450 protein-coding genes, 3 pseudogenes, 5 riboswitches and 3 other annotated features (2 of these 461 running past the window's edge) are annotated in these 461,373 nt (G+C 27.1%); of the genes and pseudogenes, 85 read left to right on the forward strand and 368 right to left on the reverse strand.

All coding sequences use genetic code 11. The features are described from left to right. On the reverse strand, nucleotides 1–430 hold the 5' portion of the coding sequence (zupT, locus tag H8923_RS00265) for a zinc transporter ZupT (protein ID WP_153972880.1). Its footprint begins 407 nt before the window's first position; 430 of the gene's 837 nt are visible here — the first part of the coding sequence; the start codon lies at nucleotides 428–430; its stop codon lies beyond the left edge, outside the window. A gap of 43 nt (nucleotides 431–473) precedes the next feature. Further along, a complete protein-coding gene (locus H8923_RS00270) occupies nucleotides 474–1,241 on the reverse strand; it encodes an alpha/beta hydrolase (RefSeq protein WP_153972881.1) in 768 nt (255 codons plus the stop codon). A 398-nt stretch (nucleotides 1,242–1,639) separates the two neighbouring features. On the opposite strand from H8923_RS00270, the gene H8923_RS00275 reads away from it, so the two are divergent. Together H8923_RS00275 and H8923_RS00280 are read left to right on the forward strand one after the other, a co-directional pair. Next, nucleotides 1,640–2,281: an undecaprenyl diphosphate synthase family protein gene (locus tag H8923_RS00275; protein WP_153972882.1), complete on the forward strand. Its 642-nt coding sequence runs from the start codon at nucleotides 1,640–1,642 to the stop codon at nucleotides 2,279–2,281. A 181-nt stretch (nucleotides 2,282–2,462) separates the two neighbouring features. Continuing rightward, on the forward strand, nucleotides 2,463–3,758 hold the full coding sequence (locus H8923_RS00280) for a DUF1002 domain-containing protein (RefSeq protein WP_153972883.1): 1,296 nt from the start codon (nucleotides 2,463–2,465) through the stop codon (nucleotides 3,756–3,758). Between the two features lie 57 nt (nucleotides 3,759–3,815). On the opposite strand, the gene H8923_RS00285 is transcribed toward H8923_RS00280, so the two are convergent. From H8923_RS00285 to H8923_RS00325, 9 genes are all read right to left on the reverse strand, one after another. Beyond that, the gene (locus H8923_RS00285; protein ID WP_153972884.1) at nucleotides 3,816–4,646 is read right to left on the reverse strand and encodes a DUF3298 and DUF4163 domain-containing protein; all 831 of its coding nucleotides are present in this window, start codon (nucleotides 4,644–4,646) and stop codon (nucleotides 3,816–3,818) included. Nucleotides 4,647–4,776: 130 nt separating this feature from the next. Beyond that, nucleotides 4,777–6,786, reverse strand: a complete 2,010-nt coding sequence (locus H8923_RS00290; protein WP_153972885.1) for a penicillin-binding transpeptidase domain-containing protein — start codon at nucleotides 6,784–6,786, stop codon at nucleotides 4,777–4,779. 27 nt (nucleotides 6,787–6,813) lie between these two features. Beyond that, on the reverse strand, nucleotides 6,814–7,641 hold the full coding sequence (locus tag H8923_RS00295) for a DUF6241 domain-containing protein (RefSeq protein ID WP_153972886.1): 828 nt from the start codon (nucleotides 7,639–7,641) through the stop codon (nucleotides 6,814–6,816). Further along, nucleotides 7,634–8,161, reverse strand: a complete 528-nt coding sequence (locus H8923_RS00300) for a sigma-70 family RNA polymerase sigma factor (protein ID WP_243139993.1) — start codon at nucleotides 8,159–8,161, stop codon at nucleotides 7,634–7,636. Before H8923_RS00300 ends, H8923_RS00295 begins: the two co-directional genes overlap by 8 nt. Before the next feature lie 173 nt (nucleotides 8,162–8,334). Further along, complete coding sequence (locus tag H8923_RS00305; protein WP_153972888.1) at nucleotides 8,335–9,978, reverse strand: hypothetical protein; 1,644 nt, start codon at nucleotides 9,976–9,978, stop codon at nucleotides 8,335–8,337. 3 nt (nucleotides 9,979–9,981) lie between these two features. Beyond that, complete coding sequence (locus H8923_RS00310; RefSeq protein WP_153972889.1) at nucleotides 9,982–10,767, reverse strand: ABC transporter ATP-binding protein; 786 nt, start codon at nucleotides 10,765–10,767, stop codon at nucleotides 9,982–9,984. Between the two features lie 12 nt (nucleotides 10,768–10,779). Next, nucleotides 10,780–11,586, reverse strand: a complete 807-nt coding sequence (gene proC / locus H8923_RS00315) for a pyrroline-5-carboxylate reductase (RefSeq protein ID WP_153972890.1) — start codon at nucleotides 11,584–11,586, stop codon at nucleotides 10,780–10,782. A gap of 231 nt (nucleotides 11,587–11,817) precedes the next feature. Then, the gene (locus H8923_RS00320; protein ID WP_153972891.1) at nucleotides 11,818–12,486 is read right to left on the reverse strand and encodes a GntR family transcriptional regulator; all 669 of its coding nucleotides are present in this window, start codon (nucleotides 12,484–12,486) and stop codon (nucleotides 11,818–11,820) included. Between the two features lie 177 nt (nucleotides 12,487–12,663). Next, complete coding sequence (locus H8923_RS00325) at nucleotides 12,664–14,082, reverse strand: CitMHS family transporter (RefSeq protein WP_317982790.1); 1,419 nt, start codon at nucleotides 14,080–14,082, stop codon at nucleotides 12,664–12,666. A gap of 306 nt (nucleotides 14,083–14,388) precedes the next feature. Between H8923_RS00325 and H8923_RS00330 the strand changes: the two genes are divergently transcribed. Continuing rightward, the gene (locus H8923_RS00330; protein WP_153972892.1) at nucleotides 14,389–14,916 is read left to right on the forward strand and encodes an AbrB family transcriptional regulator; all 528 of its coding nucleotides are present in this window, start codon (nucleotides 14,389–14,391) and stop codon (nucleotides 14,914–14,916) included. Between the two features lie 24 nt (nucleotides 14,917–14,940). On the opposite strand, the gene H8923_RS00335 is transcribed toward H8923_RS00330, so the two are convergent. The 6 genes from H8923_RS00335 to H8923_RS00360 all read right to left on the reverse strand — a co-directional run bounded on the left by H8923_RS00335 (nucleotide 14,941) and on the right by H8923_RS00360 (nucleotide 21,663). Continuing rightward, a complete protein-coding gene (locus H8923_RS00335; RefSeq protein WP_153972893.1) occupies nucleotides 14,941–15,585 on the reverse strand; it encodes a DNA-3-methyladenine glycosylase in 645 nt (214 codons plus the stop codon). Nucleotides 15,586–15,735: 150 nt separating this feature from the next. Continuing rightward, nucleotides 15,736–17,079: a sodium-dependent transporter gene (locus tag H8923_RS00340; RefSeq protein ID WP_153972894.1), complete on the reverse strand. Its 1,344-nt coding sequence runs from the start codon at nucleotides 17,077–17,079 to the stop codon at nucleotides 15,736–15,738. A gap of 175 nt (nucleotides 17,080–17,254) precedes the next feature. Continuing rightward, complete coding sequence (locus H8923_RS00345; RefSeq protein WP_153972895.1) at nucleotides 17,255–18,658, reverse strand: tryptophanase; 1,404 nt, start codon at nucleotides 18,656–18,658, stop codon at nucleotides 17,255–17,257. A gap of 259 nt (nucleotides 18,659–18,917) precedes the next feature. Beyond that, the gene (locus tag H8923_RS00350) at nucleotides 18,918–19,748 is read right to left on the reverse strand and encodes a MetQ/NlpA family ABC transporter substrate-binding protein (protein ID WP_153972896.1); all 831 of its coding nucleotides are present in this window, start codon (nucleotides 19,746–19,748) and stop codon (nucleotides 18,918–18,920) included. 371 nt (nucleotides 19,749–20,119) lie between these two features. Continuing rightward, nucleotides 20,120–20,227, reverse strand: a riboswitch (SAM riboswitch). Nucleotides 20,228–20,341: 114 nt separating this feature from the next. Continuing rightward, nucleotides 20,342–20,995 (reverse strand): hypothetical protein, encoded by a 654-nt coding sequence (locus H8923_RS00355; RefSeq protein WP_153972897.1) that lies wholly within the window; start codon nucleotides 20,993–20,995, stop codon nucleotides 20,342–20,344. Nucleotides 20,996–21,045: 50 nt separating this feature from the next. Further along, nucleotides 21,046–21,663: a hypothetical protein gene (locus H8923_RS00360; RefSeq protein WP_153972898.1), complete on the reverse strand. Its 618-nt coding sequence runs from the start codon at nucleotides 21,661–21,663 to the stop codon at nucleotides 21,046–21,048. Nucleotides 21,664–21,800: 137 nt separating this feature from the next. Between H8923_RS00360 and H8923_RS00365 the strand changes: the two genes are divergently transcribed. Then, complete coding sequence (locus H8923_RS00365; protein ID WP_187127795.1) at nucleotides 21,801–22,013, forward strand: hypothetical protein; 213 nt, start codon at nucleotides 21,801–21,803, stop codon at nucleotides 22,011–22,013. A 44-nt stretch (nucleotides 22,014–22,057) separates the two neighbouring features. On the opposite strand, the gene H8923_RS00370 is transcribed toward H8923_RS00365, so the two are convergent. Beyond that, nucleotides 22,058–22,843 (reverse strand): alpha/beta hydrolase, encoded by a 786-nt coding sequence (locus tag H8923_RS00370; protein WP_153972900.1) that lies wholly within the window; start codon nucleotides 22,841–22,843, stop codon nucleotides 22,058–22,060. A 403-nt stretch (nucleotides 22,844–23,246) separates the two neighbouring features. Between H8923_RS00370 and H8923_RS17570 the strand changes: the two genes are divergently transcribed. After that, the gene (locus H8923_RS17570) at nucleotides 23,247–24,728 is read left to right on the forward strand and encodes a BclA C-terminal domain-containing protein (RefSeq protein ID WP_207724079.1); all 1,482 of its coding nucleotides are present in this window, start codon (nucleotides 23,247–23,249) and stop codon (nucleotides 24,726–24,728) included. A 113-nt stretch (nucleotides 24,729–24,841) separates the two neighbouring features. On the opposite strand, the gene H8923_RS00380 is transcribed toward H8923_RS17570, so the two are convergent. The 3 genes from H8923_RS00380 to asnA all read right to left on the reverse strand — a co-directional run bounded on the left by H8923_RS00380 (nucleotide 24,842) and on the right by asnA (nucleotide 29,918). Then, nucleotides 24,842–28,009, reverse strand: coding sequence for a DEAD/DEAH box helicase (locus tag H8923_RS00380; RefSeq protein ID WP_153971577.1), 3,168 nt, complete (start codon nucleotides 28,007–28,009; stop codon nucleotides 24,842–24,844). A gap of 216 nt (nucleotides 28,010–28,225) precedes the next feature. After that, entirely contained in the window at nucleotides 28,226–28,723 is a 498-nt protein-coding gene (locus H8923_RS00385) for a lecithin retinol acyltransferase family protein (RefSeq protein ID WP_153971576.1), read from the reverse strand. Nucleotides 28,724–28,913: 190 nt separating this feature from the next. Further along, nucleotides 28,914–29,918, reverse strand: a complete 1,005-nt coding sequence (gene asnA / locus H8923_RS00390) for an aspartate--ammonia ligase (protein ID WP_153971575.1) — start codon at nucleotides 29,916–29,918, stop codon at nucleotides 28,914–28,916. A gap of 56 nt (nucleotides 29,919–29,974) precedes the next feature. Then, nucleotides 29,975–30,225: a binding site (T-box leader), on the reverse strand. A gap of 244 nt (nucleotides 30,226–30,469) precedes the next feature. Between asnA and hydE the strand changes: the two genes are divergently transcribed. Next, nucleotides 30,470–31,525 carry a [FeFe] hydrogenase H-cluster radical SAM maturase HydE gene (gene hydE / locus H8923_RS00395; protein ID WP_153971574.1) on the forward strand — a complete coding sequence of 352 codons (1,056 nt, stop codon included), beginning with the start codon at nucleotides 30,470–30,472 and terminating at the stop codon, nucleotides 31,523–31,525. A 101-nt stretch (nucleotides 31,526–31,626) separates the two neighbouring features. On the opposite strand, the gene H8923_RS00400 is transcribed toward hydE, so the two are convergent. The 36 genes from H8923_RS00400 to H8923_RS00575 all read right to left on the reverse strand — a co-directional run bounded on the left by H8923_RS00400 (nucleotide 31,627) and on the right by H8923_RS00575 (nucleotide 71,587). Continuing rightward, nucleotides 31,627–32,184, reverse strand: a complete 558-nt coding sequence (locus H8923_RS00400; RefSeq protein ID WP_172976717.1) for a DUF2812 domain-containing protein — start codon at nucleotides 32,182–32,184, stop codon at nucleotides 31,627–31,629. Continuing rightward, the gene (locus H8923_RS17210) at nucleotides 32,177–32,530 is read right to left on the reverse strand and encodes a PadR family transcriptional regulator (protein WP_153971572.1); all 354 of its coding nucleotides are present in this window, start codon (nucleotides 32,528–32,530) and stop codon (nucleotides 32,177–32,179) included. Before H8923_RS17210 ends, H8923_RS00400 begins: the two co-directional genes overlap by 8 nt. Nucleotides 32,531–32,752: 222 nt before the next feature. Continuing rightward, nucleotides 32,753–34,885 (reverse strand): adenosylcobalamin-dependent ribonucleoside-diphosphate reductase, encoded by a 2,133-nt coding sequence (locus tag H8923_RS00410; RefSeq protein ID WP_153971571.1) that lies wholly within the window; start codon nucleotides 34,883–34,885, stop codon nucleotides 32,753–32,755. A gap of 223 nt (nucleotides 34,886–35,108) precedes the next feature. Continuing rightward, nucleotides 35,109–37,019, reverse strand: coding sequence for an FUSC family protein (locus H8923_RS00415; protein WP_153971570.1), 1,911 nt, complete (start codon nucleotides 37,017–37,019; stop codon nucleotides 35,109–35,111). A gap of 178 nt (nucleotides 37,020–37,197) precedes the next feature. Beyond that, the gene (locus tag H8923_RS00420) at nucleotides 37,198–38,172 is read right to left on the reverse strand and encodes an N-acetylglucosamine kinase (RefSeq protein ID WP_153971569.1); all 975 of its coding nucleotides are present in this window, start codon (nucleotides 38,170–38,172) and stop codon (nucleotides 37,198–37,200) included. A gap of 83 nt (nucleotides 38,173–38,255) precedes the next feature. Continuing rightward, a complete protein-coding gene (locus H8923_RS00425; RefSeq protein WP_153971568.1) occupies nucleotides 38,256–39,146 on the reverse strand; it encodes a tagatose bisphosphate family class II aldolase in 891 nt (296 codons plus the stop codon). After that, nucleotides 39,134–40,492: a sulfatase-like hydrolase/transferase gene (locus tag H8923_RS00430; RefSeq protein WP_153971567.1), complete on the reverse strand. Its 1,359-nt coding sequence runs from the start codon at nucleotides 40,490–40,492 to the stop codon at nucleotides 39,134–39,136. The genes H8923_RS00425 and H8923_RS00430 overlap by 13 nt, the downstream gene beginning before the upstream one ends. A gap of 5 nt (nucleotides 40,493–40,497) precedes the next feature. Beyond that, complete coding sequence (locus tag H8923_RS17215; RefSeq protein ID WP_207707760.1) at nucleotides 40,498–41,352, reverse strand: carbohydrate ABC transporter permease; 855 nt, start codon at nucleotides 41,350–41,352, stop codon at nucleotides 40,498–40,500. An 11-nt stretch (nucleotides 41,353–41,363) separates the two neighbouring features. After that, the gene (locus H8923_RS00440) at nucleotides 41,364–42,332 is read right to left on the reverse strand and encodes a carbohydrate ABC transporter permease (protein ID WP_317982791.1); all 969 of its coding nucleotides are present in this window, start codon (nucleotides 42,330–42,332) and stop codon (nucleotides 41,364–41,366) included. Nucleotides 42,333–42,563: 231 nt separating this feature from the next. Next, nucleotides 42,564–43,274, reverse strand: a complete 711-nt coding sequence (locus H8923_RS00445; protein WP_153971566.1) for an N-acetylmuramoyl-L-alanine amidase family protein — start codon at nucleotides 43,272–43,274, stop codon at nucleotides 42,564–42,566. A 138-nt stretch (nucleotides 43,275–43,412) separates the two neighbouring features. After that, entirely contained in the window at nucleotides 43,413–43,976 is a 564-nt protein-coding gene (locus H8923_RS00450) for a chromate transporter (RefSeq protein ID WP_153971565.1), read from the reverse strand. Further along, a complete protein-coding gene (locus H8923_RS00455) occupies nucleotides 43,976–44,551 on the reverse strand; it encodes a chromate transporter (protein ID WP_153971564.1) in 576 nt (191 codons plus the stop codon). The genes H8923_RS00450 and H8923_RS00455 overlap by 1 nt, the downstream gene beginning before the upstream one ends. A gap of 279 nt (nucleotides 44,552–44,830) precedes the next feature. After that, nucleotides 44,831–46,990, reverse strand: coding sequence for a 1,3-beta-galactosyl-N-acetylhexosamine phosphorylase (gene gnpA / locus H8923_RS00460; protein ID WP_153971563.1), 2,160 nt, complete (start codon nucleotides 46,988–46,990; stop codon nucleotides 44,831–44,833). A gap of 357 nt (nucleotides 46,991–47,347) precedes the next feature. Then, nucleotides 47,348–48,718 carry a carbohydrate ABC transporter substrate-binding protein gene (locus H8923_RS00465; RefSeq protein ID WP_153971562.1) on the reverse strand — a complete coding sequence of 457 codons (1,371 nt, stop codon included), beginning with the start codon at nucleotides 48,716–48,718 and terminating at the stop codon, nucleotides 47,348–47,350. A gap of 117 nt (nucleotides 48,719–48,835) precedes the next feature. After that, complete coding sequence (locus H8923_RS00470; protein ID WP_153971561.1) at nucleotides 48,836–50,035, reverse strand: response regulator transcription factor; 1,200 nt, start codon at nucleotides 50,033–50,035, stop codon at nucleotides 48,836–48,838. A 4-nt stretch (nucleotides 50,036–50,039) separates the two neighbouring features. After that, complete coding sequence (locus tag H8923_RS00475) at nucleotides 50,040–51,818, reverse strand: sensor histidine kinase (protein WP_153971560.1); 1,779 nt, start codon at nucleotides 51,816–51,818, stop codon at nucleotides 50,040–50,042. A gap of 135 nt (nucleotides 51,819–51,953) precedes the next feature. Continuing rightward, the gene (gene ispG / locus H8923_RS00480) at nucleotides 51,954–53,009 is read right to left on the reverse strand and encodes a flavodoxin-dependent (E)-4-hydroxy-3-methylbut-2-enyl-diphosphate synthase (RefSeq protein ID WP_153971559.1); all 1,056 of its coding nucleotides are present in this window, start codon (nucleotides 53,007–53,009) and stop codon (nucleotides 51,954–51,956) included. A gap of 33 nt (nucleotides 53,010–53,042) precedes the next feature. Continuing rightward, nucleotides 53,043–54,047, reverse strand: a complete 1,005-nt coding sequence (rseP, locus tag H8923_RS00485) for an RIP metalloprotease RseP (protein ID WP_153971558.1) — start codon at nucleotides 54,045–54,047, stop codon at nucleotides 53,043–53,045. A 12-nt stretch (nucleotides 54,048–54,059) separates the two neighbouring features. Then, entirely contained in the window at nucleotides 54,060–55,211 is a 1,152-nt protein-coding gene (locus tag H8923_RS00490; RefSeq protein WP_153971557.1) for a 1-deoxy-D-xylulose-5-phosphate reductoisomerase, read from the reverse strand. A gap of 148 nt (nucleotides 55,212–55,359) precedes the next feature. Then, the gene (locus tag H8923_RS00495; RefSeq protein WP_153971556.1) at nucleotides 55,360–56,139 is read right to left on the reverse strand and encodes a phosphatidate cytidylyltransferase; all 780 of its coding nucleotides are present in this window, start codon (nucleotides 56,137–56,139) and stop codon (nucleotides 55,360–55,362) included. Nucleotides 56,140–56,152: 13 nt separating this feature from the next. Beyond that, nucleotides 56,153–56,887, reverse strand: coding sequence for an isoprenyl transferase (locus tag H8923_RS00500; RefSeq protein WP_147541071.1), 735 nt, complete (start codon nucleotides 56,885–56,887; stop codon nucleotides 56,153–56,155). 27 nt (nucleotides 56,888–56,914) lie between these two features. Beyond that, nucleotides 56,915–57,118, reverse strand: a complete 204-nt coding sequence (locus H8923_RS00505; RefSeq protein WP_187127796.1) for a hypothetical protein — start codon at nucleotides 57,116–57,118, stop codon at nucleotides 56,915–56,917. Nucleotides 57,119–57,121: 3 nt separating this feature from the next. After that, on the reverse strand, nucleotides 57,122–57,676 hold the full coding sequence (gene frr / locus H8923_RS00510; RefSeq protein WP_153971555.1) for a ribosome recycling factor: 555 nt from the start codon (nucleotides 57,674–57,676) through the stop codon (nucleotides 57,122–57,124). Nucleotides 57,677–57,703: 27 nt separating this feature from the next. Further along, the gene (gene pyrH / locus H8923_RS00515; protein ID WP_147541074.1) at nucleotides 57,704–58,408 is read right to left on the reverse strand and encodes a UMP kinase; all 705 of its coding nucleotides are present in this window, start codon (nucleotides 58,406–58,408) and stop codon (nucleotides 57,704–57,706) included. Between the two features lie 96 nt (nucleotides 58,409–58,504). After that, a complete protein-coding gene (gene tsf, locus H8923_RS00520) occupies nucleotides 58,505–59,413 on the reverse strand; it encodes a translation elongation factor Ts (RefSeq protein WP_153971554.1) in 909 nt (302 codons plus the stop codon). A 60-nt stretch (nucleotides 59,414–59,473) separates the two neighbouring features. Further along, entirely contained in the window at nucleotides 59,474–60,196 is a 723-nt protein-coding gene (gene rpsB, locus H8923_RS00525; protein WP_147541076.1) for a 30S ribosomal protein S2, read from the reverse strand. Between the two features lie 215 nt (nucleotides 60,197–60,411). Next, the gene (locus H8923_RS00530; protein ID WP_153971553.1) at nucleotides 60,412–61,593 is read right to left on the reverse strand and encodes a D-alanyl-D-alanine carboxypeptidase family protein; all 1,182 of its coding nucleotides are present in this window, start codon (nucleotides 61,591–61,593) and stop codon (nucleotides 60,412–60,414) included. Nucleotides 61,594–61,675: 82 nt separating this feature from the next. Continuing rightward, nucleotides 61,676–62,734, reverse strand: coding sequence for a potassium channel family protein (locus H8923_RS00535; protein ID WP_153971552.1), 1,059 nt, complete (start codon nucleotides 62,732–62,734; stop codon nucleotides 61,676–61,678). Nucleotides 62,735–62,938: 204 nt separating this feature from the next. Further along, entirely contained in the window at nucleotides 62,939–64,000 is a 1,062-nt protein-coding gene (locus H8923_RS00540; protein ID WP_153971551.1) for a polymer-forming cytoskeletal protein, read from the reverse strand. A gap of 228 nt (nucleotides 64,001–64,228) precedes the next feature. Continuing rightward, nucleotides 64,229–65,341, reverse strand: coding sequence for an AI-2E family transporter (locus H8923_RS00545; protein ID WP_153971550.1), 1,113 nt, complete (start codon nucleotides 65,339–65,341; stop codon nucleotides 64,229–64,231). Nucleotides 65,342–65,380: 39 nt separating this feature from the next. After that, nucleotides 65,381–66,691, reverse strand: coding sequence for a hemolysin family protein (locus tag H8923_RS00550; RefSeq protein WP_153971549.1), 1,311 nt, complete (start codon nucleotides 66,689–66,691; stop codon nucleotides 65,381–65,383). A 250-nt stretch (nucleotides 66,692–66,941) separates the two neighbouring features. Continuing rightward, nucleotides 66,942–68,105, reverse strand: coding sequence for an AI-2E family transporter (locus H8923_RS00555; RefSeq protein WP_153971548.1), 1,164 nt, complete (start codon nucleotides 68,103–68,105; stop codon nucleotides 66,942–66,944). Nucleotides 68,106–68,131: 26 nt separating this feature from the next. Then, nucleotides 68,132–69,073: a protein kinase domain-containing protein gene (locus tag H8923_RS00560; protein ID WP_153971547.1), complete on the reverse strand. Its 942-nt coding sequence runs from the start codon at nucleotides 69,071–69,073 to the stop codon at nucleotides 68,132–68,134. A 241-nt stretch (nucleotides 69,074–69,314) separates the two neighbouring features. Continuing rightward, nucleotides 69,315–70,571, reverse strand: coding sequence for a VanW family protein (locus H8923_RS00565; RefSeq protein ID WP_153971546.1), 1,257 nt, complete (start codon nucleotides 70,569–70,571; stop codon nucleotides 69,315–69,317). Nucleotides 70,572–70,691: 120 nt separating this feature from the next. Then, nucleotides 70,692–71,324 carry an endonuclease/exonuclease/phosphatase family protein gene (locus tag H8923_RS00570; RefSeq protein WP_153971545.1) on the reverse strand — a complete coding sequence of 211 codons (633 nt, stop codon included), beginning with the start codon at nucleotides 71,322–71,324 and terminating at the stop codon, nucleotides 70,692–70,694. Between the two features lie 101 nt (nucleotides 71,325–71,425). After that, nucleotides 71,426–71,587, reverse strand: a complete 162-nt coding sequence (locus tag H8923_RS00575; protein ID WP_172976716.1) for a hypothetical protein — start codon at nucleotides 71,585–71,587, stop codon at nucleotides 71,426–71,428. Nucleotides 71,588–71,845: 258 nt separating this feature from the next. Between H8923_RS00575 and hydF the strand changes: the two genes are divergently transcribed. Together hydF and H8923_RS00585 are read left to right on the forward strand one after the other, a co-directional pair. Then, on the forward strand, nucleotides 71,846–73,075 hold the full coding sequence (gene hydF / locus H8923_RS00580; RefSeq protein WP_153971544.1) for a [FeFe] hydrogenase H-cluster maturation GTPase HydF: 1,230 nt from the start codon (nucleotides 71,846–71,848) through the stop codon (nucleotides 73,073–73,075). Nucleotides 73,076–73,305: 230 nt separating this feature from the next. Further along, entirely contained in the window at nucleotides 73,306–73,896 is a 591-nt protein-coding gene (locus H8923_RS00585; RefSeq protein WP_153971543.1) for a hypothetical protein, read from the forward strand. Between the two features lie 23 nt (nucleotides 73,897–73,919). Here H8923_RS00585 and H8923_RS00590 read toward each other — a convergent pair whose 3' ends face one another. The 8 genes from H8923_RS00590 to H8923_RS00625 all read right to left on the reverse strand — a co-directional run bounded on the left by H8923_RS00590 (nucleotide 73,920) and on the right by H8923_RS00625 (nucleotide 79,803). Beyond that, the gene (locus H8923_RS00590) at nucleotides 73,920–74,828 is read right to left on the reverse strand and encodes a hypothetical protein (RefSeq protein ID WP_153971542.1); all 909 of its coding nucleotides are present in this window, start codon (nucleotides 74,826–74,828) and stop codon (nucleotides 73,920–73,922) included. 56 nt (nucleotides 74,829–74,884) lie between these two features. Next, nucleotides 74,885–75,250 (reverse strand): hypothetical protein, encoded by a 366-nt coding sequence (locus H8923_RS00595; protein ID WP_153971541.1) that lies wholly within the window; start codon nucleotides 75,248–75,250, stop codon nucleotides 74,885–74,887. 96 nt (nucleotides 75,251–75,346) lie between these two features. Next, nucleotides 75,347–76,147, reverse strand: coding sequence for a putative ABC transporter permease (locus H8923_RS00600; protein WP_153971540.1), 801 nt, complete (start codon nucleotides 76,145–76,147; stop codon nucleotides 75,347–75,349). Nucleotides 76,148–76,364: 217 nt separating this feature from the next. Next, nucleotides 76,365–76,589, reverse strand: a complete 225-nt coding sequence (locus H8923_RS00605; protein ID WP_153971539.1) for a hypothetical protein — start codon at nucleotides 76,587–76,589, stop codon at nucleotides 76,365–76,367. A 355-nt stretch (nucleotides 76,590–76,944) separates the two neighbouring features. Continuing rightward, complete coding sequence (locus tag H8923_RS00610; RefSeq protein ID WP_153971538.1) at nucleotides 76,945–77,475, reverse strand: hypothetical protein; 531 nt, start codon at nucleotides 77,473–77,475, stop codon at nucleotides 76,945–76,947. Nucleotides 77,476–77,631: 156 nt separating this feature from the next. After that, nucleotides 77,632–78,477 (reverse strand): DegV family protein, encoded by an 846-nt coding sequence (locus H8923_RS00615; protein WP_153971537.1) that lies wholly within the window; start codon nucleotides 78,475–78,477, stop codon nucleotides 77,632–77,634. A 36-nt stretch (nucleotides 78,478–78,513) separates the two neighbouring features. Beyond that, the gene (locus H8923_RS00620) at nucleotides 78,514–79,359 is read right to left on the reverse strand and encodes a DegV family protein (RefSeq protein WP_172976715.1); all 846 of its coding nucleotides are present in this window, start codon (nucleotides 79,357–79,359) and stop codon (nucleotides 78,514–78,516) included. A gap of 246 nt (nucleotides 79,360–79,605) precedes the next feature. Next, a complete protein-coding gene (locus H8923_RS00625; protein ID WP_153971535.1) occupies nucleotides 79,606–79,803 on the reverse strand; it encodes a hypothetical protein in 198 nt (65 codons plus the stop codon). 235 nt (nucleotides 79,804–80,038) lie between these two features. Here H8923_RS00625 and H8923_RS00630 point away from each other — a divergent pair, with 235 nt between their 5' ends. Continuing rightward, complete coding sequence (locus H8923_RS00630) at nucleotides 80,039–80,248, forward strand: zinc ribbon domain-containing protein (RefSeq protein WP_153971534.1); 210 nt, start codon at nucleotides 80,039–80,041, stop codon at nucleotides 80,246–80,248. A 164-nt stretch (nucleotides 80,249–80,412) separates the two neighbouring features. Here the strand turns inward: H8923_RS00630 and H8923_RS00635 are convergent, their stop codons facing one another. Next, a complete protein-coding gene (locus H8923_RS00635; protein WP_153971533.1) occupies nucleotides 80,413–81,321 on the reverse strand; it encodes a cation diffusion facilitator family transporter in 909 nt (302 codons plus the stop codon). Nucleotides 81,322–81,495: 174 nt separating this feature from the next. Continuing rightward, a riboswitch (NiCo riboswitch) is annotated at nucleotides 81,496–81,586 on the reverse strand. A 490-nt stretch (nucleotides 81,587–82,076) separates the two neighbouring features. Next, nucleotides 82,077–82,559: an LURP-one-related/scramblase family protein gene (locus H8923_RS00640; RefSeq protein ID WP_153971532.1), complete on the reverse strand. Its 483-nt coding sequence runs from the start codon at nucleotides 82,557–82,559 to the stop codon at nucleotides 82,077–82,079. Between the two features lie 128 nt (nucleotides 82,560–82,687). Between H8923_RS00640 and H8923_RS17795 the strand changes: the two are divergent. Next, nucleotides 82,688–82,846 (forward strand): annotated as a pseudogene (locus H8923_RS17795) (DUF5412 family protein); the annotation flags it as partial. A 201-nt stretch (nucleotides 82,847–83,047) separates the two neighbouring features. After that, entirely contained in the window at nucleotides 83,048–84,442 is a 1,395-nt protein-coding gene (locus tag H8923_RS00650; protein WP_207707759.1) for an MATE family efflux transporter, read from the forward strand. An 84-nt stretch (nucleotides 84,443–84,526) separates the two neighbouring features. Here H8923_RS00650 and H8923_RS00655 read toward each other — a convergent pair whose 3' ends face one another. From H8923_RS00655 to H8923_RS00670, 4 genes are all read right to left on the reverse strand, one after another. Next, nucleotides 84,527–86,401: a sensor histidine kinase gene (locus H8923_RS00655; RefSeq protein WP_153971531.1), complete on the reverse strand. Its 1,875-nt coding sequence runs from the start codon at nucleotides 86,399–86,401 to the stop codon at nucleotides 84,527–84,529. 264 nt (nucleotides 86,402–86,665) lie between these two features. Next, the gene (locus H8923_RS00660) at nucleotides 86,666–88,306 is read right to left on the reverse strand and encodes a M20/M25/M40 family metallo-hydrolase (RefSeq protein ID WP_153971530.1); all 1,641 of its coding nucleotides are present in this window, start codon (nucleotides 88,304–88,306) and stop codon (nucleotides 86,666–86,668) included. 306 nt (nucleotides 88,307–88,612) lie between these two features. Next, on the reverse strand, nucleotides 88,613–88,804 hold the full coding sequence (locus H8923_RS00665) for a (2Fe-2S)-binding protein (protein WP_153971529.1): 192 nt from the start codon (nucleotides 88,802–88,804) through the stop codon (nucleotides 88,613–88,615). 71 nt (nucleotides 88,805–88,875) lie between these two features. After that, nucleotides 88,876–89,913, reverse strand: a complete 1,038-nt coding sequence (locus tag H8923_RS00670; RefSeq protein WP_153971528.1) for a branched-chain amino acid aminotransferase — start codon at nucleotides 89,911–89,913, stop codon at nucleotides 88,876–88,878. 221 nt (nucleotides 89,914–90,134) lie between these two features. Here H8923_RS00670 and H8923_RS00675 point away from each other — a divergent pair, with 221 nt between their 5' ends. From H8923_RS00675 to H8923_RS17430, 3 genes and pseudogenes are all read left to right on the forward strand, one after another. Continuing rightward, nucleotides 90,135–90,296 carry a hypothetical protein gene (locus H8923_RS00675; protein ID WP_153971527.1) on the forward strand — a complete coding sequence of 54 codons (162 nt, stop codon included), beginning with the start codon at nucleotides 90,135–90,137 and terminating at the stop codon, nucleotides 90,294–90,296. A gap of 160 nt (nucleotides 90,297–90,456) precedes the next feature. Continuing rightward, nucleotides 90,457–90,714 carry an ASKHA domain-containing protein gene (locus H8923_RS17800; RefSeq protein WP_187127825.1) on the forward strand — a complete coding sequence of 86 codons (258 nt, stop codon included), beginning with the start codon at nucleotides 90,457–90,459 and terminating at the stop codon, nucleotides 90,712–90,714. 49 nt (nucleotides 90,715–90,763) lie between these two features. Next, nucleotides 90,764–91,230 (forward strand): annotated as a pseudogene (locus tag H8923_RS17430) (ASKHA domain-containing protein). A gap of 63 nt (nucleotides 91,231–91,293) precedes the next feature. On the opposite strand, the gene H8923_RS00695 reads toward H8923_RS17430, so the two are convergent. The 10 genes from H8923_RS00695 to H8923_RS00735 all read right to left on the reverse strand — a co-directional run bounded on the left by H8923_RS00695 (nucleotide 91,294) and on the right by H8923_RS00735 (nucleotide 101,677). After that, nucleotides 91,294–91,893 (reverse strand): hypothetical protein, encoded by a 600-nt coding sequence (locus H8923_RS00695; protein WP_153971525.1) that lies wholly within the window; start codon nucleotides 91,891–91,893, stop codon nucleotides 91,294–91,296. A gap of 222 nt (nucleotides 91,894–92,115) precedes the next feature. After that, entirely contained in the window at nucleotides 92,116–92,451 is a 336-nt protein-coding gene (locus H8923_RS00700) for a hypothetical protein (RefSeq protein WP_172976713.1), read from the reverse strand. A 160-nt stretch (nucleotides 92,452–92,611) separates the two neighbouring features. Beyond that, nucleotides 92,612–92,863, reverse strand: a complete 252-nt coding sequence (locus H8923_RS17225; RefSeq protein WP_243139933.1) for a hypothetical protein — start codon at nucleotides 92,861–92,863, stop codon at nucleotides 92,612–92,614. Nucleotides 92,864–93,082: 219 nt separating this feature from the next. Then, entirely contained in the window at nucleotides 93,083–93,391 is a 309-nt protein-coding gene (locus tag H8923_RS17230; RefSeq protein ID WP_243139932.1) for a hypothetical protein, read from the reverse strand. A gap of 126 nt (nucleotides 93,392–93,517) precedes the next feature. After that, nucleotides 93,518–94,330, reverse strand: a complete 813-nt coding sequence (locus H8923_RS00710) for a nitroreductase family protein (protein ID WP_153971523.1) — start codon at nucleotides 94,328–94,330, stop codon at nucleotides 93,518–93,520. Between the two features lie 80 nt (nucleotides 94,331–94,410). Then, entirely contained in the window at nucleotides 94,411–94,776 is a 366-nt protein-coding gene (locus tag H8923_RS00715) for an HIT family protein (protein ID WP_153971522.1), read from the reverse strand. A 384-nt stretch (nucleotides 94,777–95,160) separates the two neighbouring features. Further along, entirely contained in the window at nucleotides 95,161–95,715 is a 555-nt protein-coding gene (locus tag H8923_RS00720; protein ID WP_153971521.1) for a helix-turn-helix domain-containing protein, read from the reverse strand. 491 nt (nucleotides 95,716–96,206) lie between these two features. Then, nucleotides 96,207–96,593, reverse strand: coding sequence for a desulfoferrodoxin family protein (locus tag H8923_RS00725; protein WP_153971520.1), 387 nt, complete (start codon nucleotides 96,591–96,593; stop codon nucleotides 96,207–96,209). A gap of 127 nt (nucleotides 96,594–96,720) precedes the next feature. Further along, the gene (locus tag H8923_RS00730; protein ID WP_172976712.1) at nucleotides 96,721–99,054 is read right to left on the reverse strand and encodes a DUF2357 domain-containing protein; all 2,334 of its coding nucleotides are present in this window, start codon (nucleotides 99,052–99,054) and stop codon (nucleotides 96,721–96,723) included. Continuing rightward, nucleotides 99,029–101,677 carry an McrB family protein gene (locus H8923_RS00735; RefSeq protein WP_153971518.1) on the reverse strand — a complete coding sequence of 883 codons (2,649 nt, stop codon included), beginning with the start codon at nucleotides 101,675–101,677 and terminating at the stop codon, nucleotides 99,029–99,031. Before H8923_RS00735 ends, H8923_RS00730 begins: the two co-directional genes overlap by 26 nt. Nucleotides 101,678–101,842: 165 nt before the next feature. Here H8923_RS00735 and H8923_RS00740 point away from each other — a divergent pair, with 165 nt between their 5' ends. Next, complete coding sequence (locus tag H8923_RS00740) at nucleotides 101,843–102,424, forward strand: DUF4352 domain-containing protein (protein WP_153971517.1); 582 nt, start codon at nucleotides 101,843–101,845, stop codon at nucleotides 102,422–102,424. Between the two features lie 170 nt (nucleotides 102,425–102,594). On the opposite strand, the gene H8923_RS00745 is transcribed toward H8923_RS00740, so the two are convergent. Continuing rightward, nucleotides 102,595–103,596: a PDDEXK family nuclease gene (locus H8923_RS00745; RefSeq protein WP_153971516.1), complete on the reverse strand. Its 1,002-nt coding sequence runs from the start codon at nucleotides 103,594–103,596 to the stop codon at nucleotides 102,595–102,597. A 111-nt stretch (nucleotides 103,597–103,707) separates the two neighbouring features. Here H8923_RS00745 and H8923_RS00750 point away from each other — a divergent pair, with 111 nt between their 5' ends. Next, nucleotides 103,708–103,881, forward strand: coding sequence for a ribbon-helix-helix protein, CopG family (locus H8923_RS00750; protein WP_317982792.1), 174 nt, complete (start codon nucleotides 103,708–103,710; stop codon nucleotides 103,879–103,881). Between the two features lie 40 nt (nucleotides 103,882–103,921). Here H8923_RS00750 and H8923_RS00755 read toward each other — a convergent pair whose 3' ends face one another. From H8923_RS00755 to H8923_RS17160, 4 genes are all read right to left on the reverse strand, one after another. Further along, complete coding sequence (locus H8923_RS00755) at nucleotides 103,922–104,350, reverse strand: hypothetical protein (protein ID WP_153971514.1); 429 nt, start codon at nucleotides 104,348–104,350, stop codon at nucleotides 103,922–103,924. Between the two features lie 23 nt (nucleotides 104,351–104,373). Beyond that, entirely contained in the window at nucleotides 104,374–105,411 is a 1,038-nt protein-coding gene (gene mcrC, locus H8923_RS00760; RefSeq protein WP_153971513.1) for a 5-methylcytosine-specific restriction endonuclease system specificity protein McrC, read from the reverse strand. Continuing rightward, the gene (locus H8923_RS00765; protein WP_207707757.1) at nucleotides 105,401–107,650 is read right to left on the reverse strand and encodes an AAA family ATPase; all 2,250 of its coding nucleotides are present in this window, start codon (nucleotides 107,648–107,650) and stop codon (nucleotides 105,401–105,403) included. The genes mcrC and H8923_RS00765 overlap by 11 nt, the downstream gene beginning before the upstream one ends. 88 nt (nucleotides 107,651–107,738) lie before the next feature. Then, complete coding sequence (locus H8923_RS17160; protein ID WP_207707756.1) at nucleotides 107,739–110,048, reverse strand: DNA cytosine methyltransferase; 2,310 nt, start codon at nucleotides 110,046–110,048, stop codon at nucleotides 107,739–107,741. A gap of 208 nt (nucleotides 110,049–110,256) precedes the next feature. On the opposite strand from H8923_RS17160, the gene H8923_RS00780 reads away from it, so the two are divergent. Both H8923_RS00780 and H8923_RS00785 read left to right on the forward strand, forming a co-directional pair. After that, on the forward strand, nucleotides 110,257–111,834 hold the full coding sequence (locus H8923_RS00780; protein ID WP_153971511.1) for an AAA family ATPase: 1,578 nt from the start codon (nucleotides 110,257–110,259) through the stop codon (nucleotides 111,832–111,834). An 18-nt stretch (nucleotides 111,835–111,852) separates the two neighbouring features. Continuing rightward, nucleotides 111,853–113,079: an LlaJI family restriction endonuclease gene (locus H8923_RS00785; protein WP_153971510.1), complete on the forward strand. Its 1,227-nt coding sequence runs from the start codon at nucleotides 111,853–111,855 to the stop codon at nucleotides 113,077–113,079. A gap of 176 nt (nucleotides 113,080–113,255) precedes the next feature. Here H8923_RS00785 and H8923_RS00790 read toward each other — a convergent pair whose 3' ends face one another. Continuing rightward, nucleotides 113,256–113,669, reverse strand: coding sequence for a hypothetical protein (locus H8923_RS00790; RefSeq protein WP_153971509.1), 414 nt, complete (start codon nucleotides 113,667–113,669; stop codon nucleotides 113,256–113,258). 692 nt (nucleotides 113,670–114,361) lie between these two features. Between H8923_RS00790 and H8923_RS00795 the strand changes: the two genes are divergently transcribed. After that, nucleotides 114,362–114,631, forward strand: a complete 270-nt coding sequence (locus tag H8923_RS00795) for a hypothetical protein (RefSeq protein WP_153971508.1) — start codon at nucleotides 114,362–114,364, stop codon at nucleotides 114,629–114,631. Nucleotides 114,632–114,697: 66 nt separating this feature from the next. Further along, entirely contained in the window at nucleotides 114,698–114,868 is a 171-nt protein-coding gene (locus H8923_RS00800) for a hypothetical protein (protein WP_153971507.1), read from the forward strand. Between the two features lie 47 nt (nucleotides 114,869–114,915). Here H8923_RS00800 and H8923_RS00805 read toward each other — a convergent pair whose 3' ends face one another. The 16 genes from H8923_RS00805 to H8923_RS00875 form a co-directional block, all read right to left on the reverse strand. Then, nucleotides 114,916–115,803: a phage antirepressor KilAC domain-containing protein gene (locus tag H8923_RS00805; RefSeq protein ID WP_153971506.1), complete on the reverse strand. Its 888-nt coding sequence runs from the start codon at nucleotides 115,801–115,803 to the stop codon at nucleotides 114,916–114,918. A gap of 16 nt (nucleotides 115,804–115,819) precedes the next feature. Further along, nucleotides 115,820–116,092, reverse strand: a complete 273-nt coding sequence (locus tag H8923_RS00810) for a Mor transcription activator family protein (protein WP_153971505.1) — start codon at nucleotides 116,090–116,092, stop codon at nucleotides 115,820–115,822. A gap of 18 nt (nucleotides 116,093–116,110) precedes the next feature. After that, nucleotides 116,111–116,500 carry a hypothetical protein gene (locus H8923_RS00815; protein WP_153971504.1) on the reverse strand — a complete coding sequence of 130 codons (390 nt, stop codon included), beginning with the start codon at nucleotides 116,498–116,500 and terminating at the stop codon, nucleotides 116,111–116,113. A 14-nt stretch (nucleotides 116,501–116,514) separates the two neighbouring features. Continuing rightward, nucleotides 116,515–117,216 (reverse strand): ATP-binding protein, encoded by a 702-nt coding sequence (locus H8923_RS00820; protein ID WP_243139931.1) that lies wholly within the window; start codon nucleotides 117,214–117,216, stop codon nucleotides 116,515–116,517. Nucleotides 117,217–117,229: 13 nt separating this feature from the next. Continuing rightward, entirely contained in the window at nucleotides 117,230–118,096 is an 867-nt protein-coding gene (locus H8923_RS00825) for a DnaD domain protein (protein WP_153971502.1), read from the reverse strand. A gap of 26 nt (nucleotides 118,097–118,122) precedes the next feature. Then, nucleotides 118,123–118,338, reverse strand: coding sequence for a helix-turn-helix domain-containing protein (locus H8923_RS00830; protein WP_153971501.1), 216 nt, complete (start codon nucleotides 118,336–118,338; stop codon nucleotides 118,123–118,125). Nucleotides 118,339–118,456: 118 nt separating this feature from the next. Beyond that, nucleotides 118,457–118,837 carry a hypothetical protein gene (locus H8923_RS00835; RefSeq protein ID WP_153971500.1) on the reverse strand — a complete coding sequence of 127 codons (381 nt, stop codon included), beginning with the start codon at nucleotides 118,835–118,837 and terminating at the stop codon, nucleotides 118,457–118,459. Continuing rightward, on the reverse strand, nucleotides 118,837–119,718 hold the full coding sequence (locus tag H8923_RS00840; protein ID WP_172976711.1) for a ParA family protein: 882 nt from the start codon (nucleotides 119,716–119,718) through the stop codon (nucleotides 118,837–118,839). The genes H8923_RS00835 and H8923_RS00840 overlap by 1 nt, the downstream gene beginning before the upstream one ends. A 152-nt stretch (nucleotides 119,719–119,870) precedes the next feature. Continuing rightward, nucleotides 119,871–120,698 carry a phosphoenolpyruvate hydrolase family protein gene (locus H8923_RS00845; RefSeq protein ID WP_153971498.1) on the reverse strand — a complete coding sequence of 276 codons (828 nt, stop codon included), beginning with the start codon at nucleotides 120,696–120,698 and terminating at the stop codon, nucleotides 119,871–119,873. Nucleotides 120,699–120,719: 21 nt separating this feature from the next. Continuing rightward, nucleotides 120,720–121,943: a Tm-1-like ATP-binding domain-containing protein gene (locus tag H8923_RS00850; protein ID WP_153971497.1), complete on the reverse strand. Its 1,224-nt coding sequence runs from the start codon at nucleotides 121,941–121,943 to the stop codon at nucleotides 120,720–120,722. 100 nt (nucleotides 121,944–122,043) lie between these two features. Continuing rightward, nucleotides 122,044–123,249 (reverse strand): phosphoenolpyruvate hydrolase family protein, encoded by a 1,206-nt coding sequence (locus H8923_RS00855; protein ID WP_153971496.1) that lies wholly within the window; start codon nucleotides 123,247–123,249, stop codon nucleotides 122,044–122,046. A 396-nt stretch (nucleotides 123,250–123,645) separates the two neighbouring features. Then, nucleotides 123,646–124,044 (reverse strand): large conductance mechanosensitive channel protein MscL, encoded by a 399-nt coding sequence (gene mscL, locus H8923_RS00860; protein WP_153971495.1) that lies wholly within the window; start codon nucleotides 124,042–124,044, stop codon nucleotides 123,646–123,648. 29 nt (nucleotides 124,045–124,073) lie between these two features. Further along, nucleotides 124,074–124,907 carry an MBL fold metallo-hydrolase gene (locus H8923_RS00865; RefSeq protein WP_153971494.1) on the reverse strand — a complete coding sequence of 278 codons (834 nt, stop codon included), beginning with the start codon at nucleotides 124,905–124,907 and terminating at the stop codon, nucleotides 124,074–124,076. A 268-nt stretch (nucleotides 124,908–125,175) separates the two neighbouring features. Further along, nucleotides 125,176–125,310: a hypothetical protein gene (locus tag H8923_RS17435; protein WP_263457691.1), complete on the reverse strand. Its 135-nt coding sequence runs from the start codon at nucleotides 125,308–125,310 to the stop codon at nucleotides 125,176–125,178. Between the two features lie 83 nt (nucleotides 125,311–125,393). Further along, complete coding sequence (locus tag H8923_RS00870; RefSeq protein WP_153971493.1) at nucleotides 125,394–126,536, reverse strand: DUF362 domain-containing protein; 1,143 nt, start codon at nucleotides 126,534–126,536, stop codon at nucleotides 125,394–125,396. Between the two features lie 480 nt (nucleotides 126,537–127,016). Next, nucleotides 127,017–128,153, reverse strand: coding sequence for an SLC13 family permease (locus H8923_RS00875; RefSeq protein WP_153971492.1), 1,137 nt, complete (start codon nucleotides 128,151–128,153; stop codon nucleotides 127,017–127,019). Nucleotides 128,154–128,302: 149 nt separating this feature from the next. Here H8923_RS00875 and H8923_RS00880 point away from each other — a divergent pair, with 149 nt between their 5' ends. Together H8923_RS00880 and H8923_RS00885 are read left to right on the forward strand one after the other, a co-directional pair. Further along, entirely contained in the window at nucleotides 128,303–128,743 is a 441-nt protein-coding gene (locus H8923_RS00880) for an iron-containing alcohol dehydrogenase (RefSeq protein ID WP_187127797.1), read from the forward strand. A gap of 106 nt (nucleotides 128,744–128,849) precedes the next feature. Next, nucleotides 128,850–129,371, forward strand: coding sequence for a cob(I)yrinic acid a,c-diamide adenosyltransferase (locus H8923_RS00885; RefSeq protein WP_153971490.1), 522 nt, complete (start codon nucleotides 128,850–128,852; stop codon nucleotides 129,369–129,371). Between the two features lie 115 nt (nucleotides 129,372–129,486). Here the strand turns inward: H8923_RS00885 and H8923_RS00890 are convergent, their stop codons facing one another. From H8923_RS00890 to H8923_RS00945, 12 genes are all read right to left on the reverse strand, one after another. Further along, nucleotides 129,487–130,758 carry a DUF5643 domain-containing protein gene (locus H8923_RS00890; RefSeq protein ID WP_153971489.1) on the reverse strand — a complete coding sequence of 424 codons (1,272 nt, stop codon included), beginning with the start codon at nucleotides 130,756–130,758 and terminating at the stop codon, nucleotides 129,487–129,489. Further along, on the reverse strand, nucleotides 130,745–131,266 hold the full coding sequence (locus H8923_RS00895) for a sigma-70 family RNA polymerase sigma factor (protein ID WP_153971488.1): 522 nt from the start codon (nucleotides 131,264–131,266) through the stop codon (nucleotides 130,745–130,747). The genes H8923_RS00890 and H8923_RS00895 overlap by 14 nt, the downstream gene beginning before the upstream one ends. 142 nt (nucleotides 131,267–131,408) lie before the next feature. Further along, a complete protein-coding gene (locus tag H8923_RS00900) occupies nucleotides 131,409–133,520 on the reverse strand; it encodes an FtsX-like permease family protein (RefSeq protein WP_153971487.1) in 2,112 nt (703 codons plus the stop codon). Then, on the reverse strand, nucleotides 133,510–134,277 hold the full coding sequence (locus H8923_RS00905; protein ID WP_153971486.1) for an ABC transporter ATP-binding protein: 768 nt from the start codon (nucleotides 134,275–134,277) through the stop codon (nucleotides 133,510–133,512). Before H8923_RS00905 ends, H8923_RS00900 begins: the two co-directional genes overlap by 11 nt. Nucleotides 134,278–134,419: 142 nt before the next feature. Beyond that, nucleotides 134,420–135,418, reverse strand: coding sequence for a sensor histidine kinase (locus H8923_RS00910; RefSeq protein ID WP_153971485.1), 999 nt, complete (start codon nucleotides 135,416–135,418; stop codon nucleotides 134,420–134,422). Further along, nucleotides 135,415–136,080 (reverse strand): response regulator transcription factor, encoded by a 666-nt coding sequence (locus tag H8923_RS00915; protein ID WP_153971484.1) that lies wholly within the window; start codon nucleotides 136,078–136,080, stop codon nucleotides 135,415–135,417. Before H8923_RS00915 ends, H8923_RS00910 begins: the two co-directional genes overlap by 4 nt. A 204-nt stretch (nucleotides 136,081–136,284) precedes the next feature. Next, nucleotides 136,285–138,867: a X2-like carbohydrate binding domain-containing protein gene (locus H8923_RS00920; RefSeq protein ID WP_153971483.1), complete on the reverse strand. Its 2,583-nt coding sequence runs from the start codon at nucleotides 138,865–138,867 to the stop codon at nucleotides 136,285–136,287. A 333-nt stretch (nucleotides 138,868–139,200) separates the two neighbouring features. Further along, nucleotides 139,201–139,587 (reverse strand): desulfoferrodoxin family protein, encoded by a 387-nt coding sequence (locus H8923_RS00925; protein WP_153971482.1) that lies wholly within the window; start codon nucleotides 139,585–139,587, stop codon nucleotides 139,201–139,203. A 57-nt stretch (nucleotides 139,588–139,644) separates the two neighbouring features. Continuing rightward, nucleotides 139,645–140,796: an aminotransferase class I/II-fold pyridoxal phosphate-dependent enzyme gene (locus H8923_RS00930; protein WP_153971481.1), complete on the reverse strand. Its 1,152-nt coding sequence runs from the start codon at nucleotides 140,794–140,796 to the stop codon at nucleotides 139,645–139,647. A 44-nt stretch (nucleotides 140,797–140,840) separates the two neighbouring features. After that, nucleotides 140,841–142,205, reverse strand: coding sequence for a YjiH family protein (locus tag H8923_RS00935; protein WP_243139930.1), 1,365 nt, complete (start codon nucleotides 142,203–142,205; stop codon nucleotides 140,841–140,843). 143 nt (nucleotides 142,206–142,348) lie between these two features. Further along, nucleotides 142,349–142,563: a binding site (T-box leader), on the reverse strand. 137 nt (nucleotides 142,564–142,700) lie between these two features. Continuing rightward, the gene (locus H8923_RS00940; RefSeq protein ID WP_153971480.1) at nucleotides 142,701–143,324 is read right to left on the reverse strand and encodes a GyrI-like domain-containing protein; all 624 of its coding nucleotides are present in this window, start codon (nucleotides 143,322–143,324) and stop codon (nucleotides 142,701–142,703) included. 42 nt (nucleotides 143,325–143,366) lie between these two features. Continuing rightward, complete coding sequence (locus H8923_RS00945; RefSeq protein WP_153971479.1) at nucleotides 143,367–143,798, reverse strand: MarR family winged helix-turn-helix transcriptional regulator; 432 nt, start codon at nucleotides 143,796–143,798, stop codon at nucleotides 143,367–143,369. A gap of 161 nt (nucleotides 143,799–143,959) precedes the next feature. Between H8923_RS00945 and H8923_RS00950 the strand changes: the two genes are divergently transcribed. Continuing rightward, nucleotides 143,960–144,445 (forward strand): DUF2798 domain-containing protein, encoded by a 486-nt coding sequence (locus tag H8923_RS00950; protein WP_153971478.1) that lies wholly within the window; start codon nucleotides 143,960–143,962, stop codon nucleotides 144,443–144,445. Between the two features lie 84 nt (nucleotides 144,446–144,529). Here the strand turns inward: H8923_RS00950 and H8923_RS00955 are convergent, their stop codons facing one another. The 6 genes from H8923_RS00955 to H8923_RS00980 all read right to left on the reverse strand — a co-directional run bounded on the left by H8923_RS00955 (nucleotide 144,530) and on the right by H8923_RS00980 (nucleotide 150,003). Continuing rightward, a complete protein-coding gene (locus H8923_RS00955; protein ID WP_153971477.1) occupies nucleotides 144,530–145,771 on the reverse strand; it encodes an MFS transporter in 1,242 nt (413 codons plus the stop codon). Between the two features lie 140 nt (nucleotides 145,772–145,911). Beyond that, nucleotides 145,912–146,730, reverse strand: coding sequence for a MerR family transcriptional regulator (locus H8923_RS00960; RefSeq protein ID WP_172976710.1), 819 nt, complete (start codon nucleotides 146,728–146,730; stop codon nucleotides 145,912–145,914). A gap of 104 nt (nucleotides 146,731–146,834) precedes the next feature. Next, the gene (locus H8923_RS00965) at nucleotides 146,835–147,350 is read right to left on the reverse strand and encodes an AEC family transporter (RefSeq protein WP_153971475.1); all 516 of its coding nucleotides are present in this window, start codon (nucleotides 147,348–147,350) and stop codon (nucleotides 146,835–146,837) included. A gap of 27 nt (nucleotides 147,351–147,377) precedes the next feature. Beyond that, on the reverse strand, nucleotides 147,378–147,746 hold the full coding sequence (locus H8923_RS00970; RefSeq protein WP_153971474.1) for an AEC family transporter: 369 nt from the start codon (nucleotides 147,744–147,746) through the stop codon (nucleotides 147,378–147,380). Between the two features lie 127 nt (nucleotides 147,747–147,873). Then, nucleotides 147,874–148,497, reverse strand: a complete 624-nt coding sequence (locus tag H8923_RS00975) for a PH domain-containing protein (RefSeq protein WP_153971473.1) — start codon at nucleotides 148,495–148,497, stop codon at nucleotides 147,874–147,876. A gap of 156 nt (nucleotides 148,498–148,653) precedes the next feature. After that, nucleotides 148,654–150,003: an MATE family efflux transporter gene (locus tag H8923_RS00980; protein WP_153971472.1), complete on the reverse strand. Its 1,350-nt coding sequence runs from the start codon at nucleotides 150,001–150,003 to the stop codon at nucleotides 148,654–148,656. 253 nt (nucleotides 150,004–150,256) lie between these two features. On the opposite strand from H8923_RS00980, the gene guaD reads away from it, so the two are divergent. Next, a complete protein-coding gene (gene guaD, locus H8923_RS00985; RefSeq protein ID WP_153971471.1) occupies nucleotides 150,257–151,522 on the forward strand; it encodes a guanine deaminase in 1,266 nt (421 codons plus the stop codon). Nucleotides 151,523–151,783: 261 nt separating this feature from the next. After that, a complete protein-coding gene (locus H8923_RS00990; RefSeq protein ID WP_153971470.1) occupies nucleotides 151,784–152,614 on the forward strand; it encodes an FUSC family protein in 831 nt (276 codons plus the stop codon). 82 nt (nucleotides 152,615–152,696) lie between these two features. On the opposite strand, the gene H8923_RS00995 is transcribed toward H8923_RS00990, so the two are convergent. From H8923_RS00995 to H8923_RS01005, 3 genes are all read right to left on the reverse strand, one after another. Next, entirely contained in the window at nucleotides 152,697–154,373 is a 1,677-nt protein-coding gene (locus H8923_RS00995) for a sensor histidine kinase (protein ID WP_153971469.1), read from the reverse strand. 337 nt (nucleotides 154,374–154,710) lie between these two features. Next, entirely contained in the window at nucleotides 154,711–155,505 is a 795-nt protein-coding gene (locus H8923_RS01000; protein ID WP_153971468.1) for an HAD family hydrolase, read from the reverse strand. A gap of 105 nt (nucleotides 155,506–155,610) precedes the next feature. Further along, entirely contained in the window at nucleotides 155,611–156,759 is a 1,149-nt protein-coding gene (locus tag H8923_RS01005) for a M50 family metallopeptidase (protein WP_153971467.1), read from the reverse strand. A gap of 157 nt (nucleotides 156,760–156,916) precedes the next feature. On the opposite strand from H8923_RS01005, the gene H8923_RS01010 reads away from it, so the two are divergent. Together H8923_RS01010 and H8923_RS01015 are read left to right on the forward strand one after the other, a co-directional pair. After that, the gene (locus H8923_RS01010) at nucleotides 156,917–157,474 is read left to right on the forward strand and encodes a hypothetical protein (RefSeq protein ID WP_153971466.1); all 558 of its coding nucleotides are present in this window, start codon (nucleotides 156,917–156,919) and stop codon (nucleotides 157,472–157,474) included. 109 nt (nucleotides 157,475–157,583) lie between these two features. Continuing rightward, on the forward strand, nucleotides 157,584–159,311 hold the full coding sequence (locus H8923_RS01015; RefSeq protein ID WP_153971465.1) for a carbon starvation CstA family protein: 1,728 nt from the start codon (nucleotides 157,584–157,586) through the stop codon (nucleotides 159,309–159,311). Nucleotides 159,312–159,407: 96 nt separating this feature from the next. Here H8923_RS01015 and hflX read toward each other — a convergent pair whose 3' ends face one another. Further along, nucleotides 159,408–160,655 (reverse strand): GTPase HflX, encoded by a 1,248-nt coding sequence (hflX, locus tag H8923_RS01020; protein WP_172976709.1) that lies wholly within the window; start codon nucleotides 160,653–160,655, stop codon nucleotides 159,408–159,410. Nucleotides 160,656–161,101: 446 nt separating this feature from the next. After that, nucleotides 161,102–161,260: pseudogene (locus H8923_RS17725) on the reverse strand (ATP-binding protein); the annotation flags it as partial. A gap of 60 nt (nucleotides 161,261–161,320) precedes the next feature. Here H8923_RS17725 and H8923_RS01030 point away from each other — a divergent pair. After that, nucleotides 161,321–161,989: an MATE family efflux transporter gene (locus tag H8923_RS01030; protein WP_153971463.1), complete on the forward strand. Its 669-nt coding sequence runs from the start codon at nucleotides 161,321–161,323 to the stop codon at nucleotides 161,987–161,989. A 55-nt stretch (nucleotides 161,990–162,044) separates the two neighbouring features. Here H8923_RS01030 and leuB read toward each other — a convergent pair whose 3' ends face one another. Beyond that, entirely contained in the window at nucleotides 162,045–163,166 is a 1,122-nt protein-coding gene (gene leuB, locus H8923_RS01035) for a 3-isopropylmalate dehydrogenase (RefSeq protein ID WP_153971462.1), read from the reverse strand. 185 nt (nucleotides 163,167–163,351) lie between these two features. Between leuB and H8923_RS01040 the strand changes: the two genes are divergently transcribed. Beyond that, a complete protein-coding gene (locus H8923_RS01040) occupies nucleotides 163,352–164,260 on the forward strand; it encodes a LysR family transcriptional regulator (RefSeq protein WP_153971461.1) in 909 nt (302 codons plus the stop codon). Nucleotides 164,261–164,357: 97 nt separating this feature from the next. Here the strand turns inward: H8923_RS01040 and H8923_RS01045 are convergent, their stop codons facing one another. The 3 genes from H8923_RS01045 to H8923_RS01055 form a co-directional block, all read right to left on the reverse strand. Continuing rightward, nucleotides 164,358–164,645 (reverse strand): hypothetical protein, encoded by a 288-nt coding sequence (locus tag H8923_RS01045; RefSeq protein WP_153971460.1) that lies wholly within the window; start codon nucleotides 164,643–164,645, stop codon nucleotides 164,358–164,360. A 224-nt stretch (nucleotides 164,646–164,869) separates the two neighbouring features. After that, nucleotides 164,870–165,577, reverse strand: a complete 708-nt coding sequence (locus tag H8923_RS01050) for a flavodoxin family protein (RefSeq protein WP_153971459.1) — start codon at nucleotides 165,575–165,577, stop codon at nucleotides 164,870–164,872. 29 nt (nucleotides 165,578–165,606) lie between these two features. After that, on the reverse strand, nucleotides 165,607–165,825 hold the full coding sequence (locus tag H8923_RS01055) for a hypothetical protein (protein ID WP_153971458.1): 219 nt from the start codon (nucleotides 165,823–165,825) through the stop codon (nucleotides 165,607–165,609). Nucleotides 165,826–166,041: 216 nt separating this feature from the next. Here H8923_RS01055 and H8923_RS01060 point away from each other — a divergent pair, with 216 nt between their 5' ends. Continuing rightward, the gene (locus H8923_RS01060; protein WP_153971457.1) at nucleotides 166,042–166,479 is read left to right on the forward strand and encodes a hypothetical protein; all 438 of its coding nucleotides are present in this window, start codon (nucleotides 166,042–166,044) and stop codon (nucleotides 166,477–166,479) included. A gap of 239 nt (nucleotides 166,480–166,718) precedes the next feature. On the opposite strand, the gene H8923_RS01065 is transcribed toward H8923_RS01060, so the two are convergent. The 8 genes from H8923_RS01065 to H8923_RS01100 form a co-directional block, all read right to left on the reverse strand. Further along, complete coding sequence (locus H8923_RS01065; RefSeq protein ID WP_153971456.1) at nucleotides 166,719–168,074, reverse strand: MATE family efflux transporter; 1,356 nt, start codon at nucleotides 168,072–168,074, stop codon at nucleotides 166,719–166,721. 251 nt (nucleotides 168,075–168,325) lie between these two features. Further along, on the reverse strand, nucleotides 168,326–168,592 hold the full coding sequence (locus H8923_RS01070) for a hypothetical protein (RefSeq protein WP_153971455.1): 267 nt from the start codon (nucleotides 168,590–168,592) through the stop codon (nucleotides 168,326–168,328). A gap of 19 nt (nucleotides 168,593–168,611) precedes the next feature. Then, nucleotides 168,612–170,045 (reverse strand): Na+/H+ antiporter NhaC, encoded by a 1,434-nt coding sequence (gene nhaC, locus H8923_RS01075; RefSeq protein WP_153971454.1) that lies wholly within the window; start codon nucleotides 170,043–170,045, stop codon nucleotides 168,612–168,614. Between the two features lie 117 nt (nucleotides 170,046–170,162). Next, the gene (locus H8923_RS01080; protein ID WP_153971453.1) at nucleotides 170,163–171,332 is read right to left on the reverse strand and encodes a MalY/PatB family protein; all 1,170 of its coding nucleotides are present in this window, start codon (nucleotides 171,330–171,332) and stop codon (nucleotides 170,163–170,165) included. A gap of 244 nt (nucleotides 171,333–171,576) precedes the next feature. Beyond that, nucleotides 171,577–173,631 (reverse strand): sigma-54 interaction domain-containing protein, encoded by a 2,055-nt coding sequence (locus H8923_RS01085; RefSeq protein ID WP_153971452.1) that lies wholly within the window; start codon nucleotides 173,629–173,631, stop codon nucleotides 171,577–171,579. Nucleotides 173,632–173,765: 134 nt separating this feature from the next. Further along, on the reverse strand, nucleotides 173,766–174,020 hold the full coding sequence (locus H8923_RS01090) for a glutaredoxin (protein WP_153971451.1): 255 nt from the start codon (nucleotides 174,018–174,020) through the stop codon (nucleotides 173,766–173,768). A 39-nt stretch (nucleotides 174,021–174,059) separates the two neighbouring features. Continuing rightward, nucleotides 174,060–174,434 (reverse strand): RidA family protein, encoded by a 375-nt coding sequence (locus H8923_RS01095; protein WP_153971450.1) that lies wholly within the window; start codon nucleotides 174,432–174,434, stop codon nucleotides 174,060–174,062. Between the two features lie 328 nt (nucleotides 174,435–174,762). Beyond that, nucleotides 174,763–175,749: an asparaginase gene (locus H8923_RS01100; RefSeq protein ID WP_153971449.1), complete on the reverse strand. Its 987-nt coding sequence runs from the start codon at nucleotides 175,747–175,749 to the stop codon at nucleotides 174,763–174,765. Between the two features lie 576 nt (nucleotides 175,750–176,325). Here H8923_RS01100 and H8923_RS01105 point away from each other — a divergent pair. Beyond that, nucleotides 176,326–176,502, forward strand: coding sequence for a hypothetical protein (locus tag H8923_RS01105; protein WP_187127798.1), 177 nt, complete (start codon nucleotides 176,326–176,328; stop codon nucleotides 176,500–176,502). Nucleotides 176,503–176,798: 296 nt separating this feature from the next. Here the strand turns inward: H8923_RS01105 and H8923_RS01110 are convergent, their stop codons facing one another. Continuing rightward, a complete protein-coding gene (locus H8923_RS01110; protein WP_153971448.1) occupies nucleotides 176,799–177,974 on the reverse strand; it encodes an amidohydrolase in 1,176 nt (391 codons plus the stop codon). 426 nt (nucleotides 177,975–178,400) lie between these two features. Between H8923_RS01110 and H8923_RS01115 the strand changes: the two genes are divergently transcribed. Further along, on the forward strand, nucleotides 178,401–178,949 hold the full coding sequence (locus H8923_RS01115) for a spore coat protein (protein ID WP_153971447.1): 549 nt from the start codon (nucleotides 178,401–178,403) through the stop codon (nucleotides 178,947–178,949). Nucleotides 178,950–179,186: 237 nt separating this feature from the next. Here the strand turns inward: H8923_RS01115 and kduD are convergent, their stop codons facing one another. From kduD to H8923_RS01165, 10 genes are all read right to left on the reverse strand, one after another. Then, nucleotides 179,187–179,966, reverse strand: a complete 780-nt coding sequence (gene kduD, locus H8923_RS01120) for a 2-dehydro-3-deoxy-D-gluconate 5-dehydrogenase KduD (protein WP_153971446.1) — start codon at nucleotides 179,964–179,966, stop codon at nucleotides 179,187–179,189. A 21-nt stretch (nucleotides 179,967–179,987) separates the two neighbouring features. Then, complete coding sequence (kduI, locus tag H8923_RS01125) at nucleotides 179,988–180,818, reverse strand: 5-dehydro-4-deoxy-D-glucuronate isomerase (RefSeq protein WP_153971445.1); 831 nt, start codon at nucleotides 180,816–180,818, stop codon at nucleotides 179,988–179,990. A 167-nt stretch (nucleotides 180,819–180,985) separates the two neighbouring features. Beyond that, nucleotides 180,986–183,076 carry an alginate lyase family protein gene (locus tag H8923_RS01130; protein WP_153971444.1) on the reverse strand — a complete coding sequence of 697 codons (2,091 nt, stop codon included), beginning with the start codon at nucleotides 183,074–183,076 and terminating at the stop codon, nucleotides 180,986–180,988. A gap of 49 nt (nucleotides 183,077–183,125) precedes the next feature. Continuing rightward, complete coding sequence (locus H8923_RS01135; RefSeq protein WP_153971443.1) at nucleotides 183,126–184,310, reverse strand: glycoside hydrolase family 88 protein; 1,185 nt, start codon at nucleotides 184,308–184,310, stop codon at nucleotides 183,126–183,128. A 62-nt stretch (nucleotides 184,311–184,372) separates the two neighbouring features. After that, entirely contained in the window at nucleotides 184,373–184,864 is a 492-nt protein-coding gene (locus tag H8923_RS01140) for a PTS system mannose/fructose/N-acetylgalactosamine-transporter subunit IIB (protein WP_153971442.1), read from the reverse strand. Nucleotides 184,865–184,896: 32 nt separating this feature from the next. Then, nucleotides 184,897–185,691 carry a PTS system mannose/fructose/sorbose family transporter subunit IID gene (locus tag H8923_RS01145; RefSeq protein ID WP_243139928.1) on the reverse strand — a complete coding sequence of 265 codons (795 nt, stop codon included), beginning with the start codon at nucleotides 185,689–185,691 and terminating at the stop codon, nucleotides 184,897–184,899. Beyond that, entirely contained in the window at nucleotides 185,684–186,457 is a 774-nt protein-coding gene (locus H8923_RS01150) for a PTS mannose/fructose/sorbose/N-acetylgalactosamine transporter subunit IIC (RefSeq protein WP_153971440.1), read from the reverse strand. The genes H8923_RS01145 and H8923_RS01150 overlap by 8 nt, the downstream gene beginning before the upstream one ends. Nucleotides 186,458–186,468: 11 nt before the next feature. Continuing rightward, nucleotides 186,469–186,885, reverse strand: coding sequence for a PTS sugar transporter subunit IIA (locus H8923_RS01155; RefSeq protein WP_153971439.1), 417 nt, complete (start codon nucleotides 186,883–186,885; stop codon nucleotides 186,469–186,471). Between the two features lie 60 nt (nucleotides 186,886–186,945). Then, nucleotides 186,946–189,651 (reverse strand): sigma 54-interacting transcriptional regulator, encoded by a 2,706-nt coding sequence (locus tag H8923_RS01160; RefSeq protein ID WP_153971438.1) that lies wholly within the window; start codon nucleotides 189,649–189,651, stop codon nucleotides 186,946–186,948. Nucleotides 189,652–189,759: 108 nt separating this feature from the next. Next, nucleotides 189,760–193,521, reverse strand: coding sequence for a polysaccharide lyase family 8 super-sandwich domain-containing protein (locus H8923_RS01165; RefSeq protein ID WP_153971437.1), 3,762 nt, complete (start codon nucleotides 193,519–193,521; stop codon nucleotides 189,760–189,762). A gap of 260 nt (nucleotides 193,522–193,781) precedes the next feature. Here H8923_RS01165 and H8923_RS01170 point away from each other — a divergent pair, with 260 nt between their 5' ends. Continuing rightward, nucleotides 193,782–195,554, forward strand: a complete 1,773-nt coding sequence (locus tag H8923_RS01170) for a glycoside hydrolase family 35 protein (RefSeq protein ID WP_153971436.1) — start codon at nucleotides 193,782–193,784, stop codon at nucleotides 195,552–195,554. A gap of 158 nt (nucleotides 195,555–195,712) precedes the next feature. Here H8923_RS01170 and H8923_RS01175 read toward each other — a convergent pair whose 3' ends face one another. The 9 genes from H8923_RS01175 to H8923_RS01215 form a co-directional block, all read right to left on the reverse strand. After that, the gene (locus H8923_RS01175; RefSeq protein ID WP_153971435.1) at nucleotides 195,713–197,104 is read right to left on the reverse strand and encodes a DUF6179 domain-containing protein; all 1,392 of its coding nucleotides are present in this window, start codon (nucleotides 197,102–197,104) and stop codon (nucleotides 195,713–195,715) included. A 6-nt stretch (nucleotides 197,105–197,110) separates the two neighbouring features. Beyond that, nucleotides 197,111–197,548, reverse strand: coding sequence for a DUF6323 family protein (locus H8923_RS01180; RefSeq protein WP_153971434.1), 438 nt, complete (start codon nucleotides 197,546–197,548; stop codon nucleotides 197,111–197,113). A 259-nt stretch (nucleotides 197,549–197,807) separates the two neighbouring features. Further along, entirely contained in the window at nucleotides 197,808–199,259 is a 1,452-nt protein-coding gene (locus H8923_RS01185) for a PH domain-containing protein (protein WP_153971433.1), read from the reverse strand. A gap of 15 nt (nucleotides 199,260–199,274) precedes the next feature. Then, complete coding sequence (locus H8923_RS01190) at nucleotides 199,275–199,763, reverse strand: PH domain-containing protein (RefSeq protein WP_153971432.1); 489 nt, start codon at nucleotides 199,761–199,763, stop codon at nucleotides 199,275–199,277. A 241-nt stretch (nucleotides 199,764–200,004) separates the two neighbouring features. Continuing rightward, a complete protein-coding gene (locus H8923_RS01195; RefSeq protein WP_153971431.1) occupies nucleotides 200,005–201,339 on the reverse strand; it encodes an NCS2 family permease in 1,335 nt (444 codons plus the stop codon). Nucleotides 201,340–201,422: 83 nt separating this feature from the next. Further along, nucleotides 201,423–201,524, reverse strand: a riboswitch (purine riboswitch). 420 nt (nucleotides 201,525–201,944) lie between these two features. Next, entirely contained in the window at nucleotides 201,945–203,003 is a 1,059-nt protein-coding gene (locus H8923_RS01200; RefSeq protein WP_153971430.1) for a hypothetical protein, read from the reverse strand. Between the two features lie 172 nt (nucleotides 203,004–203,175). After that, a complete protein-coding gene (locus H8923_RS01205; protein WP_153971429.1) occupies nucleotides 203,176–203,556 on the reverse strand; it encodes a DUF4430 domain-containing protein in 381 nt (126 codons plus the stop codon). 3 nt (nucleotides 203,557–203,559) lie between these two features. Continuing rightward, nucleotides 203,560–204,093: a hypothetical protein gene (locus H8923_RS01210; protein ID WP_153971428.1), complete on the reverse strand. Its 534-nt coding sequence runs from the start codon at nucleotides 204,091–204,093 to the stop codon at nucleotides 203,560–203,562. A 116-nt stretch (nucleotides 204,094–204,209) separates the two neighbouring features. Continuing rightward, nucleotides 204,210–204,548, reverse strand: a complete 339-nt coding sequence (locus H8923_RS01215) for a TIGR04076 family protein (RefSeq protein WP_153971427.1) — start codon at nucleotides 204,546–204,548, stop codon at nucleotides 204,210–204,212. Nucleotides 204,549–204,681: 133 nt separating this feature from the next. Here H8923_RS01215 and H8923_RS01220 point away from each other — a divergent pair, with 133 nt between their 5' ends. The 5 genes from H8923_RS01220 to H8923_RS01240 all read left to right on the forward strand — a co-directional run bounded on the left by H8923_RS01220 (nucleotide 204,682) and on the right by H8923_RS01240 (nucleotide 208,494). Beyond that, on the forward strand, nucleotides 204,682–205,029 hold the full coding sequence (locus H8923_RS01220; protein ID WP_153971426.1) for a winged helix-turn-helix transcriptional regulator: 348 nt from the start codon (nucleotides 204,682–204,684) through the stop codon (nucleotides 205,027–205,029). Nucleotides 205,030–205,186: 157 nt separating this feature from the next. Then, the gene (locus tag H8923_RS01225) at nucleotides 205,187–205,384 is read left to right on the forward strand and encodes a helix-turn-helix transcriptional regulator (protein WP_153971425.1); all 198 of its coding nucleotides are present in this window, start codon (nucleotides 205,187–205,189) and stop codon (nucleotides 205,382–205,384) included. Between the two features lie 3 nt (nucleotides 205,385–205,387). Continuing rightward, entirely contained in the window at nucleotides 205,388–205,816 is a 429-nt protein-coding gene (locus H8923_RS01230; protein ID WP_153971424.1) for a hypothetical protein, read from the forward strand. A 691-nt stretch (nucleotides 205,817–206,507) separates the two neighbouring features. Further along, nucleotides 206,508–206,675 carry a hypothetical protein gene (locus tag H8923_RS01235; RefSeq protein ID WP_187127799.1) on the forward strand — a complete coding sequence of 56 codons (168 nt, stop codon included), beginning with the start codon at nucleotides 206,508–206,510 and terminating at the stop codon, nucleotides 206,673–206,675. A gap of 247 nt (nucleotides 206,676–206,922) precedes the next feature. Then, nucleotides 206,923–208,494: an AbgT family transporter gene (locus H8923_RS01240; protein ID WP_153971422.1), complete on the forward strand. Its 1,572-nt coding sequence runs from the start codon at nucleotides 206,923–206,925 to the stop codon at nucleotides 208,492–208,494. 709 nt (nucleotides 208,495–209,203) lie between these two features. Here H8923_RS01240 and H8923_RS01245 read toward each other — a convergent pair. The 8 genes from H8923_RS01245 to H8923_RS17805 all read right to left on the reverse strand — a co-directional run bounded on the left by H8923_RS01245 (nucleotide 209,204) and on the right by H8923_RS17805 (nucleotide 213,315). Continuing rightward, the gene (locus tag H8923_RS01245) at nucleotides 209,204–209,410 is read right to left on the reverse strand and encodes a DUF378 domain-containing protein (RefSeq protein WP_153971421.1); all 207 of its coding nucleotides are present in this window, start codon (nucleotides 209,408–209,410) and stop codon (nucleotides 209,204–209,206) included. Nucleotides 209,411–209,743: 333 nt separating this feature from the next. Beyond that, a complete protein-coding gene (locus H8923_RS01250; protein WP_153971420.1) occupies nucleotides 209,744–209,995 on the reverse strand; it encodes a hypothetical protein in 252 nt (83 codons plus the stop codon). Nucleotides 209,996–210,287: 292 nt separating this feature from the next. Further along, complete coding sequence (locus H8923_RS01255; protein WP_153971419.1) at nucleotides 210,288–210,584, reverse strand: YciI family protein; 297 nt, start codon at nucleotides 210,582–210,584, stop codon at nucleotides 210,288–210,290. A 148-nt stretch (nucleotides 210,585–210,732) separates the two neighbouring features. Then, nucleotides 210,733–211,983, reverse strand: a complete 1,251-nt coding sequence (locus H8923_RS01260) for a VanZ family protein (RefSeq protein WP_153971418.1) — start codon at nucleotides 211,981–211,983, stop codon at nucleotides 210,733–210,735. A 17-nt stretch (nucleotides 211,984–212,000) separates the two neighbouring features. After that, a complete protein-coding gene (locus H8923_RS01265) occupies nucleotides 212,001–212,138 on the reverse strand; it encodes a hypothetical protein (RefSeq protein ID WP_153971417.1) in 138 nt (45 codons plus the stop codon). A 39-nt stretch (nucleotides 212,139–212,177) separates the two neighbouring features. Next, nucleotides 212,178–212,399 (reverse strand): hypothetical protein, encoded by a 222-nt coding sequence (locus H8923_RS01270; protein ID WP_153971416.1) that lies wholly within the window; start codon nucleotides 212,397–212,399, stop codon nucleotides 212,178–212,180. A gap of 120 nt (nucleotides 212,400–212,519) precedes the next feature. Then, nucleotides 212,520–212,807, reverse strand: coding sequence for a hypothetical protein (locus tag H8923_RS01275; protein ID WP_153971415.1), 288 nt, complete (start codon nucleotides 212,805–212,807; stop codon nucleotides 212,520–212,522). Nucleotides 212,808–213,171: 364 nt separating this feature from the next. Next, a complete protein-coding gene (locus H8923_RS17805; protein WP_408639056.1) occupies nucleotides 213,172–213,315 on the reverse strand; it encodes a 4Fe-4S dicluster domain-containing protein in 144 nt (47 codons plus the stop codon). Between the two features lie 93 nt (nucleotides 213,316–213,408). Here H8923_RS17805 and H8923_RS01280 point away from each other — a divergent pair, with 93 nt between their 5' ends. Both H8923_RS01280 and H8923_RS01285 read left to right on the forward strand, forming a co-directional pair. Then, entirely contained in the window at nucleotides 213,409–213,933 is a 525-nt protein-coding gene (locus tag H8923_RS01280) for a hypothetical protein (RefSeq protein WP_153971414.1), read from the forward strand. Nucleotides 213,934–214,242: 309 nt separating this feature from the next. After that, on the forward strand, nucleotides 214,243–215,433 hold the full coding sequence (locus H8923_RS01285) for a S41 family peptidase (protein WP_187127800.1): 1,191 nt from the start codon (nucleotides 214,243–214,245) through the stop codon (nucleotides 215,431–215,433). 416 nt (nucleotides 215,434–215,849) lie between these two features. On the opposite strand, the gene H8923_RS01290 is transcribed toward H8923_RS01285, so the two are convergent. From H8923_RS01290 to H8923_RS01350, 13 genes are all read right to left on the reverse strand, one after another. Next, nucleotides 215,850–216,671 carry a hypothetical protein gene (locus H8923_RS01290; protein ID WP_153971413.1) on the reverse strand — a complete coding sequence of 274 codons (822 nt, stop codon included), beginning with the start codon at nucleotides 216,669–216,671 and terminating at the stop codon, nucleotides 215,850–215,852. Nucleotides 216,672–217,224: 553 nt separating this feature from the next. Beyond that, nucleotides 217,225–218,322: an anaerobic sulfatase maturase gene (locus tag H8923_RS01295; RefSeq protein ID WP_153971412.1), complete on the reverse strand. Its 1,098-nt coding sequence runs from the start codon at nucleotides 218,320–218,322 to the stop codon at nucleotides 217,225–217,227. 188 nt (nucleotides 218,323–218,510) lie between these two features. Continuing rightward, nucleotides 218,511–218,684, reverse strand: coding sequence for a hypothetical protein (locus H8923_RS01300; protein ID WP_153971411.1), 174 nt, complete (start codon nucleotides 218,682–218,684; stop codon nucleotides 218,511–218,513). A 244-nt stretch (nucleotides 218,685–218,928) separates the two neighbouring features. Further along, nucleotides 218,929–219,834 (reverse strand): hypothetical protein, encoded by a 906-nt coding sequence (locus H8923_RS01305; RefSeq protein ID WP_153971410.1) that lies wholly within the window; start codon nucleotides 219,832–219,834, stop codon nucleotides 218,929–218,931. Nucleotides 219,835–220,079: 245 nt separating this feature from the next. After that, entirely contained in the window at nucleotides 220,080–220,814 is a 735-nt protein-coding gene (gpmA, locus tag H8923_RS01310) for a 2,3-diphosphoglycerate-dependent phosphoglycerate mutase (RefSeq protein ID WP_153971409.1), read from the reverse strand. A 178-nt stretch (nucleotides 220,815–220,992) separates the two neighbouring features. Then, entirely contained in the window at nucleotides 220,993–221,643 is a 651-nt protein-coding gene (locus H8923_RS01315) for a YidC/Oxa1 family membrane protein insertase (RefSeq protein ID WP_153971408.1), read from the reverse strand. Between the two features lie 945 nt (nucleotides 221,644–222,588). After that, nucleotides 222,589–222,927, reverse strand: a complete 339-nt coding sequence (locus tag H8923_RS01320) for a hypothetical protein (protein WP_153971407.1) — start codon at nucleotides 222,925–222,927, stop codon at nucleotides 222,589–222,591. 140 nt (nucleotides 222,928–223,067) lie between these two features. Further along, the gene (locus H8923_RS01325; protein WP_187127828.1) at nucleotides 223,068–224,114 is read right to left on the reverse strand and encodes an IS1595-like element ISCpe8 family transposase; all 1,047 of its coding nucleotides are present in this window, start codon (nucleotides 224,112–224,114) and stop codon (nucleotides 223,068–223,070) included. A 68-nt stretch (nucleotides 224,115–224,182) separates the two neighbouring features. Then, nucleotides 224,183–224,644 carry an MgtC/SapB family protein gene (locus H8923_RS01330; protein WP_153971405.1) on the reverse strand — a complete coding sequence of 154 codons (462 nt, stop codon included), beginning with the start codon at nucleotides 224,642–224,644 and terminating at the stop codon, nucleotides 224,183–224,185. Nucleotides 224,645–224,933: 289 nt separating this feature from the next. Next, nucleotides 224,934–225,833 carry a polysaccharide deacetylase family protein gene (locus H8923_RS01335; RefSeq protein ID WP_330596602.1) on the reverse strand — a complete coding sequence of 300 codons (900 nt, stop codon included), beginning with the start codon at nucleotides 225,831–225,833 and terminating at the stop codon, nucleotides 224,934–224,936. A 202-nt stretch (nucleotides 225,834–226,035) separates the two neighbouring features. Continuing rightward, nucleotides 226,036–226,368, reverse strand: coding sequence for a hypothetical protein (locus H8923_RS01340; RefSeq protein WP_153971404.1), 333 nt, complete (start codon nucleotides 226,366–226,368; stop codon nucleotides 226,036–226,038). A gap of 361 nt (nucleotides 226,369–226,729) precedes the next feature. After that, entirely contained in the window at nucleotides 226,730–227,992 is a 1,263-nt protein-coding gene (locus tag H8923_RS01345; RefSeq protein WP_153971403.1) for a cation:proton antiporter, read from the reverse strand. A 352-nt stretch (nucleotides 227,993–228,344) separates the two neighbouring features. After that, a complete protein-coding gene (locus H8923_RS01350) occupies nucleotides 228,345–229,016 on the reverse strand; it encodes a hypothetical protein (protein WP_153971402.1) in 672 nt (223 codons plus the stop codon). A 225-nt stretch (nucleotides 229,017–229,241) separates the two neighbouring features. Here H8923_RS01350 and H8923_RS01355 point away from each other — a divergent pair, with 225 nt between their 5' ends. Next, nucleotides 229,242–229,721: an NADH-quinone oxidoreductase subunit NuoE family protein gene (locus tag H8923_RS01355; RefSeq protein WP_153971401.1), complete on the forward strand. Its 480-nt coding sequence runs from the start codon at nucleotides 229,242–229,244 to the stop codon at nucleotides 229,719–229,721. 106 nt (nucleotides 229,722–229,827) lie between these two features. Here H8923_RS01355 and H8923_RS01360 read toward each other — a convergent pair whose 3' ends face one another. Further along, nucleotides 229,828–230,253: a ferritin-like domain-containing protein gene (locus H8923_RS01360; protein WP_153971400.1), complete on the reverse strand. Its 426-nt coding sequence runs from the start codon at nucleotides 230,251–230,253 to the stop codon at nucleotides 229,828–229,830. A gap of 290 nt (nucleotides 230,254–230,543) precedes the next feature. Here H8923_RS01360 and H8923_RS01365 point away from each other — a divergent pair, with 290 nt between their 5' ends. Then, nucleotides 230,544–230,732: an asparagine synthase gene (locus H8923_RS01365; protein WP_153971399.1), complete on the forward strand. Its 189-nt coding sequence runs from the start codon at nucleotides 230,544–230,546 to the stop codon at nucleotides 230,730–230,732. 158 nt (nucleotides 230,733–230,890) lie between these two features. On the opposite strand, the gene H8923_RS01370 is transcribed toward H8923_RS01365, so the two are convergent. From H8923_RS01370 to H8923_RS01380, 3 genes are read right to left on the reverse strand one after another with little or no spacing between them, the layout of a single operon-like run. Beyond that, a complete protein-coding gene (locus H8923_RS01370) occupies nucleotides 230,891–231,214 on the reverse strand; it encodes an HNH endonuclease (RefSeq protein ID WP_153971398.1) in 324 nt (107 codons plus the stop codon). Nucleotides 231,215–231,224: 10 nt separating this feature from the next. Beyond that, nucleotides 231,225–231,959: an OmpA family protein gene (locus tag H8923_RS01375; RefSeq protein ID WP_153971397.1), complete on the reverse strand. Its 735-nt coding sequence runs from the start codon at nucleotides 231,957–231,959 to the stop codon at nucleotides 231,225–231,227. Nucleotides 231,960–231,962: 3 nt separating this feature from the next. Next, nucleotides 231,963–233,444 carry a hypothetical protein gene (locus H8923_RS01380; protein ID WP_153971396.1) on the reverse strand — a complete coding sequence of 494 codons (1,482 nt, stop codon included), beginning with the start codon at nucleotides 233,442–233,444 and terminating at the stop codon, nucleotides 231,963–231,965. A 186-nt stretch (nucleotides 233,445–233,630) separates the two neighbouring features. On the opposite strand from H8923_RS01380, the gene H8923_RS01385 reads away from it, so the two are divergent. Both H8923_RS01385 and H8923_RS01390 read left to right on the forward strand, forming a co-directional pair. Next, a complete protein-coding gene (locus H8923_RS01385; RefSeq protein WP_153971395.1) occupies nucleotides 233,631–234,818 on the forward strand; it encodes an alpha/beta hydrolase in 1,188 nt (395 codons plus the stop codon). A gap of 470 nt (nucleotides 234,819–235,288) precedes the next feature. Further along, nucleotides 235,289–236,638 carry a dicarboxylate/amino acid:cation symporter gene (locus tag H8923_RS01390; RefSeq protein ID WP_243139927.1) on the forward strand — a complete coding sequence of 450 codons (1,350 nt, stop codon included), beginning with the start codon at nucleotides 235,289–235,291 and terminating at the stop codon, nucleotides 236,636–236,638. 96 nt (nucleotides 236,639–236,734) lie between these two features. Here H8923_RS01390 and H8923_RS01395 read toward each other — a convergent pair whose 3' ends face one another. The 3 genes from H8923_RS01395 to H8923_RS01405 all read right to left on the reverse strand — a co-directional run bounded on the left by H8923_RS01395 (nucleotide 236,735) and on the right by H8923_RS01405 (nucleotide 238,851). Further along, nucleotides 236,735–236,869 carry an AgrD family cyclic lactone autoinducer peptide gene (locus tag H8923_RS01395; RefSeq protein ID WP_153971394.1) on the reverse strand — a complete coding sequence of 45 codons (135 nt, stop codon included), beginning with the start codon at nucleotides 236,867–236,869 and terminating at the stop codon, nucleotides 236,735–236,737. Then, on the reverse strand, nucleotides 236,850–237,455 hold the full coding sequence (locus tag H8923_RS01400) for an accessory gene regulator ArgB-like protein (protein ID WP_153971393.1): 606 nt from the start codon (nucleotides 237,453–237,455) through the stop codon (nucleotides 236,850–236,852). The genes H8923_RS01395 and H8923_RS01400 overlap by 20 nt, the downstream gene beginning before the upstream one ends. Nucleotides 237,456–237,549: 94 nt before the next feature. Next, nucleotides 237,550–238,851, reverse strand: coding sequence for a sensor histidine kinase (locus tag H8923_RS01405; protein ID WP_153971392.1), 1,302 nt, complete (start codon nucleotides 238,849–238,851; stop codon nucleotides 237,550–237,552). A gap of 290 nt (nucleotides 238,852–239,141) precedes the next feature. Here H8923_RS01405 and H8923_RS01410 point away from each other — a divergent pair, with 290 nt between their 5' ends. The 3 genes from H8923_RS01410 to H8923_RS01420 all read left to right on the forward strand — a co-directional run bounded on the left by H8923_RS01410 (nucleotide 239,142) and on the right by H8923_RS01420 (nucleotide 242,156). Continuing rightward, nucleotides 239,142–239,603, forward strand: coding sequence for a hypothetical protein (locus H8923_RS01410; RefSeq protein ID WP_153971391.1), 462 nt, complete (start codon nucleotides 239,142–239,144; stop codon nucleotides 239,601–239,603). Between the two features lie 108 nt (nucleotides 239,604–239,711). Continuing rightward, nucleotides 239,712–239,972, forward strand: coding sequence for a hypothetical protein (locus H8923_RS01415; protein ID WP_153971390.1), 261 nt, complete (start codon nucleotides 239,712–239,714; stop codon nucleotides 239,970–239,972). Nucleotides 239,973–240,476: 504 nt separating this feature from the next. Further along, complete coding sequence (locus H8923_RS01420; protein ID WP_153971389.1) at nucleotides 240,477–242,156, forward strand: MFS transporter; 1,680 nt, start codon at nucleotides 240,477–240,479, stop codon at nucleotides 242,154–242,156. A 70-nt stretch (nucleotides 242,157–242,226) separates the two neighbouring features. Here the strand turns inward: H8923_RS01420 and H8923_RS01425 are convergent, their stop codons facing one another. Then, a complete protein-coding gene (locus H8923_RS01425; RefSeq protein WP_153971388.1) occupies nucleotides 242,227–243,429 on the reverse strand; it encodes a helix-turn-helix domain-containing protein in 1,203 nt (400 codons plus the stop codon). Between the two features lie 153 nt (nucleotides 243,430–243,582). Between H8923_RS01425 and H8923_RS01430 the strand changes: the two genes are divergently transcribed. Then, a complete protein-coding gene (locus H8923_RS01430; RefSeq protein ID WP_153971387.1) occupies nucleotides 243,583–245,319 on the forward strand; it encodes a glycoside hydrolase family 3 protein in 1,737 nt (578 codons plus the stop codon). Between the two features lie 163 nt (nucleotides 245,320–245,482). On the opposite strand, the gene H8923_RS01435 is transcribed toward H8923_RS01430, so the two are convergent. From H8923_RS01435 to H8923_RS01450, 4 genes are all read right to left on the reverse strand, one after another. Beyond that, nucleotides 245,483–246,076, reverse strand: a complete 594-nt coding sequence (locus H8923_RS01435; protein WP_153971386.1) for a GNAT family N-acetyltransferase — start codon at nucleotides 246,074–246,076, stop codon at nucleotides 245,483–245,485. A 26-nt stretch (nucleotides 246,077–246,102) separates the two neighbouring features. Then, nucleotides 246,103–246,795, reverse strand: a complete 693-nt coding sequence (locus H8923_RS01440) for a DMT family transporter (RefSeq protein ID WP_153971385.1) — start codon at nucleotides 246,793–246,795, stop codon at nucleotides 246,103–246,105. Continuing rightward, entirely contained in the window at nucleotides 246,783–247,007 is a 225-nt protein-coding gene (locus H8923_RS01445) for an EamA family transporter (RefSeq protein WP_153971384.1), read from the reverse strand. The genes H8923_RS01440 and H8923_RS01445 overlap by 13 nt, the downstream gene beginning before the upstream one ends. Before the next feature lie 277 nt (nucleotides 247,008–247,284). Further along, complete coding sequence (locus H8923_RS01450) at nucleotides 247,285–249,531, reverse strand: EAL domain-containing protein (protein WP_172976707.1); 2,247 nt, start codon at nucleotides 249,529–249,531, stop codon at nucleotides 247,285–247,287. Nucleotides 249,532–249,855: 324 nt separating this feature from the next. Here H8923_RS01450 and H8923_RS01455 point away from each other — a divergent pair, with 324 nt between their 5' ends. After that, nucleotides 249,856–250,320 carry a staygreen family protein gene (locus H8923_RS01455; protein WP_153971382.1) on the forward strand — a complete coding sequence of 155 codons (465 nt, stop codon included), beginning with the start codon at nucleotides 249,856–249,858 and terminating at the stop codon, nucleotides 250,318–250,320. 59 nt (nucleotides 250,321–250,379) lie between these two features. On the opposite strand, the gene H8923_RS17440 is transcribed toward H8923_RS01455, so the two are convergent. The 5 genes from H8923_RS17440 to H8923_RS01475 form a co-directional block, all read right to left on the reverse strand. Continuing rightward, nucleotides 250,380–250,508 carry a hypothetical protein gene (locus H8923_RS17440; RefSeq protein WP_263457692.1) on the reverse strand — a complete coding sequence of 43 codons (129 nt, stop codon included), beginning with the start codon at nucleotides 250,506–250,508 and terminating at the stop codon, nucleotides 250,380–250,382. A 100-nt stretch (nucleotides 250,509–250,608) separates the two neighbouring features. Next, a complete protein-coding gene (locus H8923_RS01460; RefSeq protein ID WP_153971381.1) occupies nucleotides 250,609–250,869 on the reverse strand; it encodes a hypothetical protein in 261 nt (86 codons plus the stop codon). A 79-nt stretch (nucleotides 250,870–250,948) separates the two neighbouring features. After that, nucleotides 250,949–251,896 (reverse strand): flavodoxin domain-containing protein, encoded by a 948-nt coding sequence (locus tag H8923_RS01465; protein ID WP_153971380.1) that lies wholly within the window; start codon nucleotides 251,894–251,896, stop codon nucleotides 250,949–250,951. A 114-nt stretch (nucleotides 251,897–252,010) separates the two neighbouring features. Further along, entirely contained in the window at nucleotides 252,011–252,769 is a 759-nt protein-coding gene (gene surE / locus H8923_RS01470) for a 5'/3'-nucleotidase SurE (RefSeq protein ID WP_153971379.1), read from the reverse strand. Between the two features lie 19 nt (nucleotides 252,770–252,788). Continuing rightward, a complete protein-coding gene (locus tag H8923_RS01475; RefSeq protein ID WP_153971378.1) occupies nucleotides 252,789–254,480 on the reverse strand; it encodes an amidohydrolase in 1,692 nt (563 codons plus the stop codon). A 244-nt stretch (nucleotides 254,481–254,724) separates the two neighbouring features. Here H8923_RS01475 and H8923_RS17445 point away from each other — a divergent pair, with 244 nt between their 5' ends. Then, entirely contained in the window at nucleotides 254,725–254,853 is a 129-nt protein-coding gene (locus tag H8923_RS17445; RefSeq protein WP_263457693.1) for a hypothetical protein, read from the forward strand. A gap of 91 nt (nucleotides 254,854–254,944) precedes the next feature. Here the strand turns inward: H8923_RS17445 and H8923_RS01480 are convergent, their stop codons facing one another. The 15 genes from H8923_RS01480 to msrA all read right to left on the reverse strand — a co-directional run bounded on the left by H8923_RS01480 (nucleotide 254,945) and on the right by msrA (nucleotide 272,445). After that, nucleotides 254,945–255,460 carry a hypothetical protein gene (locus H8923_RS01480; RefSeq protein ID WP_153971377.1) on the reverse strand — a complete coding sequence of 172 codons (516 nt, stop codon included), beginning with the start codon at nucleotides 255,458–255,460 and terminating at the stop codon, nucleotides 254,945–254,947. Between the two features lie 173 nt (nucleotides 255,461–255,633). Next, nucleotides 255,634–256,872, reverse strand: a complete 1,239-nt coding sequence (locus H8923_RS01485; protein ID WP_187127801.1) for a sensor histidine kinase — start codon at nucleotides 256,870–256,872, stop codon at nucleotides 255,634–255,636. A 321-nt stretch (nucleotides 256,873–257,193) separates the two neighbouring features. After that, complete coding sequence (locus tag H8923_RS01490) at nucleotides 257,194–259,206, reverse strand: elongation factor G (RefSeq protein ID WP_153971374.1); 2,013 nt, start codon at nucleotides 259,204–259,206, stop codon at nucleotides 257,194–257,196. A gap of 121 nt (nucleotides 259,207–259,327) precedes the next feature. Further along, a complete protein-coding gene (locus H8923_RS01495; RefSeq protein ID WP_153971373.1) occupies nucleotides 259,328–260,716 on the reverse strand; it encodes a GntP family permease in 1,389 nt (462 codons plus the stop codon). A 37-nt stretch (nucleotides 260,717–260,753) separates the two neighbouring features. Beyond that, nucleotides 260,754–261,752, reverse strand: a complete 999-nt coding sequence (gene pdxA, locus H8923_RS01500; RefSeq protein WP_153971372.1) for a 4-hydroxythreonine-4-phosphate dehydrogenase PdxA — start codon at nucleotides 261,750–261,752, stop codon at nucleotides 260,754–260,756. Between the two features lie 46 nt (nucleotides 261,753–261,798). Further along, nucleotides 261,799–263,112 carry a four-carbon acid sugar kinase family protein gene (locus tag H8923_RS01505; RefSeq protein ID WP_153971371.1) on the reverse strand — a complete coding sequence of 438 codons (1,314 nt, stop codon included), beginning with the start codon at nucleotides 263,110–263,112 and terminating at the stop codon, nucleotides 261,799–261,801. 14 nt (nucleotides 263,113–263,126) lie between these two features. Then, on the reverse strand, nucleotides 263,127–263,888 hold the full coding sequence (locus tag H8923_RS01510; protein WP_153971370.1) for a DeoR/GlpR family DNA-binding transcription regulator: 762 nt from the start codon (nucleotides 263,886–263,888) through the stop codon (nucleotides 263,127–263,129). A 333-nt stretch (nucleotides 263,889–264,221) separates the two neighbouring features. Then, nucleotides 264,222–266,180, reverse strand: coding sequence for a sensor histidine kinase (locus tag H8923_RS01515; RefSeq protein WP_153971369.1), 1,959 nt, complete (start codon nucleotides 266,178–266,180; stop codon nucleotides 264,222–264,224). A 304-nt stretch (nucleotides 266,181–266,484) separates the two neighbouring features. Beyond that, complete coding sequence (locus H8923_RS01520) at nucleotides 266,485–267,333, reverse strand: thermonuclease family protein (protein WP_153971368.1); 849 nt, start codon at nucleotides 267,331–267,333, stop codon at nucleotides 266,485–266,487. A 69-nt stretch (nucleotides 267,334–267,402) separates the two neighbouring features. Next, nucleotides 267,403–268,107 carry a S1 RNA-binding domain-containing protein gene (locus H8923_RS01525; RefSeq protein ID WP_187127802.1) on the reverse strand — a complete coding sequence of 235 codons (705 nt, stop codon included), beginning with the start codon at nucleotides 268,105–268,107 and terminating at the stop codon, nucleotides 267,403–267,405. 20 nt (nucleotides 268,108–268,127) lie between these two features. After that, nucleotides 268,128–269,036 (reverse strand): hypothetical protein, encoded by a 909-nt coding sequence (locus H8923_RS01530; protein ID WP_153971366.1) that lies wholly within the window; start codon nucleotides 269,034–269,036, stop codon nucleotides 268,128–268,130. After that, nucleotides 269,029–269,994, reverse strand: a complete 966-nt coding sequence (locus H8923_RS01535) for a hypothetical protein (RefSeq protein WP_153971365.1) — start codon at nucleotides 269,992–269,994, stop codon at nucleotides 269,029–269,031. Before H8923_RS01535 ends, H8923_RS01530 begins: the two co-directional genes overlap by 8 nt. An 11-nt stretch (nucleotides 269,995–270,005) precedes the next feature. Next, nucleotides 270,006–270,749: a hypothetical protein gene (locus H8923_RS01540; RefSeq protein WP_153971364.1), complete on the reverse strand. Its 744-nt coding sequence runs from the start codon at nucleotides 270,747–270,749 to the stop codon at nucleotides 270,006–270,008. Nucleotides 270,750–270,947: 198 nt separating this feature from the next. Then, complete coding sequence (locus H8923_RS01545; protein ID WP_153971363.1) at nucleotides 270,948–271,427, reverse strand: fascin domain-containing protein; 480 nt, start codon at nucleotides 271,425–271,427, stop codon at nucleotides 270,948–270,950. 91 nt (nucleotides 271,428–271,518) lie between these two features. After that, nucleotides 271,519–272,445, reverse strand: a complete 927-nt coding sequence (gene msrA, locus H8923_RS01550; RefSeq protein WP_153971362.1) for a peptide-methionine (S)-S-oxide reductase MsrA — start codon at nucleotides 272,443–272,445, stop codon at nucleotides 271,519–271,521. A 204-nt stretch (nucleotides 272,446–272,649) separates the two neighbouring features. On the opposite strand from msrA, the gene H8923_RS01555 reads away from it, so the two are divergent. Together H8923_RS01555 and H8923_RS01560 are read left to right on the forward strand one after the other, a co-directional pair. Then, nucleotides 272,650–273,462 (forward strand): carbon-nitrogen hydrolase family protein, encoded by an 813-nt coding sequence (locus H8923_RS01555; RefSeq protein ID WP_153971361.1) that lies wholly within the window; start codon nucleotides 272,650–272,652, stop codon nucleotides 273,460–273,462. An 80-nt stretch (nucleotides 273,463–273,542) separates the two neighbouring features. Continuing rightward, nucleotides 273,543–274,223 (forward strand): HAD family hydrolase, encoded by a 681-nt coding sequence (locus tag H8923_RS01560; RefSeq protein WP_153971360.1) that lies wholly within the window; start codon nucleotides 273,543–273,545, stop codon nucleotides 274,221–274,223. 63 nt (nucleotides 274,224–274,286) lie between these two features. Here H8923_RS01560 and H8923_RS01565 read toward each other — a convergent pair whose 3' ends face one another. After that, nucleotides 274,287–276,254, reverse strand: a complete 1,968-nt coding sequence (locus tag H8923_RS01565) for a [FeFe] hydrogenase, group A (protein ID WP_153971359.1) — start codon at nucleotides 276,252–276,254, stop codon at nucleotides 274,287–274,289. 195 nt (nucleotides 276,255–276,449) lie between these two features. Here H8923_RS01565 and H8923_RS01570 point away from each other — a divergent pair, with 195 nt between their 5' ends. Both H8923_RS01570 and H8923_RS01575 read left to right on the forward strand, forming a co-directional pair. Beyond that, entirely contained in the window at nucleotides 276,450–277,259 is an 810-nt protein-coding gene (locus H8923_RS01570; protein WP_153971358.1) for an acyltransferase family protein, read from the forward strand. Beyond that, nucleotides 277,238–277,543 (forward strand): hypothetical protein, encoded by a 306-nt coding sequence (locus tag H8923_RS01575; protein ID WP_153971357.1) that lies wholly within the window; start codon nucleotides 277,238–277,240, stop codon nucleotides 277,541–277,543. Before H8923_RS01570 ends, H8923_RS01575 begins: the two co-directional genes overlap by 22 nt. A gap of 2 nt (nucleotides 277,544–277,545) precedes the next feature. Here the strand turns inward: H8923_RS01575 and H8923_RS01580 are convergent, their stop codons facing one another. The 11 genes from H8923_RS01580 to H8923_RS01630 all read right to left on the reverse strand — a co-directional run bounded on the left by H8923_RS01580 (nucleotide 277,546) and on the right by H8923_RS01630 (nucleotide 287,926). Next, nucleotides 277,546–278,280, reverse strand: coding sequence for a uracil-DNA glycosylase family protein (locus tag H8923_RS01580; RefSeq protein ID WP_153971356.1), 735 nt, complete (start codon nucleotides 278,278–278,280; stop codon nucleotides 277,546–277,548). Between the two features lie 29 nt (nucleotides 278,281–278,309). Beyond that, complete coding sequence (locus H8923_RS01585) at nucleotides 278,310–279,026, reverse strand: DUF434 domain-containing protein (protein WP_153971355.1); 717 nt, start codon at nucleotides 279,024–279,026, stop codon at nucleotides 278,310–278,312. Nucleotides 279,027–279,180: 154 nt separating this feature from the next. Beyond that, nucleotides 279,181–280,347 (reverse strand): XRE family transcriptional regulator, encoded by a 1,167-nt coding sequence (locus tag H8923_RS01590; RefSeq protein WP_330596603.1) that lies wholly within the window; start codon nucleotides 280,345–280,347, stop codon nucleotides 279,181–279,183. 162 nt (nucleotides 280,348–280,509) lie between these two features. After that, complete coding sequence (locus H8923_RS01595) at nucleotides 280,510–280,824, reverse strand: hypothetical protein (RefSeq protein ID WP_153971354.1); 315 nt, start codon at nucleotides 280,822–280,824, stop codon at nucleotides 280,510–280,512. 19 nt (nucleotides 280,825–280,843) lie between these two features. Beyond that, complete coding sequence (locus H8923_RS01600; RefSeq protein WP_153971353.1) at nucleotides 280,844–282,040, reverse strand: alanyl-tRNA editing protein; 1,197 nt, start codon at nucleotides 282,038–282,040, stop codon at nucleotides 280,844–280,846. A gap of 201 nt (nucleotides 282,041–282,241) precedes the next feature. Next, complete coding sequence (locus tag H8923_RS01605; RefSeq protein WP_153971352.1) at nucleotides 282,242–282,904, reverse strand: hypothetical protein; 663 nt, start codon at nucleotides 282,902–282,904, stop codon at nucleotides 282,242–282,244. Between the two features lie 115 nt (nucleotides 282,905–283,019). After that, the gene (locus tag H8923_RS01610; protein ID WP_153971351.1) at nucleotides 283,020–283,943 is read right to left on the reverse strand and encodes a PfkB family carbohydrate kinase; all 924 of its coding nucleotides are present in this window, start codon (nucleotides 283,941–283,943) and stop codon (nucleotides 283,020–283,022) included. A 296-nt stretch (nucleotides 283,944–284,239) separates the two neighbouring features. After that, nucleotides 284,240–285,025, reverse strand: coding sequence for a DUF6241 domain-containing protein (locus H8923_RS01615; RefSeq protein ID WP_153971350.1), 786 nt, complete (start codon nucleotides 285,023–285,025; stop codon nucleotides 284,240–284,242). Beyond that, nucleotides 285,019–285,510 carry a sigma-70 family RNA polymerase sigma factor gene (locus H8923_RS01620; RefSeq protein ID WP_153971349.1) on the reverse strand — a complete coding sequence of 164 codons (492 nt, stop codon included), beginning with the start codon at nucleotides 285,508–285,510 and terminating at the stop codon, nucleotides 285,019–285,021. Before H8923_RS01620 ends, H8923_RS01615 begins: the two co-directional genes overlap by 7 nt. A gap of 76 nt (nucleotides 285,511–285,586) precedes the next feature. Next, nucleotides 285,587–286,450: a RelA/SpoT domain-containing protein gene (locus H8923_RS01625; RefSeq protein WP_153971348.1), complete on the reverse strand. Its 864-nt coding sequence runs from the start codon at nucleotides 286,448–286,450 to the stop codon at nucleotides 285,587–285,589. A gap of 18 nt (nucleotides 286,451–286,468) precedes the next feature. Then, nucleotides 286,469–287,926, reverse strand: coding sequence for a DEAD/DEAH box helicase (locus H8923_RS01630; protein WP_153971347.1), 1,458 nt, complete (start codon nucleotides 287,924–287,926; stop codon nucleotides 286,469–286,471). A 592-nt stretch (nucleotides 287,927–288,518) separates the two neighbouring features. Between H8923_RS01630 and H8923_RS01635 the strand changes: the two genes are divergently transcribed. Next, complete coding sequence (locus H8923_RS01635) at nucleotides 288,519–289,589, forward strand: hypothetical protein (RefSeq protein WP_187127803.1); 1,071 nt, start codon at nucleotides 288,519–288,521, stop codon at nucleotides 289,587–289,589. A 154-nt stretch (nucleotides 289,590–289,743) separates the two neighbouring features. Then, nucleotides 289,744–290,403 (forward strand): hypothetical protein, encoded by a 660-nt coding sequence (locus tag H8923_RS01640; RefSeq protein ID WP_153973121.1) that lies wholly within the window; start codon nucleotides 289,744–289,746, stop codon nucleotides 290,401–290,403. 427 nt (nucleotides 290,404–290,830) lie between these two features. Here the strand turns inward: H8923_RS01640 and H8923_RS01645 are convergent, their stop codons facing one another. From H8923_RS01645 to H8923_RS01675, 7 genes are all read right to left on the reverse strand, one after another. After that, on the reverse strand, nucleotides 290,831–292,177 hold the full coding sequence (locus H8923_RS01645) for a protein kinase domain-containing protein (protein WP_153973122.1): 1,347 nt from the start codon (nucleotides 292,175–292,177) through the stop codon (nucleotides 290,831–290,833). Between the two features lie 414 nt (nucleotides 292,178–292,591). Then, entirely contained in the window at nucleotides 292,592–293,206 is a 615-nt protein-coding gene (locus H8923_RS01650; RefSeq protein ID WP_153973123.1) for a hypothetical protein, read from the reverse strand. Nucleotides 293,207–293,278: 72 nt separating this feature from the next. Then, nucleotides 293,279–295,573 (reverse strand): type IV secretory system conjugative DNA transfer family protein, encoded by a 2,295-nt coding sequence (locus H8923_RS01655; RefSeq protein ID WP_153973124.1) that lies wholly within the window; start codon nucleotides 295,571–295,573, stop codon nucleotides 293,279–293,281. Beyond that, nucleotides 295,566–295,817, reverse strand: coding sequence for a hypothetical protein (locus tag H8923_RS01660; RefSeq protein ID WP_153973125.1), 252 nt, complete (start codon nucleotides 295,815–295,817; stop codon nucleotides 295,566–295,568). Before H8923_RS01660 ends, H8923_RS01655 begins: the two co-directional genes overlap by 8 nt. An 11-nt stretch (nucleotides 295,818–295,828) precedes the next feature. Continuing rightward, entirely contained in the window at nucleotides 295,829–296,239 is a 411-nt protein-coding gene (locus H8923_RS01665; protein ID WP_153973126.1) for a hypothetical protein, read from the reverse strand. 344 nt (nucleotides 296,240–296,583) lie between these two features. Further along, a complete protein-coding gene (locus H8923_RS01670) occupies nucleotides 296,584–296,757 on the reverse strand; it encodes a hypothetical protein (RefSeq protein WP_153973127.1) in 174 nt (57 codons plus the stop codon). 174 nt (nucleotides 296,758–296,931) lie between these two features. After that, nucleotides 296,932–297,858: a hypothetical protein gene (locus H8923_RS01675; RefSeq protein WP_153973128.1), complete on the reverse strand. Its 927-nt coding sequence runs from the start codon at nucleotides 297,856–297,858 to the stop codon at nucleotides 296,932–296,934. A 185-nt stretch (nucleotides 297,859–298,043) separates the two neighbouring features. Here H8923_RS01675 and H8923_RS01680 point away from each other — a divergent pair, with 185 nt between their 5' ends. The 3 genes from H8923_RS01680 (at nucleotide 298,044) to H8923_RS01690 (ending at nucleotide 298,840) form a co-directional block, all read left to right on the forward strand. Further along, nucleotides 298,044–298,214, forward strand: a complete 171-nt coding sequence (locus tag H8923_RS01680; protein ID WP_153973129.1) for an AbrB/MazE/SpoVT family DNA-binding domain-containing protein — start codon at nucleotides 298,044–298,046, stop codon at nucleotides 298,212–298,214. 65 nt (nucleotides 298,215–298,279) lie between these two features. Continuing rightward, entirely contained in the window at nucleotides 298,280–298,489 is a 210-nt protein-coding gene (locus tag H8923_RS01685) for a hypothetical protein (RefSeq protein WP_147541186.1), read from the forward strand. A gap of 99 nt (nucleotides 298,490–298,588) precedes the next feature. Further along, nucleotides 298,589–298,840: a hypothetical protein gene (locus H8923_RS01690; protein WP_153973130.1), complete on the forward strand. Its 252-nt coding sequence runs from the start codon at nucleotides 298,589–298,591 to the stop codon at nucleotides 298,838–298,840. 132 nt (nucleotides 298,841–298,972) lie between these two features. On the opposite strand, the gene H8923_RS17575 is transcribed toward H8923_RS01690, so the two are convergent. The 28 genes from H8923_RS17575 to H8923_RS01830 all read right to left on the reverse strand — a co-directional run bounded on the left by H8923_RS17575 (nucleotide 298,973) and on the right by H8923_RS01830 (nucleotide 322,358). Beyond that, nucleotides 298,973–299,725, reverse strand: coding sequence for a toxin regulator (locus tag H8923_RS17575; protein WP_279235026.1), 753 nt, complete (start codon nucleotides 299,723–299,725; stop codon nucleotides 298,973–298,975). 166 nt (nucleotides 299,726–299,891) lie between these two features. Next, complete coding sequence (locus H8923_RS01700) at nucleotides 299,892–302,735, reverse strand: phage tail tape measure protein (RefSeq protein ID WP_153973131.1); 2,844 nt, start codon at nucleotides 302,733–302,735, stop codon at nucleotides 299,892–299,894. A gap of 14 nt (nucleotides 302,736–302,749) precedes the next feature. Next, entirely contained in the window at nucleotides 302,750–303,286 is a 537-nt protein-coding gene (locus H8923_RS01705) for a hypothetical protein (RefSeq protein ID WP_153973132.1), read from the reverse strand. Then, nucleotides 303,287–303,832 carry a major tail protein gene (locus H8923_RS01710; RefSeq protein WP_153973133.1) on the reverse strand — a complete coding sequence of 182 codons (546 nt, stop codon included), beginning with the start codon at nucleotides 303,830–303,832 and terminating at the stop codon, nucleotides 303,287–303,289. A 70-nt stretch (nucleotides 303,833–303,902) separates the two neighbouring features. Next, the gene (locus H8923_RS01715) at nucleotides 303,903–304,484 is read right to left on the reverse strand and encodes a major tail protein (protein WP_172976769.1); all 582 of its coding nucleotides are present in this window, start codon (nucleotides 304,482–304,484) and stop codon (nucleotides 303,903–303,905) included. A gap of 46 nt (nucleotides 304,485–304,530) precedes the next feature. Continuing rightward, nucleotides 304,531–304,857: a hypothetical protein gene (locus H8923_RS01720; RefSeq protein WP_187127804.1), complete on the reverse strand. Its 327-nt coding sequence runs from the start codon at nucleotides 304,855–304,857 to the stop codon at nucleotides 304,531–304,533. A 9-nt stretch (nucleotides 304,858–304,866) separates the two neighbouring features. Then, entirely contained in the window at nucleotides 304,867–305,247 is a 381-nt protein-coding gene (locus H8923_RS01725) for an HK97-gp10 family putative phage morphogenesis protein (protein WP_187127805.1), read from the reverse strand. A 1-nt stretch (nucleotide 305,248) separates the two neighbouring features. Next, entirely contained in the window at nucleotides 305,249–305,578 is a 330-nt protein-coding gene (locus H8923_RS01730; RefSeq protein WP_153925210.1) for a phage head closure protein, read from the reverse strand. A gap of 10 nt (nucleotides 305,579–305,588) precedes the next feature. Continuing rightward, nucleotides 305,589–305,984, reverse strand: a complete 396-nt coding sequence (locus H8923_RS01735; protein WP_172976690.1) for a head-tail connector protein — start codon at nucleotides 305,982–305,984, stop codon at nucleotides 305,589–305,591. A 22-nt stretch (nucleotides 305,985–306,006) separates the two neighbouring features. Next, entirely contained in the window at nucleotides 306,007–306,273 is a 267-nt protein-coding gene (locus H8923_RS01740) for a hypothetical protein (RefSeq protein ID WP_147541196.1), read from the reverse strand. Between the two features lie 40 nt (nucleotides 306,274–306,313). After that, nucleotides 306,314–306,481, reverse strand: a complete 168-nt coding sequence (locus tag H8923_RS01745) for a hypothetical protein (RefSeq protein WP_153925213.1) — start codon at nucleotides 306,479–306,481, stop codon at nucleotides 306,314–306,316. An 11-nt stretch (nucleotides 306,482–306,492) separates the two neighbouring features. Then, a complete protein-coding gene (locus H8923_RS01750) occupies nucleotides 306,493–307,584 on the reverse strand; it encodes a phage major capsid protein (RefSeq protein WP_153925216.1) in 1,092 nt (363 codons plus the stop codon). 55 nt (nucleotides 307,585–307,639) lie between these two features. Further along, entirely contained in the window at nucleotides 307,640–308,353 is a 714-nt protein-coding gene (locus tag H8923_RS01755) for a head maturation protease, ClpP-related (protein WP_153925219.1), read from the reverse strand. A gap of 11 nt (nucleotides 308,354–308,364) precedes the next feature. Then, the gene (locus H8923_RS01760) at nucleotides 308,365–309,618 is read right to left on the reverse strand and encodes a phage portal protein (RefSeq protein ID WP_153925222.1); all 1,254 of its coding nucleotides are present in this window, start codon (nucleotides 309,616–309,618) and stop codon (nucleotides 308,365–308,367) included. Continuing rightward, the gene (locus H8923_RS01765; RefSeq protein WP_153925225.1) at nucleotides 309,609–311,303 is read right to left on the reverse strand and encodes a terminase large subunit; all 1,695 of its coding nucleotides are present in this window, start codon (nucleotides 311,301–311,303) and stop codon (nucleotides 309,609–309,611) included. Before H8923_RS01765 ends, H8923_RS01760 begins: the two co-directional genes overlap by 10 nt. Continuing rightward, complete coding sequence (locus H8923_RS01770) at nucleotides 311,303–311,746, reverse strand: hypothetical protein (protein ID WP_153925229.1); 444 nt, start codon at nucleotides 311,744–311,746, stop codon at nucleotides 311,303–311,305. Before H8923_RS01770 ends, H8923_RS01765 begins: the two co-directional genes overlap by 1 nt. Nucleotides 311,747–311,846: 100 nt before the next feature. Beyond that, nucleotides 311,847–312,212, reverse strand: a complete 366-nt coding sequence (locus tag H8923_RS01775; protein WP_153925231.1) for an HNH endonuclease — start codon at nucleotides 312,210–312,212, stop codon at nucleotides 311,847–311,849. Nucleotides 312,213–312,282: 70 nt separating this feature from the next. Further along, nucleotides 312,283–312,672: a hypothetical protein gene (locus H8923_RS01780; RefSeq protein ID WP_153925234.1), complete on the reverse strand. Its 390-nt coding sequence runs from the start codon at nucleotides 312,670–312,672 to the stop codon at nucleotides 312,283–312,285. A gap of 3 nt (nucleotides 312,673–312,675) precedes the next feature. Further along, complete coding sequence (locus tag H8923_RS01785; RefSeq protein ID WP_153925237.1) at nucleotides 312,676–312,948, reverse strand: hypothetical protein; 273 nt, start codon at nucleotides 312,946–312,948, stop codon at nucleotides 312,676–312,678. A gap of 267 nt (nucleotides 312,949–313,215) precedes the next feature. Beyond that, the gene (locus H8923_RS01790) at nucleotides 313,216–313,812 is read right to left on the reverse strand and encodes an HNH endonuclease (RefSeq protein ID WP_153925241.1); all 597 of its coding nucleotides are present in this window, start codon (nucleotides 313,810–313,812) and stop codon (nucleotides 313,216–313,218) included. A gap of 221 nt (nucleotides 313,813–314,033) precedes the next feature. Then, on the reverse strand, nucleotides 314,034–315,635 hold the full coding sequence (locus H8923_RS01795; protein ID WP_153925244.1) for a DEAD/DEAH box helicase: 1,602 nt from the start codon (nucleotides 315,633–315,635) through the stop codon (nucleotides 314,034–314,036). 213 nt (nucleotides 315,636–315,848) lie between these two features. Beyond that, complete coding sequence (locus tag H8923_RS01800) at nucleotides 315,849–316,544, reverse strand: hypothetical protein (RefSeq protein ID WP_153925248.1); 696 nt, start codon at nucleotides 316,542–316,544, stop codon at nucleotides 315,849–315,851. A gap of 24 nt (nucleotides 316,545–316,568) precedes the next feature. Beyond that, nucleotides 316,569–316,733 (reverse strand): hypothetical protein, encoded by a 165-nt coding sequence (locus H8923_RS01805; protein ID WP_153925251.1) that lies wholly within the window; start codon nucleotides 316,731–316,733, stop codon nucleotides 316,569–316,571. A gap of 78 nt (nucleotides 316,734–316,811) precedes the next feature. Further along, the gene (locus tag H8923_RS01810) at nucleotides 316,812–317,042 is read right to left on the reverse strand and encodes a hypothetical protein (RefSeq protein WP_153925254.1); all 231 of its coding nucleotides are present in this window, start codon (nucleotides 317,040–317,042) and stop codon (nucleotides 316,812–316,814) included. Nucleotides 317,043–317,132: 90 nt separating this feature from the next. After that, entirely contained in the window at nucleotides 317,133–320,132 is a 3,000-nt protein-coding gene (locus tag H8923_RS01815) for a hypothetical protein (protein WP_153925257.1), read from the reverse strand. 149 nt (nucleotides 320,133–320,281) lie between these two features. Continuing rightward, on the reverse strand, nucleotides 320,282–321,160 hold the full coding sequence (locus tag H8923_RS01820; protein WP_153925259.1) for a hypothetical protein: 879 nt from the start codon (nucleotides 321,158–321,160) through the stop codon (nucleotides 320,282–320,284). A gap of 234 nt (nucleotides 321,161–321,394) precedes the next feature. Next, nucleotides 321,395–321,718, reverse strand: a complete 324-nt coding sequence (locus H8923_RS01825) for a hypothetical protein (RefSeq protein ID WP_153925263.1) — start codon at nucleotides 321,716–321,718, stop codon at nucleotides 321,395–321,397. A gap of 64 nt (nucleotides 321,719–321,782) precedes the next feature. After that, nucleotides 321,783–322,358: a hypothetical protein gene (locus tag H8923_RS01830; RefSeq protein ID WP_153925266.1), complete on the reverse strand. Its 576-nt coding sequence runs from the start codon at nucleotides 322,356–322,358 to the stop codon at nucleotides 321,783–321,785. A 641-nt stretch (nucleotides 322,359–322,999) separates the two neighbouring features. Between H8923_RS01830 and H8923_RS01835 the strand changes: the two genes are divergently transcribed. Then, on the forward strand, nucleotides 323,000–323,098 hold the full coding sequence (locus H8923_RS01835; RefSeq protein ID WP_153925269.1) for an Arm DNA-binding domain-containing protein: 99 nt from the start codon (nucleotides 323,000–323,002) through the stop codon (nucleotides 323,096–323,098). Between the two features lie 80 nt (nucleotides 323,099–323,178). After that, complete coding sequence (locus tag H8923_RS01840) at nucleotides 323,179–324,096, forward strand: tyrosine-type recombinase/integrase (RefSeq protein ID WP_317982805.1); 918 nt, start codon at nucleotides 323,179–323,181, stop codon at nucleotides 324,094–324,096. Nucleotides 324,097–324,210: 114 nt separating this feature from the next. Here the strand turns inward: H8923_RS01840 and H8923_RS01845 are convergent, their stop codons facing one another. The 8 genes from H8923_RS01845 to H8923_RS01880 form a co-directional block, all read right to left on the reverse strand. Continuing rightward, nucleotides 324,211–324,396 (reverse strand): DUF1858 domain-containing protein, encoded by a 186-nt coding sequence (locus H8923_RS01845; RefSeq protein WP_153925271.1) that lies wholly within the window; start codon nucleotides 324,394–324,396, stop codon nucleotides 324,211–324,213. A 12-nt stretch (nucleotides 324,397–324,408) separates the two neighbouring features. Then, the gene (locus H8923_RS01850) at nucleotides 324,409–324,957 is read right to left on the reverse strand and encodes a hemerythrin domain-containing protein (protein ID WP_153925274.1); all 549 of its coding nucleotides are present in this window, start codon (nucleotides 324,955–324,957) and stop codon (nucleotides 324,409–324,411) included. Between the two features lie 23 nt (nucleotides 324,958–324,980). Next, entirely contained in the window at nucleotides 324,981–326,708 is a 1,728-nt protein-coding gene (gene hcp, locus H8923_RS01855; protein ID WP_153925276.1) for a hydroxylamine reductase, read from the reverse strand. Between the two features lie 105 nt (nucleotides 326,709–326,813). Next, nucleotides 326,814–327,785 (reverse strand): HD domain-containing protein, encoded by a 972-nt coding sequence (locus tag H8923_RS01860; protein WP_153925279.1) that lies wholly within the window; start codon nucleotides 327,783–327,785, stop codon nucleotides 326,814–326,816. Nucleotides 327,786–327,900: 115 nt separating this feature from the next. Then, a complete protein-coding gene (locus H8923_RS01865; RefSeq protein WP_153925282.1) occupies nucleotides 327,901–329,235 on the reverse strand; it encodes a LysM peptidoglycan-binding domain-containing protein in 1,335 nt (444 codons plus the stop codon). Nucleotides 329,236–329,316: 81 nt separating this feature from the next. After that, nucleotides 329,317–329,820 carry a GNAT family N-acetyltransferase gene (locus H8923_RS01870; protein WP_153925285.1) on the reverse strand — a complete coding sequence of 168 codons (504 nt, stop codon included), beginning with the start codon at nucleotides 329,818–329,820 and terminating at the stop codon, nucleotides 329,317–329,319. A 14-nt stretch (nucleotides 329,821–329,834) separates the two neighbouring features. Further along, nucleotides 329,835–330,335 (reverse strand): hypothetical protein, encoded by a 501-nt coding sequence (locus tag H8923_RS01875; protein ID WP_147541464.1) that lies wholly within the window; start codon nucleotides 330,333–330,335, stop codon nucleotides 329,835–329,837. A gap of 81 nt (nucleotides 330,336–330,416) precedes the next feature. Further along, a complete protein-coding gene (locus H8923_RS01880; RefSeq protein WP_187127806.1) occupies nucleotides 330,417–330,557 on the reverse strand; it encodes a hypothetical protein in 141 nt (46 codons plus the stop codon). Nucleotides 330,558–330,623: 66 nt separating this feature from the next. Between H8923_RS01880 and H8923_RS01885 the strand changes: the two genes are divergently transcribed. After that, nucleotides 330,624–330,899, forward strand: a complete 276-nt coding sequence (locus H8923_RS01885; protein ID WP_147541463.1) for a hypothetical protein — start codon at nucleotides 330,624–330,626, stop codon at nucleotides 330,897–330,899. 90 nt (nucleotides 330,900–330,989) lie between these two features. On the opposite strand, the gene H8923_RS01890 is transcribed toward H8923_RS01885, so the two are convergent. The 18 genes from H8923_RS01890 to uvsE all read right to left on the reverse strand — a co-directional run bounded on the left by H8923_RS01890 (nucleotide 330,990) and on the right by uvsE (nucleotide 348,374). Beyond that, entirely contained in the window at nucleotides 330,990–331,817 is an 828-nt protein-coding gene (locus tag H8923_RS01890; protein WP_147541462.1) for an aldo/keto reductase, read from the reverse strand. 183 nt (nucleotides 331,818–332,000) lie between these two features. Further along, nucleotides 332,001–332,507 (reverse strand): hypothetical protein, encoded by a 507-nt coding sequence (locus H8923_RS01895; RefSeq protein WP_147541461.1) that lies wholly within the window; start codon nucleotides 332,505–332,507, stop codon nucleotides 332,001–332,003. 27 nt (nucleotides 332,508–332,534) lie between these two features. Further along, entirely contained in the window at nucleotides 332,535–333,152 is a 618-nt protein-coding gene (locus tag H8923_RS01900; protein WP_153925288.1) for a DUF4397 domain-containing protein, read from the reverse strand. A 95-nt stretch (nucleotides 333,153–333,247) separates the two neighbouring features. Then, the gene (gene amrS / locus H8923_RS01905) at nucleotides 333,248–334,234 is read right to left on the reverse strand and encodes an AmmeMemoRadiSam system radical SAM enzyme (RefSeq protein WP_153925291.1); all 987 of its coding nucleotides are present in this window, start codon (nucleotides 334,232–334,234) and stop codon (nucleotides 333,248–333,250) included. Nucleotide 334,235: 1 nt separating this feature from the next. After that, on the reverse strand, nucleotides 334,236–335,645 hold the full coding sequence (gene amrA, locus H8923_RS01910; RefSeq protein ID WP_153925294.1) for an AmmeMemoRadiSam system protein A: 1,410 nt from the start codon (nucleotides 335,643–335,645) through the stop codon (nucleotides 334,236–334,238). Nucleotides 335,646–335,791: 146 nt separating this feature from the next. Further along, the gene (locus H8923_RS01915; RefSeq protein WP_172976691.1) at nucleotides 335,792–336,139 is read right to left on the reverse strand and encodes an arsenic metallochaperone ArsD family protein; all 348 of its coding nucleotides are present in this window, start codon (nucleotides 336,137–336,139) and stop codon (nucleotides 335,792–335,794) included. Nucleotides 336,140–336,213: 74 nt separating this feature from the next. After that, entirely contained in the window at nucleotides 336,214–336,990 is a 777-nt protein-coding gene (gene hisJ, locus H8923_RS01920; protein WP_153925298.1) for a histidinol-phosphatase HisJ, read from the reverse strand. A gap of 10 nt (nucleotides 336,991–337,000) precedes the next feature. Then, nucleotides 337,001–338,053: an ABC transporter ATP-binding protein gene (locus H8923_RS01925; RefSeq protein ID WP_153925302.1), complete on the reverse strand. Its 1,053-nt coding sequence runs from the start codon at nucleotides 338,051–338,053 to the stop codon at nucleotides 337,001–337,003. Nucleotide 338,054: 1 nt separating this feature from the next. Beyond that, nucleotides 338,055–338,918 carry an ABC transporter permease gene (locus tag H8923_RS01930; RefSeq protein ID WP_153925305.1) on the reverse strand — a complete coding sequence of 288 codons (864 nt, stop codon included), beginning with the start codon at nucleotides 338,916–338,918 and terminating at the stop codon, nucleotides 338,055–338,057. Next, on the reverse strand, nucleotides 338,918–339,766 hold the full coding sequence (locus H8923_RS01935; protein WP_153925307.1) for an ABC transporter permease: 849 nt from the start codon (nucleotides 339,764–339,766) through the stop codon (nucleotides 338,918–338,920). Before H8923_RS01935 ends, H8923_RS01930 begins: the two co-directional genes overlap by 1 nt. A gap of 11 nt (nucleotides 339,767–339,777) precedes the next feature. After that, nucleotides 339,778–340,584, reverse strand: coding sequence for an alkaline phosphatase family protein (locus tag H8923_RS01940; protein WP_153925310.1), 807 nt, complete (start codon nucleotides 340,582–340,584; stop codon nucleotides 339,778–339,780). Further along, nucleotides 340,574–341,683: an ABC transporter substrate-binding protein gene (locus H8923_RS01945; RefSeq protein ID WP_243139896.1), complete on the reverse strand. Its 1,110-nt coding sequence runs from the start codon at nucleotides 341,681–341,683 to the stop codon at nucleotides 340,574–340,576. Before H8923_RS01945 ends, H8923_RS01940 begins: the two co-directional genes overlap by 11 nt. A 256-nt stretch (nucleotides 341,684–341,939) precedes the next feature. Beyond that, nucleotides 341,940–343,142 (reverse strand): methionine adenosyltransferase, encoded by a 1,203-nt coding sequence (gene metK / locus H8923_RS01950; protein WP_153925313.1) that lies wholly within the window; start codon nucleotides 343,140–343,142, stop codon nucleotides 341,940–341,942. Nucleotides 343,143–343,161: 19 nt separating this feature from the next. Continuing rightward, complete coding sequence (gene speB, locus H8923_RS01955; protein WP_153925316.1) at nucleotides 343,162–344,043, reverse strand: agmatinase; 882 nt, start codon at nucleotides 344,041–344,043, stop codon at nucleotides 343,162–343,164. Continuing rightward, a complete protein-coding gene (speE, locus tag H8923_RS01960) occupies nucleotides 344,036–344,884 on the reverse strand; it encodes a polyamine aminopropyltransferase (protein WP_153925317.1) in 849 nt (282 codons plus the stop codon). Before speE ends, speB begins: the two co-directional genes overlap by 8 nt. A gap of 180 nt (nucleotides 344,885–345,064) precedes the next feature. Then, the gene (gene speD, locus H8923_RS01965) at nucleotides 345,065–345,478 is read right to left on the reverse strand and encodes an adenosylmethionine decarboxylase (protein ID WP_153925320.1); all 414 of its coding nucleotides are present in this window, start codon (nucleotides 345,476–345,478) and stop codon (nucleotides 345,065–345,067) included. Nucleotides 345,479–345,514: 36 nt separating this feature from the next. Next, nucleotides 345,515–347,002, reverse strand: coding sequence for an aminotransferase class I/II-fold pyridoxal phosphate-dependent enzyme (locus H8923_RS01970; RefSeq protein ID WP_153925323.1), 1,488 nt, complete (start codon nucleotides 347,000–347,002; stop codon nucleotides 345,515–345,517). 412 nt (nucleotides 347,003–347,414) lie between these two features. Beyond that, the gene (uvsE, locus tag H8923_RS01975; protein ID WP_153925326.1) at nucleotides 347,415–348,374 is read right to left on the reverse strand and encodes a UV DNA damage repair endonuclease UvsE; all 960 of its coding nucleotides are present in this window, start codon (nucleotides 348,372–348,374) and stop codon (nucleotides 347,415–347,417) included. Nucleotides 348,375–348,523: 149 nt separating this feature from the next. Between uvsE and H8923_RS01980 the strand changes: the two genes are divergently transcribed. Further along, the gene (locus H8923_RS01980; RefSeq protein ID WP_153925330.1) at nucleotides 348,524–348,832 is read left to right on the forward strand and encodes a nucleoside triphosphate pyrophosphohydrolase family protein; all 309 of its coding nucleotides are present in this window, start codon (nucleotides 348,524–348,526) and stop codon (nucleotides 348,830–348,832) included. 104 nt (nucleotides 348,833–348,936) lie between these two features. On the opposite strand, the gene H8923_RS01985 is transcribed toward H8923_RS01980, so the two are convergent. Continuing rightward, nucleotides 348,937–349,122 carry a hypothetical protein gene (locus tag H8923_RS01985; RefSeq protein ID WP_153925332.1) on the reverse strand — a complete coding sequence of 62 codons (186 nt, stop codon included), beginning with the start codon at nucleotides 349,120–349,122 and terminating at the stop codon, nucleotides 348,937–348,939. A 183-nt stretch (nucleotides 349,123–349,305) separates the two neighbouring features. Here H8923_RS01985 and H8923_RS01990 point away from each other — a divergent pair, with 183 nt between their 5' ends. Then, nucleotides 349,306–350,880, forward strand: a complete 1,575-nt coding sequence (locus tag H8923_RS01990; protein ID WP_153925335.1) for an oligosaccharide flippase family protein — start codon at nucleotides 349,306–349,308, stop codon at nucleotides 350,878–350,880. A 51-nt stretch (nucleotides 350,881–350,931) separates the two neighbouring features. Here H8923_RS01990 and H8923_RS01995 read toward each other — a convergent pair whose 3' ends face one another. The 5 genes from H8923_RS01995 to asnS form a co-directional block, all read right to left on the reverse strand. After that, nucleotides 350,932–351,786 carry an alpha/beta hydrolase gene (locus H8923_RS01995; protein ID WP_243139897.1) on the reverse strand — a complete coding sequence of 285 codons (855 nt, stop codon included), beginning with the start codon at nucleotides 351,784–351,786 and terminating at the stop codon, nucleotides 350,932–350,934. Nucleotides 351,787–351,980: 194 nt separating this feature from the next. After that, the gene (locus H8923_RS02000; RefSeq protein ID WP_153925338.1) at nucleotides 351,981–352,490 is read right to left on the reverse strand and encodes a zinc ribbon domain-containing protein; all 510 of its coding nucleotides are present in this window, start codon (nucleotides 352,488–352,490) and stop codon (nucleotides 351,981–351,983) included. 20 nt (nucleotides 352,491–352,510) lie between these two features. Next, a complete protein-coding gene (locus H8923_RS02005) occupies nucleotides 352,511–353,881 on the reverse strand; it encodes a zinc ribbon domain-containing protein (RefSeq protein ID WP_153925341.1) in 1,371 nt (456 codons plus the stop codon). 125 nt (nucleotides 353,882–354,006) lie between these two features. Further along, entirely contained in the window at nucleotides 354,007–354,309 is a 303-nt protein-coding gene (locus H8923_RS02010; protein ID WP_153925343.1) for a rhodanese-like domain-containing protein, read from the reverse strand. Nucleotides 354,310–354,429: 120 nt separating this feature from the next. Next, nucleotides 354,430–355,830, reverse strand: a complete 1,401-nt coding sequence (asnS, locus tag H8923_RS02015) for an asparagine--tRNA ligase (RefSeq protein WP_153925346.1) — start codon at nucleotides 355,828–355,830, stop codon at nucleotides 354,430–354,432. Between the two features lie 65 nt (nucleotides 355,831–355,895). After that, nucleotides 355,896–356,125: a binding site (T-box leader), on the reverse strand. Between the two features lie 229 nt (nucleotides 356,126–356,354). Here asnS and H8923_RS02020 point away from each other — a divergent pair. Beyond that, nucleotides 356,355–359,561 (forward strand): ligand-binding sensor domain-containing protein, encoded by a 3,207-nt coding sequence (locus H8923_RS02020; protein ID WP_153925350.1) that lies wholly within the window; start codon nucleotides 356,355–356,357, stop codon nucleotides 359,559–359,561. A gap of 107 nt (nucleotides 359,562–359,668) precedes the next feature. After that, entirely contained in the window at nucleotides 359,669–360,070 is a 402-nt protein-coding gene (locus H8923_RS02025; protein ID WP_153925354.1) for a hypothetical protein, read from the forward strand. Between the two features lie 54 nt (nucleotides 360,071–360,124). On the opposite strand, the gene H8923_RS02030 is transcribed toward H8923_RS02025, so the two are convergent. Further along, entirely contained in the window at nucleotides 360,125–360,319 is a 195-nt protein-coding gene (locus H8923_RS02030; protein ID WP_172976692.1) for a CDIF630_02480 family spore surface protein, read from the reverse strand. 223 nt (nucleotides 360,320–360,542) lie between these two features. Between H8923_RS02030 and H8923_RS02035 the strand changes: the two genes are divergently transcribed. Continuing rightward, complete coding sequence (locus H8923_RS02035) at nucleotides 360,543–361,637, forward strand: AI-2E family transporter (RefSeq protein ID WP_153925360.1); 1,095 nt, start codon at nucleotides 360,543–360,545, stop codon at nucleotides 361,635–361,637. Between the two features lie 173 nt (nucleotides 361,638–361,810). Here the strand turns inward: H8923_RS02035 and H8923_RS02040 are convergent, their stop codons facing one another. Together H8923_RS02040 and H8923_RS02045 are read right to left on the reverse strand one after the other, a co-directional pair. Continuing rightward, nucleotides 361,811–363,445, reverse strand: coding sequence for an amidohydrolase (locus H8923_RS02040; protein WP_153925362.1), 1,635 nt, complete (start codon nucleotides 363,443–363,445; stop codon nucleotides 361,811–361,813). Nucleotides 363,446–363,644: 199 nt separating this feature from the next. Next, nucleotides 363,645–365,138, reverse strand: coding sequence for a helix-turn-helix domain-containing protein (locus H8923_RS02045; RefSeq protein WP_153925365.1), 1,494 nt, complete (start codon nucleotides 365,136–365,138; stop codon nucleotides 363,645–363,647). A gap of 301 nt (nucleotides 365,139–365,439) precedes the next feature. Between H8923_RS02045 and H8923_RS02050 the strand changes: the two genes are divergently transcribed. Next, nucleotides 365,440–366,741 (forward strand): conjugated bile salt MFS transporter, encoded by a 1,302-nt coding sequence (locus H8923_RS02050; protein WP_153925379.1) that lies wholly within the window; start codon nucleotides 365,440–365,442, stop codon nucleotides 366,739–366,741. A gap of 64 nt (nucleotides 366,742–366,805) precedes the next feature. Here the strand turns inward: H8923_RS02050 and eam are convergent, their stop codons facing one another. The 3 genes from eam to H8923_RS02065 form a co-directional block, all read right to left on the reverse strand. Beyond that, entirely contained in the window at nucleotides 366,806–368,110 is a 1,305-nt protein-coding gene (gene eam / locus H8923_RS02055; RefSeq protein WP_153925382.1) for a glutamate 2,3-aminomutase, read from the reverse strand. A gap of 149 nt (nucleotides 368,111–368,259) precedes the next feature. Further along, nucleotides 368,260–368,466, reverse strand: a complete 207-nt coding sequence (locus tag H8923_RS02060) for a hypothetical protein (protein ID WP_153925385.1) — start codon at nucleotides 368,464–368,466, stop codon at nucleotides 368,260–368,262. Nucleotides 368,467–368,651: 185 nt separating this feature from the next. After that, nucleotides 368,652–370,202: a hypothetical protein gene (locus tag H8923_RS02065; RefSeq protein WP_153925388.1), complete on the reverse strand. Its 1,551-nt coding sequence runs from the start codon at nucleotides 370,200–370,202 to the stop codon at nucleotides 368,652–368,654. Between the two features lie 411 nt (nucleotides 370,203–370,613). Between H8923_RS02065 and H8923_RS02070 the strand changes: the two genes are divergently transcribed. Continuing rightward, on the forward strand, nucleotides 370,614–372,170 hold the full coding sequence (locus tag H8923_RS02070) for a nitrite/sulfite reductase (protein WP_153925391.1): 1,557 nt from the start codon (nucleotides 370,614–370,616) through the stop codon (nucleotides 372,168–372,170). A gap of 282 nt (nucleotides 372,171–372,452) precedes the next feature. Here the strand turns inward: H8923_RS02070 and H8923_RS02075 are convergent, their stop codons facing one another. The 3 genes from H8923_RS02075 to H8923_RS02085 form a co-directional block, all read right to left on the reverse strand. After that, nucleotides 372,453–372,797 carry a cupin domain-containing protein gene (locus H8923_RS02075; RefSeq protein WP_153925394.1) on the reverse strand — a complete coding sequence of 115 codons (345 nt, stop codon included), beginning with the start codon at nucleotides 372,795–372,797 and terminating at the stop codon, nucleotides 372,453–372,455. A 134-nt stretch (nucleotides 372,798–372,931) separates the two neighbouring features. Next, nucleotides 372,932–374,056 (reverse strand): peptidylprolyl isomerase, encoded by a 1,125-nt coding sequence (locus H8923_RS02080; RefSeq protein ID WP_153925396.1) that lies wholly within the window; start codon nucleotides 374,054–374,056, stop codon nucleotides 372,932–372,934. A 98-nt stretch (nucleotides 374,057–374,154) separates the two neighbouring features. After that, nucleotides 374,155–374,994: a hypothetical protein gene (locus H8923_RS02085; protein ID WP_153925399.1), complete on the reverse strand. Its 840-nt coding sequence runs from the start codon at nucleotides 374,992–374,994 to the stop codon at nucleotides 374,155–374,157. A 189-nt stretch (nucleotides 374,995–375,183) separates the two neighbouring features. Here H8923_RS02085 and H8923_RS02090 point away from each other — a divergent pair, with 189 nt between their 5' ends. Further along, the gene (locus H8923_RS02090; RefSeq protein ID WP_153925402.1) at nucleotides 375,184–376,443 is read left to right on the forward strand and encodes an NAD(P)-dependent oxidoreductase; all 1,260 of its coding nucleotides are present in this window, start codon (nucleotides 375,184–375,186) and stop codon (nucleotides 376,441–376,443) included. Nucleotides 376,444–376,526: 83 nt separating this feature from the next. Here the strand turns inward: H8923_RS02090 and H8923_RS02095 are convergent, their stop codons facing one another. Next, complete coding sequence (locus tag H8923_RS02095) at nucleotides 376,527–377,105, reverse strand: hypothetical protein (protein WP_153925405.1); 579 nt, start codon at nucleotides 377,103–377,105, stop codon at nucleotides 376,527–376,529. A 50-nt stretch (nucleotides 377,106–377,155) separates the two neighbouring features. Continuing rightward, on the reverse strand, nucleotides 377,156–378,682 hold the full coding sequence (locus H8923_RS02100; RefSeq protein ID WP_153925408.1) for an FAD-dependent oxidoreductase: 1,527 nt from the start codon (nucleotides 378,680–378,682) through the stop codon (nucleotides 377,156–377,158). A 115-nt stretch (nucleotides 378,683–378,797) separates the two neighbouring features. Here H8923_RS02100 and H8923_RS02105 point away from each other — a divergent pair, with 115 nt between their 5' ends. After that, nucleotides 378,798–379,781, forward strand: coding sequence for a tocopherol cyclase family protein (locus H8923_RS02105; protein ID WP_153925411.1), 984 nt, complete (start codon nucleotides 378,798–378,800; stop codon nucleotides 379,779–379,781). Nucleotides 379,782–379,851: 70 nt separating this feature from the next. Here the strand turns inward: H8923_RS02105 and H8923_RS02110 are convergent, their stop codons facing one another. Next, a complete protein-coding gene (locus H8923_RS02110) occupies nucleotides 379,852–381,972 on the reverse strand; it encodes a DNA topoisomerase III (RefSeq protein WP_153925414.1) in 2,121 nt (706 codons plus the stop codon). A gap of 268 nt (nucleotides 381,973–382,240) precedes the next feature. On the opposite strand from H8923_RS02110, the gene H8923_RS02115 reads away from it, so the two are divergent. Beyond that, complete coding sequence (locus H8923_RS02115; protein ID WP_243139900.1) at nucleotides 382,241–382,819, forward strand: CD3073 family putative ECF transporter S component; 579 nt, start codon at nucleotides 382,241–382,243, stop codon at nucleotides 382,817–382,819. 102 nt (nucleotides 382,820–382,921) lie between these two features. On the opposite strand, the gene H8923_RS02120 is transcribed toward H8923_RS02115, so the two are convergent. After that, nucleotides 382,922–384,166 (reverse strand): glutamate-5-semialdehyde dehydrogenase, encoded by a 1,245-nt coding sequence (locus H8923_RS02120; protein ID WP_153925417.1) that lies wholly within the window; start codon nucleotides 384,164–384,166, stop codon nucleotides 382,922–382,924. A gap of 21 nt (nucleotides 384,167–384,187) precedes the next feature. Continuing rightward, entirely contained in the window at nucleotides 384,188–384,997 is an 810-nt protein-coding gene (proB, locus tag H8923_RS02125) for a glutamate 5-kinase (RefSeq protein WP_153925420.1), read from the reverse strand. A 324-nt stretch (nucleotides 384,998–385,321) separates the two neighbouring features. After that, nucleotides 385,322–385,408, forward strand: a riboswitch (glycine riboswitch). Between the two features lie 261 nt (nucleotides 385,409–385,669). On the opposite strand from proB, the gene H8923_RS02130 reads away from it, so the two are divergent. Then, nucleotides 385,670–387,040 carry an alanine/glycine:cation symporter family protein gene (locus tag H8923_RS02130; protein WP_153925423.1) on the forward strand — a complete coding sequence of 457 codons (1,371 nt, stop codon included), beginning with the start codon at nucleotides 385,670–385,672 and terminating at the stop codon, nucleotides 387,038–387,040. A 93-nt stretch (nucleotides 387,041–387,133) separates the two neighbouring features. Here the strand turns inward: H8923_RS02130 and H8923_RS02135 are convergent, their stop codons facing one another. From H8923_RS02135 to H8923_RS02165, 7 genes are all read right to left on the reverse strand, one after another. After that, a complete protein-coding gene (locus tag H8923_RS02135) occupies nucleotides 387,134–387,880 on the reverse strand; it encodes a DUF4405 domain-containing protein (protein WP_153925426.1) in 747 nt (248 codons plus the stop codon). A gap of 153 nt (nucleotides 387,881–388,033) precedes the next feature. Continuing rightward, entirely contained in the window at nucleotides 388,034–388,816 is a 783-nt protein-coding gene (locus tag H8923_RS02140) for an ABC transporter ATP-binding protein (protein WP_243139901.1), read from the reverse strand. Next, the gene (locus tag H8923_RS02145) at nucleotides 388,813–389,802 is read right to left on the reverse strand and encodes a FecCD family ABC transporter permease (protein WP_153925429.1); all 990 of its coding nucleotides are present in this window, start codon (nucleotides 389,800–389,802) and stop codon (nucleotides 388,813–388,815) included. The genes H8923_RS02140 and H8923_RS02145 overlap by 4 nt, the downstream gene beginning before the upstream one ends. Nucleotides 389,803–389,822: 20 nt before the next feature. Beyond that, nucleotides 389,823–390,722, reverse strand: a complete 900-nt coding sequence (isdE, locus tag H8923_RS02150) for a heme ABC transporter substrate-binding protein IsdE (RefSeq protein ID WP_153925432.1) — start codon at nucleotides 390,720–390,722, stop codon at nucleotides 389,823–389,825. Nucleotides 390,723–390,735: 13 nt separating this feature from the next. Continuing rightward, complete coding sequence (locus tag H8923_RS02155) at nucleotides 390,736–391,278, reverse strand: class D sortase (protein ID WP_153925435.1); 543 nt, start codon at nucleotides 391,276–391,278, stop codon at nucleotides 390,736–390,738. Continuing rightward, the gene (locus tag H8923_RS02160; protein WP_153925438.1) at nucleotides 391,279–391,923 is read right to left on the reverse strand and encodes an NEAT domain-containing protein; all 645 of its coding nucleotides are present in this window, start codon (nucleotides 391,921–391,923) and stop codon (nucleotides 391,279–391,281) included. Nucleotides 391,924–391,931: 8 nt separating this feature from the next. Beyond that, nucleotides 391,932–393,587 carry an NEAT domain-containing protein gene (locus H8923_RS02165; RefSeq protein ID WP_187127807.1) on the reverse strand — a complete coding sequence of 552 codons (1,656 nt, stop codon included), beginning with the start codon at nucleotides 393,585–393,587 and terminating at the stop codon, nucleotides 391,932–391,934. 181 nt (nucleotides 393,588–393,768) lie between these two features. Between H8923_RS02165 and H8923_RS02170 the strand changes: the two genes are divergently transcribed. Then, on the forward strand, nucleotides 393,769–394,506 hold the full coding sequence (locus tag H8923_RS02170) for a helix-turn-helix domain-containing protein (RefSeq protein WP_153925451.1): 738 nt from the start codon (nucleotides 393,769–393,771) through the stop codon (nucleotides 394,504–394,506). Nucleotides 394,507–394,561: 55 nt separating this feature from the next. Here H8923_RS02170 and H8923_RS02175 read toward each other — a convergent pair whose 3' ends face one another. The 3 genes from H8923_RS02175 to H8923_RS02185 form a co-directional block, all read right to left on the reverse strand. Further along, nucleotides 394,562–396,529, reverse strand: coding sequence for a HAMP domain-containing sensor histidine kinase (locus tag H8923_RS02175; protein ID WP_153925454.1), 1,968 nt, complete (start codon nucleotides 396,527–396,529; stop codon nucleotides 394,562–394,564). 203 nt (nucleotides 396,530–396,732) lie between these two features. After that, the gene (locus H8923_RS02180; protein ID WP_153925457.1) at nucleotides 396,733–397,431 is read right to left on the reverse strand and encodes a response regulator transcription factor; all 699 of its coding nucleotides are present in this window, start codon (nucleotides 397,429–397,431) and stop codon (nucleotides 396,733–396,735) included. Nucleotides 397,432–397,651: 220 nt separating this feature from the next. Further along, nucleotides 397,652–398,242, reverse strand: coding sequence for a hypothetical protein (locus tag H8923_RS02185; protein WP_153925460.1), 591 nt, complete (start codon nucleotides 398,240–398,242; stop codon nucleotides 397,652–397,654). Between the two features lie 477 nt (nucleotides 398,243–398,719). Here H8923_RS02185 and H8923_RS02190 point away from each other — a divergent pair, with 477 nt between their 5' ends. Continuing rightward, complete coding sequence (locus H8923_RS02190; protein WP_153925463.1) at nucleotides 398,720–400,018, forward strand: dicarboxylate/amino acid:cation symporter; 1,299 nt, start codon at nucleotides 398,720–398,722, stop codon at nucleotides 400,016–400,018. Between the two features lie 47 nt (nucleotides 400,019–400,065). Here the strand turns inward: H8923_RS02190 and fsa are convergent, their stop codons facing one another. The 5 genes from fsa to H8923_RS02215 all read right to left on the reverse strand — a co-directional run bounded on the left by fsa (nucleotide 400,066) and on the right by H8923_RS02215 (nucleotide 404,921). Further along, entirely contained in the window at nucleotides 400,066–400,716 is a 651-nt protein-coding gene (gene fsa / locus H8923_RS02195) for a fructose-6-phosphate aldolase (protein ID WP_153925466.1), read from the reverse strand. Nucleotides 400,717–400,969: 253 nt separating this feature from the next. After that, nucleotides 400,970–401,542 carry a xanthine phosphoribosyltransferase gene (locus H8923_RS02200; protein WP_153925469.1) on the reverse strand — a complete coding sequence of 191 codons (573 nt, stop codon included), beginning with the start codon at nucleotides 401,540–401,542 and terminating at the stop codon, nucleotides 400,970–400,972. A 182-nt stretch (nucleotides 401,543–401,724) separates the two neighbouring features. Further along, nucleotides 401,725–401,826, reverse strand: a riboswitch (purine riboswitch). Between the two features lie 78 nt (nucleotides 401,827–401,904). Then, the gene (trxA, locus tag H8923_RS02205; RefSeq protein ID WP_153925472.1) at nucleotides 401,905–402,222 is read right to left on the reverse strand and encodes a thioredoxin TrxA; all 318 of its coding nucleotides are present in this window, start codon (nucleotides 402,220–402,222) and stop codon (nucleotides 401,905–401,907) included. After that, nucleotides 402,209–403,189, reverse strand: a complete 981-nt coding sequence (gene trxB, locus H8923_RS02210) for a thioredoxin-disulfide reductase (protein ID WP_153925474.1) — start codon at nucleotides 403,187–403,189, stop codon at nucleotides 402,209–402,211. The genes trxA and trxB overlap by 14 nt, the downstream gene beginning before the upstream one ends. 37 nt (nucleotides 403,190–403,226) lie before the next feature. Further along, nucleotides 403,227–404,921, reverse strand: coding sequence for a M3 family oligoendopeptidase (locus H8923_RS02215; protein ID WP_153925477.1), 1,695 nt, complete (start codon nucleotides 404,919–404,921; stop codon nucleotides 403,227–403,229). Nucleotides 404,922–405,057: 136 nt separating this feature from the next. Here H8923_RS02215 and yidA point away from each other — a divergent pair, with 136 nt between their 5' ends. After that, entirely contained in the window at nucleotides 405,058–405,873 is an 816-nt protein-coding gene (gene yidA / locus H8923_RS02220; protein ID WP_153925480.1) for a sugar-phosphatase, read from the forward strand. Between the two features lie 124 nt (nucleotides 405,874–405,997). Here the strand turns inward: yidA and H8923_RS02225 are convergent, their stop codons facing one another. The 5 genes from H8923_RS02225 to H8923_RS02245 form a co-directional block, all read right to left on the reverse strand. After that, nucleotides 405,998–406,297, reverse strand: coding sequence for a nitrous oxide-stimulated promoter family protein (locus tag H8923_RS02225; RefSeq protein WP_153925483.1), 300 nt, complete (start codon nucleotides 406,295–406,297; stop codon nucleotides 405,998–406,000). Nucleotides 406,298–406,307: 10 nt separating this feature from the next. After that, complete coding sequence (locus H8923_RS02230) at nucleotides 406,308–407,990, reverse strand: ABC transporter ATP-binding protein (protein WP_330596604.1); 1,683 nt, start codon at nucleotides 407,988–407,990, stop codon at nucleotides 406,308–406,310. After that, on the reverse strand, nucleotides 407,983–409,746 hold the full coding sequence (locus H8923_RS02235) for an ABC transporter ATP-binding protein/permease (RefSeq protein WP_153925487.1): 1,764 nt from the start codon (nucleotides 409,744–409,746) through the stop codon (nucleotides 407,983–407,985). Before H8923_RS02235 ends, H8923_RS02230 begins: the two co-directional genes overlap by 8 nt. 17 nt (nucleotides 409,747–409,763) lie before the next feature. Continuing rightward, complete coding sequence (locus tag H8923_RS02240) at nucleotides 409,764–410,153, reverse strand: YbaN family protein (RefSeq protein ID WP_153925490.1); 390 nt, start codon at nucleotides 410,151–410,153, stop codon at nucleotides 409,764–409,766. A gap of 167 nt (nucleotides 410,154–410,320) precedes the next feature. Next, nucleotides 410,321–411,517 (reverse strand): ion channel, encoded by a 1,197-nt coding sequence (locus H8923_RS02245; RefSeq protein WP_153925493.1) that lies wholly within the window; start codon nucleotides 411,515–411,517, stop codon nucleotides 410,321–410,323. Nucleotides 411,518–411,711: 194 nt separating this feature from the next. Here H8923_RS02245 and H8923_RS02250 point away from each other — a divergent pair, with 194 nt between their 5' ends. Both H8923_RS02250 and H8923_RS02255 read left to right on the forward strand, forming a co-directional pair. Next, nucleotides 411,712–412,140, forward strand: a complete 429-nt coding sequence (locus H8923_RS02250; RefSeq protein WP_153925496.1) for a hypothetical protein — start codon at nucleotides 411,712–411,714, stop codon at nucleotides 412,138–412,140. A 62-nt stretch (nucleotides 412,141–412,202) separates the two neighbouring features. Beyond that, nucleotides 412,203–412,505: a DUF1540 domain-containing protein gene (locus H8923_RS02255; RefSeq protein ID WP_153925499.1), complete on the forward strand. Its 303-nt coding sequence runs from the start codon at nucleotides 412,203–412,205 to the stop codon at nucleotides 412,503–412,505. A 62-nt stretch (nucleotides 412,506–412,567) separates the two neighbouring features. Here H8923_RS02255 and buk read toward each other — a convergent pair whose 3' ends face one another. From buk to H8923_RS02280, 5 genes are all read right to left on the reverse strand, one after another. After that, a complete protein-coding gene (buk, locus tag H8923_RS02260) occupies nucleotides 412,568–413,650 on the reverse strand; it encodes a butyrate kinase (RefSeq protein WP_153925502.1) in 1,083 nt (360 codons plus the stop codon). Next, on the reverse strand, nucleotides 413,640–414,239 hold the full coding sequence (locus H8923_RS02265; protein ID WP_153925505.1) for an indolepyruvate oxidoreductase subunit beta: 600 nt from the start codon (nucleotides 414,237–414,239) through the stop codon (nucleotides 413,640–413,642). Before H8923_RS02265 ends, buk begins: the two co-directional genes overlap by 11 nt. Next, a complete protein-coding gene (gene iorA, locus H8923_RS02270) occupies nucleotides 414,240–416,027 on the reverse strand; it encodes an indolepyruvate ferredoxin oxidoreductase subunit alpha (RefSeq protein ID WP_153925508.1) in 1,788 nt (595 codons plus the stop codon). It lies immediately after the preceding gene. A 371-nt stretch (nucleotides 416,028–416,398) separates the two neighbouring features. Then, on the reverse strand, nucleotides 416,399–416,818 hold the full coding sequence (locus tag H8923_RS02275; RefSeq protein WP_153925511.1) for a DUF3785 domain-containing protein: 420 nt from the start codon (nucleotides 416,816–416,818) through the stop codon (nucleotides 416,399–416,401). 11 nt (nucleotides 416,819–416,829) lie between these two features. Next, complete coding sequence (locus H8923_RS02280) at nucleotides 416,830–417,714, reverse strand: transglycosylase domain-containing protein (RefSeq protein ID WP_153925514.1); 885 nt, start codon at nucleotides 417,712–417,714, stop codon at nucleotides 416,830–416,832. Nucleotides 417,715–417,915: 201 nt separating this feature from the next. Here H8923_RS02280 and H8923_RS02285 point away from each other — a divergent pair, with 201 nt between their 5' ends. Then, the gene (locus H8923_RS02285; RefSeq protein ID WP_122641275.1) at nucleotides 417,916–418,086 is read left to right on the forward strand and encodes a DUF362 domain-containing protein; all 171 of its coding nucleotides are present in this window, start codon (nucleotides 417,916–417,918) and stop codon (nucleotides 418,084–418,086) included. A gap of 48 nt (nucleotides 418,087–418,134) precedes the next feature. Here H8923_RS02285 and H8923_RS02290 read toward each other — a convergent pair whose 3' ends face one another. The 13 genes from H8923_RS02290 to H8923_RS02350 form a co-directional block, all read right to left on the reverse strand. Further along, nucleotides 418,135–418,596, reverse strand: coding sequence for a hypothetical protein (locus H8923_RS02290; protein WP_153925517.1), 462 nt, complete (start codon nucleotides 418,594–418,596; stop codon nucleotides 418,135–418,137). A gap of 266 nt (nucleotides 418,597–418,862) precedes the next feature. Further along, nucleotides 418,863–419,915 carry a serine/threonine-protein kinase gene (locus H8923_RS02295; RefSeq protein ID WP_153925520.1) on the reverse strand — a complete coding sequence of 351 codons (1,053 nt, stop codon included), beginning with the start codon at nucleotides 419,913–419,915 and terminating at the stop codon, nucleotides 418,863–418,865. Continuing rightward, on the reverse strand, nucleotides 419,906–420,205 hold the full coding sequence (locus H8923_RS02300) for a hypothetical protein (RefSeq protein WP_153925523.1): 300 nt from the start codon (nucleotides 420,203–420,205) through the stop codon (nucleotides 419,906–419,908). Before H8923_RS02300 ends, H8923_RS02295 begins: the two co-directional genes overlap by 10 nt. 199 nt (nucleotides 420,206–420,404) lie before the next feature. Further along, nucleotides 420,405–422,078, reverse strand: coding sequence for a bile acid germinant receptor pseudoprotease CspC (gene cspC, locus H8923_RS02305; protein WP_153925526.1), 1,674 nt, complete (start codon nucleotides 422,076–422,078; stop codon nucleotides 420,405–420,407). Between the two features lie 10 nt (nucleotides 422,079–422,088). Continuing rightward, nucleotides 422,089–425,427 (reverse strand): bifunctional germination protease/germinant receptor pseudoprotease CspBA, encoded by a 3,339-nt coding sequence (gene cspBA, locus H8923_RS02310; protein ID WP_317982799.1) that lies wholly within the window; start codon nucleotides 425,425–425,427, stop codon nucleotides 422,089–422,091. A 155-nt stretch (nucleotides 425,428–425,582) separates the two neighbouring features. Further along, nucleotides 425,583–426,089 (reverse strand): 3'-5' exonuclease, encoded by a 507-nt coding sequence (locus H8923_RS02315; RefSeq protein WP_153925532.1) that lies wholly within the window; start codon nucleotides 426,087–426,089, stop codon nucleotides 425,583–425,585. A gap of 75 nt (nucleotides 426,090–426,164) precedes the next feature. Next, the gene (locus tag H8923_RS02320) at nucleotides 426,165–427,286 is read right to left on the reverse strand and encodes a murein hydrolase activator EnvC family protein (protein ID WP_153925535.1); all 1,122 of its coding nucleotides are present in this window, start codon (nucleotides 427,284–427,286) and stop codon (nucleotides 426,165–426,167) included. A gap of 25 nt (nucleotides 427,287–427,311) precedes the next feature. Continuing rightward, a complete protein-coding gene (ftsX, locus tag H8923_RS02325) occupies nucleotides 427,312–428,208 on the reverse strand; it encodes a permease-like cell division protein FtsX (RefSeq protein WP_153925538.1) in 897 nt (298 codons plus the stop codon). Beyond that, the gene (gene ftsE, locus H8923_RS02330) at nucleotides 428,192–428,878 is read right to left on the reverse strand and encodes a cell division ATP-binding protein FtsE (protein WP_153925541.1); all 687 of its coding nucleotides are present in this window, start codon (nucleotides 428,876–428,878) and stop codon (nucleotides 428,192–428,194) included. The genes ftsX and ftsE overlap by 17 nt, the downstream gene beginning before the upstream one ends. Before the next feature lie 211 nt (nucleotides 428,879–429,089). Beyond that, a complete protein-coding gene (locus H8923_RS02335) occupies nucleotides 429,090–430,046 on the reverse strand; it encodes a S8 family peptidase (protein WP_153925544.1) in 957 nt (318 codons plus the stop codon). A 28-nt stretch (nucleotides 430,047–430,074) separates the two neighbouring features. Then, entirely contained in the window at nucleotides 430,075–431,295 is a 1,221-nt protein-coding gene (locus tag H8923_RS02340) for an MORN repeat-containing protein (RefSeq protein ID WP_153925547.1), read from the reverse strand. Nucleotides 431,296–431,429: 134 nt separating this feature from the next. Further along, complete coding sequence (locus H8923_RS02345; protein ID WP_153925549.1) at nucleotides 431,430–432,437, reverse strand: 3'-5' exonuclease; 1,008 nt, start codon at nucleotides 432,435–432,437, stop codon at nucleotides 431,430–431,432. Nucleotides 432,438–432,541: 104 nt separating this feature from the next. Beyond that, nucleotides 432,542–433,402 (reverse strand): tRNA 2-thiocytidine biosynthesis TtcA family protein, encoded by an 861-nt coding sequence (locus H8923_RS02350; RefSeq protein ID WP_153925551.1) that lies wholly within the window; start codon nucleotides 433,400–433,402, stop codon nucleotides 432,542–432,544. 225 nt (nucleotides 433,403–433,627) lie between these two features. Here H8923_RS02350 and H8923_RS02355 point away from each other — a divergent pair, with 225 nt between their 5' ends. From H8923_RS02355 to H8923_RS02365, 3 genes are read left to right on the forward strand one after another with little or no spacing between them, the layout of a single operon-like run. Then, nucleotides 433,628–433,837 (forward strand): spore coat associated protein CotJA, encoded by a 210-nt coding sequence (locus H8923_RS02355; RefSeq protein ID WP_153925553.1) that lies wholly within the window; start codon nucleotides 433,628–433,630, stop codon nucleotides 433,835–433,837. Next, entirely contained in the window at nucleotides 433,837–434,106 is a 270-nt protein-coding gene (locus H8923_RS02360; RefSeq protein ID WP_153925555.1) for a spore coat protein CotJB, read from the forward strand. Before H8923_RS02355 ends, H8923_RS02360 begins: the two co-directional genes overlap by 1 nt. A gap of 22 nt (nucleotides 434,107–434,128) precedes the next feature. Then, on the forward strand, nucleotides 434,129–434,701 hold the full coding sequence (locus tag H8923_RS02365; protein ID WP_153925557.1) for a manganese catalase family protein: 573 nt from the start codon (nucleotides 434,129–434,131) through the stop codon (nucleotides 434,699–434,701). 64 nt (nucleotides 434,702–434,765) lie between these two features. Here H8923_RS02365 and H8923_RS02370 read toward each other — a convergent pair whose 3' ends face one another. Both H8923_RS02370 and H8923_RS02375 read right to left on the reverse strand, forming a co-directional pair. Further along, a complete protein-coding gene (locus tag H8923_RS02370) occupies nucleotides 434,766–435,173 on the reverse strand; it encodes a hypothetical protein (RefSeq protein ID WP_153925559.1) in 408 nt (135 codons plus the stop codon). A 200-nt stretch (nucleotides 435,174–435,373) separates the two neighbouring features. Next, nucleotides 435,374–436,489, reverse strand: coding sequence for a C40 family peptidase (locus H8923_RS02375; protein ID WP_153925561.1), 1,116 nt, complete (start codon nucleotides 436,487–436,489; stop codon nucleotides 435,374–435,376). Nucleotides 436,490–436,785: 296 nt separating this feature from the next. On the opposite strand from H8923_RS02375, the gene H8923_RS02380 reads away from it, so the two are divergent. Further along, nucleotides 436,786–437,424: a hypothetical protein gene (locus tag H8923_RS02380; RefSeq protein ID WP_153925563.1), complete on the forward strand. Its 639-nt coding sequence runs from the start codon at nucleotides 436,786–436,788 to the stop codon at nucleotides 437,422–437,424. A 61-nt stretch (nucleotides 437,425–437,485) separates the two neighbouring features. Further along, on the forward strand, nucleotides 437,486–439,690 hold the full coding sequence (locus H8923_RS02385) for a type IA DNA topoisomerase (RefSeq protein WP_153925565.1): 2,205 nt from the start codon (nucleotides 437,486–437,488) through the stop codon (nucleotides 439,688–439,690). Nucleotides 439,691–439,768: 78 nt separating this feature from the next. On the opposite strand, the gene H8923_RS02390 is transcribed toward H8923_RS02385, so the two are convergent. From H8923_RS02390 to H8923_RS02470, 17 genes are all read right to left on the reverse strand, one after another. After that, nucleotides 439,769–440,020, reverse strand: coding sequence for a zinc ribbon domain-containing protein (locus H8923_RS02390; RefSeq protein WP_153925567.1), 252 nt, complete (start codon nucleotides 440,018–440,020; stop codon nucleotides 439,769–439,771). A 169-nt stretch (nucleotides 440,021–440,189) separates the two neighbouring features. Further along, nucleotides 440,190–442,817, reverse strand: coding sequence for a pyruvate, phosphate dikinase (gene ppdK / locus H8923_RS02395; RefSeq protein ID WP_153925569.1), 2,628 nt, complete (start codon nucleotides 442,815–442,817; stop codon nucleotides 440,190–440,192). 45 nt (nucleotides 442,818–442,862) lie between these two features. Further along, nucleotides 442,863–443,699 (reverse strand): pyruvate, water dikinase regulatory protein, encoded by an 837-nt coding sequence (locus tag H8923_RS02400; RefSeq protein WP_153925571.1) that lies wholly within the window; start codon nucleotides 443,697–443,699, stop codon nucleotides 442,863–442,865. A gap of 12 nt (nucleotides 443,700–443,711) precedes the next feature. Next, entirely contained in the window at nucleotides 443,712–444,347 is a 636-nt protein-coding gene (locus H8923_RS02405) for a helix-turn-helix transcriptional regulator (RefSeq protein WP_187127808.1), read from the reverse strand. A gap of 349 nt (nucleotides 444,348–444,696) precedes the next feature. Then, complete coding sequence (glyS, locus tag H8923_RS02410; protein ID WP_153925573.1) at nucleotides 444,697–446,763, reverse strand: glycine--tRNA ligase subunit beta; 2,067 nt, start codon at nucleotides 446,761–446,763, stop codon at nucleotides 444,697–444,699. After that, nucleotides 446,763–447,641 carry a glycine--tRNA ligase subunit alpha gene (gene glyQ / locus H8923_RS02415; protein WP_153925575.1) on the reverse strand — a complete coding sequence of 293 codons (879 nt, stop codon included), beginning with the start codon at nucleotides 447,639–447,641 and terminating at the stop codon, nucleotides 446,763–446,765. The genes glyS and glyQ overlap by 1 nt, the downstream gene beginning before the upstream one ends. A gap of 158 nt (nucleotides 447,642–447,799) precedes the next feature. Continuing rightward, nucleotides 447,800–448,390 (reverse strand): DUF4342 domain-containing protein, encoded by a 591-nt coding sequence (locus H8923_RS02420; RefSeq protein ID WP_187127809.1) that lies wholly within the window; start codon nucleotides 448,388–448,390, stop codon nucleotides 447,800–447,802. Next, nucleotides 448,383–449,156: a DNA repair protein RecO gene (gene recO / locus H8923_RS02425; RefSeq protein WP_153925578.1), complete on the reverse strand. Its 774-nt coding sequence runs from the start codon at nucleotides 449,154–449,156 to the stop codon at nucleotides 448,383–448,385. Before recO ends, H8923_RS02420 begins: the two co-directional genes overlap by 8 nt. Beyond that, nucleotides 449,122–449,277 (reverse strand): YqzL family protein, encoded by a 156-nt coding sequence (locus H8923_RS02430; RefSeq protein WP_153925580.1) that lies wholly within the window; start codon nucleotides 449,275–449,277, stop codon nucleotides 449,122–449,124. The genes recO and H8923_RS02430 overlap by 35 nt, the downstream gene beginning before the upstream one ends. 81 nt (nucleotides 449,278–449,358) lie before the next feature. After that, entirely contained in the window at nucleotides 449,359–450,738 is a 1,380-nt protein-coding gene (gene mgtE / locus H8923_RS02435) for a magnesium transporter (protein WP_153925582.1), read from the reverse strand. 11 nt (nucleotides 450,739–450,749) lie between these two features. Then, nucleotides 450,750–451,640 (reverse strand): GTPase Era, encoded by an 891-nt coding sequence (gene era, locus H8923_RS02440; protein WP_153925584.1) that lies wholly within the window; start codon nucleotides 451,638–451,640, stop codon nucleotides 450,750–450,752. A gap of 31 nt (nucleotides 451,641–451,671) precedes the next feature. Next, nucleotides 451,672–452,079 (reverse strand): cytidine deaminase, encoded by a 408-nt coding sequence (locus tag H8923_RS02445; protein ID WP_153925586.1) that lies wholly within the window; start codon nucleotides 452,077–452,079, stop codon nucleotides 451,672–451,674. Between the two features lie 234 nt (nucleotides 452,080–452,313). Continuing rightward, nucleotides 452,314–453,036 carry a diacylglycerol kinase gene (locus tag H8923_RS02450; RefSeq protein WP_153925587.1) on the reverse strand — a complete coding sequence of 241 codons (723 nt, stop codon included), beginning with the start codon at nucleotides 453,034–453,036 and terminating at the stop codon, nucleotides 452,314–452,316. 4 nt (nucleotides 453,037–453,040) lie between these two features. Further along, nucleotides 453,041–453,508, reverse strand: coding sequence for an rRNA maturation RNase YbeY (ybeY, locus tag H8923_RS02455; protein WP_153925589.1), 468 nt, complete (start codon nucleotides 453,506–453,508; stop codon nucleotides 453,041–453,043). A 23-nt stretch (nucleotides 453,509–453,531) separates the two neighbouring features. Beyond that, on the reverse strand, nucleotides 453,532–454,536 hold the full coding sequence (locus H8923_RS02460) for a PhoH family protein (RefSeq protein WP_153925591.1): 1,005 nt from the start codon (nucleotides 454,534–454,536) through the stop codon (nucleotides 453,532–453,534). A 24-nt stretch (nucleotides 454,537–454,560) separates the two neighbouring features. After that, a complete protein-coding gene (gene yqfD / locus H8923_RS02465; protein ID WP_153925593.1) occupies nucleotides 454,561–455,865 on the reverse strand; it encodes a sporulation protein YqfD in 1,305 nt (434 codons plus the stop codon). A gap of 12 nt (nucleotides 455,866–455,877) precedes the next feature. Then, nucleotides 455,878–456,114, reverse strand: coding sequence for a YabP/YqfC family sporulation protein (locus tag H8923_RS02470; RefSeq protein ID WP_172976694.1), 237 nt, complete (start codon nucleotides 456,112–456,114; stop codon nucleotides 455,878–455,880). 173 nt (nucleotides 456,115–456,287) lie between these two features. Here H8923_RS02470 and H8923_RS02475 point away from each other — a divergent pair, with 173 nt between their 5' ends. After that, complete coding sequence (locus tag H8923_RS02475; RefSeq protein ID WP_153925595.1) at nucleotides 456,288–457,244, forward strand: hypothetical protein; 957 nt, start codon at nucleotides 456,288–456,290, stop codon at nucleotides 457,242–457,244. Nucleotides 457,245–457,316: 72 nt separating this feature from the next. On the opposite strand, the gene H8923_RS02480 is transcribed toward H8923_RS02475, so the two are convergent. From H8923_RS02480 to prmA, 7 genes are all read right to left on the reverse strand, one after another. Beyond that, a complete protein-coding gene (locus H8923_RS02480; RefSeq protein WP_153925597.1) occupies nucleotides 457,317–457,814 on the reverse strand; it encodes a TspO/MBR family protein in 498 nt (165 codons plus the stop codon). A 195-nt stretch (nucleotides 457,815–458,009) separates the two neighbouring features. Further along, nucleotides 458,010–458,453, reverse strand: coding sequence for a GatB/YqeY domain-containing protein (locus H8923_RS02485; RefSeq protein ID WP_153925599.1), 444 nt, complete (start codon nucleotides 458,451–458,453; stop codon nucleotides 458,010–458,012). Between the two features lie 26 nt (nucleotides 458,454–458,479). Next, nucleotides 458,480–458,659 (reverse strand): 30S ribosomal protein S21, encoded by a 180-nt coding sequence (rpsU, locus tag H8923_RS02490; RefSeq protein ID WP_071121214.1) that lies wholly within the window; start codon nucleotides 458,657–458,659, stop codon nucleotides 458,480–458,482. Between the two features lie 160 nt (nucleotides 458,660–458,819). Next, nucleotides 458,820–459,170, reverse strand: coding sequence for a histidine triad nucleotide-binding protein (locus tag H8923_RS02495; RefSeq protein WP_187127810.1), 351 nt, complete (start codon nucleotides 459,168–459,170; stop codon nucleotides 458,820–458,822). 46 nt (nucleotides 459,171–459,216) lie between these two features. Further along, entirely contained in the window at nucleotides 459,217–460,527 is a 1,311-nt protein-coding gene (mtaB, locus tag H8923_RS02500) for a tRNA (N(6)-L-threonylcarbamoyladenosine(37)-C(2))-methylthiotransferase MtaB (protein ID WP_187127835.1), read from the reverse strand. 1 nt (nucleotide 460,528) lies between these two features. Beyond that, complete coding sequence (locus tag H8923_RS02505) at nucleotides 460,529–461,281, reverse strand: RsmE family RNA methyltransferase (protein ID WP_153925603.1); 753 nt, start codon at nucleotides 461,279–461,281, stop codon at nucleotides 460,529–460,531. Between the two features lie 8 nt (nucleotides 461,282–461,289). Further along, on the reverse strand, nucleotides 461,290–461,373 hold the end of the coding sequence (gene prmA / locus H8923_RS02510; RefSeq protein WP_153925605.1) for a 50S ribosomal protein L11 methyltransferase. The gene runs 858 nt beyond the window's last position; 84 of the gene's 942 nt are visible here — the last part of the coding sequence; its start codon lies off the right edge, out of view; the stop codon is at nucleotides 461,290–461,292.

Below are 461,373 nucleotides of genomic sequence, written 5' to 3' on the forward strand. Positions count from 1 at the left end.
TTCCTATAGCAAGTGCAGTAAATACACCAGTTCTTAGTAATTTATTACTTTCTAGTGAAGAATCATTAATCTCTGATTTATTACTTTCTAGTGAAGAATCATTAATCTCTGATGTATCATGTACCTCATGAGGATTACTTTCTGATGGAATAAATTTATCTATTAATAATATTAAGAGTATCCCTATAAAAAATGCTATTATTGTTATTCCGGTTCCTATTTTATCTCCAAACGATATAGATAATTTATGTTTTGCATCTGAGAATATCTCTATCATAGATACATAAATCATAACACCCGCTGAAAATCCTAGTGTGACAGATAAAAACTTTTTATTTTCTGTTTTAGAAAAAAATGCAATACAACTTCCAATGCCTGTAGATAATCCTGCAATAGCTGTTAACATAAAAGCAAAAGCTATACTTCCCATTCATCCCCTCCTTTTACTCTATATTATTTATATTCAACTTTGATTAATTATATTGTCTCTTAGTGTAAAAAATATTTAATGCTCTATGCAATGACTCATTAAAAAAATACCAATCGTGATTTCCAGGCCATTCCTCATAAGTAAAATCGATATTAAAGTCTTTAATTATTTTACTGAATTCTAGATTATCATTATGCAAAAAGTCATCATATCCACAAGATGTATAAATTATAGGCTTATCTGATTTATTATATAAATTTTTAACTAACTCCATTATTTCAAACTCTGGTTTCCAAGTTAAACCTTCACCAAAAATAGCTTTTAGATCTTCAAATTCAACAATTCCAGTATCTCTTTGATAATCAAGATAATCTTTTAAAAATAAGAATGCTGGAGAAAATGCACCACAAAATCCATATTGATCTGGTTTTGAAAGAGCGCATTTTAATGCTCCATATCCACCCATAGATGCACCCATTATAGCTGTATCTTCCCTTTTTGATGATATATTAAATATATTTTTACAAATTTCAGGAAGCTCCTCAGTGATATATGAAAAATATTTTAAACCATATTTCATATCCATATAAAAACTTCTCTGAACTTCAGGCATTATAAATATTGCATCATAATCATTAGCATATGTAGGAAGTAGTGTATAGTCTGCCCAGTTCCTATGATTACCACATAGTCCGTGTAAGAGATAAACTACCTTATAGGAACCATCTAATTTCAAATCATTTGGAGTAACTATTGTTATTCCAGTATCCATATCTAATACTTTCGAAAATACATTTCCATTAAGTTTCATTTAATTAAACCCTCCATAATTTATATCCTAAATTCATCTTATACAGAGCATATACTTAAATAATATCACTTATACAAAATTATAAACAAGTTTGAGAATAACTCTGTAATAATCTTCCGTATTAAAGTTTGCAATAAAAATAAATACGACTATAATCCCTCTTTATATCTATTTTTAGATTAAATCATTACCTATTACTTTCTCTCCAAGACTTTTTTATTTCCTAATTTTTCATATTACTGTCATAAAAAATTTAATTATAAATTCAAAAATATTATACTAGCCAGTCAAAAATATAATAAATTTTATACTCAAAGTAATTATTTTCTATTTATAGGTTTATTTTCTATTACCTTGGAAACAATAATACAATAATTTCTAATTTTTATGGAGGGCCTATGAGAGTACCAGAACATATTGGAATAATACCCGACGGCAATAGGCGTTGGGCTTTATCAAATAACATGACTAAGGATAAGGGTTATGAATATGGAATAAACCCTGGTCTTGAAGTCTTTAAACTTTGTCAAAATGAAAATATAAAAGAAGTAACATTTTATGGATTTACTGTAGATAATACAAAGCGTCCGACAGAGCAAAAACTTGCATTTACACAAGCTTGTATTGATTCTGTTATGCTTTTAACCAAAGAAGACTGTGAAATATTAGTAATAGGAAATACAGAGTCAAATGCCTTCCCAAAGGAACTCCTTCCATTTACGACTAGAAAGAAATTTGGTAATGGGGGTACTAAAGTAAATTTCTTAATACACTATGGATGGGAATGGGATTTAAATTTACTAAAAGATGCTGATTTCTCTAAAAAACATATTTTACCTTACATACATTCTAAAGACATTTCTAGAATAGACCTTATAATAAGGTGGGGCGGTAGAAGAAGACTTAGTGGTTTTTTACCTGTACAATCTGTATATGCTGACTTCTATGTAGTTGATAGCTATTGGCCATCTTTTACTCCTAAAGATTTCTACGATGCCTTAGATTGGTATAATAAACAGGACGTTACTCTTGGTGGATAAATTTTATTCATTTACACTTTAATAGTCCTTAATACTTTCTTAATATTTTCTTAATTACAGTTACAAAATTGTAAACCAATTGAACTTTAAAATAGTTTATAGTATATTAGACAGGAGAATACATAAATTCTGTAAACAAATCGTACATATTATATGTACGACAAATTAAAGGAGATTGAGTATGAAAATAAAAAAGAAAATTACTTCGTTGATCTTATGTGGTGCTCTGTTTATGAGTAGCATTAACTTTGCCTTTGCAGATAGTTCAAGAGTTGTTACTTTAGGTGCTAACTTAAGCAAAGAACAACGTGCTACTATGCTGAAGTACTTTGGTGTTAATGAAAATGAAGTCGTAATAATAGAAGTAAATAACCAAGAGGAAAGAAAGTACTTACAAGGTGTCGCAACGGAAGAGCAATTAGGAAGAAAAACCTTCTCTTGTGCTTATGTTGAGCCAACAAAAACTGGTAGTGGTATAAATGTAAAAACTGCCAATATAACTTGGGCGACTAGCTCAATGATAGCAAGTATAATGTCAACTTGTGGAATTGAAAATGCTAATGTAGTTGCAGCTGCACCATTCCCAGTTTCTGGTACAGGTATGATGACTGGTATAATGAAAGCATTTGAGGATGCTACTGGAGAACCTTTAGATGAAACAAAAAAAGAAATTGCATCTGAAGAGTTAATAATAACTGGAGATTTAGCTGATGAAATAGGTGGGGAATCTGGTCAAGATAAAGCTACAGGTATTATAAATGATATAAAAACAGAGATAATAAAAAATAATACAAGTGATACTATACAAATCGCTGACACTATAAATAATATAACAAATAACTACAATGTAACTTTAACACCAGAACAAGAACAACAAATAAAGGATTTAATGAAAAAAATAGCAAATCAGGATTATGATTATAACAGCATAAAGAATGCTTTAAATAGTGTGAAAGATAACGTAAATGAAAATTTATCAGCTATGGGAGAAAATCCAAATTCAGGATTATTTGATAGTATAAAAGGTTGGTTCAATGGAATAGGTAATTGGGTTGCAGGCATATTTGAAGCTAATAAAGATTTAGGTATACTTGAGAATACCAATGATAATTTACTTGGTGATGGAGCTCAAATAGATGCTACTGATAAGGATGCAATAAACCTTCCATCAAGTGAGCAAGTTGAAGGTTTATTCTCTAAGATATGGAATTGGTTCACTGGACTATTTAGTAGTAATAATAACTCTTCAGAATCTAATACTACTAATGAATCTACAGACCAAAATAATGAAGCTCCAGTTGAGAATAATCATTCTAATGATGTTCCTACTTCTAATACTGACAATAACACTAATCAAGATTCGTCAAATGAATCTAGCGAACCTGTTGAAAACTCATCAAATAATGATTTGAATTCGTCTGATAATAATCAAGAAAATAATACATCAAGTGAAGAACCAACAAATTTAAATAATTAAAATATTAAAAGGATACAGTTTTTATAATAAGCGCTGTATCCTTTTAATATTTTAAATTTATCCAATATATATATTAGTTTCTCCAAATTTATTCCATGGTATCTTAAATTTAGGAATACCTACATAGTATGGAGCTATGTCATATAGTTGAAAATATACTACTATTCCATCTTCTTCTATATAAAATTCTTGATTACTCTTTATACCTTTAAATTCATTTTCACCTGTGAAATATAGATCCTTATTCTTTTCTATTTCTTTATAAATAAAATCATTTATTATATTCTTATAATCAGTTCCACTTTTAAAAATATCTTTTATTTTAATCTGTTTTTCTGTTAGTAAGTTATAATTATACGATTTTAAATAAGTCATTCCATGTGCTCCACCAGTAAATTCATAAGTTGTTATCGGTATACTTAGTATATTATTTTTATTATAAGTAATTTCATATTCTGAATATGCTTCATACTGATATTTTACATACTGATCTTTCTGTTTTGAGTATATCTTTTTATAATCTTTTTCATATTGCTTAGATTCCTCTTTAATTCTATTTTTAAATTCTAATATATACCTATATATATCTTTATTAATATTTTCGACAGTTTCAACCCTTGAATTTTTTTTATTTATATTTTTATCTTTGATCTTTAAATATGGATATTTTATCCTTGCTTTGAAGAATTCACTCTCCTCGATTATGCTCTTTGTTTCTATATCAAATATTTCATTCACTACAGAGTCTTTTTTATTTTCTTCTTTATATAATGCTATATTTTCTTTTAGTATAATATCTTCTTCATTCTTAATATTTCCATATGAAAAAGAGGGATTTACAAGTATAGTTATTATAATAATTGATAATATCTTTTTCAAATTTTTCATATTTAATACTCCTTAATTTATTTCTTATTAAGCTTATTTTATTCTATTTTACTACTTATATACTAAAGTTTAAATTTATAAAAAATAAAGAAAAAGCCCTAATTTTATTTTTTTAATTAGGGCTTTTTCTTTATTTTCTATTTAAATAATTTTCTATTACATTTTTAACTTTAGGAACTAAATATTGAGATGTAGATTTCTCTTTCATATCTTCCATTACCATGGATATAGCTATTTTTGAATTATCTAAATCTACAGCCGCAAACCAACTATTTTCACTTCCTGATTTATCATCTTTGCTACCTTTGATCTCTGCCGTTCCAGTTTTCCCTGCAAGATTTACACCTTTTATCTTAGCTAAATTTCCGCTTCCATCTGAATCATTAATTACCGCAGAAAAACATTTCTTTAACTCAGGAAGATAGTCCTTAGATATAGCTTTACTATATATCTTTGCTTCATTATTTTCACTTATGACTAACCTTGGAGTCATGATATTACCATCATTTCCCAAAGAACTATATGCCATTGTAATCTCTAGTGGAGTTGTAAGTACCTCTCCTTGTCCATAACCTGTATCTGCTAATAAAAGTTCATCCTCTAACTTTCCATTATTAGATATTTGAGATTTAGCCATAGGGTATTCAAATGTAGATTTTACTCCTATTCCAAACTTCTTAGCTTCTTCTATATACTTTTCAGCACCGATTTTTATTGATTTATCTGCAAAATATATATTGTCAGAGTACTTTACCGCCTCATATAAGTTAACTGAACCTGCATCTTTTACTCTAGTTACTTTATAATCCCCCCAAGATGAACTATTTTGCCAATATAAACCTTTTATTTCCATTTTTTCATTAGGGTTTATTACTTTATTTTCAAGTCCTATTGATGCTGTAATAAGCTTCATTGTTGAACCTGGTGAATAAGCATTGTTAGCTCTATTATCAAATTCTGCATTATTACTTTTTTCCCAATTTTGGGCTATAGTTTTAGTCTTGTATGTTACTAATGTATTTGAATCATAAGAAGGTGAGCTTACCATAGCTAATACTTCTCCTGTCTTTGGATCCATGGCTATTGACGCTCCCTTCTCTTTATTCATCTGATTATATATATCTTCTTGAAGCTCAGAGTCGATAGATAATTTAATATCTTCACCATCACTAGCCTCAGTTTTAGCTATAGTTATTTGTTCATCTCCTCTTTCTATATATATATGAACTCCTTCTTTTGCTCTTAACTCATCCTCATAAACTTGTTCTAATCCATTTTTACCAATTTGACTATAAGAAGTATAACCTTTATTTGAATTTTTTGACAGCTCTTCCTCCGTAATACTACCAATATATCCAAGTAAACTACCAAATGCTTCCCCTTGTGCATAAACTCTAGATATACCCTTTTGTACACTTACCCCATTTATATCAGATAATTTTTTGACTTTTTCTTGTTCATAATTTGATACTTTTACAATAAATAAAGCTTCATCGGAGTTTGTACTTTTATTTAACTTATCTTCTATGTATTCTTCACTTATATCTAAAATATCAGCCATCTTAATGATATTTTCATTCTTATTTTCCTCAAAAATACCTGGGACTATATTAATAAAATTAACTTCTCCATTATATGCTAATAGATTATCATTTCTATCGAGTATACGACCTCTACTACCGTTTGTAGTTTTTACTCTTATTTTATCACCTTGTATCATTTGAGGTAATATCAAACTTTCATTCCATAATACCTTGTATTTATTATCTTCTTTTACTAATTTAATGTTAGCATCGTCAAACTTCAACTCTCCTGCAATTGTGTTCATGGTAATCGTTATTGGTATTTCTAACTTGTTTTCTGAATCTTTCATATCTATTCTTATATTATTTACTCCCATTGCTGAATATATATTAAAATATTTTTGTACAAATCCCTCTTTTGATTCATACTCTTCATCTATATACTTCTTAGATTCATTTGATAATTCTTCATATAATTCTTCATATTTACCATCATTTAATAATTTTGCATAATTATTTACTGCTTCTTCAATATTTTCTTCTTTATTACATCCTACAAAAGCAAACATACTCATGATTAACACAATTAAAACTATAAATATCTTTTTTAAATTCATAATAATTCCCCTTCTCTACTTTATAAGTTAATTAAAATAAGTATTTACTATATTGTCTACTACTTCATCTTTTATAGATATAGCCTTACCGATTTCTCCATCTAACATATACCATACATAATTATGTACATCTACTGCATTTTCAAATTTTCCATTTTTCCATTTATTTAATTCATTATATAAATGTTTCCTATCTTCATAGCTTTCAATTAATTCTAATCCATTTATTGCAAGTTCTATAGTTTTTGGCGTTATCTTTATACTACCATATTTTCTACCATCTATGGGGTTTATTATACTATTTGACATTTTGTGTATAAACTGAACTGCTAAATACTCAGTATTAGGTGCTTGTGCTTTCTTATCTTCTAACACATCCTCTTCAAGTTCTTCTTTTTCATCATATAATTTATTTACCTTATATTCTGAAGGCTTTATAAATTTTACCTTATTACTTTCATCTAAGGTAGCTTTTGGTGCTATTTTATCTAACCCAATAAAATAACTTATTTCATCTATTTTTAAAGTATCATTTATAGTTTTTAGTATTTTTTCTAAAAAAGGAACTTTATGAGCCAGTACAGGATTATATACTCCTATTGAAAATACAATTGCTATACTTGCAGCACTTGCAATTATTTGTGTCTTTCTTTTATGTTTATTTATATCTACTTCTGCTTTATCTATAGCATCTCTTACCCAAGACTTCATATCATTAGGTGCTTTTATCGAGTCTATCTTTTCATAATCTATATAAAACTCATTCATTTCTAAATCAAGTTCTTCTATACTTATTTCTTCTAATTCACTTACCGAAGTATTATTTATATTTGTATTTTTAATTTTCTTACTCATTTTCATATCCCTCCTTTAATAGATTTTTCATATCCCGAATTGCCTTTCTTAAGTGGGTCTTTATCGTATTAATAGGGCGATCTAATATTTTTGATACTTCTTCTATTTTTAAATCCTCTATATATCTTAAAATAATTGCATCTTTATATTTGTCTTCTAACTCATCAATTGCATTAAATAAGTCAATTTTAATCTCAATCTTATCATCAATAATAGCCTCTTTTATAAAAGCTTCTTCAGCATGTTGTAAATCAACCATACCAACTTTACTTATATAATCATTAGATACATTTATTAATATTCTACTTATCCATGTCTTAAAATATTTAGGTTCTCTTAAAGTCCCTATACTTCTATATGCCTTATAAATAGTTTCATGTATTATTTCCTTTGCATCATCCTCATGTTTACATTTTAGGTAAGCTTCTCTGTATAACCTATCTGAATACATATCTATCAGATTTTCAAAAGCTTCACGATCGCCTTTGATGGCTCTCTTAACTAAGACTATCTCCTCCATTATATCCCCTTCCATAGTATTAAAAATTTCTTATCTTATCTGTTAGACTCTAAATATATAAAAAAAGTTTTAAAAAAATAGACTTTAACTAACATATTTTATCAATACATCAATTATAGTCTATTTTTCAACATTTTTAGAATTAAATTATTTAAACTTTTTTTATATCTATTTTAACTACTTTTCCTAACAGTAAAAATGCTATTCCAACTTATTTTAATTATACCTATTAATATTAATGCGTAAATGTATATAAGTACATTTATATTCATTAATATTATCCAAAAATGTATACCCACTAATATTACTGTGGTAATCATTGATTTTAGTACTACAATAATATTTTTAGATGAGGTTCCTACATTGTAAGGTTTTGAAAATGGTAGATGTTTTTCATTAAGCTTAAAAGAAACCATGGAAACAAATACACCAGATAGAAATAATACTGTTAAATGTTTTATAACCTCTATTTTAAATATTAATATAAATACTATAGACAAAAGTATAAAAGAGGGAAAGTATAACTTGTAAATACTACCCTTAAACATTCCTGTATATATATTTCTTATATTCTTTATAGGAAGTATTTCATATATCCAAGCACCTTCAAATTCATTTGAATATTGAACCATCGTTATTATATTTTGAATAATTACGATTCCCAAATATCCACTAAGGTATAAATAGCTTTCTCTTATTTCCTTTAGATAGTTTATTATACCGCTATTATCATAAGAAGTAAAAATTATTATAATTGGCATAAAAACGCCTAATGCCAATGATGGATATACTTTTGTTTTAAAATCTCTATCTTTATCAAGTATATTATAAACAAAATTAAATATAGCCCTTTCTTCTTTATCTCTACAAATTAATTTACTCACTTTAATAGAAAACTTTTCTTTTTTTTCTTTACTTTTGTAAGTATTATCATTAAGTTTTTGTAAGTTTTTCTCGAATACTGGGACAAGTTTTTTATATACTACTAACGATATTATAGGCACAACTATAGATAAAATACTTAATACAATTCCAATAGAATCTAACGATTTTCCATCTATAATACTAAAGTTAGAAGAAAACCACATAGGAATAAATAATACATTCCACCAAGATTGATCATAAACTATATCTGTATGCATAAAATCAAAACTTCTCGCTATAAATTGGTAGCCTATTGTAAATAACAATAAAAAACATATTTGGAATATATTCAACATATCCTTAAGTTTTTCACCTTTAAAAAGTTTAAGTATTATAAGATACATAATAGCAGTAATTATTATCATCAAGATATCCACAAGCACTATACTTAAAAATAATAATAAAAAATACTTCATACCAAATCTTAAGGATGCTAATAAACTAAATCCTGATATTGCCAAACTAAGCATAAATATGTATATAAAAATATGTGTAGTTTTTGCTGCATTTAATGTTCTAGGCTGAACTCCTCTTATTCCGATTATATCTTTATCATTTACATCTAATATTACGCTAGAAAAATCAGATATAAGTACCGTTAAAAGTAAAATCATAAAGCAAGAAAAATAAATGCTCATCTTTATCCTCGGATCTATACTCATTAAAATTATAGGTAGAAATGTAACACCTAAAATAGAATAAACAAAAAGAGAACTGTAAAAATAATTTTTTTCATTCCCTTCAACTGAAGCCTCCGAAATAGTTGGTACTCTTCTACAATCTAAAGTAAGCTTTGCTTGTATAATTAGTCGCATTATATTATAGTCAACACCAAGTTTCGTGTATATACCTTTAAATAAATCTAAAATTCTAAGTATTAAAAAGTTTTTCATACTCTATACCTCATTTAAAATATTAATAAACTCATTTGACAATTCACTGTGCTCAGCAAAGCCAGTAAGCTCATTAAATATCTCTTCTAAAGAACCATCAAAGCTTGATTTTCTAATTTCTTCAAAGTTGCCATCAGCGACTATATTTCCATCATTTAAAACAATTATTCGATCACTTATTTTTTCTACAACCTCCATAATATGAGAAGAGTAGAAAATAGTCTTTCCATTTTCTTTTAGTTTATTTATTATCTCCTTTATTAGAAGTACACTATTTGCATCTAAACCACTAAGTGGTTCATCTAAAAATAATATATCTGGATTATGTATGACTGCTGAGATTATAGCTATTTTTTGTTTCATGCCTTTTGAGAAAGAAGATATTCTACTTTCATATGAATCTTCTATACCTAATACTTTCATAAGCCTTTTTGCTTTTTCATCACAAATTTTATATTCTAAGCCGTATAATTGACCTATAAAAGTTAAGTATTCTTGTGCAGTTAAACTTTCATAAACTTTAACAATTTCTGGTACATACCCTATTTTGTTTTTATACTCAAAATCATCTTCCCTAATATCTCTTCCGAAGATTTTCACTTCTCCACCATATCCACCTATAAGCCCTAAAAGTATTTTTATTGTAGTACTTTTTCCCGCACCATTAGGTCCTATATATCCTATAATATTACCTCTATTTATATCTAGATTTATATTTTTTAATACTTGTTTTGATCCATAACTCATATTTAGGTTCTTTATTTCTATTATTTTTTCATTATTAATCATTAGATTCCCCTCTTATTTGTTACTCATTTCTTTTGACTTATCTACTGCTGCAGTTACAGCCTTTATTATAGAAGCTCTCATATTATTTTCTTCTAACACTGCTACTGCTTCTATTGTTGTTCCTCCTGGTGAGCATACCATATCTTTAAGTTCTCCAGGATGCTTTTCACTCTCAAGTACCATTTTAGCAGAACCCATTACTGACTGAGATGCAAATTTATAAGCTTGAGTTCTTGGCATTCCAGCCTTTACAGCACCATCTGCTAGGGCTTCTATAAACATAAATACATATGCAGGTGAAGATCCGCTAACTCCTATTACTGCATCTATTAAGCCTTCTTTTACAATCTCATATTTACCGAAAGAATTAAATATTGATATAACTTCATTCAATTCTTCATCATTTATATTTTTATTAGGACAAATCGCCGTCATTCCCTCATTTACTAAAGCCGGTGTATTAGGCATTGTTCTAACTATTTTTTTATCACATCCAATTACATTTTCTACAGATTTTATAGTTTTTCCAGCTGCTATAGTAACTATGATCTTATCATCAGTAATAAGTTCTTTAACTTCTTCTAACACTGAATCATATACATTTGGTTTTACCGAAATAAAAACTATATCTGAGTTTTTAACTACGTCTTTAGAATTTTTTGTAGTATTAATTCCAAAATTCTTACTTACTCTTTCTAATGTAGAATCACTTAAAGCAGAAGCAATTATTTTTTTTGAACTTATTAAATTTGATTTTACTATTCCTCCAATAATTGCTGATGCCATATTTCCCGCTCCTATAAAACCTATACTTTTCATTAAAATCTCCTTTTCTATTAATTATATTTATATAAAGTTTATGCTTGAATTTTATATAGTCTTGAATATATACTATATTCTTTTTTATTATAACAGAATTGCCTTAATATTTTTAATACTTTTTAGATATTATGTTAATAGGGCTTATAATTAACATATCTTTGCATTAACTTACTAAAAAATAAAAATAGAGCTAAAAAATACATTGTATCGTTTAACTCTATCCTTATATTATTTGAAAGATTCTATAAACCTCTGTTTTGCATTTATAACATGAATTCTAGCTTCTTGTTCAGCTAAGAATTCATCTCCTTTTTCTATAGCATTAACTATTCTAACATGCTCCATTAAGACATCTTGCCTTTTGTCCAAATGATGTAAACTAACCTTTCTTAAGCTTTTTAGATATTCATATACATGCTCAATTTGCCTTAGTAACATTTTATTTTTACTTGCCTTCATTATTATATCATTATATTCACCATGAGCTTTCATATATTCCTCATAGTTATTCTCACTCATAGTTATTCTCATTTTTTCTATAACTTCTTTTAAATAATTAATTTCCCTTCTCGATATATTTAAACAAGCAAGTCTTACAGCTAATCCTTCTAAAACTTCTCTTAAATCATAAATTTCCATTGCATCTTCTTTTGAAATTCCCTTAACTAAAGTACCTTTTCTCGGTATATTTACAGCCAGTCCTTCTATTTCTAATTGTCTTAATGCTTCTCTAACTGGAGTTCTACTTACTCCCATACTAGAAGCTATTATATTTTCAACTAATCTATCTCCAGGACTTAATTTATTTTCAAATATTGCATTTCTAATTTCATATAATACAATCTCCCTCATAGGCCTTAAATCTGAACTATCTATTTTATTAAATATCGATTCCATTTTTATCTCCTTATTGTTTATTCATCTATAAATTATGTGAAGTTTTCATTATTAATTTTAACCAATTTATTATAACACATTTAAAATTCTCTAAAAAGTAAAAAAAGTAGTATCTTAATCTTTAAATAAACTAAGATACTACTTTTATATTTCATATTATATTAACATTAATTAATTTTATAATGCTATTATTCCGAATAATATTCCACCAACTAACATTAATAAACTTATTGCATATAGCCATCCAAAACTGAATTTTATATGATCTTTTATATCAACATCTGCAAGCCCTATTGCTAGGAATGTTGGCGGTACTAATGGACTTATTAATAAAGCAACATTTTTGCCTATTATCATAGTTAATGCAACTTGTAATGCTGGTATTCCATAAGTAGCTGCAACCTCTATAACTAATGGTAATAATCCATAGAAGTATGCATCTGTACCAAGTATCATTCCTAATGGTAATGCAAGTACACCCATTATTAAGTGTAGTAATGGTCCCATAGAAGAAGGTACTAAGCCTAAAACTGTTTCAGACATAGCTGTTAACATTCCACTTTGATCTAATACTCCAACGAATACTCCTGAAGCTAACATCGTAGCAGATACTAATAAAGCAGAAGAAGCATGAGCTTTTATACGACCTTCTTGCTCTTTTACTTTAGGGAAGTTAACTATAAGAGCTATTGCAAGTCCTAACATAAATGTAGCTGTAGCTGGTATAGCATCTAATACAAGTATAACTATAACAACAGCAGTTAATAATATGTTAAACCAAGCAAGTTTAGGTCTCTTAAGTGCTAAAACCTTTTCATCAACAGTAGTAACAGCTATTTCATCCTCTATAGATATAGATGAATTTTTAGATACTCCAGCACCACGCTTAGACTCTATAATACCTAATATTGCAGCTAATCCTATAGTAGTAACAACTCCCATTAACTGAATTGGTATTAACGTTTTCCATAAAACGTTTGCATCCATACCTAAAACTACCGCAGTTCTTACTGTTGGTCCACCCCATGGTAATAAATTCATTACACCCATAGCTGAAGCAACTATTAATAATAAAACTTGTGGTCTTATGTTAAGTTTTTTGTATAATGGTAACATTGCTGGCACAGTTACTAATACAGTTGTAGCTGCAGTACCATCTAAGTGACCTAATATACCAACTATTGCAGTAACAACAGTTATTGCAACAACACTGTTTCCAGCTTTCTTAACTAAGTTATCTATAACAACATCAAACATACCTACATCATTCATTACACCAAAGTATGTAATTGAGAATATGAATAATATTGCATTGGTAGAGGTCTTGTCTAAACCAGCCATCGCAAACTCTCCTATTTCAGCTGGTGAAAATCCTCCAAGTAGTGCACCTATTATTGGTAACACTATAAATAAAACTAATGGACTTGCCTTACCTTTTAGTAAGACATACATCATGATTGCTATCATAGCAAATCCGATAAGTGATAACATTTTAAAATCCTCCAATATGTATACTTGGATTTTCAAGTTTATATTTAGTAGATGGTTATAAACCATCAAATCCGATAAATTATTATTTTTGTTTAGATGGAACATAAATTAATAATTCATTTTACACATATTGCATTAAACTAGAAAAACAGACTTTGTTATATTTTTATCTGTTCTCAATTATATTAACATATCATAAATTAATATTCAATATTTTTCCTATTTTTTTATGTTTATTTTAAAATGTATTTTATTTTCTTATAAATCGATTTATTTTGTAGTAATTTACAACAAAATCCCCAAATTTTCTAAATATTTTTACTCTATGTTTTTAAAGTGTTTTTTTATAGTAAATATATTTTATATATTGTATAATTTTATATGGAATTTCAATAGGAAGGAATTATATATATGGATAAAGTTATTTACACATCATCAATTGGATTAGATAAAATAATCTGTACTCTAATTATAGGATCTATTGGAGGGATGCTGGGCGTTAAATTTAAAATTCCCGCTGGAGCTATGATTGGTTCTATGGTCTTTGTTGGAATTTACAATGTTTTTATTGGAAAAGGATATGTTCCGTCTAACTTTAAAACTGTAGCTCAGATAGTTATTGGTTGCATAATTGGTTTAAACTTCACTATGGATTCTATCTTGGGCCTTAAAAAGTTAATAATACCATCTATAATATTAGTTATCGGTTTAACTTCTTTAAGCATAATTTTAGGATTAATATTACATAAGACAACAGGATTAGACTTACCAACTGCATTATTTAGTGCTGCACCTGGTGGATTAACTGATATGGTTATTATGTCAGAATCTTTTGGTGCTCTAACTCATATTGTCGCACTGTTACATTTGATTAGATTAACTACTGTTTTAACAGTACTCCCAATAGTTATAAAATTTGTTACTGAAAAACTTTTATAAAATAAAACTGTGAGCTCTACTTGCTCACAGTTTTATTTTATTAATTATAGATACATATTTATTCCCTTTTATATAAAATCTCCATAAATAATCCTTTGCTTCTTCTGCATAATCAATATTTATACGTTTGTCTGTTTCTATTTCAAATTTATCTTCTGCATATATTTTTTTATCTTCTTTATAATAAAAATCACTTATATACAATTCATTATCTAAAATACTTTTAGAATTTAAGCTTTTATCTATATTTAACGCCATACAAAGTTTACCTGGACCATTAGTAATATTTTTCTTTTGATAACTACTTAAATTACTATAATTTTTTTTATATCTATTCTCACAAATTTCTTCTATTCCTTTTATCGGCTCAATTGCTCTAATTAATACACACTCTGGTATACTCTCCTTATTTGCTGAGATATTTAAACAATAATACATTCCATAAATTAAATAGACATATATATGACCTCCATCTAGATATAATGGCATTGTTCTGTCTGTCTTCTTATCCCCATATACATGAGCTGCTTTATCATTTACTCCCATATATGCTTCAGTTTCAACGATTTTACTTACTATTTGTTTTCCATCGTACTCCCTGATTAAATACTTTCCTAATATATCTTTTGCTAAACTTATAGCATCTTTCTGAAAAAAATCTCTATTCAAGTTAACACCTCATTTATGTATATTTATTATTCTTATTTTACCATAATATAAAATATAAATAACTTAATATAAAATAAAAAAAGTCATCGAGTTTATATAAATCTATACTCGATGACTTTTTATTTGTAAACGTTTTCCTGATAAGTATTTTTAACCAATACCTCCATATATTATACCACCAATTATAACTACTATTGTAAGTATAACAAATACATACTTAGCCATAAATTCAAACGATTTTCCAAGTGGCTTTGAAGAACCCATTTCGATTTCTTTTCTTGCTATATTCACTCCAATAACCCAGAAGAACATTATTCCAGCAAGTAAAGCCCCTACAGGTATTGCATAAATAGAAACGAAGTCCATCCAAGTTCCCAATATATCTCCATTTTCCAGGAATATTCCAATACCAAATGCTACAATACAAACTACTATTACAGATGTTTTTCTACTTAGTTTCAATTTATTTTGTATTGCTTCTATAGGTACTTCTAATAAATTCATAAGAGATGTTATAGATGCAAATAAAACAGATATAAAGAATAATACCGCAAATAACTGACCTGCTGGCATTTGCTTAAACACCATTGGCAATGTAATAAATAATAGCGGAGGACCTGCTGTTGGATCAAGCCCAAATGCAAATACTGCTGGTATTATAACTAGTCCTGCAGTTATTGCAGCTATAGTATCAAATACAGTTGTATTTTTTGCACAGTTTGGTATATCAATATCTTTTTTTAAGTAACTTCCATAAACAAGCATACCAGAACCTGCTAGGGATAATGAGAAAAATGCTTGCCCTAAAGCGTAAATCCAGGTTTTTGGATTTCCTAAGAACTCCCATTTAGGAACTAAAAGATACTTAACACCATCAATAGACCCCTCTAAACTTAATACTCTTACAAGTATCACTAAGAATAATGCAAAGAAGATTGGCATCATAACTTTATTAACTTTTTCTATACCATTAGAAACACCTAATATTAGTATTGATGCTGTTATTATTAGTGCTAATAAGTGCCATCCTATGCTTCCAAAAGAACCTGCTATTTCACCAAAATAAGCTCCTGAATCTGGTGCATTAAACATTTCACCTGTAACAGATCCTACTAAAAATCTTATAAACCACCCAGCAACCACTGCATATCCAGTCGCAATTCCAAATGCACCAAGCACTGGTATAACGCCTAATATAGTGCCAATTTTTTTGTTCTTCTTACCCATTTTCATTGCTTTCTCAAAAGCACCAATTGGTCCGGTTTGAGTCATACGCCCAAATGCAAATTCGCCCATAAGACCTGTGTAACCTAATATAACTAAAAATAAAATGTAAGGAATTAAAAATGCAGCCCCACCAAATTGTCCTGCTCTATACGGGAACATCCAAATATTCCCCATACCAACTGCCGAACCTATACATGCAAGTATAAATCCTATCTTCGAGTTAAAAGTATCACGGTTTTCTTCTTTAGCAATATTTTTATTGCTCATAAATTCACCTCTTTTAAATTTTATATTATCGTGATATTACAAATCTATAGATTATTATTGAGATAATATTCTATAATACAAAAAGGATATGACATAAAACAAAATGATATTTATTTAAATTATCTAATGTTTTAAGTCATATCCTTATATTTACTAATTAGTTTATTCTATATAATTATTTAGCTAGTTCTTCAACTCTCTCTACAGGTCTAAGCTTTGAAGTAAAGTGGCGAAGAACCTTAGGTTGCCAAGTTATTTCATATCCTCTTATTTCATCAGCTCTTTCTTTTATAGCTATTATAGCATCGCAAACTACATCTAGATGAGCTTGAGTGTAAACTCTTCTTGGTATAGCTAGTCTTGTAAGTTCTAATTCTGCTTCTCTTTGTTCTCCGGTTACAGGATCATTATCTAACATGTATGATCCTATATCACAAGATCTAATACCAGCTTCTATGTATAATTCTACAGCTAAAGCTTGCGCAGGGTATTGATAGTATGGTATATGAGGAAGAACTTTCTTAGCATCTACGAATACCGCGTGCCCACCAACTGGAGATTGGAACGATATTCCTGCCTCTTCAAGTCTTGAACCTATGTATTCCATTTGACCTATTCTGTAATTTAGATAATCGTAATCTATACCTTCTTGTAGACCTATAGCTAAAGCTTCTAAATCTCTTCCTGCAAGACCTCCGTAAGATACAAATCCTTCAAATGGTATTGTACGAGCTTTTACATCATTGTACATTTCTTCATCATTTTTTATAGCTATTAATCCACCCATATTAACTATTGCATCTTTTTTTGAACTCATAGTTAATAAATCTCCATAACTAAACATTTCTCTAACTATTTCTTTTATACTTTTATCTTGGTATCCTTCTTCTCTAGTTTTTATAAAGTAAGCATTCTCTGCATATCTAGCAGCATCTATTACTACTTTTATATTATTTTTTTGAGCTATAGCATAAACGTCTCTCATATTTGACATAGAAACAGGTTGCCCACCTGCAGTATTATTTGTAACTGTCATTATTATAGCCCCAACATTTTCACTTCCATATTCAGATATAAGCTTTTCCATTTTTTCTATATCCATATTTCCTTTAAATGGAGCGAAAGTAGTTGTGTCTAAAGCTTCCGCTACTACATTATCTATAGCTTTAGCTCCAGTTAATTCAACATGAGCTCGTGTTGTATCAAAATGCATGTTTGATATTGCAACCTTTCCTTCACCTAATAGTAAAGGCATGACAACTTTTTCAGCAGCTCGACCTTGATGAACTGGTTGTATATATTCATATCCAAATACATCTTTAGCTGATTCTACTAATTTGAAAAAACTACTAGCCCCTGAGTATGATTCATCACCTAACATAAGTCCTGCCCATTGATTAGAACTCATTGCACCTGTACCACTATCTGTTAGTAAATCTATATATACATCTTCCGCTCTTAAAGCAAATAAATTATAGTTTGCTTCTTTTATTTTTTCTATTCTCTCCTCTTTAGTCGTCATTCTTAATGGTTCTACCATTTTTATTTTAAATGGCTCTGCTACATACTTTTTACTCATAGTATTTTCCCCCTTTTGAATTTTAACAACATCGTAGTTGCCTTACATGATAGATAGTAGTATGTTTTGAAAACGTTTTCAAGATATTTTTTAATATTTTTATATTTTCATCATAAAACTTGACTAATTTGTTGATATTACTTTACTACAAGAAAAAAATAAATAAAAGTCAAATTTTTTAATACATAGTATACTTGTATAAAAAAGCTGAAATATAAAATAATTTTATATTTCAGCCTTTTATCATTTTTGTATTTATTCAAAATGATGGTATTATACTACCTTGATATTTTTCTTCTATAAATGCCTTCGCTTCATTACTAGTTAAAGCTTCAGTTAATACTTTTATTTTTTTACTATCTTTGTTATCTTCTCTACAAGCTAGAATATTTGAATATGGTGAATCTATAGATTCTATTGAAATTGCATCTTTAGTCGGATTTAAATTTGCACTTAGAGCATAGTTAGTATTAATTACTGCCGCGTCTACATCTACTAATACTGATGGTAATTGAGGAGCTTCAATCTCTAGTAATTCTATATTTTTAGGATTTTCAGTTATATCTTTAACCGTTAAAAGATCTTTATTTTCAACTTTTAATAATCCATTATTAGCTAGTAACTGTATTGCTCTTGAACCATTTGTAGGGTCATTTGGTATTGCTATTTTTGCTCCATTAGCTAATTCATCTAACTTTTTTATTTTTTCTGAATAAATTCCCATTGGCTCTAAATGTACCTTTGCAGTATATGTTAACTTATATCCTTTTTGAGATACAGTTTCTTCTAAATACGGTACATGTTGAAAATAGTTGGCATCTAACGCCCCTTCTTCTAAACCTGTATTTGGGAGTACATAATCATCAAATACTTTTACTTCTAATTCATACCCCTTTGCTTCTACTAAAGGTTTTATTTCTTCTAAAATCTCTGCATGTGGAATTGCTGATGCTCCTACTACAATTTTTTTATTTTCAGATGAATCTGCTGCATCTACTGCATCTTTTTCCCCTTTACTTGAAGAACACCCTACTGATGATACTAATATAACTGTTGCCAACCCTAATCCTAATAATTTTTTCAATTTCATTTTATTTTCCCCCATTAAAATTTAATTTTTTTATTTTAACTTTTTGTAAGATAAATTGACTAAACCTTGTATTATTTGAACAATTATCAAAAAAGGTCTTTTGAAAATAGGATTTTTATATTAGTTTCATTTAGCAAAACTATTTTTTCTTCTCCTATTAATTTTCTAACCCTTTTCCATTATGCAATAAAACTTCTTCTGTTTCATCAATCTCCATCTTCCATTATTGTAACTCTTGCCATATTTGTTTTATCACCTCCATTTGATATTACAAATTCAAAATATCTGTCTTACTAGTTATACTTAATACTTTTGAAATGTATACAATAATAAAAGCCTGAGCATAAACTCAGGCTTTTAAAGCAAATTTATACTCATCTTTCAATTCTTGCGAATTGCAGGATTTAGCACCATGTATATAAAAATATACTGGTTGCCGGGTTTCATAGGGCCAGTCCCTCCACCTCTCTTGATAAGGAATTATTCTTTTTTATTATTTTAATTTTTTGTATATCTATGTTATTTATGTTATATGAACTTTAAATATATGTCAATATATTTTCATTATTTTTCGAATTTTTCAAATACATATACTATTTAGTAGTTTTTGTACTTGGTTCAGTAGTTGTTGTATTAGTATTTATTCCTAACATTTTATTCATATCTCTTATCATTTTATCAAATTCATTTGTTGTTTCATTTTCTAATTTAGTAGTATCATTTACAACATTTATAAATTCATCTTGGGTTTTATTATAAGCATCTTTAGGTATTTCATCTAGCTTTTTGATTCTAGCATCTATATCCTTTATTAATTTTTCACCTTCAGCTATAAGATCCTCATTTGCCGCTTTTAAATCTGCATCTTCAGTTTTAGCATCATTCTTTAATCCATCAACAAATTTCTGTAACTTTTCTCTACTGTCTTTATATGCTGCCTTTACATCTGCCAAATATTTCTCATTGCCTGGATACTCTTTATTTTTATAATTGTTGTTTACATCCTCTACTGTTCTATACATAGTATAATCATTTAGTGGTAATAAGTTATTACTATAAAGATCTGAATACTGTCTAGCATATTCAGTTGATTCATATTTATTTCCTTCTCCAGTGTTATTAGTAGTGTTATTAGTAGTGTTATTAGTAGTATTATTAGGTGTATCATCTGTTTTTCTATTACATCCAAAAGCACCTAATGCTACACTTAATGATAATCCTACAGCTAATATTTTTCTTAACTTCATTTTTACTTCCTCCTAGTTTATGTATTATTTTACTTACTTATTATTTTTAATTATTTGCTAAAATCTATACCTAATAAATTTTCAATTTCATCTAAAGTCTTCTCTAAGCTTTCTTCATTTTTAGTATCTTTTTCTAACTCATCAGCCAAATAACTAACTAAAACCTTTCTATCTCCTTTTATTAAATCATCGCTAATAGAATTAAGGCTATCTTCTTTTATAGTTATATCTTCTACAACTTTATTTAAATTTGAAACTAATGTATTATTTAAGCTTTGTAAAGTTGAATCTTCTACTTCTACCTTATTTATAGAATCTTCAAATGATTTTATATTATTTTTACTATCTGATAATAAGTTTTTATAATTTGAAATTAGTTCTTCATTATTAATGTTATGGTTTTTATCAAGTATGTCATCTAGATTTTCATCTCTTATATCTATAGGATCCAAGTATTTCTCATAATTTTTTACTAATAACGCCTTGTATTCCTCTTTAGATAATATTTTATTTTCATTGCTAATTTGATTTTCATTAGTATTTTGACTTATATTATTATTTTGATTTGTGTCTTTACTTATATCTTCAGTGTTTCTCTTAGTACAAGCAGACAAGTTCAAACTTAATATAAATATAAATAATATCACTATACTGTTTATTTTTTTCACAGTATCCCTCCTTTTTATTTTTATTAGTTAAAATTATTATTTCTAAAATTTACTTTTTTATTAAAATATATTTTTTCTTACTTATATTTAAAAATTTATATTATCCGGGTATAATTACTTATAGGAGTGTGATTTTTTTGAAAAATAATAACCAAATAAAAATAACTTATAAAAATGATTTTGTTAGGATAATTGAAAAAAATGGAATAAGAAATTTTTCTTCTTTGATTGAATGGATGGAAAGTTTTAATAATAACGAAAACGTCGGTCTATTAACTCTATCTGGAAGAGATCTTGGAAGTGCTATTTCTATAAGTAAAAACAATGTAAAATCTATTGAATTTATCTAAAAAGCGTATCACAAATATTAGTGATACGCTTTTTTCTTACTCATTTATGATATTTTTCTAGTAACAAAGTCTCTAAATTCTTTCTCTAATATGTATAAGTCCTTTTCTTCATAGTAAAAATGCCCTGAATTTGTTAGTCTTATAATTTTTTTATTATTCTCTTTATTGTTATATTCAAAGCTCTTTTCATAAGTTTTTATACTTTTATTACTTACTAATTCATCATTCATACAATGTACTATTAACATAGGTAAATTAACTTCATTTATTTTATTTCTAATCCTTCTTATAATCCTAAATAAGTCTATATAACGTGGAATCCAATTTATATATGTTAGCATATTACAATTACTTATACTAAATGCATTATATGCATAATTCGTTAAAGTATCATAATCTTTAATTATACCTAGGGCTATCTTAAAACTACTTATAATTATATTAAATTTCACTCTAATATTCAAAGGAGTTGATATTGCTACTATAGCTTTTATTTTTTTATTAAACTTAAAATAATAGTCTATTGATAATAATGCTCCCATAGAATGCCCTACAAGGATAATATTATCATATTTATCTACATACTTTTTTATTTCTGTTTCAACAGAGCTTTCCCATTTTCTTAAACTGCTATTTGCAAAATCTTCTCCTGTTCTCCCATGACCATCTAATAGTATTGCACATACCGATACATTATTATCAATAGCAATTCTTGATAAATTATTAAATTGATTTGGGCTTTCTAGTATACCATGAATAAATATTACCATAGTATTTGAATTTTCTAATTCTTCTACAAATGGACTATGTATATTTTTTTCCTTTACCATCTTCTTTGCTCCTTATAACAATAAATATACTACTAAAGTTCTTTATATTATAACAATATCCTACCATTTCATGGTGTATATTCTTTAAGTCATTGAATCCTTTTACGTTATATAAATACTAACTTGGTGTAAGATTAATTCTTCTAATTAGAGCTTTATTGTTTTCTACTATAAAATATCAATTATCTAGATTAATTTGTTTAATATTATAATATAAGTTAAATTAAAAATCTTAATTTTATTCAAAAACTTATTTTTGACCTATTTCAAAATAATTTTGTAATTTTATTAGACAAATTCTCTTAATATGTAACACTTTTTGCATCTACGAATATATTAAAGTATAGTTAATAACATTACTGTTAGCTATGAATTAAATAGAAAATTTGAGGAGGAGTAAACTTTGATATATTATAGAAATAATGACAACTATAGAAATAAGGGTGAAAGTCGTGGTTATGAGGATGATTATAATAACTATGACAGATATGATGATGATTACTATAAATATATAGATGAATGCAAACACGATGATTATTATGAAGAAAAAGATTGGAATGACAAAGATTATTGCAAGAAAGATTGCTGTAAAAAAGATTGGGATGACAAAGATCATTGCAAGAAAGATTGCTGTAAAAAAGATTGGGATGACAAAGATTATTGCAAGAAAGATTGCTGTAAAAAAGATTGGGATGACAAAGATCATTGCAAGAAAGATTGCTGCAAAAAAGATTGGGATGACAAAGATCATTGCAAGAAAGATTGCTGCAAAAAAGATTGGGATGACAAAGATCATTGCAAGAAAGATTGCTGCAAAGATGATTGTTGTAAATGTTGTGTAGGTCCAAGAGGTCCTAAAGGAGAAAAAGGTGAAAAAGGTGATAGAGGTCGCACAGGTGCTACTGGCGCTACTGGTGCTACTGGCGCTCAAGGTCCTATTGGTCCTCAAGGTGTTACTGGTGCTACTGGTGCTACTGGCGCTCAAGGTCCTATAGGTGCTACCGGTGCTCAAGGTCCTATTGGTCCTACTGGTGCTACTGGTGCTCAAGGTCCTCAAGGTCCTGCTGGTGCTCAAGGTCCTCAAGGTACACAAGGTCCTGCTGGTGCTCAAGGTCCTCAAGGTCCTACTGGTCCTCAAGGTCCTATTGGTCCTCAAGGTGCTACTGGGCTTCAAGGTCCTGCTGGTCCTCAAGGTGCTCAAGGGTTAGCTGGTGCTACTGGTGCTACTGGTGCTACTGGTGCTACTGGCGCTCAAGGTCCTCAAGGCCTTCAAGGTCCTGCTGGTCCTCAAGGTGTTCAAGGTCCTGCTGGGGCTACTGGTGCTCAAGGTCCTGCTGGGGCTCAAGGTCCTGCTGGTGCTACTGGCGCTCAAGGTCCTGCTGGGGCTACGGGTGCTACTGGGGCTACTGGGGCTACTGGGGTCCAAGGTCCTACTGGTCCTACTGGTCCTACTGGTCCTACTGGGGCTACTGGGGCTACTGGAACATCTGCTGTTGTTGCTAATGCAGATATCTATAGAACATCTGATATAACAGTTAATGTTGGTACTGCTATACCTTTCAATGCTAGTGATATTAGTGGTAGTGGTATAACATTTACAAATGGAAATAGTACTATACAACTAGGTGCTAATATGAGATTCTATGTAAGATATACAGTTACTTCAACAACAGGTATACCATTTGCAGTTGGACTAAGACTTAATGGTGCTGCAATCCACAGCTCATTATCTTCAACTCAAGCAGCAGATACATCTATAAGTAATGCAGCTATATTCTCTACTGGTAACGCTGGCGGTATTTTAGATTTATTTGTATTCTTTAATGTAGATCCAATAACTGTAGTTGGAATAGAAACTAGCCTACAAATAATAAGATTAGCATAAAATAACTTTTAATAAAAAACGATGAACTATTACTAGTTCATCGTTTTTCTTTTAATAATATTATCTATAAATAAAATCTATAATTATATCAACCTCTATCTATTAAAACTAATTTATTTAAATAAGTTTAATAATTCTTCATCAGATAAGCTTTTTAATACACTTCCATTAGATAAATTTCCATCCATCATATCATCTATTAATTGCTTTTTACTTTCCTGTAAATGAACTATTTTTTCCTCAATAGTTCCCTTTGCTATAAGTTTTATTACTTCAACAACATGTTTTTGACCAATTCTATGTGCTCTATCACTTGCTTGGTTTTCAACAGAAGGATTCCACCAAGGGTCAAAATGAATTACCGTATTTGCCGAAGTTAAATTTAGACCTGTTCCTCCTGCTTTTAAAGAAATTAAAAATACTTTCTTCTGATCACTTTCATTAAATTCCTCTACAAGCTTTATTCTATCTACAGCTTTTGTCTGTCCATCTAAATAACTATACTCTATTTTATTTTTAGATAATTTCTTGCCTATATTCTTAAGAACACTTGTAAATTGTGAGAATATTAAAATTTTATTATTTTGTTCTACGTATTCTTCTATAATCTCTAAACAAGCTTCAGTTTTTGCACTTTTACCTTTGTAATCATCTATAATTACACTTGGATCTAAACAAAGTTGTCTTAGCTTTGTTAGATAAGAAAGCACAGTTATTTTATCCTTTATATCCTTCTTATCTTTAAGCTTTTTCTGTACTTCTTCTACATATACACCATAAATTTTTCTTTGATCTTTATTTAGTTCTACTAAAAATTGTTTTTCAATCTTATCAGGTAATTCTTTTATAACTTGCTTTTTAGTTCTCCTTAATATAAAAGGCCTTATCATCATTTTTAAGTTTTCTATATGACTTTCATCCTTAATAAATATTGCATTAAATTTAGATACATTGTATAAGTATCCAGGCATAATAAAATCGAATATAGACCATAACTCTAATAAATTATTTTCTATAGGTGTTCCTGTAAGCGCAAACCTATTTTTAGCTTTGATAGATTTAACTGCATCTGTGCTCATAGCTGTTGGATTTTTTATATTTTGAGCTTCATCTATAATACAATAATCAAAGTTTATTTCTTCATATTTTTCTAAGTCATTTCTTAAAGATCCATAAGTAGTTAAGATAATATCATATTCTTCTATGTTGCTTATTACTTTTTCTCTCTCTTTTTTTACTGAATGGGCTATTCCTACTCTTAAACTTGGTGCAAATTTTTCAAATTCATTTTTCCAGTTATGTATTAATGAGGTTGGAGTTATGACCAAACTTTTCTTACCTTTTTTTGATAATAAAAATGCTATGGTTTGAATAGTTTTACCTAATCCCATTTCATCAGCGAGTATCCCTCCAAAACCACAGTAGTCTAACGTTTCAAACCAGTTTAATGCATCTATTTGATAATCTCTTAAATTTGCATTTAAATCTTTCGGTATTTCACTTTTTATTTTATTTATATTTTTAAATTTCTCTACAATATCTTTAGTCTTCTCTATTCCATTTATATAAGGTAATTTCTTTTCTGTAAGTAAGTCATTTAGATATAAGGCTTTACTTGTATGTATTTTCATGTCTTTTACGCTATTAGTAAATCCTAAACTTTCCATGAGCTTAAACATTTCTTTAGTTTCTTCATCTTCTAGACTTATAAAATTTCCATTCCCTAATTTATAAAACCTTTTGTTAACTTTAAAAGCGTCTATTATTTTTTTATATTCTTTTTCATCTACACCTTCAATTTCGAAATTAAAATCTAAATAATGATTAACTTCTTCACCTAGCCCTACTTTTATAGATGCTGAATTATAAATTTTTTTCTCCTTTAATTTATCTGAATAGTAAACTTCACCAATATTTTTTAACCTGTTTATTTCTGTACTTAAGAAGTCATATAATTGATAATCATTTCCTTTAAATACATACTTTCCTTTTTCCTCTTCAAAGTAGTAAGTATAAAGTCTGTATATTGCATCTTTTTCTTTGTCTATATCTTTTATTACAAACTTTCCTTCATTTTCACCTTCATACTCAAATTTAACATTACAAGTTATTTTACTTCCTTCTAAATCAAAATAATATTTTACTTGTAACTCACCTGATATATTATCTTCTATTTTTTCATCTATGAATACATTACTACAAATATTTTTTATCTTTGGTACAATATTTGTAAGTACTTCACTTACTTCATCCTTTGTAAAAGATATTTCTTTAAATTCATCTAGAACTTTATATAATTTATTGTAGTATATTCCGCTTTCAGAACTTAGTAAATATATATCCCCCTTATAAAAAATAACATCTCCTTTTTGAGATATAGGAACTGGTAACATTCCTTTACAATTAAGAAGTACTTGATCATTATCTATTTCTAAATTTATATTTATTGGTAATTCACCTTTTATTATTCTTGGATTGTAGTACATATTTCTAAATTTAAATTCAAAGTCTCTATATTGTAATGCTTCCATTATTCTTCTTACTTGCGGACCTCCTACAGTCATGTATCTTAACTCTCTTTTGGGAGCTATATATGAAAGTCCCATTCCGTATTCTTCAATCATATCAACTATTTTTTCATCTTCTTCTGAGAAGTAATTATTAACTGGATTATATACAAAATCTATTCCATACATTAAATCATTTGAATTTGCTCTCGCATAAGCAAAATCTCTAAGATTTTTTAGTACATACATCTTATCTATTCCTATTTTAAAATCAGCACTTATAGTGTTTGGTCCAACCATATCTAACTTTATATCTAGACTTACTTTTTCCTTAGGCTTACTTTTAAAATAATTTAATAAATCTTTATTAATAAAGTTTTTATTTCTTTTTACACTATTTTTATTTTTAACAACAAAAGTAGTTTGCTTTAAACTACTTATCACATCTGATTTTAACAAATTTATCACATATAAAGTTATTGCAACTATATGTTTACATATGGCTAAATGGCTTGATGTACTTCTAGACATACAATCCTGACAATCACATTTTCCCGATATTACCTTTTTATTTTTTAAGTCTATAACTATAGAACTATTGTAAACTCTATTTTGATATTCCGAACCAACATGTCCATCTATACTTAATGTCTTTTCTTCATTAGTATATTTCACTTCTTCTACATAACCATCTTTATAATAATCTGTTCCTCTATTTAATCTTGATTTATCTGTATTTTCTACGAGTACATCGTTTACTATTTTAAAGTCCATTCTCTCACCTATTTTCTTTATTCTAAATCTTATTATATACATCTTAATTATATCTATCAATATAACATAGCTATAATTATTTGATAATAAAATATTCTTATATATAATTAAACCGTATCACACTTAATTCTGATACGGTTTAATTATTTTTTATAAATTTATTTATAGCTTACAGTAGAAACAAATTACGCTACCTTAACTTTATCTTCAACAAATTTATTTTATCTCTACTTTCCCTTTAATAAATATCGCATCTAGAACTAAATTTACCTGATAAGATTGGCTAACTCCAGTTTTACACCACACTGCAAAATATTCGCAATTATTAAATCCTAAATTAAATCTTCTTTCACCAATTCTACTTCTTGCTCTTTTTACGGTATCTTCTGGTGAATATATTTTATAATTAACTATATTCTTTAACTTAAGTAACATATACATTGCATACGCATTTTCTTTATGACCTCTATTTAATCCTTTTCCTCTAACTCTCTTTATTGGCTTTGATACTTTTTGTGGAAATTTATATACATAATATCTATTAGAATTTCCTAAGAATTTTTCCATATTAGTCTCATCTATATACATATTTCTTAGAAAAAAATCCTCATCTTTACCAGCATAATGGATTACATGATTCTCATCTACATATATACCAAAATGATTATATATACCATGATTAACACATATTACATCTCCATACTCTGGCTTCATCTATATCCCTCCTTATCCAGTAGTTATATAGATATTTTATGATTTTTATTTGTATCTTGTTAATAATCTATGCCATTATATAAATCTAAAATAAAATTGGCTGGTATCTGGAGAATTAACTCCATATCCCAACCAATTCTTATCTATACTATATAAATATTTCAAATTTATATTTAATAAATAACTGTTTTTATAATAAATGTACTCCAGCTAATCTACACTCTTCAATCATTTCTTTAGGCCATATACCTACTTGCACTTCACCTATATGAGCTTTGTTTAAGAAATACATACAAATTCTAGATTGACCTATTCCTCCACCTATTGTATATGGTAATTCTCCATTTAATAGCGCCTTGTGATATTCTAATTCTTTTCTATCTTCACAGTTTGATATTTTTAGTTGTCTTTCTAGACTCTCTTCATCAACTCTTATTCCCATTGAAGATAACTCTATAGCATTATCTAATATAGGGTTATAGAATAATATATCACCGTTTAACTCCCAGTCATCATAATCAGGGCTTCTTCCATCATGTTTTTCACCAGTACTTAATGTCTTACCTATCTGCATTAAAAATACTGCTTTCTTTTCCCTAACTATAGCATCTTCTCTTTCTTTTGGTGTTAAATCTGGGTACATATCCAACAACTCTTGAGAAGTTATAAATGCTATTTCCTTTGGTAAAGGACATCTTACTTCTGGGTATATACTGTGTACATGCTCTTCTGTTTCTTTGAAAACTTTATATAAAGATTTTACAACTTCTTTTAATGTATTTACTGTTCGGTCTTCTTTATTTATTATTAGTTCCCAGTCCCATTGATCTACATATAAAGAATGAAGGTTATCTAATTCTTCATCTTTTCTTATAGCGTTCATATCTGTGTATAGACCTCTACCTACTTGGAAACCATATTTTTTAAGAGCCATTCTCTTCCATTTAGCTAAAGAATGTACTATCTCTGCATCCTTTTTTAAATGAGGTACTTCAAAGCTAACAGGTTTTTCTACTCCGTTTAAGTTATCATTTGTTCCTGTTTCCGGTAATACAAATAATGGTGATGATACCCTTGTAAGTTTTAATGCTTCCCCTAATCTATTTTCAAAAAAATCTTTTAAATCTTTTATTGCTTGCTGAGTTTCTATTACTCCTAGTCTAGTTTCATATTTTTCTGGTACTATTAAACACATTTTAAACCACTCCCTCTTTATTGTATTTTTGTATAAAAAAAGCCTTTCATCCCTACAATAGGGACGAAAGGCTAATCTTCCGCGGTACCACCCAAATTAACTTTAACAAAAGTTCAACTTTATTAGTGTACTATATTTATACACTACCAATTTGATAACGGTTTGGTTCCGACTAAGTCTACTCTCTTTTAAGATTTCGGTTAGTAGCTCAGGGAGGTTCTTCATTATAAATCTTGTACTGGACTCACACCATAACCAGCTCGCTTAGACTCAATATTATAATTACTCTTCCCTTCATAGCTTTTCGTATTTTCTGTAAATTCTTAATAGTAATAATATACTATTAATTAATATAAGTCAATAATATTTTTATTATTTTTCATATAATTAATTTCTATATATATAATTACTTAAGGTATCAAAAAATTATTTTATAATTATTTTTTTTATATAGCATTTTAATAATTTAAACACTACAATTTATCTAAAAGAGTAAAACCTCGACAAATAACCTACCAGAAAAGAAAACTCTAATCTGAAAGGAGAGATTTATGAAAAAATTAATAAATAAGTTGATAAAAAACAATCATTTATCTGAAGAAGAATTAATTCATCTAATTGATAATATTAGCTCTGAAGATAAAAACTATTTATTTAAAAAGGCAAGTGAGACAAGATATAAATACTATGGAAATAAAGTGTTTTTAAGAGGGCTTATTGAATTTACTAACTACTGTAAAAATGATTGTTATTACTGTGGAATTCGTTGTTCAAATAAAAGTATAGATAGGTATAGACTCTCTTTAAACGATATACTTGAATGTTGTAAAGTTGGATATGAACTTGGATATAAAACCTTTGTGCTGCAAGGTGGTGAAGATCCATATTTTACTGATGATAAAATGGTATCTATTTTGAAATCTATAAAAGAACAATATAAAGATTGTGCAATTACTCTCTCATTAGGAGAAAAAAGTTATGCTTCATATAAAAAGTTTTTTGATGCAGGAGCAGATAGATACTTACTTAGACATGAAACTGCTAGTTCTGAACATTATTCATTACTTCACCCTAAAAACTTAAGCCTAGAGAATAGGAAAAATTGTCTTTTAAATTTAAAAAAGATTGGTTTTCAAGTAGGTGCTGGATTTATGGTTGAATCCCCTTTCCAAACATCTAGTAACCTAGCAAAAGATTTATTATTTTTAAAAGAGCTAGAACCTCATATGGTTGGTATAGGTCCTTTTATTCCTCATCATGATACAAAATTTAAAGATAGTAATACTGGTAGTTTAGATAAAACCCTTGTAATGCTGGCACTTACAAGATTGTTATTACCAAAAGTATTGCTCCCTGCAACTACAGCTCTTGGAACTATAAATCCTCTAGGAAGAGAGCTTGGTCTAAAAGCCGGAGCAAATGTAATAATGCCAAACTTATCTCCAAAAGAACTTCGAAAAAAATATTCACTTTATGATAATAAAGTAGGTACTGGTGACGAAGCAGCTGAGTCTAAAAGACTTATTGAAGAAAAAATAAATAAAGCAGGTTTTATATTAGATACGAGTAGAGGGGATAGTATCACTTGGAGTAGAAATATAATATAAATATAAATCTAAAATAAAAAACTTTTAATTTATATAATAAATTTATATCTATTATAAAAGGCTATATTTTTATATTTCATAATATAGCCTTTTTATTTGTATTACTTACTATCTTTAATTTTACTTTTCTTATTAATCAACAAAATACATATCCCTAAAACAATTGACATACCAACTCCAGAACCAGTTATCATATACGAAATAAGTTTTATGGTTTCATAAATATTTGAGTTTATATCTATTCTCTCCATAACAAAAGTCAGTATAAAAGCCACTATAGTTGCTATCAAAATGTATATAGTTCCTTTTTTTACATCAATGTTCATTCTTTGATACTTTAATGTCTGTGTATCTGCATCTGTATATATTGGCGCAGTTCCAGTTCTAGCCTTAAAGAAATGAAATCCATCATAAGAACAGACATGTTTCCAATCGCTATCACTAAATATTTCAAAATAAGAGTCTAAGTCATTCTTATCATCATTGTAATCTACACAGTAAACAACATCTTCTGGTTGAGATTTTTTAAGTTTATATGATAAGTATTTAAAATTCTCTAATATCCACCCTTCTTTAGCTAAATCACGTAATTTTTTCATATCTTTATCTTCTGTAAAAGCTAATCCACCACAAATTACATACTTAGTATCTTTACTCATCTTTTTCCCCTCCATTTATTCTTTCAAATGCTTTTATACCTTGCATTGCCATTTTATATCTTCTCTCTTTTTCTTTACTTATAACACTCATGCCTTTTTCTGTAAGCTTATATATTTTCCTTCTTCCATCTTCTCCAGCTAAAGTTATATAATCTTGAGCTTGCATTTTTTTTAGCATAGTATATAAAGTTGCTGGCCCTATAACCATCTCACCATCAGTTAACTCTTCAATATACTTAGTTACACCATATCCATGCATTGGTACTAAAAGAGCTAATAAAATATAATATCCTGGCTCAGTAAGCTGTTGTTCTTCTAGAGAATTATTTCTGCTAATGTTAATCACCTCTCATTTATATCCATAATCAATATATCCATTAATGATATATATCTATTTATAATATATCACTAATGGATATATATGTACATCATTTTTAATTTATTTTTATTCATGTGTATTTACATTAGAATCTAGTACTGATATAAAAATATTATCTTTGCTCAAATTTATATTATAGGAAATTATAATTTTCTTATAATAAAAATGGTTACCTAAAAAGTAACCATCTTAATTACACTTACTATACCCACATTGAAGACAAATTGCACATCCACCTGTTGGAATGACAGTTTTATTTCCACATTCGGGACATACAAATTCTTCAACTCCATCTTCAATAGTAATTGTAGTTTCATCTTTATTCTTATCTATATCTCTCTTATCTTTTCTATCAGCCTTATCATTCAAAAGAATTCCACTTCTTTTGCATCCATCTCTATATATTGTTATACCTTTTAATTTATGTTTCCAAGCAGATACATATATATTGTATACATCATCTACAGTTGCTTCATAAGGTAGGTTTATTGTAGATGAAATAGATGCATCAATGTATTTTTGCCATGATTCTTGCATTCTTATCCTTTCTTTAGGCTTTAATGTCATAGCAGTTTCAAATATATCCGGTAAATTCTTATCATCTAATATATCATTAACATCCATATATTCTTTTACTATAGGAGTATACACCTTATAAAATACATCTTCATCATGCAAACTTTCTGTCTTTCTTATATAAGATGTATTAAACATTGGTTCTATGCCCCCACTAATTCCCAGCATAGTCGAAATTGAACCAGTTGGAGGTATGGTTAATATCTGTGAATTTCTTAACCCATACTCTTTAACTAATTTTTTTACATCTTCGTCTATATTATTAATAAAAAAATCTGACTTAAATATAGCTTCTTTGTTGTATTTTTCATATCTACCTAGCTCTTTAGCTAAAAGAGCAGATTGTTTTACTGCACTATTTAACATTATTCTAGCTATTTTTTCACATAAATCTATGGACTTTTCTGATCCATATCTTATATTTAATTTTATAAGCATATCTGCTATCCCCATAACTCCTAACCCTATTTGTCTATATTGTCTAACACTTTCTTTTTGCTCATTTAGGGGATGAAGCTCTAATCCCTCATCTAATACTTCATTTAGACCTATAATACAATCTGAAACAGTATTTTTAAATTTTTGTATATCAAATATTGCATTATTAGTAAATGGTTCTACCACAAATTCTGATAAATTTATAGAACCAAGAAGGCAGCTACCTCCTGCTGGCAAAGGCTCTTCAGCACATGGATTTACTCCTGCATAGTTAAATTCTTTGTCTTCACTCAATAAGTGATATCTTTCTATATTATCCCAAAACAATATGCCTGGCTCTGCATAATCCCAATTATTCGTTATAAGTTTCATAAATAGCTTATACGCATCTACTTCCTTTTCAATAACCTCCTTAGTTTGATCTACTTCAAATCTACAAAAATATTTATCTTTATTCTCTACAGCTTCCATAAACTTATCATTTATTCTAACTGATATATTAGCTTTAGTTACTTTATTTAAATCTGTTTTTACATCTATAAACTCTTCTATATCTGGATGACTTACATCCATAGAAATCATCAATGCCCCTCTTCTTCCTTTTTGACCAATTAAACCAGTAGTCATTGAATATAAATCCATAAAGCTTACTGCTCCAGTAGTGGTTTTTGCTGAATTATGAACTAATGCACCACTTGGTCTTAATTTTGATATATCAAATCCTACTCCACCACCGTAACTAAATGTTCTTGCTAATTTTTTAGCTGTGTCAAATATAGATTCTAAATTATCCTCTGGAGGATGGAGCACATAACAATTAGAATAAGTAACTTTAAATCCCATATTAGATAATCCTCTATTAGCTAATATTCTGCCTGCAAATAGAAACTTACGCTCTCTTATTAATTTTGCTATTTTAGGATTATTACCAGAAACCCTTTCTATCCATTCATCAAACGACTCATTATTATATTGATATTTATTGGACCAAATTGATTTTTGTAATTCATCCATTTGCCACTTTGATTTTCTTATATCGGATCTTCTTTCTCTATACAATATATACTTTTTAGCTACATCTTTTCTATTTGATTCCATTAGCAAAAACTCTACATTATCTTGAATTTCTTCTACATTTATATCATTTTCTTTATAGTTTACTATTTTTTCAATTTTATCTGCTATTATTTTGGGTAAATCTCTATCTTCTCCCTCTTTACTGTTAATAGTTGATTTAAATACCGCATTAATTATTTTTATCTTATCAAAAGGTTCTTTTGTACCGTCTCTCTTAATGATATACTTCATCTTATTAGCAACTCCAATTCACTTTTTATTATTTTTATGAATCGTATACTTTATATTACTGTTAATAATTATGTCAAAAACTTTGACAAAAGCATACTATAAATAGTATTTCTTCTTTTGTATTTTATATAAATATATCTATATTATAAAAAGCACTTATCTGGTTACTTTTTTAACATAATTATTTTAAAAAGAGGCTAGTTAATTAACTAGCCTCTTTTCATTAAACAAATTTCTTTAATTCTGATATTTTCTCCAACTCTTTTAAGATAATTGCTATACTACTTAAAGTTATTTTTGTTTTTAAATCATTAACTGCTTTAATATCTGCTTTTATATCTTTTATCATATTCTCTATAGGTTCGTTTTCATATGAAATCAACATATTAATTTCTGAAAGAACATATTTCATATACTCTGGATTAACTTTTTCCCTTATAATCCAAATATATAATTCATAAATATTTGTCACTAAAAATCTTCGCTCTTTTATAAGCTCTTCATAATAACTATTATGAAGTATTTGATTATTTAACTTTAACTTATCTTCAACTAATGAAGTTACTATTAGTAAATTTTTTATACTATGAGGTTTCTTTATTCCTTCAGCAACATTATATATTTCTCTTAACATTTCTATAACTGACAATGTATGGATTTTCTCTAATTCCTGGTTAGAATCTTCTAGCTTATATGGGAAAATATATTTGTTAGCTACTATAGCCATAAGTGCACCTAATACTACAAAAAATATTCTACTTAGAGTTAATCCAGCTACATTACCTACAATAGCTGCTGAACCGATTGCTGATACTGTTACTAATATCATATTGTATTTATATTGACCTATATAACTATTTATATATCCTGCTAACATTAAAATTATAGTTCTAGATGTCATATCTTTAAATATAGAAAATAATACTGTAACTAATATACCACCTAGTATAGTAGCTATCACCCTATAACCAACCTTACTTTTTGAAACTTCATATAATGGATTTACTAAGGATAAAATAGTAAACATAATCCATCTACCTTCTGACAATTTAAAAAAATCTGTTATAAATGCTCCTAATGTTATTGTAATTGCTATTCTAATAGCATAGCAAAATCTAAGAGACTTCTTATCGCTGTACATGTATTTAAATAAACTATCATCTCTATCTTTAGGTATATTTTCAACTTGTTTTACTAAGTTATAGTTTTCTTTCTTTAAATTTTTTAATTCATCTATAGTATCTACTAAAAATATTGTGCTGTCTAAAATTTGTAGCGTCATCAAATCATCAATGTTTCTTTCATTACATTCTGATAAGAATACATTCATATCACTATATAAGTCTTTTTTACTTTCATTACCTTCTAGGATAGCTTTTGTTTCAAGTATTAAGCTTTCTAAATCCTTTAGTATAAATGAAGTTTTTGATGGCTCTTTTATAATACTAAGCATTGTGTAGATATTTTCTAATGCTGCTGATAAATTAAGCTTTATTCTACCTTCTTCAGTTAAGTAATAATCAACTTCTCTTTTATCATATACCATCTTTCTAAAAGCATTTATATTAGCCTCAATACCATCTTCTTCAACATCTTTTAAAGAGTTATCTTTTAATAGCTCTATCCTTGATAGTAAACTATCGCATACATTTACTAAAATCATGCTACCATTTTTAGAAATTCTATTTCTATTTACAATTAACTGTACAATAATTATAAATATACCTCCGAATGCTAAGGCTAGTAGTCTCTTAGGTATTTGTTCGATACTTACTGGACACGATAACAAGAATAAATACTGAAGAGTAAATGGAAAATACATAGGATTTTCCAAGTTGTAACATAAAATATAACTTATTATAAACAATGTTATAAAATTTATACAAATTCCTATCCACATATTTGAAGCTGAAAGAGTAGCTGCAATCCCAATAAATAAATTAAGTAAAACAAGTCTTGATGCATTTCTTATTGGAGATAAAGTTAAATCTTTTCCTAAAAACATAAGTGTTGCTGTTATAGTTGTTATACCTATTAGGCTATTTTCCTCTCCAAATATTAACTTAAATAACACTACAAAAGCAACAACTAATATAAACGTTATACTTTTTGACATTATTAATTTTTTATTCATTTTGCCCTCCTCTTTTATAACTTTTACTATGTATAATAATTTTATTCCTTAACCTATAATCTTCATTTTAATTACTTTATATATCATTTATTGTATAAAAAAAGAGTATATCAAAATAATCTATATCCTTAATAAATTATTTTCACATACTCTTAATGTTTTATCAATATATAATTTTTTAAGCTGTCACTTCTTCTATAGACTTACTTAAATTCTCTATAAAGCTTTCAGTTATCATATTCCCGTCTAATTTATATGCAAGTAAGCATGCTCCTTCATCTGGACCTAAAATTGGCTCTATTAACTTAACATTAAAATCTGATAATTCTTTTCTTAGAGGTTTTAGTATCATTTCCTTACTATTAAATACACCACCAGAATAAGAAACTAAAATTTCTTTCTCAAAATTTAATTCATTTACTATCATCTTTACTAATAAACTAAGTTCATATGCTGCTTCTTCAAATATTTTTATCGCATTTTTATCTCCTTGTAATGCACTTTCGTGACATATACTAGAAAATTCAGCAATCTTCCCTCTATCCTTTTGAATTTTATTTAATACATAATCAATTATATCAAAATCATCTTCTAAATTTAACTTTTCTCTTATATTGTAATACAGGTCACCTTTTTCAAGTCTATTATCAGCTTCTTTAGAGAATATTTCTAATGTCTTTTTCCCTATCCAGTGAGCAGAACCTTCATCACCTATATAATCTCCCCATCCACCGCATCTAGCAAAACTTCCTGTTGAGTCTTTTCCTAATGCAATAGATCCAGTTCCACTTACTATATTAATTCCATCTTCACCCGCTAGGGAACCTGCAAGACCTACTTCAACATCATTTCCTATTTCATACTTTATATCTCCAAGTATACTTTTTACTACTTCTTCAATTTCATGTTTCACACTTTTTACTTCCCCATATCCTGGTAAACCTAAAAATACACCTTTTATTAAATTTCTACTAATATCACTATTTTCAAGTATTTCCTCTATCCCCTCTTTAATAACAGATTTTAATCCATCAAAGCCTATTTGTGCATAATGTGTTGTTCCTGTTTTATATTGTCCTATTTTTAATCCTTGTTCATTAATCAAAGTAAAAGTAGTTTTAGTTCCTCCACCATCTATACCTATATAATACATAAATTTTCCTCCTTAAGTTATATGCCATAATAATGCTATGAATCTAAATACATATATCTTTCATAGCTTTTTAAATTTATTTCTTATATATTTGTACTATAGCTTAATGCTTTATTTTCACTGTTACACATCTTAATTTTTTCAACTACAACATCATACATTGCCCTTTTAGCTGGTACTAGATACTCTCTTGGATCAGAGGCATCTGGATGCTCCTTAAAATATTCTTTTATTGCATTAGAGAAAGGTATTTTTAACTCTGTAGCTATATTTACTTTACAAATTCCAAGATTAATTGCCTTTTGAACAGCTTCTGTTGGCACTCCTGATGCTCCATGAAGTACCAATGGAACATCTAGCAAACCTCTTATTTCTTCTAATCTTTCAAAATCCAATTTAGGCTCACTTTTATATAGTCCATGAGCAGTTCCTATTGCTACTGCTAAGGAGTCTACTCCTGTCATTTTTACAAATTCTACTGCTTCCTTTGGATCAGTTAAGAATGAATTTTTTTCATCTACTATGATATCATCTTCTCTTCCGCCTAATTTACCAAGTTCTGCTTCTACAGTTGCTCCGTATCTATGAGCAAAATCAACTACATCTTTAACTATAGCTACATTCTCTTTAAACTCATACTTTGATGCATCAATCATTACTGACCTACATCCTATAGTTATTATTCTTTTAATATCTTCTACATTTTCATGATGATCTAAATGGAATGTCACTGGAACATTATTTATTTCATTTGCTTTTTCTATTATTGTAAGTAAATATGATTCACCTGCGTATTTTACAGTTGATGGTGTTGCAGCTAAAATTACTGGTGATTTTAAATCATTCGCAGCTTCTAGTACCACTTGTATAGTTTCTAGATTATGTATATTAAATGCTGGAACTGCATACCCATATTTTTGTGCATTTAATAACATCTCTTTACTTGATGGCAAATATTCTCTTATTTTGCACATAGATTTTCCTCCTGACAAATGCTTATCTTTATATCTATGTTCTCTACGTTCTTTACAAATTCCTTCATCTTTGCTCTAAGTTCTAATCTTACATCTTCATAAGCTTTTGATTTAATTAAATTTACTCTTTCCAATGGGTCATTTTCTAAATCATATAAATAATGTTCTTCATATTCTAAGCTCTGATTTTCCTCATAAGGTAATTTAGTTGGATCTATTATACAATACTTATATTTTTTAGTTCTAATAGCTCTTCCTACATAACTCTCACTAATTTGTATAAATACTTCTTCTCTATTTAAATTATTATTTGATAAGTCAAGCAATGACACGCCTTGCATAAAATTTGGCGTATTTTTCTGTGCAAGCTCTACTATAGTTTTTGGAATATCTATTAAGCTAGCAAGTTCTGTTATAACCTTTCCACCCTTAAATCCTGGTCCATAAACTATCATTGGAACTCTTATAGTATTTTCGTAAAAACTTCTCTTATAATCATCTGCTCCACCATATGGCAAATCTTTATTTTTTGTTTTAAAGTGACATCCGTGATCACTTGTATAAATTACCACAGTGTTATCATCAATTTCTAATTCTTTTAGTTTCTCTCTTATTCTTCCTAGGTTATTATCCAAAGACTTACAACATCCTAAATAATCTGGATAATTTATTTCATAATCCCCATCTATTCCTTTTAGATCATCTGGTAAAACATAATTTTTAAACTCTTCTTTTGATCCTATTGGACCCTCATAAGTTTTTCTATCATTTTGATGATGAGGTTCTATATGAGATAGAAATAATAAAAATGGTTTGTTATTATCCCTATTATCTAAAAACTCTAACGCAAAATCAGTAATTTTATCTGCTCTGTATCCTTTAAAGTCAACTCTTTGCATATCTTTATTAAATACATATCCGTCATATCCATGAGAAGTGAATTCTAAAATATCAGATGCCATCCAATAATCTTTATATCCACCTCTTTTATTTTCTGGAACTGGAGAAGTTGAAAAATCACATTCATCTTTTGTTGATGCAAGATGCCATTTACCAACATAAGCTGTCTCATATCCTTCTTCATTTAAAAGCTTTGCAATTGTGATTTCATCTTCTTTAAGACCTATATCATTTATAAAACACTCTGTCTGAGTAGCATATTTCCCTGTTTGCATGCAACTTCTAGCTGGACCACACACTGGTTGGCAAGTAAATGCATTTTCAAATTTAACACCTTCACTTGCCATAAAGTCAAGATTAGGAGTAACGTCCAACACTTGACCGTATGCTCCAACTGTATCATATCTTTGCTGATCTGAAAAAAATACTATTATATTTGGTTTCATAAAAATTACCCCTTAAGACCACCAACGTTAACAGCTTCTGTAAGTTTCTTATTAAGAAAAGCATAAACTATTACTGTTGGAATTATTACTATTACCATACCTGCAAATAATGCTCCCCAGTCAGTTGAGAATCTCTGTACTTCCATTAGATTTTGTAGGCCAACTGGCAAAGTCTTCTTATTATCCATTGTTAATAATGTAAATGCCATTGCATATTCATTCCAAAATCCCATAAAATTGAATATTAATACAGTTAGCATACCTGGTTTTATCATAGGAAGAACAACATGTCTTATTGTTTGAAGTCTAGTACATCCGTCTATTTCTGCTGCTTCTTCATATTCTTTTGAAACACCTTTTATAAACCCTGTCAATATAAAAATCGAGAATGGAAGCTGGATTATAGCGTATATTAAACTCAATGCTGTTAAGTTATTTAATAAATTTAGTTTTGCAACTAGTAAAAATAATGGTACTAATATGTATGCTGGTTGAATGAATAATCCTAGCGTCATTGCTAACATTATAAGCTCTCCACCAAAAAACTTAAATCTAGCTAAACAATATGATGTTGGAACAGCTAATATCATTAAGAATGCTGTAGACACTAAAGTTACATATACTGAGTTCATAAAATATGCGGACATATTTGCTTTTTCCCATGCACTTGCATAATTATTGAAATTAAATGCTCCTGGAAGAGCCCATGGATCTGCGAAAAACTCTTGGGATGTTTTAAAAGATTGCATTACTGTCCATAAAAGCGGTACTACAACCATAAATAAAAATGATATTAAAATTATCCTTAATACAGCACCTGTAAATATACTTTTAGGCGTTATTTTTTTATCTTTTACCACTTTGGCACCTCCTATAATTCTATTACATCACGTTCAGTGATTTTCTTAACTAATAAAGCTAGTACTATTGCTATTGCAAATACAACTACTGAAATTGCCATTGCATAACCATAGTTAGCATTCATGAATGCTTGTATATCCATTGTATTTAATAATGTTTCAGATGCATGATCTGGACCACCTTTTGTCATAACCTTTACAAATATAAAACTTAGATTAAACGCACCTGTAATAAAGAAGGTAATTGTAACTCTGACAACCTCCCATATTAAAGGCAGTGTTATTATAAAGAACTGTTTTATTGGACTTGCACCATCTAATGTAGCTGCTTCATATAAATCTTCTGGTATTCTATTAATTCCAGATATATACATTACCATATAATAACCAGCTGCTTGCCACACCATAGTAAATGCTAATGCCCACATAACAGTTCCACTTTCTCCAAGCCAAGTTCTCTTAAATGCTTCCATTCCTATAAAATCTAAAAATGAATTTAAAATTCCTAGATTAAAGTCATATACATACATAAACATCATACCTATAACAACCATTGAAAGAACATTTGGTAAAAAGTATACTAATCGGTATAACGTTTTCTCCCATTCGAAAATTTTTCCTTGTGTAAGTATTACAGCAAAGAATAGTGCTAAAATCATTGTTACTAATGGGAATACCCCTAATAAGAAGAACGTATTTTTAAGTGACTTCCAAAATATTGGATCATTAAATAAAGTTACAAAGTTATCAAAGCCTATAAATGTTGGTGAGCTACTAAGTCCTGTAGATCTATAAAGTGACATTTTTGCTGCACTTAACATAGGATAAATTTTGAATAGTAAAAATAATAAAAATGTCGGTACTACACTCCAAAAAATAAATATATTTCTACTTCTTTCTCTAGGTGTTTTTCCTAAAATACTTTTAAATTTAGATTCTTTTTTCTGTGGTTTCTTCGGTACTAATGTATTAACATCCACAGTTACTCCCCCTTTGTATTTTTAATTAAAATTCTATACTTAAATAATAGTAATCTTTAGTACTTATTAAAATAGATTAATCTTACCCTTATATAGATTTTCTTTACTTTTACACATTACACCGCTTAAAATAAACATTTTCCTTTAATATCAGTGTACAATTATATATAAAGTAAAAGCTATATATAAACAACATTTATATATAGCTCTTACTTTCATATTCTTATAAAATTATTCAGATACACTACCTTCTTCACTTATATATTCTTGAATTCCTTTGACAATTGAATTAGCAAGTTTATTTTGATATGAGTTCTTAGATAAATTAACTGACTCCTTATAATTAGTTAAAAAGCCAGTTTCTATTAATACTGAGGGACAACTAGAATCCCTTAATACCTGATAGTTTCCACGCTTAATTCCTCTATCTAATGCTCCTACACTTGATATTATATTATTATGAATTGATTGAGCTAGCTTATATGACTTATCATCATTCTTCCAATAGAAAGTTTCTACCCCTTCAGTGCTAGATGAGCCGTCTCCAGTTGCATTAGCATGTATTGATACAAATAAATCTGCATTATTTTCGGCTTCTATTTTATTTCTTTCTTTTAAAGATATATATTTATCAGTAGTTCTTGTAGCTATAACCTTTATACTCTTATCTTTTTCTAATTTTTCAATTACCTTACTTCCAATTTGCAAAGTTATATCTTTTTCTATTTTTTGTTTATCTAGACTTTGTGTTCCTTGATCTTTACCACCATGCCCTATGTCTATCACAACTATTTTTTTGTTATCGCTAAATATATCAATATTCCCATTTATAATATTATTTAACTTATTAAATACAATAACTATAAATAATATACCTATAAAGCCTAATAAAGCCTTAACTCCTGGCTTTAGCTTTCTTTTTACCCTTCTTTTACTTTTCATATTACGAAACTCCTTTACCTATGAATCATATAACTTCATGACCTTAATTATATCCTATAATTATCGTATTTTTCAACTTATCTAGTAAATAATTAAACTCTTAAACGTCGCATTATGAATCATAAATAAGGATTTAATCTATGGTATTATGTATAATATACCGCCAACTATACCAGAACCTAACATTACATAAATAGGATTTGATTTATATTTCTGTAAAATAAATAAAGCAATTGAAAATAAACCTACAGAAACAAAATCAATATCTGACAAATTTAAAGAAATACTATTTTCTCCCCAGAATGAGAGAACCATAATAGATGCCCCCGCAGATGCTATAAGAGCTACAACAGCTGGACGCAACCCTCCAAGAATACCTTGCATAAGAGGTAGGTTTTTGTATTTAAAATAAAGCCACCCTAATAATGATACAATAATACATGAAGGTAATATACATCCTAAAGTTGAAATAATTGCACCTAGGACGCCTGCGATTCTTATCCCAACAAATGTTGCTGCATTTATAGCAATTGGACCTGGCGTCATTTGAGAAATAGTTATTAAATCTGTAAATTCTGCAAGCGTAAGCCACTTATTTACATCTACTACCTGATCTTGAATAAGTGGTAAAGCTGCAAATCCTCCTCCAAAACTAAATAATCCGACTTGGAAAAAACTTAGAAATAATTTTATGTATACCATTATTTATTGACCTCCAATTTATCTTTATCCATTAGAAATACTCTAATACCACCTATAATTCCACAAATTAAAATTATATATATTACATTAATATTTAAAAAGTAAGTAGTAATAAAGGCTCCTATCATAATAAATAAAGATGTAGTAGATTTTTCATTTACTACATTTTTTCCTAAATTAATAACAACATCACAAATAACAGCCGAAACACCCGATTGCATTCCCTTTAAAACTGCACTTACAACTTCATTATCACGAAATGCTGTATAGAAAATAGAAATTATAGATAGTATGATTAATGGAGGTAATATAGTTCCTAATATTGTTACAAGTGCTCCAAATATACCAGCAACTTTATATCCCAATAAAATAGATGCATTTACAGCCACTGGTCCTGGTGAAGACTGAGCTATTGCAACCAAATTTAACATTTCTTCCTCTTCAATATAATTCAATTCATCTACAAATTTCTTTTTCATAAGAGGTACTATTACATATCCTCCACCAAATGTAAATGCACTCAGATAAAATGTAGATAGAAATAATTTTCTATAAATAGTTTTTTTGATATCCATATTTAATCCCCCCTATTGATATAACTTAATAACTTAATATGTAATTTAATATTTATTATAATCAATATTTCATAATATTGGTGAATTATATTATAGTAACTACATTTATATATTAGTAATAACAAATTTAATAATCATTAATAAAATATTTTCTATATAATCTTATATAAAATCTAAAGGGACTGCATTTAAAATATAATTAGATAATGATTAGGCTTAGATATAAATATTGATATATCTAAGCCATTTTACACTATCAAACTAATTTTAATACAATCCCTATTTTATATCCATCCAAATTAATTCTCCTGATTTAAGTGTTAAAGTATCTACTTTTTCTCCTTTAACATATACATCTGTAACTTGCTCTTCAAAAGAATTATTTATAACCGCCATTTTACCAACTTCAGTAAATGCTGCACACTCTGTATTTACATTGCTTACATAAAATTCCTTCATCTTATCTTCCATATTTTTAGCCCAGTATATGGATCTTAATAAAAGTCTACAATTTTCTGGAGTATATGGAAGTCCTGACATATACACTGCTCTACCTTTTCCGTAAGTATTTGTAGAAAGTGCTATATCTCCCTTATGTATAGAAAGTATTTCTACACTATCTCTCTTTTTGAAGATTCCTTCTTTACCTTCTCCAAAATCGAATTCATTTTTGATTTCTTCAGTTATAAAGTGTTTTTCACTTAACTCATGATATTTTCTATATGATAATCCATAAGTTAAATCTCTATCTACTCCAAGTACATCAAATAATTGGAATAGCTTTCCTTGTTTTTGATAAGCAGTTGGTTCTCCAACTCCTATGAAACCGCCACCTTCGTATACCCATTTTCTAATATTAGTGATTATCTCTTCATCTATCCAATTTTCTCCACCACTCCATGAGGTCATAGCATCTCCAGCATTTATTATAACACCTATATCACTTGATATTCCATTTCTTATGTCTTCAAAATTTATAAATTCTACATCTACAGGCATACCGCTTAAACATTCTATAACTCCAACATATGAATAAATTTCTTTATACCATAATGCATGAGCTACTTGATTTGTTTGCCAACTTCTTAATTTCCCCCAACAGTTAAGTACAGCTACCTTAAATGGAGCAGTGTGAGCCTTCGTTTTCTTAATATTCTTATGTATAGTTCTAAATTCTTCACATATTTTTTCTACTTCATCAACAAACTCAGGGAACTTAAGAGCTAGACCTAAATATCCACCATAGCCTATTCTATCAAGAGGCTTTCTAAGTATTGCTCTTCTTGCTTGAGTCCAATTTTCTCTAGCTTCACCTACTGGGTCTCCACCTTCTCTGAATACATCTGGGAAGAAATATGGTAAGAACCTTCCCTCTGTGTATTTTACACCTGATATATCAGATATCATTCTCATAGTAGTTCCATTTCCTACAGAACCTACAACTGCATCTAATCCTATTGATTCAAAGTACTTTCCATATGGCTCAGTTCCTATCCAGTTATCACCTAAGAACATCATAGCTTCCTTTTTAGCATTGTGAGCAATATCTACAAACTCCTTTGCATGAGTAGCTACGAACTTTGATTGAAAATCTACAAAATCTAAATATTCCTTAGTAGGTATTCTAAACGGAGAATTATAGTATCCCTCATCTATAATATCCTCTGCTCTTAATCGATATCCTTTTTCTTTTTCAAATTCATCTAAACATTGTTTACTTAAAGATGAGCTGTATCCAAACCAGTCAACAAACTTTTCTTTAGCTTGTTCATTATATATCAATGTAAAGTGATAGAAGAATGTTGTAAACCTTACAACATCTATCTCTGGATTTTCATCTATCCATTTTTGAAGGTAATTTTTCATATGTTCAAAAGTTTCTGGATGTCTACCATCATAGGGCATTTCATGAGGCTTATCTCCCCAATCATTAGTTAAGTGATTATACATTTGAGTTGGATCCCATATTTGATAAACTAAAAAGCTTACTGTATATTCATGAAAACTCTTTGCATTTCTAACAATAACAGTTTCATCTTTATAATCAAAATCCCAATCGCTAGGATCTACTGTTTCCCCAGTTGTTCTATCTATAACTTCCCAAAGTTTCTTTATATCATCCTTAGTATTTGGTCTAAATTGTTCCTTATAGAAACCTTTCATTATATCTATTGAAATAGTAGAATCTAATGCAATATGACTTTCACTTACAACATATAATTGTTGAAGCTGATCCATATGGCTTTTAGCCCACTCTTGGTCATTTCTTGTAGGTAAATATGTTGAATACATTTTTAAATTCAAATTTTGAAGGTCACTAGATAGTTTAGTTCCATCACAGTCTCTAATTGCATCAGCGCCCCATCTTCTTATAATTTCTTGCATTTCTTTATCAATACCTACGTCAGTTGGTATTGTTACACATCCTGTTGTAGCCATAATATTATCCCCCTTAAGCTATATAATTTTCATATTAAAACTTATATATTTTATATAAAGCTATTCCATAATCTTTTAAAATAAAGCCTATATCATACATAAACTTTAATATAAAAATCAGTTTTCTAAAATATGCTTAAACTCATAAACATTAAATTAAATACTTTTTTATCTTTTTGCATAAATTTTTCTTTAAAAAGGGCGTATTCTAAAACTCTACTATATAATCCTTGGATTAGATTTTAAATATAAATTTGCAAACGCAGTATGCATTGGAATAAATTTATATCAACACCTAATCGCGATCACTAAATAGCCAACAGTTTAAAAATAGCCCTTTTACTTTTCAAATAAAGATTATTTATTTATAGCTTCTATTACTTTGCTATTTGATGCCTTTAATGCGTCTAACCAATTTTGAACACTTTGTTCACCACTTAATACTGCACCAGCCTTACCTAATACTTCATCTCTCATGTTTATTTCAGTATTTTCTACAGTTTTCCAAGCTTCTATTATTGGCTTAGTACCATCATTAAATACTGTTAAACAATCGTAACTTGATGCTGGTATATATTGTTTAGCAACTTCTAATGCACCTTTAGTTGGAACTACTGCTTGGTTAAGCTTAGCATTAGCTTCTATCATTTCATCACTATATAAGAATCTCATAAACTCTTTTGCAGTTTCTATATTATCAGAGTTTCCTGGTATATACATTTCTTCTATCATTGTAGATACATATCTATCTGCACCTTCTTTAGTAGCTGTTGGTGCCATGAATCCCCATTCCCATCCTTCTTGAACAGCGTCTTTCATTTCACCTTCATACCAGTTACCATTTGGGCAGAATAAAGCTTCTCCCTTTAAATGTGCAGTTTGAGCTTGTATATGACACATTGCAGGTGTACCATCTAACATGTATCCATCAGTTCCTAATTTTTGTATTTTTTCAAGCGCAGCTTTAACTTCTGGCTTATCCCATGCACCTTCTTCATAGTTAAATATAGCCTCTATAGCCTCTTCTCCTGCTTCAGATGCTATTGTTGGCCATACTAAAGCTTCTAAGTATCCTGGATGCTGCCCTTGATATGTAAATAAAGCTACTCCTTCAGCTTTAGCTTTTTTACCTAATTCAGTAAATTCATCCCAAGTTTTTGGAACTTCCCATCCCTTTTCTTCGAATAAAGCTTTGTTATACCATAAACCAGTTACATTGTAATATAATGGTGCTAAGTATGGTTTGCCATCTCCATATGGAGCAACTGATGTTTTGTCTAAAAGACCGTCCATCATTTTATCTTTTATTGGAGTATCTTCTCCTGGAGCTGGCTTTTCAAATACATCAGTTAAATCAGCTAGGTTTTTATCTTTTATTAATGCTTTCGCAACACTCTCTGCATTTTGAGCACTATGATAAATAAAATCTGGTGAATTTCCACTTGCTATTTGTGGTCTTATTACATCACCTATTTTAGCACTAGCTGTTATTTTAACATCTACATCAGGATATAATTCTTCAAATTTCTTTTCAGCTTCTTCCCAAAACGCTGTCCCATATCCCCCTTCGAATACCGCTACATCAAGAGTCCCCTCAATTTTTCCTCCTGATTGTGCTGTATCATCTTTACCTTCGTCTTTCCCTGTTGATGAACATCCTACTAATGATCCCATAATCATAACTGTTACTGCTAATAATGAACCTACTTTTTTAAATGGATGCTTCATAATACCCCTCCTATAACTATTAGTTAAAAATTATTTTGAAATCGTTTTCTCAAGATAATTGTATATCAGATATGTGCATATAAAAATGAAAAATTTTTACATCAATATGGATAATTCTTACTCTTTATAATATTTTTCTCTATATTCACTTGGAGTCATATTAAAGAACTTTGTAAATAATCTACTAAAATAAAGTTGATCTTGTATTCCTACACTTATAGAAACATCCTTAATTCTCATATCCTTATCTTTTAATAGTTCTTTTGCTTTTTCTAGCCTTGTGTTTTTTATATAGTCTGATATTGTCATACTTAGTTCATCTTTAAATATTCTGCTTAGATAAGATTCATTCATATTTACAACTTTTGCTAAAATTTCTAAATTTAATTTTTTTTCTAAGTTATTATTTATATACTCAATTATTTTTTTTATTTCTCTTCTGCATCCAATTACCTTTGAATTAATCTGATAGTTTGATTTTTGCCTTTCATTTTCTATTAATTCCAGGCACTCTTTTATTTCTTTACATTGTTTATGTATTACTTTTTCAAATTTAATATTTAAATACTGTTTAACATTTCTTGTTATATTTCTAGCCAATAAATTAATATCATCAATTTTATTATCAGTTTTAATAATTATACCAAACTCATTTCTCCTTATATGAATAAGTGACATAAGCTTTGAGTTAACATCTAATGCACAACTATTAATTACATTTGATATAAATGAACTTAATTTCTTTTCTTTTTCAGAGTTTTCTACATCCGTAGTTACAGCTCTAAGATATAAAAAATTAAAGTTTCTTAAATATTTTTCTTCTAAATTACTATCAATGATTATATTTACTTCTCCTTTTAGATACATTTCTAAATATTCATTTACTTTTAGTTTTTCACTAGATATCTCAACTATATTATTATCTTTTATTAACTTATTACTATTAATCAAATCAGCTCTAGCTTTTTCTAAAATTTCTAAAAGCTCATTTTTACTTATAGTCACTTTTAAAAGATACTCATACGCACCATTCTTCATTGCTTCTTTGACAGAACTAAAATCATCGTAATTACTAAGAACTATTATTTTTCCTTTAAACTTTATTTCTTTTAAATTTTTTATTAATGTATTTCCATCCATTTTAGGCATTTTTAAATCTGTTATCACTATATCTATATTTTCTTTTTTTATTATGTTTAGAGCTTCTAATCCATCCTTAGCTAAACTTACCAATATCATATCATGCTCTTCCCAGTTTATGATGGAACTTAAAAAGTTCCTAGTTATATACTCATCTTCAACGATTAATATTCTCATATATCTATCCCCCTATAATCTTAGGAATTACTATTTTAGTCACTGTTCCTTTATTCTGCTTAGATGTTATTTCAAAAGTAAATATTCCTTCATAATACAAACTAAGTCTTTCCCTTACATTTTTTACACCTATACCCGCAAATTTATCAATATTAAAAAATCCTTCTTCTAACTTATTTTCATTTATTCCTACACCATTATCTATTATTTCAAAATATAAGAACTCTTCTCCATCAGATATTTTAATTTTTATACTATTCAACTCATCATGTTCTTCAAATCCATGAAGTATACAATTTTCAATTAATGGTTGTAGTATAAATTTTAAAATTTTTTCTTCTAATAAACATTCTTCTATTTCATAATCTATATTATAGGTATCTCCATACCTTATTTTGTTTATTGTAATATAGTTTTTAACATTTTCTATTTCATCTCTAACACTAATAAATTCATCTTTATTTACTATTGTACTTCTTAATAACTTTGCCAATGCTTCTAATCCATTTGCTACTACATTATCGTTGTTCATCATAGCAACATATCTTAGACTTCCTAGTGTATTAAATAAGAAATGTGGATTTATTTGAGCTTGTAACATTCTTAAAGTAATTTCCCTTTTTTCTTTTTCTCTAACCTTTACAGTATGTACTAATGATTTTATATTTTGGGACATTACATTATATCTTTTCATTATAGTCGAAATCTCATCATTTCCGCTTATAGGAATTGTGTCACCTATATTTTTCTCACTTACACTATTCATAGCATTTACTACTTCATTCATAGGATTTGCTATTGATTTATAAATCAACATTGCAATAAAAATAGACATACCTATAACAGCTATGCATACAAATACATATGTTTTATAAATATTTATACAACTTAAATATATATATTCATAGGGTATTACTCCTATAAGTCTCCATGAAGCATAACTTATAGGCTTAGTGGTTGCAATATATCTTTTCCCATTATACTTTATTATTTTTGTAAATTTATCAATATCTTTTACAATATTAATATTTTTATATTGATTTATATTATTTTTCTTAAATTTTTCTGGTGAATTATTACTTTCATAATCGCTAATTATTTTATTATTGCTAGCAACTACGTTATTATTTTCGTCTAAAACTACACCATATCCGTTAAAGTTTTCATTATAGTTTTTAAACATTTCTACTATAACCTTTTCTTTAATTGCTAAGAATAGATATCCATATGTTGTTTTTCCTATTTTAATTGGCTTTGTAATAGCTATATAATTATAACTACCTTGATTTATAGCAGTCCAATTTATTGTTTTACTCTTTTCTAAACCTTTATTAATTTCGTATAGCTTAATATCATGTTTTATATAGCTTACCCCTTCATTATATACTACATTTAAGTCTTGATTTAGTATTGTAAAATCTGCTACATCTGAAATATAAGTAGTTCTTGATCTAAGTATTTTAGCCATCTCATCATTGAATTTAGTTTTCTCTTCAATACTTAAATCATTGTAAAATTTAATATTATTTAATAATTTAGTATTCCATATTATCTCATTAGTAATTGAATCAAATCTACTTATATAATTACTAATAGAGTCACTTATTAATTTAGATGCAACTTTATCATTAGATATAATATTATTCTTAATTAAGTTAATCGTAGTAGTATTAACTACTAAAAACATAAGTATTATTGGTACTATAGAAAGTATAAAAAAAGACTTTAAGAGCCTTTCACTAATTTTAGTTTCTCTTAATTTAGATATGATTTTATTTTCCATAAACTCCCCCTATTTCATTATACTATAGAGGCATATTTTTTTCAAAATTCAGCTATAATCTTTTATTTTATAATAAAAAAAGCCTAGAATAAATTACTTTATTCTAGACTTTTTTTATTTAAACTCTTAAATTAATTAATATTTTTCAATTTCTTCTAATAATTCTTCAACTAGTTTATCGCCCTTTATCTTTCTTACTATCTCACCCTTTTTAAATAAAAGACCTTCTCCTTTTCCACCAGCTATACCAATATCAGCTTCTCTAGCTTCTCCTGGACCATTAACAGCACAACCCATTATTGCTACTGTTATGTTTTTATTTATATCACTTATCTTACCTTCTACTTCATTTACTGTATTTATTAAATCTATATTACATCTTCCACAAGTAGGACAAGATATTACTTTTATTTTATCATTTAATAAATCTAAACTTCTTAATATCTCTTTTCCCACGACTATTTCTTCTGTTGGGTCTCCAGTAAGAGATATTCTCATCGTATCTCCTATACCTTTTAATAGTAATGTCCCAACACCTATAGAAGATTTTATAGTTCCTTTTTTAACACTTCCTGACTCTGTTATTCCTATGTGAAGTGGATAGTCTACTTTTTTAGAAATAAGTTCATAAGCTTCTAGTGTCTTGTAAATATCTGATGACTTTAGTGATATTACTATATTATAGAAATCTAAATCTTCTAGTATTTTAATATGTCCCAAAGCACTTTCAACTAGCGCTTCAGCTGTTGCTGAACCGTATTTAGCTAAAAGCTCTTTTTCTAAAGAACCTCCATTAACACCTATTCTTATTTTTAGGTTTCTTTCTTTACATTTTTCAACCACAGCCTTAACTTTTTCTATACTACCGATATTTCCAGGATTTATTCTAACTCCATCAACACCTTGTTCTATAGCTTCTAATGCTAATCTATGGTCAAAATGTATATCTGCTATTACAGGTATATTTACACCTGCTTTTATTTTCCCTATATTTTTTGCAGCTTCCATATCAGGAACAGCTACTCTGACTATGTCACATCCTACAGCTTCTAATCTTTTTATCTGAGCTATAGTACTTTCAGCATTTCTTGTATCTGTTGTAGTCATTGATTGAACGCTTATAGGATTATTACCTCCTATTTTAACATTTCCTACACTGACTTCTCTACTTACTCTTCTATTGTAACTCATAATATCACCTTTAATTTTCCAATCTTACGAATTTTAGAATAGTCTTAAAATGTCCTTATAAGTTATAAACACCATAAATAACATTAGAGCACCAAGTCCCACCATATTAATCATAGCTTCTTTATTAGGATCAATTTTCTTACCACCTCTTATTGCTTCTATAGCTAGCATAAGTAATCTTCCTCCATCTAGAGCAGGAAGTGGAACTAAGTTTATTATTCCTAAGTTTAAACTTATAACTGCTGCTATGTACATCACATTAATAATACCCACTTTAGCAGCTTGTGAAACTATATTTATAACCCCAAGAGGTCCTGTAACAGAATTACCTACGCCACCAGGTACAGTTCCAGTAACTAATTGTCCTAAGAAAGTTACCATCTGAACTATCATGTCCCAAGTTGTAGCAAATGCATTTTTTATAGACGCAAATAGATTTCTTTCTACCTTAGTCTCTATACCTATTACATATCTTCCTTCAGCATTCTTTTCAGGTGTAACAGTAAGTTCTTCATTTTTTCCATTTCTATCTATAGAAAGTTTAAGTTCACTTCCATCAGATTCATTTAAACTCTGAATTACATCTTGCCAAGTTTTTACTTGTTCACCATTTACAGCTTCAATAGTATCTCCTACTCGTATTCCAGCTTGATATGCAGGTCCATTTTCTGCTACTCCAGCTAGAGTTGTTGTTTGATTACCCATAAATAAAAATATAGGTATAAATAATATTATAGTAAATATTATATTAAAAAATGGTCCAGCAAATATTACACTTGCTCTTTGAAGTATGCTCTTTTCACCAAAAGATCTAGGGTCTTTAGAATCCTCATCTTCACCCTCCATACTTACAAATCCACCTATTGGTAGTAATCTTATTGAATAATCCGTATCTTTTTTTATACTATATATCTTTGGTCCCATACCGATTGAAAATTCATGAACCTTTATCCCATTCATTTTTGCAAAAAGGAAATGACCTAGCTCATGTATAAATACAATTGCACTAAATAATAATAAGGCAACTATTATTGTCATAATTTCACCATCCTACTTAATTGATTTTTTTACATACTCCCTAGCCCATCTATCTACTTCTAGTATTTCTTCTAATGTTGGGTCTTCTATACTATTATGAGCTTGTAAAGTTTTCTCTATGTAATATGGTATGTCATAGAAACCAATTTTATCCTCTAAAAATTCATTTACTAGAACTTCATTAGCTGCATTTAAAACTGTACAATATGTCCCTCCCATTTTTAAACAATCAAATGCTAATTTTAAGCATGGGAATGTCTCTAAGTCTGGCTTTTCAAAAGTAAATTTAGAAAACTTAGCAAAATCTAGCCTTTCAAAGTCATTTAACATTCTATCTGGATATGTCAGTGCATATTGAATCGGAAGTCTCATATCTGGACATCCCATTTGAGCAATTATAGAACTATCATTAAATTGTACCATTGAATGAATTATACTTTGCGGATGTACAACTACATCTATATCTTTATAATCTACATCAAATAACCATTTAGCTTCTATAACTTCTAACCCTTTATTCATTAATGTAGAAGAATCTATACTTATTTTTCTCCCCATACTCCAGTTAGGATGTTTTAACGCTTCATTTTTAGTAACATTTAAAAGTTCCTCTTTACTCTTACCTCTAAATGGCCCTCCTGAAGCTGTTAATATTATTTTATCTATATTTTTATTCTTTTCTCCATTTAAACATTGAAAAATTGCACTATGTTCACTATCTACAGGAAGTATATCTACATTGTATTTTTTAGCTTCACCCATAACCAATTTTCCTGCTGTAACTAATGTTTCTTTGTTTGCAAGTGCTATAGCTTTTCCATTTCTTATAGCACATAATGTAGGTACTAATCCTATCATTCCTACTATTGCAGTTAAAAGAACATCTATTTCATCTAGCGATGATATTGTTTTCAGACCTTCCATACCACTTAACACTTCTATATTTATATGACTTGGTATTCTTTCCTTTAAATTTTTCGTACTAGCTTCATCATAAACCGCTACATACTTTGGTTTAAACTCTATTATTTGTTCTAGCAATAAATCCACACTACTATTTGCTGATATAGCAACTACTTTAAACTTATCTGGATTTTTTCTTACAACATCTAGCGTTTGCGTCCCTATTGAACCAGTTGACCCCAATATTGATATTTTTTTCATATTAAATTGTTCCTTTCTAACATGATATTAAAACTATATTGTATTTTACTCTCTTTGTATTATACCATTATTAAATCTATTATTAACAATATTCATATAAATTTCACATACCATTATACAAATAATTAAAGCTTCAGATAAACTGAAGCTACTTAACAAAAAGATTTATTGCATTATATACAAATGGTGCAACCAATATAACACTATCAAATCTATCTAATATACCACCATGACCTGGTATTAATTTTCCATAATCTTTTATTCCTACATATCTTTTTATAGAAGATGCAAATAAATCCCCTAATTGTGCAACTATACTTCCTATACTGCCTATAACAGTCATATGAACTAAGTCTAATTTAAATAAATATCCAAATAAAACACAGCATACTACGCTTCCTATTATACCTCCAATAGATCCTTCTACTGTTTTTTTAGGACTTATCTTTGGTATTAGCTTATGTTTCCCAAATAAATATCCACTAAAATATGCAAATGTATCTGTTGCAAAAGATATTATAAATATTAGCCATACATAAATTTTACCTAATTCAAAATTATTCATAGTTAAGACTATAAAATCCATAAATATTCCTATATACATAATTCCTAAAACCGTAATAGAAATATCTATTATATCATTTCTACAACTTAATAGATAAATAATCCCAATTAAGAATAATATAAAACCTAAAGAAAGTGTATAAGATATTGGTAGATTAAAATAATTCTTTGCTCCCATATAAACAGCAAAAACATATCCTAACCAATATATTGGCTTTATACCTTTTTCATTAAAAGCTTTAAAAAATTCATGTAAAGCAATAGAAATTAATACTATTTCAGTTATATATAGAGGCAAGCCTCCATATAACATAATTCCAAGTAGTGGGACTAAAGCTAATGAAGCAATAATTCTTGTAAGCATATAATTAATCTCCTTACTTAAGTCCTCCAAACCTTCTATCCCTATTTTGATAAACATATATTGCCTTTTGTAGTTCTTGCCTATTAAAATCAGGCCAGTGTATGTCCGTGAAGTAAAACTCTGAATAAGCTAGTTCCCAAAGTAAGAAATTACTTAATCTTTGCTCTCCACTAGTTCTGATAAGTAAATCTGGGTCTGGAGTAGACTTTGTACTTAAATAGTTTTTTATAGTATCTTCATTTATACTATCTATATTTATTTTATCAGATTTACAATCTTTTACTATATCTAAAACTGCATTTGTTATATCAAATCTACTTCCATAATTTAGAGCTAAATTTAATGTAACTCCAGTATTATATTTTGTTAACTCTCTAGCTCTATCCAACTCGTTTATACACATCTCAGGTAATTTACTAATATCACCTATTGTTGTTATCTTAACATTATTTTTGTGTAACTCTCTTATTTCATTTTTTAGGTATGTTACTAATAAATTCATAAGAGTATCTATCTCTATCTTAGGCCTTTTCCAATTTTCAGTTGAAAAAGCATACAATGTCAAGTATTTTATATTAAGTCTAGAACATTCTTTGACAACTTCTCTTATAGTTTCCACTCCAGCCTTATGTCCAGCGGTTCTTGGAAGGAACCTTTTTTTAGCCCATCTCCCATTTCCATCCATTATTATAGCTATATGAGTAGGTACATTTTCTAAATCTATATTATAAATTAATTCACTATTCATATCTGACTCCAATATTGTTCTGACTCCTTAAAATAAGGAGTCAGAAAAGTATGTGATTATTAACTCTACACTATCTTCTAATTCAGTTACTTTAATAACTTTAGGAATTATAAGTTTATCTTTATCTTTATTTCCTTGAATCGTCTTAATTGTATAGTTAATATTTTTGTCTTCAAAAAACTTTTTTACATCATCTACATGAAGGCCTAAAAGTTCATAGTATTTATTCACTTCTTATACCGCCATTATATCTGCTTCTTTAGCATCTACTAATGTATCTATTTCTTTAACATACTTATCAGTAGTTTTTTGAACATCTTCTTGAGCTTTCTTTAATTCATCAGCAGTTATTTCGCCATCTTTTTCCATCTTCTTAAATTTATCGTTAGCGTCTCTTCTTTCATTTCTTAATCTAACTTTAAATTCTTCTCCTACTTTATGAGCTTTCTTAGCTAATTCTTTTCTTCTTTCTTCTGTCAATGCTGGTACGTTTATTCTTATAACATCACCATCACTAGTTGGATTTAACCCTAAATCAGAGTTTCTTATAGCTTTTTCTATTTCAGACATCGCTGATTTATCCCAAGGACTTATCATTAAAGTTCTTGGTTCTGGAACAGATATAGCTCCTATTTGGTTTATTGGAGTTGGAGTTCCATAGTAATCAACTCTTATTTTATCTAACATTTGAGGATTAGCTTTACCAGCTCTTATAGTTGTAAATTCAAATTTAAGTGCTTCTATAGTCTTATCCATTTTTGCTTTTAATTCATTGTGTACTGTTTTCATTTTAGGTTTCCTCCTTTAATTTATATATTATTTTACTATTGTACCTATATTTTCGCCCATTACTGCTCTTATTATATTCTCTGTTGAAAGTTCAAATACCTTTATTGGTATATTATTATCCATACATAAAGATGTAGCTGTTGAATCCATTACTTTTAATTCTTTTTGTAAAACTTCTATATAGCTTAATTCTTCAAATTTCTTAGCATCAGCATGTACTTTTGGATCTTTGTCATATACAGCATCAACATTTTTTGCTAATAATATAACTTCTGCTTCCATTTCAGCTGCACGAAGAGCCGCTGTTGTATCAGTTGAGAAATATGGATTTCCTGTACCTGCACCAAATATTACAACTCTATCTTTTTCTAAATGTCTAACTGCTCTTCTTCTTATATAAGGTTCTGCTACTTGTCTCATTTCTATAGCTGTTTGTACCCTTGTTTCCACACCTATATTTTCAAGTGCATCTTGAAGAGCCATAGAGTTCATTACTGTTGCAAGCATCCCGATGTAATCTGCAGTTGTTCTATCCATACCTTCAGATGTTCTTCCTCTCCAGAAGTTACCTCCGCCTACAACTACCGCTACTTCTACATCTATTTCTCTTAATTTTTTTATTCCAGCAGCTATGTCATTTACAACTTCGTTATTTATGCCAAAGCCTTTTTCCCCTGATAAAGCTTCTCCGCTAAGCTTTAACAATACTCTTTTGTACATTGGTTTATCCATCAGAAATCCTCCTATTAAACTAATCCTAATCTATGTATTTTTATAATTTCTTACATTCCTAAAAAAGAGAACACGCAAGTGCTCTCTTTTGGTTAATTACTTAAGTTGCTTAGCAACTTCTTCAGCAAAGTTTTCTTCTTTCTTTTCTATACCTTCACCAACTTCGAATCTTACAACTCTTCCTACTTCTATTTCAGTTCCAACTTTTTTAGCAGTTTCAGCAACTAATTGCTTAACTGTTAAGTCTCCGTTTTTAACGAAAGGTTGTTCTAAAAGACAAACTTCTTTTAATTGCTTTTCTAGTCTACCTTTTATCATCTTTTCAACTATGTTAGCTGGTTTTCCTTCATTTAAAGCTTGTTGAGTTAATATCTCAGTTTCATGAGCTATGTACTCAGGATCTACATCGTTTCTAGAAACGTATTTTGGATTCATTGCAGCAACTTGCATTGCTATATCTCTTCCCATAGATATAACTTCATCATTTTTAGCAGAAGTTAAAAGTTCAACAAGAACTCCTATCTTTCCTCCACCATGTATGTAACCTGCTATTTGACCTTCAGTAGTAACTTTTTCAAATCTTCTTAAGTCTAATTTTTCACCTATCTTAGCAACTCTATCATTTAAAACATCTTGTAATGCTTTACCTTCTTTGTGAGTTTCTGCTAATAAAGCAGCAACATCTTTAGCTTCTGACGCTAAAGCCATTTCAGCAGCATCCTTAACGAATACCTTGAAATCTTCGTTCTTAGCAACGAAATCTGTTTCTGAGTTTACTTCTACTACTACAGCTGAAGTATTGTCAGCGTTCATTTCTATAGCAACTAAACCTTCAGCAGCAACTCTGTCAGCTTTCTTAGCAGCTTTAGATAAACCTTTTTCTCTTAATATATCAACAGCTCTTTCCATGTTTCCTTCAGCTTCTTGTAAAGCTTTTTTACAGTCCATCATTCCAGCGCCAGTATTTTCTCTTAACTCTTTAACCATTTGTGCAGTTATAGCCATTTTGAATTCCTCCTATATATTAGTAATGGTAAGGGAATGACCCTTACCATTCATTTTTAATTATTCTTGATCTTCAGATACTTCTTCAGCTTCGTCAGCTATTGCTTGTCTACCTTCTATTATAGCAGTTGCCATAGCACCAGTTATTAATTTAACAGCTCTTATAGCATCATCATTTCCTGGTATTGCGAAGTCTAATTCATCTGGATCACAGTTAGTATCTACTATACCTATTACTGGGATTCCTAATCTATGAGCTTCTTGTATAGCTATATTTTCTTTTCTTGGGTCTACTACAAATATAGCACCTGGTAATTCAGGCATATCTTTTATACCATTTAAGTATTTTTCTAATTTTTCTTTTTCAGCTCTTAATTTTATAACTTCTTTCTTAGGAAGAACGTTGAATACACCTTCATTTTCCATTCTTTCTAAGTCTCTTAATTTATTTATTCTAGTTTGGATAGTTTTGTGGTTTGTTAACATTCCACCTAACCATCTTTCGTTAACATAGTACATTCCACATCTTTCAGCTTCTTCTTTTATAGCTTCTTGAGCTTGTTTCTTAGTTCCTACGAATAAGATTGGCTTTCCAGTTTCAGCTATTTCTTTAGTGAATCTGTATGCTTCTTCTACTTTCTTAACAGTTTTTTGTAAATCTATTATATAGATTCCATTTCTTTCTGTGAAGATGAACTTAGCCATTTTAGGATTCCATCTTCTAGTTTGATGTCCAAAGTGAACACCAGCTTCTAATAATTGTTTCATTGATATTACTGACATTGCTTTACCTCCTTGGTTTTATACCTCCGGTGTGATCAACTCCCTAAAAAACCTCCTGTAGGCACCTTTTAAGGATCCCAACACCGTGTGTGATTATTTAGTATTTTATTTTTTCACCTCTAGTAGTATATCATAGGCATTTATAAAATACAATATTTTTATTTATATATATTTTTTTAACATTTTATTAGAATTATGTCCATTTTTGTATTAATTTACTCAAAGAATAATATTTTAATTTTATTTATAATAGATGCGTTATCTACATCATTCGCACTTACTATATTTATGCTACCTAAAATCTCACCATTATCAGTGTAATATTTTATTACTCCTAATACATCTCCTTTTTTAACAGGATAAGTAATTTCTTTAAAAGTAACTTGAGACTTTAAGTTTTCTTCTTTATTTAATACTACATATAATTCATCTTCAGCTACTAAAACTACTTCTAAGTCATTTATTTTTTTTATATATTTTTTCCCTATTAACTCATCTTTTTCTATTACAGTTTTACTTTTAAAGTCTTTTTTAGCATGATTGAGTATAGATACAGCTGCAGAAATTCTTTTGTCCTTATGATTTGCACCTAATACCACACCAATTACTCTTCTATCTTTCTCATTATCTTCATTTTTATTTATTTTCATAGAAAATGATAAGCAATATCCAGCGTTACCAGTATATCCTGTTTTTATTCCATCTACCTCTGGTATTATTCTAAGTAATGCATTTGTGTTATTTTTTACAAATCCCCTTTGTGGATTTGAGTAAGTAGACATATCAGTAATTGATATAACCTGTTTTTCATAATTATCAAACATATATTTTGCTAAAGTTGATATATCCCTTGCTGTTGATATATTTTCCTTTGGCGGTGCTTTAGGGTCACTTAAGTTGTATATAGGTAATCCATTTGGATTTACAAAGCTGGTATTTGTCATACCAATTTCTTTTGCTTTTTTATTCATTCTTTCTACAAATGCTTTTTCATCTTTACAAATATGTTTTGCTATACCAATTGATGCGTCATTACCTGATACTATCATCAGACCCTTCATAAGTTCAATTAAAGGAACTTCTTCTCCTACCTTCAGATGATAGCTTGACCCTTTCACTTTGGCTATATCTTTATCAACTTTTATTATATCATTAGGGTTTACTTCTTTATTCTCTATTGCTTCTATAGCAATTAAGAATGTCATCATCTTACTTAAACTAGCTAAAGGTCTTTTTACATCAGGCTCCTTGTCATATAATACACGGCCAGTTTCTTGGTCTATTAGTATTGATGACTTTGAATACTTATCTACTTTATCTAAAGCATATATTGGTCTAGGAGTTACAAATGCTAAGATGATTGTAAGTATTAGTAGTTTTTGTGCTCCTTTTTTCAAAATTCTCACCTTCTTGGATTATTAAGTATATCTTATTTTTTTCCTTCTCGGTGAATTTTATATCTAGTAATTATTTACTAACTCATCTAATCATTCTTTTTATTACAAGAGATGCCCAAGTTGAGCCTATTGTTACACCAGAAAAAGCTTCTAGACAAACTAAAAACTTCCCAAATACTGTACTTACAGTCAAGTCACCATATCCTAATGTTGTAAATGTAACTGTACTAAAATACCATAAATCTATATAATTATTAATGGCTTCCTTTATAGAATAACCTTCTATTTTATTTAAATTTATTCCTATAAAGTCTCCATTTGCATTTTTTACTCCACAGAACATGTATAAAAATGCAAATAAGCTAATAATAATTAATGTTATTCTAAGTAGTCTCCAAGGCCTTTCTCCATAGCCTATTGTATATTTAGATAATAAATCAAAAAACTTATCGTTCAAATAACTACTATATCTAGGATAATCACTACTCTTCATCATCTTACTAGCATAATTTCTTTCATTATAATAATAGTATCCTATTCTTTCACTATCTCCTATTATGTTCGCTTGAGTTCTAGCTATTCTATAATTTATCTTTCCATATAAAGAATTATCTTTTGAGTACTTTACAAATCTAAGCACTAACTTTGTACAGGGACTAAAAATTATACCTTCTAACCTAGGTAAATTCTTAGCACTTGTTATTACAAATGCTTGTCCATTAAAGTGAACTTTTTCAAATGCTTTATTCGCAATATACTTTTTATTAAACTTAGTTTTAGTAAGCTCACAGTTTTCAAAAAAAATAGAACTCTCAAAGGTAATGTATCCTCTAAAATCAGTATAATTTAAACTCAATGTTTTTTTAAACTCATATTTATTGAAAAATACCTTTCTTTTAAATATAGCTTCATCAAAGTTTAATTTTAAGTAATTGTAGTTAACTACATCTCTAATAATAAAATCTTCTTCAAAAATAAATCCCCTAAAATCACTTATTTTTTCTTTCATTATTAAATAAATAAATAATGAATTTTCCTCTCTGCTTTTATTTTCCTTATGAAATATACAATACCCCGATGAGTCCGCTCTTCTACAACACTTAGTTTCCGCATTATGAACAGATCTCCATCTACACTCCATTACTATAAAAAACCTCCAAACTATTCGTATAATATAATTAGTTTGGAGATTTTTATAGTAATTATTCAAAGAAGTATACTTACTTATATATTACACATACTAACAAAGTAGCCTATTGTAGTTTTTTAATACCTAGCATGTGTTCTAAGCAGTTGATTTTGGTTCAAAAACCTCCTTTTATAAAATAGCAACTATGTTGCTATTTTATTTTGCCTTAAGTAATAAATATATTTTTATACTTACAAATCCCATTACAAACGATAAGCTAAGTAGCCAGGCTACAAAACTTATATAAGGGATTAACATAATTAATCTTATAATTATTATTCCTCCGAGAATCTGAATATAGAATCTGCTTTTCGTAAATAAGATTTTTCCTAACATTATTCCTACTATTACTGGGCATAAATACATAATTATACTGTACAAAATTAATATAATTATACCTATTGGCATTCCTATAATAGTAATAATCATTAGTATTGATATAATTGGAATCAATATTAAAGTAGATAATCCGATTAATAAATATTTAATAATTCCTTTTAAATTCCTATCTACTTCTATAAAAGATTTTTTAAATATAATATATATTATGAAACCCATTAAAATCGCTGTACATATACTCATAATTTCCCATGATATATCTGATTTATTTAACCATACTTCATTACCTTTAGTTACTTTTTCATAATCAATATCATTTAATGTTATTTTTGAATTTATAACAGGTTGATTGGGTGATTTGACTTTAATATTCCCCATAACTTCTGCATTTTCCATAAGTACTAAAGTCTCACAATCTACATTAAGATCGCCCTTTATTATACCATCTATGAATATGGTTTCTCCACTAGCATATAGGTCATTAGTATACCCCTTAAAATTTATACTTCTTGCTGCAGCATATATTGCATTTGAATTTGTATCTTTACTTATACTTATATTTTCTGCTGCTGCTGTAATATTTTTAGTATTTTTAACATTTATATCTAGCTTTTGACCAACAATTCTAATGTTACCTTTTACTTCTTCAGACTCAATACTTATATCTTTAGCTGCTGATATTATATCCCCTAATACCAAATTATCTATACTTATAGTTTGACCAAATGCATAAACGTCTCCATCTACATCTTTATCTATACTTATATTATTATTGAATGAAAATAAATTTGAAGATGTAGTTGTATTTTCAGCAAAAACATTGCTAGTTAATATAAAAATTATTAATAATGTAAAAATATATAATATCTTTTTTTTCATATTAGCCTCCTAAATAAAGATTTACTGCTCTATTAAGAAGTCTATTATTTAAATTTTAAACTTATGATAAATATAAAATCTTAATTTAAAATCTGTATTTTCATGATATTATTTTTCATACAAACTTTGTATTAAGATTACTAATGAAAACATTAAGATTGTATTAAGATTAAATTAGCATATCTAAATAAAATTAACCTTTAGCTCATAGCTAAAGGTTAATTTTATTTAAGACAATGTATATTTTTTAATAAATCTTTTTGTATATATTATAATAACTGCAGCAATAGGTACTGACATCATCATTCCAATAAACCCTATATATTGTCCTGCTAATGTTACTGCAAGTATAGTAACAATCGGTGGAACTCCTACTTGTTTTCCAACAAAATATGGTTCTAGTACAGCACTTTCTATCTGCTGAGCAATTATCATTGCTATTAATATAATAATTGCTTTATCAAATGAAAATAGTAAATTTACAAAAGTTGCTATTATTGCACCTATTATTGGTCCAAAGAAAGGAATCATATTAGTAATAGCTATTACTAGCCCTAAGAATAATGCATACTTAGATTTTAATATATATAGAAGTATTGTACATCCTACGCCATATATAGCAGAATCAATAGCTTTTGCAACTATATATGTTCCTATATTTTTATCTAATATATTTACAAACTCGCAAATCTTTGGATAAAACTTTCCAAATAATATACTACTTAAGCTCTTTATCATGTTTATAACACTTTCCTTTGATAATAATATATATACAGAAATAACAATCCCTAAAAATATATTAATAGTGTAAGAAACTACTTTACCCATTAAGCTTAATATTGTTTCACTAAGGGAATTAGCAATCCATGTAGATAAAGGTATTAAAGTAGTACTTAAAAACTCATTAATCTGTTCTTTTGCATTTAAGCTATTTATATTTAAATTAATTCCATCTGATACATAGTTTATAATATTTTCCATTTGTTTTATACCATCTGGTATATACTGTGATATTTCAACTATACTCGATTTAATCACAGGAACTACATACAACCATATAAAAATTATAACAGCTAATAAAGTTCCATAAATTATAGCTACAGAAATACCTCTTTTAAGGTTAAATTTACCTTCTAAGTATCTCATAGGATAATTTAGAACATATGCAATTACAAATCCTGTCATAAATGGCGTTAATACTCCTGCAATTATATCTATATTATGTTTTATAAACCTTAAAATTTCACTATAATTTTGTATAACTATTATACCTAAAAAAATTAAAACTATAGGAATTATATACCTAATAGATTTATAAACTTCATCCTTTATTTTATTCATTATTTACTCCTTATCTCATTTTAATTCCTTAATAATTTATTATCTAAGAATAGTTATTTTAATTTCTTCTATCCTTCTATTTCCAAGCTTTAAAATCTCGTACTTAATATTATCTATTGTTATTTCCTTCTTTTCTTTAGGGACTTCACCCATGTGAGTTATTAAGTACCCATTTAATGTATCATAATCTCCATTAACGATATTTTCATTAAAATTTCTTTTAACTTCACTAATAGGTAATATTCCTTTTGCAATGTAAGTATTTTTATCAATTTTAGATATTTCAGATTCTTCTATATCGTATTCATCATCAATATCTCCAACTATCTCTTCAATTAAATCTTCCATAGTAACTATTCCAGAAAATCCACCATATTCATCAACTAATAAGGCTAAATGTATTTTCTTCTCCTTAAGTATTTTGAATAGTTCATTTGTTTTCTTATTTTCAGGTACAAAGTAGGGCTCTTGTATAATATTTTTCATATTAATATTTTCAAATCCTACCTTCTTAGATTCTATAAGTAAGTCTTTCATATAAAGTACACCTACAATATTGTCGATATTACCCTCGTATACAGGTATCCTAGAGTATCCTAAAGAAAGTATTTTATCTAAGGTATTATTTACATCATCATTTATATCAATTAAAAATGTATCCTTACTAGAGGTCATTATTTCTTTACAAACTTTATCATTGAACTCAAACACTCCATATAACATCTTTTTTTCATCATCTTCAATACAACCATCTTGCTGTGATTTAGCAATTAATGTTCTTATTTCTTCTTCAGATACTTTTTCCTCTATATCCTCAGAATCATTCTTCGTAATTTTTAAAATTAACGATGTAGAAAAAGATAATATTTTAATAAAAGGCTTTGCCAATATAGAAATGTAGTAAATTATTTTTACTGAAGATAATGCTATTTTTTCAGCTTTTTTAAGAGCAATCCTCTTTGGCACCAATTCTCCAAAAACTAATGTAAAATAGGATAGTAAAAGTGTTACTCCTATCATTGAAATTTCATTAGTATAAGGAATATTAAGTGTACTTAGCATATCATTAATATAAATTGATATACCTGTAGCTGCAGATGCACTTGAGAAAAAACCAGCTAGTGTTATTCCTATTTGAATTGTAGATAGAAAATTACTAGGTTCCTCAATAAGACGTTCAAGTAATTTGGCTTTAATATCACCTTGTTTGCTCAAATTATTGATTTTTGATTTGTTTACAGAAACTATTGCCATTTCTGCTGATGCAAAAAATGCATTTATAGCTGTTAGTGCTACTATTAAAAATATTTGCGGTATTAAGCCCGCGGGGTCTGAATCTAAATTACTCATTTTTTCCTCCTAAAATTTTTTATATAAAAAAGACCTTCTAAATAAACATCTGTATTTTTAACAGTGCTTATTTAGAAGGTCTTGCAAACAAGTTTATTTCCTTGCTAGTCAACCGGGATATACTCCGAAGTGACGATTGACTATCACACAAGTGAATGCTACTCCCCTTCTGGGAACTATATTAATTTATATGATATATAATTATAATTTGTTATTATATATTTTGCAATAATTTATGTGAAATTTAACATTACATATATTCTTCAGTATCTTCTGGTAGACCTTTACGTCTTAATTTTCCTTCTACAATTTCTTTTATTATAGAATATATTATAGCAAATATAGGAACTCCAATTACCATTCCTACTATTCCAAAGAATTTTCCTGCTACTAATAACGCAAATAATATCCAGAATGCAGAAATACCAATTGAGTCGCCTAAGATCTTAGGCCCTATAATATTTCCATCTATTTGTTGAATTATTAATATTATTACTAAGAACCAAACAGCCTTTATTGGTGAAACAAATAGTATTATTATAGCTGAAGGTATAGCTCCAAAGAACGGTCCAAAAAATGGAATAATATTTGTTATCCCTATAATTACTGATATTAATAATGTATACGGCATTTTAAATATACTTAACACTACAAATGTTAATATCCCTATTATTACTGAATCTATTATTTTTCCACTTAAAAATCTACCGAATGTATAGTTACTTCTGTAAACTAACTCAAAAACTCTATTCGCAACCCTTTTAGAAGATATTGCATATACCATTTTCTTCCCAATAGCATAGAATCTTTCTTTATCTATCAATAGATAAGATGATACTATTAATCCTAATACTATATTCCATACGCTTGATGCAATTGTAACTACCCAGTTACCTAATATAGGTAATAAGTCTGTTGCAAATTGTATTGTGAAGTTTACAACTTCATTTAATTTTTCATTTGCTAAAGTAAGATACTTTGGATCCAAGTCTAAGTTTTTCATTACTTCATCTAGTAATACTGTTAAATTATTTAGATACGTAGGTATATTGTTAGCTAATCCTACAACACTATCTATTAACTGTGGAACAACAAAATTCATAAATAAATAAATAATTAAAAACGCTGTTATATAAGTAAAAATTAAACATAGATTTCTCTTTGTTTTCTTACTCATACTTTCAAAGTTTTCTATATTTGATAACTTCTCCTCGTAAAACATCAATATAAAATTCAATATGTACGCAATTACAAATCCTATAATAAATGGTTGTAATATTCCTATTATCTCACTTATTTTACCAGTAAAAACATTAAGTTGAGATGCTATAAGATAAAATATAATACTACAGCATACTACTATAAATGAATATACAGATACTGTAGTGTACTTATCATTCCAATTAATCTTCATTTCCGTCTCCTTAATTAAATCAAATTTTAGATAAAACTCAGTACAATCATAATTGCTAAGAATAAAACAAGCATACTCGTTAGCAATTTTCGTTTTAAATTAACGTTCTTAATGTTAATTTCTTGTTCTTCATAGTATTCACTATTCTCTTCTTCTACTTGAACATCTTCATATATAATACGACTTAAATCAATTACAATTTCTTGAGTTGTCTTGTATTTATTATCTCTACTTAATAACTTCCTTATAATTGTCACAATATCCTCTAAGCTTTTGTCATATTCTAAAAGGCTCCATCTAACCCCTTTGTCAACTTGCTTTAACATTTCTTTGTCATTATAAGCATATCCAAAAGGAAGTTCTCTAAATACCATTTCAAATAAAATTATACCCATAGAGAAAAAATCACTTTCTTTGTCCGTATAATCTATATTCAATTGATGAGGACATAAGTAGCTTCGCTCTTTATTAAATCTTAAATTTACACCTTTATTTGCTTTTGTAATACCAAAATCAAATATTTTTATATTTTTATTTTCATCTATAAATATATTGTTTGGATCAAGACTTCCGTGATATAAATGGTTTACATTAGCAATTTCTAGTGATTTTACAATATTCATTGCTAAACTTGCTATTGTGTTTCTATCTAATATATTATTATAGATAAAACTTTTCAGTGATTCTCCCTTAAAATATTCACTTACTATATAATAATATACATCATATTCAGTACAATGTACATCTATATGCAATAACTTTCCAATATGTTCAGAATTTATTTGACTCAAAACAGTTGATTCATCTATTAAATCTGGCATGAAACCTATTCTCAAATTTTCAACATTTTTTATAAGTTTTAAATAAACAGTCCTATTGTAATAGGTATCCCTCGCTGTATATAATTTACCAACTTGTATTTCATTACCGTAATTCAAAATTTCATATCTATTTCCTATAAACTGCATTATTTCTTTCCTCCACAAATCGTATAACTCAACACTAAAACAATTATACCAATTTATTTACATTTTTTAACATAAATTATAATATTTACTTAAATATTGTGCTTTTAGTGTTAAAATAAACTATTAATACTTATTTATACGACATGTTATAATTAAAACTTTATTACTATACAGAAAAACATCTTCATCAATAAAAAAATGTATTAGTTGTTAATAATCACTTAACAACTAATACATTTTTCTATTTCTTATAAACGCTTGTAGCTATATATTCTGTTTTTATTTTATTTCCTGAAGCATCTTTAAATATTCTATAAGTTTTAGCTCCCATTGGGAAAGGGTCTATTTTTATATCTACATTTGGCTTATCTGCAGAATTTCCATAAATTTGACAAGTAAGTGTTCCTCCACTTACTATACTTTTTACATATATTGGATGATCATATGGATTTGAGAATTTCAAATCTGAACCACTATCATTTACCATAGCATCTTTACCTCTTGGAGCATAACTTGATGTTATAGAGTGATTTTTAACTTGTTCTATTTTTAATCCAGAATATAAGACTGCATTATATAAAGTTGTAGATGTTTGACAAACTCCACCACCTGGAGCGTCTTCTAAATCTCCATTTACAATCACAGGCGCATTATAGTATCCATTAGCTATTGTTCTTATACCTGTTAGGTTATTATAAGAATAAACTTCTCCTGGCATAAGTAATACATCACTTATTCTATTTGAAGAAACTCTAATATTTTCAGCTCTTCCAGCCAGGTTTGTGCTAAATGTTGTACTATGCTGAGCTAATAATGTATCTACACTTTTAACCATTTCTGTGCTTATCTTTGGATTAATATCGTTTACCTTAAGACTAATTTCACCATATTTTCTGCTATTAATAGCTTCATATATAGCTTCTTTATTCGTAGCTACATCAAATTCTTTACCTGTTGTTGAAGGCCTTACATTAAAACTGCCTCCAGATATATATAGTTTTGCATTTTTAACAGGCACATTTATTTTTTCTGCTACATTTTCTAAATGCTTACTTAACTTAGCTTCGTCAAATGAGTTTTCTAATGTGAAGTTTTGGTTAGTTTTTTCTAACTGAAATAGTCTTTTTACATTTTCAAAGTATGAGTCCGTTTTTGTATAGTTATATGCACTATTTATAACCTCTTCTACATTATATTTAAGGTCTATATCCTCTGGAAGTATATCAAAAGTTTTACCATTATAATTTAATAATAATGCTTCTGTTTTATAGTTTTGACTAACTAAAGCTATTGCCTCTTCCTTTGTCATTAACGATATATTTACGTCTTCAACGAAAATATTATTAGCTATTTTCCCATTGTACATGTAGTTGTTATTAAAAGAATAAACCATATACCCGCAAATTAAAATTACCAATATACTAATTACCATAGATATTTTAAGTTTATAATTTTTAGGATTGATTATATCTTTTTCTACTACTGCCTCATTATTCATAACACCACCCCAATCTTACTAAAAAGACTATTTGCTACATATAGTCAAATATATTTTAATATATTTTTAGTAATCTTAACAATATTTAGATAGAATATGTAACTATATTGTTACATTTATCTAAAACTTACATATTATAGGATAGTGATCTGAAAAAAGTACCTTATCAACAATATATTCTTTAGGAATGTGATTTTTGTCTACAAATATATAGTCAATTCTAGCATTATATTTAGGTAATGTAGGAATATTATAATGCTTTAAATAGACTGCACTATCGTAATAACTTCCTAAATCTATATTTTTATCATTGAAATCTCCACAAATTATAACGGATCCTGTCAATCTATCTTTAAAATTTAGTACTTCTATAATCTGTTTGTTTCGCTCTTCTTTATCAAGTCCTAAATGAGTATTTATTATATTAAAATGATGTTTATTTTCTATTAATAGTTTTATCGATAAAAGACCTCTTTGTTCTTTTTTACTACTTAGTAATATATGATTACTAGATTCTATTTTACTTTTTGATAAAGTACATACCCCGTACTTCATAATTTTATTATCTACATTAGCTGCAAATGCCCCCTCCATTCCTAGAGTAGATTTAATTTTTATAAATTGATAATATAAAACTTCTTGTAAACATATAATATCGCTATCTAAATCTTTTAAGTATTTTATCATTTCTTTTAGGGTTGATTTATTTGATATATCTGTACCTCTATGAATATTATAAGATACTACTTTCAAATTTCTTCACTCCTTATAATCAAAATAAAACCTAGCCTTATTCCTTTCATATAAAGCTAGGTTTTATTATATATATTATATATATTATATTTAATCATTATTTAATGACGTATCTCTCTTTTTATTTTAGTAAATCTTCCTTCACTTGCTTCAAATATGAATCCAAATTTATTATATATCTCTTCTAATTGAATTAAAGTAACTTCTCCATTTTTTAAGTTAGCAACTGTTATTTCTTGAATATTTTTATTTGGTATCATCATAAATTCCACTCCTTAAATTTAATTCTTTATAGTCTATATATATTTATGTATAAATTACTTTATTACTATTTTGTCCCAAAAATTTGTATTCTTTTCATCGAACATTTGTTCTATAACCATTATATACGAACAACTGTTCGTTTTCAATAGGGAAAATTAATTTTTTGATTTAATTTTTTCTATATTGTAGATTTTTAGATTACTTAGTATTACCATTTAAGATATTATTAAAATAATATTTATATAGGAGGATTAAATATGAGCTTAAATTCTACACCCCAATCTGTTAGAGTACATATAGGATTATTCGGAAAAAGAAATGCAGGAAAATCGAGTGTTGTAAATGCCATTACTAATCAAGAAGCTTCAATTGTTTCAAATATAGCTGGAACTACTACAGATCCTGTTCTTAGACCAATAGAAATCTTACCAATTGGACCTTGTGTTCTTATAGATACTGCAGGACTTGATGATATTGGAGAATTAGGTAAACTTCGAATAAATAAATCATTAGATGTTCTAGATAAAACAGATATAGCATTATTAATAGTAGATTCAACCATTGGAATAGAAAAAGAAGATTTGTCTTTAATTAAGAAATTTAATGATAAAAAAATACCTCATATATTGATTTTAAATAAAATAGACAAAGTCTCTGATAAAGATATTCTTTTATCTAAAAGTAAAAAACTTGTTAAATGTCCTATTATCTGTATATCTGCTCTTAATAGAATTGGTATAGCTGAATTAAAGCAATGTATAATAGATAATATAAAAGAAGAAAACACTGATTTTAGATTGGTTTCTGATTTTATAGATGAAAATGATTTTATAGTTTTAGTAATACCTATTGATAAGGCTGCACCTAAAGGAAGACTTATACTTCCTCAACAGCAAGTCATAAGAGATATTCTAGATACTGGTGCTATGGCTATTATAACAAAAGAAACTACCTTAAAGGAAACTCTAGCTAATCTTAACAGCAAACCTACATTAATAATAACAGATTCTCAAGCTTTTGAACAAGTTTCAAAAGATACCCCAATAGACATACCTCTTACATCTTTTTCTATTCTGTTTGCCAGACAGAAAGGTGATTTGAGTGAGTTAGTAAAAGGAGCTTACTCCATAAATAACCTAAAAGATGGAGATAAAATACTTATTGCAGAAGGATGTACTCATCATAGACAAAAAGATGATATAGGAACTTATAAAATACCAAAATGGTTAAAGGAAAGAACAAAAAAAGATCTTATCTTCGAATTTACTTCAGGTATTACATTCACTGAAGATGTTGCTAAATATTCTCTTATAATTCACTGTGGTGCATGTATGATGAACAGAGCTGCTATGGTAAGCAGAATAGAAAAAGCAAAAGAATTAAATGTTCCTATAGTTAATTATGGTATATTAATTGCTTATTTAAAAGGAGTTTTAGATAGATCTTTGGAACCAATTAAAGCTAAAGAGCTATTATCGGTAGATTAATCTTATTAATTAAAGTATAAATTTAACTTTAATTATTATTAAAATACCGGTTTTATTATTTTAAAATAAGCTTTATTGTATTTTTATGAATTATTAAGGATTTTAATAGTCTAATTTGCGTTATTATAGATTTCAGATAATATTGGTATTTCAAACGGTTTATAGTATTATTAAAATATATAGATTACATCTATTGTACTTAAGGGGAGTATAAAAAAGGGGGGAATAGTTTGAAATCTTCTAATACCACAAATGATCCAATTCCTTTTAAAAGTAAAAAGCAGGAGTTAGAAAATTTACATAAAAGAGAAGATTATCTAAAAGAAAAAGTGCATTTTAACAAGGCATCTGATAATTCCCATAAAGTTTTAGAGTATCCAAATAAGAGAAAAAAGACAGTAAAGAAATTCATTATTTTTAGGGAACACTTAAAAAGTAAACTAGGTAAATGGGGAAAGTTTGCAAAAATAATTATTTATTGCCTAATTTTTATAATTTTATTCTTAACTATAGATAAGTTTCTACTTTCTAAAAATCAAAAAGATTTGTCTTCTGAGGTTTCAACAAATTTTATTTCTGAAAGTACATCTATATCAGCTTCTAAAGAATTAAGTTACTCTAAAATAATAGAGAAATCAGTAAAAAAATATACTGGAGTAACTTATGAAGTAAAAAGTAAAAACATGCACAAAAATGGTGATAGAGTTTATGCTACAGGGTACTTTAATGATCCATCTCATGGTAAAATTTACTTTGATATAGTCTTACACAACAATAATCCAGAATCTCTAGTTATAAATGGAACTGAATTCGTTAAATAGGGTTATCTTTTGATAACCCTATTTTATGCTTTAACAGTTAATACTTCTAGTGATTTACTTTTCTTCTTTATAAATTTTAAAGAAAAAGTTATTTGACAGCATTCTTCTGTATTTTCTTGTATTACTAGTGCTATTTTTTGCAATAATTTAATAGCTTCTTCATAAGTCATATAATCTTTATTTGCTGTAGCATTTATCATGATTTTTTCTGGATATTCATAAGCACCTTTGCAAATTCTATGCTTTACTAACTTTATCTTCATATCCTCTTCTGAACTTTTTTCATTGACTTTTATAATACTCATCTCTACATCTTGTTCACCTGAAAAAATCCACTTCATATCTTCATAATCAACATTTAAACTACAAGTAAACATTAAATTGTCTATAAATAAATCTATTATTGAACGTATAATAAAGTAGTCGTCAATTTTATCATCTAGGTATTTTATATTTCCAAAAACTCTATTATTAGAAATATTTATTGACGCTCCAATAACCTTGTTTATCTTTTTCATAAAAAATCTATAATTTATATTGCTGTTATTTTGTGTGTTTATAATAATTGGTATTACTAAAATATTGCTCTTTTTAGCCATTTTTCCTAATTCAATAAGAATATGTACAGACGATAAATCACAAATATCACATGTTATAAAAACAACTTTTTCATCTTGTATTATTTTGTATATGCTGTCTTTATTTCTATTTACAAGATCTGTTATATGAAAGAAATCTATTTTAGATGAGTCGTAGCTTTTATCTTCTATAATTAATTTTTCCTTTATATTTTCGTTAATATCAGTGTCTTTTATATCAATTGCACATAATTTTATATATTCTTTATTATTATTAGCTAACTTATTTACTATATCTATACCTTTTATACCTATTCCAATAAATTTAATATTATCCAAATTATTAATATCCATAATTAACGACACCTCTATATTATTTATATCCTAAAATCCATTTGATTTGAATTTATTCAGTTCATTCCGTCGTCTTCACCTAACATTTCTAATAAAAAATTATAAATCTTCTCTCCACTGCCTTGCATAGTAAATCCTGTAAATGTATAACCATCTGAACTTTCAACTATTATTCTGATTAATTTTCCCCTGCTAATATCCTCTAAAATTTTTCCTTCTAATCTCTCATCTTCGGTTGAGTATTTAATTATAACTTCATTTAATTTTAGAAAGTAAATAGTTTCTAATATTTCTTTTCGTTCATAGTGACTTAAGTTATTTTCAATAATTTTTTCATTATCTATTAAGTAAAGTCTCACTGATTGATCTGGATTATCAGAAATCTCCTCATTAAGGCTCTTAAATTTATCTATAGAAAACAACTTTGCATTATACTTTTTTTCAAAGCCTTATCTACTTCTTCTAATGTATAAGCTTTTTCCCCTTCCATAATCTACCCTCCCTTATCATAGAGTATATTATCTTGTCTTATCTTTGAGTATTTGTTTTAGATATTTAAGTCCTTCATTTTTGTTTTTGTGATTCATATTTGGAAATGCTTTTAGAAGTCTTTTTTGAACTTTAGATTTTTCTTTTACATTTAATATTTTATGATGTATTTCATTTGTTTTAAATTTAATTTTTTCATCTTTATTTCTTATGTTATTTAAAGCCTTTGATATGTTTTCTTCTGTAAATCTTTCAAATTTAACTTGTATATCTATCTTTCTTAAGTCTTCTATTGCCTCTTCTAGTCTATCTAACTTATAACGTAATTTACTTAAAGCATTTAGTGTTATCAAAATGTCTATAAATAAATATATTATCAATATAATTGCAATTAAATACATAAATGTTGGATTTATCGAATCTACAATAATTATAACTATTGGATGGATGATTTTCATCAATAAAATACTCATTATTCCAAATAGAATAGAATTTTTTAAGCATATCCTTCCATTTATATTAAACCTCCGATTTGAGTAATCCCACCAGGTACTGTGAAATAAAAACTCTAATATAGCCCCGGTTGCATATTCTAATGATGATGTCATTATTAGCCCCATAGTAAAAATAATTGCTAAATCCCCCGTATAATCTTTTAAAAATAAAATTATAGCTAGTGCTCCTAATCCATATATAGGGCAAATCGGACCATTAAGAAATCCTCTATTGGTTACCTTTTTATTGCCTATTGAACAGTAAATAGTTTCACAACACCATCCAAAAAAGGCATATATGAAAAAGTATAGCGTGTATTTATATAATAAATCCATGCATTATCTCTCCTATTTCATATGATACTTTAATTATACAACACTCTTAAGGAAAACGCTTTATTAATTCTAAAAGGGCTTTATTAAAATAAGAAATTTTTCCTAAAGCCCTTTTAGAAGCATAGTTTTTATAACACTAATTAAATAGTTCAATTAGTATTATAACTTTATTTACTTTAATTTATATAAGCTAGCTATATTAAATAAAATTTGTTAATTATTTTTTAGGAATATTATCTTTTACTGCTTTACCTACATTCTTACCAGTCTTATATGTTTCTTTTACAATTCCGCCTACACCTTTAACTACATCTTTTCCTACATTTCCTACACTATCTACTACTTCTTTTCCTACGTTTCCTACACCACTTACTATCTCTTTTCCTACGTCTGTTACAGGTTTAGTAACCTTTTTTACGCTGTCCTTAGCTTTATCTTTCATATTATAATACATCTCCTATATTAAATATTGTATAAACCTAGGTATATGCTTACCTATATTATAATATGATTAATTCTTCATTTAGTTACTAAATTCTACATCCTAATTTCTTTATTGACTCTTCTAGCATATATAATAAGACAGGATAGCATAGCCATCCTGCCTTTCGTACAATTGAATATCTTAAATATTATTATCTAAGATTTAACTTGTAATAATTAAATTGTTAAGTGTTATTTTTTATTAATTGTAAATTGTTATATGTATTCTCTAATAAATTTATAACAAACTAACTCTGTAGTAATATTTTTAATACTTTAAGATCATCCAATTGTACAATTTATATTACAATAGCTTAAGCTATAGTAATAACAGTTTCATTATTCGCCTTATTAATAGCAAATTCTAATTCTAATAAATCATCATTCATTCTATCAACTAAATCTTGTAACTCTTTTCTATCAAAATTGAGTTCTGTTACTTTATAATAAGCAGAAGTCGCAGCAGCATCAACTTTTCTAGATTTAGAAGCCTTCGCATTGCTTAGTATAGTTTCAAAAATATCCTTTTGATTCCTCATAGTTCTTACTCTATTTAATGCACCTTGAATTGTTATAGACTGACCTAGTACATCTATGTAAATAGTATTATTTGATTCAGCTATCTTAGTTTTTAACCTATCTATTTCATTTGATAAGCTCATAACTAATTCAAACTCATTTTTAAAATCAAAAGGCTCGTTGCAAACATATTTTTGGTTGTCTGCTTCTAATATATATGTAGTACTACAATTATCTATGTCTGATAAAGTATACAACTTATTTCTATAAATTTTCTCAAGCTCAGCAACTTTAATCATAGCTTGGCTAACAGTAAAATTTTCCATGTAAATATCACTCCTTAGATATTTTATTCTCGTAAATAAATAATACCACACTATCAATATTAATAATATATGTTAATACTTTTTAAGTGTATAAGTTATGTCTAACAAAAGTTAAGGGCATGAATTAAATTCATGCCCAAGCTTTTGAGTACAGTATTATCTACTTAAACAAGCTAATCCTAGCACTTCTGGTCCAGAGTGACATGCCACGCAAGCACCTATTTGTACTATATATACATTTCTTGGATTTAACTTTTCTTTTACTTTTTCAACGAATTGTTCTCTTAATTCTAAATCATCACCAAAAGCAACATAAACATCTATATCTGAAAAGTCGCCGTTAACTTCTTCCGCTAATTTATCCATAAGAGCTGGTACTATTTTTTTACTTCCTCTTACTTGAGACCTTTGCTTAACTAAACCATCTTCTATTTTAAGAATAGGTTTTATATTAAGTAAAGTACCTACTGCGGCCTTAGCCCCTGATATTCTTCCACCTTTGTGTAAGTAGTCAAGTGAATCAACTGAGAAATAAACTTGTACCTTATCTTTTAATTCTTCTAATTTTGATAATATAGTTTCAATATCTTTACCATCTTCGGCCATTATAGCAGCTTCCTTAATCAGCATACCACCACCAATACTCAAACTATAAGTATCAAATATATATAATGGACCTTCTATATCATTTTTTGCTAGCATTGCTGATTGATATGTTCCTGAACCAGCAGATGAACCTGCTAAATATAAAACTTTTTTACCTTCGCTTAAATACTTATTGAATACTTCAGTAAATGTAGCATAAGTTATTTGAGATGTCTTAGGCATATCTTTAGACTCTCTTAGCATCTTATAGAATTCATCTCCACTAAGATCAACTCCTGCTTTATATTCCTTTTCTTCAAATATTATAGTCGCAGGTAACACGTCTATATCATATTTATCAACTATATCTTGTGGCACATCATTCATAGTGTCACATATTATTTTAATATTATTCATGTTCTTGACTCCCTTTAGTCGAATTAATTTTTATTTTTATTTAAAGCATGTAAGTCCTATAAACCCCGGTCCTGAATGCGAACACATTGGAGGGTTAATCGTTATTAGAATTAATTCTTTTGGGTTTAATTCTCTTAAAACTGCTTCTTTTAATTGTTCTCTATCTTCTAAGTTATCTCCACAACCTATAGCTATCGTTCTATCGCTAAAGTCTTCTCCGCATACTTCTTTAGTACGTTTTATTATAGTTGGTATTATTTTCTTATTGCCTCTAACTTGACCTTCTTGGAATATTAAACCATCCTTTACAGTAAGCATAGGTCTTAAGCTTAACATATTTCCAACTAAAGCTTTTCCATTAGATATTCTTCCACCTTTTTTAAGGTATTCTAATGAATTCATAGACATAGATACGAATACTCTATCTCTTAAAGATTCTAGTTCTTTTAAAACCTCTTCTATACTTGCACCTTCATTTAACATTCTAGCAGCTGTTAATACTAACATACCGCATCCAAAACATATACTCATACTATCAAATATATGAATATCACCTTCAACATCTTTACTTGCAAGAACTGCTGATTGATATGTTCCAGATGATTTTGATGAACCGGATATATATAAAACTGTTTTACCATCTGCTACATGTCTATCAAATATATCCTTAAAATCTATATAAGTGGCTTGAGAAGTTTTTGGCATTTCCTTAGCTTCTCTCATCATTACATAAAATTGTTCATCAGTTATATCAATATCTCTATATTCTTTTCCATCAACTCTAACAGTCAGTGGCACTACTTCAATCTCATACTGCTTAGCTAACTCTCTCGGCATATTTGCTATTCCATCACATATTACCTTTACGCTGTTGTTTTTCATCATTTTGCCCTCATATTATCTAAATTTATTATTAACCTACTTTATACTACTTGATTATATCATAAATAATTTTAGATAAATATATAAAAATCTGTAAATTCCGATACAATTATGTCACTTTATGTATAATAATACTTTTATAATTTCAAATCAAAACAAACTATACAATTTAAATTAAAACAAAAGTAAATCTAAAAAGAGTATAGTATTAAAAGCTTAAGCTTTTAATACCACACTCTTAATAACCTACTCTTCTTCATCTTCCATATAGTCTTCTACTTCAAATCCACATGATGGACACTTGTATGTATCAAGGACATAGTGATAATCTTCTCTTACTTCATTTTCACTACCTTCATTTATAATTTCAAAATCGTCGCCTTCTTCGTGTTCTATTAAGTCCATAACTTCTATTATGCACTTTGGACAGTACATTGTTGCCATAGTATTACCTCCATAAAAATATTCTTTATATATATTAACATATTTTTTCAATAAATTCTTCCTCATATTTTAATATGATAATATGAGGGACTTTCTATTCTCTTTAATTCTTAAGCAATTTATAAGTATAAAAAACTAAGTTTGTAAATCTAATGTTACTATAATGTAAATTTAAACCTATTCATAATATGTTATAATATTTACAAATTTAAACAACAGTAGAGAGGTGTTTGTAATGGAAAAGAAACAATATGTTTGTCCAAAATGTAACAATACATCCTATGAAAATGATCAGTTTCAAGCAACTGGCGGTAACTTAGCTAAAATATTTGACGTACAAAATAAAAAATTTATTACCATAAGCTGTAAAAAATGCGGTTATACAGAATTATATAAAGCAACGTCTTCAGATGGTTGGAATATATTAGACTTCCTTATAGGATAAATACACTAATAATCATTTATTCGGTTTTTAAATCTAAAGACTATTGTAAATAAAAATTTCCAGTAATACATATAAATAATTTTTAAGATCACTGGAAATTTTTATTTATAGCTTTAACCTGACTTATTAAAATATATGATTAGTATTTAATAGGCACTTTATCATTAATCTAATCTTTCTATATTTACAGGATTAACATGAACCATACAGTGTTTTACTAAAGGAAATTCTGATTCTACTTTATTGTGAACATTTTCTGCTATATCATGAGCTTTATCTAATCGTAACTTTCCATCCACTGATATTTCAATGTCTAAGTAAATTTTAGACCCGAATATCCTAGTTTTTATTTCATCTATATTATGAACCCCATCTTGAGACATGATTACTTCTTTCATTTTTTCTATTGTTTCTACATCACAAGATTTATCTATTAATTTATTAATACCATCTTTAAATATATCGCATGAAGCTTTTATTATAAATAAACAGATTATTAAGCTTGCAAGTGGATCAAATATTGGAAATCCCATCCTTGCACCGAATATACCTATAAAACTACCTACAGAAGACAAAGAGTCTGATCTATGGTGCCACGCATCTGCCATAAGTGCACCCGAATTAATTTTTTTAGCAGCATGACGTGTATACCAGTACATTCCTTCTTTAACTAATATAGATACTATAGCCGCTACTAAAGCTATCTTACCAGGTACTTGTAAACTACCTTCACTACCTACAAATATTTTTTCTATACCTGAAAAACCTATCCCTACTCCTGTTGCAAATAATATACACGCAAGTATTATACCCGCCACACATTCAAGGCGTTCATGACCGTATTGATGCTCTTCATCAGCTTCCTTACTAGAAATATTAACTCCTATCATAACAATTATTGTACTAAAAACATCAGAAGCAGAATGAACTGCATCAGAAATCATAGCACTCGAATTTGCTACAAATCCAGCAAAGAATTTAAAGCCTGATAATAATATATTCACTATAATACTATTAGTCGAGACCTTCATTGCTATTTGCTTGTCTCTGTTATTATTTGTTGTATTTCTCATATCATACCCTCCCCTATTTTTAACTCTAATAAAACAGTAAAATCAATATTAAATATCTGCGAGATAATAAAATTCTCATATATCTATCCATTATATAAAAAATAACTAAAACTAAATTAATTTTAGATTATAACTTCTATTAAAGTAAAACATAGTAAAAAGCACCTATGAGACTACTGTCCCACAGATGCTTATAATATATATGTTTCCATTGTGGCCCGGCTCATGAAGATTCTTACTTCAATACCTGTTCAATTTGTACTGTGTTTATATACGCAGTTCAAAGAGTTTTTTGACTTCTTAATTGTTTATGATATATTTTATTCACTATTAAAATTTTTGTGATTAATATCTAAAACTTGTATATTTAAATTAATATTTTATTACTTTTACACCCAATTTATCTGATCATCTTTTCTAGAAACTATTCTTTTGTATTTTACATTAGTATATCCTACAACCATACATGTAATTAGTAGTTTCTTAAATATATATTTAGAAATTAAGCTTCTATTCAGTAACGGTCCTATTAATTAATAAAGATTGGCAGAATAGATTTTGTTTTTTGATAGTTATGATGATATAAAAAATAATCCAGAGTTAGAATGTATTTTAATCAGTAAACAAAAATATGTATTGGTTACAAAAAACACCAACTTTATTGAAAGTCTTATAGATATCTATTAATTTAGCTAAATCATTGTCTACAAGCGCTTCTATTCCAATTGTATTTATACTTATTTAGCACTAGTTATTTAATTTGCAGCTGACCTTCTTTTATCTCTTATATTATCTATTATTACAACTAAAGCTAATATAAATGCTTCATCTTCAAAATCTATATCTACAGTATAATTGTCACTAAAAGCAAACATTTCTTTTTCTATTTTGGCAACAACTTTTGGACCTTTGTAAATTTTATAGTTATATTCAAAAATGCTACCTTCTATTCTAAACTCCCCATATTTACTATTTACCTCTACCTTAGTTTTTAAAAATGTAAGCTTCTGATTTACCTTAGCTACTACATTGTTATTTTCAAATATTTCGTAATTTGATAAAAATTTAAGTATAGTTTCTTTTACAAAATAAAGCACTTGATTATTTCGTTGTATATCGAATTGTAAACCAAAAGTTAAAAATTTATTATCTACAAAAAAGGCATCTTCTTCATATTGATTCTTTATCCAAAAGTCCTCTTTTAATTTAAATACTTTAGATTTCATATAATATTTCATATTTACTCCTCTATAACATATATTTTAGTTTAAACTTAATTTTTATATTTTGATAAAAAATACAGTTTTATATCATAATATTAATATTTAAATGATGCTGGTGCAACTACAAATTTCGCTGTACTTGGTGTACTAAAAATAACAAAACTAACATTACCAAAAATATTTATTTGCAATATCCTTGTAATAAAGCTCATATTGAATCGATAAGTGATGAAATATTTAAAATAAATAACGATACATTAAATTTATTAAGGGATACTTATGATTATCGTAATTCTAATTAAAAAGAATTATTGACTTATTTATAAATTAATAATAATATAATATTGAGTTTATAAAAATAATATATTACATAAGTTATATTTTAAAATTTAACATATAAATGTATAGTAAATTAATTATTATACAAGTGTTTAGCACCCCACTTAAAAAACCTACAAGTGGGGTGCTTTTTATTGTAATAAAATTTTATAAAGGAGGAATTTATGTTAAGTAGCACAATATCAATGTACAAAAAAGATAAAGAATTTTATAAACGTTTATTTATAATTGCAATGCCAATAGCCCTACAAAATTTAATAACATCATCACTTAATATGCTCGATACAATGATGATAGGAAAAGTTGGTGAATTAGAACTTGCCTCTGTTGGCATAGCTAATCAGTACTATTTCTTATTTTCTTTACTTACAAATGCTATAGCAATCGGTTCTGGTGTGTTAATAGCACAATTATGGGGTAAGAAAGATAATTCTAGTATAAAAGCAGTATTATCAAGGTCATTATTCTATAACTTATGTTTAACAGCAATATTTATGGTAATAGGCTTATCTATTCCAGGAAAGATTATGTCACTATTTAATAATGACCCAGCTGTAGTTCAAATTGGTGTAGATTATTTAAAAATAGTTGTAATTAGCTATCTATTTACTGCAATTACTTTTACCTTTGCCTCAGGTCTTAGAAGTATTGAAAATACTCAACTTCCTATGTGGGCAAGTTTAGTAGGACTTATTGTAAATGGTGTTTTGAATGCAATTTTGATATTTGGACTTCTAGGGATCCCTAAGATGGGAATTAGAGGTGCAGCTCTTGCTACTCTTATTGCAAGAATAGTTGAATTTTTAATAGTAGTTTGTTATGTATATACTAAGATAGGTATTCTCAAATTAAAAATAAAAAATATATTTGAACTACCAAAATCACTTTCTTCAACTCTTAGCAAAGTTACTTTGCCTATATTTGCAAATGAGGCTTGTTGGGCTCTAGGTACAATAACATATGCTGCTATCTATGCAAGAATTGGTACTAGTGCTGCTGCATCTATACAAATTTGCACCACTGTAATGAACTTATTTATGATACTTACCTTTGGCCTTGCTAATGCTGCTGTAGTTATAATAGGTAATGAAATTGGTGCTAACAGAGAAGATAACGCTATTAAAGCTTCAAAAAAGATTTCATCTCTTTCTATAAAAATTTCTATACTATTAGGTATATTACTTGCATTATTAGCTAAACCAATAGTAGGATTTTTTAACGTATCTTTAGAAGTTAAAATGTCTTCTCAATATATATTATATATTTATGCATTTATGATGATATTTAAAGTTTATACAGCAATTATGATAGTTGGTATATTAAGAGGTGGTGGAGATGCCATTTATGGCTCTGTACTTCAAGCAGTTACACTTTGGATGGTTGGTATACCTTTAGCAGCATTTGCTGCATTTATTCTTAAACTACCTGTTTATTTTGTAGTTGCTTTTGCCGCAGTAGAAGAAATTATTAAAGTTGTCCTTATTGTTAAAAGATTTAAATCATTCAAATGGATTAAGAATATGGTAAGAGATGTAGATACTTGTCCAAATACATTATAAATGAAAATGAACTCAATCTTAGTTTAGATAGAGTTCATTTTTTATTTATTATAAATACTAATCCAATAATTTATATAAAATTTACTATGTATATATATCTGAAAGTTCAATATTTAAGTTGCTTATATTTCTAGATGTTTCTTTCATTGCTATTGTATCTTCTGTATTTTCTTTATTTAATACATCAGGTAAAGTAATTATAAACTCAGAACCTTCTCCAGGTTTACTTTTTACACTTATCTCACCATTGTGCATTTCTACTAAAGATTTAACTATAGAAAGACCAATACCACTTCCTTCTTTATCATCTTTTGTTTTGTTATTTAATTGCTCAAATCTATTAAATATACTATCTATCTTATCTTTTGGAATTCCAAATCCACTATCTTTCACTTTTATCTTTACATTATCTTTACACTCTATAATGACATCTATTCTCCCACCTTGATTAGTAAACTTTATGGCATTAGATAGTAAATTTAATATTATCCTTTCAATATTATCTTGGTCAAAGGATATTATCTTTTCCTCAACATTTGTATCAAATACTAAACTTAAATTGTTACTGTCTACAAATTCAGAAACAGACATGCAAATATCTTCAACATAATTTATGATATCTTTGTTTTGAGGATTATGACTGAATTTACCTGAGTCAATTTTAGTTGTATCTATTAAATTATTTACTAATCTTAATAATCTATATCCATTTTGTCTAATTATACTTAAATATTTATTAAAATAATCAAATTGTTCTAAATCTAGCTTATCCATTTTTAAATCTAATACCTGTAATGAGCTAAATATCAAGTTAATTGGTGTTCTAAGTTCATGAGATAAATTAGCAAAATAATCCATTCTCATTTCTTCAAGTTTTTCTTCCATTTTTTTTAAATTAGTTATATCACGAGTTATTCCTATTTTTAAATTAGAATTATCTTCTCTTGTTAATGGAAAGATTTTAGATAATAGCCATCTTTCTCTTTCATTTGACTTTATCTTTATTAATTTTGTACTTATTCCCTTCAAACTATCTTCTTCAATCGTTTTATAGTACTCTAAATTATCATAATGCCTCTTTAACCCTAAAATATCTTCATATAAGTTTAGATCTTCTGGTTTGAATCCATGTATTTTTTCAAAGGCAGGGCTTATATAATAATATTTTTCTTCATCTCTTATAGTAATTATATCTTCTATATTTTCAACTATTTGTGAAAAGGTTTCTTGACTTTTTTCCAACTCTTCTGTTAATCTGACTTCATTCGTTTTTTCTACAGCTATTCCTATTATACCTAATACCCTGTTTGTTTTTTCATCTATATAAGGCCATTTAGTTATTTGATAATATCTAGTTTTGTCTATATTCTCTTCTACATAATATGTATGTATTTTATTATCTTTAAGGACTTCTGTATCTTGCACTTGATATTTATCTGCCCTTTCTTTTTTCATATAACTATAGTCTTTTTTTCCTATTATATACTGATAATCTACATTTTCAACATCTAAAAAAATTTCATTAACATCTAAATATCTTCCATCTATATCTTTAATCCACGCTATAAATGGCGCTCTTCTAAGTGGCTCTGCTAATTTTAATGATGAATTGTTTACTTCTATGAATCTAGCATAAATATGATTATTATCAACTGTATAAATATCCACTTTACAATTTAAATTTAATTCTCTTATATATGTCTCTTTACTAAATCTACTTTTTAAAAATACCTCGTCTAGATAGGTTAAATATCTATTTACTTGATTAATTGGTAAAATATCAGCTATATCCTTACCAATAATATCTTCGGACTTTATGTTAAAAAGATTATAAAAGGATTTATTACATGTTTCTATTTGTAATCCTTTAGATTTTCCATTTTCATCTTTAGTAACTATGCCACTAAAATAAGCTATCGGACTCTCTTCAATCATCTGCTTATATATAAGATTTTCCATTGTTCCCCCTAAGTAATACCTTTATAATAATAATAATAATTTTTCTTGATTTTTTTTTGTATTTATGTCTATTATAACATACTTATACATAAAATTTCCATTATATGTTATAACATATACCAAAACATAACAAAAACACGCAATATTATTATTAAAACTATAAATCAATGCACTTATAATTTTTCTAATCTAAATACGGCGTGTTTTTATACTTATATGTTCTGTTTTCTAATTTGATCTTCTAATTTTAAGTAAATCTTAAAGCTAATCAATTTGTACTAAACATGTTATAACTGATATTATCCCAAACATAGCAAATATCATAGTTGCACATAATGCTCCAAAAGTTAATGCACAATTAAATAAGTACACTGTTGGAACATATAATATAGTTATTAATGCTACTGGTATTAGTAATACATATGATACTTTTCTTGATTTATATTTTAAAAGTTCTACTACCATTGTACCTATAGCTATTATAATCGCTGGGAATACTAATAGGTAACTACCTCCTGGTAATACAAATGTAAGTATTAGTCCTATTATAAATAGGAAAACAATATTACCAAGTACAAGCTCATTTCTTTCTTTAAATTTGTCACTTACCTTTCTCATAAGTAATATATACCCTATTATTGCTAAGCATATTACTCCTAGTGTTATAGCATCTTCAAACTTTATAAGAGGTAAATATGTAAGCTTAAAGGGACGTCCATTCATAACTGCTACCAATCTTGAAATTCCATATGATAAACCTGCAATTAATATTGTAAATAATAAGTTTAGTAAAGAATATTTTACAGTTGTTAATATATTCTTTATTTTAAATGTCTTAAATAAGAATATTATAGAAAATAAAATAGCTGCTAATAATCCGTAATTTATCATCTTAGAATATTTTACAAATACACTTCCTATTATAAAGAATATTGAATCATCATCACTAGTTAAAGCATCTTTACTCGCGTATTTTTCATTACTAACAAATTCAGATACTATAGGCAACACTTGATCTCCATAGTGTTGTAATGACTTTTCATTTAACGATTCAAATTTATCATTAGGTGTATGGTAATTTTCAAGTCCATCTAATACACTTATATTTATACCTGGTATATTATTTTCTAAAAATACTGTGAAATCTGTTCCATTAGGAAGTAAACGATATATTTCAGGTGTTATTGAGTAAGAAAATGGCTTTTCACTGTAATTATATAAATCTACTATACTTGAGTTATTTGGACTTGTTTCAAACATTACTGCAGGACCTTTTGTCCCTCTAGCTTCTAAGTTTATTAGATAGTTTACATTTTTAAAAATTTCTTTTTCTTTTACAGCTTCCTTAGCTCCAAGAAGTCCGTATTCTTCACCATCTGTTATTAATATTTTTATACCATTATTTAAAGTTACGTTATTTTCTTTTATTGCTCTTATTGTTTCAAGGATAGTAGATAATCCGTATCCTGCATCTGCTGCACCTAAAGAACCATCTTTTTCTGCATAACGTTCTGTCTTTGCACGAGAACTATCATAATGTGTTACTAACATTATGTACGATTCATTTTTCCCTTTTATCTCTGCATATATGTTTTCAAGATTTTCTTTTGTATTTGTTCTTTCTACATATACGTCTTTATATGTATAAAGCATTGGATCAAGGTCTAAGGCTTTAAGTTCTTTTATAAGATAATTTCTTACATCTTCGTGAGCTTCTTTATCAAATATTGAATGCGGCTCTTTTGCTATTTCTTTTATATGGTTCATTTGATTAGATACATTTACTTTAGTGTTGTCATCGTAGTTTTCTTTTGATGGATAAAGTGAATTGTATCCTATTATTGATGATATTATTAGTACTACTAAAATAATTGCATATGATATATATTTTTTTGATTTCATCATTATCAATCTCCCTCATTGAATTTTCTTAATATTAAAAATGTTATCTCGCCTTTTGTTATAATTTAGCATAATTTTATTGGTAGTACAAGAATTTATTTTGATGTTCAAATATATACATATTCAAAATATAGCATTTTCAATATTTTTACACTTTATTTTTTTTTAATTATTTGTTTTATAATTTATTTATATATCACGAAACTTATAAAACCTAGAAATAAAAAACAGAGATTGATAATAAATTACTATAAACAATTTATTATCAATCTCTCCTATATCTATTTATTATATTTTAAGTGTATAATTTTATTTTATATAAAGTCTATTTAACAATACTTTTAAAATTGTTATCTCTGCTTTAACTTTGCACCTTCCACATGCTTTTGTAGCTTTAGTTTTGTTTATTATTTCTTTTACACTTTTACATCCTTTTGATTTTGCTTCAATTATGTCGTCTACTGCTACATTGAAACAACCACATACTTTGTTGTTATTCATTAGAGACCTCCATACAATATTATCTATTGTATTTATACCCACTAAATTTTAAAATACACATGTAGCTAAATTTACTTAGCGCACTCTTTTTGAAGTTTTACTATCCATCCTTCTGGAGCTTCTATATCTCCAAATTGTATTCCGTGTAAAGTTTCATATAACTTAGTAATTTTTGTTCCTGCCACTTCTTCACTATGGAATATGTGCTTTTTGCCATTGTAAGTTATACTTCCTATTGGAGTTATAACAGCTGCTGTGCCACAAGCTCCAACTTCTTCAAATTGATCTACTTCATCTATTTTAATTTCACCTTCTATAGCTTCCATTCCTAAATAATCTCTAGCAACTGTAAGTAATGAGTTTCTAGTTATACTTGGTAATATTGATGGTGAATCTGGTGTTATAAACTTATTATCTTTTGTTATCCCAAAGAAGTTGGATGTCCCTGCTTCTTCGATAGTTGTGTGAGTTTCTGGATCTAGATATATACAATCTGCAAATCCTTCTTCTACAGCTACTTGATGAGGAAGCATACCACAAGCATAGTTTCCTCCTACTTTAACACCTCCAGTTCCATATGGAGCTGCTCTATCATACTTAGCAGTAGTCATTTTTACAGGTTTAAACCCACCTTTAAAATATGGACCTACTGGTATTCCAAATACACAGAATATGTATTCAGGAGCTGGACCTGCACCTATGTTATCCCCATTACCTATAACAAAAGGTCTTAAATATAAAGTTGCTCCAGTTCCATAAGGTGGAACAAATCGTTCATTTGCTTCTACAACCTTAAGACATGCATCTATAAATTTATCTACAGGTACCTCTGGCATTAATATTCTTTTGCAACTATTTTGAAGCCTTTTTGCATTCATATCCGGTCTAAATAATTGAATATCTCCATTTTTTGTTGTATATGCTTTTAAACCTTCAAAGCATTGTTGTCCGTAATGAAGAGCAGTTGCACTTATACTTATAGATATTTTGTCGTCATCTTGAAGTACTCCATCATCCCACCTTCCATCTTTCCAACGAGATACGTATACTTTATCAACTTTTTGATATTTAAATCCTAGTTCCCCCCAATTTATGTTTGCCTTTTGCATTCCAATTCCCTCTTTCTTTATTTAATTGTACTTTTAATATATAATAGCACAATCTATAAAAAGGTAAATATATTTTTTAGAATTTTCCATTAATTCAATCAATTAATTTTATTTATATGAAAAAATAAACTTATAATAGATTTTATGATTATTTATTACTGTATTACCACTTTTATACTAAAATTATAATATATTAATAAAACTCAAACGGAGGTATAAAATTGAATTCACTTAGTAAAAAGATATACCTAGAATTGCAAATGCCTGGAGAAAATAATACTACCTCAGACAAAGATAGAATAATAAATTTTTTAGAACAAGAATATGAAAATGTTGTAATGCCATATAAAATAATAAAAACTTTATATCCTCCTATGTCGTAATAATAATTTTAAAATTACAGTAACTATGATAAAAAGAAAATAAACGAGGGCTAGAAGAAATTCATAAAAGTACTATACAGAGTTTTGAAGAATTATTAGATTTATTAAAGAACAAAACTAATATAAATACAAGGGACTGTTCTATAATGACAGTGAGTTTATTGAAGGAAAAAATCTAAATTTATCTATAGATGGATATGTTTATTGCTTTCCATCTGTTGCTAATTATTTTGGAGGGGATATAGTAAGTGGGCTTTTATATACTGGCATTTATAAAAAAGAAGAATTATCAGCTTTTATAGATATAGGTACAAATGGAGAATTAGTTATAGGAAATAAAGACTTCCTTGTTGCTGCATCAGGAGCTGCTGGTCCTGCTTTAGAAGGTGGTATTAGTAAATTTGGAATGAGAGCTTAGTGCTATTGATAGTATAAAGATTGTAAACGGTGAAGTTATATATACAACTATTGATAATAAAAAGCCTAAAGGAATCTGTGGCTCAGGAATAGTAGATTTAATCTCAGAATTATTTTTAAATAACTATATTGATTTTGCTGGTATACTACTTCCCGATAGTTCTTCATCAATAATTAAATTTGAAGATGATATGCATTTGAGTATGCATATAAAGAAGAAAGCTTTAATAATGAGAGTTTAATTTTCACTCAAAATGATATAAAACAGTTCTTAAAGACTAAAGCTGCCACAAATACAATGATAGCTTATTTATTAGAAGAGATAGGCTTAAGTTTAAAAGATTTAGATTATTTTTATGTAGCAGGAGCTTTTGGTACTCATTTAAATCTAACATCTGCTATAACTGTCGGTATGTATCCAGACTTAGATCATGATAAAATTATTTGTCATGAAAATACTTCCTTAAAAGTTGCTTATAAAAAGAAATATTATAAAATTATAATTATTTCTACGTGATCTATTAAACTTTTGTCTCTTATACAAATAATATTCACTTTAACTAATATGTAAAAGTGAATATTATTTGTACTTTTTGTTTTTGCTTCTAATACTATAAAAATCGTTATTTGTGCTTTCTTTATATGCCTCGTCTAAAATATCTTCTTTATTAATATTATTTAATAATTTTTTGTTGCTACCTAGATTTTTAGTTTTATACTCATATATTATATGTTCTCTTACTTGTTTCATATCCTCATCTGTAATGTTATAAAAATTTGCAATTTCCTTATCTGTTAAGTTAAGCTTGCTTAATTCTTTTACTACTTTGAAATCAATTACACGATTATTGTACTTATGAAAGTATTTATTATAAATATTAAATGCTTTGTATTTATCTATATTCAATTTACTTGATATAAAATTAAATCCTTTAGATTGCTCTAATAATTTATATATTTTTAATGCAATATCTATCTCTTTAACTTTATTTTTATAATCATTATCATTTATTTCATTAAGAGTTCGTAAAACTTTAATTTCATAACAATTATATAATTCTGCTATTTCACTTACTGTGACCCCTTTATCCATTAGATGTTTAGCCATTGTTTTACTTATGTTTGTGCCAAATTGTAAGGTTTCTTCTTGAATTAGTTTTAGTACGTCAATAGTATGCATCTCTAATTCTTTAGCTATATGATTGTAGTTACTTTTTGAATTTAGTATAGATTTAATTTCTTTTAATTTCTTAGTTTTATTTCTTTTTATTTCTTTTTATTTCTTTTATAGTTTTTGTATTATCTGTTTTTCTTAGAAACTCATCCTTGCATGGAGTTCCTACTTTTCCTTTCATAAGTTATATGTCCTTCCCCTGTTTATATTATTTACTATTTATTTGACTCATTCAATCTCTTTTTTAACTTCTTTATTTTCTTCTTTAGTGAATGTAATTAAGCCTCCACATTTTTCACATTGAGTCAATTTAGATGATTTGAGTAATTTCGAATTAAAAAGTAATCCAGATATAGATAATAATAATTTACAACATAATGCCGATGATAATAATAATATAGGTACTGTTATCCATCCTATTATTGGTATAAGTGTAATACATCCTACTATCATTAGTACTGCTATGATTGTATTTACCATATTTGATTTAAATAATCTTATCTTTGTGTATTCTCCACATTTAGGACATTTAACTCTATTTATTATCCTTCTAATATGAATCACCACCCTACCTATATTGATTGAAATAATATTTAAATATTATTAATTATTATATTTAAATATTATTTTAAAATGCCTGTCTAAAAATATAAATTTACGTACAATAGTATAGTTAAAATATTATTATCAACCTATAAACCCTTTATTTAGAAAATATCCTAAATTAGATTATATCTTCTTTGATATCATCATAAGCAAATAACGGTATGTCATATAAGTCTCCGAAGTTATCATATATAATCTTTGATGCTTTTAGCAAACTATTTAAGGATGTTACATTTGGAATAGTAATCCCTACTTCTTTTGATGATATTTTTACTCTCTCATCTGGTACACAGCATAAATATCCTGGTATATTGTTATATACCCCTTGGCATCTTAGTTCTCTTAGTATTAAAGGGATTTTTATCCTCATCTTATTTTTCCCTGAACCTAATCCTTCTAGCTGGCTTATATAGTCAATGAATATATTAAAATCATTATTTTCATTTGATTTTAATAAGCTATTTTTTATATTCTCCCAATTATTTGCTATTATAGAAACACTTGAATAATAATCTTTTCTAAAACTTACTTTCTTTCTAGGTATAATTCCTCTACATTGTTCTACTGTTACTTTGCAGTTGTTTTCACGTTATTCTATTTCTTTATTTATAAAGTTTTTATCTAGCCATAAATCAAACTTATCTTTATTATTCATCTTTAAATAAGTTGTAAAAAATGCTGCATTTTCCCATGGACCTGTTTTTGACCATGAAGATGCTAATACAAATAGTAGAAATAAATCATTTTCTTTAGATAAATCTAGTCTCATATTTTCATTGTTTGGTAGGATTATGTTAAAGTTGTAAACCCACCCTTCATATTTGTTATCTTTATTTATATTTATATAAGATAGTTTTTCTTTATTTTTTATTAATGCATTTATAAGTTTATCCTTCATATTTTCTCCTTATCTTAAATCTAATTGCCTATTTTATTTATACTCAAAAAGGCTATAGATAAAACTTATCTATAGCCTTTTCTAAAATAAAACTTAAAATTATTTTTATCAAAATTAATTTTTAACTTACTCGCAAACCCAAGTTATAACATATTTAAATTTGCTATCTATATTATTAGGTTCTACAAGTTCAAATCTTCCATTTAAATTCTTTTCTTCTAATGTTAAGTAAAAATGGCAAAGAGCTATTCCTATATCAATTTTATTCATTTCATTTTTATAATCTAGATAAAAATGAAATCTATTTTTATCTTTTAAAACTCTCCACGGTTGTTTATTTAAAGCAGATGGAGCTAATCTAACCATTTCTAATACTTCTAAATACTCTCCTGCATCTTCTTTTGAAAGTTCTTTATCAAAGTTTTCATTAAAAAAGATTTCTGAAAAATCTTTTCTTTTGTTATTATTATTGCCTATTAGTCTTGATATAATTGATTTTTTACCACCTTCATATCCTACTGGCGATACTATTGGAAGTGTTTCATTTTCACTTAAGTTCATGGCTTTAGAAAACTCTCCTCTATTGAAGGTTCCTCCTAGCCATACTGTACCAAGCCCTATTGAAGTGCAGTATAATACCAATTTTTCAAATGTAAATCCAAGAGCTTCTAGAGCAAATTCTTCTTTATTGCATGAAGTAGCTAAAAAGTATCTAGCTCCTTTTATTACCCCATAAGTTCCTAATTTAAATTCTTCGTTGTGATTGTTATTTTCTATTAGTTTAATTCTTATTTTTTTGTTAAAAGGGTTGTCTATATTATTTATGTAGTTTTCTATTTTTTCTATTGTTTCTTTTGATAAGGGTTTATCTTCGTAGTTTCTTACTGATTTTCTTAGCTTTATAGATTCTACTACTGATTTTTCAAGCTTATTATTCATAGTATTATCTCTCCTTAATTGCTCTTATTTAATACACATATTATTGTATATTTTAATTCAATTTATTTTATTGTCTAATTTTAATATTTCATTCTTTCTGGTATAACCCCTCTTACTCCTCCCTGAGGTGAATTTGTATCTCCCTTATATCTTGGGATAAGGTGTACGTGAACATGCATTACTGTTTGTCCAGAGTATTCCCCACAGTTAACTCCTATGTTGTATGCATCTGGTGAATATTTTTCATCTAGTAACTTCTTTCCTTCTTCTACTAAATTAAATACTGCTTCTCTTTCTTCTTTTGTTATGTCAAAAAAGTCTTTTACATGTCTTTTAGGTATGAATAACATATGTCCTTTATTTACTGGGAATTTGTCAAATATTGCATATGCTAGTTTATTTTCTAGTATATAGTTATCTTTCATATTACAAAATATACAATTCATGATTTCCTCCTATTTTACTTTATATCTAATCCTATATTTATATTAATATTTCTAAATTAAATATTTTCTATTACGTAATTTACAATCTTTGCTTTAATTTCTTCATTTTCAAATATGTACTCTATTATCATCTATTCCGCATACTTCTTTTTTTATTCTGAGTATGTATAATTCATATTTAATATCAACTATTTTGTCAATATCTATATTCTTTGCTATTCAAAGACAGTTATCTTTCAAGTATTGAAAATATTCTAATTTGATGCCTTTCTTTATTAAATGATATCTTTAGTGATTCTAATATCAACTTATCTAATTTATCATATCATAAATTGTATAGCATTTCTTATCCGATTATTAATATCATATCTTACTCTACCTTTTTTAATATTCTTTAATCTTTTCTATTGCTTCCATTAATTTCAATTCTATTGTAAACTCTATGGCTTTTTTAATTTCTTTACTTATATCTTTTCTAAACTTTTCAGTATTTATATAAGATTTATCAGAGTCTTGACCATGCATATTTAGCCTTCTTATATATTCATTAAATTCTACTTTTTCAAGTTTTCGCCCTATTTCATATCCATCTATATTTCTAAATAAATTATTTAAATCTCTAGAATAGTAATTTTTCCCCGCCCATTCAGATAGTATTTTTTTTATTTCAACCTTTTTCTGTACTAATTCTCCAAACTTTAAATCTTCTTCGTTTCTGTCTACTGGTTCTAGTTCAACGTTCAAGTTTGGCATAACCTCCCAAAAGTCTATTTCTAAAATATCTACTATTTTTGTTATGGTTTCTAAGTTTGGTATCCTTTGACTTTGTTCATATTTTGCTATTGTATGTTTACTTACTCCTATTTTATCTGCTAGTTCTGTTTGAGTTATTTTTTTATTTTTTCTAGCTTCTTTTATCTTTAATCCTATTTTTTCCATAATGCACCTCCCTAGTCAGTATAACCCATTATGGGTTATACTTCAATATACGAATAGTACATTTAGTCTTACTTTTCTATTATATAATAAAAGCACCCAATGTATTATTAGGTGCTAACGTTTTACTTTCTAAAATTCTTATTTATGTTTTCTTATGCTTATTTTTGTAAAAACTTTCCAATCTATAATTTATACAATCTTTAAACTTTTTTAGGATTATTGAGGAGTGTAGTAAAAGCTTGAAGTTGAAGTCTTAATAGTTAAAAATAATAAAAAAATCTGCTATCGGTAGATTTGAAATCTAAATTAGAGATATTAGCTAAATAGGATCACAGAAGTGTAAATAATTTGATAATTACTATTTTAGATAATTATATAAAAGAAAAAATATGTGATTATAAATATAATAAATAATATTATTATAGGGATACATTAATTATGTACCCCTTTATTTTTTATCTTTATAATATATTTAAACTTTTATATTCTATTTATAATTCTAATTTCCATAATCCATGAAGATTACAATATGCATATACCTCTAATAATTTATCATTTTCAGTTAATGCAAATTCTACAATTGGATCATTATCTATTTCTAAAGATTTACGTTGTCCACCTTGTGTTGTTAAAAGATATATCCAACTTATATGATGTTCTTGTGTCATTGGATGTAGTGTACTTCCAACTTGTATTTTTACTTTATTGTTATCTATGTTTACTACTGGTATGTGCTTTTCTACTGAAGCTTCTGTTGTGTTTGCTACTAGCTCATTAATCTTTTTTCCACAACATACTAGCTTTGGGCCTTTATCCTCTATCATTCCGACCATATTTCCGCAGACACTACATATAAGAAATTTTTTTGAATTATTCATTTTGTAAACCTCCATAATATAAAAAATCTTACCTATAATATCTATGTTGTTAAAACTTAAACTATGTTTATTTTTTATGTAAAGTTTTTTATCATATTAATTATATTTATAAAAATTTGTATGTGTTTTATCTTAAATTTAATAAAGCTCTCTCTAAATCATCAATAATTTCATCATTAAGTTTTATAATTCTATTATTTACAACTCTGACATAATTATCTCCTATAGTAAATCCACCTTTTTCTTTCTTTAAAATAAGATTATTTTTCTTACTAAAACTTTTCAAAATCTTATAAACTTCAATTTCTTTTCTATCATTCAAATATAACTCATGCATAGTTTCTGCATTTTTAAGTAAATACATAGTAGTATAATTAAACGTAACTATGCCATATTCTACTATATCAATAGGACCTACTTTTTCAAACTTCTCAAGATTAAATCTTATATATATATCATCTATTTTAGATTTATTACTACATTTAATCTCTAAGCAATTACCTCTTTTGTATTCATATATATCCTTTATCTTAGCAAAATAATAAATTCCACTATCATCCTTAAAACTTCTCTTAGATTGATAAAATGCTAAATACTGTACATTAATATCAACTTTAGATAAAGTACTTTTCGGTATATGGTAAAAATTATCTTCTTTATATGCATCAAAATGTTCTTTATCTTTTACATTTACTATCATTACATTTTTATTCTTAAATTTATAATAATCATTTTCTTCATCAAATACAGGATTATTATTTATAGCTTCTATATATGATTCATCTATTAATTTACATATATGTTTCTTCATAAGTGATGTTGAACCTGGAAGCATAGGTATTGCACCTATATTAACCTTATCTATACTTTTATAAAATTTATGTTCTTTATAAGATTCTTCATCACTACAAGGGAACATTACATATGCTCCATATGTTTCATATTTATAATAGTTGTCATCTTTATTTTCACTAACTATAGAATCTCTATATCTATGCATAACATTTATATCTTCTTCCATAGGTCCTATAACACCATTGTTATCTATATATAATCTATATTTAGCATCAAATAAATAAACTCTATCAGAATTTTTTTCACTCTTTAAACAAAGTACTGTATCTGGTCTTTGATTAGTAGTTGGTAATCCATAATAAGGCTTATTGTACCAAAGTTCTAACTTATTACCTTTATCATTTTCATATATACATTTTGATTTTTTATTCTGTAATAATGATAAAGTTAATCCATTTGAAGTAACTTGTATCATTGATGAATTCTTAGTTTTATAGCCTAATTCGTTTATAATATTATGTATCTTTATATAGCACCAAATCTCATATAAATTCCAAAGCTTTTTATAATTAATATCATATACACCGCTACATATATCAAGGCCTTTGGATAATAAATTATAGTAGTAATATACTTCCTTATATCCACTTGCCATTTTAAATGCTAAAGTCATAGACTTATTACTCTTTATATCACTTATATCTTTAAAAAATGTATTCAAATGATTATTTAACTTAGATTCATAAAGTGATAACTTATTATAAAAAATATTATCTTTATTCTTTGATTTCTCTATTTCTTTTTTTACATATTTTATCTTTTTTATAGTTTTGCTTATTATGTGCTTTACAAGCTGATTTTCATATATGTCAAAAGTTATTTTCTTTTTTACTTCTACTACATTATTTGAATTTTGATTTTTTCTTTTATATTTTATAGTATCTTTAACACATATTCTTTTAGCTTTATTTTCATTTTTTAAATTAAACTCTTTTATAACACCATGCTTAGGACGAGTTTCTATCCTCTTGATAGCTTTTTCTAAGTTTTCATAAATGCTGTTAAGTATAGTTATAAATTCTAAGTTAGTTTGATTCTTTACATCCTTTATTTCTACTCTTGAGAAAGTTTTAGATATAAATTCAAATACTAATGAGTTTATTTCTTCATTTATATCTCTTAGAATTTCATTGTAATCGTCCAAGTAGTCTAACTTTGATGGAAATACCTGTATTGTAAAAGTTAGTACTATCTCTTTATCCTTTAGTATCTTAAATGTAGAATATCCTATATCTCCGTTAAACTTAAAAGATCCATACACATCTCTACGTCTTGATACTATGTTATCTCTTATCTCTTTATCTGTATGATATATTTCAAAATGAGAGTTACTATTATTCTCTAAATATATATTATAACTTCCATCTTCAAAAAAACTAGGATACATGAAGTTTGTATCATTAAATTCTAATTCTTTAAAACTGTTTAATGAGTAAGTTTCTACATCATAATATTGTGATTCTACACTTATATATGAAGTTATATCTTTATGATTATTAGTAGCTCTAAATTTTTTATTTTCACTATTTCCAGATAAATATATTGTAAAGTCATTTGTTGATATTTTTAATATATCTTTATTAGTACCAGTAACTACAGTATCCATCATTTTGATATCCTTTTAGCATATATAGTATTTTCTTAGCACTATTTTCATATTTTACATTTTCATTTTGTATATAGTTTTCTGCTTCTTCTATATCTATCTCTTCTATTACTTTTTTATCACATACAAAGTTAAATAAGTTTATTAAAACTTCACATACACTATATTCGCTACCAACTATAGCTGGAAGTATTTTTTGCATTATTTGATAGTCAAATGCTACATCTTCATTTAGTAATTGTGATTTTTTATTTTCTATCATATAGAATATGATTTCATCTCTTACTCTATATGCAAATTGTTTTTGTGATATTTTTAGTATTTCATTTATTTCTATTATTTTTTTATTTATAGTTTTTGCATATTCTCTGTATTCTTGCTCTATGTCTATAGTTTTTAGATAGCTTGTTTTTAAGAAGTTATTATCAACTTGTAGTGCTTCTTGCTTTTCTTGTATTTCTTCTGGGAATAGATTATCTAAGTCTACATCGGAAAATTCTATTGTATTTGCTCTATCTAGTACTTTTCTACTAAATTGGAATGTTGTATCATCCATGTTTACTGTTCCTATTATATATAGGTTATCTGGTATATGTAGCTTTATTTTATCTTCATCTAATATATTGTTTGTTATTATTTTTCCATCTACTTTTTTACGACTTTCTATTATACTTAGATAATCACTTAGATAGTATTCTACCCTTGCTAGGTTCATTTCATCTAAACATACAAAGTATGGTTTGCTTTTATTTTCTTCTTTTGATGCTTCTACTATTAGCTTTGTTAATGTCCCTTGTATAAACTCATCATTTAAATTTTTATATCCTATTAATTCTGTACTATCATTGTAATCTGGTCTTATACTTATTTGATTAAATTCTGCTCCTATTGCTTGTGACATTAGTCGCACTATTTTTGATTTCCCTGTACCACTTATTCCTGCTAATATTACAAATGGCTTTGTTTTCAAAGATAAATATAAATTTGATAATTGCTCATGAGTATAGTTATATCCCTCATTTTGTATGTAGTTTTGAACTTTATTTATTACTTCTAAAGAATTCTCATAATTATATTTAGTTAAATTATCTTCAGATTCTTGGCTTTCTTCACTAAATAGAGGAAATATTTCTGAGTATATGAATCTCATAAATTTTAAACCATCCCAGTTCTTAATTTCATCAATATTAGATTGAATTTTTTTAAGTTCCATATTAGCCTTTACTATATTTAAATCTCTTATTGCATCATCTTTATATCCAAAGTATTTTAATAATTTTTTGATATGATCTAGGCTATATACTGGAAGTAATTTTTTTGGGAAATACATATATAATAATTTTGTTTTAAACATATTCATTGATGAAATCATACTATTATCGTCTAGTAATTCATATTTTCCTATTCTATAATTATTTACAAAGTTAAAAATACTTTTTCTTAGCTCTATCCATGCTTCTTCTACATTTGAAAAGTAATTTGGATATATCCATTTACCATCTTTACTAGAATAGTATATTTTAAACTTTTTAGAGCTTCCACCTTTTATACTTCCTAATGGTACAGTATGAAATTCTAACCACCAACACATATTATTTGGTTGTTTTCCTAGTGCATATCTTTCAAGTTCTAAATTCTCTAAGCTTTCTATTGGAAATTGTTTTATAAATTCTAATCTAAGTTCTTCATCATCAATTTTATATGTAGATTCATATGTCTTATCAAACTTTTCTATTAAATGTTTTAATTCCATAAACTGTGTATCACCTTTAACTTTATTTTTAATTTCTCTTTTATAGTACTTATATTCCAATTGTTCTATAGCATCTTTAAAAGCTTCTTTGAATTCATTATTATTGATGTATTTATTTAAATTTTCTGATATACAAAATAAATCATTTTCTTTGTAGAAATATTGTGATGTTCCTTCTGATAAATATTTTATTGGAGCATTTTTTGCTAACTTAACGTATTCTTTTTTACCCCAACTTTTATAATCTTTCGTGCTTTGTGATTTTTCTAAATCTATTCCATTTTCTTCTTTGCTGTAGAATCCTTTGAATGATTTGTACACATCGTCTTCATTTATTTTTAGTTTTATATTACCATTATTATAAAATGCCCATAATAATGGTATCTTGTAACTTTTGCTCATACTAGTATTTTTTATTGTATTTATAAATTCTTTAGCAATTTCATCTAAACTAATACTATTATGTACATTTGATTTTATATAAAATGTATTTAGCTCTTCTCCTTTATAGAATTCTAAATACTCATCTGTATCTATATTTGGTTCTTCATTTTTAATTAAATCATATGTGTATATGAACTTATTTTTAAGATAATCTATAAGTTCTTTATTTGAGTCATATCTTATTTGAATTGTTTCTCCTCTACTTTTAGAGTTTATATTTCTTATTTCTACTTTTGCTTTATAATCTTCAAAAAACAGATCTATCTGTTGAGATTTACCTAATTCTACTTTGTTATTTTCTATATTACTTAAAAATCCAGACCTATATTCTATTGGTATATGTATACCATACTTAAATAGCGATTTATCTATATATTTTCTTCCTATACAATTTTCATCTTTAATTGTTAGCCAACTTTCTCCCATTCGCTTACTCCTATTTATATATTTTTACTAAATAACAAATTTTATCTATTTTTATATTTATAGTATAACATTGAATAATTGCATTTTCTATTTTTACAAATATTACCTTTAATTTTATAATTTAAAATTAGATATTGTAAATTTTTATTATTTAAAGGGGGATTTATGTATAAAAAATATAAACTAGATGGACCTGGAAATCCAAAATATGATCCGGATGAATATAGAATTGCTCATGAACGTAGATTTAGTGAAAATACTGAAGAATGGAATAGAATATTACAAGGTGATACACGATTTCGTAGAAGACATCCTCAAAATAAAAGTAATTCAATAAAAGTTAAAGATATTCTTATTATTATAACTACACTTTTTATAATCTTAAGTATAGGATTGTCTAAATTTAATAAGGATTATAGTATACCAAATACAAATATTAATCCCATTAATATAACTATAAATAATATTACTACAGGTATTGAAGATCAATATGCTAAAGCTAGCAGTGGTAATAAATTGGTTTATATAGATGTATCTTTAGAGAATAGTTCAAATAATCCTTATAATATTGATTTATCTAAGTTTAAGTTAATCGATAAAAATAGTAACACTTACAATCTTCTTCATTATACAGTCTATAATGAAAATAGCCTTACTAATATTAATCCTAATAGTTCTACTAATATTAAACTTGTATTTGAATTACCTCTAGAGTATTCAGATGAAGTAAGATTATCTATTAATTAATATATCTTTATATAATTATTTAAAATTAAAATTTAAGGGTATGGTTCTTTATGTAAACTCTAAATAACAGTACCCTTGGATAAATAAAAGAAGTATAGTCTCTTTATTGATAATTATTTGTTACTACTATTTAAAATTGTTAACAAATAATTAATCAATTTATTATGATTCTAATATACTAAATATAGAAATTTTCCCAAATAATCTTCTACACTAATACTCATAGACTTAGCTTTATATGCATAAGTACCATATGATTTATATGGTAAATGACATATCTCATATATATCATCCCAATATAAAAGTTGCAACTTATGATTTTTTCTAAAAAGCTCAACCCTATACTTTTGATTTCCTCTATCTAAAACTTCATAAGGAACACCTTTTATCTCAATATATCTATCTTCTTTTAGTAAATAAAAATCTGGAGTATATCTTCTTCCATTTTCTAATTTGAAATGTTCTGGTTCATATTCAAATTCTATATTATTAGCAATCAAGTAATTTGCATATATCACTTCATAACCTGACCTACAAAAAACTATATTTTCATGTTTTTTGAAATACCAATTTTTATTATGATTGTTTTTAATTATACTTAAAATACTTTCACTTAATCTTTTACTACTCATTTCTCTTGCATAACAACCACAAGATACAATTTCACCTTTTATAATCTGAGAATATGTCTTTCTACTAATAGTACCACATTCACATTTGCAGACCATATCATATGCTCTTCTTTTATTATTCATATTAACATCTATAATTGTTAGCATACCATGCTTTTCACCAATTTTCTTCAATGCTTCTTTATAATTTTTTTCTTTATATTCCTTAAAATCTTTTTTATGACATACACAACTTCTTGTATCTCCATTGTATAAATACTTTCCTTTTATATCTGTAATATTTCCACAATCACATTGACATCTATATACTTTTCTTGAATCTTTAGAGTTATCTACTCTTTCTAAGACTACTAATTTACCAAATCTTTTTCCAATATTATTATCTATTTTAGGCTTTATTTTTAAGTTATTTTCTCTTAATAATTTTGATAAGGTTTCTTTTGATATTTTTAGTTCTTTACTCATTTCCCTTTGATTATATCTTTTATCTATTAAATCTTGTAATATTTCCTTGGGAATTATTAATCGTGGTGCTGGCATAACACTACCTCCGTATCATAGTGATGTATTTGTGATGCTACTATTATGTTTTACTTAAATCACTGTGTTATGAACGGAATTTTTTGGATATAATACGGTTGAGGTGGTAGTGTGATTAATAAAGATGTTAATATGAGAACTTCTCTTACAATTCCAAAGGATCTTAAGTCTAAGTTAGAGGATTTAGCTAAAAAAGAACATAGAAGCGTTAACAATCTTATTGTTAATGCTTTGTATTCATATGTGGATGATAATTTGAATTCTAGAAATAAAAATAAGGAGTGACAATCCGTTACTCCTTATTTTTATACTTAATTTATTAATATTATATTTTACTTAGTATGTAATTTACGATTTCTTCTTTAATATGATCAGTTACAGTCATATACTCTATTAACATGTCATTCATACCACATAGTTCTTTTTTCATTCTATATATACCTAACTCATTATCACTTTCAACCATTTTACTAATATCTATATTATTTGATATTATTTTTCTTACATCATACTCTGCAAATGTGTCAATTGTAGCTACCTTATTTTCTGGTAAGTATACAAACTTTATGAATGGATTTTCATTGTATTCACTTAGATTTAATTTGTTTAGTGATAGCTGCCCTTCAAGTATTGAAAATGCTCTAAATTTATATTTTAGTTTGTTAAATGATATTTCTATTGATTCTTTTATTAATTTATCTATGTTATCGTAACCTAAATCACATAGTATTTTTTGTGCATTTAATTCTGTCAATTTTTCATTATATCCTTTTCCTGTTATATACAATTACAAATATCTATTAATCTTTTATGAATTTCTTTCCAATCAGTATTTAAATTAATACTACAAACCTTAATTTTATGACCTTGAATATCATAAATATTATCAAGTATCCGATCAACTTGAGGATATAAAAGAATACCTATAGAATTTAAATAAGCTCCCCCTTTAGCTTCAGCATTTTTTAAATAAGAAAAAATCTGATATAAGTTACTACTATAAATCTTCTCTCTATTCATGTTAGTTGCCAATGTATTTCTATAAAATTTAGTATCCATAATAACTATAGTATTTTTATTCTTTATAGTAATATCAGTCTGCATAATAGGAAGTAAATCTATCTCATCACCTGCAGCATCCCAACGAATATTCTCCCTTGTAACACTACATCCTTTTAAATGCGTCTTATAAAAATTACGCACAAAACGCTCAAAAACATATACCATTTTTTTTTCATCTTTACAAAAATCTTTAAAAGTTACCTTACCACTAGATTCATCAATCATCATATTTTCATATATAAGTCTACAAATATCCAAACTAAGTTTATAATGAACATTATTCTTATGAGTATCTATAAAATAAAAATCTTTTTTAGTAAGTTTACTAGTGGTAACATTACTAAAATATTTATATACCTTCATAGCATCATATTTGATAATATTTGAAATGTTTGTAGATTTTAAAATATTATATAAAGTAGCCTTTAGAATTTTATTATATATAATATCCTCAGTAAATTCATCAAAATAGCAACAAGCTCTTCCTTTGATAAAGCTACTTCTTTTTAAACTATCGTCAAAGTTAATCTTCCCTTTTAAAGATGGCGTTTCTTCATAATTAAATTTGTATTCTTTATAAATACCTTTCTTTACAAGCTTAGATATATCTTTAATTAAAACTGATGCTAGTAACTCATATAAGTTATTTCCTTCTACTTTATTTATCTTTTCAGTACCTATATACTGTACACTATCCCAAGTGTATAATAACATATAGTAAATATTTTGTATTGGTATGTCTTTAATCTTCAAGTAAATCAGCTACTTTCTTTTTTAGTTCCTCTTCACTCTCATCAAACCAATATTCTCTTATAAGTGGTTCTATTTCCATTTTTATAATTCTCTCATACCACGAATTAACATCTTCTATATTTTTAGTTGGTGTAAAGTAACTATGTCCTATTCTATATCCTTTACCTAAGTCTAAACTTTCTAATTCTATTATTTTATTTAATGTTGTTATCTTATCTATTATTTTTTTTGTCATTTCTTTTCCTAGATAATTTTCAAAATAATTTTTTAAAGTTTCATTGTCAAAAGCTGGTTCTATATCTATAAATGCAAATCTTCTTCTTAATGCATAATCAACCATAGCTAAAGATCTATCAGCTGTATTCATTGTTCCTATTATATATAAATTTTCTGGTATATAAAATTTTTCATCTTCTTCAGTATAAGTTAGTGACACTGAATACTCTGTTCCACGCTTATCTTTTTCTATCAACATCATCAATTCACCAAATATTTTGCTTAAATTTCCTCTATTTATTTCATCTATTATGAAGTAGTAATTATTTTGGGGATATTTTATTGCTTTCTGTACAAATTTATGAAACACTCCATCTTTTAATGAAAATCCACCTTCTTTATTTGGTCTGTATCCTCTTATAAAGTCTTCATATGAATATGATTGGTGAAATTGTATCATTTCTATGTTTTCGTCTGTTTTTTTATTTTGATGTAGATAGCATAATCTTCTAGCAATAAATGTTTTACCTACTCCTGGAGGTCCTTGAAGGATTATATTTTTCTTATAATCCAAATTAGAGAGTATTGAATCTATTTTTGATTCTTGTATAAATACTTCTTTTAATATATCTTCCATTTCATATGTATCTATCTCAAAATTATAATTAGATGATGTATCATTTACATTACTATTATCTTCTGAAGTATTGATATCATCTTTATATAAATCTAGTAATTGTATTTCTCTATTACAATCTACAAAAACAGGTTTAACAAATAATTCAAACAAAAATAAATGTTCATCTAATCCTATTTTTTTATATTTACTTATTCTTATTGCTGTTATTTTAGGTAATAAGATTTCACCCTTTATCTTAAATATTCCATCATCAGAATTCATTGTTGTTCTTCCTTGAGTTGCTTCTTTTAGCTTACACACAAATGTCAAATCATTATTATCTAAATTAACTATTTTTTTATATTTTTCATTCCAGTAATCTTTAGATATGTTTGTATAATGATTAAAAATTTGACTTTCATATTCAAATTTTATCATTTCCATATATAGCAATAAATTATTTTTATTAAATTTACATTGAATATTCTCTTTATCCTCATAAAATTTATCTATTCCACCAAAATCCTCATAATTTTTTTTTGAAATATATATTGCTTTATCATAGTTTCCACCATCTCCATGTAGTTTTACTTCTTTTTCTAAAAAACCATTAACAGCATTTTCTACAACAGAACCTATATATTCAAATCCACTTATTGTCGTTATAAAATTATTTGGGTTATATTGATCCTTTGTATTATTATTTTTTATCTTAAATTCTTGTATTGATTTTTGATGATATTTCTCTAAAGATGAAATTTTATCACTTATCCAATTAATTATATTTGCACCATTCTTTTCACTATCAATCTTGTCGATATCATCCCATGATAAAAAATATCCTACTAAAAATGTATCTATATTATTTCTTTGACTTTCACATTCACCAATCAATTCTATAATTGGTTTATAATTATATCCATAAGGTGCTTCCTCATTATCACTTTTTTTCCGTTCCCAAAAAACACATTCTTTGATTTTTTCATCTTTTATATCATTTTTTATCATATCTAGATAACTATTATGTATTTCGTATGCATGACTATATCTTTTAGCTTGTTTTTCATCAAATTCAAGAATAACTTTCATTCCATAATTATCTACAGAAAAAGAAATACTTGATCCACATAGCTTTAAATTTTCCTTTTTAATTTCTAACCAAAAGTATTTGTATAAATTTCCACTATGTTGCCAATTTTTAACATCTACATATCCAAATCTTTCATTTAAATTCAGCATATTAGATAATTTTTTAAACTCTTTATGCGCTGTTTTTGATAATTCTCCAATTTCTTCACTTCTTTGTTTTATACTATCATCCTCTGAATTTATATAATATTTTTCTTTATTAAGCATATAATCACTCAAAAAATGTTTTTTTATTTTATCTATTAATAACTCCATTGTACTTCTCCCCTTCATTTAATACTTTAATTAAATATTAACATATATAAAGACTGAGATTATTATATTTATCTCAGCCTTTTATATTTTATTCTATATCTACAGCTATATAATCAAATGTAACTTGTTCATATGTTTCTTCATCTTCTTTTATACATTCTTTAGTTTTTATATCTCTAACTACATAACTCTCACCAATAATTTTAGGATAGCTGTTTATTATACTTTCCATTAAATTAATCAAAACATCCACTACAATAGAATTTCCTGCTTGCTTATACATCTGAGTATCTGAAACAACTTGCTTAAAGTCATCATCATATCCCATTAATCTTAAGCATTCTCTTGGAGTTAATCTTCTAACTCTTCCATCTAAAGTTACATAATTGTCTACACCAGCTCTATGCATTTTATGCATTGTTGAAAGTAATGGTCTAGCTATTTTTAAATCTATTTCTGGCTTTGTGTAATATCCCTTAGTTCCAGGAGACATAACATGACTTAAAACTTTTTCAGATAAGAAATGCTTTGAATCTATCTCTCCATGTTCTTCATGTAAAACTATGTTACCATTTATAGAATTATATCCTCCAAACTTCACATTAGTTTCTAAAAAATCTTGCATTGTAAATTCTAATTCCTGCTCTTTAGGGAAATCAAACCCATCTATTTTATCTTTAAATCCAACTACAAAAACTCTTCTTCTTGTTTGAGGTATTCCATAATCTTTTGCATCTAATAGTTTATAATATATCTTATATCCTAAAGATAAAAATGTATCATGTATTACATTCCAGGTATTACCTCCATCATGTTTAAGCATACCTTGTACATTTTCATATATAAATACCTTAGGTTCTATTTCTTTTACTAGTCTTGCAAAGTCATAAAATAATGTTCCTCTAGTATCTTCTAATCCTCTTTGATGACCCATTATAGAGAAACTCTGACATGGACTTCCTCCTACAAATAAATCTACTTGGCCTTTATATTTTGTACCATCTATAAATCTAACATCATATAAAAAATCTTTATCTTCTAGTTCATAATTTTCTAAATATGTTTGTTTTACGAAATTAGTTTTTCTTCTTGATTCATAAATTTTTCTTATATACTCATTTTGCTCATCTGCTGTCTCAAACTTTTTAATTTCTTCTCTTAAACCTTCTTCATCTTCTATTTCAACTTCTATATCTCCATTATCACATGCAAATACTATGTTATGATCTATATTCATCCTTTTTAAAGCCCATTCTATAGCCCCAATACCACTAAATACAGTTGCTATACTCATACTCTTTTTAGACTTTTTTTCAAATACACCAGTTTTTTCCACTTCTTTATATATCTCTTCAAGTACATTAACAACTATAGAGTTTCCGCTCTGTCTATACATCTGTTGGTCTGGTACCACGATTTTAAACTCATCGCCGTATCCCATTAACCTTAAGCACTCTCTAGGTGTTAGTTTTCTAGCTACACCTTCTACACCATTAAAGTCACCTACATATACTCTATCATCTTCTTTAGCCCACTGCTCTAACTCTATAGGTCTAAATACCATATCTCCACACCAATTAAACTGTTGATTTGCAGCTTGTGTTCTTGATATATCTGCATTTATACTAACTCTTTTTTTCAAGCTTTTCTCCATAGTGATCCACTTAAATCCTTTTTCACCATGGAAGTACTTTTTATCAATGTTACTTTCTAAATAGTCTTTAACAGTTTTTTCTAATGGAATTTTATTTGGAAATTTGAAATTATTTATATCTAAGTCACTTCTAAATCCAACTATAAATAATCTTCTTCTATTTTGAGGTATTCCATAATCTTTTGAATTAAGCATATCCATTTTCCACGTATACCCCAAGCTATCAAAAATCTCACATATAGTTTTAAATGTATTTCCATTATCATGACTTACCATTCCTGGAACATTTTCATATATAAACACTTTTGGTTGTATTTCCTTTACTAGCCTTGCATATTCATAGAAAAGTGTTCCTCTAGCATCGTCTAGTCCTGCTCTATGTCCGCTTATAGAGAAACTTTGACATGGACTTCCTCCTACAAATAAGTCAACTTCTCCTTTATATAAATTTCCATCCAAAAATCTTACATCTTGGTAAAAGTCTTCGGGACTAATTTCATAATTATTCATATAACTTTCTTGTACAAAATTCTTTTTGCCGGTTCTATTATACATATCATCTATATATGTTTTTGTTTGTACATGATCTAATCCTTCTACTTCTTTTTGAATGTCTTCATATTCTTCTTTTAAGTATCTTTCTCCGTTATCACATGCAAATACTACCTTATGAGGTACATTCAATCGTTTTAGTGCCCACTCAATTGAACCTATACCACTAAACACAGTTGCTAATTTAATCATCTTTTGCATCTCCTATTGTTAATCTAATGTAGTAATTATAGCATACTTATCTACATCCGGTAAATATCCGGCTTTTTTATTTTATTCTAATCTTTTGTTCCTATTCTAATCATTCGCCTATACTCTAGATATTTTATTTTATAGTAATAGTATATTTTATTTTTTATATAAAATAGTTTATAATTATATTTAATGAGGAGGTTGAATTATGAAATTAAATAAAAATACAACTATTGATAATTTTAATTTTATTGTTAATTATATACATGAAAAATATAGTTTCTTACAAAAGCCGAATATACACGGTATATTCATCAAAGAGCTGCCAAACGCTGACTTACTATTACAAAATAAAGATGGTTCTAGTGGAAAAACTACTCATATTGCATGTACTGGTGATAGTAGGCATTTCTTTTCAGATTTTATTTCTGATGCATTAATAAATGAAAGCTCTGAAACATTTTATGATGATGATAAACATGACTATAAATTTAAAATTTATATTGAGTCAAAATATATTAATAAAGAAAATGATTTTATAAAATCACACTGTGCATTATGGATAAATCAAAAAAAAGATGATGATAATCAACTTGGTTTATCTAAGGATAAATATGATGATAATACATTTAAGCAATTAAGAAAGTGTATGTTTAAAGATGATATTTTAATATTTTTTAAATACTTAGATCATAGTACAGGTGTTTTAGATTATTATTTAATATTAATTGAAGATGAAGAAGAATGTAAAACTTTATCTAGTAGCCTTGGGGGGTTAAAAAACAGACCTAAATATGCAGAATTAACTTTTGATGATATTAACTTAAGTGATGAATATGTATGTGAAACATCTTTTGATTATACAGTTGAAAATATTACTCCTTGTAATAACTTAGGAGTAAATAAAATATTCTATGGTTGTCCTGGAGTTGGCAAAAGTTTCAATATAGATAAGATTTATAATAGTAATATTTTTAGAACAACTTTCCATCCAGAGTACACTTATTATGACTTTATAGGATCAGTTAGACCACAAATAGATTATACACTTAATCCACCGGCTACTAGCTACATGTTTCTTCCTGGCGATTTTACAAAAGCATTGAAATATGCTATTGATAACCCAAGTGAAGTAGTTAACTTTGTAATTGAAGAATTAAATAGAGCTAATACAAGTGCAGTTTTCGGTGATATATTCCAATTACTAGATAGAGATGATAATGGGTTTTCTAAATACTATATAACTAATGAAAGTATTGCAAGATCAATTTATAAAGATATAAATAATGTACATATAGAAAATTGGCTAAATATTGATATACAAAAACATCAAGTTAAGCTACCTAATAATTTAAATATAATAGCTTCAATGAATACCTCTGATCAAAATATAAATGCTCTAGATTCTGCATTTACTAGAAGATGGGATATGGAATATGTTCCTATAGATTTTACTAAATTAGATGAATCTATAATAATCGATGGATTAAATGTTGATTGGTCTATATTTGCTTCTAAGGTAAATGAAAAAATACTAGATAGTGGTATGATGAACGCAGAGGATAAACAAATAGGACCATTCTTTGCTAGAAAATCTACTTTAATAGATTCTAATCTATTTTCAAATAAAGTATTAGTTTATCTATGGAAAGATGTTTTTAGGGTTAACAAGTCTATAATATTTAACACTGATAATATAAAAGGTATTAATTCACTTATTACTACTTACTTATATAATCCTAAAAATGTATTTAATAGTGATTTTCTAGATGACTTAAATTTATAATTTCAATTGGAGTAGACCATGAATAACAATATTAATATTAAAGTGTCCAATGATAATGGACTTGGACAAGTTGGTATATGGTTTAAAGATAATAATTTAGAAATTGTATTTCCTAAAAATTATACTTACAATGAATCTAATTTATATAATGATATAAATTTATTATCATCTTGTTTTGATAAATACTTTAAAAAGTTAAACCAAAAGAGTGTATTAAAAAATAATTTAAATGATATGTCTATAAATGGGCGAGAAAAGTTTTCATTCATGTCTTTATTTAATATAATAAATGACTATATTGAAAATGGATATTATTTTGAAATAATTAATTGTACCCAAACTAACGGAAAAAGCAATATAGATTTTACAAGGACTATGAATAAATTTTCACCATACTTAATAAATAATGATTTATTATTTATTGACCATACAACTCAAAGTAGGAAAATTAATTATGACAATAATATAACTGAAATACATAGATATATAGTAGAAAAATGCTTTGACATAGTTGGGCTATTTTTTCCTAAGATTGAATATGATATTAATTGTAATCTTCCGTTTCCAGTTGAGTATTGTATAAATATACTAGAAAAAGCTATTTCAGAAACATTCAATGATGATAGAAGATTGTTTCTTGAAAGACTATTGTCATTTTTTAAAATATCTAAAGTAAATGAATCTAACATTACATTTTACTCTACAAATAAGTTTGAAAATATTTGGGAGGAAATGCTTCACGAACTCCTTGGCAATGAACCTGTTAGAGATTACTATTTTAACTCTTCTTGGACATTAGTTAATTCAAAAGCTAAAAAAACTAATTTTCCAAGTAGACCAGATGTTATACATGTAGATTATAATGATAAATTAGTTCGATGTTTTATTATTGATGCTAAGTATTATACTTATTCATTATTAAATGAGGCTGGTACTCTACCTAGTACAAGTGATATAAATAAACAAATCTTATATAAGTTGCATGCTGAAAATGTAGTTAGAAATAAATTTAATAGTTCTTCTTACGAGTACATAAATTTATTTCTACTTCCTAAAGAATTTTATGCTGATGATGAAATATCTTATTTAGGTTATGCTATGAGCGATTTTAATTCAACTGAGACTGTACATGCTTTTTCTTTAGATATTAAATATGTTATGAATACTTATGTTAATATTCATAGAAAATATAACTTCCAAAATTACGTATTAAATTCTATTTGTAAAAGTATTATAAAAAAATAAAGTAGTGGTAATTTTTTATACCACTACTTTATTAAATATTTATGCACTTTTATTATTTTTGATTTGCTTGCTATCAATATTCCAATTTACAGTTATTATTTTTTGAATTGTTTTCTTAGGAGAAAATAACTCAACTGGATTTGTATATATATCTATTTTGTTATCTTTAAATCTGACTATTTATTATCCATAAGATCTAAATTGACTTGTTCAACAAATTTATATATTGCTCCATATTTAATAATATTATTAACTCCACTACTATCCTTTTTAATAATAGTTTGAACTGTATTTCCAAAACCTATAGTAATCCAATATCTAACACTATCAATTTCTTTCTCCCATGTTGAATTTACAAACTTCCTTTTATCATTTCTCACTTCTACAGTGACTAATTCCCAATCTTGTGTATTAAAACTTTTAATTTCATCGATCACTATATTATGAATTTTTCTTTCTTTTAATCTGTTATTAAAATGATTCCCATTTAGTTTTAAGCTATTTTCTTGGTTCATTTTAAATATAACTCTATCAAATAAAGATTTTGGTCCAAAATCTCTATGAAATCTACTTTTTTTGAACTTCACCATTATAAAAAATTTTCCCGTTTCTATTAAATTATAAAATTTATACTTATTCAAGTTTGTGATAAACATCTATTACATTAAAACCTAATGTTATTAATTTATCCCATATAACATCTACTTGATTATTGTTATGAACTATCATTAGGTATAAAATATGATTCTATTTTTATTTATATAGCTCATCTCTAGATGTTACCAATTTTATCTTATCATCAATGAATCTTTTTTTCATCCAATATTCTTTTTCTAGTTTAATCTTTATTTCGCTAATAGTTTTATTTATTAATATTCTTACTTAACTTTTTTTCTTGTCTTCTAATACCTTCATTTTCATTAAAACTGCTCTTATTTCTATATCTCTAACTATATCATATAAATATTTCATAATAACCAAAAACAATTTTTCTTAAAGATATAGTTACTTCAACATATATTTTATTAGCATATTATATGTATAAGATAACATCTGTATCATATCCATTAGTTTTGTTGTCTTTTCTTAATACTTTTTTAATCAATAGAATAATTCCTTAAAAGCGCATACACCTTAACATAACTCCTTATAACTAAGTTTCTTATCATTAAACTCTAAAATATTCATCAAACATATGTTTCCAAATCACTTTTTATGGTATAATTTACTAGCAACAAAAAAGGGGATAAAATACAATTTACTTAACTAAAGGGGGATCAACTTGATTTTACAACAAATAAGAGAAACAGTTCGAATTCTAAAAAAGTACTACCCAGGACAAAACGCACTAGAAATCCTAAAAGCAACAAAAGTAGTAACAAACTACCTAGATAATAGCCACCTAGAAAGTAATGCCCTAGACATGCTACCACAAGGATGCTACTTCAAATCAAACAATATAAAATTTGTACTCATAAACCCATCACTTCCTGAACACGAAAAAAACAGAGTATACACCCACGAACTTGCCCACTCCATATTTCACACATAGATAAACACCCTAAGAATAGAAGATTATGATAAAGTATTAATAGATAAATTAGAACTACAAGCCAATATGTTTTGTGCTGAATTTATACTAGATGACAACATCTTTGAAGAATATGAAAACTGCACAAAATACACAATAGCAAAGTGCATGGGAGTTACACCAGAATTGGTTGATATTAAATTCCAAAATCTACAAAAACTAAATTCAATAAGTAAGAAAAACTTTTCAAGTGTGTAATTAACAATAATTTAAAGGAGCTGTGATATCACAGCTCCTTTACTTACTTATTCAACAAAACTTATCTTCATATTTCTCTCAAGTACAGGAACTATACCAATACTCTTAAGCTTCTCATATAAAAACAAGACACCCTTATGAGTCCATCTCATAAATGGAATAATATCATAATCATTACTCTCAAAATATATAACGCTAACATATCCCTTATCTTTGTACTTATAGTATAAATGCCAAATACCACTTTGCTTATACTGAATTCCTATCTCATAAAGTAGCTTATTAAAAGCTCTAGCACTCATACCATAATCATCGGCAACAGTAGTAGCTGTAATAGTTCCATCATATTTCATAATCTTATCCAAATAACTAGCCTTTGGTTCTAATGTTCTAATTCTTGATTCTAGATGTAAATTTCTCTCATTAGAAACAATGTTAGCATACTCATAAATTCCTCTTAACTTATCATCTTCACTAACACCTTCAATAGCTTCAAGTAATGCAATTCCTTTTCTAAACTTCAAATCTTCACCCATAGCCATTCTTATAACTTCTTCTCTTAACTTTTCTGATACCTCTGATTTAGTTAAAAGTAAGCCTATAACAAATAAGGCTTTAGGATTTATCATTTTCATCCCTCTATTAGCAAAACTTTCTAAACCGACAGCTTGTGGGTTTAGAAAATCTTCAAGTTCAGCTTTTTTAAATACCCTCATTCCATATTTTTTAAGCTCGACTTCATTTCTTTCACATACTCTCTCTAATGTTGAGTATTCAACTTTATAAAACTTACTTGCCATATCTATAGTCATATAATCTAAAACTTCACCTAATTTAGTAAGTATATCTATAATAACCCCTTCACTCTTACCTTCAATAACCATACTTCTAATATAATCACTACTTATTAAGCTTTCTTTATTAATCAAATTCATAATATCCCCCTAACCTTTACTTACTCTTATTACTAATAATTCTTCTAACTTGATTTTCAGTAATTCTATAGGTGAAAGAGGCTTTTTGGTAATTTCCATCAAAATTCTTTTTTAACATTTTATTTCTAACAGCTATACTTATAGTTTTTGAAGTTGGTACATAAATCTTAGTTCCTCCGTAATTAAGTAAAAGATTTTTAAAGGCATCCATACCTAGTATTTGAGCTAGTTCTTTAAAGTTTTCTGGAACATCTTCTAGCATTGCTTTATCTAACATAGTATCACTCATATTAAATCTCCCCTAATTTTAATATATTTTAAATATTCTACTTTTACTTGTTCTTAAATATCTACTAGCAAGTTCAGGGTTGTCTTTTTTTAAAGATTTAGTATATATGGTAGTTTTCTCCGTACTTTTCCAAGTCATTTTTCTTTCTTTACAAAATGCAGTTTCATATTCTTTCATTTCATTTTGTAGAAAATGTTCTATGCTTTTTTTCTCAAATTCAAGATTTTTAATTTTTTCATTTATATCATCATATTTTGATATTTTTTCATATATATCTTCAGTAAGTATGATAGTATCATCTATACTTTCTTTATAAACTTCTTTTAAAAAATTTCCACATTCTTTGCTACCAAAAGGATACTTACTTTCTTTTACAGCTTTATTAAAAAAATTATTTAACATTCCCATATAATAATTCTCCTTTATTTTCCCTTATATATTCTATAGTTTAATTTTTTCCCTTTTATTTGAACTATGTTTTCTTCACTCATTTCTATAAGTCTACTTCCTATAGCTTCATCAATTTGTAGCAAAGAATTAACATCATATTCACTACTAATTATCATAGGTAGATTATTTAAGTATCTGTAATTTACTATTTCAAAGATAATATTAATATCACTTTTAGAAATATTACCTTTAAATAAGTCATCTATTAAAAGTACCTTCGCTCTTTGGTATCTTGAAATGTATTTTTTATAATATTCTTCATCTAAGATGTTTTGCTTAATTTTCGTTATAATATCCCTAAAAGGCATATAAATAACGCTTATACCATTGCTTAATAATGTGTTAGCTATTGCCATTGACAAGTGAGTTTTCCCAGAACCTACTTGACCAACTAATATAATTGAGCTTATCTTATTGATAGCTCTTTTATTTTTATTATCATTAAAATATTTTATAAAATCATTACTGTAATTTACTGCTTTTGTGTAAGCTCTTAAAATATCACTATCTATTTCATATTTAAAACTTTCAAATGTCTTTTCTCTAAACTTTTCACTTATCCCACTTTTTTGTAATATAGTTTCTGCTATTCTTATATCTCTACATTCACATGGAATTGCTTCATCTTTATTTAATATAAATAACATATCTCTGCATTTATTACATTTATACATCTGTATCCCCCATTTAATTGATTGCATTTAAAGACCTTGCATAAGCTAAATCTTCTTCACTTGGTTTAGAGTAATTTACTTTTTCTTCTTCAAATTTTAAGCTTCTTATATTAGAACTTTTATTTATTTTTTCTTGAAGTTTATAAGCATCTAAATCCTCTATACTTATTATGTTTTTATCCCTCCATTGATTGATAATTCCTTCTACATAACCTTTGCTACATTTTCCTTTGTTAGTTGCTATTTCTATTGCTTTTTTAAATAAAAGAAAATCTACACTATCAGATATTTCTATTAACCACTGAGAAACTATTCCATTAATCACTCCTATATTTTCTGTATATAACTTTGCATACTTACTTAAGTCATTGCTATTTTTAAGTATTTCTTTTTTATTTTCTTTTTCATTTTCTTTTTCTTTTTTATTTTCTTTTTGTCCACCTGACGTTAACGCCACGTTGTTATAAGCATTATCAAATAGTTCTTTTATATCTTCTTTTCTTATATGCTCACTTATAACATTTAAAAGCTCTATATCTTTTACTTCTAAAAGTTCTTTTTTAATACAATCTTTAATTGGACGTCCTGAGTTAGTAAGATTAAAACGACCCCATTTAGTAATTGCAATTTCATAAGTGCTTTTATTGTAAACTATTATTTTTAATTCATTTTTAAATTTTTCTAATGTTTCTTTTACTATATTCATTGCTAAATCTAAATCGTATGCTATTTGCTTTTTAGTTATTTTATAAATTCCGATTTGTGTTGTGTGTTGATTAGTTAATAGATATACAAAAATTAATTTTTCATTGCTGTTCATACATTCGCTAACTTTAGGGTTTACCCATATTTCACTTCTTACATGTCTATACAAAGCCATGATTTTCCCCCATCTTTTAATAAGTTTTATGGTAAATTACTTACTTCTAAAAATATCTCATCCACTTCTTCTAAAGTTAATTTTAATATTTTAATAGTTTTTGATACTTTATCTAATGTAAACTTAACTCTACCATTTTCCTTATGGTTATAAGGTTTTGTATTTAAGTTCATCTTTTTTTCTATTTGAACTCGAGTCAATCCTTTCAATACCCTCTTTGATTTTAATATTCTTATCCCCATTCTATCCTCCTGTATGTTTTTTAAATTTAAAACAAAAAGAATTAGTTAAAAAAGCTAATATAAAGGTGATGTTTCATATGATTTTTATAAATCATTTGATACACCACCTTTTTTAAATCTATTTTAATTTAACTTTTCCAATGCTTTCTCTCTCTAAATTCCATCCGATTACAATATCAACTATTCTTTCAATAATCTTATCCTTAGTATAACTCTTAGGAATTTTCACCTCTAAAAACTCACTCAACTGAAGTAACTTCGCCTTAGTAAATTTAGATTTAACTAATATATCTTTAGCTTCTTCTCTACTATTACTTTTCTTTATTTCTTTGTAAAGAGTTTCAATTTCTCCATTGTCTTTTAAAATTTCTTTTTTCTTAACCTCAACATTAGTAAATGCAAGTTTATACTCACCACTAATTAATTTATTTAAATCATCATTTTTTGCTTTAGAAATAAACTTATAAATAATCTCTATTAATCTCTTACTATCTTCCATTACATACCTATCCTTTCTAAAAATTCATTAACTAAATTATCTAACTCCTTATTTATGTCATTATATTGGCTACTTAATTTTCTCATGGTTACTGGGATACCTTCTTTAGGAGCATCTCCGTATACTGATTTATTTTCTCTTAGCATACTATTAAATACCGATATATCTCCTTGTTTTAATTGAGATAAGTAATGTTCCTCAGTTGAAATTAAACCTTCTTTTCTTCTAGTTACCATATTACAAACTACACCTAAAAACTTTGGATATATTTCTTTATTAGTATTTTTCAAATTATCATTATAATTTTTTTCTAAATCTTTTATATGTTCTTTAAGTTCATTAAGCCCTAATGTAGATAAGTAGTCTAGCTTAATAGGTACTAGATAGTAATCACTAGCTACAATTGCATTTCTTGTTATCATATTAAAACTTGGTGGGCAATCTATAAGAACAATGTCATACCCTCTTAATTCTTTAATTCCATTCTTTAAAATATCATGCGCTTTTATGTAGCTTTCTTTTTGATTTTTATTACTAAATATACTAGATGTTTTGCAAGCTATTTCTATATCTGAGTATATAAGTCCTATATGAGAACTTATTATGTTCAAATGTTTATCTTTTACATTATTAGGATTTAAGATTAGATTTTCAAATTTCAAATTTCCTATTCTTTCAAACCAATTTTTTATAGTTTTATTTTGAGCATATTTATCTTTCCACTCACTTAAATTTAAAAATGAAAAAGTTAGATTTGATTGAGGATCTAGGTCTATTGCTAATACTTTATATTTTCTCTTTGCAAGTCCTGCTGCTAAATTTGATGTTACTGTTGTTTTTCCTACTCCTCCTTTGTAATTTACTACTGAAATTACTTTCATATATTCACTCCCTAAATGTATTTTATACATTTTATGAATATAATTATTAATATTTCCTTATTTCTAATCAAAAGCTTGTCCTTTTATAAAATACTCAAATTAAAAAAGGTGACTAAATAATAATCTATTTAATCACTCTTTTTCATCAATAATTATTTATTTATATTTTTAAATGCCTCAGCTTGATTTTTAATTCCAACCTCTGTAGCAAATCTCTCTATACTAGATGCACCAAAGAAACCATCAACACCAGTAGTTCTCTTAATTACATACTCTGCATCACAAGGTTCAGCTATTGGACCTCCATGACAAATTACCATTATCTCTGGATTTACAGATTTACCAGCATCAGCTATTGCTTGAACTCTTTTTACACTTTCATCTAATGTAAGTGCAGTTTTTGCTCCTATAGTACCTTTTGTAGTAAGCCCCATATGAGCAACTAATATATCAGCTCCAGCTTCTGCCATCTGTTTTGCTTGTTCTTCATTAAATACATATGGAGTAGTTAACATATCCAACTCATGTGCTTTTCTTATCATATCAACTTCTAAATCATATCCCATACCAGTTTCTTCTAAATTATCTCTAAATACACCATCTATTAAACCAACAGTTGGGAAGTTTTGAACTCCTACAAATCCTTGTTCTTTAAGTTGTTTTAAATAAACTTCCATTATTCTAAATGGATCTGTTCCACAAACTCCAGCTAATACTGGTGTATGCTTAACAACAGGTAATACTTCAGCTCCCATTTCTACAACTATTTGATTAGCATCTCCATATGGTAAAAGTCCCGCTAAAGATCCTCTACCTGCCATTCTATATCTACCAGAGTTATATATAATTATTAAATCTACTCCACCTGCTTCTCCACTTTTAGCAGATATTCCAGTTCCTGCGCCTGCCCCTAATATTATATTCCCTTTTTCTATTTCATTTCTTAAGTTATTTAATACTTCTTGACGAGTTAATCTCATATTTCATTTCCCCCTTAAAATTTATATATTAACTTTAACTTCATTCATTAATTCTACTAATTTCTTAGCTGCTGTAAGTGCAAATTCTTCATCATTTATATGGTTATTCATTTCTATAATCTCTACATTATCATTATCTATATTTTCTCTTAATGTATTAAATAGCATCTCATCTTCCTTTTCTCCATAAAAAGCTTCACCTTTAGCATCTATCATAGACACACCTTTTAAAGGTAACATTAATATAGTTGGAGATTGAGATTTATTTAACTTATCAGATATTATCTTACCTAACTCTTTATTTTCTTCAACCGTTGTTCTCATTAAAGTAGTACTTGGATTATGTTTATAAAAATTTCTATCTTTAAATTTACTTGGTACAGAATCTATTGGTCCAAAATTAACCATATCCAAAGCTCCTACTGAAACAACTTGAGGTACATTACATTTTCCAGCAGCTTCTAGTCTATGTTCTCCTGCACTTAATATTCCTCCTACAAGCTCATCACACCATTCTGTTGTTGTTAAATCTAAAACGCCTTTAAAAAATCCTGATTCAACTAAGCTTTCCATTGTTTTCCCACCAGTTCCAGTTGCATGAAACACTAATACTTCATATCCCTTATTTTCTAGATACTCTCTTGCTTTATCAACACATGGTGTAGTTACACCAAACATAGTTGCTGCTATTAATGGTTTATTTATTTTTTCTTCCACACTTTCAAATTTAACCATTCCACAAATTGCAAATGCTGCATTTGTAAATATTTTTTTCGATATTAAATTTAATCCTGCAACGTCTACTATTGATGGGTACATTATTATATCACTAGTCCCTACATATTTAGAATTATCTCCTGATGCAACTGTTGATACTATTATCTTAGGTACACCTATTGGTAATTCTCTCATCGCTGGTGCAATTAATGATGTTCCACCACTTCCACCACAGGATATTATTCCATCAAACTTATCTTTAGAATATAATTTCGGTATTATTTTTTTCATACCTTTACATAATACCTCTGTTGCCAATGCACGATCTTTCTTAGCTGCAATTTCCTTGATATCATATCCAACTTCTTTTGCTACCTCTTCATTAGACACATCTACTTCAAACTCTGGTTCAAATACTCCACTATGTATTGTTAATGTTTTAAGTCCTAAATCTTCTATTATATTCTTTATAAATAAATACTCTTTTCCCTTTGAATCAAAAGTTCCTGCTATAGCTATTGTCTTCAATGTATAACCTCCTTATAGATTATCAAAGCATTAAGAAAACGATATCTTTCTTTAAGATTATAGTAGTAGTTTTGATTATAAAAGTATATGTAAATTTGTATTATATAGTTGTATTTTTGTCTTCTTCTATATATTGTTTTGGTGAGATTCCAACTTGATTTTTAAATGCTTTACTAAAGTGTGAGTAGTCTTTATATCCTACAAGATTTGCAACTTCTTTTAGTTGAATATTTTCTTTCTTAAGTATTTCTAATGCTTTATTTATTCTATATCTTGATAAGTACTTTGGAAAACTGCAACCAACTTCTTTATTAAATAATTTACTTAGATGCGATCTTGAAATATGTGCTACTTTACATAAATCTGAAAAAGTTATATCTTCCATATAGCTTGATGATATATATTCCTTTATAAATTCCACATAGTCAAAATGGTTACTTACGCCTTCCATCATTTTATTTAAAAGATCATCATTTTCTAATCTTGAAGTTATTTTAAACTCCCTTGTTTTATTTGCTATAAATTCTTCTGCCGGTATCCTTTCAAAAGATGATCCTCCAAAATAACCCATTGCATTAGTATTATCATATATATACTTTACATCTACTGATGAATTTACTGGTCCTCCATATATGACCTTAATTGTATCTTTTTTTATTAAATCACATGAATCAAAAATTTCATTTGATAGCTTTACACTGTTTTCAAGTGAAAGTATCTTTTTAGCTCCTAATATACCTCCTTTTGTAAATCCAAGGTGAGCACATATTACATCAGCTCCAGCTTCTACCATTAATTTTGCTTGATATTTATTAAATACAAATGCTATTGTAAATATATTTTTCCTATTTGCTACCTTTATTGCTTCTACTTCCTTTTCATATGATATACCATTTTCTTCTAACGCCTCTCTAAATACTCCATCTATCATACCAATAGATGGATAATTTATTATTCCTGAAAAACCCATATTATATATTTTTTCTATGTATTCATCTAAACATATACTTGGATCTGTTGCACATAAACCAAATACTACTGGAGTTTGATTTACTACTGTAAGTATTTCTTTTGAGCCAAACTCCATAACTAAATCATTTGCATTATAAAATGGTAACATTCCAGCTAAGGAACTAACCCCCATTTGTCTAAACTTTCCGGAGTTTAAAGCTAATATTAGGTCTGCCCCTCCTCTTTCTGTAGACTTTGCTATTATTCCTGCTCCTAATGATACACCTATTATACTTCCATTAACTTTTATTTGTGTTTTTAATTTATCTATCACTTGCTCTCTAGTAAAAAACAATTTATTATCCCCTTCTTAATTATAATTATATATTTAGTCTCTTAATATATTTTAGCTTATAACTATAATATAACTTCTTGAAAACTTTTATTTTAACTATTTATTTTTAGTTTAGATTTTTACATTGTTGACCATATTTACTAATAGAGGTGATATTATGACAGACCTTCTTAATATTATAATCACTTGGTTAGCAGGCTTAAGTGCAATAGGTATAATTTTAACAAGCGTAGGTTTCTTTAGATAGTGCTTGGAATTAAGTTCCAAGCACTAATCTTTTTATACATAAAATCATCAAAGCTATCCACAACGTACCCTCAAATCAAATTGACAGCATAAAAAAAGATGTAGTAAATAAAATTTTACTACATCTTTTCCTAATTTTTATCATCACATTTATCTTTTCATATTATCCTTAAGCAAATCACGTATTTCTTCCAACAATGCTACATCTTCCGATTTTGGATGTTCACTCTTTAAACTTATAGCCTGTCCATTTCTAAGTTTATTTACCATTTTTACAAATAAAAATAATATAACTGTTACTAGCACTAAATTAATTAAATTATTAATGAAACTGCCTATGGCAATGGATCCACCATTACCTCCAATTGGTATTCTAAAATTTTTATAGTCATCAAAATTTATAAACATACTAAGCACAGGCATAATTAAGTCCGAAACTATGGATGAAACAACTTTTGAAAAAGTGTTTCCTATAATAACACCCATTGCTAAATCAATAACCTTACCCTTCATAGCAAAATTCTTAAACTCTTTCCAAAATTTATTCACCACTTAAACCTCCAATGTAAGCTTTTATATCATTTATCATCAACAAACTTCCCTTCATCAGGTTTTGCAATTTCATCAAAATTCTCAAGTAGTTTATCTAAATGTTCTTTTAAATCTTCTCCTTCTAGTGGCTTTCCATGACCAGGTATAGCAATCTTTGGTTTTAGTTGAACTATTTTTTCAACTGATTTCTTTGCTAAATCCCAATCAGTAGTCAGGTACTTAGGAGGCCCACTTATTTTAAGTTTTTGTATTAATACAGAGAAAAATGATTCTTGTTTTATAGTACAAAAAGCATCTGCTGCTATAAGAATTTTACCTACCTCTTTGAATAATGAAATATGACCTTCGCAGTGCCCTGGTGTATGTATATATTTCCACCCTGGCATATGTGGTATAGTTCCATCTTTAGGAAGAGGTTTTACTGCATCTCCTAAGTCTATACTTGTATGAGGAAATGTTATCGACATTTTAGCAACTAAACCTTCATCTACTTGAGGATCAGCTAAAGGATAATCCTTTTTACCTGTTACATAAGGTAATTCCAACTCATGTATATATACAGGAACATCCCAATATTCTAATAATTTCTTAACTGCACCTATATGATCAAAATGACCATGTGTCAATATTATTGCTTCTGGTCTAGTTTCTTCACCAAACTTTTCTTTTGCACATTTAATTATAAACTCATCTGAACTTTCTAGACCTGTATCAACAAGCACCCATTTATTTTCATCACCATCTAAGTTGCTAACTATACAAGCATTTACTATTCTAAACTCTAATACTAATACATCTGGTGTGACTTGAGTGTATGAATCTGCCAAATGTGATATGGCTTCTAACAACTTGTTTCCCATTGAGCTTCCTCCTGTATTTTTTTTATCTTTCTCTGACATAAATTTTCATTTTAAATAATCAATTATTATTTTTAGCAGTATTTATTTAATTATTTATAAATTCTTATCTTTAATATTCATTAAAAAACTCTATCCTAGCTTTTAGAAAAATAGCTAAAATAGAGTTTTCCATTTTATAATAATTTTATTTAATTTTAAGCTTTTAGTTAAAAATATCATAATAACTTAATTAGTGGTCTTGACTACAATTAATATAACTTTAGCAAACTTATACATCCTTAGTAAAATCTTTGATCCACTCTTTTATAGACCTATTCATCTCCAAAGAAAAATCAGCACTAGTCTTTTTTTTATACATCAATTCACCAAAGTTCTCTGCATTAAAAGCATTGGATTTAGGCATACTTTTTTATTTACCTTCAAAATAATTGTCAGTTACTATATATTATATACATAAATTATAACATAAAACATAACTACTCTTTTTTATCTAAAAAACCTAAACACAAAAGGTCTCTTCAAATCCACAGCTTTCTTAGGGCACAACTCATGACAACAAAAACATCTTATACAATAATCTAAATCAATAATAGGTCCCTTATTCTCCATGTTAATCGCCTTAGGAGGGCAAACCCTACTACATTCACCACACTTAATACATTCTTTATAGTTAATAACTGGCTTTCCTGCTAGCTTTTTGTTCACAAAAATCTCAACACTCTCAGGTACAATCCCTCTTAAAAAGCTTATACTCCTATTTGAAGGTATCTTAAAATCTTTAATTACCTTATCTTCTACCTTTTCACCTAGTACACATACATCAGAAAAATCCTTTTCTATAAATTCTCTTTCTACACATCTTTGAACAGTTGGTACTTTATTAGGATCTAAATTTATAATATTACAAGCTACAATGTCTATAGCATAAGGGCTTTCAGAACCTAGTAATACACCTATCTTTCTAGGAACACCTGCTGTTGGTCCTTCTCCTTCCATTCCTATTACACCGTCCATTATTGTAAGACTAGGTGATACATAAGAACAAATATCAACTAAAGCTTCTGTAAAGTCATCTACCTTAGGCATCTTAAAATGATACTCTGCCTTAGAAACTCCAGGTATAACCCCAAATAAATTTTTAACTCCACCTGTAAAAGTTGCCATAGCATGAGTTTTTAATTTACATATGTTTATAACATGATCTACATTAACAATTGGTTTTATAACAGTCATGTACTTAAGTATTTTTCCATTTGGATTTTCTACTTTTACTTCAGATGTATCATAATTTAACTCTATTCCAAGTTCTTCACATACTTCTTCTATTCCGCATGTTTTATATACACCTTTTAAAGATGATTTTGTGTATGGTCCACCTGGACTATCACCTACTATTACCTTACACCCTAGTTCTAAAAGCTTCTCTGCAATTACTTTTAACACAATTGGATGAGTAGTTGCTACTTCATCTGGCTTTTTCTTAATAACTAAGTTTAGTTTTATAAATACTTTACTATCTCTTTTTATATATTTCTCAAGTCCACCTAAGTCATTTATTAACTTCTCAACTTGTGATTTTACCTCTTCATACTTATAGCTGTTACAACTTCTAAGTGAAACATTTTTCATATTAAAATCTCCTTTTATAATAATAAAATAGCATTATCCCTATACCATTTATATCCAAATAGTTTAATTAATTATATCATTTGTTTTTTCTTTTTTATACTTTAAGAGCGTGTCTATAATGACTTATTAAATTGTTGAAAGTTTATATTACTTAAATATTTTGCTGTTAATTATGACAATATAATTTTTTTATATCAGATATAAGTTATGATAAATCAACAAGAACTATCTCTTTTAAAACAGAGGATAAAGGATCCATAGAGCTAAATACAGGACTTTTTTATTCAATACATGCAATTTAAAGTAAATGATAGTGAGCTCTTTAATTTTTATACTTATAATGCATAAAATATATAAAGCTAGTCTAATTTGACTAGCTTTAACTTTGATTAATTTTTATGATTTTAATTTTTTATTATTTAAGTACATAAATTTAAATATAAATATTCTATGACCATCCATACTGTAGACTATATTTACTTAAAATAATAGTAAATATATTATTGGTACAAAAACTCCTAGTCCTAATATGTTGTATAAAGTAAATTTACTTAGATACCTATCATTATTATCTTTAAATTCGCTAGTATAAATTTTATAAGAAATAACACTTGCAAGTGAAGCTATTAAAGTACCCATACCTCCTATGTTAACTCCTAATAATAATTCTTTAAAATGATTAGTAAAACCTGATAAAAGCATAGTAGCTGGTACATTACTAATAATCTGACTAGCTAAGATGCTAGATATAAATGTAGATTTTTCACTATTTAATATATTCTCCATAAAGTTCCTAACTACATCCATTGTGGATATATTTCCTATAAATATAAAGAATCCTATAAATGTTAGTAATAAAGAATAATCAACTTCTTTAAATAATCTTTTATTTAATATTAGCACAGTAACTATAGTTATCATAAAAGTAATCCTATAGTCTATAAGATGAAAAACTGATAATAATATAATGACAAATAGTAATGAGAATAAAATTACATCTTTTTTATTTTCCATAATAACATCTGATAAATCTAGTTTTAACTTAATCTTCTTGCCCTTAATTATAAGTATAGATAAAAACACTATTGCTAAAATAACTATTGGCGATGTTGCTTTTAAGAAGTCTATAGGGCTTAAATCATAATATGAATATATAAATAAATTCTGAGGATTACCCATTGGTGTAAAACTACTTCCAAGATTTGCTGCAAGAGTTTGGAAAATAACTATTTTTAGTACATCAATATTTGCTTTTCTAGCTATAACTATACTAAGTGGTACAAATGTAATAAGCGCTACATCATTAGTTACTATCATTGATGCTATAAATGTAATAAAAACTAGTGCAAATGATATTGATGTATATGTATTACACTTTTTTAAAAGTCCAATAGCTATACTATCTAAAACCTTAAGCTCTTTAAAAGCTGCTACAACTATCATAAGATTAAATAATAATATTAATACTTTAAAATCTATATATGATAGCTTTGGAATAGAAGTAAATGAACTTGTTATTGCAAGTACAGTTGCTATAACTAGAACTATTTCTTTTTTTAGAAAATCCATAAATGAATTTTGCTTTTTTAATGTTTGTGTTTGAATATTTTGTGCCATGTGTCTCTCCATATTGTTAATTTTAATATGAAGATTTTACACTATTACTTTATAAATTTCAAATAAAATAGTTTTTAATTTGATTAGGAAATATTCATACCATTAATTATTAACTAATTCTTATGATAAAAAATTTTAATTTTGCACCCATGCCATACATAATATTTGGATACAATAAGTTATCAGAATTACCTAAATTACTTACAAATTATAGTAATATATTACTAATAACAGGAGGACAATCCTTTAAAAATTCACATCATTACAAACCATTACTAAATAACTTAAATGATAAAACGATCTACTCTGTACCTATCTTTGAAGAACCCTCACCAGACTTTATTGATGAAACTGTAAAAAATCATAGACAATGTAATATTGATGCTGTTCTAGCAATAGGTGGAGGTAGTGTACTTGATAGTGATAAAGCTATTTCTGCTATGGTAACAGTACCAGATTCTGTTATGAATTACTTAGAATGCTTCGAAGTCAAAAGTCATCCAGGCACCAAAATACACTTTATAGCTATTTGTCTACTAATTGTTTTAATCATGTTGCTTTGTCCCATAAAGATTTATATTGTATTTTGAAGGAAAGATTATGATTATAAAATTCTTCAAATGGGAATAAAAATATTATAATAAGTTCTTTTATTAATTATATTAAGAGCTAATAAAATATGAAGGTGTTGTAATTATGAAAATATATACAAGAACAGGAGACAAAGGACAAACATCCTTATACGATGGTACTAGAGTTGATAAAGATGATATAAGGGTTGAATCTTATGGAACTCTTGATGAGCTAAATTCCTACATAGGACTTTGTACTCTTTATGCTGAAGGCGAAGATAAAAAAATATTAAAAGATTTACAGTTAAAACTATTTTCAGTTTCTGGAGAACTCGCTACTAAGGACGTATGTAAATATAAAAATACGGTAAATGAAGAAGATATAAGACACTTAGAAAATCTTATTGATAATTATATTGAGAAGATAGATAAAATAGATGCTTTTATAATCCCTGGCTCTAGTTTAATTTCAGCAAATTTACATATTGCTAGAACTATATGTAGAAGATCCGAGAGAAGAATTTATACACTTAGTAGAGTTGAATCTGTAAATCCTCTTTTACTAAAATATATAAATAGATTATCTGATCTTCTTTACGCTATCGCTCGATATAATGAAAAAGATTTAATATACGTAAAGTTTTAGATAATCTATAACCTTTTAACATATAAAAATAGTGATAAAACACATAATCTATCACTATTTTTATAATTTCATAAAACTATATTATATTTTATACATAATTTATAATGATTAATTTTTAATTATTATATTTTAAATCGATTTCAATAGGAATTTTATATTTCATTATTAGATTAGGTCTAAACTTATAAACATTTTTTTCTTCTATATTCTCAAAAAAATGAGTGTAAACCCTACTATTACTCTCTTCATCATATTGGTAAACACCTGAAGATGAGCATTCTTTTCCATCTAACATTCCTGATGATAAATGATCTATATTTTCATTTTCTATCATCTTGACTTCTAAATTTCCATTCTTATAAATAACTTCTTTTATAATCAATTCATTTCCAAAATATTTTTCCTTTTTAGGATAAGTATCATCTAGCTTAATCTCTAACTCTTCATTGCAAAAAACTAAAACTCCATCTGCCTTTAATTTGAATTTTTTACTTTTATCATAATACATTGAGGGAACAATAGTTTGCTTAAATTCATTAGCTCCTCCTAAACCTGAAATTCCTAAATTATCTTTAAAAATATTACCTTGATCTGATACAACTTTAAAGTTGTATAAACCACTTACATCATTACCATCACATATTCCACTTGTAATTAAATACATCATCGTTGGTGATATTTCTAATTTTTTTATAGTTAAGTTTAATTTATCATCGTTTATATTTTTATTAATATCGACCGTCTTATTATCATAAACTTCTTTTGGAATATTAAAAGTTACATTAGATGTCCCAATTAATTTATCTCCATTTTCCCAAAGTTCTAATATTAGTTCTATCTTGTCTGGCTTTTGATTATATAAATTAGTAATTCCGTCTCCCATAACTGAAACATTTGATTTATAATTGTTATCATTTGTAAACCATGCATATTCCATACTAACTCCACCATCAAATGACTCATGATTAACACCTAAGTCTAGACTAGTTTGTTCATTTATTTTTTCACTATTATTTATTTTTATATCAAATCCAAGCCTTAGATTATCTATGTATATATTTTCGATAGTCATATTATATGAACCTATATTTATATCTTGACTTTCTATAACCTCATATCCATTATTTATAGCATTTTCTATTCCAATATCACTAAATAAATAGCTAAATATTTGATTTGCAAAAGACTTAAAAGATGGAATAGTCGTATATGAAATTGATAGTAATAAAATTGATGCAACTACTGCTATTATTTTATTTTTATTGCCTTTTGGTTTTATTTCTTCTAGCTTATTATTTAACTTTAAATCTAACTCACTTGGTATATCTATATCATCACCTTGAAATCCGTATAATAATTTATCTATTTCCTTATCATCTATTTTCATAATCTATAATTTCTAACTCCTTTCTCATATTTTTTAAAGCTGTATACATTTTTCCTTTTACCGTTCCTATTGGAATATCTAATATACTACTTATCTCATCTAGTTTATATCCCATATAGTACTTTAGCTTTATCATTTCTTTAACCTGCGGTTCAATATTTTCTAGTGCAATTTCTAAGTCTATCTTTGTTTCCGTATCAAGTTTTTCTTTAATTTCATCTATTTTTATATCATTTAAATATACAATTTTATGGTTCTTTTTTATTATGTTTTTAGATTCGTTTATTACTATTCTTAAAAACCAAGTTTTGAAATATTGAGGATCTTTGAGTTTATTTATACTCTTAAGCCCCTTTTCTACCGCCTGTAAATATGCATCTATACTATCATCTTCATTTTTTAATATTGTATAAGCTAATTTATATCCTTCATTTTTCAATTCATTTACAAGGATACTATAAGCTTTAAAATTTCCTTTTATTGCTTTCTTTACTAGTTTATCTTCCATATTCATCCTCCTTTCATATATTAGACTCCTAAACTTCATAAAAAGTTATATTTTTTTATAATTTTTTATACATGCAAGATTACTTATCATAATCTCATAGTATATAAAAAAAGTCTCTTGTTTTTTTAACAAGAGACTTTTTTTATATACTTTTTTTATCATTTATTATATTTAAACTTTCAAAGTAACTTGCAAAGAAATATGAGCCATAAATTACTACTACTATTGCTGATGATATCAATATATTTTTTAATAAACCTACACTTGATAATTCTAGTATTACTTCATTTAATACTCGCGATACAAATATAGCATGAAGTGAGGCTAATGCTAAAGGCATCATAAAGAAAATGAATACTTGAGAAAATACAGCTTTTTTCATATCTTTTTCTTTAACACCAATTTTTCTTAAAATATCAAAACGTTCTTTATTCTCTGTTGATTCTGAAATTTGTTGAAGTGCTAGTATTGCTCCAGCTGATATGAGTAATATTACTCCTAAATATATCGCTATAAAAGAGAATACTACATTCAAGGCAATTTTTTCTCCATCAATAACTAACTTTGATTCAAATCTTAAATTAAGATTATCATTATCTATAAAGTCAGACAACGCACCTCTAAATTTATTGTCATATTCATTATTTAATTTAATGTAGTCAACATTTAAATATGTTATAGTTGGATATAAATTTTCTAATACATTATCAGGAACTATTACAGTCAATTCACTAGATAAAAAATTTTTATTATAATAATTTATGTTGGAATGTATATTTAAAAAATTAAGTGTATGGTTGTTTATATTTAAGCTTGCATTTAAATCATTATCAGTTAATTTATCTAATATATCTTTACTCTTTGTTATATCACCATTTAATGCAAATTCATTATTCATAAGGATTATTTCTTCTAAACCTTGTGATCTTCTTATATTATTATAGTCTGTGATACCCATAATAGGTATATTATAGTCATCCTCATCTTTAATATTATCAAGAAGCTTACTTAAAGTTAAATCTTTTAGTTGATACAATTTAACTTCAAAAGATTTGGATACTAACTCATTATAAGGGAAATTAGCTTTAATTAAGTCATTTTTTATAGTAGTATATGTTTTGTTCGTTAATGACTTATTATCACTATAAACTCTGTCTTCATAGAATGTACCCTCATCTTGATTTCTATCATTATACCTAATAACTGTAGCATCATATGGAGTAATTACATCTAATCCTTGTTTCATATAATTAGCAAATCCCATGCCAAAAGGCATTGTAATCAAAGCTGAAAATATTACTAAACAAATTATGGTAACAGAAAAACTAATAGTTTTAATACGACTGCTCATTTGACTAATCACGAACATTGTTAAATTTTTATAATATAATTTTTTATGCTTTTTTATTTGTTTTAATATGAAATCAGCTATTGATATAAAGAACAAATAAGTGCCAATTGTTATTAAAGCTATACATACAGTGATTATTTGTGTACTAGGTTCTAATAAATTATTTAGTATTATATAAGAGAATAATATTAGAGCTATTGATATAGCTAATGTAATAAAATTCTTTCTTCCCTTATTAGTTGTAAAAATTTCATTTTTCTTATTTGAGTTTATTAAATCTATTAATTTATATTTTTCAATAGCCTTTTTATTAAATTTATTTACAAGTAATAAAACAAGTCCAAATAATAATACCGTTTTTATTATGGCACTTAGTGAGATGGAAAATCTAAACATCGAAGAAAGATTTATCATTTTAAATGTAATTATGCCAAGTCCTTGTGACGCAAATATACCAAATATTAATCCAAAACATAACGAAAGAGAGCCTATAATAGTGGTTTCTTTAAACATTAGTTTGTTTATATCTCTTTTATCCATTCCAAGAGTTGTATATATTCCAAATTCTCTTTTACGTTTTTTCATAAGGAAATTATTTGCATAAGTTATTAAAAATCCAAAAATTAAGCATATAATTATAGAGAATCCTCCTAATATACCTCTCGCCATGTAAATATACGAATCTAGCAACCCATTACCCATAAGATTTGATAATATACTATCTATAGAATTAAAACTATATAAAAGTGCTGCACCAAATGAAAGTGTTATAAAGTAAATCATATAATCTTTAATACTTTTTTTCACATTACTTTTAGCTAACTGTTTGAACGACTCATTTGAAACTTGAGATACATAATTTTTTTTACGCTTGTGACTATTTTTTCTTTTTCTAGAAAACATGCTGATTATCACCTCCAAGGATAGAAATTACCTTGATTATCTTATCAAAGAATTCTTTACGAGTATCATTTCCACGTACTAGCTCATTGAATATCTTACCATCTTTTATAAATAAAATTCTTTTACAGTAACTAGCTGTAAAAGCATCGTGCGTTACCATTAAAATAGTCGCTTTTAATTCTTCATTTAAAACCTCAAGATTTTCTAAAAACATTCTTGCTGACTTAGAATCTAGCGCCCCAGTAGGTTCATCTGCTAAAATTAATGATGGTTTTGTAATTATAGCTCTTGCACAAGCAACTCTTTGTTTTTGACCTCCAGACATTTCATACGGATATTTATTAAGTATTTCTTTTATCCCTAATTTTGAAGCTATATTGTTTATTCTTAAATCAATTTCTTTAGATTTAGTACCTGTTATTGCAAGCGCTAATGCAATATTATCATGTGCATTAAGCGTATCTAATAAATTAAAATCCTGGAATATAAATCCAAGCTTTTCTCTACGGAACTTAGATAGCTCATCTTCATCCATTTTAGTTATATCATTACTATCTATATAAATATTACCCGCAGTTATTGTATCAATTGTAGATATGCAATTTAATAAAGTGGTTTTTCCACTTCCCGAAGCACCCATTATTCCTATATATTCTCCATTTTCTACTTCAAAACTTATATTATCAACAGCCTTTGTAAGACTCCCTTTATTTCTATAATATTTTTCTATATTTTTCACATTTAATATTTTATTCATTTTATTACCTCCCTTTGTTGATATAATAATACCATCGCGTAAAATTACCATCCACAGATTTACATAACGTTTGTATAACACTTTTGTAATATTATTACCTATATAATAAAATATTGATTAAATAAACGTAAAAAAGAGACTATTATCTAGCCTCTAAAAATGTTAATTTAATAGTTGTTCCTTCTATATTATCAGGTAATACCTCAATGCTTACTTCTAGTTTATCACAAAGTTTTTTACATAAATATAGTCCTATGCCTGTTGATGCAGAGTGTTTTTTTCTTCCGTTAGAACCTGTAAATCCTTTTTCAAATACTTTAGATATGTCTTGTTGCGGAATACCGATTCCATTATCTTTTATATATAAGTTGATTTTATTATCTAATTTTTCAGTGTATATTTCAATTGTAGGTTTATCTCCTTTATACTTAATAGAGTTACTAATTATTTGGCCAATAATAAACTCAATCCATTTTTCATCTGAAAGTATATAAAAATCTAAATCATGTAAGGTCAGCTTTATACCTTCATTTATTATCTCTTTTGATTTTCTTCTTACTACATCCATTACAATATCCTGCATATAAACTTTCTTTATATGATAGTCTTTTTCTACAGTATCACTTTTTGATACATAAAGAACTTGTTCTACATAATCATCTATCTTAGTTATTTCTTCTTCTATACTCAATGTAGTTATGTTTTTATTATTTTCTATTAAAAGTTTAGATGTAGCTATTGGTGTTTTTACTTCATGAACCCATGTTTCAATATATCTACGGTACTCTGTAAATTTATTATTATACATTTGATTAATATCATTTATATACTTACCTTCAGCTTTTAAAATGTCATATAATATCTTACCTTCTATAAAATTAGGTTTTTTTATTACTTCAGTAATATAGGACTTTTCTTCTATATCTTGAAATGATTTTAATAATTCATTATAGTATTTTCTCTTTTTTATAAAATCAAATATAAGAATTAATACAAAGCAAATAATAAATATCATTTCGATAAATATAGCAGAATGACTCTCTATATTAACTGCTAACATGAATGAATATGATATTATAACAGTTATAAATAATATAAAAATACTTAAACTTTTATCTTTAATATAATTTAATATTGTCATACCATATAACCTAACCCTCTCTTAGTTATTAAGTAATCTTTAAGCCCAATATCTTCAAGCTTCTTTCTAAGTCTATTAATATTAACTGTCAGGGTGCTATCCTCAACAAACTCTGCCATATCCCATAGATTACTTATTATTTCATTTCTAGGTATTATATTTCCCTTATTCTCCATAAGTAATTTTAGTATCCCAAGTTCATTTTTAGTAAGCTCTATGCTCTTACCATTGTGAGAAACTTTACTTTTTAATACATCAAGTACAGCACCATTATGAGATATAATCATAGATTTTTTATCCCCAGAACTTCTTTTTAATACAGAAGATATACGTGCAAGTAATATTCTAGGATTAAATGGTTTACTAATAAAATCATCTGCACCTAAATTTAATACATCAAGTTCATCTAAATCACTTTTACTACTAGTAACTACAATAATTGGTATATCAGATTTTTTTCTAATTTCTTTACATATATAAAACCCATCATATACAGGTAAATTAAGGTCAAGAAGTATTAAATCAGGATAAATATTAAGTATATCTGTTATAATGTTTTGATAATCATCACTACTCGTACATTTATAACCATTTCTTTCTAAAAGAGTTGATATTTCATTTCTTAATTTAATTTCGTCTTCTACTAAAAAAATACGTTCCATACTTCTCCTCCTTAGTAATTATAGTTTATTCATATATTCTTATTTTACTATAATATATTATTTTTATAAAATCTAGATAAATTGATTATAGACAAAAATGAACTCTAATAATTAAAATCAGTATATTATAATATTTCTGCTGTAATAAATACATAAAAAATGACCTTATTAATAAGGTCATTTTTTATTTTAATCTTCTAAAACTTAGCTTTTCATTCTATTTTTTCTATTTAATATAAATAATGCTACTAAGCAGCAAACACTCAAAATCGTAAGTATTACTATTCCACTATCGTCCCCGGTTTGTATATTATTTGGGCCACTTATGCTCTCATTTTTATCATTATTATTAGGTTTTGTTGTGTCATTTGGTTTTTTTGGATTATCTGTATCTTCTGAACTAGAATCTATAACTTCGACTTTTACATCGACAAATCCATTATTACTAAATCTAAATCTAAATTCATGTGTACCCAAATCTAATGTATCTAAATAATCTGTACTAAATACTATATATTCATCTTTTAAAGTATACTCCGTTCCTTCAGTTAAACTCTTATAATCTTTTTGTACAGACTCTAAAGTATTCCCATTATATCTTATCTTAAACGCTACTTCCTCTTTCTTATATTTGTCATAAGTTGCTTTATTATTATCTACTATAGAATCTTTAATTGAGTCAGCATTATTATCAGTAATTTTCCAGACCTGAGTTCCTTTAAATGGATTTGCTGTTCCTATAGTTAAACCTGTTGTAGTTTTTGAAAAAGTTCTAAGCCCATGGTTATATGGATCCGAAAAACCATCATTTGTGATTGTTTCGAAATTTTTACCATCCTCTGATACTAATAATGAGAACCCTCTTTGACCTTTACTTAAATATTTGCAGCTTTCTATAAAATACTTAAAGTTTTGTATTTTTTCTTTATTTAAAAGTTTATCTAAACTTTCAATACTTTCTTCCGATAACTCGTCTTTATACTCTTCATATATTTTTTTTGCATCTTCTAAACATTTTAAAACAATCTCTTGCTCAGATATGCTTCTATTCGATGTATTATCCTCATAAGTTGAATCTAATTCTTCAGTAATTACCTCTAAGTTTTTACTCATTTCTTCTAGTGAATCTATAATTTTCTCATTTTCTTGCGTTAAAACTTCTTTTTCTGATGTTTTCACAACACTTTCTTCATTTATATTCTCACTTATAGTTTCCTCTTTAATATCTATATCCTTGTTGCTATTTTCTTCATTATTATCTTCTTCATTAACATTTTTTTTATTAATGGTTTCTTCACTAATTTCTTCTGTTTCGGTTTCCTCACTTATTACTTCTTCTAATTTAGATGAAGAATTTTGTTTATTTGATAATATTTCTATCAGCTCTTTTATATACTTTATTTGACTTTCTATTTCTTCTTTTGTCATATCAAGTACATCCCCATTTGTAAACTGCATAATCGGATAAGCTAGGCTGCCTATATTAAATGTTCCCAGATATAACTTTCCTTGATATACTTCCATATCCCAAACATATTGATTTAAACTTGAACCAAATCCAGAAGTTTGATTTCCTACACGTTTTGAAAATAATTTATTTGGCTCTCCTGCTACAAGTTCTATATCTTCACTCTTATCCATACGCCAAAGATTTACAGGTTCACTTAAATCTTTATATAAATTCTCAAAATTAAAATTAAGTACATCTGATAATGCTATCATAGGGTCATTATATCCCCCTATATATAAGTGGTTGTTATATACCTCTAAATTAGCAGCTCCACTTCTTGATGCACCTAATCCTAATGGATATTTAGTATTATCTTCTTCTTTTCCTATTATAGGCTCAAATGTCCATTTCCCATTTTCATCATTTTCACCTCTAAACATGGCAAATGAAGATTTATCTCCATTCTTTCCTGTTACTACAGTAAAGTATAATTTATTATTAAAACATACCATATCCCATATAGAACCACCAAATATACTATCTGTATAAAGATATGCAGGGTAGTCTAATAAGTCTTCTTGAGTACAAATTGTTTTAAATGATGACTCTCCTTTTGAAGGTTCCGTAGATGATACTATATACGCGCCATTATCTCCTATCATACTTGCAATTAACTCATCACCTACTACAGTTAATCCTCTTATCCCCGTAGATATTGATGGACTTGAAGGTTTTTGTGACTTATATACAACTTTAGTTTCATCTGTCTTAGGATCAATTTCTAGTAGATATGGTGTTGTTCCTGTTGCAGAAAAATATAATTTGTCCTTAAATTCAATACTTGCCCTATACCCACCCATATTTTTAGGAGGTTCAATTATTGAAACTTCTAGCGTTTCTGTATTTAACTTAACTATTACAGCTCTATTTTGTGCCTCAGGATTATTTTTTTCATCTCCAACATATAAAGTTCCGTTATATAAAACATTTACGATTGCTTTAAGCTCACTTAATTCCATATTTAATTCATAAGCCATTTTTTTCATTGTATTATACATTGCACCATAGCAAGTCCCTATGTACATATACTTTCCATATCCTACTGATGACCAAGAATAGTTTTGACCTGTATCTGCATCTCCATTCTCGAAATCTATTATTCCATCGTCTTCTTTTGGTCCATTTTCTGGATGAGAAAGTTTACCTGCTGTATAATTACCGTTATTTGATTCATATGTATACTTAACCTGTCTACTACTTCCAGCAAATGCTGTTGTTGTCATAACTATACATATTATCAAAGATATTACCATATTTTTTCTTAAAATTTTACCCATTTATTAAATCTCCCTCTATATTTTATAAATTTCTACATTTATAAAAATAATAACATTCTAAAGAGTGAGTTCGATATTACTCTAAATGATACTTTGTGTTATACCGTTTATTACCTGTATAAAATTCTATGTATAATATAGATACTTTCTAAAAATAATTAATTTCTTTTTTCATGGATTAAAATTTCAAGCAATGTTCCTAATATATTTCTATATTTTGTACTTATTAAATACTTAAATTCTATCGTTATATTTTATAAACTCTTCATATATCAATAAAAAATGAACTCTAATAACTAGAGTTCATTCTTTAAGTTGTATTTTAAATTTTATCTATAATTCTACTTTCCATAATCCATGAAGATTACAGTAAGAATATACTTCTAATATTTTATCACTTTCAGTTAAAGCAAATTCTATAATTGGCTCACTATTTACATCTAAACATTTACGCTGTCCACCTTGTTTAGTTAGCACATATATCCAGCTTATATGATGATCTTGTGTCATAGGATGTAATGTACTTCCAACTTGTACCTTTACTTTATTATCATTGATATTTACTACTGGTATATGTTTTTCTACTGAAGCTTCTGTAGTATTCGCCACTAATTCATTCATTACTTTGCCACAACATACAATTTTAGGCCCTTTGCTTTCTACCATTCCTACTAAGTTACCACAAATACTACATATGAAAAACTTTTTTGTATTATTCATATTACAATCCCCCATAATATTAAAAATTATCATCATTAATATTTATGTTTTAGTTCATTAAAATATACTAATTTTTTCTATTCTATCAAAAGCTTCTTCTAAGATCTTAATATCCTTATTACAAGTTAATCTTATATAATTTTTATATTCATCTCCAAAAATATCTCCAGGAAGTACTAAAACTCCACTCTCTAGTAATAAATTTGAAAAAGCTACTCCATCTAATCCTGTTTTTTCAATATCAATAAATAAGTATATACATCCTTGAGGCAATTTTACTTCAATATTATCTATTTTATTAATTCTAGAAAAAGCGTACTTTATTCTATCATTATAAGTACATCTTAATTTAATACTTATCTCTTTTCTGAGTTTAAGAGCTTCTATAGACCCTTCTTGGCATATAGTAGGAGCTGAATAAGTTATTCCGTCATTTATATATTTGGCTATATTAATAATCTCTTCACTACCTATCATGTATCCAATTCGCCATCCTGTCATTGCATAATCCTTAGACATAGATTTAAGTACAATTGTATTCGTAAGATTTTTATCTATTTCTAACATTGATACAAATTTATTATCAGCATATGTAAATGCCGTATAAACTTCATCTGATAATATCATAAAGTTATTTTCTATACTTAACTTATATATATCTTCTAGTAAACTTTTTGGATAAATTGCTCCCGTCGGATTGTTTGGTGAATTTATTATTATTGCCTTGGTTTTGTGTGTTACTTTTTCTTTTATCTCTCCTATAGTTGGTATAAAACCATTTGTTTCACTAGTCTTTACTAACACTATATTTCCATCTACTGAACTGACTTGATCTATATATGCTGGATAATAAGGTGCAATTACTAAGATTTCATCGCCGTTGTTTACTATTCCTTGTAATGCTAGATACAGTGCATGCCCAGCTCCAATAGTTACTATTATATTTTCTAAATTTATTTTACATTCATAATCTTCTTCTACAGATTTAACTATTATCTCTCTAAACTTAGGATCTCCTAATGGATGAGTATATAGTGTATGACCTATGACATTATTTCTTACTGCTGCATCTATAACTCTTTGATCTGTGAATATATCATGATCTCCTACACTTAAATCTATTATATCATGTCTTAAATTTATAGTATCTGATGCTGCCATCATTGCGTTTGCTTTTATATTTTGATATTTGTTAGATATAAAACTCATACTCTTTCTCCTTACAATATTTCTAAACTATACAATAATTAATTTTAAAATACAAAATTGGCAATTAAAGTTATTATTGGTAATGTAATTATAGTTCTTTCTATAAATATTACAAATAAATCTTTTATATTTAAAGGAATATCTGACTTTAATATTATTACTCCTGTTTCAGTCATGTAAATTAACTGCGTAAATGATAATGCCCCGATTATAAATCTCGTCATTTCTGACTCTATCCCTGCTGCTAACACTGATGGTAAGAACATATCAGCAAATCCTACAAGTACTGCTGGTGCAGCTTGAGTTGATTCTGGTATTTGAAGTAAATTTAAGAAAAATATTACTGGATATGAAAGTATAGTAAATATAGGAGTATACTCTGTTACTATAAGTCCTAAAGTTCCCCAACACATAACCATAGGCATTAAATTTATATATACATCAATAACTATTTTAAATCCATTTTTAATTATATCTATAAAACTATTATTTGAATTAGCCTTACTTACTCCAGTATTGAAAGCATGTTGTAATGTAGACATATTTTCAGGTACTTCTTCATTTATTTGACACTTGACCATGTATTCATCACTTATTTTACTTAATGGATAAATTCTTGGTAATACTATAGCTGCCATAAAAGATGCAAGTGATATTGTTAAATAAAATGGTAAAAATAAGTGAGATATTTTTAAGAAAGATGCTACTACTGTTGCAAATGGTAGCGATACCAGTGAGAAACATGATGATATTATTGCTGCTTCCTTCGCTGTATAATATCCTTCTTGTAGTTGCTTATTAGTAAGTACTATTCCTACAGGTCCGCTTCCTATCCATGATGCTATTGCATCTATTGCACTTCTTCCTGGCACTAAGAATAGCGGACGCATTATACCTTTTATTAAAGTTCCAAAAAAGTCCATAATTCCATAATTAAGTAGTAAAGGTAAGAAGAATCCTGATAATAAAAACCATGTTGCAAGAGTTGGCATTAAATCGAATAGTAAAGTTCCTCCAGTTGCCGGTGAATGCATGAATTCTGGTCCTACTTTGAAAAATGTACTTAAGATAAATATTGATCCTATTATACGAAAAGTTATCCATATTGGTGTTATATAAAAACATTCATTTAAAAATTCATTGTTTATTATTACTTTTGGCTTAAATATTACTGTTATTATTGAGACTATTGTAGATAATAATACTACTACTGTCATAAGGGCTGGTAGATACTCACCAAAGTATTCTTTGAATAAATCAGCCATATATCCAATTCCTATGTTTATACTACCTGCATAATTAAGTGGTAATATAAATAATATAATTCCTACCACTGATGGCATAACAAACTTTATAATTTCATTAAATTTCTTATTATTTTGTTTTTTTATTGTATTAATATTTTGCATTTCATAATCCTCCTGAATTTATAATTTTTATTTTTAGAGTTATATTCTTCTTATTCCTCCTATCTTCCATTTCTATCACCTCCTTATTTTTATAATCAAATTCATTTTCTTGTAATTAAAAAACGCCTCTTGGTTTATTAAAACCAAGAGACGATTATCCGCGTTACCACTCTTATTGAAAATTATATTTATTTATAATTTTCCTCTCAAACTCTTAAGGCGAGTAACCTATCATCATACTTAATTTCCGATGATATCCTCCAAGGCTCTCTTCATTGTAAACTTAATTATTAGGCTCACACCAACCCTAACTCGCTGAAACTTTATTTACATTTACTCTCCTCTTCATTGGATTAATTTAATATTTTGTTATTTAAATAATATATTCAATCTTTAGAATTGTCAATATATTTTAAAATATTTTTTCTATAGATATTATTCAAAATCTATATATATTAAAACATTCACATTTATTTTATTTAGATTAATCCATTTCTATTTAGATTCAACCATATATCGTAATACTGTTTTTAGTTTTTCTTGAGATGTTTTTCTAAAATCAGATATGTAAATTTCTCTATGTGCTTTATTTTTTATTAATAAGTTATTATCTTCACAAAACTGTTTCATTACTTCAAAAGTCTTATACTCATCATCAAAAGGTCCTATATGCATCATTTGAACGCACATACCTTCATCAATAGTACAAAATTCAACTTCATCTAGTAAAATATTTTTATTCTTCTTTTTTACAATATCTATAGCTTCTTGAAATACACCTTCATTAACAAATTTTGGCTGTCTAATCATTATTGTATATACCAAATTATTTTTATCAAATACTTCATCATTTCTAGATTCTTCTTTCAAATCCCATATGCCTTCTAAAGGGTATACAGTATAGTCGAAGTATCCAATTGGAGTTATTCCTTTTTTAGGCATCATTTTTATAGCATAAGCCAATGAGTATAAAGTACCTACTTTTTCAGAAAACTCTTCACTATTTGGATTTCCACTTCCTTTTATTTGAATAAATTTTAACTTTTCCATATTTACTATTTCAGGTTTAGTTATTGGCATGTAATAATTTTTTTCTTTTTTTCTCCATTCATGTTTCATATTTGTTCTCCTATTCACTTTACTTAAGTAAATCATCTCACTTTACTTTTTAATCCACTCTTTGCTTAAGCAATCTTTTAATATTTTAAAATTATCTTCTCCTATAGAATTTATAATCTCATCCTCAAATTTTTCTTTTAAAATTAATGTCTCCTTGCAAAATCTCATTCCTTTTTCAGTTAGATAAAGTAACTTATCTCTAGCATTTGTATCTTGATTTTCTATTATAATATATCCTCTTTCAGCTAAACTTTTTGCACTTTTGTGAGCTCCTTGACGTGAAATCCCTATTATTCTTGCAGTCTGTGCTACCGTTAATTCATTTTTTTCTATCAATGCTAACATATATGATTCTGTATCACTAACTCTTTCTTCTCCCATTTTGATCCAAGTTTCTATAACCAACCTTCTTAATTTTGCATGTTTTTCACTTATTAAATCTATTATATTTAGACTTTGAAAATCTGAATTCATCTTAATTCTCCTTTGTCTTAATTAAGTACTATATTTATATTATATATAATTTGTCAAATAAATAATGTATTTTAGTAAACTTAGTTGACTTTTTTTGCAAAAAGATGATATTATACTTTAGTCAACAAAGTTGACAATATAATAAAACAGAGGTAATTAACTTGTTTAAAAATAAGAAGGAGAAATTTATATTTATATTAATGATATGTACATCAATGGTATTTATTATGAGTTGCTATAATGTAGCTATGATTGAAGGATTTTCATCAAATACATTTAAGCATGCTTTAATGGGATTCCCACTAGCTTTTATCTATGCATTAATTGGAGATATATTCATAGTTGGTAGAATTGTAAAAATTATCACAAGTAAAATATTGAAAGCAAATGATAGTATGACAAAAGTAGGAATATGTATGTCATTTTTCACAGGATGTGGTATGGTTATTTGGATGTCATTTTTTGGGGTAGCTACTAATATGGGATTTGGACCTAACTTTATTTCTGATTATGGTATGGCAATAATTACAAACTTTATTTTTGCTATTCCATTAAATTTACTAATTATTTCCCCTTTAATGAGACTTTTATTCTTCAAAATGTTTCCACCTATTGCAAATGGTAATATTCAAAGAAATGCTGTATAATAAAAAACCGTATCAAAAATAAGTGATACGGTTTTTTATTATGATATTTTATCTTATTATATTTTTCAAATAAATTTTCATATTTTATTCAAAATTTTCATCAATTTTATTAATATAGTTTGATTCTAATACTTTATCATCATCGAATAAACCTCTTTTACATTCTATATAAAGCATTACAAAGCATATTAGGAATATTAGACTTGCTATAGAAAAAGCAGCTACTATTGAATAATGCTTCATGATTAATCCTGATAAAATAGAAGATATCATAATCCCAAAATACATCAATGTTGAAGTAAATCCATTTATTCTACCTAAGTATTCTTGTTCTGTTTGTTTAGTCATTAATGTCATTACATATCCACTTAATATTCCTCCAATAACATTATCTATAAACTGTAAAACCATTGTAAGTAGTGGAATAGTTGAATATCCTTCAATAAATACAGTTATCGAAAATACACCAATTAAAGAATATACTATTTTAATATTTTTTAAATACTTGGATAATAGAATATAAGCTCCTCCACCAACTATAACTCCAACTCCTGCTATACCTGAGAAGAATTGATAAAATTCTTCATTTAGACCTAGTCTTTGTGTTACTAAAAATATATCTAAATTTCCAGCTATCCCTATTGCAAATGAAATTAATAAAAACATTCTAGCAAAAACTTTTAATATTCTTTTTTTATTTAAATAATCAAAAGTAAGTTTAATATCTTCTATTAATCCAGCACTTTCTATTTTTTCAAATTTTTTATTGGGTAATGTATATATAAGTATTATAGATGCTAAAAACATAAAAGATATAATTAGTAATGTTTTTCCTATTCCAAAAGTAAAATAAAAATATGACCCTAAAAATGGACCTATTATAGGAAATATTGAACTCAATAGCTGAGACATACCTATTGCTGAATCAATATCTTTATCTTCTACAAATTCTTTAAAATACTTTTGTGATGCAGGATATGAAAACTGAGTAACTATAGCTGATATTAGTACCGTTATAAATATAGCTATAATATATCCTTTATTTATTAAAGAACCTAATATCACAAATGAAATAAAACTAAGAGAATCACCTAATAGCATTAATCTTTTAGGGTTGTATTTATCTGCAATTATTCCTCCTAAAAAAGTAAATAAAAACATGGGTACCATCTCTATAAAATTTAAAGATGATACTGCCATAGGGTCACCATTAGTTACATCCATCATAAAAAACATTATAGATATATTTCTTATCCATATAGCTGCTTGTTGTATTATGTCTGTAATCAAAATTGTTGTAAATACCTTATTTTTTAATAAATTCAAAATTTTAACCTCCTACTTCTTTATGTCTACATTTATTTTAAAGAGTAGAGTAGGTCTACAGTCAATATATTTTTCAATAATAAAGTCATTAGAAACATAAAGTAAAATCTCCACTTCAGTAACTCAATCAAAACTAACTTTTAAATTTCTAAAATTATTTTCACATAATATTCCTTTTCATTATTTTTTTTATGTAAAATAAATTCGTACATTACATATGCATTTGTAGGTTTATTTTTATTAAAGTGTTTATTAAGAGATATTATGTAATCATTTATTTCATTTTCATTTCCATAAAAGTAAGTTGAAACTACTTTACTATTTATAGATTTCCTAATAACGTCTATTTTACTTTCTTTTATATATTTTTGTATTAGATCTGTATTATTCTTATTTTCCTTTATATAAATTTCATATTCATTTTCTTTTAACTGATTATTATCTAATATCTCATAATTATAGAAATACTCCTCTTCATCAAAACCTAAACTTTCATCTAAATCTTGTAGAAACTCCTTATAAAAACTTCCATTATATATGTTTTTTAAATTAACTCCATAAAGATACATAAATTCTTCATATATTTTTAATTTGCTAAGATCATATTTATTTTCAAAATCTATAATTTTATCTAGTTCTTCCTTTGCCTCTTGTAAATGTTTTTGTTTTATTTTTAATTCTTCTATTTGCTTTATTATAGATTGTTCTTGTTTTTCAACAAGATTTTTATACTCTTTTAAATCTTCACTTTCTATTGTTTCTTTTATTTCGGCAAGAGGTATTCCAAGATATTTGGTTTCTAGTATGAGCCCAAGCTTTTCTAAATCTCCTTCATAGTAGTATCTATATCCGTTATTTTTATCAACCTCAGGTTTTAAGATTCCAATTTTATCATAATGCCTTAATGTATCTTTGCTTATTTCAAATAATTTGCTTACTTGTCCTATTGAAAACTTCAATTTTACCATCCCCTATTTCTTATCTGATTATTATATACTATAAAGTAAGTCTATAATATATAATTTTTTATATCTATAAATTTTCTTTTTATATTTTTTATTTATTATTTTATTATAACAATCATTATTAGAAAAGAAATTACTGAAAATAATGTAGTTAAAAAAAGTAGTACAGATGCGTATCCTCTATCTTTTTCAAAGCTTTCTGCAAATATTGGTGCCATAGCTGCTGTTGGCATTGAAGACAATAAAACCATGACTTTAATTACTTTTAATGGACCTGGTAGTAATAGTAAAACAAAATATATTAAAATCGGAATTATTAAAAGTTTTATAACTACACCATAGTATAAACTTAAGTCTTTTATATAATCTTTTATATTTATATTTGCTATTATTGCTCCTACTATTAACATTGATAATGCAGATGTAATACTACCAACTGTTTCTATTGGATTTAGTATAATTGATGGTAAATTTATTTTAAATATCATAATTAATATTCCTATACAGACAGCTATAATAGATGGGTTAGATATTACTTTCTTTATATTTTCTTTTTTTACCCCTCCTGTAAATAGTGATACTCCATATGTCCATACGAATATTGTAAATATCATATTAAATACTGATGCATAAATTAATCCCTATTTTCCATATATTCCTTCTATTATTGGAAATCCTATAAATCCACAATTTGAAAATACATTAGAAAATTGAAGAATATATCTATTTTCTGATTTTATTCGTTTTAATAATATTTTAGATATTATTACACTAATTATAAAAGTTATAATACTATAATAAAAACATTTCATTACATTTATTTTTAATTCATCACTATATGTAATATTAAATGAAGATATTATAAGCAATGGAAGAGATATTTTTAAAAGAATTTCTGTTATTCCTTTGTTTATTTCATCTGTTATTATATCTTTTTTTCTTGCGTAAATTCCAATTAGCATTATTATAAATAAAGAAATTATTCCTTCATACACAGATATATTGTTCATAAACTCATTCTCCCTAATATTAAATTATTCATCTATTAATAATATTTTAAGATAGTCTATAAATATGATGATAAAATAATAAAAGGCATATCTGATTCTATAATAAGAAAAAGATGTGCCCTTATAATTAATTATTTATATATTTCTCAAATACTTGTCCAAAGTCCTTATTGCTAAATTGCTCTTTCATATTATTCATCCAACTAAAGTTAAATTTAGTAATGTCTTCAAGAGTTAAAGCAACATTTCCTTCTATTCTACTTTTACTTACTGCTTCGTTCGCCATATTTAAGCTATTGATTCCATTTTCATAAGACTTATTATTCTTATGTTGTATTTTGCCTATCTCAAATAAAGCCTTATATAAATCTTTTAACTGTTCTATCTGTTTTTTATCAACATCTATACTAAATGAGTTATTCCCAAAACTAAATTTTATTTCTACATCTAAATCTACTGTTCCAGCAGTTTCTAATGTAACCGAATGAACATTTTCAGAGTAAAACTCATGTCTTTTTACTACTCTTTTTTTACTTACTGCACTTTCACCATCTACATGGATTAGTCCTAAGTTTGTAAATACATATTCATCTGTTTTAGATTTAATTACGAAGTATATTTTTTCTCCATCTTCGTGCATTATATAATCGTCTCCATCAACTTTATTAAAGTCTTGTGGTGCTATTATTTTCCCTATATCAGATAATCCTAATGTATCTGCAGCCATTTTCCCAAATATATTTCCAGCCATACTGTCCTCCTAAATATTATGCTTTTTTTATATTATATCATAATTTATTTTAAATAAATCCTACTATGATTATTATAGTTTTATAATCATCAAAATACTTCAATGAATATCTATTTATATTGTAATAAATAATTTAATTTCCTAAAAAAAGTATTGCTATATAGCAATACTTTCTTTTTCTTTTGTTATTTGTTTTATCTTACTTTTATAAGCTAATCCTAAAGGAACTGCTGCTGCTATCCATGCAATTGGATCTGATAAGCATATACCTGTAAATCCAATATACTTTGGTAATGTAAAAGCAACTATACATCTTGCCACTAATTCATATACACCAGCCATCATTGGTACAAATGATTCACCCATACCTTGAAGTACATTTCTATATATAAATATAGCTCCTAAGAATATCATAAATACTGCTGCATAATTCAGTACTTCTTGTGTATATCCAATCATTTCAGCAGTTGGATTTTCTACAAATATCATTACAAAGTATTTCCCAAAGAATACTAATATTGCTCCTGCAATTAAGCTAGTAACTATGGAAATATAATTCATTATCTTCATTCCATTTACTATACGATCAAATTTCTTAGCACCTAAATTTTGACCTGCATAAGTTGCTATTGTAACTCCGTATGATATTAATGGTTGCATAACTAATTGTAGTACTTTTGATGATGCTGTATATGATGCTATTACAGTTGAACCAAAAACATTTACTGCACTTTGAATTATTATTACCCCAACTGCAGTTACTGAGAATTGTAATCCCATTGGTATAGCAATGTTTAAATGTTTTTTATAATAGCTTTTTTCTACTTTAAAATCTTCCTTTTTAAGTCTTAAAACTTTAAATTTCTTATAACTATAAATAATACATAATATTGCAGAAAGACCCTGAGCTATGTTAGTAGCATATGCAGCACCTGCAACACCCATTTTAAAGTTAACGATAAATACTAAGTCTAAAACTATGTTAAGTATTGAAGATATTATTAAGAAGTATAATGGAGTTTTACTATCTCCTAACGCTCTTAATATACCTGCAGCCATATTATAAGCTGTTTGAGTAAATATACCTGCATATATTATAGTTATATATGTGTTTGAATCATTAAAAATATTTTCTGGAGTATTCATTAGTTTTAGTACAGTATTTTTTAATAATAAAGCAATTACTGTAATTATAATTGTCGAGATTATTGTTAATGTAATGTTACTAGCTACAGATTTTCTAACTCCTTCTTCATCTTTAGCTCCAAACTTTTGAGAAACTAAAACTGAAAATCCACTTGTAAGCCCAAGTATCATACCATTTACTAGGAAAAACATTGAACCTGTAGAACCTACTGCAGCAAGTGCATCAACTCCTACAAATCTACCAACAATTATGGTATCTACCATGCTATATAATTGTTGAAATATATTCCCTATTAATAATGGTATGGAAAACAATATAAAAATTTTAAGGGGACTTCCCTTTGTCATGTCATTAGTCATAATTCACCTCTATTATAATAATATATAAATTAACCTTAAATATTGATTATATATACCTTTTCATACCTGTGTCAAACAAAAAATCTACTATATAAAAAATACTATATTGACAAATATTATATAACCATTTAACTAAACGTTTTCTAAATATATTGATAAGTTTTTTTAACAAAAAATAAAAAATATTGGTTTGTTAATATATTCCATAAAATATATAATAATATAAGACAATAAAAATTAAGGGGAATTTATAATGGAAAATATAAAAATATATAAGGGAGATATAGTTTTTACAAAACAAACTGATTATTTCGAATGCTTTAAAGATGGATATATTGTTGTTAACAACAATAAAGTATATGGCACTTATTCTTCTCTACCAGAGGAATTTGAGAACTTAGAAATTATAGATTATAGTAATAATCTTATAATTCCAGGATTTGTAGATTTACATACACACGCTCCACAATTTGAAAATCGAGGTTTAGGGCTTGATAAAGAACTTATACCTTGGCTAGAAACTTATACATTTATAGAAGAAAGCAAGTTCAAAGATATAGATTATGCTAGAAATGTTTACTCTTCTTTTGTAGAAAAATTAAAAGAAAACGGTACTACAAGAGCTGTTTTATTTAGTAGTATACATAAAGAAGGAACAAAAATTCTATTTGATATAGTTCATTCATCTGGCATATCTGCATTTATAGGAAAAGTAAATATGGATAGAAATTGTCCTGATTATATAAAAGAAGATACTTATGAATCTTTAAACGATACCATTGAAATAATTAATGAGTATGCTAATAAATATCCATTGGTAAAACCTATAATTACGCCCAGATTTATTCCGACTTGTTCTGATAAAATGTTAATAAGTCTAGGGAGAATTGCCAATGAACATAATTTAAAAATCCAATCTCATCTTTCTGAAAATCAAGGGGAGATAGATTGGGTGTCAGAACTTCATCCCCAAATAAAGGGATATGCAAATGTATATAATTCCTTTGGTTTATTAAAGCCTAAAAATACAATAATGGCTCATTGCGTATACAGTGATGAAAATGAAATGAATATTTTAAAAGAAAATGGTGTATTTGTGGCACATTGTCCAGCTTCTAATACTAATTTATCTAGTGGTATAGCTCCAATTAAAGATATGCTTAATAATAATTTAAACATTGGTCTTGGTTCTGATATCAGCGCAGGTCACGAGATTTCTATGACTAAAGTTATGGTCCTTGCAGCTCAACTATCTAAAATAAAGTGGATTTATAACAATCGTAATAGCTCATTTTTATCTACTTCAGAAGTATTTTACCTTGCAACTAAAGGTGGTGGACAATTCTTTGGAAAAGTTGGTAGTTTTGAAAAAGATTATGAGTTTGATGCACTAGTTATTGATGATAGTAATTTAAGCAAACTTGATTTATCCCTTGAAGAAAGAATTCAAAAATTCATTTATATTGGTAATCATACAAATATAAAAAAGATATATGTATGTGGAAATGAAATAAAATAATATCTCATATGGTGAATTTATATAAAGTAGATATCCATCAAAGTTTTATTACTTATCTTTGATGGATATTTATTTTTTTATTTCACAAAATATATTATATTATTCAAAATAATACTATTAGTTATTTTAATTTATTATATTTATCAATTATTTTAACTTTATTTATAGATATGTAATAAAATATAAAGTATAATATCACTATCTATTGTATAAACATTACGAAGGGAGTTATATAAGGAAAACAATACCTTAGAATTTTCTATGAAAAAAATAGGACTTAGAACAATAAAAACAGGAATAGCTGTGTTTTTAGCAACACTAGCTGGATATTATGGCTTAGTTGAAACTCCAGTATATACAGTATCTGTTTGTATATTTTCTATAAAAAATACAATGAAAAGCTCTATATCAGATGCTAGATCGCGTATAGTAGGAACTTTATTAGGAGGTTTTATAGGATATATATTTGCTCTTTTAACTCATGGAGAAGTTATCTCTACTGCCATTGGCGTTGTTCTTATTATACATCTATGCAATTTATTTAGAATATCTGATTCAGCTGGTATTGCATCGGTAACATTTACAGCAATACTTATTGGAATTGGACAGAATGATCCTCTAACCTACTCTATATTCCGTACTGTTGATACTTTGATAGGTTTATTAATAGCCCTAGCAGTTAATTATGGAGTAAGCCGTCATAATCATCTAAAATATATTTCTTCCGCTTTTAATTCAGTCCACGTTGATTGTATAGATCTGGTATCCGATATGGTATCAAAAAATAATTTTAGTGAATATCCTAAGTATGAAGGATTATTCGATGATTTAAAAAATTATTATAATCAACTTTTGGATGAGATTACATATGCTAATAAAGATGCTGATTTAACTGAAATCAAAGAATATTTTAGTATTTTCGAACAATTACTTCATCATGTTCATGGCCTATATTTACTTGAGAATAATTCCTTGGACAAATCCAATTGGTCTGAAGATGCTATTTATAAATATCATTTAGATAGCATTTCTCAACTTTTGTCTATATCTTTACTTACGGAACTCAATTTTGACTTAATCCTCGACTTATAATAGTTGATGTTAGCAACACAAAATACTATAAATAAGTCTATTACAACTTATTCATAGTATTTCTGTGTTGTATTCTATTTCATTATTTATATATATCGGAAAACTCTATGTCACATTTTTCAATTTTATTACTATTTAACTTATTATTACGTTCTCTAATTTCACAAGAGTTCACTAAATTATTTGGAATACTAAAATCAAATATAGTTCCTATTCCTACCTTACTTTTCACAGAAATATCTCCTCCGTGCATATCAACTAAAGATTTAACTAAAGATAATCCTATACCGCTTCCCTCATAACTACGAATTAATAAGTCATCAACCTGCTCAAATCTATTAAATATATTTGATAGTTTACTATCCGGTATTCCATGTCCATTATCTTCTACCGATATATTTACCTTATCGATTCCTGTATTTACATTTACATATATAGTTCCTCCACTGTCTGTATTTTTAATAGAATTAGATAATAAATTTAATAATATCCTTTCTATCTTATCAGAGTCACAGGTAATAACTAATTCCTCGCAATCTGTATCAAAAATCAGATTAATATTTTTTCCTTTAGCATATTCTGCAACAGACAGACTTATATCTTCTACTACATTTACTATGTTATAGCTATTAAGTTCTAATTTATAATAACCTGCATCTATCTTACTCATATCAATTAAATTATTTACCATTCTTAAAAGTCTATACGAATTTTGTTTTATAAGCTTTGAATAGTTGTCTATATCAACTTTATTTGCCGTATATATATTTCCCTTATTAATATTCATATCGAGTAATTGGATGGTTCCAAGAATTATATTTAGAGGTGTTCTAAATTCATGGGATAAATTAGCAAAGAACTGATTTTTTAAGTTTTCTGATTCTATTTCTTGCTTTAGTTTAATTATTCTTTTTTCTTCTTTTTTCTCTACACTTACATCTCTAACAGCTACTGCTACTAATCCCACCTCTATTACATTCTTAATATTCCATCTTAACCATTTATATCGTCCATCTTTACACTTTACTCTATTTTCGATAGTAGTAACCTCTGTTGTGATTTTATTTAAGCATTCCTTAAAACTCTCCTTGTATCTATCATGTATAATATTTAATATATTGTTACTTATTAATTCATTAGGTTCCCATCCTATTATCTTGCTACATGAATCATCTACCATTACTAGATTTCCTTCTTTGTCTAATGTTCCAATGAAATCTGTAGATAAATCTAAAAATAACTTAATATCCTTTTGCACTAATTCGCAATTATATATTATATTTATTAATTCATTTATTAAATTCTCTATATCAATATTTTTAAATATATCTTCTATTGCAACATCCGATTTTAATTTTAATTTTATATCTTCTAATAATTCTATACAATACTGTTGATTATTTAACTCGTTTTCTATTCTATCATTTGCCTTTCCTTGACATATCTCAAAGTTTGATTTTTCTATCTTATATACGTATACGTAATATATTACTTCTTTATCTTGAACGTGTTTAATTAATTTACTATATAGCTTTAGATATTTCTTATCAATAAATACTCTTAGAATAGTAGTATACATATTATTATCTTTTAAATTAATAACTATTTCTTCTTCGCTCGATGAATCTAATCTAAATTTTTGTATATTATTTTTTTCTATTCCAACTTCTTTTAGAAAACTTTCATTACAAAATTTAAAATGAAAATTTTTATCTAATACTACAATATAGTCATTTAGTATGTTTAGAAATTCTTTCATAGTTCATCTCCTTTCGATCCATCCCTACTATATAGTGCATAATTCAACATTTTCTCTAAATATCCTTTATTTTCTACAAAAAAAATGAAGTAGCATTCTACTTCACCATAATCTATAATTTATATCACGTTCTTACTTCTAGTATTTGATTGAGTTATTCTTAGATAATTTGTTCTTCTTTATATTTATGTATGCATCTTCCTTCTTTAAAGTTTTTGATATTTCATTCATACGTATTTCTCTCCATCATTTTTATGCATACTTATATATTAGCATATTTATAGAATTGTAACTTTGAATAAGGAGATAAGTTTCAATAATGAAGCTAATAAATATTTTAATCCATTACGAATTTCTTTATACCTACAGCTACTCCATCATTTTGAACTGAATCGGTAATTTTTTTTGCGATCTTTTTAACTTCATCAGAGGCATTTCCCATAGCTATACCGCAACCAACAGTTGATAACATCTCTATGTCATTTTTTCCATCGCCAAATGCAAAAGTATTCTCAATTGGTATATCTAGGTATTCTATTGCCTTTAAAATTGCCGTACCCTTAGTATTTTTCTTTAAATATAACTCAAGCGCTCTTTTGTTTACACTACTAAAATAATCACATTCTGGATTACTTTTAGCAAGTGACAAACATAAATCCATAGACTCATCATCTGGACATAACATTTCTACTTTATGTATATCTACATCTTCAAGATTAAATTTTCCAGTTAAATATTTCCTTGAAATACCTAACCCATCATAATAGGCATAAAATTCTTTACAATGTTCTTTCATATACGAGTATAGTTCACCTTGCAAAATATACTGAATATTATTCTTTTCAAATTCTTTAACTAAGTCTTTTATAAATTCTTTATCAATAGGCTCACTGTGTATAGTTTCATTGTTAATTAATACGTGAGCACCATTTGCTAATATAAAACCATCAAATCCAAAATTTAATATATTTTTATCTAAAAGTGCATATGGTCTACCTGTTGCGATGAATACATAATCTCCATTTTCTTGAAGCGATTTTATCATTTTTTTTACCTTTGGAGTAATATCTAATATTCCATCCATACAATCTAAAAGTGTTCCATCTATATCAAAAAATACTGCTTTCTTCATGACTCCTCCACCTTTGTTTTTATAAAATAATTTCAATTCTATCTATTTTATCTTAAAAAAGATTTATAAAACAGTCAATTAAATATTATTATTCTAATAGATAATCTAACATTTCATTCTTTTATAGTTTGTTACAAAATCAATTATTTCAAGTTCACTTTCAATTTCAGATTTTACAGGATAAGTTTTCTTAACTTTTTCAATTTCGTTTAATATTCTATTAACTTTTTCAAGATCTTTTTCGATTATCAAAGCATAAGCATAATTTAATCGTTTTCTTGTTATATAGCAATCTGTTGCTTTTATATATGATTTTAGTTTTTTTGTATATAAATCATTAATTATTTCTTCATTTTTTTCACCTATTATTTCGTAAAAAAGTAATTCACATTTTATCTCATTTTCATATAAAGGAATTATTTTTGGAAAATAATTTAGTAAAAATTCATAACAATCTTTTGCTTTATCAAATTCTAATTTATCATGATAATAATTCGCTTCAAGACATTTAATACTAGATACAAGGGGATTGCTAAAGTCTGCATTCTTATCAATTAAAAACCACTCTAATGGCATATCTTTTATTCTTATCCCTTTATGTAGTAGACCATTTACTTTTAACTGCATATAAAAGCAATACTTCATAAGGTCATTTTTTATAATAGATACTAAATTATAACCATCATTGGCTACTCCACTTATTTTCATGGGTACACCATTAGTTATAAAAATTAGTATACCTGCAATAACCATAGAAATTAAAGCTATATATACATATGAGTTACCTTTAAATACTGTATATAAAATAAAAAATATAACTGAGACTATTAAGTTCATTAATACTCCACCTAAATTATATAAAATATAATGACACTCTTTATAATTATCATTTTTAGGCATTAACAGGCATTGACCACCTGTTCCTTTTATGCTAAATTTCTTTATAGCAAATTTCCCATCTTCTTTTACTAATGTTAGACTTCCAACTCTAAATGATACAAATTCGTATCCTGATAATAGTCCACATATTAAATGTCCAGCTTCATGTAGTATTATCTGAATGAAAAATGCTAATATAAAAATTCCAATACTTATCACAAGTTTAATAATATCCATACTTGATTCAGCATCACTAGAAGGTAATATGTATCCCCATAAAAATCCTCCTATAGATCCAATTAGCATCATAAATATAAATAATGCTACTTTCTTTATCTTTTCTTTATTTTGTGTTTTTTTATTGTTAGATTTCATAACTCACTCCTTTTTGTTTATTAGCATAAAATAGGTATATTTAATTGTATCATAAATTTATCAATATCCTTTGAAGGCTTAAAACTTTTTTACTATATATTGTTTCTTAGTTATATTTATCTGAAAATTAAAATATCTTAATAGGGGGTGAAATAAAATGCTACTGAGCCGTGACAAAGACAAGATTTTAGAGAAAATCCTAAAAAGCTACGAAAGTTATTATGACATAGAAAGCTATCAGGAAAGCGATGTACCACTTGTAGCAAAATGTGAATTTCATGTTCACAATGAAAAATTTGTTCTAACAAAAAAAGCAAAGCTATGGGATGCAGATGCCAATGAGTATGTATATATCTTTAAAACAAGCAATTTAACTAATGAACTTTTTACGATATGTAAAAATTTTGCATATACAAATGGCATGAATCTAATTAACCCCAAGCCTGGTCATATGTATTCTTATATAACAACAATATTTATTTGCGATTCTTGTGATAAAGAAGCTGAAAGAACGCTAAAAAAGTGTAAAATCTTTAAAAACTTCAAATTTTCTATTCATGGATGGATGGACTATCATATCACTTGCATTAATTTAGAGAAATCTAAAATATATGGCAATAAAAGTGCAAGGGGAACAACTAAATTTTTAGAAGATTTATTAATAGAGCGCTCTTCTACTTTTAAAGGTGTTAAAAGAAGATTTAAACAAACATAATTAATAATTATAAATCAAAATAAACTTAAGACTAAATTTAATTTCACCTTTTAAAAATTTACTTATAATTAAGTTTTATGAAAATTAATTATAAAAAGGAGGGTATTTTATGAATGCAGCACTTATATTAATAATTGGTATTGTTATTTTATTTATTGGCTATGTTACTTACGGTAAATGGTTAGCTGAAAAATGGGGACTTGACGAGAAGCACACTACACCTTCTCATGAATTAGAAGATGGTTTGGACTATGTACCTGCAAAGGCACCTGTTCTTTTAGGTCATCACTTTTCTTCTATAGCTGGTGCTGGTCCAATTAATGGCCCCATTCAAGCAGCTGTATTTGGATGGATTCCAGTTGTTCTTTGGATTTTAATTGGTGGTATATTCTTTGGTGCAACACATGACTTTGGTGCTTTATTAGCATCTATACGTCATAAAGGTCAATCAATAGGAGAAGTTATAGGCCAAAATATTGGCTCTCGTGCTAAAAAATTATTTATTATATTCTCTTACTTAACATTACTATTGGTTGTAGCAGCTTTTGCATCAATAGTTGCAGATACTTTCAAAGCCACATTTACTGATTCTGGAGCAATTGATTATGCTGCTAGTGCAACAAATGCATCTACAGCAATGATTTCTTTATTATTTATTATAGTTGCTATTGGATTTGGATTTTTTGTTTATAGACGTAACGCATCTTTAGGTGTATCAACTATTATTGGTGTTATATCAATAATTATTTGTATAGCTATAGGTATTAACTATCATCCTATTTATTTAAGCTCAAATGCTTGGATGGTTATCATCGGCATTTATATTTTAGTTGCATCTGTAACACCAGTTTGGATTTTACTTCAACCTCGTGACTATTTAAGTTCATTCTTACTATATGGTATGATTGCTCTTGCTGTAGTTGGCATCTTAGGTTCTCATCCAACATTAGATATACCTGCATTTACTGGATTCGTTGATACAATTGCACCTACAGGAACATCTCTTGGATATTTATTCCCTGCTTTATTTGTAACTATAGCTTGTGGTGCTATTTCAGGATTCCACTCTTTAGTTGCATCTGGGACTACTGCAAAACAATTGGATAATGAAAAAGATGCTCGTCCTATAGCTTATGGTGCTATGTTAGTAGAATGTGCACTTGCCTTAATCGCAGTTTGTGCAGTTGGATACATTTGGAAAGATTATTCAACAGGAACAACAGTAACACCTACTGTTGTATTTGCAACTGGTATAGCTTCTATGTTAAGTAAAATACCTGGTCTTGGTGGGGTTTATAACACAGCTTACTCTTTATTAGTATTAACTGTTTCTGTTTTCTGCTTGACTTCACTTGATACAGCAACTCGTCTAGCTCGTTATATGTTCCAAGAGTTCTGGCTTGCTCCTGGAGAAAGTATCGAAGAAGTTTCAGGATTTAAAAAGACTATAACTAATCCATATGTAGCAACACTAATTACAGTAGCATTAGGAATAGGTCTTGGTCTTACTGGTTATGCAAATATCTGGGCATTATTTGGAGCTGCCAACCAATTACTAGCAGCACTTGGATTACTTGCTGTTGCAGCATGGATAGGTAACCTTGGTAGAAATAATAAAATGTTATTCTTCCCAATGATATTTATGTTAGTAGTTACAGTTACATCTTTAGTATTTACTATTAAATCTAATGTATTTACAATAGTTGCTGGGGGAGCTGCACTTGGTTGGTGTTATATACGTATAACCCTTTCTGTACTTCTTATTATATTAGCAGTAGTCCTTATGATTGAAGGTGTTAATACTATTAGAAAACAATTTAAAACTAAAAAAATATAATTTTTAACTTATATTCATAAAAACTATAACAATAAAAAAACTGAAGGAAACACTCCTTCAGTTTTTTATATTTTAATCTTAAGTATATATTTAGTTTTAATTATTCACTTCAAATTCCTTATATTTATTATAACTACTAAGGCTTAACTCTATATCTAAAACTGTTCCATCTTCTGTGTATTCAGTATTAAATATAGTTGAGTTTTGATTTAAATAAGATAGTACCTTACCTTTTGAGTAAGGAATCATCATTTTGCAATTTACATAATCCGAAAATATATTTTTACTTATTTTTTCTATTAACTCGTCTATTCCTATATTGTTTTTGGCAGATATACATACTCCATTTTCTCTGTCAGCTATATCTAACAAATCAATTTTATTATATACGTAAATTACAGGGATATTATCTGCACCAATTTCTTTTAAAGTATGATTAGTTATATCTATATGATTTTCAAAACTTGGATTAGATATGTCCACTACATGTAATAATAAATCTGCTTCACAGATTTCTTCTAATGTCGATCTAAATGCTTTTACCAACTCATGAGGTAAATCACTTACAAATCCAACTGTATCAGATAATAAAAATGATTTATTATTATATAACTTTATATTTCTAACATAAGTTTCAAGAGTTGCAAATAACATATCTTTCTCAAATACCTTTTTATCATCATTTTTCATGAATTTGCTAACTAAAGCATTCATTATCGATGATTTTCCAGCATTTGTATAACCTACTAATGCTACACTTGGTATTTCTGATTTTTTTCTTTTGTTTCTTTGAGTTTCTCTTTGATATTTTAAAGTTTCTAATTCCTTATTTAAATCATATATTTTCTCTTCTATCTTTCTACGGTCAAGTTCTAACTTTTTCTCTCCTGTCCCCTTATTTTTAGTTCCTACGCCTCCACTTTGACGTCCTAACTTTGTATTAGCCCCTATCAATCTAGGAAGTTCATATTTAAGTCTTGCAACCTCTACTTGAAGCTTAGCCTCTCTAGTTTTTGCTCTACTTGCAAATATCTCTAAGATTAGAGCTGTTCTATCAACAACATCACATTTTACCTTACCCTCAATATTTTTTATCTGTGACGCTGATAATTCATTGTTAAAGATTAAAATATCAACTTCTAAGGAAGATACATAAGCTATTAACTCATCAACTTTACCACTTCCTATATAGAATGTTGAATTTACTTTTTTTGAATTTTGCGTAACTTCTCCAACTACTTCAATATTACAAGCCTCACATAGATTTTTAAGTTCTATCATTGATTCCTCAAAATTATCTATGTTATTTATATTAACTCCTACTATAATTCCTCTTTGTTTCATATTCATAATCTCCTCTGCTTTAGCTATTTAACTTTTTAGAATGCTCAGGATTATGACTTTTTATCTTTTAAATATTAGCCACAATCCGTGTACTATCCTCTTAATCTTATAAAATGATTACATACTCTATTCATTTTCTGTTCCTCCTTAATCTTGTTTAGGTGAATTTTTATAAAAAAAACTATCTTAAAGCAATATATTATATCTTTTGCTCTAAGATAGTTTGATTAATTTATCTTATTATAAATTATAGTTTAAATTTTTATATAAGAGCAATGTATTTTATTTTTATTGTTTAAGTTTAATAAAGTTTTCATATCATTGCTCCTTTCTTATTAATTAATTTACTCTATTGTATATTAAAATTATTACAATGTAAATACCTTCCCCTGTATATAATTTTTAATATTATGATTCATACTAATTTGTATAATTATCTTAGTACTTTATCTATTGTCATGTTCTTTATTTACATTTTGTTTTTCTGGTAATAAAATAACAAACTCACTACCTTTTCCTAATTCACTTTCTACAAAAATGTTTCCCTTATGAAGCTCAATCAATTGTCTAGTTAATGTTAATCCTAGACCTTTTCCACCATGCTCTTCTGAACTATATTTATAATTTCTGTAGTTCCATTTTTAAATAAGGAAACTATTATAAACATGTACTCTGGTAAATTTAATTTAAATTATTCTGCTAATTTATTATCTAATGGTTCATCAGAAGGTGTTGGATCTTTAGCTGCCGCTACTACTTCATTTGTATTTAATTTAGCTTTTATGAATATTGCTGGTGAGCATGGCGTATCTGCATTCACCGCAATACCTTATATATCAATATTTGCTAACTTAATAACTGGTGGTATAGCAGCAGGAATTGGACCAATAATATATTATAATTATGGTGTAAAAGAATACTCCAGAATTAAAGGGATACTAAAGCTTTCTACTATAGTATCTCTATCCTTAGGAACAATAATATTTGGAGTAATAATGTTTTTCAAAGAAAGCCTAATAGAATTATTTGTAAGTAGTAATCCAGAAGTATTTGAATTAGCTATCAATGGTGCTAAAATATATGCTCTAGCATTCTTAATCAATGGTCTGAATGTTATTTTTTCAGGATATTTTACATCAATTGGTAAAGCTTTAGCTTCTATAGTAGTTGCTGCTTCAAGATGTATTATATTTATAATTATAGGAGTTATGATAATTCCTAAATTATTTGGCATTGCTGGATTTTGGGCAACTGTACCTTGTGCTGAGATATTAACTTTAATAATTGTTATTTTCTTATATCAAAATTCAAAGAAATCAATGATTACCATTTAATCATTAAAATTTCACTATATAATAAAAGGATGTATCTAATAGATACATCCTTTTATTATATAGCAACCGTTTCAACAGGATAAGCTTTATCAAACAATTCACACATACAAGAACAAATCAAGTCTCCCATCAAACTTGTCCCAACTAAGTTATTACCATCACTATAAATATCTTCCGTTCTAAATCCCTGACTTATAACCTTATAAATAGCTCTCTCTATTAGGTTAGCCTCTTCATATAACTTAAATGAATATCTAAGCATAAGTGCTGCTGATGATATTAATCCAATAGGATTTGCCTTATCTTTTCCAATTATACTTTCATCTGGATGATGTAATTGATTCGGAGTGAATAATCCTTTACCATTACAATCAATTTCTGCTGATGGTAACATACATGCCGTTCCAGTTATTTGGCTAAGCTCATCTGCTAATATATCTCCAAACATATTAGAAGTGACTATAACATCAAACTTATCTGGATTTAGTATAACCTCCATTGCTGCTGTATCTACAAGATGATGAGTAAGATTAACATTTGGATAGTACTTTGACTCTTCATTCACTACCTCTTTCCATAGTCTAGAACTTGATAATATATTTGACTTATCAATACTTGAAACCTTATTTCTTCTTTTCATTGCCGAACTAAATGCTAGTTTAGCTGATTTTTTTATTATCTCCTCATTATAATATTCTAAATCACTAGCTTCTCTACCATTTTTTCCGATAGAGTATTTTTTCTCCCCACAAATTACACTCCCAACCAAATCCCTTACAACAAGTATATCTATCCCCTTTGAAATTATACTTTCCTTAAGTGGAGAAAACTCCATTAAATCTTTATTTAAAGTTATAGGTCTTAAGTTAGTAGATACATTCAAAACTTCTCTTATTTTTAAAAGAGCCCTGACAGGTTTTTTATCTAATTCTACTGTATTCCACTTACTACCGCCAACATTACCTACTATTACAGCATCGCTTTCTACACAAGCTTTTAAACTTTCATTTGGTAAAGGTTCTCCTAATTTGTCTACTGCATCCCCTGCTCCAATAACTTCTTCTATCTTAAAATTATGATTATATAATTTTTCGATTGTATTTAAAATCTTTACAGTTTCATTACTTATCTCTGGCCCTATCCCATCCCCTTTTATTAATGCAATTTTAAAATTCATAATCATACTCCTTTATGCTATATATTTAAAATAATTTTTCTATATTTTTATAGTACTAACATATAGTCATAATGTAAAATATATAAATAATTATAATTGTTATATAAAAAAAGCTATATGTGCTTTTTATAAAATTTAAATATAATTATATATGAATTAAAAATTTAAGATTAAAGGGTATATTTATGAATACAAAAAAATTAAAATATATTATAACTATTTCGGAGCTAAAAAGTATTTCAAAGGCAGCTTCACAACTTTTTATATCCCAGCCTTCATTAAGTAATATAGTATCGAATATCGAAAAAGAACTTGGAATTCAAATTTTTGATAGAAGTACTAATCCAATATCACTTACCTATGCAGGCGAAAGATATGTTGAAACTGCAAAGGAAATTATTAACTTAGAAAATAACCTAATAAAAGAATTTAGCGATATTTCCAGTATGAAAAAAGGAAAAATAACCGTTGGAATACCTTCTGTTAGAGGTACTCATGTACTTCCACTTATTCTACCTAAATTTAAAGAAAAGTATCCTGGCATTGAAATATGTGTTGTTGAAGGCGATTCTAATTTATTAGAAAGTAGTCTTATTTCAGGTAAAGTAGATTTAGTTTTAACTTCTTTTCCTAGTGCTGATAATAAAATAACCTGCGAGGTTTTATACGAAGAAAAAATTAGACTTGCTTGTAAGAAAGGTTACTTAGAATCAAAAAATTTACATACTAATTCTTCAAATATTATTACATTAGATGAATTAAAAGATATAAATTTTATACTCACTAAAAAAAGTCATAGAATAAGAAGACTTGCAGATGCAATTTATGATTATTATGAATTTGAACCAAAAATTATTTTTGAAACATCCAATACTGCTACTGCATTCAGACTAGCAACTTCTGGTCTTGGAATTTGTTTTGTTTCTGAAATGATTTTAAATACAACTAAACCTATACATGATTTTGATTTATTTGATATAGAAAATGCTCCACTAAAATGGGATATTGCTGTCTTATATCTAAAAAATTCTTATTTGAGTATAGCTGAAAAGTATTTTATAGAATTAGCAAAAGATGTTCTTGGTAAAAATTAGATATTTCTAAAAAATATGTATTAAAACTATTAAGTTTGATATATCTTTTACTTATTTCATAAATAATAATAGTACTTTAAAACTAGATAGTATATACCTAATTATTATTTAAAAAGAGCGAATTTAACTTAAATTCGCCCTTTCCATTAGGTGTAAGTACTGTCCCTAGTCCATCTGTTAATAATTCTAACTTTGCAAAATCAGGTTTTAGTTCTTTAATATCATCTTCTTTGCTATAGATAAGTACTAAGTCTCTTGATAAATATGCTTCTAACGGTGATTTTCCTAATGCTTCAATGATTTCATCTGTTATGTTTATTTTACAAGGCATTCTATTTGGAAAATCCATTGTATAAAAATCTTCTTCTTTTTTAACTTCTAACATTCCACTTTAAGTCATACACATACTCCAGCTGGATTTCCTTCAAAAGATTCGTTTGTAAAAGCATCTACAATATAATATTGCATATGTATTCCCCTTTCTTAATTAGATAAGATATTTTACTATATTATTAAAAATATCTATTGGCAGTATATTATAGACTTGTAAAGTTTTTTTGATTCATCGAATACCTATTCACTCAAAAAATTATTACCTTACTTTTATTTTTATTTCCAAGGTTTTGTTCCATTGAGCCATCCTTTTTCTTCCCAATATTCTCTTTCTATTGGTAATGAATTTTCACTCTTGTGGGCCATAATAAATATTTGAAACATCCCCTTTACAAATAATGAAGGAGATTTCTTTTTTAATAAAGATTCATAAAATTTACTAGCTTTATTTTCTAAACTACTTATACATTTAGCTTTTCGATTTCCTTCTATTTCATTCCATTTTTTACTTCTGACTGTTAATCCACACTTAAAAATTTTACTTACTCCCCAATATTTAAGAGATCTTTCTATTGTACCTAATGAATATTTAGTACCCGCTCCTGCTGTTGTTGATACTATTAACGCACTTTTAGTAAACATCTCTTCCATCGGCATATGTACCATATACATATGTCCATAGTGATCTAATAAAGTTTTCATTTGCGATGTTACATCCATTACATAAACTGGAGATGCAAATATTAACCCATCTGCTTCTCTCATGCTATTATATATTTTCATTGTATATTCTGAATGTGGGCACTGTTCCCTTCCTTTATAAAAACAATTAAAGCACCCTATACAGAAATTAGGCATATCTTTAGGCAAAAAATATTCAATATACTCTATATCTTCTTTTTTTAAAAGGTACTCTTTTACAATTTGTACAGAATTGTATGTGTTCTCTTTTCTCTCATTTCCATAGATTATACACACTTTCATATATTAATTAAACCTACCTTAATACTATTTTATAAAGCCTTTTTCTTTTTAAATACCTTCACTTTAAAATTTTTACTGCTACCTAATAATATTTTACTATCCTTAAAATTGTCATATATACTTTCAGTTGACACAGATATAGATAATGATTTACTTATTAAAAATCTTGTCATTAAAGGTAACCCTCCTTTTTTATTTAAAGATTCTTTTGTTATATAAGTAATTCTTTTTCTTTCTCTTTTATTCAATTTATACACCCTCTTACATTGGACTATTTTACTACATATTATTTATATTTTTCTTATTGTCCTTTAATTCCCTAAAACAAAAAAATAAAGATTGAAACTTATTACAATTTAATAATAGGATTTTATAACTATTTCTAATTAGTACTAAACTTCGATAAGTACAAGTTGTTATTTTTTGGTATAATGAAATTAAATTAAACTTAGGAGATTTATAAAATGAATGATAAACTTAACAATAATAATCATGCTAATAAATACGTCTGGAATGATTCTCTCATTTTAGATAAAATACAACATATTTTAGCCGATGAAAATATAGATGAGTTAGAATTTACTGAAGAAGTTTTAGAGCATATAAAAGCTCAATTAAATGAAAGTATTTCTTCAGAAGAAATAAGTCAATTGGCGTATATAGTTGCTCAAAGTATAGATGAGTTAAAAGTTTTACCAGAAGATAATATAAGAGACTATATTTTAAGATTAATAAATTATTTGAATGATACTACTTTTATGTGTATTAGGGGAGAATTTAAAGGTATTGAATTTAATGTTTATCAAGATTCATCTGTTGAAGATGTGTTTAATGAATATTATTCTAAATATGATGAGATATATGGAATATCTGAAATGCTCTCAGATCTAGGATTAAAATAAAAAACAAACTCTAATCAATAGAGTTCGTTTTTTTATTTATATTAGTTTCTAAATACTTTCTTGCTTCTTCAAAATCTTTTAATTTAAGTATTAGTTCTTTCTTATAGAAATTATTGATTTGTTTTATTATTTTTTCTTCGATAATGCAGATTTTCTATATTTCATCTCAGTAATTTCAGAAAAATTAAAGCAGTTGATAAGATTTTTCTTTTAATTAATCAATTTATTTTTTTAATTGACTATGCTAAATGTAAATTAGTTCTCTTTTTCCCATACATATAGATATGCTTATATTTATTTATAAAAATTAAAGAAACTATTAAGGTTATGAATTCAGAAAATGGAACAACTAACCATACACCATTTACGCCTAAAAATTGTGGTAAAATTATAATACCTAAAGTAAATAGTATAAACGTTCTAAGAATGGAGATAGTTGCAGAAATCTTACCATTTGAGAATGCTGTAAACATGCCTGATACAAAAATATTCATACCAACAACTAAGAAATTAAATGAAAATATCATAAATCCATTCAAAGTTATATTATATAAATCAGTTTCTTTCGAAGAAAACATACTTATTATAATATCTGAAAAGTACCTAGATGATATAAATATAAAAATAGCAAATAATGATATAATTATGAAACTGTATTTTATTAATTTTCTTATCTGCTCTTTATCTTTACTACCATAATTATAGCTTATACGAGGTGATACACCTGACGTAAATCCAATATATGCTGAGTTTAATAAGAACTGTACATAAAGTATTATTGTTATAGATGCTACTCCATCTTCACCTAAAAATCTTAGCATAGCTATATTATATAAGAATGTTGTAACTGCACCTGACATTTGGGTTACCATTTCACTAGATCCATTCATACAACTATCTAATACCAATTTCATTTTAAATTTAGGCTTTGCAAAGCATAAGTTATTACTTTTTTTCGAAAAATAAATAACTCCTACCATTGCAGGAAGTGCATAGCTTATACAAGTAGCAAGCGCAGCTCCAAGTGCTCCCATTTTAAATACTACTATAAGTACATAATCTAAAATAATATTTAATATACCACCAGATACTGAACTTATCATACCTAATTTAGGTACTCCTGCAGTAACTAAGAAATAATCAAAAAATAGTTTCGCTATCATAACTGGTGCAAAAATTAAAAATACAATCAGATAATCAAAAGAGTTTTTATATAAGCTATCTGTTGATCCTAAACCGTATATTATATTCTTTATAAATAGAATTGATAATAAAGCTACTATTAATCCAACGGCTAATGCGCTTAATGTAATGAGAGTAAAAGTTTCTTTAGCTTCCTGATTTTTTCCTTCTCCCATATATTTTGCAACTATAGCATTTCCACCAGTTGCAAACACTATACTTATTCCTATTAAAATATTTATTACAGGATAAACAATATTAGTTGCAGATAATGCATTCGATCCAACATATCTAGATACGAATATACCATCTATAATCGTACTCAATGAGAAAAATACCATCATTATAACTGTTGGAAACGTATACTTTATTAAAGATGTTAAGTTTATCTTATTCTCTAATGAATTACTCATTCTAACCTCCTTGATATATTTAATTCCTTAATATATAATAAAGCATCCAGTTACAGGATAGTCAATGAGGAGAATTATAAAAATATGTTCAAATAAAAAAATATTTTTATATAGGAGAATTTTCCAAGCTATCTAACATTAATAAAAATACTTTATTTCATTATGACTAAATAGGACTGTTTAACTTATACAATAAAAGAAGCTATCTCAGAATGATTTTTACATCATTTAAGACAGCTCTTGTGCTGAGATTATATGAATTTTTTCTTTGGTGTAATTACAGTTGATAGAAATATCAATATTATACTTATAATCCAAGGCTTTAATCCAAACTGATTAAACAATAAATTAGAACCTGCAAGTGTAATTAACATATATTTTGATATAAAAATATATGTTACCTTTGATATTTTATTATAAAATACAAATCTAAAACATAACATAAGCATTCTTATTCCTACAAAAGCTGTTATCAGCCCAATAATATCTTGAATCAAATAATAATAATGAAATTCCATAGCTAATTACTCCTTATTTTTATATAGCTTTTGTTTCTTCTTCTAATAATAATTTAAATTCCTCTTCTGTATACGTTTTCATACTAAATCCAGTCACCCCATATATAAATGAAATTATAGGAGTTATCCAACTTAAAAAACAGTATGGTATAAATTCTAATGGAGACAAACCTAATGTTTGACCACAGAATATAGCATTTGAATTCCATGGTATTAATGGACCTCCCAATGTAGCTGTATCCTCTATTATTCTTGATAGATTTTCTGGCTTTAATTTGAATTCTTTATATAATGGCGACATTACAGTACCTATAAACACAGATGTAAACATCATAGATGAGCTAAATGCATTTGCTGCATAACTTGCTATAAATGTAGATCCAACTAACTTAGCTCTTGAATTACCTATTTTATCTATCATTGGTTGTAATAATACTTCTAAGAATCCTGTTTTTTGTAATATTCCTGCTATTACAAATACTATAAATACTAATAACACAGTTTCAGCCATACTCATTATCCCACCACGATTTAACAACTTATCTGCATAAAGAAGACCTGTGTCTATAGAATATCCATTTAACATATAGTTTAATAAATCCCCTAATTTTTCACCTTCACGAACAACAGCAATTACTAATCCAAGAACTGCTGAAGATAATATTGATACTATAGGTGGTTTTTGTAATAATAATAATCCTAATAATACTATTATCGGTATTAATGCTATAAATCCAATCTCAAAATTTGATTTTAAAACAGCCATTACCTCATTTATTTGATTATAATCAATTGTATTATCTGCATATTTAAATCCTATTACTGTGTATAAAATTATACATAATATATAAGCTGGAACAGTTGTATATGTCATATGCTTTATATGCGTTATAACGTCAGTTTTACAAACAGCTGCTGCTAAATTTGTAGAGTCTGATAATGGGGAAATTTTATCACCAAAAAATGCTCCTGATATTATTGCTCCTGCTGTAAGTCCTGGAGGTACTCCCATACTATTTCCTATACTCATTAATGCTATCCCCGAAGTACCTAATGTTCCCCAAGACGTTCCAGTTGCTATTGATGTTAATGAACATACAATTAATGAAGTAAGTAAGAAATACTTAGGTGTTATCACTGTAAGACCACTGTAAACTATTGTTGGTATAGTACCTGCAGCTATCCAAGTAGCTATCAGTACACCAACAGAAAGTATAATTATGTTAGATTGAAACGCATCCTTTCCTACAGAGAATCCAAACTCTTCTATTTCTGCATTTGTATATCCAAGCTTCATTGCTGCTGGTACAACTATTAACCATGATAATAAGAACATTGTTGTTATAGATGCATCAAATACGACCATACCAACAGTTGTTAAAGCTATTATCGAAAACATTACCAATAAAGCATACCTAAATGTAGGTTTTCTTCTTTCTATTTTCATTTCCATTTTATGCCCCCAATTTATTAAAATTATTTATTGTGTAGATTTTATTTCCAAGTAAATTTATTTTTACATGACGAAATAGATTATACTAATAATCTATTTCATCATACTTAATCTTTATTAACCTTCAATAGCTACCTTAATTCTATTACATGCATCTTCTACCATAGGTCTAGGACAAGCTAAATTTATTCTTTGGTATCCTTTTCCCCCAATACCAAAAGAAACACCACTATTTAATGCTACTTTACCTTTTTCAATTAGTGCTTTTGCAACTTCATCATCAGTTAGTCCAGTTTTACTAAAATCTACCCATAATAAATATGTTCCTTCTGGCTTTTTAACTTTTAATGTCGGCATATTTTCTTCTATATAATTAATAGCAAAATCTGCATTGCCTTCTATATACTCTAAAAATTCTTTTAACCAATCTTCTCCATGGTTATAAGCTGCTTCTGTTGCTACTAAACTAAATGCATTATTTCTTCTTATATCTAATCTAGCAAATGCTGAATCTAATTTCATATAATCTTCTTCATTTGGTAATATAACTTGAGACATTTGTAATCCTGCTAAATTAAATGTCTTAGTTGGCGCCATGCAAGTTATACTGTTTTTTGCGAATTCCTCACTTATAGATGCAAATGGAATATGTTTATTACCTTTAAATATTATATCGCTATGTATTTCATCTGAGATTACTTTCACATTATTCTTAATACATATATCTCCTAATTTTTTTAACTCTTCTTTAGTCCAAACTCTTCCCACAGGATTGTGTGGATTACATAGTATGAACATTTTTACATCTTTTATTTTTGACTCTATATCTTCAAAATCCATTATATAGCTACCATCTTCTAATTTAATTAATGGGCTTATAACTAACTCTCTTTCATTATCTTTTACAACACTATTAAAAGGACTATAAACTGGTTCTTGTATCATTATTTTATCATTTTTTTCAGTCATTTCTTGTATTATTAAACTTATTGATGGCATAACCCCTGGACTAAATATTATCCAATCGCTCTTTATATCCCATCCATATCTTCTAGAGATCCAATTTACAATTGATTCATTGTAAGAGTTTGGCCTAGTTGTATATCCAAATATACCTTGATCTAATCTTTCTTTCATAGCATCGATTACACTTGGCGCTGTCTTAAAGTCCATATCTGCCACCCACATAGGAAGAAGGTCATTACTTCCATATTTCTTATCCATTTCTGACCATTTTGCTGAAAAATTATTACTTCTGTCTATTACAGCATCAAAATTGTAAATCATAATTATATTACCTCCATTATCTTTGATTACACTTATATATAGCAATATCTATGCCAACTTTATAAAAATGTAACAAAAAAATAAAACCTCTCCAATACTATAATATTACAATTTTATATTTCTATAAAAGTATACTGTCTTACTTAGTATACTTTCATATTTAACCCATTTAACCAGTAAAAAAAATCAATGGGATTAATAGATTAGTTTTATAACCTATTAACCCCATTGATTTAATTAATAATTATTTATTCTGCTCTAAAAAGTATACTCCCTTATCTGTAATTATAGATCCCCCACGCCCAGATAATACTTTTATTAGTTCATAGTCTTGAAGTTCTAGAAGAATACTTCTAATTTGTTGCTCTGTTAAAAATCTACCTTCTGATACTGCAACTTCATAAATTTTTCTTCTTCCAATTCTTTCTTTATTTGTATAAGCTTTATTAACTTTGTCTAAAACAAATATATAGTCATTTATTGATCTTTTAAATTTTGGAATTTCTATTTGAGTGTTCTTCATTAATAATTGTTTGCATTCTTCTTTAGAATCTATTGATTCAACAATGTATTCTGGTAAATCAGACTCTTCTATTATATTTTTGCCTAAGTAAGAGCAATACTCAGCTATGTTTCTTAATTCTCTAATATTACCTTCCCAATTATATGATTTAAAAATATTCATTACTTCGTCTGATAATTTAAAATTAGCATCAAGGTTATTTTTAAAAGAATTAAATATTAGTAATATATCCTCACTACGCTCTCTAAGCGGGCTAATTTTTAAAGGTAGTACATTAAGCCTATAGAATAAATCTTTTCTAAACTTATTTTCACAAACTAATTTTTTTAAATCTCTATTAGTGGCTGCAATTATTCTTATATCTACATCAATAACCTTATCAGATCCTATTCTTCTAATTTGTTTTTCTTGTATCACTCTAAGTAATGTTGCCTGAGAACTTAAATCCATTTCACCAATTTCATCTAAAAAAATAGTTCCATTATTAGCAAGTTCAAATAAGCCTATTTTTCCACCCTTTTTAGCTCCTGTAAAAGCCCCTTCTTCATATCCAAATAATTCACTTTGTAAAAGTCCATCTTGAAATGTACTGCAGTTAACAGCCACAAAAGGACCATTATTTCTAGATGATGATCCGTGAATAGATTGAGCAAATAATTCTTTTCCAGTCCCACTTTCACCCATTATTAAAATTGATGAATTTGATTGAGCCATTTTAAATGCTATCTTCTTTGTATTTTGTATATTTTCGCTCTCTCCAATTATATCATCAAATGTGTATTTACTTATATTTCCAGAGTTTATCAATTGAGATCTAAGTTTGGCTTGCTTTTTTTCAGCTTGATAAAACTTAGTAACTTTCATTATATAACCTGTAAATAAATTTATATTTGTATATTTTATTTCTAAATTTATATCTATATTATTAACCTTAGTAAGCCTTTGAAAGTGAGTAGTTTCACTATTTATAATATTATTAAAATTACAAGTTTTTATATATTCTTCAATATGTTTTCCTATCATTTCATTTTCATTTAGACCTAGTATATCCTTTGCTACGTGACTATAAAATTGAACTATTCCATCATTACCTACGCATATTATACCTTCATCTATTGAAGATAATAAAAAATCAAATTGATTTTCTAACTTTGTTTGATTTACTAAAAGCTTTTCTGTTATATAACTAGTTGGTATTATTTTATCCATAAACTTTTTTAGTAAATCCTCTTTTATTAAGTAATCAAGATTTAGTTTTACAGCAATATCAACTATACACCCTAAATCAATTATTCTATATCCTAAGTCTATAACTTCACAGTTATCAATTGGTATAAAAATTTCTTCTCCTGGTGTCAAGATTGTAGAACCTGAAGGTATACGTTCAAATCCCGGATAACAATGTATAAGCTTTGAAATACCACTGCCTAATTTATGTATAAGATCAACTGTTTCTAATGCCATACTTCTAGATAAATTGTATACATATACAGTTTGACTCTTTTCTAACTTAGAAACATTATTAAAACTAGATTTTTCAAATGTTAATTTAGGTATAATTATCTGTGTATCAGGTGAGCAAATCGATTCAATTTCTTGATATTTTAATCTTACTGATAAAATAACTAACCTTTCATTGAAATAAATAATATTATTCTCTTCATATGAATATAAATTTATTTTTATATTCTCTCCTAAGAATTCTCTTATTTGGTTAGCGTAGATTTCCCCTGCCTCCTTTTTTAGTGTTATTATTGCTAAGTCTTTTCTTTCCATATTTACACCCCATACCTAGTAATTATATTTGACATGATAAAATTATATCAATATTTTATATAAAAGGCAAAATTTAAAACAAATAAGCAAATCCTCCCTTTTAATAAAGAGAGGATTTGCTTATTTATTTTAAATTATTTTGCTAATACTTCATCTAAGTCTAATGTTTTTCTTCCATCTTCCAAAACAAAGCACGGTATTCCAATTCCATGATTAGCTCTTATATCTTTATATATTTCTAACCCTTCACGTAAACTTAAGTATTCCTTTAGTCCATCTAAACTTGCTGATAAATTTTTAAAATCTATCTCTACATTCTTTTTTCTTAATTCACATAATGCGTATAATGTATCTGGACATAAGTGACTTCCTACTACTGTTATTTTCATAATAATCTTCTCCTATATAAGTATATTTAAATTTAATATTTATCTTTTTAAAACAGCTATAGCTTCAATTTCGCATAGAACACCCTTTGGTAAATCCTTAACCGCTACACAGCTACGTGCTGGATTTGATACAAAGTATTTTTCATATACTTCATTAAATGCTGCAAAATCAGACATATCATTTAGAAAGCACGTTGTTTTAAATACATTTTCAATACTAGTACCTGCTGATTCTAATATAGCTTTAACATTTTTGCAGCTTTGGTCTGCTTGCTCTGAAATTGATACAGGTACAGATCCATCTTCTGGATTTACTGGTATTTGACCTGATGTAAATACTAATTCTCCAACTTGATATCCTTGAGAATAAGGACCTATAGCTCCTGGAGCTTTTGTTGTTTTGATTACTTTCATTAAAATTTCCACCTTTCTTAATTAATGTAAAGTTTAACTTTTTTATAATTCAAACTCATTATATTTATAAAGCAATAATTATGCCAAGTTTTGTAACTTTACTTTTTTATTTAAAAAAAGGTTTAGTCATAGTAATATACTTAATTATTATTTATCTTTTAAGATTATTATTTTAAAGTGTAAGATTAGTCTTATTTTTATGGGTTAAACTGTATAAACATTTACCCATTTATAAAAATAGATTTTATTGATATCTTTATATAAAGATTCTATTTTTTATTATAAATACTTATTATTATATTTAATAAATCTATACATTAATAATATTTTAATATCGCTCAAAAACACTTTTCAAATAATCATATGAATTACTTTTTTCCAACGCAATAGAAAGTAATATTCTAGCTTTCAAAGGAGTTAATGTATATGCTGGTATCGTACAATATTCTTCATCTAGATTGTCCCTATCTACGCTCCCACCTTCAGCCATAGATGATCTTACTACTGCTATAGAATTTTTCGTCATTTCTAATATTTTATTTTTCCACCTTTTACTTATCATTCCGCTTCCTGATCCTGCTATAACAATCCCCTTATAATCACGACTAATATAATAATCAAAAATATCTGAATCTAGATCTGCATCAAAATATACTATACCTACTTTAGGCAATGATTTAATATTATCAATATTAAATTCACTATTTATCGTGTGGGGTTTTAATGATTTATTTATAAAATTCACAATATCATCATGCACATACCCACAACACCCAAATTCTTTTCCATTAAATGCTTGACATCTAAAAGTATCAACTTTTTGAACATCTCTACCGCTTATAATATAGTCCGAAAAAACTACTAAAACACCTTTACCAACTGCATCCTTATTAGATGCCACCACTATTGCATCATATAAGTTATTAGGCCCATCAGCACTATTCGCTGTCGCTGGCCTCATTGCACCTGTAATAATCACTGGCTTACTTGTTTTAACTACAAGGTTTAGAAAAAATGCGCTCTCTTCCAATGTATCTGTACCTTGCATTATAACAAACGCATCTATACTATCTAATTTAGATAGCTCATTTATTCGTTTAGCTAAAATTAATAATTTATCTATACACATATCTTCACTTGAAATGTTAAATATTTGCTCTCCATCAAGATTAGAAATATTCTCTATTCCTTTTAAAGTTTTTATGATACTACCTAATTTAAATACCCCATTTGTATAACCTAAGGTTTTTCCTTCATCTCCTTGTGCTGATATGGTTCCTCCTGTAGCCAAAATATAAATTTGCTTTTTATTCATACTTCCCTCCACAATATACTAATTTGTTTTATAAATAATTTGATTCATCTTATATTTCATAAGAATAAATTAAAATATTATTTCTATAATATTTTGTGGTATTAATTTAATATTAAACATATTTCTTTAGAATAAAGATTTATTAATATGACATAATTTTTATAAAAACATTTATATCTATGATAATCAAAAATATCTTTAAAATTATATTCAGATCAGTATAACTTTAAAGATAATAAATTTAGAATTATTCATAGTATCTTAAAGTTTATATTTTATTAATAAAGTAATAATTGAATTTTGGGATAATATGAACTTTAATACTAATGAACTTAAAACTAATGTAATAACGACAATATACAATTTGTTAAATAGAATTGGTCTAAAAATTAACATATAATATCTAAGATAAAAAATATTTTTTGTATGCACTATTTTATTTATACCTCTAAAATTTTTAAAATTTATACAAAACGCTTAAATATTTATCAATTAACTATATATAAATTTTATAAGTTATAGTGTATATTTTTATTTATTTTTACTCATAATAAGAAGGAAAGTGAGGTGATAATAATGTCTAATAACAATAACAACAACAATAACTTTAGAAACAATAATAACAACAATAATAACAACTTTAGAAACAACAATAATAACAATAACAACAACAATAATAACAACAATAATAACAACTTTAGAAACAACAATAACAATAATAACAATAATAACTGCAACAACAATAATAGATAATTTGTTGAATAAAAGTTGTATAGAAGTTAATACATAATTAATTTCTATTAAAAAGTGATAACAAAGTCTTTAAAGTTGATTTTGTTATCACTTTTAATATAAAACAATAATAAAATCATATTACCATTTTATTTAAATTTTATTATAATTATTATTTACTCTTTATCAGTATAATATACCCTAGAAAGTTATATAAATTATTATAAATTTATATAAAAAAACAGTAAATATTTATAACAATCTATCTACTGTTTTATTTTTATTTAATTATTCTATTAATTATCTATAGATTTCATCTAATTATTTTCTTCACTCTTAGCTTCATAAACTATCTCACCATCAATTATAGTATACATAGTCTTTGTAAATACTTCCATTGGATTTCCATCAAAAATTGCAATATCAGCATCTTTTCCTACTTCTATACTCCCAACTCTATCTGATACATTACATATTTCTGCTGCATTTATGGTGATAGCTTTAAGACCTTCTTCTATTCCCAATCCTTCTTTAGCTGCAAATCCAGCGCAAATAGGTAAATCTTGTATTCTTGTAACTGGATGATCTGTTGTAATAGCTACCTTAACACCGGCCTTGTGCAGTATACCAGCTGTTTTAAAATCTAAATTTTGAGTCTCTATTTTATTTCTAACTGCTAATGATGGGCCAACTATTGCTGGAAATCCAGATTCTTTAATTTCATTTGCAATTAAATGTCCTTCTGTACAATGATCTAATGTTAATCTTAAATCAAACTCTTTAGCTATTCGTATTGCTGTTAATATATCATCTGCTCTATGTACATGTGCTTTTATAGGAATCTCTTTATTCATTACGGGTAACCAGCATTCTTTTCTAAATACTTCCTCAAAATTATCTCCATTTTTCATGGCGTTTTGTTTATTTTGACTATATTGCTTAGCATTAAATAATTCCTCACGTAAAAGTGCAGCTACAGACATACGAGTTGATGGAACCATATTTTTTTGATTATAGTTTGTTTTTATATTCTCTCCAAATGCAACTTTCATTGCTGCAGGTTCAAGAACAGTCATATTATCTATTACTCTTCCATGAGTTTTAATAAAAGCAAACTGTCCTCCAACTACATTCGAACTTCCTGGTCCAACCATTACTCCCGTAATTCCTGATGTTAAAGCTGTGTGAAATGCTGAGTCCATAACATTTATTCCATCTAAAGCCCTTAGATAAGGTGTAATTGGTTCATTCATTTCATTACAGTCATCACCCTCAAACCCTTTTCTTTCTTCTTTTATACCAATATGACAATGGGCTTCTATTATTCCTGGCATAACCCAACAGTTTTTTGCATCAATTACTTTACAATCTTTATTATTTAAATTAATATTTTCACTTATTTCTAAGATTTTTTTATCTTTTATCAAAATGGATCCATTATCATATGTTTTTCCTGACATGGTTATTATTTTCCCATTTTTTATTAATAACATAATTTTCATTCTCCTTTATAAACTGGTTTATGTGTTCTAACTTATTATTAACTACTAATCATACTAGTTAAATATTAAAATTTTAATTTGAATAATATAATAAATTGACTTATATATGAATACCAAAATAATAATGAAATATAGTAATAAGCATAATTATTTTTGATTTGTAATTAGTATTAAAATATAAAAATAATTCTGTAAAAAATCTACCCTTTAACTTATAAGCAAATAAATATTAAAATGTCATTTTGGTTTCACGAAATACAATTACGGATATATTATTTACAATCTTTTTGTTTATATACGAATGTAAATATTAATCCAGAATAAACCTTTCTAGATTCAGAATTATTTACCACACAATCTTTTAGATTTATTAGGAATACTATTAATGCAAAATTTATTAAAAAGGAGAAATTAATTATGAAATTAACACCAGCAGAACTACATAACTTACATGAACTGATTTTAAGTTGTGTAAATAGTATAACTAATATGGCACTGTACAAAAACCAAGTCACAGATCCAGAACTCAAATCTATGATAGAAACTCATTTTCCAGTGCATGTACAAGATTATAATATTAAGGTAAGATTTGCTAAAGAATCTAGTGCACCTACAGAAAAGTTAAATGTTCCTGAGTTAAAAATAAATCTACAAGATTTTACTTCAGCTCCTGTTGATCCTATACCTGTTACTCCTAGAACAGACATACAACAATTAAATGATAGGGAAATTGCCACAGGATACCTTTTAACTCTAAAAAGAGCTGGTAGAGAATATGCTTGGAGTGCAATGGAGGCAACTAATCCAACTTTAAGGGAATTTTTAAAAGATGCATTTACAATGTCTTGTAATCATGCTTATGAGGTATCTGAGTGGTTAATAAAAAAAGGATTCTATCCTTTATGTGCTGCACCTCAAACTGAAATAGATAAGATTGCTTCTCTTTATAATGAAGTAAATCAATAAATTTCTAAACAAAAATACTCATATCAATTGATATGAGTATTTTTTATATTTACATAACTTTTTTGGTTTTGCATTATTCCCTATCTAATTTATTAACAACTACACTTCCAAAAGTAAATCTTATTACTGGCTGTACGAAAAATAATTAAATAAAGAATGCAAATAGGAAAAGTATGATGTATCGCAATCAAATTTATGTGCGATGCACTCCATGTGTAATTTCATTTACTTTATAGTTTATCTGACTAACCATCCACCATCAACAGCTAATACATGTCCATTAATATAATCTGATGCTCTACTTGATAAGAATACTACTGCTCCCATTAAATCAAATGGCTCTCCCCATTTGTCTGCAGGTATTCTTCCTAGTATTTCTGCATTTCTCTTTTCATCTGCTCTAATAGGTGCTGTATTATCAGTTGCTATATATCCTGGTGCTATAGCATTTATTTGAACATTATGACATGCTAACTCATTTGCAAATGCTTTAGTTATACCAGCTACACCATGCTTACTAGCAGTATATGGTGGTACAAATTTTCCACCTTGGTATGATAACATTGATGCTATATTTATTATTTTACCACTTTTTTGTTCAACCATTATTTTAGCAACATCTTGGCTTAAGAAATAAACTGCATTTAAGTTTATATCCATAACTGCATTCCAATCTTCTTCTTTGTACTCAAGAAGAGGTGCTCTTCTTATAGTTCCTGCATTATTTACTAATATATCTATTTTTCCAAAAGTATTTATTGCTTCATCTATAACTTTCTTTCTATCCTTAGCTTTAGTTAAGTCCGCTTGTACAAATACAACCTTTCTTCCTTCAGCTTCTATCATTTTTCTAGTTTCATCCCAGTTAGTATCATATGTAGCCACTACCAAGTCAGCTCCTGCTTTAGCTAAACCTACTGCATATCCTTGTCCTATACCTGTATTTCCACCTGTTACTATTGCAACTTTTTCATTTAAATTGAAAAAGTTCATTGAAAATTCTTGTAAATTACTCATATTCATATTCCTCCCAGCTTATTATCTTAATCTTGACATTTCAACTGCATCCATATCATCGAATGTTTGGTTTTCTCCACACATTCCCCATATAAATGTATAGTTACTTGTTCCAACACCTGAGTGTATAGACCAGCTTGGAGATATTATTGCTTCTTCATTCTTTACAACTAAATGTCTAGTTTCCTCTGGTTCACCCATAAAGTGGAATACTCTTGTATCTTCTGCCATATCAAAGTAGAAATAAACTTCCATTCTTCTTTCATGAGTATGACAAGGCATCGTGTTCCATGCATTACCTTCTTCTAAAATAGTCATCCCCATTAATAATTGACAGCTTTCACATACGTTTGGATGTACGTATTGATATATAGTTCTCTTATTTAATGTTGAATTATCTCCTAATCTAACTGGATTAGCTTCATTTATATCTATTTTTACAGTTGGATAGCTTTTATGAGCTGGAACAGAATTTATATAGAACTTCGCTGGATTTTGTGTATCTTGAGATTTGAACTCTATAGTTTTAGTTCCCATACCTATGTATAAACCATCTTGAGCTTTTAGTTCATACTCAACACCATCAAGTATTACGCTACCTTTACCTCCTACATTTATAACACCCATTTCTCTTCTTTCTAAGAAATATTTCACACCCATTTCTTTGCCAGCTTCTAACTTTAGAACTTCTCCTACTGGCATTGCTCCACCAAATATTATTCTGTCTACGTGGCTATATGTTAAATGTATATTATTAGCTTGGAATATTTCTTCAACCAGATAGTGGTTTCTTAATTCTTCTGTTGTATATTTTTTTGAATCTTGTGGATGATTTGCATATCTTATATTCATTACATTACCCCCTAGTATTATTTTGTTTTATACTTATTTATATAAGCAATTTTCATGCCAAGTTCTGTAAGCACTATAAACATTTACATTTATTATAATTAAATACTGTAATTTACATTTTCCAATTTAGAAGTGTGACACAAATTCAGATTGAGTGTTACACAACTTTAGAATGTTAGTACTTCTCTTATTACAGTATCATTTTTAATTTTTATTACTCCTGTTCTGCCATAGAAAGGAATATTATCTATTGTATAATTTCTTCTACCCTTTGGTTCTTCACAATGAACGATTACAACAATATAAATAGTATCTTCTAAAGTTATTTTTATTGCCTCAGCATACTGTCTGTCTAATATTTCTTTTCTCCAATTTAAAATATCTACATATTCTATACTTTTAATTTCAACCTCATCATCGATATATATAATTGAATTTAAATTAGTAGTTCCTTCTTTTGTTACTTCTAAGGTGCATTTTTTAGACTTGTAAATACTATTATATTCTTTTGATATAACCCCATCTTCTTGACTTATATCTTGTCCACTTATTGGAACAATGTTCAGCTTTCCGTTTTTACCACAATATACTGCTCTATCTTCAAGTATTTTTAAATTATCTTTTTCAAAATTAAAATATGATTTATATTTATGAGTTCCTTGAGATATAAATTCATCACTCACTATCCATATACTAGGTTCTATATAGATTAACTTTCTTGTTGTAAATACCCCTAAATCAAAATATCCTAAATGAGAACCTTCTACAAGAGAAGCTGTTTTCTTGAAACTATAATCTCTTTTTATAGGATAAGCAACTTTGCTACTTCCCCATGATCCTCTTGATATAGTAAATTCTTTATCATCTACTGTAGTAGTGTTATGGCTTATTGCTCTTTTTAGTAGTTCTCTATATTCACAACCTTCTTCGTAGTTGTATCTACCACTATCCACTAAATAGTTCTCGCCTTTATAATTTATATCAAAATGTAAAAGATCAAAATGCCCATGTCCACTTCCTATTGGCCCACACTTAAAAAATGTATACGTCCCCCCTTCTCCCCATTTATTTCTTAGTATATAATTTCCTGAAGATCCATGAGCAATATTTTTAAATTTCGGTTCTTCTGGTTTTAAATCTTCAAATATTTTTATACCTTCTATTCCTATATTAAATATAGATTCTAAGTCTAACTCATTAACTAAGTATTTTAATTGACCGTCATTTAAAACCACAGATGCAAGACCTAATATATCTCTTAAATCCTCCTCATCACTATCACCATAGTTACTTTGGTTGTAATTAGGTTTCATAAATGATAATGTTGCATAAGACATTTTTTTAATTTTATCTATTATATAATTTGATAGCTTTATATTATTTTTATTGGCTATAATAGCCACATCTAGCATACAATTTAGAATTTCATTATGATACATATATGACTGTTCCCATTGTAGACCATCATCTAAAATTTGTATTTCTAATGCACTTTCTATTATATTTAATGAATTTTCTCTTAATTTATTTGATATTTTTAATTCAGGAAAATATGTAGATGCTATAAATACTCCATGTTGCTCTAAAATTACCCAGTTACTTAATAGTCTATCCTCTCTTGTAGATTTAGTTATAAATTCCATATGATCGTTTATAGTTATTAAAATTTCTTCTATTAGTGAATCTTTTAAATTTCTATCTTCTATAAAATACTCTAGTGCTTTTATCCAATTTCTACACCTTAAACCAGCTTCTATAGTCCTATAAATTAATTTATTTTCTGTTCCAGTTTGATTTGAAGTATTTATCCAACTTTTTATTTGATTATTAAAAGCATCTATGTATTTTTTATCTTTAGTCATTAAATAGCTCTGGCCATATGTTATAAAATATCTATGTCTATTTAGCATATAAGTCCATTCAGGATCATTGAAAGGTATTGTATCCCATATTATGTCATACTCAAATATATATGGGGTTTTGCACCTCTCCATATCCCACTTCATGTCATAAATTATTTTTTTATTAGCAAAATTATTAGCCATATCTAGTATAGACTTAAGTTCTTCATATTTATTTAACTTTATGTAGTCTACTAATGGCTCTTTGTCTCCTATAAATCCTTTTATATGCTTTCTGTTTCTAAAGTAATTTATTAACTCCTTTCTTGCCAAATCAATATTTTCTTCTTCATAGTTTTTCTTTACACTTTCAAGCCCTTTATAATTTAAATCTATAATATCAAATATCTCCTTCATTCTTCCTCCTAATAACAAACCGCTATATATAAATATAGCGGTTATCTTATTACCAATATAAGTTCCAATCTTTGTATAATCTCATTAATGCTTCCATGTAGTAATAGTCTCCCCAAAGATTTCCTTCATCAATTCCTTTATTATGTTGCCAAGAATATACTCCATGTAATAATATACAGTTTGCATTTGCTTCATCTTTACTTGTATAATTTTCTATTAAATTTCTTAAAGTTTGATGAGCTACATTTATATATATTTCTTTTTCTTCACATTCATCCATGTATTTGTTCATTTCTAAAACTCCACAAACAACTATTGCAGCTGATGATGAGTCTCTTGGTTCATTATCTTTTTCTGTAAATACTAAATCCCAATAGCATATTAAATCTTCTGGAAGTCTATTTAAGTAATAATTTAAAACCCTTTTATATATATATTTACACTCTTTCACTTTATTATATCTATAATTGTATGGCATACCACATATAGCCCAAGCCTGGCCTCTAGCCCAGCTAGATTCATCTGAATAACCTTGATGTGTAACACCTTTTATCGGTTGCTTTGTATCTACATCAAAATAATATGTATGGTATGATGACCCATCTTCTCTTATTAAATTATTTATAGCTGTATTAAAATGGCTATTAGCTGCTATTTTAAATTTTTCATCTCCAGTTTCTTCATATGCCCAATAAAGAAGTGGTAAATTTAATAAGCAATCTATTATTAATCTATATTCCTTAGGATCACCCTTTACTCCCCATGCTTGTATAAACTTTCCTTCTTCATCATATCTCTCTAATAATTTGTACGCTGCTTTTATAGATATTTCCTTGCATCTTTCATCTTTTGTTACCTTATATCCTGCAACTGTAGATAGTGAATATAAAAATCCTATGTCGTGATGATCAAGCACAAAGTATTCTTCTAATCTTTTTTCAAAACTATCTATTTGAACATCTAATACTTTTTTATACTTTTCATCATTTGTATATTCATAAGCTAACCAAAGCATACCTGTCCAAAATCCATTTGTCCAGTCATCATTCTTTTTCGTTCTATAAACATTATTTGTTGTACAAGCACTTGGAAAGTTCTCTGTATATAAATCTAAATTTTCATCTATTTTCTTTATAACAAAATCTAATGCATCTTTGACTTCTTCTTTACTTAAAAACAAAACATCTTTTACATTATCTTTTATTTTTATTTCTTCTAATGCTATTGAATTCATAATAAGCCCCCTAGTAATTATTTATAAATATAGGAGTCCTAAAAGGACTCCTTTATTTAATCTTATAACCCAGCTTCTTCTAAGAATTTAACTAATAAAGTATCTGGCTCATCTGGAACCATTCTAGCTGTTAAATTTACACCCTTTTCCATAAGAGTTTTAAATGCACTTACTTCTTCATCTGTAACACTTATAGATTTTTTTATTTGAACTGTATTATCACGCTTTGCCATATTTCCAACATTTATATCAGTTATCTCTAATCCTTTATTCATTAGATCTAATGCATCCATAGGATTTTTTAATACTATTAAAACTTTTTGATTAGCATATTTTCCTGCTAATATGTTCTTAGCTGCTGTATCTTTACTTATTATAGATGTTGCTATACCTGGAGGTGCAACCATTCTTAATATACTTTTTTGCATTTCATCAGCTGCAACTTCATCATTAGCTACCATTATTCTAGTTGCTCCAAGTCCAGTTGACCATCTTGTTGCAACTTGTCCATGAATTAATCTATCATCTATTCTTATATGTACTATACCCTTCATAATAAATTCTCCCAATCATCTTATATTTTTTATTAAGCAAGTATTTTTAAGTTATATAATACTATACCTAATCCCATTAATATGAATATCGCCTTTGTAGAAGTCATTTTTTTTCTACCTAATAACCAATAAGTGAATCCAACTATAGCAACTGGAGCTAAGCCTGGCATTATTTTATCTGCTATTTCTTGAAGACTAAATAATACTTCTCCATTTTGCCATTCTAGTGCAAACTTAGCATTTAATACACTTGGTACTAACGCTCCTACTACTGTTATACCTAGTATATTCGCAGCTTCTGTTAAATTCTTTAATAATCCTCCAATACTACCAACTAACATACTTCCTTTTTCATAACCTAATGTCATAAATTTATTCATACAGAATAATCTTAATATATTAAATGCTATCCATAAGAATATACCTATTGGTTGTCCTTCTAATGCCATATAAGCTGCTATTGAACCTATTACTGTATTAGGTAAAACAACGAATAAAGTATCTCCAACACCTGCTAGTGGTCCCATTAAACCAGTTTTTATCGCAGTTACTGCTTCTCTAGCTTCTGGTCCTTTTTCTTCTAACGCTAATGCTGCTCCTACTATAGCCGATCCAGTAGAGGCATTAGTATTAAAGAATTGCATATTATGTTGAACTGCTTCTTTTAATCCATTCTCATCATCTTTATATATCTTTTTTAATGCAGGTATCATCGCATAACAGAATCCTAACCCTTGCATTTTTTCATAATTCCAACAAGTATGTACTCCAAATAACCATCTTCTAAAAACAGATTTCATTGTTTTTTTATCTACTTTATTACTCATCTTCATCATCTCCTCCACCTACAAATGCAACACTAGTTTCTTTTCTTCTTTCAAATGTTAATATTGCTAACGCTAAACCTACAAATGATATTCCTAACATAGGTACATTTAAGTATGCAGCTAATACGAATCCTATAAATAAGTAAGCAGCATATTTTTTTATTGATAAGTACTTTAATAATATTGCTATACCTAATGCTGGTATTATTCCACCTGCAGTTTTTAATCCTCCCATTAACCACATAGGAACATTATCCACTATCATTTGAACTAAGTCTGATCCAAAGTATAAACCTATTGCCACTGGTATTGCTCTTGATAAGGCCCATGGTATTAGTCCTAGAAGATTCATTCTTTCTATCATTTCTATATTACCTTCTTTAGCATACTTATCTGCTTTTTGTTGGAAGAAAGTATTTGAGAATCTTGCTAATATATCTAATTGAGTTAATAATAAAGCTACTGGTATACCTAGACTTATACCAAATTCTCCCCCTTGTCCTGACATTATTGCAAATGCAGCTCCTAGTATTGCTCCACTTGTATAATCCGGTATTACAGCTCCACCAAAGTTTCCTACTCCCAGTGATAGAAGGTTTAAAGTACCCCCTACAAAAAGACCTGTTGTCATATCTCCCATCAATAAACCTGCTATCCCTCCAGCAACTGCTGGCTTAGCAAATCCAAATCCTGTGTTAAGACCATCATATTGTGCTATAACAGCAAACAGTGTTACAGCAATTATTTGCCATATTTCGATTTCCATTTAGCTTCCCCCTAGTCATTAAGTTCTAATTCTTTATTTTTATTTATAATCCCTTGTATTATAGAGTCTTTTGTTGATGATACTATGTTCTCTACAACTTCATCTATATTGTTACTTCTATTCATAACAGCCTCTATAACCATTTGTAAATTTGCACCTGATACAACTCTCACATTTTCATATTGTTGAGACTTAATCATGGATTGATTAAATGGAGTTCCTCCAAAAATATCCGCTAAGATCAATAATCCCTCACTAGTTTTTGTAAGAAATTCTACTTTTTCATCTAATTTTTTAGAAAATACTTCTATACCACTTTCATCTAAAATTATATAGTCCACTCCATCTGCATCTCCTAATATCATTTCAGTAGCATCTAATAATCCTTTACTTAGTCCACTGTGGCTAACTAATAAAACTTTATACATTATGTGTCACCTCCTATACTATATTTATATAGCAAGTTGTATGCCAACTTTGTGTAATATCTATTTTATATTTATACGAGCCTGTATCATCTCATATATAATAACGATTTCCCCCAATGGCAATGACACCCTATACTCTTTTAATATGTCTTCAAATATTTCTTGTGACACCTTAAAGAATTCACTATGACACTCCATAAATTTATTCTCATTTGGATGTGACTTTATCTCATCTCTTAAAACTAAACGCTCCATCATAACACTTATATGAATAAATAATACTAATTTTAAATCATTTGGAAACTTCGTATTTAATTCATATTCGTATTTATAAACAATTTTTTCAACTTCTTCTATTACTTTATTAGGATTAAGTATTGTAAGCTGATTTAATATATTTTGTAATGAGAATAATTTTAATATATCATTCTTTATATCTCCTATACTTTTTTCTTTAACTACTCCACTAAGTGCTTTCTCTATTTTTTCTTCTCCCTCATTATTAATAAGATTTTGCATCTCAATTACCGGTACATCATCCCTATCTATTCCAGCCGTAGCTATTATAAGTTTTACATCGTACTGCTTAAATATTTTATTTTCATTATCCTGATACTTTATAGAATTATAATCTTGTGTTATTACCTCTATATCTGCATCCCCTACACATTTTGTCATTATCTCTTTTAGCTTTTCTGCAGTTCCTATTCCTGAAATACATGATACTATTATGGCTTTCTTTCTATTTTCAGATTTATAATACTTATACTCAGTTTTGTTATTTTTAGATGCTTCAATTACTATTGATTCTATTTCTTCTTTGTTTATAATTTTATTTGCAACATCTAATGCTAATTGAGTAGATATATTATTAATTATTGCTAGATCACCTTTTACTACACTTTTCAACTCTTTATATATATCTCTTAATGACCCCATATCAACTAGTATTATTGTTCCTTTTTTAGTATCAACATTTTGAAGATATCCTCTTATTTTTTTCACCACAGTTGAAACCGGTGTATCCATCGGCATATCAAAAGATTCGAAGACAAAACTCTCAAGTACTGTATTAGCAACCGATGCTATACTACTTGCAGTAGAAAACCCATGAGCTACTATAATAGCATTACATCTCTTACTTTCATTTATACAAAAACAATTTATATATAATGATAGATATAATCTTAATATATTTTTATTTTCATAGTCTAAATTTTCTTCTATAATAGAAGCTATCTTATTTCCTATTATATAACTTTGAGGAATTTTATTTTTTAAAATTTCATCACACTTTTTATATTCACTTAGTGTCATATAATCTGAATATTTCATATCCTTTAGTATCATAATAGAAGATGACATTAGCTTAGTTGTACTTCCATTACATTTTATACCGTAATTCTTTCTTATGTATTCTAATGCATTTTTCACTATTTTTTCTGTAAATTCATATGTAATTATATCTGATTGAATCTTTGTTTTATTAAATGCTACGTCATTTAATATTTTATTCATGTTAAGTGTAGTAAGCTTTTTAAATTTCTCATCATCCATTTCACATTTATTAGCCATATTAATAATCTGATGAATATTTTTTAATGACTCTTCTATTATTGGATTTTCATCAATATTTTTCATAATTACTTTTTTGTATTTTTCTTCTTTTCTTATAATATGTAAGTTTTCATGATATACGTTTTTTTCTACTTTTATAACATTTTTAAAGTTGTTAGCTATATCTTGAGTATTTATATGAAGTATATCGTCATCTAATTTATTTCTATATGAATTGGCGCAACTACTAATAATAATATTTTTTAATAATCCTATATTTCCCTTACCTTTTATAGATAGTAATGCATTAACCATACTTTTATTTACAATTAAATCTTTTCCTAACTTATTAGCTTCTTTTAAGTAAAAACTGTATATTAAATTTAATCGTTCTGATATGCTTCTTTTTTCTAAGCTCGGTATATCTACAAAAATAGGTATCCTTCTTCTAAATGTATCTAATAATACTTCATCTAAATTTTCAGTCGTAGCAAATATAAATCTTACATTTGCTCTTCTCCATTTATCAGTTTCACCTATTCTTCTAAACTTACCTTGATCTAAAAATAAGAACAGTTTTTCTTGTCCTTCATTACCAAGCCTATGAACTTCATCTAAAAATAAATATCCTCCATTAGCAGATTCTATAAGACCTGGTCTATCTTTATCTGCTCCTGTAAATGCACCTTTTTTATATCCAAATAGGTTTGCTGATAATAATTCTGGATTATTCGCATAATCTGCACAGTTAAATGTTACTATTGGTGCTTTTTCATCAATACATTCTTTATATATTGCATATTTATGAATTAATGATGCTATATAACTTTTTCCAACGCCACTTTCACCAGTAAGAGTTATTGGTAAGCCGTGCTTTGGATATATAGCAGCTGCTTTACATTGATCTACCTGTTCTTTTAGACTTCCATCAAATCCTATAAGCTCATTAAATGGGTCTTTATCTTCCTTCTTTTCTTCATCTATTTCTATATTGTTTATTATTTCGGTATCCCAAAAATAAACTGGTCTTGTATTAGTCTTAATAGCAACTCCTGATTTGCAAAGTTCATTTAGGTAGTGACTAACTACGTTTCTTTGTAGCCCAAGTGCTTCAGCTATTTCATTTGCAATAACACCTGCTCCATTTTCTTTAAGTTTAATCTCTGTATAATATTTTAGTTTCTGTTGAATCTTCTCCCTATTCGTCATTTTCCCTATTTTTTCTCCTTTTTATATTTTCGCATTTATTATATCATATTTTATATATTTTATATTTTAAAAAAGAAAGTCTAAATTATTTTAGACTCTCTTTTTTTATTACTTAATTATTAAATTCTCACTTACTTCTGACTTTAGCCCATACTTATTTACTGCCACTAAATTTATTATATACTCCCCATTGTTTAAATTTAATTTTACTTTTTCATTATTAACTTTTGTCATAAATTTACCATCTACATAAACTTCATAGCTTTTAGTTTTAATTCCATTTGGATTATCCCATGTTATTGTATATTTTTTGCTTTTTTCTTTTTCCACTTTTATATTAGTAGGAGCTTTTAATTCTTCTTTTTCCTTAGTTTTAAATTCAATCCCTATTGATTTGCCTTTTAAATCTTTTACATTTAATTCTAGAACTATATTTTCTTTATATTCAATGACTTTAACTCTATCATCCTTATTTATTACACTTTCTGCTGATTTATCTAAAGTTACTTTTATAGTGTCATTTTTCATAGTTGGATCTGATACAGCAACCTTTAAATTTCCATTTCCCTCCTTTATCATCACAGAAGATTTTTTATCTACTGTGATGAAATCTATATTTTGATTATCTTCCCAGAAATTAGCTGCTGTGATTTTTAATCTATTTTCCCTTACTGCCTGTACTTCTTCTCTATTAGCTAAAACTTCTACATCTGGATTTTCATTATAATATTTAACTTCTTTAGCCGATTTATTTGGCAATAAAACATAAGAATAATTATCTAATTCTGGATTAACTCCATGATCCACCCACATAGTTAAATAGTTATTTTCTTCAACTTCATCAGCTTGAGATCCATTTATATCCTTCCAACTACCATTTCTGTACTCTCTTAATACATTTACATTTGCTTTATTAGGAAAATAGTATCCTATATCTGTATTTTCTTTATTTCCTTTAATATGAGCCCAACTAACTTCTTTTTTATAATTTTTATCTCCTATATCACTTATTTCAATATTTCCATCAACCATAAATATTTCATTTCCTGAGTCAGATAGTCTTCTATTCTCCACTATAGTTTCTATATTTCTCCCCTTAGTACTTGATATTCCAGCTCCTAATGCTACTACTTCATCATCAAATGTAAACCATGACTTTTTAGCCTTTAAATCCATATCATAATCTTTGTCCTTAGACTTATCTAAGTACATCCCAGTTGCACCATATTGTCCATCTATCGTACTTCCTCCGACCCAAGATTGGCTTCCTCTTACGTTACTTCCACCTGCACCATCTTTAAGTCTTAGTGTATCTACTGTAGTTCCTGGTAATCTATATGGATCAATAGTTGGCCAAAATCCTTTTGAGTATTGTTCAATATCTCCGTTATATAAATATGTCATACCATCTGCCGTATGGAATGCCTTTAAGTTTTCTTTGTTCATATTTCCTTCATGCATATACGTCCTTGATGAATACATACTTGTACCAAATATAAACCCCTTTCTTCTATGAACCATTCTATCCATGTTAGCAAAGTTATAGTTACCTATCAATTCTCCTCTTGATTTAACTTCTTTATCCTCAACAATTTTAGTAGCTAATGCTTTAAATTCTAAATCGCCAGTCGTTTGTAATATATTTTTAGCATCATTTTCTATTATCCAGTGCTTTATCATACCTTTCAGTTCATCTGATTTCTCTTTTGTTGCTGCTGGAATATAATACTTTACTATACTCTTCATAATTCCTTCACCATTATTAATATCTTGACCAGTAGATCTTGATATACTTCTTCCGTTTACCATATCCATCATTAATCCTTTATACATTAATGGTTCAAAAGAGTTTTCTATAACATCATAAATCATCTCAACTTTATCTTTTGGAAGTGACCATTCAGTTCCTTCTAACATATAATTTACTTTACCTATACCTGATAAAAGTATCGCTCCATATGTTCCTGTATATGGAAGTGCTCCATGCTGTATTATAGATCCATCAGTATAAAATCCATCTCCGCTAGTTACATATTTTAACTCTGGTAGTATATCTACACTTGCTTCTTGCATTTTCTCACTGTCTTTGCCTAATATACTTTTATATATCATTACTTGGCACATATCTAATCTATTTGCACCTGTAGTTTTTGTAACAATAACACCTGGCTTAGTTGTATTTCCTTGCCATTGATCCCTAGCATTTGGTACATAAAATGAAATAATATCTACATAATCCTTTATTTTTGATGTTGTAATGTAATCCTTAACTAAAATCATAGTTTCAGTTATTTTTTGCGGTGATCCTATTTGCCAATCCCACCAGTTGTTGTAATAAGTCTTATTGTATCTATTTTCCATCATCCAGTCTAATCCATATACAGTATCTTTCATAAGATCTAAACTACCATTTACTTTCGAACCAATCAAATGATAAGCCTTTGCCATTTCTAGCAATCTTTCAAAACTTTTAGTTATATGATTAGAATTTGTGGTATCACTTAAATCTTCCCATAAATAGTTTTTACTTGCATCTTTATTCATAGCTTCCCAATATCCAATCGCCCTATCTACTATGCTATTGACTGAGTTCATATCACTTTCATTAACTACAGATAGTAAATCATTTGGAACTAAAGACTTTTCTATTTTTTGAGCTAACTCATCGTATATATCTTTTGTATAATTATTTACAACTAAATTAAAGCTACCTACTTCATCGCCATTGCTATTTTTAGCTACAACACGAGTGTTACCTACTTGTTTACTTATCACTACTCCATCTTTTACTGTAGCTATATCTTCATCTTCAACCTCTAGCAAATATTGCTCATTAGAATATTGTGGATATACTTTAGATTTAACTATATAATTTTTCCCATTATCTAAACTTATTGAACTTTCTTCAAATTCAACTTTATCTATCTTTACTTCTTTAATAACATTTATATTACAACTAGCTTTTATATTTGGATAGTTTTTAAGTATTGCTGTAATAGTTGAGTGCCCTTCATTTACTCCTCTAAATTCACCATTATTTATCTCTACTACATTAATGTTACTACTTGTCCATACAATTTCTTCATTATTGGCTTGTATTGGTCGTATTTCATAATCTAATTTACCTGTATAATTTATAGGTATTTCTAAATTAGACACTGAAAAATCTATCCCTATAGGTTCGTACTCAACTTCATCTATTCTAAAATTATCAACAGTTACAGATCCACTTGCTCCAGAATCTAAACCTGTATCAAACACCAATACCATTTTTAGTTTTACTGCTTTTGATTCTGCTTTTATTGTCGTTTTATACTCCTTCCAATCTGTTGTTCCCGATACTTTATCTATATCTATTCTTTTTAATACGTTACTTTGTGAATCAATTTGCTCTACTCTAACAGATATCCCCTTATGTGATGTATTACTACAGTTTGTTTGTAAGTTATTTGTTTTCATCCATGCGCTTATATTATATTCTTTTCCAGGAGTTATATTTGTTTCAGTTTGAAAAAATCCAGTAGCTTGATCTAAATTAATTTTTACAGCTTTCTCTCCACTTTTAACATCATCTGTTACTATTTCTCCTAGCATATCCTTTTTGGAACTCGTATGTCTTCTTATATCCCACTTTTGTGGTTTTTCTCCTTCTTTCCAAAATGTGGCGAATGAATCACTTATAGTATGTAACTCTTCAAAGTCTCCATTTATGTCTAATAACTTGTATTCGCTTATACGTCCGTCTGATAAAACTTTATCCCCAGAGTCATCTTCTTTAGCATTAACAGGTGATGCCGCTATTAAATTGTTGATTATTAATACCGCAGCTAAACTAGTACATATCCCTCTTTTTTTTCTAATTATTTTCATACTAATCCCCTCCTAAGTTTACTTAGCTTCTATAATTTAATAGCAATTTTTATACCATATTTTTCAAATCAGAATTATTTAATAAATATATACGTATTTATAGGTATTTTACTTAGATTCAATTTAATTACACTATAATATTTTTTCAATTTAATATGTGACACAAAGTACATATATTCATAAAGTGTCATATATTTTAATTGGCACGATACTTGCTTATATTAAATATATATACTTTTAATTATTGGGAGGATTATAATATGCATACATTTGAAATAAGAGAAGATTTCTATATTGATAATGAAAAAATCAAATTAATTTCAGGTGCTCTTCATTATTTTAGAGTTATACCTGAGTATTGGGTTGATAGACTTGAAAAGTTAAAAGCTCTTGGATGTAATACTGTTGAAACATATATACCTTGGAATATACATGAACCTAAGGAGGGTATATTTGATTTTAAAGGTCAAAAAGATTTCATTAAATTCACTAAACTAGCACAAGAAATGGGACTTTATGTAATATTAAGACCTACTCCATATATATGTGCTGAATGGGAGTTTGGAGGATTACCTGCATGGCTTTTAAAATATCCAGATATAAAAGTTAGAAGTAACTGCTGTATATTCCTAAATGCTGTTGATAAATATTTTGAGGAATTATTCAAATACATAAGACCTTTACAAATAACTCAAGGTGGACCAGTTATTATGATGCAAGTTGAAAATGAGTATGGATCTTTTGGAAACAATAAAACATATTTAAAAAATATCAAAAATCTTATGATAAAACATGGATGTGAAGTTCCTTTATTTACATCTGATGGTGGATGGAAAGAAGTTTTAGAGGCTGGAACAATTATAGAAGAAGGTGTTTTCCCCACTGCTAACTTCGGATCTAGATCAAAAGAACAAATTGGAGCACTAGCTGATTTTATGAAAAAAAATAATATTGTAGGACCTCTTATGTGTATGGAGTTCTGGATTGGATGGTTTAATAACTGGGGTAAAGAATTTAAAAGAAGAGATGCTCAAGATGCAGCAAATGAACTAAAAGATTTATTAGATGTAGGACATGTTAATATATACATGTACCATGGAGGAACAAATTTTGGTTTTTATAATGGATGTAGTTACCATGATGGCATCGATCCTCAAACTACAACTTATGACTATGATGCATTACTTAATGAGTTTGGAGAAATTACTGAGAAGTACAACAAATTTAAAGAAGTTATATCTAACTATGTTAAGATTCCTGAAATTAAGCTTACTACTAATATAAATAAAGTATCTTATGGTAATATAAAACTTTCTAATAAAGTAAGTTTATTCAGTACATTAGATAAATTAGCTAAACCAATATATGATGAGAATACTTTAAATATGGAAGCGCTAGGTCAAGGATATGGGTATATCTTATATAGAGCTAACGTTGGTAAAAAGAATAAATTAGAAAAGTTTAAATTGATAGGTATGGATGATAGAGCTCAAATATTTATTAATGAGAATTACCATGCCACATTATATAAAGATAACTTTATAGGTACTAATCAATCTTTAATTTTAGATAAAGAAGATGATAATATATTAGATATATTAGTTGAAAATTTAGGAAGAATTAACTACGGTGCTAGCTTAGTATCACCGTCTCAAAGAAAAGGTATAAAGGGTGGAGTTATGTTAGACATGCATTTCCATACTGGTTGGGATCACTACTGCCTGGAACTTAATAACATAAATGAAGTTGACTTTAATGGATATTATAAAAAAAATACACCTGCTTTTTATGAATATGAATTTGAAGTTAACCAAAAGGGAGATACATTTTTAAGTACAGAGGGATTTGGTAAAGGATGCGCCTTTATTAATGGCTTTAACTTAGGACGTTTCTGGGAAATAGGACCTACTAATTATTTATACATACCTGCACCTTTATTAAAGATAGGAAAAAATAAAATAATTATATTTGAAATAGAAGGAAAATATAAAGATTCAATAACACTAGATGACAAACCTTATTACACTAAATAACTTATTTTATTTAGTATAATAAAGACTGAAGTTATATCATATAAAAATACCTAGTGCCTACATTAAGTAGAATCTAGTTATTTTTATATGATATATTTCTAAAGACATAAACAAAATATCTATCAATGTATATCTATTTCAAATAAATATACTTCCTATTAAATTTGATTAATCTTTTTTCCAATATAGCTAATCTTCTCATCATCAAGAGTTCTTAAAAATTCAATAAAGTACTCTGCCCATTCATAATCTCTACTAACATCATAAAAAATAACATCATGTAAATCTAAAGTATTCATTCTACATTCCTCATTAAATACAATCTTACTTAAAATAACTAACTCAACTTCACTTAATGATCTAAACAAATCAATAAATTCTTCACCAAATAAGCAATCACTTTTTAACATATCTATAAAATCTTTTACAGAATTTATTTTGGATTTTATAATTTCTATCTTACTATCTATACTTCTTGACTCAATGATTTCATCAACAACAATTTTAAAATCCTTATCATCAAGTCTATTTTCTTCAGCAATAATAAAACTTTTCTCAGGTTCTTCTTGTTCTTCTGTAATTACTAGTATATTTTTAATATTATTTTCTTTAATAGCACTTAATGTTCTATCGATTAGATCTTCTTTATACTTTTCTATATAACTTATTTCATTTTCATCAATTATATTTAAATCTTTTATAAGTTTATCAACAACTAAATCTATCAGTTTACTTATGTGCTTACCTAGTTTTTTTAATATCTCTTCTACGTATTTAAACTGATTTTCGCTTATATCTAAAGTCCCACTGCTATTTCTACACATAATAGAAAATATCGCATTAGTAATAGTCATCTCAAATGAGTTTATAAGCAAATCTCTATAATCTATTTTATAGGCTTTTCCATAATAATCTAAAATCTTCTTTATATCATCTTCTTCAAAATATCTGCAAACTTTATTTTCTATATAAAGATTCCAAAGATAATTTTCAATATAGTTAAGACCTTGAACACTCCAGTCATCAAATGCTAAGGGATAATCTATACTTCCTGGCATTTCATGAGGCTCAAACTCTATATTATAATTTTCAAAAAATCCCTTTATACCTTCTAATAAAGTATCATCATATGCTATTATTTCTGTATTTATCTTATTTTCAATTGTAGCTTCATAAAGACTTCTAGCCTTTTTAAATCTACTTTTTAAAATAAATTGACCACTTTTATACATTTGATTTATACTTTCATTTTTTATGGATTTAATACAATCCTCTACTTCTTCAAAATTAAGTAAATATGCGTCCACTGTATACCAAATTGCTATAATAAGCTTTTCTGCTACTTCAATTTGCACAGAGCTACTTTGATTTTTTGTATATTTTAGAATAAGTTCTTTTAAAATCTCTGCTATTTCTAATTGGGTTTTGTGTAATAAGTTTTCATCTATAATACTAACTCTTAAGCACTCTCTAATAATAGAGATTGCATATTGATTTTTGTCTAAATTTTTAGCATTGAATCTATCTTTTATTATAGTTTCTAAGTTCACTATATATCACTCTCCCCCTATAAATTTAAACTCCTTAGCAAACCTTTCAGCTTCCTCTTGAACATTGTCTATTCTACCACTATATCCATTATAAAATTTATCTAATATAGTTATAATTTCTATATCACTTATTTCATCTAATGTTTCATTTTTTAAATAATAAAAAATCTCTTGCATATCATTAATTAACTCTACATAGTCATCCTTCTCTGTATATTGAGATGTATATAAATTCTCTATAATCTTCTTTGTAACATCTATATCTAATTCTATTCTGCCGTAATATTTTAAAGTATCATTTCTTGAATTTATTATTTCATCAACATCTTCTTTGCTTAGAACTAATCCATAACCTTGAGATTCATTGTTCAAATTTAATATCTCATTTTTCTGTACAGAGTGTAATTTTAGATGCATTGAACTTAGTATGACTGGTGATATCAAATTTTACCATCTCCTTTTTTTGAAATACTATTGACTTGTCACTTTTTTTGTGTTATTATAAAATTGATATATTATATCTTTTATTAACATTATAAATTCAATTGTATTACTTTTATATACTTTTGTCAACATACAATAAATAATTTTAGATGGTTTATTTTTTATGCTCAATTTTAAAAATTATATTAATTTTTTTACAATAAAAAAGCAAATACCTTTTATATTTACCATAAAAAGTATTTGCTTTTAGAAATATTATTTAATTACTTATTATTTTTTTACCCAACTTCTCAAATAAATCTTCATCATAATATCCTATAGCTCTCATATCATTACCTAAGCTAGCTAAAATATAAATTTTACCGTTACATAAATTTAATTTGCTACTAATTGGAGTCTTATGCACATTCATATACTGAATTTTTTTATATTTAATAATGCTGATTTTCTTTGTAAAAACACCAAATGAAATAATCAATTTATCTTCACCTAAATAAATGCCTCTAGTAATATAGATCATATAAAAAATTAATAATCCACCTAAAAATATTACTAATCCTAATATAAATACATATGGTATTTTATAATTTAATCTAGTAATAAAATATAGTACAATTCCTAAAATAGTCATATATATTGTAATGTTAAAAAACCTTATTATAAGGCTCTTTTTAGATTCTTTTTGTAAAGCTATATCATCACCTAAACTAATCTCTGGAAGTAGTATCTTTATATTTTTTATAAAGTCTTCTCTATTACTAGACAGTAATATCTTAGAACCTTCAGACACATCATCTCCAACACCTATTGTAACAATATCTACACTATATCTTTTAAATATTCTAGATATTGTTGACTGTTTAATATTAATAGCATTTATCCTATTTACTGGAACAGTATATTTTCTTTTCTTAAACATTCCATAGCTTATATATAATCTATCTTCTAATCTCTTTATAGAAAATTTATGATATTTAAGTAAATTTCCTATCAGAGGTTGCAATATACCTATTCCAATAGGAATAACTGATAAACCTATTGATGATATTCCTTCTAATTCTTTTAATACTTCCGTAGTAAATAAGAAAACTACCAAATAGAAAATAATTAGTCTTACTTGTAGACTATAAAGACAGTGCTTTATTATATCTTTTGTAGAATAAACTAAATCATATTCTATATCATCATCTTTCATAAAATCTAATTCAGCATCACAACTTATACCTTTATTTTCATTATCAATAGACTTCGATTTTTCCATATTCATTAGCCCTAGAATATTTTTCTTAAATTCATATGCTTTTTCTTTAGAAAAGACTATCTCAATATCTGTATCATTTGCAGTAGATAAACTATCTGTATCAATTTTAACTTTGTACGTACCAATCATACGCTCAAAAACATTTTGATCTAAGTTAATACTTGAAATATTTTTAATTCCATAAGTATTTTCATTAGATACTATTGTATTTCTTTTAATAATAATCGTATTTTCTTCAATACTGATATAGGTCTTGTACCAAATGAGTATATTGTATATTATTATAAAAGATAATAATACCAAAATACTCATTATTATTATTACTCCACCTTCAGTAAGTAATACTGCTATATCATCATAACTAGAAATTGTTAATAATATAAGAAATATAAATATCCCACTTATATTTTCAAGTATAATACTAGGATGACATCTAAACTTTTCTCTCATAAATACCTCCTAGAATTATACTTTATCAATATTGTCTAATCTTGATTTTATAGCAATTTCGTTTATCTTTTTCTTTAGAGAATTTGCTATAAATTCAGATTTATCCTCTTCTAAAAATCTAATTACTACATCTCCACCAGCAGTAGTAACAATAACTTTACCTAATTTAAAAATTCTATCAATAGGCCCTTTTTCTATTACAATTTTGTGCAATCTTTCAATAGGAACTATACTCCTTTGTATAAATAAAAAACCTTCTTTTATATCTATAGAATCTTCAGTGATCGAATAGCTATATCTTTTATATCTAATTTTTGGTGAAATAATTAAATATATAACATCAAGCGCGACTATTACTAACATTATCATTTTTATAATATATGGTAGGCTATCCTTAAAAATCAGATAAACGACAAGCAAAATACTTGATACTATTAAAACTTGTACAAAAGTTGCTACAAACATACACCCCATTGCATTTTTGCTTATTTTTTCATGATTCATATTTTCTCTCCTTATTTTATTTATAAATAAATTTATATTTATATATATATTTTCAAAGAGCATCATTATAAGATTACCTTTTTATCTCTGACTATTCTTTACCTTTATTATAACATAAGTTATTGTAATACAGTATTTTTGATACTTATACCTTTCCAGTCTCTAAAAATTCCATTTCAATCTTTAATCTAAAAAAGTTCTGTTAGAAAAATTCTAACAGAACCTTTTATACAATTCATTTTTAACTAAGAACTAAATTTATAACAGATAATATTCCTATTATCCAAAGTGTTAAACTTATTTTATTAGTCTCTTTTGCAACAATATGCATTACTATATATGAAATAAATCCAAAACATAATCCTATACTTATACTATAAGTAAGAGGCATTAATAGTATTGTTACAAATGCAGAAAATGCTATTTTACTATCACTAAAGTTTACTTGTCTTATGCTAGAGAACATAAATACACCAACTAATACAAGTGCTGGTGATGCCGCATAACTAGGAACTACACCTAATATTGGTGTGAATAATAATGTAACTAAAAATAATCCTGAAGTTACTACAGATGCAAGTCCTGTTCTAGCACCAGCAGCAATACCTGAAGCTGATTCTCCAAAAGTAGTAACAGTACTTGTTCCCAGTAAAGAACCTATTAATGTAGAAGTAACATCTGCATATAACATTCTCGATAATCCTTTTATATTTCCGTCTTTATCTTCTAGTCCCATTTGTTTACAGCAACTTATTAAAAATGCTAATGAATCAAACATATCTATAAACATAAATGAGAATATTGGTCCTATTAAAGAAAACTTTAACGCCCCAATTATATCAAGTTTAAATGCAACTGGTTCAATACTTGGTGGAGTTGATATTATTGAAGTTGGAAGTTCAACATATCCAAAGAATATTGATATTACTGTAGTTATAATAATACTTATTAATATTCCACCGTTTACTTTTTTAACTTCAAATATTCCCATAAGTAAAAGGCCTACTAAAGATATTATAACAGTTGGAGTAAAATCACCTAAAGAAACTAAAGTAGATTCATCACCAACTATAACACCCATTCCTTTTAAGCCAACAAATGCAAGGAATAAACCAATACCTGATGCAGAAGCTATACTTAACTCTTTTGGTATAGCTTCTGCTATATATTTACGAACTCCTGTTAAGGCTAAAATTAAAAATATTAATCCAGAAATAAATACTACTCCAAGAGCTTGAGTCCAAGGAATTCCCTCTCCAATAACCAGTGAATATGTAAAAAATGCATTAAGCCCCATACCTGGTGCTAGTGCAAATGGTGCATTAGCTAATATTGCAAAAATTAATGTACCAATGGCTGTAGCTAAAATAGTAACAGTTATAAGTGCAGATTTATCCATACCAGCATCTGATAATATAGCTGGATTTACGAATACAATATATGCCATTGTTAAAAATGTTGTAATTCCTCCTAAAACCTCGGTTCTTAAATTTGAACCACGTTCAGAGTAATTAAATATCTTGTCTAAGAAAGACTTTGAGGCATTAATTTCCTCTTGTTGCTTTTGTGCTATCATGTCATACCCTCCTAAAATAAAAAAGATATATATTCTATATGAATAGAACATATATCTAGATGTATCTATAAAAAGATATTGACTAGTATTTGTTAACTATTCATAGCAAACTCATTTACGGTGAGTTCGTAGAGACTTATGGACCATATTACCATAGATATATGAATATTTATCTTTATTTTAATTATATTATATCTAATTTAAGTATGTTTTTCAACATTTTTCTACATATCTATCTTTATTGTTCGCGCTATAACAAATATATAATATTATTTCATACTATATAATCTTATACTTTTAACAGCCATATTCTATTAAAACACCTTATATTTTTTACCTAGTTCTCTCGAATTTAAATTTTTATCAAGATAAATCGATAGTACCGCATTTCATTGATACTCTTCATAAACTAAATATAGATATGTACTGCTATATTTTGTATACAGTTTGCAAATTCACTTTCTCTTGGATATACACATTCAAATGTAATTGGTATATCTATGTACTCTATTATATATTAAATCTAGCTATTCTTAATGGTATATAAGGTAAACAATCATCAATCAAATGATAATTGTTTAGCCTTATTTATTTTACAGTTTTATTTAGCTACTTATATCTCTATTTTTAAATGCTCTATAACAATCTAAAAACTTTCTACTATTAAATATATATTTTCCACTTACCTGAGTATAGTATTCCCCTGTAGTATCATACATTTCCTTAACCCTTTGAGTTAAATTCTTATGGTAATATCTAAGTTCTTTGAATTCTTTTTTCAGCTTATCAGCAGTCATCCATACCTTATTTGAAGTTATATCCGCTAGTTTTATATTCTCAAACTTAATATTATTTTGCTCACCATACACATACAATTCAGCTAATATTTCTTGTAAGTTTTCATTAGTTAAATCATGTTCAAGCTTTTTATATACTATTGCCCCAATAGAATCTATCCCTTTTTCTTCTAAACGCTCTTGTTTTATAAGTGCCCTTAATGGCTGCCTTTTTATATATACATAATGTGTATCTTCTAATATATATTGCCCTCTATTATATCTAGCTGGCCTATGTATAACTAATATTGGGCTGTATCTACCATTTACTTCTTCTTCATTAAAATCTTTTATATTCTCTTGGCTAATTACATCAAACTCATTTGATATAGCTCCATACCTTGATTTGTCTTTTAAAGAATACATACTATGAGTATTTATATGCTCTATTATAGATTTTATATATTCCTCATTTATAATTCCTTCTAAAGTAGATGAGGTTACATGTTCTTTAATTATACCTTCTTTAAAATCTTCTATATCCTTTGAGCTAATAAGTAAACAAGCACATAGCGACTTAAACTTCTCCTCTAGTCTATCTATATCTATGTCTATATATGAAAGTACTTTGTCTAAGTTTTCTTCATTCCTTAGCTCTAAGATAGCGTTACTTATAGTTCCTATACTTATTTCCTTATTTTTATCAAATATATAATTAGTTATCGACTCCTTTAAATTTTCTATTAATTTATATATTTTTATATAATCTTTAAGTAACTTCTCATCTTTTTCTAGAATTTCAATTGGTATATCTATATAAGAGTTATTATCTTTTATACTTATTATTAAGTTATTATCTTTTATTGTGTCTATCATGTTATCAGTCATATTTTTACCACCATATTACTTCTATTTTAATTTACTTACTTATTATAGCATGTATAATATATTTCTCTCAATGTGACTTTAATATATTTGAAATATTGTTACTAAAATAGTAACTTTATATATAATTATAAACATAAAAAAAATGGCATTATATTAATACCATTTTTATTTTCTATTTAAATTTTATTCTTTCAAACTTTATAGTATCTCCATCTTTTATAACTTGGTCATTTACCCCTACCTGAGCATCTTCACCATTTATAGATATATGCCAATACTCAGAAGTACTACCATTTAAATCTATATCTTTAACTGTAGTAACCATTCCATCTACGATTTTATAACCTTCTTCTTTTAATAAAACAGGCCCTAATTTTTCTTCATCTGTATTTATATTTATCTTTTCATTTAAATTATCTAATTTAGATATAATTTCTATATTTATATTTTTATCTCCTTGCTGTACATCTTTATTCGTTATAGCTTTTACTCCCCAAAAACCTACTATAAGCACTAAAAGTGAAGCAATAGTTAGCGTTACTTTTTTATTCATGTTCTACCTTATCCCCTCTAATTTATTTCCTGCAATATTTTTTCTATAAATAATTTTCATAGCTCTATCAAATCCATTTAATACTGGTGTAAATGCCCAAAGACCTATAATAAAATTAGATACTGTATGTATAATATCAAATGTTAAACCATTTATCCAATAAGTTAGTACATAGGCATATCCCATAGGTAAGTATATAAGTGCAAATAATGCTCCAAATATAATCCCAAATAAACCTAGAAATATAGCTACTTTTATGTCTTTATTTAAAAATTTTCCACAAATACTACAAACTACACTATATCCACTCCATACAAAAAAATATCCAATAGTAGCAGGACTAAATCCCCAAAGCATGATATTTAGTGTTGAGAATACCACTGTTATATAAATCGTTTTTTTGGCTCCTAGCCTTATTGAAAATATGAGTATTAGTAGGCTTACTATCTCTATATTGGGCAAGAAACTTAGTATAGCTTGAGAAGATTTCAAAAGTGCGGCAAGTAATCCTATAAGTACTATATCTTTTGTATTCATTTATATCTCCTCTTAATGTTATATTATAGTTTAATATTAGCAAATGAATATAATAATGTAAACATAAAAATAGTTAAGTAAAATAACTCTACTTTTTATAGAATATTGCTTATAGTTTATCTAATAGGAGTATAATTTATTTTTGATTCTTCATCCGTTCTTTCAATTTTAAAAATAACAGGTCGTATACCATCATTACATGAGCATATAGCTACTCCTTCTTTATCTATCCAATCTCCATAATAAAACTTCTCACTACTATGAGCTAAAGCAAATACATACTGATACATTGATTTCCATGCTTCATCACATAACCCTTTAGGCTTAGCATAATCTCCCCAAAATACATCTCCTACTTCATGCATTGGGCACTTTCCAATACCTTCACATCCATACTCATCTGCTAAATCTTTGTGTAATGTTGTTTTTAATACTTCTATTTTGCATTTTTTCATATAATTCATCTCCTCACAATTTTTAACCTTTATTTATATAAGTATATGTGCTATTTTATACTTACACAAGTATTTACTTTTAGGTAAAATACTAACATTTAGGATAGTACTTTTGCCTTAGGATGGTGATGAAATGAGCATGAAATACTTTGATAAATCTGATTTGACTAATATAAAATCTACCCCCTTTGGATACACTCTTTCAATCATAGGTGGAAAGTGGAAAATGATTATAATGTTTTGGTTGGTAGAATATGGTGTATTACGTTATGGAGAACTTAAAAGATGTATTGGTTCAATAACTGATAAGATTCTTAATAATCAACTAAAAGAATTAGAAAGAGATGGTATCATTATACGAAAAGAATATCCTCAAATTCCTCCCAAGGTTGAATACTCACTTTCAAAAAGAGGTTTATCATTAATTCCTATTTTAGAAGAAATATGTAAATGGGGTGAAAATAACAGACTGGATTTATAAAATAAGTTATGATTTCAAAATATATAACAAATAACAATTAAAAATATTCTTCTATATAAAACATAATATGTAAAGTTGACTTGACATCATTCCAGAATATGTTATTATTAGTTATGTAAAGTTAACTTTCCATATAATTATTAAGGAGTCTCTGTATATGAACAATAGGTTAGAAGAAATTAGAAAAGAAAAACAAATTACTCAAGAGGAACTAGCCGCTGTATTAGAAGTTTCTAGACAAACAATTAGTTCTTTAGAAAAAGGAAGATATAACCCTTCGATTATTCTTGCTTTTAAAATTGCACGATATTTTAATATGTCAATTGAAGAAATATTTATATACGAGGAGGATTAGAATATGTTAAATAAGAAAAGAAGTTTAATTTTCATACTATCTGGGATAGTATTAGCAGTCATCGGATTATTAGCATCAATTTTCATTGATAAGGGAGATATAATATCAAGAGCAACTTCACTAGTTTTTGCTTTAGGATTTGGATTTATTGGTGGTGGTTTAGGTAATTTATATAAAATTAATCGCATTGAAAAAACACCTGGAAAATTTAAACAAATTGAAATTGAATTTAAAGATGAAAGAAATGAACTTATAAGAGATAAAGCTAATGCTAAGGCTGGTGATATCTCTAACTGGCTAGTTTTATTAGTTGCATATATTTGTATTATAATGGGATATCCATTGTGGCTAGTATTCCTTCTTTTAGGAGTGTTCTTATCAAAATCAATTATCTGGATAATACTTATAAACAAATATAATAAAGAATTATAATATATATGGAGAGAATTTAATATTCTCTCCATTTGTAAACTACTATCCTAATCATCTTCTTCTATATCTATTAATAATTTCTGGAGTTACAAGATTTAGCTTTCCTTCTTCAATTAAATAAATACTATCACAAATCTGCTCTATATCATCAAAGTTATGACTTGTTAATAATATAGTTCTACCTTCATCTTTCAAAGATTTTATTATATTTTTTATATCTTCATAAGTTTTATAATCTAGGGCATTAAATGGTTCGTCTAAGACTAGTATATCTTGATCCTCCTTTATATCTTTAATTTTCTTAATACATCATAATTATACACTCAGCCTTTATATTTACCAATTTTTTATTTATACTTCTAATCTCTTTAATTTGTGTTTTCTCATTATTTTTTTAGTCATAATCTATAGTAGTCATATGCTAATATTTGCATAATTGTTAAATTATCATTCACAAGTTATATACTTATTAATATAATAATATTATTTATAAATACGAATAAGGACCTATTAAAATCCGCTATTCAATTTAATCATCTCTCTATATATGAATCTTTTTTAATTTATCATTTTTAATGTTCCTAATCAATTGACAGAAAATTCATTTTTTAAGTTTTTATTAATGTTCAATGCCACTATTATAGAAAAATACATTTTATCATTTTGATACTCAGAAAAAAGAAGGTATATCATGATAAATAAAATTAACGACCTATGTAAAAAGTATTATTCTAATATCGTTGATATTAGACATAAGCTACATAGAAATCCTGAAATTGGATATGCAGAATTTAAAACTTCTAAATTAGCGGCAGATACACTTACTAATATTTGTATTTGTAGGAATTGTATAGGATGAAAACAATCCTATTCTTCATCATAACTCAAAATTTGCTTGGGATGATAAGAATATGAAAGTATTATGTAAAAGCCTATGCCAAGTATCTTTAGACTATTTAAGCTAGACTTTAGTTAGATAAATTGTAATTTTTATTTAAAGTTACAAGTATAATAAGTTATTCAAGTGAATTGAAATTTATAATTTATATAAATTTCAATTCAATATACAAATAAAATATTTATAAATTAATAAAAGGGGGATTAGATTGGGTAATTCAAAGTCATATAAAAAAGAAAAACAAGGTTTATTAATGCGTTTCTTAAATGTTGTTGAGCGCGTTGGTAATAAACTTCCAGATCCTGTAACAATTTTCGTAATTTTATGGTTTGTTGTTTTAATATTATCTTATATTGTTTCAAAATCAGGTATTACAGCAGTTCATCCTGGTCAAATCGATGAAGCAACTGGTAAAAACTTAGTTATTTCAGGTGTTAATTTATTAAGTAAGGAACAATTGCAATTATTCTTAGGAAATATAGTCACAAACTTTACCAGCTTTGCCCCACTTGGCCTAGTACTTGTTACTATGTTAGGTGCTGGCTTAGCTGAAAAATCTGGTCTTATGGAAACCGTAATGAAAAGTACAGTTACAAAAGTTCCAAAACGATTATTAACTGCAACTATAATATTTGTTGGTATATTAGCAAATGCCGTTGCTGATGCAGGTTTCGTTGTACTACCACCTCTAGCTGCTTTAGTATTTTTAGGAGTAGGTAGACATCCACTTGTTGGATTATTCGCTGGATATGCTGGTGTTGCAGCAGGCTTCTCTTCTAACTTGATGATAAATATGTTAGATGTTCTTGTATCAGGATTTACTATCCCAGCAGCACAAATAGTTGATCCAAACTATGTAGGAACACCTGCTATGAATTGGTACTTCTTAATAGCATCTACATTTATTTTAACAGCCCTTGGTACATTTATTACAGAGAAGTATTTAGCTCCTCGTTTTGAAGGAAGTAATTATATATCTATAGGTAGAGAAGAAACTTCAGAAGTTACTCCACTTGAGAAAAAAGCTATTAAATATGCTGGTTTAGGGTTTTTAATTTGTGTAATAGTACTTGTTGCTTTATGTATAGGACCTGATGCTTTTATGAAAGACAACGAAACTGGTTCTTTATTAGATGCTAGTGCTCCTCTTATGACAGGTATGGTTCCAATAATCACAATGTTATTCTTTGTACCTGGATTAACTTATGGTATTATAACTAAAAAGATTAAAAATGATAAAGATGTAGCCTCTATTTTATATGATTCAATGGCTGGTATGGGCTCTTATATAGTATTAGCATTTGCTGCTGGTCAATTTTTAGCTCTATTCAATTCTTCTAATATGAGTTCTCTTTTATCAATAAAAGGTGCCGAATGGTTAAAAGATATAGGGCTTACAGGGCCTGGATTATTAGTAGCTTTTGTTATATTCGCTGCATTTATAAATTTATTTGTTGGAAGTTGTTCAGCAAAATGGGCAGTTATGGCTCCAATATTTGTTCCTATGTTCTTATTATTAGGATACGATCCAGCTTTAACTCAAATGGCTTACCGTATAGGTGATTCTATAACAAATCCACTAAGTCCAATATTCACTTATTTCCCTGTTTTATTAGCCTTTGCTAAAAAATATGATAAGAATATGGGTATTGGTACTATAATGGCAAGTATGATGCCTTACTCGTTAATATTTGGTTTAGCATGGATAATACTATTAGTTATATTTATGATATTTAATATACCACTAGGACCAGGTGGTGGAATTTACTACCACATGTAATAAATAATTAAATTAATTATTTAAAATTTAATTTTTATAATAGTTGATTTCACTTAAAGAACTATATCTAAATGGTATAGTTCTTTAAAATATATTAATATTATTAGGATGATATAATATGAGTGTAAATCACTAATGAAAAAAATATAGTTGATGTAAAAGATTACGTTATAGATTTAAGGAGATAGCTCCACTCAAATCCTGGACAAGCTTTAAAACTATAGCTATTTATTAAAAAATTATATTCTAGAATAATATATACCTTCATTAGTAGCAATTTTCTCATTTAAAAATGTGTAGTTATTCACTAATTTTTCTTTTTTATGTTTCAATATCATGCTCAACAATAAGAGTCATCGAATACAAGCTAAATAATACCTTCGATGTCCTATCATATTTATATAATATATCCTCATATTCCTGTAAATCTTCAGTAATAGACATAAAACTTTTTGCATAATAATCCATTCTATCTACGCTATTAATATATTATTTAATATTTGCTCTAGATTTATTACATCCAGAAATAAAAATGGCAAAAACTATTATTTTTCACACTCTTTAAATATAATTTACGTAAAACTAAAAAAGCTGGTTTCAATATTATCTAGAAATCAGCTTTTTAAAGGTTTTATTTTTAATTTAATCTTTTATGGTATTGCTACATATTTTTATGCGTTTTGAATAATTTATAATCGAACATATAAAATCATAACATATAATACTGTACTATAAGGTAGATCGCAGAAATTCCAACTAATCCATATATTATTCTACTAAGTGTACTTATATTCCCAAATGAACCTCCACCTGCAAATAAAGCTGCCACTAAATCAAATCCACTGATTGCCACTAGACCCCAGTTTATTGCACCTATGATAACTAGTATTACCGCTATATTATAAATTATTTCCATGTAGTCATCTCCTCTTATTCTTATTTTTAGTTATTTTATCCATTTATTATTTTTTTATCCTAATTTTCTATAAATAAAAAATTAATTTAGAATTAAATTTAGGTTAAGCATATTTATAATAGTAAAATCAAGTTAATATGAAACTATCCATTATACATTTAATACATTTAAAATAATAACGAAAAATTAACAATATCGGATACTACTCATAACAATAAAAAATTTATAAGATTAATGTATGTAGATAATAACAAGTCTTCTATTACGAATTTATTGTATACACCATTTTATTAACTTCAATATTAAGTAATTTTTAATTCAATGAAATCATGATTATTTTTTTAAACAATATTTTAATGATTTTATTAGCATTAAACATGAATATGTAATTGTAATAAATATTCCAGTAAAAGACAATATTATTATAAGCTTTGATATAAACCCAGATATAAAAATATACTCTAGATTGGTTGGATCGAAAAAAGTAAATATGATATTTAAACTCTCATGTACAGTGCTATTATTTAAAAATGTTAGTACTAATCCTGCAGTTAGACCCATTAGTAAATTTATATATTCCTTCATATTTTATCCCCCTCAGTTATGATTTCTTACTTCTTATAAAAGTATTATAACTTGTTACTTTCTATAGTTCAAAGTTTCTTACTAATACAAATCTTCATCAGAAATTTCTTCTATGTTATAGTTAATTAAATATATATCTGTTTTTTTGCTCTCCCACGAATCATCGCTAACTTGTTTCATAGGCATATGACTTATATAAACTGCATCATATACTGGATATTTTGAATTTAACTTTTCTGTTGAAAAATTACCTAAGTCTACTATATATAAATTATCATCCTCTTATTTTAAATTAACTACCAAACCATTCACTAGGTGATTGATTAAAATAATGAGGTGAAAACTCTATAACATTATAATCCTGAATACCTGAAAGCTTACATGGCTCCGAAACTAAATACTCATATACTTTTTCAATAGACTCTTCTTTCATTATAAATACTCCACCACTCATATTTGTTTTAATCCCAGACATCAATATTAATCCTTCATCCATTGCCTTTTGAGTATAATCCATATGCTCTTTCATGGTACTTTCATCAATTGAGTTTGAATTTTTTAATATGCCTTCAATAATAAAGTATGTCATTTATATTGTCTTCCTTAAACTATGTATAATAATAAAATAACTAATTTCATTAGTATTCCTAACTTACTTAAAATAATAATACCCTAATCATTTTTTAGTCTAACAATTATCTAAATACTATAATCAGAGTCAACATAAATTACAAATTTTACTTTAATGCTGCTATTAATATGCTTTTACCTCTACTTAAACCTTCTACAGTAAACTTATATACTGGTTGGTAAAATCCTTTACTATCTATTACATAACTCAATTTAATATTTTTTATTTCTATTTCAGAATTTTTTTCAATAAAGTCATCTCTAAACTCACCATTTAAAAGTTTATCATAGGCTTCTTTTTCAGATATAATCTCGTATTCTTTATATTTCTTATATGAGATAATATGATTTCTAAAATCTGATATTATACCTTTATCATTAATAGTACATGATAATTCTCCATCAAGATAAATTCCATCTAATTCAGCCATATCCAATGATATAGTATAATCTCCACCACCATTATCCACAAAATCAGCTTTTTCTGGCAAATTAATATTAAAGTCTTTTAATAAATCTTTTACCTCTTGATAATCTAGTCCTTCTTTATTTGAATCACTCATTTCATCAAAATTTGAATACCATGTTCTAAGTCCGGTAGAATATACCCAAAGTGAATAATTTCCCTCTGATGAATGATATATTGTTGTATCATCATAAACATCATTTTTAGATTCATCTACTTTTGTATTTACAGTACTAAAGATCCCATTTGCTAACTCTAATGATTCTTCATCAGAAGCAACTGCCGCCTTATAAACATATGCTTTCCCTTCTTTATTATTAAAGTTCATTTTTGTACTTATATTCATATCTGACATATCTTGACGATGTGTATAATTAATACTTAAATTACCTAATTCTTGCTTAGAGTAATTTATAAACGTAATACTAAAATATACAATAGAAACACACAGTGGCATTTGAAGTCCTATAATAATTAAGTTTTTATCCCTTACCTGCTTTTTCCTATCAGTAAAAGTTAATATGAAAAACATAATAATTCCATACCCTATAACACAACCTAACGTATTATTGAAAATATCGTCAAGTTCAAATATCCCTCTTCCAGTTGCAAGTTGTATCAGTTCTAAAAATATAGTAGATAAGAACCCTAAAAGGTAAGTTACCCCAAATTTGAGACATTGTCTAGAAATTAGAGGTAATAGTATCCCTAATGGCACAAACATCAGTATATTTAAAATTATATTTCTCCATTCTACTTTAGAAAAACTATTACATGCTTCTATATAAGAACTAAACAAATTTAAATTAATATTTCCTACATAACTTGAGCTTCTAGTTCCAAGTGTTGCTCCCAACACTACAATTATATATATTAAAAATATACTCCACAATGCTACTTTACTTACTTTTAATCTTTTGTACCTTTTAATAATCGTCTATATACAACTAAATATCCAATTGAAAATATAATAGATGCTAAAACAACTACTATAATTCCTAATAAAAGATATTCTTTTGCAATATTGATAATAGCTGATATACTCATTTTTTATCCTCTCAATTACTATTTTATATTGTTTTATATCTAGTCTACTTTGTGTAGTTCTAAAAATATAATTAAATCACTATCATTATTTTCACTGACTTTATAATCATCATAAATATCTATTTCTTCTATAGCATATTCTTCACTACCTTTGCTATATGCAGCAATAGCAAGTTCTTTATCTAATTCAAATTTTTTATCTTTCTCAATTATTGAAAGGGTAATTCCGTTATCAACATTATCAAAAAATCCTATCTCCATTTCATCTGAATAAGTATCTTTAATTAAAGTCTGAATAAAAGTTGAATTATTACTTCCATCACCATAATTAATACCGACTTTTAATGCAACTGCTTTTGCTTTATAATTTACAGTTTCCTCTTATAAATCATACTCTTTTTTAAGTTTTCCATATTCATATTCTTTAGCAGTAATTTTTACCTCATATATACCTTTTTCTAAATTGTTAATTTTATAATTCATCCCCATCCCTTTATAAAGATCATTAGCTCTACTTATATATAGATTCTTTTTATAATTATCATCTGTTACTAGTAATGCTATGGTATCAACACCTGAATATTGAAAACCTGTACACTTTATTAATACCAATCCTATTAATATAAAAAGAACTAACCCTATTATGATTTTACTCTTCTTTGAATTCATTCGTATCCCCCATGTATTATAGTTTTAATAATTAACTATTTCTATAATTTGCTTATTTTTATACATTTAAATTCCCTATTATACAAATTTTACCATATTGCTTTACTAAAAATATGTCAAATAAATTACAAAATCACTTAATGTGATAGAAGAAAAGTATCTAAGCAAAAAATGTACCCTATCGTTTTATGAAAGATCTAAAATACAATTATAAATTTACTCCATCATAATTCTTGTTGTAAGTACTAATATCATAAAAGACCTAATCTCCATATATAAAATAAAAAATTCACCCATTATTTTAGACTTCTTTAGCCTTACTATATAACTCATCCCAATAATTCATTTTATCACCTATATTTAATTATTGGCATATTGCAATACAATGTCCACACTTAATACATTTTAATATATCAATAATCGCATTATTATCTTCTAAATATATACATATCATAGGGCAATGCTTAATACATTTTGTATCAAAACTTTCAATTAAATAACCTAATATAAAATACTATAAAGATACATATTATAATTGAATAGAGTTCGCAATATAGGTATAAACTATATTTAAATTTTCGAATTAGAAAGGAATATAAAAATGAAAAATAAATGTATACTAATAGTTCTATTATTAATTTCATTTATAATGACAAGTACTTATACATGTTTTGCCCAACAATCCGAAGTATTAGTTCCTCCAATGCTTCAAGATATCAAGGGAAAAGATGAATTAGTAAAATATCTAGATGAAATAGGATCTGTAAGATCAAATATTAGTACTATCAATATAAGCACAGCTACAGCAAGTGAAAATTCAGCTGAAATAAAAAAACAAATAAATTTCTATTTAACTGAACTTTCATCAATAAAAAATTCCATAGCAAATTTTGAAAAAAAATATAGTAATTCTCAACCAGATTTATTATTTGCAGAACAAATTAACATTCTATTAAATGCTTATCAAATGAGTTTAAATCAGCAATTATCATTGTTAAATGCACTTATAAATAATAACTCAGAAGCATATAAGCTTTTTGATTCTGATTACTTGACATATATATATTACTATTTAAACCTAGGAGATCAAATGCTTTCATATATTAATACATTTTATAACTTATAGTATTTTATTAGTTATCATTAAGATTGCTTGTCCTAAGTATTATTTAGTAAGTTCTATATCTAAAAATAATAAAAAACACAATAATAAATAAGGCTAATTTAGCCTTATTTATTATTAAATACAGTCATCTATTCTCATATTGAAATCATAAATATATAAATAAAATTCTAGTTGCATCCTTTAACATCCACTGTAGTATAATTGTTTAAATCTAAATTAATTAAAATTTAAATTTACTTTTATAATCTATATATATACAATTTATCTTAGTTATAAAAATATTAATCTGTATATAAAGGAGGCAATTTAGTGAAAAAATCTTTTCTTTTACTTTTTTCAATAATAATTATATATTTGTTAGTTGCTTGTACTAATACCTCAGGTAATCAATTATCTAAAAGTGAAAAGATATCAGATTTTCAATACCTTTATAAAGTTATTGAAGAAGGATATCCATTTTTAGAAGTAAACAAAAGACTTAATAATATTGATTGGCTTTCTAAAAAAAGTGACTATCTAAAACGAATTACAAATACTAAAAATGATGAACAATTTATCAGATCTCTCTCATCTATTATTTATGAGTTAAACAACAAACATACTCACTTAATTAAAGATAAACCTAGCTACGATTATTTTAAAAATGTCTATAGCACAAGTAATTATTTTGGATTTTTTGATGAAAAAGTAGTTGTAAATAGATATGAAAAGTTAGATTTTACTTCATCAAATGAAATTCAGTCTAATAATTATTCATCTGTTGATAAATTAATTCTTCAAGATGTTATTAATAATGAAGTTGGATATATGTATATACCAGAAATGTTAAAGGATAAAGAATATTTAACTGCTATTGAAAATTACATAGATACTTTAGAAGATTATAAAACTTTAGTCATAGATATTAGAGGAAATAGAGGTGGCTCTGATGCTTGTTGGAATACTATAGTTTCTAAGTTAGCAAAAAATGATTTAACTTCTACTGGATATATGCTTTTTAGATATAACAGTCCGACTATAAGGAACTATTTAAATAGAAGAGAATTAAGCCTAGAATCTATAAGTAAGCTTCCAAATAAAGCTAGAGAAAATATGCCTTCAGAAACATTTGACATGTTTTCCGGTTTCTATAAAATAAATAAAACTATACCTAAAAATAATAATTATAAATTTGATGGAAATATTTATTTATTAGTAGATAATAGTGTTTATTCATCTTCAGAATCTTTTTCTATATTCTGTAAAGATACTGGCTTTGCAACATTAATTGGAGAAACTACTGGTGGAGATGGCGGTGGTATCGATCCTATTTTATTTTATTTGAAAAACAGCGGTTTAATAGTTAGAATGTCTAGTGATATGTATATTACTTCTAATGGTACTTGTAATGAAGAATTTAAAACTATACCAGATTATGAAATCCAAGATTGTACTAGAACAAGTAATTTTGCTGATGATAACTGTATAAAAAAAGTACTAGAATTAGAAAAATCACAATAAAAATAAAGTAACTGTAATAAATAAACTATTGGATTTTTTTCATACCAATATACTAATTTTGCTGTAGGATTAAATTTATCTGTCTCAATGGAACTAATTGTTTGACTATACACTCCTAACATATATTCTAAATCACCTTATGAAAGATTTTTCTCAGCTCTAGCTACTTTTAATCTATTTTTTAGTATTAATTCTTCTTTCATATTCATAAAATATAGTACAGTCATACATATAAATATAAAAGCAAAACCTATTTATGAAGCTAAGTATGATTACTTCTTCAGTTGATAATAAATATAATCTAAAGGTGTTTTTATATAGATAATATATTGAGGCATAAACATATCTACCTATATGCAGATTAGTTTAAGCCTCTTTGATTATTTTCTTAGTTCATAATCACATAAAATATAATTTTAAAAATCATCATTTAAAACTTGACTTGGCCATGAAAGTAAATCCTTCCTTGGTATTTGTAGTTGCTTTTCATCAGGGAAATTTAAGTGACAGAAATAATTATGATAGTTAGCTGTCCATACATACTTGTCCCATACTCGTATATTTTTTCTGTATGTATATAACATTTCTTGTATTTTATTCTTATGTCTAAGTAGTAATTCTATTTGTACTCTTTCAAATTCATATTCATTATTACATTCTGTATAATATTTAAATATAGTATTTAAATAATTTAAGAACCATTGACCATCACTATCTATAAGTATTTTATTGTACTGTGGTGCGACCTCATAATAATCTATATATTTTTTTAGTCTTTTTACAGTTTTATCATCTAATATAATCCTTGGATAGCATGCAAGCTTGCTTTCCGTATTATGCGCATCTAAAAGAGCTGGACCAAATACAATGTCTTCGTTCATATAAAAGTCACCTACACTTACACCACCTCTAACAAACAACCCCTCTAGTGATAAATTAAATTGATACTCTGACACATTGTCTAATATTTCATTTAATTCAGCTTCTCCATCACCTTTTATAGGGTATCCTACAATCATATTATCAGTATATATTTTTATATTACCTTGGCTATATTTATTTGGTATTATACATTGCTTATTCTTATTTATAAGGTAGTTAATTTCTTTTAGTAGTTTATTTCCATATCCATCCCTACAAGAATCCACAATCATTTGAGAAAAACCTAATATATCTATCGCACATACCATAGAATTCACAAGTTTTGGATTATCTTTATCATATTTTTGCATATTCATTTCAACACATCCTTACATGTCATTTTTAATAATTACCTACTATAATATATAATTGCATTTATTATATTATATATTTCAAAGTAATTCAATTTAACATATTGACTACATCAAAACCTCTTACCATTACTATCATATTAACAAAATAAAATTAATAATGTTAAAAACCTTAGAATTTAAGACTAATAGAAATAATGATTAGTATTTCAATCAAGCCTTATATTTCTTATACATAGTCTAGAGATATTAATATAACCTCTATTTGAAATTATTGTTATATTATTTTTAACTAATAAAAAGGACCTATAAATAGGTCCTCTTAAAACAAAAAAACAGTTCATAACTATTTTACTCTAATTTCATGGATATATTTAATTATTAATAAAATTTATGTCATTTGAAACTATAATTACAGCCTATTTTATATTGTGAATATAGTAAAAATAAAGTTTTTACTCAGTTTTATCATCAAAGCAAATGTTTAAATATTTACTCGTAATATGTTCTATTATATTAGTATATTTCTAAGTTTCATTTTATCTTCTATATCCTTATTTTAAAATTTTACTAGTCTATCAATTGCATACTCAAAAAATTTCTGATATGATTCGCAGAAATAGTTTAGCGATAAATTTCCATCCATATTTTCATCTCTATCTCTTCTACATCCACCTCTACATAGATTTTTCCACTTACATTCAATACAACTATCATCTAGCTTTAATGAAGATCTTATAAAATTACTTTCCTTCATTTTTCTATCTATATCTTCAAAATCACTTTCTATTATATTCCCTATCTTTTGTTCGTCTAATACATAAAAATCACAAGGATATATACTTCCATCAGCCTCTATTACATTTTGAAATGTGCAATGACCAATCATACCACAGGCTTCTGGCCTAACTCCTTTAATTATACCTACAATATTTTCAAAATATCTATTATATACAAATCTTCCATTTTTCATATCCTCATACCATAAATCGAACAAATCTTTTAAAAACTGTCCATAAAGCTTTGGAGTAATTGAATACTTATGACCTCCCCTTTTTTCACCTATAGGATCCAAACATGGTATATACTGTTGGTATGAAAAATTCTTTTCTTTGTAGAACTTATATATGATATTTATATTTTTTGCGACATAAGAAGTTACTACAGTCAATATATTATATTCTACTTTATATTTATTGAAAAGCTCTATTGTTTCTAGTATCTTATCGTAAGTACCTTCTTTATTTACACCTATCCTATTTATGTCATTTATATCTTTAGTTCCATCTAATGATATTCCTACAAGAAAATTATTGTTATGTAAAAATTTCGCCCATTCTTTATCTATTACATATCCATTAGTTTGAATTGAATTATGTATTATTAATTCCTTTTTATTATATTTCTTTTGAAACTTTATTAAGTTTTTATAAAAGTCAATACCTACTAAAGTTGGTTCACCACCTTGAAAAGTAAATGTACATTCTTTCTCTGCAAACTTTAGAGCTTTCTTTACTATTTGTTCTAAAGTTTTAACGCTCATAAATCCATAAGAATGTACTTCTCTATTATCAGATACATCCTCATAAAAACAATACTTGCATTTTAAATTACAATATCCTGATGCTGGTTTAATTAATAAATTTAATGGATACATTCTTAGCTCCCCCTCTATAGTGATACTCCTGTAAATTCAATTATATTAAATATATTTATAAATACCAATAAAATTAAAACTAAAAAAGAAATTGTTGAATTATATCATCACTCATTTGATTTGATATATAGCTTCCATATTATTATATCATTTTCAAAATAATAACTATATCACAAACCGTATTATGATTAATCAAATAAAAATAAATTATATATACCACTATATACTACCATAAATGTTGTTATGGCAAGAGTAATTATCATGCTTAACACATCTATCCAAGTATAACCATAAACGAAAGTATTTAGAGTATATAAAATTAAAATTATAGCACCTACTATAGTAATAAATTCATTAAACACAAATATCTTCCATTTAAATTCTTTGCTAAGTTTCTTAGTATTATTTAAAAATTCTTTTGATAAAGGAAGCTCTATCTAATTTAACATCAAATATAGATTCATATACACTATGATATAAGTAATATGTTATTAATATTATCCATATTTTTTTATTTGTTTTATGTAAATCAATAAAACTCCTTTCAATTAAATCAAATAATTTTATTTTTTTTCATACAATTATCCCTCTTTATATTTAAAAATATTATCTATTGTTAATCTCATTATCTCCATCCAATCCATTCTCATCAAAATTCATAAAAACACGGCTCTCTAAATCAACATAGTAAGTATTAAATACTATAGAACCAAAAATTGATGCTCCTATTAAAAATACACTTGCTATCACAGGATAAGATTTATTCTTTTTATCTTTTTCTGTAAATGCAATTTGACTAAATGCTAATACAAACATGAATACCATTGCAACTTTAGAGTAATCCTCTAAAATTTTAACATTTAATAAAATCTTAGAATCCTTTAGATATTGTTCAAAGTGTTTTGAGTTTTCTTTTGTTTCTACTGCTTGTTGATAGAATCCATCACCACTAAGATATACTATCCTTTGTCCATTTTTATTGTAGCTTAACTTATATTCATATTTATTTGACTTTATATATTCATCAGTTTTTTCTATATAAGAGTAATAATTATAAGTAAACCCTACGAAAAACATTAATATAACTATTAATAGTTTTTTATTATTTGCAATTCTTATTTTTCTTTCAAGCTTCACGCCATTCACTGACTTTATATATTTTCTTTCTACGATTCTAGCATAGATTAATATAAGTTGTGATATTATGATTATCCCAAAACTACTAAAGCTACCTGTTCTAAATGCAATTAAAATAAAAATTTTAATACCTAAATATATATCTATCAAAATCAAAGATCTTTTCATTTTTTTGAGATACATATCCCTATCTATGTATTCAACTTTATCATTAATCATTTCATCATATAAAACCTTGTCTATATATTTATGTGTAAAATATATAATACCTATCATAATAATTAAATCCATAATTTTTTCTATGAATATATTTGTGATAAATCCTATTACAAGTCCTATTAGAATTATTTTTTTGTCTTTTTCTTCTAATTTCATCTGCTCCCCTTTTATACTTTATTCTCTGACTTACATTATATTTCACATTCAATATATTAGATATTTTAACAATAATCAATATTTTATGCAAAACTGGTCGTTAAACTGACAAAATTAGTATTATCTATTTTAATCATTAAATTAATTAATTTTTTAACTTGTTGTATTAATTTAACTAAAATGCCTATCTCTTTATAAAGGATAGGCATCTAAAATAATATAGTGTAGCTAAGTTAATCAGTATATCATTCTATATACTTAGCAATCTCATCTTTTGGAACTTCACCTTCTAATGATAAATAGTAATGTTTAATTGGTTTTAAGTCATCATCTAATTCATATATTAAAGGAGTTCCTGTAGGTATATTCAGATTTGCAACACCGTCACTTTCCATATTATCTAGATATTTCACTAAGGCTCTTAAAGTATTCCCATGTGCAGATATTATAACTTTTTTATTATCCTTTAAATTTGGTACTATTACCTCATTCCACTCTTCTATTACCCTTTTTTCTGTGTCAGCTAAACTTTCTGTAAATGGTATTTTATTCTTTGGTAAATGGCTATATTTAATATCGCCACCTGAGTATCTAGAGTCATCTTTTGTTAGTGGTGGAGGTGCTATATTTACTGATCTTCTCCACTCATGTACTTGTTTCTCACCATATTTTTTAGCTGTTTCATCTTTATTTAAACCTTGTAAAGCTCCATAATGCCTTTCATTCAATTTCCAGCACTTATATACTGGTATCCACATAAGATCCATTTCATGAAGAACTATCCATAGAGTTCTTATAGACCTTTTAAGAACTGATGTATAAGCTATATCAAATTTATATCCATGTTCTTTCAAAATTTTTCCAGCCTTTCTAGCTTCAATTAATCCATTTTCTGATAAATCTACGTCAGTCCATCCTGTAAATCTATTTTCTAAGTTCCATAAACTTTGTCCATGCCTTATTAATACAACTTCTATCATTAATTTAACTCCTCTCTTGGTAGTCTTATTATGAATTATATTCTCTAATACTATTTATATTAAATACCTTAGGCTAAGTATTATGATTAATTTTATTTTTATATGCTTTTATTTTATTAAATGGTATATAAGCACAATAAAAGGTCTATCCCAATAACTGGGATAGACCTTTTATATATTAATTGAAACTCAATTTATTTTTCTGTTTTATATATATTTTAAAGCAAATATCCTCCACAAAAGAATAAATGCTGCTAGTTATAAAATAAAGCCCTATAGCTACCGGAGTCTTAGCCGTCAAAATAAAGCTCATTATAGCTGTAGAAATTACCATATGTTTGTTAAATGCAACCTTAGAGCTTGCCTTAAAATAAGGAATCAATCCAATTAAGTTCGGCGCTAACATTGCTAATGTATATATACAAGGTATTATAAATAAATTATCACATACATTTAAACTACTAATCCAAGGAATCAGCACACTTCTATCATTATGAGGCATATTTAAAAATGTATTATAAAGTGCATAAACTATTGGCATTTGTAGTAAAAGCGTTGAACATCCTAACATACTTTTCATAGTTTCTGCCGAATGTTGTTGTATCTGCTTTTCAAGTTCTTTGGTATTATTTTTATACTTTTCTTTTATGTGCTCCATATTCTCTACCAAATCTTGCTGTTTTCTCATAGCAAACTTTTGTTTTAAAGAAAGAGGCATTAAAATTAACTTTACTAGTAAAGTTATAAGCACTATTGATACCCCTAAATCTCCTGTATAACTGAATAATGTATTTAATAAATCTTGTAACATACTTGAAATGAAATTCATTTTATTTTCTCCTTTTAGTTTCGTTTTAGTTTATAAAATGCATCATTTCAATTTAAAATAAGCTACAATACCTCCAAATATAATATTTCTGAAAACTAAAGTACTGCCTTGGTTCTAGCATTTCAGAGTATCTAAACCTATTTAGAAATATATTTTTTATTAAAAAATATTCAATTTGATGAGATAAGCTTTTTTTACAAAAATAAGATAGACAGCCAATTATTGATAGCAAGAATGTCATATAGATTAATATGTAAAATATATTATCTAAGTCTAACTTCATTTGTTCACCTCATTAAATTTTGATTAAATATTGATATTAGTATAACTTATGATTCTTATAATGTAAATATTTTTCCTAACGCTATTCTTTGTTTATTCTAATTATTCTTTTTAATATATAATCCTTATGATAAATCTTCAAATATATGAATACTTTATTAGCACTCTATGATGAAACTAGCATAGCTATTGTTAATATCAATAAAAAATAAGGTAAAATGCTAAACCCTATTCTTTGAGATAATTACTATGAAATACTTACAAAACTAAAGGAAGAATATTAATATCTACTAAAAGAGCTGTTTTAATACAGCTCTTTTGCTTTAAACATAAAAATTCTCTCGCATATGTTTATTCAAATATACTGCAATACCATAATGAATGATCATTTAATGTACCATCAACATCCATTGCTATTGCTTTTATGCTCATAATATTTCCTACCATTTATAATATTTTTATTAAATTATCAATTTTATTTATCATTTTAATCTTAATTTTAATTTTAAATAAAGGCTATGTTAGCCATCTTAGTGATAAATATGACATAAAAACAACCACACCTTAGACTTTTCAATATATTAAGTTCTAAGATGTGGTTGTTTTTATAACTTACTATAAATTGTTCGTAATATATTAATATTGCAAACGCATATATTTTACTTATTTACTATATAAATTTTTCATCCATTCATTGAGTTCTTCTCTAATATAATAAGTTTCTCCGTTTATATTTATACTTGGTATATCTAAATGTTGATTTAAAAAGTTATCAAGTTGTTTTTTTGACAATCCAAAGTATCTACGCATATACTTCTTTTTTACAAATTTACTTTGTCGTATATCTTCATTTTGCATTCTTAATAAATCCCACATACTAGTCTCATCTTTATGAACTTCTCCCTTACTAAAACAAGTAAGTCCATTTCTTATTCCGTTTCCTATAAAATATCCAGCTATAATTATAGATACACCTAGAGTGTATGCTGATGAGCTATCCATATTTACTTCCCCTCCCATAAATTCATTACGTCTTCATTTCACATTATATAACAATTGCGAACTTAATTATATTATATAAAGTATTCAACTATTTTCCAATTATAAAATGGTTTCATTAATTTGAAGTAAAGTTCCTTATTTTATGTTAACTCAATGAATCTATTTCTAATAGTGGCTCTAGTTACATATGTATCCTTAGTAGCTACATTCACTAGCATATCTTTAATTCGGTCATTCTTTTTATTCTTCTTACTTAGTTGTAGAAATTTAAACCAAGCCAAATAATTATTGATATATTTTGTGGATACACCATTAAAAGTCATTAACCATCTCTTAAAGCTACTGTGAAGAGCATTTATATGCTGTAAATGATAAACACTATCTATCATTGATTTTCCTCTAGGAACTTGCTTTAACTCTATGTTCAACTTGTCCTTTATTCCCATATATGATTTATGTGAGTCTACGCAAAAAGTAGCATCTTCACATATTTTATTGTCAAAGAAGTTAACTATTTGATTTGTTGTAATTCTACCATTACAAATAGCACCCATAAGGATATTTCCTTTTCTATCAATTGCTGTCTCTATACAAATTTGCTCTTTTGATATTCCTCTTTTCTTCTTATCATTTTTACCTTTACCTCTTTTTCTAGGGTTTCTAGGCATTACAAATGTAGTACTTTTAGAATGATTCCCTTTAAAAGACTCTTTAATAAAGCATTCATCTACTTCAACTATACCTTCAACTTTATCATTTTTTAATGATAGATTTATTACATCAAGTATCCTATGACGCATGTAAAAAGACGTTTTAACACCCACTCCGACTTCTTCAGCACATTTTCTTATAGAAAGTCCTAATATCATTAATTCGCAGTATTTTAGCCATTTATCTAAGCCTAATTTTGTATTAGAGAATGGAGACATAGTAAACTCATCAAAACTTGTACGACAACATTTACATATATATCTTTGTCTTCCGTTAGATTTCCCATTTTTATTTACATCTTTACATTGACATTTTGGGCATTCGTATCCTCTAGAAAATCTGCTTTCTTTAACATTATCTCTAATTTCAGAGGAATTAAATAAAGTACTTAATACTTCTTGTGCTACTGAAATTAACTCTGTAAGTTCATTCTTTTTCCAATCTTTTATCATAGCTTTTATATCTATTTTAGATATAATTAATCACAAAGTTAGCTAACATAGCCTAAATAAAAAAGGTACTTATTTTATATTAATAAGTACCTTTAAAACTCACTCTCATCATCTTCTTCATTTTCTTTACGTCTTTTCTTTATAAATCTAGATATTAAAACATTTAATTCAATTAATATAGCTGTAACTATAGCTATTCCATAATAACCTAATCCAATAGATATACCTATTGCTGCTAAACAAAAAACTATTGATGCACTAGTTAATCCTCTAACTGATTTTTCATTATCATTTCTTTGAGTAAATATAACTCCTCCACCTATGAAACCTATAGAACTTATTATTGTAGATATAAGTCTTGAAGGGTCTGCATCTGTGCCAATTGCATAAGCTGATATTATTGTCAAAAGCGTACATCCAAGAGTTAAGGTTGACAATGTTCCAAAACCAATAACTCCACCTCTATTTCCACGTTCAAGTCCTATGATTCCGCCTATTAATGCTGCAAGTAATAATTTCGGTATATGCTCTTGTAGTAACATTAATTCTTCCATATACTTCTCCTTTCTAATTTAATAACCATTGATGTTTTATACATAATACACTATCTTATTCTTTTAAGCAAATATATAAAAGTAAAAAATCCTACTAATTACATCTTTTTAAGTATATAGCAGATATGTAATTCTTTATTTAGTATGTTCTCCCTAAAAATTATAATTATTTGTTAATATATCTATCTATATTTAAATTTTATACAAAATATACTCCCTTTATAATAAGAATTTTATTATTATAAAGAGAGTATATCACCTAGATATATTATATTATTTTTTCATAATTCTATGATAACGTCTTAAACTCATAACCTTGTTCTTTAAAATATCTAATTATATCTGGAAGAGCCTTAGCAGTTTCATCTTTTCCATATGTATCATGCATTAATAAGACTACTATATCTTTTCCAGAAGATGTTTTTATAGTTTGTTTTACTAATTCTTGAGCATTTTTCTTCTTACCTTCAGCATCTGAATTTAAAGCATTCCAGTCTATTTCAGCCATATTATTTTCATCTAAATATTCATCTAGCTTATCCATCTTATTCCAAGAAATATACCCTCCAGGACATCTTATAACTCTAGTTGAAAAATGTTCCCCTAGTATATCTTTTAAGATCTCGTCAGTTTTTTGAAAGTCTTTTTTAAAAGCATCAATGTCTAAATTTCTGCCAGGATATAAGGTATGATAGTCATGACTATATGAGTGATTCCCTATTGCATTTCCATAATCAAATGATGTCTTAATTAGTTCTTTGGCTTTTTCGCCTCCGTCTTCTATTGTTTTTCCGCATACAAAAAATGTAGCTCTTACACCCTCTTCTTTTAACGTTTCTAATATCTTAGGAGTAACAGATGTTGATGATCCATCATCAAAAGTTAGAAATACAATCTTATTACCATCATTTGAGTAATCACAAGATTTCAATTTTTTTTGTATCTCTTTAGCATCATAGGTATACTCCTTACCTTCTTTATTTACTCCAACCATTTTTAACTGTTCTTCAAGTTCTTTCTCTCTATTTTCTTTAGCTACTTTTTCTTGCTGAGCTTGCAATTCTACTTTTTCCTGCTTAATTTCATTAACATATTGAGTCACTTCTATTGATGTATAATTCATCGTTGTAATAAGCAAACTAAACCATAAATAAAACAAAATTTGATTTTGATTCTTTTTTATACCCATAATCTTCACCCACATATATTTATTAATCACATTTTTATATATATGGATTGACGACATGTCCAATAAGTTCTTTCTAGGATTGTAATCATTTTTAACTTTTTAAAATAGATATTTGTTAATGTATTCTAAATAAAAACAAACTATTACAAAATCTCTAAATTAAGCCTCTGCAATAGTTTGCTTCTTAAATCCAATCTTACCACTAAACTACTTGATATATTGATATTTCATTTTTACAATTACTACAAATATACTCTTCAATAGATCCATGATCACAATTTACATGACAGACATTTTCTAAATTACCTTTTTCACAATTACAGTGTACAGTTCCCTTATCTATAGTATATTTTTTTGAATCAATAACAAATAAACTGCATCCACAACTACATTTTCTCAATTCATCGAAATCTGTATCTATAATTTTTTTACAATTTAAGCATTGAATAGATTCTTCTTTTGAATAACTAAACCCTAAATTATCAAACCATTTTGATAACAAACTTCCAAGCTTTTCTTTTAATTTATGCGTCATAATACTATTCTCCATATTCTAGTTAACTAATATTTCACACAATTACATACATATTTACCGCCAAAGTTATTTAAATCAACAGTCTTACCACTAACTCTTTTTATAATATTACAGCTATTAGACTTATTATAATAACTATTACCACTAACAGTATATACAATTTTGCCACTAGAAGTTCCGTTACTAGAAGAACTATTTAAGCTTTATGATGGCGTTTTATATAATTGATTAGGATACTATATCATATTACATTAATTAATTTTGTCATTTGTTGTCGAATATCATTTTTGTAATAAATTTAATCATAAAAAGCCTGAGTATAAACTCAGGCTAATATCATTAATATTAAAATTTCAACACTTTATGCTAATTCTTTTAAAATTACTATATCATCTTCTTCTAATACATCAAGCTTTTTCGCTACTAATTTAGTTGTGCTAGCTTGTACTATTAATGTTATAAGTATTGTCATAAATACAACTGAAGATATTATTTCATATCCAGGAAGTTTCATAGAAACTATAATCCCTGATAATGCTGCTGGTATCACTCCAGTTTCTCTTACCCACATCATAAATAATTTCTCTTTAAAAGTCCATTTTGCATTTTTATCAAATGCAGTTGAAATTAATACTACAAGAGGTCTAGCTACAAACATTAACACTAACACTATTGATAATGATTGTAACCAGTATTTACTAAGAGCTTCTAAATTAACTTGTGCACCAAGTACAACGAAAATTGCCATACGAGCTAGTGAACTTATACTTTCAGAAAAACAGTGTTCTGAATTGAAATCTGCTTCTGGTATCCAAAGTCCAAATAATTTCTTATTTCCAGATATAAGCCCTGCTATAAATACTGCCATATACCCACTTCCATGGAATAAAATCGCTAATTCGTAGGCTAACGCAACTTTTAATATAGACATTATCGGTGCATAAGAATGGAATATACCTATTCTTTTCTCTGATACAAGAACAGTTAGAACATATCCAATTAAAGCTCCTGAACCTACCCCTACTAATGTAGATATTAATAATTCCTCTAAGCTTTTCATTGTAGAAAACTCTCCTTTACTTATAACTCCAAGTAAGGTCGAAACTAAGATGGCCCCAACTGCATCGTTAAATGCAGATTCACTGACTACTGTTTGTTTTATTTTTTCTTTTATAGTTACTTGTTTGAAAACTGGTATAAGAGCTGCAGGATCAGTTGATGCTATTACTGAACCTAGAAGTAAAGCTGTCATTAAAGGTAGTCCAAATATCTTACTCGAAACTATTCCTACAACAAATGCTGATATTACAACACCTATACTTGCTAACATTCCTACACTTATTTTAACTTTATTAAGTACTCTTAAATTTATTTCTTTCCCACCTTCATATAATATAAATGCTGATCCAAAAGTAAGTATAAGATTATTTTCAATTGGATAAGCTTGAACACTTATTATTTTTAACATAGACGGTCCTATTATAATTCCTGCTATTAAATATAATATAACATCTGGTATTTTTAATATTTCACTTAATCTACCTAAAACGATACCAGTTGTAGCTATAATTGCAAATATGAAAATTAAATTATTAGTTGCTATTGCTTCTATTGTATTTTCCATGTTATTCATCTCCTTCTGTTCTACAATACAACTTCTTCATTTAATAAAAACAATTATAGTCCTATAAGTTGATGTAGTCAACTTTATATTTTTATATTTTTTATTGCTATTTTATATATTTACTATAATATTTTTTAATGGCATCTCCTTACCCTTTATAGAAAACAATTTCTTACTATACTTCTTTTATTATCTATTTCTACTCATATTATAAATATTTTTTAATAAATAAGAAATATTTACATGTAATAATCTAAATCACCTATCTTAGCTTACTAATCCACATATCAATTTGGGGTAAAACAAAGGAGCAAAGCAAATTTATATTCGCCTGCTCCTGAAACACATAACTTTAAATTAATTTTTCTAAATCTATTCTCATATCTAGCTTTAACATTTTAGAATCTATTGATATATTATTTAAAACTACACCTTTGAAATTACTTTTATCAATTAAAACATTACCATCATTGAACTCTACTGCCAAGTTATTATCTCCAGAGAAAAGGTCTTTTACAAAATTCTTAACGCCTAAATCTACTATCCAATTTGCTATCTTTAAATCTAAAAACTTTACTTCATCAATTTTTAAAACTAAATCTTTATCTTTATTTAAAGAAGGTATTACTTTTACTTCTATTGGCGTAGTAATTTTATTAGTTATTTTATAATCTACATTTGCCTTTATGTACCCACCATCTACATCAATGCTAATACTATCTATTTTTTCATTCTTACTTTCCTTTAAGAAGTAGTCTACTCCATTTCTTATTGATTGCTCTGGTGCTAAAAATGCCCCTTCAAATCCAACTGGATTGTCTACTAATTCTACACTTTCAATTTTTAAGCCTTGAACATTTCTAAGAAAATCAATGGTTTTATTACTACTTGCTTCTTCATTTTGCTCTATTTTGTTATTATTATTTTGATTAGATCCTTTTGTTGAAGGTTTCATAAAAATATATCCACCAAATAAAAGAAGTATTGCTGCTACAATACCAATAGTTAATGTCTTTTTGCTCATAGTCAACTACCTTTTCCTTTTTAAAATTTATGTTAATAATATCATTCTAATATCCAAAATACAATATCAAATAAATTACAAAATTCATTGAAAATTTTAGAACTTTCAGTTTTAAAATCTAATTATATATTATATAATATTTGATTATTAATTATAATATTTGGTATAAAACTATTTAGAAGTAAAAATTTATTAAGCGATTTTGCTGACAAAGGATGATTTTTAATGTGTGATTTTATTTCAATAAACAAAGAGTTATTTGAACAATTAGATATATTTATAAATTCTGTTTCTGATAAAGAAGACTCTTTAATGCCTATTTTGCACAAGGCACAAAATTTATTTGGATATATTCCTAATGATGTGCAAAATTATATTTCAAAAAAATCAGGTGTTTCGCATATCAAAATATCTGAATTAATTAACTTTTATTCATACTTTAATACTGAAGTAAAAGGTAAGTATAAAATAAATATATGTGTAAGCGGTGCATGTGCTAAAAATGACTCTAAAATGGTACTTAAAGAGTTTGAAAATCAGCTGGGAATAAAATCAGGTTTTACTACTGATGACTTAAAATTTAGCTTAGAATGCTCAAGATGTGTTGGTGTTTGTAGACGTTCTCCTATAGTTACTGTTAACGGTAGAGTTTACGAACAAGTAACTCCAAAAGATGTGAAAAATATATTAATTGAATGTAATTAATATTTTATCATCAATTTTTATTTTTATAAACATTCATCAAATATATAAAAAGAAGAATTAAATTCTTCTTTTTATATATTATATTGTTATAAGATAAGTTATCTATTTATAATCTATCTAACATTCCATTTAACATACTAGCATGTCTAGCTTCATCTCTAGCTGCATGGTCTATAAAAGTATATAACTCTTCAAGTCCACTTTCTTTTGCTTTCTCTGCAAGCTCTGATTTATATTTATTGGACCCTAACTCACCTTTAATCATATTAGATATATTGGTTTTAGTGCAATCTGATACCTTGCCCATTAACTCTGCATACTGTGCTGCATGCTCTGCTTCTTCCCAAGCTATAACTTTAAGAACTTCAGCTACCTCTGCATACCCTTGTCTTTGAGCTACTCTTGCCATAGCTAAATATAACCCTACTTCTGCTGTTTCTCCACTAAATTGTCCATTTAAACTTTGTCTAAACTCCTCATAATCTTTAACTAGTCCTAGTTGATTTTCTTTAGTAAATTCTAATTTATTCATAATTAAAATCCTTTCTATATATCATTCGATTTCTTAAAATCTATATTATTTTATGTACATTTGGTATTACAATACGAAAAATATTGTAAATATACTTAGTAAATTAAAGATGAATATAATTTGTGCAATAACTAAGATCTTATTATTTTTAAAAGTGATAAGTATTAATTATCAAATATAGTATTAGTTATTAATTGTTTTTATCATGTTTTTAATCTAATAATTTACAGTTTAATTTATATTATTAAGTTAAAACTATATATAATTCTAAAATAAAGGAGACTATACTTATGAGAAAAGGATTAATACCAGTAGCTCTAGGAACAATAGTTACAGCAACAGGAATTGCTTTAGATAGCAATCAGTCTAAGTCAAATACTTGCAAAAGAAATGACTATACAAGTCTTATTGGAACTTTTTTAGTAGGCTTAGGTGCAGCTCACATATTGCTTGGATCAATAGATATTGTAAGAGATTAATCTTATATTTAAAGTAAAAAGTTATAATATGATATTTCTATAAATAAAAAATATTACTGGAAATTCTAATTTCCAGTAATATAAGTAAATAATTTACATAATATATTTTCTCAGTCTTTTGATAGTTCTAAGATCATGTTTAAGCTTTTTATATACGTTTAATATCTTCTAATACAACTTCTACATAATACCTTAAGATTATTATAACTATTATTGTATCTATTATGATTAATGTGATGTGTATGTAAATAATATTTAGTAATGTTACAATCAAGTCCACACTCTTCACATGTCCAGTTGTTCTGTTCTTTATACCTCCTAGATACAATAATCCAATCTCTAGTATATCTTCTATTATTATCTAACTTTAGTCTTTCAAACTGTATATTAAAGTCAGTTTCTACTACATATCCCTCATTTATATTCATCTTACTCTTTACTTGTTTAAACATATTATTTTCTAAAAAATCAGGTAACTTCATAAATCTCCCTCTAATCATTATAATTCTCTATAATCTCATTAATAGTTTCATCAGAATTTGTTATTACTCTAAATTCAACTCTTCTAGATGCATTCTTATCTTCCATATTATTTTCATCAAAAATTCTCTTACTATAAGACATTCCATTTGCAGTTATATTGTCTATTAACCACTCTTCATATTGATTAAGTTTTGGAATATTCATAATATATTTCAAAACATTTCTAGTTCTATCTTGAGAAAGTTCCATGTTTCCAAAGTAAGCATCCTTTGTATTTGTATTTTTCTCCCATTCACTAGACGTATGCCCTTCTATTCTTATTTCTTTTACATTATCTTTATGATTTTTGTAAATTACATTTATATATCTAGGAAAGAAGGAATCAAGAATATCCTTAAATTGAGACTTCAATTCAGATTTTCCTTTTTCAAAATATACTTCTGGTTCTTTAAATCTTATAGTTCCATCACTTTCTATTTCCATTTGCCAGGCATCCATATCGCCATTAAATTCATTATATAAATCTTCATATATATTTATCTTCGTTTCTTCATAGGTATCTACTATATTTTCAACTGTTTGTTGTTGTTTTTTTATATTTACATTTTCATCATAAACCTTGCTCATAAATGCAACTGCTATAAATAAGAAAACTATCATAATCCCAGACATAAGGTCTGCTATTGATGAATTTACTCCTTCATTATTATTATTTTTTCTTTTAAATTTATCTAGTTTACTCATATCCTATCTTGCTCCCTCAGCAATAGTTACTACTTCTTTTAATTTATCTGCTAAAGGAGTATAATCATTTGCAAATTTCTCAGATATTGTAATTAACTGACTACCTAAAGAATTTAAAGATTTTGTAAGCTCAGCTTCCAATGTTTCATCTAGTTGTTCAACTTTTCTAGTAAATATATTTTCCATATCTTCTATCATTATTTTTATTTGATTTGACGTCGCCGTACTTAAATTTTCTATTCTCTTTGTAGAGTCTGAAATTGTATTTTCCAAGTTATAATTTATGCTATCCGTTGATTTTTGTAGAGAGTCAACTTGCTTGTTAAGTTGTTTTAAGTTTTGTTGTAGTGATTTTTGTACTTCGTTGTTATAAGTAGTTAGGGCTTTATTAAATCTATGGCTTGTTTGATATAGGTTATTATTTATTTCAGGTACACATTTCTTTAAATTATATACAATCATTTTAAATCTATTTAGGTATTCCTCAACTTCAGATCTAAATTCCATATTATTGTCTGCGATACAACGAGTTGTTTTTGATAAGGACTCTGAAGTTATTTTTTCAAGATGCTTTTCTAGTTTTCTACTATTATCATGAATTACCATATCCAAATTATCTACTACATCTTTTAGCTGTATATCAATATGTTCAAAATATTTATTAATCTCAGGTATAGATTCTTTCGCTTTGTCTGATATTTGAATTATTGACTTTGTTCCATCTACTATAACTTCTTGTGAACTTCTTATGTCTTTTAAAGCTTTACTTAAGTTCTCATTATTCTCTTTTATTAAAGAAGAATTTTTAGCTATACTCTTAATTGACTCGTCCGTATTATGTATAGATTCTAAAACTAAATTTAATTCTTTAGTATTACTCTCTATAGTTTCCTTGTAATTTTCCTGCCACTTAAGAAGGCCACTTACTCCACTATTAAGCTCTTTAAAAGTTTCTCCAAGTTTTTTAAACTCAGTAATAAGTTCTTCTTGTTTAGATATTGTATTATTATTTAAGTTTATTATTTCATTAGCTAATTCTTTAGTAAATCTTTGTTGATTATTTGACCATAACTCACTTACTTTATTTAATACATCTTCAATTTGTACTTGATTTTGTACTAAAGTTGCATTAACATTTCTACTTTCAGATATCATAGTGTTAAAAAGCTCCATAATATCGTCAATATTTTCTTCATCTTCTTTTTTTAAAGCTATATACTTCATAAGTATAGCTGCTGACATCCCTGCTATAGATGTTGCAAATGCTATCTTCATACCAGTTAATAGTAATGGAACACTTTCAGTTATATTATTAGGGTTAAATTTCCATAAACCTATTGCTATTCCTATAAATGTTCCAAGTACTCCTATTGTAGATGCAATACTGCCTAATGCAGATTCATTGGAATATTTCTTTTCTTTTAAAAATTTATATACTATAGATGCCACTAACAATATAAATATACCTGTTACTGCTATTTCCAAAATAATCCCCCCTTTTGTACTCTATTATTTAATTAATATTTATATTCTTTATTTTTTATTTTATACACTATTATTCTCATAATGTTCTGGATAAAATAACTCTACAGATTAAATCATTTCAACAAAATGATTAAGCATTTATAATATATCTCTTGTGCATTTTTTTAATTGAAAGGACTTTAAAATATGAATAAAGAATACAAGAACAAATTTTATAAGAATATTAGTTTTTTCATATCAGCTACTATTGTATTTGGATTTATATTATTCTTAATGATTATGATACATTCAAAATGGTATGGATTTTATATCTTATTATTTACCGTATCTACATTATATTATTTTATAAATTTAAATTCGTGGAAAATATGGCAAAGTGGAGTACTATGGTTAATAGCTATTATAATAGCTATTAGTAATCTATATATTTCAAAACCTCATAAAAATATATCGTTATTAGGTAGTATTGCAAGTGAAGGAGTTAGAACAATTAATAAACTAGGAGTTTCTCCAGGTATCTTTTTAAATAATTTTTCAAGTAAATCATCCATTGACATTTTAAATAAGGAGAAACCTTTATGGAAAATTCCTAATGGATACAAAGTTGAATCACATAAGCTTTCTTCTTCTCATATTGAACTATTAAAAAATAATGTAAAACAAGATAAACTAATTTATCAACTACATGGTGGAGCTTATCTAGTAAAACTTAATAATATGCATAGAAAAAATTCAATAGTGTTATCAAAAAAAGCTAATGGCGCTGATGTTGCTTCACTTGATTATCGCCTGGCTCCAGAATATACATTTCCATCAGCTTTGGAAGATGCTATAGATGGATGGAATTATCTCTTAAACTTAGGATATAAACCTGATAATATCATTATTGTGGGTGATAGCGCTGGAGGAAATTTAGCTCTATCCCTTTCACTAAAATTGCGTGACGATGGTTCCAAAATGCCAGCAGGTATTATTTGTGTATCTCCATGGGCCGACTTGGCAGAAGAAGGAGACTCTTATAAATATAATTTGTATCTTGACCCCACATTTGGAATAGATGAAGGTATGAAGAAAAGTAAACCTATATTACCAACTGAGTATGCAGGTAATATTGATTTACATAATCCTTATATTTCACCAGTTTACGGAAATTATAAAAGATTTCCACCAATGCTTGTTATAGTTGGATCATATGAGATATTCGAGAGTGATAGTATTACAATCTATGAAAAAGCAATAAAAGAAAATGTAAATGTAAAATTAATAGACCAAGATGGAATGTTTCATGATTATATTTTTATGTATGATCTACTCCCAGAAAGTAATGCTGTTTGGAATCAAATCACTAGTTTCATAAATCAAACGCTATATTAATTCAATTAGATTACACTTTATTTAGATATCCTCTACTTAAACTAAGGTTAAGTATATTTAAATATATAATAACATCTATACTAAATTCTTTTGATATTATAACCAATATTAATAAAAAGTAAATTAAATCAAATATGATTTGTTATTAGTATTAGATAATCTATCATAGTTAAATATTATTAAATTGTTAAACAAACTAATAAGTTTAATTTACTCAATGATTACCCTTTGCATGCTTCATTTATAGATAATTTACTATGTTTATTTATCATTTTTGTTATATTTTGTCTTTCTGTGTAGTTTTTTCTTGACATGATAAATATTCTTACTGTATATTAAATGCCATAGGATACTTTAAGATAGTCCCGTGAGACTAATAAGGAAATATACATAACGTAGTATTTTTGCCTTAATATCTTTTGGTATTAAGGCTTTTTGGTGTCCTAAATCAAACATCTACGGAGGATACTATGCAAACTCAAACTTCAAAAAACAATGCCAATAACTTGGCAATCAAAATGGCTATTGCTCTGATATTAGGATTAATCGCTGGTACATCATTCATTCTCTTAAGAGAAAGTTTAATTTCAAATGGTGATTTAGATACTTGGACTTTAATTAATAATTTATTATTCCAAGATATAAGTAAACCAGAGGCTAACAAAGCAATAGGAATCTTTTATATAGTTGGTCAACTATTTATAAATTCACTACAATTAGTAATCGTACCAATGGTATTTACATCTATAACACTTGCTATGTGTAATATAAGTGATACTAAAAAATTAGGTCGTATATCTTATAAAACAATACTTGGATTTCTAGCATCATCTATATTTGCATTAGTTTTAGCTGGAATATTTGGACTTACTGCTCATAAAATGGGATTATTCAACGTAAACATTGATAATATAGCTTCAAGTGAGGGAACTACTGGCAGCAACCCACTTCTTGTATTTGTTCAGGCTATACCAAATAATATAGGTTCTGTATTTAGTGAGAATGGTCGTGTTTTATCTATAGTTTTCTTAGCTAGTATCACTGGAATTTGTATAAATACACTAGGAAATCAAATTTTAGTACTTAAGAACATATTACAAGATATAAATAAGATAATAACAACATTCTTAACTTTTGTAATAACTAAATTTGGGCCAATAGCAATCTTCGTTTTAATAACAAGAACTTTTGCAATATATGGCGTTGATCATTTAAAACCAGCATTAGCATATGTATTTACAGCTACAATTGCTTTATTAATATTCTTAAGCTTTGGATATGCTTTATTTATATATATTTCTACAGGGTTAAACCCAGTTAAATTTATAAAGAAAATCACTAAAGTTGCTTTATTCGGATTCTCTACTTCTTCATCTGCTGCAACATTACCTTTAAATACTAAAACAATAGTTGAAGAATTAGGAGTAAATGAAGAAATAGCTTCTTTCACATTACCACTTGGAATGACTATAAATATGAATGGGACTGCAATAATGCAAGTTATAGCAGCAATATTTATAGCATCCAGTGCAGGATATGAAATAACAGTTGGAAACATACTAATAATAGCATTACTTGCACTTATAGCTTCAATTGGAACACCTGCTGCACCAGGTGCTGGAGCAATTATACTATTCACAGTTCTAACTGGTATGGGATATAATAATGATGCTGCTGTACTTGCTTATTCATTGATACTTGCAATAAACAGACCAATAGAAATGTTAGTTACATCACTTAACGTTGTAGGTGATGCCGCAACAGCGGTATACGTTTCTAAATCAGAAAATAATTTAAATGAAGAAATCTATAAAGCTTAATAAAGTTAATAAATAAAAAAGAGCAATAATTTTTAATGTTTTAACACATCTAAAATTATTGCTCTTTTTATAAAAGCTAAATTTTAACTATATATATTAGCATTTATTTAATTTAGCTGGTTTTTTTGGTTGGTGTATATGCCATATTGATGTAGATGATGATGATAAAAATGCTACTGATAAAACTAATGGACCACAAACTTTCATTAATTTAACTGCTACTTTTTTCATATTTTTTCCCCCTAATTATATTTGAAATTTTTAAAATTATCATTAATAGGTTTACCCATGTTAAAGCCAAACAGCTATATATGATATATTTATCTAAGTTTAATTGCACTCCTATAATAATAACTATACAAATAAACATTGATATCAGTCTTGATTTAAATTTGTTTGATTTATATTCCTCATTACTTAGAGGATTATTTATATGACAAACTGGTGCTAATACGAATATAGATACTGTATTCATTACTGTTAATATAATAAAAAATAAACTAAACTTTTCAATATCTATTATTGAACCAAGTATAATGCTAATAGCAAAAATACTATTAAAACTAATTATACATTTTCTATTACTGTCTGCATGGTATCCTCCACAAAACTGCCTTATTATACAAAAAGAAACTAAAAATATTATTGATTCAATAAATCTCCCCATCACTGTTCCTATTATTAATGCAAATATTGTGTTTATACTCGCAGAAGTTATAATTTCTAACCCATATGCAAAGACTTCATCATCATCTCTTTCTATAATTCCAGTATCAATGAATTTCCTTGTCATATAATTTACAAACTTTTTAATCATTAATTTACTCCCTTAAATAATGTCATATTTATAATATCATATATATACACTAATATCCAATATTTTTCAATTTATTACCAATATTCTCAATTTTCTACACTAATGGTAACAACATTTTAACTGTGAATTCATTATCAGAGTAATCTATTATCATCTCTCCATTATAAGTTTCAACTGCTCTTCTCATACTTTTAATTCCTAGTCCATGTGAATTTTTATCTTTTTTAGTTGTGCATATATTATTCTTATTATCTACAACAATATAATTAGTTTTAGTGTTACTACACTTCATAATAAAGAACTTTTCAATAATATTTCCTTCAATTATAATTTTTTTATCACCTTCATTAATACAATCACAAGCTTCTATTGCATTATCTATTAAGTTTGAAAATATAGTGCATACATCTTCATCTTCAATAAACCCACACTTTGTAAAATTAATGTTACAGATAAAATCTATTTTTTTATATATACATATTTCCTTTTTTTCTGTTAATACAATATCTAAAATTGTATTCCCTGTGTTAAATATGTTATTATAATGTTCAAGCTTTGACTCAATACTATTTACATAGCTTGTAGAATCATAATTTCTTTTATTTAATTCTTTTATACATATAAGATGGTTTTTCATATCATGGTATAATTCACTAATTTTTCTCTGGTTCTCTTTTATTTTTAAATAATATTTATATTCATTATCTATTTTTTCATTTAAACTATTTATTTCAACATAATTCTTACTTTTTATAATGATTCTATTAATACCTAGTATTAAACTTATATTCGACATGAATAAAATTACTGATACAAATACAACCTCTATCTTATCTATTCTAGAGTCACTCATAGTCATTAACATATATTTATAAATAATAAATATTGATACTAGATTTGCAATTATAGGTACAATCATATAAATTATATCTTTTTTAATAAATTTTGATTTGCCATCAAATAATTTATACATATTTAAACCTATTATTAATAATATTTTTCCAATCAAAATAGCTTCATACCTATATATATTACTATCTAGTAAAATATTCATACTCTCAAGTGAATTTATTCCAAATACAATTCCCATACTTAAAGCATTTATCCCTGTAACTACAGTCCAGTATCCGATTACTATAATCACAGATTTAATGGTATCTACTTCATACTTATTTATATATATATGCCATGTTAATATAATTACAATTAAACTTCTTAAGTCAGCATCTACGTTTGTAATAAGACTAACTATCATTATTAAGTTTACAAAAATAAAATCTATATCAATTTTCTTTTTGTCTATCTTTAAACTACTTGTATAATTTAAAACTACTTTACAACCCCATACTTCAATAATTGATGATACTATAGTTATAATGCTTGAAACACTTAACATTACAATCCTCCTAAAGATTTACATTTTATAACTTTATCTTATGTATATATTTTAACATATTTTTACACTCAAAGATAATATATAACAAAATAATATTATAAATTTTATTTAAAATTTTAGTTTGTACACATAATGAAGTACATAAAAATATACCTAAATAAATTACTAGGTATTAGTTAAGTGTATGGTGTTTAATAAATACCTCTACACTTACTTATCTCAAAATAAGTATGCCATTTTTTAACTTGGTTAAAATATACATATATAATACTATAGGAGAATTTAATTAAATGGATAAACTTATTACGATTATATTTATTATTCTTATTATTTTGATGTTAGCTAAGGCATTTAAAAATCTTTTTATCTGTGCATTATTTGCAATCCTTACATTTACTATATATACCATTATTCAACTTCCATATATTACAAGTGTCATATTATCTATTGTTATATTTAAAGGTTTCAAAGACACTTTATTTAATTTAAATGTAACTTTTAAAGCATTGTTTAAATCAAAATATAAGTTTGAACAAAGATTTCTTGGTAAATTAGTTAATATATTATTTGAATTAAACTTTACCATTTTTATTTTCTTATGTTATCTACTTTTAATATCGTATGTACCTTATTCCTTAGATATAGATTCTGAATTTATGGCTATAACTTTTATATCTATATCTTTGATTCAAATTTTAAAACAATTAGCTTTTAGAAGAACTTATTATCATACTCATAGATTTTTAAGATAATTGTTCAACAATATAAATATATATCTATATTTTTTGCATATCCTATTATCATACAGAAGGTATTATCTTACTAATATAGAAAGTATACTAAAAAAGGAGGTTTTCATTATGAACAACGATCACCCATACCAACTTAACTGTCCACATTGTGGTAGCTATATAACTTTTAATATTCCTGAAAATAAATCTATCACAAATAATACTTCAATGGTGTTCTCAGATAAAAATATAGGAAATATAAGTATATCAAACTCTTATAAAAATTCAGGTTCATTCGGAACCTATGAAGCTATGGATGTAGAAATGATTTGTCCTCATTGTTCTTACTCCTTTAAATCCACAGTACATTCTAATTCTACGCTTGAATAACTATATAACATTCAAAATAGAAAAGGTTGAAAATATTTCTGGATATAACTCATAAATATTTTCAACCTTTTCTATTTCGCATACCTACTAAAATCATTCTTGAATTATTTTCTATATTAAGGTAAAAATATCTACAAGACAATAAGAAAGGAGATTCATACTACTATGATTATAAATATTACAAAACCAGCAAAAAGCAATCTTAATCTAATGTTTGATAATTATAATCTAAAAGAAAAAAACTTTAGAGTTTATATCCAAAGAATTAGTTCATGATATGGTCCTATATTTTATGTAGCTCTGGATGAGCCTACTGAAAATGATAAAGTTTTTACCTCAGATGATTATAATGTAATTTTAAATAAAGATTTATGTAACAAAATAGAGGTTATAAATATATTCTTCTCTAACGGAGAGTTTAAAGTAAGTACAGACCTTTATTGGAGAGATGAATACTACGGAGCCTCTTGGGCTAAGCCGTGGTAATTAAAATGGAGTGATACTATGAATAAATCAATAAAAAGAAACAATACTACTTTAGCTATGACAGTATTTTTATTAGGCATATTTATGGGTGCTTTAGATTCTGGAATAATCTCTCCTGCAAGAGGTGTTATTGCAAGTAGCTTAAACATTTCAGAATCAGCAAGTATCTGGATGGTTACGATTTATACTCTCACTTATGCTGTATCAATGCCTATTACTGGCAAATTAGCTGATAGGCTTGGAAGAAAGAAAATTTATATCATATGTATAATAATATTTACTATAGGTTCCTTATTATGTTGGGTATCTGATGTACTTAATAATTATAATTTTTTATTAGTATCTAGACTTATACAAGCTTTAGGTGGTGGTGGAATTATGCCAATTGCAACAGCATATATAGGTGCATCATTCCCCCTAGAAAAAAGAGGAACAGCACTTGGCTTTGTGGGCTCTATATACGGAATAGCAACTGTTATTGGCCCTACTTTAGGTACTGCTATTCTTTCACTAGCTGGAAATAATAATTGGGGATATTTATTTTTATTAAATGTTCCTGTAAGTTTAATTATACTTCTTCTTGCCTTTAGACTTGAAGAAAATAAAAACAAGTCTAAACCTAAAAAAATGGATATCTTAGGAGCTGGAGTTTTAAGTGTTTTAATTGCAACCTTAATGTATGCTCTTACTAACTTACAATTTCATAACTTCTTGACTTCAATTAAGTCAGCACATGTATGGCCTTTTTTAGTTAGTGCTTTAGTGGCCTTACCACTATTTATCGCTATTGAAAAAAATGCTAAAGATCCTATACTAGACTTAAAATTTTTCACTAATTCACAAATAGTAATTACGTTAACTTTAAGTTTCTTAGCTGGCTGTGGTCTTATGGGGACAGTATTTTTACCTCAGTTTGGAGAAAACGTCCTTAGACTAAAGAGTGGTACTGGTGGATATATAGTTACCGTCTTTGCTTTATTTACTGGAATATCTGCTCCAATTGGCGGTAAGTTTATTGATAAATATAGTGTTAAGATACTCCTTTTATTTGGTTTTTCTTTTACAATATTGGGTAGCTTGTACCAATCATTTGTTACTTCCAATTATCCTAGCTTATCTAATTTAGTTATAGGCATTATACTTATGGGAGTTGGAATGGGATTTACTATGGGTACTCCTATAAATTATCTTATGATGAGTTTAGTAAAACCAAATGAAATATCTATAGGTCAATCTACTGCTTCACTATTTAGGTCTATTGGTGTAGCAATTTCACCTAATTTACTTGTTAACTTTGTATCTCAAGCTGGTGAAGAATTGCCTAGGGCTATTAATGAAGTTTTACCTAAAATAACGAGTATAGGTAATCCTATAACATTTGGAAAAACTCTTCCTACTGAAATTATAAGTAAATTTCAAAAAGCAGATGTGACAACTATTTATTCAACTGTAAGGGATTTATCAAATTCTATGTTGATTGAATTACAAAATGCATATGTTAATAACCCCAATGTTAATTTTATTCAAATGAAAACTCAATATATGAATGCTTTAGAACAATCAAAATCAGTTATTGAAAGTACTTATCAACTTACCCTAAATAAGGGCTATGCTAATTTATTTATCGGTACTGCAATAATAGCTTTAATAGGGTTTATTTTATCTTTATTTATTAAGGACAGAAAAAAAACTAAGTAAATAAAATAAAATGAGTATAGATTAATAATCTTATCATTCTATACTCATTTTATTTTATTAATATTTTATATTACTTTCCAAGATCTCTTCTATATTGTGTAGGTGATTTACCTACTTGCCTTTTAAATAATTTACTGAAATAGCTTAAATCATTTATACCTACTTTTTCTGCAATAGTTTGAATTTGCATATCAGTTTTTTTCATTAATCTTATAGATTCATCAATTCTCTTCTGATTAATATAAACTATAACAGAAATTCCATTTTCCTTTCTAAATAATCGTGAAAGGTAATTTGGAGTAATACAAAGATGATTTGCTATATTCGTAACCGTTAAATCAGAATCTAAATTTAAATTTATATAACTTACCGCTCTTTTAATCAAAGGATTTGCTCCTTCTAAAGAATGGTATTTCACTAAAGAACAATAATCTTTAATCATTTTCACAGATATCTTATTATCCATATTTTTAGATAAACTAAGCATAGAATATTTTGAAGATAAGTCATTTAAATATAGAGGATGTACCCCACCGGCTTCAGCAGCTTTTCGAAGTATAACATTTAATATTGTAATTCCTTTTATACCACTGTTAATACTATCATTAAAACTATGATATGAACCTAAATTAGACATTATCTTCTCATGAGCCATAAATGCAGAAGGAAAATCTCCCTTTGATACTGCATCCATAAGCTCATTTTCCATTTGATATCTTTCTTCTATCATCTTTATAGATACATTTTTATCTAAGCTTTCATCTAATTTATACTTGTTAGACATTATCTGCTCTTCCTTAATACCAACAACTGAAAAAGGTCCTCTGATATCAAAATATTTTTCTAAAAATAAATTACATAAGGCCCATAATCTATCCATCCTTACAATTGGCATAGTCGAATAATATTTTTTTAATTCTATTAATATAGTTTCATCTATATCTAAATTAGATTGTAATTCATTTATTTGACTTTCATTTATAGACTCATTTAAATAAGGACCTATTACTAAATATTCTTCAGATTCTTTATTTAAACAAATATTTAGATAACAAGTCTTAATCGGAGTGTTTGCATAGTATATTATTTTTTCTTGCACTAAATTTAAATATCTATTTAAAATATCATCATGATCCTTTGAAAATAAAAGGCTATAAAAAGGATTCTCACTATATATTTTTATAAATTTACTTTTTTCTGAAATATATGATACAGAAACATCTAATGATATAGATACAGTTTGCACCCAAAATAATACTTCATTTTTTTTCATATATTCCCCCCATTAATAAAAAATGCACCATTTGTACAAATTATAGCAATATTTATTATAACTGTAAAGGTTATCCCTTTGTTATAATCAATTTAAATCAAGGTTGTTAAATATTTATTTAAATATAATTATATATATTTGGGGAGGAATAACATGTTAGAATTAAAGCAAAAAATAGATTTAAAAGCTAAACCATTTAACTTATCTGATGAAGATATAAAATGGGTAGAAGAAACTTTAGCTAATTTAACTTTAGATGAAAAAATAGGTCAAGTTTTCGTAGATATGTTGTGGAATAACACTGAAGACGAGGTAAAAGAAAGAATAGCAAAATATGGTATGGGTGGATTTAGATACAACAACATGCCTGCTGCTGACCTTTACAAGCAAAATAAAGTAATACAAGAAAACAGTAAAGTACCTGCTCTAATAGCTGCTAACATAGAAGCTGGTGGGGATGGTGGTGTTGGTGGGGGTACTCACATAGGACATCATGTAACTATAGGCGCTACTCAAGATAAGGAAAACGCTTATAAATTAGGATACTATGGATGTAAGGAAGCTGCTGCTATCGGATGTAACTGGACTTTCGCTCCAATAGTTGATATAAATAAAAACTGGAGAAGTTCTGTTGTTTCTAGTAGATGTTTCTCAAGTGAAGCAGAGCAAGTCCTTGAAATGTCTAAGGAATACTTAAGAGGTGCTAAAGATGCTGGTCTTGCTAGCTGTATGAAACACTTCCCAGGAGATGGACTTGATGAAAGAGATCAACATATAGTAACTGCAAACAATGATATGACTTGTGAAGAATGGGAAGAAAACTTCGGTAAAGTATATAGAGGTATGATAGATGCTGGTGTTGAGTCTGTAATGATAGGACATATAAGACTTCCTGAAATGTCTAGAAAATTAAGACCAGGAATAAAAGATAATGAAATAATGCCTGCTACAATAGCACCAGAATTATTACAAGACTTACTAAGAGATGAGTTAGGATTCAACGGTTTAGTTATAACTGATGCAACTCATATGGTTGGTTTAACTTCTGCTATGAGAAGAGCTGAAGTAATGCCTTACACTATAGCTGCTGGATGTGACATGATACTTTACTACAGAGATAAAGATGAAGATGTTGAAGCTATAAAAGAAGGTCTTGCTAATGGTGTATTAACTGAAGAAAGATTAAATGAGGCTGTTACTCGTGTACTAGCATTCAAGGCAATGCTAAAGTTACACACTAAAAAAGCTAATGGCACTTTAGTTCCTAAGGAAGAAGGACTTTCAGTTATAGGATGCGACGAACATAAAGAAGTTGCTAAGGACATAGCTGATAAGGCTATAACTTTAGTTAAAAATACTAAAAACCAATTACCAATAACTCCAGAGACTCATAAGAGAATAATGCTTTATACTGTAGATAACTCAGGATTTGCTCCTAATAAAGTCGATAAAGCTGCTTTAAAAGATAGAGTTAAAGCTAAATTAGAAGCTCAAGGATTTGAAGTTACTTTATTCGATCCTGCTGCAGGATTAAATGGGAAGCAGTTATTAGCTATGACTCCTATAAAAGAGTTCGTTGATAGCTTTGATGCAGTTATGTTATTCGTTAACGTTGGCGGATTCTCTCAAAGCAATGTAAGACGTATATCTTGGGCTATGCCAATGGGTCCAGATATTCCATGGTATGTAACAGAATTACCAACAGTTTGTGTATCTGTATTCAATCCATTCCACTTAATAGATGTACCTATGGTACCAACTTATATAAATGCATATACTGATAATGATGCAACATTAGATTTAGTTATAGAAAAAATAATGGGTAAATCTGAATTTAAAGGAGTAAGCTCAGTAGATGCCTTCTGCTCTTCTTGGGATACTAGATTATAAGATACCGCTTAAAGACTAATTAATATATGTCTCGGTACTTTTTGGATAAAGACTGAAAACTCCAGTCCATGTAGCGCTACTTTGCTGCATGGACTGGAGTTTTTGTTTTATATCCTTAGCACTTGGGTTATTTAACTTTACTAAAAAATACTTCTCTATCTTATTAATCCGAGTTAGGTATTATTTTATCAAATTCATTTTGATTTATTTCTAGCCAATCTGATTTCAATATTGCATAGTGATCTACATCGTAGTATTTTCCCTTTACTTTTACCTCTTGAATTCCTCGTCCTTCATGTTTCATTTTACACTTTTGCATTACTCTTCCAGATGCTCCGTTTACTACATAATGCTCAGCTTCTACTCTATTTATTTTTAATACTTCAAAGGAGAATTTTAAAATTTCATTTAAAACTTCGGTCATATATCCTTTGTTCCAATAATTTCTATTTAATATATATCCAAAAGTTAGCTTATCGTTTTCTTCATCTATACTTATATCTACACAACCTATACATTTTTTACTTTCCCTTAATTCTATTGCATATATTCCGCCTCTACTGTAGTAGTTTAAAATTATATTTGCTGATTGGTCCATCGTTTTATGAGTTTCCCAAGTTACATATTTGGTAGTTTCTTCATCGCTTGCAAATTCAAATACATCTTTTCTATCTTCCATATTAAATTGTCTAAGCTTGAGTCTACTTGTATATAAAGTTTTATTTTGAGATAATATCAAGTTATATTTTCTTGCCATGTACTCTCCTCCTTCGTATATTTATACTAACTTTCAACCATAGCTTCTTGCTTTTGTTTTTCTTGTCCTAAAAATGCCGATATTAATATTATACTCCCTCCTATAACTTGATATATAGAAAGAGACTCACTTAAAAATATCACACTGAAAACTATAGAAGATATAGGATCTATATAGCTAAGTAGCGCTGTTGTTTTAACCTTTAAATTTTTAATTGCTGAAAAGTATAAACAATATGCAAGTCCAGTATGAACAATACCTAAAAGTATAATTAAACCGAATATCTTAATTTCAGTTATTACTAACATATCTCTATAGATTATAAATGGAAGTAATACAACAGATGCTGTAAATAGTTGTATAAATGTTCTTTTGTAATCATTAAAATCTTGTATATATCTGTTTAACATCACTATAGATGCATAAAAACATGCTGCTATTAATCCCATAGTAATTCCTCTTATATGATTAAAGTTCTCAGATGAATGACCTAATTGATTATTTAAAATAATAAATAATCCACATAATGCTGCTAACACTGAAATAGCTGTTTTTAATGTGAGTTTTTCTTTCAATATTACAGGTGATAAAAAAACAACAATTACTGGAGCAAAATAATAACTTAAAATAGCATTTGATACTGTAGTGTATTTATATGATTCAAATAAAAATGCCCAATTAAAACTTATACATATCCCTGATATTATCAGAAATAACAAGCTTTTATAATTTTTTTATTCTCCACTTCTATTATTTTTTCATCTTTCTTTTCTTTATAATAATTAAATGTAGATATTGTTCCTAGAAAAATGCAGGCTATAATAGCCCTTAAAAAAGCTAACTCAAAGGATTCTAAGCGAATACTTTTTACAAATACTCCTAAGCTACCCCATATTGTCATTGATATTATAAATTTAATAATATTGCTCATAAGCCCCCCTTAAATATTTATTCTATCTACTATTATTAAGAATATAATATATTTACTGCTTATTTATAGATTATCCTCTATATAAATCAATATATTTTATGAGGTACAATATTATTATATATCTTATATAATAATCAACTTGAAGCTTAGAATAATATTAAATTTATGATACTTAATATTTAAAAGAGGTGAACTCTTATACAAGTTCACCCCTTAATATGTATTATACTATATTTTTTATTTGATACAGTCTATTATTTTTAATAATTTAACTTATTTATAGATATTTATCTTCCAATTCTTTTACTGATAACGGTTTACTATATAAATATCCTTGTATTACACATTCTCCCATTTGTTGAATTATTTCTTTTTGACCTTCATTCTCCACACCCTCTGCTACCACTTTTAAATTTAAAGACTGAGCTAAAGTAAATATCATTTTTATTATCTTATCATTTTGACAAATATAATCTACAAATTTTTTATCTATTTTTACCCCTCTAATAGGCAACTTTTCTAAATAACTTAAAGCACTATACCCTTTTCCAAAATCATCTAAATATATATCAATTCCAGCTTTATTTATAATATTTAAGTTATCACTTATTTGTTTTTGATTTTCTATTGCAAAGTTTTCTGTTATTTCAAAAACTATCTTATTAGTAGATATATTATATTTATTAAGCATTTCTTTAACATAATTACAAAAATTCTTATTCATTAGCTGTATAGGTGAAATATTTATACTTACCTTTGGAATATTAAATTGTTTTTTTTCCCAGATTTCCATTTGCTTAAAGACTTCCTCTATTATAAATTCACCTAATTCATGAATAGCTCCAGTTTCTTCAGCAATATTTATAAATTCATTTGGTGGTACAAACCCTAATAATTTACTTTTCCATCGTACTAAAGATTCCATACCCTCTATATTTCCATTCGTGGGATTTATTTGTGGCTGATATACCATGTATAACTCTTTATATTTTATTCCTTCTGTTATAGATATTCCTGTAATCAACTTCTTCATATCTGAAGTATATTCTATAAAATTATTTCTTCCATTTTTCTTTACATTATACATAGCTAAGTCGCCTTGTATCATCATATTATTAATATTACAATTTCCATCTGAATAAAATGCTACACCTATAGAAACAGTGGTTTTAATGCTATATCCACCCAACTCAAACGGTTCTCTCATTAATTTAACTAGCTTTGCCGCAAAATTTCTTATTTCATCTTTATCTTTGTATTCCTTTACAAGGATAACAAACTCATCTCCTGAAGTTCTTGCTACTATAGTATTTGGAATTGCATTCTTAAAAACTCTATGTGCAAATTCAATTAATATTAAATCTCCTACTTTATGGCTATATATATCATTAATATTCTTAAATTTATCTATATCTAAAAATAATAATGCTGCCTTAGAATATTTTTCGCCAAATTCATTTTTGAATTTTTCTAATTCTTTATTAAATCCAACTCTATTATATAAGCCTGTCAGCTCATCAGTATTTGATTTTATTATAATTTCTTCATAATGATTGTTTAATTCATTTACTAATGTATCAATTTGTGTTTCTACTATTTCAAGCTCATCATGAGTATCCAATTCTTTATACTTTTCATTAAAATGGCCTTTTTTTAATTTTGTGATAGATTTATGTATTGCTTCTATTTTTGACATAAAGCTATTATTTAAAAACTTCCATGTGGACATTATTATAGTAATGTATAATACCAGTATTCCCAGAAATAAATTCCTCGTTATTTTTATATTTTCTATTAATCCTTCATCTGAATTTAATTTTGTAATTATTAATTTACTATCAGTAAAATCTTTTATATATGCACTAGCATCTAAACTAGGTGTATAAGCTAGATGTAAAATTATATTAGTTTTAACTTCACCTAGATTCTTTGTATTTACTATAGATGAATCTAATAAATCTATATTTATATCAGCTTCAAATATACTAAACTTTGGTACTGTTTCTTCTAGAATTTCTTGTTTTACTTCTTTAGCCATAACCATTACCCCAGCCTTATTACCTAGAGAATTATTTCTAAGTATTGGGTACATTGATACAAAGTATAATCCTTTATCAGTAGTTAAGATTCCATTCTTTGCTTTTATGTTTGTAACACTGTCTAAAACATCATTTTTCAATATGGTATTTCGTATATTATCAGGAATATTATAATTATTTAAATACTCTTTATCGTAAAAGGATTCAAATAAAATCTTACCATTATTATCTAATATCATTATTGCATTTAATTCTAAATTGCTCATATTTACAGTATCAAAGTTTTCTTTTTCAAACTCTTTAGTATATTCTTGATCTTTATTCTGCTCTTTCAAATTTATATATTCATAAGTTTTATTCCAATTAGAATAATCTTTACATGTTTTTTTTATATACTCTAGCTCTTTATCTAGAGTATTAACTATTCGTGATATATTCTGATTAACCTTATTTTTCTCTAACTTAACAATATTTTCTGTAATCATTCGTTGAGAAAAAACGATTACAATAAGGATCACTGCTATAATTTGTATAATAAAGTAAAGAAACATTTTATTATTTAAACTCAATTTATTTAAAAAGGTTCTTTTATTATCTCTTACTTTCTTTTTTTAAAATAATTATTAAAAGTCATCTTAACCACCGTTCAAATTTATTTTATTAATTTATATTTTACCATATTTTTACACGTTTCATCATTTTTATTTTGTACACTAATATTTTTATTTATGACATACTTATGTAACAATTTTTAATTTATTTCTATATTATACAATATATGAATTTATATAAAAATAAGGAGGAATTTTATGCAATTTGATCCTAGATTTGAATTTAGTAGTAAAAAGGTAATAACTAATATACTACCTCCTATGATGCCAAATAACCCTATTTGTAATAGAAAATATACTATTTATTATTCTCCAGTAACTTGTGAATACTTTTTAACTGTAGCCAATGATTTTTTTAATGATGATATAAATCCTTTACTTAAAAATGAGGTTCATGGAAAATGGGATATTATAGGAAATGGTGTTTGTAGACTTAAAATGTATGTAAATCTTGGTGGTGGTAATAATCTACTCGTAATGGCTAGATATGCTTTGTATAAACAATTATTGCCAAATTATATCCGCACTATAATTTATGGAGATAGATACTTTTTTAGAGAAAATAAATGTTTACTAAATTCCTTAGTTACAGTAAGATTTATGTCCGATTGCGATACCATGAATATTGTAGAACCATATGGAACAATTAAAAACTTTAGATAAATAAAAGAGTATCAAAAATTATTTGATACTCTTTTATTTATCTAAAGTTTTATCATTATCTATTTTTTGAATAAATTTCCAAACGTGCCTAATACACTACTTTCACCTGTTTGCTTTCCATATGCTTCTACTACTGAAGCAAATACTTTTGATGCTAGACGGCTAAAAATATAACTTATAATCAACATTATGATAATTCATAAATAATTTATATTCTTAAACTAAAGAATATTATATCACTCATGGTAATAAAATCACAATCCTTTTTAAACAGCCTTCTCGCTTATCTTACTCAGCATCAAAGTCTATATGAAATTTTCCTTTTGGTGAGTTAATATCAACATATGATAAGTTAAATTGCTCATCCATAACATCTATTTTATATTCAAAAAGAACATCATCTTCTTTTTTAGACATAAATATGTAGCTTCCATTTTCCTTATCTTCTATTTCATCACATATTTCATCGTATATTTCTTCTCCATTTATTATTCCTGTGTATCCAGAATTAGCTATTTTTTCTTCTATTAGTCTATATATTTCTTCCATTCTTGTCCTTCTTTCTAATTAATTATTAATTTATATACATTAGTTTAAACATTACAAAATTATTAGTCAAGAATATAAGTTAAGCATTTATAAGATTTTGTTTAACATCATATCCCATTTCCTCAAATTTTGAAGATAAAAATTCAAATTTACTTGGCTTAATCTTTAAAATATTAATAGAAATAGGTAATTTATTAAATTTTCCAAATTCTAACCTTTTTAGTTTGATAACTTTCTCATATTCACTACTATGCTCATCTAAAAGTTCAACTTCTCCAGATATCTGTAACCCATTTAAGCTATTCATGTCAGTATAATTTTCATATATACTTACAGATATATTTTTATTTTGTAATATACCTACAAATTTTAATCCGCCTTCGCTTATAATATAAATATTTCCTTGGAAATACTTATATTCTATTGGTGTGGATCTAAGAAAATCCTCATAACCAGTTGCAATTGAACAAGTATTATTTTCTTTTATAAATCTCTCAATTTCATTTTTTATAACCTCTATTGGAGCTTCATTCTTCGGTCTATCTAAATATTCCTTGATTTTCACACCTGCATTTATAACATTTTTATATTCAAATCTACCCATATTTATAAACGGTATTTTTACTTTATTACAAAAAACTTCTAGACTTATTTTGTCCTCATCATCTAACTTATTTATTTCTAATTGTCCCTTTATAAAGTAATAATATATATCATCTTTCTTTATTATATCTTTTAACCTTAATCCATATTTTATTCCATCTGCTTTAGATAATCCTACACTTACTATACATACTCTTTTTTTAGAAAAATCATAGCTATGTTCCTTAAAAAATTCAATTATATTATTACCAGATTTTTCTTCATATAATGGAAAAGCTATCACAACATTTTTATATATATTTATATCTGGCACATTTTCTTCTATATTACATAATTTAGAAGGTCCTAAAATCAATGAAAGTATATGAGCAACCTTTTGAGTAGTACCATATTTACTTTCATATAAAATAAGAGTGCTATTCATAATTTCCACCTCTTTTAAATTAATTTGTTCCGTTTAAATTAAATGTCTCTTATTTTATATACATATATCATTTTACTTATTCCATTTTTACAATATTTTTAATGTCTACAGCTTTTATAAGAACTTTATGTTGTTTAAAGATTCAATCTTTTTCACATTCGTCATATCAATATTAACAGGTGTTAAAGATATATATCCATTTTCTACTGCAGTTATATCGCTACTTTCGTCTTGATCTAATTCTTTTACTTGACCACCTATCCAAAAATATCTATATCCATAAGGGCTTACTCTTTCTTCTAAAACATTTTCATATTTTCTATCTCCTAAAGTAGTTATTTTAAAACCTTTTATTTCAGTATTTGGTATATTCACATTTAAGATACAATCATCTAACATATCTAACTTATCTTTTAAATTTTTCACTATATTTACTACATACTTAGATGCTTCTTCATAAGTCTCTCTTGATACATTAAATTCATCATAAGAAACTGCAATTGCTGGTTTATTTTGGACAAGCCCCTCTATTGCTGCTGATACTGTACCTGAGTATATTACATCTGTTCCTAAATTAGGACCGTTATTTATACCACTTAATACTAAGTCAAAATCAACTTTTGAAAATAACGCTTCTATACCTACCTTAACACAATCTGCAGGTGTTCCAGAAATAGCATAAGCTTTTATATCGTCATCTATAAATGCATCTTTTAGCATTATAGGATTATGAACTGTTATAGCATGACCTGTTGCACTTCTTTGACTATCTGGAGCAACCACATATACATTTGCTATTTCCTTCATCGCTTTTGCCAGCGCTAGTATACCTTCTGCGTTTATACCATCGTCATTTGTAATTAATATATTCATACTTTACACCTCTTTATTTTTAATTATTTGATTCATATACAATTTCACCATTAAAAAAAGTTATTAATACCTTAGTTTTTTCTATATCAATTGGATCTATATTAAATATATCCCTATCTACAACTATAAAATCCGCATACTTACCTACTTCAATACTACCTATTTCATTTTCTCTAAAAATAGCATAGGCTCCATTAATAGTAAAGCTTTTCACCATATCCATAACACTTATTCTCTCATCTTTATTTAAAAGATACCTTTCATCATCTATATTATTAATATCTTCTACTCCAAAATATTTTGAATTGTACAGATTTCTAGTTACTCCAGCTTCTATTGCATAAAATGGATTAGGCTCTGGTGTAACAGAATGATCTGATGAAGAAGTTATAATCACTCCTTCTTTGATAAATGAATTAAGGGGATATTCATATTTTGCTCTATCTCCTAATAGCTTATAATCAACTTCATCCCACCACTTAGGTCCTTTGATGTGCCAATATGGCTGAACTGCTGCTATAATACTTAGTTCTTTAAATCTTCTTATATCATTATTATTTACTAGTTGTAAATGGGTAATAGTATTTCTAAAATCCTTTTTTTCTTGTAATTTATAATTTTTTTCAACTGCATCTAAAACCTTTTTAGTAGAACCATCACCGACAGAGTGCACATGAATAGAAAAATTATTTTCATTACAATATTTTATCGTATTTTCTAAGATTTCTTCCTTCCATAAAAACTCTCCATAATAGTCAGTTCCCATTCCCGCTTCAACTTTATAAGGTTCAAGTAAATAGGCTGTAGATCCTTCTATAACACCATCTGCTAACAATTTTATAGTTGTTGTTTTAAATAAATCTAAATCATACTTCTCTCTTATATTTTTTATTTCATCTATCTGAGACTTTATGTCTTCATCTGAGAATATTATTATGCTATTAGATATTCTCATCTTTAATTTACCTTCTTCAAATAGTCTTTTATATGCATTAGGGCTCATTCCAAATTTCATCCCTGACATAGATAGTATACTTGTTATTCCAAACTCATGCATCTTTCTTTGAAATAGTTCAAAAGCTTTCATATACTCTTCTTCAGAATAATTATGTTCTTCTATAATATGGATTGCTGATTCTTTTAATGTACCCCATAACTCATTGGTTTCTTCATTTATTTCTATTTTCCCACCATTAGGGCATTGGGTATCAATATTTATATTGAATTCTTTAAACGCTTTAGAATTTAGCCACATAGTGTGTCCATCATATGCTCTAAGAACTATAGGTATGTCTATTGAAATATCATCTAAATGCTCTTTTTTGGGTCCTTTCCCAAGCTCTTTGCCTTCAAAAATCCCTAAAGACCACCCCCCACCATATACAACTTTCACATCAGGATTTTTATCAATAAAAATTCTTATAGCTTCTTTGTACTCATCTATTGAATTTAATCCATATAAGGACACTTCATAAAGTTCTGTCAGTGCAGTTCCTGGAGGATGTATATGACTATCTACCATACCTGGTAATATAATATTTCCTTTAGCATCTATGACTTTAGTATCTTTTTTTATATATTTATTAATATCTTTATTATTCCCTACATATATAATCTTCTTATTCTTTATAGCAATTGATTCTTTAATAGAATCTTCCTTATCTATTGTGTATACTTTTGCATTTATTATAACTATATCGTTATTATCCAAGTCATTGCACCTCTTTATATTAATTGTTTATATATACTTAATTTTATATTACCTTATTAAATATGTATTAAACAGTTTAAAATAGAAATAATTATAATAAGTCGTTCATATTTCTTATGTTATAAAAAGTCGATTATATATAATATATAAAGTTATTACTATATGGAATATAACTATTTTTTAAATCATAAAAAATATAAACTCTAAGCAGCTAAATATATTTTAAAGTAAAGGAGGTTAAAATATGCCATGTAAATTCTTAAATATTTATATTAAATGTTGTTTTGAATGTAAAGTCAAAGATATTTGTCAAAAAAATGCAGTGGATTTGGATCTAATGGCAAGGATTGCGAGTTTTATGATGATAATGTAGATGCTATCTGTGTGTATGAAAATAGCGTTAAAAAAGGAGAGCCTTTAAACTAGGCTCTCTTAAAACTACTTTCTACTAATGTAGTACTATGCTAAAATTCTAACTTTTTAACACCTAATTCTACCCATTTTATTAGCTTTTCTCCTTTTTTAGAGAATAAATCTTCTATAATTTCATCTCTATCTTCATAAAATCCTTGCATTTCAATTAAGCTTCTAGTTAAGTATTTATTTTTAATAAATATTACCTTATCATCTTCATCTTCATTTTTCATTAAATCTTTTCCTAAATTTATAATTTTACTTATTAATATTAAGTTCTCCGTGCTTATAATATTTAATTTTTCTGAGAAAAATTCAATCTCTTCTAACCAAGTATCAGGTATCTCTTTTGTATAGTTATTTCCATTAAGTTCCGAAATTTCATACTCCTCTTTTAAATCTATATTTTCTAGAAATCCACCTTCATAATCTATTGCTTCGTATTCCATGTAATCTACTTCTTCATGCTTAATATTATTATATTGATTATCAAAATTTTTAATTATATTTATAAAGTTTATTATATCTTCTCTAATACCAATTTTATCAAGCATATCATTTTTCACATAAAACACCTCTTTTTTATTTATTTATTTATATCTATGTATATGGAAAATTTATATATGCATATTTTATATTTAAATTTAGTTATATAAAAATACCATAGGTAGATATTACTATTTACTTATGGTATTTTATATTATTTAGATTTATTAAATTTCCTTGTTTGGTAATAACTTTAACTAGAGTAAATATCTGAGAATTCTATATCACATTTTTCAATTTTAGAACAAGACATTTCTCCTATATTACTTATATTATCATCATCTACTACCTTCATATTTAAAAGTTCAAATTTAAATTCAGAACCTTTATTTACTTTACTTTCTACTGTTATATTACCTCCATGCATCTCTACTAAAGATTTTACTAATGATAAACCAATACCACTACCTTCACATCTTCTACTAAAACTAGTACTATCTTGAGCGAACCTTTCAAATATTTTACTAATACTCCTTTCAGAAATACCTACTCCATTATCTTTTACAGAAATACCTACTCCATTATCTTTTACAGATACAAAAACTTTTTCTTCACTGCTAGTTATAGATACCTTAATTTCTCCGCCTGGATCAGTGTACTTAATTGCATTAGACAGTAGATTAAGTATAATTCTTTCTATCTTTTCTGGATCACAACCAATAATAATATCCTCTTCTTCAGTATCAAATATAAGCTTTATTCCTCTTTGCTGCGCATATTGGGTAATAGACATAGTTATATCTTCAATAATTTCTACAATATTATAGTTGGACATTTTTATATTGTAGTAACCTGCATCTATCCTTGTTATATCTATTAAATTATTTAGTAGTTTTAAAAGCCTATATGAATTTTGCTTTATAACATTATTATATTTTCTTAAATTAAAATTTTCATTATAAGTTATATTATCGTTTTCTATATTTTTATTAATAAGTTGCATAGTTCCTAAAATTATATTTAATGGAGTTTTAAATTCATGAGATAGGTTAGCAAAAAATTCATTTCTCATACTCTCCATAGATAAATTCTCATTTAATTCTTTAATTTTATTCTCCATAAACTTTATCTTTTCTTCTACGTCGATTTTTTCTTCTGTAATTTTTGATATGTCTTTTGATATGATTATAATGCATTCTTTGTCTTCATAATTATCTATTATGATTTTGCCATTTACTGATATAGGATTTGAGATTTTCGGATATAATTTTAAATTTATATTATTAGCTTCTCTTTCTTTGTTATCTTTAAAATTTACCCATTTTTCGATTACTTTCTTTTCATAGCCAATTAAATCTATTATTGCCAATTTATTTATTTCATCTTCATTATACTCTAACCTTGATAGTAATTTGCTATTACATTTTAAGATTGATCCCTTGATATCACTAATTAGAATATATTCATCAATTATATCAATTAAATCATTCATTCTAAAATTCCCCTTCATAAAAACATATGAGAATGTCCCTTTATAAATATACATCGTATTATCTACTGATAAAGTATTATACATTATTTACTATGAGACATCTCATGTAGTAAGTATTTACCTTTATTTATAATTATACTATATTTTTTCTAATAATCCTGTTTATTACAGTGAATTATTACTATTTTCCTAAAAATAATATAATTATGTTCATTTCTCTTAATAAACTTCTACACTTTTAAACTTTTCTCCTTCTTTATTTGATAATTTATGATGGTAAATACTTTGTTTTTATTATTTAAGATTCTTATTTTAATCCTCTTATAAGCAATGCATATATTCTTCTACTTTATCTGCATCTACACTATAGGCTTGACCCTTGGAGCAAAAAATAGAGCTTGAAGTATAGTCCATATCTGCATTTTTATTGTAATTTATTTTTTCTAAAACTACTTCAGTGTTATGGCAAACATCATATCCATCATTTATATAAGAAATACTTCCACTCCCCTTACTAAATAACATTATCTCCATAGAGTAATTCATAAATGTACTTACTGGACCTCTTCCATTTATAATTACTCTATCCTCAAAAACTTGAGGTTCCTCAAATTCTCCACTCATTTTTTGTATATCAGATAGAACTCGTCCGATATAATCTATATTTATTTCTATTTTAAATTTATAATATGGTTCTAGTAATATATTTTCAACTTTTTCAATACCTTGCCTTAAAGCTCTAAATGTAGCTTCTCTAAAGTCTCCACCACTCGTATGTTTATTATGAGCTCTTCCATCTAATAATGTTATTTTTATATCTGTAATAGGATATCCTCCTAGTATTCCTCTATGCTCTCTTTCAAATATATGAGTTTTAACTAAATTTTGATTACCTATACTTAAGTCATCTACTAATGCTACGCTGTCAAAACTTATCCCACTATTTCTTTTTGTTGGCTCTATTTTTAAATAAACTTCAGCATAATGTCCCAATGGCTCAAAATGTCCACATCCCTTTGTAGCTTTACTTATAGTTTCTTTGTATAGTATTTCACAAGGTCCAAACTCTATATCTAAATTAAACCTACTTTTTACAACCTCTTTTAAAATTTCTAACTGAATCTTACCCATAACATGTACGCTTATTTCTTTTAATTTTTCATTATAACTTACACATAGCGAAGGTTCTTCGCTATCTAAAATTTTAAAATAACTGTAGATTTCATTAATATTTAAAGATTTATCAAATATTACTTTTGATTTCATATTTGCATTAATTTCAACATTAATCTCATCTGTAATATGTTCAATATCACATTCTTTTATGGTATTACTAAATACATAGTTTCCACTTACTGCATTATTGATGCCTGTTACAGCAAATAGTTGACCCGCACTTACCGTATTCTCAGTAGTAAACTTTTCTCCATTATAAATTCTTATTTGATTAATTTTATCATAAGCATATTCATGACCATCATGATTCACATCCATTAAACTTCTATATTTAATCTCATCTTTTACAGATAAATTACCTCTTAAAGCTTTTATATATGTAATTCGTTTTTTATTTTTTTCATTAATAACTTTATACACTTTACCTATAAATTCACTATTTTTATCATAATTAGTATAAGTAAGCATGTGTACTTTATCTAATAATTCCTCTATTCCAATATTATTTAAAGCTGACCCAAAAGAGCATGGATATATTTCACCATCCTTTATCATCTCTTTAATACTATATATCCATAGTTCTTTTTCATATCTTTCATCTAAATATCTTTCACATAGGTTCGCATCTCTTTCAGCAATAAATTCTATGAGATTATTATCTAAATCATAATCATATTTTTCATTAAATGAATTGCTAATATCTATAATATTTTCACTTAACTTGGATTTTAAATCTTCAATAATCTTATCTTTATCTGTACCAATTCTGTCCATTTTATTTATAAATATAAAAGTAGGAATTTTATATTCATTTAATAATCTAAATACTGTTTTAGTATGTGATTGTACACTTTCTACCCCACTTACTATTACAATAGCATAATCCATTATCTTTATAGCTCGTTCCATCTCTGGAGAAAAATCCATATGTCCTGGAGTATCTATTAAATAGTACTTTGAACCTTTATATGTAAAATTTCCTTGATTAGAAAATATTGTTATCCCTCTAGATTTCTCTATACTATGACTGTCTAAAAATGTATTTTTATGATCTACTCTTCCTAATTTTCTAATTGATTTTGTATAGTAGAGTATTTGCTCACAAAAAGTAGTTTTTCCAGCGTCTACATGAGCTAATATTCCAATAGTTTTATTCATGTTTCACCTCTTTATATATTTTATAAACTGATTATATCACAATTAAAATCTTATTAACTTACAACTATAAAACATATCTATAATAAGACAAAAAGCCATAACAAATGCTATGACTTTTTCTTTATAAGATTATATTTAATATTAAAAGTTCAATAAATCCTACAGCCCATACTATTGTACTAGCTATAGAGTAAACTCTTATTTGCTCTTTTACCTCAGTAACCCCTAAAGTTCTATTTACAACCCAAAAATACGAATCATTAAAGTGAGAAAATACTAATGAACCTATACATGCTGATAAAACTGCAAGCTCTGGGCTAAGCCCAAGTGTCGCCATCATAGGTGCTGTTACAGATGCTGCTGTTGTCATCGCAACAGTTCCACTACCTTGAATAAGTCTTACTATCGATGCAATTGCAAAAGGTATTACTACTGCTGGAAGTGGTGTACTTGCAATAAGTCCTGCTATATAGTCTCCCGCTCCACTATCTCTTATTATCATACCTAAAGCTCCACCTGCACCTGTTACTAACATTATAACACCTGCAGATTTTATACCTTTTTCCATTGTAGTAGTTATTTCTTTCTTATTCTGCTCCTTACCTAATCCATATATAGCAATTATAAGACCTATTCCAACAGCTATTACTGGTGCTCCTAAGAAATTAATGAACTCTATTAATACACCTTCATATCCAATTTGAGTACTTACAGTTTTTATAAGAATTAATATTATAGGTACCATAATTGGCATAAATGCCATAAAAGCTGATGGTAAAACTTCATCTTCTCCAACTAAAGTATATGCTATTTCATCTTTAGGCATAGACTTCAAATCATCTTTTGTTAAGTATGTTTCTCCATCTTCAGAAGGTATTCTGTACATCCTATCACCTAGATATCTAGCATAAGCAAGTCCTACTAATGTCATTGGTATTGCACAAACTATCCCCAGTAAAAGTACAGTACCTACATTTGCTCCATATATTCCAGCAACCCCTACTGGACCTGGAGTAGGCGGAACTAAAGAGTGAGTTATAACAAGACCTAGGGCTAATGCTAGTCCTAAAGATATTACTGATTTCTTTGTATTTCTAGAAATTGATTTTGCAAGTGGTGATAAAATTACAAATCCCGAATCACAAAATATTGGTATTGATACTAAGAATCCTGTTATAGCTAAAGCTAATTCTTCTTTTCCTTTGCCTAGTTTTTTAACAAATATTTGTGCCATTTTTTTTGCCGCACCCGATACTTCAAATATTTCCCCCATCATTACGCCAAAACCGATTATTATACCTATGCTACCTAGTGTATTCCCAAAACCAGTTGTTATACTATTTACTACATTACTTGCTGGCATCCCACCTACAAGCCCTGTAATTGATGCTGATATTACCATACCTAAAAATGGATGTATTTTAGTTTTTAACATTAGAAATATTAATATTGATATTCCTAACCCTAATCCTAATAGAATCTGTGGTCCTGCTCCAACTGTTTCATTCATAATAAATTCTCCCTCAAATTTTATAAACTAACTTATTCTATCTTTTATTAAATTTAGGAGCATATTCTCCTGCTAATCTTATCGCTTCTACTAAACTTATTTCATTAGCTATATTCTTCCATGCTATATCGAATGCTGTTCCATGGTCCACTGATGTTCTTAAGAACGGCATATTATTTGTTAAAGATATAGTTCTATGAAAATCTACTGTTTTAGTAGCTATATGTCCTTGGTCATGGTATAAAGAAAGCACTGCATCAAACTTTCCTTCTAATCCAAAGAAGAATACTGAATCAGCTCCTATTGGACCAACTACATCTATACCTTCTTTTTGTGCCCTTTCTATAGCTGGCTCTATTTCTCTTTCTTCATCTCCAAATAATCCATGCTCTCCACAATGAGGATTAAGTCCTGCAACTGCTATTCTTGGATTTTCTATCCCTAAAGCTCTTAAAGCTTCTTTAGATCTTATTATAAATTCATACATATTTTCTTCTGTTACTAAATCACATGCTTTTCTTAATGATACGTGTCTACTTAAGAAGAATACTCTTAAGTTTCTAACTTGGAACATAGTTAATGGGTTATATGTTTTAGTTAAATCTTCTAATACTTCTGTATGACCTATGTATTCTACATCTCCAGCCTTAAATGATTCTTTATTTAATGGTGTAGTTGCTATAGCTGCAACCCTCTTATTCATTGCATAATCTATTGATTTTGCTAAGTATTCAAAAGCAGCTTTTCCACACATTCCACTTACTTTTCCTGGCTCAAACTTATCCATATCTATATTATCTAAATTTATAAGGTTAATAGTTTCATTATTATATATACCATCTTTTGGATCTTCTATAAGGTTTATTTTCATATCTACGTTACAAACTTCTATAGCTTTTTCTAATATATTCTTTTCTCCAAATACAACTACATTTGCATATTCATTAGTTTCTTTTCTTGCTATTGATTTTACTACTATTTCTGGTCCAATTCCTGCTGGATCTCCTAAAGGTACTCCTATAAATTCTTTACTCATATTAACTCCTCCGTATTTAATCTATAAATTTGTTTATTTTATATATTTACTTTACATAATACTGTGTAGATACTTTCGTTAAAAGATAGTCTATGCATAAAGATAAGGTTTTCTGATCTCCAATAAGACCACCTTTTGTAATTGCTGGCATGTTAGGGTATTTACCACCAATAAACCTACCATACACAGCAAGAGGAATTACCTCATCTTTTATATCAATCCCTTTTACTCCTAACTTTTTCATGACCTCCATAGTTACATCTCCACCACTTGTGTACAATGCTCCTATTGATGACTTAGATATTTCTAGTGCTTTTTCTGTTATCTTAGCCAGACCTATATTTATTTTTACTGAAATTGCTTCTTCATCTAAATTTAAACCTTTAGATAACTCCTTTAGATCAAGCACTTCATCTTCTCTAGTAGTTGTTGAAATTCCTATTACATTTGATTTATCTTCAATTAATTTTTCACTTATAATATTCGTTACTCTTTCTATTTCATAATCAATTTCTTCATCATTGATAAGTTTTAATGAATCTACTTTTATTAATGCTGGTCCTTTATTTGCTACTAAATATTCTATTTGGCCAATAGTGGTTTTAGATACACTTCCTATAGCAAAAAATACCTTCTTCCCTTGTTCTACTACTGAAGCACCATACTTTTCATTCATAAAACTTTTAGTAAATGGTCCTGGGTCTACAGGAATAATATTTAAGTTAGTCATATTAGAAGCTTGAGCAATAATATCAATATCATCATTAGTTACTGCATCTATAACTATTATTCTATTACCTTCATCTACAAGAAGATTTATTTTTCTACTTAAAAAATCCTCTCCTCTTAATACATCATTAATTTCAATCTTCCCAACCCTATACTTAGTTTGACTCTCAATTATTTCATTAACATTTGAGTTCCTTACAGGACATTTTGGATCTCTTGCAACTAATGTTTTTTGAAGAGGCACTGAATTGACAAGTAAGAATCCACCAATAGATATTCTCCCTGAATCTGGATAAGATGCAACTACAATAGCAATTGAGTCTTCATCATTGTCTAAAATTGCATCAATCTCGCTACCTATATTCCCCCTTAAAGTACTATCTATTCTTTTTGCATAAATGGGATTTAGGTTCTTAACTCTATTAACTTCTTCCATTACTTTTTTATAAGCATCTTCTTTAGTTATTCCCCTGCTATCTGTACTTATTGCTACTATATCATACTTAGACATATTATCTCCATTAAGTAACTTTGAATCTATAAATGTTGAACATTTAAAACCTTCTTTTGCTAACAAAACACTTGTTGCATTTGCACCTGTAAGATCATCAGCTATTACATATAGTTTCATTTGTGCCCCCTAAGTTAAATTATTTTTATATTTACACCTTTATTAGCAATTTCATATTTAATATCTTCATCTAACCCTTCATTTGTTATAACTATTTCGAAATCTTTCAAGCTACATATTTTGGCAAAGCTTCTTTTATTAAACTTTGAGTTATCGGTTACCAAAACTCTATGCTGAGATGAATTCATCATAGCCTTCTTTACTTTAGACTTATCTGATAAAAAAGTAAATAAATCCAAATCTTCATTTATAGCACTTGCACCCACAAAGCATATATCTGCATTTATGTTATTTAAAAATTCCATTGCATGACTATCTATACAGCTACCTATATTACTTTGAATTCTTCCTCCTGTGCAGTATACTTCTATATTTTCATATTTCATAAGGTATGCAGCTATTAAAATATCAGTCGTAATAATTTTTAAATTTTTTCTTTCAACTAATTCTTTCGCTATCTCCATACAAGTAGTTCCTGCATCTAATATAATAATTGAATTATCTGAAACTAACTTAGCTGCTTCTTTTGCTATTTTTACTTTTTCATCTATATTGCTTTTTTCTTTATCTTCATAACCTTCTTCCTTAACCATATTAGAACCAATAACAGCTCCACCAAAGACTCTAGTCAACAGTCTATCTCTTTCCATTTTATCTAAATCTCTTCTTATGGTCATTGTAGCTACATCAAATATTTCAGCTAACTCATTAACTGTTGCATTTTTGTTTTTTAGTATATATTCATAAATTTGTTTATGTCTATCTAATTGAAACATCACTACACCTTCTTTAAAATATATTTCATTTTATGTTTATGTAAGTTAATTTATGTTATTTTATGTTTATCTTCATTTATATTATTTCATATTCCTCTTATATTTGCAACACTTTTTATTCATTTACTTACATTTAGTGTATAATATTATTATAAATAGTATATAACATTAAAAAGACATGCCTTAATTAAACATTTTGGCATGTCTTTCACAATTTATTTAGTATTATATTTTTACTTTACATACCCAATATTGAAATCAATTATGTTAAATAACTTTTCATTATTTAAAAATCTTCCTAAGTATTATTGGCTATACATATAACTTACTGAATTACTCATCTTTATTGTATATATCTGAAAGCTCTATCTTGCTAGTATAATCTAATGGTACATTCATAAGATTTTGATTTGAATTTTCCTTATCTACAAAACCTTGTGGTATTTTTATTATAAATTTCGTTCCTTTATTAATTTCACTTTCGACATTAATGCTTCCATTATGTATGCCAACTAGGCCTTTAACTATAAATAGCCCCAAGCCACTACCTTCATGTTCTCTTTCTAAAGAAGGATATCGTTTTGCTTTTTTAAATTTTTCAAACAAATGATCTTTAGTATCATTTGACATTCCGATACCATCATCTTTAACTTCAATGATAATATCCTTTCCTGCTTTTTTTAAATTTACATATATATGTCCCCCATCATTAGTAAATTTAATTGAATTAGATAAAAGATTAAGCATTATCCTTTCAATTTTACTTCTATCAATTGCTGTTATTATCTCCTCTTCTTCTGTATCAAATATTATTTCTATATTATAAGAGTTCGCTAAATCTATAACAGACATTGTAACATCTTCAACTACATCAACAATATTTTCATTTTTAAAAGTAGCATCAACATAACCAACCTCTATTTTACTAACATCTATTAAATTATTTATTAATCTAAGTAATCTATTAGAATTTTTATTAATTAAATTAATCTGTTTTTGAAAAAATTCTTTCTCATACTTATCATTATATACTTTTAAGTTTAGTAACTTATTTGCATTTATTATAATATTTAATGGTGTTCTTAATTCATGTGACATAGTAATTATAAAATCAGTTTTTATTTCATCTTTTTCTATTGATTTTCTTAATAACAATTTATCTTTTAATGAGTTTTTCTTATTAGAAGAATACATATAAATCAAAGTAGTAATTCCTAATATAACTAGTAGTATACTAACCCAAATAATTATCTCTAAATACCTAGGTACTAATAAATCAAATGTGCCCTTATTTATAATCACACTATTCTTAGGTAATAATAAAGGGTCTATATTATATTCTCTTAATGATTGAAAATTAAATATGGCTGTATTAAAAGTACTATATGTTGGAGTAACCATTTCTTTATGCTCACCATTTATTGTTTCTTCTAAAAATACCGCTGCTATTTTTCCTAACTTACTCTCATCATTAACTATCCCTCCAATGGCACCTGCTTCTACATAAGTCTTCAATTTACTATATATAGGTACATCAGTAACTTTTTTGATTTCTTCTATAATATTTGTCTCATTCATAAACTCTCCATCGGCGAAGTCTTTATATGTTACACATACTATAATAGCGTAAGAATCATCTAATTTATTTATTTTATCTTTTATATCTTCAAAGGTATCACTCTCTATTGTACACATACTAAATGGTCTTGATGTAAACTTTGTTAGATGACTTATATTTTTCTTTATCATATTACTATAGATACTATTGTTTAAAAGTAAACATATATTTTTAACGTCACTATTTAAATTAAGTATTGTATCTAGAAAAAATAAATTATCTTGATACTCAAGTATTCCCGTAATATAGTTCTCTTCTTCTGAACTTAAAGAAATATAGCCATTAACCCCTACAAATACTATAGGCTTTTTATACATAAAAAAGTCTTTATTAAATAAATTATGTCTAGCAAAATTCAATGCTTCATCGTCAATAGTCAATATGCAATCTATGTCTTCATTCTTATACTTTATATTTAATAATTTCATAAAACTCTCGTTATAAATATCTGAATCAGAAGAAGTGCTATCTAAAAAATCTACTTTTACATTAATATTTTTTAAATTTCTTTTAACTTCCTCAACTATAGAATGCTCCCATTTATTTTCAGAATTATACGAACATAAAATTAAAACATTTTTCTTGCTTTCTTGACTATAAGAGTTTATATAAAAAAATGAAATTAAAATAATTATAGCTAATAATAAAATACTAAATTTCCTTTTACAAATCATAATTTTAGCTCCTAATCTTAATTTAGTATAAAATTATTTTATGTTGTTATATGTTATTAATACTGTTAAAATATTCAATTCTATATTTATTTTAAAGTTATATTATCAATTAACTTAAGACTTTTTACAGTTAAAATATAAAGGCGTATCTTAAAATAAATTTAAAATACGCCTTTATATATAATTATATATATATTTACTTAATATTTTTAAGACTCAACTGTCAGTTTCCTAATATATTAAGTATTTATTCAATATATTATCGGTATTTTATAGTTCAGTCTTAAATCTGCCCTATATAACTTTAGCTATAACAAGTTTTGCATGCTGAGTATCCAGATTCTTTTGCTTCTGATTCAGTCATTTTAGTAGAATTTTTCATTCCATGAGCTTCTGGAGTAGAGTGATATTTTTTTGAAGAAGTATTTGCATACACCGATATAGAATTAGTATTTATATCATTTTCTACAGTGGGTGCTAAGCTTTGATTAAATCCTTTATCTGTTACATATCCATATATTGACCATATATTCTTTTCACTTTTTTGAGCCTCATATTGTGCTTCTTTCATTTTATCTAAGTGTCTAACTGCATCATATATATATCCTACTCTAGCTAAGCCTTCTCTAACAACTTCTTCATTATACATTTTATAATCTTTATTTCCTGTTGAATCATACCATAAGTATCCTAAATAACGACCATATTTATCTGTTTTCGATCCATCTGTTTCTACATAAACAACATTACCTCTTTTAATATTATTTTTAGCAAAACTAGTAGCAACATCTCCTAAGTATTGTTTTTCCTTAGTATCTTCTGGGGTATCTATTAATAGTATACGTAAACTTTCATTAGTTCCGTCTTCAAATTTTAACTTTACAGTATCACCATCAATAACTCTATCTACAGTAGCTTTTAGTACATATTCAGGTACATTTCCATTTTTTAAAGCTTTTTTAATCTCATCATAAGAAAGTACTTTTGATTTCAAACTACTATTTTCTGTTGCAGTATCTTGCATATTTGATACTTGTTGAGATACTTGAGTTAAATTTTCAAAATCACTGCTACATCCACTTAATAAAAGTGAAAGTGAAAGAATTCCTGATAGTAGTATATTTTTAGTTTCCTTAGTTGTTAATAACCTCATAATATGTCTCCTTAATTTAATACATTCATTTATAATTATATTATATCATAAGGAGTGTAACATATATTTTTACACTAAATCAACTATAGCCCCTCTAAGTATACCTTTTTCAAGATCAACTTTTTTTATCTTACACACAACTTTACTTCCTTCAGCCTCATTTTCTCCTATATATCTTGCATTACAAAGCATATCCATACCGTTTATTACTCCTACAAAACAACTACCATTTACAACTTCTTTTACAATTCCAACAACTAAATTTCCTTTTTTCAAATCTTTATAATTTATCGGATATTTACTCTCATATTTTTCTTTCTTTTTTACACATATTCTACCATCCATGCTTATTTTTCTAAACTCTATACCATAAATTATATCTCCTTCTTTATAAACATCACTAATTGAGCTATAATCACAAGAAAAATCACAGTTTGTAATTAATCCATTTACTCCGTATATAGATAAATATGCACCTCTATTTATTATCTTAGTTATCTTTGCTTTATTTATTTCATTACTTTTTAATTTTTCTATGACTATTTTTCTTTTTATATCACTAACTTCCTTTAAAGAAATTTCCCCCTCTTTTAATTCAACATAATTAATACTTTTTCCTATAAATAAGTCATATTGAATGATATAAGGTATTTTATATTTTTCAATTTTATATTCCAATTTATTTTTTTCATTATTTAATACAATATAATCAATATCATTCTTATCATTATAAATAATTTCTTTAACCCTTGCGCTCTTTATATTTTCAAACATCTTCTCTCCCATTTATTATTCTAGATTGCTATTTCTTCTATAATAATTCCTTCTTCAATTGCTAAGTTTTTATTAGTAATAACTACATTAGATAAATTTAAATCCCTATGTTTAAGCTCACCTTCTACCATTTTCATATAGTCATAATTTATAAATACTAAATTTAACTTTACTTCTTCAACATCCAATGAACAATATTTATCTATATAAGCCCTATTTTGTATAAATTTACTAAATCTCTCTATATATATACATATTTTATCTATTTCATCTTCAATAATAACTTTTATAAGATATGCACAATTTATTTCATTATCTAAATTAAGCATCATATCTATTTTTAAATTTAAAAATACTGAATTTCCTAGTTCTATCTCTTCATTATTAAATTCTAAATATTCTCTAATTCTAAATCTATTTTCTATACCTATTATATTTGACTTTGATAATTCTCTTAAGTATATCTCTGTACAGATTAATGACTTTACTACACTATGAGGATGTATCTGAAACATGCTATCATAAGTTTTCCTTTGGCTAGTTAAATCATCAACTCTAGGATTTATATCTTCATTTGAATAATTATTTAATAAATACATACCTCCAATATCCAATACATAACAAACTACTTCTCCGTACTTTTCATTATATAAAGTAATCTCATTAATTAAATTATACGATTTATTCAATTTTTCTAACCGACTTGACCAATTTTTATTTAGTCCTATAATAGAAAAATATCTATGAATTTGTTCTAAAGTTGCCATTTTAAATTTATGTAAAAATTCACATAATCTTATATCCATAATAGATATTTCCAAACGACCATTTACACTATCATTAAATCCATTTATTACGCACTTAGCTATTTCATTATAACTCGTTGAAATATGACCACATGATATTTTTAAACTATAATTACTATGCATTTAACTCACCTATGCTTTCTTGTATAAAACTATCCATAAGACTTATATTATAAAGCTCTTTACTATTATAAGAATTTCCTTTAAATGCAGCTTTTCCGTTTAAGAATTGCATACTTAGTACTTCATCATATGTATATAAGACTGTTGTATTTATATGAAGTGACGATATTCTAAGTCTTCTTGCTACTACTTCTAACATTTCTCTATCTTCGCAGATAAATATTAATTTTGGTTTTTTGTCTAATCCATGAGAACTTCTTTTACAAGCATCATTTGATAAGTACCTTTCAAACTTTAATATCTTCTTTAAAAAACTTGTTTTTAAATCACTTTCTCTTACAATATCTACAATAAAGCATTCTTTTCTATCACCATATTTTATAGTAAATTCTAATTCTATATTCACACTTTCTAGAACCATATATCTTTGACACGGATTCAAAGTAACGTTAATAACGTTTTCAAAACCATAAGATTGCACTAAATTAATATAAAAATCTAAAGACAGTATATTTTTTAATATTCGCTCAGGACTTTTGGCAATATCTCTTACCATCCATTTTCGACTATCAATAGCTGAATAATTTCTTAGTATTTCAACTAAATTTCTACTAGAGCAATATAATATATTCTCTTCTTTTATACTATCGTCTTCAATAGAATTCTCACTCTTTAAAACACACCTTTTTAAAATATTCTTTTCTATTAAAAAATTTATATCTGATTCTTCAAATTCATTTCCTGATAAATCCATGTATTGTTTTATTTGATTCAATGTTGCAAATTTAAATCCATATATGAACTTACATAATTCAATAATCCACTTACAATCTTTATTTATTAATTCTTCTTCTAAAAGAAGATTGTAGTCATAACTTATATCTAAATCTAAAATTTCTTGATAATACCCCTCAGATATTTTATATCTTCTATCAGTATCTAAATTAAAGTACTTCATCTATTCTCCCTTTACCCTTCAATAATTTTAACTACCTTACCTCTTAACTTATTGTTATCTTCAACTAATTTAGAAACAGTTGTAAGCCTTACTATAACCTTACTTCCTATTTGTATATCTTCTTCTAGTTGATCTGGTATTGAACATATTACATCTCTATCATTCAATATATAAACAAAACAAGCTGTAGGCATAATGGTTCTTATCGTACCTTCAAATTCTTTTCCTTTTTTCAAATCTTCTTTTTTTACTCCTCTTTCAGGACTATTTAGCTTAACATTTAACTCAACTTCTAAAGCAGTTTTTTCAACATATTTTAATTTTAAATTATCTATCATATCTCCTTCTTTGAAAACTTCAAATATTCTCGTATTATCTTTAAATATATCTTTGTTTAATGCTTTTACTTGAGTACCATTTATATTAATAAATGCTCCCCAATCTAGTATTTTTTCTATAGTTCCCAAAGTGTTGTGGTATAAATCTTTTTTTATCGATGCCATAGTATTTTTAGAGTATTCAATTTTACCAAATATTAAATTATTTTCTCTATCAATATGTTCTACAACATAATCTACAACTTTACCTATATATTTTTTCTTATCAATTTTATACTTTGGATTATCTTTAACTAAAACCCTTTTATCAGAACTTATTACGAACATATCTTCTTCAGTTTCATCACAAGCACCATACATTATTATAGTTCCCTGTAATATTTTTTTAAAATCATCCCTTATTTCAAACCTCTTCAATAAAACACAACTCCTCTAAACATACTATTTCCATTTATCAATATCACATATATTAACTAAAATAATAAATTAGTTTGTCTTTGTATGTCAATATATTTGGATAATTTTGTATTATTATATAAAAAAATGATTGTAAAAGTGTAATTTATAATAATACACCTTTACAATCATTACTACTTCGTAATTAAAATTTTTATTTTAATAATATTTAATTAATCTAAATTTAAATGTTGTACTTTCATTCATAACGTCTTCATCAGCTATAAGTACACTATCTTCAGATCGTACTCTTATATACTTTCCATTTGGTGCTTTTAATGAATATAGCATATTCTCTACTCTATCAACCTTAAATGTAGATGGCCCCTGATTATCTATATCGACTACTAAATATCCATCTTTATTTATTCTTAAAAATCTAGATCCGTGTAATCTTATTAAAATATTATTATCTTCTAGTAATATAATACTAAATATCTTCCCAGTCAGAGGAGTATCTCCTATTGCATAAAAAAACTCATCAAAACCTATTTCTACAAATTTTTTATTTGAAGCAGATTTTATTTGAACTATTAACAATTCTTTTCCATCTTCTAAAAACGGTGGTAATTCTATAAAGTATGTTGGTGGAAGGTTTAATGTATCTTCTGGCATTATATCTCTTCTATTCCTATTCATTCTTAGCCCCCTGATGTTTTGTATTTTATTTGATGCACTACTTTATTTTATGATATTTTTATGCTAAGGTTCCAAACGAAGTGATTTACATTTATTTAAATATTTTTAGGTATTCACCATACCCCATTTCTTCCATTTTTTCTTTAGGAATAAATTTTAAAGCTGCAGAGTTTATACAAAATCTTATTCCACCCAACTCTTTAGGTCCATCATCAAAAACATGTCCTAAATGTGAATTTCCCTCTTTACTTCTAACTTCTATTCTTTCCATTCCATGAGAATAGTCTCTAACTCCAACTAAAGCTTCTTTATTTATACTTTTTGCAAAACTTGGCCATCCACACCCTGAATCAAATTTATCCTTTGATGAAAATAACACTTCATTACTTACTATATCTACATATATACCATCTTTAAAATTGTTATAATATTCATTTTTAAAAGGTGGCTCTGTCATATTATTTTGAGTAACTTCATATTGAATATTTGTCAAGTTTTTTCTTGCCCAATTTCTTTTTACAAAATCAAATCTACCAGAACCTTTATAATATCTATCATAATGCTCTGGATTTTTTTTATAATAATCTTGATGATACTCCTCTGCCTTATAAAACTCTTTAGCTGGTAAAATGCTAGTTGCAATAGGTTTATTGTAAATTTTACTTTCTTCTAATTTTTTCTTTGATTCCTCAGCTAATTTTCTTTGTTCTTCATCAAAATAGTAAATAGCAGTTTTATAATGCTCTCCCCTATCATTAAATTGTCCTCCCTCATCAATAGGATCTATTGCATTCCAATATATATCTAAAAGTTCATTGTAACCTATTATTTCATCATCATAAGTTATACAGATAGCTTCTCTATGATCAGTAATACCAGAACATACTTGCTCATATGTAGGATTCTCTAAATGTCCTCCTGTATATCCTGAAACAACATCTATAACCCCTTCATATCTATCAAATGGCTTTACCATACACCAAAAACAGCCACCTGCATATATTGCTTTTTTTATCATTCCAATCAACTCCTTATTTTATGTTCATAAATTTTTAATCTAGTTTATTTGTTATTTATATTTTCTTGAGTATGTACTTTTTTTATTCCCTTCTTAGTTTGTATTTAATCTAATTTATTAGATTTTGTCTTCATATTTCTACACTATAATATTTCTTGACTATGCTACTATAATATTAAATTCTCATATAACGCGGAGGTTTCTATGAATAAGTTAAAAGTAGCAATTATTCAAATGATCGTAGTAAAAGATAAAATGAAGAATATTGAAAAAGCCAGTGATTTTATAAAAAATGTTATAAAGGAAGATATTGATATCGCAGTTCTTCCAGAAATGTTTTTATGCCCGTATGATCAATCAAATTTTCCAATATATGCAGAAAAAGAAGGTGAGATATCATATTTATTATTATCTGAGATAGCAAAACAAAATAATATATACTTAGTTGCTGGCTCTGTTCCTGAAAAAGACGATGATGGAAATATTTTTAATACTTCTTATGTATTTGACCCTAATGGAATTAAAATCGCTAAACATAGAAAAGTACATTTATTTGATATCGATATAGAAAATGGCCAGTATTTTAAAGAATCTGATACTCTTGATGCAGGAAATGAAGTTACTGTATTTGACACTAAGTTTGGAAAAATAGGACTTTGCATTTGCTATGATTTTAGATTTCCAGAATTATCTCGTCTTATGGTGGATAAAGGAGCTAAGGCAATAATTGTTCCAGCTGCATTTAATATGACTACAGGACCTGCCCATTGGGAACTTTTATTTAGATGTAGAGCTGTAGATAATCAAGTTTATACAATTGGATGTGCTTCAGCTAGAGATAATAGTGCTACTTATATTTCTTATGGTAATTCTATAGCCGTATCTCCTTTTGGAGAAGTTTTAGTACATATGAATGAGAAAGAAGGCTATAGCATTTCTTCATTAGATTTTGATTATGTTGATAAAGTTAGAGGTGAGTTACCTCTAATAGCTCATAGACGACTAGATATATATTAGTATTATAAATATTAAATTTGAAATAATCCTAAACTCTCTATATAATCTATTTTATATACTAATGATTGGAGTGGATTAAAATGTATAAATGCTGTATTTTTGATTTAGATGGTACCTTAGTAGATTCAATAAAGGCTATTAATCATACGATAAACTTAACTTTATCAAAATATAATTTAGGACCAATTAGTGAAGAAAACTGTAAAATTTTTGTTGGTGATGGATATAAAAAATTAGTTGAAAGATCTTTAATTCACTGTAAAGATTATGATTTAAAACACTATAAAGATGCTCTTTTAACTTATACGGAATACTTTAAAATCTACTGTATGTATAAAGTAAAAGCCTATGATGGTATAAAAGATCTACTAAATTATTTAAAAAATAATAATATAAAAATTACTGTTTTGTCTAATAAACCTCATAAAAGAACTATTGAAAATGTAGAAGTTATATTTGGAAGTGAGTATTTCGACTATATATCAGGTGAAAGAAATAATATAAAAAGAAAACCTAACCCTGAAGGTGCAATTATTATTACTAGAAAATTAAATATATCTCCAAAAGATTGTTTATACATAGGTGATACTGATACTGATATGAAAACTGGAATCGGTGCTAATATGGATACTATTGGAGTTACTTGGGGATTTAGAAGCCGTGAGGAGTTAGAAAGCTATAATCCAAAATATGTAGTCGATCATCCTAAGGAAATTATTGATATTATAAAAAAATCATGTGTTGAAATCAATAATTTATAATTTAAATAACCCAAGGTGTATGAGTAAATCTTAATTTAATACCTTGGGTTATAATTTTATATTTTACATATCATTATCATTTATATGATCATGTCCTCTTTTAGGTCTTACAAAATATTTAGTATGAAGTAATTCATGAGCCTTGTTGCTCATTGGATGATCTAAGTATTTATCATATATCGCTTGTACAGCTGGATTTTCCTTGGATACTCTATGATCCTTATCTCTATCTATATTATTTAAACCATCTCCTCTTTTTCTCAATACTTCCTCTTTATTTTTTCTTACTTTAGGTTGACCACCGCCACCTATACATCCTCCAATACAAGCCATTATTTCTATAGCATGGAAAAATTCTTCTCCTGATCTAATCTTATCAAGCATTTTACCTGCTTCTTCTAATCCATGAGCAACTCCAATACGAAGTTTTATATCCCCTACTTCAACTTCACAAGCTCTAAACCCATCCCATCCTCTTAATGAATGAAATTCAATATTATCAATTCTCTTTCCTGTCATATTTTCAAGTGCAGTTCTAAGTGCAGCCTCTATAACTCCACCCGTTCTACCAAATATAATACCTGCACCTGTATATTCTCCCATTATATAATCTATCTCTTCTGGTTCTATTTCTTTCAAATCAATTCCAGAGTCTCTAAATATTTTAATAAGCTCTCTTGTTGTTATAACATAATCAACATCATAGTTCATACCTCTAGAAAATTCTGGTCTTGATGCTTCATATTTTTTTGCAATACATGGCATAATTGCTACTGATGTGACATCATCTCTAGTCATACCATGTTCTTTTGCCCATATATCCTTAGCAACAGTTGCAAACATCTGCATAGGTGATTTAGCTGATGACGGAACATCTAACATATCTCCATAATTTTGTTCAATAAATTTAACCCATGCTGGACAACAAGATGTAAGCATAGGTAATTTTACGCTTTTATCTCCTGAAAAATATCTTTCAAGCCTATCTTGAAGTTCTGCTGCTTCCTCCATTATGGTTAAATCTGCGGCCCATGTCGTATCAAAAACATAATCTACCCCTAATTTTCTAAGTCCTGCTGCAAGCTTATTTTCAACATTATCACCTGGTTCAAATCCAAAAGCTTCTCCTATTGTGACCCTTACTGCTGGAGCCATTTGAGTAATTACTAATTTATTAGGAGTCGATAAGTCTCTTAAAAATTTAAATGTATTATCCCCTGCTGTTATTGCATCTACAGGACAAACAGATATACATTTACCACAGTGGGTACATCTATTATAATCTATATAATGTTGACTTCTTAACTCTCCATGAATACAACTAACCGGACATGCTCTTTTACATGCTCCACATCCTATACATCTATGTGTAATAGTTAACTTTATAAGATGATTACATTGAGATGTATAGCACTTATTTTCATCTATATGCTCTTCTATCTCATGATAAAAATTATCTATTATTTCTTCTATTATATTATGTTTTTGCTTTAATTCTTCTTTTACAGATGATGCTAATGTTCTCAAAAGATAAATATCTCTCATATTAGAACGGCCTTTACTTATTCTATCTAAGATTCTCCACATTCTTTTTATTTCATTTTCAACGGCTTTATATTTTTCATAGCTACCATCTTGCATTCTTCCTAATAAATAATCTATGTAGTATCTTGCATACTGGATTATACAGTCCTCTTCAGATAAAATTATTATTGTTCTTGTTGTATTTTTATCAAATAAATTAAAGTCCAACTCATTATTTAAGCTTTCCTTGCTTAAAAAACCACCAAAAGGAATACCCAATTGAGCTGCTTTAAATTCACTTTTATTTAATATTCCACCACATAAATCTATTATATCTTGCAAAGTAGCCCCCTCTGGAACATCAATAATACCTGGATTATTTATCTTTCCAGAAACTGCTACCTTTCTTTTACTATCTATTGTTATTTCTTTTAATTCATAATCACTAAAAACAGAAAATACAGATCCTCGTGCGCTTTGTATCATTATAGGACTTTTATCTGGCATAACTTACACTCCTTACATTACTAAAAATTGTATTATATTTTTAAAATATCCCATTTGTATGAAGAGTATACTAATAATAGAATTCCTGTCTTTATTTTTATAATAAATCATTAGGAAAATATTTTCTTTTAGATTTAATTCTATGTTAAAATAAATTTAGATGTTTTCACTGATTATTAATTCATAGGAGGTTTTATGAGAAGGTATGAGATAGATTGGATTAGAAATATTAGCATATTATTACTTTTTATTTATCATACATCGGCTATTTTTTGTCAATTCGGTGACTTTTATATAGTATCTGAACAAACTAATATTTTTGCTAATATATTTATATTATTGTTATTTGTTTGGTACATGCCAATGTTATTTTTCCTAGCAGGTGCTTCTACATATTTTGCTTTAGAGAAAAGAAGCCTAAAAGATTATTTACAAGAAAGAATTAAGAGATTACTAATTCCTATATTATTTGGAATTATAGTTTTAATTCCACCTCAAACATATTTGGCTAGGCTATGGAGAGGAGAATCAAATTTAAATTATTTTGAACATTTAAGATTTTTCTTTACTAATATAGGAGATTTTACTGGATTTGATGGTGGATTTACTCCTGCCCACTTATGGTTTATAGCTTATCTATTCATAGTATCTGTAATAGGAGGAATTATAATTTCTAAAATCTTTAAGTCTAGTATTGGTACTAATTTACTGCCATTAATAAAAAAGGTTCTACTAAGTAAGCTTAGTATTCCTATACTTTTATTAATGGGATTTGCATCTGATATATTCCCTTCTATAATGGGAAAAAGCATAGTTGGATGTTTAACAATTTTTATATTAGGATATATCATTTATCAAGATCATATATTTATTGAAAAAATAAAAGAAAATAGATATAAGTTTTTATTTGCTTTTATTTTTACTGGTTTTATTGGTATTATTTATGCCTTAGTTTTAAGAGAAGAAAAATTAAGCATTTTATCGTGGGTTGTTGTGGATTATTAAAAAATATAGTTTTAATATCTGCTATCTCTTCTATAATTGGATTTAGCAGTATTTATTTAAATAAGAACAGTAGAGTTTTAAAATATTTAAATAAATCTGCATTTCCTATCTATATAATCCATCAGACTATTCTTCTTTTAATAGCATTCTTTGTAGTTCCTATTGTTAAATCAACGACTTGGGCTATGCTAATAATAATATTATTCTCTGCTTTATTTACTTTTGCAGTTTATGAATTATTAAAAAATATAAAAATATTCAATGTTCTTCTTGGTATGAAGTAACTTTACTTTAAATAGTTTTCTATTATTTTCATCATATTATCTTTATTGTCTCTTAGTTGTGTTAATCTATGAGCATTTGCTCCTGATGGGTGTGGAAATCCTCGCAGTATTTGCTCTTCTTTTATGATATTTTTATTAACTAAATCATCTAATACCTCCTCTACAGCTTTACCTAGAGGGATAATAAGAACATATCCTAATTTTTCAATATTTTCTCTAATATTTTCATGTACATATTTCATTAAAAATTCACTTTTCATTAGCTTTGGACTATGCCCTGTATAATTATTTCCTTTAGAAAAAACTGAATATGGTATCAGTGACGTCGTATGAAGTAAGTAATCTCTTTCTTTAAATAATTCATCACAGCTATTTATATTTAAACTTTTATTAAGATTTATTTCGTCTAACATATTTATTATATTTTTTCTTAAACTTCCGCTAAATCTCCCTGCAACTTTACAATCATACTTTATTTCTTCTACACTTTTCCCTTGTTCAATACCATCTCTTGCTGTAGCTATAGCTGTACTCATTTGTTGAAATCCCGGTGTTATACCTACAATGAATATTTTTGCATTAGGATTTATATATTCATTGTGTGGAGCATAATAAATCTCCAAGTAATTATCTTTATCTATAAGAAAATCTTGTGTTAAAATTTCTTCTTTTGTATATTTATTTTTAATTGGTAATAACTTTATTTTATCTATGTATTCATCTAATGTATATTTCATATTTTACCTTCCTTAATTAAAATACTATTTTAAGTTTCACTTAAGTTAATAAGTTCTGCTGATTTTATATATTGATTTATTATACTCTTATTTAAATTAAAGTAACTTATACACTTATCAATTATTACAGAATCACTACTAACAACTCTATCTAATTTTTCTAGTATTACATCTGCATTATTTACAAGTTCAACATATGTATTAAAATTCCAATTTTTTGCATAATTCATTATTTTACTTTTTAAATTACCCGAATTTGATACAGGAGAATCAAGATATATAACTACATCTTTTGATTTTACATATTCTAAGAATTTACCTATTATATCTAGTGCTGCATCAGTTTTATCAATAATTTTATAAGTCCCTCTTAATCCCGCTATATCTCTAATATTATCATCGTCACAAAAAATTAAAGTTCCTTTAGATAATGCTACTTCAATAGTTATTATCAAATTGAACCCATCTATATATATAGGTCCATCTTTAATTTTATCTATACTTAAAACTTTATTTTTCCTATATAAACATTTATCGCTAGTACAAGTAGCTCTTTTTAATGCATCTCTTTGTCTTATAGAAAATTGATATCTATCTCCTACAAATGTTATAACTGATGGCATTTTATAGTCTCTATCTATAAGATATCTAATCTCCCCTTGTGCTTTTTTCAATCTTATAATTTCTTTATTCGAAAACCATCTTTTATCATCCTCACAAAATCCTCTCCTTGATACTTTAGTCATTATATAAATTTCACCCCTTAGCATTCTTTATAAAGTTATTATTTCAAGGTAATCATATTTTATAAATATTTTTCACTCTAAATAAAATATTAATATAATTGCATAAAATTAAGGCAGTAATAATATAAAAATTATTACTGCCTTAATTTTATTTTTATCTTCTTTTTTTATTTTTAAAATCAACAACTTTTACATTATTTTTATTATTATTTTTTACTTGATTTCCCTTAATAGCTACATTAGATGCTAAAGTTCCTTCTTTTAATCCTATTAATATCTCTATATCTGTAGGATTCATATTTATTCCAAAATTAGCTAAGTTGTCCATCAATGTATTCTTACTCATTATATTATTTTCAAATAATAATTCAACTGCAGTTTTTAACGTCTGAGGGCTAACACCTTTTATATTATCATCTAAAGGCTCTTTCTTAAGCCATCCTTTTTTATTCATCTCATTCATTAAGAAGTTGTATTTCTTATAATTTATCGCTCCTAAAGTGTATGCTCTAAAAATCATAATTGATATAGGAACTAACCACTTTGTTTTCATTTCAACATAAAAATCTAATTCATTAGGATTACTTAAACCTTCTAAAAATACATCTTTCGGTAATAAAAATGCACACGCAAATTCATCTGCATTAAATCTCTTTGATGGTATATTTAGCTCATTTGATATTATATAAGCTAACTCATATGCTAAATCGTAATTTCTTACTGTAGCTGATTTTTTATCATTCCCTAATGCAATTACGTATAAAGATTCTTTATTTAAATTTTGTTTTTGCGTATATGGTGATGCACCTTTTCTGTCTATATTAATTCCAGATAAAAGTACTCCATTACTTTCTAATAAACTCACCATATTTCCTATAGCTCCGTCACCTAATCCCCAATATCGTCTAGTCTTAATAGCCATCTCTTCTATATCATCATTTCTATTTAAATTATCCGGTAAGTTAAGTTCTGGGAACTTGATATATCCTTGCATGAAAGTATATATCTTATGAGTCATTATTAATTTTTCTCTGTATGATATTTCTTCATTTCTAGGTATTGTAGATTGAGGATTAAAATGACTGCCTTCTACTGTAACTTTTATATTTTCATTCTTGAAGAAATACTCTCTTGGAAATTGAAGATTATGCGATAACTTCATTGTATTTTCAGGAGTTGGTTTATATTTATTTTCTTCAAATGCTATTATATCTTTTTTATTTATATTAACTTCTTTTGCAAGTTGATCTACAGTTTTTCCTCTATATATTCTAGCTACCTTCAGTTTAGCTCCGTTGAATATTTCTTTTTTCATGCTCATTCTCACTTTCCTCTATAGTCTAGATTAAATAATTTTTTAAAATAAACTTTCATTAAATTTAAAAATGCTCTGTTTATCAGTGATATCCAGAGCATTATATTTACATGTTGATTATAATATCATATTTATAAGATATCGTCAATTATAAGCCATCTATTATTCTTACATCAAGTATAAAGTATATATAGGCGCTATTAACGTTATAGATAATAAAATTCTACTTAATAAAAATTTTTTCCTCTTAAAAATCATACTCATAATAGATAAAATTATAAATAAAATACCTAAAATTTTTCCAAATATATAATTACTTGGTACAGATGTATATTGTGTTATGCCTAGATTTAAAGTATATATTGACATAAAATAAATAAACATATTATCCTTAGCAAACTTTCCATTTTTTAAGAATAATAATGCCACTACGGTTAAATTTACAATAATAGTTCCTACAAATATAAGGTATAATTCTCCCACTTAAATACTCCTTAAATATTTATATCATATTTTCTATCTTTCTTACTGTTGATTCTAAAGCTAACTTTAAATTCCCATTATTTTTTCCTGAACCTTGAGCTAAGTGGATATTTCCCCCACCTCTTCCTTCTACTAAGTGAAGTACTTCATTTAATAAGTTTTTCATATTTATTTTATCTAGATTTTCTGAACTTGAAAAAATTAAATTTACTCTTTCACCATTTTCTACAGCTATTAAAACTATTGTATTCTTATTGTCAGTAATTTTATTTACAATTTTACTTATGTATTTAACATCCTCATTTTTAAATAGCTTTTTTATTATTAAAATATCTCCACACTTTATAGCATTTTCAATCATTTCTCTTATTTCATAATTTGAAATTATATTCTCTAACCTTTTTTTTGATTTAATAGATTCTTCAATTTTATCTTCTAATTTTTCTATACATTTTAAAGAATCTTCTTCCTTACATTTAAAATGTCTACAAATTTTAGTTAAATATACATCTCTTCTTAAAATATCATCTACAGCTCTTTTTCCTGCTAAAAATTCTATTCTTGTAGATTGCCTATTCTTTTCCCATCTTTTTATCTTTATTAATCTAAGTTCACCTGTAGATTTTGGATGTACACCACAACAAGCATTAGTATCTAATTCACCAATTCTAACAACTCTTATATCTTCATCAGTATTTGGTAGGTCTCTTCTTAACCATATATCTTCTAATTCATCTCTATTTGGTGTCAATATTGTAAGAGGTATATTCTCTCTAATTATTTCATTTGCAAATATTTCCACTTCTCTTATTTGATCTTCTTCTAAATATCCTTGTATGTCTACTGTACTAAAATCTCTTCCCAAATGAAATCCTGTAGTATTTGCCTTAAATTTAGTATAAAAGCAACCTGATAAAACATGTTGAGCAAAGTGCTGATGCATTCCATCTTCTCTTCTATCCCAATCTATAGATCCTACTACACTTTTTTTCTCTATTTTATTATCTAATACGTGATATATTTTTTTATTCTCTTCATATACTTCTAAGACTTTTTCACCATCTATTTCTCCTAAATCACAAAATTGACCTCCTCCACCTGGGAAGAATGCAGTTTTATCTAAAGCTACATGATACTTATCATTTACTTCTTTTACATTTACTATATTAGCAGTAAATGTTTTTATGTATTGATCTTTATAAAATAACTTTTCCATATACTTATCTCCAGTTTAAATTCTTGTAGTTAATTACTATTTTCTATAATAATATATATTATCTAATAAAAATATATTCATTGCAATAAAGTATGTTTCTATTAATTTAACGTACATAAAAAAGCAGACCTCAAAGCTTTTAGAATTATGCCTCAAAGCACTGCTTTAAATTTTATATTAAGTAAATACTCTGTGAGTTTATTAATTTAATATTTTATCATTTATCAAATCTTTTACTTCCCTTGTATTTATATCTAAAATATACCATCCAATAGTAGCAGTATGACTCTCCTTATCATTTTTAACAATCTCATATAAATGGATTGTATATATATCGTCCTCTATAGTTACATCTATATGTTGAAATTTAGAGTTATTAGTTTTTCTTATTATGTTTAATGCATAATCAAGATTATTATTATAGTCATAATAATTTATAAGTTTGCCTTGATTATCTCTAAATTCGATATATACTTCTTTATTTTCTTTACTAACACAGTACCTAGATTCCCAGACTTCTTCATTACCGACTTTAGTATAACTTGTATTTACTCTATAATATTTTTTAGAATCAATAATAAATTCATCACTATACTCTCTATTATAATCCATGTAATCACTATTATTTTTTAAGTTAGAATGCACAGTATAGTATGTTTTGCCATTTACAACATAATTATCTGATGTTACTATTACATCATAGCCTTTATCTATTTTACTTATTATAGACCTTACTTCATCATTAGATGTTTCAGCGCTTTCACTAAAAAATATAAAGTATAAGGAAATAAATATCAATATTAATAAGTCACCTAATATGTATTTATATCTATGTTTTGATTTTTCATTATATAGAGTATTCATAACATATCCTTCCTATAATTTTAATAAACTACTTGTAATTTTTATTATAATTATTTAAATAATATTCTAAAAATGTCTACTTCATTTATTTAAATTATAGCCAATAGTATTATAGTTATATTCCAATTTTTAAATACTCATGTATATTATAATCTTCTATATTAAAATTTTTTTCTTCTAATCTACTCGTTTCAAGACTTACAACCTTAGAGGCTACTTTATTAGCAAAATAACAACAATCCCCCAAAGTATACCCCATTGAGTATCCTGCTATAATAGCTCCCATATGGCTGTCTCCAGCACCTACTGAGTTCACTATTTCTGTATCAAATCCATCTATAAATCTATACTCACAGTTACTAGCACACATAACACCATCTTTACCTAATGTTATAAAAACAGTATTTTGAGTTATTTTATTTATAGCTCTTGCAGCTTCTACTATGCTTTTCTTATTAGTAAATTTTAAAGCTTCATCCTCATTAATATGCATAATAGGCTTTAATCTTAATATTTTATCTAAAATATCTTTATCTATTTCATTGATTCTAGGTCCTGGACCAAAGAATATATTCTTATTTTCTAACTTACTTAACCATGTGGATATAACCCTTCCACTTTGACCTTCCATTTCATAGCCAGATATATAAATATTATTGTATTCATCTATGTCTATATCATCAAGCCATGATTCTTTATATTCCGTTTCTATACCTTTTACGGTAATGAAACTTCTCTCACCTGTAGATTCAACTAAACATAGGCAATATCCATTGTCCCCAGATTCAACTTTAATATTTACTTCATATCCACTTTTTCGTACCTCTTTTTCTATAATATTTCCATATATCCCATTCCCTAATGGAAATATTAATGTATGATCTATATTAAAGTTTTTTAATACTGTAGCTACATTATAAGCACATCCTCCTACAGTTAAAATCTGCTTTTTACATACAATATCGTCACCCGTCTTTGGCAACTGATCTACATTAACTATAACATCAACATAAATATTACCTATAACTAAAGTTTTCATTAATTGCCCCCTATTTATAAATCTTAAGTATCTTTTTATGCATTTACTATAATTTAATTAAGAAAAAGTATTATTGAGAGTTACAATTTCCAATAATACTTTTTTATTAAACTTCATTAAATTCAGTATAAAAATTTACATATTATATTAGCATTTTATATAATTTCGTTATTAATTAATTAATATCCTTTTAAAAATTAATTTTTATATCAACATTAATTAACATTACTTTACAAATTAATTTCTATATAATAATTTAACTACTAAATCAATTATAAATTAAAAATACATCAGTTCTATTGAGGTGTTTCTACTTTTTCATTTTCTTTACTCTTAAAATGTTCTTTTATTATTTTATCTATCATTAACTCATCTAATTCCTCTGCTATTCCTATACTTCCATCTAGTCTATCCCATACATAATTATGTAGCTCTACCCCATTTGAAAAATCGCCTTCAGACCATTTTTTCAGAGCATTTCTTAAATAAAGTCTATGATATTCATCATCAATTAATTCTACACCTTTTAAAGCAATTTCAATAGTCTTCGGGGTAACCTCTGTACTCCCCCACTTATGCTGTGCTTTAATAATGGTATTTGCTAAAGAATGTATTAAATCTAAAGCTTCTTTTTGATTATTTGGAGCTTTTACAAATTCTTCTTTTATAAGACCAGTGTCTTCTACTATTTTTAGATTACCGGATTCATTTACATCTACCTTTGGTATAACTTTATCAAGACTCAGCAGGCTTACTATAAAGTCTATATTAAGAGATTCATTTATATTTGTGAAAAACTTGTACAAAGTAGGTACTTTATAAGTTAATGCTGGATTGTATACTGACGCCATACTCCCCACTAAAAGAAATAATATTATAATATTCACTATCAATACCTTATCAAATTCATTTCTTTCTTTTACAACTTTTTTCATAGTTTTTTTTGAGATTTTATCCAAGTCAGGAATTTGTATATTATCTACCTTATTCAAATTCATATCAAAATATCTAATATCTTCCTCTATTTCAGTTTTAGTTCTTTTATCAATATCAATACTGTTAAAGTCTATTTTTTTTAGCATACGTATTCCTCCTTTAACAGCTCCTTCATTTCCTTTAAACCTCTTCTAGTATAAGTATCCACTGTACTTTGATTTAAATCTAAAATTTCACCTATTTCTTCAACTTTAAATTTGCAATAATATCTTAAAATTATAACACTTTTTATCTTAGTTTCTAAAATATCTATACACTTATATAAATCTATATTACTTTCTATTATTTCTAGCTCTTGTTCTACCATTCCAATCGACTCTAGAAAGTAATCAATCTCATTAATTAGAATTCTAGTTATCCAAATCTTAAATTTATCAGGTCGCTTCAACTTATGTATATTTTTGAAGCTATTATAAATAGTTTCTTCAAATATTCTATTAGCATCTTCTTCATATTTAGTATGAAGGAATGCAATTTTGTACAAATAAGGCGTATACTCTCTTATTAAAGAATAATACGCTCTTCTACTTCCTTTTATAGCTTTCTTCACAACATCTATATTATTTTGCATAAATTCCCTTTCTATATCTATCTAAAAACTTTCAAAAATAATGGGTGAATTAGAATATTCCAATTCACCCATTATTTTACTCTTTTTTAAGTATTTCATCAATATCTCTTATTAAACTTTCTTTTTCTACATTAGTTATACCATTATTATTTACTAGCTTATCTTTTAGTTCTATTATTTTCTTGTCTTTTTCTCTTATCTTATCCTCAAACTCTACCTCAACTTCTTTAAAACTCTTACTAAGTACATTAATTAAAGAAGCCATCTCATCTGAACTTCCTGCTATTCTATTTAAAAGCATTAAGTTTTGACCTAAAATTTCTGGAATATTATCATGAGAGTATCTTAGTTGATGGTCAATTTCACCATAACCTTCTTCAAATATAGTTCTTACTTGAACCTCTGCAATAAGCTTTTTATTTGTTGGATAAGACTCTACTAAATAATGAACTGATCTATAGCCTGATAATCTAGAGCATACCTCAATATCTTTAGCTTCAAACTCTTTAGTATTGTCTCCCTCTCTTATATTAGCTACAATCTCCATAACATCCCACATACTAGTTATAAATTCATGTATTTCTTCCCAGTCCTCTTTAAATATATGAATGACCCTTATACCTAATAAGTCTGTTATTTCATTTTTATAATTATCAACTGTAAATTTAAAATCTTCTCCATATTTTTTTCTTCTTTCAGGAGTCTTTCTAATTACTTTTTCTATTAAATGTCTTGCATCTTTAACACGAGTCTTAACAGAATGCACCTTTGGTTGCGCTCTTAATATGTTTGCTATTAACTCTGCTTGAGTCTCATAACTTTGTCTATATTTATTAAAGTCATTGTATATAGCTTCTAAATCATGCCAATCTATATTTAACTCCTCTAATTTATTCTCATTTATCTTATATATAGCTAAAAATTGTTTTTTATTAAGCATCTATTTCCTCCTATATACTTAACTCTTATTGTCTCTTCTAACTTTAACTAATTTTTTCTTTATAGTTATTTCTCTGTATTTTTTTAAGAATGTATTGCCTTTATTATTTAATAAATCTACATAAGAGCACAAATCTTTTACTTCTACTACTCCTATGTCTTCATTATTAATTCCATCTAGATTACTGATAGTACCTACAATATCTATAACTCTTATTTTCTTTTTCTTCCCTGCATTTAAGTAAATTCTAGTTACATCCGAATTTATTTCTTTTTCTACTTTCTTATCTTTTCTTATCTTTAATAAATTTTTTTTATTTTCTTTAAGCTTTATTTTACCATATTCAATCTTATATTCATCTATTTTTTCTATTTCATTTAGCTTAAATCCTGTATAAGATTCTATCTCTTCAAGATATTTTACTTCTTTTTGACTTACTAAAGTTATTGCTTTTCCAAATTTATTTTGCCTTCCTGTTCTACCAATCCTATGGACATAGTTTTCTTTATCTCTTGGCACCTCATAATTTATCACTAATGAAATATCATCTACATGAATTCCTCTTGAAGCTACATCTGTACTTACTAAAATATTAAACTTATTTTCTTTAAAATCTTTTATAATAAATAATCTTTTATCTTGTGACATATCACCATGAAGTTGTTGAACTAAAAATTTATCTTTTTTCATTTTGTTATATAAATCTATTACATTATCCTTTGTATTAGCAAAAATAAGTAATGAATTGGGACACTCACTATAAATTATTTTCTTTAAAATTTCATATCTATTTTCTGTTTCTACTTTTATATACTTTTCTATAATTTGTTTCTTTGATATTTCTTTTTCAGTATCTTTTATTTCTATAGTGACTGGGTTTCTCATATATTCATTACATATACTACTTATATTTTCATCAATAGTTGCTGAAAAAAGACCTTTTATACTCTCATTAGGAAGTCTGCTTAATATGGTTTCCATATCCTCTATAAATCCTTTATTTAACATCTTGTCAGCTTCATCTATAATAAAGAACTTTATCTTATCTAATTTAATAGTACCTCTACCTATATGATCGATTATTCTACCTGGAGTAGCTACTACTATATGTACCCTTTGCTTTAACTCTGTAATCTGCTCTTTTATAGGTTGTTTTCCAAATATTGCACTGCATCTAATTTTCTTAAGCCTACCTATTAATGATATTTCTTCTTTTATTTGAAGTGCTAACTCTCTAGTAGGAGCCACTATTAAAGCTTGTACACTATTATCATTTATATCTATACTTTCACAAATTGGAATCCCAAAACTAGCTGTCTTACCACTTCCTGTTTTAGATTTGACTATTACATTTTCTTTTTTTAATAAACTTGGTATAACCTCACTTTGAACTCTCGAAGGTTTCTTATAGTTTAGGTTATTAAGTGATTTTAATATATCTTTATTTAAATTAAAGTCTTTAAAATTATTGTTCATTTTATACCACCTTATTTTTCTATACGTAATTACATATTATATCATAAACTTATATCATTATTTTTATCTAATATATAAATAACATTACTATAGATAATATTATCGTTAATAATAAAGCTATTATTATTTAAGCAGAACTGCCTTTATTTCTATATTTTTTATACAAAATCCTAACAACCCTCAAATATTTCAATGAGTAAAACTTGCATGCGTCTGCATTTCATAAACATTTTATCTTATAATATTATGCCTTACATCTTTATCTCTATAGGATAAATTGCTAGTTTACTTTTTATAATGTGCATAAAAAAAGATAATTTCTAAAATAGAAATTATCTTTTTTTATGCTACTTGCTATTTAATTTATTTAAAACTTCTTCTAATTTAAGATCATGTATAAAACAAGCTTGCTCTAAAGTTTCCATAGTTGCTGATGGAGATTTGATATAATCCTAAATACAAATATCCCTTGAAATACCGACTTATATAAGTTTATTTATCTCATTTATGACGACCAAATGTCTAACTTCATTGTCGTCAAATTATTATTTTGGTTATCAATGCCGACAAAATAATAAAGGAGATAATAAAAATGAAAAATAATAATGGTAAATTTAGAAAGAAAAAAATATACTTCACTCAAGTTAGTAATTATGCACTTAGGGACAAATATCTATCTTTTAGTGCCAAAGGACTTTACTCTTTAATACAAAGTTACATAACTATACCTGATTTTGATTTATACAAAAGTTTCTTAATGGAGATTTCAGAAGAAGGTAGAACTGCATTTGATAGAACATGGAAAGAATTACAAGAATTAGGATACTTAAAAGTATACAAAATGAAAGATGAAGAGACAGGTACTTTCTACTACGAATATGAATTATTAGATGAATCAGAATTAAATGACGATGATAGGTTTAATAAGGCTAAAGAAATAAAGAAAAATGTTTATAAAACTGTAAACAATGGTTTTAAAAAGAAGGGTACTATAGTTTCTGTAAATGGAAATAGTCCAGATACACAGACTGTGAATGTAGATAAAAACGTTGAAAAAACACCAATTACACAGACTATGCACATGGATAAATCCATAGATACAGACTGTAACTCTGGAGACTGTGACTCTATAATAATACTTAATAATAATACTTATTCAGTAGTTGTAGAAAAACATCATAAACAAGAAGAGTCAATAGATAAAAACATTAATGTAACAATAGTAGAAACTAAGTGCAAACTTAAAAGAAAGTTAACTGATACGCAAAAAGAATTTGTGTCTACTTGTAATACAGATAAACTATTAAAATCTATAGAAATTGCTAATGAAATTAATCCAGAATATTATACTTTTGGATATATAAAAGAGATATATAGCAACGATAAAAACTTTATAGAAAAGAAAAAAGCCCCTGTTATTGCGAGTAACAAGGACTTTAATAAATCAAATATACAAAATTCTAATAATATTATAGACAATTTTGAGCCAAAGTACAACCATAGTTCTAATAATAATTTTAAATCATCTAACAAAAATAATTTAAGCTATAATCCAAATAAAACTAGATACCATAATATAGGTCATAGCTTTAGTAAGTATACACCCGATGAACTTGAGACAATATTATTAGAAAGTCAAAAAAATAAGTTTTCTAGCAGATAAACAAAATGATGAATATTTTATAATAATATATCTAATAATAAAATCAACAACTCTAATCATAAGCCTTAGATAATTCAACATCTTTTATTGATTTTTATAATTTAAATTAGCTAATAAAATGTATTAATTAAAACTATTATTGGAGGTAATTTTTATGGAAACACCTAGTATAGAAAAATATTTATTAAGCACTTGTCTATTTACGATTGATGAATTTAATGAAATGTATAAGTCTTTATCAAAAAATGAACTAAAAGAAATCGCAGATACACAATATAATGAGATGGATATATGTGTTAGAATCGGAGATCCTTTTAAAAATATTCACTATACTGTTGGTGATGGAAATAAAAACAGAAGCAAATCTAATCATGATTTGTATTTAAAATCTAAAGATTTTAAAATAGAAATTAAATACTTAAAAAACTGGAAATCTGAAAGTGGAACTAAATCTTCAAGCAAAAATTGGAAGGAGTATCAAATTGACTTTGATTGGTTAGAACAAGAATTAAAAGAGAATAAAGGAAAAAGAGCTTTTGTTATAGGCTGGTTTAACTGTGTCGATAAATTTAGTCAACTCATGCAATTAGGCGATGCTCCCGGCAGTAGACCATTGGTTGATGAAAAAAAATTAGTCTATTTTCCTTTTTTAAAAAGACTATCAATACCCACATACACTCAGGACTTAATATATAACTATAAGTCATCATATGAAGAAAAGAGTATTGAGCCTATAGGAGAAAAATACAGTAATATGAAATGTATGTTTTTAGGCAATGAGGCTGATAAATTCCATTTTGCAATATATTATTAAATTCAACTAAAATACATTCTTTCTCAGAGTACATATTTATAAAAAACAGATTATTATTAATGACTTGTTTTAAATCCTAAGTCCCTTGTATCGACTTAGAAATTTACAGAATACTACTTGAATCTATTGATCAATGCTATACTTGATGTGATTATATGGTTATATTTTCGAATATAATTATAAGCTGGTGTATAATTACGGCTATTATAGGTCTAGTATTATTAACCGTATTTGCCAATTACGATATAGGTTTATATAAATAGAAATATAATGATGACTGCAAAATATTTCGTGGTCATCATTATAAAATTTTACTTAAATTCGATATTTTATTGTAAATCTACTCTGCAAATTGGAATTTATTAGCCAAGTTTCCTCAATTACAATTTCTAAAATTAGCTGTCTACTGCTACGTTTAGAATATTGATTAAATTATTTTTTGAGTTTCTTGCATACTCATTATTTCATTATGCAATTTTTCATTAAGTCTAATTTCATTTAACCTTTGCCATATTTCATATAAAACATAAATAAATTCATTACCATAATAATTTTCTATTAAATCAGCTAATATGCTTCTTACTTTTCTTTCTCTTCCATAAAGTTTTTCTTCATCACATATTGTAGTTAAATGCCTTCTATACTCAACATAAGATTTACATTCAAATTCATATAAATCATTTATGTAATCATTATATTCTTCTTCTGATAAAAATCTATGATATGTTTCCATATAATGTTCTTTAGAATCATTAATTGAAATATGTTTTTTACAATTTTTAAAAATCTCATAGTAGATATATAATGTTGTATACTCTAATTCTTCAAGATCATCCATTTTAATTGGATTAAAAATTGTAATGTCAATATTTTTATATAATGCTATTGGAAAAATTTTATTAACTAAATCTCTATTACTCCATGAAAGCAGTTCTAAATATACTTTGTTCAAATTAAAATATATTCCTTTTGCTATATTTTCACAGTATTCTATTAAAACATCACGATCAGTCATTTTCACTGTTTGGTATTTAATGTCTCTTAGCTTAATAAATTGTAGCATTGTTCTTGTAACAAGTAATGGTTCATATCTTCTTGTATCATCCTTATATTTTATTTCAGAAGAAATATCATAATTTTTAATTGAAAAAAACTCTGTTTTAAATTCATCTTTCATTATTTTTTTCACTAAATCATATATAAAATTAGACTCTCTTTCTTTAGATTGATTGTCATGTCCAAATAAACTCGTTCCAAAATCAATAATATGAATATGTAATTCTGTATCTATTATAATATTTCCACCATGTAAATCACCATGAATAATACCAGCTTTCTGATAGTTTTCTACTGTTTTTAATATTTCCTTACAAATTTTAATTCTATTCGATATATTATGATCATCTTTAATCCATTCTTTTAATGACTTGCCATCTATATATTCCATTGCACACATATAGACTCCCTCATTCTGTAATATTTTTGCATCATAAATAGTTACAATATTCTTATCCTTTAATTTTGAAATCTTTCTTACTTCTCTTAGATATTGTTCTTCAGATACTTTACCATTTTTTGACTTTTTATGAGGGAGCCATATTTTTATTGCATCAATTCTTTCTGTTATTTGATGTTTAGCCTTTACTACTACACCATTAGCACCTTTACCAATGACTTCAAGAAACTCATATCCTGTAAATTCAATAGTTTTCCAACTATTCCTAATATTAATTTCTAGTTTACCATTATTGAATTTGTACTTTTCGCTACTCATAGTATTACCTTCTATCTTTATTATTTTTATTTAATAAAAAATAAAATACATCATTACATCCAATTGATACATTTTATTTTTAGTGTACTCTATAAATATTTATTATACTATAAGAATGACAATGATTGTATATATTTACTTATATTGTTAAATAAAATCATACTTTTCTTACATTTATTAAAATAATCAATCTAGTTATTCATAACAATTAAATATAACTTGACATAAAACTAAAATTTTATGGTAAAAGTGTAACCTTTTTGATATGCTTTTGCATACACTCTATTAACAAGTGAATTAATAAACGTAGTGTTCTTAAACTTGTTTAAGATATTGGTGAACGACCAGTTAATTGGTTAGAGTGACCTAGCCGTACTACGTTTTAATTTAGATAAAGCAAAATCTAGACTTTTTCTATTCAAATAAACACTTATATACTTTTTTCGCAAGACTTGTATATTGAAACCCTTCTTCATAATCATTTTCACTATTAATTGCTCCTGGAAACATTACATTCATAACTAATCCAACAGTGTATAATGATCTACCGGTTACCCCATATACATACTCATCAGTAATATGATTTTCAAGATACTCTATGTCTTCTATATATATCTGTGTAAGTATAAGACTTATTCTTCTAAATTCACTATAATCTATAATTTCATTCATATATCCTTTTAATAACCTAGCTAAGTAATCAGCTTTTTTAACTTCATCAAATTTATCTAACACAATAAATAATTTCTCATGAAAATACTTATCATCTTTAGTAATCTTATTATAAAGTTTTACTCTTTTATTATAAGAAATATCTTGAATATTAAATATAAAGTATGCTAACTTCTTACAAAATAAGTAATTACTTATGCTTTCTTTCAATTCTAGTGTTGAAGTGATTATATTAATAACTGGAATAGATTTAATAATTTCACTATCATATAAATTATCTAAATATAATTCTATACATTCTTTTGATATTTCTACACTGTAGCATAAAATATCCTTCCCAATATTATTCTTATTCAACTTTATATCCTCCAACCTAATTTTTATTTAAATAATTATATCATATAATTACCAAATAAAAACTACCCACTATTAAGCAGGTAGTTTAGCAACAAATGCACTATAATTAGTTTCTTCATTTTTAATTAAACATAAGGCACTATATGTCTCTAAGTCCTGGAATGCTTGTTCATCATATCCATACTTTTCAAATTGTGTATGAAGTTCTCTATATGCTTGAATATCTGCTCCTGCTAATAACATATAAGATGCTCCACCAGCTTTGAGTGTCATTCTACATTTAGAAGATAATTGACCTAATGCATGTATAGCTACAGTTGATATAAGTTTATATTTTCTTGCTTCAGCAAATATTATTTCAAATAATAGCTGAGCATTAGGACATTTATAAAATTCATCAAATAGTAATTCGGTTGTAGGTTGATAATCTTCTGCTGCAAGTATTTGTTTAGCTAACCATACTTTACTTAAAAAGAATGTAGCCATAATATTACGTAGCATTTGAGATGGAAATTCTTGTTCAGGTATATCTATTACTATAACTTTATTCTCTCTTATAGCATCAACGAAGTTAATATTATCATCAGGTGATTTAGATAATGCTAATTCCATGTGGCTTGACATTGAGTCTAATAATGCTGTTCTATCAAGTATTCCTTCTACTTTAGAATCTTTATTACCTTTTATTTTTCCTTTTGTGTCTAAATCATCTAACTCTAATAATTTTTTAATTCTTTTTGATAATAGATCAGATAATTCATTATTTAATAAGTCTATAAAGTTATGTCTTATATCAGGATATTCTAAGCAATCTAATATATCTGATAATGTAGCATTATGTTTAGCACAATATACAACTGCTCCAGCTGCAAATAAAAATTTAATCATTCTTGAGGATAGTTTAGTACTATCATCATTTATAGAATCTATTAACACTTGTAGTTGTTGCGTTCTTTTTACCGCATTAGAGAATATTTCATAGGATGACATTGTATCATTAATCGGGATTTCATTATAAACAAATGATTGTATTTCATTTATATTATTACATCTGATTCTAATTAACTTATCTTCAGGTGTTACTTTAGCTATAGATTGAGATAATTTGCAGTCTTCTATTATATCAATTACTACTACTCCTCTACCTAATCCAATAGCATTCTCAGCAATTTTCATCATCTTATATGACTTCCCACTACCTTTAGAACCTATCATAACTCTTTCTAGGTTTTGAAATTCTTTATGCATACTAAAATATGCTTTATAAACTTGTTCCTTATAATTAACTAACCCTATAAACATATCACCATTTTGTAAACATTTAGGAACTGGATTATCGATAATTTTATTATGTTCTATCATGTTATATTGTTCAATTAATTCACGTCCTGGTAATGATATAAAGCTTTGACACTCTTCTACTGTAGTTTTATTTATAGACACATTATTTATAATAGGTCGCATTATATCAATATCTTTCTTAATTTCTTTATATGTTAATTCATTATCTTCAGATATACTCTTAAAACTGTTGCATAAACTTATACCTAAATCTTTCTCCTTCTTTTTATCCTTACTTTTTGAAATCACTAAAGTTTGGCTTTTACAAATTGATTTATTAGCTTTTCTTTTCGTACTATTTGATATATCTTTCTTAGCACAAACAAATATCTCTCTATTTGCTCTTTTTTCCTTTTGTATGCTGCCTAAAAAATCTTCAATATATTCTATCAAAAATTTAAGTGCTATTGATCCAAAATCTAATATTGATTTACTTTTCTTTAATGTATATCCATCCTTATACTTATTTATATTATCTTTATAAACTTTCTTAAAATAATTATTTTCACGCTCACCCGTTGGAATAAAATTATATAGAATACCGACTACATCATTATTTTCTAATATATCTACTATAGCCATATTGGCATTCAAGAGATCATTATTTCTCTTATCTACATTAAGACTAAGGACATCATTTTGAGTATAACTTAGTTGATATTTGCTACAAGTATTAATATCAATTGGAATTTTGTCTACCTCTTTAATCTTAATATACTTCCACGTCTCTTTAAACTTGGTTCTAAACTTCATAGAGTGTATCTTAGGTATTATAAAAAAGAATTGAACTTCTTCTTTTGTGATATGAATATAATAGCTAGCTTTTAGATATGTGTGAATTACTAATTTCTTATCTTCCTTTTTTACTAATGAATCAGCTTTTATAAACATTTTATTAATTAGTGATGCTATATTATCCGTACTATTGTTCTTATTCGATTTAGTTGGTATTAATTGATATGTTATATATTTCTCTTTTCTAATCTCAAAATACTCACTCAACTTAATAGACTTATATTTAACCAAGAAGTACACCCCCTATAATTTGAATAATTAAATATATTGCATAAGATACAAAAGGTACACTTCTACATTTCTTCCAACCGAATATAAATAATATTGCTCCTATAAGTCCTGCTATAATACATACCTCAGCACTAACGTACATTGTGCTTTGTAATAATTCTTTTAGTAGCCCTCCTATCCAATGAGTTATACTAAAATTCTGTATAGATTCAATAGTATTCATAAAATTTTGTATAGTATCCATATAAAACCCTCCTATGCATATAATTGAGGGTAAAATTGTAAGAATAAGTATCCCAACCAATATTGAATACCTGCAAATGATGCTTCTTTCATATTCCCACCGTTAAGTAAACATATAACCATATCTTTTAATCCCATGCCCATACAGCCATATTTAGCAAGTAGTATAAGTTTATCTATTATGAATGTGGCCTTATTCATTAAATTACTTTCAAGTGAACCTGATGCAAATACAGTTAATGTGCCTTTATCAATTGTTATAGCCATTAAAAATACTAACTTAAGATACATATGTTTATTATTTTTTATATGATCTATTGATTTTTCAATTAAATTTAAATTATTAATTAATCCTCTATTTTCTTGTATTTCTCTAAATTCCTCAAAAGTATATGTTTTTACTTCATTTATTTTTATTAACATGAATATCTCCTCCTAATTTACAAATAATAATTTCATAACATTTAATCGGAGGTGCTTTTATATGATTCCTTCTTATGTATATTGGTTCGCTGCCGCACTTGGCTTAGATGTAATTCAAAAGATTTTTTTCTAACTCTCTACAAAGGAAGTTTTTAATTTAAATGGTATAGTTCATTCTCTTCATAATTTACTACAAATACTCTATTTTCCATAATATATTACTAAAATTTTAATAATTTTAAAGGAATATAAGTATTAATGTAGAATTATATATTGAATTATATTTTTATAATTCATCAATTACTTTGGACTCTATGGACTGATACTCCTGGAGTCCTTTTAATTTAATCATACTTCCATAGACCTTTTTCCTTCATATCCTTTTCAACCAGCAGTTTTATATAAGTGCTTATTCCTAATGTATCCTTTTGTTCTAATACATAATTGTATAAAGCTAGATCTCTTATATTTTCTTTAAAACTAACTGGTAATTTTAAAGATTGCTTCTTTTTAGTCATATTTAACACTCCTTAGATATATTTGATAACTTCTACCTCCTTTCTATACTCATTTATATGCAAATCTGACTACAAAGTTACCTGTCCTAGTTATATTATTTATAAATTTTTAATATTGATTTTGTAAACTAATAATAAAAGCCAGGATAAAAAATTCAATCCTAGCTTTTATTATTAGTTTATATTATTTAATTCATTGCATCTATCTAATGTAATATCTATTAATGTTTTATATTTTTTTAATTCATTATCTTTTAGATCGTCTTCTATTATCATTTTATTTTCTACCCATTTTCTTTGCTCATCTCTTAATCTGCTAAATGAATCTTCTGTCATATAAGCCTTGCATTCTTGATACATATTGTTTAATAATTCATCACTTAACTCATAAATAACATTAGCATCTTCTATATTTTTTATATTACACTCATTTAAATAATTTATTAATATACTATAGTACCTATTTATTCCATTTTCTTTTGTAACTACTTCTCGTGCTTCAATCATCTTATTTTGATAATCCGCCCTTATATCTTTCAAGTTACTTGACTGTATTGATTCGGGTTTATTTATATCAACTACTTCTTTTGAGTTACTTATATTATTTTTTAGAAATATGAACATTCCCGGAACTAAAATAACCAATAAAATACCTATCAAACTATATTTTAGTTTATTACTATATTCATAATCATCATTACTCTCATTTTGTATACCATTACTCTTAGGTTGTAAATTATCATATAAAATAAATGCATACCCTATTAGACCAATTAAATTAGGTATATTAAATATTATTGCAATTATACTTAACACTTTTCCTGTGCTTCTAATAACTATTCCTCTTAGTACCCAGATTAATGCTATTATTGTCACCCCTACCGATAAAATTAGTATCATATTGTCATTTAAAATATTTAGGAAATCATTTATAATACTTAATCCTGTATCATAATAGTCTACTGAGCTTATCGCAACATTAAATATTGGCTTTAATAGGTACATATATACCATTAAGCCCACAATACTCAGTGTAATTAATATATTACTTACAAATGTTAATACTTCTCCAATTATCCTGATGTTAGTTTTTTTTCCCATATCATTACCTCTTTCAATCTATTTAGTTTTAACAATATATATTATACTACGTATAATTGTATTATTTTGTAGTTTTTTGTATTTATTGTCAATATTTGTTTAAGAAAAGTTACTGAATTAACTTGACGTGCCGATATTTATATATTATTATTTAATTAAGATAAAACTTAAACGAGGTGTAGTAATTGAAAGAAACAAGGTCATTAAAAATTAGTTTTACTAAGTCAGGTTCAGGATCTGAGTCTACTAGGATATCTCTTCCAGTCACATGGATAAGAGAATTAGGAATAGACAAAGAAAATAGAGATGTTGTCGTTGAGCTTGATGAAGATAAGATTATCATTAAGAAAAAGTAAAACTAATCCCTGCTCCATTGAGTGGGGAGAATCACACCTCAAATAAATATAGAGAGGAGATTAATATGAAATATGGCTTAAGAAAACCAAGTGTCAAGAAATCATTTAAAGCTCGGACTACAGGAAAAGCTAAAAGAGCTGTTAAGAAAGCTATAATACCTGGTTATGGTAAGAAAGGAATGGGATGGATTAAAAATCCTAAAAAAGCCGCCTATAATAAAGTTTATAATAAAACAACATTTAGTATATGGGATATATTTAAAATATTTAAATAAAAAAAGAGCCTACACACAATGGTATAAGCCCTAAGTCGCAATTAGATTATATCATATGTGTAGCCTTAAAACAATTGATAAATTTAAGGGGGAATACAAATGAGAAGTATAGTAATAAACAATGAATTTGTTAATGGAGTGGAATTAGAATTAGGAAAGAAATATAGATTGGCAGATGATTTTTATGCTGATTTAGAAGGTACATTAGTTAATATTAGTGAATATTATGTATGTACAGATCCTAATATTAGTGTACATGAAGAATTGAATATAACATTGAGAATGAATAATAGTTGGGATGATAGAAATATACTAGTTGATTTTATTTGTCACGTTGAGGAAATAGCTTAAGATATATTTAAATTAGTCTTCAAACGTATTATAGTAACTAGTTATGTAGAATTTACATACTCAAATATTATTAAATTTATATAAGAAAAGGCTATAGGTTTTCATTATTGAATTTACCTATAGCCTTAGTATTTACATATCTATTTTTTGAACTAGTACAGATGGAATAGTTATATCTCCTCCCATTGTAGATGTATAAGTTAGTAATCCTTCGCTGACACCCATTATTGTAATATAATCATCTTCTAATACTCTTGATGATACTATTGAGCTATCATAAGCACCATATATAATATTGTCATAGTTTCCATCTACGGCTAAACGTATCTGAGTTTCGCCATCGCCTTCCATTACTTGTACTACTTTTCCTTTAAATTTAACTTTTTCTCCAACATAGTCGTCTGGAGTTCTAGCTAGTTGCTTATAAGTTATACCTGTATTATACCCTTGTTTTTCTTTAGCCTCAGCTGCCTTTCTCTCTTCTTCAGCTTTTCGTGCATTCTCTTCTTCAATAGCTTTTTGTTCGTCTTCTTTCATAGCAAACCAAGGTTCTGCATCAGCAACCTTATTTTTAAGAGTTTCAATCTCTTCATCTTTATCCTGAATAATGCTACTTTGCTCTTCATTTTTAGTTGTAAGTTCATTAATTGTATTTTCATATTCATCAGAAACACCTACTGAACCGATTACACCAAGTATAAACCCTATTACTATTCCTGCTATAAGAAATGCAGTCTTCTTTAGTAATCTTTTAATATCGATATTCTTTTTAGGCCTTTGTAATCTTAGTTGATTATTATCTTCTGTACTTTCATTTTTAATCTCTTTAAGATCAGCATCTACCTCACTGTCAATACCATTATTCCCATTTTCATACTCTTTCACAATAATACCCCCTCAAAATATATTGTATCACTATTTATTATATATAATATCATTGTCATATCTTGTAATATCTTGTTTAATCATAAAAAAATAATGCCTACAATATTCCATTTCGGAATACTATAGGCCAGTTTAATAAATTTGCAAACTCATTAAAATATGTATTTTATCTACCTTGTAAACGACGCTGTTTTTCATTTTTATTATCTATTTTCTTAATTATTTCATTAATTAAACTATCACTTACTTTTTCTATACTATTAACTGTATTCTTATCTGCATTCCCCTCTATAATTACTAAAGGTGAGTTAAAAGTAACATTAGATTTATTTTCTATTTTTGTACTTGTTTTTTGGGTTAAATCTGTAAAAATAGGAGATTTATAATTTATATCATCTAAATTAAATTTAATCGTATCTAGTGATGGTAAATCTATTGAGTTAATATGTTGAATATCATTTATTGATAGAGGTGTATTAGTAGACATTTCTGAATTTAAGTCTTCTCGATATGGTGATACACTTCTTGATACTGCTCTTGTACCATTATTTGAAGACTTTCCTCCAAATATGTTTGATACTGCATTTCCTATAGTTTTAAAAATACCCGTTATTGTGAACGTTTTATTTTTTACCTTTTTATCATTTACATTATCAATTACACTAGATGCATTATCTGTTGCTGAAATAGTCGTTTTCTTATCAGGTACTTTTGTTCTATTCACCTTATTCATAGCACTTATAGCGTGACTATTATCGCCTTTTAATACAGCTGTCTTCTCTTTTGGATTCAATGAATTCCATGCTGATATACAATTCATTGCTAAAGTAGCATCACCATTAATTATTGCTGTCTTTTGATCTGGAGTTAATGAGTTCCACATTGCCATAACGCCTAATGCACCACTAGGATCTGCATCTATTAATGCTTGTTTACCTTCTATACTTAATGAATTAAAGTAGTTTATTCTTTCTTGAGCTGGTATATCATTACATTTTAATACCATAGTCTTTTCTTCTAAAGTTAAATTTTTAAACGACTCTATTTTGCTTTCAACATCAGTAGTATCGGTAGTAAACTTGGTCTTTAATTCTGAAGGTATACTATCTCCTATTGTTCCCCATATTTCATTTAAATGTTGCGAGAATTCAGTGTTTAACTTATTATTTTCTTCATTACGTTCTTTAATTCTTTGGGATAATGCTTTATGTTCCTCATCAATAGACTTTCCCCATTCCCTCAAAGAATCAGCCATTTCGTCCATACCTATGGTATCTGCAAAATCAGCCATTCCATTTCCTACACCAAGTATAAATTCATAAAATTTACCTCTCATACCTTCAAATACATTGGCTATATCATTTCCAAGGTAAGTAAAAGCACTAGGTAAAAATGATAATATCTTTATAGTATTATTGGTAAAATCAGTAACACTGCTTAATGCAGGTAACACTTCTCTCCCTATTGTTTGAGATAATTCTTTCCATGAATTTGATAGGTCTTGTTGCATTGCTGCATAAGATTCTTCATATGCTTGTTTTGCTTCATCCATAGCACCTGAAGTATTTATAACTTCATTACCTAAGTTAGACCATGCCTCTATTACACCTTCAGAACCATATTCAACAGTACCTTTGAATATTTCTTGAAGTAACCTAGCTCTTTCTGTATCATCGCCAACATTCATTATAGCTTTAGATACTTTCTTCATAGCATCAATAGTTGTTATTGAGCCATCATCAATTTGTTTCTTTAGATCATCAATATTTATTCCTAAATCTTTAAATGCATCTTTACTAGTATTAGATCCATCAGTTAAAGTTAACAAGAATTCTTTAACCATATCAGTTGCTTGATCTGTATTCATTCCAGTTGCATTTATTGCCTCATCGATTAACATGAAGGCATCTTTTGCCTCTATACCTAATGTACTAAGTATAGGTGTATATTCAACCAACGTATCCAACCAGTCTTGAGATATGTTCATACCTGTTTGTTCACCAGCTATTATCATATCTAATGCTTCAGAATGAGTCATGCTCCAACCATTTACCGCTGATGTCATAAATCTAACTTGGTTATTATAGTCGTATCCCATTTTATCTAATAATTCCATAGATTGAGAAAGATTTTTAGTTTCTTTATTACTTAATTTAAACCTCTTTTGTAATAAAGTCGCTGCTTGAGTAGCCCCTTCTAAACTATATCCATTCCCAGCTATGTCTTTAATTTGTTTATAAAATGATTTAGCATCTTCTTCTGCTAATCCTAAACTGATTCTTAAACTAGTTATTGCATCATCATATTCTATTGCTCCACTTAATGCACCTTTGGTAAATATGCTTACAACAGCCGCCGCAGTAATCTTAGATACACCTGTTAATTCAACTAAGCTAGATACTACGTCAGAAATGGTTGAATTAGCTTCATCTGATGAATTACTTAGTTCTTCTAATGGATTATCTCCATCCATACTAACCATAGATGATTTAATATCATTCATAGAGTTCTCTAATTTTTTCATGTCGTTTACAGTTTTATCTATATCTGTACTATACTGTTGTAATTTATGAGAATTCTTTTGTATTAGCTCACCTTTACTTTCTAACGCTTTCCTTAAATCATTTACTGCTTTTTCTTGTTTAGTGTAAGCTTCAATATTATCTGATTTATTCATTTGACTTAATGCTTGCTCTGCTTCTTTTAAAGCTTCTTTTAATTCTTCATATGCTTTTACTTGCTTTTCTACTTTTTTAAATAAATCATCATATTGTTTGTTTTGCATTTCTAACTTTTTACTAGTAGATTCAATTGCTTTTTCACCTTTTGATATAGCAGTAGCCATAGCTTCCATTTTATCCTCAGCATTTTCAATTGACTTAGTAGCTACATCAAAATCTTTAGATAGATTTCTACTTTGCTTCTTTACATTAGAAAGCTCTTTTACAAATGATTGAGCGTCTAAGCTCAAACTAGACGTTAATTTTGCAATCTCTTCACTTCTTGCCATATTATCACCAACTTTTACATATATTCAGTACCATCAACGTATTCTATATTCTCATCTTCATTTCTTATATTATTAAACTTCTTATGTGCTTCTACTTGTTCAAAATAATTTATAGGTATTATATTTAGGAAATCATCAGTTCTTCTAAAAATTGAATGCCACATGTATTCCATATCAGGAAAACTCCAATCTTCTTTTTTAAGGCTAGCCTTTAGTCTTTTAAATCTCGCTAATTCTGGATTAATACTATCATTAGAATTTTTAGGAAATGAAATAGAAATTAGGTAACAAGCATAAGTTTTAGCTAACTCTTTATCTACTGATAATATATTTTCTAATGCTTGCTTTCTACTTAAATTTTCATCACATCTTAGAAGTGATTGTATTAATACTTCGTGTATAATCTCTATATTATCATCAAATACACCTTCAATTATGTCTGGTATTGTCTTCCCATCAAGTTGATACTGTATCGCCATTAAACACCCAAAATCTAGCCTTGAATTATAAACAACATTATTTATCAGTAATTTAACTGTACCTCTTATCATCTAAATCACCTCATTTGGATACGTTACTTTAGTAAACCAATTTGCTACAATTTCAGGATTAGCTGTTTCACTATCGACAACATAGTAAACTAAATCTTTATTTTTATCTTTAAATACATCAAAATCTATAGATAATGTATCTTCTTCAAAATTACCTGAGTAGGTTCTAGCAACTAATGTATCCTCTTTAAATTGAACATTATAAAAAATATGATATAACTTATATCCATTTGCTTTTTCTCTTGTAAATAACAATGCTAAATTGGGTGGAGTACCTGTACTTACCGCTAATCCGTTGTCTATTATTTTATGGCCTAGTATCATTGCTTTTTCTTCAAGTGTTAAAGAGAGTAGATTCAATGTTCCTAATCCATCAATAGATGTGTCTATTCTAGAAACTTTTTCACCTTTATTTTTTATATAAATACTATCCCTATCTAATTTTATATTTACATCTAATGCACCATCTAATTTCATAGGTACACTATCATATTTACATATATATACTTCATCGAATCCATATAGTATTTTATGCTTCAGTGCCATATTCTCACCACTTTCTATTTTTAAGTAAAAAAAAATAGAGAACTAAAATTAATTAGCCCTCCATAATTTATTATGCTGGTAATGATGTTGGTTTTTGTACTTCTGTAAACCAATTAGATACCATAGTTGAATCTGCAGCTTCATCTGTACTATCTACTGTATAGAAGAATAGTCCATCTTTCACATCTGGTAAGCAAGTAAATTCTAATTCTGCTATTTGTTCTTCCTTTTCTCCTTCAGTAGAAATAGCTTGTATTGAAGGTGTCGTAAATTGAACATTATATATTACTGTAAGTATTTTCCCGTCATCGGCCTTATCTTGTGCAAATAAAACAGCTAAGTTAGGTGCAACTGTATTAGCTCCCAGTGCTATTCCTCCCTTGACAACATCTACTCCTGCTAATAATGCTTTTTCATCCATTGTTAATCCTAAAACCGATAATTTCCCAGATCCTTTAGTTATTCTCTTGTCATTATATACGGGCTTATTGTCTGCATATATTATCTTCTCACTACTCTCAAAAGATACCTCACAAGCTTTTGCTCCAAGTATAGGAACTATTGTTCCAAATGTACCATCGTCATTTATTTTTGCAATATGTATATTATCCATTCCAAAAATTATTTTTTGTTTATAATTTTTCCCTGCCATAAAAATCACCTTTCCTTTTTTAATTTTTTGCATAAAAAAAGAACTCTTAAATTGAGTTCATTTCTTTAAATATAAAATCCATATTCTTGCCGTAGTAATTTTCATCAAATACATCTGTGCAACCATCAAATATGAACTTATTTTCTTTCATTTTTCTTTTAATATCTTTATATAAATCTAAGTCTTCAATATTTTTACACCAGTAATTCAAAGTAATGTAATATATTGTTGATAGACTATTATTATCAAACACATCTGTATCCTCTTCGTCATAAAAAGTAAATATTACATACTTATCTTTTGGACTTAATGTCTTATGATAATAAGCCTCTATACCAAGACTTCCCATTATATCAATTATTTTTTTATTCATCCTTATCACCTACTCAAATAGGTCTTTAGCTAAACTTTCACCTATCGCTTTATTTGCTTCACTAACCGATTTATTCCAGGCTTTTTTCATCCACTTCTTACCGACCATATCTGAAGTTCCATACTCTTGATAGTATCCATATCTAATAGATTCATCGTCTCCATTTTCAATACCAATAGTTATTTTTCTATTTGTACCTGATCCTGTTTTATCTCCTTTATCCAATGAGTCTTGTAAGTTTCCTGTATCCACTGGTACAGTTTTCTTTTGGGCTTCTAATATGATATTAGCGCCTTTTTCTAGTGCATTATCAATTACCTCAGTTTTAAGTTTACGTTCTATTTCATCAAGTTTATCTATTAACTCACTAAAATCTATTTCAAATCCCACACTAATTCACCTCTTGACATGTTAACTCTAAATACATGTGGTCTTCAAACTCATGAACATGTTTAATCTCATATTCTTTATCTTTATGTATAAGATACATAGACTCATCAATATTTCTTTTTCTAACTATTTTTCTAACTATAAATTTATAGGCAACTTTAGTATTATCTGAATTAGCTCTCATATAATCTTTAGTCGATAGGGTTTTCTTTTTAGCTCTTAATCCTTTTATTATTGTAATATCTTTCATCTTATCTACACCATAATTTGGGTCATACACTAGTTCTTTTTTTATAATAGTTACTTTATCTCGCATTTCTGAAGGATTCATTTTATATCACCTACCAGTTTATTTTCTTTAGATCAAGTATAGATTTAAGCATTGAACTAGCTTTAGAATTAGGTTCGATAAGTGTAGTACCATTTTCATAATAGTAACTAGCTAAAATTAGTACGGCCATTCCTAGGCTATAGTTTTTTACACCATCAATTTCATTCCCAAAGCTTATATCCGATATTCCTGTGTAATCACTCACATATTCCATTGCATGTAAGCAAAATCCATTAATCATTTCATCATCATCATGAAATGACTCTTCAATTCTAAGATTCTTTTTGACACTTACACAGTCAATAAGATAATTTCCAACAGCACAAGCACGTTCGTAGCTGATATGTAACGCATTATGAAATATCCCTACCATATTCTTTTCCTGTCCATCATCTGTATTGGGCATATAATATTCCCCACATTTGCATCTATACATTGTCTTCACCTTTATAATCTACTAAATAAGTATCAATTGTAGATATATTCAACCTTTCCCTAGAAACATTTATTTTGTCGTTAATGCCTATCTCAAATTCTCCATCATTTGATATTTTCATTACTTCAACTAAATTAGATTCTTTTAATTTTAGGGCAATAGGTTCAGCTATAAAATAATATCTACCGAATACAAAATCATCCAGATCCTTGTGTGAGAAAGATACAAGAGGAGTAACTGCAACTGAGTTATATAACATAATTAATCATCTCCTACCTTAATAAAAAAGAAGGTAGAGATTAATCCACCTTCTTACTTCTTTTCTTTCTTATAGTTTTCTTTTCTTCAATAATTAAGTTTTGTTTAATAAGTAAATTAGCGATAGAATCTTCTATCTCCACTTCTTCATTTGGTATAAATGATCCTAAGTCTTTATGTACAAAACTTTGCAATATCTTAACTTTCATAAAATAACACCTTACTTAGCTACATAATAAGCAACAGATTCGTCTATTAATTTCTTTATGTCTAATCTAGTATTCGCTTTAATCATTACAGAATCATCTAAGAAAGACTCATCCTTTTTAATAACCATATCTTTTCTTAATCCAATTACTAATGCTCTATTTAAATTTGTAAAGAACATACACTTATTGTCAGTTGTCATTTCTGCAACGAATTCATTTATTATAACTGGTTTACCTAGTATAGTGTTTTCTAATACACCATTTATATAAGACTGAACTAATACAGGTCTTCCTTCTCCATCTTTTAATTTTGAAAGTAATTTAGCCATACTATCAGATATTACCCAACAAGCGTTTTGTCTATATGGAGCTGGCAAAGCATAAAATAAGTCTATAACTTCATCAACTGTAACTACTCCAGCAGCTCCTTGTACAACTTCTTTAGCACCATTTTCTTTAGTAAATGTTTCTAATCCTTCAACAGTTCCATCACCTTTTACTATTAATTCATCTAAAGTTAATGCTAATGCTTCAACTAATTGATCTATTAACTCTTTTTCTAAATCGTACCCTGAATCATTTAATAGTTCTTCAGATATGGTAACTAAGTTTGTATATTTCTCAGCTCCTAATTGAACAGTTTTCCAGTTAGCTTTTTGGTTTACATATTTTTGTAATTCGCCAGTCTTAACAAATTTTCCTAATTTACCAGCTTGTACAGGTATATTGTGAGGATTTTCAGTTACTATTTTTCTAACTAATTGATATAAAGGAGATACGTTTACTAATTTCTTTTCTATCGTATCTGCATAACTTTCTTTTATTACAGAACCATCTGCTGCTGTAGTATGTTCGTTAGCTAATTTTATTTCTTTTCCTTCTAATATTGAGTTTCTTAAGTCCATGTCATTACCATCCTTTTCTATTTTTATATTTGTTAATGTTTCAACCTTTTGTAAGGCTTTTATTTTATTTTCAACTTCAACTAATTCAGATTCCTTAGCATTAAAATCTTCAACTTTAAAGTTTTCAGCTGTCTCAGTCATTACTTTCATCGAGTTAACTATTTCATTTCTTTTTTCTTGTAATGCTTTAAGTTTCATAATCTTTTACCACCTTTTTCTAAATTTGAGCATAAAAAAAGAACTTCATTGAGTCCTACATTTCATACATTTTTAACTTAGCTTTGTAATAATCTAAGTTTATTTTTTCTTCTACTTCTTCACTGGCTTCTTTATTCAGAATGTTTTCAGGTACTTTGTTATACTTGTCATAAAGTTCTGATGCGCAAGCAACCATATTTACTTCATCTGTTAGAGTAACATTTTTAAAGTATTTAACAGATTCAACTCCATTTAACCAAGTTTCAGCTTGAACCATCTCTTTAACTTCTTCAATATCTATTCCTTCATTTAAGTTTTCTTCATAAATATTAATTATAGTTTCTCTAATGTTATCTAATAAATCTGCTGCTTTTCTCATTTCAGTTGAATTTCCTTGAACACAACTCCAAGGCTCATGGATCATTATATAAGCATTACTAGGACAAACTACTTCATCACCAACTAATGCTATAACACTTGATATACTAGCTGCTAAGCCGTCTATATAAACAGTTTTATGACCATTATGTCTTTTTAACATGTTGTATATTGCAATCCCTGCGAACACACTTCCACCATTAGAGTTAACATAGATATTAAGGTCTTTTCCTTTGTGTTCATCTAAAAAATTCTTGACTGAATCTGGATACTGGTCTGTATCATCCCAAGCACCTAACCAACTACTAACTATATCTCCATAGAAATATAAATCGGCACTTGTATTGGTTGCGTTCTTAACTTCTAAAAAGTTTCTTAAATTATCTCTCATATTATCACCTCCTATTTTTCGATTTTATCTATCCTATCTGAACTAATTGGACTTATGTCACCATCAGATAAAACTCCCATATTAACAGGAACTAATAGTATATCTGTCCCTTCAATGTATGGTAAATTTAATTTTCTTCTACTTTCAGCTAATGTCATTAAACCACCTTTTGTTGCTTTGTCTAAATAATCAATTTGTTCTTTAACGCTAACCCTAAGTATTTCTTGCGTATCAAATTCAAAGAAATATCCCTGTCCTTTTTCTTTTTCTGTAAGTAAATACTTATTAAAATTTTCCTCCATAAGTCTTATGTATGGACTTAAGGTTTGTCTTAAAAATCTTAATGCCTCTTCAGCACTATTATTATAACTACTTGCACTATCAACTAGGTAACTAAAAGGTATATTTAGTAACATAGCTATTTGTTTAATAGTAAATTGCCTACTTTGTAATAATTCTATTTCAGCGGGTTTTAAGTTTAATTGTTTAAACTCAAGACCTTCTTCTAAAATTGGTGTAGAAGTCTTATCTGCGCCAGTATAGAATTTTTTCCAAGATTTTTGTAAGTTTTCTTTTGCCTCAAGACTTAATTTTGTATCCTTTGATAAGTACCCTTTTACATTTACACCATTTAATGAGCTATATGCATATTTATTCTCTGATGCTGCTATATTCAGTAATTCCATTCCTTTTTCAAGCACTCCACGTCCTTTATAAGAACAACTATCATCATTATCTTTAATCATATTGATCATTTCATGATGATTAACTGTCATGTACTTATCATTTAAAGTAAATGAATACTTAAAATTAACTGTACCATCTGATAATTTTACTTTATCTACAGTAACATTCTTCAAATATAATAATTCTTTAACTTTACCTGACTTGTCATAGATTATAAGTGTATAAGAATTACCTTTCAGTATTAAGTTTTTAACTATGTTGTATTTTAAATTTGATGCTACAACCGTCTCATTAGGACTTGCATTTAGTAAATAATTTCTATAGTCATCAACTTTTATTCTTTCACCATCTTTATTTCTTCGATAAAGGTAACATGGTAATGTACTTATTGCATTAGCTATTAAATCTATCCCACTTTGAAGTGCTACGACTTTTCTTGCAGTTTCTTCATTTACATCGGCAAATTTTATAGTTTCACCATCTACAATTGTATCGTTAATACCTACTTTTGTTTCAGATAAATCACTAGTAGAAAATAATTTATTAAATATTCCCATTTTTTCACCTCCTATATCCATGTAATACCTCCAGTATCATAAACCGAAGACTCTGGTAAATCGTCAATTATTGTAAAACAATTAATTAAACTTGCTAACATATCTATTTTAAATTTACTTGACTTCTTACTTATCATGCTTAATGATCCTGAAGGATTAGTTACTTCTATTGCATTACTAACATTTAGTACAAATAAATCATTATTAATAAATTTAAACTTATTAGTTAATACAGATTCCTTTAATAATTTAGTAGCAGGATGTAATACAAAGTAATTTTGAGGTGTTTCTACACACTCTAATCCCTCTTGAGATAATTTCTGTATAGTGGAAATTGCATTATACTTATCATAACAAACAGATCTAACTCTACATCCTAGTTTATTTTCTAATTCAAGTACAAAGTTTTCTACAAAAGAGTAATCAATTATCCTATCGCCACATGCAAAACATGATCCATCTCTAATAAATCTGTTATAATCTACTTTTTCAACTTTACTTTTTTCTTCCACTAGATCTCCTGGTACAAAACACCAGGATTGGGCAATGTATTCTCCATTTTCTTTGGTAAGAATGCTAACTGATGTATTATCAGAAGAAATAGAAAGGTCAATTCCCACGACAATTTCTTTATTATTCCAATCGTAATTTTCAATTGAACATGCTTTTATATCCTTAGAATCTATGTAAGAATTACCAGTTTTAATATCTAACCATTGGTTTAAGTTCTTTGTCCTAAAACTTGTCGCTTTAGATGGCATTTCAATAGCCATTTTACATTCTGCTTTTAAGAAATCCATCCCCAACTTTGATGTAGCCTGTAAAGGATTACTTTTTATCCAATTAGTTTCATCAGTCCATAAATCTTTTTCATCCAATTCATAACACATTAAAAAAAACCTATCGTCTTCGATAAGTTCATCTAATATCTTTTTACCATATTCAATTTGCTCTTTCATTGGGTTATTTGCATACGGATAGCCCGTTGAAATAGTAAATATAAGTCTATTTATTGTACTTAACATTGAAGTTTGTATCGATTGATAAATACTATCATCTCTTGCTGCTCCATATTCGTCAACACAACCTATTGAAACAAGCATACCATCAGTATTTCGTGCTTCAGCTGCAATTGGAAATAGTACGTTATTATTCAACTTACATTCAATCTTATCTCTAGTTATTTTAAAATGTTTTTTAAGTCCTGGGCTTACTTCTAAAGTCTTCTTTATTTCACTAAATAATATCTTAGCTTGTTCTCTCGTATTTGCTGCCGCAACTAATTGAGCATAATTAGGTTCAAATAATAAACCTAATATCATAAACATCGATACTAACCATGTTTTTGCATTCTTTCTAGCTATAAAAACACATGCTTTTTCATATCTTCTTTTACTTTCATTATCTCTATGGAATACACAAAATAAATTAATAAGTATAAACCACTGAAAACCAGAAATATATTCATAACATCCTTTACCAGCAAATTCTCCAGTTGAAAAATTAGTTAGTTTTATTATTGAGTCAATCTTCTTAATCATTTCGTAATCAACAAAATATTTTTTATAATATTTACTATCTTGATTATTAACCATCTCTAAAAAGTGCTTACAAGATTTAATTATATACTTTCCGGCTAATATGTTTCCATTTGCAACGTCTTTTGCATACCTATATGCTTTGTAATAACTTGGTATTTCATGCACTATTTATCACCACTCAATATTTGTAAAAGTGGATCATTATCTTCTTCAATCTTCTTTTCTTGATTCTTTAATATCTGACCTCTATTTTTTACACCTAGTCCAACAGTAGAACATAATGTATTATAACTACTTAATAATTTCTGATAACTATTAAGTAATTTACTCTGTTCAACTATACCTATTCCCTCATCAAGTAACTGTACTTGCAATCTCTCTAACATTAATTCTGTAGATATTAAGTTTCCTAACACACCTAAATCCAAATCAGATAATAATCCACTTGTTGAAAGTAGTTCAGTATAAAATTTAAATTTCTTTTTCCAACTCTTATCTTTAATTTTTAAGTGAGGAGTCTTTAAACTCAAATTGTTATTATTAAATTCTTTTAACCTCTCAGTCATTTCATAGTTTTCTGCACTTCTCCGAGAATAAAAATTATTCATCTCGTACCCTCCTTCCTAAAAAGTTTGAAAAAATCACATTTTGTGAAATAAAAACCCCCTTCGCCTTTTCATTCCCCAATATTTCTTATGTTCAAGTGGGCTATCCCCTATTTTCATCAATAAATTTTAATATTTCATCTCTTGTCTTGCCTTCTATTACTCTATGATGTTCTTTACACACCGCAATCAGATTTTCTGTATCCAGTCTCTTATCCCAACTCTCTCTAATCTTTACTATATGATGCACTTCATTAGCAAGCGTAACTTTATCTAATGCTAAGCATATCTCACAACAATAATTAGATTCTTTTAATACTTCTTCTCTCTTCTTTCTCCAATTCTTTGATTGATAGAACCTATCGCACTGTTCTTCTATATCTGATTTAATACTTTCATGCATTCTCTTATCTTGACATTTAAAATATTTATCATGTACTTTTAAACAATGAGGACATTTAATTAACACTGTTATCACCTTCTTAATATATTTCTACTAAGAAATTAATTACTATAATAGACACACAAAAGAAATTTACCTACTTGAATATTGATTCATATATACGTTTTATTTTTTCTATTGGTGTATATTTGTTATCATACTCACCACTATCAGATACTTTTTCAAATTTACTATTGTTTACGTATCTACTTGCATCAAATGACATTTTTACATTTATCTCATCTATGCTTTCATTATCATTAATATCTTCACTACATTTATCTTCTATCTCTTTCGAAACTAACTCTTTGAGTTCATCTAATGTTAATACTGTATCAGTATTAAATATCATCCTTATGTTTTGAATATTATCTATACTTGCATGTACTTCAACTCTTTCAATTACGTTCTCTCTTTTATTATCATTGTACTGAGAAAATGATTTATAATTCACTTCTTTTATTGATACTCTATCTAACATTTTCATTGCTTATTCCTCCTCATATTTGTATCGTTCTTTTAAGTATTTGTCTAGATTTATACTTACAAATAATTGTTTGTTTACTATCTCGTATAATGAAGTCAATTCATTACAGTCTTCTATAAACGCTTCTATCTCTTGTTCTAACAGTTCATCTATTGCTTCTTTTCTGTCTTGACACTCTTGAACCTTTATTTGTAATTCATTTTGTTTTTCAACTATTCTTTTACGTTCTTTTTCTAAAATCTTAATGCTCTCTTGTGTTAGTAAAATATTAATCATCTCCTTTCATTTGAATCTAGCATTTTTCTATATACTCTACTAAAATCCGATCGACTATCATTTGAACATTAAGCACCACCAAAATGCTCGATAGAGATACTTTAATTAACAAACAAAATTGGAGGAATAAATATTTACTTATTTCTTATTACTAATAATCTATCAACTCCTACTATTTCCGCATAGTAGTCAACATCTCAAGTATTAATAATAAGTTGTAGAGTATATAAAAAAATACTAGATTTCTCTAGTATAAAATATTTTTTCTTAATTAACATTTCTAAACTCACCGAAATATTTAATTTCTAATTTTTTTCTAAAGCGTATTGCATCATCAAAATTATTAAAAAGTCCAGACTCTAACTGTTTTCTATTTAGGAATATATATGCTCTCCACTTGCTACACTTTTTGTTCCATGACACACCTGTGCAACCAGATGTATTGTTACTTCTAACATTTATATTAAGATTATTTTGTTGTCTAGTGCATATTCTTAAGTTACTCTTTCTATTATCTAGCTTATCATGATTGATGTGATCTACAACCATATCATCAGGACAATTCATTAAAAATCTATGCAGCATTCCAATTTTATTATTTTTACAATACCCTTCATTATTTAATCCCCATTTTATATTTTTGACTTTATCAATATCTTCTAAATCAATTTTAGACCGGCTAACTTCATTACATTTTTTATCATATAGAATTATTTCTGCATAATCTTCATTTATTACAATTTCATTTAAATCATATTTTGTTCTTGATATTCCTTCATACCTAGTACATTGTCTATAATGTCGTTCACACATTCCTTTTCTCAACTGTTTTACTTCTTTATTACAGACTTTACATAATCCCATAGCAGCAACTCCTTTGTTTTTAATAAAAATAATTTACTATAAAATTAAGAATAATAACTTTTACTCTTTGTACTAATATCTAATTTAATACTTTTGTCTATGCTTCACTGAAATAGATTTAAAAATAAACAAAGAAACTAAATCTACAATAGGAGAAAAAATATAATGGCAAAATATTTTTCTTTTGTGAAGCACAGATTAAAGTATTAAATTAGTAATAATCAAAAAATATCTCTTAATGCATACCACATGTTTCTTCGTGAAAAATGCTTGTGTGCATCCCACTTTGTTTTAATTCTTTCACTTTTGCATGCGTTAATTTGTTTTACAGTTGCTTTGTCTTGTTTCCAGGACTTTCTATTATTTTTATTTATAAAAGAAGATCCATATTGAATTGCAAGTTTTTCAACTTCTTGAAGAATTTCCAACAAACTTGAACTCTCACTTATGATCTCTAGCTTATATTTATATCCATCCAATTTTTTATATTTATATGAGTAATATAAATTATTATATTTGACTATATAAAAATCTGTATTAGCATTTGATGATAAAATCGCCACATCACTTTTGTTTACACTACCAAAATACCAGTCTAAATTACTTGCATCTTGTAAATTATGTATATCTTGATTGAATAAATTAATTTGTTCTAATCTAATACGTTCTTCTTCCTCTTCAATCTTTCTTTGTTCTTCTAATCTTCTTTCTTGTTCTCTTTTTTCATATTCTTTTCTTTCTTTTGCTTTCAATATTGTTTCTGAGTCATTTACATCAAATATAGATTTCATACTCATTAAATTATTTTTATAATTATCAGCTATATCCAGCACAAGACAATCTTTCTTATCTTCATATAATCTAAGGCCACGTCCTAGCTGTTGTACATATTTTATTTTTGATTTAGTAGGAGCGGCCATTATTATGCAGGATAACGCATCAAAGTCAAATCCCGTAGTCAATATTTGACAGTTAACTAGTACTTTATACTTTCCTTTTTTAAAGTCATTCAATACTCTTTCTCTTTCATCAGAACTGATTGTACTATCAAGTGATCTAGCTGATATATTATTTAGATTAAATGCATTCGCAAGATTTGTTGCATGGTCTATACTTGTAGCAAATATAACTGTATGCTTTCTATCACTTGCATACTCTTTATATGCTTTAACAATTAAACTATTTCTAGAAGCATTATCTACTGTATCAGATAATTGTTTCTGATTGAATTCACCTGCGACAACTGATACAGTAGATAAATCTGTATTAGATTTTACAGCTAAGCAATTTACATCACATAAGTAGCCATTTTCAATCATTTCTATTGTATCTTTTTCATAGATAAATCCATCAAAAATAGATCTTAACTCGACATTCCAGGGTGTTGCACTGAATCCCACTACAATTGTTGCATTTATTTTATTTATAATTGTTTGAATCTGATGTACTGCTCTATGGCATTCATCAAACATTACAATTTCAAAATTACCATTTTCAAGTATTCTATGTAATCTATCCGATTTAGGATGAATCAAACTTTGTCTTGTGGCTACGACAATTCTTTTATATACATCATCCAATTTCCCCTGTACTGACCCAACACTTTCATTTTCTCCACATATCATCTTTATCTTATCTATACTTTGTTGTCTTAATTCTTGCTGATCTACAACAATTAACACTCTTCCTGTCAAACGTCTTGCTATTTCACTCATTATAATTGTTTTTCCTGATCCAGTAGGTAAATAGCAAATTTTATTTCCATCTTTCATGTTTAATATTTTATCAACACATTCAATTTGGTAATCTCTTAATTCTATCATTCATATTCAATCCTTTCATCCCAATAAAAAAAGACTAGACATTGTCTAATCCTAAACTTAGCACGTCAGCAGATTTATTTGATGACGTATAAAAAGTATCTATTTACTTATTATCTATAAATATTATCTATTTACTTAGCATTCTAAAATCTTGCTATTAATACGTATTATTTTGAATAACATGCGTATTATTTTGCCATGCGTTGAAAACACTTAACTACAGCTATCTAATTTATTAAATAGCTTCCATTCTTCATAAGAATTTATACTATACCAATTATGACTTTTTCCATCTATATCTTCTGTATATTTATTTATAAGACCTAAGTCACATAATGTTTTAGTTATATCAGCAATCTGCTTATTATTATTACCTATGTTAGGTTTTAAACCAATTTGTTTCAATAACCAACTATTAGTAATCTTAACTTTCCCTTTTCTACACATATAGTTCAAAATTATATATACTTTTATACAATTACTATTTGAGTAAGTAATTAACTGCTTTAGTATCTTTGCATGGATAATTACAAATTCTCTATCATTAGTTTTATAATCCATATAATATACTATTTCACCGCCCTCAGTAGTAATTTTTCTTATTCCAGTATCTATCTTAGTCATATTATTTATAACCTTAATTATTGTTTCCAATTTCATATTAGTTAAATTTTCTACTAGGTTCCTATATTTAAATAATTTATTTTTATATAGATACCTATATAGGTCTTCTGATCCTGTTTCATAAATATTTTCTAATGTCTGTTTATTACTAAATAAAGTCATCAATGCTAAAACTTTGTAATTAACTTTTTTATTCCCTACTCTTATATTCGACGATGTCATAGGAAATCTATGATTATCATCTTTTATAATATCATTTATTGTATATGTATTATTTAACCCCATATATAATCTCCTTCAATTATTATCTTAATCTAATTCTCTATTTAACCATTTCCTATGTAATTCTACTGTCTTTTTATTTTTCTCAAATATAAAAACTAGAGCATCCGTATAAATTATATCGATTGGTTTTACACCATGCTTTATATATAATCCCGCTTGTTTAGGATTTAATATTCTAACTGTATTCATAGTATAATTGCCTCACATTATTAATATTTAAAAGTAAGGATATAGAGAATAATCTATACCCCTTTAAGATTATATTTACTATTCATCAAACTCTTGTATACCTTTCAATGAGATTCTTATATTATATAAATGTCCTTTAAATGGTTCTTTGTCACGTTCATCGTAGTATACATATCCCATAATACCTAACCTTCTTATAGCTGAATAAAATTCATCTTCGGAAACATCATATCTTCCTGCGAAAAAAAACTTATGTGTATGTCCAAATTTTAAATCTTTCATTATTCTTACTTCTAAATTATTTAACATATATAATCTCCTCCAAATTTTATAACTAACTCTATCCACTCTCCCCTAGATCAGTTAGGGGAAAGCGCAGCGCACTAACTGATCTAAAAATTATAATTCAACATAAACACTCATACTTTTAGCTAGCTTATATTCATTACATTTATCTGTTATATAGTCGTACTTTACGTCGTATACTCCATTTTCAACATCTACTTTTTTAAATAATTCACCTAACAATTCTCTCTTTGAGTTATATATTTTTTTATTTTCTAAAATTGCTTGATCAGTTAAATCCTTATGACTCAATTTTCCTACTCGACATTTTATTAATTGTCCTAATTTTTCTTTTTTCTTATATCCCTCTTTTTCAGTCAAGTCTACTTCACTAATTTCAGCATCTACTTTTTTGTAGTTTTCGTATAAATATCGAATTCCACCATTTTCATCTTGAGTATATATTGTTCCTAATCCGTTATTTAGTTTTAATAAATGCTTTATTAATTCTTCAAAACAAAACTCCATTATAAATCTAGTTGAAATTCTATTACCTTTTGTTGTTTTAATTATAGATAAAGCTTTTAATATTTCTAAATAATCATATTTATCTTTAATCAAAATTTTATACTTATCAGAAATATCTATATCTATCTTTGTATATTCAGTGTTTTTTATATCATTTAATTCATTTAATTTTGCTTTTAATGCTTCTTCAATTGATTTACTTGTTACTCTAGATAAAAGTACTTTTATTTCAGATATATCTTTATGTATATCTAAACTTTCTCTTCGATGGTTATATTCATTATTTAGATTAGAAAGTTCTTGTAGTAGTTCATCTTTAATTTCAGCATCATTCTTTTTTGTTAATACTTTAAATAAATGGATATTATTGTATTCTTTTTCGTTAATAGATCTTGCTTTATAACCATATAAACTAATTATTCTGCTACTATAGTTATTTAATAAACTATTAGTCCAAGATACATCATTAAATGTTATTAATTTATCTTCTTTTTTATATTTAGCATAATATATATATTGCGGTTTTTTACCTAGTGATATATTTCTTAATGGTTCTAGGTCATGTTTACCCACCATAACACAAGTCTTAGGACTATCTATTGCCACCATCTGCAAATACAATGTATAGTAACTATAAAGCTTATAGTTTTGAAACTTATTGTAAATATGATTTTTTATAATTTCATCATCAATCTTTTCATGATTTATAAAGTTTTGTTTATCTTCTAATTCTCTATAGTCACAATAACATTTTTTCACATTATCATAGCATGGCAATTCTTGAATTTTATTTGATATCTTAGCCCCATAATTACTTAGTTTTCCTATTAGATTTCCTCTTGTTCGCAATATTGCTTTATACATGTTATCATCATTAAATAATCTGATATCTGGCTTTGCACCATCGAATTGGTTTCTGAAATACCATCTATTTCCATCTTTATCTATATCTTCAATTACGGAGTTATAGATTATTTCTTCATCAATTACGAATGATATATCCGTATCTTCGTCTTCACCTGACTGTCGCATCATGAAATCATTGAATGGATAAAAACAAATATCACTTGATAACTGATCAAAATATTTATTATATAACTCGTGATTAACTAGTTCAGTTTTAATTAATTCAGTTGCACTATTTAGCGGACTTCTTGCCAAAACTCTTTTTCCACTTTCACCTGGTACATAATTTGTATTATCTTTTAATCCTCGTTGACATATAGTTCCTATTAACTGACCTTTATCGTTATACTTTTGTTCTATTAAACTATCTATATAGCTGAAAGCATCTTTTATAACCACTTTGTAGTTACCTTTTAAATATAATCCTCCACCGGCCAAATTATTTACTTTTTTATTTACTATATTCCCTATAGTCTTATATGAGTATTGTAAATTTTTCATATTCTCATCTAATTGTAATAATTTATGTAATTTCGTACTTGCAGATAGTACATGTTCTTCATTTTCTCTAGCTACATCTCCTAGCATTATTCTAATTACATCTATATTTCCATTTATGACTCTTTCATAAATATCTTCTGTTTCTTTGCTTAGTTCGTCTAATTCTTTTGGTGTCAAATTTAGATTTGATAATATCTGATAGTTTGCTTCTGTATATTTTGTAGGATGTTCTTTATTAATTTTTGTTATAGTAAAACCATCGAGTAATTTACTATAAGGTTTGTATTTTTCTAATTTTTTTAACTCTTCTATTTCATCTCTATTCTTGAACCATTTACTCCATTTAACTTGACTATTGTTTATTATGACATCTACTTCAAATAAATCAACATCATCTCCCCAGAAATCTTTTACAATAAGCTTATTTAGTCCATGCTCCTCTTTTAGATATTTTTTAAAGTCAAATTTAACTAATAATCCCTTTGAAGCTACTCCTAATTCTCTTATTCCTACCCAAGATAATTTGTATTTTAAATTTAATTTTTTCTCAATCTTGTCAGCTATAACAGGCATCATGAATCCTGATCCGTCCATTGCAATATGTTCAACCTCTTTATTAGGATGTTTCTCTAATTTTAAATTATCTAAATCTATTTTTCCGTCTTCATTTTCTGCAAACTGTAGATAGTTACTTATATATGTGTAAGTCATTTCGGGCAATATAGCTTTTTTACATTTTATATTAACTCGTTCACCAGTTGAAAATGCTAAACCTACTCTTGAAATGATATCTTTGTTAATGCATAACTCAGTATTATATTTTTCTTTTAGTTTTCCTAATGATATAACATCGTAAAATATATCTATAAATTCTTTATCTGATTCTTTAATAAAGAAATATTCGCAGCTATATCCCTCTCCTGATTTTTTCATTAATCCTGGTGTTGTTGCAAATGATACATACATTTCTCCATCAACCTTAATACCATCTTTAAGCATTTTCAGTGCTTTATGTTTATGATTTGGTAAGTCTACTTTTATAATTGATTCTAAACATTCCTCTACATCTTCATTTCGATCTGCTTTCCATGTCTTATAAATTCTTATTGCATCATTCTCAGCTAATGTTATTTCTTCTTGTTCCCTATTTACTTTTATTTCTCTTATTTTATATTGCATAATACCCCTCCTATTTTCATTATGTTTTATCGGTTAGTGTTCATTCATAAAAACCTATCAAAGATAGGTCTATTATGTTTTATCGGTTATATTTTTTATATTATCATAATCTTATATTTTATTGCAATAATATAAATTTTTTTTTATAATTATTCATTATATTTTTTATGATATATTCGATGTATTTCCGAAACATCACCCTTTAACCCCTCAGATTTAAACCATTTTTTTATTTCATTTGCTGTCCATGTTATATTTTCAGATATATGTTTTTCAAACATTATATACATGATTCCACTTCGTACTAAAGACTTTCCAGTAAATTTTATATTTAAATTATCTTCATCAAATATATTTGATAACATCTCTAAGCGAGATTGGACACCAGACTTATTCATATGACTTAGTCCATCATTTGTTTTTTTAGTTCGTTTCACTTTAATAATATATTCCGAATCCATATTTAATTCATAAGATCTATCGACAGTTTCAGTATATTGATAATATATGTCATCTTCTAATACATCTTGTACTATCTCTTGCATAAATTCATCACATTTAACTTTTCGACCTGATACGTTTATATACAATGGTGTTCCTATTTCATCTTTAACTATATCTGTTACTTTTAAATTTACTAAGTCAGTATAATCTTTCCCCATTATTCCATTCCAAAGTGCATATACTATAAACTTATCTTGAGCATTTGAAAATACATTACATAACTGTTGTATTTCTCTTTTATTAAAATATTTATTCTCACTAAAATTTAACTTTTCAATATAGTCACTCGAATTAAGCTTAATGCAGATATCCCTATCTTTTAATATCATATTTAAACACTTTATGTTGCTATATAATGTTACCCTTGATTCACCTGCTATATATTTTTCAATAAATATATCTAAGTCGTTAATATTTAGTTTTTTTATATCTATTTTACCCTTATCAATGTAATTGTTTAAATAATTATTTATTCTTCTATACCTCACCTCTTCTTCATTTAAAGTAGTTTCAAGTTTAGTCATTTAAATCACTCCCATAATATGTTTTATTGGTTTAATTATATCAACTTTATGTAACTATATCAATTATATTAATATAATCATAGTGTATACCTACGTAAAAAGTATAAGAACCTAACTAATCCCCAATGCTACTACAGCTGTACTTTAAAGTGCATACAAACTCCTCAAAATGGTGTTTATTATGTCAAGAACGCATAATAAAAGGATAAGTATTTAACCTATCCCTTTAAATAACTAAAATTCAAAATATATTCCATCTACAGGTTCTAAATTTTTCATTATAACCGAGCTAATTTCATAACTAGATTCAGGAGCCTTCCAATGTGCTACTGCAGTCCAACCATATTCGTCTCTACTTATAACATCGTCTTTATCTGACATAAGTATCATTATATATCCTTTATATCCTACTTCCGATTCTATTATATCTCTGGCAATACTTATAATTTCATCTCTGCTTAGATCATTAGCTATTTTAACAATCAATGACTGCTTTATAACTCTAGTTCCAGATATATCATTTTTTTCAATAATACTATATTTATTTTTTATCGACATATTACATCCCCCTTATCTAATATACATGTATAATTATACATTAAATATAAAAATCCTCTATATTTTAACTAACTTCTTTTATACAATTGTATACTTTTTTAACTTTTTCAACTCGATCATTATAATGATTTATGTAATCGTATGCAGATGTTTCATTTTTATTTATTTTATATCCAAATGCATCACGATCACCAACTAAATTTTCAATTTTTTCTGAATCAGTTAGATGTCTCCCCAACTGACTTTTATATATCATGCTTAAATGGTCTAAATCTATGTACATTTCATTTAAATAGGCTAATAAATCTTCACTCAAATTATTAATTTTGCTATCATTACTTTCATTATCTTCTAAAAATTCTATAAGTGATACTAAGCGATTTTTATTTTCTTGTATTTTTTCTATTGTAGGCTCAATGTAAGCTAAATCCATTCCCAACCTTTCGATCTTATTAGTAATTATAAGTTTAATCGTATTATGCTTGCTAATTAAGTCAAATTTTTCTTTTTTAACATAAGTTTTAATTGTTTTCACATATTTTTTTGAACTAATCTCATTCTTTTGATTATCTGCATGAGTAACAGTATTCATTGTTAAAATCATGCATACTGCTGATAAAATACATACTATCTTCTTCATTATATTAACTCCTTTACAAAATTTTATTATCATTATTTGTAAAATAATTAGGTAGTATTCAAAATGTACTTTCACAATTTATTTCATCCATACACAACACCTCTTTTGCAATAGTAGTATATATCACTCTCCATAAAAATAAATTTTATATTAATAATCAAAAATTTATTTAAAGGCTATTTAGATTCAAATAAACTCTTAACATGTTCTAATTAATTTTATTCATATTTAAATAGTTATCTCACTAATATATTTTGAATTATCTAAAGATTATTCGGATATGAATAAGGTATAAATAACACCTTAAAATTAAAGGTAGTCATTTTGTACCGTTTTTATGAAAAAAGTAGTCATTCTGTACCGTTTTGAGATTTAGTAGTCATTTTGCGACCCAACGAATTGTTACTCTATATTCTTATGAATTTTTTAACTTGATTTAATTAGGATATAAATTAACAAGAAAAGCAATCGCAAATCATTGCAAGGGTGCGTTAAAGCACGATATTCTTACAAATAGTGGAAATCAAGAAATGTCTATAATACCCTAAGGCGATATATTTAATAAAAACTATTTGTATAAATCTAAATTTATAATATATAATATATTTAGGCATTGATAACCTATTTCGGAGGTTATTGAAATGAGTATAAGAAAACGAAACAAAACATGGGAATATACAATCAATTTAGGTATAGTTGATGGTAAAAGAAAAAGAATCTCAAAAGGAGGTTTTCTCTAACTAAAAAAGATTGTCAAATCGCAGAAGCAAAAGCTCTATATGATTTTAATTTAAGAGGAACCGTTAATAAACCAACTAATATAAGCTTTGCAGATTACCTAGATACGTTTTATAAACAATATGTATTAAATAATTGTGCTTATAGAACTCAAAATAATTATGAATCTATCATAAGAGTTCATATAAAGCCTAAATTAGGTATGTATAAACTCAACACGCTAACAACATCCATATTGCATAACTTTTTAATTACATTATACAAAGAAGGTTATAGCAAAAATTATTTAGATATGATTATGACCATACTAAAAACATCGTTAAAATATGCTGTATATCCTCTTGAGTATATTCAGTCTAGCCCTGCTCAATATTTAGATATAAAAAGGTTTAAATATAACGAATCCGAAGATTTGATTTTAACTAAAGATGATATGTATGAAGTATTTAAATTTGTTAGAGAGTTTAAGCCTTTAGCTGAGATATTTTATAAAATATTATATATGACAGGCATGAGATTAAGCGAAGTATGTGGCTTGACTTGGGATAATATAGATTTTAATAATAGGATTATAAAAGTTAGACAACAGATGCAATTTCAAACAGGTAAAGGAAACGTACTTGTTGCTTTAAAAACAAAGTCATCTAAAAGGGATATATCTTTCGGAGATACTCTATACAATGAATTGATTCTACATAAAAATAAATTAGAATCTCTAAGTATATATAGTGAATTTGTATGTGCTAAAGAAAACGGTAATGCAATGTATAAGTCTGATGTAGAAAAGATAAATAGGGCTATAAATAATAACTTAATGAGATTTAAAACTCATTCAGTTCGTAAATTGCATGCTACAATGCTCATCGAAGGAGGAGCTGATATTAAAGATGTATCTGCTCGACTTGGTCATAGTTCAACAAAAATAAGTTATGATATCTATGTAAAAAATACAAAATTATTAAAAGATAAAACTGTAAGAATTTTTGAATCTATATTATAAAATTTGACGACATTTTGACGACATTTTTGATAAATAAAATTTATTTTAAGTAGTAATAAAAAATGTAGCTATGTAATTTAATTAACTACACAGCTACACAATAGGGTTATAAGCTTATTTGCTATTTAATTTATTTAAAACTTCTTCTAATTTAAGATCATGTATAAAACAAGCTTGCTCTAAAGTTTCCATAGTTGCTGATGGACAACCTAAACATCCCATTCCAAATTCCATTAATATATCTGCTGCATTTGGATTTATTTCTAATATTTCGCCAATAGTATTGTCTTTTGTTATCATAATATTGTCTCCTTATATATATTTATTTTCTAATTTTTCTAATATAGATATATTTTTATCTCTTATATCCATATTATTATTTTCATATTCAGTACATTCTATATCTACAATATCTAAAATTTCTTTACTTAATTCTCTTTGTGCAAACTTATATATAACTCTATCCTCTTTATCAATATGTCTTTCTAGTAAATGAGTATATGATATTGCATTTGCAATTACATCTAGCTTGGATTCTTCATCTCCAGCTTTTAACTTTTCTAATGCTTCACCTAAGTTTCTAATATAAAGTCTACCATAATCATGTTCTACGAGCATACCATGATTTATAACTTTTTCTCCAAGTTCACCTAAATTTTCAACCATCTTATTAAAAAGTATTTTTTCTTCTTTTTTATGATGATGTGCATCTGCATAATTTTTTATAAAATCTATTATTGAATAAAAATCTTCATAATTTACATATTCATTTTGTAAAATCTTAAAGCATGCACTTCTAACTACTTTAAGCATACGTTTAATATATTTATGTTCTTCATTCATTATATCTATTGCATTCATATTATTCTCCTTATAATCTAGAACTATCCTAAGAACATTGCTAAATCATCTTCAACATTTGTTATTCCACCTATACCAAAGTTTTCTACTAAAACTTTAGCTACATTTGGTGATAAAAATGCTGGTAAAGTTGGCCCTAAGTGAATATTTTTTACTCCTAGGTATAGTAATGATAATAAAACTATTACCGCCTTTTGCTCATACCAAGCTATGTTAAATGCTATTGGTAATTCATTTATATCATTAAGTTCAAAGACTTCTTTTAACTTTAATGCTATAAGTGCTAATGAGTAAGAATCATTACATTGACCTGCATCTAATACTCTTGGTATTCCGTTTATATCACCTAAATTTAGTTTGTTATATTTATATTTTGCGCACCCTGCAGTAAGTATTACTGTATCTTTTGGTAAGGCTTTTGCAAACTCAGTGTAGTAATTTCTAGATTTAGCCCTTCCATCACATCCAGCCATTACAAAGAATTTTTTTATAGCTCCTGTTTTTACTGCATCTACTACTGCATCAGCAAGTGCAAATACTTGATTATGAGCAAATCCACCTACTATTTCTCCAGTTTCTATTTCAGTTGGAGGATGGCATTTTTTAGCCTGTTCTATTATTTCTGAGAAATCTTTATTATCTTCGCTTATCCCTTTTATATGCTTAACACCTACAAATCCAGCTGCTCCTGTAGTATATATTCTATCTTTGTAGCTATCTTTTGGTGGTACTATACAGTTTGTAGTCATTAATATTGGACCATTGAAACTTTCAAATTCTTCTTTTTGCTTCCACCAAGCATTTCCATAGTTTCCTGCAAAATGAGAATACTTCTTAAATGCTGGGTAATAGTGAGCTGGTAACATTTCAGAGTGAGTGTAAACATCCACTCCAGTTCCCTCAGTTTGTTTTAATAATAATTCTAAGTCCTTTAAATCATGTCCTGATACTAGTATTCCTGGGTTATTTCTAACTCCTATGTTAACTTTAGTTATTTCTGGGTGTCCATAAGTTCCAGTATTTGCGCTATCAAGTAGTGCCATACCATCTACACCTACTTTACCAGTTTCTAATGTTAAAGATATTAATTCATCTATAGATAAACTATCATCTAAAGTTTTTGCTAATGTTGCTTGCATAAATGCATTTATGTCTTCGCTATCATACCCTAAAGCATTAGCATGCTTCATGTATGCTGACATCCCCTTTAAACCATATATTATAAGTTCTCTTAAACTTCTTATATCTTCATCTTTAGTTGCTAATACTCCTACTTTGGTTGATTTTTCATCTAATAATCTATCTATATCAGAATCTATTTCTTCTTTTCCACTTCCAAGTATTGCACCTTTTATTTTAGATAAAATGCCTACTTTTACATCCATCTCATCATTTGAAGTTGCATTCCATAATGCTGCTTCAGATAAGTTTTCTTTATTTTCTAACTTAGCTAATAAAGCTTCTTTAGTGGCTAAAGTTTCTTTAACTCTTGCATAAAATACTGCGTCATCAAAGTTAGCATTTGTTATTGTAGTAAATAAATTTATAGTTATTAGATGATTTATCTCACTACTTACTTCCTTACCTTCTTCTCTAAGTCTTGTTGTAACTTGTGATAAACCTTTTGTCGTATATATTAATAAATCTTGCATTCTAGCTAGATCTGGTGACTTTCCACAAACTCCAAATTTTGTACACCCAGTACAACCGGCTGTCTCTTGACATTGAAAGCAAAACATTTTATTTTCCATTAATATTCCTCCAGATAATTAATATTTATTTCATGTACTCATTATAATGTTTTGCAACAAATAAAATCGGTAACATATGTTACTATTTCGAAATTTAAGATAAGTTTATAAGATTTTTATGTAAGATCCTCTTTCAGACTTTTCTAAAGCTTTTTTGCTTAACTCCTTAATTTCTAAACATATTTCTGATGCTTTATAAATTTTATTTTCTATATATATACTTGGATCAATTAATCTTAATTTATTCTTTTGATATATGTCATAGTTTTTATTATCTTCTACAACTACTACATTATAATTAAGCGATTCCACAAGTGATTTAATTTGCTTATTATTTGAACTTTCTAATAAATTAAATACATATTTATCATCTTTTAACAAGTCATCTAACACTATTATATTATCGTTTAAAGCTATTTTTATAGCTTTTGATAATCTATCATTAGCATATATACCTAATGGATTCATAAAATAGTCTATTACTTCTTTGTAATATGTATCTACAAAAAACTTTGCTGCTTCCAAAGAATTAACCATTATCTCATTTTTAACTACTACTAAACTACTCATAAAATTAGATATCTCATTTTTAGTAATAAATCCATATCTGAACATGTCTCTTAAAGTATAATCTATTCTATCTGCACATAAGTTTGGAGCTGTTTTTTCTAGAATAGTATATTTACTTTTATCATATAATATATCTTTATAGCTGTATCCATATTTATTTAATATCTTAGGTATATCTGAATTTTCTATTATACTTTCAAATATTTCTTCATGATAATCTTCATTATGCTTGTCTAATACATAGTCAATCACATGAGAAAAGGCTGTATGAGACACATCATGAAGTAAACCCGCTATTTGCTCTTCGATATCTCCTCCCATTAATCTTATAAGAAGCATTACACCTATTGAATGCTCATATCTACTTACATTCCAGTTTGGATTTACAAGATAACTTGCTCCGCCTTGGTGAATATTTTTTAATCTTTGAACTTCTTTAGTATTTATAAGTTCTTCTATAACTTCTTCTACAATATAATCTCCATATAAGTAATCTTTTAAATACATAAACACCTCATAATATTAGGATAAGTTTTCAATATATATCATAACATATTGTAATAAGGTCATAAAATTAAAATCAGGAAATAAGTTTAACTTATTTCCTGATTTTAATTAATATTTATATTCTTAAAACTTCTCCAACATAAATCAAATCTGGATTTGCTATATTATTAAGTTTAACTAACTCATTTACAGTAGTATGAAATCTATTTGCTATACTACTTAAAGTATCTCCATATTTTACAACATAACTTCCTGAAAATGATCTTTCTAATGATGAAGATGCTGATGTCTCAATTTTTAATACTTGACCTATATAAATTAAATTAGAATCTGATATATTATTTAACTTAGCTATTTCATTAACCGTAGTATGAAATCTTCTTGCAATACTTGTTAATGTATCTCCTTCTCTTACTACATATGTTAAAGTATGCATATGTTCCGAAACTGAAGCAGTTCTTTTTACACCTTTAATTGTAGGTATTTTTAAAATCTCACCAACATAAATTAAGTTTTCATTTGATATATCATTTAATTTAACTAATTCATCTACTGTAGTTTTAAATCTAGAAGCTATATATGTTAAAGTATCTCCTTTTTGCACTACGTAAGTTCTATAAAACGATTTTTTCCTTGATATAATAGGTCTTGATGATGGGTATATTTTTAATACTTCACCAACATAAATTTGATCAGGATTTGATATTCCATTTATTGATTCTAACTCCTTAACAGTAGTATCAAATTTCTTTGCAATTTGAGTTAAAGTATCTCCTCTTTGTACAGTATAGTATTTAACAGTGTTATGATTGGATTCCTTCTTTCTTTCTCCATGGATCTTTGAAGAGTCCTCTAATAAAATTTCATCGTAAAAAGTATCTAGATCAACATTTGCGTCGATTCCATCTATATAGCCACTATCTGAGTACTGCCAACCAGCATATTTATTTCCCCAAATAGGGTTGTACTCAGGTGGATTTTCAGAATACTGAGCTATCCATACAGGATAGTCACCAATACCAGATTCTCTGTCAAGTTCAGTTTGAGCAAAATTAGTGTAAGTATATACAACTACCTTTTTATGGCTATACTCTTCCACTTCTCTTAAAAACTCTACAGCTTGCCTAGATACTTCTTCTTTACCCAAACCTCTGGTTTGTTCTAAATCTATAGCTAATCTACAATCAACTTCCATACCGCTTATTGCATCTACAAAGTATCTAGCTTGTTCTCTAGGGGTAGGAGAGCTCCCTGGATTAAAAAAGTGATAAAACCCAACCTTCAAACCATACTCTTTTGCTCCATCATAAAATTCTTGAAGGTAAGGATCTGTATAAAAAGTTCCTTCTGTTGCTTGAATATAAACAATCTCTACACCAGAGTCCTTTACTCCTTTAAAGTCAATACTTCCGCTCCAATTACTTATATCAATACCTTTTAACCTTGACATTTTCATACCTCTTTTCAAATATAATTAATTAAACATTTGTTCAATCTATTATATTTCAAGCTCTAAAATATGTTCCAATAATTATAATACTTTTTCGAATGCTATTCTTTCGCTTTTATCTGGTAGATAAATAATTCCACAATACTTAAATCCATGTTTTTTCAAAAATTTCTGCATTGATAGATTTTCCTTATGTGTATCTATTTTAATGCTACGGATATTATTATCTAAGCATATTTCTTCTAAACTCATAAAAACTTTACCTGACAAACCTTTCCCTTTATGATCTTTGTCTACAGCTACTCTATGAACAACTGCATAATTTTCATTACTAAGCCATCTTCCATCATAAATCACACCATAATTTTTTTCTACATTAAAAGAAATTGCTACTGTTGCAAGAATCTCATTATTATTTATTAATACATAACTCTCTTCTTTATCAATGTCATTCTTTATAGTTTCATAATTGGGATAATCATTTTGCCACTGATCTATGTTATTTTTCTTAAAATATTCTTGTGCTTGTCCTATAATTTTCATTATAGAATTTATATCTGACTGTGTTGATTTTCTTAATTTCATTTTCTGCTCCTCACTTATATATCTACAACTTTATTATCACTATTATAGACATTGTAACCATCAAACTTATCTATATCAATAAACTTGATAAAAAAATCCTTTTCTATATTAATTTTTTTAATTCTTTTCGCTCCATTTGCAACACCTATATATGCTAAATCACCGCTTCTATTATCTCCAGCTTCAATAATATATTCATTAAACATATATTTTTTATATGTGCTATATCTATTACTTCCATTAATCACACTCGCAACCCTGTATTGTTTATTAAGGCCTTTATCCAATATTGCTAGTCCCATGTTACTTTCATCACCGTTAGTAGAAAAAATTATAACTTTTCCACCATTTATACTTTCTTCTTTCAGGAACTCTAATTTACATTCTTTATTGTTTAAGCTCTCTTGGATATTCTGCTTTATATGTTCTTCTGATATTGAGTAAACACTATTATGAATAAAAAAACCTGATGCTAATACTATCCCAACAAACATAATACCTAATATTTTTTTCATACTTCCCCCTAATCCTTTCCATTTTATCTTTTATTTAATTATACACAAGTATATCTATAAATTTTATAATTTTTCCCATAATTATACAATAAAAACGCTGTTGAATATTCTACAACTCCACTTAATTCCTTTTCCTTGAAGCTCTTCTATTACAGATACGGGTGCAAGCGCTAATGATTCATATGATTCTAGTTCATTATTAATTTTTATTTTGCTTAACATGATATGACCAAAACTATAGTTTTTGCATAATATATTATCAATATACTATATTTGAGGTGATGACTTATGAAATGTTGCGTATTTAAACGTGGTACTATCATAGAAATAAATGATAATATTCAACCTGGGCTTATATATATTACTTTTGCAACTGATACTACTAATATTTACACTGCTACAATTTTAATAGCTAGTGATACTACTCTTGTCATGGATGAAGACTATAATGAAATTACTCTAAATGATCTACAAGTAGGAGATTTAATTTTCGTTTATCACTCTCCAATCATGACTATGAGTATCCCACCACAAACTCAAGCTTTTATCATAGAAGTAAAATAGTATTTTATCAAAATAAAAAAGTTATATAATATTAGAATTTAGTATGAGATATTAATTCATACTTAAAACTAAATATTATATAACTTTTTTCTAATATTCTAAATATGTTGTATTCTCTGGTACACTAGATACATTTTCATTTTTATTTAATTGATCTATTAACTTCATATCTTCATATGAAATTTCAAAATCAAATATATTTAAATTTTCTTTAATTCTTTCTATATTAGAAGACTTTGGAATTGGAATAACTCCATTTTGTATATGCCATTTTAATGTAATTTGAGGAACACTTCTATTATACTTATCCGCTAATTCTAGCATTACTGCATCAGAAAAAATTTTACCCCTCATTATTGGCCCCCATGCAATAACTTGAATATTATTTTCCTTACAATAAGAAATCATATTTTTCTGTGATCTATATGGATGTATTTCAATTTGATTTACCATAGGAATTATTTTTGCTGATTTTTTTAAATCTTCAATATGGCCTTCCTTAAAGTTACATACACCTATAGATTTAACTTTTCCTTGATTATATAAATCTTCAAAAGCTCTCCAAGTTTCTAAATTTAATTTATTTGGCCAGTGTACTAAATATAAATCTAAGTATTCAACACCAAGTCGATTTATTGATTCATTAAATGATTTCATAGTTTTTTCATAACCATGATTATCATTCCATAGCTTTGTAGTTAAAAATATTTCTTCTCTATTTATTTTACTTTCTTTTATGCCTATTCCTACAGCTTCTTCATTGTTATAAAAAGCAGCTGCATCAATGTGCCTATATCCTATTTTTATAGCTTCTTTTACTGCTTCAATTGAATCCTCATGACTTCCTAATTTATATGTACCAAATCCAATAATCGGTATCTTTACTCCATTTGATAATATTTTATATTCATCTGACATAGTATTCTTTCCTCCCCTATTTTTAAGATTTATATTCTTTAGTTTAATATATATAACTAATAAATCCAAGCTATATTGTACTACAATTATTTAAGGGTTTTGTAATGCTCATTTTTAATTGCAAATAAAAAATCCTATAAAACAATCTAATATTCTATATTTTATAGGATTTATTTTATCATATTATTTTTTTATTTTAGACTCTCCCAATAAAAATCCAATTGAAGTACACATTAAATCTCTAAATTGAGTTATTGAAGGGATATCTTGATTTAAGTTACGTATATATATAGCCAATATAGATATTGAACATACTATACATATAATAAATGCAACAATTAATTGTATAGAATTACCTTCTTGGTAATTTACTTTTTTTATACATTCTTCCTCTTCTTGAGTTATTAAAGTTTCATCATTTTCATTATAACTAATCTTATTTGATACTTTTTTTTCAGTATTTTTAATATTTGAACTTAATATAAATCCAAATATAGATGCAAGACAAGATCTAAATACTGTCTCAACAGATTTGTATAAAGAATCATCTGATATTTTATAAAATGCTAAAAATACTGTTGCTATAAATATAAATCCACCTACAAGTACTAATATCTGAGCTGCTAAATTAAGTTTATTCCAATCATTGCTTATCTCTTCTTTTAGAGCCTTTCTTCTGCTACATTTCATAATATAATTTCCTATTTATACTAATATCTAGTATCTACATAAATAAGTATTTCCATCTACAGATTGAATAGCTCTCAAGTTTGGTGATTCTCCTACTATATAAATAGTATATATTCTATTTGCCTTTAACATTACTCCAAAAACTAAAACTGATTCTTTATTGCTACTTAAAACAGCTTCAATATTATATGAGCCAGGAGCTATATCTACATAACTTGTATTTTGTTTAAAAGCTAAATTTTCTACTAAAATTTTATTATTAACTAAAATATCTACTGCAGGAGTATTGGGTGATAAATGTACAACTCTAAAAGAACTAACCTTAGGACTTGCTTTTTTATCTGCATTATCATTTATTACTAATAATGATAAATCATCTAAGTTTCCAATTGCTGCTATTGTAAGCATTTGTCCTTCATCAAGATCTAAGCTACCACTAATAATAGGCTGTAACATAGTTCCTGTTTGGAATATATCTATTCTGTATTCTCCTTCTTTTAACTTCACATAGCTTGAAAATTGTGTGAATTGTAAATTACTAAATACAAGTTTTTCATTTATATATACATCTACGGCTGGTGCCTGAGGCGCTGCATGAAAAACTCTCAATAATGATGTTCCGCTTTCTATCTTTACGCAATCCATTAAGGACTCCCCCTTGGCGTCAATATTTTTACTATATATATTATGTAATAATATTATTTTAGTGATAAAAAATCACTTTATTAATATCCTTAGCCTTATAAAGTTATATTAATATATTCTCTACAAATAGGGCATTTGTCCCCATTAATAATAACTTTGGTATCATATATATCTCTACTTATAAGCTCGTATTTACAATTAGGACAATAAGTATTATTATCTACACCTGCAATATTTCCTACATATACATAGTTTAAATATTTTTTAGCTTCATTTCTAGCTTGAATAATAGCATCCACGTGTGTAGCAGGATTCTCCATTTTATATCTAGGAAAATATCTACTTAGGTGAAGTGGTATATTTTTATCAATAGATCCTATAAATTGTGCTATTTTACTTATCTCTTCTATTGAATCATTTTCTTCATTAACCATTAATGTAGTTATTTCTACATGACAGTGCTCACTTGCTATTTTTATAGTATTAAGAACAGGTTCTAATTTTGCACCACAAATATTATTGTAATATCTATTCGTATATCCTTTCAAATCTATATTCATTGCATCTACATATGGTAACAACTTCAATAATGGCTCTTCATTTACATATCCATTAGTTACAAGAACTACACTTATATCTTTATCATACTCTTTTATTTTTTTACTTACTTCGTATATATACTCATACCACATAAATGGTTCATTGTACGTAAATGCTATACCTATATTACCTTGTATGTCTAAAATAAATCTTATTAGACTTTCTATATCTATATATTCACTTTTTGATACATATTGAGATATCTCATAGTTCTGGCAAAAACTACAACTCATATTACATCCAAAAGTTCCTACTGACAATATATCTTTAGATGGCTTGTAGTGGTATAATGGCTTCTTCTCTATTGGATCTACATTAGCAGATGTTACTTCACCATAATTTATTGCAACTCCAACACTTTCTTTTACAGTTCTAACCTTACAAACTCCGAATTTTCCTTTTCTTAGCTTGCAATTATGTGGGCATAACTTACATTTTATATAGTCTTCATATTTATTATAGAATTGAATTTCATGATCCAAATTATTCACCCTCTTCATATCTCATAATTTCAAATTTCTCTATTTCATAATCCTCTAATGGATTTATTCCTGCTTTTTCACAAGCAATACTAAGCTGCTCTTCTACTGTATTTACACCTTCTAAGTTAGGAAGAAGTAATCCTCTCTTTCTTCCTTTGTTTACTATTACTCCATAAATTTTAGGATTTAACTCTTCTTTTGTAGCTTTTATAGGCTCTGTAAGAACATCTACAGAAATATCTAAATCTTCTAGTTCATCCTTGCTAACTTCAATAAACCTTGGGTCTTCAGTTGCTGCTTTTATAGAATTTCGTATAATTTCTTCAGCTACTGAGTTTGTTGTAGGAAGTATTGTACCTATACACCCTCTAAGTTGATTAAATTTTTTAATAGAAACAAAAACTCCATGTTTATTGTTTAGCATTTCTTTTGGTAGACAACTACTAGGTTTCATCATTTTTCCATTTGAGTAATAGTAATTTAAACTCTCTCTTGCTAACTTTACATATGAATTTGATGATGATATCTTCTTATTAAAATCTTCTTTTTTCTTATTCATTAACTTTTCTAAGTTGCTTACATTTTCTTCTTTACTTTCAAATCTCATCACCCCATAGCCTACACCAAAAGGTCCTTCATATGATAAAAGATTTCCATTAACTTTATTTCCTTCCATAGCTCCAAGAAGAATATAAACTGATCTAAGCCCACACTCTCCAGCATCTTCTACTAAACATTTATCCATATTAAATACACCTATTACATCGCCTTTTTGCAACTTTAATAGTAACTCTTCGTCGAATATTTTTCCTTGTGGAGAATAATCATATGGGCCATCTTTTGTTAATCTATGAGATAAATCACCACTTGCTATTATTACTGATTTTTTATTTAACATATTAATAGTTTTTTGTAATGCCATGCCAAATCTATATAAATCTATGTTACCTATAGCTGCATATGTAATATGAACTAACTTGTAATTATTATAGTACTTATTTACAAAGTGTAAAGGAACAATTGATCCATGATCTAATCCATAAGTTCTATTAAATCTACTAAGTAAATTAGAATCTATTAATGCTGCAGGAATATTTTCCTTTTCACAAATATTTATAAGATTTTTATTAAAACCTTTATCTATTTTTATATTCATATAAGTTTTAAAATCCATAAATTGTTCAAGATTACCTTGTATACTTTCTTCATTTGATATTGCTATTGCATCTGAAAACATAGTTCCATGTGGAGTAATTATTATAATAATTTCTGGTTTTATACTACTTATTTCTCTTCCTATAATGTCACAAGAGTCTAATGTTGATTGAATCTTTCTTTCCTCTCCTTTTCCAATAGTTGATATTGCTAAAGGAGGATGTGGCATCAAATAACACCCTAATATATTTTTCATATTAATACCTCTTTCTACTATTATTACTTATATTTTGCCTATTTTTTTATAGAATATATTAAATTACTATAATAAAAAATGACTGCTTCTATATATTTTAAACAGTCATTTTTAAGCCTATTCTCTTTTACTTTTCTACATATCATCTATATACAACGACAACTGCCTCCAAAATTCTTCTGATTTACTAATATACTTCGTGGTATTCCCAATAACTTAGCAAATTCTGTTCTTGAAGGGTATCTACCAAACATAGCCACTTCATCATCCACAATAATTATTGGTAAACCATCTATTCCAATAGTACCTAATAAGTTTGAAACAATCTCATTTTCAATAAATGGACTTTCATCATAGACAATATTATATCTTTCAATTTCTATTCCATTTGTTCTCAATGTATTTATAATGATATGAATACGCATAAGCTCTGAATCTTTTTTAGCTCCAGGCGTTTGTGTAACTGTGCATTCTGCAGACTCAAAGATTTGCATTTTACTCATCTAAATCAATCTCCTCCTGCTGAACTTGAATTAGTGGCATTTTATATTAATATATTAAATTAATGTTATTTTGTTTCTCCTAAAATTTCATTTGCACAATGAGAGTCTGAGCCTAAAACCATATTAATATCATAACTCTTTACTAAATCCAGCAAATACCCACTAATATATGCTTCTTCACAATGTTCTTTTCTCTTTCCTGATATATTATAGTCAAGCTCGTAATTCTTTTCCTTAATATTTTTCACTAATTCACATAATATTTTATTATTAGAATAATCATAAGGAAAAACTTTATTAAACTTTCTAACTAAATTTAAATGTCCTATTCTTTTAGGCTTATACTTACCTAAATCAGCATCTAAAGCTTTTTTAACTGTTTCGTAATATTTATTGTATACATTATTTATCCCTCCAAATAATGTAATTAGCTTTTCAAATTCATCTACACTATAATCTATAAGATGATAATCTCCATCTATTTTTATCATATGAACAGATATAATTGCATCATCAAAATACACTCCATATTTATCTATAATACTCTTGGTTTCTTCCTCATAACCCTCTATAAAATCAACTTCAAATCCTAAATTAATTTTAATAACATCTTTATATTTTTCTTTAATATTATTAATATCATTAATATAACTATCTATATCATATAATTTCATAGCACTATCATTTTTAGGTGAAGGATCTTTAAAGTTTATAGGTAACGGAAGATGTTCTGTAAAAGTTATTTCCTTTAAACCAATCTTTAAAGCATTCTCTAAGTATTGTTCAAATGTATCCCTAGTTCCATGCGGGCAATATTTAGAATGTACATGTCCGTCTCTCATATATATCTCCTTATTCAATTTTAACACCTAACATCTTACCTTCATATATATCCTCTTCATTAAAATGTATCACATCTTTTTTAGGTATTTTTAGATAAACTTCAGAACCTTCACTTATCAGACTATCTTGATTTAGCATATCAACTAAAATTCTAATATCATCTTTATATAACTCATATCTTACTATACTTCCAGTCATGTATTTTTGATTAACCTTTGCTTTTATATAATAATTCTCTAATTTATCTTTATCATTTTCTTTTGATATACTTATTACTTCTGGTCTAATAGCGATGCTGTTTTCTAATTTTATATTTAATAACTTTTTACCTTCTATTTTATTATATACATTATAATTTCCTATAAATCTAGCAACAAATTCATTTGCTGGATGTTTATAAATTTCTCCTGGTCTTCCAATTTGTGATATATAACCCTTATTCATAACTATAATTTTATCACTCATTGTCATTGCTTCTTCTTGATCATGAGTTACAAATATTGTAGTCATGTTTAGTTTTTTTTGTATTTTTCTAATTTGTACTTGAAGGTTCTTACGTATTTTAGCATCTAATGCACTTAATGGTTCATCTAATAATAGTACTTTTGGCTCTGTTACTATAGACCTAGCTAAAGCTACACGCTGCTGCTGCCCTCCAGATAATTCAGTTATGTAATTATCCTCTTTTCCATTAAGCTCAACTATTTCTATCATTTCTTTAACTTTTTTATCTATCTCTTTTTTTGATAACTTTTTAATTTTTAAACCAAAAGCTATATTTTCATATACAGTCATATTTGGAAATAAGGCATAAGATTGGAATACCATACCTACTTGACGATCTTTAGGCTTTACATTACCAATATTCTTATTGTCTATAATAATACTACCATTTTCAAAATTGTTAAGTCCTGCAATACACCTAAGAAGGGTACTCTTACCACAACCACTAGGACCTAAAAGAGTTAAGAATTCTCCTTTTTCTATAGAAAAATCTATATCCTTTAAGACCTTAATATTATTAAAACTTTTGTGAATGCTATTTATTTCAACGTAACTCATATTACAGTACCTCCTCAACTTTTGGCTTTAAACCTATAAACTTATTTTTTATTCTTGATGATTCCACATCATTTATTTTTTCTTTTTTGTTATTAGATGAAAGTTTTGATATTTTTATAGCTATTGAAGTTATTATCAATATGAATAAAAAATAACTTATTACTATTGCACTAGCCATATGACCACTTGTATCCATTAGACTCTTTAAGTAAATTTGAACAGTCTCAAATCTTCCACCAACTAAAAAATTAGTCATTACAAATTCACCAAATAACATTGACAAACTTAATAAACTTGAAACAATGACTCCAGATAAAATATTTGGCAAAATAACTTGTAAAAATATTTGCGTTTTACTTGCGCCTAAAATTTCTGCCGCTTGAGCAAACTCAACAACATTTATATTTCTTAAGCTATTTCTTATGCCTTGGTACATGAACGGAAGTATTATTATAAAGTAAACTCCAATAAGTAGCCAAACTGTTCCAGATAATAAGAATGGAGGTTTTGAATATATTTGTATAAGTCCAACAGAACATATAACACCAGGTATTGCGTACGGTAAAAGAACTAATGATTGCATAGCTCTTTCCCATTTAGGAAAATACATAACTATTATGTATACTGTAGGAACCATTATTATTATGCTAAGTGCTACAGTCACTACACTTATAGTAAATGTTCTTATTAATGCACTTGTGAAATTGCTATCTCTAAATATCTCTTCATACCATTTAAATGTTATTCCTTCTGGAATTACAGTGCTATGCCAATTCGTTGCTATTGAATAAAGAAATGTTAATACTATAGGTATAAATAGTATCGTCATAATCACCCCTATAAAAAATTCAGGAAATTTCTTCATTATATATCTCTCCTTACTTTCTTCATCATAAAATCATTAAGTATCAATGCAAGTATTAAGATTATAGCCAAAACTACAGCTATCGCACTTGCAAGTTCCGTTTTTGAGAATATATCACCAGATATAAGTCCACCAATTTGAACCGTAAGTAAATTATAGTTACTTCCCACTAATGCGTATGCACTTGCGTATGCTCCCATGGCATTTGCAAATAATATACTAAAAACACCTACTATTCCAGGAAGTATTATTGGTAATCCAATATACCTCCAGAATTCAAAACTACTAGCACCAAGCAAGAAAGCTGCTTGCTTCAATTCTTCTTTTATTCCTTGCAGTGTTGGAAATAATAACATTACTCCTAATGGTATTTGGAAATATACATACATTAGTAATAATCCCATCCATGAGTATAAATTAAAATTCATTAATATTTCTACACCAAACTTTTTAGCAAGCATTATAAATACTCCACTATTTCCAAGCATTATCATAAAAGCAAAAGCCAAAGGTACACCCGAGAAATTATTAGTTAAATTAGATATGTTAAGTACCATGTCTTGAGTTTTTGGTGATAATTTAGTTATAAAATATGCTGTAATAGCACATATTATAATTGAAATCATACTTGCTGCTAACGACAAAGTAATACTATTTCTAAATGATTGCATATAAAACGGATTTGTGAATATTTCTGTATACTGCTCTAGAGAAAATCCTCCTCCACCAGTTTTTTGAATACTCATAATTATCATTGTAAGTAGTGGTCCAAATAAAAATGCTACTACTAATACTATAAAAGGCATTAAACCTAATAAAGCCAGCCTTTTTTCATACTTTTCCTTCATTAATATTCCTCCTAGTATATACATACTTCCATATCTGATGATTTTTCAATCCCTATTAGTCTACATAAAATAGGTGCTACTTGAGTTTGATTTATAACTCCATCTATTTTTAAGTTAATATCACTTGTTCCAAAATAGTAAAAAGGTACAATTCTTTCATCATCACTAATTCCACAATGATTTCCATCTTCATTCATTCCATGATCACTGCTTATAACTACTTCATAACCTTCTTCTAGCCATATTGGTATAAAGGTCGAGAGTATAACATCCACTTGTATTACCTTACTTCTATATTCTTTAGAATTTTTTCCAAACTTATGTCCTATATCATCGATTCCCATAGGATGTATATATAAAAAATGTGGATTATGCTTTTTTCTAAGAATTTCTCCATCAATAAATAAATGACTATCTGGATAAATATCATCAAAATAAAATCTGCCATATTGTATTGATTTACTTTTATCCTCTTGATGACAGTCATATAAATAATCAAATGGTGCCTTATTATATAATTCACTTATCCAATGATAAGCAGCTGCACAAGATATACCTCCATTTTCTTTTACTAATTTAAAAATACTTTTATGATTAGATAATCTACTTGTTCCATTATTCACAATTTTACTTTTATATGGTGGAACTCCTGTTAAAATAGTTTCGTACAGTGGTCTTGACATGCTTGGCAGCTCTGACTTAATCTTGTATAAATTTCCTATCCTTTTTTCAACTAAATGAGATAAAAATCCCATTTGAGACTTTGCTACATCGTAGCAAAGCCCATCTAAAACAATTAAAACTAATTTATTTAACATGTACTAACACCTCTTGTTGCCATTTTTGTGGTAATTCTTTTGCTGATTTTTCCCAAGCTTCATAATCAGATATTGTTATTACATTCTTATACTCTGAATCATCTAATAATTTTGATTTTACATCTTCTGATAATTCAACATTACGAATAGGACGAGCATACCCCTTAGCTAGATTTTCTTGCCCTTCATCTGATAATATGTATTCACGAGCTAATATTGCTGCATGAGGATTTTTAGCATACTTGTTAATTATTGTTGCGTAACCACTCATTACAGAGGCTTCATCTAAAATTGTTATTTCAAATCTATCTCTATCTATTTGATCAGCATAATTTATAGCATTAAAATCCCATAAAAATGCTACTTCTATTTCCCCTTTTTCTAAGTTAGCTGGTTTTGCATCTGATATTGATGATATACGACCATTCTTAGCTAATTCTGCAAAAAAATCTATTCCTGGCTGTAGATTTGATTCATCTCCACCAAAAGCATAAGCTGCTGATAATACTGCATTCTGTGCTTGGGTAGCTTTAGTTACATCACCTACGCAAACTTTGTAGTTTCCATTTTTTAAATCTTCCCAACTTTGAGGCGCTTTATCTACCTTTGTTTTATCTGTTATAATAGCTATAGTACCTGTATATCCTACTATCCAATCACCATCATCATCCTTTGCCCAATCTGGAATTTCATCCCAATATGAAGTCTTATATGCCATTGTAACTCCTTTATTTTCAGCTATTGGTCCAAATGAAATTCCTACATCTCCTATATCTGCAGTTGCATTATTTTTTTCCGCATCAAATTTTGCAACTTCTTCTGCACTAGACATATCTGTATCATTATGTTTTATGCCATATTTAGATTCTATATCTTCCCATGTTTCAACCCAGTTTGCCCAAGTATCTGGCATACCTAATGATGCTAACTTCCCTTCTTCTTTTGCTTTTTCTTCTATTTGTTGTATCGTTAAACTCGAAGTATCAATTTCATTTTCGCCTGATTTACTACTTTGACATCCAGTAACAGATGTTGTTATAACCATTGATAAAACTAATACACTCACTATTTTTTTTATAATATTTTTTCTCCTAAGCATTACTCTTCCTCCATCATTTATATAAATATTTTTTAGTTATTTCTTATTCACATGTTTATATTAATATTTGTGTATTAACTTTATATTAAATATCGGTAAGTACTTAGTTAATTTTGTTAAAAACTAGGAAAAAACTGTTAAATATAGATTATTAAAAATAAGGTATATTTAAATAAAGAAAAATACCCCTTTTAAATAATATCATGGGTTTATTTCCATAATTACTTAAAAGGGGTATTTCTTATTCCTCTATATATTAAGCCATTATAAATTCTAACGCTTCTTTTTTTAACATTTCAGCTTTATCAGTTTTCTCCCATGGTAAATCTAAATCAATTCTACCAAAATGACCGTAAGCTGCTACATTTTTATATATAGGCTTTCTAAGCTCTAAATCTCTTATTATAGCCCCTGGTCTTAAGTCAAAGTTATTATTAACTAATTCAACTAGCCTCTCTTCACTAACTTTACCAGTCCCAAAAGTATCTATAAATATGGATAACGGTCTTGCAACACCTATCGCATATGCAAGTTCTATTTCACACTTACTAGCAAGTCCTGAAGCAACTATATTTTTAGCAACATATCTTGCGGCATATGCAGCTGATCTATCAACCTTTGTAGGATCTTTTCCTGAGAATGCTCCTCCTCCGTGTCTTGAGTATCCTCCATAAGTGTCGATTATTATCTTTCTTCCTGTAAGACCAGTATCACCTTGTGGTCCACCTATAACAAATCTTCCAGTTGGATTTATGTATATCATAGTTTCTTCATCTAGTAATTCGGTTGGTATAACTTCTTTTATTACATGATTTATTAAATCTTCTCTTATTGATTCATTACTTACTTCTTCTCCATGTTGAGTAGATATTAGAACAGTATGAACTCTTATAGGAGTATTTCCTTCATACTCTACTGTTACTTGAGTTTTTCCATCTGGTCTTAAGTAGTCTAATAATCCAGATTTTCTAACTTCAGTTAATCTTCTTGCTAATTTATGAGCTAAAGAAATTGGAAGAGGCATTAATTCTTCAGTCTCATCGCATGCAAAACCAAACATTATACCTTGATCTCCAGCACCTACTTTTTCTATTTCATCTTCAGCTCGCTCTCCATCTCTATTTTCTAAAGCCTCATCAACTCCCATAGCTATATCCTCAGATTGTTCATCTATTGAAGTTATAACTGCACAAGTATCACAGTCAAATCCATATTTTGCTCTATCATATCCTATTTCCCTTACTGTTTCTCTTACTAGTTTCGGTATATCTACATAAGCTTTTGTACTTATTTCCCCTGCTACAAGTACAAGACCTGTTGTTACTGTAGTTTCACAAGCTACTCTTGATTCACTATCTTTTTCTAGTAATGCATCTAAAATTGCGTCTGATATTTGATCACATATTTTATCTGGATGCCCTTCAGTCACTGATTCTGATGTAAATAAATGTCTTGCCATTTTTTATTTTCCTCCAAGCTTATTTATTATAATTATTAGCTGCTACTAGAGCTAGCTCTCTTAAGATCTTACATGCTGTTATTGTTGATACATTTGTATTATCATAATCTGGGCTTAATTCAACTATATCACAACCCACTAAGTTTATATTTGAATCCTTCAAAATTTTAAATATCTTTTCAAATTCATTATAGTTTAGACCTCCAGGTTCCGGTGTTCCTGTTCCTGGAAATATCGATGGATCTAATACATCTAAATCTATTGTTAAGTATACATTCTTTTTTTCTAAACTTTTTAAAATATCTTCAAAAGTATCTATTGTTGAAACTTCCATATATGTATGATTTTCTTTTAAAGCAAAATTAAATTCTTCTTTTGTACCCGACCTTATACCAAATTGATATATTCTATTATCCCCTAATATATCCCAAATTCTTTTTATAACAGTTGCATGAGAGTTTTTATTGTTATTATATTCTTCTCTTAAGTCTGTGTGGGCATCAAAGTGAAGTACATATATATCTTTATATTTTTCATGAACAGCTTTAAATGCCGGCAATGTAACTAAATGCTCTCCCCCTATCATAAAAGGGATTTTATTATCTTTTACAATATTTCTAGTACCCTCATATATCTCATCTAGTACTCGATCCATATCTCCTATACTTAGCTCTAAATCACCAATATCACAAATCTTATAATCTTCTAAGTCTAAATCTAACTTAGGACTATATGTTTCAAGTCCATAAAACTCTGGCCTCATAGCACTACTTGCAAATCTTGTTCCTGGTCTATTAGAAGTAGTTCCATCAAATCCTACACCAAATACTACTATATCTGACTCTTCATAAGTATTATCCATTCCCATAAATGTACTTATGTGAAAAAATTTATTAATCATTTAGCATATCCTTTACATACTGTGGTAACATAAATGCACCTTTATGTATGTCACTATTATAATATTTAGTTATTAGATTTAATTTTTCCCATTCTTCTATATTTTGGTCTTTTAGAGGATCTAATTTTTTAGAAGCAAATCCAAATAACCAGTGTCCAGATGGATATGTTGGTATATGAGCTTGATAAACTCTAGCTATTTCAAATATATCAGATATTTTAGAATTTGCTCTTTTCATTTCCTTTGCATTAAAATCAAAATATGGACTTTCATTTTGATTAACAAGTATTCCTTCATCAGTTAGTATTCTATAGCAATCATTATAAAAATCTAATGAAAATAATCCTTCTCCTGGACCAATCGGGTCAGTTGAATCAACAATGATTAAATCATAAGTCTTATCTTTAGAATTTTTAACAAAAGCTACCCCATCTTCATAATAAAGACTAACTCTTTCATCATCTAATTTACACGCGCATATATCTATAAACTCTCTTGATACATCTACTACCATTTTATCTATTTCAACCATGTCTATATTTTCTATTTGAGGATATCTAGTCAGCTCTCTAACTGTTCCTCCATCTCCACCACCTATAACTAATACATTTTTTATATTCACATTAGTAGCCATAGGAACATGAACAATCATATCATGATATATAAATTCATCTTTATAATTTACCATCATAAGGCCATCTAAAGTCAAAAACTTTCCAAATTCCTTGCTTTCAAATACGTCTACTCTTTGAAATTCTGACTTATCACTAAATAAATGCTTGTCAACTTTTATTGAAAAACGTACATTCTCCGTCCATTCTTCTGTATACCAAAGTTCCATACTCTGCCTCCAAATTTTTTTATTTATCTATATTTATTTTATTTATTTATATATATTCATACATTAATTTAACTTTATAAAATTATGTAATTTGAATGTTTTTCTTATCTATGTTATAATAATAGTCCAAATTTATTTTTATTTATTTATATTTTTTATTTTAATTTAGGTACATGTTATTTATATAGCTTCTGGCTTATGAGTAATATTACCTAAATCTTTTTTTGCAAATTTTTGTATTTTAGTTGTTAAACCTCTTGGTATTTCCGTTGATTCACTTCTTTCTGCTTGCAATAGCTCCTCTAGTAACTCAAAGCTCTTCCAAGGATCTATATCACCACATGTAAAGAAATCTGCTGATGCATATCCATACTCTGGCCAAGTATGTATTGTTAAATGAGATTCTGCAATTATTACTGCTCCTGAAACTCCCCATGGATTAAAGTGGTGAAATACAGAATCCACTATAGTTGCCTTAGCGTTTAAAGCTGATTCATTCATAAACTTTTCTATAAGTTTAGGATCTTTTAGTACATCCTCATTACAATTGTAATATTCTACTAATATATGTCTTCCTAATGTTTCAAAATTCATAACTATTACCTTCTTTCTATTTAGTTTTTTAAGCTTTTATCTTACAACTAGTATAGTATTAAGAGTTTTATCATTCATATCAGTTAAATATGCTTTACTATTTTTTAGTAAATTAATATAATCTATTATCTCTTCTGTTATTATTTCTCCAGGAGATATTATAGGTATACCCGGTGGATATGCCATAATAGATTCAGCACAAACTTTATTTATACAGTTATTTAATAGTTTACTTTCTTTTTTAGAATAAAATGCTTCTCTAGGACTAAGCTTTACTCTAGGCAATACTTGTTTTATTTTAATACTATTTATCAAGACATTTTTACTATTCATATTTGATATTATGTTAAGAGATTTTATTAACTTATCAACATCTGACTTAATTGTTCCTATTGAAATAAGAGCTAGTATATTGTACATATCTCCTAATTCAACTTGTACATTAAAATTCTTATATAATAAATCATAAACTTCAAATCCTGTTAAATTTAATTCCTTTACATTTATGCAAAGCTTTGTCTCATCAATAAAAGATACGCCTTCACTTTCTAACAGTTCATTGGATATTACTTTTATACCTTTTATTTTGTTTATCTTTCTTTTCGCGTATCTAGCTAGATTTAAAGCCTTTGATAGCTGACCTTCTCCATTTAACATTAAATTAGATCTTGCTCCATCTAAACTTGCCATAAGTAAATATGATGCAGATGTAGACTGTAACATATTTATATGTTGAAGAACCTTTTTCTCATCAATATTTTTATTATTTACTAAAAGTGCCGAAGCTTGAGTTAATGCTCCACCTGTTTTATGAAGACTAACTGCTGACATATCTGCATTACATTCCATAGCAGAAGGAGGTAACTCATCATAGAATGGAAAATGTGCTCCATGTGCTTCATCAACAAGAACAAGTATGTTTCTATCATGACATATTTTTACTATCTCTTTTAAGTCAGAACAAGCTCCATAGTATGTCGGGTTAAGCAAAAATAATGCTTTGGCATCATTATTTTCATCTAATACTTTATTGATCTTCTCTACGCTTAAGTTTAGGCTTATTCCTAATTCATCATCATATTCAGGTTGAATATATACTGGTATTCCTCCTGAAAGTATAAGAGCATTTATAACTGATTTATGTACATTTCTAGGTAAAATAATTTTATCACCTGGATTTAAAACACTTAAAATCATCGCATGAATTCCTTGAGTAGTTCCATTTGTCATAAAAAAAGCATTATTAGCCTTATATGCTTTTGCTAATAACTGCTCAGCTTCTTTTATAATTCCTTTTGGATTTGATACATTATCCATTTGTGGGGATGAGTTTATATCCATTTTCATTAACTTCTTTCCAAAATAATTATTTAGTATTTCTACACCTTGGTCTTTTACATGACCTGGAACATCAAAAGATGCAACATCTTTATTGCAATACTCTTCTAGACTTTGAAGTAGCGGAATTTGTTCATGCTCTGAAGTAGATAAAATATCAAGATTTTCCTCTAAATACCTCAACATTACACCTCCTTTTTTAGTTTTCTTACTTTTTTACAATAAAAACTTACTATTTCTATCTTGATAATTCAGTATTGTTAAACTTACTTTTACATTATATTTATTTTAACAATAAATTTCAACCCTATTTTTCAACATTTTATTTTTATTTTTTATTTTTTATACTATACCTGTATTTTTCAACACTTATACAGTATATTTTTTAAAAAAGTTTATATTAATTTAGTTTTAGTTTAGTATTCCTAACCTTATGTTTATATTAATTTTACGCAAGTTTACTATTACTAAACTTTTATAACCTTTTTTCATCATTTTTAATTTTTATATCATTATTATTACTATTTAAATTTATACACATAAAAACATCTCAGTAATAATATTAAAGAGATGTTTCATTTATTTTCCAATATGTTATCTAAACTTCAATAGTAGTTTCATCTATAAATTTAAAATCTAAATTTGTTTTTCTTAGATCTTCTATAAGTTTTAACAATGCTTTATCTTTCTTTTTAGCTTCTATCATTATATCTATATCTCTATCCACTTTAGACTTAACTAATTGAATAAAACTTGCAAAACCATCCGCATCTATATAATCTGCATGTTTCCTGTCATTTTCAAACTCTTTTGGAGTTGAAAAATGTAACTTTGGCGGAAGAATCTCCTCATTCCAAGTATTAAATATTTCTTCCAATAAATCTCCTATGTATTCACCCTCATTCTTACAATTGTGATGGTGTATATCTAAAACCATTGGCACTTTAAGATTTTTACAAATTTGCAAAACATCCTTTGCCGTAAATACTTTATCATCATTTTCTAGGATTAATCTTTCTTGTATTCTCCTAGGGAAATTATTAAAATTTCTTATAAATCTCTTTATACTTTCTTCTTTACCACCTTGAGAACTACCTATGTGTATAACCATTTTACCTAATTCATAATTTAAAAGTTCGAATATGTCTACACTGTTATTTAGGTTAACCAATGTACTTTGTATTACACTTTCTCTCGTACTATTTATCACATTAAACTGGTCTGGATGACTATCAACCCTCATGTTGCTTTTCTTTATAATATTTCCTAAATTCAAAAAATCTTGTCTAAAATACTTTTTATAATCCCACATAACATCCGGATGAGTCGCTAGAGGAACTAAGTTGGAAGTTATTCTATAAAAATGAATATTATGATCAATATTATACTTTAATATTTTTTCAAGAGCTTCTAAATTCGAATAAGTCACTTCCTTTAATTTACTTAACTTTTCTTGTTCTGAATTTATTTTTGAATATCTAGAATATGTTACCGTACTTGACGATGTTATTTTATCCAAATTTAATGCAATTGCCACGTACCCTAATCTAACTTTCATACTTTTACTCCTTATCATTATCTTTATTTTATTTTTAAAAAAAATGTGTACTTTTATACTTAAATAAACTACTATTTAGGTAAACTTATTTTCAAAATAATAAAATAAATTTTTTATGTATATTTTTTTATATAAAAGGGGGATAATTTATGAAAAGTTGTAATAAACTAGTTAGAAATAATATACCTAATATTTTAGAGGAACTCGGTAAAAAATTCGATATAGAATTATTAGATAGTGATAAAGGATTAGAGTTTCTTTATCTAAATCTAATTTCAACAATATATGATAGCTTTGAAAATAAATCTTTAGATCATATTTCAGAAGCAATAGAACTACTTACAACAATAGCTAAAGAGTATGGATATACTGAACAAGAAATTATTGATCAAAGAAATAAAACAAATGGAGATAAAGGTGATTTTTCTAAAAAAATATTACTAAAGAATATATACTAATATAATTTAAATTTAAATAAATTTCATTGAGATGGTAATAGCATTAAAGTTAGGTTGCATTATAGTCAATAATTACAATCACAATGCAACCTTTCTTATGCTATCTATTTATATATGTTTTTCGCTTTTGCAGCTTCTCTACTCGCTTCATAATTATATCTTTCAGGGTCTCTTTGATAACTCCCATCCTTAATTCTTTCTTTAAACTCATCTGCAGAAGGATTTAAGTTCTTAAAATAATTATTTTGCGTTGAATAAATACTTTTCTTATTCGGATTTTTTATTTCCATAAAAAAAACTCCTTTCTTTTTCTTTCTTTATAAATATTTTCTCTTATAAATAGCTACATATTCATTCTAATTTTTGTATTTATTATTTTTATAATATTTTGGACTTACTATAGCATATAAAATATATATAGCTCTTTGATTGAGACTAATAACTTTTTATAATAAAGTAGGAGATAATTGATTATGAAAATAAAAAGAAAAAAATTAATATTAAATGCTTTATTACTTACAATTAGTACGATGACATTCGGAATAATTAACATGTTTTTTAGAGTTTATCTATCTAATAAAATAGGTGCTGAAGGTATGGGATTATTTCAATTAATTATGAGTATAAATGCAGTTGCATCTACCTTAGCTATATCAGGAATAAGAGTAACTATTACTAGACTGGTAGCAGAAGAACTGGGAAAAGGTAATTATGGTAATATAAGGAAACTAGTACATAAAGGACTTATTTATGCATTATTTTTCAGTAGCATTGCATTTATAGTTCTTTATAATGGAGCAGAATTCATAAGCAATATATGGATAAAAGATTCTAGAGCGATAATATCACTTAAAATTCTCGCTTGCAGCATGCCTTTCGTAAGTGTATGTTGTTGTTTTGCTGGATATTTCTATGGAGTACGAAAAGTAATGAAAAGTGTAACTGCTGATGTAGTTGAAATTTGTACAATGATGATGATAATTTGCATATTTATAGGTAGATTTTTGCCAATAGGCCTTGAATATACTTGCGCATTAATATCAGTTGGAATGGCGGTCGGTTCTATGTTTTCTGCACTATATTCTTATATTTTATACATATTCGAAAAAAATCAACCTTCTTATAGCTCATCATCAAATAGCAAGTGGTCTATATTTAATATAGGATTTATTGCTTTTCCTATTGCTTGTAGTTCTTATGTGCAAACATCTCTAAGAACAGCAGAAGATATACTTATTCCAAATGCACTTAGACAATACGGCTCTTCATCATCATCTTCCTTAGCTATCTTTGGAATGATAAAAGGTATGGTTATGCCTATACTTAACTTTCCTTCTATATTTTTAGCGTCATTTTCAACACTTATTATTCCAGAAATAGCCGAATCAAATGCTTTAAATAAAAACAAAATGGTTAACTATATAATTGCCAAAGTATTTAAATTCACTTTATTAATAGCTTTATTTGCTACAGGATTATTTATGATTTTTTCTAAAGAATTAGGGTTAGCTATATATAAAAGCGAAGAAGTCGGATATATAATGAAAATATTAGCACCCCTTATACCTTTAATGTATTTAGACAGGATAGTTGATGGAAGCTTAAACGCCCTTAATCAACAAATATACACATTAAAATATAATCTTATGGATATGTTACTTAGAATCTTTATAATTTTAGGTATAATTCCTAAAAAAGGAATCGAGGGTTTCATTTTAGTCCTTTTTGTAAGTACAATTTTTAATGCTTCTTTAAGCATAAATAGACTTTTAAAAGTTACAAAGCTGGAATTTGAAATAGTTGATTGGGTTATAAAACCTATTATTTGCGTCACAATCTCTAGCTATATAACTAAATATTTATTCTTATTCTTTAGTTTAGAATCATTAATATTTTTCCAAGTTATTATTGATTTAATTTTATATACAATTTGTTTATTTATTTTTAAATGTATAAGATTAAAAGACATTAGATGGTTTACTGACGCATTTAAAAAAGATGTTAAAACAGTTGACTGGCATAGCATTAATATATATAAACAACTTTAATTAAACTAAAAAAGTTGTCTGATATGATAAATATCATATCAAACAACTTTTCTATTTAATAGCACTCATAAATTTAATTATATCTTTTGCAGCTATGTCCATTTGCTCTTCTCTATTAATTATAGGAGTATCATCCCCTCTTTGTTCTCCGTAATCTCCAAATTGAGAATGATTAGCCCCTTCTATTTCTACATAAGTAGTATCTTCTGGCAATTTTTCTTTTGATTTAATTAATTTCTCGAAATTAACTATACCATCCTTACTTCCCCATATAGAAAGTACTTCTTTACCCATGCTCTTTAGCTCATCCCCAATAGGATAAGATGATAATAATACAACTCCATCAACAGCACTATTTTCACTTGCAAATTTAGCTGCCATTGTGCCTCCTAACGAATGCCCACCTACAACCCATTTTTTTATATTACTATATTCATCTATCACCTTTTCTCCTCTATTATAAGAAAATATCGCTAAGTTCATAGGCATATTTACAATAACAACTTCATAACCTTGCTCAGCTATTCTTCTACATAATGGTGCATATGATTCAGGTTCTACTTTTGCACCCGGATAAAAAATAAAACCTTTTGTGGCTTCTATATTTTTAGGTGTAAACGATATAAATTTATCTATTTTTACTTCTACTGTATTATCACTAATAAGCGCTTCTTTTGCTAACTCTTGAGGTTTATAACTATCATTTGCCCATATAAATAAACCAATAATTCCTATTACAATAGTTCCTATAATTATCTTCATTAAGTTATTATTTTTATTTTTTCTATCTTCTTCAATGAATACTTCATTTTTTAACTCATCGTAAAGTAAAGGCCTTTCTAGTTCCATTGTTATACTAAAAGTATCATCTAAATTTCGCCCTTTTGACTTTACATCATCTTTCATACGCTACCTCCCAAAAATCTAAATACATCTTATAGTTTACCATACATTATTTGTTTTTTCACCTTATAAAATATTTCAATTTTATTACTTTTTCAATAAGTAATAAAATCGAAATATAAAAAAGAGATTAGCCTTAATATTATTACATATCAAACTAATCTCTTTACATTTATACTATTTTATTTAATTAATTGTTACATGAGTTTAACTTTTTTGCCACAGCATATACAGTAATTAGAGTCTGATTCAATTTTAGAATCACAAAATTCACATATTATCATATTTCTGTCATCTAAATTATCAACCTTTTTGCCACAAACTGAGCAAAATCTATCTTGATTTTTAATTTTATTACCACATTCACAATCATTAGTATTATTCTTTTTCATCAATTTATTTAATTCTATATTTCTATCATAGATAAACTTATCTAACTCTAATAAAGAGCTAGATAAACTATCAAAATCCTCAATGTTTATATATCCTTCCCTAATTTTTTGATAAGTCAATATTCCCATTTCCATAAGTAAAATAGATTTTTTATTTTCAGCATCATTTATTAGATTATATATTCTAGTTCTTTCTTCATAATCTTCTCTTTCACTATTTCCTTTAGATACATTTTCTTTAATTTTAGAAAATTTATGGTTTATTTTATCTTTAAATTTATTGTTATCTAAATTATTATTTTGTAAATTATCCATTTTGATTTACTCCTCCGATATTAATTAAAAATATTTAACTTGTATCCTAGTAAGGATATAAAAAAACTATATATAAATGAGATTAATACAGAGCTTACAATTCCAAACCCCATAGTTAAAGGTGTATTATAATTGCTTAAACTAAATATATCAACGCTACTACCTAAGGTTGCTGTTGTAAGTATTGACAATACACCTACTAAAATCGAATAAAATCCACTTAATAATAAAATCGGCTTAATACCTTCTTCACTTTTACCATATTTCATTTCTAATTTACATGAAAATACTATGATTACTAAAGCTGATAAGAAAAACATAGCTACAAGCATTAAAGTAGTCGTTAAGTATAAGTCTGATCCTATCAAATTAAATAAAGATAATCCCTGGCTTCCTATAGTAACAGGAATAAAGTTTCCAAAAGACCATATATACGCTGCTAGCTGGCTTAACCCTACACCGATGCCTACCTGATTTACATAGTTTGATATACCTAAGTTATATAAATAACTTCTGTCTGCCATAGTCAAAATACATAAAATTACAAATGTTAATACATACCCTATTAAAAGCATGTTGATAGCTCTTTTTAATATACCTAAATACATATTTTCATTTTCATATTCTTTTTTATAAAGAAGTATATAAGTTGATAAAAAACCTATAATAAATCCTTTAAGTATCATTCCTAGTGATCCAAAACTAAATTGTACTATATATCCATATTGCATCATATCGTAAGAATAACTCATTTTTGTTTTGCTAAATAAAGCTAGCACCCCTAAAATTAATCCGTATGTCACACCTACTCCTAGTGAATTTCTTAAGGCTGACTGTGAATTTTTTGTAAACTTCTTATTAAAGATTAAATTTGATACAGTAATTGATACTATAGGCAATACAGCTAAAATAATTATACCTAGATTTAGCTCAAGTCCACCCCATCCCATTGTAGTTGATGAGTATACACTTAAAGACCCTAGATTTAAACTTAAAAGTATATGTATAGTATTAATCACATCTGCTATATCTGGAATATAACTAGACACTGTGCCTTTAAGTATAGTCGATATAATAAATAATATTATAATAGCTACTAATGATGTAATAAATGTTTTAGGCATGTTTAAGTAACTAATTACATCTTTATAATCCCACTTTTCGACTCTAGCATATGATTTATCTGTATTATAAATTTCTTCCAAATTAAATCCGCAAGACTTACAATAAATATCATTATCTTCAACCTTATTATCACAATTAGAGCATTTTTCTGCTTTAACTTTTCTTAATGTAAGTTCTTTGCTTTTTATTTGTCTACTCATAGTACCGTTAACTTTAGAATAATTGCTATATTTATCATTAACGTTATTAAAATCAATATTATCCATACTATTCCTCCATCATTACTTATTTGCTATATTAAAACAATTGTATTTTATTTATATCCATTATACAAAAAAATACTTAACTATAGCTTAACTAAAAACTATAATTAAGTATTTTATATATTTTTCTAGATTACATAATCTATTATTCCCTTTTCTAAATTATATAAATCATTGAATCCTTCCATAGCTAATAAATTACATGCCGTAATACTCCTATGTCCACTCCTACAGTATATAACTATCTTTCTATCCTTATAATCCTCAATCTCATCCATATTAAAAAGCAATTCCGAAAGCGGAACATTCACAGCACCATCAATCTTACTTTCCATAAATTCTTCTTTAGTTCTTATATCTAAAAGTAAAAAATCTTCTTCATTCTTTAAAAGCATATTTAATTCTCTTTTATCTATATTTGTATAACTCATAATTCACCTCGACCAATTATAAATTTTATCATATTATTTATATACCCCTTCTTTTATTTTTCAAGCGGTAAATTCTAATTCATATACAAAAAAAGGGCCTTCAAAGCCCTTTTTATAAAATTAGAATTCAGCATTTCTTGGTGTACGAGGGAATGGTATTACGTCTCTTATGTTAGACATACCAGTCATGTACATTATTATTCTTTCAAATCCAAGACCGAATCCTGAATGTGTAGCTGTTCCGAACTTTCTAAGTTCTAAGTACCACCAGTAATCTTCCTCATTTAATCCTAACTCTTTAATTCTTTCTAACAATACATCTTCTCTTTCTTCTCTTTGAGAACCTCCAACTATTTCACCAACACCTGGAACTAATAAGTCCATAGCTCTAACAGTTTTTCCATCTTCGTTCATTCTCATGTAGAAGGCCTTTATATCTTTTGGATAATCCGTTACGAATACTGGAGCATTGAAAACTTGCTCTGTTATATATCTTTCATGCTCAGTCTGTAAATCATCCCCCCAATTAACCGGATATTCAAACTCATGACCTGAGTTTTGTAGTAATTCTACAGCTTCAGTATAAGTTATTCTCTTGAATTCAGAATTAACTACATTGTTTAATCTATCAAATAAACCTTTATCTATAAAGCTATTGAAGAATTCCATTTCTTCTGGAGCATTTTCCATAACGTAGTTTATAATATATTTTATTAAGTCTTCAGCAAGTTCCATATCATCTTCTAAATCACCAAATGCTATTTCTGGTTCTATCATCCAGAACTCTGAAGCATGTCTTTGAGTAAATGAGTTTTCAGCTCTGAATGTTGGTCCAAATGTATAAACATTTCTAAATGCAAGCGCCATTATTTCTGCATTTAACTGACCACTAACTGTCAAGTTAGCTTCTTTTCCAAAGAAGTCTTTAGAATAATCTATGTTACCTTCCTCCGTCTTAGGTATATTGTTTAAATCCATAGTAGTTAATCTAAACATTTCTCCAGCACCTTCACAGTCACTTCCTGTTATAATTGGAGAGTGTGCATATACGAAGTTTCTTTCCTGGAAGAACTTATGTATAGCGTATGCAGCTAAACTCCTTACTCTAAATACTGCTGAGAAAGTATTACTTCTTGGTCTTAAGTGGGCTATAGTTCTTAAGTACTCAAGAGTATGTCTTTTCTTTTGTAATGGGTATGAGCTATCAGACTCACCTTCTACTACTATGTTAGTAGCATGTATTTCTATTGGTTGCTTAGCTCCCTCTGTTGATACAACCTCACCCTCTACTAATATAGACGAACTTATTGGTAGTTTAGATATTTCTTTGAAATTATCTAATTTATCATCAGCTAATATTATTTGCATGTTTTTAAAGAAACTACCATCATTTAATTCTACGAACCCGAAGTTCTTAGATCCTCTAGATGTTCTTATCCATCCAGCTACTTTTACAGTTTTACCGATATATTCTTCTTGGTTTCTGTATAATTCTTTTACAGTTATAAATTGTTGTTGCATTTTTATTTCCTCCTTTTATTAGTTTAACTTAGTATTTTTATAATAAAAAAGCCCTTCATCCCATATAAAGGGACGAAAGACTATACTTTCGCGGTACCACCCTAATTGTCAAAATTGACCTCTTAGTTAAGCTATGCTTATGATCGTAACGGGATCTTCCGTCTAAGCCTACTTGCTATTGCTTTCGGTTAGAAACTCCGAGATGTTCTTCTATATAAATTTCGTATTAGGCTTACACCATCCCCAACTCGCTATGACTACCTTTTATATATACTCTTCTCTTCATTGTCTTTAGTATTAGTATTTCAATTTGTAAGAAGATTATACCAACTAATAAAATTTTAGTCAATATCTTTATTTAATGTGAATTTTATGTTCTTTTTCTACAATATTGATATTATTTAATATTCGACATATTTTTCCATTATATACCATATTTTTTATTATTTTAATTTATTATTTTTTAATTATTTGGTATAGTCTTATTAGACAGTTTTTATAATAAAAATAATCCGAGGTGAATAATGATAGATATAAAAAAAAGTTTAAAAAATATTTTTTTAACTATAATTTCGATACTAACCTTAAGCTCAGAACATGCATATGCAACTTCATATAACGATATAATTTTTAAAAGTTTAACTATTGAAAATGGATTATCTCAATCAACAGTCGAGACAATACTTCAAGATAGTAATGGATATATATGGATTGGAACAAATGATGGATTAAATAAGTATAACGGATATAGTTTTAAAAAATATGAACATGATATATATAATAAAAATACAATTAGTAGCAATTATATTGTAGATATTATAGAAGATCAAGATGGGTATATCTGGGTCTCAACTACAAATGGATTAAATAAAATAAACCCTAAAGATGACACTATTATTAATTACTTCACAACATCTAAAGATAAGAGTCTTTCAAATAATCGTATATGTGAGATTTTAGTCAGAAAAAATAATGATATCTTAGTCACAACATCTGATGGTTTAAATTTATATAATAAAGATACAGATTCATTCGAAAGAATACTAGGCAATAAAAATGACTTACCTAGCCAGTACATACATTCTATCGAAGAAGATTATTATGAAAATATTTGGTTAGGAACTCAAAGTGGATTAGTAAAATTAGATAAAAACCTAACTAAGATCCAAGAATTTACTAATAAAACAGTTGAGTCAATTTCAGATAATCCTATATATAGAGTATATAGCGATGGACCTGATAACATATGGGTTGCAACTTTAGGTTCTGGCCTTATAAATATAAATTCTAAAACCAACGATATAAAAACATACAAAAATAATAATTCAAAAAAATCTCTTCCTAATGACGTAGTACGAGATATATTAAGAGATTCTAATGGAAATTTATGGATAGTAACTCAAGGTGGAATATGTAAGTATAATGAAAGTGATGATAACTTCACTACATATAAAAATAAAATTTACAATCAGAATAGTCTTATAGATGATAAAGCTTATTGTATTATAGAAGATAAAAGTGGATTAATGTGGGTAGGTACTTATAAGGGTATTTCTCTATTTGATTCTAATAATAAATTTGAACATTATAGCACAGACCCATTTGATAAAAATTCATTGAGTAGCAACATGATACACGGTATTTATGAAGATAGTATCAATAATATTTGGGTAGGGACTAGTATAAAAGGAGTTAATATAATTGATAAAAAAACTAATAACATAAAAATTTTAAGTACTGAAAATAGTGACTTATGTAATGACTCTATAGCTGATATTACTGGAACCAAAAATGAAATTTTTATTGGTACAGCCGGTGGACTCTCTGTTATTAATCAATCCTCTAAAAGCATAGAAAACTTTACTACAAAAGATGGATTACCTGTAGACCCTATAAAATCTTTATTTATTGATAGTACTAATCACCTTTGGATTGGTACAAATAAAGGCTTAGCTATTATGGATATTAATACTAAAAAAATATTAAATATTACCCATGTTCTTGAGAATAATTCTATTAATGACTTATTTATAAAGGATATATATGAAAGTAAAAACGGAAACTATTATATTGGTTGCTTTTTAGATGGTGGATTAGTCCAATTAAACCCAATTGATAATAGCATTAAAGTTTATAAAAACATAGAAAATGATAATTCTAGTATAAGTAATAATTCAATACGATCAATATCAGAAGATAATTTAGGAAATTTACTCGTAGGTACTAGTCATGGCTTAAACATTCTAGATGTAGATTCAGGTAAATTTAAACATTATACAACTAACGATGGTTTACCTAACAATACCATTTATGGAATTTTAGTGGATTCATACAATCATATTTGGATGAGTACAAACTCTGGGCTATCAAAATTTAATCCATCTACAGAGGTATTCCAAAATTTTACCATAATAGATGGTATTCAAAGTAATGAATTTAATGGAAATGCTTATTTTAAAGCTAATGATGGAAAATTTTACTTTGGAGGAATAAATGGTTTAAATGCATTTTTTCCAGAAAAAATAGATGTATCAGAATTTACACCTAATGTAATCTTTGATGAATTTAAGGTAGAGGGTTTAAGTTATGATACCACCTCTAACTATGATCTTGAATCGAACGAAAATAATATCTCTTTAAGCTTCTTCGTCAATGACTATAAAAATTTAAACGGAGTTCAATATTATTATATGCTAGAAGGATCTGATGAAAATTGGAATATATCCCATAATAACGAAATAATTTATGGAAACTTATCTCCTGGTAATTATACGTTTAAAGTAAAAGCTTTAAACTACAATGGGGTTATGAGCCCTGAAAATAAAATTTCATTTACAATAAAGCCTCCATTTTGGAAAAGTAATCTTGCTATTTATATATATATAATAATATTTTTAATTGCAATATACTTCAACCGTAGCAAAGTTAAAAGGTTAGATAAATTAGTAGAAAAACGTACAGAAGAACTTGTATATGAAATGAATAAAAATAAAAAATTATTTAATAAACTGATAAAGCTTGAAGTAAGTAAGAATAATTATTTTGTAAATTTATCTCATGAATTAAGAACACCTTTAAATGTACTAAATGGAACAAGCCAACTTATAAAAGATTTTAATAAAAAAGGTGAAATCGAACCGAATAAATTAGATTACTATATGGATATAATGACTCGAAATTGTAATAGACTATTAAATATAATAAATAATATAATCGATACTAGCAAACTTCAAAGTGATAACTATATAATAACTAAAAAAAATGAAGATATAGTTTATATCGTTGAGGAAACCATATTAGGATTGAAGGATTATATAGAAAGCAAAGGAATAGAATTTACTATAGATACAATGGTTGAAGAAAAAGTAATAGAGTGTGATAAATATGAAATCGAAAGATGCATAGTAAATTTAATTGGAAATGCAGTTAAATTTACTCCAAAAGGCGGTAAAATCGATGTATTGATAAATGATTTAGATAGTGCTGTAGAGATACGTATAAAAGATACAGGTATAGGAATAAGTAAAGAAAATCAATTAACTATATTTAATAAATTTAATCAAGTTTTAGATTCTAACTCAGAATCAAAAGGGGGAAGTGGTTTAGGTCTTACTATAACTAAACATTTAATAGAGCTTCATAACGGACAAATATCTGTAAAAAGTAAATTAGGTGAAGGAAGTGAGTTTATAATCATATTACCTACTAATAGTAACGAAAATATAAATTAAATAATAAAATGGCCAATAACTTATAAGTTATTGGCCATTTTATTATTTAATTTATACGTTTTAACTCTACAATTCTAGTCAATAATTCATTATAAGAGGTGGTGTACATGAAATATTTTTTATCATTTCTATTAATACTATTTTTTATTTCTCCAAATATAGAAAAAGATAAATCTATATCAGAAGTTTTTAGAGATGGATTTTTTAATTATATAACTTGCTTAGATAAATCTTTTAATTATGCCAAACAAAACTTCCCAATTATCTCAACTTTAACAGAATTGAGTTATGAAAAAACTTATAATAAAATTATGGATACTAGATCTTTTACTAAACATCTAGTATCTTCAGGTGAAACTATAGATGATATAATAAAGAAATATAATTTTAATATCAATAATAGCGATTTAGATGATTTTAGAGAAATTATTTATAAGGAAAATTCAGATGTTGTGTCAGAGGACTATAATATACAATCAGGTGAATACATCTTCGTACCTACAGAGTAAAAGGCTATCTAAATTTAGATAGCCTTCTTACTTTTTATTAAATTTTATTAAATATCAAGTTCGACTACCATTATCTACCCAGTCTTTTGCTTGTAGAACATTCTCTTCTGATGGTATTGTTACATTACTTTCTGGCATAATTTCATCAGCCTCTGATATTGGGGCATTTAACCCTTGGTCTAATGCTAATTTTAAATTTAACCTTCTATTATTCTCTCCAGTTAATGCTTTAGCTTTATTTTCTATCAAAATTATCACCTCTTGTTGTCTTTTAATATATATTGTTAACACTTTTTTTATTACAATTCGCATTATGATAATTTTCACTATTTTTAATTTATACTTAGATAATATCTTAAGATTTTCTAAACATTTATCAATTTTGTATGTATCAATAAGAAATTTATTGTATAATACTACTATTAATTATAATAATGTAACTTAATTTATATGACAAAAAGGATGTGTTATTTTGAGAGATAAAAAAGTTTATTTTAATATCATACTTACAGTAGTTATTTCTTATATTTTAATTAAATTTATTGATAACTATAATTATTTTTTTGATATAGTAAGTTTGTTATTATCACTTCTTACACCATTTGTAATTGCATTTATATTAGCATATGTACTTAATCCTATCGTTAATATATTAGAAAAGAAGCTTAAACTCAAGAGAATTGGTTCTTTACTTATTACTTATGGATTTTTTATAGCTTTACTAGGAGCATTTATAATTTATACAATTCCTTCAATAGTAGGCAGTATAGCAGATATAGTAAACCAATTGCCTATATATGCTTCACAAACACAAGACTTCTTATTAAAACTAGGAGAAAGCTTGAAAAACGTCGATCCAAATACTATAAAAGACCTTGCTAATAAAGCTATGGCTGCTATGCCTCAGTTTAGTAATTTATTCATAGGATATATAGGTAATATATTTAATACTACCTTTTCTATAGGTAAATTTATAGTTCAATTTGGACTAGCATGTATTATTTGTTTCTATATATTACTCGAAAAAGAAAGTTTCTTATCTTTCTCAAAAAAATCAGTATATATATTATTAGGTCAAAAGTTAGGTAAATTTACCATAAATGTATGCAGTAGATTAAACTCTAATATTGGAAAATATTTTTCTGGTAAGATATTAGATTCAGCTATAGTAGGAGTTCTATCAGCAATAGGTCTTTACTTTATAGGTTCTAAGTATGCTCTATTATTTGGAACTTTAATAGGATTTATGAATTTAATTCCTTACTTTGGTCCAGTCATAGGCATGACTCCTGTTGTAGTAATAAACTTATTCTACAATCCAAGTGTATCTTTATACTCTTTAATTTATTTACTTCTTGTTCAGCAAGTAGAAGTGGCAGTTATAGAACCTAAAATAGTAGGTGGCCAACTTGGACTTAGCCCATTTTTAACAATACTAGCTATGACTATAGGTGGCGGATTCTTCGGAATACCAGGAATGATTCTATCAGTTCCTATAATGGGAGTTTTAAAAATATACATAGTTGAATTCATAGAATCTAAAAATATAAATATAGATACTAATTAATTACACTTTGTAAAATATATATTCATTAAAGAACCCAGTTATATTAAAGTTAAATATAATTGGGTTCTTTAAAATAAAAAAGGCAGTCTTACAACCTATAACTTATGGTTATTAGATTATAAAACATGCCTTTATATAACTCTATTCAATTAATTACTTCATTTAATAAACAATTAATCTCTTTTGTAAATTGTATTTCCTTCTTTTATAGTTTCAAGAACTTGAATAGTTTCTAATTCTTCAGATGGTATAGTTAATGGGTTTTTATCAACTATTATCATATCTGCTAATTTACCAACTTCTATAGAACCCTTTGTATCTTCTTCAAAGTATTGGTAAGCTCCATTTATAGTTACAGCCTTTATAGCTTCCATTACTGATATTCTTTGATGTTCACCTAATACTCTACCACTTTCAGTTTTTCTATTAACTGCATTGTGTATTCCTAATATTTGGTTAGGTAATTTAACTGGTGGGTCTTGATGTATAGTGAATTTTATTCCTTTTTCTAAAGCCCATCCCATTGGAGATATATTTTGAGCTCTTTCTGGTCCAAATACTTCATCATGATGTAAGTCTCCCCAGAATCTAACGTGATCATTGAAGAATGTTGGTATAGCTCCAATTTCTTTTATCTCATCTAATTGTTCTTTTCTTAAGCATTGGCAGTGAACCATAACTGGTCTTAAATCATTTTTATTTCCAGTTATTTCTAAAGCCTTCTTGTAACATCTTAAGAATTGAGCAGAAGCTTCATCACCATTTACATGAGTATGTACTTGTAAGTTTCTGTTTATACAGTCTACGTAGTATTGAGTTACAACTTCATCTGTTTGAGTTCCATATCCACAGTAATCTTCCGGTTGACCTGCTGGCACAACATGGTAAGGTTCGCTTAACCAAGCTGTAAATCCTTGAGGAGAACCATCTAACCAAGTCTTAGCTCCAGCTAATTTATAGTGATTTTTGTATTCTCTCTTTGGAGTACCTTCATCATTCATAAGTTGAGTTGTTACTGGTTGAGTTGCTAATCCAACTATGTCTATAATTAACTTACCTGTATTAGCACAAGTATCTAATATATGAGTATATCCATTAGCTAATTCAACAGAAGCATCTTGAGTAGTTGTTATACCTAAAGATGCATATACTTTTTGAACTCTTTCAACTGCTCTTAAAACATCTTCAAAACCTGGAGATATTACAACTTTCTTTTTCTCACTATCAAGTATAGCATTTTCTTCTAAAACACCGTTTGCCTCTCTTGAATCTTCAGATACAGTTCTAACAACTCCACCTTCTGGAACTACGTAGTCCTCTCCAGCATAACCGTATAATTCTAATCCTTTAGAGTTAACGCACGCTAAATGTCCTGATGCATGAGATATTGTTATAGGTACTTCTGTACTAACAGTATCTAAATCAAATTTAGTTGGGTGTAATCCACCTTCAAATTTAGTATTATCATATCCAAATCCAATTAACCACTTATCTCCTTGTGGTGGATTTTCTTTTAATTCTTTCTTTAATCTATCAAGTAACTCTTCTTTTGAAGTAACATCACCTAAAGTAACTATCATTAATGTTTGCGCCGTAGCCACTACATGTCCATGTGGGTCTATTAAACCTGGCATTATAGTTTTTCCTTCTAAGTCAACTACTAACGTTTCTTCGTCTTTTAATGCTAATATTTCTTCATTAGTCCCTACAGCTTTTATTAAACCATTTTCAACTAATACTGCTTCTGCTATAGACTCATTATTGTCTACAGTTATTACATGTCCATTAAAATAAAGTTTTTTAGTCATTTGAGTCTCTCCTATCCTTATGAGGTAAGTATATATAATACGTGTAATATACTATTATTTGCTATGCATTTAATAATAGTATATTCACAAGATTAACAATTTTTTATATAGAAAGTCAATGTATTGTTTTTAATAAAAATTATTCATTTCAATTATTTCTAATATATTTTGAATTTTTCAAATAAGTCATAATAACAATTTACAAACTTTCATTAATAATTTTTGAGTATGCTAGATATTTTTTCATCCTCTCTAATACATCATATTTATCATCAACTACAATTTCATTTTCCCAAATAGAATCAAAGAATATATCACATATATTCTTAAACTCACTATCCCTTATTATTGCATAATCATTAATTCTGCTTTGAGGGTTTATCTTCATTATCTTTAATGTTTTCGATAAGTATAAAGATGGATTTTCATCTTCTTTAAAACCTTCTACAAAGTTACCATCAATTAATTTTATTTCAACATTTTCTGATTCTGTAATTATCTTCTCAATGTGATTGATATGTTTTTCTCTTTGCTCAAAAGTTAATTCAACTGGTATATTGAAAAAGTTAAGCTTCCCCGAGGATATATAACTTTCAAGGCCTGACTCATAGATTAAAACCTTTAATTTAGAAGTATAAGTTACGTTCTGTAAAAACATATTTATTTTTTTTAATTCATCTAAAACTTCATCATCATCACCAAAAACTAAACTTGCAACTTCATTAAATAGATCATATGGCATAAAAAGTTCACTTATTGAACCCAGCAATAACCTTAAGTCTTGATTCATTATATATTGAGTAAATTTTTTATCCCTTATCATTTCTATAGATGTTTTTCTATCTATAATTGGTTTACCTTGATTTTTTACCATTTCATCTAAACTATAATACATTTCATCTATGATTCTTTTTTCTTTTGACATATTTGTCAATAAACACTGCTTATCTTTGTTAAATATAGCCATGTGAAATATACTATCTTTAACAACTGCCATAATCGAATTTGAGTCTACTTCACAATTATATACTTTAAAATCCATATCAGGATATTTTGTAATCATATTTATAATAAGTATAGTGTTAAAAATTACATCTTCATGTTCACCTTCAAATCCCATCAATAGTCTAGCTCTAACCTTGACATTATCTTCTAACTCCGCTAATTGATCTTTCATATCCGAAATAGCCATTCTATCACTATTATTTAATCTATATAAATTCGCAGATATAATTAAATCTAACTTGTTAGATTTATTTAAAAACGAATACATATCTTTAGATAAATACTGCTTTCTTAATCTAGGATTAATATGCATCATGCTATTATAATTATCTTCCCAATGAGTTCTACTATGTATATTAGGGATATTTTTTTGTGCCGTAAATATATATGACTCTTTCAAGTTCTCTTCTAGGTATTTTGATAATATACTATTTGTGTCTACATCATCATCTATTTCAAAGTACCCTTTAAGATCTTGCATAGTTATAGGCGTAAGAGAGTTTACTATAAATTCAGAGGTTCTTTTACAAACGTCAGATATACTCTTTTGAGTTGGTAAGTTCTTACCATTGATCCATTTACTTATATACGAAACATCATACCCTAGTATTTTCGCTAATGTACTCTTTTTTTGATTGGATAAATATAATAATTTATCTAATAATTGTCCAAAAGTAATGTTTTTCAATTAATTAATCCTCCAATACTTCAAAATGCTTATTTAGTATTTCATAATAATATTATTTCTTATTAATTTCTACCTATTCCAAATTCTAATAGATTGTTAATGTTCCGTACTCAATAACTTCAAGTATAAACTATTTTACCGCGTTTTTTTTTGGAATTCAATGAATTTTAGTGTTATTTTTTTCAAAGTATTTCATTTTTAATCAACATTTTCAATGTTTTTTCACTGTTTTTCTGTGATAACATTTTATGTGGTTTTATCATTCGTATAAAATTAATCAACAACAAAAGGAGAAATAATAATGAGCAATTTAAACAAAAGTAAAAAGCTTGCAACAGGCTGGCTTATAGTTGTTGCTTGTATGCTTATCCAAGCTATACCATTTGGTGTTGCTTCAAACATACAACCTCAATTCGTAAGTTATGTTGTAGAAGAGAAAGGATTTACTCTTGCAGGATTCTCTCTTATATTTACATTAGGTACTGTTGTATCAGCAATTGCATCACCATTCATAGGTATGATGTATAATAAAATAAATGTTAAGACAATGTACTTACTAGGTGGTATACTTTCTGGTGGAGGGTTCTTAGCATTCTCTATGTGTCAAGAATTATGGCAATTCTACATAGTAGCTGGTATAGTTCAAGTTGGTACTGCAGCTATATCATCTATAGGTGTACCGCTTTTAATAAACGGTTGGTTTGATGAGTTATCAAAAGGAAAAGCTCTAGGACTTGCTTTTGCAGGAGGTTCTATAGGTAATATATTCCTTCAACAATTAACTGCTTTCTCATTAAAGAATTATGGAGCATCTCAATCTTACTTATACTTTGGTATATTATCATTAGTTGTAGGTATACCTATAACATTATTATTCTTAAGAATGCCTAAGAATAACAATGAAATAGTTAAAGGTAAGAAAAAAGAAGAAGATACAAAATCTGAAAATACAAATTCAACTGAAGTTGACTGGGGATATACTCTTAATGAAGTAAAAAGCCTTAAGTACTTCTGGATATTCGCTTTAGGATTATTCTTCTTAGGAATGTACGTTTCTGCTCTAGCAGTTCAATACCCAGCTTACTTAAAATTACACTTAAAGATAGACCCAATGATAGTTGGTATGGTTGGATCTATATTTGCATTATGTTCTTTAGGTGGAAACTTATTTGGAGGAATAATATTCGACAAGTTAGGTATTACTAAAGGACTTATTGTTGCTGCTATATTAGCTGCTACTTCTTGTTTAGCATTAATATTTGCAGGACAAATGCCTATACTTGCACAAGTATTTGCAGCGTTAAAAGGGTTATCTGTTTTCGCGTACATGATGGGACCTTCTTTACTTGCAGGTTCATTCTTCGGTAAAAAAGAATTCGGTGCTATTCTTGGTGTAGTTCAAATATTCTTCGCTGTAGGATTCGCTGCTGGTTCATCAGTATTCGCATTATTAGTTGATAAAGCTGGATACAGCGTAGCTTGGACAACTATCTTAGTATTCATAGGAATATGTTACGCATCACTTATAGTTGCTTCTATAGGTATGAGTAGTTTAAACAAAAAAAGAATATCTAATTTAGAAAATGCTAACAAAGCAGCTTAATTAAATTTTATATTAAAAAAATGGGATGAACTAATAATTTAGTTCATCCCATTTTTTATTATTTTTATTGTATTGTTTGAGCCACTTCCCTTAATGCTATATCTTCTCCTATAGTTTCTTCTATCAACGCTTTAATATCTATAGCTGGAGTATCTTCTACCTTTATAACTTCACCTTCCCAAGTTCTAATCATAATATAATCAGTACCCTTAGAAATTAAGTATTGAGGAAGTAATGGAGTCTTTCCTTTTCCTTTTGGTGCGTTTATTATATATGTTGGAATTGCCATACCAGATGTATAACCTCTTAAGTATTCCATAATTTCCATTCCATCATCAACTGATGTATTAAAATGCTTTGTTCCTTTTACATGTTTACTATGGAATATATAATATGGTTTAACTCTTATCTTTAGTAATTCATGATTTAAACATCTCATTATAAATTTATCGTTATTTACACCGTTTAATAACACTGCTTGATTTCCAAGCGGTACACCTGAATTCGCTAACTTTTCGCAAGCAACTTTAGTTTCTTCAGTTATTTCCATCGGATGATTAAAATGAGTGTTAATATATATTGGATGATACTTCTTTATCATTTCACAAAACTCATCTGTTATTCTTTGTGGCATAGTCACTAAAGTTCTTGTACCTAGCCTAATATAGTCCACATGAGGTATTTTTCTTAATTCACTTATTATCCATTCTAACATATTATCACTTAGAGTTAGCGGATCTCCACCCGTTATTAAAACATCTCTTATTTCTTCATTTTCTCTAACGTAATCTATTGATTCTTTTAATACTGCTCTTGATTGATGGCAATCTTGTTGACCTATATTTCTTCTTCTTTGACAATGTCTACAGTACATAGCGCATTCATTAGTAACATTTATTATTAATCTATCTGGATATCTCCTTGTAATACTACCTGCTGGGTTTGTAAATTCTTCTCCCATAGGATCTAAGTCATGTTGCTCATCTTCTAATTCTATAAAAGATGGTATAGACATTAATTTAATTGGATCTGCAATATCTTTTGGATCTATTAAGCTCAAATAATAAGGAGATATAGCCCATCTAAATTTATCTTCTACTTCTCTTATTTGTTCTATTTCTTTTTCTGTTAATTTTAGTATTTTGGATAATGTATCTACATTTGTTATTCGATTTGATAATTGCCACTTATAATCATTCCAGTTTTCTTCTGTTCCATCTAAAACTCTTAAGATATGTTCTTTTCTTGAATTTATCTCTTCTTTTAATTCTAACCCCTTTGGTATTTCTTTTCTAATATCTACATAATCTTCTATTCTTGATTTTAGTTGCGAAGCTCTTTCTAAAGATATTTTGGTACTTTTATCCATAGTATTATATCAAGGAGTGATAAATATCCTTGATATTCCCCCTTTCTTTTGTTGAATAATTTTTTATCCTTTGATTTATTTTATCATATTGAAAACTTTTTTCCAATATATATCAAATAATGTTAATCCTTTACATAAATTTTATTGTCTTAGGTATTTTCATCAATTTTTTTGCTTAATCTACCCATCATGTTTTTTGCAAAATTTGAGATATCATCTGGTACACACATTGATTCAGCTAATAGAACATAAATTTCAACTGCTCTTTTATAATCTCTTTTACCTGCATAAGCTTTATACGCCTCTTTAGATAATTCTTTGGATATTAAGTTTATTCTCTCATATCTTTTTCTCAATTTTCTTCTCTCCTAAATAATAATATTCTTATAAAAATACTATTATTATTGTAGTAAACATATTACAAAATTGCCTTATAATAAAAAAAGAGCAAATCCAAAATAAAATCTAACGAAATATTTCTCATGTTAAACTTTATTTTGAAATTTACTCTATTATAGAAAATTAAACATTAAATTTATTCTTATTTAAATACCTTAATAGCACTTTTTACCTCATCTTTACCTTCAATAATAGCTGATACATATACCTCTAAGTTCAAGTCTTCACCCTCTAAATTTAAGTTATAGCTATTCTCACTAATACCTTCTGCATATAACACAAATGACTGACTTCCCTTAGATATGTCTTTTACATAAATATTATATCTAGCATTCTCTATAGTATCCCATGACAGATATATATTTTTATTATCCTTATCTAAATTCGCTGATAAATTAATCGATTCATTTTCAATATCTTCTATAGAATGTTTGACATTCACAATATTACTTTTATTTGTATTCCCTTTATCAGTAACGCCAACCACATAAATATCAAAGTCTGCCTTATGAATATTATCTAAATCTATCTCAAGATTTGCCCTTATTTTATTTTTACTATCTAAGTCAATCTTGTCCATTATTATAGATCTAACTGCATTATACTTTTTATCATCTGATAAATTATCCCTTAAGTATACATCATAGTTATATATTTCTTCCATACTACTCCATGTTAATGTAATTAGTAATTTATTGTCAACTATTTTATAGGTCGAAATTAAATCCTTAATAGATTTTTTTAGCAATGATTCCTTTGCAACTTTAACTGTCACTATTTGTGATTTTTTATTAGAACCAATACCACAGGATATTAGTACTTTTTCTTCTCCTTCTCTTAGGCCTACAATTACCCCATTCTGATCTAACCTTATAGCTCTTTCTATAGGAAGTTTAGACTCTACTAATTGATATTCTACGCTTGGATGTTTTAAGCCTCTTGGACTAGTAGTAATCTTAGGTACTATTTTCTTACTTTCTCCAACCTCTATTTCTATAGATTTATCTACTTTCATGCTAGATACTTTAGCACTTATTCTATATCTTATAGAATCTACTTTATCACCAGATTTTGCATATATAGTAGCATTTCCTACTCCAACAGCCTTCACTTGATTTCCTTCAATTTTTATTATATCTTCATTAGAACTCTCATATATTACCTTATAAGAATCTTTAAATCTCTTGTAGTCTACTTCAACATTACTACCTATTTCTGCTCTATCGCCAACGAACACTAGGTTTCCATCTACATTTAAATCTAAGCTTTCTACTTTAGGGTCTACTACCAATACCGTTGCTTTTTTTAATACCCTCGAATTCTTGACAATTGCAATTGAAGAATATCCCTTTTTTAGTCCTATTAATGTTGCAGTATTTGGCTCTTTTTCATTACTATCAATTATTTTTAATATCTTGTTATCATCTAATACTTTAAAACTTATTTCTGGATCTTTTGCATATTGAGGAATCTTTATATATTCCCCACTCGATAATGTAACCTCTTCACCAAGCCTTATAACATACTTATCTATATCTTGAATATAATCTCCATTTATAATGTTAATTTCTACACCTTTTATCATTGGTCTTAGGATTCCAAATTTAAAAAGGTAGTATTGAGCTACAATTAGTAAAGGAATAATTAGTATAATGATACATTTTCTATTTTTCATTTGGTCTATAATCCTCATATACTCACTTCCTTAAGATTATTTTTATTTGTTACCCTAAGAAATAAATTTCATAGTTCATAAGTATTCTGTAATTATATTATAACTTCATTATTAGATTGCCTTTATCCTTTATCCAAATTAAAATAACTTTTTATTTTTTATAAAAAATTCTTACATATTAATACTATAAAGTTTCTATAATATACATCTTATTACAAAATATCTTTTCTTAATTATAAACCATAAAACAGAAACTTAAAACAAAATCTTAATACTTTATTCTATTTAAATCTTTTGATTAAGTTAACACTTCTAAGTTAATCACCTTATTAATTTCATTTATTTTAACTCTACATTTAAATATGGATTATATTTATATATTTTAATGTGAATAATATTATAGAAGAAAATATATAGCTGAGGTGTAAAATGAATGATTTAAAGGAAACTTTATTAAAAGAAATACCTAGTTTCAAAGAATTTTCATTAAAGTTTTTCAATGGCGAAGTTCCTAAAATGGAATATAAAAGTTTTTCAGGTGGATATGGAGTATACGCACAAAGAGATCAAAAATCTTTTATGATTAGGCTAAGAGTCTCTTCTGGCGTAATGTCTCGTTCTCAACTACACACAATTTACCATATGGCAAATAAACATAATCTAAGTCATATTCATCTTACTACAAGACAAGCTATACAGTTTCATGGCTTAGATGTAGATGCAATATGCAATATTATGGAAGAAGGAATTCACAATAGTATTTTCACCAGAGGAGGAGGAGGTAATTTCCCTAGAAATGTAGGACTATCTCCATTATCTGGTGTAGATTTGGATGAAGCATTTGATGTAGCACCATATTCTATCGCTACAGATAATTACTTTTTAAGTAAAATCACAACTTATCACTTACCTAGAAAGTTAAAAGTCTCTTTTTCTAGTTGTAATAAGGATACTGCCCATTGTACTGTACAAGACTTAGGGTTTGTCGCAACACTAAAAGATAATAAGCCATACTTTAAAGTATTTATAGGAGGGGGATTAGGAAGAAATCCCGCTGTATCTCTGCAACTTGACGAATTAGTAAAACCATCTGATGTTTTATATTATGTAGAAGGATTAACTAAGCTATTTATGGATGAGGGAGACTATAAAAACAAAGCTAAAGCCAGAGTTAGATACATGGTTAGTAGATTAGGAGAAAAAGTATTCTTAGAAAAATTCAAAGAATATGTTACTAAAGAAAAAGAAAAAGGCGGCTTGGATCTCTATCCAGATCCTATTGAATACTTCGAAAATGGTACTGAAATAGACATCTCAGATCCTAGATTAATTAAACAAAAACAACAAGGAAGATATAGTGTTTATATTCATCCAATTGGAGGTCTTTTATCTCTTAAAAACTTAAAAGTTTTATTATATGAACTAGATAAAGCAAAAAATCCAATGATTAGATTAGCTATGACTGAAGGCATGTATATTATAAACTTAGATGGAAATGAAGCTAAAAAAATATTAGAAATAAGTAAATCTATCAGCGGAAATACAAGTTTAGAAAAAAGTATTTCTTGTATAGGTGTTCCAATTTGTCAAATGGGAGTTCAAAATAGTCAACAAATGCTTCACAATATAATATCTTATTTTAAAGAAAATGGCGATGAAAATATTTTAAATGCGATTCCTAGAATATATATATCTGGTTGCACAAACTCTTGTGGAGTTCATCAAATAGGTGCAATTGGGCTTTCTGGAAAGATTAAGAAAGTTGATGGTGTATCTACAGATGTATTTGAATTATTTATCGGAGGTAATTTCCATCTAAATGACACAAGACTAGGAAACTCCTTAGGAGACTTTAAAGCAGACGATTTACCTAAATTATTATTCGAAATTGCTCTTTCTATAAATAATAGCAAGAAGAAATTTTATACTTGGGTTGATGAGAATAAAGATGATCTAGATTCAATCATTTCTAAGTACAAAATATAACATTTTATTATTAATAAATTTAATAATTATATAATATTTGGGTTAAAATACTATTACTAGATTTACTTAAGTATAATTCAAAACTATATTTTTACTATATCATGATAACCATATAAGTATAACATCACCCACTATAGTGTATATTATATACTCTATAATTTAGTTTAATTATTATTTATATTGATGTAATAAATAGTCTAGCCTCTATCTAACTAATTAGTCTTAACAATACTTAAGTGAGTCTATTAAAATAATGCTCTGGATATACTCCAGAGCATTTATTTATTCATATAAAACCACCGCTATAAGCTCTAAGTCAACAACTCCAATATTCTCCAAATAATGCTTATTTCCATCTGCTGTGTAAATAACATCACCTTCCTTAACCTTTACTAAATCTCCATTATCTAAAACTTGTCCCACACCTTTTAAAATATAGTACACTTCAAAGTCTTCAATATGTTCGTGCATACCTATTGAGTTTCCTTTAGGTATCGTAATTCTTGCAAATAACTTACCCTTTCCCTTAAATTCATCCCCCATAATAATATGTTCTCTCTTAACATTCCCTTTACCATTTCTTAAATTCCCATCTTCGACAATTAAATCATTTTTTCTTTTTATCATAATTTCAACTCCCTTCTTTAAGATATATAGTACCATACCTATAAACATAGATTCCCTATTTTTACAATATTATCTCAAAATACAATAAAAATAGGATAGTTATGATATCTATAACTACCCTACCTTTATTATATTTATTCTTTTATTTCTATTTCATATTTTGCTTCTAAATCATCTAATAATGTGTTCTGTTTATTATAAGATAATTGACTTATTAAATCTTCTTTTTCATCTTCAAATGAGGCATATTGCTCCCCAGTTTTCTTAATTATATGATATCCATAATCAGTTTCTACGATTTCATCATAAATTTGATTATCCTCTAAAGAGAAAATTGCATTCTCAAAACTTTCCACCATATCACCTTTTTTGAAAAATCCTAAATCTCCACCATTAGTAGATGATGTATCTTCAGAATATTCTTTAGCTAAAGCAGCAAAATCCTCTTCTGCTTTAGCTTTTTTTAATATCTTCTGAGCCTTTTCTTTTCGTTTTGCTTTTTCATCATCACTTAGTTCATTGCCTTCATCGTCTGTAGTCTTAATTAATATATGCGATCCTCTAACCTCAAAAAACTCGTCCTTATTCTTGTCATAATAGTTTTTCGCCTCTTCTTCAGTTACATCTGTTACTTTACCCATATATTTTACAGCTATTAATTCTTTTTCTAAATCTTTCTTAATATAGTCTTCAGTTAGATCAAATTCTTTTAAATATTCATCTTCCGCCATTCCAAAGCTTTGGCTGATTGAACTCATTGTAGTTTCATATTCTTCTTCTATTTCATCTTCACTAACTTCTATATCATTAGATTTAGCTTCTAAATACAACATCTCTGTTGTTGTCATATAATCTAACATACTATACTCATAAGCACTGATTTCTTCATCTGTAAGTTTACTCTTACCTTGTAAATAGAATAATGGTTCCATCCTATTTTGAAGTTGTTTTCCTGTTATTGACACATCTCCAACAGTAGCAAATACTTTATTTGCTCTATATTTCTTTGCTGTAGCAGGTAATTCTCTACCTACATTTTTACCGTAGCTAAACCCTACTCCTAAACACATAATTCCAACTAATGAAATTGCAACTATTTTTATTATATTATTTGATTTAATTTGTTTAATTTTTTTTATTGAGATTTTATTTTCTGACTTAATTTGACCTTCTTGTTTACTTTTACTATACATAACTTCTTCATTTTTATCTATTGAATTTGAGCTTTTGTTATTATTAGCTATTTTATCTTCCGACATGAAATACCTCCTAAAATATTGATTCTATACTTATACTACATTATTTTAATTTAAAATGTGTGAATAAAAAATGAAGGTATTATGAATTTATTATGAACTTAAATACTTCTAAGACTATACCTTATCTCATATCGACCAACTTTTGTGTTACCACACTTTAACATATCAACAATCTCATTTCTATTTTTGCTTAAATAATTTGAGCAACTATCTAAAGATTTGAAAATTTCTACTACTTCACCTTTTTTATTCACTAATTCGATTTTTTTATTTCCACCTCTTTTAATTATAGCCCCATATTTTTTAAAGTAATCATCATATTCTGTATCTATACATTCAAATCTATAATGCATTTTCACTGGTTCAATTTTTTCACTTGATAAGATTTCATCTCTTTTATTTTCCGAAATTTTACATTTAAATATTTTATTATTTAGCATATTAAATAGTTCAATAGGACTTTTAGTATTGTTTAAATACTCACTTTCATCTTCAATATACTCTCCAAGTTCTTGTTTTAAATAATTAATTGCATCTCCTAAGTAGTCTGTATGACCATACTTTAAATTTTCTTTTATATAAGCTAATGGTATTTTAAGCGTTTTACTACATTCCTTATAAGATTTAAATTCTAAAATCTCTTCATTATATATATCTATGGATCTTATACTTTTTTCTCTTCTAATTTTAATATCCTTTATATAACCTTCGTTTTCTTTTAAAAATATCTCCAATTCTTTTTCTATAGATACATCTTTATTATCAAATTCAATTATTTCCTCATGTACTAAGTCTATGTTTTCTATTTCTTGATTATTTTTATCATTATCCTTAATTGTTGTTTCTTCTCTAGCATCTATGCCTACAAAATTTTCTTCTAATTCTGTATTTTCTATATTCTTTTTCTTATTAATTAAGTTAAAAATTTTTTTAAACAATTATGATTCCTCCTAATAATACTTATTATCTTTAATTACTACAATATCATATATAATTTTACTAAAATATACATTATTAGTAAACTAAGCCATAAAATAAAAATTAAATTATTTTTATACTCCTTCTTTTTTGATATAATATAAATTATTATTAATTGACATTGACAACTTATTGTAAGGAGTGATATTATGAAAAATCTTTTAAGTGAAGCTAATAATTGTTTATTATGTAAAAATGCTAGGTGTCAAAAAAATTGTCCTATTGATACTCCAATACCAGAAATAATAAAACTTTATAAAGAAAATAATTTCGAAAAGGCAGGAGAAATACTTTTTAATAATAACCCTTTATCTTCTATTTGTGCTATTGTGTGTCCTCATGAAACACAGTGTAGTGGTAACTGTATAAGAGGTATAAAAGGAGAACCTGTACATTTTTATAATATTGAAAAAGAAATTTCATTCGAATACTTAAAGAATATGAATATTACAAAACCTAAATCTAATGAACTAAAGGTTGCTATAGTAGGTTCTGGTCCTGCTGGCATAACTGTGGCCTTTGACTTAGCTAAAAAAGGTTACGATGTTACTATTTTTGAAAAAAATGAAAAAATTGGTGGAGTTTTAACCTATGGTATACCAAGTTTTAGATTACCAGAAAACATTATAAATCTTATAGGTACAAGATTAAAAGAATATGGAGTAAAAATAAAAATAAACTCTTTAGTTGGTCCTGTAGTAACTCTAGATAAGCTTTTTGAAGATGGGTATAAAGCTATATTTATAGGTACAGGAGTTTGGAATCCTAAAAGATTAAATATAAAAGGAGAGACTTTTGGTCATGCCCACTATGCTATAAATTACTTAAAAAGCCCTCATCTTTATGATTTAGGTGAAAAAGTTATTGTAATTGGAGCAGGTAACGTAGCAATGGATGCTGCTAGAAGCGCTAAACATTATGGTTCTAAGGAAGTTTACGTAACTTATAGACGTGACTTTGAAGATATGACAGCTACTAATCATGAGATTAATGACGCAAAACAAGAAGGTGTTTTATTTAATACATTTAAGTCTCCTGTTGAAATAGTAGATGAAGGAATAATACTTGCTGATACTAAAAAAATAATAAATGAAGATGGCACTACATCTCTTATTACAGTGGAAAATAGTGAAAAATTATATGAATGTGATTCTGTTTTAATTGCGGTAAGCCAAGAAGCTAAAAATAATATAGTTGTTAATAATAAAGGCTTAGATGTAAAAAGAGGCGGACTTTTATTTACTAACGAATATGGTCAAACAACTAGAGAAGGTGTATTTGCATGCGGAGATGTTGCTCATGGTGCTAGTACAGTAATTGAAGCTGTTGTTTCAGCTAAGAAAATATCTCAATCTATAGATAATTATATTCAAGATACTATAAATGAAGAAATAGAGTTTACATCTTAAGTCAAGATAGGATTATATTTAAATAAACTTCTTATAAATAAAAGGTGCATAGATATTATGCACCTTTTATTTATAAGTAGAACTTATTCTTTAATATATTCATCACTTAACTTTTTTATAAAATATGGTATAGAAATAAATGCTCCAATTAGTGCATCTATCATATCTATCATTGTATCTTCTAATCCACCTATTTGAGTATGAGTTCCTAATATGTTATCTAATGAGAACTCCATTATCTCCCAAATGCTAGCTACTCCCATAGTAAACATAAATAGAAATATTATTACAAATACCTTATTAACCATTTTTATATTTTCTTCATTATTAAAATATCTTATAATCAAATATGCTATATTACAAGATAAAACACCAGAATATAAATGTAAAAAGTCATCATAATGATTTATGCTATAAAATTTAAAACAACTTCCAAACAATGATGATACCATAATAAAAATTACTAAGTTAATATAAATACTATTATCCAATAATTTATTAACTTTTTTATTTACTATTCCTAATAAAAATGTGCTAACTATACAAAAAGTTAAAATTCCTAGTTCAAATATTTTTCTTTCTTTTAAAAACCAAATTATCGATGCCATATATATAATATAAATAAATCTTATAATCCAATTCTTTTTTTCTATTTTTCCCATAATCACTCTTTCTACTCCCTACACAGATATATTTAGTTTAGTACATAATCTTACAATAACTTAGGATCTACTTCATTTTTCCCATAACCATATTTTTTAAGTGGCTTAAGTGCAGGACCATTTAATATATTCCCATCATAGTCAAATCTCGAACCGTGACATGGGCAATCCCAAGTATTTTCTGCACTATTAAATCTCAATTCACAACCTAAATGTGTACAAGTTATATCTACAATATGTAGATTTCCATCATAATTTCTAAAAGCCCCATATCTTTTTCCATCAATATTTACAATACGTCCTTCTCCTTTTCTTGTTGGCATATCATCATAACCAAAATTTAGCTTACCCTTTACATAGTCTAACGCAACACCTAAGTTAAAACTCATAAACCTCGTAGATAAATAACTTCCTCCTCTAGTAGGATTGAATAATTCCTCATACTCACTAGAGTTATTTAGAATTAAATCTCTTATAAGAAGTCCTGCTACAGTTCCATTAGTATTTCCCCATTTACAAAATCCTGTAGCTACATAAATATTCTTCTCTTTTGAATTTATATGACCTATATAAGGTATATCATCAAAGCTCATATAATCCTGAGTCATCCACTTTGTTATAGTTTTTCTTGAATTAAAATTACTTTCTGCAAATTCTTCTATTTCTTTATATATATCGGATTCAATATTGCCTTTTCCTACTTGATGATCAGATCCACCTATAATTAATACTTTTTTATCATTTTCATTATATACTTTAAATGTTCTCACTGGTTCCTCTATGCTTAAATACATACCATTAGGCAAATCTGTATTTAAATCCGTCGCCAATAAATATGAACAATTAGCTTCTTCTTTCCCAAAGTATAGTTTAAGACCTCCATCATACCAAGGAGTATGAGATGCTATCACTAAATTTTTAGTATTTATTGTATTATTATTTCTTGTTTTTATTATATAATCTGCTTCTTTTTGCAAATCATCTACAGGACTATTCTCATATATTTTAACTCCTAGTTTTTCACATAATTCTGCTAAAGCATTGATATATTTTTTAGGATTAAACTGCCCTTGATTTTCAAAAGATATAGCTCCTTTTACATCAAGCGGAATTCCTTCTAATCCATCATAATACTTGCATGGTATTCCAATTCTTAAACATACCTCGTACTCTGACTTTAAATCCTCTATATAATTTTCATCTGTTGTATATATATACGCTGGTACTTTTTCAAAATCGCAATCTATTCTATATTCATAGATTGTATTTTCAATGAATTTCAAAGCTTTATTATTTGCTTCATAATATAATTTTGCTTTTTCTAATCCATACTTTTTTTCTATTTTTGCATAAGAATTATGCATTGTAGTGACTTTACCTGTATTTCTTCCTGTTGCACCATATCCAATTCTATCTGCATCGAGTAAGGTTACACTTAACTTTTCTTTTGCTAATAAAAATGCAGTAGTTATACCTACAATACCTCCTCCTACTATTAAGTAATCTGTATTAATGTCTTCATCTAATACTTTATATTTCTTTGATTTTGAGCTCAAAAGCCAATACGATTCATTCATAACTATACTCCTTATATTACTTATTTATTATTCAAACTTATTAGATATACTCTTGTAGTATATTTTCTCCAAAATAAGCAATTATTATAGATAATAATATTTTGGAGGATAGTTTATGAAGCCAATAATAAATCCAGATTTGTATCATGGTATTAAAAAAGATAATAAATTCTTTGAAGGATGGTATTTTAAAATAGTTGATAAAGATAATAAATATAAATTTGCCTTTATACCAGGTGTTGCCCTTGATAAAAAATCTAAATCTAGTCATTGTTTTATACAAATTGTAGATGGATATAATTTCGAATATAGTTATTTATCTTTTAATGTTAGTAAGTTTAAATTTAATAATACGAATTTTAATATAAATATAAATTCCAATATTTTTTCACTAAATCATCTTGAATTGAATCTTGAATATACAAATAAATCTAATAATACTTCAAGATCTATTAAAGGTATTATAAGATTTACTGGTACTCAAAAATGGCCAGATAGTCTGATAAATCCTGGAAGCATGGGTTTCTATAATTATATTTCTTTTATGGAATGCTATAGCCAAGTTTGTTTAATCAATGGATCAATAGATGGTAATCTTCTTATAGATGGTAAAAATATAGATTTTACTGGAGGAAGTATCTATGTCGAAAAAAACTGGGGTAAAAGTTTCCCAAAGTCATGGATATGGATACAAAACAACAATTTTAAAGAGAAGTCTACCAGTATAACTTGCTCATTAGGTAAAGTTCCATTTTTAATTACTAATTTTACTGGATTCTTGATTGGAGTTACTGTTAGAAACAAATTTTATAAATTTACAACTATGAATCTAAGTAAAATAGAAATAAAAAAACATAATAATGATATATGCTTAACAGCATATAATAAAAAATACATTCTAATATTAAAAACATACTCAAAAAAAGATAATTTTGTTTTATGCATGGGCCCTAAAGATGGTAATATGATACCATTAGTAAATGAAACTATTAATGGAAGGGTTCATATGATTTTAAAAGATAAAAAAAATAACAATATAATCTATGATGGTATTGGTGAAAGTACGGGAATTGAATATGGTGGAGAAAATTTACTATAAATAAAAATAAAGGAGTATATTTTGAACACATCAAATTTATACTCCTTTACTTATATATTTAAAATATATTTTATTTCTTTAATTTTAAAAGAGCTTCTGCAAATGGATTATTAAAACTCTCTTCATTTTTATTTTGATTTTTTAAATATCTATTTATATCTTTTTTAGAAGCTTTATTTTTTTCTTCTTTTTTTCTTTTGTTGAATGCTGATAATTTTTCTCTATATCCACATTTACAGGTGAATATTCTTCCATCTCCTTCACCTTTAAGTTCTAGCTTTTTATGACAATTTGGACATCTTGAATTAGTTATTTGTGATACAGTCTTTCTAGTGTTACACTCTCTATCTTCACAAACTAACATCTTTCCTTTTTTACCATTTACTTCAAGCATATACTTTCCACATTCTGGACATTTATTTTTAGTTATATTATCATGTTTAAATTTATTTTCGCTATTTTTTATTTCTCTAACTATATCTTTAGAATATTCTTTTATCTCTTTTATAAATGTATCTTTATTTAATTTTCCTTTTGATATATCTATTAACTTATCCTCCCATGCTGCAGTAAGTTCTGGTGTTTTTAAATCTCTTGGCGCTAAATCTAATAATTGTTTACCTTTTGATGTAATATGTATATCTTTACTCTTTTTTTCTATTAAGAATGTATTAAATAGCTTTTCTATTATATCTGCTCTAGTTGCAACAGTTCCTAAGTTATTTTTCTCCATTGCAGTAAGAAGAGTTCCTTCATTTAAGTATAAAGGAGGATTAGTTTTTCCATTTGTCTTTTTTACTTTAATTACACTTAACACATCATCTTTCTTTAAAGTAGGTAAACTTTCATATTCCTCTTCATCATCTAAATCCTTGTAATTTTCTTTCCACCCCAAGTTTATTATTTTATTCCCTTTAAGATAAAAATATTCACCCTCTATTTCTCCTCTTGCAGTTGTTTGAACATATTCATAAGGAGGACATAATACACTTAAGAATCTCTTCACAACTAAGTCATATATTCTTCTCTCTTTTTCACTTAAATCCCCTAAAAATACTCTTTCTTCAGTTGGTATTATTGCATGATGATCACTTACCTTTGAATCATCTACAAATGACTTGTTTGCAGTTATTTTAGTTTTTAATAGTTTAGTACAAGTTCTAGTATAGACACTTACATTTACTGCTTTAATTCTATCCTTTAAAGTATCTACTATATCACTAGTTAAGTATCTTGAGTCTGTTCTAGGGTAAGTAAGAACCTTGTGATGCTCATATAGTTTTTGCATTATAGATAATGTTTCTTTAGCTGAATATCCAAATATCTTATTTGCATCCCTTTGTAATTCTGTTAAATCATACAATTGCGGTGAATACTTTTTCTTTATATTCTCACTAACCTCCACAATTTTAAGTTCTTTGTCTTTTATTTTATTTAATACTAAATCAATTTTTTCTTCATTAAAAGTTGATTCACTTTTATTTTTGTTATCTTGCCACCTGAACTTTAAATTACTATTTCCTTTTGTTAACACAATATCTATTCCATAATAATCCTTATGCTTAAAATTTTGTATCTCTTGTTCTCTTTTTAATATCATTCCCAAGGTTGGAGTTTGTACCCTACCACAAGAAAGCTGTGCATTATATTTTGTGGTTAAAGCTCTAGTTGCATTTATTCCAACTAACCAATCAGCTTCTGACCTAGCTATTGCTGAGTAATATAAGTTATCATATTCTTTTGAGTCCTTTAACTTATTAAATCCTTCTTTAATAGCCTTATCTGTAACTGATGAAATCCAAAGTCTTTTTAAGGGCTTATTTGTTTTTATCTTATCGATTATCCACCTAGCAACAAGCTCCCCTTCTCTTCCTGCATCAGTTGCTATTACAATTTCATACACATCATCTCTATTTATTTGAGATTTTACTGTATTAAATTGCTTACTAGTCTTTTTTATAACAACAGTTTTCAGACACTTTGGAATTATAGGTAGATCTTCCATTTGCCAACTTTTATATCTTTCATTATAGCTTTCAGGATCTGCTAAAGTTACTAAATGGCCTAATGCCCATGTCACTATATAGTTCGAACCTTCTATGTATCCATTTTTATCATTTTTACAACCTAAAACCCTAGCTATATCTCTTCCTACAGAAGGCTTTTCTGCTAAAACTAATATTTTTTTCATAAATATTCCTTCCTATTATTTATTGCTTTTAATTTATCTCACTTACTATCTATAATATTACCATAAGATTTGAAAGCAACTAATTTTTTTTTGACATACTAGTCATTTTTATCTTATTTATAGACTAATTTCTATTAATATCTATAAATATCTACTCAAAAAAATTATAGTTATAGAAAATGCCTATGGTTATAAACTCTAATATAAAAAAATACAATTTCTGTTATTATTATTATTAACCTACACTTACTCCTAAAGGGGTGATTTTTTGAAAATTAAGTCTATTATGCTTGTAATTTGTATAGCAGTAAATATCATTTTAGGAACATTAGTACAAACTTTAAATATTCCGCTATTATTTTTAGATACTGTTGGTACTATATTTGGTTCAATAACGTTAGGACCATTCTTTGGCGCTCTTATTGGTGGATGTTCCAATATTATTTTAGGAATTATATCAAATCCTACTAGTATATCTTATGCATTCGCTAATATTGCATTGGGCTTTATAGTAGGGTTTGTTTCTAAGAAAAGAAGATTTGATTATAAACAAGCATGTGTTGTAGGGCTTATACTTGCTGTTATTTGCCCATTGATTAGCACACCTATTTCTTTATACTTATATGGGTATGAGAGTGTTTATAATAGTGGTTCTGATTTATTATTAAAAGTTATTTCTCAGTCAGGTAAAATAATTTTTAGTGGTGCGTTTATACCAAGACTTGTAAGTAATATATTTGACAAAGTTCTATCATGCTTATTTGTGGCTTTGATATTAACTAAGCTATCTCAAAAATATTCATATATTTTTAATAAAAATATTAGCAAGTCAGATATAACATCATAACTTATAAAAATAACTAAATAAAACAAACACATATCAAATTTAGAAATTTAATTAAAATAAGCGTGTTAAGTACTATATAATCCTAACACGCTATTATTTTAATTATCTTATTTGACCATTTCCATAAATAATATATTTAATAGTAGTAAGCTCCTTTAATCCCATAGGCCCTCTAGCATGAAGTTTTTGAGTACTTATACCTATCTCAGCTCCAAATCCAAATTCTGAACCATCTGTAAATCTAGTTGAAGCATTTACATAAACTGCTGCTGCATCTACTCTTTGTAAGAATTTTTGAGAATTCTTATAACTTTCTGTAACTATACACTCAGAATGTCCCGTACCATATTTATTTATATGATTTATTGCATCATCTACATTTTTAACTAATTTTATAGCAATTATATAATCTAAATATTCTAATCCCCACTCATCATCATCAACTTTTTCTATATCGTTAATAATATCTTCTACTTTTTCATCACCTTTTACTAATACATTATTTTCTCTTAATGCATTTACGACTATAGGTAGAAAATCTTTTGCTATATTTTCATTTACTATTAATTTTTCTACAGCATTACATACTCCTGGCCTAGATACTTTTGCATTTATTAAAATATTTTTAGCCATTTCAAAATCAGCAGTTTCATCTACATATATATGACAATTTCCAGTTCCAGTTTCTATAACTGGTACTGTAGCATTCTTAACCACTGACTGTATAAGTCCAGCTCCACCTCTTGGTATTAACACATCAATAAATTCATTTAATCTCATCATCTCTGTTGCAACTTCTCTAGATGTATTTTCTACTAATTGAACTGTATTTATTGGAAGCCCAGCTTTTTCTATACCATTTTTTAAAGCCTTAACTATGGCTTTATTTGAATTTATAGCATCACTTCCACCCCTTAATATCGATGCATTTCCTGTTTTTAAACAAAGGCCAGCTGCATCACATGTTACATTTGGTCTAGATTCATAAATTATACCTATAACACCGATAGGAACTCTTTTTTGACCTATCTGAATTCCATTAGGTCTTTGCCACATGGATATAACTTCTCCTACTGGATCTTGTAACTTAACAATTTCCCTAAGTCCATTTGCCATATCTTCTATTCTTTCATCATTCAGTGCTAATCTGTCTAGTAACGCTTCTGATATACCTTTTTCCTTTGCATTTTCTAAATCTACTTTGTTTGCATCTAAAATTTCATCTTTTAATCTAATAAGTTCTTCTGCCATTAATAATAATGCATTGTCTTTTTCTTTTGTAGATAAGATTCCTAAGTCATAAGATGCTTCTTTTGCATTTTTCCCTATTAATAATAATTCGCTCATATACTCTCCTCCATTAAATAATTATCTTCTTCCTACAAATAATGTTCCTACTTCTTTTCCCTCTAATACATCTAATATTACCTCTGGATTACTACCATTGGCTAATACCATATCTATTCCTTGTTTTGTAGCTCTTTTAGCAGCTATTATCTTAGTAGCCATTCCACCGGTACCTAAATTAGTCCCTGCACCACCAGCACATGCTTCAAGTTCTTCTGTTATTTCTTCGATCTCATCTAGTAATTTTGCATTTTTATTACCTCTTGGATCACTATCATAAAATCCATCTATATCAGATAATATTATTAATAAATCTGCATTTATTAATAATGAAACAATTGCTGATAAATTATCATTATCCCCAAAATTAACTATATTTTCTATCTCGTCTATAGATATAGTATCATTCTCATTAACTATAGGTATTATTTTTTTATCCAATAAAATCTCAAAAGTATTACAAACATTATTTTTAATTCTTTCATCTTCAATGACATCTCTTGTAAGTAGCACTTGACCTACAGTGTGGCTATACTCTCCAAAAAACTTACTATATATATGCATTAATTCACATTGTCCAACTGCAGATAATGCTTGCTTTTCTCTTATATCTTTAGGCTTTTCTTTTAAATTTAATTTACTTACTCCCACTCCAATAGCACCAGAACTTACAAGCGTAACTTCTTTTCCTGAATTAACTACATCTGATAATATTCTTGTTAACTTTTCAATTCTACTTAAGTTAATATTTCCATTGTCATAAGTAAGACTTGATGTTCCAACTTTTACAACTATCCTTTTTGCATGTTTTAATCTACTTCGAAAGCCCATTACTTTATCTCCTTAAAATATATTTATATTACTTATTAAAATATGTTACTATACCTGTTTTACCTAATCAATATAAAATATATTATATTAAGAATTTTTTTATTTTTCATATATTTAGTAAGTATTCTTATTATTCCAATACTATTTATTCTCTTTTTTGTATTTTTTAACAATTCATATTGACATAATTATAAATATTATATACGATTACTAATAAGTGCTATCACAAATCAATATCCGTTGACGCTTTATAGAAGAGTTATCATTAGATACACCGAAGGAGTAATACTCTCAGGTACTTTAGTAAAAGTAGGACTGTAAAGCTTAGGAAACTCTGGAGAGACCCATTATGGGCGCCGAAGGGGCAAGGCTTACGCTCAATCTCTCAGGCAAAAGGACAGGGATTATACTATATTTAAGTTAGTATTTATAAATTATATCGTTATAAATTTTATTATCCTATATTTTATAGGCAATATTTATAATTTTAATTTATATCAATAGTATCTTAAATCATAGTTGCCATGCATATCCAGAGCTAAATCGAATAGATTTGGCTTTTTTTATTGCATCTAAATAATTAATATTTATACTAAATTCCTGTCAATTGGTTCATTTAAAACTTCATTGATTTTGTAAAGCATAAAAGTATAATTTAGAAGGAGTGTTTTTATGAATTTAATTGATGTACTAAACAATATTGACTCATTTATTTGGGGTCCACCTTTACTGGTACTTTTAGTTGGTACTGGTATGCTATTTACTTTCAAATTAGGATTTTTACAAATAACCAAATTACCTAAAGCATTAAAATTAATTTTCTTTGCTGAAAATAATGGTAACGGAGACATTTCAAGCTTTGGTGCCTTATGTACAGCTCTTGCAGCTACAGTTGGTACTGGTAATATTGTTGGTGTTGCTACGGCTATAAAAGCTGGTGGACCAGGAGCATTATTTTGGATGTGGCTTGCAGCATTCTTCGGAATGGCAACAAAGTATGCTGAAGGTGTACTTGCAATAAAATATAGAACTAAAGATAAAAATGGCCAAATTTCTGGAGGTCCAATGTATTATATACTTAATGGTATGGGAGAAAAATACAAACCTCTTGCAGTATTCTTCGCTTTTAGTGGTATATTAGTTGCATTATTAGGAATAGGTACATTTACTCAAGTAAATGCAATTACAGATGCTATAAACGGAAGTTTCAGTATAAATCCCAAAATAACGGGTATCATTCTTGCAGTACTTGTTGCGTTAGTAGTATTCGGTGGCTTACAAAGTATTTCTAAAGTTGCTACTAAAGTAGTTCCTTTTATGTCTGTAGCTTATATACTTATTTGCTTATTAATACTAGGATCTTCATATAAAGAAATACCAGAAACCTTTGCTTTGATAGTTAAAAGTGCATTTAACCATACTGCTGCATTTGGTGGATTCTTAGGTGCAACTGTAAGTATGGCAATTAGAAATGGTATCGCTCGAGGTGTCTTTTCAAATGAATCAGGACTTGGTAGCGCTCCTATAGCAGCAGCTGCTGCTAAGACGGAATGGCCAGCAGAACAAGGCCTTATATCTATGACTGGTACTTTTATAGACAGCTTAGTTATTTGTACACTTACTGGCTTATCGTTAATACTATCAGGTGTATGGCAATCAGATTTAAATGGTGCTATTATGACTCAAGCAGCATTTGCAAGTATCTTCCCAACAATAGGGCCTTTGTTCTTAACTATTAGCTTAAGCTTATTTGCTTTTACCACAATATTAGGTTGGAGCTATTATGGAGAACGATGCTTTGAGTTCCTATTTGGTGTAAAATGTATAAATGGATATAGAGCTACATTCGTAATAATGGTTCTACTTGGATCATTTTTAAAGTTAGAAGTAATTTGGATAATAGCTGATATAGTTAATGGACTTATGGCATTACCAAATTTAATTGCTCTAATCTTCTTATCTTCAGTTGTAGTAGCTGAAACTAAATTATATATGAATCATTTAAATAAAAAAGAAGATATTAAAGAAACTATAGAAATTTAATTTTAATCATAAAAAAGAGTACTTAAATAAATTTATCTTAGTACTCTTTTCTATAATTAAGTAAATATTATATTATTTTTCTATAAACATATTTTAAGCTAATATTTTAGTACTTTTTACGTCTAATTTTCTAGATTTCTTTAGCGCTTTATCACTATAATAAGTCACTATAGAAAACACAGAAATTATAGAACCATATGTACTTGCTACATCCATAAACGACGGTTTTTCAAATTTCCCATAATAACTATTCCCACCTTCTAACTCTTGTGGTACTATATGTTGCACTACATACTCAATACATGTATATGTTTTAGTAAAATAATTTTGAGTATAAATTGTATAAGAACCAAAAGCAAGTGTAACTAGAATAATTAACGATGAAATTAATTTCGTTGCATTACTACTCTTAATTTTGAAAATTTTTTTTAATATATTCATTACCCAGTTCCAATAAAGACCTATATGTATTCCTATAAGTGCTATTGATAAATAAGATGCACCAAAGTGAAGCATCTTCCAAAACATTACTCTATCATAGGTATTCGCTTTTATTATATAAACTCCACTAAACAATATTGCTATGATTGATATAAATAGTATCAAACTTATGACATATGATAATTTCGTTCTAAATTTAATTTTTTTATCAAATAATCTCATACCTATATTAGCTATCCATTTTCTATTTAAAAGCATATGTACTAATATAAATATTCCAAATATCATTCCACTTATCATGTGAAATTTCATACTTATTAAATTTTTCTTAAAGAAAGTTATAAATAATACAGCCATTGCTACATCTAAAATTATTTTTGTTATATTCTTCTTGTTCATTATAAAACTCCTATTAATTGATATTTATTTTCATTTTCAATTAATATTTTATATTTTTCTTTAACTCAAAACTTTAAATATTTTTAGATATTTATAATATTTTTAAAAATTATTTTCCTTTCTTACTTTCTGTTATTATTTAAACCATCTTTACTACATATTACATACTCTAGTAGGTATAAAGTATGTATCTTTATCTAGTGTACTCACTACACCATCCACCTTATATACATCTTTTAATAGTTCTCTATTTATTATATTTTTAGCTGATCCATTCTTTATAATTCTTCCATTTTTCATTATAATGATATTATGACTATATTTTATAGCTTGATTTATATCATGAAGGACCATAACTATTGTTATTCCATACTCTTCATTAAGCTTTTTAACAAGCTCTAAAATTTCAATTTGGTGATAAATATCTAAATAAGTTGTAGGTTCATCTAAAAACAATACTTCTGGCTTTTGAGCCAATGCCATAGATATAAATACCCGTTGTCTTTCTCCCCCTGATAAACTCATTACTTGCTTATCTCTATATTCTTCTAATCCTGTACATTTTATAGCCCAATCTATAACTTCAGCATCACTTTTAGTTTCCTTTTCAAAAAATCCCTTATGTGGTAATCTTCCATAACTAATTAAATTTTCTACACTTATATCATTTGGAACAGAGTTTTGCTGATGAACTGTTGCAACCTTCTTAGCAATATCTTTATATTTCATATTACTAATATTTAAATCATCGATTAGTATCTCACCACTTTTTACTTTACTAATTCCACATAATAAACTTAAAAGTGTTGATTTCCCACTTCCATTAGGACCTAATATTGTTGTCACATTTCCTTTTTGTATATTCACATTTAAGCCTTTTATAAACTCTTTATTCCCATCATATGAAAATTCTATATTTTTTCCAACTATCATCATACTTCGCTCCTTCTAAGTAAATATAAAAATACTGGTCCTCCAATTACAGCCATAACTATACCTACAGGAATTTCTAAAGGAATAAATACTGTTCTTCCTAATGTATCTGCTAATAATAAAAGAATTCCTCCCATAGTTACACTAAATGGTATTAAGTACTTGTGACCTGAGCCCATAATAATTCTGCAAATGTGTGGAACTACAAGACCAACAAAAGCAATTACACCTCCTATAGATGTTGCTGTTGCACTTAAGAAAACAGCTACAATACATATTAAAGATATATGTAAGTCATAATTTAAACCTAAACTTTTTGCATTTTTTTCTCCCAATACTATTAAATCACAAGATTTATACAGTATAAACGCTCCTATATGTCCAATTATAGAGTATATTAGTAATAATTTTATATCTATCCATGTTATATTTGCTAAACTACCAGTTAACCAACTTTGAACACTACTAACGGTTCCTGCTCCAAATTGTACTGTAATATTAGTTATTGCAGTAAGCATTGCATTTACTGCTACACCAGCTAAAACTATTCTAACTGGTGATAAACCTTTTTTAAAAGCTAATCCGCATACTAAAATACATGAAACTAGTCCTCCTAAGAACCCAAATAAAGGCCTTATGGTATTTAAGGTAGGGAAAAATAATAATATTATTACTGAAACTAAAGATGCTCCAGAAGATATCCCTACTATAGAAGGCTCCGCTAATGGATTTCTTATTATCGCTTGTAAAAGTACACCTGATACTGCTAAATTAGCACCTATAATAATGGCTGCTAAAACTCTTGGAATTCTTATATCCCTTATTATACTTACCTTAGGGTCATCTGTATTTAGTAATAAACCTTTTATAAGATCTTTTAATTCTACTTTTATACTACCTAAATTTATAGATATTAAAAATAATATAACTACAGCTATAAATGATATAAATATTATTTTATTTTTCTTATTTTTAGATTTTATGCTCATGTTAGTTCAACCTCATATTATTAATAAAGTAAATCGTGCATCATATCTAAAGCCTCTATCACCTTTAAGTTTGCACTCATGCCAAAATAATCATTTTCTAAATAATAAACTTCTCCATTTTTTACTGCATTTAAATTTTTCCATGCTGCATCTGTTTCTAATGTATTTTTAACTTGTGCTTTCGTAGTTTCTGGATCGGCATGTGTCATTACCACAATTTTATCTGGATTTAAATTTAGTAATTCTTCTTTGTTAATTTGTACAAAAGATGATGTCGAATTCTCTAATACATTTTTTCCACCAGCTAAATCAACTAAATTCCCTACATAACACTTTTCAGTTCCTAGCATCATCGTACCTGGTGCTCCAAATACAACTAGCACATTAGGTTTTTCATTATTGTTAAATTTCGATTCTAATTCGCTTTCTTTTGTTTCTAATTCATTTATTATTTCATTAGCCTTATCTATCTTATTAAACTTTTCTCCTAAAGTAGTTATAGTTTCTTTTAAATCATTATAACTAGTTAAATTTACAAATTCACTAGGTATATTATTTTGTTTAAAATTATCTATGAAATCTTGACCAAGTGTGTCTACCGATACTACAACATCTGGATTTAAAGATTTTATTATTTCTAAGTCAGGATTCATCGGCGTTCCAACTTCTACGGCATCTTTAGCACCTTCCGGAATATCATATGATGTTGTTGGGATTCCACTTATTTTGATGCCTAGCTCATCCAATATTTGTGCAACTGCAACAGATGTTGCTATTACAACAGAATCATCCCCATAACTTTCTTTATTTAATTTATCTTCTTTAGAATTGCTATTATCTATACTTGTATTAGAACAACCAACTACTGATAGCATCATTACTGACGTACAGATACTTATTAAATACTTTTTAAATTTCATTTTAATCTCCTCTTTACTTTAATCTAGCTTTTACAATCAATCTGTCTTTACCTTGATTTGAACAAGTAACTATTGTTAATTCCTTTAAATCATTATCTTGACTTAAAACACCCATGTTAGTAGGTTCTGTTTCAAATATATCATTAACAACATATATAAATTCACCATTTGATGTAGTTATTATTATCTCATCATCAATTTTTATCTTATGAAGATCATTAAATATATTATTATATATCGTACTACTATGACCTGCTATACAGAAATTCCCATTATCTCCTGGCATAGGGGTATTCTCAAAATGACCTACATAGTATTTTATTTGGTCTTTACCTGTACCACTTACAATTGCCGTACTGATATTTAAACTTGGTATATCTATTAAACCTATTTCATCACCTAAATTGATATCTTTTATTTCTTCTCTATTTTCTATCTTTTGAGTAAATTTATTTTTAGCCTGATTTTGTTTATATTTTGTATACATATTTAAAGACACTGAGCCTAATATTAATATTAAACCCAGTGTAAATAATATCTTAGATATTCTTTTCATCTACTTTTTCTTCTTAACCATAAAGAATATTACTGCTATGGCTAAAATAACTACTCCACCTATTAAAGGTATATTAATTGATGTTTTTTCTGAAGCATCTTTTACTTGCGAATCTGTTTTATCTGATTCTACAGAAGTTTCCTCAACTTTTGGTTCTTCTTCAATTGCTTCTACTAACTCTATAGTATCTAATTTAGGTATTAACTCATACTCAACATCTCTTCCCATTGCATCTACATACATTTGGATAACTATCTTATCTTTTGGGTCTGATACTTCAAATTTTAATTTTATAGTACCTTCTTCAGTGTTTTCTTCAACTTTTTCGTATTTTACACTTTCATCATTTACAAGAACCCTATGATTGTTCATATATTGAGCTCCCGAAAGACCTAGAGTATAATAAATTTTACCATCTCTTTTTTCAAGTGTCATGTCTTCATCTGTATAAGATCTTGACATTGACATTCCTATTTCACTACCGTCTTCATAGTTAGTATCATTTTTTAAAGTATATATTCCACTTGATATTTCATCTTTATTATCTGCATGTACAATATTTGAAGACAGTGATAGAGCACCTATTAAAATTAAAGAGAATACTGTACTTACTTTACTAAATAATTTATTTTTAAATGATTTCATTTTATTTCCTACTTTCTTTTTCTTCTTCCTAATATTCCTGCTAATGCCATCATTGCACTACCTGCACCTATTGCAATATTTGAGTCTATTAGTGCACCAGTTTGTGGAAGAGTTCCATCTTCATTCACATCAAAATCTTTAACAAATTTTAAAGTATCTTCTAATAAACTTACCCCAAATGATATTTCTCTAGACATTGGTATTACATATAAACCAACTTTTATAGAGTCACTTAAGTCAGATACTTTGAATCTTAAACTTATGCTATCACCTGATTTAGATACTACAGTGTGTGAAACCTTACTTCCATTTACATATATAGCATGATTTTTCATATAACTTGCTCCTGTAAATGTAAATGTAACATAAGTTTGTCCATCCACTATTTCTACTTTAGAAGTAGAATTTAAATACTTTCTAGCCATATCTTTTCCAGTTTGACTTGAGTGTGAAACTGTATTTTTAATTGTGTATAACTTACCTTTTTTTGCAACAGATTCCGTTACAGAATCATCTGAACTTCCATTGTTTGTTATACCGTTGTTTGTTATACCATTGTTTGATGTCCCACTGTTATTATTATTTGAACTTCCGTTATTTCCAGTACTATCACCAAATACTAAAGATGATTTATCAAATGTTGTTTTAAAGCTTACATCTCTTCCCATAATACTAACTTTTACTGTTACTAGAACTTCTGAATCTATTGATGGTATTTCAAAACTTATAGTTCTATTACTTTTGTTAACAGTTGTTTTGACATTTTTACCATCTACACTTACTCTAAAGTTTTCTAAAAACGAATATTGTTCTTGAGCAAATGTTAATGTAACTGTTATTTTTCCATTCTTAACTTCTATAAGATTTTTTTCTTCTAATACTTGTCTCGCCATGTTATTACCAAGTTCACTATTTCCTGTTCCTACATAAGAAACATCATTAGAAACTGTATATGTACCATCTTTTATAGTTCCTGAAGTTGTATTATTGTTATTGTTGTTATTATTGTTATCTGGCATTTCTGGCGTTTCTGGTGTTTCTGGTGTTTCTGGTGTTTCTGGTGTTTCTGGTGTTTCTGGTGTTTCTGGTGTTTCTGGTGTTTCTGGTGTTTCTGGTGTTTCTGGCGTTTCTGGCGTTTCTGGCGTTTCTGGTGTTTCTACCTCGTCATATTCTATAGAAGATTTATCAAAATCAGTTTTAAAACTTACATCCCTACCCATCATTATTACATTTATAGTAACTACTACTTCTGAATCTATTGATGGCATTTCAAAAGTTAAAGTTCTATTTGTCTTATCAATAATAATATCATCTGAATCTATAGACTTACCATCTACACTTACTCTGAAATTTCCTAGCATACTGTACATTGCTGGTGTGAATTTTATAGTAGTTTTTACTTTTCCATCTTTAATTTCTATAGTTGACTCTTCATCTAATACTTGCCTAGCCATAGAGTTTCCTGTTTCTGCATTCCCATCGCCTACATATGTAACTGTATTTTTAACAGTATATTTTCCATCTTTTACAACTGTTGTTGTAGCTTTTATCCCTTCGCTTATGTAACTATCTGCATATGAATAATTAACCATTCCTGTCGATACAACTGAGATTATTGCTATAGCAGCTGCTGTAGTTTTTAGTGCTTTATTTCTAAATATCATATTATTCCTCCAAATATTATTAACAATTATTATCTATTGACTTTTATTATCATAAAAAGTATTATTTATTATATGATACTGATTTTCATTTACAAGCTAAGTATACATTAATTTTCATAAATATTTTTTAATATATTTATATATTTTTTAAAATATTTAAATAATTTTTTAGGAGTAATAAATGAGTTTTGAATATTCGATAATAAAAGACTTTTATGATTGTTGTAGTGTACCGATTAAATTAATAAATTATGAATTTGAAGATTTATGCAAAATCGGATATACAGACTTCTTCGATAGAATATACCCTTTAGAAGACATTAAAATAAATATAAAAAATTGTAAAGATGAGTTAATAAATACTCATATACAGCTAAAAAATGATATTAACTATAAAGTAATTGATATATGTAAATATAATAAAAAAATTGGCTACTTTATAATTGGACCATTTCGAACTAACCATATTACCAACTTGATAAATAAAGACATTACATATAAACCACTTACATGTTCTAACTATCTATGTAATTTAATTTTAAATATTTACGAAGATAAACTGAAAAATCAAGATGCACCAAACACGATAATGAGTCCTTATATACGTAAAGCAATAGGATATATACATCATCATTATCAAGATGAGATTTCTATTGACTCTATTTGCGAAAAATTAGATATAAATAAATGCTACTTTTGCAGCTTATTTAAAAAATATACAGGTCATACATTTTCTTATTTTTTAAATAATTTTAGAGTAGAAAAAAGTAAAGAGCTTTTAGCTAAAACTGATCTAAGTCTACTTGAAGTTGCATTTTCTGTAGGTTTCAATAACCAAACATATTACAGTATAATATTTAAAAAATTCACTAACCAGACCCCATCTCAATACAGATCTTCTATGCTTTTAAAAGAATAAAACAAAGGGACCGAGATATGTTTATTTTAAACTTATCCTAGTCCCTTTATTTATATTATTCATCTTGATTCAATTCATCAAATTCTAAAACTGATTTAAATAAATCTCCATCTATTTCTATATGGAATTTACCACCTTGTAAGTTTACTAAATCTTTAGCAATAGCTAATCCAAGTCCGCTTCCTTCTGTATTTCTAGATTCATCTGCACGTTTAAATCTTTCCATAATCTCTACTGGATCAAAATTTAATTCATAAGAAGATATATTTTTCATAATTAAAGTTACTTTATCTTCATTTACATTTAAATCTATATACACTCTTGTGTTATTTAGAGAGTATTTTATTATATTAGATAAGAGATTTTCAAGAACTCTATACATTCTTCTTCCATCTGCATATATATACACCTTATCTTCTGGTAGATTCAATCGTATATCTAAGTTCGATTCAAGTATTTTTTCTTCCATTTCACCTATACTTTGCCTTAACAATTGCCTTAGCTCTATTTTATCCATATTAATTTCTAAATTTCCGCTACTCGCTTTACTAGCTTCAAATAAATCTTCTATTAATACTTTCAATCTCTTAGATTTGGAATCTAGCACCTTTATATAGTCATTTATATAATCCGGTTCTATATTCTTTTCCTTTTTTATTAATTCTATATAATTTATTATTGAAGTTAATGGCGTTTTTAAATCATGAGAAACATTTGTTATAAGCTCTGCCTTCATTCGTTCGCTCTTTAAAGCATCTTCAATAGAGTTCTCAAGACCTTGCCCAATATTATTTATATTTTCTGCTAATAAGGTAAAATTATCATCATCTTTAATGGGAATTTTATAATCTAAATCTCCATTTTTTATTTTTTCTGTTCCATCCATTATTTCACTTAAATACGTTAATTTTTTTAATATATACGCAGTAAATATAGATACTATTATGCATGAAACTATAATAGCTCCACCATATCCAAATATTAATGAACATAAATTTATAATTATGCACCCTATACCAATAATAAATATTTTTCTAATTAGTGATATTCTTTTACTTGCTTTTATACCATCCTTAATATTTTTTACAAAGTTAAGTATAATACTAACAATAAAGCTAGTTTTTAATATATCTATTTTTTTATCAAAATACTTTATTTGTTTACTAAATAATATAATACAACTTATCCATGTAAAGACAGATACCATAAATATGCATATTGCAAACCAATCCATATAGGTGTATGATATCAAATCAATCATAAAAATCATTAAATATCCTAGCAAAAATATTATAATCTCTAAAGGAATTTTGCTATAGTACTTAAGAATCTCACTGTTCTTGTCTATTGGTTCAGCTTTTATAAATAGATATATAATCATTGAAATTAAAAATACAATAGATGATATAAATCCTATGAATTTCAATACTTTAATTGACTGAAAATCTTTTTCATAGAAATAATATTCACTATATAGAGAATCTCCCTTCTCTAAATTCTTAGGAATTGATATATATACTTCCATACTGCTATTTATATTAGGAACAACATTATCATAATGATTATTTATTTCATTTTCTTTATTTCCTACTTTTTTTATATACTTTCCATCTACTGTGTTAAAGCTTATATCAACATATCCGTTTATATTTTTCTTAAAGTCATCTATATTTTTATAAACTGTATTTGTAACATATTTTTGTGAATTTTTATCAAATGCTATAAATTTTACGTCATTTAATGATTCAGCATCAATATATCCATATTCTGAATAATAATCAACTTTTTCACCATATAAATCAACTTCAATTCCTAAAAGTATCGCAGGTAAAACTGATTTATCAAACCTAGTACTTTTATAAAAATTAGGTTCTATAAAATTCCATTGATCTTTATTTATATAGCTTGTACTCATGCTATTTAACCCAATTCTATATACTGTGATGACTGATGTCAACAGTAAAGATAAAGATATAATAGACATTATTAAGAAGGTAAATTTAATTCTTTTATTCCCCTTCATTCAGTCACCTCTTCTTCTCATTTTACAAAACTAATATTTTATATAATACTAAATTTACCATAATCATTATAGAAAGTATTGCTAATAAACTTTCACTAAAAAATGCATAACATAATAATATTCCAATAACTTGCATTAGAATATATAATGATAAAATTAATATACAATTAAATATTAAACTTTTATTTTTTACTATTTTCCAACTATAATTTTTCAATTTTATATCCAACTCCCCATACAACTTTTAAATATTTTGGTTCTCTAGGATTTATTTCAATCTTTTCTCTTATCCTTCTAACATGAACTGCTACGGTATTTTCAACATTAAAGCTTTCTTCTTTCCATACTCTTTCATATATTTCGTCAATGGAGAATACTCTTCCTTTATTAGATAGTAATAATTCTAATATTTTATATTCTATTGGAGTTACTTTTATATTCTCACCATCTACTTTTACTTCTTTAGTATATAAATTTAACTCTAATCCTCCACTTTTTATTAATTCATTACTTGTATTTATATTATTATAATTACCTAAATTGATATATCTTCTCAAATTTGATTTTACTCTCGCTACAAGTTCTAGTAAATTAAACGGCTTAGTTATATAGTCGTCAGCCCCTATATTTAATCCTATAATTTTATCTGTATCTTCACTTTTAGCAGATACTAAAATTATAGGTATATTTCGTTCTTCTCTTATTTTTATAGTAGCCTTTATTCCATCTAATTTAGGCATCATTATATCCATCAATATTAAATGAATATCTTCATTCATAATAGTTTCTAATGCTTGTATTCCGTCATAAGCCTTAAAAGTATTGTATCCTTCATTTCTTAAATATATATCTATAGAGTCAACTATTTCTTTATCATCATCAACAATTAATATATTATTCATTTTTTTTACCTTTCATCCTTATATTCTATCCATATTTCAAAGAAATTCTATTTCTACAATAATTCTTCTTTATATTAACTATATTATACAATATATTCACTTCTTTTTTTAATTCTAACAATATTGTAATAGATAAATCTTAAAAAAATATTAATTTAATTCTTACAAATTCCTTACATAACATAAAAAAGGAATAAGCTTTTGCTTATCCCTAAATCTATTATTTAACTAACTCTAAATATCCACTTGGATGGAAGAAGTATACATCAGAATTAGTTTTATCTATAAAGTATCCTATATCTCCATCAACATTTGGTAAAAATACATATCCTGTAAGATTTTTTTCTTTTAATGTTGAGAAGTTATTTTCATCACCTTGATATAAATATTCTAACTCTGGATTTATATTTAATAATATTTTTTCAGCTTCTTCTTTACTTAAAACTTGATTTTCTCCTTTATCTATATTTTCCTTATTCACTTCGTAATTACTTTCTTCTTGATTTTCATCAACTACTACTTCTTGATTTATTTCTTCGTTATTTATATTTTCTACTTTATCTTCTTTAGGTTGATTCTCTCTATCTTTGTTTTCTTGAGCTATATTTTCATTTTTATTAACTGTATTATTTCCAGTATGTAATTCTTTATCATCTATATCATTTTCATTCTTTTCTACTTTATTAACAACACTTGTATTAACTTTATTAGGCATATTATCATCCTTATTTGCAAAACTTATATTTTTAACTGGATCTAATAATAATAAACCTGTACATAAAATTGATAATGCTATGATTCCTTTTTTCATAATCTACACCCTCTTCTAAAAATAATTCTTGATTATAATTGTTATAAATTTTATATGATTCCTGTTGAATTTCTATAACATAATACTACCACCATACAATAACAAATAACAGTTACATCTCTGTTACTTATGATTACAAATCCGTAACAAAATTACATACATGTAATTATTTAACTTTATTAGTTATAATTATATATTTATTTTAATTATGACTTTTTACAACTTTTTTATTCGATTTTAGCAATTTTGATTTTTTATTTTAATTTAGTTTCATTTGTTTTTATTTTTATAATATACACACAAAGATAATCTTTAATAAAACCCTACAATTTCACGGCATTATATATGATTTATTATATTTTAAACATGTTTCATACCAATCATATGAATGTTCAAAAATTTTTCTTGCATTTTTTGTTAATAACATGCTAATATTTAACTATAATATTTTCGATTAATAATATAAGGGGGATAATTATGAAAAATAAATTAGGATTAACGGCAAAAATTTTCATAGGTATACTTATTGGTATAATTTGTGGTTTTATAATAAAATCTATGCCTAGCGGTACTTTAAAAGATACAATTTTATTAGGAGGAATTATAGAAATCCTAGGTACAGGTTTTATTAATGCAATAAAGATGCTAGTAGTTCCTCTAGTTTTTATATCTTTAGTGTGTGGGTCATCATCTATGGGGGATGTAAAAAAACTTGGCAGAATAGGTGTCAAAACAATGTGCTTCTATTTATTAACTACTGCTTTAGCTATTTCTATAGCTCTTTGTATTGGTAAGTTAATAAATCCAGGATTTGGACTTGATATGTCAAATCTAATTACTCAAGAAACAACTATCGGAGAAGCTAAATCTTTAACCGATATAATTCTTGGAATTATACCTACCAACCCTATTCAATCACTAGCAAGCGGTGAAATGCTTCAAATAATATTCTTCGCGTTACTATTAGGTATAGCAATGAGTATGGTCGGTAAAAAGGCTGATCCAGTTAGAAGATTCTTTGAATCTGCTAATGAAATATGTATGAAAATGGTTTCTGTTATAATGGCATTTGCTCCATATGGAGTATTTGCATTAATAACAAAAACATTCTCAACTGTTGGATTTGAAGCTTTTGCATCTTTACTAAAGTATATGGTAGCTGTTCTTTTAGCTCTACTTGTTCAAGCTATATTTGTTTACTCTGGCATGATAAAAGCTTTAACTGGACTTAAGCTAAAACCATTCTTTAAAAACTTTGCAAATGTTGCTGCTGTAACATTTTCTACAGCTTCAAGTAATGCAGCTCTTCCTTTAACTATAGAAACAATGGAAGATTTAGGTGTTGATAACTCAGTTGCCTCTTTCACATTACCTTTAGGAGCTACTATTAATATGGATGGTACAGCAATAATGCAAGGCGTTGCTTGTATATTCATCTCACAAATTTATGGAATAGAACTAGGAATTTCAAGTCTTATAACAATAATATTGACTGCTACTCTAGCATCAATTGGTACTGCAGGAGTTCCTGGTGTTGGTATGATAACACTTTCGATGGTTTTAACTTCAGTAGGCTTACCAATAGAAGGTGTTGGTCTAATAATGGGAGTAGATAGATTATTAGATATGACTAGGACAACAGTAAATGTAATGGGTGACTGCGCTTGTACACTAATAGTAAGTAATAGTGAAAACGAACTTAATAAAGAAAAATATTATACAGACCAACTTGAAGAATCTAAAGATAAAGATTTAAAAGTAGATTCAGTTTTATAATATAAAATTATAAAAAAGGGTTAACTATTAATAGTTAACCCCTTTTTTTATAATTTTAATTCAGACCCTTCCCAGTCCTTCATAAATGTTTCTATCCCTTTATCAGTCAATGGATGAAGCATCATTTGTTTTATAACCTTATATGGTACTGTTGCTATGTGAGCACCTATTCTAGCAGCTTGTAAAGCATGTATCGGATTTCTTACACTAGCAACTATTATCTCAGTTTCTATTGCATTAACATCAAATATTTCTGTTATCTCTGCTATTAATTCTATACCATCTTTACCTATGTCATCTAATCTTCCTACAAATGGGCTTACATAAGTAGCGCCTGCTCTAGCAGCTAATAATGCTTGAGCAGCTGAGAATATTAATGTTACATTTGTTTTTATACCTTTTTTAGATAATATATTTACAGCTTTTAAACCTTCTTCTGTCATAGGTATCTTTATTACTATATTTTCATGTATCTTACATAACTTTTCAGCTTCTTTTACCATACCTTCATGCTCTAAACTAATTACCTCTGCACTTATTGGGCCATCAACTATCGAAGCTATTTCTTTTATCACTTCTACAAAATCTCTTCCTTCTTTAACTATTAATGATGGATTTGTAGTTACACCACATATTACACCTAATTCATTAGCTTGTCTTATTTCTTCTACATTAGCTGTATCTATGAAAAATCTCATTTATGTACCTCCTATATAAAACCAATCATAACAATTTATTTTATTATAATTTTTTATATTAGTTTTATTTATATTTTATCTTAAACTCTTATATTTATTACACAAAATAATAAGTAAGAAATCTAAAAACAACTCTAGATTTTTATAGTATAACATTTCCATATATAAATCAACTATATATCTACAAAAGATAATTTTATTAATAAAAAAGGTTAAATATAAATTACCCTTATATTTAACCTCAAAATATATATTATCTAAATTTTATTTCTCCATTATCTATAGAATCTATTATAACTAAAGACTGTAAGTTCACACCAACTTCTTCTAATAGACTTCTACCTTCCTGGAATCCTTTTTCTATTACTATACCAATTCCTGATAAATTAGCATTTGCTTGTTCTACTAAATCTTTAAGACCTAGTGCAGCCCTTCCATTAGCTAAAAAGTCATCTAAAACTAATATATTTTCACCTGAATTTAAATATTTTTTCGAAACTTTCACACTGTATTCTTTATCTTTAGTAAAAGAATATACTTTTGTTTCATATACATCCTTATCTAAATTTTTAGATTCCACCTTTTTAGCAAACACCACAGGTATACTTCCAAAATGTTGCGATGCTATAGACGCTATTGCTATTCCTGAAGCTTCTATAGTTAATATCTTGTCTATTCTTTCATTTGCAAATCTATTTTTAAATTCTTTTCCTATTTCATTTAAGAACTCTACATCTAATTGATGATTTAAAAAGCTATCAACTTTTAATATATCATTTCCTGATACACTTCCTTCATTTAATATTTTTTCTTGTAATAATTTCATGACTTTCCCTCCCAAATATTAACTATGTACATATAGTCTTATATAAACATCCTCGATGTATAATTTTCTAGAATACAAAAAGCTCCTGTCTAATTAGACAGGAGCTTATATTTCAAATCTACTACACTCATTCAATCTTGATTATATTTTATTATACTCTAAGATATAGATATTCTAAGTAAATTATATGTTTAAACTCCTGTAGTCAGGCAATTTACGGCAGCCTGGTAGAAACATTTGAACCCTATCATCAAAAATATACAGGAAGTATATTTAATTTTTATTATATTATATATTAAAAATATATATAATTCAATAAAAACGTATAATTTTACATATTCCAACAAATATAATTCTTTATGTTATATATATTTTTTTATCATTGCTTCTATATTTTCTTCTGTTGCGTCTTCTTTTATTACTTCATCTATCTTTTTTCCATCTTTATAAACTACAATTGCTGGAAGTCCCACTATTTTTTCTTTTATGGCCAGCCTTGTAGCTTTTTTTGTATCTATTTCACAAAACTTTATCTTTTTACCATATACCTTATCTAAACATTCTAGTATTGGCAAAAGTTCTTTGCAAGGTTCACATGTCTGGCTCCAAAATTCTACAACTACTATTTCATTACTATTTAATACCTCGTATTCAAAAGTATTCTTATTAACAGTTATCATATAAACCTCCTTCTTCTAAATTATCAATAAACTTTTCTTTTATGTACTTTTCTGCCATAACAGCAGCTATTGCACCATCATTAGTTGCCGTTACTATTTGTCTTAACATCTTTTGTCTACAATCTCCTGCAGCAAAAATACCGTCTACATTAGTCTTCATATTTTCATCCGTTATTATATATCCATATGAATCCATTTCTATTATATATTTAAATATGTCTGTCTGAGGATTAAATCCTATAAATACAAATAGGCCTACGATACCATCATCTTTATCTGCATCACATTCTATGATTTCACCATTGTTAACATCTTCTAATACTATTTTTTCTAGAACTTCATTTCCATCTATTTTCTTTATTGCTTTGTTAAAAAATAAATTTATTTTACTATGATTATATACCCTTTCTTCCATCATTTTAGAACATTTTAGATAACTACTTCTGCTTACTATATTTACTTTTTTGGCATATCTAGTCAAATATAATCCTTCTTTTACTGCGCTTTCTCCAGATCCTACAACAAATACTTCTAAGTCTGTAAAAAAGTCTCCATCACAAATAGCACAATAAGATACTCCTTTACCTGTAAATTCTTCTTCTTTAGGTATATTTAGTTTCTTAGGATAAGATCCCGTCGCTATTATAAGGGCTTTACATCTATACTCCTTGTATTTGCCTTTTAATATTTTAATATCTGACTTTAAGTTCATGCTAACTATTTTATCTTGAATTATTTGAGCTCCAAAACTTTGACATTGATCTTTCATTCTGTTCATCAAACTAATACCAGTCACATCTTCAGTGGATCCCGGATAGTTTTCAATTTCATATGTATTTACTATTTGTCCACCAGTTCTTCTTTGTTCAATTATTAACGTTTTCAACTTAGACCTAGCACTATATATTCCAGAAGAAAGTCCAGCTGGACCTCCTCCTAAAATTATTAAATCATATATGTCTATCATACACATCCCTCAATATTTTTTTACATTCCCTTTAATTTTATAGTTTTATGTCTTCTACACTATCTAACCAGTCACCTATATTGTTTATAACACTTTCAATACATCCATCTTCAAACGGAGATATTAAGTTTCCAATTTTAACAATCTCTAGGAAAGACTTTCTTCCTCCTACCTTGCAGATATTTAAATAATCATACCACGCTTCTTCTCTATCCTCCCTAAATTTTTTCCAAAATTGAAGAGAGCATATTTGAGCTAATGTATAATCTATATAATAAAATGGATTCTTAAATATATGTCCTTGTTTAAACCACCATGTTCCTTTCTCTAAGAAGTCACACCCTTCGTAATTCTTATGAGGAAGGTATATTTTCTCTAATTTTCTCCAAGTAGATTTTCTATCATCTTTACTCATATTAGGATTTTCATATATATGATGTTGGAACTCATCTACTAATACACCATACGGTATAAATTTAATAGCTGATGACATATGAGTGAATTTATACTTTTCTGTATCTTCTTTAAAGAATAAATCCATCCATGGCCATGTAATAAACTCCATACTCATAGAATGAATTTCACAACTTTCAAACGTAGGGAAATTTATTTCAGGAATTTCTATGTCCCTAGACATATACAGCTGAAATGCATGTCCAGCTTCATGTGTCAAGACATCTATATCATCTGACGTTTGATTAAAATTTGAAAAAATAAAAGGTGATTTGTAATTCGGTATATAAGTACAATATCCCCCTGCAGCTTTTCCTTTTTTAGTTACTAAATCCATAAGTTCATTTTCAAGCATAAATTCAAAAAATTCTTTAGTCTCTTCTGATAACTCTGAATACATTTGTTTTCCATTTTCTATTATATATTCTGACGTACCTTTAGGTGTAGCGTTCCCCGTTAAAAATTCAAAATTCTCATCTATATAGGTAAGTTCTTTTAAGTTAAGTCTTTTCTCTTGTCTTTTGTAAAGTTTTTCAGCTAAAGGAACTATATATTCTAAAACCTGGCTTCTAAAGTTAGATACCATTTTCGAGCTATAATCAGTTCGCATCATTCTTATATATCCAACTTCAACAAAGTTTTTAAATCCTAATTTATTAGCTATTTTGCTTCTAACTTTTACAAGTTTATCAAATACATCATCAAATTTGCTTTCATTTTCTTCAAAATAGCCATAATAAGCTTTTGATGCATTCTCTCTCATAGACCTATCCTCTGAAAGCATAAATGAACCTAATCCTGAAAGATTCCTCTCTTCCCCTTCAAAATCTATTTTTGCAGATGCTAACAATTTAGTGTATTCTGAACATAATCTATTTTCTTCTTGCAATTCTGATATTATTCCACTAGAAAATGACTTTAATGAGTATTCAACTATTTTAAAAAATTGTAGTCCATAATCTTGAATAATATTTTCTTTAAATTTAGAATTTACTATAGCCTTATAAAACAAAGAATTTAATTCTTCATATAAAGGAGAATATTCATCCCAGTATCCCCTTTCTTTTTCATAGAATTCGTCTTCTGTATTTATACTGTATCTTATAGACGATATAGTAGACATAGTTTCTATATCATTCCTAAGTACATTTAATTTCTCTATATATTTCTTTTGAGATTCATATGTACTTGATTTTTCTATTTCTTTTACCATTAGTTCAAATACTTCTTTTATACTTTTATATTCCGGTCTTATATAATTAAAATTTGAAAATTTCATCTTAATCTCCTTTTATTTAATACATTATTCCATAATTAAATTATACAATATTCTGTGTATTTTCTATACACTAATTACAAATATACTGATATAATCTATTTTATAAATTGATAATATATATTGTTAAGGAGGTAATATGTACAAATTAATAGCTTTAGATATAGACGGTACCTTATTAAACACAGATAAGAAAATAACTCCAGAGGTATTTTCTGCAATCCAAGATGCAAAAAAACAAGGTGCAAAGGTAGTGTTATCTACAGGTAGACCTCTTCCTGGCGTTACTCCACTGCTAGAAGAATTAAATCTTACTGACGATGGAGATTATGTAATTTGCTTTAATGGAGCAGTTGTTCAAGAAGTTAAAAGCGAGAGGGTGTTATGTGATTTAGAACTTGGAATAGATGATTTTAACTTAATATATAATGAGATTTATAAAAAACACAACACTTATATTCACATAAGTACCCCTACAAATTTAATTACTCCAAATAAAACACCTGGTGAATATACTCAATTAGAAGCTAGAATTAATAAAATACCTATCGAGTATAGACCTATCGAAGAAATAAATAATAGCATTAAGTTTTGTAAAATTATGATTGTAGATGAGGCTGACAAATTAGAAGAAATTATAAAAGAAATACCTAAAGAATTTTATGATAAATATACCATAGTAAGATCTGCTCCTTTTTTCTTAGAATTTTTAAATAAAGATGCTAACAAGGGTACTGCTTTAAAAGCTCTATGTGATAATATAGATATTCCTATTGAAAATTCTATAGCGGTTGGCGATGAAGAGAATGACCAACATATGATTAAATATGCAGGTCTTGGAGTTGCTATGGGAAATGCTCGCTCAAGCATAAAAGATATTGCTGATTTTATAACTTCTACTAATAATGAGCACGGCGTTGCAAAAGTTATAAATAAATTTATACTTAATAAGTAATGAAATTCACAATATCAAACATTTGTAGAGTATATATTGCAAGCTAAACGCTTGAAAGTTTAATTCATTTAAACTAAAGAAGCTGTATCATAACCTATGATTTATGATACAGCTTCTTTTATATTTATTTCTCTATAATGTGTTTAATAACTTGAACTGGTCTATAGAATAATAACCTCGGCCCTGAAAACTTCATTACTTCTTTTATTTTTATCTTCATATCTTTTTTGTAACAATGTATTGGACATTTGCTACAAAACTTTTTTTCTTCTCCAAATTTACAAAAATCTAATCTTTTGTGAGCATATTCCAACAATTCCTTACATTCATTGCAGAGCTCATTTTTTTTAGATTTATGTTTTTTATTACAATAAATCTTTATCATTAAATCTATAGTTTCTTTTTCTCTTTTTATTCTACTCATATGTTCCTCATTAATTAAATTCTAGCCTATTATTTTTGACATATACCTTTTTATCACATATAGCAGCACTAGATCTTCTATGAGATACCATTATAATAGTTTTATCTTCAGATTCATCCTTAATACTCTTTAATATCTCAGCTTCATTCAATATATCTAAGTTACTAGTTGGTTCATCTAATATTAAGACCTTTGGGTTATGTAAAAATGCTCTGGCTATACCTAATCTTTGTCTTTCACCTGATGATAAATTAGATCCAATTTCTCCTACATTAGTTTTATATCCATTCGGTAAGGTAGTTATAAACTCATGTATAGATGCCTTTTTAGCTGCTAATACTATTTCTTCTTCACTTGCATCTATTTTGCCTATTTTTAAGTTATTTTCTATAGTATCATTAAATAAGAATGTTTCTTGGCTTACTAAAGATTGTGATTTTCTTAAAGACTTAGTTGGTATATTCTTTATATTCTTACTATCTATTTCAATAGATCCACTTTCAACATCCCAAAATCTCATTATTAGCTTTAATAAAGTACTTTTTCCACATCCACTTTTTCCTATAATAGCTACTTTATCACCTTTATTTATCTTAAGGTTAATATTTTTAAGTAGCTTTTCATTTCTACCATTATATTTGAAGCTAACATTATTAATATTTATATCATTCATATTTAAGTCTTCCATTCCAGGTACTTCTTCTACTGCTGGAACTTCATCTAATATATTAAATAATCTCTGTGCACAAGCAAATGTATGCATCAAATTATTAGATAAGTTACTTAAAGCTACTGTAGGTCCAAATGAACTTGCTAAAAGTACAACTGCTAATATAACTTGTCCTAAATTAATACTTCCTACCTCAAATAGTTTAACACCTGTATATAATGTTACAAGTATAGCAATCATTATAGTTATGTCAGTGAAAGCTCTTATTATACCTTCATGCTGCTTTATAACCTTAAGCTTCTCGTTTAATTTCTCACTATTTTCATTTATAGTATTTATTCTTTCTTCTCCTGTACCAAATAATAGCACTTCTTTTATCCCTTTTAAGGAATCTAATAAGAAGCTATTAGTATTTCCGAATTCATTTCTATACTCAAGTCCAGCTTGGTTAGCAACCTTAGAAGATGCTACAGGTATTACTAGACCAACAATTAAATAAAATCCTATACCTATCAGACCAAAATAAGGATTTACACTATAAAGTACTCCTGCAGTTACAGCTGATGTAAGTATTGCTATAGCGATAGGAGCTATAGTGTGAGCATAAAATACTTCTAATAATTCTATATCACTAGTTATAACAGATATTAAATTACCTTTTTCTTTAGTTTCTAATTTTGCTGGTGACAATTTTCTTAAAGCCTTAAAAACTTGGTCTCTTAATATAGCTAATATTTTAAATGCTATATAATGACCTGAGTACTGCTCTATCGCTCTTAATCCACCTCTTAATATTGCACAACCTATTATTATTTTTATAGTTAGATTTAACTCTATTCCCATTTTAACACCAAGTATATTTCCAATTGCTACAGCACCAAATGTAGTTACTGCTGTCGCTGCAAGAAATCCTAAAACTCCAAAAGTTATTGTTATCATCATTATAGGCGTTAGTGGCTTTAGTATTTTTATAAGTCTTAGCATTATTTTAAATCCTGGTATCCTTTTTTGTTCATTATTCACCTACAGCCACCTCCATATCATCTTCATACACATCTTCTAAATTGCTTTGCTTCGTATATAAATTATAGTATGTAGACTTATTATTCATAAGTTCCTCATGCTTTCCACTTTCTGCAATTCTACCTTTATCTAATACATATATCTTATCTGCATTTACTATATTTGCAAGTCTATGCGATATTACTATAACAGTTTTTTTCTCTGATAAACTGTATATAGTTTTTAGTATGCAATCTTCACTTTCTACATCAATATTCGAAGTAGCTTCATCAAATATGTATATTTCTGGATTTGTAAGTATCATCCTAGCTAAGGCTAATCTTTGCTTTTGCCCTCCAGATAATAATGATCCGCCTTCTCCTACCTTAGTATCTAATTTATTTTCTAATCCCATTACAAATTCGTATAAATTAGCGCTTATTAAAGCTTCATATAACTCTTTTTCATTTGCATCCTTTTTTCCCATTCTTAAATTCTCGGCTATAGTAGTGTTAAATATATAAGAGTTATGACTAATAAAACTAACTTTCTTTCTTAAAACTTCAAATGGTATATCATTTATATTTACTCCATTTAAAGTTATTTTCCCATTATCTACGTTTCTAAGTTTTAAAAGTAAGTTAGTAATTGTACTTTTACCACATCCACTTTCACCTACTAAAGCAATCATAGATCTATTATCTACATCTATATTTACATTTTTAAGTATTTTTCTTTCTTTATCATAACTAAAATCTACATTTTCAACTTTTATAGATATATCTGTTAGTTTACTTATATCTTCCTTTGTTATTTGAGCTTCCTCTTTAACTTCAGTATCTAAAAGTTTAAACATCTTATCAGATGCTGCCATACCATTAGTCGCAACATGGAAGAATGAACCTAAAAGTCTAAGTGGTATAAAGAATTCCGAAGATAGTAAAATTATTATTACAGCTCCACCTACAGTAATATTACCTAAGGATAATTCGTTTACTGCAATTAATATACCTATAGCAGCTCCTCCAAAAGCAATTAAATCCATTATTGTAATAGAGCTTAATTGCATTGTTAAAACTTTCATAGTTACTCTTCTAAATGTTTCTGCTTCTTTATTCATCTCATTATTCTTTTCTTCATCTAAATCAAATATCTTTAAAGTTGTTAACCCTTGAAGATTTTCTAAGAATGAATCACCTAAATTCGTGTATATTCCCCAATACTTACTTAATAATTTCTTAGCAATTTTCATAACTGAAGCAATAGATATTGGAATAAGTGGTATACACACCAATAAAATAAACGCTGCTTTTAGACTTATTGTTGCCATAATCGCAAATAAAGTTAGAGGACCTAAAAGTCCATAAAATAACTGGGGTAAAAACTTTCCAAAGTAAATTTCTAATTGTTCAACCCCATCTACTGCAATTTGAACAGTTGATGAAGTAGATAGTGCATCATTGTAATCTACTCCTAAATCTAATAACTTTTTATATATTTTTTCTCTTAGTATACTTCTTACCTGTCCAGAAGATTTATGTGAGAATTCTCCTGACATATAATTAGAAATGAATCTTATTATCATTAAAGAGGCTAAGTAAATCACGTATCCTCCTAAATCAAAACTCAAATCATTATTAAATAATTTATTTATTATATCGCCTACAAATAGTATAATTCCAATATTACATATTACTGAAATCCAGTTAGTTAAAACCGTTAAAAATATGTATTTTTTAGGCTCCTTACAAATAGATAATAACCTTTTGTCTACCATAACTTATCTCCTTTTTTCTAGTTTATTGCTGAATTTGATTTTATAGTTTTTACTTTAAATGTAAAATAATATAACTTTGTTAATGATACTACTATTAAAGTAATCCTCATATATATATTGTCAACCATAATAAATGGTATTAACATCATAAAGTCTGCAAATAATACTAAGCTCACTTTTTGCTTTAAAGTCATCGCTCTAGACTCAACAAAATTTTCTAAATGTTTTTTATAAATCCTAGTACCCTTAAACCATTTATCGAACTTTTCAGAACCTCTTACAAAACAAAATGATGCTACTAGTAGAAAAGGTGTTGTAGGTAATACTGGCAATACAACACCTATTGCACCTAATAAGAAAGCTATCAATCCTATGAATATATAAAAAAACTTTTTGATATTAGTCATATTAATCCTCCATATTTTTCAATATTATGAACTCATTAATATTCTATATTATTTGATAACTATTTTCAACAAAGATATTTTATTATTTATTTGTATTTTTATATTTATATTTGTATATTTTCAGAATACTTTTATATATGCTAAATTATTTTCTAAATATACTTAATCTATCTAGTTATTTTTCTAGCTAATGTAGCTGTCCATACACCCACCATGGTGACACCTAAAATCATTTCAAAACCAGATAGCATTATACTATAACCTATTGGAGTGATATCTCCATATCCTACTGTTGTAAATGTTACTATACTAAAATAAAGAGAATAAAAAAAATCAGAAGCCAAATTATTGATAGGCAAGTTTAATAAAAAAAAAATATCATATTTTATTATCTCCCCATTTACATCTAATCCCGTAAACATATATAAGATAGTAAAAAGTAATAATATTTCTAATGATGTTATAAGTGCATAAGTAGGTCTCTCTCCATATCCACATAATAACCAAAGTATATAAGATTTTATTTTTCCTAATCCATTTAAAGACTTACGTTCCATACATTTTGCTAAGTAATAATATTCTCCCGAATTATTTAAGAATGTATTGCTTTCAAATATAGATCCTACATTTTTATAAACCTTAAAAATTTTTTCATAAAAGTTTTTATCCTTTTTATGTACATCCATTTTATCTATATATGTATTTTCATTAAATTTAGTTAAATAATCATCTTCAAATTCTATAATTTCTATAATCGTATTTATAGTTTTAAAAGCCCTACAATCACAATCTTTTATATAGATACTTTCTATATAAGATAAACTAATAATACAATCTATCATATTACATGAATTAAATTTACTGTTATTCAAGCTAATATTTTTAAATATAGTTTTTTTTAAATTACACTTTTTAAATGTACAATTTATAAAATATGTATTCTGGCTAAATACCGTTATAGAAGCATTTTCACAATAAAAATCACATTCATCGAATTCCACATTTTCAAATACACATTGCAAAAATTCACTACCATAAAAGTAAATTTTTTTAAATTTTATATTTTTAAATATACATTGTTTAAAATTATTGTATACTAGTCTAATATTATTAATTGATAAAGCGCTTAAATTACTTTCTATCGAATCAGCTCCTATTGTTTTATTTTCTATATAGGTAAATGTAATATCTTTGTAAGCTTCTATATTAAATTTCATATTATCTTTTATATAATCTTCATTCTTAAAACTATCTTCTTTTAATAACGTTAACTGACCATAATAATTATATTTATTTTCATCTAATCTCTTTATTAGTTCCAAGTTAATTTTTTCTCTTGTTTTCTCAAAATTATCTAACAGCATCTTATCACCTTATTTAAACTTTTTTTATAATATTATTGCTTTTGATATAAGAGTCCTTTATTTTTATATACTTATGTTTATATTCAATCAAATTTTTGTAGAATAGTTTTTCTAATCAATTAATATAAATATATAAACTTTAAGTTTAATATTAAGACAAGTGTTATAAAAACTTTTATATAGGGGGAGAACATATGAATAAAGAAATGAATAAATTAGAAGATAGTTTACCCAGAAATTGCTGTGAATTTTGTACCCATCTTTCACTTGATGGACCTAATAAAAATTACACCTATGATATAAAATGTATTATGTTAGATAAAGAACCTAATCTAGACGAAGACTGTGAATATTTCGAGCCTGAAAATAGCAAACTTAATACATACGATTTAGATAACTTATACATAAACTTTCTTGAAACATGCCTTAGAATTAATTACAATGACTATTTAAATTCTATATATTGGAAGCTATTTAAAGAAAAGGTATTGATCGAGTATAATTATAAATGTTCTATTTGTAGTTCAAGTAAAAACGTAAATGTTTATCATCTTAGAAAAAACTTAGGAAGAGAAACTTTAAACGATGTAATAGTAATGTGCGATGAGTGCTTACCTAGATAAAGAATAAAATTCTCATAACTTCAAATAATAAATAAAGGAAATTTATTATTTAGGAGGTTTTTATGTCAAATTTAAAATGTGCTGCTAAAAACTGTAGATATAATGTTAATAGAGATTGTTATGCTGGTGGAATAAGAGTTGATGGAGAAAATGCTACTACTACTTGTAATACTTGGTGTGCTTCATTTGAAGCTAAAACACAATCATCAATGGAAAATACTCTTAATGCAACAGATATAGTAAGTACTCAAAATATAGAATGTAAAGCTGTTAAATGTTATTATAATAAGGCACAGCTATGTAGTGCTAACCTTGTAGAAATTAACGCTTCAAATACAAGTTGCGAAACTTTTAAATGTCATTAGAATTGATTATGAATATTTTAAGAGGTGAAGGTATAATTTTTATATCCCTTCACCTCCTTATTTTATATATTAGTTACTAACTCTTTATATATATGAGCTTTTTCTTCATTTTTAAGCACCCTAAGAACTCCAAATGTAAGTGCTTCTAATTCATTTTCTCCAGGTATTATTTCTACTCTTCCTATGAAATTTACTCTTTTATTTATCATATTTGTAATAACTTTAGAATAAGCAACTCCTCCTGTAAGGATTATGGCGTCTACATTACCATTAACTACAGTTGATAATTCCCCAATACCTTTTGATATCTGATATGCCAATGCTTCATATACTAATTTAGCATCTAAATTTCCACTTTCAATCATTTTTTCTACTTCTCTAGTATCTGTTGTATTTAAATAAGAATAAACTCCGCCCTTACCTCTTATTATGTTATTTATATCTTTTTGAGAATATTTCCCGGAAAAACATTCTCTAATAACCTTTTTTAAAGGCAAACGTCCAGTTCTGTTAGATGAAAAAGGTCCTTCATCATCCGCAACGATATCTACAATTCTACCTTTTTCATGTAGTTGAATAGTTATTCCACCACCTAAATGAGCAACTATTAAATTTAAATCTTTATATTCTTTATTTATACTATTTGAGTATTTTATGGCTGTAGCCCTACAATTTAACGTATGTCCTACACAAACTCTATCCATTCCTTTTAATCCTGAAATTCTAGATATATCTGTAAATTCATCTACCGATACAGAATCATATATATATGATTCTATATTTACTAACTTACCTATTTCATATGCTATAATTGCTGCTAAATTAGATACGTGTTCTATCACTGGTCTATTTTTTAATCTGTCTATCATATCTTCATTAATTAAGTATGCACCTGATTTCACAGGTGGTAGTAATCCCCCTCTTGCTACTATGGCATTTATAGAGTTTATATCAATATTATTATCTTGGAGTTCTTTTAAGATTAGACTTTTTCTCATTCCATACTGTTCATTTATTTCTTTATATTTATTAATTTCTTCAGTTTTATGAGTTATTGATTTAATAAAAACAGGAGTTTCATTATCATATATAGATATCTTAGTAGATGTTGATCCTGGATTTATAGCTAATATTCTATAATGCATATACATCTCCTTCTCTTTTCTCAATTAATTTTATTCCCTCGTTAAAGGCATTTATATTTACATCAATAAACTTTTCTTTTACATTACTTCTTATAATTTCCTCCCAGTCTATATATTCTAAGTTCATCATTTTTACTACAGTTCCTAATAATATTACATTCATAACCTTCATATTTCCTATTTCATTTGCTTTGTCAAACGCATTTATAACTGTAGCACTTAGACGTTTTAATTCTTCATCTATTTCTTTTTCGGGATATATACCTTTTCCTATTAATACAGGAAGAGGCTCAATTTTATAATTATTTACTATCAAATGACCTTCTGGATTTAAGAATTTCAACCATCTGATAGCTTCCATTTTTTCAAAAGAAATTAATAAATCTGCTTCGCCTTCTTCTATAACAGGGGAATATACATATTCACCGTATCTAACATGTGTAGAAACAGATCCACCTCTTTGGCTCATTCCATGTATTTCACTCATTTTTACATCATAACCAGCTTTTACAAGTCCTGTCGTAAGCAATTTGCTTACAAGTATAGTCCCCTGTCCTCCGACTCCAACTAAAAGAACATTCTTTGTCATCTATATCTCCTCCTTAATTATGGCTTTTTTAGGACATACTTGCGAACACACTTCACAACCTACACATTGATTTTTGTCTATAAATGCTACCTTTTTCTCATTATTAAAAGATATTGCTGGGCAGCCTACTTTTGTACATAATTTACAACCTATACAGTTATCACTATTTACCTTAACCTTATTCACAAAGGGTTTATCAAATTCTTCAATATCATTTGGGGATAATTTCTTTAAAACACATGGCCATCTAGTAATTATTACAGAAGGCCCATCTTCATTACTTAAAGCCCAATCTAACGCTTCATTTACTTCTTTTAAATTATTGGGATTTATAAGCCTTATGTTCTCTACTCCACAAGCCTTTACTAATGTAGGTATGTCAATTTCTTTAGTCTCATCACCTTGCAAAGTATATCCTGTACCAGGGTTTTCTTGATGTCCTGTCATACCTGTTATTCTATTGTCTAAAATCACCGTTATAGAATTACCTTTGTTATATACAGTATTTAAAAGACTTGTTATGCCACTATGAAAAAACGTTGAATCTCCTATTACGTTTATCAATCTACTTTCATTATTATCTTTCATATTAAAAACGGTTTGTGCTCCATGACCTGCGCTTACACTTGCTCCCATACAAATTATGAAATCCATTGCATTATAAGGGCTCGCAAAACCAAGAGAATAACATCCTATATCCCCCGATATTACTATATTCTTCCTTTTTCCAACTTCATAAAAAAATCCTCTATGAGGACATCCTGCACATAGACCAGGAGGTCTAGAAGTTACTAAATTCTCATTAAACTTTATTGTTTCTTTATTTTCATTTAAAATATGCTTTCTTATTATATTTGGAGTCATTTCACCATAGGTTGGAAGTACATCTTTTCCGATGCACTCTATTTGATTAGCTTTTAGTTGTTCTTCTATTATAGAATCATTTTCTTCAATTACATAAATCGTTTCTACCTCACTTGCAAATTCTTTTATCTTTTCTATAGCTATAGGATTAGTAAAACCTAATTTCATATAAGATGCTTTATCTTTAAATACTTCTTTAGCAAAATTAAAACACATTCCCGATGCTACTATTCCTATTTTAGCATCATTTATTTCATAGAAGTTTAAGTCTGTAGTATTTGTAAATTCGCTTAATTTCTTCATCCTATTTTCAATTTCTACTCTTCTAATTCTTCCAAACGCTGGAACAGTAACATTCTTAGGTATATTTCTTATATATTCTTTTATTTCAGATTCTTCTCTATCAAAACATTCTACAATCCCTTTTGAGTGACATACCCTTGTTGTTACTCTAACTAGTACAGGTGTATCAAATGTTTCACTTATTTCAAATGCAACCTTAATCATATCCTTAGCTTCTTGACTTGTTGATGGCTCTAATAATGGTATTTTTGCAAACCTAGCATAATTCCTATTATCTTGTTCATTTTGTGATGAATGCATTCCTGGTTCATCAGCTGTAATTATTACAGTTCCTCCATTTACTCCTGTATAAGAATAAGTAAACAATGGATCTGCTGCTACATTTAATCCAACATGTTTCATAGCAGCTATTGATCTTGCTCCGGCCATTGATGCCCCTATTACAGACTCAAGAGCTACTTTTTCATTTACTGCCCATTGGGCTACTATCTCTCCTTTATATTGAGCTATATTTTCTAATATTTCTGTGCTTGGAGTTCCCGGATAAGCAGATGCAAATTTTACCCCTGCCTCATATGCACCTCTAGCTATAGCCTCGTTGCCTGTCATTAATTGCTTCATCTTATTAATTCCCCCTTAGAAAATTACTATTATTGAAACATTCTTATGACTAATCCTTAAAGTATAAATACTTTTTCTTAATACTCTTGCATATATATGATTTTAGATATAAAAAATGATATATATATTTAGTTATATTTATAGTACATAAACCCTTTACTGTTTTTATTTTATTTATACTTATATATATGATTTTTTACATATAAAAATTCTATTTACTCATACAATCATCATATTGATATTATTATCAACTATAATTATATGTCTATAAAATATAAAAATAATTCACTATATTTTATTGGAATAAAAATATCCTAAAAAAGTATGAATTAATATAGCTAATCATACTTTTCTAGGATATATAACTAATCTTATACTATACAATTTTCTATCTGTACTATATAATCTCCACAACTCTTACAAATTATAATACTTACAATGTAACTATCATCAACTTTTTTTGCCTTTGATAATTTATTAAAAGATAAACCTTCATACTCTTTACTTATATCACTAATTATATATTCCTGATTTTTGCTAAATATATAGAAATGATATTCTAAAAAAGGAAAGAACTTTGCTTTTTCTTTTACGCCTGCTAAACATTCAGGACAAGCTTCTTGATAGTATTCTAAATCAAAATCAATATCATAACTGCTATTTAGAAGATTTATTATATCAGATAAATTAATACCTTTAACTGGTTTCTCTTCATCATTTATTAAACCACTGCAATTATACTTATTTAGTAAATACTCTTTTTCATCATAATTAAATTTATATTCGCTCATGTTACACCTCTTTATTCTATTTCTGATTTAAAAGGTACTTTATCATAAAGTGCCTCTTTATACTCTTCTTCTGTAATATAACCTAGTTGATGCATTTTGTACAATATAGTTTCCTGTCTTTTTTTAGCTTCACTATGATCTGAATATTTAGCTGGATTATTAGTTATTCCTACAAGCATTGCGCTCTGAGCTAAAGTTAAATCACTTACATCCTTCCCGAAATATGTTCTAGAAGCTTTTGCTACACCATAAGATGATTTACCAAAGTATACATTATTTAGATATACACCTAAAATTTCATCTTTAGACATTATTTTATCTATCTGAATTGCATTATACATATCTCTTATTTTTCTTTTTATATTTTTATCATCATTAGTTAATAAATTCTTTGAAATTTGCATTTCTATAGTACTTCCACCTTGGGTAGTATCTGAGAATATATTATGGACAACTGATCTAACAAGTGATTTATAGTCAACTCCATTATGCTTATAGAATCTTTGATCTTCTATAGCTATTAAAGCATTTTTTAAATCATTAGGAATCTTGTCTGTACTAACCACCTGACTACTTATATAATTATCTTCTACAAGCTGTCTAGTTACTCTTGGAGCCCCTCTTAAGGCTGATATAGTCACAACAGATCCTATCGCCGAACAAATTACTAAAGCAACAAGTAAAATTAATGACATAGTTCTTATAAGTCTATTTTTTCTAATTTTATCATTTCTTCTTGATCTATGACCTCTTTTTTTAATCTCTTCACTTTTTATACTATTAATATTTTTCTTTCTTTCAATACTATTATCACTCGATATAGGCCTTGATACAGAATCTTTTGAACTTACTTTTCTTCGTCTTATTTTATTTGTATTTTCATTATAATAGTTCATTTTTCCCTCCTTATTTCTAAATTTATTATACATCCCTTATAATAATAAATCAAAGAACAAAATTGTAAGATTCATTATACTAATTTTATGTAATAATTTGAAAAATAAGCTAAGTTTTATTTATAATTTAAAAATTTAATGTGATATTTGCAAGATTTTGGTGTATAATGTATAAGAAGTTTATATAAGGAGGTAACCGCTATGGCATATCAAATAAATGATGCTTGTATAAGCTGTGGTGCTTGTGAAGCTGAATGTCCTATGAGCTGTATATCAGCTGGAGATGATAAATACGTTATAGATGCTGACGTATGTATAGAATGTGGTGCTTGTAACAGTGTTTGTCCTGTAGACGCTCCACAACCAGAATAATAAAAAAACTGTTCCTTTGATTGATTCATATCAATTAGGAACAGTTTTTTATTTATATTCTTGAATTATATCTTCTGATGTAACCAAGTTTATTTTTATACTTTCATCATTATTATATAAAGCTACACCTATTTTAATATATATATTTTCTCCACTATTTAAGGTTCCTATAAAACCATTAATATTATCATTTGAAGTATTTACAAAATACTTTGTTGATTTATCTCCTTGATATGGATAGATATCTATATTTGCTAACTCAATATAATTTTTACCTTTATTTTCTACCCTCATAGTTAATATAGCATAGTAGCTATATTTTTCTCCTATATCTATAGAATCTACAAACTTATTTATATCTACTAACCTAACATCTATGTCTTTATTATTTATATTATTAATAATAACATCTTTTTCACTATTATGAGATTCATTCATAGAAGTAGAAATATTTGAAATGCTAATTATAGATAAAATAATTAATAAACTAATAAAAACTTTTTTATACATAAATTCCTCCTAAATCATTTTTATTAGTTTATCCATATTGTAATTTTTTATTTAGTTTTATAAAATTTTTCCAATTTAGTTATTAAATTAATACCTTTATAATAACTAAATATTAATAACTAAAAAAAATTAATTTTTTTCGACATTTCTATTGCATTATTTGTCGAATTTTGTTATTATTAATTCAAGGTTATTCCCCTAATAACCGATTATTTTACTCCCCAAATAAAATATATTCCCTAATAAACCCCTTTTTATAATATATTTTACCCCTTTATAACCCTACTTGATCGGATTAGAGTAGGGTTATTTTTTTCTGTATTAATAATTTTTCTTATTAATCTATAACCTTGAGCTTTCGAATCCAAAGACCTTATTTCGTTATATTCCGTATTTATATTATGCCTAATATTCCAATAACCTAATTCTTTGTAAAGTAATATATTTTTTTCATTAGATGACCATGAATATTCTTCTTTATTTATCTTTGTATAGTACCAGTCTAAATTTTCATTAACAGATGATAAATCATTCATTATTTCCAGCACATTATTATATCTTTCATTTTGGTTTACCTTTAAGCACTTTTCTATAATTTGTATCATAGTTTTAGGAATATGTGGTAAATATTTTTTTCTTACTGGAAATTTACCATTTGCACTAGCAATCTTCAAACTATTTAAGTCTTTATATCTTTTTACTTGATTATTATATTCTTCATTACCATTACACATTCTATATAAAGTTGTTCCTATTTGGTAAACATCAATTCTTTTGTTTACAGTAGAATTCAAACATTGCTCTGGTGCTATATGCTTATAATAAACGTTTTTAAGTTTTGCATTTCCATCTTCATCTAAATAAAGTGCTGAACCAAAATCTGTTAATACAGCCCTATTATCATCATCTATAAGTATATTATTAGGCTTTATATCACAATGCACCATGTTATTATTATGAATATAATAAACGGCTTGTAAAAAGTCTAAAGAATATCTTATTATCTCTCTTAAAGTTAAATTTCTATATTGCAATAAGTTATAAAGTGATCCATTTTCAAAATAAGGCATAACTATATAAATATATTCATCATCGTAAGATGCATGTTTTATTGGAATTATATTAGGATGCTCTAGCATACATATTTTTTTAGACTCATCGAAGTATCTATCGTACTCCTTTAAATTTTTTTTATCTATCTGCTTTAATATAAATTTAGAACCTAATTGAGTATCTTCAACTATATATAATGCAGAATTTACGCCTTCCGAATTTATTTTTTCTAATATTTTCAGATTAATTTTTGTACTTATTTGCATAACTCTACCCCACAACTTGAAAATAATTCTTCTATTATACCTTCCACTTTCACTGCTTCAATTATTTCTACACCTATATCATCTTCTATATTCATATATGCTTTTCTTACACCATATTCTTTAACCAGTACACTAATCATTTTTCTTATATAACTTAATCTTTCTCCTATACTGAAAGATTTAGGTATAACAATTTCATCCTTTAATATATATTTAGTTTTTTGATTTATTATTTTATATATTCCAAATTCTATTTTATTAATAAAAATATTTATATTCATTAATCCCATAAAAATTCCCCCTAGGAAAGATTAGTTTATTGTTATATAATATGAATTCTTACTTGAGGAAAATGACAAAAATCAAAAAAACATATTCTAATAATAATAAAAGAAATGATTAACTCTGATAGAGTTTACCATTTCTTTCTAAATATAATATTTAAGCTTCTCTATAAATAAATATTTCTAAAGTTTATCTTATATTAATTTATAGATTATCTGCTATAGCCATCATTGTATTTTCTAAATTTAAAATTCCATATCCTTGAGATGGATTCGGATAAGTATAAATATCTTTTTTGGTTGCTCCACGCATTAAGTAAGTTTTTAATACCTTTGTAAATAAAGCTCTTCTAGAATAGTCACCTTGTTGTGATAAGTACTCCATTATAACTGCTAACACTCCACATACTAAAGATGAGCTAACACCTGTACCCGTTGAAGTATTATAACTTTGATTTATAAATGGTGAAATTATATCAACACCTGGAGCCACTATATCTGGCTTTATAAGACGACCTTTAATTGGACCTTTAGATGATCCTATCCACATGCTATTTGTTTTATCATTATATGCACCTATTGTTATTACATTTTCTGTTGCAGCATATAAAGTTATTGTTGAAAATGAGTTCGGGTCTAGAAATCTCGTATTGACAGGTATAAGATTTTGATTAGGTAAGTAAATATCATACTCTCCTGTAGTTATAATCTCAGGAAATAGTCTAAGCGTCCATATACCAGGTTTTATATCATCTATCCTAATTGTAATCTCCTCATTTCCAGAAAATAACCATGGATAAATAAGTCTCATTTCATAATATGCATTTTCTAAATTAAACCTTCCTCTATATATACTATCATCTGGTGCATACGTTATTTGATAACTAATTTCTCCTGAAGGAGATATAACTAATGCCCCCACTCTTCCTGGTCCATTTGGAGATATATTTATTTCTAATGATTTTTGTTCGCCAACTTCTAAAATAACATCTTGTTGAGTTTCATCATCTTGAAAAATACCTTCATAATGAATATCTGTATTCCCTTCATTACCAGCTCCACTTACTACTACAACTCCACTACTATCTAAATAGTCAAATGTATCTAATAAATTTGTTAATAATGCCGATACCGACCTCTCAGCAACAGTTAAATTTATTACTGTAAATTTATTTTCTCTTTGAGATATATCAATTACATATTTCATTGCGGCTAGGAAATCTGTATTTAAATAGTTTATCCTTCCTTCTTGATAAAATCCTTCATACTGTCTTAGTTTAACAACAACCAACTCACTATTAATTGCTACACCCTTATATAACGAATTTAAGCTACCATTTCCAGAAGATATACCAGCTGCTATAGTTCCAGTTCCTATATTATCCATACTTAAACTAGAATCGCCATTTGAAATAGCTTCATTTATTTCTCCTCTTGTAAATTCACTTCCAAATATCATCCCTTCTGGTGGTGAATTTATATCACTTTCTTGATCCCAAAGTGATATTATCTTACTAGTATTATCATTTTTTATAAAATCTGGATGTAAATAATCTATTCCAGAATCTATAATAGCAATTAATACACCTTCTCCACTAGCATTTATATACGGATTATTATATATATAATCTGTACCAGCAGCAACTGTTACATTTTCTCCTTGAGATACATTATTAGTTATATTTATTAAAGAGCTCATTGGCTTAGATATTTGCCACCATGATACTTCTGTTATTCTATTTAATAAAGTTTCATTAAAATTTTGATCTACATATATAACTGCAAGTACATCGTTAAGTATTATATATCTATTTATTGCATTTCTACTTAATGCTGATGATATATCACCTTGATAGATTATAGTATATGATTTTTCCATACCCCACCCCCTATCTAAACTGATCAAAAACATTCCTTATATTTAAAACTCCATATCCATAGCTATTATTTGGATATTGTATATTATTTTCTCTTATTGCTCCTGCTCTAAAGTATGTTCGTGTCTTTTGAACAAAGGCCTTATTAGGATAATTATTCTCAGCTATTATATATTGATAAAATAAGGCGACACATCCTGATGTATATGAAGCTGATGCTGCTGTACCTGTAATAGTTGCATACCCACCTCCTGGATATGGAGCTATTATATTTACTCCTGGAGCTACTATATCAGGTTTTAAAATTCCATTTATTGTTGGTCCTCTAGATGAACTTTGCCATAAACTCCTATTTATAGAATTGTATGCACCTACTACTATCTGATCTTCATATTGAGCTGGATATGTTACTGTACTATTTGGGTTTGGATTTCTAAATCTTGTTCCAGAATTCAAAAATTCTCTATTTGGCAAGTATGCATTATAAACTCCATTTGTTATATATTCTCCTGTAAGTCTTATTTTCCATATACCTCTTTTTACGTTATATAAGTTTATAATTGATTGTTGCTGCCCAGAATAAGTTGTTGGATATATATATGTTATATTATATCTTGTTCCTTCTAAGTCAAATACTCCACCTATTTGGCCATATTCAGATATCTCCCCCTTTTTACTTTCTTCTCCGGTTGGTGAAATTACAGATACAAGTGCAGTATCAGGTCTATTTATCCATACATCAATTATTAATTGTTCCTCTTCATCTTCTATTTCTAGTTCAATCTCTTGTATGTCACCATTAAATTCAATTATACCACTTGTATGGGTTTGAGTATTTCCTTCATTACCTGCTGCGGTTACCAGACATAACCCTCTTGAAAAAAAAGCTTCTGTAGTTAAAGTTCTACTTGATACCCCTACAAGACTTGTAGATCCTAAACCAACATTAACAACTAAAGGAATATTTTCTTCAAATGCTTTTTTGTAAGCGTATGAGTATGCTACATTAGCCATAGCATTATTATAATATCCATTAATTGTTGCCATCTTAATTACTATTAAATCACTATCTTCAGCAACACCAGCGTACTCTCTATTTACATTTCCACGACCTGCACAAATTCCTGCTACCATAGTTCCATTTCCAATTTCATCGGTAGATAGACTATTATCATTATTGGCTATAGCTTCATTTATTTGTTCTCTTGTATATTCTGTTCCTATATAGTAACCTTTAGGTGGATTTCCTTCTTTAGTTTGATCCCATAAATATAGTATTTTTGAGGTTCCATCTTCATAAATAAAATCTGGGTGCAAATAATCAATACCAGTACTTATTATTGCAATTGCAACTCCTCTTCCTGTTAAAGATATATTGGGATTATTTTTGAAAAAATTTACACCTATTTCTTCATTAGCATTTACACCCCCTGTAGTACCTTGAGTAATATCACCCAGTAAACTATATCTAATATTAGGATCTACTCTAATTACAGATGATAATGCTAATATCTGCGGAACTAAATTAAAATTAGATTCTGTAACAAATAAAATTCCATAATCATCGCTTAATTTTAAAAAATCATAGTTTGGTACAATTTCTGATAGTTGAGATTCAAATTCAGGTTCATGAAGTAAGTTGATACCAGACCTAAAAATCCCTTCTTGTTGGCGCATCATTTTTATTTTAGGTCTTAATTTATTTTCTTTTCTTTTCCTACATCTTCTCTTTCTATACTGGTATTCTAAGTTATTATTAATATCAGCTAGTTCATCTAACTCAAGTGTTGATAAATTTAAAAATCCATATCCTCTTAATCCATTTGGATATGTCAAGTTTTGAGTTCTCCTTGCAGATTTTAGAAGAATAGCTTTTAACTTTGCTGAATATAAAAACAAATCATTTCCATTAACGATTCCCCATTGATGAAATAGTGAACATACACCTGTTACATGAGGTGTTGCCATACTAGTTCCACTCAAAGCACCTACATTTCCACCTGGAAGATAAGATAATATATCTTCCCCAGGAGCTAATATATCTGGCTTAAATACACATTCTTCAAAGTCTCCCTCTCCTGAAAATACAGAAACTATATCCGTTCTAGAATTATAACTCCCTACAGTTATTACTCTCGATGCAGTTCCTGGAACTGTCACAGTAAGCTCAGTTGTAGGCTCTAGAAACCTAGTATCTGGATTTAATCCTTCCGAAGTAGGTAAATATATATTTATATTACCATCAACTATATTTATAGGTTGAAATACAATTTTCCATATTCCAGGAGTTATAGAACTACTTGTAGTTAACTGAAATGTTACTCTTCTTGATAATGAGTATGGTGCAATTGGATAAAAATATCCTTTTATTCTTGTGCTTCCTATAGAATTTCTTATTTCTCCTGAGGTTAGTGATATAGATTGAGTTTGCTGATTTGATGGATTTACTAAAAATACATTAAAATTATCTGAAAAGTTAGGCCATATATTTATATTCAATATTCTCTCATCTTCTCCAACTACAAATTCAACCTCTTCTTCTATATTCGTTAACTTAATATGTTTATGGCCTCCCTTGTTTCTATTATTCCCTGCTGCTACTACTATATTATTTTTCCAATATATGCACATATCATCTATATATTGTTCAAATAAAGATAATCCTCTATGAGAACCTTCATTACTTCCATAACTTATATTTATTGATACAGGCATATTAAGTTCTAATGATCTATCAAGTATAAACTTTATAGCTCTCATAAATTCTGTACTTCTAGAAAAAGTATCCGTAGTTCTTGTTCCTACTCTGACTACAATCATATTTGCTTCATTTGCTATAGATGCACATGTGCCTGCTACATGAGTCCCGTGAGTACTTGTAGATGAAATGGGAACATTACCTTGATTATTAATAGCATTATTAATATCTTCATTTGTGTATAAAGTTCCTTCATAAAATCCTTCTGGAGGATTACCTGGTATAGATTGATCCCAATAATATAATATTTTTGAATTTCCATTCGAGTCTTTAAATACAGGTAGAGTATAATCTATTCCAGAATCTATAATCCCAAGTATAGTTCCTTTACCTGTTAAATTGCTTCTATTTTTAAAATTAGTAATTCCTGTACTAGAGAAACTTTGAGTATCTTGTGTTTGAAGTATAAAAGGCTTTTCTACATATTCGATTTGTGGATACTGCAATAATCTATCTATAGGTTCTGGTGTAGATGAAGTTATTATTGCATAATTTGAATTTAATATTTCTACATTAACACCAAGTTCTGTTTCAAGTTTCATTATATCTCCACTGTATTTTACAATAACTTCATACTCATCTATAATAATCACCTCCTAACAGCTTTTATGTATAAAGCTTCTATTAATATATATATTTTTTTAATCATATTATATTCTATAAGCTTTAATTAATCATAGAATTAACTTATTTTATAATAAAAAAGAGCTTTCTCAAAATGGTTAATTAACCATTTTGAGAAAGCTTCTTAAATTTCATTTCTTATCTTTAGAAATAACTTTGCAGTTGCAAGTGTATCACTATCAGCTCTATGAGCATTTTTATTTTCTATATTATAATATGCACATGCAGTTTCTAACTTTTTGTTTTTACCTTTATAGGATTTATTTTTCTTTAATAATTCCAGTGTGCAAATATGATTTTCTATTGGATCTAAGTTTAGTTCTTTTAAGTAATAATTTAAAAACTTTAAATCAAACTTAGCGTTATGAGCTATTATAGTTCTATCTCCGATGTATTTTCTAAATCTAGGTAATACATCTTCTATATAATCTTCATTCTCAACCATTTCGTTACTTATATTAGTTATCTCTGTTATAAAAGTTGGTATATTTTTTTTAGGCTTAACAAATCTTGAGTAGTTCTTTACTATTTTACCATTACTAATTTCTGTTATTCCTATTTCTATAATTTCACAACCTTTATAAGGATCTAATCCTGTAGTTTCTAAATCTACAACTACATATTCTTCCATACGATTTCTCCTTAATTTTAAAATAAATATATATTTATATTATATTTATTTTTGAACTTAATCAATAACTAATTCTTAGAAGTAATTTAAAGGATTAGTATGTTGTCCATTTACTCTCACTTCAAAGTGTGAATGTGGACCTGTAGATCGTCCTGTTGAACCTACTTTAGCTATAACTTGTCCCTTTTTGACTTTTTGACCTACTGAAACATTTAATGAACTATTATGAGCATATAAAGTTACTACTCCATTTCCATGGTTTATCATAACTGTATTACCATAGCTACCTTGAACACCCGAATATATCACAGTACCATCATCAAATGAAGTTACTGGCGTTCCCTTTGGTGCTGGTATATCTAAACCTGTATGGAATTTCTTAGTACCTAAAATTGGATGAATTCTCCATCCATAACTTGAGCTATTTCCACTATATCCCGGTACTGGCCATGATCCATTAGTAATTACTGCATTAGATGAACTTCCACCAGATGATCCATTTTGATTATTTGCAGTAGACTCTTCCTTTGCTTTAGCAGCAGCCTCTTCTTTTGCTATAATATCTGCAATTTTTGATTCTAAATCATCTTCTTCTTTTATTAATTCTGCTTTTAAACTTTCAATTGTTTCTTTATCTGATTCCAATTTACTGTTATCGGATTCTAATGAAGCTTTTAAATTTTCTTGCTCTTTTGTTTTATCCTCTAGAGACTTTTTCTTTTCTTCTACAATTGCCTTATTATCTTCTAACTCTTTTAATAAATCTCTATCTTGCTCTATTACTTCCTTAACCATATATAAATTATTAAAGAAATCTGATAAAGAAGTACTACTTAGTATAACTTTTATATATCCCATAGAGTAATTATTATCAATAACTTTTAATCTTTGTCCTAGTGCTTCTTCATTATCTTTTATCTTATTTAATAAATCTTCTATTTCTTTTTTTGCTTCTTCAGTTTCTAAATTTAGCTTTGCTATTTTATCTTCTGTAGATTTTATATTTGATTCAATCTCTTTTATTTGAGAATCTAAATTCTTTATTTTTTGACCTAATTCTTCTTGCTCTTCTCTATTTTTAGATAATTTACTATTTATACTAGATTTTGATTCTTCTGCATATACAGAACTCGTAGTCGCTACACTAGTATTAACTAAAATTGAACCAACTGCTATTAATGAAACTATTTTTTTCATTCAATCGTCCCCCAAATTCTATATTTTAAACTTTTAAGTGTTTTCTAACAGACATTATACTTCCTAAAACACCTATCGTAATTCCTGTAATGAATAAAACTAATATTAAAGATGTTGATATATTAGTAAGTGGAACAACAACACTTCCCATCATATTAGATAAAGCTCCATTGATTTTTTCAACTATATATCCATATGTACCTGTACATATACCTACAGATAAAACAGCTCCTACTAATCCTATAATAAAACCTTCTACTATAAATGGTCCTACTACAAAACTATTGCTTGCTCCTACATACTTTATTATCTCAATCTCTTCTTTTTTGCTAAATACTCTACTCTTTATCGTATTTGATATTATTACTAAACAAATTAGAAGTAAACCTAATATCAATATCCCACCAAACTTTTTAACCATATTAGATAAATTTAAAAAGTTCTGTATTATATCTTGATGATATTTAACTTCAACTACATTATCAACTTCTTGAAGTTTTTCAACTATACTATTCATATTTTCTGAATTAACTAGAGTTACTGTATAACTATCATCTAATGGATTTTTTATTCCTTCCAATAGATGTCCATCTTCACCCCAGTTTTCTTTCATTGATTCAAAAGACTCTTCTTTTGACTTGTATTCAATAGTTTTTATTCCTTCTATTTTTTCTAAAGCTTCTTCAACTTGAGTTCTTTGACTTTCATCTAAGTTTTCTGAAACAATAACCTTAATTTCATTTATTTGATCTTTTGTTACTTCAATAAATTGATTTATATTTATAACAATAGTTAGTATTAAACCTAATATTATTAATGCTGCTGTCACCGATATCGTTGATATAAGACTCATAGTTTTATTTTTTCTTATTCCATTTATTCCTTGCTTTAAGTTGTAAAGAAAATTAGACAATAACTTCATACTGATCCCTCTTTGTATCTTTTATTATTTTTCCGGCATCTATAGCTACAATTCTTTTGTTATATTGTTTTAATATTTCCATATCATGTGTAGCCATAACAATAGTAACACCTTCCTCATTTATGCTTTCTAACAAGTCCACAATTTTTCTAGAGTTTTCTATATCTAGATTACCTGTACATTCATCCGCAATTATCACTGATGGCTTATTAACTATTGCTCTCGCTATACCAACCCTCTGACATTCTCCTCCTGATAATTCATCAGGATACTTATTGCATTTATGGTATATACCTACTTTTTGTAATACTTCCATTACTCTAGTTTTTATATCTTTAGGATTTTCTCCTATTACTCTCATTGCAAGCTCGACATTTTCATAAACAGTTTTGTCTTTTAATAATTTAAAATCTTGAAAAACTATTCCTATATTTCTTCTATATGTATGTAACTTATTAACCTTAATGTTAGTTATATCATTTCCTAACACAGATACACTTCCCTTGGAAGCTCTCTCTTCTCTTGTTATTAATTTAAGTAACGTAGATTTACCTGCACCTGAACGGCCAACCAAAAATACAAACTCTCCTTTGTCGATTTTTAAGTTTATATTTTTTAATGTTTTATTTCCATCAGGATACATTTTATCTACACAAGTAAACTTAATCATCCTATCACTCCATTTTTTCCTATTTTTTAATCCGATTTTTTCTTTTCTATGTAATTATAACATTTTTTGTAACTTTATTGTAACCTTCTTATATATTATCTAAAAATTCGACTTTAGTCAAATCTTAATAATTAATTTTATCTAAATTCACTATTATTTAACAAAAAAATGGACTTATCTAAAATATATTTATTTTAGATAAGTCCATTTTTTAATATTTTATTTTTTTAATTGCCTTTTCCTCTTTTAAATATATAAGTCCATTTCCCTGAACTGCCCTAGAGTAGTTTAAAGTTTTTGTATGTTTAATTAATTGAGCATATAATTCTTCTTCTGTTAAGTTTCTTTGAAATTCTTCTTTTGACCAATTCTTTAAAAGTGCTAAGCTTCCACTTACATAAGGAGTAGCCATACTAGTTCCACTAAGACTAGCATAACTATTATTTGGATATGTTGACAGTATCTCTACACCAGGAGCTACTACATCTATAACAAGGTTTGCATTACTAAAATATGCCAAGTTTCCTCTTTTATCCACTGCTCCTACAGATATAACGTCTACATATGCAGCTGGATATGAATATTGAAAATCTTCTGCATTTCCATCTCCTTCATTTCCAGCTGCACAAACAACTAATATATTTTTATTTATAGCTTCTTTTACAGCTCTTTCTAATTTTTCATTATTAACTGACATTCCTAGTGACATTGATATTATATCTACTTTTTTTTCTACAGCGTAATTAATTGCATTAATTACCCAACTAAGCTTTCCTGTACCACTTCTATTTATAGCCTTCAAAACGTAGATATTTGCCCCAGGTGCCACTCCTACTATACCATTTTCTCCATTTGCTGCAATAATTCCAGTCACATGTGTTCCATGTCCAACCCTGTCTACTACAATATTAGGATTTTTATTATCTTCATCAGTAAAGTTTCTTACCCCTACTATACTATCTTTTAAATTTATATGTTCTATATCACAACCAGAGTCTATAATAGCTATATTTATTCCCTCTCCTTTTTGCGATACTTTCCAAAAACTTTTTGCCTGTATCATGTTGATTCCATATGGTGAACTCAAAGTAGTACCCCTTATTTCTTCATCTTTTATATACGGAATTAGACTTACATTTAAGTCCACTTCCTTTTCTTTATTTTTCATAATACCACTCCAAATTTTATATTCTAATTTAATTATATATATTTGAAGTATTTATTGTGATTTTATTATTAATTTCCTTTGATAGATAATCATAAATATTTTCAATTACATCAATTTCTTTTTCTTCGCTAATATCTACATTATATAAATACATATCATCTGAATCTTTGCACTTATAAATTCCTTCTTTTATGATGTTATTATTTATACATACTTCTAAATAAGAACCTGATTTAAAATAATAAGTCCCTATTTTATCTTTATTACCTTCAGTCCATTCTCCTATGTATTTATATAATCCACAGTCATATGTTCCTATTCCATATATTTTTCCATTTTTAAAATCTCCCTCATATATACTTCCATCTAAATATATATACTTTCCTACACCATTGAATAAGCCATCTTTAAATTCACCATAGTAAACTTCTCCACTTCTAAGCTTAAGCTTACCATTTCCCTTCTTAAAACCATATTTAAAATCTCCCTCATATATATCTCCATTTTCATTAGTATAGCATCCATAACCATGATATACGTTATTCTTAAATTCTCCTGTATATACACTTCCATTGCTATATTTATAAGTTCCTTTTCCATTGAATTTGTTATCTAGAAAACTTCCTTCATATATATCTCCGCATGTGCTTATAAATTTCCCATTTCCACTTTGCTTGTCATTTTCCCACATTCCAGAATACTTACTACCATCTCTATAATATAAATTACCTCTACCATTTCTTTTTCCATTTGAAAAATAACCTTTGTACACATCTTTATTAGCATAAGTATATGTTCCCATTCCATTCATAGTTCCACCTTTAAAATCTCCCATATACACAGAACCATCTATAAATATATATTTTCCCACTCCATTCATTAAATCATTTTTCCATAGCCCTTCATATTTTTCTTTATTTGAATAAATACAAATTCCAAATCCATTTTTCTTACCGTCTATTAATTCACCTTTATATATATCACCATTATCATATTTTAAAACACCTTCTCTATCTTTTTTATACTTTGCTTCATTAGATTTTATAGAATTTTTCTTAAATGTTTTTTCCATATTACTTATATTATTTGTAGACTTTTTGCCTAAATTTACACCCCTTGTATAGTTATACTTTCTTTTATCATGTTTTTTATTTGAAATATATTTTAAAAGTAAAAATACAATGTAAACTGAGGATAAACACGCAAATACTGATAGAACAGTAAATATATATTTCATAATATTGTTCACAGTAACACATCCCCCTTTATTAAACTCTCATAGTTATTTATATTTATAGATTTTATTCTTTATACGATAATTTTTGTTAATAAGTTCCTAAAAAATAAAGAAGGTGATTTCTGCAAATACAGAAATCACCTTCTTTATTTTTTAGGAACTATATCATTAATATTTTCAAATTTTAGGTCATCATCAAATAAATTGATTATAGTCTTTATTTCATTTTTATATTCATCTTTTGTAATTTTATAAAGCATTAAATCTTCTAATAAATCCTCCATATCTAAGCATGGATTTTCTAATATATAAAAATATCCCTCTTTTATATTAATTAGTTTCTCTATAGCTACTACTTTTTTACTAATATCTCTTAATATATCTATATTATTTATATCTATATCTTCCAAAGATATAATGTATTCTCTTACTACTTTTATTATTTCTAAAGATATAAAGTTTATATCATAGTTATCTTCATTTTTATAAAGACTATTCTTATATTTATCAAATTTTTCATCTAATTTTTCATCTATATTATTAAAAGGAGGCTTTATCATATCTTGTATTATTAATAAATTTCTTATACTTTCATTATCGTCTAATACTGTATCTAATAAAAACAAATTATAAGCATCATCTAATGGATCATGTACTTCTCCACTAAATTCTACATTTGCTATATTTAGTAGATTTTTTAATGATATATAATTCATACACCTAATTCCACAATCCAAATATTTATCTTTTATATCTACAAATAAATTTCTTATATTATTTAAAAATCTTGGATGCTTATTTTTTTGTGAACTTATTTTATCAATATTACTAAAGCATACTAAGTCTAGATTTCCAAATGTATATATCCCCTCTATTTCAGAAAAAGATCCTAACCAACATTTAAAATTTCTCATTACATCTTCATATGTAGGTGCTCTAAATAAATCTTCTGATGTTATTTTAGTTAAGTCTTCAATATGTGGATATACTTCCTTCGTTATTATAGGTTTTATTAATGATTTAAACTTTTCTATTTCACCCGTACGATCATCATATTTTACTGCACCAATAGCTATTATATCCGCATTTAACATATCCTTCTTACCCTTACTAGTTGGCATGTTCATTTCAAAGTCTATATATATTTTTTTCAATATAAACTCCCCTCTCTAAATGTGTCTATATACATTCTATCATTATATTGTAAAATAAAAAACCGTTGACTATACAATATTAGCCAACGATTTTTATTTTGTAACTACTCGTACTTTTCTAAAAAAGAATGCTTAATTCCATCTTGCTGCCAGCCTAAAACAGAGTCTATATTTACATTTTCAGCTGCTTTAAATATAGATTTTTCCACATCCTTAAAGTTTTCACCTAAGTTCTTTATAAGGTCTTTTATTTCATATCTCTTATTTCCAGTTTTCTTAGCCGCTACCATACAAGCACAGTTTAGAGGCCAAATCCCACTATTTTGGATAAATCTTATTATATGTTCTTCTCTTATATAGTAAAGAGGTCTTATTATTTGTATTCCATCAAAGTTCGTAGAATCTAACTTTGGTAACATTGTCTTAAAGTTACCTGCACATAGTAAGTTTAACATTGTAGTTTCAATAACATCATCATAATGATGTCCTAAAGCAAGCTTATTACATCCTAACTCTTCAGCTTTAGAATATAATGCTCCTCTTCTCATTCTTGCACACATATAACAAGGATAATCCTTTGCTATTTCATCTGCAATTTCAAATATTCTTGAATCAAATAAATGTATTGGTATATCTAAATATTCACAGTTATCTATAAGTAATTGTCTTATATCTTTGTGATACCCTGGATCCATTGCTATAAATTCAACTTCAAAGTTTACTTGACCATGTCTTTTTAGTTCTTGGAACATTTTCGCCATAAGAAGACTATCTTTTCCTCCCGAGATTGCAACACCTATCTTGTCACCCTCTTCTACTAAGTTATAATCTCTTATAGCTTTTATGAATTTAGACCATAAATGCTTTCTATATTTCTTTATTATACTTCTTTCTATATCTTTTAATGGTTGTCTTTCATCAAAAGGTACTATTATTTCACAACCTTTTCCTGCTAAATCACTCATTACATCACCTCATTCTTATGTGAACATGAAATTTATTTTATCATAAATTATATGAATAATTCAAGATGTAGCTTAAGTTATCACTGTGCAAAATTTAACTTTTTCTATATTACTCTAGATTATTTTATATTTATAAGTAGGTTATTTGTAACCTTTTTATTTTGTAAAAATATAATAATATTACATAGCCTAGCTATAGAAATTTACAAGGAGGTTTTTTCATCAATGGAAAAAAATGATAGAGGAGTTGTACAGAACTGTGGTTGCGAATTAGCTAGACCATATATTAATGATCAAGTTCTTACAAAGATGTATAATCTTTCAACTGCATTACAAAACGGAACTATATTTCCTGAACTATTCTTAATAGACTCTAACATGTACAATGCAGACTTATATAAAAATCCTAAAAACAGAGTTAGGGGGAAAAGATAATGAAACAATGTAGCAATAGAAGTGAATTATTGAGAAGAGTTCAAGAAACTGGTTTTGCATGTGTAGATATGAATTTATATCTGGATAATCATCCAGAAGATAAAAATGCTATAAATGTTTATAACTCATTAGTTAATGATTTTGCCCAAGCTAGATGTGCCTATGAAAGTAGATATGGGCCTTTAACTAATTTTGGATACGCACCAAGCCAATATCCTTGGCAATGGATTTGCCAACCTTGGCCATGGGACAGAGAATTTAATGCATAATTATTAAGGAGGAAATAAATTTATGTGGATATATCAAAAGACTTTAGAGTTCCCCGTTAACCTAAGATGTAAAGATTTAAACATGGCTAAGCTTATAATGACTCAATTAGGGGGACCAAATGGCGAGTTAGCTGCTGCTATAAGATATTTACAACAAAGATACACTATGCCTACAGGAAAATCTCGTGCACTTTTAACAGACATAGGTACAGAAGAAATGGCTCACGTTGAAATTATATCTAGTATGTTATATCAATTAACTGAAGATGCTACTCCAGAAGAATTAAAAAAAGCTGGACTTGGAACAAATTACGCTCAATTTGGTCACGGTCTTCAGCCAACTGACTCAAATGGAGTTCCTTGGACAGCAGCATATATAAATGTATTTGGTGATGCTGTTACTAATTTACATGAAGATATGGCAGCTGAACAAAAAGCACTAGCAACTTATTATCAACTTATAAATTTAACAGATAATGTAGATATAATAAATGTACTTCGTTTCTTAGGTGAAAGAGAAATAGTTCACTATCAAAGATTTGGAGAAGCATTGATGGATGTTTATGATTTTACAGAATGCAAAAAAGTATTTTAATTTTATAAAAATATAATAAAATTAATAAAAGGCTCTTCTATAATTAAATAGAAGTAGCCTTTTATTATATGTTAGATAAAACTCTAATTTTCATTTCCTCATTTAATCCCAAAAATGACGTTATTCCATCAACGTCAGCTATTGAAAAATATTGCATATAATCACTTAAAATTTTAACAGGTGCATATTCATTTCTATCTTGAAAATAATAACACAGATTTTGCATATACTTCAAATAGCATTTATTAATCTTAAGCTCAACATAAGGTAAATCTGTTTCAGTTCTAGAATTGTAAAATAGTTCTTTTAATCTCATGTAGGCACACTCTGAGTCTTTACTTAAGTGTAGATTGCTCAATCTTTCATCTAATGCTTTTTCTATATAAAAAAGAGCTGTTCTGTTTATAAGTAATTCTACATAAAAATTTTTTCGACTATATTTAAATTGATAAAAATCAGTTATAACAGTCATTTTATCGCTCCTTATATATTTATTTAACATTCTCAATCTTATATTATATATTATTTTCAATATGCCCTATTATTTATACATAATAAAATTTAAAATATTTGTATAAAAATAAAATATAGAGTCATGACTGACTCTATATTAATATTTTATATTATTCATTTATATAATTCTTATAATTTATTTAATTACATAAAAATAATCTATAACACTCTTCTTGCGTTTACAAAAGCTCCTTTGTAATAGCTGCTATTAAAGTCAGATATTACTACCTCACCTTTGCTTGAAGATGCATGTATAAACTTTCCATCTCCCATATAAATACCAACATGGCTTACAGCTCCATTATTTGATCCATTTGTATCAAAAAATACTAAATCACCTTTTTTTACATTACTTCTACTTACTGACGTCCCATACTTACTTTGATCTTTAGATACTCTAGGTAAAGTTACTCCAGCAGTTTGTTTGAATACATAATAAGTAAATCCTGAGCAATCAAAAGTACTAGGACCTTCTGCACCCCAAGAATATTTTTTACCTAATAACGTTTTTGCAAAACTTATTACTTTATCAGCTTTCGAACTTGATGATGAGTCATTTCCATTTGAGTTACTTGTTTTATTTGCTAAATATGAGCTAGATACATATCCTACTTTTCCATTGTAACTTATCTTTGACCATCCATTTGATTCCGAAATAACTCCAACTTCAGTTCCATAGCTAAGTGTTGCTATCTTTGAATAGCTTGTCCCCGGACCAGTTCTAAAGTTTAGTCCACTTGTATTTACTATTTTCTTATATTTAACAGCTTCAGTTGTATTACTTGATCCATTTTTGTTAGCTAAATAATCGCTAGAAACATATCCAGTTTTTCCGTTATAATTTATTTTTGACCATCCATTTGACTCTGATATTACTGAAACTTCGGTACCTTTTTTTATGCTTCCTATTATTGAGTATTTAGTTCCTGCCCCACTTCTAAAATTAAGACTTGTTGCTGTAACTACTTTTTTAGTTGTTGATGTTTGATTCGAGCCACTATATGTACCTACATAATCTCCATGTGCATAACCTGTTTTACCATTGAATTTTATTTTAACCCATTCACCGCTAATTCCTATATATTCAACCTTATCACCTTTATTTAATTTTCCCATAGAAGAGTAACTTGTGCTTGGTCCCGTTCTAAAGTTAACCGAATTTGCAGTTATAATTCTGTACTCAACTTCATCTGCATTAGATATAGAGCTACATAATGGTATAGCTACAGATGTTGCTATAACGCCTGATATTATATGTTTTTTGTTAATATTCATAATTATCGATTATAGTTATGTAAACTATAATCTTAATCAACTCCTCTCCCTATAAATAAGTATATCTACTACTTAAAAGGTTTGCTATTTTTCGCTTTTTATATAAATTAAAGCTTTTTTCTTAATAATATTATTACAAATATGTAACATAATGTCTATAAAAAACATCAGTTTCCAGTATTTTCTACGCATATTTCTAATTTAATTTAATAAGCATATTTAGAGGAATAATATTACATTCTATAGAATATAATGCAATGATTCATATAACTTTGTATTTGTAAGGGGGAATTTTCATGAATAATATTTACAGTAGTTTAAACTTATTACCTACACCTTGGATGAAAAAAAAATTAGAAACTATTTATGACAAAAAACTTAATGGAAATCTATTTTTAATATACAACGAATTAAAATCCACATATGAAATTAGCTGCAATCATTTAATTAAACTTCTAGATGATAATAATATCACTATTGATAGTACACATCCTATATATTTTTACTTTCCTCTAGAAGTTGATAATTTAATTAAGACTTTAATACTAACAATTAAATACTTAATCCCAAAAGATACATATATAATACTCGGTGGATTTATTGAAAATTACCCTAATCTAAATGAGTCAGATTGTGTCTATAATCTATACAATATTTATCCTGAGTTAAAAAATACTATTGATTTTTCTTATCTTATTGATAAGTCTAAAGAATTTGAAATATTTACTTCTTTATCTGACACACACAGAATCCATATTGATCCAGCATCTTCATGTACGGTATCTGGCCCAATGCTAGAACATAATTTAAATAAATTTAAAAACGCGACTCATGTTTCTTTTATTAAGTTACTTTCCGAAGAATCTTCTGATTTCGTTAACTATTATATAAAAGGATTAACAAATAAAAATAATAATTTTAATTTTAATTTCTAGACTGCCTTGCAGTCTTTTCTTTTTATATGATAATATAAATAGTATTTGAAAGGAGGTTTATATGAAGCTTATACTTGCAGAAAAACCATCTGTTGCTAAAACTATAGCTACCTTTTTAGGCGCAAAAACTAGGCATGATGGGTATTTTGAAGGAAATGATTATATAGTTACTTATGCCGTAGGTCACTTAGTCTCTTTATTCGATATGAGGGATTATGATAAAGATAGATATTCTGGTTCATGGAAAATGGATAATTTTCCATTCATACCTAGTGATAAGTTCAAATTTAAAGTGGATAGTTCAAAGAAAAAACAATTTGATACGGTAAAAAAACTTTTACATAGAGATGATATTGAATATGTAATAAATGCTACAGATAATGATAGAGAGGGTGAATTAATTTCATTCTTAATCTTTTTATTAGCAAAAAATAAAAAACCAGTTAAAAGAATTTTGGTAAATGAATGGACTCCAGAAGATATAACTAGAGGTCTTAATAATTTAAAAGATAATTCAGAAATGTTAAATTTACAAGCAGCAGGATATACTAGACTTCTTACAGATTGGCTAATAGGTATTAATTTTACATCAGTTGCCACTCTGAAATACGGTAATGGAAAACTACTTAATATAGGACGTGTAATTCTACCAACTGTAAAATTAGTTTATGATAGGGATATGGAGATTTCCAACTTCATACCTAAAAATTACTTTGAAATAGAAGGTAACTTTGAAAGTGATAATGGTAAGTATAAAGGTAAATATATTAAAGGTAAAGAAAGTAAGTTTGATACTATAGAAGATGCTAACAAAATTATTGATAGTATTACTTCTAATAAAGGAACAGTAATAGATAAAAAAGTTACTACATCTAAAGAATATGCTCCTAAACTATTTAGTTTAACATCTCTTCAAGGATTTATAACTTCTAAGTATTCAAATTTCACTTCTGATAAAGTTTTAAGTGTATGTCAATCACTTTATGAAGGAAAAGGTAAAGGTGGGTATATAACTTATCCTAGAACAGATTCTATTTACTTAGAAGAAAGTCTAGTTCCAAAAGTATCACAAACTTTAGAGAAGATAAAAGTAGGCCTTCCATATGAAAATAAGATTTCATTTACTAAAAGTAAAAGAATATTCGACTCTTCTAAAGTTGATAGCCATAGTGCCATTATACCTACATATATAATACCTAATAACCTTAGTTCTGATGAGCAAATTGTTTATAATGCTATAAAAGATAGGTTTATTGCAAACTTTATGCCTCCAGCAGAATATGAGAACACAGAAATTAAAACCGATTTAGATAAGCATATATTCCTAACTAAAGGTAAGGTCTTAAAGGTTAAAGGTTATTTAGAAGTGTATAATAAAGAAGAAAAAGATGACTTACTACCTATGGTTAATAAACTAGAAACTGTAGATATTTTAGATATAAAAGCTTTATCTAAGCAAACTACTCCTCCTAAGCCATATACAGAGGATACTTTACTTAAAGCTATGAAAAATTGTGGTAAAAATGTATCAGAAGAAGATACTACAGTTCTATCTGGCTATTCAATAGGTACATCTGCAACTCGTGCTGATGTCTTAAAAAAAATCAGCCAAGTTGGATATGTTAAGAAGAAAGGTAAATCCTATGCTATAACAGATTTAGGTAAAAACTTAGTTGAAATATTCCCTGTAAAAGATTTATTCGACGTTGACTATACAGGAAAACTAGAAAAAAGTTTAAGTGATATTCAAAAAGGACAGTTCACTAGAAAAGAATATTTAACAAATATCATGAACTTTATATATCAAAATGTAAATTTAATAAAAAGAGATAGTAATAAAAATATAAGTACAGAAGTGTATACTTATAACTCTAAAACAAAAAAATATGTTAAAGAATCTTCTAAAACAAAAAAATCTAGTTTGTCTGATGAAAAATCAAAATTAAAGTCAGATAAAAATGACTCTTTAGGAAAATGCCCTGTATGTCAAAATGACGTAATAGAATCAGATAAAGGGTTCTTATGCACAAATTATAATAATTGTAAATTTGGAATTTGGAAAAACGATAAATACTTAGAGTATTATAAAAAGAAACCAAATAAAACAATGGTCAAAAGTATACTAAAAAATGGAGAAGCAAAGGTTAAATCATTAACATCCAAACAAGGCAAAAAATTCGATGCTTTACTTAAATATAATAAAAAAAATAATGGCTACTGGGGATGGACTATAGAATTAGAACCTGATACTTCTACTTCAAAATAAATTTAATAAACATAAATAAAGGTGTGATAATTAAATTTTCACACCTTTATTTATAATAGAGTAATTGTAAATAAAGTATTACTCTTTATCATCATAAAAAACTTCATCTATTTTATTTCTAGCTAGTCTCATTAATTCATTTAATTTATATCCTTTTAATTTACACCCACACTTAGGACAATACTCTAACTTCTTAGAAACTAAAGCCCTACAATTTGGCTCTGGACATCTTATTTTTGAATTAACTTCTGATACATTAAGACCACATCTAGGGCAAATTGTACCAGGTCTTGATGATACCTCTTTTCCACATCTAGGACATTTAACCATTACCTATCCCCCCATAAAATTCTCTTTCTGCCTCCATAATAACGTCCAAAATATACTCATAAAAAATACTCCTTTATTAATCTATGCAGATAAAACTCAATAAGTTTCAACTACAATATAATAAAGGAGATTTTTCTCTTATATCTGTATTACTCTTTATTCATCATTACTATCTAGCATTTTTTATAGATGCTTGAGCTGCAGCTAATCTTGCAATAGGCACTCTAAATGGTGAACACGACACATAATCAAGCCCCATCCTATAGCAAAATTCTACTGATGATGGCTCTCCACCATGTTCTCCACATATACCTAACTTAATATTAGGTTTAACTTCTTTACTTAGTCTAGTTGCCATCATGATTAATTTTCCTACACCATTTTGATCTAATACTTGAAAAGGATCTTTCTCTAATATATCTTTATCCATATACTGTCCTAAAAATTTACCTGCATCATCTCTTGAATATCCAAAAGTCATTTGAGTTAGATCATTAGTACCAAAACTAAAGAAGTCAGCTTCCTTAGCTATCTCATCAGCTGTTAAGCAAGCTCTAGGTATTTCAATCATAGTTCCTACTGTATAATCTATTTTTAATCCTTCTTCTTTCATAGTATTTTCTACAGTTTCTATTACTAATTCTCTTATATTCTTAAGTTCTTTTACTTCTCCTACTAAAGGTATCATAATTTCTGGTGATACTTTAACGCTCTCTTTAGCAATCTTTATTGCAGCTTGTATTATAGCCTTCGCTTGCATTTGATAAATTTCAGGATAAGTAATTGCAAGTCTACATCCTCTATGCCCTAGCATTGGATTAAATTCTTCTAAATCTGAAATTCTTTTCTTTATATCATTTATTTCTATATTCATACTTTTTGCAAGCTCTTCTATTATTTCATCATCACTTGGTAAAAATTCATGTAATGGTGGATCTAACAATCTTATATTTACAGGTCTTTCTTCCATTACTTCAAATATTTTTACAAAATCTTCTCTTTGCATAAGTAATAACTTTTCTAAGGATACCAGTCTTTGTGATTTTGTATTAGATAGGATCATTTCTCTTACAACTGGTATCCTATCCTCTTCAAAGAACATATGCTCAGTTCTACATAAACCAATTCCTTCAGCTCCAAATTTAACGGCTATTGCTGCATCTCTAGGATTATCTGCATTTGTTCTAACATTCATATCTCTATATTCATCTATCCAATTCATTAACTCTTTGAAGTTTCCACTTAACTCTGCACTAGTTTTATCAATTTTTCCCAAGTAAACGAATCCTGTAGCACCGTCTATAGAGATATATTCACCTTCTTTTATTAGAGTATCATCAATAGTTCTAATTTCTTTATTATGTTCATCAACTTTTATTTCACTACATCCTGCAACACAACATTTTCCCATCCCCCTAGCAACAACTGCTGCATGAGAAGTCATTCCACCTCTCGCTGTTAATATTCCTTGAGATAAAACCATACCTTCTATATCCTCAGGAGATGTTTCTAGCCTTACTAATATAACATCTTCACCATTTTTTGCAGCATCTACTGCTTTTTCCGTATTAAAATATACTCTACCGCAAGCTGCACCTGGTGATGCTGGTAGTCCCTTTGCTATTATATTAGCTTCCTTTAAAGATTTTTCCTCAAAAGTCGGATGTAAAAGCTGGTCCAATTGATTTGGCTCTATTCTCATAATAGCTTCTTTTTTATCTATAATATCATCAGCAACTAAATCTACAGCTATATTTATAGCTGCTTTTGCTGTTCTTTTTCCATTTCTAGTTTGTAATATATAAAGCTTCTCTTTTTCTATTGTAAATTCAATATCTTGCATATCTTTATAATGATTTTCAAGTATATTTGTTATTTCTATAAATTTATCATATACATCTGGCATTATATCTTTAAGAGTTGATATATCTTCAGGTGTTCTTATACCTGCAACAACATCTTCTCCTTGAGCATTCATTAAAAACTCTCCAAATAGTTTATTTTCTCCTGTTGAAGGGTTTCTTGTAAATGCAACTCCTGTTCCACTAGTTTGTCCCATATTTCCAAATACCATCGACTGTATATTTACTGCCGTTCCTAGATTATTTGGTATATCATTTAACTTTCTATAGGTTATTGCACGAGGATTGTTCCAAGATTTAAATACCGCTTCAATAGCAAGCATTAATTGTTTTTTAGGGTTTTGTGGGAATTCTGACTTAACTTCCCTTTTATATATTATTTTGAATTGCTCTACTATATTTTTTAAGTCTTCTACTGTTAATTCAGTATCAAACTTGTATCCATTTTCCTCTTTTATTTTATCTAATACATTTTCAAATTTATATTTTTGAACCCCCATAGCTACATCTGAAAACATTTGAATAAATCTTCTATAGCTATCATAAGCGAATCTTTCATTTTTAGTGTTATTGGCTAATGCAACTACGCTTATATCATTTAATCCTAAATTTAATATAGTATCCATCATACCTGGCATTGAAAATACTGATCCAGATCGAACTGATATTAATAAAGGTTCTTTTTCATCTCCAAGTTTCTTTTCTAAGTTATTTTCAAGTTTTTGAAGATGTAATTCAATTTCTTCTATAATATTATGAGTTATCGACTCATTATTTTCATAATAATCATTACAAGCTTCTGTTGTTATTGTAAAGCCAGGAGGTACAGGAAGGCCTATTTTAGTCATTTCTGCTAAATTAGCACCTTTACCTCCAAGTAAGGACTTCATTTCCTTATTTCCTTCATCAAAACTATAAATATATTTAGTATTCATTAAATATCCCCCATTTACATTCTAATTTTATAACTATAAATTCAATTATCTATCTTTAATTCTAACTGGATTTATTCCATTTTCTTTCATTAAGTCTAATATTATACCAGCAGTTTCTTCTATAGCCTTATTAGACACATCTATAACGGGACAACCTAGTTTTTTCATAACAGTATCAGAATAATCTAATTCTTGTAATATTCTTTCAAGATTAGCATAATTTGCATTACTAGATAAACCTAATGCTTTTAACCTCTCTTGTCTAATTTTATTTAATTTCTCTGGTGTATTTGTAAGTCCTATTATCTTCTTAGGATTTATATCATTTAATTCTTTTGGTAAAGGTATTTCTGGCACTAGAGGAACATTCGCAACTTTTATATTTTTATTCGCTAAATACATACTAAGTGGTGTCTTAGATGTTCTTGATATTCCTACTAATACTATATCTGATTTTAAAACTCCCCTCGGATCTTTTCCATCGTCATATTTTACTGCAAACTCTATTGCTTCTACCCTCTTAAAATATGTTTCATCTAACTTTCTTATAATACCAGGTTCTCTTCTAGGTTTTCTATCAGTCTTCTTTGCTATTTCACTTAGTATAGGAGACATTAAATCAATATTACTTAATCCTTCATTTTGGCAATATTCTTTAGTCAAAGTTGATAAAGATTCATCTACTAAAGTATATATAATAATAGCATCTTCATTTTTCCCACTATTTAATATTTCCATTAAAAACTTTTTATCTACGACATAAGGGAATCTCCTTATCTCATAATTATCATTTATCATAAATTGAGATATCGCTGCTTTAGCAACTTGTTGTGCTGTTTCACCTACAGAATCTGATATTACATATATGATTAAATTTTCCATATATTCCCCTCCTTAATTGTCTAACATCTCTAAAAATAGTTTAGTTATATTAGTCTTAGATATTCTTCCAACTATTTTTAATTTACTTTCATCATCACTTGCTTCAACTACTGGCAATGAATCTACTTCATGTTCAATTATTTTCTTTACTACTAATAATATTTCTTCATTTTTGCTAGCAGTTATAACATTCGGAGTTCTAGTCATTATCATCCCTATAGGGATTCTGTTTATATCAGATCCTCCTATAGTTGCTTTTAATAAATCCTTACGAGAAACTACACCACATAAGTTTTCGTTGTCATCAGTTATAAATATACTACCTACATCAGATAAAAACATATTAACGATTACCTCATATATGCTTATATCTTGCTTTACTATTACAGGCATACTCATTATATCTTCTGCCTTTTTATCTTTTATATTATTACCAACTAAATTTAAGTCACTAACTCCAGAATAAAAATACCCTACTTTAGGTCTTGCATCTAAGATGCCTGTCATAGTTAATATCGCTAAATCTGATCTTAGTGTAGCGCGTGTAACATTTAAACTTGCAGCGATACTTTCACTAGTTATAGGTTCATTTTCTTTAACAATATCTATTATCTTTAACTGTCTTTGATTAAGTTGAATAACACTCACCTTCCTTCTTATTGTGATATACTATTTCTCGTTAATTCTTTATATAGTATATTATATATCTGTATATAGCATTCTGTAAATCTTTTTTATTATATTTGCAGTATACTTATTATCATATATCAGGTAATTTATAATATACCTATGGGGGATAGTTAATAAGTACTACTTTATGAATTTATAGTTCTTTTATATTTTAACATTATAATACATGATTTTACAAATTGAGTTACATTTAAAACAAATAAGGGATAAAATCTATAAATATATAATAAAGTAAAATTACCTTATTATATACACTTCGATTCCACCCCTTAATTTAGTATCTATTATATATGTATATTTATTCTTATTATTTGTAAACTATTTTAGATAAATCACATATATTTAACATAGTATCATAAATTTGCTTTAATAAAGCTAATCTATTTTCTTTTATAACTTCATCCTTATCCATTACCATGACATTATCAAACATATTATCAACTAATGGTCTTAATGATGCAAACGCATCTAAAGCTTCACTATATTTCTTATCCTTTAATAAATCTTCAACTTTTACTTTTATTTCTTTGAATCCATTATATAACTTAATCTCAGCTTCTTCTTTTAATAAATCCTCTTTAACGCTAGATAAAGTAGCCTTTTGAGCTAAAGTTGAAACTCTATTAAATGCTGTTAACATTTCAACTAATCCCTCAGTTGATAACCATTTATTAAGTTCAACAGCTCTAGTATGCATATCAGATATATCATTTATTTCAGAACTTAATACAGCTTCTATTACATCATATCTTATTCCTAAATCTCTAAATAAGTTTTTAATTCTTTCTTTGAAGAATTCCATTATTTGAGTGCAGACCTCTTCCTTATTAAACTCTAAATTATCATAGTTATTTAAAGCATGATTAACTAAATCTTTTAAATTTACATCTAGTTTTTTGTCCATTAATATACTTAATACGCCTAATGCTTGACGTCTTAGTGCATATGGATCTTGAGATCCAGTAGGTTGAATTCCTATAGCAAAGAAACCTGCTATTGAGTCTAACTTGTCTGATATAGATAAGGCTATACCAGCTTTAGTCTTTGGAAGTATATCTCCTGCAAACCTTGGTAAATAATGTTCAAATATGGCTTCACTTACCACTTCATTCTCTCCACCAACTTTAGCATATTCTCTACCCATTATACCTTGAAGCTCAGTAAACTCAAATACCATACTCGTAACTAAATCTGCTTTACATAACTTAGCAGCTCTTATAGTATCTTCTTTAATATCATTTAAATTTAAAGACTCTAATATATCTGAACTTAACTTTTCTATTCTTAAAGTCTTATCATATACTGTTCCTAGTTTAGCTTGGAATACTACAGTTTTTAGCTTTTCTATGTAACTTTCTAAGTTTTTCTTTGTGTCTTCTTTATAGAAGAATAAAGCATCTTCAAGTCTAGCAACTAAAACTTTTTCATTACCAGCTTTAACAACATCTATCTTATAATCATTACCATTTCTAACAGCTATAAAGTTTGGTAGTAATTTACCATCTTTAAGAACAGGGAAATATCTTTGATGTTCTTTCATAGGAGTCGTAACAACTTCTTTTGGAAGATTTGCATAGGCACTGTCAAATTCTCCATAGAATGCAGTCGGATATTCTACTAAGTGAGTTACTTCTTCTAATAAATCATCATCAAACTCAACTTCACCACCTAAAGAGTTAGCAACTTCTATACATTGATTCTTAATAAGTTCTTTCCTCTTATTTTGGTCTAATATAACATAATTTTTCTCTAACTTTTCATAGTAATCTTCTAATGAGTTTACTGTAAATTCTTTTTCTCCTAAGAATCTATGCCCCTTTGTAACATTAGATGAAACTATACCTTCTAAGTTAACTTCTAGCACTTTATCATTTAGTAAAGTAACCATCCATCTTATTGGTCTAGCAAATCTTATGTTCTTTCCACCCCAACGCATAGCTTTTGGGAAAGTTACAGCTTTTACAGCTTCTGGTAATATCGTTTTTAAAACTTCACTAGTTTCTATACCTTCTTGCTTTATAGTACCAAATATATATTCATCTTTTCCTACTTGCTTAAAGTATACGTCTTCTTCTTTTAAACCTTTACTTTTTATAAATCCTAAAGCTGGCTTTGTAAAGTTTCCATCTGCATCTACCGCTATTTTTTTAGAAGGTCCCTTTACTTCTTCTTCTAGATTACTTTGTTTATCACTTATTCCTTTTACAACAAAAGCTAATCTCCTTGGAGTGCCATATGTTTCTATATCATCAAAAACTATTCTATTTTCATTGAATAATTTAGTTAAGTTGTTTTTTATTTGCTCTAAAGTACTGCTAACAAATCTTGATGGTAATTCTTCCACCCCTACTTCAAATAAAAGATAATTATTCATTATTTGTCACCTTCCTTTATAAGAGGATATCCCATTTCTTCTCTTTGCTTAACATATAAAGAAGAGACCGCTCTAGCCATATTTCTAACTCTTCCTATAAATGACGCTCTTTGGCTAACTCCTATTGCACCTCTAGCATCTAGTGTATTAAATGTGTGAGAACATTTTAATACATAATCATAAGAAGGAACTACTAGTCCTCTTTCTATAAGTTTTAAAGCCTCTTTTTCATATGTATCAAATAAGTTAAATAACATCTCTGCATTACACTCTTCAAATGCATATACAGAATTTTCATATTCAGCTTGCTTGAATACATCTCCATATGTTATATGATCATTCCACTTTAAGTCATATACACTGTCTACTTCTTGTATATACATAGCAAGTCTTTCCAGTCCATATGTAATTTCTCCAGTTTCAAGTTCACATTCTATACCACCAACTTGTTGGAAGTATGTGAATTGAGTTATTTCCATTCCATCTAACCAAACTTCCCATCCAAGTCCCCAAGCACCAACTGTAGTTGACTCCCAGTTATCTTCAACGAATCTTATATCGTGTTCTAAAGGATTTATTCCTATAGCTTCTAGACTTCCTAAATATAATTCTTGTATATTATCTGGAGATGGTTTTAATATAACTTGGAATTGGTGGTGTTGATATAGTCTATTTGGATTCTCTCCATATCTACCATCTGCAGGTCTTCTAGATGGTTCCACATAACAAACTTTCCAAGGTTCTGGTCCTAATGATCTTAAAAGAGTATTTGGATTCATAGTACCTGCACCCTTCTCAACATCGTAAGGTTGCATCATGATACATCCTTGTTTTGACCAGTAATTTTGTAACGCCAGTATCATCTCTTGAAAATTCATAAGAATACCTCCTGTTAATTTAAATTTCTATTTAATAAACACTGTAGTTTAATAATAACAACAAAGCCTTTCGTCTACACGAAAGGCTCATTAAGAGTTCTTTTATAACTTTTAGAATATCAAATCATTCAAAATTTGTCAATATAGATAGATAATATCTACTTTTCTTCTTTATTTTCATTATTTTGATTTTCTGTTTCTTTTATAAGTTCATCAGTTATGTCTTTATTATCTTTTGTCTTTTCAGAAACTACATCCTTCACATCTTTCGCCGCATTAGTTATCATATCTTTTAATATATTTAATTTTTCTTCAGTTAATTCTCCCAAGTCCACTGTTGTTCCATCATCTTCATTTTGAACTTTTATATTGAACTTACCAATTACGGCTGCAGAAAGTCCTACTAGTGTTACTAATGGTCCTAATGCTAAACCTACTACACCTACAGTTAAAGGTATATTCATTATGATCTTGTTATTCTTCTCAACTATAACTCTTATAACACTACTTTTTCTAAGAAGTTCTTTTAATTGAGATTTTATTTCATCTCCATCTTTCCCAAATACATCTTCAACTGTCTTTTTTACTTTACTAGTAGCACTACTACTTTTTTTAGACTCTAGTAGAATAATTGCTTCTACAACATCTCCATCACAAGCTTGTAAAGCTTCTTTTGCTTCTGAATAAGTAGCGTTAGGTATTCTTTGGTATACAGCATCAATACTTTCTATTGTTATTTTATTACTCACCCTTATCAACTCCATTATTATTTTCTAGTTCTTGTAATAAGTGTAGCGATTTAAAATTAATATTGTCAACATATATCATTAGGTATTGTTTTAGAATTCTTTGTAGTTCATAAGTTATATATTTTGATACCTTTGCTTTACTACATCTTAATATATCATTACTTAATATATATTCCATAAGCTTAACAGTTGTTATATCAATTTTCATATTTTCTTCAAAAATTCCACTACACGCTTTACACAAGATACCGCCTTCATATGCATTAAACATATATTCATTTGATTTTTTTTCTCCACAGCTGCTACATCTATTTACAACTGGCTTAAAACCTATATAATCTAAAAACTTCAGTTCAAATGCCCTTGTTATAAATTTTTTATCTACATTATCTTGAGTGTATAAATATAATGTTTGAGCAAGTAATACAAATAATCTATTATTTGTCTGATTTTCTAATGTAGATGATTCTACTAATTTTGTAATGTATGTAGCATATGAAAATGCCTCTAAATCATATGATAAATCATAAAAACTTTTAATTACATCACTCTGACTAACTCTATACATATTTCCTTGTTTTTTTAATGTGTAGTTAGAATAAGAAAAAAGCTGCGCTGAAGAAAGCAATGAACTTTTATTCTTTTTTGCTCCCTTTGCCATTGCAGCTATCTTACCTAATTTTCTTGTAAATATCGTTAATATTACGTCATTCTCTTCATACCTTACGGCCTTAAGAACTATCCCTTGGGTGTTCAAGATTATCATTGTTATTATCTATCTCCCTTGAATTGCTATTTTCTTTATCCATGTTTTTAAAATCGCTCAAGTATAGAAATGCTTCTATACTTCCAGTCTTTTTAAAAATATTCCAACATAAATTGTTCATTTTTAAAAACCCCCTTCTTACGATTATAATTATATTTTTAGTAAGAAGAGGGTAAATAATACATAAAGTTATTAAAAGTTATTATACAATTTTTGACAATACAAGAGAAGTTATTATAAAATAGACAGTTACTCCCGTAATATCAAGTATTGTAGATATTAATGGTGCTGAAATTATCGATGGGTCTACATCTAGTCTCTTTAATAAAGCTGGCATAAATGCACCTATCATAGCTCCAACTATCATATTTATAAATAATGATAATGAAACTGCCAAAACAATACCTATATCTTTTATAAATATAAAAGCTGCTATTGCTATTATTACACTACATAGTATCCCTGTAATAAATCCTACTACACCTTCCTTTAAAACATTTTTATAATCTAAATCTTTATTATATAAAGTCATTACAGTTAATGCTGATGATTGAGTCCCTATATTTCCACCCATACCTATAACAACAGGTATAAAAAATATTAATGGTGCATAAGTTGGGTTCATTATAATATCTAAATTAGAAATTATAGCTGTTGATATTAATCCTCCTATTAATGTTATAATTAGCCAAGTAATTCTTGCCCTAACAGAAGAAAAAATTTGCTCCTTTGGTGTAGGATTTATTTTTTCTATTAACTCAACTTCATGCTCAGAAGATCCTGCAAATTTATACATATCTTCTGTTGCTTCTTCTTCCATAACATCTATGATATCATCTACAGTTATTATTCCCTTTAATCTCTTTTGTCTATCAATAACAGGAATAGCTACTAGATTATATTTTGAAACTAATCTAACAGCTTCTTCTCTATCTTCATCTACATATACTGATATTATATTTTCACTCATTAAATCTTCTACTATATTAGAATCTCTAGCTGTAATTAATTCTCTTAAGGATATTACACCAACTAATCGTTCTTGATTATCTACTACGTAAATATAATATATTGTCTCAGCCTCTTTAGCATTTTCTCTCATATGTTCTATAGCATCTTTAGCTGTCATATCTTTATTTACTTCTATATAACCCGTTGTCATAATACCGCCAGCAGACTCTTCTTCATAAATTAACAGTTCTTTTACATCATCAGCATCTTCTTGACTTAAGAGTTCCATAACACCTTCTCTTTCATCCTCTTCTAACTGACTTAATATATCTGCCATATCATCTAAAGACATTAATTCTAATATATTCTTACGATGCTCTATGTCAATTTTACCTAAAATAGTTTTAAAAAATTCTACATCACACTCTTCTAATATAGAAGCTGACATATCTATTGGAAGAACTTCAAATAACTTTACTTTCATATCTTCTTCTAAGTATTCCATTATATCGAATATGTCTATTATGTGGTATTCTTCAAGTAATTCCCTTAATTCCAATATTTTATTGTTATCAATTAAAGATTTTACCTCACTCAGTAAATCTCTGGAAATATCCTGTTTCCTATCCATGTAATCCACCCTTATTTATCAGTATATCCAAAATTACTTACATAATTTTGTAAATTTCTCCAATTTTCTTTAACCTTAACCCATAATTGAAGATTTATTTGAGATCCTAGAAGTAATTCTATATCTTCTCTTGCAGATTTACCTATCCCCTTTAATTTCCTACCATTTTTACCTATTATTATACCCTTATGTGAATCTCTCTCACAATATATTACTGCAGAAATATCAACTATTTGCTTATCATTTCTAGATTTCATTTTTTCTATTTCTACTGCAACTCCATGAGGTATTTCATCATGAACATAGTGAAGAACTTTTTCTCTTATTAATTCAGATACTAACACTCTTTCTGGCTGATCTGTAATCATATAATCTGGGAAATACTTTGGTCCTTCTTGTAAGTATTTTTGTACAACCTTTATTAATTCTTTTATATTTCTTCCTTTTAATGCAGATATTGGTACTATTTCTTTAAATACTCCTTCTGCATGATACATCTTCATCAATTCAAATAAATCACTTTCCTCTAATTGATCTATTTTGTTTAAAACTAAAACAACAGGTGCTTTAATTCCTCTTAAGTCTTCTATTATCTTTCTATCTCCAGGCCCTATCTTTTTAGATTCATCTACTACATATAAAACTACATCTACATTTTTAAATGCATCTGTAGCTGATTTCACCATAAATTCACCTAATTTATTTTTAGGTTTATGTATACCTGGTGTATCTAAAAATACCATTTGACAATTTTCATCTGTGTATACAGCCTGTATTGTATTTCTTGTAGTTTGAGGCTTATCACTCATAATAGCAATTTTTTCCCCTACTACATTATTCATAAGAGTAGATTTCCCTACATTAGGTCTTCCTACTATACTAACAAATCCTGATTTAAACATTTATACGTCTCCTATCTTCTGTCTACAATTATTATATTTCTTTAAAATCACTTCCTGAGAAATAAAAAGGTATTAATTCTTTAATTTTACTTTCATATATTTCTCCTTTTGAATATCCTGTGATTATTCTTATCTCCGGTCCAAATTCAATAATTACCTGCCTGCATATTCCACATGGATAAGTAGGTTCATTTTTTTCTGAATTACTAGATGCTATTGCTATAGCTTCAAACTCTCTATCACCGTCAGATATTGCTTTAAATATAGCTGTTCTTTCTGCACAGTTAGTTGCACCGATTGAAGCACACTCTACATTACAACCTGTATATACTTTACCGCTTTTAGTTAACAGAGCTGCACCTACTTTAAATTCTGAGTAAGGCACGTAGGCATTTTTTCTAACTTCTTCTGCTAATTTAAGTAAATCTTTATTATTCATATTATTTACCTCCTACGTATGTATCCTCTATGCATGTTCTTATTTTATTGAAATTAATCTTATTTTCATACCTATAGATTTATATTATAAAAAATAAATAATAAATATTCTTACTTTCTTTATTATTAACATTTTTCTTTAGTACCTTACATTATAACATAAAAAAGAAGTCATGCAGACTTCTTTTTTTGTATTAGTCTACTTGATATCGTATAAAACTATTCAAGTAAATTTTTAATAGAAATTAACTATTTTTATTTGGAAAACTAGCATTCCAATTAATATCCCAAGCAATGCACCTGCTACTGTCTCCCAAAATGTATGTATCTTTCCCTCTATTCTACTTTGGGCGACAAGAACTGCCATTATATATGCAAGCGTTGCCGCCACAGGTCTTTCTATTATCATTGTAATTGCAGTTGCCATAGCAAAAGCTAAAGCTGCATGACCACTTGGCATACCACCCTTTAAAGGAGTCCCTGTGGATGTTAGTGCCTTTACTACTACTACAGATATCAAAACCAAGGCTATGCAAATTAAGGTTACATGAGGCTCTGATTTCCTTATGGTGAAAATTAAAGACTTAGATATATCATTTATTTGATCAAGAAATAATATATATCCAACAACTACAGAATTAAGTGCTGCTATTACAACTGCACCTGCTGCAACATCTTTCGCTATTTTAGCTAAAGCGTGATATTCGTCTGTAATCATATCTATTGTCTTTTCTATAGCTGTATTAAACATTTCTGTTATTATAACTAAACTTATAGAAAATAGTAATATCAGCATTTCTACTTTATTTAACTCAAAGAATAAACTTCCTGTTAGTACTATTGCTGCTAAGCAATAATGTATTTTCATATTTCTTTCGAATTTAAAAGTATATATTATTCCTTCAATAGCTGCATTAAACGCTTTAATTATCCCTTGTCGAGTTTTTTTAATTTTCATAAAACTACTCCCTTGTTATGCTTAACTTGTTTAATATATATTCTTCTTTCTCTCTCATTTCTTTAGTATTTTCTTCTGTGTCATGATCATATCCTAAAAGATGGAACATACTATGACATACTAAAAAACAAACTTCTCTTTCAAAACTATGATTATAGTCAATACTTTGTTCAAATGCCCTCTCTAAAGATATTACTATATCCCCTAATGATTTTTCTTCTAATTCAATTTCAATTTCAAACTCGTCATCACTTAGCATTGGGAATGATAAAACATCTGTTGCTCTATCTATACCTCTATACATTCTATTTAATTCGTGTATTTCTTTATTGTCTACAAAAGATAAACTTATATCATAATCATCATCATATCCTTCGTAATCTAAGCATTCTAAAATTATGTCCTTTATTTTTTCTATCAATTCTTCACTTACTTTAAGTTTATTCTGTCTATCATCTATTATAAGTTCCATACTTGCACCTACTTCTTCCTTTGTTATTTACTCTTATTATCAAGTCTCTCTTTTATTTTACTTTTTTTAAACTCTTCTTCTTTATCAAACTTATCATATGCTCTTATTATTCTCTGTACCAATTCATGTCTTACAACATCCCTATCACTTAAGGTGATACTTCCTATTCCTGGGACATCTTTTAAAATTCTCGTTGCTTGAACTAAACCACTTTTTTTCTTATCAGGTAAATCTGTCTGAGTTATATCTCCTGTAACTACAGCTTTAGATCCAAATCCAAGTCTAGTTAAGAACATCTTCATCTGTTCTGGAGTCGTATTTTGGGCTTCATCTAATATTATAAATGCATTATCTAAGGTTCTTCCTCTCATAAATGCAAGAGGAGCAACTTCTATCGTTCCTCTTTCTAAATATTTATTGAACTTATCTGGTCCTATCATATCAAATAAAGCATCATATAAAGGTCTTAAATATGGATCTACCTTATCTTTTAAATCTCCAGGTAAAAATCCTAAACTTTCTCCAGCTTCTACAGCAGGTCTCGTAAGAATTATTCTACTAACTTCATCCTTTTTGAAAGCTTTAACTGCCATAGCTACTGCAAGGTAAGTTTTACCAGTACCTGCTGGCCCTATACCAAAAGTAATGTCATTATTTTGAATAAGTTTTATATATTCTTTTTGCCCTAATGTTTTAGGCTGTATAGATTTTCCTTTTTGTGTTATTACAATAGTTCCTTCTAATTCCTTTATTTTCTCCTCACTACCTTCTAATAAAAGAGATAGTGAATATGATATATTTTGTTTATCTAAAGTTTTTCCATTTGCTACAGCTTGATGTAATTCATTCATAAGCTTAAGTGCAGAATCGACATTTTCTTCTTCACCCATTAAAACTATATTTCCTTCTCTTAATATAACATCTATACTTAAAGCATCTTCAATCAATTTAACATTTTCATCAAAATTTCCAAATAACTCTCTTTCAAACTTCTCTTCAGCTACTATAAATTTCTTTTGTATTATCAACTGATTTCTTCCTCCTTGGGTATATTAGTTTTCATTATTAGTATCTTCATTATTAGCATCTTCATTACTCTTAGTATCTTCTTCAAATTCATTTCTTATATCATTTATTAATCTTTTGCTAGGGTTAGAAGGAACTGATTCTCCAGATTCCTCATTCTTTTTATTTTGATCTTTAATTATTTGCTCTGCCTCTGATTTGCTAAGAGGATAAACTTCTGCTATATTCTCACTAGTATATACTGTTACTAAATATTCTAGCATATTTTTATTAACTTTATATTCATGTTTTACATCTACATATTTAGCAGAAGCAGGTATTATGTACTCTAACTCTTTTAAAGCTTGTTTTTTTAATTCTTCTTTTAATTGTTTTTCATTTTTTTCTATTTTAACATTGTTAACTTCATAAAAAGTACTAACATCTATTTTTAATGGAAAAGTATAATTTCCAATAGTTAATTTTAGTGTTTTATTTTCTATTGTATAATCCTTATATTTTATATTTCTCCTTATGTTAAATTTTTTATCATAGAAACTTATGGTATATACATTTTTACTTTTCCCAGTTTTCTCTTTCTTAGTATCTACATAGCTTGAACTTTTTTTAACCTCATAAAATGTAGTTGCCCAAACTTCTGGCAATGCTTTTGAATTTGCTCCACTTACAAGCAAAGCTCCTTTTTCCACTATGTCACCCTCAGAAACTACAGAACTTCCACTTCTTGGTATTACTTTCTCTATTATACCATTTTTTTCTGAAATTATATTACAATAATTTGACTGTTCCTTAGAAGATAGTGTTTCAGCTTTTTTTGTTATCGTTACAAAAACATTTGTACCTTTAACATTTACAGATATATAAGCTATTTCGTCAAAAGTTACCATTATACTATCTCTAATTTTTTTTCGGTCTATATTCTTCTTATATATACCTGGCTTAAGACCAAGTTTATATAATTCCTTTCTTACTTCTTCTTGTTTTATTCCTTCTGGAGAATCTATATATATATCTGTAACAAATTGAGATGTGCCCATTAAAATCATGAGCGAAACAATTGCACAAATCCACATTCCTTTGTACTTATAAATTCGTTTTATAATAAAAGGAATTCCTGTCTTTTGTTTTACTTTAATTTGAAAATTACTTCCTCTATATGCTTTTTTAAACTTTTTCATATCTTCTCTATTTACAGAAAATTCTATTTTAGTTTCACTTATCCTAGTTACATTATATACATTAATATTATTCCTTATAAGATAGTTTAAAAACCTCTCCGTTCCTATTCCTTCTACAGTTATAACATAGTATCCTCTTATATAACTTATCAATTGTATCTCCCCCTAATCAATATACTCCACGCCGTAAATAATTCCTTTTATGCCTATCTCACCATCCGTAATATATTTTAATAAAAGTTTATCTCCAGATATTTTTATAGTTTTAACTTTAGTCTTTATTTTTATTAAATTGGTATCATAAGTAACTATAGATAAATAGTTTTCTATGCTAACAAATTTATTCCCAACAATTGTTACGGTAGGCTGAGTTACTTGTAAATCAGATGATATATCAATCATTTGCATACCTCCTTAATATATTCTATGTTGATAACTTACTTAAATTACCTTTTGATAACTAAAATAATCTAATTATTAATGAATACTTGAATTTACTTTGTAAACATATATTTACATTTAGAATAAACTATATATATATACGTCTTTAATCTTTTGTGGAAAGGAGCGAATTTATGATAAAAATAATATCTAGAATAGTTCATAAATGCATATTCTGTAATTTCTTAATAGACGAACTTATGAAGTCTAACGATTTACCACATAAAAATTTATTCATGAATATAAAAAATGAAAATCTTAGGAACATTAGAATCCTGTGTTATTTATATGAATATTTAACCAAAGATGTGCTAATCCTAGAAGATGTAAATACTATTGAATTATGCAAAAATCTAGATGAAAATCTTAATAGCTTATTTAAAATATTATTCGAAATTATTTCCGATTTAAAAATTTTAAAATCTAAATTAAATAATGCATATTTTAATCAATTTATAAACGGACTACTTTTTAGTTATTTTAACTTTACTTCTTGTCTAAACTGTTTTTTCCCAACTAGACAATTTAAAGAAAGTAAACTTGAAAAATTTAGCTTTTCTAAAAAAAGAATTGAAAGTGATAATGTAAATCTAGATAGTGGCTCTACAGATACTCTCAGAAAAATTTGTATAGAATCTATTGATTTTTTCTTCGATTATCCTATAAGTTCACAAAATATAAAAGAAGAAAACTACGAAGTATTCTTTGAAAATGATCCAACCAATAAATTCTATCAATATTTTTTTGACTGTGATGACCGATTAATAAAAGTAAGAATTTCAGTTAAGGATACATCTGTTTTCTATATGTATCAAGTATTAAAAGATTCTATAGAAACCTCTCCTTCTATGACAAATGAAGATGCCAAATTTTATTCAGATTCTTATTTAAATGAAAAACTAGGAAATGAATTTAACGATTTAGTATTTGATAAAGATTATTTAAATATATACTCTTACATGAATATTCCAGAATCTTATAAATTTAAATATAATTTTAAAGATAATACAGGGAAGGTAAACTTAAAAAAGGGAATATATATAACAATCGATGCTAGATATATATATATTCAAGAGTTATATTTATTTTAATACTCTTATAATTTAATTAAAAATACTGAGAGAATCATCTCTCAGTATTTTTATTATGTAATGAGATAATTCCTATTTATTAATTACCCATATGAAATAATTTAAAAATAAAGCATATAGTAACCATACAATATATGGTATATTTATGTACGCAGAGAATTTATTGATTTTACTGAATTTATAAATCATAACAGAAACTATTATTATTAAAATAATAATAACTACTAATGCCGTAAATCTTAAGTCTAGTCCAAAAAATAATATACTCCATATAAAGTTTAAAAATAGTTGTAACCAATAATAAAACATAGCATCTCTAACCTTATATAAATCGTATCCTTTTCTCATAATTTTATATGCAGATATTCCCATTAATGTATACAAAATCATCCATACTATCGGAAATATAAAACTAGGTGGTGCAAATCCTGGTTTTATAAGCTGTGAATAATATGTATTTACATCTATCCCTGCAACTAAATTAGCTATTGTCGAACTACAATAACCTACTAATATGGGTATTAATATACTTATAAGAAAATTTCTTATTTCCTTTATTGATATAATCAAAAATCTCCCCACCTCTTCTAACATATTTTATTTAATAAATATGTCCAAGACTCCTTTATTATGATTAATTTTATATATTCTATTTAATATATAAAGAATTCTTCTTAGAAAGAGTATACATAAAATTATTTATAAATTAATAAATAATTAAATTTTCACACGTAAAAAAGCCTAGAGATACTCTAGGCTTTTAATCTATTGTAAGTTATTTTTAACTAACTCATTTATAAGTTTTCCGTCAGCTCTACCTTTTGTTTTAGGTTTTATAGCTGCCATAATTTTTCCCATATCTTTCATAGAAGTTGCTCCTACTTCAGATATAGTAGATTTTACAATTTCATTTAATTCTTCTTCGCTTAACTGTTGAGGTAGGTACTCTTTTAAAACTTCGATTTCAGCTTCTGTTTCACTTACTAAATCATCTCTATTAGCTTTTTGGAATTCAACTAAAGAATCTCTACGTTGCTTTAATTGCTTAGCAATTAAATCGATGATTTCATCATCTTCAAGTTCAACTCTATTATCTACTTCGTATTGCTTAATAGAAGCTCTGATTAAAGTTACTACAGATTTCTTTACTGTATCTTTGTTCTTCATTGAAGACTTCAGATCTTCTTGTAACTTTTCTTTAAGGGACATTCCCTTCACCTCTTTATTCTTTTCTACTATTTCTTAGCGTTTTTTCTTCTTGCAGCTTCAGCTTTTTTCTTACGTCTAACGCTTGGCTTATCATAGTGCTCTCTTTTTCTAACTTCAGACATGATGCCAGACATAGCACATTGGCGTTTAAATCTTCTTAAAGCACTGTCTAATGTTTCATTTTCTCTTACTCTTACTTCTGACATTTCTTTTTCCCTCCCTCCGATAGCGCGAATTATGCTGGGACTGTAACTACGATTATAATCTGCATAATATGCATTACAACCTCACACTTTGTTTATTATAAACTAAAAGCTCACTTTTATCAAGTATTTTTCGTAAAGAAGAATACATTTTTTAATCAAATTACTTATTTTCAGCTTCATACAAAGGTAATTTTTTTCCAGCTAACACATGATAATGAAGATGTTTTACTTCTTGGCCACCGTCATTACCACAATTATTAATTATTCTAAATCCATCTTTATCAAAACCTTTCTCACTAGCTATTTTATTTATAACATTGTGAATGTGTGATACAATTTCCATTTCATTTTCATTTATATCAATTATACTTTCATAATGTTTTTTAGGAACAACTAGTATATGATAAGGTGCAACTGGATTTATGTCATTAAATGCAATTACTTTTTCATCCTCATAAACTTTTTGTGATGGTATTTCACCTTCTATAATCTTACAAAATATACAGTTCACTGTTTTCACACCTCCTATTCTATCTAAGAAGTAATATTTCTACATTTTATACTAAAATTCCTTCAACATATTCATCTTTTACATCTGTTATTTTGACTTTTAGTATATTTCCTTGTATATCTTTATCACTTTCAACAACTACTCTTATATAGTTAGGAGTTAATCCTTCATATTTATTATCTACTATATTTTGTTCAAATAAAACATACATCTCGCTACCTATAAACTTACTTGCAAACTTATTAAAATTAGTTCTGCTTAAAGATATAAGTTGATCACTTCTAAATTGCTTAATTTGAGGATCTATTTGATTTTCCATAGTGGCTGCAGGAGTTCCTTTTCTAGGTGAATACTTAAACACATGCATTTGTGAAAGTTCTATGTCCCTTAAGAAATCATATGTTTTGTTGAACTCATCATTAGTTTCCCCAGGAAAACCTACTATTACATCAGTAGTTATTGCTACATTAGGTATTTTTTCTCTTAATTTCTTAACTATAGATTTATACTCTTCTGTAGTATATCTTCTATTCATTCTTTTTAATGTCTCATCACATCCACTTTGTAAAGATAAATGATAGTGAGGACATACTTTTTCCATCTTTAAGACTTCATTTACAAATTCATCCGTAAATAAAATTGGTTCTACTGAACTTGTTCTTATTCTTTCGATACCATCTATTTCATTTATTCTTTTTATTACGTCTAAAAGTTTCATATTACTTTCTCTTAAATCTTTTCCGTAAGATGCAACATGAATACCTGTCAAAACTACTTCTTTATAGCCATTATCCGCTAAAGTTTTAGCTTCATTAACTATACTTTCAATATCCCTACTTCTTACTTTTCCACCTCTTGCATAAGGAATTATACAATAAGTACAGAATCTGTCACATCCATCTTGTATTTTCATAAATGCTCTAGTTCTTCCATTTGATTGGCTTACTTCTATTTCTTCAAAAGCCCTTACCTTCATAATATCATCTACTGTACTAGCTTTTTTATTCCCTTCAATTTCTTGAAGTTTTTTTATTTCTTCAACTATCGTTCTTCTTTCATTAGTACCCATTACTAGATTTACTTCTTCTATTTCAAGTATTTCTTCAGGTGATACTTGTGAATAACATCCAACAACAGCTATTATAGCATCTGGATTTTTCTTTTTCATTCTTCTTATATATTGACGTGATTTTCTATCACTCATATGAGTTACTGTACATGTATTAATAACATATACATCTGCAAATTCCTCACTACCTACTTGCTCATATCCATCTTTTTTGAACATTTCAAGCATAGCTTCTGTTTCGTATTGATTTACTTTACAACCTAATGTGTAAAAAGCTACTTTTTTCACTTTATTCATCTCCTCCTAAGTCACTTAGTTCATATAAAACTATAGACGATGCAACAACTGACGCTGTCTCTGTTCTTAATATTCTAGGTCCAAGAGAAACTACATGAGATCCGATTTCTTGAACACTTTCAATTTCATCTTCTGTAATTCCACCTTCTGGGCCTACAAATATTCCTATACTATTTATATTTGCATTTTTTATAGCTTTTTTTATTGATACAGTTCTTTCATTTTCATAAGGACATATATTCATGTCATTATTTTTCATATCTTCTAAGGCTTCTTTAAAACTTAAAACACCTCTTAGTTTTGGAATTATACCTCTTTTACTTTGCTTTGCTGCTTCATAAATTATTCTTTCCCAACGTTCGATTTTTTTATCTTCCTTTTTTTCATCAACCTTAGCAACACTTCTTTTTGTTTGAACCAATATTATTTCATCTACACCAACTTCTGTAAGTTTTTGCAGTATCATTTCCATTTTAGGTCCTTTTGGAAGACCTTGATATAATCTAATTCTTACATCGGCCTCTCTTTTTATATCTACTTTATCAAGTATATTTAGTTCAACTATATCTTTGCTTATATTAGTAATTTCACATATATACTCTGTATTGTCTTTGTCACATACTTCTATTTCTTCACCAATTTTACATCTAAGTACCTTTGAAATATGTTTTACATCTTCACCTTCAATAATACAAGTATTATTCTCTAAATTAACATTTTTCTTTTCAACAAAAAATCTATCCATAATTACACCTACTTAAGCTTAGCAACTATTGCATTCCACTCACCTAATGTTTTTACTTCTATTATTTCAAATCCATTTTCTATTAAACTTTC

The organism is Romboutsia faecis (assembly GCF_014323405.1).
Lineage (GTDB): Bacteria > Bacillota > Clostridia > Peptostreptococcales > Peptostreptococcaceae > Romboutsia_E > Romboutsia_E faecis.

What these genes read in the sequence shown, in the direction of transcription:
- frr (WP_153971555.1), bottom strand. Translation starts at nt 57,676, where the DNA reads ATGAAAACAGTACACAATGAATTAAAAGCAAAAATGGATAAGACTATA.
- H8923_RS01985 (WP_153925332.1), bottom strand. Translation starts at nt 349,122, where the DNA reads ATGGAAATAAAAAATCCGAATAAGAAAAGTATTTATTCAACGCAAAAT.
- yidA (WP_153925480.1), top strand. Translation starts at nt 405,058, where the DNA reads ATGTACAAATTAATAGCTTTAGATATAGACGGTACCTTATTAAACACA.
- kduD (WP_153971446.1), bottom strand. Translation starts at nt 179,966, where the DNA reads ATGAGTAATTTACAAGAATTTTCAATGAACTTTTTCAATTTAAATGAA.
- H8923_RS00725 (WP_153971520.1), bottom strand. Translation starts at nt 96,593, where the DNA reads ATGAATAATTCAAAAAAATTTCTTATATGTAGTGTCTGCGGAAATATG.
- H8923_RS01145 (WP_243139928.1), bottom strand. Translation starts at nt 185,691, where the DNA reads ATGAGTAATAAAGTAGATAAAAAAACAATGAAATCTGTTTTTAGAAGA.
- H8923_RS01870 (WP_153925285.1), bottom strand. Translation starts at nt 329,820, where the DNA reads ATGAAATTAAGAAAATCAACACAGTCAGATATAAATTCTATAATGAAA.
- H8923_RS00340 (WP_153972894.1), bottom strand. Translation starts at nt 17,079, where the DNA reads ATGAGCAATAAAAATATTGCTAAAGAAGAAAACCGTGATACTTTTAAC.
- H8923_RS00660 (WP_153971530.1), bottom strand. Translation starts at nt 88,306, where the DNA reads ATGATGAAATCAAAAAAATATATATCATATGCAATTATTTTAGTAGTA.
- H8923_RS00715 (WP_153971522.1), bottom strand. Translation starts at nt 94,776, where the DNA reads ATGAATTGTATATTTTGTAATATGAAAGATAACTATATACTAGAAAAT.
- H8923_RS02040 (WP_153925362.1), bottom strand. Translation starts at nt 363,445, where the DNA reads ATGACTAAAAAACTTTATTTTAATGGACATGTAATAACTGTAGACAAT.
- H8923_RS17435 (WP_263457691.1), bottom strand. Translation starts at nt 125,310, where the DNA reads ATGCCTAAATCCAATGCTTTTAATGCAGAGAACTTTGGTGAATTGATG.
- hisJ (WP_153925298.1), bottom strand. Translation starts at nt 336,990, where the DNA reads ATGAGAGACGGACATGTACATTCTAAATATTGCCCGCATGGAACTAGG.
- H8923_RS01455 (WP_153971382.1), top strand. Translation starts at nt 249,856, where the DNA reads ATGCAATTTGATCCTAGATTTGAATTTAGTAGTAAAAAGGTAATAACT.
- H8923_RS02050 (WP_153925379.1), top strand. Translation starts at nt 365,440, where the DNA reads ATGAGCAATTTAAACAAAAGTAAAAAGCTTGCAACAGGCTGGCTTATA.
- H8923_RS00785 (WP_153971510.1), top strand. Translation starts at nt 111,853, where the DNA reads ATGAATAACAATATTAATATTAAAGTGTCCAATGATAATGGACTTGGA.
- H8923_RS02240 (WP_153925490.1), bottom strand. Translation starts at nt 410,153, where the DNA reads ATGACTAATATCAAAAAGTTTTTTTATATATTCATAGGATTGATAGCT.
- H8923_RS01645 (WP_153973122.1), bottom strand. Translation starts at nt 292,177, where the DNA reads ATGAGTAGCGAAAAGTACAAATTCAATAATGGTAAACTAGAAATTAAT.
- ybeY (WP_153925589.1), bottom strand. Translation starts at nt 453,508, where the DNA reads ATGGAACTTATAATAGATGATAGACAGAATAAACTTAAAGTAAGTGAA.
- H8923_RS17160 (WP_207707756.1), bottom strand. Translation starts at nt 110,048, where the DNA reads ATGATTAAATTAGCAACTGTGTTTAGTGGTATAGGTTCAATTGAGTGG.
- H8923_RS01465 (WP_153971380.1), bottom strand. Translation starts at nt 251,896, where the DNA reads ATGAATAGCACTCTTATTTTATATGAAAGTAAATATGGTACTACTCAA.
- H8923_RS01090 (WP_153971451.1), bottom strand. Translation starts at nt 174,020, where the DNA reads ATGAAAATAACAGTAGTAGGAAGTCACTTATGTCCAGATACATTATAC.
- H8923_RS00355 (WP_153972897.1), bottom strand. Translation starts at nt 20,995, where the DNA reads ATGAAGTTAAGAAAAATATTAGCTGTAGGATTATCATTAAGTGTAGCA.
- H8923_RS00345 (WP_153972895.1), bottom strand. Translation starts at nt 18,658, where the DNA reads ATGAGTAAAAAGTATGTAGCAGAGCCATTTAAAATAAAAATGGTAGAA.
- amrA (WP_153925294.1), bottom strand. Translation starts at nt 335,645, where the DNA reads ATGAAAAATATATTAGGGTGTTATTTGATGCCACATCCTCCTTTAGCA.
- H8923_RS00535 (WP_153971552.1), bottom strand. Translation starts at nt 62,734, where the DNA reads ATGGAGTGTAGATGGAGATCTGTTCATAATGCGGAAACTAAGTGTTGT.
- H8923_RS02485 (WP_153925599.1), bottom strand. Translation starts at nt 458,453, where the DNA reads ATGTCCCTTAAAGAAAAGTTACAAGAAGATCTGAAGTCTTCAATGAAG.
- asnA (WP_153971575.1), bottom strand. Translation starts at nt 29,918, where the DNA reads ATGTGTTTAATAGTACCAGAAAAATATGAAACTAGACTAGGAGTAATA.
- H8923_RS00495 (WP_153971556.1), bottom strand. Translation starts at nt 56,139, where the DNA reads ATGCTTACAAGAATTATTGCTTCATTAGCTTTAGTCCCACTACTTGGA.
- H8923_RS00350 (WP_153972896.1), bottom strand. Translation starts at nt 19,748, where the DNA reads ATGAAATTGAAAAAATTATTAGGATTAGGGTTGGCAACAGTTATATTA.
- H8923_RS00430 (WP_153971567.1), bottom strand. Translation starts at nt 40,492, where the DNA reads ATGAAACCAAATATAATAGTATTTTTTTCAGATCAGCAAAGATATGAT.
- H8923_RS01415 (WP_153971390.1), top strand. Translation starts at nt 239,712, where the DNA reads ATGAACAACGATCACCCATACCAACTTAACTGTCCACATTGTGGTAGC.
- H8923_RS02335 (WP_153925544.1), bottom strand. Translation starts at nt 430,046, where the DNA reads ATGAAAAATAAAGAAAAGGAAGTGGACTTAAATGTAAGTCTAATTCCG.
- H8923_RS02165 (WP_187127807.1), bottom strand. Translation starts at nt 393,587, where the DNA reads ATGATATTTAGAAATAAAGCACTAAAAACTACAGCAGCTGCTATAGCA.
- H8923_RS01245 (WP_153971421.1), bottom strand. Translation starts at nt 209,410, where the DNA reads ATGGAAATAATTTATAATATAGCGGTAATACTAGTTATCATAGGTGCA.
- H8923_RS00615 (WP_153971537.1), bottom strand. Translation starts at nt 78,477, where the DNA reads ATGAATAATATTAAAATAATATGTGACACTATGAATGATGTGCCACAA.
- H8923_RS01195 (WP_153971431.1), bottom strand. Translation starts at nt 201,339, where the DNA reads ATGATAGCACAAAAGCAACAAGAGGAAATTAATGCCTCAAAGTCTTTC.
- H8923_RS00500 (WP_147541071.1), bottom strand. Translation starts at nt 56,887, where the DNA reads ATGAATAGTGAATTAATTTATAATATAGATTTAGAAAATGTACCTACT.
- H8923_RS00445 (WP_153971566.1), bottom strand. Translation starts at nt 43,274, where the DNA reads ATGAAAAGTAAAAGAAGGGTAAAAAGAAAGCTAAAGCCAGGAGTTAAG.
- H8923_RS01580 (WP_153971356.1), bottom strand. Translation starts at nt 278,280, where the DNA reads ATGAAATATACATTAGATGAATACATAGATAAAATAAAGTTATTACCA.
- H8923_RS00965 (WP_153971475.1), bottom strand. Translation starts at nt 147,350, where the DNA reads ATGATATTTACAATATTCGTATGGACATATGGAGTATCACTATTTACA.
- H8923_RS01850 (WP_153925274.1), bottom strand. Translation starts at nt 324,957, where the DNA reads ATGAATGCAATAGATATAATGAATGAAGAACATAAATATATTAAACGT.
- H8923_RS01155 (WP_153971439.1), bottom strand. Translation starts at nt 186,885, where the DNA reads ATGTATAAAGTTTTATTAGTTAGCCACAGTGGACTAAGTAAAGGATTA.
- H8923_RS01070 (WP_153971455.1), bottom strand. Translation starts at nt 168,592, where the DNA reads ATGGAATTTCATTATTATTATTTGATTCAAGATATTATTGGGCTGATA.
- mgtE (WP_153925582.1), bottom strand. Translation starts at nt 450,738, where the DNA reads ATGGATAGGAAACAGGATATTTCCAGAGATTTACTGAGTGAGGTAAAA.
- H8923_RS01585 (WP_153971355.1), bottom strand. Translation starts at nt 279,026, where the DNA reads ATGACTAAAGTATCAAGGAGAGGATTTTGTGAGGATGATAAAAGATGG.
- H8923_RS01190 (WP_153971432.1), bottom strand. Translation starts at nt 199,763, where the DNA reads ATGAATCATGAAAAAATAAGCAAAAATGCAATGGGGTGTATGTTTGTA.
- H8923_RS00635 (WP_153971533.1), bottom strand. Translation starts at nt 81,321, where the DNA reads ATGAGAAATACAACAAATAATAACAGAGACAAGCAAATAGCAATGAAG.
- H8923_RS01665 (WP_153973126.1), bottom strand. Translation starts at nt 296,239, where the DNA reads ATGTTAATAAAAATAAATGAAGTAAAAACATATACTTTTGAGGAATTT.
- pyrH (WP_147541074.1), bottom strand. Translation starts at nt 58,408, where the DNA reads ATGGATAAACCAATGTACAAAAGAGTATTGTTAAAGCTTAGCGGAGAA.
- H8923_RS00845 (WP_153971498.1), bottom strand. Translation starts at nt 120,698, where the DNA reads ATGAGATTAACTCGTCAAGAAGTATTAAATAACTTAAGAAATGAAATA.
- H8923_RS00910 (WP_153971485.1), bottom strand. Translation starts at nt 135,418, where the DNA reads ATGACAATATTAAATTATATTAAAGATAAAAGTTTAAGTATTTTTATA.
- H8923_RS02025 (WP_153925354.1), top strand. Translation starts at nt 359,669, where the DNA reads ATGAAATATTTTTTATCATTTCTATTAATACTATTTTTTATTTCTCCA.
- H8923_RS00875 (WP_153971492.1), bottom strand. Translation starts at nt 128,153, where the DNA reads ATGGCACAAAATATTCAAACACAAACATTAAAAAAGCAAAATTCATTT.
- H8923_RS01135 (WP_153971443.1), bottom strand. Translation starts at nt 184,310, where the DNA reads ATGAATTCAATAGCATTAGAAGAAATAAAAATAAAAGATAATGTAAAA.
- H8923_RS00905 (WP_153971486.1), bottom strand. Translation starts at nt 134,277, where the DNA reads ATGAATAAAATATTAAATGTGAAAAATATAGAAAAATATTATAGAAAT.
- asnS (WP_153925346.1), bottom strand. Translation starts at nt 355,830, where the DNA reads ATGCAACAACAATTTATAACTGTAAAAGAATTATACAGAAACCAAGAA.
- H8923_RS01670 (WP_153973127.1), bottom strand. Translation starts at nt 296,757, where the DNA reads ATGACTAAAAAGAAGCAATCTTTAAAATTACCAGTTAGTTTTAAAGAA.
- H8923_RS00620 (WP_172976715.1), bottom strand. Translation starts at nt 79,359, where the DNA reads ATGAAAAACAACAGCGTAAAGGTAATATGTGATGGAATAGCAAATATG.
- H8923_RS01045 (WP_153971460.1), bottom strand. Translation starts at nt 164,645, where the DNA reads ATGTTAGAAGTTAAAAAAGAAGAAGATTTTTATACAATGGATTTTCCA.
- H8923_RS02175 (WP_153925454.1), bottom strand. Translation starts at nt 396,529, where the DNA reads ATGAAGGGGAATAAAAGAATTAAATTTACCTTCTTAATAATGTCTATT.
- H8923_RS02320 (WP_153925535.1), bottom strand. Translation starts at nt 427,286, where the DNA reads ATGAAAAAAATAGTTTCATTAATAGCAGTTGGTTCAATTTTAGTTAAT.
- cspC (WP_153925526.1), bottom strand. Translation starts at nt 422,078, where the DNA reads ATGGAAAAATCATATACTATAATCTATCAAGGTGATATATCATCAGCA.
- H8923_RS00665 (WP_153971529.1), bottom strand. Translation starts at nt 88,804, where the DNA reads ATGAATAACAACAAAGTATGTGGTTGTTTCAATGTAGCAGTAGACGAC.
- H8923_RS02120 (WP_153925417.1), bottom strand. Translation starts at nt 384,166, where the DNA reads ATGAGCGAATTATTATTAATAGGGAAAAATGCAAAAGAAGCATCTTAT.
- H8923_RS17445 (WP_263457693.1), top strand. Translation starts at nt 254,725, where the DNA reads ATGCCATGTAAATTCTTAAATATTTATATTAAATGTTGTTTTGAATGT.
- H8923_RS01745 (WP_153925213.1), bottom strand. Translation starts at nt 306,481, where the DNA reads ATGAAAGTTAAGATATTGCAAAGTTTTGTACATAAAGACTTAGGATCA.
- H8923_RS00320 (WP_153972891.1), bottom strand. Translation starts at nt 12,486, where the DNA reads ATGGAATCGATATTTAATAAAATAGATAGTTCAGATTTAAGGCCTATG.
- H8923_RS01205 (WP_153971429.1), bottom strand. Translation starts at nt 203,556, where the DNA reads ATGAATAAAAAAGTAACGCTAACTATTGCTTCACTTTTAGTGCTTATA.
- H8923_RS01815 (WP_153925257.1), bottom strand. Translation starts at nt 320,132, where the DNA reads ATGCAATATAAAATAAGAGAAATAAAAGTAAATAGGGAACAAGAAGAA.
- ppdK (WP_153925569.1), bottom strand. Translation starts at nt 442,817, where the DNA reads ATGAATACTAAATATATTTATAGTTTTGATGAAGGAAATAAGGAAATG.
- H8923_RS01615 (WP_153971350.1), bottom strand. Translation starts at nt 285,025, where the DNA reads ATGCTAAAAAAAATAGACTTTAACAGTATTGATATTGATAAAAGAACT.
- H8923_RS02450 (WP_153925587.1), bottom strand. Translation starts at nt 453,036, where the DNA reads ATGAAAATTAAAAAAACTCGACAAGGGATAATTAAAGCGTTTAATGCA.
- H8923_RS01100 (WP_153971449.1), bottom strand. Translation starts at nt 175,749, where the DNA reads ATGAATAAAAAGCAAATTTATATTTTGGCTACAGGAGGAACCATATCA.
- H8923_RS01430 (WP_153971387.1), top strand. Translation starts at nt 243,583, where the DNA reads ATGTTAGAATTAAAGCAAAAAATAGATTTAAAAGCTAAACCATTTAAC.
- H8923_RS00765 (WP_207707757.1), bottom strand. Translation starts at nt 107,650, where the DNA reads ATGGAGTTATTAATAGATAAAATAAAAAAACATTTTTTGAGTGATTAT.
- H8923_RS01030 (WP_153971463.1), top strand. Translation starts at nt 161,321, where the DNA reads ATGTACTCTGGTAAATTTAATTTAAATTATTCTGCTAATTTATTATCT.
- eam (WP_153925382.1), bottom strand. Translation starts at nt 368,110, where the DNA reads ATGGATAAAAGTACCAAAATATCTTTAGAAAGAGCTTCGCAACTAAAA.
- hcp (WP_153925276.1), bottom strand. Translation starts at nt 326,708, where the DNA reads ATGGAAAATAAAATGTTTTGCTTTCAATGTCAAGAGACAGCCGGTTGT.
- gnpA (WP_153971563.1), bottom strand. Translation starts at nt 46,990, where the DNA reads ATGGCTACAACAGGATGTGTAACAATACCAACTGACGTAGGTATTGAT.
- H8923_RS01605 (WP_153971352.1), bottom strand. Translation starts at nt 282,904, where the DNA reads ATGAATACTCTATATAATGAAAAATCAAAACATAGATATAAATACATA.
- H8923_RS00420 (WP_153971569.1), bottom strand. Translation starts at nt 38,172, where the DNA reads ATGTATTATATAGGTATAGATGGTGGAGGAACTAAAACTACTTTTACT.
- surE (WP_153971379.1), bottom strand. Translation starts at nt 252,769, where the DNA reads ATGAATATATTAATTACAAATGACGATGGTATAAACGCAGAAGGTATA.
- uvsE (WP_153925326.1), bottom strand. Translation starts at nt 348,374, where the DNA reads ATGAAAGTTAGATTAGGGTACGTGGCAATTGCATTAAATTTGGATAAA.
- H8923_RS00710 (WP_153971523.1), bottom strand. Translation starts at nt 94,330, where the DNA reads ATGAATAATAAGCTTGAAAAATCAGTAGTAGAATCTATAAAGCTAAGA.
- H8923_RS00560 (WP_153971547.1), bottom strand. Translation starts at nt 69,073, where the DNA reads ATGCAGTTTATAGGAAATAGATATGAAATTTTGAATTACGGTAATGAA.
- H8923_RS02005 (WP_153925341.1), bottom strand. Translation starts at nt 353,881, where the DNA reads ATGGATAATATTGATTTTAATAACGTTAATGATAAATATAGCAATTAT.
- H8923_RS00935 (WP_243139930.1), bottom strand. Translation starts at nt 142,205, where the DNA reads ATGCAAAATATTAATACAATAAAAAAACAAAATAATAAGAAATTTAAT.
- H8923_RS01980 (WP_153925330.1), top strand. Translation starts at nt 348,524, where the DNA reads ATGAAAAGTTGTAATAAACTAGTTAGAAATAATATACCTAATATTTTA.
- H8923_RS01335 (WP_330596602.1), bottom strand. Translation starts at nt 225,833, where the DNA reads ATGGGTATAAAAAAGAATCAAAATCAAATTTTGTTTTATTTATGGTTT.
- H8923_RS01200 (WP_153971430.1), bottom strand. Translation starts at nt 203,003, where the DNA reads ATGACTGATAACATGATAGACACAATAAAAGATAATAACTTAATAATA.
- H8923_RS01485 (WP_187127801.1), bottom strand. Translation starts at nt 256,872, where the DNA reads ATGAATGATTTAATTGATATAATTGATGAATATATTCTAATTAGTGAT.
- H8923_RS00550 (WP_153971549.1), bottom strand. Translation starts at nt 66,691, where the DNA reads ATGAGTAATTTAGATTCAGACCCCGCGGGCTTAATACCGCAAATATTT.
- rpsB (WP_147541076.1), bottom strand. Translation starts at nt 60,196, where the DNA reads ATGTCAGTAATATCAATGAAACAATTATTAGAAGCTGGTGTTCACTTT.
- H8923_RS01685 (WP_147541186.1), top strand. Translation starts at nt 298,280, where the DNA reads ATGAAATATGGCTTAAGAAAACCAAGTGTCAAGAAATCATTTAAAGCT.
- H8923_RS01340 (WP_153971404.1), bottom strand. Translation starts at nt 226,368, where the DNA reads ATGACGCATAAATTAAAAGAAAAGCTTGGAAGTTTGTTATCAAAATGG.
- H8923_RS02380 (WP_153925563.1), top strand. Translation starts at nt 436,786, where the DNA reads ATGAATAATATTTACAGTAGTTTAAACTTATTACCTACACCTTGGATG.
- H8923_RS01620 (WP_153971349.1), bottom strand. Translation starts at nt 285,510, where the DNA reads ATGCAAAATAATATAGATGTTGTGAAGAAAGCTATAAAAGGAAGTAGA.
- H8923_RS02445 (WP_153925586.1), bottom strand. Translation starts at nt 452,079, where the DNA reads ATGAATAATAAAGATTTACTTAAATTAGCAGAAGAAGTTAGAAAAAAT.
- fsa (WP_153925466.1), bottom strand. Translation starts at nt 400,716, where the DNA reads ATGAGATTTTTCATAGATACAGCTAATGTAGAAGAAATAAGACAAGCT.
- H8923_RS01305 (WP_153971410.1), bottom strand. Translation starts at nt 219,834, where the DNA reads ATGAAATTAGAAGAAAAAGACAAAAAAATAATTCTAATAGGACTTGTA.
- H8923_RS02275 (WP_153925511.1), bottom strand. Translation starts at nt 416,818, where the DNA reads ATGAGCGAATATAAATTTAATTATGATGAAAAAGAGTATTTACTAAAT.
- H8923_RS00590 (WP_153971542.1), bottom strand. Translation starts at nt 74,828, where the DNA reads ATGGATATTAATAATTTGGATAATATTAAATTTATTGGAATAGGTATA.
- kduI (WP_153971445.1), bottom strand. Translation starts at nt 180,818, where the DNA reads ATGAATATAAGATATGCAAATCATCCACAAGATTCAAAAAAATATACA.
- rpsU (WP_071121214.1), bottom strand. Translation starts at nt 458,659, where the DNA reads ATGTCAGAAGTAAGAGTAAGAGAAAATGAAACATTAGACAGTGCTTTA.
- H8923_RS01560 (WP_153971360.1), top strand. Translation starts at nt 273,543, where the DNA reads ATGTATAAATGCTGTATTTTTGATTTAGATGGTACCTTAGTAGATTCA.
- H8923_RS00780 (WP_153971511.1), top strand. Translation starts at nt 110,257, where the DNA reads ATGAAATTAAATAAAAATACAACTATTGATAATTTTAATTTTATTGTT.
- H8923_RS01545 (WP_153971363.1), bottom strand. Translation starts at nt 271,427, where the DNA reads ATGAATAGGAATAGAAGAGATATAATGCCAGAAGATACATTAAACCTT.
- era (WP_153925584.1), bottom strand. Translation starts at nt 451,640, where the DNA reads ATGTTTAAATCAGGATTTGTTAGTATAGTAGGAAGACCTAATGTAGGG.
- H8923_RS00980 (WP_153971472.1), bottom strand. Translation starts at nt 150,003, where the DNA reads ATGACTAATGACATGACAAAGGGAAGTCCCCTTAAAATTTTTATATTG.
- H8923_RS02400 (WP_153925571.1), bottom strand. Translation starts at nt 443,699, where the DNA reads ATGGAAAATTTAATCATATATGTAATATCAGATTCTGTAGGTGAAACA.
- ispG (WP_153971559.1), bottom strand. Translation starts at nt 53,009, where the DNA reads ATGAGTTACAATAGAAGAGTAAGTAGAGAAGTCAGTGTAGGAAATGTT.
- H8923_RS00990 (WP_153971470.1), top strand. Translation starts at nt 151,784, where the DNA reads ATGAAAAAAATAGGACTTAGAACAATAAAAACAGGAATAGCTGTGTTT.
- H8923_RS00810 (WP_153971505.1), bottom strand. Translation starts at nt 116,092, where the DNA reads ATGAGTGATACTATGTTAGATAAAGCAATGCTAGAAGATGTTCCAGAA.
- H8923_RS01940 (WP_153925310.1), bottom strand. Translation starts at nt 340,584, where the DNA reads ATGTTAAATAAATTAGTTTTAATTGTTTTAGATGGGCTTTGCTACGAT.
- H8923_RS01750 (WP_153925216.1), bottom strand. Translation starts at nt 307,584, where the DNA reads ATGAAACTTAAAGCATTACAAGAAAAAAGAAATGAAATAGTTAACTCG.
- guaD (WP_153971471.1), top strand. Translation starts at nt 150,257, where the DNA reads ATGGAAAATATAAAAATATATAAGGGAGATATAGTTTTTACAAAACAA.
- isdE (WP_153925432.1), bottom strand. Translation starts at nt 390,722, where the DNA reads ATGAAATTTAAAAAGTATTTAATAAGTATCTGTACGTCAGTAATGATG.
- ftsE (WP_153925541.1), bottom strand. Translation starts at nt 428,878, where the DNA reads ATGATTAAGTTTACTTGTGTAGATAAAATGTATCCTGATGGAAATAAA.
- H8923_RS02215 (WP_153925477.1), bottom strand. Translation starts at nt 404,921, where the DNA reads ATGAAATTTTCAAATTTTAATTATATAAGACCGGAATATAAAAGTATA.
- H8923_RS02370 (WP_153925559.1), bottom strand. Translation starts at nt 435,173, where the DNA reads ATGACTGTTATAACTGATTTTTATCAATTTAAATATAGTCGAAAAAAT.
- H8923_RS01760 (WP_153925222.1), bottom strand. Translation starts at nt 309,618, where the DNA reads ATGGATATAGGAGGTGAAAAAATGGGAATATTTAATAAATTATTTTCT.
- H8923_RS02075 (WP_153925394.1), bottom strand. Translation starts at nt 372,797, where the DNA reads ATGATAAAAAGAAAAAATGATTTAATTGTCGAAGATGGGAATTTAAGA.
- leuB (WP_153971462.1), bottom strand. Translation starts at nt 163,166, where the DNA reads ATGAATTTTAAAATTGCATTAATAAAAGGGGATGGGATAGGGCCAGAG.
- H8923_RS02300 (WP_153925523.1), bottom strand. Translation starts at nt 420,205, where the DNA reads ATGGGATTAATGAATATAAATATTTTTATTAATAAAATAGAATTTGGA.
- H8923_RS00735 (WP_153971518.1), bottom strand. Translation starts at nt 101,677, where the DNA reads ATGGGAGAAAGTTGGCTAACAATTAAAGATGAAAATTGTATAGGAAGA.
- H8923_RS01890 (WP_147541462.1), bottom strand. Translation starts at nt 331,817, where the DNA reads ATGTCAGATGAATATAAAATATTATCAAATGGAGTAAAGATACCGATT.
- H8923_RS01140 (WP_153971442.1), bottom strand. Translation starts at nt 184,864, where the DNA reads ATGAAGGGTATAGTACATATAAGAATAGATGATAGATTAATTCATGGA.
- H8923_RS02140 (WP_243139901.1), bottom strand. Translation starts at nt 388,816, where the DNA reads ATGATGATAGTTGGAAAAAATATAGAATTTTCATATGATGGGAATAAA.
- H8923_RS17230 (WP_243139932.1), bottom strand. Translation starts at nt 93,391, where the DNA reads ATGAAGGATAAACTTATAAATGCATTAATAAAAAATAAAGAAAAACTA.
- H8923_RS01315 (WP_153971408.1), bottom strand. Translation starts at nt 221,643, where the DNA reads ATGAATTTCATTTCAAGTATGTTACAAGATTTATTAAATACATTATTC.
- H8923_RS02065 (WP_153925388.1), bottom strand. Translation starts at nt 370,202, where the DNA reads ATGAGGATTATAGACCAAATGAAAAATAGAAAATGTATCATTATACTA.
- H8923_RS00285 (WP_153972884.1), bottom strand. Translation starts at nt 4,646, where the DNA reads ATGAAAAATTTGAAAAAGATATTATCAATTATTATAATAACTATACTT.
- H8923_RS01705 (WP_153973132.1), bottom strand. Translation starts at nt 303,286, where the DNA reads ATGATAAGAGGTACAGTTAAATTACTGATAAATAATGTTGTTTATAAT.
- H8923_RS02170 (WP_153925451.1), top strand. Translation starts at nt 393,769, where the DNA reads ATGAGTTTTGAATATTCGATAATAAAAGACTTTTATGATTGTTGTAGT.
- H8923_RS00865 (WP_153971494.1), bottom strand. Translation starts at nt 124,907, where the DNA reads ATGGGAAACAAGTTGTTAGAAGCCATATCACATTTGGCAGATTCATAC.
- H8923_RS00835 (WP_153971500.1), bottom strand. Translation starts at nt 118,837, where the DNA reads ATGGAAGATAGTAAGAGATTAATAGAGATTATTTATAAGTTTATTTCT.
- H8923_RS02135 (WP_153925426.1), bottom strand. Translation starts at nt 387,880, where the DNA reads ATGAACAAGAAGAATATAACAAAAATAATTTTAGATGTAGCAATGGCT.
- H8923_RS01425 (WP_153971388.1), bottom strand. Translation starts at nt 243,429, where the DNA reads ATGAAAAAAAATGAAGTATTATTTTGGGTGCAAACTGTATCTATATCA.
- H8923_RS00890 (WP_153971489.1), bottom strand. Translation starts at nt 130,758, where the DNA reads ATGAAAATAGATGATAAGGAAATAGATAAATTATTATACGGATTTCAA.
- H8923_RS02250 (WP_153925496.1), top strand. Translation starts at nt 411,712, where the DNA reads ATGAATAAAGAAATGAATAAATTAGAAGATAGTTTACCCAGAAATTGC.
- H8923_RS02080 (WP_153925396.1), bottom strand. Translation starts at nt 374,056, where the DNA reads ATGTCGGAAGATAAAATAGCTAATAATAACAAAAGCTCAAATTCAATA.
- H8923_RS01255 (WP_153971419.1), bottom strand. Translation starts at nt 210,584, where the DNA reads ATGACATACTTTATTATTGAAGGCATATTAAAAAATTCAAACTCAATT.
- H8923_RS00275 (WP_153972882.1), top strand. Translation starts at nt 1,640, where the DNA reads ATGAGAGTACCAGAACATATTGGAATAATACCCGACGGCAATAGGCGT.
- H8923_RS00450 (WP_153971565.1), bottom strand. Translation starts at nt 43,976, where the DNA reads ATGGTATACATAAAATTATTTCTAAGTTTTTTCCAAGTCGGATTATTT.
- H8923_RS01370 (WP_153971398.1), bottom strand. Translation starts at nt 231,214, where the DNA reads ATGAAGTTACCTGATTTTTTAGAAAATAATATGTTTAAACAAGTAAAG.
- H8923_RS01390 (WP_243139927.1), top strand. Translation starts at nt 235,289, where the DNA reads ATGCAAACTCAAACTTCAAAAAACAATGCCAATAACTTGGCAATCAAA.
- H8923_RS01405 (WP_153971392.1), bottom strand. Translation starts at nt 238,851, where the DNA reads ATGTTAAGTGTTTCAAGCATTATAACTATAGTATCATCAATTATTGAA.
- H8923_RS00270 (WP_153972881.1), bottom strand. Translation starts at nt 1,241, where the DNA reads ATGAAACTTAATGGAAATGTATTTTCGAAAGTATTAGATATGGATACT.
- H8923_RS00900 (WP_153971487.1), bottom strand. Translation starts at nt 133,520, where the DNA reads ATGTTTTCTAGAAAAAGAAAAAATAGTCACAAGCGTAAAAAAAATTAT.
- H8923_RS01150 (WP_153971440.1), bottom strand. Translation starts at nt 186,457, where the DNA reads ATGGAAATCGAAATATGGCAAATAATTGCTGTAACACTGTTTGCTGTT.
- H8923_RS00540 (WP_153971551.1), bottom strand. Translation starts at nt 64,000, where the DNA reads ATGAAAAAAAAGATATTATATATTTTTACATTATTAATAATTTTTATA.
- H8923_RS00410 (WP_153971571.1), bottom strand. Translation starts at nt 34,885, where the DNA reads ATGAAGTATATCATTAAGAGAGACGGTACAAAAGAACCTTTTGATAAG.
- H8923_RS01530 (WP_153971366.1), bottom strand. Translation starts at nt 269,036, where the DNA reads ATGCATAGTAATTATAGTTTAAAAATATCATGTGGTCATATTTCAACG.
- H8923_RS01660 (WP_153973125.1), bottom strand. Translation starts at nt 295,817, where the DNA reads ATGGATACTATACAAAATTTTATGAATACTATTGAATCTATACAGAAT.
- H8923_RS01270 (WP_153971416.1), bottom strand. Translation starts at nt 212,399, where the DNA reads ATGGAGATAGGATTTTTTGATAATGTTGATAACGGAATTACCCTTTCA.
- H8923_RS01675 (WP_153973128.1), bottom strand. Translation starts at nt 297,858, where the DNA reads ATGGGAAAAAAAACTAACATCAGGATAATTGGAGAAGTATTAACATTT.
- H8923_RS00670 (WP_153971528.1), bottom strand. Translation starts at nt 89,913, where the DNA reads ATGCAAAAGGCAAACATAAATTGGGGGGAACTAGGATTTAAATATCAA.
- H8923_RS02130 (WP_153925423.1), top strand. Translation starts at nt 385,670, where the DNA reads ATGAATTTAATTGATGTACTAAACAATATTGACTCATTTATTTGGGGT.
- metK (WP_153925313.1), bottom strand. Translation starts at nt 343,142, where the DNA reads ATGGCAAGACATTTATTTACATCAGAATCAGTGACTGAAGGGCATCCA.
- H8923_RS00840 (WP_172976711.1), bottom strand. Translation starts at nt 119,718, where the DNA reads ATGAAAGTAATTTCAGTAGTAAATTACAAAGGAGGAGTAGGAAAAACA.
- H8923_RS01505 (WP_153971371.1), bottom strand. Translation starts at nt 263,112, where the DNA reads ATGAAACTATATGTAATAGCTGATGATCTTACAGGTGCAAATGCAACA.
- H8923_RS01535 (WP_153971365.1), bottom strand. Translation starts at nt 269,994, where the DNA reads ATGAAGTACTTTAATTTAGATACTGATAGAAGATATAAAATATCTGAG.
- H8923_RS01810 (WP_153925254.1), bottom strand. Translation starts at nt 317,042, where the DNA reads ATGTTAAATAATTTAGAAGTAAGAATAATGAAAGATTTAAAATTTGGA.
- H8923_RS00470 (WP_153971561.1), bottom strand. Translation starts at nt 50,035, where the DNA reads ATGAGAATATTAATCGTTGAAGATGAGTATATAACTAGGAACTTTTTA.
- H8923_RS02475 (WP_153925595.1), top strand. Translation starts at nt 456,288, where the DNA reads ATGATAAAAATAATATCTAGAATAGTTCATAAATGCATATTCTGTAAT.
- H8923_RS00610 (WP_153971538.1), bottom strand. Translation starts at nt 77,475, where the DNA reads ATGGAAAATTTTACTGTTAGCCAAGCTATGATTAAAGTTGCTGAGCTT.
- H8923_RS01925 (WP_153925302.1), bottom strand. Translation starts at nt 338,053, where the DNA reads ATGAGTTACGTTGAAATAAATAGCATTCACAAAAGTTTTAATAATATT.
- H8923_RS02355 (WP_153925553.1), top strand. Translation starts at nt 433,628, where the DNA reads ATGGAAAAAAATGATAGAGGAGTTGTACAGAACTGTGGTTGCGAATTA.
- H8923_RS00465 (WP_153971562.1), bottom strand. Translation starts at nt 48,718, where the DNA reads ATGAAGCATCCATTTAAAAAAGTAGGTTCATTATTAGCAGTAACAGTT.
- hydF (WP_153971544.1), top strand. Translation starts at nt 71,846, where the DNA reads ATGAGCTTAAATTCTACACCCCAATCTGTTAGAGTACATATAGGATTA.
- H8923_RS01790 (WP_153925241.1), bottom strand. Translation starts at nt 313,812, where the DNA reads ATGGGATTATGTAAAGTCTGTAATAAAGAAGTAAAACAGTTGAGAAAA.
- H8923_RS01915 (WP_172976691.1), bottom strand. Translation starts at nt 336,139, where the DNA reads ATGCAAATCTTTGAGTCTGCAGAATGCACAGTTACACAAACGCCTGGA.
- buk (WP_153925502.1), bottom strand. Translation starts at nt 413,650, where the DNA reads ATGCATTATAGAATATTAGCTATAAATCCAGGATCAACATCTACTAAG.
- H8923_RS01445 (WP_153971384.1), bottom strand. Translation starts at nt 247,007, where the DNA reads ATGAGCAATATTATTAAATTTATAATATCAATGACAATATGGGGTAGC.
- H8923_RS00920 (WP_153971483.1), bottom strand. Translation starts at nt 138,867, where the DNA reads ATGGGTAAAATTTTAAGAAAAAATATGGTAATATCTTTGATAATATGT.
- gpmA (WP_153971409.1), bottom strand. Translation starts at nt 220,814, where the DNA reads ATGATAGAAGTTGTATTAATAAGGCATGGACAAAGTTTATGGAACTTA.
- H8923_RS00295 (WP_153972886.1), bottom strand. Translation starts at nt 7,641, where the DNA reads ATGAGTAAGAAAATTAAAAATACAAATATAAATAATACTTCGGTAAGT.
- H8923_RS00895 (WP_153971488.1), bottom strand. Translation starts at nt 131,266, where the DNA reads ATGGAAGATAAACTAGTAAAGAAAGCAATAAAAGGAAATTTTAAAGCT.
- H8923_RS02505 (WP_153925603.1), bottom strand. Translation starts at nt 461,281, where the DNA reads ATGGATAGATTTTTTGTTGAAAAGAAAAATGTTAATTTAGAGAATAAT.
- H8923_RS01900 (WP_153925288.1), bottom strand. Translation starts at nt 333,152, where the DNA reads ATGGATTGCGTAAAGATAGAAAGCGGAACATCATTATTGAGAGTTTTT.
- H8923_RS01005 (WP_153971467.1), bottom strand. Translation starts at nt 156,759, where the DNA reads ATGAAATCTAACAATAAAAAAACACAAAATAAAGAAAAGATAAAGAAA.
- H8923_RS02200 (WP_153925469.1), bottom strand. Translation starts at nt 401,542, where the DNA reads ATGAAATTATTACAAGAAAAAATATTAAATGAAGGAAGTGTATCAGGA.
- H8923_RS01610 (WP_153971351.1), bottom strand. Translation starts at nt 283,943, where the DNA reads ATGAAAACTTTAGTTATAGGTAATATTTATGTTGATGTTATAGTTAAT.
- H8923_RS01565 (WP_153971359.1), bottom strand. Translation starts at nt 276,254, where the DNA reads ATGCCAGATAAAAGTCCTATAATGATACAAAGCGCACGAGGATCTGTA.
- H8923_RS00720 (WP_153971521.1), bottom strand. Translation starts at nt 95,715, where the DNA reads ATGGAAAAAATAGGATTAAAGATAAAAGAAGCTAGAAAAAATAAAAAA.
- H8923_RS01330 (WP_153971405.1), bottom strand. Translation starts at nt 224,644, where the DNA reads ATGGAAGAATTAATGTTACTACAAGAGCATATACCGAAATTATTACTT.
- hydE (WP_153971574.1), top strand. Translation starts at nt 30,470, where the DNA reads ATGAAAAAATTAATAAATAAGTTGATAAAAAACAATCATTTATCTGAA.
- H8923_RS01520 (WP_153971368.1), bottom strand. Translation starts at nt 267,333, where the DNA reads ATGAGGTTATTAACAACTAAGGAAACTAAAAATATACTACTATCAGGA.
- H8923_RS00800 (WP_153971507.1), top strand. Translation starts at nt 114,698, where the DNA reads ATGTTTTGTGCTGAATTTATACTAGATGACAACATCTTTGAAGAATAT.
- H8923_RS02155 (WP_153925435.1), bottom strand. Translation starts at nt 391,278, where the DNA reads ATGAAAAGAATATCTAAGATATTATTTACACTGGGTTTAATATTAATA.
- trxB (WP_153925474.1), bottom strand. Translation starts at nt 403,189, where the DNA reads ATGATAGACATATATGATTTAATAATTTTAGGAGGAGGTCCAGCTGGA.
- H8923_RS01235 (WP_187127799.1), top strand. Translation starts at nt 206,508, where the DNA reads ATGATAAATAAAATTAACGACCTATGTAAAAAGTATTATTCTAATATC.
- speE (WP_153925317.1), bottom strand. Translation starts at nt 344,884, where the DNA reads ATGGAACTTTGGTATACAGAAGAATGGACGGAGAATGTACGTTTTTCA.
- H8923_RS00400 (WP_172976717.1), bottom strand. Translation starts at nt 32,184, where the DNA reads ATGAGTAAAGATACTAAGTATGTAATTTGTGGTGGATTAGCTTTTACA.
- H8923_RS00650 (WP_207707759.1), top strand. Translation starts at nt 83,048, where the DNA reads ATGTTAAGTAGCACAATATCAATGTACAAAAAAGATAAAGAATTTTAT.
- H8923_RS02430 (WP_153925580.1), bottom strand. Translation starts at nt 449,277, where the DNA reads ATGAACAATTTATGTTGGAATATTTTTAAAAAGACTGGAAGTATAGAA.
- H8923_RS01215 (WP_153971427.1), bottom strand. Translation starts at nt 204,548, where the DNA reads ATGAAAAAATGCAAAATAGAAGTATTAAAAACAACATTACACAAAGAT.
- H8923_RS00730 (WP_172976712.1), bottom strand. Translation starts at nt 99,054, where the DNA reads ATGGATACTGTAGTTACTGGTACTAATAAAGATATATTAAAAATATCA.
- H8923_RS01570 (WP_153971358.1), top strand. Translation starts at nt 276,450, where the DNA reads ATGAGAAGGTATGAGATAGATTGGATTAGAAATATTAGCATATTATTA.
- H8923_RS01525 (WP_187127802.1), bottom strand. Translation starts at nt 268,107, where the DNA reads ATGTTTGAAAATATAAAGAGCGCAAGGGTTAAAGAAATTATTTATAAT.
- H8923_RS00575 (WP_172976716.1), bottom strand. Translation starts at nt 71,587, where the DNA reads ATGATGATACCAAATAAAAATATTCAAGAAATAACAGTTGCTAACTTA.
- glyS (WP_153925573.1), bottom strand. Translation starts at nt 446,763, where the DNA reads ATGAATAATTATCTTTTATTTGAAGTAGGGGTGGAAGAATTACCATCA.
- H8923_RS01515 (WP_153971369.1), bottom strand. Translation starts at nt 266,180, where the DNA reads ATGATTTGTAAAAGGAAATTTAGTATTTTATTATTAGCTATAATTATT.
- msrA (WP_153971362.1), bottom strand. Translation starts at nt 272,445, where the DNA reads ATGATAAAAAAAGCAATATATGCAGGTGGCTGTTTTTGGTGTATGGTA.
- H8923_RS01220 (WP_153971426.1), top strand. Translation starts at nt 204,682, where the DNA reads ATGAGCATGAAATACTTTGATAAATCTGATTTGACTAATATAAAATCT.
- H8923_RS02185 (WP_153925460.1), bottom strand. Translation starts at nt 398,242, where the DNA reads ATGAAAAAAGGAATCATAGCATTATCAATTTTATGTACAGGTTTATTA.
- H8923_RS02105 (WP_153925411.1), top strand. Translation starts at nt 378,798, where the DNA reads ATGAAGCCAATAATAAATCCAGATTTGTATCATGGTATTAAAAAAGAT.
- proC (WP_153972890.1), bottom strand. Translation starts at nt 11,586, where the DNA reads ATGAAAAGTATAGGTTTTATAGGAGCGGGAAATATGGCATCAGCAATT.
- H8923_RS01385 (WP_153971395.1), top strand. Translation starts at nt 233,631, where the DNA reads ATGAATAAAGAATACAAGAACAAATTTTATAAGAATATTAGTTTTTTC.
- ftsX (WP_153925538.1), bottom strand. Translation starts at nt 428,208, where the DNA reads ATGAAGTTATTGTCTAATTTTCTTTACAACTTAAAGCAAGGAATAAAT.
- H8923_RS02190 (WP_153925463.1), top strand. Translation starts at nt 398,720, where the DNA reads ATGAAAAATAAATTAGGATTAACGGCAAAAATTTTCATAGGTATACTT.
- H8923_RS01700 (WP_153973131.1), bottom strand. Translation starts at nt 302,735, where the DNA reads ATGGCAAGAAGTGAAGAGATTGCAAAATTAACGTCTAGTTTGAGCTTA.
- H8923_RS01420 (WP_153971389.1), top strand. Translation starts at nt 240,477, where the DNA reads ATGAATAAATCAATAAAAAGAAACAATACTACTTTAGCTATGACAGTA.
- recO (WP_153925578.1), bottom strand. Translation starts at nt 449,156, where the DNA reads ATGATAATCTTGAACACCCAAGGGATAGTTCTTAAGGCCGTAAGGTAT.
- H8923_RS01460 (WP_153971381.1), bottom strand. Translation starts at nt 250,869, where the DNA reads ATGGAAGAAATATATAGACTAATAGAAGAAAAAATAGCTAATTCTGGA.
- H8923_RS00310 (WP_153972889.1), bottom strand. Translation starts at nt 10,767, where the DNA reads ATGATTAATAATGAAAAAATAATAGAAATAAAGAACCTAAATATGAGT.
- H8923_RS01295 (WP_153971412.1), bottom strand. Translation starts at nt 218,322, where the DNA reads ATGTATCCATTAAATTTATTAATTAAACCAGCATCAGGATATTGTAAT.
- H8923_RS00885 (WP_153971490.1), top strand. Translation starts at nt 128,850, where the DNA reads ATGAAAATATATACAAGAACAGGAGACAAAGGACAAACATCCTTATAC.
- H8923_RS01115 (WP_153971447.1), top strand. Translation starts at nt 178,401, where the DNA reads ATGAAATTAACACCAGCAGAACTACATAACTTACATGAACTGATTTTA.
- H8923_RS01935 (WP_153925307.1), bottom strand. Translation starts at nt 339,766, where the DNA reads ATGAAGGAAAAGTATGAAAAAAGGCTGGCTTTATTAGGTTTAATGCCT.
- H8923_RS01835 (WP_153925269.1), top strand. Translation starts at nt 323,000, where the DNA reads ATGAGTATAAGAAAACGAAACAAAACATGGGAATATACAATCAATTTA.
- H8923_RS00415 (WP_153971570.1), bottom strand. Translation starts at nt 37,019, where the DNA reads ATGAATAAAAAATTAATAATGTCAAAAAGTATAACGTTTATATTAGTT.
- speD (WP_153925320.1), bottom strand. Translation starts at nt 345,478, where the DNA reads ATGAATTTTGAAACATTAGGAAGACATATATTAGTAGAATATTACAAT.
- H8923_RS01345 (WP_153971403.1), bottom strand. Translation starts at nt 227,992, where the DNA reads ATGGAAAATACAATAGAAGCAATAGCAACTAATAATTTAATTTTCATA.
- H8923_RS00385 (WP_153971576.1), bottom strand. Translation starts at nt 28,723, where the DNA reads ATGAAGCCAGAGTATGGAGATGTAATATGTGTTAATCATGGTATATAT.
- rseP (WP_153971558.1), bottom strand. Translation starts at nt 54,047, where the DNA reads ATGACAATAATAGTTGCCTTATTATTATTTAGTGCAATTGTATTTATA.
- H8923_RS00490 (WP_153971557.1), bottom strand. Translation starts at nt 55,211, where the DNA reads ATGAAAAAAATATCAATATTGGGGTCAACTGGTTCAATAGGGACGCAA.
- H8923_RS00565 (WP_153971546.1), bottom strand. Translation starts at nt 70,571, where the DNA reads ATGAATAATGAGGCAGTAGTAGAAAAAGATATAATCAATCCTAAAAAT.
- H8923_RS01710 (WP_153973133.1), bottom strand. Translation starts at nt 303,832, where the DNA reads ATGGCACTGAAGCATAAAATACTATATGGATTCGATGAAGTATATATA.
- H8923_RS01040 (WP_153971461.1), top strand. Translation starts at nt 163,352, where the DNA reads ATGAATACAAAAAAATTAAAATATATTATAACTATTTCGGAGCTAAAA.
- H8923_RS01590 (WP_330596603.1), bottom strand. Translation starts at nt 280,347, where the DNA reads ATGAGCATGAAAAAAGAAATATTCAACGGAGCTAAACTGAAGGTAGCT.
- H8923_RS01690 (WP_153973130.1), top strand. Translation starts at nt 298,589, where the DNA reads ATGAGAAGTATAGTAATAAACAATGAATTTGTTAATGGAGTGGAATTA.
- H8923_RS01050 (WP_153971459.1), bottom strand. Translation starts at nt 165,577, where the DNA reads ATGAAAGTGTGTATAATCTATGGAAATGAGAGAAAAGAGAACACATAC.
- H8923_RS01275 (WP_153971415.1), bottom strand. Translation starts at nt 212,807, where the DNA reads ATGAATTCAAAGAAGAGTAAAATCATAATAGGGTTAGTTCTTTTTATA.
- H8923_RS01400 (WP_153971393.1), bottom strand. Translation starts at nt 237,455, where the DNA reads ATGATTAAAAAGTTTGTAAATTATATGACAAGGAAATTCATTGATACT.
- H8923_RS01360 (WP_153971400.1), bottom strand. Translation starts at nt 230,253, where the DNA reads ATGAATAAATTAGAATTTACTAAAGAAAATCAACTAGGACTAGTTAAA.
- H8923_RS02350 (WP_153925551.1), bottom strand. Translation starts at nt 433,402, where the DNA reads ATGAGTGATTTAGCAGGAAAAGGTTGTGAAATAATAGTACCTTTTGAT.
- H8923_RS01830 (WP_153925266.1), bottom strand. Translation starts at nt 322,358, where the DNA reads ATGAAGAAGATAGTATGTATTTTATCAGCAGTATGCATGATTTTAACA.
- H8923_RS01730 (WP_153925210.1), bottom strand. Translation starts at nt 305,578, where the DNA reads ATGAATCCTTCAGAAATGCGAGATAAAGTAACTATTATAAAAAAAGAA.
- H8923_RS01600 (WP_153971353.1), bottom strand. Translation starts at nt 282,040, where the DNA reads ATGGAAAAGTTATTTTATAAAGATCAATACATAAAAACATTTACTGCT.
- H8923_RS01625 (WP_153971348.1), bottom strand. Translation starts at nt 286,450, where the DNA reads ATGCTTAATAAAAAACAATTTTTAGCTATATATAAGATAAATGAGAAT.
- H8923_RS01165 (WP_153971437.1), bottom strand. Translation starts at nt 193,521, where the DNA reads ATGAAAATAATTAGAAAAAAAAGAGGGATATGTACTAGTTTAGCTGCG.
- H8923_RS00545 (WP_153971550.1), bottom strand. Translation starts at nt 65,341, where the DNA reads ATGAATAAAATAAAGGATGAAGTTTATAAATCTATTAGGTATATAATT.
- H8923_RS01230 (WP_153971424.1), top strand. Translation starts at nt 205,388, where the DNA reads ATGTTAAATAAGAAAAGAAGTTTAATTTTCATACTATCTGGGATAGTA.
- H8923_RS01130 (WP_153971444.1), bottom strand. Translation starts at nt 183,076, where the DNA reads ATGAAGGAGATATTTGATATTATAGATTTAAATTATAAAGGGCTTGAA.
- H8923_RS01720 (WP_187127804.1), bottom strand. Translation starts at nt 304,857, where the DNA reads ATGAATAAAAAAATAATTGATATAATGGGAAGTCTTGGTATAGAGGCT.
- H8923_RS00300 (WP_243139993.1), bottom strand. Translation starts at nt 8,161, where the DNA reads ATGGAGGAGATAGTCTTAGTTAAGAGAGCCATCAAAGGCGATCGTGAA.
- H8923_RS01795 (WP_153925244.1), bottom strand. Translation starts at nt 315,635, where the DNA reads ATGATAGAATTAAGAGATTACCAAATTGAATGTGTTGATAAAATATTA.
- H8923_RS01825 (WP_153925263.1), bottom strand. Translation starts at nt 321,718, where the DNA reads ATGTCGATAAAAAATAAATATAGTATTATTGAAAAAAATGATATATCT.
- H8923_RS01865 (WP_153925282.1), bottom strand. Translation starts at nt 329,235, where the DNA reads ATGTCAAGGTTAAAAGGTATTGATATAAGTAATTGGAGCGGAAGTATT.
- tsf (WP_153971554.1), bottom strand. Translation starts at nt 59,413, where the DNA reads ATGGCTATAACTGCACAAATGGTTAAAGAGTTAAGAGAAAATACTGGC.
- H8923_RS01630 (WP_153971347.1), bottom strand. Translation starts at nt 287,926, where the DNA reads ATGAACAATAATTTTAAAGACTTTAATTTAAATAAAGATATATTAAAA.
- H8923_RS00425 (WP_153971568.1), bottom strand. Translation starts at nt 39,146, where the DNA reads ATGTGCAAAATAAGAGAATATTTGCCATCAAGTAAAGAGATGTTATTA.
- trxA (WP_153925472.1), bottom strand. Translation starts at nt 402,222, where the DNA reads ATGATAACTGTTAATAAGAATACTTTTGAATACGAGGTATTAAATAGT.
- H8923_RS01780 (WP_153925234.1), bottom strand. Translation starts at nt 312,672, where the DNA reads ATGAAAATGTTAGATAGAGTATCAATAAAAGAAGTGAATTATAAATCA.
- H8923_RS01225 (WP_153971425.1), top strand. Translation starts at nt 205,187, where the DNA reads ATGAACAATAGGTTAGAAGAAATTAGAAAAGAAAAACAAATTACTCAA.
- H8923_RS01375 (WP_153971397.1), bottom strand. Translation starts at nt 231,959, where the DNA reads ATGAGTAAACTAGATAAATTTAAAAGAAAAAATAATAATAATGAAGGA.
- H8923_RS00940 (WP_153971480.1), bottom strand. Translation starts at nt 143,324, where the DNA reads ATGAAACATGAATGGAGAAAAAAAGAAAAAAATTATTACATGCCAATA.
- H8923_RS01065 (WP_153971456.1), bottom strand. Translation starts at nt 168,074, where the DNA reads ATGAGTAATTCATTAGAGAATAAGATAAACTTAACATCTTTAATAAAG.
- H8923_RS01820 (WP_153925259.1), bottom strand. Translation starts at nt 321,160, where the DNA reads ATGACTAAACTTGAAACTACTTTAAATGAAGAAGAGGTGAGGTATAGA.
- H8923_RS00870 (WP_153971493.1), bottom strand. Translation starts at nt 126,536, where the DNA reads ATGAAAAATGTTTCACTTAGAAGTTGTAACAGCTATAAGTATGAAGAG.
- H8923_RS02095 (WP_153925405.1), bottom strand. Translation starts at nt 377,105, where the DNA reads ATGGGAAAAATAGAAAAAAAGAATTGGATTATAAGATTTATTTATATT.
- H8923_RS00945 (WP_153971479.1), bottom strand. Translation starts at nt 143,798, where the DNA reads ATGAATTCAGATTTTCAAAGTCTAAATATAATAGATTTAATAAGTGAA.
- H8923_RS02225 (WP_153925483.1), bottom strand. Translation starts at nt 406,297, where the DNA reads ATGAGTAGAATAAAAAGAGAAAAAGAAACTATAGATTTAATGATAAAG.
- H8923_RS02090 (WP_153925402.1), top strand. Translation starts at nt 375,184, where the DNA reads ATGAAAAATCTTTTAAGTGAAGCTAATAATTGTTTATTATGTAAAAAT.
- H8923_RS01970 (WP_153925323.1), bottom strand. Translation starts at nt 347,002, where the DNA reads ATGTTGAGGTATTTAGAGGAAAATCTTGATATTTTATCTACTTCAGAG.
- H8923_RS01885 (WP_147541463.1), top strand. Translation starts at nt 330,624, where the DNA reads ATGAAATGTTGCGTATTTAAACGTGGTACTATCATAGAAATAAATGAT.
- iorA (WP_153925508.1), bottom strand. Translation starts at nt 416,027, where the DNA reads ATGAAGCAATTAATGACAGGCAACGAGGCTATAGCTAGAGGTGCATAT.
- H8923_RS02280 (WP_153925514.1), bottom strand. Translation starts at nt 417,714, where the DNA reads ATGAACTATTATAATGAAAATACAAATAAAATAAGACGAAGAAAAGTA.
- H8923_RS00380 (WP_153971577.1), bottom strand. Translation starts at nt 28,009, where the DNA reads ATGGACTTTAAAATAGTAAACGATGTACTCGTAGAAAATACAGATAAA.
- H8923_RS02235 (WP_153925487.1), bottom strand. Translation starts at nt 409,746, where the DNA reads ATGGTAGACAAAAGGTTATTATCTATTTGTAAGGAGCCTAAAAAATAC.
- H8923_RS00830 (WP_153971501.1), bottom strand. Translation starts at nt 118,338, where the DNA reads ATGGGGATAAGAATATTAAAATCAAAGAGGGTATTGAAAGGATTGACT.
- H8923_RS02070 (WP_153925391.1), top strand. Translation starts at nt 370,614, where the DNA reads ATGAATGATTTAAAGGAAACTTTATTAAAAGAAATACCTAGTTTCAAA.
- H8923_RS02375 (WP_153925561.1), bottom strand. Translation starts at nt 436,489, where the DNA reads ATGAATATTAACAAAAAACATATAATATCAGGCGTTATAGCAACATCT.
- H8923_RS00640 (WP_153971532.1), bottom strand. Translation starts at nt 82,559, where the DNA reads ATGAAATATTATATGAAATCTAAAGTATTTAAATTAAAAGAGGACTTT.
- H8923_RS02265 (WP_153925505.1), bottom strand. Translation starts at nt 414,239, where the DNA reads ATGACAAAGAATGTTCTTTTAGTTGGAGTCGGAGGACAGGGGACTATA.
- H8923_RS01495 (WP_153971373.1), bottom strand. Translation starts at nt 260,716, where the DNA reads ATGAATGAAACAGTTGGAGCAGGACCACAGATTCTATTAGGATTAGGG.
- H8923_RS02295 (WP_153925520.1), bottom strand. Translation starts at nt 419,915, where the DNA reads ATGCAAATAAGTACAAAAATTAATCTGAAAATATTAGAAAAAATAAAT.
- H8923_RS02110 (WP_153925414.1), bottom strand. Translation starts at nt 381,972, where the DNA reads ATGAAAAAAATATTAGTTTTAGCAGAAAAGCCTTCTGTAGGAAGAGAT.
- H8923_RS02100 (WP_153925408.1), bottom strand. Translation starts at nt 378,682, where the DNA reads ATGAATGAATCGTATTGGCTTTTGAGCTCAAAATCAAAGAAATATAAA.
- H8923_RS01160 (WP_153971438.1), bottom strand. Translation starts at nt 189,651, where the DNA reads ATGACGAATAGGGAGAAGATTCAACAGAAACTAAAATATTATACAGAG.
- H8923_RS01435 (WP_153971386.1), bottom strand. Translation starts at nt 246,076, where the DNA reads ATGGCAAGAAAATATAACTTGATATTATCTCAAAATAAAACTTTATAT.
- H8923_RS00280 (WP_153972883.1), top strand. Translation starts at nt 2,463, where the DNA reads ATGAAAATAAAAAAGAAAATTACTTCGTTGATCTTATGTGGTGCTCTG.
- H8923_RS17440 (WP_263457692.1), bottom strand. Translation starts at nt 250,508, where the DNA reads ATGTTGATTATAAGTTATATTTTTAGCCGTCTAGCATCAAAAGTATTT.
- H8923_RS00975 (WP_153971473.1), bottom strand. Translation starts at nt 148,497, where the DNA reads ATGGCTGGAAATATATTTGGGAAAATGGCTGCAGATACATTAGGATTA.
- H8923_RS01995 (WP_243139897.1), bottom strand. Translation starts at nt 351,786, where the DNA reads ATGAAAGATGATGTAAAGTCAAAAGGGCGAAATTTAGATGATACTTTT.
- H8923_RS00630 (WP_153971534.1), top strand. Translation starts at nt 80,039, where the DNA reads ATGGAAAAGAAACAATATGTTTGTCCAAAATGTAACAATACATCCTAT.
- H8923_RS02285 (WP_122641275.1), top strand. Translation starts at nt 417,916, where the DNA reads ATGGCATATCAAATAAATGATGCTTGTATAAGCTGTGGTGCTTGTGAA.
- H8923_RS01010 (WP_153971466.1), top strand. Translation starts at nt 156,917, where the DNA reads ATGCTACTGAGCCGTGACAAAGACAAGATTTTAGAGAAAATCCTAAAA.
- H8923_RS01210 (WP_153971428.1), bottom strand. Translation starts at nt 204,093, where the DNA reads ATGAATACAAAAGATATAGTACTTATAGGATTACTTGCCGCACTTTTG.
- H8923_RS01735 (WP_172976690.1), bottom strand. Translation starts at nt 305,984, where the DNA reads ATGCCCAATACAGATGATGGACAGGAAAAGAATATGGTAGGGATATTT.
- H8923_RS01895 (WP_147541461.1), bottom strand. Translation starts at nt 332,507, where the DNA reads ATGAAATGTAGCAGAAGAAAGGCTCTAAAAGAAGAGATAAGCAATGAT.
- H8923_RS17225 (WP_243139933.1), bottom strand. Translation starts at nt 92,863, where the DNA reads ATGAGGATAAAAATCCCTTTAATACTAAGAGAACTAAGATGCCAAGGG.
- H8923_RS02315 (WP_153925532.1), bottom strand. Translation starts at nt 426,089, where the DNA reads ATGGAAGAATATGTAGTTGTAGATTTAGAAACTACAGGATTAGATCCT.
- H8923_RS00995 (WP_153971469.1), bottom strand. Translation starts at nt 154,373, where the DNA reads ATGAAAGAATTTCTAAACATACTAAATGACTATATTGTAGTATTAGAT.
- H8923_RS01365 (WP_153971399.1), top strand. Translation starts at nt 230,544, where the DNA reads ATGAGAAAAGGATTAATACCAGTAGCTCTAGGAACAATAGTTACAGCA.
- H8923_RS01770 (WP_153925229.1), bottom strand. Translation starts at nt 311,746, where the DNA reads ATGAATAATTTTTATTCTCGGAGAAGTGCAGAAAACTATGAAATGACT.
- H8923_RS00925 (WP_153971482.1), bottom strand. Translation starts at nt 139,587, where the DNA reads ATGAATAATACAAAAAAGTTTTTCATATGTAGTATTTGTGGTAACTTA.
- H8923_RS01845 (WP_153925271.1), bottom strand. Translation starts at nt 324,396, where the DNA reads ATGATAACAAAAGACAATACTATTGGCGAAATATTAGAAATAAATCCA.
- H8923_RS02255 (WP_153925499.1), top strand. Translation starts at nt 412,203, where the DNA reads ATGTCAAATTTAAAATGTGCTGCTAAAAACTGTAGATATAATGTTAAT.
- H8923_RS00805 (WP_153971506.1), bottom strand. Translation starts at nt 115,803, where the DNA reads ATGAATTTGATTAATAAAGAAAGCTTAATAAGTAGTGATTATATTAGA.
- H8923_RS00625 (WP_153971535.1), bottom strand. Translation starts at nt 79,803, where the DNA reads ATGGCAACAATGTACTGTCCAAAGTGCATAATAGAAGTTATGGACTTA.
- H8923_RS01185 (WP_153971433.1), bottom strand. Translation starts at nt 199,259, where the DNA reads ATGAGAGAAAAGTTTAGATGTCATCCTAGTATTATACTTGAAAATATA.
- H8923_RS01510 (WP_153971370.1), bottom strand. Translation starts at nt 263,888, where the DNA reads ATGTTTCAATTAGATAGACATAAACAAATTTATGAATATATACTAAAA.
- H8923_RS01740 (WP_147541196.1), bottom strand. Translation starts at nt 306,273, where the DNA reads ATGTTATATAACTCAGTTGCAGTTACTCCTCTTGTATCTTTCTCACAC.
- H8923_RS01320 (WP_153971407.1), bottom strand. Translation starts at nt 222,927, where the DNA reads ATGGATAGCTCATCAGCATACACTCTAGGTGTATCTATAATTATAGCT.
- pdxA (WP_153971372.1), bottom strand. Translation starts at nt 261,752, where the DNA reads ATGAGTAAAGAATTTATAGGAGTACCTTTAGGAGATCCAGCAGGAATT.
- H8923_RS00325 (WP_317982790.1), bottom strand. Translation starts at nt 14,082, where the DNA reads ATGTTCCATCTAAACAAAAATAATAATTTATCGGATTTGATGGTTTAT.
- H8923_RS01395 (WP_153971394.1), bottom strand. Translation starts at nt 236,869, where the DNA reads ATGAAAAAAGTAGCAGTTAAATTAATGAAAGTTTGTGGTCCATTAGTT.
- nhaC (WP_153971454.1), bottom strand. Translation starts at nt 170,045, where the DNA reads ATGGAAATGAAAATAGAAAGAAGAAAACCTACATTTAGGTATGCTTTA.
- H8923_RS00330 (WP_153972892.1), top strand. Translation starts at nt 14,389, where the DNA reads ATGGATAAAGTTATTTACACATCATCAATTGGATTAGATAAAATAATC.
- proB (WP_153925420.1), bottom strand. Translation starts at nt 384,997, where the DNA reads ATGGGCTTTCGAAGTAGATTAAAACATGCAAAAAGGATAGTTGTAAAA.
- H8923_RS00655 (WP_153971531.1), bottom strand. Translation starts at nt 86,401, where the DNA reads ATGGAAAATCTTATATATAAGCAGATGATTGAAGAGAGTCCGATAGCT.
- H8923_RS00555 (WP_153971548.1), bottom strand. Translation starts at nt 68,105, where the DNA reads ATGAAGATTAATTGGAATGATAAGTACACTACAGTATCTGTATATTCA.
- H8923_RS01860 (WP_153925279.1), bottom strand. Translation starts at nt 327,785, where the DNA reads ATGTATTTAAAAGATTACTTATATGGAGATTATATTGTAGAAGAAGTT.
- H8923_RS00305 (WP_153972888.1), bottom strand. Translation starts at nt 9,978, where the DNA reads ATGAAAAACTTTTTAATACTTAGAATTTTAGATTTATTTAAAGGTATA.
- H8923_RS02360 (WP_153925555.1), top strand. Translation starts at nt 433,837, where the DNA reads ATGAAACAATGTAGCAATAGAAGTGAATTATTGAGAAGAGTTCAAGAA.
- H8923_RS01015 (WP_153971465.1), top strand. Translation starts at nt 157,584, where the DNA reads ATGAATGCAGCACTTATATTAATAATTGGTATTGTTATTTTATTTATT.
- speB (WP_153925316.1), bottom strand. Translation starts at nt 344,043, where the DNA reads ATGATTAATAAATTTTTTCACATAAGTACATTTATGGGAATGGATAAT.
- H8923_RS00370 (WP_153972900.1), bottom strand. Translation starts at nt 22,843, where the DNA reads ATGGTAAAGGAAAAAAATATACATAGTCCATTTGTAGAAGAATTAGAA.
- H8923_RS00475 (WP_153971560.1), bottom strand. Translation starts at nt 51,818, where the DNA reads ATGGAAAATAAAATCATATCTAAATTAAGAGAAACTAAAATTAGTGAA.
- H8923_RS02390 (WP_153925567.1), bottom strand. Translation starts at nt 440,020, where the DNA reads ATGGTTAAATGTCCTAGATGTGGAAAAGAGGTATCATCAAGACCTGGT.
- H8923_RS01945 (WP_243139896.1), bottom strand. Translation starts at nt 341,683, where the DNA reads ATGCTTAGGAGAAAAAATATTATAAAAAAAATAGTGAGTGTATTAGTT.
- H8923_RS00745 (WP_153971516.1), bottom strand. Translation starts at nt 103,596, where the DNA reads ATGCCAGCACCACGATTAATAATTCCCAAGGAAATATTACAAGATTTA.
- H8923_RS02020 (WP_153925350.1), top strand. Translation starts at nt 356,355, where the DNA reads ATGATAGATATAAAAAAAAGTTTAAAAAATATTTTTTTAACTATAATT.
- H8923_RS00930 (WP_153971481.1), bottom strand. Translation starts at nt 140,796, where the DNA reads ATGAGTTTTATATCTAACAAATATCAAAATATAAAAGCAAACGCAATG.
- H8923_RS01095 (WP_153971450.1), bottom strand. Translation starts at nt 174,434, where the DNA reads ATGAAAGTAATCAAAACAACAAAAGCTCCAGGAGCTATAGGTCCTTAT.
- H8923_RS00695 (WP_153971525.1), bottom strand. Translation starts at nt 91,893, where the DNA reads ATGCATACTATTGACGTACTAAAACTAATTCAAGAAGAAACCTTACAA.
- H8923_RS00820 (WP_243139931.1), bottom strand. Translation starts at nt 117,216, where the DNA reads ATGTATAAATGTAATAAATGCAGAGATATGTTATTTATATTAAATAAA.
- H8923_RS01350 (WP_153971402.1), bottom strand. Translation starts at nt 229,016, where the DNA reads ATGAGCAAAAAGACATTAACTATTGGTATTGTAGCAGCAATACTTCTT.
- H8923_RS01800 (WP_153925248.1), bottom strand. Translation starts at nt 316,544, where the DNA reads ATGGGGTTAAATAATACATATACAATAAATGATATTATAAAAGATGAT.
- H8923_RS01715 (WP_172976769.1), bottom strand. Translation starts at nt 304,484, where the DNA reads ATGGCAGGGAAAAATTATAAACAAAAAATAATTTTTGGAATGGATAAT.
- H8923_RS01930 (WP_153925305.1), bottom strand. Translation starts at nt 338,918, where the DNA reads ATGAAGAAATTTCCTGAATTTTTTATAGGGGTGATTATGACGATACTA.
- H8923_RS02470 (WP_172976694.1), bottom strand. Translation starts at nt 456,114, where the DNA reads ATGATTGATATATCATCTGATTTACAAGTAACTCAGCCTACCGTAACA.
- H8923_RS00880 (WP_187127797.1), top strand. Translation starts at nt 128,303, where the DNA reads ATGCCATACATAATATTTGGATACAATAAGTTATCAGAATTACCTAAA.
- H8923_RS01805 (WP_153925251.1), bottom strand. Translation starts at nt 316,733, where the DNA reads ATGAATACAGTTAGAATATTAAATCCTAAACAAGCGGGATTATATATA.
- H8923_RS00740 (WP_153971517.1), top strand. Translation starts at nt 101,843, where the DNA reads ATGTATAAAAAATATAAACTAGATGGACCTGGAAATCCAAAATATGAT.
- H8923_RS01355 (WP_153971401.1), top strand. Translation starts at nt 229,242, where the DNA reads ATGTGTGATTTTATTTCAATAAACAAAGAGTTATTTGAACAATTAGAT.
- H8923_RS01755 (WP_153925219.1), bottom strand. Translation starts at nt 308,353, where the DNA reads ATGAGAGATAATTTAAGAAACTTTTTAGAAGTTAAGAACGCAACCAAT.
- H8923_RS01555 (WP_153971361.1), top strand. Translation starts at nt 272,650, where the DNA reads ATGAATAAGTTAAAAGTAGCAATTATTCAAATGATCGTAGTAAAAGAT.
- H8923_RS01105 (WP_187127798.1), top strand. Translation starts at nt 176,326, where the DNA reads ATGTCTAATAACAATAACAACAACAATAACTTTAGAAACAATAATAAC.
- H8923_RS01875 (WP_147541464.1), bottom strand. Translation starts at nt 330,335, where the DNA reads ATGAAAAAAATATTAGGTATTATGTTTGTTGGGATAGTATTAGCATCA.
- hflX (WP_172976709.1), bottom strand. Translation starts at nt 160,655, where the DNA reads ATGAAACAAAGAGGAATTATAGTAGGAGTTAATATAAATAACATAGAT.
- glyQ (WP_153925575.1), bottom strand. Translation starts at nt 447,641, where the DNA reads ATGAATTTTCAAGAGATGATACTGGCGTTACAAAATTACTGGTCAAAA.
- H8923_RS01635 (WP_187127803.1), top strand. Translation starts at nt 288,519, where the DNA reads ATGAAAAATAATAATGGTAAATTTAGAAAGAAAAAAATATACTTCACT.
- H8923_RS02160 (WP_153925438.1), bottom strand. Translation starts at nt 391,923, where the DNA reads ATGAAATCATTTAAAAATAAATTATTTAGTAAAGTAAGTACAGTATTC.
- H8923_RS02365 (WP_153925557.1), top strand. Translation starts at nt 434,129, where the DNA reads ATGTGGATATATCAAAAGACTTTAGAGTTCCCCGTTAACCTAAGATGT.
- H8923_RS01265 (WP_153971417.1), bottom strand. Translation starts at nt 212,138, where the DNA reads ATGAGTATATCAGCTATTATCAATATTGCAAAAGAATATCTTTTATTA.
- H8923_RS01410 (WP_153971391.1), top strand. Translation starts at nt 239,142, where the DNA reads ATGGATAAACTTATTACGATTATATTTATTATTCTTATTATTTTGATG.
- H8923_RS01450 (WP_172976707.1), bottom strand. Translation starts at nt 249,531, where the DNA reads ATGATTACAGAAAATATTGTTAAGTTAGAGAAAAATAAGGTTAATCAG.
- H8923_RS02010 (WP_153925343.1), bottom strand. Translation starts at nt 354,309, where the DNA reads ATGAGTTATACAAATATAGATAAAAGAGAATTAAATATGCTTTTAAAG.
- H8923_RS02180 (WP_153925457.1), bottom strand. Translation starts at nt 397,431, where the DNA reads ATGAATAATATATTAATTGTTGATGATGATAAAGAAATAGTTGACTCT.
- H8923_RS01880 (WP_187127806.1), bottom strand. Translation starts at nt 330,557, where the DNA reads ATGTTAAGCAAAATAAAAATTAATAATGAACTAGAATCATATGAATCA.
- H8923_RS01990 (WP_153925335.1), top strand. Translation starts at nt 349,306, where the DNA reads ATGAAAATAAAAAGAAAAAAATTAATATTAAATGCTTTATTACTTACA.
- H8923_RS02145 (WP_153925429.1), bottom strand. Translation starts at nt 389,802, where the DNA reads ATGAGCATAAAATCTAAAAATAAGAAAAATAAAATAATATTTATATCA.
- H8923_RS01290 (WP_153971413.1), bottom strand. Translation starts at nt 216,671, where the DNA reads ATGAATATGCAAAAATATGATAAAGATAATCCAAAACTTGTGAATTCT.
- H8923_RS00290 (WP_153972885.1), bottom strand. Translation starts at nt 6,786, where the DNA reads ATGAATTTAAAAAAGATATTTATAGTTTTAATTGTGTTAATCATGAGT.
- H8923_RS01110 (WP_153971448.1), bottom strand. Translation starts at nt 177,974, where the DNA reads ATGTTATTAATAAAAAATGGGAAAATAATAACCATGTCAGGAAAAACA.
- H8923_RS00815 (WP_153971504.1), bottom strand. Translation starts at nt 116,500, where the DNA reads ATGGGAATGTTAAATAATTTTTTTAATAAAGCTGTAAAAGAAAGTAAG.
- H8923_RS00825 (WP_153971502.1), bottom strand. Translation starts at nt 118,096, where the DNA reads ATGGCTTTGTATAGACATGTAAGAAGTGAAATATGGGTAAACCCTAAA.
- H8923_RS02385 (WP_153925565.1), top strand. Translation starts at nt 437,486, where the DNA reads ATGAAGCTTATACTTGCAGAAAAACCATCTGTTGCTAAAACTATAGCT.
- H8923_RS01060 (WP_153971457.1), top strand. Translation starts at nt 166,042, where the DNA reads ATGAATGATAAACTTAACAATAATAATCATGCTAATAAATACGTCTGG.
- H8923_RS00455 (WP_153971564.1), bottom strand. Translation starts at nt 44,551, where the DNA reads ATGGATATCAAAAAAACTATTTATAGAAAATTATTTCTATCTACATTT.
- H8923_RS00915 (WP_153971484.1), bottom strand. Translation starts at nt 136,080, where the DNA reads ATGGAACGTATTTTTTTAGTAGAAGACGAAATTAAATTAAGAAATGAA.
- H8923_RS02290 (WP_153925517.1), bottom strand. Translation starts at nt 418,596, where the DNA reads ATGTATAAAAAAGTTTTTATTAGTTTATTAATTATTTTATCTATAATT.
- H8923_RS01785 (WP_153925237.1), bottom strand. Translation starts at nt 312,948, where the DNA reads ATGATTAATATTTTACTAACACAAGAGAGCATTAAGATTTTAGAAAAA.
- H8923_RS00790 (WP_153971509.1), bottom strand. Translation starts at nt 113,669, where the DNA reads ATGGTGAAGTTCAAAAAAAGTAGATTTCATAGAGATTTTGGACCAAAA.
- H8923_RS01280 (WP_153971414.1), top strand. Translation starts at nt 213,409, where the DNA reads ATGAAAAATAAATGTATACTAATAGTTCTATTATTAATTTCATTTATA.
- H8923_RS01250 (WP_153971420.1), bottom strand. Translation starts at nt 209,995, where the DNA reads ATGAAGGAATATATAAATTTACTAATGGGTCTAACTGCAGGATTAGTA.
- H8923_RS01000 (WP_153971468.1), bottom strand. Translation starts at nt 155,505, where the DNA reads ATGAAGAAAGCAGTATTTTTTGATATAGATGGAACACTTTTAGATTGT.
- H8923_RS01490 (WP_153971374.1), bottom strand. Translation starts at nt 259,206, where the DNA reads ATGAATAAAACTATTGGAATATTAGCTCATGTAGACGCTGGAAAAACT.
- H8923_RS02000 (WP_153925338.1), bottom strand. Translation starts at nt 352,490, where the DNA reads ATGGATAATTTACAAAATAATAATTTAGATAACAATAAATTTAAAGAT.
- H8923_RS02245 (WP_153925493.1), bottom strand. Translation starts at nt 411,517, where the DNA reads ATGCTGTTAGATAATTTTGAGAAAACAAGAGAAAAAATTAACTTGGAA.
- H8923_RS01640 (WP_153973121.1), top strand. Translation starts at nt 289,744, where the DNA reads ATGGAAACACCTAGTATAGAAAAATATTTATTAAGCACTTGTCTATTT.
- H8923_RS01080 (WP_153971453.1), bottom strand. Translation starts at nt 171,332, where the DNA reads ATGATTTACAATTTTGATGCTGTAATAGACAGAAGTAATAATTTTTCA.
- H8923_RS01085 (WP_153971452.1), bottom strand. Translation starts at nt 173,631, where the DNA reads ATGGAAAGAAAAGACTTAGCAATAATAACACTAAAAAAGGAGGCAGGG.
- H8923_RS00605 (WP_153971539.1), bottom strand. Translation starts at nt 76,589, where the DNA reads ATGAAAGATAAAGCTAAGGACAGCGTAAAAAAGGTTACTAAACCTGTA.
- H8923_RS00600 (WP_153971540.1), bottom strand. Translation starts at nt 76,147, where the DNA reads ATGGATTTATTATATAAATACACGCTATACTTTTTCATATATGCCTTT.
- H8923_RS00970 (WP_153971474.1), bottom strand. Translation starts at nt 147,746, where the DNA reads ATGAACAATATATCTGTGTATGAAGGAATAATTTCTTTATTTATAATA.
- H8923_RS01170 (WP_153971436.1), top strand. Translation starts at nt 193,782, where the DNA reads ATGCATACATTTGAAATAAGAGAAGATTTCTATATTGATAATGAAAAA.